Source organism: Streptomyces sp. NRRL F-5650, assembly GCF_000721365.1.
GTDB lineage: Bacteria > Actinomycetota > Actinomycetes > Streptomycetales > Streptomycetaceae > Streptomyces > Streptomyces ardesiacus.
On record NZ_JOGV01000003.1, the window covers coordinates 1 to 326,119 of the forward strand.

Sequence of the window (326,119 nt, forward strand, 5' to 3'; positions counted from 1 at the left end):
CGGTGCCGGTGCCGGATGGTCCGGGGGTGGCGGACGGGCGGTGCGGTGGCTGGGTGGTGTGCGGTGCGGGGGGGCGGGGGTGTGCGGGGCGGGGGTTCTCGTGGGTCGGGGGGTAGGGGCGGGCCGGGGGGGTGGGAGGGTGGGGGCGGCCCGGGCGGTTGGGAGGTTCGGGGCGTGGAACACTGCCCCTCATGCGACGCCTGTTCCCCCTGCCCCCTGTGACCGATCAGACAGCCGGACCGGGTTCCGACGGGGCCGACCGGGAGTGGAGCCCGGCCGAGCTGGCCGCCGCCTACGCCTACCCGGAGCCGGAGGGGCGGCGGCGGACGTGGCTGCGGGCCAACATGGTCTCCACCCTCGACGGCGCCGCCCAGCACGACGGCCGCTCCCAGCCCATCTCCAGCGCCGCCGACATGCGCGTTTTCGGCACCCTGCGCGCGCTCGCCGACGTGGTGATCGCCGGCGCGGAGACCGTACGGCAGGAGGGGTACCGCCCGGCACGCGCGCGGGCGGACTTCGCCGAGGCGCGGCGGGCGGCCGGCCAGGCACCCGCGCCGGCGGTCGCGGTGGTCAGCGCGAGCCTGGAGCTGGACTTCTCCCTGCCGCTGTTCACCTCACCCCTCGTCCCCACCCTCATCCTGACCGGGGCCGCCGCGGCCCCCGAGCGGATCGCGGCCGCCGAGCGGGCCGGAGCGCGGGTGGTGACCGCGGGCGACGGTGTCGGCGTGGACCCGGCCCGCGCCCTCACGGCGCTCGCGGAGCTGGGGCACACCCGGCTGCTGACCGAGGGCGGTCCGCGGCTGCTGGGGCAGTTCGTCACGGCAGGCGTGCTCGACGAGCTGTGCCTGACCGTCTCCCCGATGCTGACCGCGGGGGACGCGCAGCGGATCGCGGGCGGACCGGCGGTCGAGGTGCCGACCCGGTTCGCACTGGTGTCCCTGCTGGAGGAGGAAGGTTTCCTCTTCGGTCGTTACCGGCGTGACCAGGGCGATCCCGGGCAGGTGTGAGCAACGGCGACCGGACAGGAGTTCGATCGTTACCGCACCTACGGTAATCGGCGGAATCTGTCGTTCCGTTTAGCCCGCGCCGGGCACACTGAATCCGGCAGTACCCGTGCGATCACGGGGCAGGATGGTTTCCGCAGGGTCCGGCACGGCCTACGGAGGGTGGGCCCACGGGCCCTCGAAGGAGAAGGGGCGCCTGGTGTTCACAAGCGTTTTGATGATCGAGAAGGCCCTGACGTCCGCCGACGTGGAGTTCGTCACCACCTTGCACGGGGATGAGCAGGTCGCCTTCCACGTGCTGCTCCAGCCGCGCGGCGATCAGGCGGACCGCCTGCTGCGGGCCATCGACGACGTCGCACTCGGCGAACTGGACGACGCCGTACGGGAGGGGGAGACCCCGGAGGGCCAGGAGGCGTACAGCGTCGGGGAGCGGGCCCTGGAGGTGTCCCTCACCGCCCTGCGCGCCTCCGGCGCCCGGGCCGAGGGCCGGCTGATCGAGAATCACCCGCTGGAGGAGCTGAAGGCCCTGGTCATGGAGATCGCCGCCGACGAGGTGATCGTCCTGACCGATCCGCACTACGTGGAGGAGTTCTTCCACCGCGACTGGGCCTCCCGGGCCCGCCACAAGGTCGGCGTACCGGTCCTGAAACTCTTCTCCCACAGCAAGGCATAGGCTGGTGCCGCGCCCCCGCCCAGGGGGCGCGCCCCGCAACGGACCCCGCACGACCACCCTGGGAGAACAGCACATGGCACCCGGCCTTCCCACCGCCATGGACCGCCCGCACTTCATCGGCATCGGCGGCGCCGGGATGTCGGGCATCGCCAAGATCCTCGCCCAGCGCGGCGCAACCGTGGCGGGCAGCGACGCCAAGGAGTCCCCGACCGCCGAGGCGCTGCGCGCGCTGGGCGCCACCGTGCACATCGGGCACGCGGCGGACCACCTCGCCGACGACGCGAGCTGCGTGGTGGTGTCCTCGGCCATCCGCGAGGACAACCCGGAACTGGCCCGCGCCGCCGAGCTGGGCATCCCGGTCGTGCACCGCTCCGACGCCCTCGCCGCCCTGATGAACGGCCTGCGCCCGCTCGCGGTCGCCGGCACCCACGGCAAGACCACCACCACCTCGATGCTGGCGGTCTCCCTCTCCGAGCTGGGCCTGGACCCCTCCTACGCGATCGGCGGCGACCTGGACGCCCCCGGCTCCAACGCCCTCCACGGCGAGGGCGAGATCTTCGTCGCCGAGGCGGACGAAAGCGACCGCAGCTTCCACAAGTACGCCCCCGAGGTCGCCGTCGTCCTCAACGTCGAGCTGGACCACCACGCCAACTACGCCTCGATGGACGAGATCTACGCGTCCTTCGAGACCTTCGCCGACAGGATCGTCCCCGGCGGCACCCTGGTGATCGCCGCCGACCACGAGGGCGCCCGCGAACTGACCCGGCGGCTGGCCGGCAAGGTGCGCACCGTGACGTACGGGGAGTCCGAGGACGCCGACGTGCGCATCCTGTCGGTCGTCCCGCAGGGCCTGAAGAGCGAGGTCACCGTCGTCATCGACGGCGCCGAGCTGACCTTCGCCGTCTCCGTACCCGGCCGCCACTACGCCCACAACGCCGTCGCCGCCCTCGCCGCGGGCGCGGCCCTCGGTGTCCCCGCCGCCGAGCTGGCCCCCGCGCTGGCCGCGTACACCGGTGTCAAGCGGCGGCTCCAGCTCAAGGGCGAGGCGGCCGGTGTCCAGGTCGTCGACTCCTACGCGCACCACCCCACCGAGATGACCGCCGACCTGGAAGCCATGCGCGGCGCCGTCGGCGACGCCCGCATCCTCGTCCTCTTCCAGCCGCACCTGTTCTCCCGCACCCAGGAACTGGGCAAGGAGATGGGCCAGGCACTGGCCCTCGCGGACGCCTCGGTCGTCCTCGACATCTACCCGGCCCGCGAGGACCCGATCCCGGGCATCACCAGCGAGCTGATCATCGAGGCCGCCCGGGCCGCGGGCGCGGACGTCACCCCGGTCCACGACAAGGACGCGGCGCCCGCGCTGGTCGCGGGAATGGCGAAGGCCGGTGATCTCGTTCTCACCATGGGCGCGGGCGACGTCACCGACCTCGGACCGCGCATCCTGCACGAGCTGACGAAGTAAGGGGCTGAGGACTCATGTCGTACGACGTCGAGAAGCCGGAAGAGCAGTGGCGGGCGGAGCTGGCCCCGGCCGAGTACGCCGTGCTGCGCGAGGCCGCCACCGAGCCGGCCTTCACCGGTGAGTACACCGACACCAAGACCGAGGGTGTCTACTCCTGCCGCGCCTGCGGTGCTGAGCTGTTCACCTCCACCACCAAGTTCGAGTCGCACTGCGGCTGGCCGTCCTTCTACGACCCGAAGGACACCGACGCGGTCGAACTGGTCGAGGACCGCTCCCACGGCATGGTCCGCACGGAGGTCCGCTGCGCCCGCTGCGGCTCCCACCTCGGGCACGTCTTCGAGGGCGAGGGCTACCCGACCCCGACGGACCAGCGGTACTGCATCAACAGCATCTCGCTGCGACTGGCGCCCACAGAGGGCTGAGTCACCGGCCCGCCGCCGGGAGTGTCACCGTGAAGACCGTCGCTCCCGGTGCGGTGCCCAGTTCGATCGTGCCGCCGTGGGCCCGGACCAGTGACGCGGCGACCGACAGGCCGAGGCCGCTGCCGCCGCGGTCGCGGCTGCGGGCCTTGTCGACGCGGTAGAAGCGGTCGAAGACGCGGTCCCGGTCGGCCGCCGGGACGCCGGGGCCCGTGTCGGCGACCGACACCCGGGCCGTGCCGGAGGCGGCGGAGACCGTGACGGAGACCCTGGTGCCGGGCGGGGTGTGCACGGCCGCGTTGGTGAGCAGGTTGTCCAGCACCTGCCGGATCCGTTGCGGGTCCAGGCGCAGTCGCACCCTTCCCGGCCCGGACGTCACCGTCAGCGGGTGGCCGGGACGGGCGGCGCGGAAGGACTCGGCCGCCTGCCGCACCAGCTCCGTCAGGTCCGTCTCCTCCCACCGCAGCGGCGCCTCCACCTCGTCCGCGTCCAGCCGGGCGAGCAGCAGCAGGTCGTCCAGGAGCACACCCATCCGGGCCGCCTCGGCGCGCAGCCGGGACAGGTGGCGTTCGCGCTCCTCGGGCGCGTTGGCCGCCGCGTACTGGAAGAGGTCGGCGTAGCCCCGTACGGACATCAGCGGCGTGCGCAGCTCGTGGGAGGCGTCCGCGACGAACCGGCGCAGCCGCCGTTCGGCCTCGGCCCGCACCGCCAGCGACGCGTCGATGTGCTCCAGCATCGTGTTGAACGCGGTCCGCAGCTCCGCCACCTCCTTGCCGCCGTCCCGCCCGCCGTCCCGCAGCGGCAGCCGTGCCGCCGACTCGGTCAGGTCGTGCGAGGCGATGCCGTGCGCCGTGCTCGCCATGTCGCTCAGCGGCTCCAGGCCGCGCCGCAGCATCCGCCGCCCGAAGACCACCAACGCCGCCAGCGCCAGCCCGAAGACGACGACCTGCACCGTGACCAACTGCCGTACGGTGTCCTCGACATCGCCCAGGGGTGCCGCGCTCACCAGCACCACCCCGGGCTCGACCTCGCACGCCCGCAGCAGATAGGGGCCGTGCCCGCCGATGCGCACGGTGCGGGTGAGGTCCTGGTCCGAGCGGGCCATGGTCAGCGCCAGGGCGGTCAGCGCGCGGCTGTCCGCCGGCACCTCGGCGGGCGTGCGCAGGTCCGCGGAGCCGTCGGAGACGTCGTACACGGCGGTGTACCAGCCGTAGTACGGCTTGCGCTCGACCGTGCCGTGCGCCGCGGCGTCCTTGGACTGCACCACCTGCACCAGCTTCATCTGGTCGGCGAGCTGCCGTTCCAGATAGTCCCGCATGTACGCCGTCAGCACCGTGCCGACCACGGCGAAGACCACCAGCGACAGCACCCCGAGCCCCAGCGTCAGCCGGGTGCCCAGGCGCAGGCCGCGGTAGGCGCGCCACCACCGGCGTATCACCCGGCCGTCCGCCGGATCGCGTAGCCGAACCCCCGCACCGTGCGGATCAGCGGCTCGCCCGCGCCGTCGGCGCCGTTCGGGCCGTCCAGCTTGCGGCGCAGCCGGCTGACGACCAGTTCCACCACGTTGGACCGGCCGCCGAAGCCGTACTCCCATACGTGGTCGAGGATCTGGGCCTTGGTCAGCACGGCCGGCGACCTGCGCATCAGATAGCGCAGCACCTCGTACTCGGTCGGGGTCAGCGACAGCCGCCGTTCGCCGCGGCGCACCTCGCGGGCGTCCTCGTCCATCACCAGGTCGGCCACCCTCAGCACCGGCCGCCGGCCGCCCGGCCCGCCGCTGCGCCGCAGCACGGTGCGCAGCCGGGCCATCAACTCCTCCACCGCGAACGGCTTGACCAGGTAGTCGTCGCCGCCCCGGGTCAGCCCCGCCACCCGGTCGGCCACCCCGTCGCGGGCCGTGAGGAACACCACCGGCACCGTCGTGCCCGCCTCGCGCAGCCGGTCCAGGACCCCGAAGCCGTCGACGTCGGGCAGCATCAGGTCGAGCACCACGATGTCCGGCCGGAACCCGGCGGCCAGGCGCAGCGCCTGTTCGCCGGAGTGGGCCGTGACCGCCTCCCAGCCCTCGTAGCGGGCGACGGTGGCCACGAGATCGGCGATGGGCGGATCGTCGTCCACCACGAGCAGGCGTACTTTCTCCACCCGCCCATACTGCGCCACCGGCCGCCCGCACCCCAGGCCGCGAAGGCCGCCGTTGCCCGATCGACAGCAGACCGACAGCAGACCGACAGCAGACCGACAGGTCAACGACAGGCGCGGAAGGATTCCGGTGTGAACCCCCGGGCAGGGGGAAGGAGTCGCCCCGGAGCAACGGGGGCCCAGCGGACCGGCGGTCTACACTCGACCGGCGACGGCCCCACCGACCGCGGCCGGAGCGGGCAGCTTCTGCCAGTCCCGAAGGGTATTCGGCGTTTTGATACGGATGGACTCAGTCACCAAGCGGTACCCGGACGGCACCGTGGCGGTGGACCGGCTGTCGCTGGAGATACCCGACCGCGCGATCACGGTCCTCGTCGGCCCCTCCGGCTGCGGCAAGACCACGACCCTGCGGATGATCAACAGAATGGTCGAACCCACCGAGGGAACGATCCTCCTCGACGGCGCGGACGTCCAGCGGCAGCCGGTCACCACGCTGCGCCGGTCGATGGGGTACGTCATCCAGAACGCCGGGCTCTTCCAGCACCGCACGATCCTCGACAACATCGCCACCGTGCCCCGCATGACCGGCTGGGGCAGGCAGAAGGCACGGGAACGGGCCGCGGAGCTGATGGAACGCGTGGGGCTCGACGCCTCGCTCGGCAAGCGGTACCCCTACCAGCTCTCCGGCGGCCAGCAGCAGCGCGTCGGCGTGGCACGGGCGCTCGCGGCCGATCCGCCGGTGCTGCTCATGGACGAGCCGTTCTCCGCCGTCGACCCCGTGGTCCGCAAGGGGCTGCAGGACGAACTGCTGCGCATCCAGGGCGAACTGGGCAAGACCATCGTCTTCGTCACCCACGACATCGACGAGGCGGTCAAACTGGGCACCATGGTCGCGGTGATGCGCACCGGGGGCCGGCTCGCCCAGTTCGCGCCCCCCGCCGAGCTGCTGTCCGACCCCGCGGACGCCTTCGTCGAGGACTTCCTCGGCGCCGACCGCGGCATCCGGCGGCTCTCCTTCTTCCCGTCCGCCGCACTGGAGTTGACCCGGGGCCCGGTCGTGCGCGCCGACGCCACCGCCGAGCAGCTCGCCGCCGCGGACGGCGCCGCGCACCTGCTGGTGACCGACGCGGACGACCGGCCGCTGGGCTGGGCCGAACCCGGCGACCTGAGCGCCGGGGGGCCGGCCGACCGCCGACTGCTGCCCTACGGGCGGCCGTTCGTGCCCGGCACCGACTCGCTGCGGGCCGCCCTGGACTGCGCGGTGCTCTCGCCCACCGGCTGGGCCGTCGCCGTGGACGCCGACGGGCGGGTCACCGGTGTCGTCTCCCAGCAGACCATCGGCGAGGCCATCCGCACCGCCCACGCTGCCACGAGCCCCGCAGACGAGCGGGCCGAGCAGCCCGCCGACGTCACGAAGGTCGCCCCGTGAACGGCTTCTTCGACATCCCGAGCGACCTCGACAACACGTACTTCGGCCTGATCGGCCTGCACCTGCGCGAGTCACTGCTGCCGGTACTGGCGGGCCTGCTCGCCGCGCTGCCCCTGGCCCAGCTCTGTGTGCGCTTCCGCTGGCTGTACCCGCCGGTGCTCGGCGTGACGACCGTCTTCTACGCCATCCCGTCCCTGGCCGTCTTCGTGGTCCTCATCGACTACACCGGCCAGACCGAGCTGACGGTGATGATCCCGCTGGCCGTGTACAGCCTGGTGGTGCTCGTCCCGGCCATCGTCGACGGCGTCCGCTCGGTGCCCGAGGAGACGCTGGCCGCGTCCACCGCCATGGGCTTCGGACCGGTACGGCGTTACCTGCAAGTGCAGTTGCCCATCGCGGTGCCCGCCATCCTGGCGGGCCTGCGGGTGGCCGTCGCGTCCAGCATCTCGCTGGTCAGCGTCGGCGCCCTCATCGGCAACCAGGGCGCCCTCGGCAACCTGCTCGCGGACGCCCAGAAGTACGGCCGGCCCGAGCTGGCGGTCAACTCCGTCCTCACCACCGCCGTACTGGCCGTCCTGTGCGACGCGGTGCTCGTGCTGGTCCGGAACCTGCTGACCCCGTGGATGCCGCGGGGCAGGCAGCAGCGCGCCGAGGAGGCCGCCGCGCGGCCCGAGCCCCGGGAGGCGGGCGTCCGGTGAACGTCCTGAACTTCGTCAACGCCTTCTTCAGCGACAGCGCCCACTGGCACGGCTACGACGGCATCCCCACCCGCCTGGTGGAGCACGTCCAGTACACGCTGATGGCCCTCGGCCTCGCCGCCGCGATCGGGCTGCCCGTCGGCCTGCTGACCGGGCACACCGGACGCGGCGGCAACGCCGTCGCCTTCGTCGCCACCGCCGCCCGCGCGCTGCCCAGCTTCGGTCTGCTGGTGCTGATCGCCGTCGTCGTCGGCATCGGCCTGCTCCCCGTGATGATCCCGCTGGTCGTGCTCGCGATCCCGCCGATCCTGGTGACCACCTACGAGGCGGTCCGCTCCGTCGACCCCGCCCCGGTGGACGCGGCGCGGGGGCTGGGCATGACCGAGACCGGCATCCTCTTCCGGGTCGAACTGCCCGTCGCCCTCCCGCTGGTCCTCAGCGGACTGCGCTCGGCCGCCATCCAGGTCGTGTCGACCGCCACCATCGCCGCCTACGTGAGTCTCGGCGGGCTCGGGCGGTACATCATCGACGGGCTCTACCAGCGGAACTACGAGAAGGTCGTCGGCGGAGCCGCGCTGGTCGCCCTCATGGCGCTGGTCACCCTCGCGGTGTTCTGGGCGGCCGGACGGCTCGCCGTGTCACCGGGGGTGCGCAGGCGTTGAGGGCGCCCGGCGGAGAAGAAACCGTAACCAGGCCGGACTTGACTGACCGGCGAGCGGCTCGTTTGGATCGACGGATGAATTCCACCGCCAAGAGCAGCAGGTCCAGGACGAGGCACACCGGCGCGGCGGCCGTCGCGCTCACCGCCGCTGCGGCGCTGCTCGCGGGCTGTTCCTCCGGTTCCGACGACACCTCCGACAACCCGCTGGCGGGCGACAAGGCGGAGGCCGGCACCGTCGTCGTCGGCTCGAACAACTTCGCCGAGAGCACCCTGCTCGCCGACATCTACGGAGAGGCACTCAAGGCCAAGGGCCTCAAAGTCACCTACAAGCACAACATAGGCAGCCGCGAGACGACGTACGGCCTGATGAAGAACGGGTCCGTCACCGTGCTGCCGGAGTACAACGGCTCGCTGCTGGCCTACCTCGACCCGAAGGCCGGGCAGGAGTCCGCCGAGGCGGTGAACGAGGCGGCGAAGGCCAAGCTGGACAAGAAGCTGACGCTGCTCCAGTCGTCGCCCGCCGAGAACAAGGACTCGGTCAGCGTCAACGCCGAGACGGCCAAGGAGCACGGCCTCACCGCCGAGTCGACCCTCGCCGACCTCAAGGACGCCGCACCGGACCTGGTGATCGGCGGCTCGCCCGAGTTCCAGACACGGCAGCAAGGGCTCAAGGGCCTGGAGACGGTGTACGGGCTGAAGTTCAAGTCGTTCAAGGCACTCGACGCGGGCGGGCCGCTGACCCAGTCGGCCCTGACCAAGAACACCGTGCAGGCGGCCGACGTCTTCACCACCGACCCCACGATCATCAAGGAGAAGTTCGTCGTCCTGAAGGACCCGGAGAACCTCTTCGGCTACGCCAACGTCACCCCGCTGGTCAACAAGGACGGGCTGCCGAAGGAGGGCGTGGCCGCGCTGAACGCGGTCTCCGCCAAGCTGGACACCAAGACGCTCCTCGACCTCGACGCCCAGGTCCAGCTCGACAAGAAGGACCCGCTGGACGTCGCCAAGGAGTGGCTGAAGTCCGCCGGCCTCGGCTGACCGGAGCCGTCGCCGGGGCCGCCGCCGTCACGAGGCGGCGGCCCCGGACGCCGCCTCGATGAGCTGGTCGATCAGCGCGATGAGGACGTCCCGGCTGGAGGCCCGCTCCCGAGCGTCGCACAGCAGCACCTGCACGTGCTCCGGCAGCGCCAGGGCCTCCCGGATCTCCGCGGCCGGGTAGGGGTGCCGGCCGTGGAAGCCGTTGACGGCGACGACGAACGGGATGCCCCGCCGCTCGAAGAAGTCGATCGCGGCGAAACTCGACTCGGGCCTGCGCACGTCGACCAGGACCACCGCGCCGAGCGCCCCGATCGCCAGGTCGTTCCACATGAACCAGAACCGCTGCTGACCGGGCGTGCCGAACAGGTACAGCACCAGGTCCCCGCCGATGGAGATCCGGCCGAAGTCCAGCGCCACGGTCGTGGCCCGCTTCTCCTCGATGCCGGCGAGGTCGTCGACGTCCAGGCCCGCCGCGGTCAGCGGTTCCTCGGTGCGCAGCGGGGCGATCTCGCTGACCGACCCGACCATGGTCGTCTTGCCGACGCCGAAACCGCCCGCGACGAGTATCTTCACCGCGTCGGGCGCGGTGGGGCGCGCGGTTGCCGTGGGCGATGTGGCGACGCGCTCAGAGCCTGCCAAGGCCGTCCCTCACTTTCTGCAGCAGTTCCAGGTCGTCGACGGCACGGGAGACGACGTGCGGGGGCCTGGCGGTGATCCGGCCGGCCTCCAGCAGGTCCGAGAGCAGGATGACGACCACGCTCACCGGCAGGTCGAGACGGGCCGCGATCTCCGCCACGGCGACCGGCCGGGCGCACATCCGCAGGATCCGCAGGTGTTCGGGCTGCGGCCGGGCCGCACGGGCCGGCTGCGGTTCGACGGCCGTCACCGTCGTGATGAGGGTGAAGTCGGCGCGGCTGGGCCGGGTCCGGCCGCCGGTCAGGGTGAACGGCCGTACGAGCCGGCCGGCCGCGTCGCCTCCGGTCACGTCACTCGCCGGGGCCGACGGAGGCCCGCGGTGCCGCGCTCAGGTGCTCGCCGATCTTCTTCACCAGCATGTTCATCTGGTACGCCACCACGCCGACGTCGGCGTTGGGCCCGGTCAGCACGACCAGGTGCGCGCCGGGGCCCGCCGAGGTCAGGACGAGGTAGCCGTTGGCCATCTCGATGAGCGCCTGGCGCACCGGGCCGCCCCGGAAGTCCATGCTGACGCCCTTGCTGAGGCTCATCAGGCCCGACGCGGTCGCCGCCAGCCGCTCGGCGTCGTCGCGCAGGAACCCCGTGGACTTGCTGACGACCAGCCCGTCCTCGGAGAGCACCACGGCCTGGTTCACGTCGGCGACCCGCTCCACGAGTCCGGTGAGCAACTGGTCCAGCTCGGTGTGCGTGGCGGGGGAGGGTCGGGTCATCGGGAGTCCTTCGTCGGCAGTCGGCGTTCGGCGGGGGGAGTCGAGGGGGCGTCGGCGGCGCCCGTGTCGTCGCCGGTCTGGGCCCGCAGCGTGCCGCGCTGGAAACCGGCGAGGGACGAGGCGGCGCGCTCGGCCGTGAAGTCGGCGTAGGCGTCCTCGCCCCGGGGGCCCAGGTCCTCGTCGCGCAGCTCGGCGGCGAGGCTGGTCTGCGGCACCCGGCGGGGCAACGGCGCCAGGCCGCCGCTCTCGCCCGCGGAGCCGCCCGGCGGCGCGGTGCGGGGACCGGCCGGGGCGCCCGCCGCGACCGCGGACCGGCTCGGCGGCGCGGGCCGGGACGACCGTACGGGCCGCTCGCCGCTGGCCGGGTCCGCTCCCGGCCCGGAGGAAGCGGTGGGCTCGGCGGGGGCGAGGGCCTGCGCGGCGGTCCGGGGAGCCCCGGCGCTCCGGGGGGCCTCCGCGTCGTCCGCGCCGGCGCCGTCCGTCCCGCGCACCACGATCTCGTGCGGGATCAGCACGATCGCCGTGGTCCCGCCGTACGGGGAGGGGCGCAGCGTGACGGTGATGCCGTGCCGGTGGGCGAGGCGGGCGACGACGAACATGCCGAGCCGCAGGTCGTCGGCGAGCGCCACCACGTCGAACTGCGGCGCCACCGCCAACTGGGCGTTGAACGAGGCGTAGTCCTCCTCCGACAGCCCGAGCCCGCGGTCCTCGATCTCGACGGCCAGGCCCTTGGCGACCAGCGCCGCCCGCACCCCTACCGGGTTGGGGGCGGGGGAGTACGCGGTGGCGTTGTCGATCAGCTCGGCCAGCAGGTGGATCACGTCGGCCACCGCGGGCGGGGCGAGGGCCACCTCCTCGTCGGCGTGCAGCTCCACCCGCTGGTACTCGGCGACCTCGCCGACGGCGCTGCGCAGGATGTCCACCAGCGACACCGGCTCGCGCCAGGTGCGCCGGGGCTGCTCACCGGCGATGATGACGAGGTTCTCCTCGTAGCGCCGCAACTGGCTCGCCGTGGAGTCCAGTTCGTACAGGCCCTTGAGGATCTCCGGGTCGGTGTGCTCGCGCTCCAGGGCGTCGAGCTTGCCGAGCTGCATGTTGACGAGGTTCTGGCTCTGCCGGGCGATGCCCAGGATCACCTTCTGGAAGCCGCGCCGGGTGTCGGCGAGTTCGACGGCGGTGTACACGGCGGTGCGCTGCGCGGTGTTGAACGCCTGCGCCACCTGGCCGAGTTCGTCCCGCCCGTAGTCCAGCGGCGGCGTCTCCGACTCCACGTCGACCTTCTCGCCGCGCTCCAGCCGCGCCACCACGTCGGGCAGCCGCTCCTGGGCCAGGCTCAGGGTGGCCAGCCGCAGCCCGCGCAGCCGCCGGGACAGCGAACGCGTGATGCGCCAGGAGAGGACGATGCACAGCACCAGCGCGACCAGGCCGCCGGCGCTGAGGAGACCGGCCTTGAGCAGCAGGCCCCGGGCCTCCTGGGCGCTGCGGTCGAGGAGGCCGTCCGTCTGCTGCCGGATCAGCTCGGCGTACTGGGTGGAGATCGACTCGAAGGCGGTGTTCCAGCGCTGCCGCGCGTCCGGCAGGTCGATGTGTTCGTCCCCGTCGGCCGAGCGGGCCTCGATCACCTGGTCCTCGACGTCCTGCAGGGACTTCCACTCGGGGCCGGCCAGGATGCGCTCGGTCTGCGTCTTCGCGGAGCCCGTCAAGGAGGGCACGATCTGGTCCTCCACCAGCCAGCGGCGGGTGTGCACCAACTGCGTGAACCGGGTCCACTCCTCCTCGTCCATCCGGCCGGACGGCCAGGCCAGCGTGAGCCGGGCGTCCTCCTGGGAGGTCAGCTCGGCGGCGTGCTCCAGGGCGACCAGCGGACCGGCCCGGGAGGTGAGGTCTCCGTCGTCGACCTGGGAGAGTTCCTGGAAGGCGTGGATCTGCTCGTCGACGATCGAGGTGTACTGGTCCAGCGCCTGCTCGGCGGTGATGTCGCTGGGGTCGTCCACCTGGCTGCGGTAGTACTCCAGGCTGCCCACCGAACCGAGTACCGAGTACAGCCGGTCCGAGATCCGGTCGGGAGCGCTCGCGATGGCGTCCGACTGGCCCACGAGCTGGGCGACCGCCGCGTCCGTCTTCTTGCGCTGCGCGTCCAGTTCCGTCCGCTCGCCGCCCGGTGCGGCCAGCCAGGCGGCCGACAGACTGCGCTCCTTCTGCAGGGCGAGCGCGGCCTCGGTGCCCATCGCACCGGTGTCGCGGCTCAACTCCGTCTGCGCGCGCAGCCGCAGCCCCTCCGAGAACATCTGGATCGTCGTGACGCCCCACACGGCCGCGAGGGCGACGCCGGGCACCACGGCCAGGAGGATCAGCGAGAGCCGTATGGAGCCGAGGTGGCGCCGGGCACGCTTCTGCCGGGCCGTCCGGATCTTCCGTGCAGACATCGTCGTCCTAGGCGGTCAGTGGGGGAGGGGAGCGGCGGTGGGCGTGCGGCGAGGACCGCGGGCCCCGGTCACCGGGTGCCGCCCGCGGCGAACTCCGCGACGGCGTCGGCGTTCGTCCGGGTCACGAACGCGGGACCGGTCAGCACCGGGGCCTCTCCACCGCCGCTGACATTGCCGTTGGTGCGGTACAGCCAGAGCGCGTCCACGGCGAGGTAGCCCTGCAGATACGGCTGCTGGTCCACCGCGAACTGGACGTCCCCGCGCTTGACGGCGGCGACGAGGTCGTTGTCGAGGTCGAAGGTGGCGACCTCGGCCCCGCTGCCGGCCTCGGCGACCGACTCGACCGCGGTGAGGGCGAACGCCGCGCCGTTCATGACGACTTCGTCGATGCTCGTGTCCTGCCGCAGCCGCGCCGTGACGGCCGCACCGACCGCCTTCATGTCGGTGCCCTCGACGTAGAGCATCGTGGTCTCGCCGCCGAAGGTCTTCTTCACCCCGGCGCAGCGGGCCTCCAGGGCGACGTTGCCGCGCTCGTGGATGACGCACAGGGCGTGCTTGGCGTCGAGGTCGTTCAGTTTGTCGCCGACGGCCCGGCCCGCGACGCTCTCGTCCTGCCCGAAGTACCCGAGGAGCCCGGCGGAACGCCAGGCGTCCATACCGGAGTTGAGGCCGACCACGGGGATCCGGGCCGCCGCGGCCTCGGCGACCGGCGCCTTCATGGCCTGCGGCTTGGCCAGCGTCACGGCGATGCCGTCGGCCTTGTCACGGACGGCGTCCCGCACCAGGTCGGCCTGGTCGGAGGCGTCGGCGTCACCGGCGTAGGTCAGGTCGACGCCGTCCTTGGCGGCCGCCGCCTCGGCGCCCTTGCGCACCCGGTCCCAGAAGGCGTCGCCCTCACCGCCGTGGGTGACCATGACGATCTTCATCTGGTCCCGGCCCGCCCCGTCCGCGGACCCGGCCGCCGGGCCGTCCCCGTCCCCGCCGAGGGCGGAGCAGCCGGCCACCAGCAGGCAGACGGCGGCCGCGAGGGCAGCGGTGCGCGGCGGTCCGAAGGAGTGGATGGACGGGGGAGCTGTACTCATGGGGGCGGGGGCACCTCGCTGTGCGGCCGAGCAGGAGGAACGGAGCGAGGGGCCCCGGAGCCGCGGGTCGCTGCGCCAATCGGGTGAACTCGCCTGGCCGGAGCCAATCGTGTGTGACCGCTGGTAGTCAAGTGACCAGCGAACCGTTGTCAGTTGTCGGTGCCGCATCGTGATGATCGAGGCGGCGAAAGCGGGCCGAAGCGGAATGCCGGGCGGTATGCCCGGCGCGGTTTCCGCCGCCGGTCCGCCCGTCCGGACCGATCTGACGGACAGTTAGTAAGTGAGTTATCGTGTACGGGGGTAAAGACAGGCGGCACGGTCTGCCGAGTTCCAGCCCGGGAGAGTACAGCCGATGGCGAGGCAGCTACGCGCCGAGCAGACCCGCGCGACGATCATCGGTGCCGCGGCCGACCTGTTCGACCGGGGTGCCGGTGCGGCCGCCGCTGCCGCACCCCTTCACCGAGTGGCGGGAGTTCGTCACCTCCCTGCTCCTGAACGCCGTACGGCAGGCCGACGTGCACCCGGACACCGACGTCGACTCCGTCGCGCACACCCTCGTCTGCTCCGTCGTCGGCACCCGCGTCGTCAGCGGCGCCCTCGAACCGGCCGGACGCCAGCCCCGCCGTCTCGCCGAGATGTGGTACATCCTGATCCGCGGCGTGGTCCCGGTGACCCGGCGCGCCCGCTACCTCACCCTGACGTCCCGCCTGGAACGGGAGACCGGCGCCGCCCGGCCGGTACGGTGACGTGCATGCCCGACACCCCGTCCGCGCCCGCCCCCGTCATCCTCGGCAACGAACCCGGGTCCTTCCCGCACGGCGTGCTCGCCGAGCGGCACCCCGCCATCGTGCGGCAGGTGCGCGACGCCTTCCCGCTCGGTCCCGAACGGCGCCGCGCGCTCGACGCCCTGATCGCGAGCTGCGCCGACGGCGTGATCGAGCCACTGCCCGCCGACGCCGACCCCACCGGACGCGACCGGGACCGCTGGGCCCGCTGGGGCATGGACGCGTACGCGGGCCGCTCCTGGTACGACGTGCCCTGGCTGTGGGCGGAGAGCCACTTCTACCGCCGTCTCCTCGACGCCTTCGGTCACTTCGGCCCCGGCCCCTGGCAGGGCGTCGACCCGTTCCGGCCCGCGAAGCTGGCCGAACTCGACGCGCCGGAGACCGACGAGGAACTCGCCGCGCTCGACGGCCTCGACGCGCTGTCCGCCGGGGAACGGACCCGGGCCCTGCTGCACGGCTCGCTGTGGGGCAACCGCGCCGACCTCGGATTCCGCCTCTCCGGCCCGGGCGCCGCCACCGGCAGCGGGACCAAACCCCTCGTCGCCGACGACAGCGACACCCTGTGGTCCCTGCTCCCGGCCCCCGGGACCGGCGCCCCGCGCCAGGACCCGGTCACCCTGTGCCTCGTCGCCGACAACGCCGGGCGCGAACTCGTCCCCGACCTGCTCCTCGTCGCGCACCTCCTCGCCGAGGGCCGCGTCGACCGGGCCGTCCTGCACGTCAAGCCGTACCCGTACTACGTCTCCGACGCCACGCCCGCCGACGTGCTCGACGCCCTGCGCCGGCTCGTCGCCGCCGGCGGTGCGGCGGCCGGGTACGGCGAGCGGCTGTGGACCGCCCTCACCGACGGGCGCGTCACCGTCCGCGCCCACCCCTTCTCCTGCGCCCCGCTGCCCTACGCGGACATGCCCGGCGACCTGCGCGAGGACTTCGCCGCGGCCACCGTGACCGTCCTCAAGGGCGACCTGAACTACCGGCGTCTGGTGGGGGACCGGTGGTGGCCGCCGACCACCTCCTTCGCCGACGTCACCGCCTACTTCCCCGGCCCGGTCGCGGCGCTGCGCACCCTCAAGTCCGACGTGGTCACCGGGCTCGACGCCGGGACCGAGGCCGCGCTGGAGGCGGACGGCGGGCAGCGCTGGCGGACGAGCGGGACGCACGCGCTGATCCAGGTCAGGCGCTGAGCGGGTACCGGGGGAGAAGTTCCCGCATTCCGGGCCGATTCACGCGATGGTGTGATCATGTGCGGCCCGGCGGATGCCTCCGCGAGGCCGTGGGTAGGGCCCGGCCATGACGCAACAGCCCTTCCAACTCCCGCACTTCTACCTGCCGCATCCCGCGCGGCTCAACCCGCATCTCGACGAGGCCCGCGCCCACTCGACGACGTGGGCGCGCGAGATGGGCATGCTGGAGGGCTCCGGGGTCTGGGAGCAGTCCGACCTCGACGCCCACGACTACGGCCTGCTCTGCGCCTACACCCACCCCGACTGCGACGGGCCGGCGCTCTCCCTCGTCACCGACTGGTACGTGTGGGTCTTCTTCTTCGACGACCACTTCCTGGAGAAGTTCAAACGCACCCAGGACCGCCTCGCCGGCAAGGCCCACCTGGACCGCCTCCCCCTGTTCATGCCGCTCGACGACGCCACCGCGATGCCCGAGCCGGAGAACCCGGTCGAGGCGGGCCTCGCCGACCTGTGGACCCGCACCGTGCCCGCGATGTCGGCCGACTGGCGCCGCCGCTTCGCCGTCGCCACCGAGCACCTGCTCAACGAGTCGATGTGGGAGCTGTCCAACATCAACGAGGGGCGCATCGCCAACCCCGTCGAGTACATCGAGATGCGCCGCAAGGTCGGCGGCGCCCCCTGGTCGGCCGGGCTCGTGGAGTACGCGACCGCCGAGGTGCCCGCCGCCGTCGCCGGGTCCAGGCCGCTCAGGGTGCTCATGGAGACGTTCTCCGACGCCGTGCACCTGCGCAACGACCTCTTCTCCTACCAGCGGGAGGTCGAGGACGAGGGCGAGCTGAGCAACGGGGTGCTGGTCCTGGAGACCTTCTTCGGCTGCTCCACCCAGGAGGCCGCCGAGCTGGTCAACGACGTCCTCACCTCCCGGCTGCACCAGTTCGAGCACACCGCGTTCACCGAAGTGCCCGCCGTCGCCCTGGAGAACGGCCTGACCCCGCCGGAGCTCGCCGCCGTCGCCGCGTACACCAAGGGCCTCCAGGACTGGCAGTCCGGCGGCCACGAATGGCACATGCGCTCCAGCCGCTACATGAACAAGGGCGAGCGCCCGGCGGCCGGCTGGCAGGCGCTGACCGGGCCCGGCACCTCCGCCGCGGACGTCGGCGCGCTCCTGGCCACGGCGGCCGCCCAGCGGGCCCGCCCCTACACCAACGTGCCCTTCCAGAAGGTCGGCCCGTCCGTCATCCCCGACATCCGCATGCCCTACCCGCTGGAGCTGAGCCCCGCCCTGGAGGGCGCCCGGCGGCACCTGTCCGAGTGGTGCCTGAGGATGGGCATCCTCAGCGAAGGCGTGTGGGACCAGGACAAACTGGAGAGCTGCGACCTCCCCCTGTGCGCCGCCGGCCTCGACCCGGACGCGACCCAGGACCAGCTCGACCTCGCCTCGGGCTGGCTGGCCTTCGGCACCTACGGCGACGACTACTACCCGCTCGTCTACGGCCACCGGCGGGACCTCGCCGCCGCCCGGCTGACCACCGCCCGCCTGTCGGCGTGCATGCCGCTCGACGGCGAGCCCGTCCCGCCGCCCGCCAACGCGATGGAACGCTCGCTGATCGACCTGTGGGAGCGCACGACGGCCGGTATGACGCCCGAGGAGCGGCGCCCGCTGAAGACGGCCGTCGACACGATGACCGAGGCCTGGGTGTGGGAGCTGTCCAACCAGATCCAGAACCGCGTCCCCGATCCCGTGGACTACCTGGAGATGCGGCGCGCCACCTTCGGCTCTGACCTCACCCTGGGCCTGTGCCGCGCCGGACACGGCCCCGCGGTGCCCGCCGAGGTCTACCGCACCGGGCCCGTCCGCTCCCTGGAGAACGCGGCGATCGACTACGCCTGCCTGCTCAACGACGTCTTCTCCTACCAGAAGGAGATCGAGTACGAGGGCGAGGTCCACAACGCGGTCCTCGTCGTGCAGAACTTCTTCGGCGTCGACTACCCGGCCGCCCTGGGCGTCGTGCAGGACCTGATGAACCAGCGCATGCGCCAGTTCGAGCACGTCGTCGCGCACGAACTCCCGGTGGTCTACGACGACTTCCAGTTGTCGCAGGAGGCGCGGGCCGTCATGCACGGGTACGTCACCGACCTGCAGAACTGGATGGCGGGCATCCTCAACTGGCACCGCAGCGTTCCGCGCTACAAGGCCGAGTACCTGGCGGGCCGCACCCACGGCTTCCTCCCGGACCGGATCCCGACCGCGCCCGTGCCGACCGCGCCCGTGCCGACCGCGCCGACGGGCGTGCCGACGACCGTGCCGGTCCCCGTGCCGAGGAGCAGTCCGGTGCCGACGCCCTGACCGCGTTCAGTCTCACTCTTTCGTGGCTCGTCACGCGCCGATGCGCCGGGTAGAGCACCTGCCGGAGGCGATCCATGGAACAGACAGCGTTGCGTCCCAAGCCGATGCCGGGCCGGGACCCGGGGCCCGGCACCGATCCCGGGACCGGCCCGCGTCCCCCCGGGCGCCGGCGCCGCCGGCGGCTCGTCACCGTGCTGCTCGGCGTGCTCGCCGCCGCGGTCCTCGTCCTCGCGGGCGTGGGGCTGGGCACGGTGGGGGCCACCGTCATCGGCATGAGCAAGCTGGCCGACCTGCAGCAGCAGGCCGGGGCACCCGGTCCCGGTGGTGCGGGTGCGGGTGCGGGTGCGGCTGGGGCCGGGGCGGGCACCGGCACGAAGGCCGCCCCGGCGGCCCCGCCGGCCGGCGAGTCCCCCGCCCCGGCCGGTGCGACCCTCGGCGTGGAGGCCGTGGACGACGACAGGCCCGGGGCCCGGGTCGTGGGCGTCCACGTGCCGGGCCCCGGGTACGCGGCGGGTCTGGTGCGGGGCGACGTGCTGCTGCAGGTCGGCAAGAGCCGCGTCGACTCGGCTGCCGACCTCGCCCGCGCCGTGGCCCGCGCCCGGCCCGGCAAGGAGGTCAGGCTCACCGTGCGCCACCGCAGCGGCGGCTACCAGCAACTGACGGCCGTCCTCGGCGTCGTCACATGAGGGTGCCCGCTGTGCCCTCGGGCCACCGTGCGGAAGCGGCTCGTGAGCCGCCCGGCGTCGTCCGGCACGTGGCGGGCCGGTCCGGCCGGCGTGTCCCGGCCCGCGGCCTTGCTCCCCCTCCCGGACAGCCGCAGCGTCCCCGCCACCCCGGGACCCGCCACCGGCGGCCGTCCGGCGAACAGGGTGGCGGCGGGCGTGTGGGCGTGGCCGGTGATAGGCCCGGCGATCCCGGGTGGCCGCTCCAGCAGCGCGGCCACCCGCCCCCGGCAGGTGCCGCAGCCGCCCCGGCAGGTGCCGCAGCCGGTCACGCGCCCGCTCGGTGCGCTCGGCGGCCCGCGGGCTTCCGATCCGGTGCGGCTCGCTGATGTGCGCGAGTACGAGCACGGTGTCCCCTCCGCCGGGCGCCGGAGCGCGGCGCCCCCGACACCGGTGACCGGACGGCACGCCGTCACGGGCCGCGAGGGGTGATCAAGGCCAATCGGCTCGCGTCGCCCGCGTCCGGGGGGCAGGATGCTGCCCGTGGTCCCTTCACCCTCGTGCCCCGGGAGGTCCGGATGACCGGCAGCAGGCCCGCCGCTTCTTTCACCGCCGACGACTACCGGGCCCGCATGGAGCGCGCCGCGCGTGCGGCCGCCGACGCCGGACTGGCCGGGCTGCTGGTGGCACCCGGCCCCGACCTGGTCTGGCTCACCGGCTACGCCCCGACGGCGGACACCGAGCGGCTGACCCTGCTCGTCCTCGCCCCGGACCGCGACCCGGTGCTCGTCGTCCCGACGCTGGAGGCCCCCGACGCCGAGAAGGCCGCCGGAGCGCCCGCCCTGACCCTGCGCGACTGGACCGACGGCAAGGACCCCTACGCCGCCACCGCGGCCCTCCTCGACGACGCCGGCCGGTTCGGCGTCAGCGACAACGCCTGGGCCCTGCACCTGCTGGCCCTCCAGCGGGAGTTGCCCGGCACGTCGTACGCCTCCCTGACCGAGGCGCTGCCCATGCTGCGCGCCGTCAAGGACCCGGCGGAGCTGGAGCTGCTGGCGGCCGCCGGGGCCGCCGCCGACGCCGCCTTCGAGGAGATCCGCAAGGTCCGCTTCGGCGGGCGCCGGGAGTCGGAGGTGGCCGCCGACCTCGCCGGACTGCTGCGCCGGTTCGGTCACTCCCAGGTCGACTTCACCATCGTCGCCTCCGGCCCGAACGGCGCCAACCCCCACCACGAGGTGGGCGACCGGGTCGTCGAGGACGGCGACATGGTCGTCCTCGACTTCGGCGGCCTCAAGGACGGCTACGGCTCCGACACCTCCCGCACCGTCCACGTGGGCGAGCCCACCGACGAGGAGCGACGGGTGCACGACCTGGTCCGCGAGGCCCAGGAGGCCGGGTTCCGGGCGGTGCGGCCCGGGGCCGCCTGCCAGGAGGTCGACCGGGCCGCCCGCGCGGTCATCGCCGACGCCGGGTTCGGCGAGTACTTCATCCACCGCACCGGGCACGGCATCGGCGTCACCACCCACGAGCCGCCGTACATGATCGAGGGCGAGGAGCAGCCGCTCGTGCCCGGCATGTGCTTCTCCGTGGAGCCGGGCATCTACCTCCCCGGCCGGTTCGGGGTACGCATCGAGGACATCGTCACCGTCACCGAGGACGGCGGCAGGCGGCTCAACGACACCACGCGGGAGCTGGTCCTGGTCGAGTGACCGGTGCCGGACGGACCCCGAAGACCCCGGCAGACCCGGAAGACGACGGCGCGAGATGACCCAGGCACCGACACCCACGGCGGACACCGTCCGCGCACTGGTCCGCTCCCTGCTGGGCGGGAAGACCGAACCCGACGTCCGGCCGGTCGCCGAGGGCGCCCCGGACACCTGGTGGGTCGGCGCCCGGCACGTCCTGCGGCTGGCCCCCGACCGGGAGACCGCGGCGCGCAGACGCCGCGAACTGCGCCTGCGTGAACTGGTCCGGCCCCACGTCCCGGTCGCGCTGCCGGCCGGGGTGGCGCACGGCGAGTGGGCACCGGGCCTGGTCTACACGCTGGACGCGAGGCTGGCCGGCGGGTCGGCCGAGGACCACGACGTGTCCGCCCTCGGTGAGGCGGACCTCGCGGCGCTGCTCACCGGCCTGCGGGAGGTGCCGCTCCGTCAGGCCGAGACGCTCGGCGTGCCGCGTGCGGCCCCGCGCTCCCTGGAGACGCTGCGGCAGTCCGCCGAGCGCGCCGTGCGCCGCCTCGCCGCGGCCGACGAGTTCGACACCGCGCGGCCGGAGCGGCTCACCCGGGAGGCCGCGGCCCAGCTCGGCGTCCAGCAGGGCGCGGTGGCCCTCGTCCACCACGCGCTGACCGGGGAGCACCTCGTCGTCAGCGCCGACGGCCGGGTGCGCGGCGTCCTCGGCTGGAGCGAGGCGGTCCTCGGCGACCCGGCCGAGGACATCGCCGGCCTCGCCCTGTCCGTCGGCTCACCCGCCGCCGTCCGCGCCGCCACCCTCGCCGGGTACGGTGCCCGGCCCTGCCTGCGCGGCCTGTGGCTGGCCCGCTGCGACGCCGTCGTCCGGTTCGCCGAGGCGCTGGACGAGGGCACCGGCGCACCGCCGTCCCTGCCCCGGCTCAGGGCCCGGCTGCGCCACGCCTGGGAACCGATCCTCCTGGAACGCGTGACGGAACTGCGCGACGACGGCCCGGACGGCATCGCCTGACGGCCCGGACAGCACCGACCGACGGTCCGGACGGCACCGTCTGACGTCCCGGGGCCGCCCGCTCACTCCTGCACCAGCACCACGCTCGACTCGCCCGGAACCCGCAGTATTCCGTTGGTGCCCGGGCCTTCCACCGGCTCCCACGCCGCCAGCACACGCGCGGGACGGTTGCCCAGCGGGATCGCCGCCGGTTGGCCACCCAGGTTGACGGCCACCCGGATGTCGCCGCGCCGGAAGGCCAGCCAGCGCGCCGTGGCGTCGTACGCCACCCTGGTGTCGGCCAGGTCCGGGTCGGTCAGGTCCGGCTGCTCGGCGCGCAGGGCGATCAGCCGCCGGTACCAGTCCAGTACGCGCGCGTGCGGCTCGCGTTCGGGCTCCGACCAGTCGAGGCAGGACCGCTCGCGCGTCGCCGGGTCCTGCGGGTCGGGCACGTCCTCCTCCCGCCAGCCGTGCGCGGCGAACTCCCGCCGCCTGCCGGTGCGCACCGCCTCGGCGAGCTGCGGATCGGTGTGGTCGGTGAAGAACTGCCAGGGCGTGCCGGCCGCCCACTCCTCGCCCATGAAGAGCATCGGCGTGAACGGCGCGGTCAGCGTCAGTGTGGCCGCACAGGCGGCCAGACCGGGGGAGACCAGGGCGGCCAGGCGGTCTCCCCGGGCCCGGTTGCCGACCTGGTCGTGGGTCTGGCTGTAGCCGGTCAGCCGGTGCGCGGCCACGCGGCCGCGGTCCAGCGCACGGCCGTGCGAACGGCCCCTGAAGGAGGAGTAGGTGCCGTCGTGGAAGTAGCCCCGGGTCAGCGTCTTGGCGAGCGCCGCCAGCGGATCGCGCGCGAAGTCGGCGTAGTAGCCCTGCGACTCCCCGGTCAGCGCGGTGTGCAGCGCGTGGTGGAAGTCGTCGTTCCACTGCGCGTGCACGCCCAGACCGCCCTCCGCGCGCGGGGTGATGATCCGCGGGTCGTTCAGGTCGGACTCGGCGATCAGGAAGAGCGGCCGGTCCAGGTCGGCCGACAGAGCGTCCACGGCCGCCGACAACTGCTCCAGGAAGTGGTACGCGCGCGTGTCGGCCAGGGCGTGCACCGCGTCCAGGCGCAGCCCGTCGATCCGGTAGTCCCGCAGCCACGCCAGCGCGCTGTCCACGAGATACGCCCGCACCTCGTCGGAGCCGGGCGCGTCCAGGTTCACGGCGACACCCCAGGGCGTGTGGTGGGTGTCGGTGAAGTACGGACCGAAGGCGGGCAGGTAGTTGCCGGACGGCCCCAGGTGGTTGTGCACCACGTCCAGGACCACGCCGAGGCCCAGCTCGTGCGCCCGGTCGACGAAGCGTTTCAGTGCCTCGGGCCCGCCGTACGGTTCGTGCACCGCCCAGGGCGAGACGCCCTCGTACCCCCAGCCGTGCCGCCCGGGGAAGGGGCACAGCGGCATCAGCTCCACGTGCGTGACGCCGAGCCGCACCAGGTGGTCCAGGCGCCGCGCGGCGGCGTCGAGCGTGCCCTCGGGCGTGTACGTCCCCACGTGCAGCTCGTACAGGACACCGCCGGGCAGCGGGCGGCCGGACCAGGGGGTCCGCCACGTGTACCGGCCGTGGTCGACGACCGCGCTCAGCCCGTCGGGGCCGTCCGGCTGGCGGCGCGAGCGCGGGTCCGGCAGCACGGGGCCGCCGTCCACCGCGAAGCCGTACCGCGAGCCGTCCCGCGCCTCCGCCTCACCGCACCACCACCCCGGCCGTTGCGGATCGCGCTCCAGCGCGCGCGTGGCGCCCTCGCACTGCAACGTCACTCGGCCGGCCTGCGGTGCCCACACCTCGAACTGCACGGACGGTTCCCCTTCGTCTGCTCACCGTGATGTAGCCCGTACATGGTCCTGCAAAAGTGATCGTTCCGCTGGGGATTGCCCCGGCCCGCGGCGAGTGTCGTGCCCCGCCCGCGCGGAGGCGGGCCGCCGTTCCTCCGTTTTCTGGACACCCCGGCCCCGCTGACCGACAATCAGCTTCGTGACGTCGTCCTTCGAGTTCCACACGTATCCCGCGCGGCTGTCGGACGCGGAGCGCGACAAGGCGCTGAGTGTCCTGAGGGACGGCGTCGCCATGGGGCGCCTGTCGCACGACACGTTCCTCCGCCGCATGGAGCTGGCCCTCGCCGCCCGCCGCCTGGAGGAGCTGACCGCGCTCACCGCCGACCTGCGCACGGAGGGCCGGCTGTCGCGGATCGTGTTCGGCACCGTCGAGGCGGTGTCCGGGTTCGGCGTACGGCTGGGCCGGGCGTGGCGCGCCGAGCGGCTGCCCAAGCTGCTGCTGCCCCACCCCGGTACCGGCCACCCGCTGCGCATAGGGCGCGACCCGGCGAGCGGACTGCGGCTGAGCCACGAGACGGTCTCCCGGGTGCACGCGGAACTCAGCCACCAGGGCGGCATGTGGGTCCTGCGCGACCTCGGCTCCACCAACGGCACCACGGTCAACGGGCGGCGGGTCATCGGCGCCGCCGTCGTCCGCGAGGGCGACCAGATCGGGTTCGGCCGCATGTCCTTCCGCCTCGCGGCCGCCTGACGCGCCCCGATCCTCTTTGCTTCTGGCGGTGTTGACGTACCCCCCAACTCGTGACTGACTGTGCGTACACCGCGCACTCCAGGCGCATCGACGGCCCGCTTCGTGGAGGTGTGCCCTGCCGCCCCTCCTGCGCTACCCGACCGTGGACGAGCTGGGGGCCCGGGCCGCCGCGTTCGCCGCCCGGCATCCCCGCCACGCCAGGCTGCGCCGCGTCGGCACCTCCCGCGGGGGGCATCCGCTGCTGCTGCTCTCCGTCGGCCACGGCAGCCGCCAGGTCCTCGTCGTCGCCGGACCGCACGCGAACGAGCCCGTGGGCGGCGCCACCGCCCTCCGGCTGGCCGAGCGGGCCGTGGCCGATCCCCGGCTCACCGAGGGCGCCGACGCCACCTGGAACCTGCTGCTGTGCGTCGACCCCGACGGGCTGCGCCGCAACGAGGGGTGGCTGACCGGCCCCTACACCCTCGGCCGCTACGCCCGTAACTTCTTCCGGCCCGGCTTCCTCGAACAGCCCGAGTGGCTGCCCGACGGCCCGGACCGGGCCGCGCTGCCCGAGACCCGCACCCTGCTCGCCCTCCAGGAGGAACTGCGGCCCTTCCTGCAGTGCTCCCTGCACGGCGTGGACGTCGGCGGAGGCTTCGTCGAAGTGACCCACGACCTGCCGGGCCTGGCCCAGCGCGTCTCCCACACCGCCGCCCGGCTCGGCATACCCCGCGAACTGGGCGCCTACGACACCCTGTACTGGCCCGACCTGGGCCCCGCCGTCTACCGCATCCCGCCGCCCCGCCGCGGCGACTTCACCGCCGCCATCACCGAGGCCGCCGTCGACTCGACCTGGTGCCACCCGCGTCGCTACGGCACGGTCACCGCGGTCGTCGAGGCACCCATGTGGGCCGTGGCGGACGTCGCGGACGGCTCGCCCCCGGCCGACGGCGACGCGGTGCTGCGCGCCGTGAGCCGCACCCTGCGCCACGACACCCGGCGCCTGCACCGCGTCCTGGCCCGCCTCCGGCCCCACCTCGCCGCCGTGCCGGAGGCGGCGCACCTGCTCGCGCCGGTCGACGACTACCTGCTCGTCTGCCCCCGGCTCGCCGACGCGTGGGACCCCGACACCGACGACGGGACCGGCCGCTCACTGCCGCCGTTGAACACCTCCCACCTCGTGGCCCTGCGGCTGGCCGGACGGCGCCTGTCCCTGCGGACCGCGGGACTGCTGCACCAACTGGTCACCCGGACCGGCGGCGACCCGGCGGGCGTCCTGCCCGAACTGGACCGGCTCGTCGACGAGGGCTGCGCCGACTACCGCGACGGATGCGCCGCGCGCTGGATACCGGTGGGGCGTCAGGTCGAGTACCAGACCCGCATCGTGCTCGCCGCGTTCGAACTGGCCGGACGGCGTTCCGTCGCGGGCGCCCGCTCGGGCGAGCCCGGCCGCGGGACCGGGGCCACGGTGCCGATGCACCGGGACTGACCGGGCCCGCCCCGCCCCGCATCCCGGGCTCCGCCGCTACTCCCGCCCCGTGTCCACCCGCTCCAGCAGCGCCACCGGCCGGTCGGCGAACAGGTCCGCCACGCGCGCGTGTCCCTCGAACTCCCGCCCCGGTGCCAGCGTGTCGGCCCACCGGCCCGGCGGCAGCGCCAGCGTCGTGCCGCGCCAGCCCCCCGCCTCCGCCAGGCGCAGCGAGAGCCGCGTCACGGCCGTCACGGCCGCACCGGAGCGGGCGAACGCCACACAGTGCGCCGCCGCCGGGCCCTCGGCGTGCAGCGGCTCGTACGTCGCGCGCTCGCCGAAGGCACCGGGCCGCCGGGCCCGCAGCGCCAGCGCCGCCCGGGTCACCGCCGCCTTCTCCCCGCGCTCCCCGGCACCCACGCCCGCGCCGTCGGCCCCGGCGGCGGGGAAGTCCACCGGTCGGCGGTTGTCCGGGTCCACCAGCGCCAGGTACTCGTGCTCGGTGCCCTGGTAGAGGTCCGGCACGCCCGGCATCGTCAGGTGGACCAGGGCCGTGCCGAGGACGTTGGCCCGCACGTGCGGCTCCAGCGCCTTGCGCAGCGCGGCGACGCGTTCGCCCGGCGCGCCGCACGGCCCCGACGCCACGAACCGGGCCACCGCCTCCTCGTAGGAGGGGTCCTGCTCCGTCCAGCTCGTGTGCGTCCCGGCCTCGCGCACGTGCTTCAGCAGTGCCTCCCGCACGCGTTCCTCGTCCGCCGGACCCAGACCGAACACCGTCTGCCAGGCCGCCCACGCCACCTGTCCGTCCGGCAGCTCCTCGCCCGTTCCGGCGAGTTCCGTGGTCCCGGTGACCTCCGCCAGGGCGTCCGCCCACCGCGCGGGGCACTGCGTGAGCACCGCCAGCGCGGCCCGCACGTCGGCGCTGCGCTTGGTGTCGTGCGTCGTCACCACCGTGCCCGTCACGGGCCAGTCGCGCTGCACGCGCGCGCAGTAGCCGTGGAACTCCTCCGCCGACACGGCCGGACGCCCGGGGTCGCCGCCCACCTCGGTCGCCGACAGCAGCGGCACGTAGCGGTAGAAGGCGGTGTCCTCGACGGACTTGGCGCGCAGCGCCGACGCGGTCTGCGCGAACCGGGTGCGGAACTCCGCGTGGTCCGGCCCGTCCCCGTACCGCCCCAGCACCAGGCCGCGTACGACGTCCACCGCGCCCGCCTCCTCGGGCACCGTGAAGGCGCGCCGCGCCCCGGCCGCCGCCGCCTCGGTGACGACCGCCGCCGCGTCCACCGACGTGTACGGCCGGTACACCTCCATGCGGACCAGCAGTTCCCGCAGCGCCGTGCGCAGCGCCCAGGGCGCCCGGTCGCGCAGGGCCAGGGAGGGCGCGGCGGCACACAGGCGGTGCGCCACCCGGGTCAGCCGGTCCAGCTCGGCGGCCAGCTCGTGCCCGAGCACCTCGTACGCCGCGCGCCGCACCGTCGCCGCCCAGTTGCCGCCCTCGTCCGCAGGCGGGCCGGCGAACCCGCGGTAGCCGTCCAGCAGCCGCCGGTGTCCGGCCGGGTCCGCGAACAGCCCGTCGACGTGCCGCAGGGCGTCGTACCCGGTGGTGCCGGCGACGGGCCAGGCGGCGGGCAGCCGTTCCCCGTCCGCGAGGATCTTCTCCACCACCGTCCACCGGCCGCCGCTCGCCTCGTGCAGCCGCTCCAGGTACGCGCCGGGGTCGGCGAGGCCGTCGGGGTGGTCGACGCGCAGCCCGTCGACCACGCCCTCGCGCAGCAGCCGCAGGACCGTGCCGTGCGTGGCGTCGAAGACCTCCGGGTCCTCCACGCGGACGCCGATCAGCTCCGAGATGCTGAAGAAGCGCCGGTAGTTCAGCTCGGTGCGGGCCAGCCGCCACCACACCGGGCGGTACCACTGGGCGTCCAGCAGCCGCGGCAGCGGCAGGTCCGCGGTGCCCTCCCGCAGCGGGAAGGCGTGCTCGTGGTAGCGCAGCACGTCGCCGTCGACCCGGAGGTCGGCCGCCACCTCGCCGACCGGGCCGCCCAGCACCGGCAGCAGCAGCCGGCCGCCCTGCGCCTGCCAGTCGATGTCGAACCACCGCGCGTACGGCGACCCGGGCCCCTCGCGCAGCACCTCCCACAGGGCGCGGTTGTGACGCGGGGACATCGCCATGTGGTTGGGCACGATGTCCACCACCAGGCCCAGACCGTGCTCCCGCGCGGTGCGCGACAGGGCGCGCAGTCCCTCCTCCCCGCCCAGTTCGGCGCGCACGCGCGTGTGGTCGACGACGTCGTAGCCGTGCGGCGAGCCCGGGACCGCCTCCAGGACGGGGGACAGGTGCAGGTGCGACACGCCGAGCGAGGCCAGATACGGCACGGCCGCCGCCGCGGCCCCGAAGGGGAAGGCCGGCTGCAACTGGAGCCGGTAGGTGGCCGAGGGGACGGGAGAGGGGGCGGGGACGGCGGATGCGGGGGAGGCCGGGGACGGCACCGGGTCGGGTCGCTCAGGGGTCATGCAGAGCTACGTACCCGCCCCGCCGCCGTTCCTGTCACCGGCCCCCTGCACGGATGCAACCCGCCCCCCCCGTACGGACGCGGGGCGCCGCTCCCGGGCCGGGGCCTACACCGGCCGCTGCAGCACCGTCAGGCTCCGGTCCGGCAGGGTCAGCCGGTCGCCCGCCTGCACCTTCGGTCCCGTGCCCGCGGGCACCCCCTCCGTCAGGGCGGTGTCGACCACCACCTCCCACTGCCGGCCGTGGTCCACCGGCACCACGAAGTCGAGCGGCCTCGGCGAGGCGTTGAACATCAGCAGGAACGAATCGTCCGTGATGCGCTCCCCCCGGGCTCCCGGCTCGGAGATCGCGTTGCCGTTCAGGAACACCGTGAGCGCCGAGGCCCGCGCCGAGTCCCAGTCCCGCCGGGTCATCTCCGCGCCCTCCGGGGTGAACCAGGCGATGTCGGACAGCTCGTCGTAGGTGCCCTGCACGGGACGGCCGTGGAAGAAGCGGCGCCTGCGGAAGACCGGGTGGTCCCTGCGCAGCCACACCATCGCGCGGGTGAAGCGCAGCAGGTCGGGTTCGTCCTCGGGCCACGCCACCCATGCCAGCTCGTTGTCCTGGCAGTAGGCGTTGTTGTTGCCCCGCTGGGTGCGGGCGAACTCGTCGCCGTGGCTGATCATCGGGACGCCCTGGGAGAGCAGCAGGGTGGCGACGAAGTTCCGCATCTGCCGCGCCCGCAGCTCCAGCACCGCCGGGTCGTCGGTGTCGCCCTCGACGCCGCAGTTCCAGGAGCGGTTGTGGCTCTCGCCGTCGCGGTTGTCCTCGCCGTTGGCCTGGTTGTGCTTGTCGTTGTAGGCCACCAGGTCGTGCAGGGTGAAACCGTCGTGGCAGGTCACGAAGTTGATCGAGGCCAGCGGGCGGCGGCCGTCGTCCTGGTAGAGGTCGGACGACCCGGTCAGCCGGGAGGCGAACTCCGCCAGCGTGCGCGGCTCGCCGCGCCACAGGTCCCGCACCGTGTCCCGGTACTTGCCGTTCCACTCGGTCCACAGCGGCGGGAAGTTGCCCACCTGGTAGCCGCCCTCGCCCACGTCCCACGGCTCGGCGATCAGCTTCACCTGCGAGACCACCGGGTCCTGCTGGACCAGGTCGAAGAACGACGACAGCCGGTCCACCTCGTGGAACTGCCGGGCCAGCGTGGCCGCGAGGTCGAAGCGGAACCCGTCCACGTGCATCTCGGTGACCCAGTACCGCAGCGAGTCCATGATCATCTGGAGCACGTGCGGGGACCGCATGAGCAGCGAGTTCCCGGTCCCCGTGGTGTCCATGTAGTAGCGCGGGTCGTCGGCCAGCCGGTAGTACGAGGGGTTGTCCAGCCCTTTGAGGGACAGCGTCGGGCCCAGGTGGTTGCCCTCGGCGGTGTGGTTGTAGACCACGTCCAGGATCACCTCGATCCCGGCCTCGTGCAGCGCCTTGACGGCGGACTTGAACTCCAGCACCTGCTGGCCGCGGTCGCCCCAGGAGGCGTAGGCGTTGTGCGGGGCGAAGAAGCCGACCGTGTTGTAGCCCCAGTAGTTGTTGAGCCCCATGTCCACCAGACGGTGGTCGTTGACGAACTGGTGGACCGGCATCAGCTCCAGGGCGGTCACGCCCAGCCCCGTGAGGTGCTCGATGAGCGCGGGGTGCGCGAGGGCGGCGTAGGTGCCGCGCAGCTCGTCCGGGAGGCCCGGGTGCCGCATGCTCAGGCCCTTCACGTGGGCCTCGTAGATCACCGTGTGGTGGTACTCCGTCCGGGGGCGCCGGTCGTCGCCCCAGTCGAAGTACGGGTTGACCACGACCGACGTCATCGTGTGCGGGGCCGAGTCGAGGTCGTTGCGCCGTTCGGGTTCGCCGAAGTGGTAGCCGTACACCTCCTCGCCCCACTGGACCGACCCGCTGATCGCGCGCGCGTACGGATCGAGGAGCAGCTTCGCGCTGTTGCAGCGCAGCCCGCGCTCGGGGGCGTAGGGGCCGTGCACGCGGTACCCGTACCGCTGCCCCGGCATCACGCCCGGCACGTACGCGTGCCGCACGAACGCGTCGCTCTCCCGCAGTTCGATCGCCGTCTCCGAGCCGTCGTCGTGCAGCAGACACAGCTCTACTCGGTCGGCGGCCTCCGTGAAGACCGCGAAGTTGGTGCCGGCGCCGTCGTACGTGGCACCCAGTGGATACGCCTCTCCAGGCCAGACCTGCATGAACACGACTCTTTCAGGTGTGGGGCGCCGGTGCGGACGCCTTGGCTCCGAGTCCCCCGGAAGTCTCCCCGAAAGTGAGGCGACCACCTAGCACGTACGTCCTCCTACCCACCCGGGGGCGTTCTGCTGCCCCCGGACCCGGGCGGACCCGCGCGCCCCGTTCACCGCACCCCGCCCACGTCACCGCTATGAATCCGCTCACTCCCCGGTGTGAGCACGCACGGAACACGCCTGCGGGCCACGGGGGTTGGTGAAAACCGTGCCGTCCATCGGGCTGCACCCCGGACCGTCGGCGGAGTACCCTTCCTTGATCGTTGGGACGGGGTGTCCCCGGCAGAGACCGGGGGAGCGGAAGGCGGTACTCGGGTGGGCTCGGGAGGGCTGGAGCTGCCTCCTGGTGACGAGGGTCATCAGGGGGACTCCACGGACGTCCCGCCCGGTGCGGTGTCCCTGGCGCGGCCGATGAACGCGGGAGCGATCGGTCCGGAGCTGGACTGGGACTCCGACGCCTGGCACGAGGTGCGCACGCGCGCGCAGCGGGCCGGCCGGGCCTACATCTGGCTGAACCTCGTCGAGCAGCGGCTGCGCGCGGTGGTGGCCGCCGTCCTGCGGCCGGTCTACGAACCGGTCCACGGCGACGACTGGGTGGTCGCCGCCGCCGGCCCCGCCGGCCAGGAGTGGGTGCAGCGTGCCGTCGCGGTGCGCGAGGTCAGCCGCCGCAAGGGCTACCTGCTCGACCCGGCCGACGACAACGTGCTCAGCTTCCTGACCCTGCCCCAGTTGCGCGAGCTGATGGTGCAGCACTGGCCCTGCTTCGAGCCCTACGTGGACGAGCGCCGCGACGTCGAACTGGCCCTGGACGAACTGGAGGTCACCCGCAACGTCGTCTCCCGCAACCGGGCCCTGTCCGAGGCGGTGCTGAACCAGGCCGAACGGGCCTCCGCGCGGCTGCTCGAAGTCCTCGGCGCGGGCAGCGACGTGCCGTCGGCGCGGCGCCTGCCGGTGGACGCCGTGGAGGACCTGGTCGGAGACCGCTACGCCGACGTGGTCGCCGTGCACTCGGACCGGGTGCGGCTGCTGCGCCAGTTCCCGGCGGAGGACCTGTTCGGCAACGCCCGCCGCGTGGACGCCCTCGGCATCGGCCTCAACCTGCTCGTGCAGAACTTCTCCGGCCGCCGCCTGCTGCGGATGGCCGAGGCCGGCGGCCGGGTGCGGCTGCTCTTCCTGAACCCGGCCTCCAGCGCGATCAAGCGCCGCGAGCGCGAACTGGGCATCAAGCGGGGCGAGCTGAGCCGCGCCGTGGAGATGAACATCCTGCACATGCGCCGGGTGCGCGCCCGGCTGCGGGACCCCGGTGCCTTCGAGATCCAGGTCTTCGACGAGACACCCCGCTTCACGGCCTACCTCGTCGACGGGGACGGCGCCGACGGCATCGCCGTCGTGCAGTCCTACCTGCGCCGCACGCGGGGCATGGAGGCGCCGGTCCTCGTCCTGCGCAACGGCCGCAACGGCGGAAGGGTGGTGAAGTCGGACCGGGTCGACGAAGGCGGGCTCTTCCCCACCTACCGCGAGGAGTTCGAGCTGATGTGGGCGGATTCGCGCCCGGTGTCCTGAACGTCGCATTCCGGGTGGGCCGGGGAGGGCGCAAGCGGAACGCGGTCCTCTGGTTGTCAGTGGTCCGTGGGAGGGTGGGAACCACTGGGGGAACGCACCACCAAGAAGGGGGACCGCCCATGGGCTGGCACCGGGAGCTGCTGATCGGCTTCGACCTGGAGACGACGGGCACCGATCCGCACGAGGCGCGCATCGTCACGGGGGCCGTCATCGAGTTCAGGGGCGCGGAGCCGCTCGGCCGGCGGGAGTGGCTGGCCGACCCCGGCGTGGAGATCCCGGCGGACGCGGTGGCGGTCCACGGCATCAGCAACGAACGCGCGGCCGCCGAGGGCCGCCCCGCCGACCAGGTCGCCGACGCCATCGCCGCCGTCCTCACCGACCACTGGAAGGCGGGCGTCCCGGTCGTCGCCTACAACGCGGCCTTCGACCTCACCCTGCTCGCCGCCGAACTGCGGCGCCACGGGCTGCCCTCGCTGCGCGAGCGCCTCGGCGGCGTGGACCCGGCCCCGGTCGTCGACCCGTACGCCATCGACCGTTCCGTCGACCGGTACCGCAGGGGCAAGCGAAACCTGGAGGCGGTCTGCCGGGAGTACGGCGTCCCGCTCGACGCCGCCCACGACGCCGCGGCCGACGCCCTCGCCGCGGCCCGGCTGGCCTGCGCGATAGCCCGCCGCCACCCCAAGGTCGCGGCCCTCGGCCCGGCGGAGCTGCACCGTCGCCAGATCGAGTGGTGCGCCGAGTGGGCGGCGGACTTCCAGCGCTTCCTGCGCCGCAAGGGCGACGCCGCGGCCGTGGTGGACGGCGGCTGGCCGCTGCGCGAGCCGGCCGGAGAGCCCGCCGGAGAGCCCGCCGACGAGCGGGTCTGAGGCCCGGGGCGGTCCCGGGGCACGCCCGCCGGCGCCCGTGCCGGCTCAGAAGGGGTACCACCGCACCGTCGGGTCCTCGTCCCGCAGCGACGCCACCCTGCGTTCGAACTCGGCGAGCGCCTTCGGGTTGCTCGGCGCGTGCTGGGCCACCCATGCGCAACTGGCGGTCTCCCGGGCGCCGCGCAGCACCGCGCAGCCGTCCCACTCGCGCACGTCCCAGCCGTAGGCCGCGGTGAAGGCGTCGTACGCCTCGGCGGGCAGCCCGTAGCGGTCCCGGCTCAGCGCCATCACCACCAGGTCGTGCTCGCGCAGGTCGGCGGAGAAGGTCTCCAGGTCGATCAGGACCGGCCCGTCGGGACCGACGTGCACGTTGCGGGGCAACGCGTCCCCGTGGATGGGGCCCGGTGCCAGGTGCGGGGTGAGCGCGGCGGCGGCCCGCGCGAAGCCGTCCCGGCGCCCGCGCAGGTACGCGGCGTCCGCGGGGTCGATCACGTCGCCCGCCAGGCGCAGCCAGCGTTCCACACCGCCCAGCAGCTCGCGGGGCGGCAGCTCGAAGGAGGAGGGGAGGGGCAGTTCGTGGACGAGCCGGAGCAGTGCCGCCACGTCCCTGGGCTCGGTGGGCCGCACCGGGTCGGGCAGCCGCCGCCACACCGTCACCGGGTGCCCGTCGACGATCAGCGCCGTCGGCTCGGCCGCCCGCACCGCCGGGACGCCCGCCTCCTCCAGCCAGAGCGCGACGGCCAGTTCCCGGCGCGCCCGTGCGAGGAGCTCGGCGTCGCGGCCCACCTTGACCGCCAGGCCGCCGGCGGCGAACACCGCGTTCTCGCCGAGGGCCAGCAGCCGCGCCTCCCGCGCCGCGCCGGGCAGCACTCCCGCCGCGGCGAGCACCTCCCGCGCCCGTGCCTCGTCCATCGCCTCGCGCCTCCGTGTCCGTGCCGGTTCCGGCCATGCCGGGGGCCAGTGTCGCATTCGCACTGGTGGGGGCGTGTACGCGGGCCCTTGACGGGACGCGGTCACTTCACGACCATGACGGGGCCGTCCGAGCCGTGCAGGGGGGTTGGCCGCGTGACACCGGTGACCGAGCCGAGGAGACCGGCGCGCCGTGCGCCCGGCCCGGGTACGGGCGGGAGCGCGGACGCCCCGCGGGGCGGACCGGCCCACGGCGCCTGGTTCCTGGTGCTGCCCGCGCTCATCCCGATCCTGGTCCTCAGCGTGGGACCGCTGCTCCACGGCATCCTGCTGGCGTTCACCGACGCACAGTCGGGCCGCACGGAGCCCACCCGGTGGATCGGCGCCCTGAACTTCCGGGACCTCCTGCACGACACGCTGTTCTGGGAGTCGTTCCGGATCGGCCTGGTGTGGGCCGCCGCGGTCACGGTGCCGCAGTTCCTGCTCGCGCTCGGTCTCGCCCTGCTGCTCAACCAGGACCTCCGGCTGCGCTGGGCGGCCCGGGCGCTGGCGATCGTCCCCTGGGCGATGCCCGAGGTCGTCGTCGGCATCATGTGGCGCCTGGTCTACAACACGGACGCCGGCATCCTCAACGAGACGCTGCGCGACCTCGGCCTCGGCGACGGCCACGACTGGCTCAGCGGCCTGGGCACCGCCCTGCCCGCCGTCGTCGTCGTCGGTGTCTGGGCCGGCCTGCCGCAGACCACCGTCGCCCTGCTCGCCGGACTCCAGAACACCCCGCGCGAGCTGCACGAGGCGGCCGCCGTGGACGGCGCGGGCGCCTGGCGCCGCTTCCGCACGGTCACCTGGCCCGCCCTCAGACCCGTCGCCCTCGCCATCACCGCCCTCAACGTCATCTGGAACTTCAACTCCTTCGCCCTGGTCTACGTGCTGACCAACGGCGGCCCCGGCGGACGCACCCGGCTGCCCATGCTCTTCGCCTACGAGGAGGCCTTCCGCTACGGGCAGTTCGGCTACGCGGCGGCGATGGGCTGCGTCATGGTCGCCGTGATCTCGATCCTGCTGGCCGTCTTCCTCGCCGGCCGGCTCCGCGGCGGGGACCGGGGAGGTGACGGGGCGTGAGGACCTCGAAGGGTGCCCGCGCGGGCCAGTACGCCGCGCTGCTCGCGTATCTGGTCTTCCTGGCCTTCCCGTTCCTGTGGCTGATCTCCGTCGCGTTCAAACCGCCGCGCGAGCTGGCCGGACTGCATCCCTCCTGGATCCCGGAGAACCCCACCCTCGACAACTTCCGGCAGGCCTTCGACGAGCAGCCGCTGCTGCGCGCCGGGCTCAACTCCCTGCTCGCCGCCCTCGGCGCCGCCGTGATCGCGGTGCTGGTCGCGACCCCGGCGGCGTACGTCATGGCCCGCCGGCGCGGCCGGTTCGCCAAGGCGGCCACCGGATGGGTCGTGGTCGGCCAGGCATTCCCCTTCGTCCTGCTGATCATCCCGCTGTTCCTGGTCCTCAAGCACCTCGGCCTGATCGACTCGGTCGCCGGCCTGGTGATGGTGTACGTCGTGTGGTCGCTGCCCTTCGCGTTGTGGATGCTGGCCGGATACGTCCGCGCCGTGCCCCGCGAGCTGGAGGAGGCTGCCGCGGTCGACGGCGCCGGGTCCCTGCGCACCCTGGTCTCGGTGACCGCGCCGCTGCTCGCGCCGGGGATCGTGGCGACGGCCCTGTTCGCGTTCGTCACCGCGTGGAACGAGTTCTTCTTCGCCCTGGTCCTGCTGAAGACGCCGGAGAAACAGACGCTGCCCGTGGTGCTCACCCACTTCATCGGCGCCGAGGGCGTCGCCGACCTCGGGCCCCTCGCCGCGGCGGCCTTCCTCGCCACCCTGCCCTCGCTGGTCGTCTTCGCCCTCGTCCAGCGGCGGATCACGGGCGGCATGCTCGCCGGGGCGGTGAAGAGCTGATGCGCACCGGGACCGCCACCCTGCTCCTCGCCCTCGTCCTGCTCCTGGCCGGCTGCACGCCGGGCGGCGACGACCGCGCCGACGGCCGGATCACCCTCCGCTTCCAGTCCCTGGCCTGGCAGGACGAGTCGGTGCGGGCCACGAAGGAACTGGTGCGGGAGTGGAACGCCGCCCACCCCGACGTGCGCGTCGAGTACGTCCAGGGAAGCTGGGACGGCGTCCACGACCAGCTCCTCACCTCCTTCGAGGGCGGCGAGGCGCCCGACATCGTCCACGACGCCTCCGACGACCTCGCCGACTTCGCCCACGGCGGCCACCTCGCCGACCTCACCGGACTGCTGCCCGCGCGGCTGACGTCGGACATACCCGGGCAGAGCTGGCAGACGGTCACCTTCGGCGACGGCGTCTACGGCGTGCCGTTCCTCCAGGAGCCGCGGGTGCTGATCGCCAACGCGACCCTGCTGAAGGAGTCGGGCGTGCGGATCCCGACGCCGGAAGACCCCTGGACCTGGGCGGAGTTCCGGCAGGTGACCAAGGAGCTGAGCGGCGAGGGGAGGTACGGGGTGGCCTGGGCGCTCAAGGAGCCCGTCTCCGCCACGCTCAACCTCTCCCTGTCCACCGGCGGCCGGCTCTTCCACCGCGGCGCCGACGGCAGGGTGACCGTCCGCTTCGAGGCGGGCGACCAGGTGGTGCCGCGCACCGTCCACGACCAGGTGGAGACCGACCGCAGTGCCTCTCCCACCACCCTGGGCAGCGGCGGCTCCGACACGCTGCCCGGCTTCTTCGCCGGCAAGTACGCGATGGTGCCCCTCGGCTTCTCCTACCGCCAGCAGATCGAGCAGCAGGCCCCCGAGGGTTTCGACTGGCAGGTGCTGCCCGCCCCGGCCGGGGCCGACGGGCTCACCCAGGGGGTCAGCCCGCAGACCCTGTCGGTCGCCGAGGACAGCCCGCACAAGAAGGAGGCCGTCGCGTTCCTCGACTTCCTCCTGCGGCCGGACCGCATGGTCCGCCTCGCGCTCGGCGACTGGATGCTGCCCACCGGGCGGCAGGCGCTGGCGGACCCCGCCCTGCACACGGCCGAGCGCGGCTGGGCCACCGGCACCGCCCTCGCCGCACACCTGCGCCCGGCACCAGCCCAGTCCGTGCGGGGCTACGCCGAGTGGAAGGACAAGGTCGCGACCCCGGCGCTGCAGGAGTACTACAGCGGGGCGATCGGCATGGGCGACCTGCGCCACCGGCTGGAGGAGGACGGAAACCTGGTGCTCGCCCGCTACCAGCGCTGACGGTCCTCCGCCGCCGCCGCCCGGCGGCGGCCCCGGCGAAAAGCGGTTGCCCGCCGGGCGAACCCCCCTCTAACGTCGCGTCCGTGGCAGCTTTCAACGCGATCTTCAACTCCGGTCTCGGCCGGGGCTGCACGCACGCCATCAGGCTGCGTCGTGGCCCCGGAGCCCTGACCGGCCCGGGGTCCTCCCGCCGCTGACCCACCGGACGCGTTCGACGCGTTCCCGGTGCGCGCGACGGGGCCGAGCCCCCGCATTCCCTTTTTTGCCTTCGTCTTCCGGTCAGGGCCCTCGGCTGCCCTTTTCCCCTCCTGTCACGGAAGACAAGGACCGCAGGCAATGGCCCGCCCCACCCAGCGTGCCCGCACGCTCTCGCAGAACTTCCTCGCCGACCGCGCCACCGCCGAACGCGTCGCGCGGCTCGCCGCCCCCGACCGCTCCCGCCCTCCCCTCGTGCTCGAAGTGGGCGCGGGCCGAGGCGCCCTCACCGAGCCGCTGGCCCGCCGCAGCCGCGAACTGCGCGCCTACGAGATCGACCCCCGGCTCGTCCCGGGACTCCGCGCCCGTTTCGCGCACAGCCCGCACGTGAGCGTCGTCGCCGGGGACTTCCTCGCCGTCCGGCCGCCGCGCACGCCGTTCTCGGTCGCCGGGAACGTGCCCTTCTCCCGCACGGCCGACATCGTCGACTGGTGCCTGACCGCGCCCGCCCTCACCGAGGCCACCCTCATCACGCAGCTCGAGTACGCCCGCAAACGCACCGGCGACTACGGCCGCTGGTCCCGCCTCACGGTCCTGACCTGGCCGCGCCACGAATGGCGGCTGGCCGGCCGGGTGGGCCGCCTCCGCTTCCGCCCGGCACCGCGCGTCGACGCCGGTGTCCTGCGCATCGAACGCCGTCCCACGCCGTTGCTCACCGCCGCAGCCCTGCGCGGCTGGGCGGACCTGGTCGAGCTGGGCTTCTCCGGGGTCGGCGGCTCGCTGCACGCCTCCCTGCGGCGCGCCCACCCCCGTCGCCGGGTGGACGCGGCCTTCCGCGCCGCCCGGCTCGATCCCGCCCTGCTCGTCGGCGAGGTCGCCCCCGACGGCTGGCTGCGGCTGCACGAGGAGCTGGCCTCATGAGGGAAATGCACTTGCACGAGACGTCTCGTCTCGCCTACGGTCGTCGCATGACCACTCGCCCCGCTCACATCGCCATGTTCTCCATCGCCGCCCACGGCCACGTGAACCCCAGCCTGGAGGTGATCCGGGAACTCGTCGCGCGGGGGCACCGGGTGACGTACGCGATCCCGCCCCTCCTCGCGGACAAGGTCGCCGAGGCGGGTGCCGAACCCAAGCTCTGGAACAGCACACTGCCCGGCCCCGACGCCGATCCGGAGGCGTGGGGGAGCACCCTGCTGGACAACGTCGAGCCCTTCCTCGACGACGCGATCCAGTCGCTCCCGCAGATCGCCGAGGCGTACGAGGGGGACGAGCCGGACCTGATCCTGCACGACATCGGTTCCTACACCGCCCGAGTCCTCGGCCGCCGCTGGAACGTGCCCGTGATCTCCCTGTCGCCCTGCATGGTCGCCTGGGAGGGGTACGAGCAGGAGGTCGGACAGCCGATGTGGGAGGAACCGCTGAAGACCGAGCGCGGGCAGGCGTACTACGCCCGCTTCCACGCCTGGCTGGAGGAGAACGGGATCGCCGACCACCCCGACCCCTTCGTCGGCCGCCCCGACCGCTCCCTGGTGCTGATCCCCAGGGCGCTGCAGCCCCACGCCGACAGGGTCGACGAGAAGACGTACACCTTCGTCGGCGCCTGCCAGGGGGACCGCACCGCCGAGGGCGACTGGACGCGTCCCGAGGGCGCCGGCAAGGTCGTCCTCGTCTCCCTCGGGTCCGCCTTCACCAAGCAGCCCGCGTTCTACCGGGAGTGCGTCAGGGCCTTCGGCGACCTGCCCGGCTGGCACACGGTGCTCCAGGTCGGCCGGCACATCGACCCGGCCGAGCTGGGCGACGTACCGGACAGCGTGGAAGTGCACACCTGGGTACCGCAGTTGGCGATCCTCCAGCAGGCGGACCTGTTCGTCACCCACGCGGGCGCCGGAGGCAGCCAGGAGGGCCTGGCGACCATCACGCCGATGATCGCCGTACCGCAGGCCGCGGACCAGTTCGGCAACGCCGACATGCTCCAGGGCCTCGGCGTCGCCCGCACGCTCGCGACCGAGGAGGCCACCGCCGAGGCGCTGCGCACCGCCGCCCTCGGCCTGGTCGACGACCCGGAGGTGGCAGGACGCCTCGGGGAGATCCAGGCGCGGATGGCCGAGGAGGGCGGCACCCGGCGGGCCGCCGACCTCATCGAGGCCGAACTGGCGGCCGCACGCGGCTGACCCCGTACGACGAGGCGCGGGGCCCGACGGTCCCCGTCGAACCGACGGGCCCCGCGCCGCGGGGTGCGTCCGGTCGCCGTCCCCGACGCCGGCCCGGCCGGCCGCCGAGCCGGGGGCGGCCACCAGGACGACCTACGGCGCCCGGATCCCGACGGCGGCCCGTCGGCGCAGGTTCCCTGCCGCCGCCCGGCCTTTCGACGGGGTGGCCCGCGTGAGACCGTCGCGTCGTGCTCTGCGGTGACGGGCGACGGCGGACCCGCCGCCGTGCACGCTCCGCGGGGCCCGACGGCCGTTCTAGGGTGGGCGGATGACGACCAAGTACGCGGCGCTGCTGCGCGGGATCAACGTGGGCGGCAGCCGCAAGGTGCCGATGGCCGACCTGCGCGCGCTGCTGACCTCACTCGGCCACGACGCCGTACGCACCCATCTGCAGAGCGGCCAGGCCGTCTTCGCCTCCGCGCGCGGCGACGAGGACTCCCTGGCCGCCGAGCTGGCGGCGGCGGTCGAGCGGCGCTTCGGCTTCCCGGTGGACGTGATCGTGCGCGACCACGCCTATCTGAAGGGGATCGTCGAGGCGTGCCCGTTCCCGGCCGCCGAGCTGGAGGCCAAGCAGGTGCACGTCACCTACTTCTCCGCACCCGTCGACGCGGACCGCTTCGCGGCGATCGACGCACCGGCCTTCCGCCCCGAGGAGTTCCGCCTCGGCGACCGCGCCCTCTACCTCTACGCGCCCGACGGCCTGGGCCGCTCCAAGCTAGCCGAGGCCCTCGCCAGACCCCGTGTCACCAAGGGACTCGTCGCCACCAGCCGCAACTGGAACACGGTCATTAAACTCGTGGAACTGACCGGACCCTGATCCCGGGTCCGGCCTCAGGCCCCGACCGCCACCGCCAACGGCGCCCGGGCCGCGTCGTAACGGTCCAGCAGGACCCGTGCCACCTCGGGGGCGGGGCCCAGGACGTCCGCCAGCACGTCCGCGCCGGTCGCGCCCCGGGCGATGCGGTCCGGCAGGAAACCGGGTGCCAGGACGTAGGGGGCGACGGCGACGCGGGCGCAGCCCAGCTCGCGCAACCGCCGTACCGCGTCCTCGGTGCGCGGAAGGGATGCGGAGGCGAACGCAGGCCGCACGGCGCACCAACCGGTGTGCCGCCACTCCCGCGCGGTATCAGCGATCACTGCGATCGCCTCCGGGTCGGAGGACCCCGCCGCGGCCAGCACGACCCCGGTCGAGGACTTGTCGGCGGGCGTCAGACCCGCCTCGTACAGGCGCCGCTCCAGTGCCGTCAGCAGCAGCGGCGAGGGGCCGAGCACCTCGGCCTGCCGCACCCGCAGGCGCGGCGGCGCCGCCGCCAGGACGGCGGGGATGTCCGCCTTGGCGTGGAAGGCGCGGGTCAGCAGCAGCGGCAGGGCCACCACGTCCCGCACGCCCTCCGCGTCCAGGGACTCGAGGACGCCCTGCACCGAGGGGACGTTGAAGTCCAGGAAGCCGGTCTCCACCCGTGTCCGCGGACGCAGCGCCCTGACCCGGCGGACCAGGGCGTGCACGGTCGCGGCGTGCCGCGGGTCGCGGCTGCCGTGGGCGACCACCAGGAGTACGGGGCGGACCGGAGCGGACATGTCGCGCCTCAGCTCTTCACCAGCAGACCGCGGCTGCGCAGCACCCGGCGCTCCAGCGGGCTGAAGATCAGCAGGTCGATGGCGATGCCGACGACCAGGATGAGCAGGATGGCCTCGAAGACCATGGCCATGTCGCTGGCGTTGCGGCCGTTCTCCAGCAACTGCCCCAGCCCCACCCCGAGGTCGGGGAAGGAGGCGATGATCTCGGCGGCCATCAGCGAGCGCCAGGAGAACGCCCAGCCCTGCTTGAGACCGGCGACATAGCCGGGGAGCGCGGCCGGCAGCACGATGTGCCAGGTGCCCTTCAGCCCCGTGGCGCCCAGGGTGCGGCCCGCCCTCAGGTAGATCGGGGAGACCTGGTCGACGCCGGAGACCAGCCCGTTGGCGATGGAGGGCACCGCGCCGAGCAGGATCACGGCGTACATCATCGAGTTGTTCAGGCCCAGCCAGATCACGGCCGGCGGCACCCAGGCCACCGACGGCAGCGACTGGAGGCCGGACAGGATCGGGCCGATCGCCGCGCGCACGAACTTCACCCGCGCCACCAGCAGCCCCAGCGGGGTGCCGATCAGCAGCGCGAAGAAGAAGCCGAGCAGGCCGCGCGAGACGCTGGTCCAGATGTAGCCGAGCAGTTCCCCCTCCAGCCACGCCTGCTGGACCACGTGCCACACGTCGGAGGGGGCGGGCAGCTTGGTCGGGTCGTCGACGATCTCGAAGGAGACCAGCGCCTGCCACACCGCGAGGACGAGCAGGACCGCCACGGCGGGCGGCAGGATCTTCTCCACGAAGGTCTGCCGCAGCGGCTTGCGCCCCTGCTGCACCGACTCCAGTGCGTCCAGGCCCGCCTCCAGGCCGGCGAGGTCGCCGCCGTCCCTCGCGCCCGCGTCCCCGGCGGAGCGCTTCGTGTCAGTGCTGGCCATGTCGGCGGATCTCCCCACGCAGTTCTTCGGTGATCTCGACGGACAGCTCCGCCACGGCGGTGTCCTCGATGCGGCGCGGCTGCGGGATGCCCACCGTCCACTGGCGCGCCACCCGGCCGGGCCGCGAGGACAGCAGGACCACCCGCTCGGCCAGCCGCACGGCCTCGCGGACGTTGTGCGTCACGAACAGCACGGACAGCTTCGTCTCGCGCCAGATCCGGGTCAGCTCGTCGTGCAGCACGTCCCGCGTGATGGCGTCCAGGGCCGCGAACGGCTCGTCCATCAGCAGGAGTTGGCTCTCCTGCGCGAGTGCCCGGGCCATCGCGACCCGCTGGCGCATCCCGCCGGACAGCTCGTGCACCCGCTTGCCGTACGCGCCCTTGAGACGGACGAGTTCGAGCAGTTCCTCCGCCTTGTCGCGGCGCTCGTTCTTCGGCACGCCCCGCAGCTTCAGGGCGAGTTCGATGTTCTTGCCCGCGGTCAGCCACGGGAACAGGGCGTGCTCCTGGAACATCAGGGCCGGCCGCCCGTCCGTGCTGATGGCGCCCGCGCTCGGCTCGTCCAGGCCCGCCACCAGGTTCAGCAGCGTGGACTTGCCGCAGCCGGAGGCGCCCAGGAGGGTGACGAACTCGCCGGGCGCGACATCGAGGGTGATGTCGTCCAGGACGAGCTGCTGCCCGGCGGGGCCCGCGAAGGACTTCGAGACGTGCTCGATCCGGGCGGCGTACGCGGCCGGCTCGGTGCCGTCGGCGGCCTTGGCGAGGGTCGTGGTCGTGGCCATGGTCGTCACCTCCTGGGTGGTCGGATCCGGGCTTTACTCGACGCCGAGCCCGGCGTCGTCGACCGCGGGCTTCCCCTTGGCCTTGAGGACCTTGTTGAGCAGCGTGAGGTCGTAGATGCCGTTCAGGTCGGGCTTCTCCAGCAGACCGGCCTTCACGGCGTGCTCCGCCTGGGCGTCCAGGGTGGAGGCCAGCGGGTCGTCGGTGAGCTTGATCGACTTCCAGGCCGGGTCCAGCACGTCGGCCGGCAGCGCCTTGCCGGAGTCCTTCTCCAACTGCTGGTTCGCCGCGGCCTTCGCCTCGTCCGGGTGGGCCGTGATCCACGCGTTGGTGTCGACCGACGCCCCGAGGACCGCCTCGACGGCCTTGGGGTGCTCCTTGAGGAACTTCTGCGACACGATGATGTTCGTGATCACGAACTTCTGGTCCGGCCACAGCGTGGACTCGTCGAGCAGCACCTTGCCGCCCTCGGCGACCAGCTTGGAGGCGGTGGGCTCGGGCACCCACGCGCCGTCCAGGGAACCGGACTTGTAGGCGTCCGGGGTGACCTTGTTGTCGCTGCGGACGACCGTCACGTCGCCCTTGCCGCTCTGGGCGTCGACCTTCCAGCCCTGCTCGGCGATCCAGTTGAGGAAGGCGACGTCCTGCGTGTTGCCGAGCTGTGGGGTGGCGATCCGCTTGCCCTTGACGTCCTCCAGGGACTTGATCCGGTCCGGGTTCACCACGAGCTTCACGCCGCCCGAGGCCGAACCGCCGATGATGCGCAGGTTCTTGCCGCCGGACTTGGTGTAGCCGTTGATCGACGGGGACGGGCCGATCCAGCCGATGTCGATGGAGCCGGAGTTCAGCGCCTCGATCTCGGACGGACCGGCGTTGAAGACCGCGTACTTGGCCTCGGTGCCGCCCAGCGCCTTCTGGAAGAAGCCCTTCTGGTTGGCGACCAGCGGCGTGGCGTGCGTGATGTTGCCGAAGTACCCGATCCGCACGGAGTCGAGACCGTCGACCTTCTCGGCCCCGTCGGCGACCTTGGCGGTGTCGTCGTCCTTCGCCTCGGAGCCGTACCCGCAGGCGGCCAGGGTGAGCAGGGGAAGGGCTGCTACGGCCGCGAGGGTGCGGCGCAGGGCGGTGGTGGCAGGCACGGGAGGTGTTCCTCTCGTTGGTCCGGCACGCACGCCTGTCGGATGGTCCGAGGTGTCAGGTCGTGGCCGGGAGGTCGGCAGGTCTTCGGCTGTGGGGGGTGAGGGCGCGCGAGCGGTGCGCGTACGTCAGCGCACACATCGCGCCACTCCGCCCTGCCCGCTGCCGAGGACGCCGCTGCCGACGCGGCCGCCCTCCTTGGCGAACGTGGAGTAGAAGTCGGGGGAGCCCATGCTCAGAAGTCCCACCCGTCGTCGTCCGCCGCGTCCTTGACCGGCTCCGGCGCGGCGAACGACTCGCCCGCCATGCCGGCGGTGAGCGTGGTGCCGTCACCGGGGTCGATCAGGATGAACGAGCCCGTGCGCCGCGAGTCGGCGTAGGAGTCGGCGGGCAGCGGCTCGGCGGTGCGGATCTTGACCCGGCCGATGTCGTTGGCGACGAGCTGCCCGGGGTGCGGGTGCAGGGACAGGTCGTCCAGCGTGAGCCGGGCCGGGATGTCCTTGACGATCGCCTTGACGGTGCGGGTGCCGTGCTTGAGCAGCACCCGGTGGCCCACGGTGAGCGGAGCGTCGGCGACGTGGCAGACGGTGGCCTCGACGTCCTGGGTGGTGGCCGGGGCGTCCTGGCTGGGCACGATCAGGTCGCCGCGGGAGATGTCGATGTCGTCGTCGAGCAGCAGCGTCACCGACTGCGGCGTCCACGCCTCGGTGACCGGCCGGCCGAGCAGGTCGATGCCGGACACCTTGGAGGTGCGCCCGGAGGGCAGGACGGTGACCTCGTCGCCGACGCGGAAGGTGCCGGCGGCTATCTGGCCCGCGTAGCCGCGGTAGTCGGGGTGCTCGGCGGTCTGCGGCCGGATCACGTACTGCACGGGCAGCCGGGCGTGGCAGTGCGCCAGGTCGTGGCTGACCGGCACGGTCTCCAGGTGTTCGAGCACCGTCGGGCCGCCGTACCAGTCCATGACCGCCGACGCCTCCACCACGTTGTCGCCCTCGAGCGCCGAGATGGGGATCGCGGTGACCTCCGGGACGCCCAGTTCGGTGGCGTACGCCGTGAACTCCTCGGCGATGGCGGCGAACACGGACTCCTCGTAGCCGACCAGGTCCATCTTGTTGACGGCGAGGACGACGTGCGGGACGCGCAGCAGGGCGGCGATCGCGGCGTGCCGGCGGGTCTGCTCGACGACGCCGTTGCGGGCGTCGACGAGGATCACCGTCAGCTCGGCCGTGGAGGCGCCCGTGACCATGTTCCGCGTGTACTGCACGTGGCCCGGCGTGTCCGCCAGGATGAACCGGCGGCGCGGGGTGGCGAAGTAGCGGTAGGCCACGTCGATGGTGATGCCCTGTTCGCGCTCGGCCCGCAGGCCGTCGGTGAGCAGCGCGAGGTCCGGCGCCCCCTGGCCGCGGCTCGCGGACGCCCGCTCCACGGCCTCCAGTTGGTCGGTGAGGACCGACTTGGAGTCGTGCAGGAGCCGGCCGACCAGCGTGGACTTGCCGTCGTCGACCGAGCCGGCGGTGGCGAAGCGCAGCAGGGTCGTCTCCGAGAGCTGCCAGACCGACAGCGCCTCGGCGGACTCGGCCGCGCGGGCGGGCTCGATGGGTTCGGTGGTGCTGGTCATGGTTAGAAGTACCCCTCGCGCTTGCGGTCTTCCATCGCGGCCTCGGACATCTTGTCGTCGGCACGCGTGGCGCCGCGCTCGGTGAGGCGGGAGACCGCGATCTCGGCGATCACCTTCTCCATGTCGTCGGCGTCGGAGTCGACGGCACCGGTGCAGGACATGTCGCCGACGGTGCGGTAGCGGACCCTGCGCTTCTCCACCGTCTCGCCCTCCTTGGGTCCGCCCCACTCGCCGGCCGTCAGCCACATGCCGTTGCGGCTGAAGACCTCGCGCTCGTGGGCGTAGTAGATCGCCGGAAGCTCGATACCCTCGCGGGCGATGTACTGCCACACGTCCAACTCGGTCCAGTTGGAAAGCGGGAAGACGCGGACGTGTTCGCCGGGGGCGTGCCGGCCGTTGTACAGGTTCCACAGCTCGGGGCGCTGGCGGCGCGGGTCCCACTGGGAGAACTCGTCGCGCAGCGAGAACACCCGCTCCTTGGCCCGCGCCTTCTCCTCGTCCCGGCGACCGCCGCCGAAGACGGCGTCGAACTTCTCGGCCTGGATCTTCTCGGTCAGCGGCAGCGTCTGCAGCGGGTTGCGGGTCCCGTCCGGGCGCTCCTTGAGCACGCCCCGGTCGATGTAGTCCTGCACGGAGGCCACGTGCAGGCGCAGCCCGTGCCTGTCCACCGTGCGGTCGCGGTAGTCCAGGACCTCGGGGAAGTTGTGCCCGGTGTCCACGTGCAGCAGTGAGAAGGGGACGGCCGCGGGAGCGAATGCCTTCAGCGCCAGGTGCAGCATCACGATCGAGTCCTTGCCGCCGGAGAACAGGATCACCGGCCGCTCGAACTCGCCCGCCACCTCGCGGAAGATGTGCACCGCCTCGGACTCCAGGGCGTCCAGGTGGGAGAGGGCGTACGGGCTGTCCGTACCCTCCTCGGCCGCCGCGGGCGTCACGGACGTCGTCATGCCAGTCCCCTTTCGGTGAGCAGGGCGTGGACCGCCGCGGCGGACTCCTGGACGGTCTGGTTCTGCGACTCGATGCGCAGGTCGGGCCCGACGGGCTCCTCGTAGGGGTCGTCCACCCCGGTCAGCCCCGTCAGCTCGCCCGCCGCCTGCTTGGCGTACAGGCCCTTCACGTCGCGCACCGAGCACACCTCGACGGGGGTGGCCACGTGCACCTCGACGTACGCCGTGCCGTTCGCCTCGTGCCGCTCGCGCACCGCGTCGCGGCTGTCGGCGTACGGGGCGATCACCGGGACCAGCGCCGTGACGCCGTTGCGGGCGAGCAGTTCGGCGACGAAACCGATGCGCTGCACGTTGGTGTGCCGGTCCGCGCGGTCGAAGCCGAGGCCCGCCGAGAGGAACTCGCGGATCTCGTCGCCGTCGAGCAGCTCGACGCGCCGGCCCTCCTCACGCAGGCGGTCGGCCAGCTCGCGGGCGATGGTGGTCTTGCCCGCGCTGGGCAGCCCCGTGAGCCAGACGGTGGCTCCGGTCGTCACGTGGTTCTCCCTGGATCTCGATGGTCCGGCGGTCGTCGGCCCCGGGGCCGACGGTCCGGTGGTGGTCGGTCCGGTGGTGGTCGTCATGTCAGCCGTGCAGTCCGCACTCGGTCTTGGAGCGGCCCGCCCAGCGTCCGGCGCGGGCGTCCTCGCCCTCCAGCACACGGCGGGTGCAGGGCGCGCAGCCCACGGAGGCATAGCCGTCCATCAGCAGCGGGTTGGTGAGGACGCCGTGCTCGGTGACGTACGTTTGCACATCTTCCTGTGACCACTTGGCGATGGGGGAGATCTTCACCTTGCCCCGCTTCTCGTCCCAGCCGACGACCGGTGTGTTCGCCCGCGTCTCGGACTCGTCGCGGCGCAGCCCGGTCGCCCAGGCCTGGTAGCCCTTCAGCCCCTCCTCCAGCGGCTTCACCTTGCGCAGCGCGCAGCACAGGTCGGGGTCGCGGTCGTGCAGCCTCGGGCCGTACTCGGCGTCCTGCTCGGCGACCGTCTGCCGAGGCGTGAGCGTGATGACGTTCACGTCCATCACGGCCTCGACCGCGTCGCGGGTGCCGATGGTTTCCGGGAAGTGGTAGCCGGTGTCGAGGAACACCACGTCGACGCCGGGCAGGGCGCGGGAGGCGAGGTGCGCGACGACCGCGTCCTCCATGGAGGAGGTCACGCAGAAGCGGTCGCCGAAGGTCTTCGCCGCCCACTGGAGGATCTCCAGCGCGGAGGCGTCCTCCAGCTCACGGCCCGCCCGCTCGGCCAGTGCCCTGAGGCCGTCGGTCGTGCGCTCGTCCTGAACCGCCGTCATATCGGTTCCCCTCCCGTGGAGTTGGGCTGAAGTCCCTGGGCGAGCAGCCCGAGGAACTTCAACTGGAATGCGCGGTTGCACGCCCCGCATTCCCAGGCCCCGTGGCCCTGCTCGCCGGGACGCAGGTCCTCGTCCCCGCAGTAGGGGCAGTAGAAGGGTGCGGCGCGCTCGCTCACGACAGGGCCTCCTCGGAGGCCCGGGCCGCCCAGGCGGCGAAGCGCTCGCCCTCCTCGCGCTCGGCCTGGAAGCGCTTGAGGACGCGCTCGATGTAGTCCGGCAGGTCCTGTGCCGTGACCTTGAGGCCGCGCACCTTGCGGCCGAAGCCGGCCTGCAGGCCCAGGGCGCCGCCCAGGTGCACCTGGTAGCCCTCGACCTGCTCGCCGTGCTCGTCGAGCACGAGCTGGCCCTTGAGGCCGATGTCCGCGGTCTGGATGCGGGCGCAGGCGTTGGGGCAGCCGTTGAGGTTGATGGTGAGAGGCTCGTCGAAGTCGGGGAGGCGGCGCTCCAGTTCGTCGATGAGCGCGGCGCCGCGCGCCTTCGTCTCGACGATGGCGAGCTTGCAGAACTCGATGCCGGTGCAGGCCATGGTGCCGCGGCGGAAGGTGGAGGGACGGGCCGTGAGGTCGAGCGCCTCCAGGGACTCCACCAGGGAGTCGACCTGCGCCTCCTCGACGTCGAGGACGATCATCTTCTGTTCGACCGTGGTGCGCACCCGGCCCGAGCCGTGCGCCTCCGCCAGGTCGGCGACCTTGGTCAGGATCGTGCCGTCGACCCGGCCGACGCGCGGAGCGAAGCCGACGTAGTAGCGGCCGTCCTTCTGCCGGTGCACGCCGATGTGGTCGCGCCAGCGGCCGGCGGGCTCGGCGGGCGCCGGACCGTCGGTCAGCTTCCGCTTCAGGTACTCGTCCTCCAGCACCTGCCGGAACTTCTCCGCGCCCCAGTCGGCGACCAGGAACTTCAGGCGGGCGCGGTTGCGCAGCCGGCGGTAGCCGTAGTCGCGGAAGATGGAGATGACGCCCTCGTAGACGTCGGGCACGTCCTCGATCGGCACCCAGGCGTTCAGCCGCACCCCCAGCTTGGGGTTGGTGGACAGACCGCCGCCGACCCACAGGTCGAAGCCCGGCCCGTGCTCGGGGTGCTCGACGCCGACGAACGCCACGTCGTTGATCTCGTGGACGACGTCCTGCACCGGCGACCCGGAGATCGCGGTCTTGAACTTGCGGGGGAGGTTCGAGTACGCCGGGTTGTTCAGCACCCGGCGCTTCATCTCCTCCAGAGCCGGTGTGCCGTCGATGATCTCGTCCTCGGCGATGCCCGCCACGGGGGAGCCGATCATCACGCGGGGCGTGTCGCCGCAGGCGGTCACCGTGGACAGGCCGACGCCCTCCAGCCGGTTCCAGATCTCCGGCACGTCCTCGATCCGGATCCAGTGGTACTGGACGTTCTGCCGGTCGGTGATGTCGGCCGTGCCGCGCGCGAACTCCTGCGAGATCTCGCCGACGACGCGGAGCTGAGCGGTGGTCAGCGCGCCGCCGTCGATGCGGACGCGGAGCATGAAGTAGCGGTCGTCCAGCTCCTCCGGCTCCAGGATCGCGGTCTTGCCGCCGTCGATGCCCTGGCGGCGCTGGGTGTACAGCCCCCACCAGCGCATACGGCCGCGCAGATCGCCCGGGTCGATCGAGTCGAAACCCCGCTTGGAGTAGATCGTCTCAATGCGCGTCCGCACATTGAGACCGTCGTCGTCCTTCTTGGTCTGTTCGTTGCCGTTGAGCGGGGTGAAGTGTCCGGCCGCCCACTGGCCCTCGCCGCGGTGACGGCTCACCTTGCGGCGCGGGGTCGCGGCAGCGGGGTTGGGTGGCGTGGCGGCCATGGTTGACACACGTCCTTCAAGGCAGGAGCAGGTGGGGTCGGCGCGTGGCGCCGTCGACGAGGGGGTGGTCGGGTAGCGGACGGGGCGGCTCTGACCTGCGCGCACGGCGCACGGCCTGCGGAGGCATACGTGAGACACGTGTGCGCGTCATTGCGCGGGAGCGGGGTGAACGCGGGTGTTGCGGAGGTGCTGGAGGGTGCTCTCAGCGGCCCGGACAGATGGCGCTGGACATGCGGCCGAGGTCGACGTGCCGCCGACTCACCAAGGCAATTCCAGTTCCAGGCATGACGGAAGCGTGGCACGGCGATCTGTGACTGGTCCAGCTTAATCCAGAATATGGACACCCTTGTCCCGTACAGCGAGACAAGGGTGTCGTGGGTCACAGGCGTGCCGCGTCCGGCGTGGCACGGCTGAAAAGGGACGTGTCGGCGCAGGTCAGGCGGGGAAGGCCCCGGGCCACGGACCCGGAGTGGCCACGTCCGCCTCCTCCTCCACCTTGGTGTCGAACAGGCGGAAGCCGCGCCGCTGGTAGTTGTCCATGGCGTACTCGCCGTCCTTGCTGCAGGTGTGCAGCCAGACCCGCTTGGTGGTGGCCAGGCCCGGCCACCGCTCGGCCAGGTCCCAGGCGCGGGCGGTGCCGTACGACAGGAGGTGGCCGCCGATGCGCCGGCCGCGGAAGGCCGGGATCAGGCCGAAGTACTCGATCTCCACGACGCCGTCGTCGCCCGGGGACAGCTCCACGTATCCGGCGGGTGTGCCGCGGTCGAGGGCGACCCAGGTCTCCACACCCGGGCGCTCCAGGTGCTCCTGCCAGCGCGCGTAGCTCCAGCCGAGCCGGTCCGTCCACCGGATGTCGCCGCCGACCGAGGCGTACAGGAAGCGGCTGAACTCGGGGGAGGGCACCTCGGAGCGGACGATCCGGACGTCCCCCTCCGGTGCGGCGGCCGGCAGCAGGTCGGTCGGCGCCGTCTGCTCCAGGGACCAGGTGGTCACGGCGATGTTGGTCATGCCGGTCAGGGAATCATCCGCTTCGCGGGTCTGTCGATCCCCGGCCCGGGCGGCCGGGGGGGCGACGCCTGGGACGGCGTGCGTCAGTCGAGCGCGTCCTCGATCGACGACAGCGGCAGCGCGAACAGCATGCGGCCGGACTGGGACCAGACCTCGCCGGTCGGCGCCGAGTACGACAGCGAGCCCGCCGGCCCGCTCCAGCACTGCTGCGACCGGTCCGCGCCGCACTCCGCCGCCCGCGCGCCCTTCGCGTCCTGGCGCCACAGCGTCCCGCGCCCGTCCTGGCCCCCGGCCGCGCGCCCCAGGTACCAGTCGGTCCCCGCCGCACCGGGCGGGCGGTGCGACAGCACGCCGCCGACCTCGGCCGCACCGGTCTCGTACGCCTCCACCGCGTTCACGTGCCCGCCGGAGTCCGTGACGGGCAGGCCGCCGCGCTCGGGGTCGGCGGAGGAGCGCAGCGAGTAGCGCCACAGGCGGGCGGGCCGGTCGCCGTCCGCGTTCACGTGCTCGCCCGCCACCAGGCTGTCGGGCGTCGTGCCGCGGTCCAGGGAGAGGGCGCCGGGACGGGCCGCGCCGTCGGTGTCGGGGAGCCGGTAGGAGGCGATGGCGGGCAGCACGTACCGGTGGCCGCCCGCCGCCCAGCCGCCGGGCACACGGCCGACGGCGTCCGCCGCGGCGGTGGCGCGCTGCACCCGTTGCACGTCGTACACGTACAGCGCGTCGCGGTCCCCGGCGGCGGCGGTGACCAGCAGCTTGTCCTGGTACCAGACCATGCCGGTGACGGGGGAGGCGAGTCCCCGGTAGTCGTGGCCGCCGTCGACGGGGACGGCGAGGAGCGCCGAGGTGTAGGCGAGCCGGCCGGGGTCGTCGGCGTCGACGAAGGAGACCCGGGCGAGTCCGCCCTGGGGGGTGCCGTCGTCGCGGGACCAGGCGGAGAGGACGACGCGGTGGCCGTCCCAGCGGCCGTCCGCCTCGGCGTCGGCCGAGGTGGTGACCGCGCCGGGGCGCCAGCCGTCGGTGTCGGCCCGGTCCCAGCAGTAGGCGCGGGTCGCGGCGGGGGAGACCGGCAGGGCCTCGCGCTCCCGGGCCGTGCAGTCGTCGCCGTCGCGCAGGCTGTGGTCGGCGGAGTCCAGGACGGTGTCGACGCCCACCGGGTCGCCCATCGACGCGGAGAGCCGGTCGAGCCAGGACGTCGGCACCCGGTGCTCGGTCAGCCGCAGCGCCGCGGTGTCGGCGGCGGAGGTGAGGGGCTTGAGGGCGCCGGGGTCGTCGGCCACGGTGGCCTGCGAAGCGCTGATCAGCGTGGCCGCGCCGGTCAGCGCGAGGGCCGCACCGGTCAGGGCCGCGCGCAGCGCCCTGCCCCGTCTGCGCCGGCGGTGTCTGCCGCGCTGCTTCATACAACCTCCACGGACACCGGACCAACTGTGCTCGACGGTGGACGCGTTGACCGTGGAGCGGATGAGGCGGTCCGTAGAGGATGCTACGACAGACGGACGGTCCGGTGGGCGCAGACGATGCAAATATGCGGAATCGACCCGTCTTCACGGCCGTCCGGGCCGCCGTGCCGCCGGGCGAGGGAGCGCCTCGCCCGGGTGGGGCGGCCTGGCGCAGGGGAGTTGGCGAGGAAGGCGCGGCCGGGGAGCGGCTGCGGCCGCACCGGCACGGGGTGCCGCACACGACCGACCGAGGGGGCGGCGTCACTGTGCCGCTCCCCGTTGCGGGCAGTCGGCGTCACCTTCGGGCAGTCCGCGTCACCGTGCCGCTCCCCGGCGAGGGCGGCCCGCGCTTCCCCGGGCCCGGCAGTCCGCGCCCCCGGGCCGGGCGGCCCGCGTCACCGCAACGCTCCCGCCGCCGCCCGCTCGTCACCGCACCGCTCCCGCCGCCGCCCGTTCCTCCGTCACCGCCGGGGCGGTGGAGTGGGGGAGGAGGTCGCGGGGGTCGGGCGGGAGGAGGACCTCGATCTCCGCGTCCTCGCAGAAACGATACGGCCGGTGTTCGAGATAGGCCCCCAGATACCGGCGCACCCGCGACATCTCCGCCCGTACCGTCACCGTGCGGGCCGGGTCGCCGAACATGTCCTCGGCCAGCCCGGCGGCGCTGCGGCCACCCCGGTGCACCGCCAGCAGGTACAGCAACTCCGCGTGCCGCGGGCTCAGTTCCCGCGCCCAGTCCTCCGCGCCGCCCAGCACCCGCACCGACCAGCGGCGCGACTGGGCGAGGTCCAGCACGATCCGGACGGAGCCCCGCGGCGCCGGCCCCGCCGCGGCCCGCACCAGCCAGCCCTCCGCCAGCGGCTCCACCGTGCACGCCCCGAACCCCGGCAGCCACCGCACCCCCGCCTCCGGCGACCTGGGCAGCACCACCCGCTCCAGGTACGGCATCCCGGTCACCGCCGCCGTCCAGCCGTCGCGGTCCGCCACCAGCGCCCGCCCCTCCAGCCGGGCCAGCACCGGCGCCGCCACCGCCCGCAGCCGTTCGAGGGACTGCGTGTGCAGCTCCCGCAGCCTGGCCTGAGCCAGCTTGGCCACCGAGTCCACCCACGCCAGCGTCGCCGGATGCACCGTCTCCAGCGGCCCGCTCACGTCGACCACGCCGAGCAGGCGTCCGTTGCGCGGGTCCGTGATCGGCGCCCCGGCACAGGTCCAGGTGGCCTGGGACCGCACGAAGTGCTCGGAGGCGAAGACCTGTACGGGCCGCCGGGTCACCGCCGGCGTCCCCAGGCCGTTGGTGCCGACCACCTCCTCCCGCCAGTCCGCGCCGAGTTCGAACCCGAGCCCGTCCGCCCGGCGCAGCACCCGCGCGCTCCCCTCCCGCCAGAGCACCCGGCCGTCCTCGTCCGCGACCACCATGATGTGGTGCGCCACGTCGGCGACGGACAGCAGCGCCTCCCGCAGTACCGGCAGCACGTGCCGCAACTCCGAGGACTCGCGCCGCCGCCGCACCTCCTCCGGTGCCAGCAGTCCGGAGCGGAAGTCGTGCTCCGGGTCGACCCCGCTGCGCAGCATCCGGTCCCAGGACTGCTCGATCACCGGCCGCGGCGCCACCGGGGCTCGCCCGCCGGAGAGCCGCGCGGAGCGGACCTCGCTGAGCATCCGGGCCGCGCGCGCCGTGTCGACGGCGGCGAACTGCGTCACGTCCATGGGCGAGAGCGCCAAGGGACCCCGTCCTTCCGGAAGCCGAATGTCCGTCTCATCCTGACCGGTTGCCCACCCCCGGCGGGCACAGTCCGCACACAGCCGACCGCAAGTTGCAACCCCCTGCAACCCTGGTGGACGACTTCGCGCATGGCCAGACTTGAACCACGCCGTCCCGAGCGGCGTACGCGGCCCGAACAGGCCCGTGTGGCGGGGGTGGTGCCGTGTCGGCGCAGCACCACCCCCGCGCCACGCGGCCGGAATCAGACCATCGGCCGGGCCCGCTCCACCACCGCCGCGAGATCCAGGGTCGGCGGCAGCGTGCCGAACGCCGCGCCCCCGTCGCCGCCCAGCCGCGAGGCGCAGAACGCGTCGGCGACCTCCGGCGGCGCGTACCGGACCAGCAGCGCGCCCTGCAGCACCAGCGCCAGCCGCTCCGCCAGCCGCCGCGCCCGCCCCTCGCCGTCCGCGAGGTCGGCCAGTTCCGTCAGCAGCCCGCGGATCGCCGCGTCCAGCCGGTGATCGGCCCCCCGCGCCGCGCCCACCTCGGTCAGATACGCGTCCAGCGTCGCCGGCTCCCGCCCCAGCGCCCTCAGCACGTCCAGCGCCTGCACGTTCCCGGCGCCCTCCCAGAGCGAGTTCAGCGGCGACTCGCGCACCAGCCGGGGCATCCCGGACTCCTCGACGTACCCGTCGCCGCCCAGGCACTCGGCGGCCTCAAGCGCCACCGGCGCACACCGCTTGGTCACCCAGTACTTGGCCGCCGGTACCGCGAGCCGCAGCAGCGCCCGCTCCCGCTCGTCACCGGCCTCGGCGGCGTCGTGGGCCGCCGCGAGCCGCAGGCCGAGCGCCGTGGCCGCCTCCGACTCGACCGCCAGGTCCGCCAGGACGTTGCGCGTCAGCGGCTGGTCGGCCTGCTTCGCGCCGAACGCCTCCCGGTAGGCGCAGTGGTGCACCGCCTGCGCCACCGCCTGCCGCATCAGCCCCGCCGAGCCCAGCACGCAGTCCAGCCGGGCCACCGCCACCGCCTCGAGCACGGTGGCCACCCCGCGCCCCTCCTCGCCGACCCGGCGCGCCCAGGTCCCGGCGAACTCCACCTCGGCGGTGGCGTTGGACCGGTTGCCCAGTTTGTCCTTGAGTCGCTGGAGCAGAAAGGCGTTGCGGGTGCCGTCCGCCAGCACGCGCGGCACCAGGAAGCAGGTCGGGCCACCGAGCGCCCGCGCCAGCACCAGGAAGCCGTCCGACATCGGCGCCGAGCAGAACCACTCGTGCCCGCGCAGCTCGTACGTCCCGTCCTCGGCCAGCGGCCGCGCCGACGTGCTGCTCGCCCGTACGTCGCTGCCCCCCTGCTTCTCCGTCCCGCCCGACCCGAACAGCACGCCCGCCTTCCGGTGCGCCGGCCGCAGTTCCCGGTCGTAGACCCGGGAGGTCAGCCGGGGCTCCCACTCGGCGGCCAGCGCCGGGTCGGTGCGCAGGGCCGGCACCGCCGCGTGGGTCGTCGACAGCGGGCCGCAGACGCCCGCCTCCACCTGCGTCCACAGCACGAACGCCGCCGCGCGCCGCACCTGCCCGCCGGGCCGGGACCAGGCGTCGGTCAGGCCCGTGGAGACACCCTTGCCCAGGAGCCGGTGCCAGGCCGGGTGGAAGCCGACCTCGTCGATCCGGTGCCCGTAGCGGTCGTGGGTGCGCAGCACCGGGGGATTCACTTCGGCCTGCGCACCCCACTCCTGGATCTGCGGCGCCCCGCAGGCGAGGCCCGTCCCCGACAGCTCGGCCAGGGCCTCCTCGCGCAGCTCCGCCGGCAGATGCCGTCCGACCGCCTCCGCCAGGGCCCGGTCGGAGGTGAAGACGTCGTAGCCGGTCAGCGGCGGCGCCTGATTCGTCACGGTGTGGGTACTGCCTGCCATGGACGTGAACCTACCGCGCCGCGCGGCCCCGGCGGGCCCGGTCCGCGAACAGCGGCATCCGCGGATGAGTGCCCGTCGCCGCGCCGGATACCTTTAGGGCGTGCAGCCAGCAAGTGACTCCCCCGAACGGCCCTCGGGCCGGCTCCACCGTGTCCGGGTTCTGTACCGCAACGTCTCCAAACGCAAGACCGCCTGGCTGCTGCTCAAGGACACGGTCAACTCGTGCATGGAGTACCGCATCCTCGGTCTCGCCGCCGAGGCCGCGTTCTTCACCCTGCTCTCGGTGCCGCCGCTGCTGCTGAGCCTGCTCGGACTGCTCGGCTACGTCGACTCCTGGATCGGCGCCGACACCACCGAGAGCCTGCGCAACAACATCCTGGACGCCTCCCGCGCGGTGCTCTCCGAGAAGGGCGTCAAGCAGATCACCGAGCCGATACTGGACGACGTGATGAAGGGGGGCCGGCCCGACGTCATCTCCATCGGCTTCCTGTTCGCCCTGTGGTCGGGCTCCCGCGCGGTGAACGTCTTCATCGACACGATCACCGTCATGTACGGCCTGGACGGCGTCCGGGGCATCGTCAGGACCCGCCTGATGGCCTTCCTCCTCTTCATCGTGGCCCTGCTGATCGGATCGGTCGCGCTGCCGCTGATGGTGGCGGGACCGGACGCCGTGGTGCGCGTCGTGCCGTGGTCGACGACGGTCGTCCAGGTCCTGTACTGGCCGGTCGTCATCATCCTGTCCGTGGCCTTCCTGACCACGCTGTACCACGTGTCCGTGCCCGTGCGCTCCCCGTGGATCGAGGACGTCCCCGGCGCACTGGTCGCCCTCGCCATGTGGGTCCTGGGCAGCTTCCTGCTGCGCATCTACCTCACCAGCACCGTCGAGGGCCCCACCATCTACGGCTCCCTGGCCGCGCCCGTCGCCGTACTGCTGTGGATCGGCGTGTCGGCGTTCGCCGTGCTGGTCGGCGCGGCGGTCAACGCGGCCATCGACCGGGTGTGGCCGGCCGCCGCGACGGCGGCGGCCCGCGAGGCCAACGAGCGGCTGCGCCAGGCCCAGGTCGCCGAGTACGTGGCCCGCACCTCGGCGAACGGCGGGGGCGACCCCGACATGCCCTCCGAGTTCCCCGAACGCTGGTCCCGCTTCCTGCCCCCCGAGGACGTCACGGCCCGCCTGCGCACCCACGCGAAGAACCAGCCGCCCGCGAACCACGGCCGGCCCCCCGAGCACCACGACGAGGGCCACGGCCACGGCAGGCCGGAGGCATCGTAGGACCCTGACCCGGACCCCGCGACCCGCCCACCGCGGTCCCGGGGCCGCCCCCCCCGCGGCCGTCCGCCCGGGACGGCTCACGCCGCCGGCTGCTCCCGCCAGGTGCCCGCCCGCACACCCTCGCGCACGAACTCCCGGAAGTCCCCGGGCTCGCGGCCCAGCACCCGTCCCACGCCGTCCGACAGGCGGGCGTTGCGCCCGTCGAGCAGCGAGGCGAACAGCCCCACCAGGAACCCGGCCTCCTCCTCCGGTATGCCGAACCCGGTCAGGACCTCGCCGTACTCCTTCGGCGACACGGCCCGGTACGTCAGCGCACGGCCCGTCTCCCGCGCGATCTCCGCGACCGCCGCACCGAACGTGAGCAGCCGCGGACCCGAGACCTCCAGCACCCGGCCGGCGTACCGGTCGCCGGAGGTCAGCACCGCCACCACCACGTCCGCCACGTCCCGCAGGTCCACGAACGGCTCCGCGACCCCGCCCGCCGGGAACACCAGCTCTCCGTGCGCGCGCAGCCCCTCGACCAGCGGGCCCTCGCTGAAGTTCTGCGCGAACCACGCGGCCCGCACCACCGTCCACCGCGCACCCGACGCCGCCAGCGCCTCCTCCGCGGGCCCGGCCTGCTCCTCCCCCCGCGCCGACAGCAGCACCAGCCGCCGCACCCCGAGCCCCACCGCCTCCCGCGCCAGCGCCCCGACCGCCTCGGCGGCGTCGGGGGCACCGATGTTGCTCGGGTGCACCAGGTACGCGGCGTCGGCGCCGCGCAGGGTGTCCGCCCAGGTCGAACGGTCGCCCCAGTCGAACCCCGTGGCCCGGGAAGCGGCCCGTACGGTCAGCCCGGCGGCCCGCGCCGCCTCGGCCACCCGCCGTCCGGAACGCCCGGTCGCCCCCGTGACCACCACGGTCATGTCCCGCACCGCGCTCCCGGCCGCCGCCGTCCCCGCCGCGGCCCGTGCCGTGCCCGTCCGTGCAGTCCCCGTTTCTGCCGTGCCCGCCGGTGCCGCGCCCGCCCGCGTCTTGTCCGCCGGTGCCGTGTGCGTCCGTGTCGTGTTCGTCTGCGTCATGACGACGAGTCAACCGCCGGGCGGGCCGCCCGCCCATCGCCGAGAGGCTCGCCCGCATGCGCGTGCGTCTAGGCTCTCGGCATGGACGCACTCGCCGGAATGCTGGAGGGCCCGCGTGCCCGAGGGGCCTTCATGATCCGTGCCTGTTTCGATCCGCCCTGGGCGGTGCGTGTGGAGGACCGGGCGCCGCTGACGGTGATGCTGGTGGTCCGCGGCGACGCCTGGATCGTCCCGGACACCGGGGAGCGGCTGCGGCTGCGGGCCGGGGACCTGGCCATCGCGCGCGGCCCCGACCCGTACCTGTGCGCCGACGACCCCGCCACCGCCCCGCAGGCGGTGATCCTGCCGGGCGGGGAGTGCAGCTACCCCGACGGACGCCCCCTCAACGGCTCGATGGACCTCGGCGTACGCACCTGGGGCGACCGCGCCGACGGCGAGGTGGTCGTCCTCATCGGCACCTACCTGGTGCGCGGCGAGATAGGCGGCCGCCTCCTCGACGCCCTGCCCCCACTGCTGTCCCTCACCGCCGAGGCGTGGGACAACCCCCTCACGCCCCTGCTGATGAACGAGGTCACGCGCGACGAGCCGGGGCAGGAGGTCGTCCTGGACCGGCTCCTGGACCTGCTGGTGATCGCCGCGCTGCGGTCCTGGTTCGCCCGGCCCTCGGCCGAGGCACCCGCCTGGTACCGGGCCATGGGCGACCCGGTCGTCGGCCGGGCGCTGCGGCTGGTCCAGGACGACCCGGCGCACCCGTGGACCGTCGCGGCCCTCGCCGCCGCGGCCGGGGTCTCCCGCGCCGCGTTCGCCCGCCGCTTCACCGACCTGGTCGGCGAGCCGCCCATGGGCTACCTCACCGGCTGGCGCCTCGCCCTGGCCGCCGACCGGCTGCGCGACAGCGAGGACACCCTCGGCACCATCGCCCGCCGGGTCGGCTACGGCAGCGCCTTCGCCCTGTCCACCGCCTTCAAGCGGGTCTACGGCGTCAGCCCGCAGGAGTACCGGACCGCGTCCGCGGCCCCGGTCCCGCCGTCGGCGCCCTCTGCGGCTCCGGCCCCGTCCCCGGCGTAACCTGGCACGCGTGTACGCGGAACGGGCGTCCCGGCTGGCCGGCGCGGTGCTGTGGACCAGCACCCCGACCGGGCCCGGCACGGGACGCGTGCTGCCCGACGGCTGCATGGACCTGCTCTGGCACGACGGCCGGCTCCTGGTCGCGGGCCCCGACACCCGCGCCTACGTCACCGAGGGCGCCCGGGGCCCCTGGGCGGGCGTCCGCTTCTACCCCGGCACCGCGCCCGCCCTCCTCGGGGTGCCCGCCGCCGAGCTGCGCGACCGCCGCGTCGACCTCGCCGACCTCTGGCCTGCCGCCCGCGCCCGTCGGCTGACCGCGCGGGTGAACGCGGCCCCCGACCCGGCGACCGGCCTGGAGGAGGCCGCGTTGTCCCGGGCCGCCGACGCCGGTCCCCCCGACCCGCTGCCGGCCCGGATCGTCGCCGCCCTGGAAGCGGGCCGCCCGGTCGCCGCGACCGCCGACGAACTCGGCATCGGCGCACGCCGGCTGCACCGCCGTTCCCTCGCGGCCTTCGGCTACGGACCCAAGACGCTGGCCCGCGTGCTGCGCCTGCAGCGTGCCCTCGCCCTGGCCCGCAGCGGTACGCCCCTCGCCGAGACCGCAGCCCGTACCGGCTACGCGGACCAGGCCCATCTGGCGCGGGACGTCCGGGAGCTGGCGGGCGCGACGCCGGGCGAGCTACTGCGCGGGCAGCGGCGCGAACAGGTCGACGCCGTGCCCGTCGGGGTCGTGGACGACGGCGTACCGCTGGCCCCAGAAGGCGTCCCAGGGCGCCCGTTCGCCGTGGCACCCGGCGCCGGTCAGCTCCGCGTACAGGGCGTCCACCTCGGCCGGCGTGTCGCACAGCAGGGCGAGTGAGTGCCGGCCGCCGCCGGCCGGCGGTTCCCAGCCGGGCGTGAAGGAGCGGACGGACTCCTCGGTGTCGAGCAGCAGCCGGATGCCGCCGGGCAGCCCCGCCTCGGCGTGCGGTTCCTTCCCGGCCCCCTCGGGGAACGCGAAACCGAGCCGGCGGTAGAAGGCCACGGAGGCGGCCATGTCGGAGACGATGAGGCTGATGGCGTCGAATCGTGCGGTCATGCGGTCACCGTAGGCGGGGCGCACGCGCCCGGTCTTGAAGAAAACGGACACCCGGACGTCGCGCCCGGGCCCGCGCACCGTGTCTCAGATGCTCCTCAAGTCCGTTGAAGGCAAGCGGCGCAGGGCCGATCATGGCCGTATGTTCGGACGACTCGCCCCACCGGAACTCAACGTCCTCCTCCTGCGCGACACGGACCTGGCCGCCCGCGGCATCCGCCAGGCGCTCGTCGAGGCGACGCCCGAGGAACGGCCCGGACTGGAGCGCGCCGCCGCCCTGGTCGAGCAGGCCGCCGCGGCCTCCGACGCGGAGCTGCTCGCCCGCTGGGTCCACGAACGCCTCGCCGCGGCCGGTCACGAGGGCCCCGTCGACTCCGTCCACGCGGTCAAGGCCCTGCGCGCGACGACCCCCGGCCTGAGCCTGCGCCAGGCCGTCAGGCTGACGAAGGACGCCGCGGCGCACGGCCCTTAGAGGGCTCCGGAGGTGTTCTCCCACTCCTCGCGGAGCATGCCGAAGAGCACGCCGTCGTAGCGCTTGCCGTCCAGCAGTACGGCCGACCGGCGGCGGCCCTCCTCGCGGAAGCCCAGCCGGGTGAAGGCGCGCACGGCGCGTTCGTTGCCGCTCCAGGTGTCCAGCTCCAGCCGGTTGAGGGGGTAGGCGCCGAACAGGTGGTCCACGAGCAGCCGCAGCGCGTCACTGCCGTGTCCCGACCCCCAGAACTCCCGCTCGCCGATGGTGACTCCGAGCGTGGCCACCCCGGCGTACGGGTCCAGGTCCCGGTAGTCGGCCATGCCGATCACCCTGCCGCCGGTGCGGTCCTCGACGGTGAACACGGCCGACTCGCGCGGGTTCAGGCGCAGCATGGTGTCGAAGCCGAGGGCGACCGCCTCCGCCGTCACCGGGCCGAAACCCGGGTCGCCCGCCGTGGCCCAGCGCACGACCTCGGGATCGTTGCGCCACCGCAGGTGGTGCTCCGCGTCCTCGGAGCGCAGCGCGCGCAGCCTGACCAGAGCACCTTCGAACTTATCTTCGAGCATCGTGCCACCCTAATCGATCACGAACCGCCCGAGCCGCGCACACCCGTGCGGCAGGATGGCCGCATGAACCGTCACGCGCGCCTCCTGCCGGTGCTGTTGCTGACCCCGCTGCTGCTCACGGCCTGCGGCACCGAGAAGGCGGACACCGGCCGGCCCTCGGGTTCCCCGTCCGCTGCGGCGCCGGCCGGCACGGGTGAACTCGTGGCCCGCGCCCGGGAGATGGGCACCGCCCCCGAGCTGGTCCACGTCACCGAGGCTCCCGGCTTCACCCTGGCCCAGCAGTCCGTCGGGGTCCTCGGCGACGACGGCTTCTCCGCCACCTGGGTCGAGGACGGGACCGACGCGCTGCTGCTCCTCGCCGTCGAACGGGGCACGATCACCGCCGCCACCTGCCCCCGGCAGCCCGTCGGCGGCCTGCCCGGCGAGCACACCACCTGCGAGCGGGACGGCGACGCCTGGTACCGCACCGGTGCCGGACGCCACGAGTACGCCCGGCCCGAGCAGGGTTACGTCGTCCGCGTCTCCGCCGAGACGGACGCCGTACCGCGCGACGTCCTGCGCGCCGCCGCCCTCGCCGCCCACCGGCCCGACGCCGCCGGGACCGACCGCCTCCCGCCCTCCGCCGACCCCGCGCCCACCCCGCCGGTCGAGCGCGGCGACCTGCCCCGGTACGGCGACGGGGCACCCCGCAACCACGTGGACGAGGGCGGCTGACCGGCTACGCCGTGAACGCGGCCACCGTGTCGAGTCCCGCCTGCCGCAGGGTCCGGTGGACGGCCGGGCGGGCGCCCCGGACGGTCAGGGAGACCGGCTCCGGCGTCCTGGTCACCGTCCGCAGCAGCGCGTACGCGCAGGCCAGATCGATGTGCTCCAGGCCGCTCATGTCCAGGGTCCAGGCCCCCGGCTCCCGCAGCCGCGGGTCGAGCAGCAGCTCCTCCAGCAGGCCCAGCGCGGGCGCGTCCAGGGTCCCGGAGAAGGCCAGCACCGCCTGCCGCCCGCCGGCCTCGGCGATCCTCACCGGTGCGTCCCTCACGACAGCCTCCTCGGTCGCTCCTCGCGTGCGTGGCGTGCCTGGTGTCCATTGTCCCCCCCCGGCGCGGCGCGAGAGGGCCCGGAATAGATCCGCACCGTGCGGCGCTGTGCATGACGCGGTACGAACAGTGCGGCGAAGGGCTGGTGGGCACATGCGGTCAGGCCAGACGGACCCCGTGGTCAGAACGGTGCACGGGGCGGTACGCGGCAGGTACGAGCACGGCGTCGCCGTCTTCCGGGGCATCCCCTACGCGGCGCCCCCCTTCGGTCCGGGCCGGTTCCGCCCGCCCCTGCCCCCCGAGCCCTGGGACGGCGTCCGCGACGCGGGCTCCTTCGGCCCCACGGCACCCAAACCGCCGTACTCCGAGGCCTTCGCCCGGTACCTCTCCGACCCCTCGATCGCCGGCGACGACTGCCTCAACCTCAACGTCTGGACCCCCGAACCGGGCCCCGGCGCCCGTCTGCCGGTCCTGGTCTGGCTGCACGGCGGCGCCCTGACCAGGGGCTCCTCCGCCGTACCCGTCTACGACGGCCACACCTTCGCCCGGGACGGGGTGGTGTGCGTCTCGGTCAACTACCGACTGGGTGTGGAGGGCTACGGACTGTTCCCGGACGCGCCCGCCAACGCCGGCCTGCGCGACCAGATCGCCGCCCTCCGGTGGGTGCGGGACTCCGTCGCCGCCTTCGGGGGCGACCCGGGCCGGGTCACCGTCGCGGGCCAGTCCGCGGGCGCCATCAGCACCGGCGCGCTCCTGGCCGCACCCCAGGCCCGGGGGCTGTTCCGGCGGGCCGTGCTCCAGAGCGGCGCGCCCGAGGCCACCGACCGCGACAAGGTGCGGCGCATGGTCCGCCGCATGGCCTCCCGGCTCAAGATCCCCGCCACCGCCGAGGCCTTCGCCGCCGCCGACCGCGACCAGCTCCTGCGGGCCCAGGCCGAGGTGGGCAGGTTCAGCAGCCCCGTGCTCGGCGGCCCGGGCTTCGGTCTCGTCGTCGACGGCGACGTGCTGCCCCGCGATCCGCTGGAGGCGCTCCTCGACGGCGGCGCGTCCCCCGACGTCGACCTCATGATGGGCTGGACCCGCGACGAGTACCGGCTCTGGCTCGTCCCCGGCGGCCTCCTCGAACGCGTCGACCGGCTCGGCGCCGTCGCCCTCGCGGGCGCCCGCGCCCGCTGCCACTGCGGCAACGAGGTGGTACGCGGCTACCGTGCGCTGCGCCCCGGCGCGGGGGCCGCCGAAACCGTGGGCCAGCTCGTCACCGACCACCTGCTGCGCATCCCGGTGCACCGCCTGGCCGACGCGCGGCCCGCACCCTCGTACGTCTACGAGTTCGCCTGGCCGTCCAACCTGCCCGATCTCGGCGCCTGTCACGCCCTGGAGCTGGGTTTCGTCTTCGACTCCGGCGACGGCCCCGACGCGCGCAGGCTCGCGGGCGAGGGCGCCCCGCAGGAGCTGGCCGACGCGATGCACGGGGCGTGGGTGCGGTTCGCTCGGTCCGGGGACCCCGGGTGGCAGGCCTGGGACGCCACGCATCCCGTACGGGTCTTCGGGGACGGCGCCCCGCACACGGTCCACGGTCCGCTGGACGCCGAGTACGCCCTGTGGAAGGCCGACGCCGGCCCGTCCCGGGTGACGCGGCCCAGGCGCCTGGTCCGGCGGTGACGTGGCCCGCCGGGCTCCGCGAGCGGGGCACCGCCCGCAGGACGCCGGGCTCCGCGTGAGGGAGCGGGAGCGCGGCGCGGCCCGACGGCATGTGTGCGCCGGTCCCGGGGACTGACGGGGCACCACCGTCTGCCCCCGGGGGCCTTCACCGAATCTCCTCGCCCCCTCACGCGCCGGGCGTCAGGCCCAGCAGCCGTTCACGGTCGCGGCGAGGCCGTCCATGGCGTCCTTGATGTCGCTCGGGTCGGCCGTCGAGTTGTTCTCGATGAAGGAGAAGATCCGCCAGTCGCCGTCGTCGGTCCGCGTGACACCGCTCAGGGCGATGGCGCCGGTGAGCGTGCCGGTCTTCGCCTGCACCTTGCCGATGGCGCACTCGGAGTTGGGGTCGTCGAAGCGGCCCCACTCCGGGCCCAGGCTGGCACCGGCCTCGCCGGCGACCGGCAGGCCCTCCAGGATCGAGCCCAGGGCGGGGGACTCCGTGATCGCGTCGAGGAGCTGGGCGAGGGTCGCGGCCGGGATGCGGTCGGCGCGGGAGAGGCCGCTGCCGTCGTGCATCTCGAAGTTGTCGAGGGAGATGCCGTACGAGCTGAGCACCTGGCGGACCAGCGCGGTGCCGCCCTCGAACGTGCCCGGCTTGCCCAGCTCCACCGCGGTCATCCGCAGCAGGGTCTCGGCGATGTTGTTGTCGCTGGTCTTGAGCATCTTCTTGACGATCTCCGACAGCGGCGCCGACTTGTGCTGCGCCACCGGGACGTCGGACTGCTTCGCCGTCGTGCGGGACACTTCGCCGCCGACCGTGATGCCCTGCGCGGCGAGCTTCTCGGCGAAGACCTTGCCCGCGTCGATCGACGTGTCCTGGACGGCGGCGCCGTCCACGACCAGCGAACGGACCGGCGCGACCTCGGTGGGGTAGTAGCCCTCGTTCCAGCCCTCGGCGAGGCTCGGGGCGGCGAACAGGCTGTCGTCCACCCGGACCTCGACGTCCGTCCGGCCCGCCGCCTTCAGCCCGTCGGCCGCGGTCCTGGCCAGCTCGGCGACGTCCTCACTCGTGAGGGTGCGGTCGCCGCCGCCGACGAGGGTGAGGGTGCCCTCGCCGTACACGACCTTGGTGGTGAACTCGTGGTTCGCGCCGAGCAGCGTGAGGGCCGTGGTGGCCGTGGCGAGCTTGGCGTTGGAGGCCGGCATGAGGGCCGTCGAGCCGTTGTGGTCCCACAGGGCGGTGTCCGACTCGGCGTCGAGCACGACGCCGCTGACGTCGGTGCCCAGCCGCTCGTCGGCAAGGCGCTCGTTGAGGTTCTTGACGAGCTGCGCGTCGTCGGCGGAGAGGTCGTCGACCGAAATGCCCTGCGCCTGGGCGGAGTTGCCGTCGGCGGCGAAGGCCGAGGTCCCGGCCAGCGTGGCGGAGGCCACGGGCACGGCCATCGCGAGCACGAGGGCCCGTCGCGCGCCGACGCGGCTCACTCTCGCCCTGCGGTGCCTGCGCCGACCGCCCGGCGTGAAGGTTTGGGTGGGGGTTTCGTCTGGCGTACCAGTCATGAAGTGAAGTCCAAAGATCGGTTACTTCGGTCTGTGGGGGTGAAGCGCTGGGCACGCTACCAGCCGTCATATGAACGGCCGGGACGGAAATCGACGGGGTGTGAATGTTGTGCGACCGAATTGGGGAAGGACTTTCCGGGCGCCTCCGGGAGAGGGTTTTTCCCGGTGCCTCACGGGCCTATTCCGTTGCCCTTTCGGGCGCCGGGGAGGAGGAGTCCGGGGCATCGTCCCGCCACAGGGCACGCAACACCCCGCCGCCGAACACCGCGAGGGCCACCACCGACCCGGCGGCGACGACCCGCCCGAGGCCCGAACCCGTCCCGCTCACCGGAACCGCGGCGGCGCCCACCACGACGCCCGCTCCCGCACAGGCGGCGACCGCCTCGGCCCAGACGCGGGCCCTCCCGCGTCCCCAACGCCACGGCCACGTCTCGCTCGTCACCAGGTAGGCGACCAGCAGAACGACCACACCGGCGCCTTCCCACCGGGGCGGGTCCGCGAAGGCCGCGATCACGACGACGGCACAGGCGAGCAGCGTGGTCCGTTGGCGCAGCAGCCGGCGGGTCCACCAGAAGAAGTGCAGCGAGGGCCGCTGGTCCACGGCGGGCGCCGCCCACGCGGCGACGACGACCGCGCAGCCGAGCAGGACCGCCTGCCCGGCCGTGGTCACCGTCGCCCACGGCCGCCACGCCGTCACCACGGCCGCCACCGCGACGACCCGGACCGGCAGGGTGCCGATCCAGTAGCCCAGGTACTCCCGGACGCCCACCCGCGTGTCCCGTGCCGTCATCCCGCGCGCCCCCTCCCGCCGACCCGCCCCGACAGCAGCGGCGCCAGCGCCGTGTCCAACGACTCGCCCGCGGGGCGCCGGAGCACCGGCACCCCGCTGTCCCGCAGGGCGAACCGCATCGCGTCGCGCTCCGCACGCCACAGGCGCAGGCCCAACGCGCCCGCCTCGTCGCCGGGTTCCACCTGCGGGTCGCCGCTCGGGATCTCCACGACGACCGGACGGCGGCCCCGCGCCTGGAGGTCACGCAGCACCGACAGGATCCGCGCGTCGCTGAGCGGCGTGAACACGTACACGAGCGCGCCCTCCGGCAGCGCGGGCGGCGGGACCTGCTCCAGCCCGTCCCCGCCGAAGCTGCGGTCCTTGCGGACGTCGAGGACGCTCTCGACGATGCGGTAGAACGTCGCGTCCCCGGTGCCCGGCGCGAGCCAGCGGGTGGTGCCGCCGGTCGAGACGACCCCCACCCGGTCGTGGGTGCGCAGGTAGGCACGGGTGAGCCCGGCGGCGGCGCGTACCGTCTCGTCCAGCGAGGACAGGCCGGTCACCGGGTCGAGGACGTCCCCGAACGCGTCGAGCAGCATCACCGTGTCGGCGGCCCGCTCGGCGGCGAACCGGTGCAGTTGCACGGACCCGCGCCGGGTCGTCGACGGCCAGTGGATGCGCCGCTGCCGCTCCCCGGGAACCCACGGCCCCACCCCGATGACCTCGACGCCCTCCCCGGACTGCGGGGTGGCGTGCTCGCCGAGCCGCTGCGGCAGCCGCACCGGGATCGGCGTGAACCTCGCCTGCGCGGGGTGCGGGAACACGGACACCTCGGCGGCCTCGACGCGCACGGTGCGGCGCACGGTGCCGCCGGGGTCGTACACGTCGAGGTCGACCGGGCCGAGCGACCAGCGGCCCCAGGTCAGCGCCGTGTGACGCAGGGTAACCGAGGAGCGGCCGACGACCACGTCGTCGAGGCGCAGGCCGGGGCCGAGCGTGACCCCGGGGTCGAGGCGTACCGCGTCCCCGTCGTGGGCCACCTCGATGCGGACGGTGACCGTGTCGCCCTCGAAGCAGCGCCTCGGCTCGACGGTCACCGACGTCTCGACGCGGCGGGCGTGGGCGCGGGGCAGCGCCAGGGCGAGCAGCACCAGCGGCGCCGCCGCGAGCGCGAGCAGCCACGCCCGGCCAAAGAGCAGCGCGGCGGCCAGCGCCACGGCGGCCACGGTCAGCAGGCGCAGCGTGCGCTCGCCCGGCCGCGGCCCGCCGGGCGGCGGCGACGGCGGCTGTGCCGGGGAGGTACGGCCCTCCAGCGCGCGCACCACTGCCGCGTTCGGCCGGGGCCGAGGGGCGGCGGCAGCGGGGACCGGCGCGGGTGGGGTCACGACGGCACCGCGGCCGTACGCCGCGTGGTCGGCGTACCGACGCTGTCGACGATCTCGCGCAGCACGTCGTCCGTGGACGTCTCGTGCACCCACATCTCCGGCCGCAGCGACACCCGGTGGGCCAGCGCGGGCACCGCCAGGTCCTTGACGTCCTCCGGGACGACGTAGTCGCGGCCGTCCAGCACGGCGCGGGCGCGCGCGAGCTGGACCAGGGCGAGTCCGCCGCGCGGCGAGGCGCCGATGCTGATGCGGGGGTGGTCGCGGGTCGCGCCGACGAGCGCGACGGCGTACTCCAGCAGGTCGTCGTCGATCTCCACCCGCTCCACGACGGCCCGCCAGGCCACCACGTCGTCCGGTCCCGCGAGCGGTTCGAGCACGGCCTCGGGCGCCGCCCGGTCGATCCGGGCCCGCAGCATCGCCAGCTCCTCCCGGGCGGCCAGGTACCCCATCCGCACCCGCAACTGGAACCGGTCGAGCTGGGCCTCGGGGAGGGAGTACGTGCCCTCGTACTCCACCGGGTTGGCGGTCGCGATCACCAGGAACGGGTCGGCGAGCGGCCGGGTCGCGCCGTCCACCGTCACCTGCGACTCGGCCATCGCCTCCAGCAGCGCCGCCTGCGTCTTGGGCGGCGTCCGGTTGATCTCGTCGGCGAGCAGGAGGTGCGTGAAGACCGGGCCGGGGTGGAACACCATCTCGCCGGTGCGCTGGTCGTACAGCGGCGTGCCGGTGACGTCGGAGGGCAGCAGGTCGGGCGTGAACTGGATGCGGCGGAAGTCCAGGCCGAGCGTGGTGGCGAAGGAGCGCGCGAGCAGCGTCTTGCCGAGACCCGGCAGGTCCTCGACCAGGACGTGCCCGCCGGCCAGCACGGCCAGCATCACGTGTTCGAGCGCCTGCGGCTTGCCGACGACGGCACGGCCGATCTCGCGCAGTACGGCACCGGCCTGCTCGCCGACCTGTTCTGCGGTGCGGAGCCCGGGCGTGGAGGCAGTCGTCACTTCGCTTCGTCCTTACCTGTACGGGGGTCACGGGGGCGGGGTGTGCCCAGTGCTTCGAGCCGGTCGACGAGACGGCGCAGGACGTCGACGGGCACCTCGCCCTTGGATCCGGCGCCCGGCGGCACGGGCCCCAGCCACGGCCACAGGTCGGGGCCGATCAACTCGGCCGCCCGCTCGGGCTGGTGCTCCAGGGACACGTGGTGGTGCTCGGCGAGCACGGCGGCGTAGAGGTGACGCAGCTCGGGCCGGAGCACCGCGCGGTAGTAGGTGGTGCCGTCGGGTCCGGTGGAGGTGACCACGTTCCGGCGCCACTCGCCCATGCCCGGCACTCGAGTCTGCAACAGCCGCACCTCGTCCCGGTGGCCGGAGTCGAGGGTGCCCGCCCCGACGGCGTACCGGGCGACGAGCAGGGCCGCGGCGACGAGCAGCGCCACCAGGGCGCCCGCCGCCTCCGGGCCGTCCAGGAGCAGGACGAGCAGGGCGCCCGAGCCTGCGACCGCGCCCGCGAGCGCTCCGAGCCGGCGCAGGGTGAACACGTCCGGCCCCCTGCGCGGGGCTCCTTCCGCGGACCGGTTCATCGCCGGGCCTCCGGGGCCGGAGCCGTTCCGGTGTCCGCGCCCGTGCCGGCGCCCGTGTCCGCTCCCGCTCCCGCTCCCGCGTCACGGAGCAGGGAGGCGATCTCCTCCAGGGCGGCGGCCGCGGCCTCGCGGTGGGTGCCGTCCATCGGGTGCGAGGAGTAACGGGCCTCGCGGAAGAGGGCGGTGAGGCGCGGAGCGGCCGGCCCCGGGGTGAAGCCCGCGTCGGCCGCCCGGGTGAGCAGGTCCGCGGGGCTGTCGGAAGCGTGCCGCGGTACGCCGGACGCCACCAGGGCGTCCTCCATCGCGGCGTAACAGGCGATGACGGCCGCCCGGGCGTCGTCGGCGCCGGCCAGGGCGCGGCGGCCCGAGTCCACGGCGGACAGCAGCAGCCGCGCGTCGTCGTCCCCCGCCACGACGCCCGCCGGGCCGGGGCGCTGCGGCACCCTCAGCCCGAACCGGCGCAGCCGCCGTACGACGGCCACCACGACGAGGACGACGACGACCGCGGCCAGTACGGCGAGCACGGCGTACACCGGCAGGGCGGAGTGCTCCGAGGGCTCTCGCGGGGGCCGTGGGGGCGGGGGAGTGACGGCGAGGGACGGCAAGGGCGCCGGTTCCGTCTCGAGGGCCGGCGGCGCACCGGTCGTGCCGCCGCCGGTGGAGAACCGGTGCAGGACGACGGCCAGGACGCCGACGACGCCCGCCGCGGCGAACAGCAGTCGTGCGGCGGCGTCGCGCAGCCGCTCCTCGCGCGGGGGGAGGGAAAGACGGCCGGCGCCGAACCGGTGGCGGAGATCCCGGACGACCGTCCAGACACCGAGCGTCCAGGCCCCGGCCGCGAGGATCGTCACGAAGCCCATCCGGCCGAGCGGTCCCCTGCCCGAGTGCAGCAGCCCCTCCTCGGGCCGCAGCACGAGCGCGGCGACCGCGAGCGCCGCGACGACTCCGACGGCGACCACCGCCCCCGGCGCCGCGCGGTGTCCGGTCCGCTCCCCGTCCGCCATGCCGTCCACGCCCCCCGCCGAACCCGTCGCCCCCGAACGCCTGTTCAGTGCCATCCTGGCACATGTCGCACCCGCCGCCCCAGGGCGAGTCCGCCACGCGGTGGGTGGCTGCCGCGGGCAGGGCAGGGCAGGGCGGGCCGGCCGGTGCGGCGAGGGACGGCGGCACGCCTCCGTCGGCGTGCTCGCCGTGACGGTGTCACGGGCGTTCCGTGGTGGCCGTCCGTCAGGGTGACGAGGGCGGCGTCGCGATCGACCTGATCCCCTCCGGCCCCACCCGGCAGCAGCCCCCGACCAACCGGGCCCCGGCAGCCCGCCACTGACGCACCAGCCGCGGGGAGAACCGCGAACGCCCCCGCCACGCCCGGGAGTCCGGGTCCCACGTCTCCCCGCTGTTGGGATAGGCGACGACCGGCTTCCCGGTGACGCGGGCGGCGGTCTCGACCGCGCCGGTCACGTCCTCGGGAGCACAGCAGTTGACGCCCACCGCGACCACCTCCTCCGCGTCGGCGGCCAGGGCGAAGGCATCCTCCAGCGGCTGACCGGCGCGCGTGCGGTCCCCCGCGACGGTGTACGACAGCCACGCGGGCACCCCCAGCCCGCGCACCGCCCTCAGCAGCGCCGCCGCCTCGTCGGTGTCCGGGACCGTCTCCAGCGCGAGGACGTCCGGACGGGCCGCGGCCAGGACCTCCAGGCGGGGGCGGTGGAAGCGCTCCAGTTCGTCCACGCCCAGGCCGTACCGTCCCCGGTACTCGGAGCCGTCGGCGAGCATCGCCCCGTACGGGCCCGCCGACGCGGCCACCCACAGGCGGCGCCCCGGCGTTCCCGCCCGCGCCCGGCGGGCCGCCTCCCGTGCCGACTCCACGCTGAGCGCGAGCAGTTGGGCGGCCCACTCCCGGTCGATGCCGCGCCGGGCGAAGCCCTCGAAGGTGGCCTGGTAGCTGGAGGTGATGGCCACGTCCGCGCCCGCCTCGAAGTAGGCGAGGTGGGCCCGCGTGATCGCCTCGGGGTCCTCGGCGAGCAGCCGGGCCGACCACAGCTCGTCGCCCAGGTCGTGCCCGGCCGCCTCCAACTGGTTGGACAGCCCGCCGTCGAGCACGAGCGGGCCCGCGGCGAGGGCGTCGGCGAAGTCGCTGGTCATGGCTTCGAGGCTACGTCGTTCCCCCGCGCCGGGGCGTCTTGTCCCCCGTGCGAGCTACAGGCAGGTGTCCACCGTGAGGTGACGATCTCCGGCCCCCCGGTCCGTAGCGTCCTTGTCATCGCCCGGGGCACCGAAGTCCCGGGCCCGACCGAGGAGTCACCGTGAGATTCGTCTGGCAGTTCCTGGCCGTGCTGGCGGCCTACGCCCTCAGCGGAGTGGCCATCCAGGCGGTGCAGGACAACGACTGGCTCACCCTGGTCGTCGGCCTCACGGCGTCCGCCCTGATGGTGTTCGTGTACGCCTGGGTGGTACGGCGGACCGAGCACCGGCAGGCCCTGGACGTGGCCCGGGAGGGCGCCGTCGCCAAGACCGCCTGGGGTGTGCTGATCGGCGTCGGGATGTTCTCGGCCGTCATCACGAACCTCTTCGCCTCCGGGTACTACGACGTCCACGGGGTGGGCTCGGTGCAGGGCGCGGTCGGGCTGGTCGGCTTCATGGCCGGAGCCGCCGTCACGGAGGAGATCGTGTACCGCGGGGTGCTGTTCCGGATCGTCGAGGAGCACATCGGCACCTACCTCGCGCTGGGCCTGACCGGCCTCGTCTTCGGGCTCTCGCACCTGCTCAACGAGGACGCGACCCTGTGGGGCGCCGTGGCCATCGCCATCGAGGCCGGGTTCATGCTCGCCGCGGCGTACGCCGCGACCCGCAACCTGTGGCTGACGATCGGCGTGCACTTCGGCTGGAACTTCGCCGCGGGCGGCATCTTCAGCACCGTCGTCTCCGGCAACGGCAGCAGCAAGGGTCTGCTGGACACCACCATGTCGGGTCCCGAGCTGCTCACCGGCGGCGACTTCGGCCCCGAGGGCAGCGTGTACTCGGTCGGCTTCGGGGCCCTGCTCACGCTGGTGTTCCTGTGGCTGGCGCACCGGCGCGGGAACATCGTGCGGTTTGGCTCCCGGCGGCGTGCCGCGGGCGTCAACTCCGCCGCTACACTTCCCCGGTGATCGATCGCCGAAGGTCCCTGGAGCGGTGGCGCCGCCTCGACGTCACGGTCCGGGACCTCCCGCTCGGGGTGCTGTTCCTCGTCGCGTCCCTGCTGCCGGCGCTCCGCGGCCACGGCACGGACCTCGGCGGACTGCCGACCCGCCCCGCCGACGCGCTGACCGTCGTGGCGGCCGCCCTCCAGGGCCTCTCCCTGGCCGTGCGCCGGCGGTGGACGCTCGTCTGCCTGGCCCTGGTCTCGCTGGGCTTCGCCCTCGACCAACTGCGCGGCTACCACCTGTTCGCCGGCACCGCGCTCCCCATCGCGCTGATCAGCGCGGGCGCCTACCTGGAGAAGTACCGGCGCTCGGCACAGGTCGTGGCGACCCTGGCGTACGTGGGTCTGGCCGTGGGGCTGAACGCGCGTGGCGGCGACGAATCGCCGGTCGAGTACGTGACGTTCTACCTGCTGCTCGCCCTGACGTGGGGCATCGGCGCGTGGCTGCGCTCCGCCCGCGCCGCGGAGGCCGAGCGCCGCAGCCGGGTCGCCGAGGACGCCCGCAACGCCGAACGGGCCCGGATCGCCCGCGAGTTGCACGACGTGGTGACCCACCACGTGACGGCGATGGTCGTCCAGTCCGAGGCGGCCCGCTACCTGACCGCCGCCCCGGACCGGCTCGACGAGACGCTGGCCGCGGTCAGCGACACCGGCCGCCGCGCCATCACCGACCTGCGGCACCTGCTCGACCTGCTCAACCCGGACCACGGCACCGCCGAGCCCAGGACGCCCCCCGTCGGCCGGGTCCTCACCCTGGTCGAGCAGACGCGCCGGGCCGGACAGCCGGTGGAGTTCACCGAGGAGGGCACCCCGGCGACGGCCACCGGAAGCTCCGACCTCGTGGCCTACCGCGTCGTGCAGGAGGCCCTGACCAACGCCCTCAAGTACGACCACGGCGCCAGGACCTCGGTCCTGGTGCGCCACGGAGAAAGAGAGATCACGGTGGAAGTGGGCACGGACGGCTCCGGCACGGGGGCCGCGTCCCCGGGCGGCAGCGGGCGGGGCCTGGCCGGACTGCGGGAACGCGTCGACGTCCTGGGCGGCGAGTTCAGCACGGAGCGCCCGACGGGCGGCGGATTCGTCGTCCGGGCCCGGATACCCGGGGGGAGCGCGGCATGAGCGCACCGGTCCGGGTCGTGATCTGCGACGACCAGGCACTGATCCGCACCGGTCTGGCGACCATCGTCGACGCCCAGCCCGACCTGGAGGTGGTCGGCGAGTGCGGGGACGGGCGCACCGGCGTCGACCTGGCCCGCGAACTGCGCCCGGACGTCGTGGTGATGGACATCCGTATGCCGGTGCTCGACGGCCTCGAAGCCACCCGCCTGCTGGCCGGCGCCGGGGTGGAGCACCCCGTCAAGGTGCTCGTCGTCACGACGTTCAACCTCGACGAGTACGTCTACGAGGCACTGCGCGCGGGCGCGAGCGGCTTCCTGCTCAAGGACGCGCCCCCCGACCGGCTCCTGCACGGCATCCGCACCGTGGCCATGGGCGCGGCGCTCCTCGATCCCGACGTGACCCGCCGCCTCGTGGGCCGCTACGCCGCCCGCATCCGGCCTGCCGAGGGCACCACCCGGGACATCCCGCTCACCCCGCGCGAGATGGAGGTCCTGCGGCTGATCGCCGACGGCCTGTCCAACAGCGAGATCGCCGCGGCCCTCGTGATCAGCCCTGAGACCGTCAAGACCTTCGTCTCCCGCATCCTCACCAAGCTCGACCTGCGCGACCGCGTCCAGGCGGTCGTCTTCGCCTACCGGCACGGGCTGGTGACCTGAGGCGCGGGCGTCCACCGGGGTGCCGACCGGAACACTTCGGCCGGTGCCGAAGCGACCGGCGCCTAGCGTACGGGACATGACCGACACACCCACCGCCACCAGCACCCTCACCGCCACCAGCACCCCCACGCCCGCCGCCGCCGTCACCGGCGCGGTCGACCACGTCCTTTCCCTGGCCGTCACCTGGACCCACTGGGACGGGCGGCCCGCGCACGTCGACGGCCGCGTGTACACCCCGCACAAGGCGATCCGGCGGGTCGCCGATCACCTGGTCGACCATCTCGCCGAACTGGAGGCCCGGCTGGCGGGGGAGGCGACCGAGCCCGACCACTGGCACGCCTCGACGGTCACCACGGACGCCGACCGGGCCCGCTTCACCGGCGAGGACCTGGACGAGGCGCGCAGCCGCCTCACCCGGCTCGCCCGGATCTGGGCCCTCCGCCTCGACGCGCTCACCGACGAGCAGCTCGACCACTCGCCCGGCGAGGGCTGGAGCTTCCGCGAACTCGCCGCCCACGTCTCGGAATCCGTGTACTACGCCGACGCGGTGGGTGACCTGTCGTGACCGCGTTCGCCGAACTCCACCGGCCCGGCGAGCCCCTGCTCCTGCCCTGCGCCTGGGACCACGCCTGCGCACTCGCCCTCGCCGGGCTCGGGTTCCGCGCCGTCGGCACCACCAGCCTCGGTGTCGCGGCGGCGGCCGGTCTTCCCGACGGCGCGGCGGCGACCCGGGACGAGACGCTGCGGCTGGCCCTCGTCCTCGGCTCGGCGCCCTTCCTGCTCTCCGTCGACATGGAGAGCGGATTCAGCGACGACCCGGACGAGGTGGGGGAGACGGCGCGGCACCTGGCCGCGGTCGGCGCCGTCGGGATCAACCTGGAGGACGCCCTGGGCCCGCCGGACCGGCACGCCGCGAAGATCGCCGCGGTACGGCGGGCCGCCCCCGGCCTGTTCGTCAACGCCCGTACGGACACCTACTGGTCGGGCGACGGCGACTGGTCCGACACCCTGCGGCGCCTGGACGCCTACCGCGAGGCCGGCGCCGACGGCGTCTTCGTCCCCGGCCTCACCGACCCCGCCCGCATCGCGTCCCTCACCGCCCGTTACGACGTCCCCCTCAACGTCCTGCACGCACCCGCGGGCCCCGCGCTGCCCCACCTGGCCGACCTCGGCGTGAGCCGCGTCAGCCTCGGGTCGCTGCTGTACCGCAGGGCCCTGGGAGCCGCCCTGGAGACGGCCGCCGGCATCCGGGCCGGCCGGGACCCGGGCGGCCCGGCACCCACGTACGACGAGGTGAGCGCGCTGACCGGCTAACCGCCGCTCCCGCCCCGCGGCCAGTTCTCCAGCGCCACGTGCAGGGCGTCGACCGCCTTGTCCCAGGACGCCTGGACGTCACGCGGGGCGCCGAAGCTCCCGGCGGCCTCCAGCGCGCAGTACCCGTGGAAGGCGGAGCGCAGCAGGCGTACGGCGTCGGTGAGGTCGGGTTCGCCCAGGCCGTAGGCGCGCAGCATGCCGTAGGTGATCTCGCCGGTGCGGCGCAGGGCGGGGGAGCCGGCCAACCGGGCCTGGTCGACGGGGATCTGGGTGGCGGCGTAGCGGCCGGGGTGGCGCAGGGCGTACGCCCGGTAGGCGCCCGCGAAGGCGGCCAGCGCCTCCTTCCCGGCCCGGCCGGCCACCGCCTCGGCGATCTCCTCGATCAGCTCGCCGCCGGCCAGCAGCGCCATCCGCTCCCGCAGGTCCCGCAGCCCGCGCACGTGCGTGTACAGACTCGCGTCCTTCACCCCGAGGCGCCGGGCCAGCGCGGAGACGGTCACGGTCTCGAACCCGGTCTCGTCGGCGAGGTCGGCGGCCGCGGTGACGACGCGGTCCGTGGTAAGGCCCGCTCGGGGCATGGGCCACCTTCCTGCAGCCTGGGATTCCAGGTTTCATGCTAGGGCAGGCCGGGCGGCAGGCACGGCTCACCCGGCAGTCGTTCAACGTTCACCTTCCGCGCCGATTCTCCTCGGAGCCGCGCACTGCGGCGGTATCCGGGAGGAACACACATGGGGCACGGACACCCGCACGGTCACCACCACCACGCACACCCGCACGACCACGAGCACGCCACCGCGCCGGCCCTGCCCGCCGCCTTCGACACGAGCGTCCCGGACGAGGCCCTGAGCCCCGAACAGCAGTCGCGGCGCGGGCTGCTGCGCCGGGCCGGCCTGCTGGGCGCCGGACTGGCCGCCGGTACCGTCCTCGCCCAGACCGCCACCGCCTCGCCCGCGCGGGCCGCGGGCAACGGCCGCCGCTCCAAGGGCTTCCTCTGGCTGGCCGGCGACCACCACATCCACACCCAGTACAGCAGCGACGGCAAGTACCGCGTCGTCGACCAGGTCCGCCAGGGCGCCCGGCACGGCATGGACTGGCTGGTCATCACCGACCACGGCAGCGCCACCCACGCGAGGATCGGCGTGGAGAAGGTCAACCCCGACATCCGCGAGGCCCGCGACGCCCACGAGGACACCCTCGTCTTCCAGGGGCTGGAGTGGAACATCCCGGCCGCCGAGCACGGCACCGTCTTCGTGCACCCCGGCAAGCACGAGGTCTCCGTCCTCAAGCAGTTCGAGACCGACTACGACGGCGCCGTCAAGGGCGCCACCGACTCCACGCCCGCCAACGAGGCCCTCGCCGTCGCGGGCCTGTCCTTCCTCGCCGACCAGGTGGAGCGCCGCAAGGTCAAGGACGCCCTGATGCTCGCCAACCACCCGGCGCGCAAGGGCATCGACTCCCCGCACGAGATCCGCGCCTGGCGCGACGCCACCTCCCGCGGCCGCCGGATCGCCGTCGGCTTCGAGGGCGCCCCGGGCCACCAGGCGGGCGGCCTGCCCAAGCCCCTCGGACCCGGCGGCGCCCGCGGCATCTACGACGGCAGCCCGAGTGCCAACTCCTTCGCCGGCTACCCGCTGGAGAGCTACCGCACCTGGGGCGGCTTCGACTGGATGACGGCCACCGTCGGCGGCCTGTGGGACAGCCTCATCGCCGAGGGCCGCCCCTGGTGGATCACCGCCAACTCCGACTCCCACCAGGTCTACGCCGACACCGGCGCCCGCGGCGGCGGCGACTTCAACGCCAACGGCCGCTACGACGACCCCGTGTACGCCGGACGGATCGACATCACCCAGAACGACTTCTGGCCCGGCCAGTACAGCCGCACCCACGTCGGTTCCGACGGCTTCTCCTACGCCGCCGTCATGGACGGCATCCGCGCCGGGCGCATCTGGGTCGACCACGGGCAGCTCGTCAGCGGCCTCGACGTCCGCGTCTCGGGCGGCGGACGCTGGGCCACGCTCGGCGGCGCCCTGCACGTCCGCAAGGGCACCCGGGTGGCCCTCTCCGTCGACGTCGCCCTGGCCGGCGGCCCCAACTGGGCCGGATTCGTGCCGAAGCTGGCCCGCGTGGACGTCATCCAGGGCGACGTGACCGGCCCCGTCGCCGACAAGGACACCTTCACCGAGCCGACCGCCCGCGTCGTCAAGTCCTACGAGGTGAACAAGGACAGCGGCACCGTCCGCCTCACCTACGACCTCGGCCGCGTCGACCGCCCCGTCTACCTCCGCACCCGCGGTACCGACGGCAACCGCTCCGCCGTCGGCGCACGCGGTGCCAAGGTGGACCCGGCCGGTCCCGCCATCGACGTCGTGGGCGACGCCGACCCGTGGCGCGACCTGTGGTTCTACTCCAACCCCGTCTGGGTCCTGCCCTCGTGACACCGCCCGCCGCGCCGTACGTCCTCGGCATCGACACCGACGCGACGACCCTGCGCGAGGCCGATCACCTGCTCCAGGCGCTCGCCGTCGAACTCGCCCTCCCCGAGGGCGTCTTCGGCTGCACGCACCTGGTGCGGGACGGCCGCCCGCGGATCGCCCTGTCCCTCGCCGACGGCACGGAGCCGGTCCCGCGCACCGCCCGGGACCGGCTCACCGCCCGCGGGTACGCGCTCCGTGACGGCGCCTGGGACGCGACCGGCCGCGCGGTGCTCTACCCGGGCGCGGACCGCGCCACCGGCACGCTGACGCTCGCCGAACTGCTCGCCCGGTCGGCGATCGACCGGGTGACGGTCCTGGGCACGCCGGAGGAGCCGGGCCCGGACACCCGGCTGAACACCCGCGATCACGTCCGCCCGCACTGGCAGGACGGCCGTCTCGTCCTGGCCGCGATGCCCGCGGCGGGCGGCGTCCTGGTGCCGTTCGAGGACCCGGACCCGACCCCCTGCTGCGCCGTCCACTGACCCCGCGCGGGGCCCGCGAGGCGCGGGGTGCTCAGCCCGCCAGCACCCCGCGCACGAACGCGTTGGTGAACTTCCCCGCCGGGTCCAGCGCCCCGGCCAGCGCCCGGAAGTCGGCCAGCCGGGGGTAGAGCGCGCGCAGTTCGTCCGCCGGGGTCGTGAACACCTTCCCCCAGTGCGGGCGCGCCGCGAACGGGGCGAGCGCCCGCTCCAGGCGCCGCACCACCGGCAGCACCGCCGCCGTGTCCTCGACCCAGGTGAAGTGCGCGGCCACGGTGTCCCGGCCGTAGGACGGGCTCAGCCACTGCCCGTCGGCGGCGACCGTACGGATCTCGCAGGTCTGCAGCACCGGCGCGAGCACGTCGCGTATCGCGTCCATGGCGTGCAGGGCGGCCAGGGCGTGCTCGCGGGGCATCAGGTACTCCGACTGCAGCTCGGCACCGCTGCTGGGCGTGAACTCCGCGCGGAAGTGCGGCAGCCGCTCGTGCCAGGGCCCGGGCACCCCGAACTGCTCCGTGCAGTTGACCGCGGGCATGCCCGGCACCGGGTGCATCTTCTCGGCGGCGGGCGCCGCGTACGGGAAGCCGGGCAGCGGCTGGTCGGTGCGCCGCTTGAGCCACACCTGCCGGAATCCCGGCGCCCGCCAGTCCGTGAACAGGCTCACGCTGTACGCCGCCGCCGTCACCGTCTCGAACGTCGCCGTGTCCAGGCCGGCCAGCGGCAGTTCGGCGAAGACGTGCTGCTCGACCTCGTAGGCGGGCTCCAGATCCAGAGTGAGCGAGGTCACCACGCCCAGCGCGCCCAGCGAGGTCACCGCGCCGCCGAACCGCTCGTCGTCCCGCCCGAGCACCACGGTCGCACCGTCCGCGGTCACCAGCTCCACCTCGCGCACCGCCGACGCCAGCGGACCGTTGCCCACCCCGGAACCGTGCGTGCCGGTCGCCACGGACCCGGCGACCGAGATGTGCGGCAGCGAGGCCATGTTCGCCAGCGCCAGCCCCCGTGCGTGCACCGCCCGGGCCAGCTCGGCGTACCGGACCCCGCCGCCGACCCGCACCGTGCGGGCCGCCGTGTCCACGTCCACCTCGGACGGCAGGTCCGCCAGCGACAGCAGGACGCCCTGCGCGCCCGGCTCGGCGATCTCGTTGAAGGAGTGCCCGCTGCCCAGCACGCGCACCCGGGCGCTGTCCGCCACCAGGGTCCGCAGCGCCTCCAGGGAGTGCGGCCGGAGCAGTTCCTTGGCCGCGTACGTGATGTTGCCGGCCCAGTTGGTCACCGTGATGTCGCTCATACCGCGGAAACCTACCCGGCGCGCCTGGAGGGGGACCCGGGCGGGAAGCCGCTCCCGCGGGGGCATACCGTGAGAAGTCGAACGCCGGAGCTGGGAGGAGACACGGGATGGACAGCCGTACCGCGTTGGTCGAGGATCTGATGGAGCGGTTCCCGAACGTACCGCGCGAGGCCGTCTTCAAGGAGGACCTGCTCCGCGGCGGCGTCGCCTTCGACCCCTCCGCGCTCAGCGACAACGAGGACGGCGAGGTCAAGCCGAAGTCGTACTTCATCTTCTCCTTCGACCACGGCACCCTGCCCGAGCTGGGCGAGGCCGCCCTGCGCCGCCCGCCCGAGGAGATCATCCTCACCGGCGGCCCCTACGACCTGCGCCGCACCGTCGTCTCCGTCCGGGTGAACCCGTCCTCCCCGTACCGCGTCGCCGCCGACGAGCACAACCAGCTCGGCCTCTACCTCGACGGCAGGCGCATCTCGGACGTCGGCGTGCCGCCGATGCCCGAGTACTACCGGCACAAGCTCGCCAACGGGAAGTCCGTCATGGAGGTCGCCCCCACCATCCAGTGGGGCTACCTGATCTACCTGACCGCCTTCCGCGTCTGCCAGTACTTCGGCGCCAAGGAGGAGTGCCAGTACTGCGACATCAACCACAACTGGCGCCAGCACAAGGCGGCCGGGCGGCCGTACACGGGCGTGAAGGACGTCGACGAGGTCCTGGAGGCGCTGGAGATCATCGACAAGTACGACACCGCGAAGATCTCCACCGCGTACACGCTCACCGGCGGCGCGATCACCTCGAAGGTCCAGGGACTGGACGAGGCCGACTTCTACGGGCGCTACGCCAAGGCCATCGAGGAGCACTTCCCCGGCCGCTGGATCGGCAAGGTCGTCGCCCAGGCCCTGCCCAAGGCGGACGTCCAGCGCTTCAAGGACTACGGCGTGCAGATCTACCACCCCAACTTCGAGGTGTGGGACGAGTACCTGTTCAAGATGTACTGCCCCGGCAAGGAGCGCTACGTCGGCCGTGACGAGTGGCACCGGCGCATCCTCGACTCCACCGACGTCTTCGGCGCGCGCAACGTCATCCCCAACTTCGTCGCGGGCGTCGAGATGGCCGAGCCCTTCGGCTTCAAGACCGTCGACGAGGCCATCGCCTCCACCACCGAGGGCCTGCGCTTCTTCATGTCGCACGGCATCACGCCCCGCTTCACCACCTGGTGCCCCGAGCCCACCACCCCGCTCGGCAAGACCAACCCCGACGGCGCCCCGCTGGAGTACCACATCCGCCTGCTCCAGGCCTACCGCCAGACCATGGACGACTTCGGCCTCTCCTCGCCCCCCGGCTACGGCCCTCCCGGCGCCGGCAACGCGGTCTTCTCGGTCAGCTCCTTCATGGACAGCCTGCCGGCGGACGCGCCGGTGGAGGTCTGAGCCCGGGCGTCCGCGGGCCCGCGGTTTATTCGGTGGCGCGGCCCCGGATGCGTGTCTAAGGTGAGTGACGTTCGAGCGCGGCGGCCCCAACGGCCGCCGCGGCAGGGGATTTGCGGAGGAGGTGTCGACCATGGCTGTCACTGTGACGGGCGCTGCCCGCATCCAGGAGCTCATCGAGTCCACCTCCGCGGCCGCCGGCTGATCTCAGCCGCTCCCTGAGTCCTCGCACCGGGGCCGCACCCTGAAGGGTCACCCCTTGACTTCCACGTCATCCCCGTCCGTTTCCCACGCCCACTCCGCCCTCGCCGCCTACGGCTGGGACGACGACTGGGCCGACGCGTTCGCCCCGTACGCCGCCCAGGGCCTGCTGCCCGGCCGGGTCGTCCGGGTCGACCGCGGGCAGTGCGACGTCGTCACCGCGGACGGCGTCGTGCGCGCCGACACCGCGTTCGTCACGCCGCACGACCCCCTGCGCGTCGTCTGCACCGGCGACTGGGCCGCCGTCGACCCCGAGGGCGGCAACCCGCGCTACGTACGGACGTGTCTGCCGCGCCGTACCGCCTTCGTGCGCTCCACCTCCTCCAAGCGCTCCGAGGGGCAGATCCTCGCGGCCAACGTCGACCACGCGATCGTCGCCGTGTCGCTCGCCGCCGAGCTGGACCTCGCCCGCGTCGAACGGTTCCTCGCCCTCGCCTGGGAATCCGGGGCGCAGCCCCTGGTCGTCCTCACCAAGGCCGACCTCGTGCCCGACCCGGTGACCCTGGCGCACCTCGTCCAGGACGTGGAGACCGCCGCGCCCGGTGTGCCGGTGCTGTCCGTCAGCGCCGAGCAGGGGGAAGGGCTCGACGTGCTCGCCGCCGTCGTCTCCGGCGGCACCGCCGTGCTGCTGGGACAGTCCGGCGCCGGCAAGTCCACCCTCGCCAACGCACTGCTCGGCGAGGACGTCATGGGGGTGCAGGCCGTCCGCGACGTCGACGGCAAGGGCCGGCACACCACCACCACCCGCAACCTCCTCGCCCTGCCCGGCGGGGGAGTGCTCATCGACACCCCCGGGCTGCGGGGTGTCGGGCTCTTCGACGCGGGCAGCGGGGTCGGGCAGGTCTTCGCCGAGATCGAGGAACTGGCCGAAGGGTGCCGCTTCCACGACTGCGCCCACGAGAGCGAGCCGGGCTGCGCCGTCCTCGCCGCCATCGACGGCGGCGAACTGCCCCAGCGGCGGCTGGAGAGCTACCGCAAGCTCGTGCGGGAGAACCAGCGCATCGTCGCCAAGACCGACGCCCGGCTGCGGGCCGAGATCCGCAAGGAGTACAAGCGCCGGGGCGCCATCGGCAGGGCGGCGATGGAGGCCAAGCGGGGCGGTCTGCGTTAGGCGACCGGCCGTCGGTCCAACGTGATGTCCGATTTCCGCCAGTCCGGCGCTCCGGACTGGCGGAGACTGGAGCACGTGAGACCGACAGCGGAGCACGAGCACACCCACGAGGACGTCAGGTACGAGGCCGTGCGCAGCCGGGACGCCCGGTTCGACGGCGCGTTCTTCTTCGCCGTGGAGACGACCGGCATCTACTGCCGGCCGAGCTGTCCCGCGGTCACCCCGAAACGGCACAACGTGCGGTTCTTCGCGACGGCCGCCGCCGCGCAGGGCTCGGGTTTCCGGGCCTGCCGGCGGTGCCGTCCCGACGCCGTGCCGGGCTCCGCCGACTGGAACGTCCGCGCCGACGTCGTCGGCCGGGCCATGCGGCTGATCGGCGACGGCGTCGTCGACCGCGAGGGCGTCGCCGGACTCGCCGGACGCCTCGGCTACAGCGCCCGCCAGGTGCAGCGCCAGCTCACCGCCGAGGTCGGCGCCGGACCCGTGGCCCTCGCCCGCGCCCAGCGGGCCCACACCGCGCGTGTCCTGCTGCAGACCACCGGCCTGCCGGTCACCGAGATCGCCTTCGCCGCCGGATTCGCCAGCGTGCGGCAGTTCAACGACACGATCCGGGCCGTCTACGCGGCCACCCCGAGCGAGCTGCGCGCCGCCGCCCCGGCCCGCGACCGGCCCGCCCGGCCCACCGCCACCCCCACCGCCGGCATCCCGCTGCGCCTGGCCCACCGCGGCCCCTACCAGCCCGGCCCCGTCTTCGACCTGCTCGAACGCGAGGCCGTCGCCGGGATCGAGGAAGTGAGCGGCGCACCCGGCCACCGCGTCTACCGGCGCACCCTGCGCCTGCCGTACGGCACCGGGATCGCCGCCGTCCAGGAACGGCCCGGCAGGCCGCGCACCGGCGGCGGTGGCTGGCTCGACGCCCGCCTCCACCTCACCGACCTGCGCGACCTCACCACCTCCGTCCAGCGGCTGCGGCGGCTGTTCGACCTCGACGCCGACCCCTGGGCCGTCGACGAGCGGCTCGGCGCCGACCCCCGGCTCGCCCCCCTGGTCGCCGCCCGCCCCGGACTGCGCTCGCCGGGCACCGCCGACCCCGACGAACTCGCGGTGCGGGCCCTGGTGGGGCGCGCGGAGGCCGAGCGCCTGGTGCAGCGGTACGGCAAGGTGCTCGACGCGCCCTGCGGCAGCCTCACCCACCTCTTCCCCGCACCGGCCGTCCTCGCCGAGGCCGCGCCGCAGGGCACCCCGGGGGCGCTCGCCGCCGCCCTCGCCGACGGCACCGTACGCCTGGACCCGGGCGCCGACCGGGACGAGGCCGAGCGGGCCCTGCTCGCCGTGCCCGGCCTGGACGCCACTACGGCCGCCGTCGTACGCACCCGCGCCCTCGGCGACCCCGACGTCGCGCCGCCCGGCACCGCCGTCCCCGGCACCTGGCGCCCCTGGCGCTCGTACGCACTGAACCACCTGCGCGCCGCAGGAGAGTGGGAGAACGACCGATGACCACCGTCACCTACTGGCACCGGACCGACAGTCCCGTCGGGCCGCTGCTGCTGACCGCCGCCGGCCCCGACGGCGCACTCACCTCCCTGTCCGTGCCCGGCCAGAAGGGCGGCCGGAGCGTCCAGGACGGCTGGCGGCACGACGCCGGGCCCTTCCGGGCGGCCGAGGAGCAGCTCGCCGCCTACTTCGCCGGGGAGCTGACACAGTTCCGGCTGCCGCTGCGCGCCGAGGGCACCGCCTTCCGGGAGCGCGTGTGGGCCGCCCTGGACGACGTGCCCTACGGGGCGACGACGACGTACGGCGAGATCGCCGCGCGCATCGGGGCCTCGCGTCCGGCGGTGCGTGCCGTCGGGGGCGCGGTGGGCGCCAACCCGCTGCTGATCCTGCGCCCCTGCCACCGGGTGATCGGCGCCGACGGCTCCCTGACCGGGTACGCGGGCGGACTGGAACGCAAGACGCGGCTGCTGGCCCTGGAGGGCGCGCCCGTCATCCGGCCAGTACCGCTCCCAGCCACGCCCCGGTGATCAGCAGGCACGCGAACAGCTCCGTCAGCAGCCCGGCGCCGCCGTGGCGCATCGCGCTCCGCAGGGACGCCATCGCCTCGCCGTGCCGCCCGAGCCGCAGGCGCTCGGCGAGGTAGACGCCGCCCAGGAAGCCGGGGACCGCGCCGAGCACGGGGACGACCACGAAGCCGAGGACGGCGCCCGCGCCCCCGTAGGCCGTCATCCGGCGCATCGCCTCGTCCCGGCGTCTCCTGCGGTTCGGCAGCGCCCAGCGCACCGCGCGCGACAGCAGGAGGACGACGGTGGCGCCGACGAGGACGGCCCACGCGATCGGCCGCGGGTCCTTCAGCGCCCACCACAGGACCCCGGCCCACACCAGCCACGACCCGGGCACGCCGGGGAGCAGGACGCCGCACAGCCCGAGCAGGATGACCAGGCCGGTCAGCAGGAGGTCCCACGCTCCCATCCGTCCAGGGTGCCGGAACCGGGCCCGGTCCGCAGAAGTCCGTGGTGGCGGGGCCGCTCCTCAGTGGTCTCCGAGCCGGCCCGGCTCCTCGGGCGCCCTGGATTCCCTGGGCCCCCGGGCCACCCAGTCCCGTTCGTAGGCGTGCCAGCCGAGCTGGAGCCGGGTGGTCACGCCGGTCAGCTCCATCAGGCGCTTCACCCGCCGCTGCACGGTCCGCAGGCCCAGGTCGAGCTGCTTGGCGACGCTGGCGTCGGTCAGACCGGCGAGCAGCAGGGAGAGGATCTCCAGGTCGGTGCCGTCGGGGCCGTCGGGGCCGTGCTCGGTGACGCCGGAGGTGCCCAGGCGCAGCGGGAGGGCGTCCCGCCACACCGCCTCGAAGAGGCCCGAGAGCAGTTCGAGCAGGCCGCTGGCGTGCACGACCAGCGCGGCCGGCTCCGAGGAGTGCGCGGTGAGCGGCACCAGGGCCAGGGAACGGTCGGCCACGATCAGCTTGGTCGGCACCCGGTCCACGACCCGGACCTGCTCGTCGCGGCCGAGCGCGGCGGTCAGCTCGGTGATGCCGGTCGGCAGGTCGAGCACCGACCGCTCGACCACCACGCGGTAGCGCACGCCTCGTCCGGTGGCCTGTTCCTCCGCGTCGTTCTCCATGCCGGTCACGGCCACCGGCCGGTCGGTGACCAGCGCGCAGACCTCGTCGCTCGCGCCGAGCTGCAACTGGAGGAAACGCCGGGCCACGGCCGCGGCCCCGGTCACGACCTCCACCAGGTCGTGCACGGCGGGCTCGGCCGCCGCCGCGCGGTACTCCTCCGCCAGCAGCGCCGCCGCCAGCTCCGCCCGGTCCAGTTCGTGCCGCTGCTGGGTGAGCAGGGCGCCCAGCGCGACGCCCGGCGGGGCCGCGACCCAGCGCCCCGGGCGGGCCGAGGACTGGGCGGCCAGCCCCTGCTGCTCCAGCCCGCGCAGCGCGCGCTCGGTGTCCTGATCGGCGAGCGCCAGCCTCCGCGCCAGATCGGGTACGTCGGCCGCGCCCACCGACACCAGCGCCCGGTAGGCCGCCTCCTGCGTGTCCTCCAGCCCCAGCACTCCCAGCATCAGGCGTCGCCCCTCCCCGGAACCATGATCGTCTCCAGCCGCGGGGATCTCCGTGGCGGAAAACGGCCACGGCGTAAACCCGCCCGCGGACATCATCGCCGTACCCCTGGTCACTCTGCCAAGGTGGCGTCGCCGAGCGGTCCTCCCGTGGGGGGTGGGGCCGCTCGGCCACCCCACCTCGGAGAACCGTTCGACACGTCCCCCGACACGCCGCCCGGGCCGTGGCGGTGCGTCCGAATTTTCCGATGCCCCATTTCCATCCGGCCCTCGCGGTGGACAATCGGGAGCATGAGTCAGCAGGGGGGAAGGCCCACCGGTCCCACCGGTCCTGAGGACGACTGGTGGGGACAGCTCTACGACGACTCCACCGACGACACCGGCCCCACGGCCGCACCCGATTCCCTGGACGACCGCTTCGCCTCGGCGTCCGGCACGGTGGCGCGCGGTCCGGGCCCCGGCCCCGGCAACCCGGCGGACCCGCCGCCTCCCGCCCCGCCCGAACCCCGGGCCCCGTGGTGGGCGACCCCGACGCGCCTGTCGGACATCCCGGGGCCTCGCACCGGGGGGCCGCAGGACTCCGCGGGTCCGGCGGGGGGCGGTGACGGTGGCTCGGAAGCCGTCCGGCCGCCCGGCCCCGGGAGTGCGACGGGGGCCGGGGAAGAGTCTCCGAGAGGCGGCCGTGAACCCGGTCCCTCGGGCCCGTCGGCAGACGGAGGCGAAGGCAGGACGCGGAGCGCGCCCCTGGGCCCGGCCGGCCCGTCGGCGCCTGGTGACGGCGGTGGTGGAGGCGGCAGTGCCTCGTCGGCTCCGGTCCGCCCGTCGGCGGGTGGTGACGGTGGCTTGGGACGCCGTGCTCCGTCGGGTCCTGCCCGCCCGCCACTCGCCGGTGACGGGGACAGTGCCCTGCGCGGTGGTGCGGTGTCGGGTGCCGCGCGCGCCGCTCGGTCCAGGGACCCCCGGGAGCCCGGACCCGCCGCGCCCGCCCCGCCGGCACCCGGCGCACCTGCGGCACCGGTCCCACCTGCGGCACCGGTCCCACCTGCGGCACCGGTCCCACCTGCGGCACCTGCCGCACCTGCGGCACCTGCCGCACCTGCGGCACCTGCCGCACCTGCGGCACCTGCCGCACCTGCGGCACCTCTTCGCCGCCGCCCCCGGGACCCGCGCCGCGTCCCCGGGGCGGGACCCCGCGCGGGCTCACCACCTCCGGGAGCGGGCCCGCGGACCTGAGCGAACCGCCCGCGCCCGTTCCGCCGCCCAGGACCGCGGCCGACCTGCCTCCGCCTCCGCCGCCGTTCCTCCCCTCGCCGCCCGCCGGGCCGCACGGCGCCGACCGCGACTACGTGGGTTCCGGGCCGCCCACCTACGACGCCGAACCCACCGCCCTGCCGCCCGCCGATCCCGACGGACTCGACGGGCTGGTCCCCGACACCGTGCTGGAGGGCGCCCGGTACGGGACGTGCACGCTGCGGGCCGTCTCCGTGCGCGGTGACTCCGCGCGGTACCGGGGCGAGCCGCGGCGCGACGCGCTGCTCGTCGCCCGGTTCGGCGCCGGTGAGCAGGGGCTGGTCCTGGTGGCGATGGCGACCGGCGCCCGTGCCACCGCCGGGGCGCACCGGGCGGCGGCCGAGGTGTGCCGGTGGATCGGGCGGGCCGTGGGGCGCAGCCACGCGCGGCTCGCCGAGGACCTGCGGGCGGCCCGGCGCGGCGACCTGAAGTCCGGACTGCACCGCCTCACCGACCGCAGCCTGGGCCGGCTCCGGGCCGGCGCCGCCGAACAGGGCCTCGCCCCGGACGAGTACGCGGCGACCTTGCGCTGTCTGCTGCTGCCCGCCGACCCGGAGTGCCGCACGCGGGTGTTCTTCGGCGTCGGCGCCGGCGGACTGCTCCGGCTGCGCGACGGCGTCTGGCAGGACATGGAGCCGGACGTCCGCGATCTCACCGGCGAGCCCGTCCTCGGCTTCGGCTCCGCACCCAGGGGCACACCCGGCGGCACGCCCCGGGACGCGACGGGCGAAACGCCCGACGGCGACCGGCTCACCATGGACCTCGGCGTCACCTCGGCCCCGGGACCGTACGACGGACCGCCCGCCGAGCCGCCCCGCGAGCCCTTCCGCTTCCGGGCGTCGGTAGCCCGCCCGGGTGATGTGCTGCTGATGTGCACCGAGGGCCTCGCCGAGCCGCTGCGCAACGAACCCGAGCTGGGCGAACTCCTCGCCCGCAGATGGGCCGGCCGTCCGGCGCCGGGGCTGGGGGAGTTCCTCTCCGACGGCGGCGTCCGGGTCAAGGGGTACGCGGACGACCGTACGGCCGCCGCCGTTTGGGAGGCGTGAGGCCGTTCGCTGTGGCATAGCTGGACCCATGGCCAAACAGAACGTCGCGGAACAGTTCGTCGACATCCTCACCCGCGCCGGGGTGGAGCGCCTCTACGGAGTCGTCGGGGACAGCCTCAACCCGATCGTGGACGCCGTGCGCCGCCACTCCGGCATCGAATGGGTGCACGTGCGGCACGAGGAGACCGCCGCCTTCGCCGCCGGCGCGGAGGCGCAGATCACCGGGAAGCTGGCCGCGTGCGCCGGCTCCTGCGGCCCCGGCAACCTCCACCTCATCAACGGGCTCTACGACGCCCACCGCTCCATGGCCCCCGTCCTCGCCCTCGCCTCGCAGATCCCGTCCAGCGAGATCGGTCTCGGCTTCTTCCAGGAGACCCACCCCGACCAGCTCTTCCGCGAGTGCAGCCACTACAGCGAGCTGATCTCCAGCCCGAAGCAGATGCCCAGGCTGCTGCAGACCGCGATCCAGCACGCCGTCGGCCAGGGCGGCGTCAGCGTCGTCTCGCTGCCCGGCGACATCGCCGACGAGCCCGCCCCGGAGCGGGCCGCCGAGACGGCACTCGTCACCTCCCGGCCCACCGTCCGCCCCGGCGACGAGGAGATCGACCGGCTGGTGCGGATGATCGACGACGCCGACAAGGTCACCCTGTTCTGCGGCAGCGGCACGGCCGGCGCGCACGCCGAGGTCATGGAGTTCGCCGGGAAGCTCAAGGCCCCGGTGGGGCACGCCCTGCGGGGCAAGGAGTTCATCCAGTACGACAACCCGTACGACGTCGGCATGAGCGGCCTCCTCGGCTACGGCGCCGCCTACGAGGCCACCCACGAGTGCGACCTGCTGCTCCTGATCGGCACCGACTTCCCGTACAACGCCTTCCTGCCGGACGACGTGAAGATCGCCCAGATCGACGTGCGGCCCGAGCACCTGGGTCGGCGTTCCAAGCTGGACCTCGCGGTGTGGGGCGACGCGCGGGAGACGCTGCGCTGCCTGATCCCGCGGGTGAAGGAGAAGAAGAACCGCCGCTTCCTCGACCGGATGCTGAAGAAGCACGCGGACGCGCTGGAGGGCGTCGTCAAGGCATACACCCGCAAGGTCGACAAGCACGTCCCGATCCACCCCGAGTACGCCGCCGCCGTGCTGGACGAACTGGCCGACGACGACGCCGTGTTCACCGTCGACACCGGAATGTGCAACGTCTGGGCGGCCCGCTACCTCTCGCCCAACGGCCGCCGCCGCATCATCGGTTCCTTCTCCCACGGCTCGATGGCCAACGCGCTGCCGATGGCGATCGGCGCCCAGTTCACCGACCGGCGCCGACAGGTCGTCTCGATGTCCGGCGACGGCGGGTTCACCATGCTGATGGGCGACTTCCTCACCCTCGTCCAGCACGATCTGCCGGTGAAGGTCGTGCTCTTCAACAACTCCGCGCTGAGCATGGTGGAGTTGGAGATGCTGGTGGCCGGCCTGCCCTCGCACGGCGTGGCCAACAAGAACCCGGACTTCGCCGCCGTCGCCGAGGCCTGCGGTGTCTTCGGCGTACGGGTGGAAAAGCCCAAGGACCTGCCCGGGGCGCTGAAGGCGGCGTTCAAGCACAGGGGTCCCGCCCTCGTCGACGTCGTCACCGACCCCAACGCCCTGTCCATTCCGCCGAGGATCAGCGCCGACATGGTCACCGGGTTCGCCCTGTCCGCCTCGAAGATCGTGCTGGACGGCGGTGTCGGACGCATGGTCCAGATGGCCCGCTCCAACCTGCGCAACGTCCCCCGGCCGTGACCGGCCGGACCGCCTCCCCGAAACTCGATGACTGCCGAGGGCTCGAACGGGCAAGGCTTTCACCGTGAAGATGTTCGACCCAGACGGAATGGACGGGGGGAAGCGACATCAGCGCGCCGACGGGGGACATGAAGGAGGAGGCGGTGTCACAGCTCAGCCGGCGGCTCGGCCGGGCCGATGTGCGGGCGGTGCCCGAGGCCCGGCGGGCCGTGCGTGAGCTGCTGCGGCACTGGGGCGGGCCCGGCCAGTCCGAGGTGGCGGAGCTGCTCACCAGCGAACTGGTCACCAACGCGCTCGTCCACACCGACGAGGGCGCCGTGCTGACCGCGACGGTCGGGCCGCGCGCCCTGCGGGTCGAGGTCCAGGACTTCGCGGGCCGGGGCCGGCCGCCCAGGCCGCGCGCCCCGCAGGAGGGGAGCACCAACGGCAGGGGCCTGTTCCTGGTCGAGTCGCTGGCCGACGACTGGGGCGTCCGGCCCTGCGGGGCGGGCAAGTCGGTCTGGTTCGAACTGGGGGTGGAGCCGGTGGCGGAGGCAGACGCGGAAGCGGCCTGAGACACCGGGGGCCGGTGCCTCAGGCCGTCGGAGCGGGAGCGCCCGGACCGTGGGGGTCCGGTCCGGATCATGCCGCAGACGCGGGGTCACCGGCGCTCACGAGGAGCCGCCGGTTTCCAGCGACCCGATCCGGACGACACGTCCTAGCCGAACTGCTGCTCCAGGTCCTTGAGTTTGCGCTCCAGGGAGTCCAGGCGGGGCAGGGCCTGGGTGTCGTCCTCCGCGGTGAGGTCGACGGTCTCCACGGCCGTGTGCTCAGCGCCGCTCCGCACGGGCTGCAGGGAGGGGCGCCGGCCTGCCGCGGGCAACGGCTCCGGGGTCGATATGGCAGGCTCCGCGGCGGCGCGTTCCGAGCCCCGCTCCACCTGCTGCACCTCGACCTCGACCTGGCGGCCGCCGCGTCCCGGGAAGCCCCGGTGGCCGTGGCCCCGGCTGATCGCCTTCAGCTGTGCCCGCTCCAGCCGCTCCTGCTCGCGCCGCCGCAGCTTCTTCTCCTCCTTCTGCCGCCGGTCCTCGCGCACCTCGTCGACCGCCTCGTCCAGGCTGCGCACGCCCTCCAGGAGCATCAGCGACCAGGCGCGGTAGGTCTCCCGGGGAGCGCGCAGCCAGCGGACCATGCGGATCTGCGGCAGCGGACGCGGCACCAGACCCTGCTCGCGCAGCGCGGCCCGGCGGGTCTGCTTCAGGGCCCGGTCGAACAGCACCGCCGCCGACAGGGACATGCCCGCGAAGAAGTGCGGGGCGCCCGCGTGCCCCAGGCCGCGCGGGGCGTGCACCCAGTTGAACCAGGCCGCGGCGAACGCGAAGGCCCACACGAGTATGCGCGAGCCGAGCGCCGCGTCACCGTGGCTGGCCTCGCGCACCGCGAGGACGGAGCAGAACATCGCCGCGCCGTCGAGGCCGAACGGCACGAGGTACTGCCAGCCGCCGCTCAGGCCGAGGTTCTGCTCGCCGAAGCCGACCAGACCGTGGAAGGAGAGCGCCGCGGCGACCGCGGCACAGCAGAAGAGCAGGACGTAGGAGAAGGTGCCGTAGAGGGCCTCCTTGCGCCTGCGGCGCTCCTCCATCCGCTCCCACGAGTCGTCCGCGCCCGCGTCCTTCCCCGAGGAACGCTTGCCGCGCGCGAGCACCGCCACCGCCGCCAGCATGCCCAGGAGCAGCACGGCGCCCGGAAGCAGCCAGTTCAGCGATATGTCGGTCAGTCTCATCAGGGGTCCCTTGCAGTGGGATAGGGCGTAACGCCCGCCATGGTGGCCCAAACCCGGCGGCCCTCAGGGGGTTTCGGGGCAAGAGGCCGCCAAGGAAGTGCAGAGGGAGTGCCCAGGGCGGCATTCTGCTCGAACTGCCGCGTGAGGGGCGGGAGTTGAGTTCGATTAAGAATACCCGTACGAGTGGTTCCACGGAAAATTCCCGCGACGGGTGGGGGAGTTGTGAAACAACGCGGGTGATCTTAGCCGACGGCTGTTCCGCCCGCCGTGGCGAGCAGCTTCTCGACGCGGTCCGCGTCGCAGGTCCGCGGACAGGTGGCGCAGGTGTCCTCGGGGCGCAGGGTGTAGAACATGCAGCAGCTCGCCCGGTCCCGGGTGTGCAGCGGCGTGCCGTCCGGCCCCTTCAGTTCGCGGAAGGCCGCGTCCCCGACGTAGGGCCTGGTGGCGCCCGGCAGCAGCAGCTCCAGCTCGTGCCGCGCCCGCTCCTGCTCGCCGAGCAGGTGGGCGACGTACCACAGCCCCTCGACGACCTCGTCGGTCGCCATGCCCCACAGGGCGCGTCCGCGCCGCCGCATCCGGGGGCCGAATCCGGCCAGGACCGGCTCCAGGTGCTCGGCGACCGACGCCCGCACCTCGGCGCGCAGCGCCTCCTCGTCGGCGACCACCCGGGCGCCGGGCAGGACGGCGGCCGGATCGCCGGGCAGGCAGGCGAACGAGGCGGCGTGGACGGCCATCCGGCCGAGGGGGAGCCCGGCGGCCGTGCGGTCGTAAGCCACGTGGTGTGCCGGGAGGCGGGGCACCCGGCGGTGCAGGAACCACGGCACGGTGATCAGCAGGCAGGCCGGCCACGCGTAGCGGTGCAGGCCGAAGCTCGCGATCACGTCCGGCCGGGCCCGCTGTCCGTAGTCCCGCAGCACCTGTGCCTCGTCCCAGGTGAGGAACGCCGTCAGCTCCGTCCCGCCGGCGGCGAGCGAGGCGGCCGTGACCCAGCCGCCGCCGTCCGGGACCGCGTCGGCCGCCGCCAGTTCGGTGACGCCCAGCCCGGGCAGGACCTCGGACAGGCGCGCGTAGGCGTCCGTGAAGGCCGTAGGGGCGACAGGCATGCGGCACCACCGATCCGCGTCGGGACAACGGGCTGCTCGAAGGCGAGCAGGTAAGCCTTACCTTATCCAAGTCTTTCGGATTTGAACTGACGGCCCGTGCGCTTAGGGTGCTTGACGGACCGGTGACAACCCGCCTCAATGACCTCAAGTACCGACACGTCCCGCAGGAGGACCCGTGGAGCACAGCGCGCAGGGCGCCGCAAGGACGGGCCCGGCGGCCGGGGCGGTGCGCATCCCGGCCCAGCCCGGGGCGGCGGACGGCACGGCACGCGGCGAGCACACCCACGGCGAACCCCAGATATCGTCCCCGTCCCGGTCTCCGTTCCGCGCCTCCGCGCCCGGTCCGCGGGCCGCCGTCCGGCGTTCCTCCGTGCGCGGGCAGATCCTCGACGCCCTGCGCGCCGCGCTGGTCACCGGCGAGCTGCGGCCCGGCGAGGTCCACTCGGCGCCCGTGCTCGGCGAGCGGTTCGGCGTCTCGGCCACCCCCGTGCGGGAGGCCATGCAGCAGCTCGCCCTGGAGGGCGCCGTCGAGGTCGTCCCCAACCGAGGTTTCCGCGTCGTCGAACGGGGCGACCGCGAACTGGCCGAACTGGCCGAGGTGCGGGCCCTCATCGAGGCCCCGGTGTGGCTCCGCCTGGCCCGTACGGTGCCCGCCGAGCGCTGGGCGGAGCTGCGCCCCCTCGCCGAGGCCACCGTCCGGGCCGCGTCCTCCGGCTGCCCGGTCGCCTACGCCGACGCCGACCGCGCCTTCCACCGCGCGGTGCTCGTGCTGGCCGGCAACGAGCAGCTCGTCCGGATCGCCGGTGACGTGCACCGCCGCGCCCAGTGGCCGCCGGCCGGTGCACCCTCCGTGCGCGGCCGGGCCGATCTGGTCGCCGACGCGCACGAGCACACCGCGCTCCTCGACGCGCTGATCGCCGGTGACCCGGACGTGGTGCGGGTCCTGGTCGGGCAGCACTTCGGCAGCACGCACTGAGAGGGGGCGCCCACTGAGAGGGGGCGCCCCCCGGGGCGGGGGCGCCCGTGGAGCCGGGTCGGGTTCTGCCGGCTCTTCTCGGCTCTTCTCAGCTCCTTTCGACTCCTCTCAGGTCCTCTCTCAGCTCCTCTCGGCCCCTACGGGACCTCCTGCCGTTCCGTGCGGCTCGCGGGCACCTGCTTGCCGGGCTTCCCGGTCTTGCCCGTACCGCGCGCCTCGCCACCCCTGCGGCGCGTGGAGCGGGACCCGGTGCCCCGGTCGTGCAGTTCGATGGCGAGCGGGGAAGCGGTGAAGACCGAGGAGTACGTCCCGACCCCCACGCCGATGAGCAGCGCGAGCGCGAAGTCGGTGAGCGAGTCGTCGGCCAGGACCGCGAGCGAGGCGAGGATGAGCACCGCGCCCATGCCCGTGTTGACCGTGCGGGGCAGGGTCTGCAGGATCGCGTCGTTGGTGAGCCGGGCGAACGGCGTCCTGCGCTCCTTGCCCAGCAGCTCGCGGACCCGGTCGAAGAGGACCACCGAGTCGTTGACCGAGTAGCCGATCACGGTCAGCAGCGCGGCCAGGAACACCCCGTCGATCGGCTTGCCCAGCCAGGCGAACACGCCGACCAGGATGACCACGTCGTGGGCGAGCGCACTGACCGCCGCGGTGCCGAACAGCAGCCGGAACCGGGCGGCGAGGTACAGCAACTGGGCGCCCAGGGCGAGACCCAGGGCGATCAGGGCGTTGCGGCGCAGTTCCTCGCCCAGGCTCGGGCCGATCAGCTCGTCGCGGACCTTCTCCGTCTCGCCGCCCAGTCCGGCGACGGTCTTAGTGACGGTCGCCGCCTCGGTGTCGGTCAGCTCCTCCGTGCGCACGGTGAGGTCGCCCTCGCCGGAGGACTGGACGACGGCGCGCGGGAAGCCCGCGTCGGCGAGGGCGTCCCGGGCCCGTTCGGGATCGACCTGGGTGGCGGTCGAGTACTCGATGAGCCGGCCGCCGGTGAACTCGATGCCGAAGTTCAGACCGCGCACCAGGATGCCGGAGCCCGCCACCACCATGACGATCAGGGAGGCCGCCAGCCAGCGGCGCGGCCGGCTCATCAGGAACGGGTTGCGGCGCAGCAGGGCGTCGCGGACCGGCCCCGTGGTCGAGATGCCGGTGAGAGCGGGGCGGCGGAAGACCGCCGGGCGGCTCGCGGCGAACTCGGCCAGCACCCGGGTGATCACCAGGGCGCTGACCATGGAGGCGAGCACACCGATGCCCAGCGTGACGCCGAAGCCCTTGACCGGGCCGGAGGCCAGGAAGAACAGCAGGGCGGCGGCGATGAGCGTGGTGATGTTGGAGTCGGCGATCGCACTGAACGCGCTGCGGAAACCGGCGGTGAGCGCGGACCGCGTGCTCGGACGGGTCCGGGCCGCCTGTTCCTCGCGGGCCCGTTCGAAGACGAGGACGTTGGCGTCCACCGCCATGCCGATCGCCAGGACGAAACCGGCGAGGCCCGGCAGGGTCAGGGTCGCGCCGACCAGGGCCAGGGCGGCGTAGGAGATCACGCCGTAGCAGAGCAGTGCCACGGTGGCCAGGGCGCCCATCAGCCGGTAGATGACGATGATGAACAGCGCGGTCAGCGCGGTGCCGATGACGGCGGCCCAGGCGCCGGCCGTGATGGCCTCGTCGCCCAGGGTGGCGCCGATGGTGCGCTGCTCGACGGTCTCCACCGGCACGGGCAGGGCGCCGCCCTTGATGAGCAGGGCCAGTTCGCGGGCCTCGGCGTCGTCGAAGGAGCCGGTGATCTGGGTGGAGCCGCCGGTGATGCCCGCCCCGCAGGACACGGAGGGGTCGACCTGCGGCGAGGAGATGATCTTGTTGTCGAGGACGATGGCGACCCGGCGCTGCGGGTCACCGGCCGGGTTGCAGGCCGCCTCGCCGGTCACCCGGGCCCAGCGGTCGCTGCCGGCGTCCTTGAAGTCGACGGTGACGTGCCAGCCCGCGCCGTTCTGCTGGTCGAAGCGGGCGTCGGCGCCCTTGACGTCCTGGCCGGTCAGCGCGGCCGCCTTCAGGCGCAGGGACTGCCCGGACTCGTCCGGCAGCACCCGTTCGCCGTCCTTGGTGTCCTTGGCGTCTTCGGCGTCCTTGCCTGTCTTGCCGTTCTCTGCGGCCGGGTCCTCGGCCGGGCCGAGGACCGAGTGGACGGTGAGCTGCGCGGTGCGGCCGAGGACGTCGGCGGCCTTCTTCGGGTCCTGGACGCCCGGCAGCTCGACGACGACGCGGTTCTCGCCGGAGCGGACGATGGTCGGCTCGGCGACACCGAGGGCGTCGATGCGGCCGCGCAGCACCTCCACCGTGCGGTCGGTGGCCTCGCGGTCGGCCCCGGTGGTCTCGGTGGACTTGGTCTCCAGCACGATCTGGGTGCCGCCGCGCAGGTCGAGACCGAGACGGACCGGCATGGTCAGGGTGATGGCCACGGACGCGGCCATCACGGCGAGCGCGACGAGCGCACGGACGTTCAGGGAACGCGAACGCGAGCGCGAACGGGGGCGGGGGCGGGAAGGGGGACGGGAGCGTTTCAACACGGACCTCCGGCGGGCACGCCGCGGCGGCGGCCGAGCGCGGCCGCGGCGGAAGAAGGGAGAGAAGAAGGGAAAACGTCGGGTGTGGTGTCTCAGATGCCGGAGGAGACGGGTGGCGCCCGGCCGCTGTCGTGGCTCGTACGGCCGGGGGAGACCGGCACCGGCCCGGGCGCCGCCGAGGTGCGGGCCCGGGAGCCGGGGAGCGTGCCCGCGCGGTGCGCGGTGGCGGTCGCGTGCTGGTCCGGTGCCGCCGGACGCCCGGCCGGCTGGTCGTGCCGGGCCCGGGGCTGGGCGGCGCAGACCGGCGTGCAGCCGTCGTCGGCGTGGAGGTCGAGCGCCGGGTGCGGCACGGCCGTCGCGGCGGCCGCCGCCAGGGGACCGTCGGGGCCGACCCGTGCCCCGGCCGCGGGCCACGCCGGGACCAGCGGCAGCAGGACGGTCAGCAGGACGGTGAGCACGGCCCCGAGCCGTCGGCGCATCACCGTCCCCTTTCGTGGCGGATGAGCGGCTGGTGGTGGGTTCTTCCTGGAGGGAAGCCCGGGGCTCCGGCCGGGGAGTGGGCGGCCAGAGCCACGGGCGGTTCAGGGGGCGTCAGGGCTCGATGAGCCCGGCGCGGATGGCGTACCGGGTCAGCTCCAGACGGTCGCGCAGGCCGAGTTTCTGCAGCAGGTTCGCCCGGTGCCGCTGGACGGTCTTGATGCTGATGAAGAGGATCTCGGCGATCTCCTTCGACGAGTGGCCCTCGGCGACGAGCTTGAGGACCTCCTCCTCGCGCGGGGTGAGGATGTGGTCGGAGGTCTCCTCGCCGTGCCGCACCCGGTCGAGGTAGTTGCGGATGAGCGCCGTCACCGCACCCGGGTACAGGAAGGGCTCGTCGCGCATCGCGGCACGGCAGGCGGCGACGAGGTCCCGGTCGGCGACCGACTTGAGCACGTAACCGCAGGCGCCCGACTTCAGCGCCTGGAACAGGTACTGCTCGTTGTCGTGCATCGTCAGCATCAGGATGCGCAGCCCCGGCTTCAGCGCGGCCAGTTCGCGGGCCGCCTGCAGACCGGTGAGGCGGGGCATCGCGATGTCCAGCACCGCGAGGTCCGCCTCGTGGGCCCGCGCCATGTCGATGGCCTCCGCGCCGTCCCCGGCCTCGGCGACCACCTCGAGGTCCGGCTCCCGGTCGAGGATGAGGCGCACCCCGCGGCGCACCAGCGCGTGGTCGTCGGCGAGCAGGATGCGGATCGTCGCCGGGGCGGACCCCTGGGAGGGGCCGTACGCGGAGGCCGCGGAGGTCGCGGATGCCGTGGACGCCCCGGTCGTCGGCGCGGCGGCGGAGCGGCCGGACACGGACGGCTCGGGCAGGGACGGGTCGGACATGGTCTGGGCTACTTCCTGGGAAGGGGTGCGGTGAGCCGGATGCGGGTGCCGACGCCGGGCGCCGACGTGATGTCGAGGGCGGCCCCGACGAGCAGGGCCCGTTCACGCATGCCGCGGATGCCGGCGCCCTCGTGCGCCGCCTCGATGCCGCGGCCGTCGTCGGCGATGGTGAGGGTCACCGCGCCGTCGGCGCCGGACAGGCCCACCTCCAGCCGTTCGGCGTCCGCGTGGCGGGCGGCGTTGGTCAGGCTCTCCTGCGCCACACGGTAGAGGACCAGCTCGGTCTCCTGGTCCAGCACCGGCAGGTCGGCGTCGAAACGGCGCACCACCCGCAGACCGGTGTGGGTGGCGAAGTCGTGCGTGAGCGAGGACAGCGCGCTGACCAGACCGAGGTCGTCCAGGACACCGGGCCGCAGCCGGCGCACCAGGCGGCGTACCTCGTCCAGACACTCCCGGGTGATCTCCTGCGCCTGGTGCAGCTCGTCGCGCAGCGGGTCGTGGGCGTCGTCCGCCGCACGGCCCAGGACCAGCAGGATCGCCGTCATGCTCTGCCCGACCTCGTCGTGCAGCTCCTGGGCGATGCGGCGCCGCTCCGCCTCCTGGGCGAGCAGGACCCGGGCACTGCTCGTGGCCCGCTCGTTCTCCAGACGGTCCAGCATGGCGTTGAACGTGCGGATCAGCTCCGGGACGTCGCCGCCGCCGGAGACCGGCAGCCGCTGGCCGGGACGCAGCAGGTCGACGGTGGTCATCAGCTTGGTGAGCCGCTCCAGCGGTGCCAGCCCCCAGCGCAGCAGCGCGCCGTTGGCCACCAGCATGACGCCCATGCCGACCACGAGGACGACGGCCTCGGTCAGCACGATCGGCACGGAGACGGTCACCGGAGCCCACAGCAGCAGTGCCGTGGCGAAGCCCAGCACCACCGCGTTCAGCCCGAAGATCCGCCAGAACAGGGACACCGGGGGTACGCCTCCTTCAGCGACGTGTCGACTTGGTACGCCTCTACTGTCGGTCATCGCGCACCCTCGGTGGGAGCTGGGCCCAGATAGCGACCGAGCAAGCGACCAGCGTGCTCCTCCCGGGCCCGCCCGGTCGATGGGGCGCGGTCCCCATTTCCGGATCGCGGCATACCCATTCGGGCGCGGGAGCGCACCGTCGAGTGGATCCCGCGTCCCCGCGCAAATGGGTCCTGCGCCCGATGGGTTTCCCCCGGGGGCCCGGCCATGGTTGAGGACGACCGGGTCCGATCGGCCCGGCGCTCGGCATACCCGCAGCACCTTCGAGATCCCGCAGAACTCTCCGAGACCGCGCAGAACCTTCCGAGCACGAGAACCCGCAGAACCTTCCGAGAAAAGGACCTTCACCGTGTCGCTCGACGCCTCCCGCATCGAACCCCGCCCCGAGCGGCTGACCGCTCACGAGGCGCGCCAGCGTCTCGAACACGCCCGCAACACCCGCATGACCCAGCTCCAGGCCCTCGGTGAGAGCGGCCAGGCGGACGACCAGCTCATGTCCGCGCAGCAGGCCGCGATCGAGCGGGTGCTCAAGGAGATCGAAGAGGCCTTCGCCCGGGTCGAGGACGGCACCTACGGCACCTGCCTGGGCTGCGGCAAGCCCGTGCCGGGGGAACGCCTGGAGATCCTTCCCTACACGCGGTACTGCGTCGCCTGCCAGCGCCGCGCCGCGGCCTGACCGCGCCCCTTCCGTTCCGTACTCGTCCCTCCCGCCCTGCCCAAGGGGTGAAGTGGTGAACAACCAGATCATCGACGACCGCGACACGCGCCTGTCGCCCGAGGACCTGACCGCGCTCCGGGACAACCTCCGGGAGCAGCGGCAGTTCCGCGAGGACCAGCTACGGCAGATCGCGGCCGTCCCGTCCCGCACCGAGGAACTGGTCCGGCGGCGGTCCGCCGCGCAGACCGAGGTCCGGGTCAAACTGGCGGCCTCCGCGCGCATGGTCCTGGCCGACGTGGAGGCGGCCCTCGACCGCCTGGCCGAGGGCTGTTACGGCCGTTGCCACCTGTGCCGGCGCGGCATCGACCGCGACCGGCTGATGATCGTGCCCCAGGCCCGCTACTGCGCCCGCTGCCAGCAGGTGCGGGAGGCCGGACGATGACCGTGCTCCGGCGGTCCCGCGCCGCGCTGTTCCGGCACCGGCCCTGGCCGCTGTGCCGGCAGTGCAGCGGCGTCGCCCTCGACATGGGCAGCGCCCGCACCCGCGCCTGGGTCGCCGGGCGCGGCATGATCCTCGACGTGCCGACGGTGACCTTTCCCGGGGCGGGCGCGGTGTACCCGATCCAGCGCGGCTCCATCGTCGACACGCAGGGCACGGCCCGGATGCTCGACCGGCTGCTGGGCCACCGGCTGCCCCGCTTCGCCCGGCCGGTGGTCGTGGTGACCGCGCCGGTGCTGGACGGACTGGCCTACCGGACCGAGGCCCGTACGGCTGTGGAGGTGCTGCGTCCGCGCAGCGTGCTGACCGTGCCCAGTGCGCGGGCGGTGGCCCTCGCGGCGGGCGCCGACCTGTCCCGGCCGCTGCTCGTCATGGACATCGGCGCCCATCTCACCGAGGTGGTGCTCCTCGTCGACGGCGCCGTCTTCGACGCGCGCCGCACGGCGCTGGGCACGGGGGACATCGACGAGGCGACCCCGCCCTCGCGGATCGGGGAGGCGCTGGCCGACATGACGACCTCGATGCTGCGGCAGGACGACACGTCCCTCACCCTGGACGCGCTGGGCCGGGGGCCGCTGCTGGCGGGCGGGGGCGCCCTGCGTCCCGAGATCACCTGCCGGCTCGCCGACCGGCTGCACGTACCGCTGCGCGCGGTACCGGCGCCGCACACGGCCGCGGTGCGCGGCGCCGCGAGACTCCTGGAGGCCGCGCACACCCACCCGTCCCCCACGGGCACGGACCCACCGGAGGGCCATCCGCACTGAGCCGGGCCCGGCACCCCGCCGATCCGGCCGGGGGCGGGGACACCGCTCGTCCCCGCCCGCCCGCACGGGACCGGTACCGCCGCCGATGCGCCCGGTGCACCCGACGCGTCCGACTCTCCGACGTCGGCCGGTCCCGGGCGGAGGGGCGCCGCTCGTTCCGTCCGCCGTGCGCCGCCCGGTGCTGCTGTCGGTGCGCCCGGTGGGGCTGGTCTCCCGTGCCGGCCGACCTCGGGGCAGGGGCACCGCTCGCCCCCCCCGGGCCGCGGGTCGGCGCCGGGTGCCCGGCCCTGGACCCGAGCCGGGGCGGGGAGCCGTGGAAGCGGCCGGTTCCGGGCGGAGGGGCGCCGCTCGACCCGTCCGCCCGTACGGGGCCGGTACCGCCGCCGGTGCGCCCGGAGGGGGCCGGTCTCCCGGTGTCGGCCGACCTCGGGGCAGGGGCACCGCTCGCCCCGGCCGCAGGGCCGGTGCCGGGTGTCCCGGCCGGGCACCGTGCCCGCGGCCGGTGCGCCGCGGCGGCGGGGCTTCCCGGTGTCGGCCGGTCCTGGGGGAGGGACACCGCTCGTCCCGCCCCTCCGTGCGGGCCGGTGCCGGGTGCTCCGGCGTCCGGCACGACCGGCGTACGGGAGGGCACCGCTCGTCCGCCGGTCGTCGTACGGCACCGGCGCCGTACGTGCGGATGTATCGGAGGCCCGACATCGACCGCACCCCCGGCCCCCCGTCCCCTCGGTCCCCCCGTCCCTCCGTTCCCCCCCCGTTCCGCTCCCGGAGTTCGGCTCCAGTCCCCCCATTCGCCCCGTCCCCCGCTCGTACGGCCGGCGCCCGCCCCGGCGTCGGCCGTACCCCGCCCCGACGCGCGCGGTTCCGTTCCGGCGGACCGCTTCAGACCGCGCCCTCCCAGGAAGGAGACACCCGTGGCCGGAGAGATTCCTCAGGCCCAGCCACCACCCGCCGTTCCGGACCCCGAGCCCGTGCGGCACCCGTACCTCGTGTTGTGGCGGTGGCGGCGCAACCCGCTGCGGCGGCCCAGCGACCGGCTGCGGGCCTGGATCTCGCTCGGGCTCGTGCTCGCCGTGCTGGTGGCCGCCCCGGCGGCCATGTTCGGGGTCGGCGACAGCGCCTACCGGCACTACCGCGGGACCGCCGAGCACGAGACGCGGACCCGCGAACACCGCCCCGCCGTCCTGACCCACGACGCCCCGCGCCACCCCGAACCGGGGTCGGACGAGGCGAAGAAGACCCGGTACCCGGTGCCGGTCCGCTACACCGGCCCCGACGGGGTGACGACGACCGGGACGACCGAGGTGGAGCCGGGACTCCCGGCGGACAGCACCGTCCTGGTCTGGGTCGACGACGAGGGCCGGATCACCGAGGCACCGCTGACCGCGGAGGAGATCCGCAGCCGCACCATGGGCTGGGCGATCCTCGCCTTCCTGGGTGTCGTCGTCACCGGCCTGGCCGTCCACGCCGCCACAGGTCTCCTGCTGCACCGGCGCAACCTCGCCCAGTGGGACGCGGCCTGGGCCAACACGGCCCCGCGCTGGAGCAGGCTCCCGTGACGCCCGTCCGGGTGCGGTCCCTCAGGCCGTCGCCGCGTCGGCCGCCGGCGGCGCCAACTGCCGTGCCAGCCACGTCGGCACGCCGCCGAGCAGCCGGAACAGCCGTCGCGCCTCCTCCCGCAGCCGGGACGCCTCCGGTTCCGACTCCGCGTCCGCGAGCGACGCCAGCGCGGGCGCCGTACCGACGAGATACCCCAGCTCCTCGCGGATGCGCAGCGACTCGGCGAACCCGTGCCGCGCCTCGGTCAGCTCCCCCTCGCGCAGCGCCAGACCGGCCAGGTGCCGCCAGGTGAAGGACAGCAGCAGCGGCTCGGCGTGCGCCGTCGCCCCGGCGTGTGCGCGCCGGTACGCCGCTCGGGCGGCCTGCGGAGACCTGGCCAGGTTCTCCGCGAGCAGCCCGCGCCGGAAGTCGAGCAGTGCCCGCCCCCTCGCCCCCGGCGCGATCAGGGCCGCCGCCCGGCCCAGCGCCGCCCGCGCCTCGTCGGCCCGGTCGCGTACCCCGTGCACCGTCGCGGCGTACGCGAGTTGACCGCGTTCACAGGCGGCGGCCCCGCGTTCGTCGTCGCTGTGGGCCAGGGCCTCCGCGGTGCGCAACGCGTCCTCGGCCTCGGCCCACCCCTGCTCCGTGTACAGGCACCGCTCCACCAGCAGCGCGGTCCGCTGCAGGGCGGTGTCCGCGGTGACCGGCTCCAGCAGGGACGCCGCGTCGGCCCAGCAGCCGCGCGAGCGCAACCGCCATACCGCGGTCTGGAGCGGATCGTCACCTTCGGTCGTTCCCCAGCCAGAACCAGCCATGGCGGAATGCGCCACGTCGCCCTCCCCTTAGCACGCCATCGAGCTCACGAGTGGTGGCCGCATCTCAGCACGGAACCGGCGGCCCGGCCAAGAGGATGGGTGAAAGATTTCACAAAGTCGTGGACTTCGGGCCGTCGAGGTTTGGGAGCGCGCGGGACCCTTCCGCGGCCTGCGCGCGCCCCGGGCCTCAGCTCATCCGCAGGGCCAGGAAGAAATCGAGCTTGTCCTCGAGCCGCGACAGGTCACGCCCCGTCAACTGCTCGATCCGCCCGACGCGGTAGCGCAACGTGTTGACGTGCAGGTGCAGCCGGTTCGCGCAGCGCGTCCACGAGCCGTCGCTGTCGAGGAACGCCTCCAGCGTCGGGATCAGCTCGGCGCGGTGACGGCGGTCGTAGTCCCGCAGCGGGTCGAGCAGCCGGGCGGTGAAGGCGCGGCGCACGTCGTCGGGGACGAAGGGGAGCAGCAGCACGTGCGAGGCCAGCTCCTGGTGGCCGGCCGCGCAGACCCGGCCGGGGCGCGCCGCGGCGACCCGGCGCGCGTGCCGGGCCTCCTCCAGCGCCCCGCGCAGCCCCTCCGCCGAGTGCACGGCCGCACTGACCCCGAGCGTGACCCGCCCGTCGCCGTCGAGACCGGCCGACAGCGGCTCCCGTACGGCCTCCAGCAGGGCCTCCGCCAGGACGCCGGCCTCGGAGCCGTCGTGCTCGGTGGAGACCGCCGGCAGCGGTACGAGGGCGACCGCCTCCTCGCCGGTGTGCGCCACGGCGATGCGGTCCGACTGCTCGGGGCCGGTGGCGTGCGGGTCGACGAGGATCTCCTCCAGCAGCGTCTGCGCGATGCGGCCGGTCTGTCCGTCGCCGTCCGCCCACTCCACCCGGGCCACCACGACCTGCCAGTGCGGTGCCGCGCCGAGGCCCGGCAGCAGCACCGGCGCCGCCACCCGGAGCCGGGCCGCGATCTCGGCGGGGGCGGCGCCCGTCTGCACCAGCTCCAGGACCTCCTGGGCCAGCCGCCGCCGCACCGTGCGTGCCGCGTCCCGCCGGTCCCGCTCGACCGCGATGAGCTGCGTGACGCCGTACAGCAGGTCGAGCCGCTCCTCGGCCCAGTCACCGGCGTCCGCCTCCACCACCAGCAGCCAGTCGGTCAGCGCCGTCTCGCGCACCTCCCGGTCCGCCGCGGCACCCTGCGCGACACGGGCCCCCGCGGCCGTCGTCACCGGCCGGCCCCGCCCGCGCACCGGGAAGAGGCTGTACGTCGTGGAGCCCACCGGGACCCGGTGCGGCACGCGGCGGCCCGATCGGGTGGCGGCGAGGTGCTCCGCCGCGAGCTTGGCGCACACCTCGGCCGGGAGCGCGGGCTCCGCGTCCTTCGGACCGGCGACCTGCCGTCCGGTGGGGGAGAGCACCCAGGCCCGCAGGTCGAGGTCGGAGCCGAGCAGGTCCAGGACAACGTCGGGGCCGCCGCCCGCCGGTCCCGAGGTCATCATCCGGCGGTGCCGGTCCACCACGGCCGCGAGGTCCCCGGCCCGCTCGCCGGAGACCTGGCGCACCACGTGCTCGGTGATCGTCGCGAAGGCCACCGACTCGTGCACCGCGAACAGCGGCAGCCGGTGCCGCGCGCACGCCACCACCAGGTCCTCCGGCACGTCCCCCAGTTCCGCCTCACCGGCGGCCAGCGCGGTCACCTGGGCCTGCACCAGGATGCGGACGAAAGGTTCCGAGTCGGCGGCGTCGCGGCGCCACGCCAGGCCGGTGAGCACCAGCTCGCCGCCCGAGAGGTAGCGGCTGGGGTCCCGCAGGTCGGTGGTCATCACACCGCGGACCGTGCGGTCCAGCTCGTCCTCGCCGCCGAGCAGCTTGAGGCCCAGCGCGTCGGTGTCCAGCAGTGCGCGCAGCCGCATTCTCGTCGCCGCCGTTCTTTGTCTCGAAGTGTTCCAGGTCACGCGGCTGTGTCGCCCGATTCCAGAGGAGAACAGGGAGGCGATTGAGCACCTCCGTTCATACGAATCTACAAGATGCCCGCCCTGGCCAGCCAACTCCTTCATGGTTTCTGCGACTGACCCCGGTGGAGCGCACGACGGTCTACTGAGGCCGTCGTCGTTCCGCACGAACAGAACCCGACGCTTCGTCGCCGACCGCCCGCCCGGAGTCTCCGTTGAGGTACCGCACCAGCTCCACAGGCCCGAACGGCCCGCCCTGCGGCCGGAAGGCGGCTGTCCGGGAGGCGACGAACGAAGACCCTCCGGGCGGCGCACGGAACGTCACACACTCCGCGCCGCCCGGAGCACCGGCCGGGTACCGCTCCGCTCGCGGTACGTGAACGCCAGCACCACCGGCACCACTGGCACCACCGGCACACCGGCTCCACCGGCACACCGGCCGATCGGCATTACCGGTACCACCAGAAGCACCAGTACCACCACACACATGCGTTCGTCTCGGGCCGTCCCCCGGGTCGTGCATATCCCAAATCCCGCGGCCGCCCCGGCGGCCGGCCGGGTGCACCTATGAACCTTGGGAGACGGCCCCATGACCCAGCAGTCAGTGGAGCCCGAGATCACCGCCGAAGACGCGGGCGCGGGTTCCCGCGTTCCCGGCGGACGGTCCTGGCTCGACCGGTACTTTCACATATCCCACCGGGGATCCACGGTCGCGCGTGAGGTGCGCGGCGGCATCACCACCTTCATGGCGATGGCGTACATCGTCCTCCTCAACCCCGTGATCCTGTCCGGCAAGGACGCGGCGGGGGACACTCTGGGCCAGAAGGCCCTGATCACCGCGACGGCGCTCGCCGCGGCGGTCACCACGCTCCTGATGGGCTTCGTCGGCAAGGTGCCGCTCGCCCTGGCCGCCGGGCTCTCCGTCTCCGGGGTGATCGCCGGGCAGGTCGTCCCGCAGATGACCTGGCCGCAGGCGATGGGCATGTGCGTGATGTACGGCGTGGTGATCATGCTGCTCGTGGTCACCGGGCTGCGCGAGATGATCATGAACGCGATCCCGCTCGCCCTCAAGCACGGCATCACCATGGGCATCGGCCTGTTCATCGCCATCATCGGCCTGGTCAAGGGCGGCTTCGTCCACCCGGGCGAGGCGACCCCGCTCACCCTCGGCCCGGCCGGGGAACTCGCCGGCTGGCCCGTCCTGCTCTTCGCGGGCACCCTGCTGCTGATCTTCATGCTCCAGGCCCGCAACCTGCCCGGCGCCATCCTGATCGGCATCGTCACCGGCACGATCGTGGCGGCGATCCTGAACGCCACCGGGGTCATCGACCCCGAGCAGTGGGCCAACGGCGCCCCCGAGCTGCACGGCAGCGCGGTCTCCATGCCGGACTTCTCGCTCTTCGGCAGCCTGGAGTTCGGCGGCTGGGGCGAGGTCGGCGCGATGACCGTCGGCATGATCGTCTTCACACTCGTGCTCGCCGGGTTCTTCGACGCGATGGCCACCATCATCGGCGTCGGCACCGAGGCGAAGCTCGCCGACGACAAGGGCCGGATGCCGGGCCTGTCGAAGGCGCTGTTCATCGACGGCGCCGGCGGTGCCATCGGCGGTGTGGCGGGCGGCTCCGGCCAGACCGTCTTCGTCGAGTCCGCGACCGGCGTCGGCGAGGGGGCGCGCACCGGGCTCTCCTCGGTCGTCACCGGCCTGTTCTTCGCGGCCTGTCTCTTCTTCACGCCGATCACCGCGATCGTGCCCCAGGAGGTCGCCTCGGCCGCCCTGGTGGTCATCGGCGCGATGATGATGATGAACGCCCGGCACGTGGACTGGGCCGACCGGGCCACCGCGATCCCGGTCTTCCTGACCGTCGTCCTGATGCCGTTCACGTACTCCATCACGGCCGGTGTCGCCGCCGGCGTCATCTCCTACGTCGCCATCAAGGTCGCGCAGGGCAAGGCCAGGGAGATCGGCGCGTTCATGTGGGGGCTGACGGTGATCTTCGTCGTCTACTTCGCGCTCAACCCGATCGAGAGCTGGATGGGCGTGCACTAGCCGCCCCGCCGGGAACCCTTCACGTACCCCGCGTGCGGAGGAGGACCGGAACATGCTGGACATCGCCGAAGAGCTGCACCGGTGGACCGAGCAGGGCCGCGACTTCGCCCTGGCCACCGTGGTGGCCGTCGGCGGCAGCGCGCCCCGGCCGGCCGGCGCCGCCCTCGCGGTGGACGCCGACGGCACGGTGGTCGGTTCGGTCTCCGGCGGGTGCGTGGAGGCGGCCGTGTACGAGCTGTGCCGGCAGGCGCTCCAGGACGGCGAGACCGTCCTGGAGCGCTTCGGGTACAGCGACGAGGACGCCTTCGCGGCCGGTCTGACCTGCGGCGGGGTCATCGACGTCCTGGTCTCCCCGGTAGTGGCTGCGGCCCCCGCCCGCCCGGCCCTGGCCGCGGTCCTCGCCGCCGCCGTGCGCGGGGAGACGGCGGCGGTGGCACGGATCGTGGGCGGCCCGGCGGAACTGCTGGGCCGCGCACTGGCCGTCCGGGCGGACGGCTCCCGCACCGGCGGCCTCGGCGGCGGGCCCGAGCTGGACCGCAGCGCGGCCGCCGGGGCGAGGGCCTTCCTGGACGCCGGCCGCACCGGCACGCTGCGGATCGGCGAGCGGGGCTCGCGCCGCGGAGCACCGCTCACCCTGCTGATCGAGTCCGCCGTCCCCGCACCCCGCATGATCGTCTTCGGCGCGATCGACTTCGCCTCGGCGCTGGCGCGGGCCGGCAGGTTCCTCGGCTACCACGTGACGGTGTGCGACGCGCGCCCCGTCTTCGTCACCCGGGACCGCTTCCCGGACGCGGACGAGATCGTCGCCGAGTGGCCCCACGAGTACCTCGCACGCACCGCCGTCGACGCCCGTACGGTGCTGTGCGTCCTGACCCACGACGCCAAGTTCGACATCCCCCTGCTCCGGCTGGCGCTGCGCCTCCCGGTGGCGTACGTCGGCGCGATGGGCTCCCGCCGCACCCACCTGGACCGCGAGGCCCGTCTGCGCGAGGCCGGCGTGGGCGACCTGGAGCTGTCCCGCCTCAGGTCACCGATCGGCCTCGACCTCGGCGCCCGCACCCCCGAGGAGACGGCCCTGTCCATCGCCGCCGAGATCGTCGCGACGCGCCGCGGCGGCACGGGCACCCCTCTGACCGGCGCCCGCACCCCCATCCACCACGACGTCCCGGCGGCAGCGGCGGGGCGCGGGGGAGCGGTGGCGTAGGACCGTTTCCCCGCGCGCCCGGGGGGCCGGCGGCTCCGCCGCGCGGGTCTCAGCCCCGGCCGGGGGCCCTCCGCTCCAGGGACACCTGCGCCACCACCGGCCGGTGGTCCGAGGCGGTGGGCTCCCGGGGAACCACGACGTCGTGCACGCGTACGCCCTCGCCCACGGCCACGTAGTCGATCCGCTTCGCGGGCGCCTCGGCCGGATACGTGTCCGGGGACCCGGCCCCGGCGTCGCGCAGTTCCTTCCACAGCGGGGCCAGCTCGGGCGCCGAGGGCCCGGCGTTGAAGTCGCCCAGCAGGAACTGGCGGGCGCCGGGCAGCTCCGCCCGCTCGCGGGCCATGATCCGCCGGGTGTCGGCGACCTGGGCCTCGCGCACCGCCGGGTCCGCCCGGTAGTCGAGGTGGGTCACGAACACCTGCACCGGCACGCCGCGCACCTTGAGCGTCACCTCGCCGAACCCGGGCGCGGGGGCCGGCACCGGGTTCTCGTCCTGCGTGGAGAGCCGGGTGATCTCGTGGTTGGCGGCGGAGCGGACCGGGAAGCGGGACAGCACCGCCACGCCGTACTCGCGCCGGGGTTCGCCGGCCGTCACCGGGTCGAGGCTGTAGATCGGCGCGAACGAGACCCGCATGCCGAGCCGCCGCGCCAGCTCCCCGGCCACGTCGAGCCCCTGGCTGCGGGCCCCCCAGTGCACGTCGACCTCCTGGAGACCGATCACGTCCGCGTCGAGGGCGCGCAGTACCGCCGCCTGCCGGTCGAGGTCGAAGACGCCGTCCGAACCCGCCCCGGCGTGGATGTTGTAGGTGGCGACGCGCAGCGGGACCGGGCGGCCCCGGTCGGCGGCCCAGGCGGGCGGTGCCGCCACGGCCGCGGTCAACAGGGCTCCGGCGAGGGACAGTTGGATGAGAGTGCGTGCTCTGGGAGACATGCCGGCACGGTACGCGGGATACGGGGGCCGCGAGGCGTGTGGCGCGTTCTCGTCCGTGTCCCGCACCCGGTGCGCAACCGTCGTTCACGGGTGCCGCAGCAGGTGGTCGACCGTGCGACCGAAGACGAGGCGCCCCGAGCGGACGAGGACGCCGTCGAGGAGGGAGGGGAGGAGCGGGACGTCCAGCTCCTCGCGCCATCCGACCCGCGCCCCGCCGCCGGGTGCGGAGCGGACGTCGAGCTCCGCCCAGCCCCGGACCACCCGGCCGCGCTTGTCCATCCGGCACCGGCCGGGCGTGTCCTCGTCCGGCGGCTGCCAGACGGTCACCTCCATCGGGTCGTCGAAGGCGAACGGTCCGGCACCCGTGCGGGCCACGACCAGCGTGCCCCGGCGGGTGGGGCCGGGCGGGGCGGCGGCGACCCGGGTCAGCGGCACGGTGTCCCCGTGCCGCTCCCAGCGGGTGAGCCGGCGCCAGGCCTCGTCCGGGGCGAGCGGGACGGTGCGGTGGAGCGAGAAGGTGGCCACGGGGTGATCGTGGCACGCCGGACGGCGCCCCGACGGCGGGTCACGGCCCGGCGGGACCGTTCGGATCACGCCGGGGCACGGGTCCGGCGAACGAGACCCCTACCGGTAGACCTTGCCCGGCTCGGCCTTGCCGGGGGCCAGTAGCTGGGGGACCGTCACGAAGACGTAGCCGCGCTTCTTGAGCGCGTCGATGATGCCGGGCACGGCGGGCACCGTGCCGTCGTAGATGTCGTGCAGCAGGATGATGCCGTCCCGCGAGGACTGGTCCAGGACGCGTTCGGTGATCAGGTCGGAGTCGTCGGTCTGGTAGTCCTTGGCGGTCACGCTCCACAGCACCTCCGACAGGCCCAGCTCGCGGCAGATGTCGTGCACCGTGTCGTCGGTGCGGCCCTGCGGCGGGCGCATCAGGGTGGGGCGCTTGCCGGTCAGGCGCTCTATCTCCTTGTTCGGGCGCTCCAGCTCCTCGCGTATCTCGTCCGGCTTCGCGTCGGTGAGGATCTTGTGCGTCCAGGTGTGGCTGGCCACCTCGTGGCCCTCGTCGGCCATGCGCCTGACAAGCTCGGGATACGTGTCGATGTGGCGCTTGCCGAGCAGGAAGAAGGTCGCCGGGACGTGCTTCTCCTTGAGTATGTCGAGCAGCCGGGGGGAGTTCTCGCTCGGCCCGGCGTCGAAGGTCAGCGCGATGCACTTGGCGTGCGCGCAGTCGACGGTGCCGAGACTGCCCGCACGTGCCTGCTCAGTGCCGGCGGCGTTGCGGACGGAGCTGGGCGAGGTGGTCTCCAGCTTCGTGCAGCCGCTGAGTGCGAGGGTCAGCGAGGCCGCGGCGGCGAAAGTCGCGAGTACGCGGAACCTGGTCCCCGTTTTTGTCATCTTCCTGGTCAGCGAAGGCATGCGGGGACTATACGCTGCATGTATATATCCGGTTCATAGCACCCCCTCGAACCGGTGTTCGGGGTAGGGATGGTAGGCGCGGGGTTACTCAGCCGGCACGCACGTGACGGCGAGAGTGAGGAGGACCCCGTGAGCGAGACCACCGCGGACGGACGCGTCTGGCGCCGGGCCCTGGTGACCGGCGGAGCCGGGTTCGTGGGCTCCCACCTGTGCGGCCGGCTGCTCGACGCCGGCACCGACGTCGTGTGCCTCGACAACCTGGCCACCGGCTCCCGTGCCAACGTGGCCGACCTGGAGCGGCGGCGCGGATTCCGGTTCGTCCGGGCCGACGCGACCGACCCGGTGGCCCTGCGCGGCCTGCCCGGCCGGTTCGACCTCGTCCTGCACTTCGCCTGCCCCGCCTCGCCCGCCGACTACCTCCGGCTGCCCCTGGAGACGCTCGACGTCGGCAGCACCGGCACCCGCAACGCCCTGGAACGCGCCCACGCCGACGGCGCCCGCTTCCTGCTCGCCTCCACCTCCGAGGTCTACGGCGACCCGCTGGAGCACCCCCAGCGCGAGACGTACTGGGGCAACGTCAACCCGGTCGGCCCGCGCAGTGTCTACGACGAGTCCAAGCGCTTCGCCGAGGCCCTGGTCACCGCGCACCGCCAGGTGCACGGCACCGACGCCGCCATCGTCCGCATCTTCAACACCTACGGCCCCCGCATGCGCACCGGCGACGGCCGGGCCGTACCCACCTTCATCGCGCAGGCGCTGGACGGCATGCCGCTCACCGTCGCGGGCGACGGCGGCCAGACCCGCTCCCTGTGCTACGTCGACGACACCGTCGCCGGCGTCCTGGCCCTCGCCGCGTCCCGGGAGAACGGGCCGATGAACATCGGCGGCGCCGACGAGATCACCATGCTGGAGCTGGCCCGCCGGGTCGTCGAACTCACCGGCTCCGGCTCCCGCATCCGCTTCGTCGAACGCCCCGTCGACGATCCCGGCCGGCGCCGGCCGGACACCGCCCTCGCCCGTGAGCGGCTGGGCTGGCGGCCGCGCGTGAGCTGGGACGAGGGGCTTCAGCGGACCATCGGCTGGTTCGCGCACGCCGTCGCCGCCTGACGCGGGCCCCGAACGGTCACGTACGGTGACATATCCGCTTTTCTCCGGAAGTGACCTGTCTCCAAGTGTTTGAGGCAACCGCCCCGCGGCACCCGCGACGCCGAGAGAGGAGCCCGCCCCATGCGCATCCTTGGTGTCAACGCCCTGTTCCACGACCCGGCCGCCGCCCTCGTCGTCGACGGCCGGACCGTCGCGGCCGCCGAGGAGGAGCGGTTCAGCCGGCGCAAGCACGGCAAGCGCCCGGTGCCGTTCTCCGCCTGGGAGGTCCCGGAGTTGTCGGCGCGATGGTGCCTGGAGCACGCCGGGGTGCGGCCGGGGGAACTGGACGCCGTGGCCTACTCCTTCGACCCCAAGCTCGCCCGGCCCGCCCGCGATCTGGGCCTGGACGACCCCTGGGACCCCCTGCGGCTCGAATACGCCCGCCGCGCCCCCGAGTTCCTCGCCGAGGCGCTGCCCGGGCTGGACCCCGACCGGGTCGTCTTCGTCCCCCACCACGTGGCGCACGCCGCCTCCGCCGGACCGGCCTCGCCCCACCCCGACAACGACGTCCTCGTCCTCGACGGCCGCGGCGAGTCCGCCTCCCACCTGGCCGGCCGCTACCGCGACGGCAAGCTCGACGTCCTCGCCACCCAGGCCCTGCCGCACTCGCTCGGCCTGGTCTACGAGGAACTGACCGAGCACCTCGGCTTCCTGCGCAGCAGCGACGAGTACAAGGTGATGGCCCTCGCCTCCTACGGCACCCCCCGCCACCTCGACCAACTCCGTGAGCACATCCACGCCACCGGCGACGGCGGCTTCCGCGCCCACGGCGTCGACTGGACCGCCCTCGCCCCGCCGCGCGCCAAGGGCGAGGACTGGACGAAGGACCACGCCGACCTCGCCGCGAGCACCCAGGCCGTCCTGGAGGAACTCCTCCTCGAACTCGTCCACTGGCTGCACGGCGAGGCCGGAGGCGAGGCCCTGACCATGGCCGGCGGCGTCGCCCTGAACTGCGTCGCCAACTCCAAGATCGCCGCCCGCGGCCCCTACCGGCACGTGTGGGTGCAGCCCGCCGCGGGCGACGCCGGCACCGCCCTGGGCGGCGCCCTGCACGTGGCCGCCGCCCAGGAGGGCGCCGCGCCCGAACCGATGCCCGGCGCCGACCTCGGGCGCGGCTGGAGCGACGACGAGATCCGCGCCTGGCTGGAGACCGCCGCGATCCCCTACGAGGAGCCGGACGACATCGCCGAGACCGTCGCCGGGGAACTGGCCCGGGACGGCGTCGTCGCCTGGTTCCAGGGGCGCAGCGAGTTCGGGCCGCGCGCCCTGGGCCACCGCTCCCTGATGGCCCACCCCGGCCGCGCGGAGAACCTCGAACGCCTCAACCACGTCAAGGGCCGCGAGGAGTTCCGCCCCGTCGCGCCCATGGTGCTCGCCGACCGCGCCGCCGACATCTTCACCGGCCCCGTCCCCAGCCCCTACATGCTCTTCGTGCACGACGTCGACCCCGCCTGGCGCGAGCGCATCCCCGCCGTCGTCCACGTCGACGGCACCGCCCGCATCCAGACCGTCGAGGAACGCCGCGAACCCCTCGTCGCGCGCATGCTCGCCGCCTTCGAACGGCGCACCGGGCTGCCCGTCGTCGTCAACACCAGCCTCAACACCGCCGGGCGGCCCATGGTCGACGACCCGCGCGACGCGCTGGAGTGCTTCGGCTCGGCGCCCGTGGACCTGCTGGCCATCGGCCCCTTCGCGGTGCGCCGGGGACGGGCGTTCGCATGAGCACCGCCCCCGGGACCGGCGGCACCAGGACGGGCTACGCCGTCGTCGTCCCCACCCTCGTACGCGACACGCTCGCCGACTGCCTGGCCGCGCTGGTCGCCGCGCACGGCCCGGACCCCGACGAGATCGTCCTGGTCGACGACCGGCCCGACCCCGACGCCGACCCCGGCGCGCTGGAACACGCGCTGACCGTCCTCGGCGACCTGCGCGAGCGCACGGTGGTGCTGCGCAGCGGAGGCCGCGGCCCCGCCGCCGCCCGCAACACCGGTGCCCGCGCGGTCGCCTCACCCTGGACCGCCTTCCTCGACGACGACGTCCAGGTCGGCCCGCACTGGTGCGACCAACTGGTCCAGGACCTCGCCGAGGCGGCCCCCGACACCGGCGCCGTACAGGGCGTGATCGCCGTACCGCTGCCCGGCGAGCGCCGCCCCACCGACTGGGAGCGCGGCACCGCCGGACTCGCGCGGGCCCGCTGGATCACCGCCGACATGGCCTACCGCACCGACGTGCTCAAACAGGTCGGCGGCTTCGACGAACGCTTCACCCGCGCCTTCCGCGAGGACGCCGACCTCGCGCTGCGCGTCCTGGACGCGGGCTGGCGCATCCGACGGGGCCGCCGCACCACCCGCCACCCGGTCCGCCCCGCAGGGCGCTGGGTCTCCCTGAAGCAGCAGCGCGGCAACGCCGACGACGCCCTGATGCGGCGCCTGCACGGCCCCGACTGGTGGGCCAAGGCGGTCGCGCCCCGGGGCCGCATCCGGCGCCACGCGGCGATCACCGCCGCCGGTGCCGCGGCCCTCGCCCTCGCGGCGGCCGGACGTCCCCGGGCCGCCGCCCTCGCCGGGGCCGGCTGGGCCGCGGGCACCGCCGAGTTCGCCTGGGCCCGCATCGCGCCCGGACCGCGCACCCGGCACGAGGTCACCACCATGCTGGTCACCAGCGTGCTCATCCCGCCCGCCGCGACCTGGCACCGGCTCGGCGGACTGTGGCGCCACCGCGCCGCCCCCGCCTGGCGGGAGGTGGCCGCATGAGCGCCGCCCGCCGTGCCGTGCGAGCCGTCCTCTTCGACCGCGACGGCACCCTCGTCCACGACGTCCCCTACAACGGCGACCCGGACCTGGTCCGGCCCGTCGACGGCGCCCGCGAGGCCGTGGCGCTGCTGCGCGCGAACGGCGTCCGCGTCGGCGTCGTCACCAACCAGTCCGGCGTGGCCCGCGGCCTGATCGGCGACGACGACGTACGGCGCGTCAACCGCCGCATCGACGACCTGATCGGCCCCTTCGACGTCTGGGCGGTCTGCCCGCACGGCCCCGACGACGGCTGCCACTGCCGCAAGCCGCAGCCCGGCATGGTCCTGTGGGCCGCCGGACGCGTCTGCGCCGCGCCCGCCTCCTGCGTCGTCGTCGGCGACATCGGCGCGGACATGGAGGCCGCCGAGCGCGCCGGCGCCCACGGCATCCTCGTCCCCAACGACCGCACCCGCCCCGAGGAGACGGCCGCCGCGCCCCACGTCGCCCCGGACCTCCTCACCGCCGCACGGGCGATCCTCGACGCACCACCGGACCTCCCCGCCGGACCGGCGGCGAGCACGGCCGGCCGCGACCGTGACACCGACCTCGCGGCGGGCGACCGCGCCGCGGGCGGTCCGGCGGTCCCCGGTGCCGGTGCCGGCGGGTGGGCCGTGGGCGAGGGCGGCGGGGCCGGGGCCGGAGGGGGCGTCAGTGGCCGGGGCGCCGCATCCGGTGGGGGGCCGGGGGTGGTCCGGGACTCGGTGCACGGCTTCGACCGGAATCGCGGGGCGGGCGACCGCGCCGCCGGCGGTCCGGCGGTTCCCGGTGCCGGTGCGGACGGGTGTGCCGGGGGTGAGGGGGACTGGGTCGGGTCCGGCGGGGGCGTCAGTGGTCGGGAGCGGACGCTCGCCGCATCCGGCGGGGGCCAGGAGCACGCCCGCGGTCCGGACCGGGGCGGGGACACCGACGCGGCGGAGCCCGCGCGCCCCGGGCCGCCCCCCGCCGGGGCGGGGCGGACTCGGGACGGCGGCGACAGGAGAGGGAGGCCGGCATGAGGGCGCTCGTCACCCGGCTCGACAGCTTCGGCGACGTCCTGCTCGCCGGTCCCGCCGTACGGGCCGTCGCCGCCCGGGCCGACCACGTGACCATGCTGTGCGGGCCGCGCGGCGCCCCCGCCGCCCGGCTGCTGCCCGGCGTCGACGAGGTGCTGGTGTGGGAGGCGCCCTGGGGCGGGTTCGCGCCGCCCGACGTCAGCCGCGAGGACATCGACGCGCTGGTGGAACGCGTCGACGCCGACACCGCGCTGATCCTCACCTCCTTCCACCAGTCCCCGCTGCCCACCGCCCTGGTGCTGCGCCTGGCCGGCGTCCGGTACATCGCCGGGGACAGCGTGGACTACCCCGGATCCCTCCTCGACCTGCGCCACCGGCGCGCCCCGCACGCCCACGAGGCCGAGGCCGCGCTCGACCTCGCCGAGGCGGCCGGGTTCCCCCGCCCCGACGACGGGCGGCTGCGCGTGCACACGCCGCCGCCCGCCGACGCCCTCACCGGCCCCGGCCCCTACGTCGTCCTGCACCCCGGCGCCAGCGTCCCCGCCCGCGCCTGGAGCCCCGAGCGCGCCGCCGAGGCCGTACGCGAACTCGCCGCCGCCGGACACCGCGTCCTGGTCACCGGCGGCGGCGACGAACGCGACCTCACCGCGTACGTCGCCGGCCGGCACGGCACCGACCTCGGCGGCCGCACCGACGCCCCCGCCCTGGCCGGTGTCCTCGCGGGCGCCGACGCGGTCGTCACCGGCAACACGGCACCCGCCCACCTCGCCGCGGCCGTCGGCACCCCCGTCGTCTCCCTGTTCGCCCCCGTCGTACCCGCCGAGCGCTGGCGGCCCTACGGCGTCCCCTGCGTCCTGCTCGGCGACCAGGACGCGCCCTGCGCCGGGAGCAGGGCCCGGGACTGCCCCGTCGCCGGACACCCCTGCCTGAACACCGTCACCGCCACCGACGTGGCCGCCGCCGTCGAGAAGCTGATGGGGGAGACATGAGGATCCTGATCTGGCACGTGCACGGGTCGTGGACCACCGCCTTCGTACAGGGCCCGCACACCTACCTCGTCCCCGTCACCCCCGACCGCGGACCCGACGGCCTCGGCCGCGCCCGCACCTGGGACTGGCCCGACTCCGTCGTCGAGGTACCGCCCGAGCGGCTGCGCGAGGAGGACATCGACCTCGTGATCCTCCAGCGCCCGCACGAACTCGCCCTCGTGGACCGGTGGCTGGGCCGGCGTCCCCCGCTGGTCTACCTGGAGCACAACGCCCCCGACGGCGACGTGCCCCGCACCCGCCACCCGGCGGCGGACATCCCCGGCGTCACCCTCGTCCACGTCACCCACTTCAACCGGCTGATGTGGGACGCGGGTCCGGCGGACACGGCCGTCGTCGAGCACGGCATCGTCGACCCCGGCCACCGCTGGACCGGCGAGCTGGAACGCGCCGCCGTCGTCGTCAACGAACCCGTCCGGCGCGGGCGCACGACCGGCACCGACCTGCTCCCCGTCTTCTCCCGCGCCGCCCCCCTCGACGTGTTCGGCATGCGCACCGAGGGCCTCGCCGAGCACCTGGGTCTCGCCCCCGAGCGCTGCCGCACCCGTGACGTCCCCCAGAGCGACCTGCACGCCGAGATGGCCCGCCGCCGCGTCTACGTCCACCCCGTCCGCTGGACCTCGCTGGGCCTGTCCCTGCTGGAGGCCATGCACCTGGGCATGCCCGTGGTCGCCCTCGCCACCACCGAGGTCGCCGAGGCCGTGCCCCCGGGCGCCGGAGTGGTCTCCAACCGCATCGACGTACTGACCGACGCCGTACGCGACTTCCTCGCCGACCCGCTGCACGCGCGGATGGTCGGCGACGGGGCCCGTGCGGCGGCCCTCGCCCACTACGGGCTGTCCCGCTTCCTGGACGACTGGGAGCGGCTGCTCAAGGAGGTGACCCGATGAGGATCGCCATGGTCTCCGAGCACGCGAGCCCGCTGGCCGCGCTCGGCGGCGTCGACGCCGGCGGACAGAACGTCTACGTGGCCCGTCTCGCCGAGGAGCTGGCCGGGCGCGGCCACGACGTCACGGTCTACACCCGCCGCGACGCCGCGGACCTGCCCGACCGGGTGCCCCTGCCCGGCGGCGCGGTCGTCGAGCACGTGCCGGCCGGACCGCCCGTGCAGATCCCCAAGGACGAACTCTTCCCGCACATGCCCGCCTTCGGCGCCCACCTGGCCCGCTCCTGGGCCCGCGAACGGCCCGACGTCGTGCACGCCCACTTCTGGATGTCCGGCATGGCCTCGCAGATCGGCGTACGGCCGCACGGCATCCCCCTCGTCCAGACCTTCCACGCCCTCGGCACCGTCAAGCGCCGCCACCAGGGCATGCGGGACACCAGCCCCTACGAGCGCATCGGCATCGAACGGCAGCTCGGCCGCGGCTGCGCACGGGTCCTGGCCACCTGCACCGACGAGGTCGTCGAACTCGGCGACATGGGCGTCCCGCCCCGCCAGGTCTCCGTGGTGCCCTGCGGCGTGGACGCCGAGCACTTTCACCCCGCCGCCGACACCGGCCGCACCCCCGAACGGCGCCTGCCGCACCGGCTGCTCGCCTGCGGACGGCTCGTCCCCCGCAAGGGCTACGACCTGGCGATCCGCGCCCTGGCCGGCGTCCCCGGCGCCGAACTCCTCATCGCCGGGGGCCCGCCCGCCGGCGCCGTGGAGGCCGAACCCGAGGCCCGGCGCCTGACCGACATCGCCCGCCGTGCCGGCGTCGCCGACCGGGTCCGGCTGCTCGGCGCGGTCGACCCGGACGCCATGCCCGCCCTGCTCCGCAGCTCCGACCTGGTGCTGTGCACCCCGGTGTACGAGCCGTTCGGCATCGTGCCGCTGGAGGCCATGGCGTGCGGCGTGCCCGTCCTCGCCACCGACGTCGGCGGCCACCGCGACTCCGTCGCCGACGGCGTCACCGGCCGCCTGGTCGCCCCGCAGGACCCGGAGGCCGTCGCGGAGGCGGCCCGTGCGCTCCTCGCCGACGAGCGGCTGCGCCGCCAGTACGGCAGGAACGGCCGCGAACGCGTCCTGCGCCACTACACCTGGGCCCGCGTCGCCGACGGCGCGGAGCAGGTCTACCGCCTGACCCGGTCCGAACACGCGCTGTCGACGGAGGTGGCGTCATGACCGTGCACCCGCCCGTGACCGGGCACTGCGACGAACTCCAGGCGGCCCTCACGGCGTTCCGCGCCTCCGCGCACGTCACCCAGCGCTGGGGCGAACGGCTCGCGGCCGTGCTGGGCGGCGGCGGCCGGCTGCTCGCCGCGGGCAACGGCGGCAGCGCCGCCCAGGCCCAGCACCTGACCGCCGAACTCGTCGGCCGCTACCGCGACGACCGCCCGCCGTTCTCCGCGATCGCCCTGCACGCCGACACCTCCTCCACCACCGCCATCGCCAACGACTACGGCGTCGACGAGGTGTTCGCCCGCCAGGTCCGCGCCCACGGCCGCCGGGGCGACGTCCTGATGCTGCTGTCCACCTCCGGCGCCAGCGCCAACCTGCTCTCCGCGGCCGACGCCGCCCGCTCGGCCGGCGTACGGGTGTGGGCGCTCACCGGCTGCGCCCCCAACCCGCTCATGGCGGGCAGCGACGAGTCCCTGTGCGTCGACGCGCCCGCCACGGCCACCGTCCAGGAGATCCACCTCGTCGCCGTCCACATGATCTGCGCGGCCTTCGACGCGGCCCTGGAGCGCGGGGCGCGCGGCGCACGGACCGCGCGCGGTGCCGGGCGCGCGGCCCAGCGGAAGCGGAGGTGACGGGAGACATGGCCGCCAAGGCTGACAGGAGGACCCCGCTGGTCGTGGTCGGCGACGCGCTGCTCGACCGGGACCTGACCGGCTCCGCCGACCGGCTCGCCCCGGACGCGCCGGTCCCGGTCGTCTCGGAGTGCGCCGAGCGGATCCGCCCGGGCGGCGCGGCCCTCGCCGCGTACCTCGCCGCCCGCGACGGCCGCGAGGTCACGCTCATCACCGGCGTCGGTGACGACCCGGCCGGCCGCGCCCTGCGCGAACTGCTCGACCCGTGGCTGACCCTGGTCCCCCTGCCGCTGACCGGCACGGTGCCGGAGAAGACCCGTGTCCTCGCCCAGGACCGTCCCGTCGTCCGCCTCGACCGGGGCGGCGGCCGGGTCCGCGAGGCCACCGACGAGGCCCGCGACGCGCTGCGCGCCGCCCGGGCCGTGCTGGTCTCCGACTACGGCAGGGGCGCGGCGGACGCCCTGCGCGACGTGCTCGCCGCACGGCCGCCGCTGGTCTGGGACCCCCACCCGCGCGGGGGGCCGCCGGTCCCCGGCACCCGGCTGGTGACGCCGGCCGAGAAGGAGGCCCACGCCCTCGCGCCGTCCCCGGACCACCCGGGCGGCGGCCTGCGCGCGGCCTCGCTCGCCGCCGCCGCTCTCGTACGGGACTGGCGGGTGGCCGCGGTGACGGTGACCCTCGGCCCGCGCGGCGCCCTCCTGTCGTACGGCGAGCACCCGCTGCTCGTCCCGGCGCCCGCCGCCCACCACGGCGACGCCTGCGGCGCCGGGGACCGGTTCGCGGCCACCGCGGCCGGACTGCTCGCCGACGGCGCGCTGGTGGGGGAGGCCGTCGAGGGCGCCGTGAGCGCCGCCACGGCCTTCGTCGCCGCGGGCGGCGCCGCCGCCGTCCCCCCGGCCGACTCCGGCCCGGCCCCCGCCTCGCCGCCCGCCACCGACGACCCCGCTGCCCTGGCCGCCCGGGTCCGCGCGGGACACGGCACGGTCGTGGCCGCTGGCGGCTGCTTCGACCTCCTGCACGCCGGACACGTCGGCCTCCTCCAGGCCGCCCGGCGGCTCGGCGACTGCCTGGTGGTCTGCGTCAACTCCGACGCCTCCGTCCGGCGACGCAAGGGCGGGGGGCGCCCCGTCAACCCCCTCGCCGACCGCGTCCGCGTCCTGCGCGCCCTCGCCTGCGTCGACGCCGTCGCCGTCTTCGACGAGGACACCCCCGAACGCCTCCTCGGCGACCTGCGCCCCGACGTCTGGGTCAAGGGCGGCGACTACGCCGGCGCCGACCTCCCCGAGGCCGCGCTCCTCCAGGAGTGGGGCGGCCAGGCCGTCCTCCTGCCCTACCTCGACGGCCGCTCCTCCACCGCCCTCCTGGCCCGCGCGGCGGAAGGCGCACGATGAGCCCCCGCCTCCGCACCCCGCACCCCACGCCGCCCGCGCCCCGCGGACACCGCGCGCGTACGGGGGGCGGGTGCCCGGTCTCCCGGGTGCCGTGGGGCGCGGGTGCGGTGTCCGTGGGGGGTCCGGTGGAGGGGGGTGCGGCGTTGTCCCTGGGTGGTTTTCCGTCCCCGGGGTCGGGCGGCGGGCCGGTGGCCGGGGATCCCGTGCATCCGCCGGCGGTGGAGATGACGCGCCCGGCGCCGCAGGGCCGGGAACCCGCCCCGCACGACGGCGGGGGCAGGCCCCGTGTCCTGGTGCTGCGTGCCCTGGGGCTCGGCGACCTGCTGGCCGGGGTGCCCGCGCTGCGGGCGTTGCGGCGGGCGTATCCGGGGCACGAGCTGGTGCTGGCCTGCCCCGTCGAGCTGGCCCCGGTGGCCGCCGCGACCGGTGCCGTGGACCGGGTCCTGCCCGCCGCCGCACCCGGGCGGGCCGTCCCGCGTGCCCTGGACTGGACCGGACCGCCCCCCGACGTCGCCGTGGACCTGCACGGCAACGGTCCGCCCAGCCACCGCCTCCTGGCCCGTCTGCGCCCCCGGCGGCTGCTGGCGTTCGCACACCCCGGGACGCCCGAGGTGGAGGGCCCGCCCTGGTACGCCGAGGAGCACGAGCGCGACCGGTGGTGCCGGCTGCTGCGCGCCTACGGCATCGACGCCGACCCCGCCGACCTCCTGCTGCCGCGCCCGCACACGCCGTCCCCCGCCCCCGGCGCCGTCGTCCTGCACCCCGGCGCCGGCGCCCCCTCCCGCTGCTGGCCCGTGGAACGGTACGCGGCCGTCGCCGAGGCGCTGCGCGCCCGCGGGCGGCGGGTCGTGGTCACCGGGGGAGCGGACGAGGCGGACCTGGTGGCCAGGCTGGCCAAGCTCGCCGGCCTGCCCGACACGGACGTGTTCGGCGGCGGTCTGCCCCACGACCGGCTCTCCGCCCTCGTCGCCGGTGCCCACGCCGTCGTCAGCGGCGACACCGGCATCGCCCACCTCGCCGTCGCCCACGCCACGCCCACCGTCACCCTCTTCGGCCCGGTCCCGCCCAGCCGCTGGGGCCCACCGCCCCACCCCCGGCACCGCGCCCTGTGGCACCCGGGCCCCGACGGCGACCCGCACGGCCGCGAGACCGACCCCGCGCTGCTGCGGATCACCCCCGACGCCGTCCTCGCGGCCCTGCACGCGCTGGACGCACCCGACGACGCCCCGGAAGAGGCACCATGAACCACGCCGCGCAGCACCACGGTCCGGCGACCACCCGCGAACGCTCCCACCGGGACACCACGCGCCCCGCCCCCGTCGGCATCGTCATCGCCACCCGCAACCGCCGCGCGAGCCTCGCCGTCACCGTGCGGAACCTGCTCGCCCTGCCCGAACGGCCCGAGGTCCTCGTCGTCGACAACGCCTCCACCGACGGCACCCGCGCCATGCTGGCCCGCGACTTCCCCCGGGTCCGCGTCCTCGCCCTGCCCGTCAACCGCGGCGCCCTCGCCCGCACCCACGGGGTCCGCGCCCTGGACACCCCCTACGTCGCGTTCAGCGACGACGACTCCTGGTGGGCCCCCGGATCCCTGACCGCCGCCGCCCGGCACTTCGACGCGCACCCGCGGCTCGGCCTGCTCTCCGCCCGCACCCTCGTCGGGCCCGCCGACGCCGCCGACCCCCTCAACGACCTGCTCGCCCGCTCCCCGCTGGGCACGGCCACCGACCTGCCCGGCACCCAGGTCCTCGGCTTCCTCGGCTGCGCGGCCGTCGCCCGCCGCACGTCCTACCTCGACGCCGGCGGCTACCACCCGCTGCTCTTCTTCGGCGCCGAGGAGACCCTCCTCGCCTACGACCTCGCCGCCCGCGGCTGGGGCGTCACGCACTGCCCCGACGTGGTCGCCCACCACCACCCCGACCCGCGCCCCCGCACCGGCCGCCCCGCCATCGTACGCCGCAACGAACTCCTCACCGCCTGGCTGCGCCGCCCCCTCCCGCACGCGCTGGCCCGCACCCGCGCCCTCGCCGCCGACGCCCGCCGCGACCCGCACGCCCGGCAAGCCCTGCGCGAGACCCTCACCCGCCTGCCCGCCGCCCTGCGCGCCCGCAGGCCGCTGCCCCCGCACGTGGAGCGGGCCGCCCGCCTCCTCGACGGAGCGGCCTCGTGACGGACACCCGGACCACCGTCGTCGTCATCACCCACAACCGGTGCCCCGAACTCCTGCGCACCCTGGACCGGCTCGCCGGACTCCCCGAGGAACCGGAGGTGATCGTCACCGACAACGGCTCCACCGACGGCACCGCCGAAGCCGTCGCCCGCCACCACCCCGGCGTGCGGCTGCTGCGCCCCGGGCGCAACCTCGGCGCCGTCGGCCGCAACCTGGCCGTCCGTCAGGTGAGCACCCCCTACGTCGCCTTCTGCGACGACGACTCCTGGTGGGCGCCCGGCTCCCTGTCCGGGGCCGCCGACCTGCTCGACCGGTACCCGGCGGTCGGCTCCGTCACCGCCCGCATCCTGGTCGAACCGGACGGCACCGAGGACCCGATCGTCGGGGAACTGCGCGACTCGCCCGTCCCCCGCCCGGACTGGCTCCCCGGACCGGCGCTCGGCTCCTTCCTGGCCGCCGCGACCGTCCTGCGCACCGGCGCCTTCCGCGCCGCGGGCGGCTTCCATCCCCGGCTGTGGCTGGGCGGCGAGGAGGAGCTGCTCGCCGCCGACCTGGCCGCCGACGGCTGGTGGCTGACCTACGCCGACCACCTGACGATCCATCACCATCCTTCCCGGGTACGGGACTCGACGGTGCGCCGGGCGCAGGGCATCCGCAACACCCTGTGGTTCACCTGGCTGCGCCGCCCGCTCGGCCCCGCCCTGCGCCGCACCCTGCACCTGGCCCGCACCGTCCCCCGCGACGCCGCGTCCCTGCGCGCCTTCGCCGAGGCGACGGCCGCCCTGCCGTGGGTGCTGCGCGAACGCCGGGTGCTGCCGCCCGAGGTGGAGGCCCGGCTGCGGTCGCTGGAGCCCGCCCAGCGCGACTCGACGGCCCGCAGCTACACCGGCTGACGCAGCGCCTGATCGAGGAGTACCTCCGCCGCCGCCCGTGCGTGGCGGCCGTAGTCCGCGTCGTCCAGCACCATGGCACGGCTGGCCGCCCCGTCCGCGAGGGTGGCCAGTTGCTCGGCGAGCGGCAGGGGGTCGCGGCAGCCCAGCTCCGTCAGCACCGCGACGATCAGGTGCACCATGCGCAGCTTCTGCTCCCGGGCGTAGGAGTGCACCGCGCTCTGCGGGTCGGGGAACTCCGCGGCGGCGTCGATGAACGGACACCCGCGCACCGGGGCCGCGTCGGTCGCCGGCTGGTCGAACAACCGGCGGATCCGCTCACGCGGAGGGACGTCCTGACGGGTCAGGACGCTTTCCAGGGTCGCCCCCGACTGCGCGAGACCCCGCAGGTGGGCGATGACCAGGTCGTTCTTGGTGCGGAAGTGCGCGTAGAGCGTCCGCTTGGACACCGGCGCCTCCTCGGCGACCTGTTCCATGCCGGTCGCGCCGATTCCCTGGGCCGCGAACAGCCGGGCGGCGGCGGCCAGAATGCGCTCCCGCCCGCCGCGCCCGGGCCGCCGGGACGCCGTGGCCGTCGTACTCGCGGTCGTGTTCATGAAGTAAGTATACGCACTCGTTTACTTCGTCGGCCGCGTCGCGCTAAGGTGGCTCCGCAAGTAAACGGACCCGTTTACTTGAAGCCTCCGTCACCGAGGAGTCCCATGAGCACCTTCCTGCCCACCGAGCTGAGCGGCAGCGCGGAGAAGCTGATACGCGGCCGTCACGCGTCCCGCGCCTTCCGTCCCGAACCCGTTCCCGAGGACACGATGCGCAGGATCTTCTCGCTGGCCGGCGCCGCGCCGTCCAACTCCAACGCACAACCGTGGCAGGTGGAGGTGGTGAGCGGTGCGGCACGCCGGCGCCTGGCCGACGCCCTGCGAAGCGCCCACGCCGAAGGGCGCACCTCGGTGGACTTCCCGTACTCCGAGGAGATGTACGCGCCGGTGCACCAGTCCCGTCGTGCGGCGTTCGGCGCCGAGCTGTACGGGGCGCTGGGCATCGGCCCCGACGATCACCCGGCCCGCGCGGCCTACGACGCGGAGAGCCTGGACTTCTACGGCGCGCCGCACGCGGCGTTCCTCTTCGTCGACGGCGACGGGGAAGCCCGGCTGGCCGCCGACGTCGGCGCCTACATGCAGACGCTGCTCCTGGCGATGACCGCGTACGGCGTCGACAGTTGCCCGCAGGGACTGCTGAGCTTCTACGCCGACACCGTCCGCACCGAACTCGGCGTCACCGGGGGCAAGCTGCTCGTCGGCATCTCCTTCGGGTACGCCGACGAGGCCGCACCGGTGAACCGGGTGAGGACCGAGCGAGCTCCGTTCGAGGCGACGACGGCCTTCCACGCCTAGCCGGTGGGCGGCGTCATGCGGGCCGGCCGGCGGGATTCAGTGCCGCGACCAGGGCGTCGGCCGCGTCCGTGACCGCGTCGTCCGCCCGGAACCGGGCGCCGGTGCGCGCCGCCTCCGCCCGGCCGTCGGTCAGGCACCAGCGCCACCAGTGCTCCAGCACGCCCTCGCGCAGCGCCGCGTCCAGCCGCCCGGCGCCCACCACCGCGGGCCAGCCGCAGGCGACGGCCTGCGCCGTCACCTTCGCCCCGCCCTCCACCGGGTCCACCGCCAGCACCGGAACGCCGGCCCGCAGCGCGAGCACCAGCCCGTGCAGCCGGTCGGTGACGACCAGGTCGAGCCGGGACAGCACGGCCTCGAACTGGGCCGGTGTGCCGCACAGCCGCCAGTCGTGCGCGTCGAGCCGGGTCTCCAGCTCCAGCCGGGCGCAGTCCAGGCCGCCCAGCCAGCGCGTCAGCACCGCGGCGGCCTCCTCGTGCCGTCGCCGCCCCGCGTACTCGTGCTGCCCGTGGGTGAGCACCACCCCGACCACCGGTACGCCCGGCAGCGCGGGGGCGCGGGCCGCCAGGTCGAGTCCCGGCGCGGCCCCGGCGGCGTCGCGGGCCAGCACCCGGTGGAAGCCGGTGACGGCGGGGGAGCGGGGGTCGACCACGGAGACGCCCACGGCGACGCGCACGCAGTGCGCGAAGACCCGGTGCAACTCCTCCACCTGCGGACCGTGCACCGGCCCGCACACGAACACCAGCCGGGAGTACGCCGCCGGGTCCACGTCCGCGAAGTGGACGCCGTCGGCACGGAAACCGGGACTCCACACCACGTCGTGGGCGAGGTCCGCGTCCCGCAGCACCTCCTCCACCCGCGCCAGCGCCAGCACGTCCCCGGCCGTCGCCTCCCCGTGCAGGAAGCTGAACCAGCCGGTCACCAGGGTTCTGCCGCGGTCCCGTTCGTCCACAGTGCCCCCGGGTGCCCCGTCGGTGCCCCGGCAACCACCGGGGCGGGAGGGCCTTTGGAGACGGACGTGGAAAGGGGGCGCTGCGGGCCGCTCGTGGAGGCCCGCAACGCCCCCCGGTCTTGCCCCTGAGGGGTACTCAGGACACCGGCGGACCTGCCGGGGCACCCCCGGCACGCGGGGGTCCGCCGCACTCGCCCCGGCAGGTGTCCGTGCCGCGGGCGAAAGCCGGGGCGGCGGTCGGTCCGGAACGGGTGGGCCCGGACATGAGACTCCTCGGACGGTCACCGGTGGGGGCCCGGGGTGGGGGGTGGGACGGGGGTCTCGGGACAGATCCCCGTATGCCCGGGCCTGCGGCACGTGTTCACGCTAGAACCGGCGCTCCGACGGCCCAATGAGGGAACCCCCTAAGGGGCCGCGGACAGGGAAAACCCTCGGTCCCGCGGCCGTAAACCCCACCGTGCTCAGTCGCCGTGCGCGCCCGCCGCCAGCCGTATGAGGTCCACCCGGGACCGGATCCCGAGCTTGCGGTAGATCCGGGTCAGCGTCGCCTCGACGGTCTTGACGCTGACGAACAGCCGCGCGGCGGCCTCCCGGTTGGTCGACCCCTCCATGACGAGCGCGGCCACCTGGCGTTCCATCGCGGCGAGCCCCGCCAGCCGGTCCGGCTCGGCCGCCGCCACCGGACCCGGCCCCGCCGTCCGTGCCGCGACGGCCGCCTCCACCCGTCGCAGCCAGGGCAGCGCCCGGCACCGCCGGAACAGCCGCGCCGCCTCGTCGTACGACGCCGCCTCCGGCGTCCGCCCCGGCCGTTCGGCGTGCAGCTCGGCCAGCGCGAACACCGCCCGCGCCTCCTCCAGCCCGAACCCCAGCGCGGCCAGTCGTTCCCGCGCCGACGTCAGCCGCGCCACCGCCGCCCGGTGCTCGCCCCGCGCCGCCCGCACCAGGGCCTCCGCGCGGTCGAGGACGGCGAGCACGCTCCGGCGCCCCAGCCGCAGCGCGTGCGCCCGGGCGACCTCGATGACGTCCATCGCCTCGGCCGGATGCCCGGTGCGCACCAGCGCCTCCGCGAGGTCGCCCTGCCACCGCCCGCGCGCCGGGTCCGTGATCCCCGCCCCCGCCTCCAGCTCCCGCACCCGGCGCAGCGCCCCTACGGCCGCCGCCGCGTCGCCCGTCACCAGGTGCGCGTGACCGAGCGCGGCCAGCGCCCGCGACAGGTACACGGCGTCGCCGTCCTCCTCCGTGCGCCGCACCGCCTCCCGCGCCAGCTCCAGCGCCCGCTCCGGGTCGCCGCCCGCGGCCTCGGCGAGCGCGCCCTGCATCACGCCCGCGCCCTCCCCGATGCCCGCGTCGCGCGCCAGGGTCAGGCTCTCCCGGGACAGTTCGAGGGCCCGGCCGCAGTGGCCCGAGTGCAGTTCGGTCTCCGCGAGGAACCGCAGGTAGTGGACCTCGCTCTCGGCCATCCCGCGCCGGCGCACCTCCCGCAGCAGCGCGGTGACCGCGGTCCGTGCCTCGGCCAGCCGGTCGCTCATCACCAGCCACCGGAACCGGGCGGAGCCCGCCCCGTTGTGGTGGCACGCCACCCGCGCGTCCTGCGGCTCCTCCAGCGCCCGCCGGATGGTCGCCGCGGCGTCCGGGTGGCCCATCAGCGTCTCCGACTGGGCCTGGAAGGCGAGCGCCAGCAGTTCGGTGCGGCGGTCCCCGCCCCGCGCCGCCAGCCGGGCCGCGTGCGCGGCGTCCTCCCGGCCCTGGGCGAAGTCGCCCTGCACCACCAGGGAGCGCCAGGCCAGTTGGTAGTGGACCAGCGCGAGCAGCCTCGGGTCGTCGCCCGCGTCGGCCAGCGCCTGCGGGAAGACGGCGTCCACCTCGCCGATCGCCTGCCCGGCCGCCTCGATCACCACCATCCACGCCCGCACCCGCTCGCCGGGCGCCGTGGCCCGGGTCAGCACCTCGCGGGCCACGTCCCGGGCGAGGTCCGGCTCCCCGGCGGTGATGGCGTCCTCGGCGGCCGTGAGCCGGCGCTCGTCCGGCCCCGGGGTGCCCTCCGCCGGGGTGCGGCGGGCGGCCAGCAGCCCCAGCGAGGCGGCCACCGACGGCGCCCCGCGGTCCCGGGCCAGCGCGGCCGCCTCCGCCAGCCGCGCCGCCACCCGCGGGTCGGTGCCGGTGGTGGCCAGCGCCAGGTGCCGGGCGCGTTCGATCGGGTCGGAGGCGGCCGTGGACAGCGCCGCGTGCGCGGCCCGCCGCTCGGGCGCCGGGGCCTCGGCGTACAGCGCCGCCGAGATCAGCGGGTGCGCGAACCGTACGGCCGGGCCCTCCGGGTCGGGCGCCAGCAGTCCCAGCGCAGCCGCCTGCGCGGTCTCCGCCTCGGCGTTCTCCCGCCCGGCCGCGTGCAGCAGCGCCGGGGTGGGGCGGGCGCCCGCGCTGGCCACCAGGAGGGTGCGGCGTGCCTCGTCGGACAGCATCTCCAGGCGGGACAGGACCAGGGCGCGCAGCGAGGTCGGCACCGGCAGCGGCTCGCCCGGTCGCGGCGCGGCGGGGCTCTCGGCCAGGGCCCGGCCCAGCTCCAGGGCGAACAGCGGGTTGCCGCCGCTGGTGCGGTGGATGTCCCGGACGGTGGAACGGTGCAGGCCCGTGTAGCCGCGTTCGTCCAGCAGCGTCGACACCTGGGCGCGGGTCAGCGGCCCCAGCCGTACCGCGCGGGTGTCCGGGGGAGCGGCGCGCAGATGGCGGTCGTACGCCGCGTCGCGTGTCTCCGGCCCCTCGGTGCGCACCGCGCACAGCAGCCGTACCGGCGTGTCGCCCAGGCGGCGGGCGGCGAAGCCGAGGAGTTCCGCGCTGGCCGGGTCCAGCCACTGCAGGTCGTCGGCGACCACGAGCACGGGCCCCGCGTCGGCCAGGGCGCGCAGCGCGGACAGCACCGCCAGCCGCAGCGCGAGCCCGTCCCGTTGCAGGGTGGACTCGCCGCGGCCGGTGAGCGCCGACTCCAGCGCCGTGCGCTGCGCGGCGGGCAGGGCGTGCGCGACGTCGTCGAGGACCAGGCCGAGGAGGTCGGCGAGGGCCAGGAAGGGCAGGTGCGACTCGGACTCGGTGGCCGAGCAGCGCAGCACGGTGTGCGCGGAGCGGGCGTACTCCGCGGCCAGGGTGCGCAGGACCGTCGACTTCCCGATGCCCGCCGGACCGTGCAGCAGCACGCTGCCGCCCCGGGAGAGCTGCTCGCGCGCCGCGCCGAACGACTCCTCCCGCCCGATCACCAGGTCGGAGCGGCAACCGGCAGCCTCCGCGAAGTCCCGTGGCACGGTGACCGCTCCCCTCCGTGTGTCGTGTTCGGGCCAATATTAGGCACCGGGGCAGCGCCTCACGGAGGGACGACGGGGGCCCGCCCTCGGCCCGGGCCTACGGCAGCCACCCCGTCCGGCGGGCGGCGGCGACGGCCTCCGTGCGGGTGCGGGCGCCCAGCTTGCGCATCGCCGAGCGCAGATAGCTCTTGACGGTCTCCGGGCCCACCCCGAGCCGCTCGGCCACCGCCCCGTTCGTCGCGCCCGCGGCCACGCAGGCCAGCACGTCCACCTCGCGCGGCGCCAGCCTCGGCCCCGGGGCGGGCCCGTCCCCGGCCGCCAGCAGGCCGCACGCGCGCAGCAGCTCGTCCCGCAGCGCCGGGTCCGCGATCCGCGGCGCCAGCGCCCGCAGCGCCGCGTGCGCCTCCCGCACCTGCTCCCAGGCCGCCCCGCCCGACGATCCGGCCCCGGGCGCGGACGCCGGCGCCGACGGGGGCGTGGCCGCCGCCAGCAGCTCGTCCGCCTCGTCCCGCAGCACCAGCGCCTGCTCCGCGTCCCGCGCCGCCGCGACGGCCGCGCCCAGCGTGCGGTCGCCCAGCGGCTGGGCCGTGCGCAGGGCGCCGTACAGCACGCCGCGCACCCGGCGCCGTACGACCACGGGCACCGCGAGCACCGAGCGCAGGCCCTCGGCGGCGACGGGCAGGTCGTACTCGTGGCTGATCTGACGCGAGACGGAGTAGTCCGTCACGGCGCACGGCCGCGACAGCGCCACCGCCCGTCCGCCCAGCCCGTTGCCGGACGTCACCGCCAGCGCGCTGAGCGCGCCCGTGGCCGTGCCGCTCAGCTCGCTGATGCGCACCTGGCGCCGCCCCGCCTCGACCAGACCGCCGAAGGCCACGGGCAGCCCGGTCGTACGCCGCAGCCGCACCAGCGCGCTGCGGATCTGCGCTGCCTCCGCCGCGTCCACCGCCACTCGTCCCGCCCTCCTTCGCGACCGTGCCGGGACGCACACCCCCGTTCGGGGGTAGTGAGACCCACATCACGGATTAGACGATGGCACGGAGCCGCCCGGCAAGGTCCGGCACCGAGGAGGACAGATGACGACGGCCACGGAGCAGTTCCGCAGCGCACGGGACTTCCTGCTGGAACACCGCGAGGACTACACCGCCGCCTACGAGGGGTTCCGGTGGCCCCGTCCCGATCACTTCAACTGGGCGCTGGACTGGTTCGACGTCATCGCCGACGGCAACGACCGCACCGCCCTGCACATCGTCGAGGAGGACGGCCGCGAGGTCCGGGTCTCCTTCGCCGAGATGTCCGCCCGCTCCCACCGGGTCGCCAACCGCCTGCGGGAGTGGGGGGTCGGAGCCGAGGACCGCATCCTGGTGATGCTCGGCAACCAGGTGGAGCTGTGGGAGACCGCGCTGGCCGCGATGAAGCTGCGCGCGGTCGTCATCCCGGCGACCACGCTGCTCGGCCCCGCCGACCTGCGCGACCGCGTGGACCGCGGCCGGGTGAAGCACGTCGTCGCGCGCGCCGAGGACACCGGCAAGTTCGACGAGGTGCCCGGCGGCTACACGCGCATCGCCGTGGGCGGCGGCACTCCGGCGGACGGCTGGCGTGCCTACGAGGACGTGTACACGGCCTCCGACGCGTTCGCCCCGGACGGACCCACCGCCGCCGACGACCCGCTGATGCTGTACTTCACCTCCGGCACCACCGCCCGCCCCAAGCTGGTCGAGCACACCCACGTGTCCTATCCCGTCGGGCACCTGGCGACCATGTACTGGATCGGGCTGAAGCCCGGCGACGTGCACCTGAACATCTCCTCGCCCGGCTGGGCCAAGCACGCCTGGTCGAACCTGTTCGCGCCGTGGAACGCCGAGGCGACCGTCTTCCTGTTCAACTACACGCGCTTCGACGCGGGCCGCCTGATGGCGGAGATGGACCGGGCCGGGGTGACCACCTTCTGCGCCCCGCCGACCGTGTGGCGCATGCTCATCCAGGCCGACCTCACCCGGCTCGCCACCCCGCCGCGCGAGGTCGTGGCCGCCGGTGAGCCGCTCAACCCCGAGGTGATCGAGCGGGTCCGCCGTCTGTGGGGACGGACGATCCGGGACGGCTTCGGGCAGACCGAGACCGCCGTGCAGGTCTCCAACAGCCCCGGTCAGGTGCTGAAGACCGGCTCGATGGGCCGCCCCAGCCCCGGCTACCGCGTCGAGCTGCTCGACCCCGTCACCGGCGCGCCCGGCGCCGCCGAGGGCGAGATCGCCCTGGACCTGTCGGACCGCCCCGTCGGCCTGATGACCGGCTACCACGGCGACCCCGACCGCACCGCCGAGGCCATGGCGGGCGGCTACTACCGCACCGGCGACATCGGCGCCCGCGACGAGGACGGCTACCTCACCTACGTCGGCCGGGCCGACGACGTGTTCAAGGCGTCCGACTACAAGATCAGCCCCTTCGAGCTGGAGAGCGCCCTGCTGGAGCACGAGGCGGTCGCCGAGGCCGCGGTCGTGCCCGCCCCGGACGAACTGCGCCTCGCGGTGCCGAAGGCGTACATCGTGCTGGCCGCGGGCTGGGAGCCGGGACCCGACACCGCCAAGGTCCTCTTCGAGCACTCCCGCCGGACCCTCGCCCCCTACAAGCGGCTGCGCCGCCTGGAGTTCGGCGAGCTGCCCAAGACCGTCTCCGGGAAGATCCGCCGCATCGAGCTGCGCGAGGCCACCGCGGCCGGTTCCACCGCCGAGTACCGCGAGGAGGACTTCCGGTGACCGAGCCGCAGCGACTCTCCTACGCCCACGGCACCAGCACCACCCCGCTCCTCGGCGACACCATCGGCGCCAACCTCCACCGCGCCGTCGCCGCCCACCCGGACCGCGAGGCCCTCGTCGACGTGCCGTCCGGACGGCGCTGGACCTACGCCGAGTTCGGCGCGGCCGTCGACGAGGTGGCGCGGGCCCTGCTCGCCCAGGGCGTCACCAAGGGCGACCGGGTCGGGATCTGGGCGGTCAACTGCCCCGAGTGGGTCCTCGTCCAGTACGCCACCGCCCGTGTCGGCGTCATCATGGTGAACGTCAACCCGGCCTACCGGGCGCACGAGTTGGAGTACGTCCTGCGGCAGTCCGGCATCACCCTGCTGGTCGCCTCCCTCGCCCACAAGAGCAGCGACTACCGGGCCATCGTCGAGCAGGTCCGCGGCCGGTGCCCGGCGCTGCGCGAGGCCGTCTACATCGGGGACCCGTCCTGGGACGCGTTCACCGCGGGCGCCGCCGCGGTGCCGCAGGAGCGGGTCGACGCGCTCGCCGCCGAGCTGAGCTGCGACGACCCGGTCAACATCCAGTACACCTCCGGCACCACGGGCTTCCCCAAGGGCGCCACCCTCTCCCACCACAACATCCTCAACAACGGCTACTGGGTGGGCCGCACGGTCGGCTACACGGAGCAGGACCGGGTCTGTCTGCCGGTGCCCTTCTACCACTGCTTCGGCATGGTGATGGGCAACCTGGGCGCCACCTCGCACGGCGCCTGCATCGTCATCCCGGCCCCCTCCTTCGAACCGGCGGCCACGCTGGAGGCGGTGCGGCGGGAGCGGTGCACGTCCCTGTACGGCGTCCCCACGATGTTCATAGCCGAGCTGAACCTGCCCGACTTCGCCTCCTACGACCTCACCTCCCTGCGCACCGGCATCATGGCGGGCTCACCCTGCCCGGTGGAGGTGATGAAGCGCGTGGTCGCCGAGATGCACATGGAGCAGGTCTCCATCTGCTACGGCATGACCGAGACCTCCCCGGTCTCCCTGCAGACCCGCATGGACGACGACCTCGAACACCGCACCGGCACCGTCGGCCGCGTCCTGCCCCACATCGAGGTCAAGGTCGTCGACCCGGTCACCGGCGTGACCCTCCCGCGCGGCGGGGCGGGCGAACTGCGCACCCGCGGCTACAGCGTGATGCTCGGCTACTGGGAGGAGCCCGAGAAGACCGCCGAGGCCGTCGACGCGGGCCGCTGGATGCGCACCGGCGACCTCGCGGTGATGCGCGAGGACGGGTACGTGGAGATCGTCGGCCGCATCAAGGACATGATCATCCGGGGCGGCGAGAACATCTACCCGCGCGAGGTCGAGGAGTTCCTGTACGGGCACCCGAAGATCGCGGACGTCCAGGTCGTCGGCGTACCGCACGAGCGCTACGGCGAGGAGGTGCTGGCCTGCGTCGTCCCGCGCGACGCCGCCGACCCGCTCACGCTGGAGGAGCTGCGGGCGTACTGCGAGGGGCAGCTCGCCCACTACAAGGTGCCCAGCCGCCTCCAGCTCCTCGACTCCTTCCCGATGACCGTCTCGGGCAAGGTGCGCAAGGTGGAACTGCGGGAGCGGTACGCCCACCCGTAGTGCCCGGCACGCGGCACCCGGTACGACGACGACTCAGCCGGCCGTGGCGTCCAGCGCCGCGGCCGGCGCGTTGACCGGGTGCGACACCCCCGTCGGGTCGAGCACGAAGAGCGGCAGGTCCAGCAGGTCGGCGCGGGCGCGGGCGTCCTCGGTGTACCCGGCGAGCGAGAAGTACAGGCCGAGCGCCGACTCCGCCATGGCCGTCAGCCACAGGCACTCCACGTCCCGCACCGAGGCCGCGCCCACCGTCGGGTCCACCTGGACGACGATGCCGGGCGCGGCGAGCCCGATGCCGGACAGGGGCCGCTGGTCGGCGCGGCGCACGTCCCGGTGGCCCAGCCCGCGCAGGTAGAGCACGGCCGCGGTGACCGCGTCCCGGGCGGTGCGGACGGGCACGGTCCGGTGGGCCGGGACCCGTGAGCCGGGGGTGCGCCCGGCCCGGCCCGTCGCCGCCGGGTCCACCGGCACGCACAGCACCGTCCCGCAGGGGCAGCCCAGTTCCGGCCGCGGCCACCGGCTCACGGCACCGCAGGCCGCGCAGCGCACCCCGATCCACTCCTCGTCCCACACGCGGTGGGCGACCGCGGTCGCACGGGCGCGCGGGTCCAGCTCCGGGGCGACGGGCGCCCCGCACGCGCAGGGGTACGACGGTGCCGTGTAGCGGTGCCGGCGCCCGCAGGCGGTGCAGCACACCGAGATGGTCCCGGACATGTCCCCATCCTCCTCTCTTGACGGCCCCGGGCTGCCCACTTACATTACTTCCAGATCGTAGAAAACAAATTTCGCTATACGGAAGTTGCTACGGAAGAAGCTCACCGCGGGGCGCGACGGGAGTGCGAATCCGACAGCCGGAGCAGGAGTACTCGATGGCTCGTATGACCGCTGCCCGAGCGGCAGTTGAGATTCTCAAGCGCGAGGGCGTCACCGACGCGTTCGGTGTGCCGGGCGCGGCGATCAACCCCTTCTACGCGGCGCTCAAGGCGTCCGGCGGTGTCCAGCACACCCTCGCCCGCCACGTCGAGGGTGCCTCGCACATGGCCGAGGGCTACACCCGCACCCACCCGGGCAACATCGGTGTCTGCATCGGCACTTCGGGCCCGGCCGGGACCGACATGATCACCGGCCTGTACTCGGCGACCGGCGACTCGATCCCGATCCTGTGCATCACCGGCCAGGCGCCGACCGCGGTGATCCACAAGGAGGACTTCCAGGCCGTCGACATCGCCTCCATCGCCAAGCCGGTGACCAAGATGGCCGTCACCGTCCTGGAGGCCGCGCAGGTCCCCGGCGTCTTCCAGCAGGCGTTCCACCTGATGCGCTCCGGCCGCCCGGGCCCGGTCCTCATCGACCTGCCGATCGACGTCCAGACGACCGAGATCGAGTTCGACCCGGAGACCTACGAGCCGCTCCCGGTCTACCGTCCCGCCGCCACCCGCGCCCAGATCGAGAAGGCGATCGGCCTGCTCAACGCCTCCGAGCGCCCGCTGATCGTGGCCGGCGGCGGCGTCATCAACGCCGACGCGGCCGACCTGCTCGTGGAGTTCGCCGAACTGACCGGCACCCCGGTCGTGCCGACCCTGATGGGCTGGGGCATCGTCCCCGACGACCACGAGCTGAACGCCGGCATGGTCGGCCTGCAGACCTCGCACCGCTACGGCAACGCGACCTTCCTGGAGTCCGACTTCGTCCTCGGCATCGGCAACCGCTGGGCCAACCGCCACACCGGCAAGCTGGACGTCTACACGGCCGGCCGGAAGTTCGTCCACGTCGACGTCGAGCCCACCCAGATCGGCAAGATCTTCGCCCCGGACTACGGCATCGCCTCCGACGCCAAGGCCGCCCTGGAGCTGTTCGTCGAGGTGGCCAAGGAGCTGAAGGCGGCCGGGAAGCTGCCCGACCGCTCCGCGTGGGCCGCCTCCGCGCAGGAGCGCAAGGCCACCCTCCAGCGCCGTACGCACTTCGACGACATCCCGATCAAGCCGCAGCGCGTCTACGAGGAGATGAACAAGGCCTTCGGCCCGGAGACCCGGTACGTCTCCACGATCGGCCTCTCCCAGATCGCCGGCGCCCAGATGCTGCACGTCTACCGCCCGCGGCACTGGATCAACTGCGGCCAGGCCGGCCCGCTCGGCTGGACCGTCCCGGCCGCGCTCGGCGTCGCCAAGGCCGACCCGGACGCCCAGGTCGTGGCGCTCTCCGGCGACTACGACTTCCAGTTCATGCTGGAGGAGCTGGCCGTCGGCGCCCAGCACAAGATCCCCTACGTGCACGTCCTGGTGAACAACTCCTACCTGGGCCTGATCCGCCAGGCGCAGCGGGCGTTCGACATCGACTTCCAGGTCAACCTGGAGTTCGAGAACATCAACTCCCCCGAGCTGGGCGTCTACGGCGTCGACCACGTCAAGGTCGCCGAGGGCCTGGGCTGCAAGGCGATCCGGGTGACCGACCCGAACGAGCTGGGCACGGCCCTGGAGCAGGCCAAGAAGCTGGCCGCCGAGCACCGGGTGCCGGTCGTCGTCGAGGCGATCCTGGAGCGCGTCACCAACATCTCCATGTCGGGCACCAACGACATCGGCAACGTCGTGGAGTTCGAGGAGATCGCGACCGAGCCGGGCCACGCCCCGACCGCGATCAAGCCGCTGAAGGTCTGACCCGCCGGCCCGCGGCGCACCGAGAGCGGCCCGTTCCCCCGGGGGACGGGCCGCTCTCCCGTGTACGCGGAGGGCGTGCCCCCGCGCTCAGTCGGACCCGCCGCCGCCCGAGCCGCAGCCGCCGCCCGCGTGGTCCCCGTGGCCCGTTCCGCCCCAGTCGCCCGTGACCGAGTCCTCGTACTCGTCGCGCCACCTCAGGAACCTGCCGCGGCCCAGCGAGAAGCGCACCCCGCCGCCCGGTGCGCCCGGGGCCGCCAGCCCGGTCCGCAGCGCGAAGCGCGGCAGCAGCAGCATCAGCGCGGCGTCGCCGTGCAGGGCGACCGCGAGCAGCGTGTCGTCGTCGGTCAGCCCGTGCCTGACCGGCGGCAGCGGGTGCCGCTGCCGCCAGAACTCCACGCTGCGGCGGGCGCTCCGGGTCGGTTTCAGCCAGGGGTGGCCCAGCAGCCCGCCCTCGGCCAGCGGAATCCGCGTCAGGGCCACGGCGAGGCGCACGTCCGGGTGCCGGACCAGCTCGCGCGCGGTCCGCGGCTCGTGCAGACAGTCCAGCACCGCCCCCTCGAAGGGCTCCAGCCCCTCAGGCTCCGGTCCCGCCGCGCACAGCGTCCCGCGCGGGCCGGTCTCCACGGCACCCAGCAGGTGCAGGGCCACCAGCGCCACCGTGACGGCGGCCGGCGGCCCGCCGCCCAGCAGCGCGATCTGGTGCGGTTCCCACCCGATCTCCGTGCCACCGTCCACGACCCCACCCCCGTGCGTCCCGTGCCGTGCCCGGGTTGTGCCCGCTGCGGGGGACTCCTACGCCCGGTCAGCCGCCGCGGTGCTCGTCGTGCTCGTCGCGCTGGTGCTGCCCGCCGTACCCCTGGTGCCCGTGGTGCTCGTGCAGCCCCGGCCAGTCCTCCGGGCCGCCGCCCTGCCACTCGACCAGGTCGGTGTCCTCCACGTCGGTCACGTACAGGTCGGCCAGGCGCAGCAGTTCGGCGACGTCGTCGATGTGCGAGGCGACGCCCAGGGTCTCCTCGCCGGAGGTGACCCGGCGGGACCCGTCCAGGGCGGGGGAGTGGACGACGATGTGCGGTTGCCGGGGTGAGTGTGCCGTTGCCATGCCTCCAGGCTGCTGCGCGGGAGGGGAATCCGCACCCGGTGAACGCCGAGAAGCGCCGGATGCGGGACCGTCCGCATCCGGCGCTTCTCAGCCGGTGAGGGTTCTGGGGTGAGGGTGTCCGTACGTGGAACCCGTCCGGCGGCGCGAGGCTGGGCGCGACAGGTCGTTCGCGCCGCCGGACGGAGTGTGCGGGCCTCTCGGTCACGAGAGGCGGGGTGGCTGGGACCGCGGCGGTGCGACGGGCCGGAACGGCTCCTCCCCTCAGGTCGTAGGAGGAACGTTCCCGCCCTTCACCACCGCACTGGCTCGCTGGCCGCCGCGGTCCTCGCCCTGCCCGCGCCGGCACCTGGCGGTCACCCCTCATCCGGGCCGCTTCGGTGCCTGCGCGGGCCGCGCGCACGGCCCCGGCCTCCCCGCCGGGTTCCGCGCGCGAGCCGGTGGGTCAGTCCTCGCGCAGGGCGCGGACCGCTTCCTCCACGCGCTTGCCGTAGTCGGGGTCGGCGGCGTGGAAGTGCGCGAGGTTCTTCTCGATCACGTCGTTGCGGGAGACCTGGGACAGGCCGCCGGCGAGGTTCGCGACCAGGCGCTGCTTCTCGTCCTCGCTCATCAGCCGGTACAGCGCACCCGCCTGCACGAAGTGGTCGTCCTTGGTGTGCAGGGGCGCCTCGTGGGTGCCGGTGTGGCCGGACACCGGCAGCGGGGCCGCCAGCGGGCGGCCGGTCTCGGCCGGGCCGTCGTAGGAGTTCGGCTCGTAGTTCTTGGCGCGGCGGCCCTGCGGGTTGGACGCCATCAGGCCGTCGCGGCCGTAGTTGGCGGCGCCGCCGGGCACGGCCTTCGGGGCGTTCACCGCGAGCTGGGTGTGGTTGACGCCCAGGCGGTAGCGGTGCGCGTCCGCGTAGGCGAACAGGCGGCCCTGGAGCATCTTGTCGGGGGAGGGGCCGATGCCCGGGACGAAGTTGTTCGGGGAGAACGCGGCCTGCTCGACCTCCGCGAAGACGTTGTCCGGGTTGCGGTCGAGGACCAGCCGGCCCACGCGCCGGAGCGGGTAGTCGGCGTGCGGCCACACCTTGGTCACGTCGAACGGGTTGAAGCGGTAGTTCGCCGCCTCGGCCACCGGCATGAGCTGCACGTGCAGCGTCCAGGACGGGTACACGCCCCGCTCGATCGCCTGTACCAGGTCCGTCTGGTGCGAGGTCGGGTCCTGCCCCGCGAGCCTGGCGGCCTCCTCGGCGGTCAGGCAGCGGATGCCCTGGTCGGTCTTGAAGTGGTACTTGACGAAGAAGGACTCGCCCTTGGCGTTCGTCCACTGGTAGGTGTGCGAGCCGAAGCCGTCCATGTGGCGGTACGAGGCCGGGATGCCGCGGTCGCCCATCAGCCAGGTGACCTGGTGCGTGGCCTCGGGGGAGTGGGCCCAGAAGTCGAAGACGTTGTCCGGCTCCTGACGGCCCGTGAACGGGTCGCGCTTCTGCGAGTGGATGAAGTCGGGGAACTTGATCGGGTCCTTGATGAAGAACACCGGGGTGTTGTTGCCGACGAGGTCGTAGTTGCCCTCCTCGGTGTAGAACTTCACCGCGAAGCCGCGTGGGTCGCGGACCGCGTCGGCGCCGCCGAGCGAGTCGGCCACGGTGGAGAAGCGCAGGAAGACCTCGGTGCGCCTGCCGACCGTGCTCAGGAAGTCGGCGTGGGTGAAGCCGCTGACGTCGTCGGTCACCTCGAAGTGGCCGTAGGCGCCGGAGCCGCGGGCGTGCACGACGCGCTCCGGGATGCGCTCGCGGTTGAAGCGGGCGAGCTTCTCGATGAGGTGCTGGTCCTGGATCAGGAGGGGGCCGCCGATGCCGGCGGAAGCGGAGTTCTGGTTGTCGGCGACCGGGGCGCCGGACTCGGTGGTGAGCACGCGCTGCGACATCGTGGACCTTCCGTGGCCTTGCAGACGAGGGTTCAGCGGAACACATTGTGGAAACCAGTTTCCGCTTCGTGGAGCTTAGGTTTGAGACGGGGGCACGTCAACAGTTTGTTGCAGCCGGATCGAGGATCCCTGCGAGGACCTTCCCCGGAGATCCGGCACCTCGTCACCACGGTCCCGCCGACCGGGATGCGCGTCAGGCGGTGACGATGTCCGCCTTGAGCGGCAGCAGGGCCCGGGCGATTGTCGCGATGGTTGCCTCGTCCACCCCGGCCTCCGTGAGCGCGCCCGCCAGGTGGCCGACGACCTTGCCGAAGGCCTCGTCCGTGATGGCCAGGTGTTCGTGGGCCTTGCGCATGGAACGGCCGGTGTAGGGGCGGCTGGCACCGAGGGCCTGGCCGATGAAGCGCCGCTGGTGCCGCTTGAGACGGTCCAGGTCCACTCCGGTGAAGTACGGCTGGAGGCCGGGGTCGCCGAGGACTTTGTCGTAGAAGACGTCGACAACGGCCCCTACGGCGTCCTCTCCTCCGAGCTGCTCGAAGAGGGTCGGGGAAGGGGCCTCGGACGGCGACGGCGTGCCGGAAGTGGTGTCGGTCATGGCGTCAGCGTCGCGCCGCTGTCTTGCCGGAAGGTGAGGAGACGGTTTCCGGGCTGTCAGAAGACCCTCCGGCCCGCCCGGGACCGCGGTGAACTCTTCGTAACCGGCTCCTCACGCGCCGGGGTTGGTGGGCGTCGACCAGAGATCTCGTCGGCTACGACGGTCTGGCAGACGGAACCGGGCAGGGCCGCGTTCCCCTGCGGTCTCCGGCCGGGCGGACGTTCCCGTCGCGAAGGACCTTGCGGTCGACCCCGACCGGTTCGCCGACGGCGAGGATGGTCGTGCCGCTGTGGCAGTGGACGCCGCGGTCGGCGGTACTCGCGCGGATGCTGCTGTTCCGGGTCACGGTCCGCGGGGCCGCTGCGGGACAGCACCCCGTGGACCGTGACCCGCGACGGCGCCGACTCCAGCCCGCGGCCGGCGAGTTCCGCCCGCGGCTGCCGTCACAGGCTCAGCAGCAGGTCCCGGACCGCTGCAGGCTGGGACAGGAACGGGTGGTGGCCGGCGTCGAGTTCGACGACGCTGCCGGCCCGGCGGGCGAACTCGCGCTGCAGCCGCGGCGGGGTGCCCCGGTCCTGAGCGCAGACGTGGTACGTCGAGGGCAACTGCTGCCATGCGGCCGCCGCGACCGGCTGCCCCGTCACCCGCACGCTCTGCCGGGCGAGGTGGTCCCCCGCCCGCGCCTGGACATCGGGGTCGCAGTCCTGCAGGAACGTGTCCACGAGCAGCTCGGGGCGGACCCCGAACGTGCCGGCGTCGGGGTCGAGGTCGAGGAACGGGGCGAGGCCGCCGTCCCCGAAGTCCGACAGGCTCTGCCCGACCTCGGGCAGGTAGCTGGAGATCAGCAGCAGGTGGCGCACCGGTCCGATTCCCGCGGCGGCTTCCGCGGTGACGACACCGCCGTAGCTGTGGGCGACCACGACGGTCGGCTCGTCACCGGCCTGCAGCACCTGCCGCACCGCGGCAACATCCTCGGGCAGCCCCGGGCCGCCGGCGCCCCCGGGCAGGCCCGCCTCGCCGCAGCTCGGTAGCGCCGGGGCCACGCTCGGCACCCCCCCGCTCCTGCAGCAGCTCCGCGGTGCGGTGCCACCACCACGACCCGTCCCGCACGCACGCCCCGTGCACGAACACGACCCTCATCGCCACCTCCACGTCGGCCACTGCCGGAAGACAGACCTGCGATCACAGGCTCCCACCGATGTCGGGGACGGTACCGCGGCAATGCCGGATCTACTGCGGCGGACCCGCGCCGGGGACACCCGGCCCACCGGTGGGCTCGCATGGGCTCGCCCACTCGACCGTCCCGAGTTGTCGGTGCTGCTGAGCGCGGCAAGTGACTTTCCGCGACCTCCAGTGGGTTCTCGTACGGTGGGGCCCGGGGACTCCCTCGGTCCAGTCGGCGGCGATGATGGGGGCCATGATTGCCGCAGCCACCCAGTTCGCCCCGGTCGCCGGGGACATCGACGCCAACGTTCGCACCATCGCCGCTTTGGTCCTGGCCGCCGGGGCCGAGAACGCCCGAGTGGTCGTCTTCCCCGAGCTCGCCGTGACCGGCTACGAGCCGACGCTGATCCGGGACACCCCCGGTCTCGTCCTCACCGAGGACGACGCGCGCCTCGAACCCGTACGGGAGGCGTGCCGCGCGGTCTCGGCGACGGCGGTCGTCAACGGGCCCGTGCACACGGCGGAGGGCCGGCCCGCGGTCACCTCGCTCGTCATCGGTCCGGACGGCGGACTCCTCGCCCGGTACGACAAGCAGCACCTGTACGGCATCGAGCAGGAGGTCTTCGCAGCGGGCCGCCGGGACGGCCGCTTCGAGCTGGACGGCACCCGGTTCGCGCTGGCCACCTGCTACGACAACCGCTTCCCGGAGCTCGCCGAGCGGGCCGCCGCCGACGGCTGCACGGTCTATCTGGCGAGCTCGGTGCTCTCCGCCGACAACGACTCGTTCGAGAAGGTCTATCCGGTGCGGGCCCGGGAGTTCGGTCTCCACGTGGTGCTCGGCAACGTCCTCGGCGGCAACGAGAACTGCGTGGGCTGCGGCGGCGCCGGCGTTTGGGGCCCGGACGGCGAACGGACCGCCGACGCGGGCACCGAGGCACCGGGCCACGTGCTCGCCGAGGTCGGCTGAACCGGCGGATTACTGGTGGGCTTGTCTGTTCATCTTCGCCCGGCCACGACCGGCGAGAGGCGGGGCCGCGTCCTCGTCCCGGGTGTCAGCGCGGGGTTCGCTGGTCGCAGTCGCGCTGGCGTGCTTGGATTTCGGAGGCGTTCGCGACGGTCCAGTCGTAGAGGTGGGCGAAGGGCTCGCGCAGGGACTCACCGAGGAGGGTCAGCGAGTACTCGACGCCGACCGGCGCGGTCGGCAGCACGCGGCGCTTGTTCGTGAGCACCGCGTTGCCGTCCGGGCGCAGCATCACGTTGGCGGGCTTCACGTCGCGGTGCCGGACACCGACGGCGTGGGCAGCGCGCAGCGCGGCCAACACCTGACGGCCGATCCGGGCGGCCTCTTCCGGCGCCAGCAGCCTCCCCTCGCCCAGCAGCTCCGCCAGGTTGCCACCTCGCACCAGTTCCAGCGAGGTGTCGGAACCCTCGGGGACCAGTTCCGGAGGGAACGGGCGGACCTGCTTGACCGCGACATCACGAGCCCACGCTCGTCATCGTCCCGTGCACCGTGATCCTTCACAGATGAGGATTCACTTCGCCACACGGTCTAACGCCATCGTGTCCGCTCACGAACCCAGTCCAGCGCGGCTTCACCCTGAGCGCGCTGGAAGCCGCGCACCGTAGGCAGCCCCGGCGGCGGGGGCTGGACGGACTGACGGAGGAAGTAGCCGGTCAGGGCGATGAGCACGCTGGTCACGTCGTCGGGGTCGGCAGCGCGGGCGCAGAGATGTCGATCCAGAAGGCGCATGGCGTCCGGGGTGTCCTGCATGATCACACTCGGGCCCATCAGCACGATGTCGATCCATGAAGCACCGATCGCGGCCCATGGCCAGTCGACAAATGCGACACGGTCATCGGTCAGCAGCACGTTGTCTGCGCGCAGGTCGCCGTGGATCAGGGCACCACCGGCCGCAGCGATGCTCCAGGCGGCTTCTCGATCGGCGAGACGTCGCACATTGCGCTGCGCCCAGGAAGGGAGCCAAGCCAGGTCATCGACTCCCTCCGCAAAAGCGGCGGCAAGCTGACGCCAGCCTTGGAACTCCTCACCGAAACGGTCAGCGACCGTCGGCACCTCGACCGGCGAAGGATCGAGCAGCACAGACAGTTCCGTAGCAGCCGCGAGGACCCGTTGGAGTTCGTCATGCTGCCATGGCTGAGCCGGCATCTTCCCGTCCACGTCCTCGAGGACCAGGACGACCCAGCCATCGAGGTCCAAGGCCGTGAGCAGCGCGGGTACGGGTGCGGCGGCCGGCAGGGCCGCTGTGATCCTGGCCTCGGCCCGGTGAAGGCCAGGTGTATCCGGGTTGGGCTCAGGTCCTGCAGCCTTCACGAAGACCCGCCGGCCATCGACGAGGCGCACGCGAGCAGCAACACCGGGGGAGAAGCCACCCGTCTGGGTCACGGCACTCTCCACTGGGGACCCCAGGGACGACTCGACCCCTCTTCTGACACTGGCGGGAAGAGCCCACCAGTCCATGCGCGCGCCCGCAGTCGCGGGTGCTTCAGTGGCCTCTGATCCTGCTCCTCTTTCCATGATCACATGATCCATGCGGGCTCCTGCGGGGAGCAATGAGATTCCCAGCGGTCGCCACTCTCCGTAACCAGCCGCCTTGTGGAAGGGCGCTGTGGAGAAGGGGCGGAGGGTATGAGCAAGTCCGCGCTCATGCGCTCCGCCCCTTCGTACGGCCTCGATGACACCGACAGATCAGGATCCAGAACGCCCCCTGAAACGGCGGCGCTTGCCCGGTTCCTGCGACACGACGCCGTGAGGCGCGGGTCAGCTCATAGCCGGAGCAGCATTCGGTGGGCGATGCTGCCGTCCCGCAGCGGTTTCAGCGCGAGGCGCACCAGGGTCAGTGCGTTGTCGTCGCCGGCGATCCGGTTGGCGCTGAGCTCACCGCAGGACTGGCACTGGTGAATGATCACCCACTCGCCGTCGGGCCGCACGGACATGCTCAGTGCTTCCATCCGTCCACGACAAGCCGCTGCCCGGTCACCCGGGATCCGGCGGTCGACGTGCAGGCTGACCAGGCAGTTGGGGCAGTGATTGCGGTGGGTGGTGCCGGGCGCGTCCAAGGACACGTCCAGTCTGCAGCCCACGCATTTGAAGTCGTGTCGCCGGTGCCCTCCCTGGCGGTGCAGGACGTCCTTGTGCCGCTGGGGCCGTCGCGTCCTCTGTGTACGTCTGCTGTTGTTTGCTCGTCTCGGCACGAGGGCCTTCTCCTTCCGGTCTACAGGTCGCCGAATGCTTCGAGCGGGAAGGGTGGTTGTGCCAGCGGACGCACGGCCATGCGCATCAGGACGAGCTGGTTGTCGTCGGCGCAGATGGGGCTGGAGGTCAGCTCGTCGCAGCGCACGCAACGGTGGATGACCATCCAGTCGCCGGTACGCAGCACGGCGACGGAGATCGGCGACATCCGGCCCCGGCAGTCGCTGGGGCCTCCCTCGACATGGTCGAGGACGTGCTGGGAGTGCACACACGACGGGCAGTGGTTGCGCCGTGTGCCGTCGCCGGCTGCGGCGGATACCGTCAGGCCGCACCACGCACAGGTGAAAGTGCCGGCGAGAACGGTGTTGGGGGTGTTGGAGGGAGTTCTGTTGGTACTGGACACCCGGAGGGCTCCTTGCTGGGAAGTCGGTCATGGCAGCAAGAGCAGGCCGAGCGGCCTCGCCGAAGACGCCCCCGTATGCCGCAGCGTGCGTAGCGCGCGGGGACTACGGGGTGCGTGGTCGGGTCACAGCACCGGAAGGCCGCATCCGGGAGCCGTCGGATTGGGACGGGTCAGGAGGACGGGACGGCTGTGGCCGTGCAGCGAGGCGCGCGCGGCAAGGGCCGGGGGCACAAAACTCACTCCTTTCCGGGGGCACAGCAGGCCCAGGTAGACCGACGGAACGCCCGACAGTAGCAATGGCCCATGAGCGGGCGTCAACGGATTATCGGACCCGCCGCCGCGGCGGACAGCGAGGACATCGTGCCGGGCCCTGACCGGCGACGTCCGGCCCGGCTCTCGTCCTGCGCGAGATCACCGGCGCAGTCGTCGAGGGGCGCCGCTCGCGCGCACGCGGCCAGAGCGGGCGGGTTCGATCCCCATGCCGCTCCCCACCGGCTTTGGGGGTGCGTGGAGCCCCGGGAGGCTGGCGCATGCGGCAGGGAAGCCTGCCCGGGAGCTTCGGCGTCGCCCGGGGCAGACGCAGAGGCTCACAGAAGGTGCTACGGTTTTCGCGGGCGTGGCGATCTGGCCACCCGTGGAGATCGGAGGAGATGCGTGATGACGGTCGTGGTGACCACCGCTGTGTGCGGTGCCCGACTCGTTCGCATCTCTCGGGTCTCGGCCTGACCTTTCCTCTGTCGGCCTCCCCTCGTCGGGAGTGGTTCCGCCACGTCTGCCGTCCGGCGAGACCCCTTCTCAAGGGTCTCTTCACTTGTTTCACCCACACACTTCATTCCCGTCTTCTCTCCCTCGTCACGCGCGTGCCCTGACCCTGACCGACTACGGCTGGGACACGGAGCGTGAGCGGTCCTTCGCTCCGTCGAGGGACCAGGGCCTGGTCCCGGGCCGTGTCGTGCGGGCCGAGCGCGGTCTGTGCGACGTCGTCGCCGAGAACGGCCCCGTCCGCGCGCTGGTCCTGCCGGCCTCGGGCGCCGGTGAGCGGCTGACGCCGTGCACCGGCGACTGGGTGGCCGTCCGTCCGGCCGGCCCTGCGGACTCCGCCACCGTGGTGGAGGTGCTGGAGCGGCGGAGTGCCGTGCTGCGCTCCGCCTCCTCACGCACCTCCCGGGCCCAGGTACTGGCCGCGAACGTCGACACCGTGGCGGTGGCCGTCTCCCTCGCCGGCCCGCTCAGGCCCGGGCGGACCGAGCGGATGCTCGCCCTGGCCTGGGAGAGCGGTGCCACACCCGTGGTGGTGCTCACCAAGGCCGACCGGTGCACCGACCCCGCCCCGGCCGCGGCCGAGGTGGCCGCGGTGGCCCCGGGGGTGGAGGTGCTGGTCACCAGCGCCGCCACCGGCGAGGGCCTGGACGTCCTGACCGCGGTCCTGTCGGGCACGGTCGTGCTGCTCGGCCCCTCGGGCGCGGGCAAGTCGACCCTCGGCAACCGCCTGCTCGGCGAGGACCTCCTGGCCACCGGCGCGGTACGCGGCAGCGACGGCAAGGGCCGGCACACCACCGCCTGGCGCGCACTGGTACCGCTGCCCCACGGCGGGGTCCTGCTGGACACCCCGGGCCTGCGCGGCATCGGCCTCCACGACGCCCGCGACGGCCTGGACCACACCTTCGCGGAGATCACCGAGACGGCCCGCGACTGCCGTTTCGCAGACTGCGCCCACACCACGGAACCGGGCTGCGCGGTGCTGGCCGCCGTCGAGGACGGCCGCCTCACCCGGCGGCGCCTCGACAGCTACCACCGGCTGCAGCGCGAGAACACCTACGCGGCCTCCCGCACCGACGCGCGCCTGCGCGCCGAGCGGGAACGGCCCAGGAAGCAGATCTCCCGACAGGTGCGCGCCCTCAAGCAGTCCCCCCACTTCAAGGCATGACGGAAAGGAACACGGTCATGGACCTTCCCCGCATCTTCACCATCCGCGAGAGCGGCCACCGCATTCACAACCCGCTCACCGCGGACAAGTTCGCCGCCCTGGGCGCATCCCTCCGCCTCCCCGCCGGGACACGCGTCCTCGACCTGGCCAGCGGCTCGGGCGAAATGCTCTGCACCTGGGCCCGCGACCTGGGCTTCACCGGCACCGGGGTCGACATCAGCACGCTCTTCACCGCGCAGGCCCGGGCCCGCGCCGTCGAACTCGGCGTCACCGACCGGGGCGACTTCCTCCACGGCGACGCCGCCGGCCACGTCGCCGACCAGCCGGTCGACCTGGCCGCCTGCGTCGGCGCCACCTGGATCGGCAACGGCGTCCCCGGAACAGTGGAGCTGCTCCAGCGCAGCCTCCGCCCGCAGGGAATGATGCTGATCGGCGAACCCTTCTGGCGCCAGACCCCGCCCGACGAGGAGACCGCCAGGGCATGCCACGCCACCGCCGTCGCCGACTTCCTCCTCCTGCCGGACCTCATCGAGCAGTTCCAGGAACTCGGGTACGACGTCGTGGAAATGATGCTGGCCGACCAGGACAGCTGGGACCGCTACGCCGCGGCCCAGTGGCTCAGCATGCGCCGCTGGCTCGACGAGAACCCGGACGACGAACTCGCCCCCGAAGTACGGGAGCAACTCACCACCGAGCCCGCCCACTACACCCGCTACGGACGTGAGTACCTGAGCTGGGGCGTCTTCGCCCTCATGAAGCGCTGACACCCCCCTCCCCCGTGGGGCCCGGCCACCGAACCGTCCGGGCCCCGTTCGGGACACTGCGTCATCATCACGGCGACCAAGCCGACGGCAATGGCGAGCCGGCACCTCCGCCTCCACGCGGGCGGTCCGGTGGGTTGGCCGTTGTTTGCAAACCTACCTATCGATAGGTAGGTTAGGGGCATGGACAACGTCGCCACCCCATCCGTCCGTGCCGTCGGGCTCGGCCGGGACTTCGCCGAGCACACCGCGGTGCACCGGCTCGACCTGGAGGTGGACCCCGGGGAGGTCTACGGCCTGCTCGGCCCCAACGGCTCGGGCAAGAGCACCACCGTCCGGATGCTCACCACCATGCTCCGCCCCTCCCGGGGCACCGCCCAGGTCGCCGGAGCCGATGTCTCCCGTGACCCTGGGACGGTCCGCCGCCGCACCGGAGTCGTCCTCCAGGGCACTGCCCTCGACCCTCTGATGTCCGCCCGCGAACTACTGCGCCTGCAAGGATGCCTCCAGTCACTCACCGCCCGGCAGACACGCGCGCGCTGCGCCGAGCTCCTCACCGCCTTCGACGCGCAGGACTTCGCGGACACCCCGGTCGGCAGGCTCAGCGGGGGCCAGCGCCGCCGCGTCGACCTCGCCGTCGCTCTGGTCCAGCGCCCGGACGTCCTCTTCCTCGACGAACCCACCACAGGGCTCGACCCGGCCAGCCGCCGGGACCTGTGGGACGAGATCCGCGCACTGGCCGCCAACCACGGCGTCACCGTCCTGCTGACCACCCAGTACCTGGAAGAGGCCGACCAGCTCTGCGACCGCGTCGGCATCCTCCGCGCCGGACGCCTCATCGCCTCCGCCGCCCCGCACACCCTCAAGAACGAAATCGGCGACCGTGTCCTCACCCTGCGGTTCCGCGATGCCGCCGCCGCCGACCGGGCCCGGGAGCTGCTCGCCACCAAAGGAGAGCGGCTCCACACGGCCGAAACCGCCGCGCACGCGGTGAGCATCCGGCTCGACCGTCCTGGAGCCGACGGGGAGACGCTGCTCACCCTGGCCTCCGCAGGCCTGCACGCCGAATCCCTGACCGTCGACGAACCCAGCCTGGAAGACGTCTTCCTCCGCCTGGCCCTCACCCCCGAAGGCACCGCCGCATGAGCACAATCACCACCCCTCGCCCCACAGGCCCGCGCGCGGCAGCGAAGTCGTGGGCGGCCCTGGGACCCCTGACCGCCCGCTCGCTCAAGTCCTGCCTCCGCACGCCCTCCCTGCTTCTCTCCCCGCTGCTCACGAGCGCGTTCTTCATGATCATCTACGAGGGGCAGCTTTCCTCCGTCTCGGCCGCGGCCACTCCCGGCGGTCGCTACATCGACGTGGTGCTGCCACTGTGCCTGCTCACCACCGCCTTCACCGGCGGCGCAACCGCGGGGCAACTGCTCGTGAGAGACATCGGCTCGGGCTACCACGCACGGCTCTGGCTCACCCCGGTCGGCCGCTGGGTCCTCGTCACCGCCCCCGTCCTGGCAGGCGTCGTCGTCCTGGCCGCTCAGGCCGCAGCGCTCACCGGACTCGGCCTGCTGCTCGGCCTTGACCCAGTCTCCGGGGCCCCCGCCGTCCTGGCGCTCGTCGCCGCCGCCATCCTGCTGGGGACGGGCTTCCTGCTGCTGGCCGCCGCGGTCGGCCTCCATACCGGCAACAGCTCGGCAGTCGGCTCCGTGACCCTGGTCTTCTTCCCGCTCTCCTTCTTCACCGCCACCTTCGTCCCGCGTGACCTGCTGGGCGGCTGGATGGCCCACGCTGCCGACATCAACCCCCTCACCCCGCCGCTGGAAGCCATGCGCAGCCTGCTCACCGCACCCTGGAACGAGCAGAACCTGCTGCCGGGCACCCTCGTCGCTCTCACCATCCTGGTGGCGGGCGCCGCGGCGGCCCACCTCACCCTGATCCGACGTACCCGTACAGGAGTCTGAACACCATGCCCCGCCAGAGCGACACCCGCACCCGTGCCCGCGACGAATTCGCCCGCCGCCTCACCGACTACGGCTACCTCGGCGTCTCCCTCGACGACATCGCCAAAGCCGTCGACGTGAAGAAGGCCAGCCTCTACCACCACTTTCCCGGCGGAAAGCCCGCCCTGTTCATGGAGGTGGCCGACCACTGCACCAAGGAAGCCTCGGCCCTCCTCCAGGACGCGCTCGCCACCCCCGGCACCCTGCGCGACAAGCTCCTCGCCCTCGCCGCCTCCTACGCCACGGGCACCTACAACTCAGCGCTCAGCAACCAGATCTACTACGCCATCCGCCACCTCGAGGACGACCAGCGCGCCGAGGTCTCCCAGGCCTATGTGCGCGGCCTCATCCAGCCCGTCACCGACCTCATGGCCCAGGCGGTGGCCACGGGCGAACTACGCCAAGCCGACGCGGGCTTCCTCGCCACCGCCTTCATGGAACTCGCCGCCACCGTCCACCCCGCACAGGACGGCTGCTCCCCGGCCTCCGCCGACCGCCTGGCCCAGGACGTCGTCGATCTCTTCCTGCGAGGAGCCGGCCCGGACCCCCTGACTTGAACCCCGGCCCTCAGGCATCCGGCGAGGCACACGGGACGGGCCCGGACCGGGAGAAGGCACTCGCCCCGGTCCGTCCATCAGCTCAATCGAGGCCGCTCCCGAGACGGCTGTCACTACCAGAGGTGTCTGCCGAGGTGGGACTTCCGTGAACCAGTCCTGCCCAGCGCGGACGCCAGAGCCGGGTCAGGGGAGCTCGGTGCGGCACCGCGGTCCTCCGGCCTGTCGGTCCCGCCGGGCAGAATGCGGCCTCGTGAGCCTCCACTATGAAGTCGTCTTCACCTGCTTCCTCCGGGACAACACCCCCGACACGGTGCTGGAAGCCCTGCGTTGGCACCTCGGCATGGTCCCCGAGCGCCCGAGCGGGCTCGACGCGGACGAGCACACGTTCCCAGTGCTGGCACCGGACCCGGACGGCTACTTGCCCGGAGGGGACTTCGCGTCTCTCCGGCGTCAGTCCCGAGGCTTCGCAGCCGGCCGAGAGCTCTGCTCATGGGGACTGTTCAGCCGCAACTACTGGAAGGACGACGAGTTGGGCGAACTGGTCACGATCCTCGACCTGCTCGCGCCCTATGTCGAGGAGCCCGGTTACGGCGGATACTTCCGCGAGCAGTACGACTCCGAGCCGACAGTCCTCACCTTCCGGGACGGCACCTACGGGCCGTTGAGACTCTGACCGAGGCCTTGCTGAGCGCCGAGCCGGCTCGCGACGGTAGCAGTGGTGCGGAATCCGACTCAGGTGGGTTCCGGGCGGCGCCGCCGCTCGGGCGCGACAGGACAGGTGTCAGCGGCGGCGCCGCCCGGAGGTCATCGGGTGGGTACGACGGTCAGACCTGGGCGCCGGACAGGCGCTCCACGGCCCGCAGCAGGGCCGAGTGGTCCAGGCCGCCGTCGCCCTGGGCGCGCAGCGACGCGACGAGCTGGGCCACCACGGCGCCCACCGGCAGTGCGGCACCCACGTTGCGGGCGGCGTCGGTGACGATGCCCATGTCCTTGTGGTGCAGGTCGATGCGGAAGCCCGGCTTGAAGTCGCGGGCGAGGAAGTTGTCCTTCTTCCGCGTCAGCACGGTCGAGCCGGCCAGGCCGCCGTTGAGGACGTCCAGGGCGGCCTTCAGGTCCACGCCGGACTTCTCCAGGAAGACCACGGCCTCGGCGCACGCCTGGATGTTCACCGCGACGATGAGCTGGTTGGCGGCCTTCACGGTCTGGCCCGAGCCGTGCGGACCGCACAGCACGATGGTCTTGCCGAGCGCCTCCAGCAGCGGCTTGGCCTCGTCGAAGTCGGCCTGCTCACCGCCGACCATGATGGACAGCACGGCCTCGATGGCGCCGGCCTCGCCGCCGGAGACGGGGGCGTCCAGGACGCGGACGCCCTTGTCCTTGGCGGCCGCGGCCAGGTCGACCGAGGTCTGCGGCGTGATGGAGGACATGTCGACCAGCAGCGCGCCGGACTTCGCGTTCTCCAGGATGCCGTCGGGGCCGTAGGCGATGGCCTCGACCTGCGGCGACGCGGGCACCATGGTGACGATCACGTCGGCGTCACGGACGGCCTCGGCGATCGAGCCGGCCGCGGTGCCGCCGGCGGCGGCCAGCCGGTCCAGCTTCTCCTGCTCCAGCGTGAAGCCGGTGACCTGGTAACCCGCCTTGATCAGGTTCTCGGACATGGGCGAACCCATGATGCCGAGTCCGATCCAGGCGACCTTGGGGAGCGTGCTCATGATGGGTACCTCTCTGGCGATCTGTGAGAAAAGTTCCGCGGTGGCGCTCAGCGGGCCGCGCGGGCCCCGGCCGGCAGCCAGGAGAAGGACTGCGCGCTGGGGGCGTCGCCGGGCTTGTACTCCAGGCCGACCCAGCCGTCGTACCCGGCCTTCGCCAGCCGGTCGAGCAGGTCCTCCAGCGGGAGGGAGCCCGTGCCGGGGGCGCCGCGGCCGGGGTTGTCGGCGATCTGCACGTGGCCGGTCTTCGCGGCGTACGCGTCGATCACCTGCGGCAGGTCCTCGCCGTTCATGGACAGGTGGTAGAGGTCCATGAGGAACTTGGCGTTGCCGAGGCCGGTGGCCGCGTTGACCTTGTCCACGACCTCGATCGCGGCCGGTGCCGACACCAGCGGGTACAGCGGCGACTCGGGCTTGTTGAGCGCCTCGATCAGCAGGACCGCGCCGATCCGGTCGGCCGCGCGGGCCGCCGGCACCAGGTTCTCCAGCGCGAGCCGGTCCTGCTCGGCCGGGTCCACGCCCTCGACGCGGTTGCCGTACAGGGCGTTGAGCGCCCTGCAGCCCAGCGACTCGGCGAAGTCGGCGGCCACGTCGATGTTGGCGCGGAAGCGGTCCGACTCCTCGCCGGGGAGCGACAGCGCGCCCCGGTCGGGTCCGGGCAGTCGTCCGGCGTAGAAGTTCAGCCCGGTGAGCCGGACGCCCGCGTCCTCGATCGCCGACTTGAGGGCGTCGAGCTCGGACTGCTCGGGGGTGGGCGAGTCGATCCAGGGCCACCACAGCTCGACCGCGGTGAAGCCGGCCGCGGCGGCGGCCGCGGGGCGCTCCAGGAGCGGGAGTTCCGTGAAGAGGATCGACAGGTTGACGTTGAAGCGCTGGTCTGCGAATCCCATCGGGTGCCGCGCTCCCTTCCGTGTCGAGGGTGTTTCCGTATTACGGAAGTTTGTTTCTGCTTATTGGAAGATTGCCCGGGGGTGGTCGGCCTTGTCAAGAGGGGGCGGCGCGACGCGTCCGCCGCGCGTTAGGTTGACCGGGTGCGATTGAGAGTGGAGTTCACGACCGAACCCTTCGACCTGGACGAGGCGCCCGCCCACGCGGTGGTGGCCCGGGAGGTCGTCGAGGCCGCCGAACTGGACGCCGTCGACGTCGGCCCGTTCGGCAACACCGCCGAGGGTGGCGCCGACCGGGTGCTGACCGCCGTGGAGGCGCTGCTGCGCCGTTCCCTGGAGGCGGGCGCCACCCGGATCTCGCTCCAGGTCAACGTGGTCGGGGACGGCGCCGAGGGCGAGGGCGAGCGGTGACCGGCCCGGCCGAGGAGCCGTTCGTCGCCGCGGTCAAACCCCTCGTCGACGCCATGGGCGGCGAGTTGCTGCCGCCGGACGAGGCCGGCCGGGAGGACGTCGTGCTCTCCTGGGAGGGCGCCGACGTCGTCGCCGTGCGCCTGCCCCAGCTCGCCGACTCCCTGGACCACATCCTGGCCGCCATGGAGCGCCGCGAGGGCAGGCCGCTGGCCGAGCTGGACCGCAGGGCCAAGCAGGAGGTCGTCCGGGCCCTGGAGGCGCGCGGCGCCTTCGCCGTCCGGCACGGCGTGGAGACCGTCGCGAGCGCCCTCGGCGTCAGCCGCTTCACCGTGTACAACTACCTCAACCGCGAGAAGAGCACCTGACCAGCACCGTTCCCGCACACCTCCAGCCGCCGTCCGGTCACCGGGCGGCGGCTTTTCTGACCCCGAATTTTCAACAAAGTGTTGACGGCTTGTTTCCGAGGGCGTTAGCTATCGGCACGCCCGCTCAGCACAAGGCCACGGAGGCTCCCGTGACGTCCACTTCCGCGACGGGCCTGGCCCGCTTCAACACCCTCGAGGAGTCCTCGGCACGCGCCGAACTCCTGGAGGCGTGCGCCGCCACGGCGTGGGCCCGGCAACTGCTCGCCGCCCGCCCCTTCGCCACCCCCGAGGACCTGTACGCCGCCAGCGACGCCGCCATGGCCGAACTGACCGCAGAGGACCTCGCGGAGGCGATGGCCGGGCACCCGCCGATCGGCCGCCCCAAGCCGGGTGACCCCACCTCGTCCCGCGAGCAGGCGGGCATGGCCGGCGCCACCGAGGAACTCAAGGCGGAGATGCTCGAACTGAACCTGGCCTACCAGGAGAAGTTCGGCCACGTCTTCCTCATCTGCGCCACCGGCCGGACCGGCGAGCAGATGCGCGACGCGGTCAAGGAGCGGATCGGCAACTCGCCCGAGCAGGAGCGGGAGATCGTCCGCGCCGAACTGGGCAGGATCAACCGCATCCGGCTGACCCGACTCGTCGAACAGGACGCCTGACCATGAGCACCAGCACCACCGCCTCCGTGTCCACGCACATCCTGGACACCAGCGTCGGCCGCCCCGCCGAGGGCGTCGCCGTCCGGCTCGCCGCCCGCTCGGGGGCGGACGCGGACTGGCGGGAACTCGGCGGCTCCGCGACCGACGCCGACGGCCGGTGCAAGGACCTCCCGGCCCTGCCGGAGGGCACCACCCACGTACGGCTCGCGTTCGACACCGAGACGTACTTCGCCAAGAAACAAGCCGCGGCCCAGCAGGACGCCCCCGCGCTCCGGGACAGCGAGAACGCCCGGCCCGTGTTCTTCCCCGAGGTCACCATCGCCTTCGCGGTGGTGCCCGGCGAGCACTACCACGTTCCGCTGCTGCTCAACCCGTTCGGCTACTCCGTTTACCGAGGGAGCTGACCGACACATGACCCGTTTCGTCCTGGGACAGAACCAGTACGGCAAGGCAGAGAACCGCGTCGTCAAGATCACGCGTGACGGCGACACGCACCACATCAAGGACCTGAACGTCTCCGTCGCCCTGTCCGGCGACATGGAGGAGGTCCACCGCAGCGGTTCCAACGCCAACGTCCTGCCGACCGACACCACCAAGAACACGGTGTTCGCCTTCGCCAAGGAGCACGGCATCGAGAGCGCCGAGGACCTCGGCGTCAAGCTCGCCCGCCACTTCGTCGACAACAACGAGCCGATCCACCGGGCCCGCATCCGCATCGAGGAGTACGGCTGGGAGCGGATCGAGACCTCGAAGGGCGGCGCCCGCTTCGTCGGCGCGGAGGAGATCGCGCACTCCTTCGTCCGCACCGGCCAGGAGACCCGCGTCGCGCAGATCACCTACGACGGCCACGGCATCCAGGTGCTCTCCGGGTTCAAGGACCTGACCGTCCTGAACTCCACCAACTCCGAGTTCTTCGGCTTCCTCAAGGACAAGTACACCACCCTCCAGGAGGACCACGACCGCATCCTGGCCACCACCGTCTCCACCTGGTGGCGGCACAACTGGGACGGCATCGACTCGCACGCCCCCGACTGGGACCGTTCCTACAACGGGGTGCGCAAGCACGCGCTCCAGGCGTTCGCCGAGACCTACTCGTACTCGCTCCAGCAGACCCTGTTCGAGATGGGTGTGCGGGTGCTCAACTCCCGCGACGAGGTCGACGAGATCCGCTTCTCGATGCCCAACAAGCACCACTTCCGCTCGGACCTGTCGCCCTTCGGGATCGACAACGAGGCCAAGGACGGCGCCGTGTACTACGCCGCCGACCGCCCCTACGGCCTGATCGAGGCCACCATCCTGCGCGACGGCGCCGAGCAACTCATCCCGGTCGACATGACCAACCTCTGACGCGGTACGCGCGCCGCCGGCCCCGCTCCCGGGGCCGGCGGCGCGGCACACCGGAGGATTCACCATGGCACAGCCTGCGAAAGGGCCCGTCACGGGCCGGGGTTCCGCCCCGGCCGCCGGCCCCGGTACCACCCCGCCGGTGCACACCGAGGACGCCGTCACGTCCGTGCACCCGGTGGACGAGAAGCTCCACCCCTCGCGGCTCGTTCCCGCCGCGCTCCAGCACATCGCCGCCATGTACGCGGGCGTCGTCACTCCTCCGCTCATCATCGGCCAGGCCTGCGGCCTGGACATCGAGGGCCGCACCCGGCTGATCGCCGCCTCGCTGCTGATCGCGGGCGTCGCCACCCTGCTCCAGACGCTCGGCGTCAAGGGCTTCGCCGGCAACCGCCTGCCGTTCGTCAACGCCGCCTCCTCGGCCGGCATCGCGCCCATCCTCGCCATCGTCGAGACCAACGCGAAGGGCAGCCAACTCCCCGCCGTCTACGGCGCGGTGATGGTCGCCGGTGTCTTCTGCCTCGCCGTCGGCCCGTTCTTCGGCAGACTGCTGCGCTTCTTCCCGCCGCTGGTCACGGGTGTCGTCATCACCCTCATCGGCGTCACGCTGATGCCCGTCCCGGTCGGCTGGGCCCAGGGCGGCGACAAGGCCGCCGCGGACTTCGGCTCGATGCGCAACCTCGCGCTCGCCGCCTCCACCCTCGCCGTCATCCTCGTCATCCAGCGCTTCGGCAAGGGCTTCGTCAAGCAAGTGGCGCTGCTCCTCGGCCTGTTGGTCGGCACTCTGGTCGCCATCCCCTTCGGCATGGCCGACTTCGGCGCCCTGCACTCCGCGCCGGTCGCCGCCCTGCCCACCCCCTTCGCCTTCGGCGCCCCCGAGTTCCAGCCCGCGGCCATCCTGTCGCTGTGCATCGTCATGCTGGTCCTGATGACGGAGTCGTCCGCCGGCATGCTCGCCCTCGGCGAGATCTGCGACCGCCGTGCCGACGCCAAGGTCATCACCCGCGGCCTGCGCACCGACGGCCTCGCCACCCTGATCGGCCCCGTCTTCGGCGGCTTCCCCACCTCCGCCTTCGCGCAGAACGTCGGTGTCGTCTCCCTCACCCGGGTGCGCAGCCGCTACGTCGTCGCCGTCGCCGGCGCCGCCCTGCTCGTCCTCGGCGCCTTCCCGGTCCTCGGCGCGGTCGTCTCGCTGGTGCCGATGCCGGTCCTCGGCGGCGCGGGCATCGTGCTGTTCGGCTCGATCGCGGTCAGCGGCATCCGTACCCTCGCCGAGGCCGGTCTCGACGACAGCTCCAACATCATCCTGGTCGCTGTGGCGCTGGGCGCGGGCATCATCCCGCTGGCCGCGCCGACCTTCTACGCCGGGTTCCCCGCCTGGGCCCAGACCGTCCTGGGCTCCGGCATCAGCGCCGGGGCGATCGTCGCCGTCGCCCTCAACCTGTTCTTCCACCACCTCGGCACCCGGAGCAGCCACGCGGCGGCCCCGGCACTCAAATCCTCCTAGGGTCCTGCCGTGCCCTCCCCGTGGACACCCGACCCTCCGCCCACGGGCCGCGCAGAAAGAGAAGGAAGCAGCATGGCAGCATCAGCGGCAGCCGGCCGTGTCGCCGCCCCAACGGCGCCCGAGCGCACCGTCGTCGAGAACTGCGCCGTCGCGACCGTCGACGCGCACGACACCGAGTACGCCTCGGGCCATGTCGTCCTCGCCGGCAACCGGATCGAGTCGGTCGGCGCGGGGCGGGCACCCGAGGGCCTGGAGAACGTCGTACGCCGGATCGACGCGACCGGACACCTGGTCACCCCCGGTCTGGTCAACACCCACCACCACTTCTACCAGTGGCTCACGCGGGGCCTGGCCACCGACCACAACCTCTTCGACTGGCTGGTCGCCCTGTACCCGACCTGGGCGCGCATCGACGAGCAGATGGCCCGCACGGCGGCCCAGGGCTCGCTGGCGACGATGGCCCGCGGCGGCGTCACCACCGCCGCGGACCACCACTACATCCACCCGCGCGGTGCCGGCGACCTGTCCGGCGCGATCGTCCGCGCCGCCCGCGACATGGGCGTCCGCTTCACCCTCGCCCGCGGCTCCATGGACCGCGGCGAGTCCGACGGCGGCCTGCCGCCCGACTTCGCGGTGGAGGGACTGGACGAGGCGCTCGCCGCCACCGAGGCCACCGTCCGGGAGCACCACGACCCCTCCTTCGACGCGATGACCCAGGTCGCCGTCGCCCCCTGCTCGCCCTTCTCCGTCTCCACCGAACTGATGCGCCAGGGCGCCGACTTGGCCCGTCGGCTCGGCGTACGGCTGCACACCCACGGCTCGGAGACGGTGGAGGAGGAGAAGTTCTGCCACGAGCTGTTCGGCATGGGCCCCACCGACTACTTCGAGTCGACCGGCTGGCTCGGCGAGGACGTGTGGATGGCGCACTGCGTCCACATGAACGACTCCGACATCGCCGCCTTCGCCCGCACCGGCACCGGCGTCGCCCACTGCCCCTCCTCCAACGCCCGCCTGGCCGCGGGCATCGCCAGGGTCCCCGACCTGCTCGCCGCCGGCGTCCCGGTCGGCCTCGGCGTCGACGGCACCGCCTCCAACGAGTCCGGCGAACTGCACACCGAACTGCGCAACGCCCTGCTGATCAACCGCCTCGGCGGCCACCGCGAGGCCGCCCTCGACGCCCGCAGGGCGCTGCGGCTGGGCACCCACGGCGGCGCCCGGGTCCTCGGCCGGGCCGCCGAGACCGGCTCCCTGGAGGCGGGCAAGCTCGCCGACCTGGTGCTGTGGCGGATGGACACCCTCGCCCACTCCTCCATGTCCGACCCGGTGACCGCGCTGGTCTTCGGCGCCGCCGCCCCGGTCACGGCGTCGTTCGTGAACGGCCGTCAGATCGTCGAGGACGGCAGGCTGCTCACCGTCGACGAGGACGCCCTCGCCCGCTCCACCCGGGACGAGGCACGACGCCTGGCACAGCTCGCCGCGCAGGGCTGACACCCCGCGCGGCGCCCGCACAACAGAACACCCGCACAACAGAACACCACTTGATCTCCGGCCGGGAGGGACGGCTCCCGGCCGGCGACCGTGGACCCGAGCGGGGTCCACGGTGACCGACTCCGGGGCGTGCGCCCCAGCGCGCGCCCCGGATAGGTCTCCCGTTTCCCCGAACGGCCCGTCCGGGTCCCGCACGACCACCACCCGCACCACCTCCCTGACACCCACGTCAGAGCCGACGTGCAACCGACCGGAGGAACGCCGCCGTGGCCGACCACCCTGTTGACGAGAAACTCCCGCCGCTGAAGATGGCGACGACCGGCCTGCAACACGTGGCCGCCATGTACGCCGGGGTCGTGGCCCCGCCCCTGGTCGTCGGTGCGGCCATCGGCCTGAGCGCCACCGAGCTGACCTTCCTCACCGGCGCCTGCCTGTTCACCGCGGGCCTCGCCACCTTCCTGCAGACGCTGGGCATCTGGAAGATCGGTGCCCGGCTGCCCTTCGTCAACGGCGTCACCTTCGCCGGTGTCGCCCCCATGACCGCGGTCGTCGCCTCCACCGACGACAAGGCGGACGCACTGCCGATCATCTTCGGCGCGGTCATCGTCGCCGGAATCCTCGGCTTCCTCGCCGCGCCCTTCTTCAGCAAGGCGATCCGCTTCTTCCCGCCGGTCGTCACCGGCACCGTCATCACGCTGATAGGCGTGTCCCTGCTGCCGGTCGCCTTCGGCTGGGCGCAGGGACCGAGCCCCACGGCGGACGACTTCGGCTCGGCGACCAACCTCGGCCTGGCCGGGATCACCCTCGTCATCGTGCTGGTGCTGCGCCGCTTCACCCGCGGCTTCGTCAAGCAGATCGCCGTCCTGCTCGGCCTGGTCGCGGGCACGATCGTCGCCATCCCGTTCGGCGTCACGGACTTCGGCCCGGTCGCGGACGCGGACGTGGTCGGCTTCCCCACCCCCTTCCACTTCGGCGCCCCGCAGTTCCAGATCGCCGCGATCCTGTCCATGTGCGTGGTGATGGTGGTCTCGATGACCGAGTCCACGGCCGACATGCTCGCGCTCGGCGAGATCGTGGAGCGTCCGGCCGACGAGAAGACCATCGCGGCCGGCCTGCGCGCCGACACCCTGGGCTCGGCCCTCAGCCCGGTCTTCAACGGCTTCATGTGCAGCGCCTTCGCCCAGAACATCGGCCTGGTCGCGATGACGAGGATCCGCAGCCGCTTCGTCGTCGCCACCGGCGGCGGCTTCCTGGTCCTGATGGGCCTGTGTCCGATGGCCGCCTCGCTCATCGCCGTCGTCCCCCGCCCGGTCCTGGGCGGCGCCGGCGTGGTCCTCTTCGGCTCGGTCGCCGCCAGCGGCATCCAGACCCTGGTCCGGGCGAGCCTGGACAAGGACAACAACGTCCTGATCGTGGCCGTGTCCCTGGCCGTCGGCATCATCCCGATCGCGGCGCCGGAGTTCTACCACTCGTTCCCGGAGAACGCGCGGATCATCCTCGACTCGGGCATCTCCACCGGATGTGTGGCCGCGGTCCTGCTCAACCTGGTCTTCAACCACATCGGCGGCCGGCAACGCGACGCGGAGGACGTCACCCACCCGATGGAGGCGGGCGACGAGATCTCCGAGTCGTCCCGGGCGGCGGCGACGCCGTAACGCCGGGGACCGTGACCATGGCGGCGGGGCCGGGCCTACAGACCGAACAGGCCCGGCTCCGTCGCCAGTTCCTTGAAGTGCCGGCGCGGATCGGGCACCAGTCTGCGCCCGGTCAGGTCCATCAGTCCGCCGACGGCCTCGACCTCGGCGGCGACGGTGCCGTCGGCCTTGGTGACGACCTGCCGGACCCGGAAGGTCTTGCCCTCGCCCCACTCGAAGGCGCAGGACACCGAGACCTCGTCCCCGGCGAGCAGCTCGCGCCGGAACCGGACGGTGGTCTCCAGCACCACCGGCCCGACCCCGCCCGCGACCAGCCGGGCCTGGCTGATCCCGGCGGCCTGGAGCAGCGACCAGCGGGCGTGCTCCGCGTAGTTGAGGTACACCGACTGGTTCAGGTGGCCCTGGGTGTCGGTCTCGTACCCGCGGACGGTCACCGGTACGGAAAACGGCTCGCTCACCGCTGCTGCCTCTCTTCCCACGTGGACGGACGGACCGATCCTGGCATGCGGGCGTCACACCTTCCGCGGGGAGGCCAGCAGATACCGGGTCCGGGTGCGCGGCTCGGTGTGCTCGCCGACCTGCCAGCCCGCCCGCTCCAGCGTGGCCGCGCAGCCCCGGAGCGCGGTGCCGTCGGGTTCGTACACCGCGACCGCCTCGGGCTGCGGTGTCGCGCGCACCCGATAACCGGGCGAGCCGTCCGCGCCCGTCGCCGGAGTGTGCCCGGCCGCCTCCAGGGCGAGCGCCGCGGCCCGCACGAGATGTGAGCGCTCCCAGGCGCAGGGCCGGTCCGTGCTGCCGTCCGGATGCGTCATCCGGCGCAGCTCCAGCAGCCCCTGCCAGGCGCTCCGCACCTCGCGCAGCCGCGCCGGACCGCTCGGCGGCGCCGGGTCCTCGCCGCCGACCCGTGCGGCGAACACGCCGTCGGCCGCCGGTGCGGCCGGTTCGGCGACCCGGGGCGCCTCGTCCGCCCCGGAAGCCCCCTCCCGTATCCGGTGCCCGGCCGGGGTCAGGAAGTGGTCGTGCGGCGGGCGCGGATGCCGGAAGGCGAGCCCGCGCTTCACCAGCGCCGTGAGCTGCGCCTCCGCGCCCCTCAGACGCCCGGTGACGGGATCGGCGGCGTCGATGATCCGCCGCTGCGCGGCGGTGGGCGACAGTGCCACGGCGTCCCTCCTTCCCCGTCGGTCGCGCCTTCCATCGGTCACGCCTTCGAAGACTACGACGGGGGTCTGACATTCCAGGCGGCGATCACCGGCCGCCCGTGCTCGGTGCCCAGCCGGCACAGCGTGCCCGTGCCGAGCTGGAACAGCGCCCCGTGCGATGCCGGGAGGCCCAGGTGCCGGGCGGTCAGCACACGCAGGAAGTGCCCGTGCGCCACCAGCACCACGCACCCCTCGGTGTCGGCGAACGCGGCCTCCACCGTGGCCAGCACCCGGTCGGCCCGCTCACCCACCTGCTCGGGCGTCTCCCCGGGGTGGTCCGGCGGCCCGGGCGCGACCCCGTCCGTGAACAGGAACCAGTCCGGACGGGTCCGGTGGATCTCGACGGTCGTGATCCCCTCGTAGCCGCCGTAGTCCCACTCGTGCAGGTCCGGCTCGATGCGCACCTCGTGCAGCCCGATCAGCTCGGCCGTCTCCCGGGCCCGCTGGAAGGGGCTAACGAAGGCGGCCCCGATGCGGTGGGACCGGATCAGGGGCACCAGGCTCCGCGCCTGCTCCCGCCCCTTCTCGGTCAGCGGAACGTCCGTCAGCCCGGTGTGCCGCCCGGATCGCGACCACTCGGTCTCACCGTGCCGAACCAGAAAAAGATCACCCATGCCTCCAGGCTACGGCGGGCCGTTCGCCCCGGCCCTCTGTCAGCGGCGCCTGCTCTGTCAGCGGCGTCTGCTTCAGTGAACCCCGTGAGCGACGACTACCACGGCGGTCGTGACCGCTCTCCTTCCGGAGGCGGAGAGGAGGAGGCCGTCTGGCATCGGCTGCCCGGGGTGCGGGGCGGAACTGAGCCGGCGGTGGTGGGGACGGGAGGTGACGCTCCGGGAGGAGGAGGGCTCACCACGCTGGGCACCGCGCCGCCCTACTGCGGGGCCGAGACCTCCCTCAACGACCTGGTGTACGACTGGCCGTGCGGCTTCGCCCGGTTCGAGATCGACGTGCTGTACCCGGAGCGGGGGTGGCTGGACGGAAGGGAACTCGCCCGGGTCGCCGAGGCGCTCGGCCACCCGGTCCGGCAGATCCTGGCCCGCTTCTGAAGGGCTCGGGGGCGGCGGCCTACTGGCGGTACCCGCTCAGGAACCGCCCGATGCGGCCGATCGCCGCCTCCAGGTCCTCCGCGTGGGGCAGTGTCAGGATGCGGAAGTGGTCGGGGGAGGGCCAGTTGAAGCCCGTTCCCTGCACCACCTGGATCTTCTCCCTGAGCAGCAGGTCCAGGACGAAGCGCTCGTCGTCGTGGATCTTGTGGACGGCCGGGTCGATGCGCGGGAAGGCGTACAGGGCGCCCTTGGGGCGGACGCAGGAGATGCCGGGGATCTCGTTGAGCTTCTCCCAGGCCACGTCCCGCTGTTCGCGCAGCCGCCCGCCGGGAGCGGTCAGCTCGCGGATGGACTGGCGGCCGCCGAGCGCGGCCTGGATGGCGTACTGGGCGGGCGCGTTGGCGCACAGGCGCATGGAGGCCAGCATGGTCAGGCCCTCCAGGTAGTCCTTGGCGTGCTGCCTGGGCCCGGTCACCACCAGCCAGCCGGAGCGGAAGCCCGCCACCCGGTAGGTCTTGGACAGGCCGCAGAAGGTCAGCACCACCAGGTCCGGGGCGAGGGCCGCGGCCGAGTGGTGCACCGCGTCGTCGTACAGGATCTGGTCGTAGATCTCGTCGGCGAGGACCATCAGGCCGTGCCGGCGGGCGAGGTCGAGGATGCCCTCGACGATCTCCTTGGGGTATACGGCGCCGGTGGGGTTGTTGGGGTTGATGATCACGACCGCCTTGGTGCGGTCGGTGATCTTCGACTCCATGTCGGCCAGGTCCGGGTACCATTCCGCCTGCTCGTCGCAGAGGTAGTGCACCGCCTTGCCGCCGGCGAGGGTGGTCACCGCCGTCCAGAGGGGGAAGTCGGGGGCGGGGATCAGCACCTCGTCGCCGTCCTCCAGCAGGGCCTGGACGGCCATGGAGATCAGCTCCGAGACGCCGTTGCCCAGGTAGACGTCGTCCACGTCGACCTCCAGGCCGAGCGCCTGGTAGCGCTGGGCGACGGCCCGGCGGGCGGAGAGGATGCCGCGCGAGTCCGTGTAGCCGTGCGCCTGCGGCAGCATCCGGATCATGTCCTGGACGATCTCCTCGGGTGCCTCGAAGCCGAAGAGGGCCGGGTTGCCGGTGTTGAGGCGCAGGACGCTGTGGCCCGCCTCCTCCAGCGCGTTGGCGTGCTCGATGACCGGGCCGCGGATCTCGTAACAGACCTCGCTGAGCTTGTTCGACTGCCGGAACTCCATGCGCGGCTTCCCCTCCGGAATCTGATGTTGCTTGGTTTTACCAAGTAGCAGCTTGGAAAGTCCAACAACCTGTCTACACTGCGTCGCATGTCACCTCGTCCTCGCCGTAGCTACGACCAGTACTGTTCCGCCGCCCGCGCGCTCGACGCCGTCGGCGACCGATGGACCCTGCTGATCGTCCGGGAGCTGCTCGCCGGTCCGCGGCGCTACACCGACCTGCACGCCGACCTGCCCGGCGTCAGCACGGACGTCCTCGCCTCGCGGCTGAGGGACATGGAGCGCGACGGGCTGACGACCCGGCGGCGGCTGCCCCCGCCGGGCGCGGCGTACGTCTACGAACTCACCGCGCGGGGGCGCGGCCTGCTGCCCGTCCTGGAGGCGCTCGGAGCGTGGGGCGCGGGCGAGCTGGGGGAGCGGCGGCCCACGGACGCCGTGCGGGCGCACTGGTTCGCGCTGCCGCTGCTGCGGGCCCTGCGGGAGGCCGGGGTGACCGGGGGACTCGTCGAAGTCCGGCTGGCGGAGGGGGACTTCCACCTGTACGCCGATGCCGTTGCCGAGGGGGAGGCCCGTCCGGTGTACGGCGACGGGCCCGCGCCCGGGGAGCCCGACGCCCGGCTCGTGCTGGACGCCGACACCTGCGCCGCCCTCGGCCGGGGCGGGACGGGACTGCGGGACGCGGTGCGCGACGGCCGTGTCGTCGTCACCGGCGACGGCGCCGCGGCCAAGGCGCTCAGGGAGGGCTGAAACGGCGGGAGGCCCGCCGAAGCGGGCCTCCCGGTGAGACGGTTCCGACGACGCGTCAGACGCCGGGCGGCACCCGGGACGGCCGTCCCGAACCACGGGTCAGCGCGTATCCGCCGATGCCCGCGAGCGCGGCCAGCACGGCCCCGATCCCGCTCCACACCCAGCGGTCGGACCACCAGCCCGACGACCAGCCGTCCTCCGGCTCGATGGCGGACAGGACGGCGCTCTTGCCGTCCTCGTCGCCCTTGCCGCCGCCGGAGGTCACCGCGATGCCCGGCACCAGCGGCTCGGCCAGCGAACCGTCCACCGCCGCGGCACCGCCGATGTCCTTGGACTCCACCCGGACCTCGGTGGAGACCGGCATGCCGAGGTCGGAGGCCGGCACGTTCACCGCCGTCAGCCGGAGGTAGTACGTGCCCGGCAGCGGGTCGTTGGACCACGGCTCGGACCAGGCGCGCACGGTGCGCAGGACGCAGGCCAGCTCCAGGGAGGAGGTGCCCGCGTCCGCGGTGCGGGTCTGGGCGCCCCACTGGCAGGCCTGGCGGCGGCGCAGACCGTCGTACACGTCGACCCGCCAGGTCTGGGCGGCGTGCGTCTCGGGCAGCTTCACCGTGGCCTTCACGGTGGGACGCTGCTCCGCGTCGGCGGGGAACGACCAGTACAGGTAGTCGCCCGCGGCGCCGTTCGCCGTGGCCGTCTGCCCCTGCTCGAACTCGGCGGCCGTGCGGAAGGACGTGCCCGCCGTGGTCGGCGCGTCACCGTCCCCGGACGGGCTCGCGGAGGGCGAGGCGTCGGCCGCCGCGGGAGCCGCGGCGAGGCCGAGCAGCACGACGGCCGCGCTCAACGCTCGGGTGAAACGCATCAGTTGGTCCTCCAGATCGCGAACCGCCAGCGCGAGAGCCAGCCCCACAGCAGACCGGCGACGAAGCCGACCAGCACCAGCAGGCCGAGCAGCCACCAGCCGCGCCCGAGGCCGAAGGCGGCCACGTCGGCGGAGTCGTTCGGACCGTCCACGACGTCGACGGTCAGCTCCAGCGGCAGACCGGGCGTGGTCTTCACCCCGGAGGCGACGGAGAAGGAGTTGGTGACCTGGAGGCACACGGTCTCGGCCGGGGCGTCCTCCTCGTCGCTCTCCGCCTTCGGGTAGCGCAGGCCCGTCGAGAGCACGTCGGTACGGCCGTTGCCCGCCGCCTCGCCGCGCACGATCTCCCGGCCGTGGACCGTCACCGCGCGCAGCAGCACCCCGTAGGACGGGTTCACGGCCCGGTCGGCGCCCACGCTCACGGAGGCGCGCAGCTCCTGGCCCGGTTCCACGTCCACCCGGTACCAGCGCTGCTGCCCGAACTCCTCGCGGTCGGTGTACAGCCCGGACTTCAGCGTCGGTGCCTTCGCGCACGCGTCGGCGCCCTCGGTGGCGACCGGCGTCACCACGGGGTCGGCCGCCCGGTCCACCAACTGGTTGACTTTGTCGGTCAGTTCGTCCGCGTGCTCGACCGAGGTGTAGGTGCCGCCGGTCGCCTCGGCGATGCAACTGAGCTGCCGGCGCAGCTTGGTGTTGGGGACCAGGCCCAGCGTGTCGATCGTGATCCCGATGCCCTTGGCGGCGATCTCGCGGGCCACCTCGCACGGGTCGAGCGGGGCGCAGGTGTCCTCGCCGTCGCTGATCAGCACGATCCGCTTGGTGCCGTCGCCGCCGTCGAGGTCGTCGGCCGCCTTCAGCAGCGCGGGGCCGATCGGCGTCCACCCGGTGGGCGAGAGGGTGGCCACCGCGGTCTTCGCCTCGGTGCGGTCCAGCGGGCCCACCGGATAGAGCTGCGCGGTGTCCTTGCAGCCGGTCTTGCGGTCGTCGCCCGGGTAGTCGGCGCCCAGCGTGCGGATGCCGAGCTGCACCTCTTCCGGTGTCGCGTCGAGCACCTCGTTGAACGCCTGCTTCGCCGCGGCCATGCGCGTGCCGCCGTCGATGTCCCGGGTCCGCATCGAACCGCTGACGTCGAGCACGAGGTCGACCTTCGGCGCGTCCTCACCCGTGGGTTCACCGGCGACCGCCCCGGCCGGGAACGCCATCCCGGCCGCCAGCGCGGCGAGCAGGGCACAGGCACCCGCCGCCAGCCGTGTTCTTGTGATCATCGGCGGATCCTATTGATCAGTGGCGCCGCGCTCCAAAACGAGACCGCGCGGACACCGCGACGTCACCCGTACCGCAGGGGATTGGGCAGCTCCGTCCACAGATCCCCGGGCGCCTGCGGCGAAGTCCGCATCAGCGTCAGCGCCTTCACCGGCAGTGGCCCCTCGCGCAGGGCCACGAGGTCGCCCGTGTCCGGGAGTTCGGGCACCGCCGCCTCCAGGACCTTGCGCAACGCCGGACCAGAACCGGCCGTCGCCGCCAGCGCGCCGCCCACCAGCGATCCGAACAACTTCCGCCGCAGCGCCACGGGTTCGTCGGTCAGCACCCGGTCGGGCAGGTCGGGAACCGCGATGCCGTGCCGGGCCAGCCGGGCCGGCGAGACACGGATGTCGGCCAGGTCGCGGTAGACCAGACGCAGGGGAGCGCCCGCGGCGGACAGCACCACCAGCAGGTTCTGGCCGTGCGCCTCCAGGGCCACACCCAGCTCCAGCGCGCGCAGCCCGACCGTGAGGGCGAGACGGGCGAAGGCCGCCGACCACTCGGGGGAACGGGGCAGTCCGGTGGTGGCCAGCGCCGCCACCGGGACCACGTGCTCGCCCGGCCCCGCGTACACCCGCGGCGACTCGCGCAGCACGGCCGCGAGATCGGGGGAGTGGGCCGTGGCCGCGCCCAGCGTACGGGTCACGTGGAGCAGGCCGTCCGTGCGCGCCGCCAGGTCCTCCCCGAACGACGACAGGTCCGCCGACGCGGCGACCGAGGCGACGGAGATGTCCCGCACCGAGGAGGTCAGCCGCGCGCTCAGCGCGGTCTTGACGTGCGGGCCGCCGGGCACGGCGAGGGTCCGCAGGGGCATCAGCGGACGCGCGTCGCGCCACGCCGGGCAGGGCCGGCCGAGCACATGGGCCGCCTGCCACGGATGCACCGGGACCAGCACCCGCTCCCCGTCCCGAAGCTCCCGCGGCCACGCCCCCGCCACCAGGCACTCCGCCGCCGCGACCGGCACCAGCCCCAGCCCCACCACCGGCCCGTGCTCGGGCCCGTACGCCAGTTGCTCCGTCACCGAGAAGCCCGGCCGGGCACGGCAGCCGGGGTGGTACGGATGCCCGTCGACCACCCGCCGCTCCCAGCCCCAGTCGCTGTCCGGCCACTCGTCCGGGTGATTCCCCCGCGCTCCCGCCCGGGGCTGCCCCGCCCGCGACAGTGCCAACGACGCCGCGCTGTGGCCGAGTTCGCCCGCGAAGGCCGCCGAGTGCGGTACGGCCAGGTCGGTCATCAGCCGCTCCGGGTCGTCGTAAGCGGCCTCGTCCAGCCGTACGACCGGGACGTACGCGTCCGTGCGGTACGGATCGGCGGCCGGGCCGGTCAGCCGGCGGCCGTCCCGCAGGCGCAGGACGACCGTGTCCCCGGCCCGCTCCCGGCCCTCGATCCAGGGCAGCGGTTCGAAGACGAGGGCGCGCCACAGCCGGGTCAGCACGGCCGCACGGCCGCCGGGCAGCTCGGCCGTGAACCGGTCGACCAGACCGGGACGGACGGCCGCCAGATCCTCGGCGACCTCGGACGCCGCACTGGGGGGACGGTGCACGGGCTGGCTCCTCGGGTACGGGTACGGGTGGCACGGCGGCACGGCGGAGGGCGCACGGCGGTCAGGGCGAGCGGCACGACCGCTCGCACGGCCAGGGACATACTGATCGTCCTGATCGTCTCCGTCCTCCTCTCCGCCATCGACCGACCGTAGGGAACGAGTGGAACGCGTGGATCTCCTGCCCCCGCCCGCCGGCGCCGACTCCCGGGACGACGCGGCGCGGCGCGCCGACGCGTACGCGGCCGTACCGCTGCTCAACTGCCTGCTGCGCGAGGTGGCCGAACCGCTCCCCGGCCCCGGCGTCCGCCCCGTCTACCGGCTGCCCGGCGGCAGGCTGCTGCGGGTGCGGCAGGGGCGCAGGCCCGCCGAGCCGGAGGTCCGCGCGGCGGACGGCTGGCACCGCGTCGACCACGCCGAACTGGTCAAGATCGTCGCCGAGGCACTGCGGCGGCACACCGGCGTGCCCAATCACGAGCTGCCCACCGAGATCACCGACAGCCGCGACGCGGTCGCCGCGCTGCTGACGGCACGCGCGCGTGCCACCCCGCCCGCGGACCCCTACCTCCGCTCCGAGCAGTCGCTGCTCACCGGCCACACCCACCACCCCGCCCCCAAGGCGCGCGGCGGCGGCCCGCAGGCCGGGTGGCTGCCGTACGCGCCCGAGGCGTACGCTCGCTTCCCGCTGGTGCTGCTCGGCGTGCGCGAGGACACCGTCGTCGAGGAGGGCGACACCGCCGCCCTGGACGCCCTCGGCAAGGCCCCGCCCGGCTACCGCCTGCTGCCCGCCCACCCCTGGCAGCTTGAGCTGACGGCCCCGGCCCTCGCCCCCGCCTTCGCCGACGGCCGTCTCGTCCGGGTGGGCACGACCGGCTTCTTCGTCTGGCCGACGGCCGCCATCCGTACCGTGTACGCGCCCGAACACCTGCCGGGACAGGACCTGTTCCTCAAGTTCAGCCTGGACGTGCGCATCACCAACGACATCCGCCGACTGTGGCGCCACGACCTCATGCGGCTGCGCCGCACCGACACGGCGGTCACCGAGGCGTTCGCCTCCCTCCCGCCCCCCGCCGCGTGGCTGGGCGACCGCGGCCACCGCACCGCGGACTTCGCCTTCGAGGAGCTGGCCGTGGTCGTCCGCGACGGAGTGCGCGGGCACCTCCTGCCCGGCGCGACCCCGCTGCTGGCCGCCGCGCTCGTGGAGGGCTTCCCCGGCAGCCCGCTGGCGGCCGCCCCGGACCCGGCGGCCTGGTGGGAGGCGTACCTCGCCGCCGTCGTCCCGCCGGTCCTGACCGCCTTCGCCGACGACGGCGTCGTCCTGGAGGCACACCTCCAGAACACCCTGGTCGCCGTGGACGCGGACGGCACCCCCGTCCAGGCGCTCTTCCGGGACGCGGAGGGCGTCAAACTGCTGCCGGACACACCCCGGGCGGCCGGCTGGGAGCGCCTGGTCTACTGCCTGGTCGTCAACCACCTGTACGAGGTCGCCGCCGCCCTCGCCGAACACCACCCCGGCCTCGACCCCTGGCCCGCCGTCCGCCGTGCCCTGGCCCGCCACGACCTCCCCGAGATCCCCGCCCTGCTCACCGCCCCCACGCTCCCCGCCAAGACCAACCTCCTGCTCCGCTGGACCGGCGCGGACGGCGCCGCCGCCCGCTACCGGCCGCTGGCCAACCCACTGCGCGGGGCGTGAACGGCGCGGCGGGTGCGATGAGTTCGCGCACCGGCGAGAGTCTCAGGGGCGTTCGACCCCCGACTCGTGACAGGAGATCTCCCCGCATGACCGACCCGAAGCCGACCGCCGGACGAGACCGCGCGGCCGGTGTCTGGCCCTCGATCCGTACGGAGCGCGCGGCGCTCGCGGCCGACCTGGAGAAGCTGACCGAGGAGCAGTGGACGACGCCGTCGCTGTGCCGCGGCCTGACCGTGCGCGAGGTCCTGGCCCACCTCACGGCGGGCGCGAGCCTCAACACGGTCCGCTGGCTGGCGGGGGTGATCCGCTGCCGGTTCGACTTCGACAAGCAGGTGGCCGTGCGGCTGGCCGAGCAGTTGGGCGCGGACCCGGCCGAGACCCTGGAGCGGTTCCGGCGGGTGGTGTCGAGCACGACCAAGCCGCCCCTGCCGCCCATCGCCATGCTGGGCGAGACACTCGTGCACGGCGAGGACATCCGGCGTCCGCTGGGCATCCACCGGGCCCACCCGATCGACGTGATCACGCGGGTGGCCGAGTACTACCAGGGCTCGGACATGGTGGTCGTCGCCAGGAAGCGGATCGCGGGGCTGCGGCTCACCGCGACCGACGGCACGTTCACGACCGGTTCCGGGCCCGTGGTGTCCGGCCCGACCATGGCCCTGGTGATGGCCATGACCGGCCGCGAGGTGTACTGCGACGACCTGGAGGGCGAGGGCGTGGAACTGCTGCGCGGCCGCTGCGGGGCGGTATGAGTGTGGCCCGCCCCGGGACGGCTCCGGGGCGGGTCGCTCAGGACCCGGCGGTGTACGTGAGGAAGCGGGTCCAGGCGTCCGGGGAGACGGCGAGCCGGTTGCCGTGCGGCGCCTTGGAGTCACGGACGTGGACGGTGCCGGGGCAGGACGCCACCTCGACGCAGTCGCCCTGACTGCCGCTGCTGTAGCTGGACTTGTGCCAGGACAGGGCCACCTCGACGCAGTCGCCGTCACTGCCACTGCTGTAGCTGCTCTTGAACCAGGCCAGTTCGGGTGAGCTCATAGCGATCCTCGCATTCGCTTCAACAGGCCCACGGAGTCCTCGGGCGTCAGGGCCTGTGAACGCATCCTGGCATAGCGCTGGTGGAGTCGGCTGATCTCTTTCCGGTCAGTGATCAGCCGTCCGTTCTCCTGCCCCTCCGAGTATCCGAACCACTGGTTGTCCGGCGTCTCCGCCAACTGCATCGGACCGTCCAGCCCTGCGTGCACCGGCTGGCGCAGCGGCATTAGTTGGAACTCCACGTTCCAGTGTCGCTCCACCACACCCAGCAGGTGGTCGTACAGATCGCGCGTCACCTCTTCGCCGCCGGTGCCGCGTTCCAGGACCGCCTGCTCCACGATGAAGCTGAAAGCCGTCGGAGGCGTCCGGCTCGTCGCCAGCAGTTCGTGCCGGGCCATGCGCGCCGCGATCCGGTCGTTCATCTCCTTCTCGTCGGGCAGCGGCGGCACGCTGAATGACACCGCCCGCGCATACCCCTCCGTCTGCAACAGACCCGGAACCACCCGGCATTCATACGTGTACAGACTCACCGCCTCCGCCTCGAACCGTGCCCACTGGCGGAACCAGCTCGCCAGTCCCGGTTGCCGCGACAGATGCCGTGCCGCACCTCGCAGCGCGCCGAACGCTTCGAGGACCTCCTCGGCTCGGGTCACGAAGTCCCCCGGAGGGAACCGCCGCCCCTGCTCGATGGAGGCCACCGTCGGCACCGAGTACCGCACCCGTGGCGCGAACTCCTCCTGGGTCAGCCCCGCCCGTTTGCGGAAGGCCTTGACTACCTCGCCGAACGCCTTGAGGCTGTCCGACGCCTCCGGTTCACCCGCGCCGCCCGTACCGTCCGTCATCCGGGACACCTCCCACCCGTCACACCCGTTCAACGAGGCCATGGTCACGGACGGTTACTCCTACTGTCCACCGTCCGCACCCGTACGCTCACCGTGCGTACCGGTCGCTGATCTGGTGGGACGGCGTCGCCGCAGGTGGGATGGGCGGCATGAGACCAGCCTCCACCCCCCGACTCCCGGTCACCGCGCGTGTGTTCGTGCAGCGGTTCAGCTCCACTCCGCGCGGTGCGCGACTGGCCCGGCATCTCGTCCTGCACCGCCTGGACACCTGGGGTGTCCCGTACGGATCGGCGGTGTCGGACACGGCGGCGCTGCTCGTCGCGGAGCTGGCGGCGAACGCCGTGACGCACGGGCGGGTGCCGGGGCGGGACATCGAGGTGGGGCTGCGGCTCGACGCGTACACGCTGCGGATCGACGTCTCCGACGCCCGCGGGGAGCGCCGCCCGACCGTCACGGTGGCGCCGGAGGCCGAGTACGGGCGGGGGCTGCTGCTCGTGGAGGCGCTGGCCGACCGGTGGGGCGTGTTCGACCGCGTCCCGGTCGGCAAGACGGTCCGCGCGGAACTGGATCTGCGGGCCCGGTGACCACCGGCCATATGCTCGTCCCATGCCCGAGGCGATGTTGAAAGAGGTCGTAGCCACCCGCTACGTCGAACCCCTGCGTTCCGGCGGCTCCGTGCCCGCCGTCGTCGAGGCCGACGACCTCGGCACCTACGTCCTGAAGTTCACCGGCTCCGCGCAGGGCCGAAAGGCGCTGGTCGCCGAGGTGGTCGTGGGGGAGCTGGCCCGGGAGCTGGGGCTGCGGGTGCCGGATCTGGTGCTCGCGCACTTCGACCCGGCGATCGCCGAGGCCGAGCCGCACCAGGAAGTGCGGGACCTGCTGCACGCCAGCGCGGGGCTCAACCTCGGCATGGACTACCTGTCGGGCGGTGCCGACTTCACGCCCGAGGTCGCCGAGGTGTTCCCGGTGGACGCGCGGGAGGCCGGGCGCGTCGTCTGGCTGGACGCGCTCACGGTGAACGTCGACCGGACCGTGCACAGCTCCAACCTCATGGTCTGGCCCACCCGCGGCACCGCGCCCCCGCGCCTGTGGCTGATCGACCACGGCGCGGCGCTCGTCTTCCACCACCGCTGGGGCGCCTCCCCGCCGGAGAAGGCGTACGACTTCCGCCACCACGCCCTCGGCCACTACGCGCCCGACCTCCCGGCCGCCGACGCCGAACTGGCGCCGAAGGTGACCCGGGAGCTGCTGCGCGAGGTGGTGGACCGGGTGCCGGGGGCCTGGCTGACCTGCGAGGGCGACCTCGACACGCCGGAGAAGGTGCGCGCCGCCTACGTGGACTACCTGCACGCGCGCGTGCGGGCCTCCCGCCAGTGGCTGCCCACCGGCTTCCCGAGCCGTGCGGAACTCGCCGCCGAGAACGCCGCCCGCGCGGCGCGCACCCGGCGGGGGCGGCCGGACTGGCTCAAGCGGGTCCCCGACCTGCACGGCAAACCGCCCGCCGAGCAGGACTGGTCCGTGCACCTGGGCTGACACGCGACCGCGCTCCCGGTGCCGCAGTACGGCGCCGGGAGCGCGGACCGTCGAGCGCGCCCGGGCGTCAGCCCTTGAGCTGCTCGTACGCCGGCAGCGTCAGGAAGTCGGCGTAGTCCTCGTCGAGCGACACGGTGAGCAGCAGGTCGTGCGCCTGCTGCCAGTTGCCGGCCGCGAAGGCCTCGTCGCCGATCTCGGCGCGGATGTTCGCCAGTTCCTCGGCGGCGACCTTGCGGGCCAGGTCGGCGGTGACCTGCTCGCCGTTGTCGAGGACGACCTCGGCGTTGATCCACTGCCAGATCTGCGAGCGGGAGATCTCGGCGGTGGCGGCGTCCTCCATCAGGTTGAAGATGGCGACCGCGCCGAGGCCGCGCAGCCACGCCTCGATGTAGCGGATGCCGACCTGCACGGCGTTGACCAGGCCCGCGTACGTCGGCTTGGCGTCCAGGGAGTCGATCGCGATGAGGTCGGCGGCCTTGACGTCGACGTCCTCGCGCAGGCGGTCCTTCTGGTTGGGCTTGTCGCCGAGGACCTTGTCGAAGGACTCCATGGCGATCGGGACCAGGTCGGGGTGGGCGACCCAGGAGCCGTCGAAGCCGTCGCCGGCCTCGCGGTCCTTGTCGGCGCGGACCTTCTCGAAGGCGACCTTGTTGACCTCGGCGTCCCGGCGGGAGGGGATGAACGCCGCCATGCCGCCGATCGCGTGCGCGCCCCGCTTGTGGCAGGTGCGCACGAGGAGTTCGGTGTACGCCCGCATGAAGGGGGCGGTCATCGTCACCGCGTTGCGGTCCGGCAGGACGAACTTGGCGCCGCCGTCACGGAAGTTCTTGACGATGGAGAACAGGTAGTCCCAGCGGCCGGCGTTGAGCCCGGAGGCGTGGTCGCGCAGCTCGTAGAGGATCTCCTCCATCTCGTACGCGGCCGTGATCGTCTCGATCAGGACGGTGGCGCGGACGGTGCCCTGCGGGATGCCGACGTAGTCCTGCGCGAAGACGAACACCTCGTTCCACAGGCGGGCCTCCAGGTGGGACTCCGTCTTCGGGAGGTAGAAGTACGGGCCCTTGCCGAGGTCCAGCAGGCGCTGTGCGTTGTGGAAGAAGTACAGGCCGAAGTCGACCAGGGCGCCGGGGACGGGGCGGCCGTCGACCTGGAGGTGGCGCTCGTCGAGGTGCCAGCCGCGCGGGCGCATGACGACCGTCGCCAGCTCCTCGTCCGGACGCAGGGCGTACGACTTGCCGGTGCGCTCGTCGGTGAAGTCGATCGTGCGGGTGTAGGCCGAGGTCAGGTTGAGCTGGCCGAGGGCCACGTTCTCCCAGGTCGGCGCGGAGGCGTCCTCGAAGTCGGCGAGCCAGACCTTCGCGCCCGAGTTCAGGGCGTTGATGGTCATCTTGCGGTCGGTGGGGCCGGTGATCTCGACGCGGCGGTCCTGCAGCGCGGCCGGAGCGGGGGCCACCTTCCAGGAGTCGTCCGCGCGGACGGCGGCGGTCTCCGGGAGGAAGTCGAGCGTGGAGGTGCGGGCGATCTCGGCGCGGCGCTCCGCACGGCGGGCGAGGAGTTCGTCACGCCGGGGCGTGAACCGCCGGTGCAGCTCGGCCACGAAGGCGAGCGCCGCATCGGTGAGCACCTCCTCCTGCCGGGGCAGGGGCTCGGCGTCGACGATGGCCAGCGTGGACGGCGCTGGTGCGGACATGAGCTGTCACTTCCTTCAGCGGTGGCACCGGGTGCCAGAGGGTGCGTATGGGGCATTACGCACTCGCCGTGCAGCGGAGTGCTTCTGGTCAGTGGATAGTAGTTTCCTCATCGTGGAACTTCAATGGTTTGTTGATGTCGAGATTCTCCGGGTCGAGGGAAGGTGGCGCTGGGTGCCACCTCCCTCACTCAAGGTGGCCCAGGTCCGCCTCCGTGTCGATGTCGTACGGCCGGGCCACGTCCCCGCACTCGACGAGGACGATCTCCGCCTCGTGTTCCCGGAGATAGGCGCGGGCACCCCGGTCGCCGGTGGCGGTCGCCGCGATTCCCGCCCAGTGGGCGGCGCCGAGCAGCACCGGATGCCCGCGCACGCCCGCGTACGCCGCCGAGACCAGCGACGTCTCGTCCCGGTACCCGGCGCGCACCCGGGCCGTCGCCTCGGTGCCGATGCCGGGCTGGTCCACCAGGCAGACCAGGGCCGCCCGCGCTCCGGTGCCGGTCAGTGAGCGGAGTCCGGCCCGCAGGGACGAGCCCATGCCCTCTTCCCAGCCGGGGTTGTCCACCAGGACGCAGCCGTCGAGCGCCGCCCGCGCGCGTACGTCCTCGGCGCGCGCCCCCAGGACGACGTGCACGCGGGCGCAGCCGGCGGAACGCACCATCTCGGCCGCGTGTTCGACGAGCAGGCGTCCGCGGTGGTGCAGCAGTGCCTTGGGGTGGCCGCCGAGCCGCCGGCCGCCCCCGGCGGCCAGCACCAGCCCCGCCACCGGGCCGCCCACCTGCTGTTGTGTCTGCGCTTCGTCCTCGGTCATGCGTCCTGCATACCCGACGGCCCGTCAAACGCCGTGCTCCGCGCGGGGATTCCGGGGACGTACCGAAGGCTGATCTTCGGTCCGTGCGGTGGCGCGTGCGCCCCGGGGTGGCGTTTACTGGCCCGCGCACAACGGGGTGCGCGGGGGAGGCCGGGGAGGGCTGTGGTGCAGAGCGTGGGGCAGGGGTACGTGACCGTCGGCGACGAGGACGTGAGGGTGGTGGCGCTGCGGGCCGCGGTGTCCCGGTTGCGTCGGCAACTCGCCCTGCTGCCCGCCGACTTCCCGGACCGCGGCATCGCGGAGGACGAACTGGCCGACCTCGCCGCGATGGCGGGCCACGGCGTCCCCGAGGCGCCCCGGCTGCGCCGCTCCCTGCTGCTGGTAGCCGGCGCGATCGGCTCCGTCAGCGCCCTGCGGCCGGGGCTGACGGAGGTCCGTCACGCCGTGGAACAGTTCGGCGCTCCGCCGCGCCGCTGAGCGCCGGAGCGCGGGGCGCGGAGCGGGTGACGGGAGCGCGCGCCCCGGGGTGGGCGACCGCGGTTGTGCGACCGGGGTTGTGTGACCGGGTGCGGGCCCTGGTACGGGCTCGGTGCGCGAACCCGGCGCGCGGGCGTGAACCCCGCGCGCGGGCGCGGATCAGACCGCCGGGCCGCCGTTCGCGCCGTTCGACGCGCCGTTCGAGGTCAGCAGGGCCTGTGACAGCTCCGCCGCCACCTGCTGGAGCAGGGGCACCATCCGCTCGGTCGCGGCCTCGGTGACCCGGCCCGCCGGGCCGGAGATCGAGATGGCCGCGGCGGTGGGGGAGTCCGGCACGGAGACGGCCAGGCAGCGCACGCCGATCTCCTGCTCGTTGTCGTCGATGGCGTACCCCTGGCGCCGCACGTCCTCCAGCGCCGCGATGAAGCCGTCCGGCGTGGTGATCGTCTTGTCGGTCGCGGCCGGCATGCCGGTACGCCCCAGCAGGGCCCGCACCTCGTCCGCCGGGAAGTCCGCGAGCAGCGCCTTGCCGACGCCCGTGGAGTGCGGCAGGACACGCCGGCCCACCTCGGTGAACATGCGCATCGAGTGCTTGGACGGCACCTGCGCGACGTACACGATCTCGTCGCCGTCGAGCAGAGCCATGTTCGCCGTCTCGCCGGTCTCCTCGACCAGACGGGCCAGGTGCGGGCGGGCCCAGGTACCGAGCAGCCGGGAGGCGGACTCGCCCAGGCGGATCAGGCGCGGGCCGAGCGCGTAGCGGCGGTTGGGCTGCTGGCGTACGTATCCGCAGGCCACGAGGGTGCGCATGAGGCGGTGGATGGTCGGCAGCGGCAGCCCGCTGCTGGCCGAGAGCTCGCTCAGGCCGACCTCGCCCCCCGCATCCGCCATCCGTTCGAGCAGGTCGAAGGCGCGCTCCAGGGACTGGACGCCACCGGTGGCGGACCTGGCGGAGTCGGTGGTGCTGGCGCTGGACGTCGGCACGGCACGTTCCTTTCGGGGCTGGCGGGAGGAAAGAAGCGTACCCGGCGGCCGGTTGACTACCGGCTTGTACGTAGCTACGTTCTGCTTGCTGGAATTCTAATTCCGCTTTGTGGAAACGTCCAGAGCGGAGTCATTGGGCATGCCCTCACAAAGGGTGCCTCTTGACGGCCTCGGAGTCGGAGTGAAGACTCCTTCAACAGAACGTTGAAATCCGGGGGCAGAGGCAGAGAAGCACAGGCAGAGAAGGGGATCCGGGTGTCCGAAGCTGAACTGGTGCTGCGCTCGACGCGCGTCGTCACTCCCGAGGGGACCCGCGCCGCGTCCGTCGCGGTCACCGGGGAGAAGATCACGGCGGTCCTGCCGTACGACGCCCCCGTTCCGGCGGGCGCACGGCTGGAGGACGTCGGCGACCACGTCGTCCTGCCCGGCCTGGTCGACACCCACGTGCACGTGAACGACCCCGGCCGCACCGAGTGGGAGGGCTTCTGGACCGCCACCCGCGCCGCGGCGGCCGGCGGCATCACCACCCTCGTCGACATGCCGCTCAACTCCATCCCGCCGACCACCACGGTCGAGAACCTGCGCACCAAGCGCGAGGTCGCCGCCGACAAGGCCCACATCGACGTCGGCTTCTGGGGCGGCGCCCTGCCGGACAACGTCAAGGACCTGCGCCCGCTGCACGAGGCCGGGGTCTTCGGCTTCAAGGCGTTCCTGTCGCCGTCGGGCGTGGACGAGTTCCCGCACCTCGACCAGGAGCAGCTCGCCCGGTCGCTGGCGGAGATCGCCGCCTTCGACGGCCTGCTCATCGTGCACGCCGAGGACCCGCACCACCTGGCCGCCGCTCCGCAGCAGGGCGGGCCCGAGTACAGCCACTTCCTCGCCAGCCGCCCGCGCGACGCCGAGGACACCGCGATCGCCACCCTGCTCGCGCAGGCCAAGCGGTTCAACGCGCGCGTGCACGTCCTCCACCTGTCCTCCAGCGACGCCCTGCCGCTGATCGCCGAGGCCCGCGCCGACGGCGTGAAGGTGACGGTCGAGACCTGCCCGCACTACCTCACCCTCACCGCCGAGGAAGTGCCGGACGGCGCCAGCGAGTTCAAGTGCTGCCCGCCGATCCGCGAGGCCGCCAACCAGGACCTGCTCTGGCAGGCGCTCGTCGACGGCACCATCGACTGCGTCGTCACCGACCACTCGCCGTCCACGGCCGACCTCAAGACCGACGACTTCGCCACCGCCTGGGGCGGCATCGCCGGACTCCAGCTCAGCCTGCCGGCCATGTGGACCGCGGCCCGCGAGCGCGGCCTGGGCCTGGAGGACATCGTGCGCTGGATGTCGGCGCGCACGGCCGCGCTGGTGGGGCTCGACGCCCGCAAGGGCGCCATCGCGCCGGGCCACGACGCGGACTTCGCCGTCCTCGCCCCCGACGAGACCTTCACCGTCGACCCGGCCGCCCTCCAGCACCGCAACCGCGTCACCGCGTACGCGGGCAAGACCCTGTACGGCGTCGTGAAGTCCACCTGGCTGCGCGGACGGCGCATCGTGGCGGACGGCGCGTTCACCGACCCGAAGGGACAGCTCCTCGACCGGGCCTGACGTGCCCGGCCACCCCCTGAACCAAGTCCCTCCCGAACAGCCCCGAAAGGAACACCTGATCACCGTGACGGCCCAGCAGAACACCTCGTTGGCCAGCTTCACCGGCGACGCCCAGCCCTACGGAGGCGGCGACCCGTACGCGGACTACCGCACCGCCGACCTTCCCTTCACCCAGTACGCCAACCTTGCCGACCGGCAGCTCGGCGCGGGTGTCGTCGCCGCCAACGACGAGTTCTTCGCCCAGCGCGAGAACCTGCTGGTGCCCGAGCCCGCCGAGTTCGACCCCGAGCACTTCGGGCACAAGGGCAAGGTCATGGACGGCTGGGAGACCCGCCGGCGCCGCGGCGTCTCGGCCGAGCAGCCCTGGCCCGCCGAGGAGGACCACGACTGGGCCCTGATCCGCCTCGGCGCCCCCGGTGTCATCCGCGGCATCGTCGTCGACACCGCCCACTTCCGCGGCAACTACCCGCAGGCCGTCTCCGTCGAGGGCGCCTCGGTCGCGGGCTCCCCGTCGCCCGAGGAACTGCTCGCCGACGACGTGAAGTGGACGACCCTCGTCCCGCGCACCCCGGTCGGCGGCCACGCCGCCAACGGCTTCGCCGTCTCCGCCGAGCAGCGCTTCACCCACCTGCGCCTCAAGCAGCACCCCGACGGCGGCATCGCCCGCCTGCGCGTGTACGGCGAGGTCGTCCCCGACCCCGCCTGGCTCACCGCCCTCGGCACCTTCGACGTGGTCGCCCTGGAGAACGGCGGCCAGGTCGAGGACGCCTCCAACCTCTTCTACTCACCGGCCACCAACACCATCCAGCCGGGCCGCTCCCGCAAGATGGACGACGGCTGGGAGACCCGCCGCCGCCGCGACCGGGGCAACGACTGGATCCAGTACCGCCTGGTGGACCGCGCGCAGATCCGCGCGATCGAGATCGACACGGCGTACCTGAAGGGCAACAGCGCCGGCTGGGCGTCCGTCTCCGTCAAGGACGGGGAGGACGGCGAGTGGCGCGAAGTGCTCCCGCGCACCCGGATGCAGCCCGACACCAACCACCGCTTCGTCCTGCCCGAGGCGGCCGTCGGCACCCACGCGCGCGTGGACATCTTCCCCGACGGCGGCATCTCCCGCCTGCGCCTGTTCGGCTCCCTGACGGAGGACGGCGCGTCCCGCCTCGCCGCCCGCCACCAGGAACTGGGCGGCTGACCCGCCCCCACCGCCCGGCCTCGACCCGCGGGGCGCACCGACTGGACAACACCGGTGCGCCCCGCGGGCATGCCCGCGGGCGGGCGCCGAGGGCTACGCCGCGTGGCCGCCGTCGACCGCGAACTCCGCGCCGGTGACGTAGGAGGCGGTCGCCAGGTACGCCACGGTCGAGGCCACCTCGTCCGCCGTGCCGAAGCGGCCCAGCGCCGTCATGGCCGCCTGCCCCTGCGCGAAGGGGCCGTCCGCCGGGTTCATGTCGGTGTCGATCGGCCCCGGGTGCACGATGTTCGCCGTGATGCCGCGCGGGCCCAGCTCCCTGGCCAGCGCCTTGGTCATGCCGACCAGCGCCGACTTGCTCGTCGCGTACAGCGTCCCGCCGGGCCCCGGCACCCGCTGCGTCATGCAGGTGCCGACGGTGATGATCCGCCCGCCCGCGGTCATGCGGGCCGCGGCCGCCTGCGAGGCGAGGAAGACACCACGGACGTTCACGGCAAGCAGCCGGTCGACGTCGGCGGGGGAGAGACTCTCCAGGGGGCCGAGCAGGCCGAGGCCCACGTTGTTGACCAGTACGTCGAGACCGCCGCCGAGCGCCGTCGCGGCCCGCTCGACCGCGCCCGCCGCCTCGTCCGCGTCGGCGGAGTCGGCCCGCAGGGCGACCGCCCGACGCCCCAGCGCCTCCACCGCGTGCACGACGTCCCCGGCCGCGTCCTGGCCGTTCACGTAGGTGAGGGCGACGTCCGCGCCGTCGCGCGCCAGGCGCAGGGCGGTCGCCGCGCCGATGCCCCGGCTGCCGCCGGTCACCAGGGCGGTGCGGCCGCTCAGGGGAGCGGGGGTGGAGGGTGCGAGAGGATTCGCTGTCGTGTTCATGGGTCCATCCCAGCCGGTCGGCCGTGCCCGTGCTGGCGGCGAACGGACATCGACCCGACCGGCGGCCGGGGCTTCGCCGACAACGGTGCGAAGGCGCCGAAAACACATGGGACGTCCCGGGAACGTCCCGGGAAACTCCACATTCTTGTCATTGACATGCCACTGTCTACGCGCGTCATCATGAGACATGCGATTCCCCCCACGCGCCGCCCGGCTCGGCGCAGCAGCCGCAGTCCTGTCCGCCCTCCTCGTGGGCGGCACCGTCTCCGCGACCCCGTCCGGCGCCGCCCCGGCGGCGGTCGGCGACATCTGCTACAGCGACCTGCCCTCCCAGGCCCACGACACGCTCGACCTGATCGAGCAGGGCGGCCCCTACCCGTACGACCAGGACGGGACCGTCTTCCAGAACCGGGAGGGCATCCTGCCCAGCCGGTCCTCCGGGTACTACCACGAGTACACCGTGATCACGCCGGGCTCCGACACGCGCGGAGCCCGCCGGATCGTCACCGGTGAGGCGAACCAGGAGGACTACTACACGGCCGACCACTACGCGTCGTTCGACCTGGTCGACTTCGGCTGCTGAGGCGCGCGTTCACGCGGGCGGGCTGCTCTCGGCGGCGGCGAACAGCGCGGCGCCGAGAGCGAGCAGGGCCACGCTCGCGTAGACCTCGTAGCCGTCGAGGAAGCCGATCCGCCGCACCAGGCCCACGTTCCAGTCGGTGAACTCGTGCACCAGGCCCATCGCACCCTGCAGTACGGCGAGGAAGCCCGCGATCTCCAGCAGTTTCTTCATGGTGAAGACCCTCGCCCCGCGGTCCCCCCACACACATCGGCCGCGGGGCGAGTACCTCCCGACGGAAGGCGCCGTCGCGCGGGGCGCGGCGCGCCGAAAGTCGCCGGTCCCGCGACTTTGGTCGGCGATGCCCCCGGCCCGGCCCTCCCCGACGCCGGCCCTGCGTAGATTTGTCGACTGTGAACACTGACCAGCAGGCCGCGGCGCCCCCGGCCTTCGCGAAACGGCGCTGGGTGCTGCCGGCGGCGCTCGTCGAGGACCTGTACCCGCAGCCCCGGCGGCCCGGCGGGCGGCCCCGGCGCACCGCCCGCGACTGGGTCGTCGACTTCGCCTTCTTCCTGCTCGCGGCGGTCGTCGGACTGCTGACCGTCGACACGCTGGACCAGGAACCCGGCCTCTCACCGGCCATGGCCGCCGCCGACCAACTGGTCGGGGCCCTGTCCTGTGCCGCGGTCTGGCTCCGGCGGCGATGGCCGGTCGCACTGGCCGTGGCGATGGTGCCGGTCTCCCTCGTCTCCGCCACCGCCGGCGGCGCCGCCCTCGCCTCCCTGTTCACGCTCGCCGTGCACCGGCCCCTGCGGTACCTGGCCTGGGTGGGCACGGCCGGATGGCTGACACAGCCCCTGTACTACTGGCTGCGCCCGGAACCGGGCCTGCCGTACCTGGCGTCGATCGCGATCGGCACCCTGCTCACCGCCACCGTCGTCGGCTGGGGCCTGCTGGTGCGCTCCAAGCGCCAACTGCTCCTCAGCCTGCGCGACCGCGCCCGGCACGCCGAGGCCGAGGCCCGGCTGCGGGGCGAGCAGGCGCAGCGGCTGGCCAGGGAGGCCATCGCCCGGGAGATGCACGACGTCCTGGCCCACCGGCTGACACTGCTCAGCGTGCACGCGGGCGCCCTGGAGTTCCGGCCCGACGCGCCCCGGGAGGAGGTCGCGCGGGCGGCGGGCGTCATCCGTGAGAGCGCGCACGAGGCACTTCAGGACCTGCGGCAGATCATCGGCGTCCTGCGGGCGGCGGACTCCGACGACGCGGGCCGCCCCCAGCCGACGCTCGCGGCCCTCGGCGCACTGGTCGCGGAGTCCCGGGCGGCCGGCATGGAGGTCACCCTCGCCGACCGCGTCCCCGACCCCGCGGCGGTCCCGTCCTCCGTCGGCCGCACCGCGTACCGCATCGCCCAGGAGGCACTGACCAACGCGCGCAAGCACGCCCCCGGCACCGAGGTCACCGTCTCGGTCGCCGGAGCACCGGGCGACGGCCTGGCCCTGTCGGTGCGCAACGCCCCGCCCCGCGGCGACGTGCCGTACGTGCCCGGCTCCGGACAGGGCCTGATCGGGCTCACCGAGCGGGCCACGCTCGCCGGCGGCACCCTGGAGCACGGGCCCACCCCCGCGGGGGGCTTCGAGGTACGGGCAAGGCTGCCGTGGACGCGGTGAGGCGGAAGAAGCAGGAGGCGGGGCGGGGCCGCGGAGCTCCCGCCGCGCGAGCGCGGAGGTGCCGGCCCGGGGGTGAAGTCGCCGCCCGGCGGCCGTGATTACTTATGTCCATGACTGCGATCAGACTCCTCCTCGTCGACGACGACCCCCTCGTGCGGGCGGGACTGGCCCTCATGCTGGGCGGGGCCGACGACGTCGAGATCGTCGGCGAGGCCGCCGACGGGGACGAGGTCGGCGCGCTCGTCGACCGCACCCGCCCGGACGTCGTCCTGATGGACATCCGGATGCCGGTGGTGGACGGCCTCACCGCGACCGAACGGCTGCGCGCCCGCGCGGACGCGCCCCAGGTCGTCGTGCTCACCACGTTCCACGCGGACGAGCAGGTGCTGCGGGCGCTGCGCGCCGGTGCCGCCGGGTTCGTCCTGAAGGACACCCCGCCCGCGGAGATCCTGGACGCGGTCCGCAGGGTCGCGGCCGGCGACCCCGTCCTGTCGCCCGCGGTGACCCGGCGGCTGATGGAGCGGGCGGCCGGCACGGGGCCCGACACGCGGCGCACGCGCGCGCGTGCCCGGGTGGACACGCTCAACGACCGCGAACGCGAGGTCGCCGTCGCCGTCGGCCGCGGCATGGCCAACGCCGAGATCGCCACCCACCTCTTCATGAGCGTCGCCACGGTCAAGGCGCACGTCTCGCGCATCCTGGCCAAGCTCGGCCTGAACAACCGGGTGCAGATCGCGCTGCTGACGTACGACGCGGGCCTCCTGGACGCCTTCCAGGACGACACCCCCTAGGGGACGAGCGCCTCGGCTAGGGGATGAGGGCCTCGGGGATCTCCGCCGGCGGGACCGGCCGCCGCTCGCGGCGGGAGACCTCGCAGGCCTCGGCGATCCGCAGGGCCTGCAGCGCCTCGCGCCCGTCGCACGGGTTGGCCCGCTCACCGCGCACGACCTGCACGAACGCGCCCAGCTCGGCCTCGTAGGCGGGCCCGAAACGCTCCACGAAGCCGGTCCAGGGCTTGTCCGCGGCCGGCGGCCCGGTCGGCTCGGTGGACGCGATCGGCGTACGGTCGTCCAGGCCCACGACGATCTGGTCCAGCTCCCCGGCCAGCTCCATGCGGACGTCGTACCCCGCCCCGTTCAGCCGCGTCGCCGTCACCGTGGCCAGTGTGCCGTCGTCCAGCGTGAGCAGCGCGGCCCCGGTGTCCACGTCGTCCGCCGCGCGGAACATCGGCGGACCGGCGTCGGACCCGGCGGCGTACACGTCGACGACCTCCCGCCCGGTCACCCAGCGCAGCACGTCGAAGTCGTGGATGAGCGTGTCCCGGTAGAGCCCGCCGGACTGCGGCAGGTACGCGGCCGGCGGCGGGGCCTGGTCGCTCGTCACCGCGCGGACGGTGTGCAGGCGGCCGAGCCGCCCGGACCGCACCGCCTCACGGGCGCCCGCGTAGCCGGTGTCGAAGCGGCGCTGGAAGCCCATCTGGAGGATCGTCCCGGCGGCCTCCACCTCGGCGATCGCCTGCAACGTCCCGGGCAGGTCCAGCGCGACGGGCTTCTCGCAGAACACCGGCAGCCCCGAGCGGGCCGCCCGGCCGATCAGCTCGGCGTGGGCCGGCGTCGCCGTGGTGATCACCACCGCGTCCACGCCCCACCGGAAGATCTCGTCCACTCCAGGTGCCGCCGTCTCGCCCAGCCGGTGGGCCAGGTCCTGGGCCCGCGCGAGGTCGGCGTCGGTGAGGATCAGGGACCCTACGTCGCGGTGGCGGCTGAGCGTGTTGGCGTGAACGGTGCCGATGCGGCCCGTCCCGATGACCCCGATGCGCATGGAATCAAAGTGGGCTCACGGCCCGCGGCCTGTCAATGCGTATGTCCGGACAATCGGACCGCACAGCTTCCCGTCCCCTGCGCACGGAGCTACGCTCGGCCCGTGCCGAAACCAGAAGTGGATCCCACCGTGTCGCTGGACCTCAGCGTGGATCGCAGCAGCCCCGTGCCGCTGTACTTCCAGTTGGCGCAGCAGCTCGAGGCGTCGATCGAGCACGGCGCCCTGACCCCCGGCAGCCTGCTCGGCAACGAGATCGAGCTGGCCGCGCGGCTCGGTCTGTCCCGGCCCACCGTCCGCCAGGCCATCCAGTCGCTCGTCGACAAGGGCCTGCTGGTACGGCGCCGGGGCGTCGGCACCCAGGTCGTGCACAGCAAGGTCCGGCGCCCGCTGGAACTCAGCAGCCTCTTCGACGACCTGGAGGCGGCCGGGCAGCGCCCGGCCACGAAGGTCCTGGTCAACACCGTCGTCCCCGCGACCGCCGAGGTCGCCGCCGCGCTCGGGGTGGCCGAGGGCGGCGACGTGCACCGCGTCGAGCGGCTGCGGCTGACGCACGGCGAGCCGATGGCGTACATGTGCAACTACCTGCCGCCCGGCCTGCTCGACCTGGACACCGGACAACTGGAGGCCACCGGCCTCTACCGGCTGATGCGCGCCGCCGGCATCACCCTGCACAGCGCCCGGCAGACCATCGGCGCCCGCGCCGCCACCGACGGCGAGGCCGAACGGCTCGGCGAGGACGCGGGCGCGCCGCTGCTCACCATGGAGCGCACGACGTTCGACGACACCGGACGCGCCGTCGAGTTCGGCACCCACACCTACCGGCCGTCCCGCTACTCCTTCGAGTTCCAGTTGCTCGTGCGGCCCTGAGCTGCCACCTTCGCGGACGGCTCCCGCCGGCGGTGCCCACCGTGCGGGTTCGTCGCAATGTCCGGACAATGTGACCGTCGGCCGCTCCCCGGAGGAACGCGCTCCGCTTGTGTGTCGGACAATGGGGCGTTTGGGGTTTCCAGAACCCGGCAGCCGGACCCCCGCGTCCGGCGCGCACGCACAGCACGACCAGCACAGCACGGCAAGAAGGGCACGGCCTCGTGGCACGGTTTCGGACATGGGTGGGCATCGCGCTGGCCGGGGCACTGTCGGTGTCCCTGGCCGGCTGCAGCAGCACCGGCGGCAAGCGCGCCGAGGACGCCCGCAAGGCCGCGTCGGCCCAGGGCAGGGCGGCGGTGGACACCCCCCGCTGGACCTTCGCGATGATCACCCACTCGGGCGACGGCGACACCTTCTGGGACATCGTCCAGAGCGGCGCCGAGCAGGCCGCGGTCAAGGACAACATCAACTTCCTCTACTCGCACGACGACGAGGCGCAGCAGCAGGCCCAGCTCGTGGACGCCGCCGTCGACAAGAAGGTCGACGGCATCGTCGTCAGCCTCGCCAAGCCCGACGCGATGAAGTCCGCCCTCGCCCGCGCGCACAAGGCGGGCATCCCCGTGATCACGGTGAACTCCGGCTCCGCGGAGTCCAAGGAGTTCGGCGCCCTCACCCACGTCGGCCAGGACGAGACCGTCGCGGGCGAGGCCGTGGGCGACGAGCTGAACCAGCGGGGCCGCAAGCAGGCGATCTGCGTCCTCCACGAGCAGGGCAACGTCGGCCACGAGCAGCGCTGCGACGGCGTCGAGAAGACCTTCGACGGCAAGCTCCAGCGGCTCTACGTCAACGGCACCAGCATGCCGGACGTGCAGTCCGCCATCGAGGCCAAGCTCCAGACCGACAAGTCCGTCGACGCCGTCGTCACCCTCGGCGCCCCCTACGCCGACACCGCCGTCAAGGCCAAGCAAGGCGCCGGCAGCAAGGCGGAGATCGACACCTTCGACCTCAACGCCAAGGTGGCCGCCGGACTCGAGGACGGCACCCTCGGCTTCGCCGTCGACCAGCAGCCCTACCTCCAGGGCTACGAGGCCGTCGACCTGCTGTGGCTGTACAAGTACAACGCCGACGTCCTCGGCGGCGGCCGGCCCGTGCTCACCGGGCCGCAGATCATCACCAAGGACGACGCCGCGGCCCTGGCCGACTACACGAAGCGGGGCACGCGATGAACGCCACGCAGGTGAGGGAGGCCGACGAACGGCTCCTGCGGACCTCTCCGCTGCGCAAGCTCCTCGGCCGCCCCGAACTGGGCTCCGTCGTCGGCGCGGTCGCCGTCTTCGTCTTCTTCGCGTTCTTCGCCGACAGCTTCCTGCGCGCCTCCAGCCTCAGCACCGTGCTCTACGCCGCCTCGACGATCGGCATCATGGCCGTCCCGGTGGCCCTGCTGATGATTGGCGGCGAGTTCGACCTGTCCGCGGGCGTCATGGTCACCTCCTCGGCGCTGGTGTCGTCGATGTTCAGCTACCAGATGACCGCCAACGTCTGGGTCGGCGTCGGCGTGTCGCTGCTGGTCACCCTGGCGGTCGGCGCCTTCAACGGCTTCATGCTCACCCGCACCAAGCTCCCCAGCTTCATCATCACGCTCGGCACGTTCCTCATGCTGACCGGCCTGAACCTGGGCTTCACCAAGCTCATCGACGGCACCGTGTCCACCAAGTCCATCGCCGACATGGAGGGCTTCCCCTCCGCCCGCGACGTCTTCGCCTCCACGGTCACCGTCGGCGGCGTCGGCTTCAAGGTGACCATCCTGTGGTGGCTCGCCCTGGTAGCCGTCGCGAGCTGGATCCTGCTGCGCACCCGCGCGGGCAACTGGATCTTCGCGGTCGGCGGCAACAAGGACGCCGCCCGCGCGGTGGGCGTTCCGGTCACCGGGACCAGGATCGGCCTCTACATGGGCGTGGGCCTCGGCGCCTGGATCTCCGGCCAGCACCTGCTGTTCTCCTACGACGTCGTCCAGTCCGGCGAGGGCGTGGGAAACGAGCTGATCTACATCATCGCGGCCGTCATCGGCGGCTGCCTGATCACCGGCGGCTACGGCAGCGCCGTCGGCTCGGCGGTCGGCGCCCTCATCTTCGGCATGACCAGCAAGGGCATCGTCTTCGCCGAGTGGAACCCCGACTGGTTCAAGTTCTTCCTCGGAGCGATGCTGCTCCTCGCGACCCTGCTCAACGCCTGGGTCCGCAAGCGCGCGGAGGCCACCAAATGACGCAGACCGCAAGCCGTACGGCACTCGTCGAGCTGTCCGGCGTCAGCAAGAACTACGGCAACGTCCGCGCCCTGGAAGGCGTGTCCCTGGAGGTCCACGCCGGGGAGATCACCTGCGTACTGGGCGACAACGGCGCGGGCAAGTCCACCCTCATCAAGATCATCGCCGGGCTGCACCGGCACGACGGCGGCACGCTGCGGCTGGACGGCGAGGAGACCCGCCTGTCCTCCCCGCGCGAGGCCCTGGACCGCGGCATCGCCACCGTCTACCAGGACCTGGCCGTCGTCCCCCTCATGCCGGTCTGGCGCAACTTCTTCCTCGGCTCCGAGCCGCGCAAGGGCGTCGGCCCCTTCAGGCGCCTGGACGTCGACCACATGCGCCGCACCACCCACGCCGAGCTGCTGCGCATGGGGATCGACCTCCGCGACGTCGACCAGCCCATCGGCACCCTCTCCGGGGGCGAACGCCAGTGCGTGGCGATCGCCCGCGCGGTGCACTTCGGCGCGAAGGTCCTCGTACTGGACGAACCGACGGCGGCCCTCGGCGTCAAGCAGTCGGGCGTGGTCCTCAAGTACGTGGCGGCGGCCCGCGACCAGGGCCTGGGTGTCGTCCTCATCACGCACAACCCGCACCACGCGTACCTGGTGGGCGACCGCTTCGTCCTCCTGAAGCGCGGCACGATGGTCGGCAACCACGAGCGGGAGGACATCACCCTGGACGAGCTGACGAGGCAGATGGCGGGCGGAAACGAGCTGGACGATCTACGCCACGAGCTGCAGCGGACCCAGGGGCGCGGGGCTGTGTGATGTGCGGCTCCGCCGCGTGGTCGCGAGTACCCACGATGCACCCGCACCCGGCAACGAACCGGTCACGCCACCCCCTGTCCCATTCGGCACCCGGCACACCCGTGCGGCACAATCGCACCCGATGAGCACCTACCGCGACTTCACCGCCCCCATCGGCTCCCGCCGCGCCCCGGTCCTGCGCACCGTGGGCACGAGGGAACGCCGCTCGCACCTCTCGGCACCCCGCGTGCCCACGGTCGGCATCGACATCGGCGGCACGAAAGTCATGGCGGGTGTCGTCGACGCCGACGGCAACATCCTGGAGAAGCTCCGCACGGAGACCCCGGACAAGTCCAAGAGCCCGAAGGTCGTCGAGGACACGATCGTCGAGCTGGTGCTGGACCTCTCCGACCGGCACGACGTGCACGCCGTGGGCATCGGCGCGGCCGGCTGGGTCGACGCCGACCGCAACCGCGTCCTGTTCGCCCCCCACCTGTCCTGGCGCAACGAGCCACTGCGCGACCGCCTCGCAGGCCGCCTGGCCGTCTCCGTCCTCGTGGACAACGACGCCAACTCCGCCGCCTGGGCAGAGTGGCGCTTCGGCGCCGGCCGCGGCGAGGACCACCTCGTCATGATCACGCTCGGCACCGGCATCGGCGGCGCGATCCTGGAGGAGGGCCAGGTCAAGCGGGGCAAGTACGGCGTCGCCGGCGAGTTCGGACACATGCAGGTCGTCCCCGGCGGTCACCGCTGCCCCTGCGGCAACCGCGGCTGCTGGGAGCAGTACAGCTCGGGCAACGCCCTGGTCAGGGAGGCCCGCGAGCTGGCCGCCGCCGACTCGCCGGTGGCCTACGGCATCATCGAGCACGTCAAGGGCAGCATCGGGGACATCACCGGGCCGATGATCACCGAGCTGGCCCGCGACGGCGACGCCATGTGCGTCGAGCTGCTCCAGGACATCGGGCAGTGGCTCGGCGTCGGCATCGCCAACCTCGCCGCGGCCCTCGACCCGTCCTGCTTCGTGATCGGCGGCGGGGTCAGCGCCGCCGACGACCTGCTGATCGGCCCCGCCCGCGACGCCTTCAAGCGTCAGCTCACCGGCCGCGGCTACCGCCCCGAGGCCCGCATCGTCCGAGCCCAGCTCGGCCCCGAGGCCGGCATGGTGGGCGCCGCCGACCTGGCCCGGCTGGTCGCCCGCCGGTTCCGCCGGGCCAAGCGGCGCCGCGTCGAGCGGTACGAGCGCTACGAGCGGTACGCGGAGGCCCGCCGCACGTCCCAGGAGTCGCTGTGACGGAGACCCTGCCGCAGCAGGCGGCGTCCCCGGAGGACCCCGGGCCGCCGGGCGAGGACCGCCGCCACATGATCCGCCGCCGTGCGCTCACGCTGCTGATCATCGTGCTGCTCATCGGCGTCCCGGCCGGCTACCTCGCGATCTCCGCCGGCCAGAGCCGCGACAGCGGCAGGGACAAGGAGGCGAAGTACGCGGCGACCGGCATGACCGAGGGCTGGCCGTCCAAGCTCCAGCGCCGCATCTACGAGGTGCCCGTCCCGGTCCCCTCGGACGAGGTCGCGTACTACGAGACGAACAACTGGAAGACCAGCCGCCTCTACGTCCAGTTCCAGACCACGAACGCGGGCCTGGACGTCTTCCTGGCCGGGCTGGGCGTCGACCGGGACGCGCTCAAACAGGACAAGATCGCGATCAGCGACCGCGCCCAGCGGGTCACCGGCTGGGAATTCGGCGGCTCCGGCTCCTGGTGGGGTCTCGTCAAGGAGCAGGAGGACCCCGCGCCGACCCAGGACGTCGTCGTGAACATGGACGACCCCGACTACCCGATGGTCTACGTCGTCTCGCACACCGTTCCCTAGGCTCCCGGGTCCTGTCGCCACATTCCCCTCGTCCGCCCGCGGAGCGGGCCCGGGGAGGCCGTCGGAGCCGATTGTCAGACCCCGCCCGTACAGTCGAAGACAGTTGATCGGGCCGACGGGCGGGAGGTGACAGGACGCATGGGCGACACGGCCGTGACGGAGACGACGGCTCCCGGACGGGCGGGGGAGCGGGCGGCACAGCCCGGGGAGACGACGCGGTACGAGGGGGCGGCGCGGCGCGCGGGGGCTTCCCGGCAGGAAGGGGCGGCGGCGTCCGTCCCCGCCCGGCTCGCGGCCGTCTTCCTGCCCGCGCCCCTCCCGCGCGAGGGACGTATCGCCTTCTGGGACCCCGAGGGCGGACCCGTCACCGGCCCGGCCTCCGCGTACGACACCGGCACCGGAACCGGCACCGACGCCGCGCCGTTGCCCGGGGCGGACCCCGGGGGCAGCCCCGTCGCGGGGGCGGCCCCCGGGCAGGGCGGGGCGGAGGAAGCGGCCGCGGCGGGTGCCGGAGGCGGAGCACGGCCGCCCGGACCCGAGGAGCTGACCGTCGTACGGCCGCACGGCGCCGGCGTGCGCCGCAGGACCACGCCCGCGGTGTCGCTGCCGCTCGACGAGGCGCTGCCCCTCCTGGTGCGCGCCCGGCACGACCCGGCCGCCCACCCCGCCACCGCCTGCTGGGGCGCCGCCGCCCTGCACGCCCTGCGGCTCACCGCGCGCGGCCGGCTGCTGCCCGGCCTGACCCCGACCGGACACGACGCCTGGCGGGCCGGCCCGCTCGGCCCCGACGACATCGCGCACCTGCGGGCCGTGGCCGCCGCCCTGCCCCCCGAGGGCCACGCCGTCCCGCTCGACGGGCCGGGACCGATCCGGCTGCCGGAGCCGGAAGCACTGGTCCGGGCCTTCCTCGACGCGGTCGCCGACACCCTGCCCCGCACCCCGGCCGCGCCGCACGCCTGCGGCCGTCCGTTCGCCGCCCGCGGGGCCCAGCACCTGCCCGACGCCCACGACTGGGCCGCCGAGGTCGCCGCGGGCATGGACACGGGCGTGCGGATCTCGCTCCGCCTGGACCTGTCGGCGTACGACCTGTTCGACCGGGACGCGGACGGAGACGCGGGCACGGAGGGCGGCGGACGCACGGGCGTGCGCAACGCGGGCGCGGCGGTCGTCCAGGTGCACAGCCTCGCCGACCCCACCCTCGTCGCCGACGCCGCGGACCTCTGGTCCGGCACGGCCGACGCCTCCTTCGGCCCCCGCGCGCGCGTGGACGCCGCCCTCGCGGTGCGGCGCGCGGCGCGGGTGTGGCCGCCGCTGGACCGGCTCACCGAGCAGGACGTGCCCGACGTGCTCGGCCTGTCCGAGGAGGAGGTCACCGACCTGCTGGGCGTGGCGGCCGGCCGGCTCGCCGCCGCCGGCGTCGCCGTGCACTGGCCCCGCGACCTGGCCCAGGACCTCACCGCGACCGCCGTGGTCAGGACCGCGCCCGGTTCGGCGACCGACGGCACGGGCTTCTTCGAGAGCGAGGACCTGCTCCAGTTCCGCTGGCAGCTCGCGATCGGCGGCGACCCGCTGACCGAGGCCGAGATGGACACCCTGGCGGAGGCCCACCGCCCCGTCGTCCGGCTCCGCGACCGCTGGGTACTGGTCGACCCGGCGCTCGTCCGCCGGGCCCGCAAGCGCGATCTCGGCCTGCTCGACCCGGTCGACGCCCTCGCCGTCGCCCTCACCGGCAGCGCCGAGGCCGACGGCGAGACGGTCGACGTGGTGCCGGTCGGCGCGCTGGCCGAACTGCGCGACCGGCTCACCGCGGGTGTGCGTCCCGCCGAGGCACCGCCGGGCCTGCACGCCACCCTGCGCGACTACCAACTGCGGGGCCTCGCCTGGCTCGACCTCATGACCTCGCTCGGCCTCGGCGGCTGCCTCGCCGACGACATGGGCCTCGGCAAGACCGTCACCGTCATCGCCCTGCACCTGAAGCGGGCGCGCGCCGAGGCGACGCTGGTCGTCTGTCCGGCCTCGCTCCTGGGCAACTGGCAGCGCGAGATCGAGCGGTTCGCCCCCGGCGTCCCGGTCCGCCGCTTCCACGGCCCCGACCGCACCCTCGACGGCCTGGCCGGCGGCTTCGTCCTCACCACCTACGGCACGATGCGATCCGCCGCCGAGACCCTGGCGGGGCAGTCCTGGAGCATGGTCGTCGCGGACGAGGCGCAGCACGTGAAGAACCCCTACTCGGCGACGGCGAAGGCCCTGCGCACGATCCCGTCCCCGGCACGGGTGGCGCTGACGGGCACCCCCGTGGAGAACAACCTCTCCGAGCTGTGGTCCCTCCTCGACTGGACCACCCCCGGGCTGCTCGGCCCCCTGAAGTCCTTCCGCGCCCGGCACGCGCGCGCGGTGGAGAACGGCGAGGACGACCAGGCCGTGGAGCGCCTGGCCCGGCTGATCCGCCCCTTCCTGCTGCGCCGGAAGAAGTCCGACCCCGGCATCGTCCCCGAGCTGCCGCCGAAGACCGAGACGGACCACCCCGTCCCCCTCACCCGCGAACAGGCCGCGCTGTACGAGGCGGTGGTGCGCGAGTCGATGCTCGCCATCGAGGCCGCCGAGGGCATGGGCCGCCGCGGTCTCGTCCTCAAGCTGCTGACCTCGCTGAAGCAGATCTGCGACCACCCCGCCCTGTTCCTGAAGGAGGAGCACCCGCCGGGCGGGCCCGACCGGATGACCGCCCGCTCGGGCAAACTCGCGCTGCTGGACGAGCTGTTGGACACGGTGCTCGCGGAGGACGGCTCGGTGCTGGTCTTCACGCAGTACGTCGGCATGGCCCGCCTCATCACCACGCACCTCGCCGCCCGCGCGGTCCCGGTCGACCTGCTGCACGGCGGTACGCCGGTGCCGGAGCGCGAGCGGATGGTGGACCGCTTCCAGAGCGGGGCGACCCCGGTCCTCGTCCTGTCCCTGAAGGCCGCGGGCACCGGCCTGAACCTCACCCGCGCGGGACACGTCGTGCACTTCGACCGCTGGTGGAACCCGGCGGTGGAGGAACAGGCCACCGACCGCGCCTACCGCATCGGCCAGACCCAGCCGGTCCAGGTCCACCGGCTCGTCACCGAGGGCACGGTCGAGGACCGCATCGCCGAGATGCTCCGGTCCAAGCGGGCCCTGGCCGACGCGATCCTCGGCTCCGGGGAGTCGGCCCTCACCGAACTGACGGCCCGTGAACTGTCCGACCTCGTGTCCCTGCGGAGGCCGTCATGACCCCCCGGCCCGCCGACGAGGCCCGCCGCGCCCTGCGGGAGGCTCGCGCGCGAGCGGGAGGACCGGACGGGGAGCGCGGGCCGGCGTCACCGTCGCCGGGACCGGGACCGGTGCCGTCGGCGCCGATGCAGGGTCACGAGGGTGGTGCCCCGGACGGGAAGCCCACGGAATCCCCCGAGCCACGCCCGGGGGACACCGCCCGCGCCGCACTGCGCCGGACACGGCATGCCGGGCCGCCCGGTCTTGCCGACGCCGGTGACGCCCCGTCACATCGGGAGACCCCGGCGGATGCGGTGGACCCGGCGAGTTCGGGGCGTCCGTCAGGTTCGGCGGGTCCGGGGGAGCCGGTACAGCGGGGAGAGGGGGGTGACGGGGGTGACCGGTCCGACGACGTGACCGCGCCGACCGCCCCGCACCCCGATGGGCCGTCCCGTTCCGGTGCCGTGGAAGGGGGCGACAGCCGTCCGGCCGACGTTGCGCGGGAGGCGTTGCGGGCGGCGCGTCGGCGGGCGAAGGCGGAGGCGGCGTCCGGGGCCGCGTCGGCCGGGGGAGCGGCGCGCACACGTCGGGCGCCCCGTCCGGACGGCGGCCGGCGGCGGGCGGGCGGCGCGGGCACCGCCGACGCCCGCGCACGTGCCGTACGGGACTTCGCCGCAGGCGCCTTCCGGCTGCCCTCGGAGGCGGACCCGGCAGAGGAGACCTCGTCGGCCGAGGAGACCTCGTCGGCAGGGGAGACCGGGGCGACCCCGCGCACCGGCAAGCGGGCCGAGCGGGCTTCCGGTGTGGCGCGGGCGGCGGCTTCGTCTGCGGAGTCGGCCTCGTCGTCCGGTGCGGGTCCGCGTGTGCGCTCCGGTGCTGCGGTCCCCCGGGAGGGTCGGGCGGCAGCCACGTCTCGTGGGCGCGCCTTGCCGCCCGGGCCCGTCTCGTCTCCTGGGCCCGTCACGTCTCCTGGCTCCGCATCGGCGCCCGGGCCCGTCACGTCACCTAGGCCTACATCGGCCTCCGGTTCTGCATCGGCCCCTGGCTCCGCGTCGGCCCCCGGTTCTGCATCGGCCCCTGGCTCCGCGTCGGCCTCCGGCTCCGCATCGGCGCCCGGGCCCGACACGTCCCCTAGGCCCGCATCGGCCCCCGGCTCCGCCTCGGCCTCCGGCTCCGCCTCGGCCCCCGGCCTCGCCTCGGCCTCCGGCTCCGCCTCGGCCCCCGGCGTCGGACCGGTTCCCGCCGTTGGCCCAGACTTCGCCGTCGGCTCGTCCGCCGCCGTCGGCCCGGTCCCCGGGGCCGGTGGCGAGCCCGCCGCCTCTCCTCGCGCCGGGCACACGCCCCGCTCCGAAGACCCGGCCTCCACTCCCGAGCGTGAGCGGCCGGAGCGGCGGCGGCCCCCGGAGCAGCCGTCAGCGGTGCGCGACCGGGCCGCCGGCCACCCCGCACCGCCGCCCGCCCGCCCCCGCGCCCCCCGCTCGATGGCGGCCCCGGACCGGGACGGTGAGCTGCGCAGGACCTTCCCCGCGCTTCCGCCCCGTGCGGCCGCGGACGAGGGTCGCGCCGGGACCTGGTGGGGGAACGCCTGGGTGACCGCGCTGGAGGAGGGCGCCCTGGACCCCGCGAGGCTGGAACGCGGGCGGGGATACGCCGAGCGGGGGCGCGTGGACGCCATCACCGTGACACCCGGGCTGGTCCTCGCCTACGTGCAGGGCAGCCGCGCCCGGCCGTACCGCGTACAGGTGCGGCTGCGGACGCTCGGCGACGCCGACTGGGACCGGTTCCTGGACGCCGCCGTCGAACGGCCCGGACACATCGCCGCCCTCCTCGACAAGGAACTCCCGCCCTCCCTGGCCGACTTGGCGGACCAGGGCGTGCCGCTGCTGCCCGGCCCCGGCGAGCTCACCCCGCAGTGCAGTTGCCCCGACTCCGGCCACCCCTGCAAGCACGCCGCCGCCCTCTGCTACCAGACGGCACGTCTGCTCGACGCCGACCCCTTCGTACTGCTCCTGCTGCGCGGCCGGGGCGAGCGCGAGCTGATCGACGCCCTGTCCCGGCGCAACGCGGCCCGCGCGGCCCGCACCGCCCAGGACCGCGGACCGGCACCCCTGCCCGGCGTACGGGCCGGTGAGGTACTGGCCCGGCGTGCCCTGCCGCCCCTCCCCGCGCCGTTGCCCGCGCCCCCGCACCCGGAACAGCCACCGGCCTGTCCGACCGCACCGGGCGGCCCCGACTCCTTCGCGCTGGACCAGCTCGCCACCGACGCCGCCGCCCGCGCCCACGCCCTGCTCACCACCGGCCGCGACCCGGTCGGCGGGCTGACACTGTGGCAGGACGCCGTCCGCCTCGCCGCGGCCCGCCCCGGCTCCGGGCTCACCGCGGGCACCCGCGCCCTCTATGCGTCCCTCGCCTCGGCAGCCGGACGCGACACGGCGGAGCTGGCGCGCGCCGTCGCCGCCTGGCGGCAGGGCGGGCCGGAGGGACTCGACGTCCTTGAGGAGCCCTGGGACCCGCCGGCGGGCCGATTCGACCGCGCGCGCCCCCTGCTCCTCGCCGCCGACCTCCCTGCCTTCCGTCCCCGGCGCAACCGCCTCACCCACCCCCGGGGGCATGTCCAGCTCAGACTCGGCCGGACCGGACTCTGGTACGCGTACGAGTCGGAGCCCGGCCGCGAGGACTGGTGGCCGCGCGGCACCCCCGATCTGGACCCGGTCGGCGCCCTGACCGGGCTGGGTACCCGAGTCGACCTCTGACGCCCGGGCCCGGAGGAGGCGTTGTCTTCGGCCGACCGGATGGATAGCCTCACCCATGGCATGTGACATTGCACAGTGCGGTGTGGTGCGTGATGCGTGGAGGAGGAGTCGTTGACCCTCAAGGTCGTCGTCGTGGGCGCGGGAGTGGTCGGAGCCGCCTGCGCCTTCCACGCCGCCTCGGCCGGCCTGGACGTCACGGTCGTCGACCGCGGACCCGTGGGCGCCGGGACGACGAGCCGGGGAGAGGGCAACGTCCTCGTCTCCGACAAGGAACCCGGTCCCGAACTCGCCCTGGCCCGGTTGAGCCGCACCCTGTGGGAGGAGGCGGGCCGCGAACTCGGTCCCGGCACCCTCGAACTGGAGCCCAAGGGCGGACTGGTCGTCGCGAGCACCGAAGAAAGCCTCACCGCGCTCCGTGAGTTCGCCGCGCGGCAGGAGGCGGCCGGTGTCCGCGTCGAGCCGGTCGACCGCGTACGGGACCTCGAACCCCACCTAGCCCCCGGGATCCCCGGCGGCGTGCACTACCCGCAGGACGCGCAGGTGCAGCCGGTGCTGGCGGCAGCCGCCCTGCTGCGCGCCGCCGTACGGCGCGGAGCGCGGTTCCGCACGGGCGAGGTCGTCGCAGCCCTGACCTCCCGTGACGACGACCGCACCCCACACCGTCCACCCCGACCCGGCCCGACCTCGGCCGGCCCGACCTCACCCGGTCCGGGTCCGGCCCCATCCGGCCCACCCTCACACGGCCCGACCCCCGAAGCCCCGTTCCCCGAAGGCTCGCTCCCCCAAGGCCCACCCCCCGAAGTCCCGTCCCCCGACGGCCGGATCACCGGCGTCCGGACGGCCGCCGGTGACGTCCTGCGCGCCGACTTCGTCGTCAACGCCGCCGGGACCTGGGGCGGTGAGGTCGGCCGGCGACTCGGTGCGCCCGTCGAGGTGCTGCCCCGCCGCGGCTTCGTCCTGGTGACCGAACCGCTGCCGCCGGCGGTCGTCCGGCACAAGGTCTACTCCGCCGACTACGTCGCCAACGTCGCCTCCTCCGACGCCGGTCTGGAGACGTCCTGCGTCGTGGAGGGAACCCGCGGCGGCACCATCCTCATCGGCGCCAGCCGGGAGCGCGTCGGTTTCGACACGACGATGAACACCGCCGTGGTCGCCCGTCTCGCCGCACAGGCGTGCCGGCTCTTCCCGTTCCTGCGCGGGGTCCACCTGATGCGCGCCTACCGAGGCTTCCGGCCGTACTGCCCCGACCACCTGCCGGTGATCGGCCCCGACCCGCGCGTGCCGGGCGTCGTCCACGCCTGCGGTCACGAGGGGGCGGGCGTCGGCCTCGCCCCCGGGACCGGCGCGCTGGTGACGGCCCACCTGCTCGGCCGGCCCTGGCGCGGCGCCGACCCGGCCGCGCTCACCGGTCTCCTGCCCGACCGCTTCCTCGCCCCCGGAGGTGCGCGCCAGTGAGCGAGATCGTCGTCGACGGCGAACCCGTGCCGTTCGTCGAGGGACAGACCGTCGCCGCGGCCCTCGTCGCCGCGGGCCGGGTCGCCTGGCGCACCACCCGCCTCGGACGGCGCCCCCGGGGCGTCTTCTGCGGCATCGGCGTCTGCTTCGACTGCCTCGTCACGGCCGACGGGACCCGCGGACAGCGCGCCTGCCTGCTCCCGGCCCGGCCGGGCATGACCGTCACGACGCGGGAGGACGACGATGAGTGAACCCGTGGACCTCGTCGTCGTGGGCGCGGGCCCGGCGGGCATGGCCGCCGCGGCCACGGCGCTCGCCGGTGGACTGCGCGTCGTACTGCTGGACTCCGGAACGGCCCTCGGCGGTCAGTACTGGCGGCACCCGCCGGAGCACGCGCGAGCGGCCGTACCGACCGACGACCTGCACCACGGACTGGGCCGGTACCGCGCCCTGTGCCGGGCGCTGGCGGCACACCGCGCGGCGGGCCGGCTCGACCTGCGCCTGGCGCACCACGCGTGGGCCGCCGTCCGCGAGGGCGGCGGATTCGCGGTCCACGCCGCCGACCGCCGCGACGCACCGCGCGAGACCGCGGTCGTCCTGCGGGCGCCCAGGCTCCTCGTGGCGACCGGCGCCTACGACCGGCAACTGCCCTTCCCGGGCTGGGACCTGCCCGGAGTCCTGACCGCGGGCGGCCTGCAGGCGCTGCTCAAGGGCGGCGGCGTGGCGGCCGGCAGCCGCGTGGCGCTGGGCGGCACCGGGCCGTTCCTGCTGCCGGTGGCCGCCGGTCTCGCCGCGCGCGGCGTCGAGGTCGTCGCGGTGTGCGAGGCGGCCCACCCCCGGGCCTGGCTGCGCCACCCCGGCCCGCTGCTGCGCAACCCCGGCAAGTGGGCCGAGGGAGCCGGATACGCGGCCACGCTCGCCCGCCACCGCGTCCCGGTCCGCCCGCGCACGGCGATCGTCGCCGCGGAGGGCGGCGAACGCGTGACGGCGGTGCGCATCGCCTCACTGGCGCCGGACGGCAGCCCGCGCCCGGCCACGGAACGCCGTGTCGAGGTCGACGCCGTGGGTGTCGGCTGGGGCTTCGCACCCCAGCTCGACCTGCTCGTCCCCCTCGGCTGCGCCCTCACCGGGTCGGCGGACGGCAACGCGGTGGCCGCCGTCGACGCGGGGCAGCGCACCACCGTCCCCGGTCTCTACACCGCGGGCGAGACGTGCGGCGTGGGCGGGGCGGCGCTCGCCGTGAACGAGGGCCGGCTGGCGGCCTGGTCGGTCCTCGCCGACTCCGGTGCCGCCGCCCCCGCAACCGCGAACCGGGCCAGGACCGCGGTGCGTTCGGCGGTGGTCCGGCAGCGTGCCTTCGCCCGGGCGACGGCGCTGGCCCACCCGGTGCCTCCCGCATGGTCTGCCTGGCTCACCGACGAGACCGTCGTGTGCCGCTGCGAGGAGGTGACCGCCGGGGCGGTGCGGACCGCCCGCACCGACGGCGCCCACGACCACCGGCAGGTCAAGCAGCTCACCCGGGCCGGCATGGGCTGGTGCCAGGGGCGGATGTGCGGCCCCGCCGTGCACTGCCTCACGGCGCGCGGGCGGGGACGGGCGTACGAGCCCGCCGAACGGCTCGTCGCGACGCCCGTCACCCTCGGTGCGCTCGCCGGCCTCGACGAAGAACCGACGGACCACGCTGAACCCGACAAGGAGTGCTCATGAGCGAGACCCGCAAGCCCTGGCACGGCGTCGTCGTCGCGACCAGCCTGCCGTTCCACGACGACCTCTCGGTCGACTTCGGCGCCTACGGCGAGAGCGTCGCCCACCTCGCCGAGCAGGGGATGCACGGCGTCGCGCCCAACGGGTCGCTGGGCGAGTACCAGACCCTCACGTACGAGGAGCGCGACCGCGTCGTCGAGACCGCCGTCGCCCACGCGCCCGAGGGGTTCACCGTCATGCCGGGCGTCGGTGGCTACGGCGGCCGGGAGGCCAAGCGGCACGCGCAGTTCGCCAAGGACGCGGGCTGCCGGGCGGTCATGTGCCTGCCGCCCAACGCCTACCGGGCCGACGACCGCGCGGTGCTCGAACACTACGAACTGGTGGCCTCGGCGGGGCTGCCCGTCACCGCGTACAACAACCCCGTCGACACCAAGGTGGACCTGCGTCCCGACCTGCTGGCCAAGCTGTACGCCGAAGGGTTCGTGGTCGGCGTCAAGGAGTTCTCCGGCGACGTCCGGCGCTGCTACGAGATCGCCGAACTGGCCCCCGGTCTCGACCTCATGATCGGCACCGACGACACCGTGCTGGAGGTCGCCCTGGCCGGCGCCAAGGGCTGGGTCGCCGGATATCCGCAGGTCTTCCCCCGGGCCTGCCTCGCCCTGTACGAGGCGTCCGTCCGGGGCGACCTGGAGACGGCGCTGCCCCTCTACCGCCAACTGCACCCGGTGCTGCGGTGGGACAGCAGGACGGAGTTCGTCCAGGCCATCAAGCTCGGCCAGGAGCTGACCGGCCGCCGGGGCGGTGCGTGCCGGCCGCCGCGGCAGCCGCTGGCCCCGGAGGCGGAGGCCGTCGTGCGCGCCGCCACCCAGGCCCTGATCGACGCCGGGGTGAACTGACGATGCGCTCGACGGTCTGCTACCACGCCGTCGACTCGCACACCGAGGGCATGCCCACCCGCGTGATCACCGGCGGCGTGGGCGTCCTCCCCGGCGCGACGATGTCCGAGAAGCGGCAGCGGTTCGTCGCGGACCGCGACCACCTGCGCACCCTCCTGATGTGCGAACCGCGCGGGCACGCCTCGATGTCCGGGGCGATCCTGCAGCCCCCGACCCGTCCGGACGCCGACTACGGGGTGCTCTTCATCGAGGTCTCCGGCTGCCTGCCGATGTGCGGTCACGGGACCATCGGCGTCGCGACGGTCCTCGTCGAGACCGGGATGGTCGAGGTGACCGAGCCGGAGACCCGGGTCCGGCTCGACACCCCGGCCGGACTGGTCACCGCCCGGGTACGGGTGCGCGACGGCCACGCCGAGTCGGTGACCCTGGAGAACGTGGCGTCGTACTGCCACGCGCTCGACCAGGTGGTCGACGTCCCCGGGCACGGGCGGGTGCGCTACGACATCGCCTACGGCGGCAACTTCTACGCCTTCGTCCGCACGGACGACCTCGGCATCCCCTTCGAACGGGCGCACAAGCAGCGGCTGCTCGACGCCGGACTGGCCGTCATGGACGCCGTCAACCGGCAGAACCCGGTGTCCCACCCGGAGCATCCCGAGATCGACGTGTGCCACCACGTCTATCTCGAGGCCCCCGGATCGACCGCCGGGCACTCGCGGCACGCCATGGCCATCCATCCCGGCTGGTTCGACCGGTCGCCCTGCGGCACGGGCACCAGCGCCAGGATGGCGCAACTGCACGCCCGCGGCCTGCTGCCGGCCGGCCGGGACTTCGTCAACGAGTCGTTCATCGGCTCCCGGTTCGTCGGCCGGATCCTCGGCGAAACGACGGTCGCGGGACGGCCGGCCGTCCTGCCGTCCGTCACCGGCCGGGCCTGGATCACCGGTACCGCGCAGTACCTGCTCGACCCCTCGGACCCCTACCCGGCCGGCTTCACCCTCTGAGGGGCCGGGCGGGTGCCCTCCGCCCAGAGGGTGCGCACGTGCGCGAGATGGCGGCGCATGCACTGCTCGGCCTCGGCGCCGCGCCCGGCCGCCATCAGATCCAGCAGTTCGACGTGTTCCTCGGCGGAAGCGACCAGCCGGCCCGTCTCGTTCAGGCTTCCCAGCCCGAACAGACGCGACCGCGTGCGCAGATCGGCGACCACCCGCACGAGATGCTGGTTGCCCGCCAGGGACAGCAGTCCGAGGTGGAAGCGGTGATCGGCCTCGACGTACGCGAGGACGTCGTGCTCCCGGGCCGCGGTGACGATCTCCTGCGCCAACGGCCGCAGGGCCTCCAGTTGCTCCGCGGTCGCCGTCGTCGCGACCCGTCCCACGGTGGGCACCTCGATCAGGGTGCGGATCTCGGTGAACTCGTCGAGGTCCCGCTCGGTCATCTCGGTGACCCGGAACCCCTTGTTGCGCACCGCTTCGACCAGGCCCTCCCGGGCCAGGTCCAGCATGGCCTCGCGCACCGGGGTCGCGGAGACGCCGAGTTCGGCGGCCAGGGTGGGGGCGGAGTAGACGAGGCCAGGGCGCAGGTCACCGGCGATGAGGGCGGCACGGAGCGCGTCGGCGACCTGGTCGCGCAGCGGGGTCCGGACGGAGACCGCCCGGGACTTGAGATGCGGCATCGGTGCTCCTGCGTCCGGCCGGCGAAGGGGCTGCCACTTTACAATGTCACGTTGCGCAGACGGCCCGGCCCCGGCGCCCGGTGTCCGATTCTCGACGGTCCGCGTTAAATGCCTGGACTGTGCGCCTCGTTGGACGGGAGACTTCCGGCTTCCGAACCACCGGGAGTGTGATGGGCACCACAGAATCACGGGGGCCGGCGCCCGGCAGGAGCGCGGTCGTCCTCGCGCTGCGCCACTACGGCCTGGAACTGCTGCGACTGCGCCGCCTGGCGCTGCCCGCGCTGCTGCTGCCGGCCGTGGGCAACATCGGCATCCGCTACGTCGCCCCGCTGCTGATCGCCAAGTTGGCCGGACAGGCGGCGGGCGACGGTCTCGCCCTCGGCCCGGCACTGCCGTACGTGCTGGCTTTCGGTGCGACGCTGCTGCTCGCCGAGGCCGTCTGGCGGGTCGGGCAGCACTGCCTGAACCGGGTGTGCGCCCTCGGCATGGAACACCTGTACGTCAGCGGCATGGACGAACTCCTCGCCAAGGACGCCGCCTTCTTCCACGACAACTTCGCCGGCTCCCTCACCAAACGCGTCCTCAGCTACGGCAAGCGCTTCGAGGACTTCACCGACACGATGACCTACCGCGTCGCGGGCAGCCTGGTCCCCCTGCTCTTCGGGGCCGTGGTGCTGTGGAGCTACGAACCGATGCTGGTCGTCGGCCTGTTCGTGATGCTCGTGCTGACCGCGACGGCCGCGACCCCGCTGATCCGGCGCAGGCAGCGGCTCGTCAACGACCGGGAGGCGGCGATCGCGCGGGTCTCCGGCCATGTCGCCGACAGTCTCGCGAACATGGAGACCGTCCGGGCGTTCGCGGCCGAACGGCGCGAGGGCGCCGAACACCGCAGCCGGGTCGCGGAGTCCCGGCGTCTGACGCTGAGGTCCTGGGACTACGGCAACCTGCGCGTCGACACCCTGATCGCCCCTCTGTCCGTACTGACCAACATGCTGGGCCTGGTGGTCGCCCTCGCCCTCGGCGGACCGGGCCAGGGGGTGGAGGAGATCGTCGTCGCCTTCACCTACTACTCCAACGCCACCCAGATCATGTTCGAGTTCAACCAGATCTACCGGCGGCTCGAAAGCTCCGTGACCGAGGCCGCGCAGTTCACCGAGCTGCTCCTCGACCCGCCCACCGTGCTGGACGCCGACGACCCCGAGCCGCTCGCGCCCCGGGACACCGGCGTCCGCTTCGAGGCGGTGACCTTCGCCCACGCGGGCGCCGAGCCGATCTTCCGCGGGCTCGACCTGGACGTGCCGGCGGGCTCCCGGATCGGCCTGGTCGGCAGGTCCGGCGGCGGCAAGACCACCCTCACCCGGCTGCTGCTGCGGATGTCGGACCTCGACCGGGGACGCATCCTCGTCGGCGGTCAGGACATCGGCCGGCTCCGCCAGAGCGACCTGCGCTCACTGATCGCCTACGTCCCGCAGGAACCCGCGATGTTCCACCGCAGCCTGCGGGACAACATCGCCTTCGCCCGGCCCGGTGCCACCGACGACGAGATCCACGCCGCCGCCGAGGCCGCCCACGTCACGGAGTTCGCCGACCAGCTCCCCGAGGGCTTCGCCACGCTGGTGGGGGAGCGGGGCGTGAAGCTGTCGGGCGGCCAGCGCCAGCGTGTCGCCCTGGCCCGGGCCATCCTGCGCGACGCCCCGATCCTGCTGCTCGACGAGGCGACCAGCGCCCTGGACTCGGAGAGCGAGATCCTCGTCCAGGACGCGCTGTGGCGGCTGATGGACGGACGCACGGCCCTCGTCGTCGCCCACCGCCTGAGCACCGTCGCCGGCATGGACCGCCTCGTCGTCCTCGACCGCGGACGCGTCGTCGAGCAGGGCAGCCACGACAAGCTCCTCGCCGCGGACGGGGCCTACGCCCGGCTGTGGCAGCACCAGTCGGGCGGCTTCCTCGGCGAGACCGCCGAGCCGGCCCTCGAACACCCCGTCCCGGGCCCCGGCCCCGGCGACCCGCACGGCCCGGCCGACCCCGTACCGGTGGTGTGACGGGCGCTCCGGGCCCGTACGGCGCCCCGGCCGGCGGGACAACCGAACGAGTGACCGTCGTCCGGTTTGCCCCCGGCCGGGGAAGGCACTCCGGGAGTGTCCTTCCCGCCCGTCCAGGAGAGAGCCCCATGCCCCAGGCCGCCGACCCCCTCGACGCGTGCACGGTCGACGCCGTCGACGTGCACGCCTTCGAGGTGCCCACCGACGGCCCCGACGGCAAGGAGCAGGACGGCACCCTGGAATGGGACTCCACCACCCTCGTCCTCGTCCGGGTGCACGCCGGCGGCAGGACCGGCCTCGGCTACACCTACGGCGACGTCTCGGCCGCCACGTTCGCCAGGTCGGAGCTGGCCCCCGTGATCGAGGGCGCGAGCGTCGGCTCACCGGCGGCACTGAGCGGGCGGATGGCCGCGCGGATGCGCAACGCGGGCCGTCCGGGCGTCGGGGCCATGGCCCTGTCCGCCGTCGACGTGGCGCTGTGGGACCTCAAGGCGCGACTGCTGGACCTGCCCCTGGTCCACCTCCTGCCCGCCCAGCACGACCGGGTGCCCGTCTACGGCAGCGGCGGCTTCACCAACTACCCCCTGGACCGGCTCACCGACCAGCTCGGCGGCTGGGTCGGACAGGGCATCCCCCGCGTGAAGCTCAAGACCTCGCGCCGGCCCGAGCACGACGCCGAGCGCCTCACCGCCGTGCGCCGGGCGATCGGCACCGGGCCGGAACTGTTCACCGACGCCAACGGCGCCCTCGGCCGCAAGGAGGCCCTGTACTGGGCGCACCGCTTTCACGACGAGTGGGACGTGCGCTGGTTCGAGGAGCCCGTCGGCTCGGCGGACCTGGAGGGCCTGCGGATGCTGCGTGAACGGGGACCGGCACGGCTGGAGATCGCCGCGGGGGAGTACGCCTTCACCGCCCAGGACTTCGCCAACCTCACCGAGGGCCCCGCCGGCCCGGCCGTCGACTGCCTCCAGGCCGACGTCACCCGCTGCGGCGGCATCACCGGCGTACTGGAGATCGCCGGCCTGTCCGCCGTCCGGCACCTCGACCTGTCCGCGCACTGCGCGCCGGCGGTCTCCGCCCACGCCTTCTGCGCCGTACGCCGGCTGCGGCACCTGGAGTACTTCCACGACCACGTGCGCGTCGAGCACCTGCTCTTCGACGGCACCCTGTCACCCGAGGGCGGCTGCCTGCGCCCCGACACCGGCCGGCCGGGACTCGGCCTCGACGTCAAGTGGGCCGACGCGGAGCCCTACCGCGTCCACGGCACACGACCGTCCTGACCAGGCACGCCCAGGTCGGCGTGGCCCAGGGCACGCGGCACCAGGACACGGGGCCTGCCCCGCCGTCGTACCGGCCGGTTTCCCGGCCCTGCCGCGCCGGGAGTGTCATCTCCACCGCCGGCGGATGCACGGGATCCCCGGCCACCGGCCCGCCGCCCGAGCCCCGGTGCCGCGTCAGGCCACGGCGGCGATGGAGCGGCCCGCCCAGTCCGGAGCCGGCTCGGTCAGCTCCGCGAAGCGGTGCCTGACCGGTTCCGGGAACGCGACGGCCCGGCCCGCCTGCCGGTCGACGTGGACCGCGAGCAGTTCCGTCGTCGCCACCGGGGCCGCGTCGGGCGCCGGTTCCGACTCCGGCCCGGGCACCACGTACATCTCGTGCGTGAAACGCGCCTTGCGGGCCGCCGCGCCCAGCACACGTGTCCGGACGGCCAGATGGGCGGCCTCCGGCACGTCCCGCAGGTAGCGGACGTGGGACTCGACCGTGTACAGGGAGCAGCCCGTGGACTCCCGGTAGCCCGCGTCCAGGCCGGTCTCGATCATCAGCGCGTCCGTGGCGTGGCCGAAGACGAGGACGTAGAAGGCCTCGCTCATGTGGCCGTTGTAGTCGATCCACTCCGGACGCACGGTGCCGCGGAAGAGCGGGAGCCCCGTCATCGGGCACCCTCCCCGCGGTCCAGGCGGCCGGTGGCGCGCAGTACGTCGATGACACCCCGGTCGCGTTCGGCCACCAGGTCCGCGATGGAGCGGCCGTCCGCCGCCTCGTCGCAGCCCGCCACCACGGCGTCGTACAACTCCTTGTCCAGCTCCGGGGCCCGCAGGCGCGTCCACGGCGACTTCAGGGACGGGCCGAAGTGGTCCAGCATGTGCGCCATGCCGCCCTCGCCGCCCGCGAGCGCGAAGGTCAGCATCGGTCCCATCACCGCCCAGCGCAGCCCGGGTCCCTCGGTGATCGACAGGTCGATGTCCCGGACGGTCGCCTCGCCGTTGGCGACCATGTGCAGCGCCTCGCGCCACAGGGCCTCCTGGAGGCGGTTGGCGATGAAGCCCGGCACCTCGTTGTCCATCGTGATGACGGACTTGCCTGCCGCCTCGTAGAAGCGGGCGGCCCGGGTGACCGCCGCCGCGTCGGTGCGCTCGCCGCCGACGACCTCGACGAGCGGGATGAGGTAGGGCGGGTTGAACGGGTGTCCGACGACCAGGCGCGAGGGGTCCGCGGCCGTCGTCTGCATGTCCGTCATCGGATAGCCGGAGGTGGAGGAGGCGATGACGACACCGGGCGGTGCCGCCGCGTCCAGACGGGCCAGCAGGTCGCGCTTGAGGTCGAGCTTCTCGGGCGCGCTCTCCTGGACGAACTCGGCGTCGGCCACGGCCTGTTCGAGAGTGGCGGCGACGGTCAGCCGGTCCGTCGACGCGCCCTCGGCGAGACCGAGGGAGGTGAGCGCCGGCCACGCCGCGTCGACCAGGCGACGCAGCCTGCGTTCGGCGTCGGGGGCGGGGTCCCAGGCGGTCACGTCGTAGCCGCGGGCCAGGAAGTGGGCGACCCAGCCGCCGCCGATGACTCCGGCGCCGACACAGGCGACGCGGCGGATGTTCTCGGGTGCGGTCGTCCCGGGTGTGTTCATGAGGGGTTCCTTCGTCGTCGCGGCGGGCTACTGGCGCGGCTTGAGGCCGAGGGCGGCGCGGGCCTCGTCCGGGGTGGCGACGCGGGCGCCGATCGACTCGGTGATGGTGACCGCCCGCTCGACGAGCTGGGCGTTGGTCGCCTTGTTGCCCCGGCCGAGGTACAGGTTGTCCTCCAGGCCCACCCGGACGTGTCCGCCCAGCAGGATGGACTGCGCGACCCACGGCATCTGCATCCGGCCGAGCGCGAAGCTGGCCCAACGGGCGCCCTCCGGCAGCATGTTGACCATCGACTGGAGCACTCCGGGGTCCGCGGGCGCGCCCCACGGGATGCCCATGCAGAGCTGGAACACGGTCGGGTCGTCGAGCAGGCCCTCGGCGAGCAACTGCTTGGCGAACCAGAGCTGTCCCGTGTCGAAGATCTCCAGTTCCGGCCGCACGCCCAGCTCCTGGATGCGCCGCGCGCCCGCGCGCAGCATGTCGGGCGTCGAGACGTACAGGCTGGAGCCGTCGCCGAAGTTGAGCGAGCCGCAGTCCAGCGTGCAGATGTCGGGCAGCAGGTCCTCGACGTGCGGCAGCCGCTCCAGGCCCCCGACGAGGTCCGTGCCGGGCAGGTGGGTGAGCGGTTCGTCCGGGTCGATGACGAGGTCGCCGCCCATGCCGGCGGTGAGGTTGATGACGACGTCGGTGCCGGTCTCCTTGACGCGCTCGACGACCTCCCGGTACAGCTTCGGGTCGCGCGAGGGGGCGCCGGTCTCCGGGTCGCGTACGTGGATGTGGACGACGGCCGCCCCGGCGGCGGCCGCCTCCACGGCGTTCCTCGCTATCTGCTCCGGGGTGACCGGGACATGGGGGCTCTTGCGGACGGTGTCGCCCGCGCCGGTGAGCGCGCAGGTGATGATGACGTTCTCGGTCATGGGCATGCGGGGGCCTCCCGAAATCTTGCCGCTGTTGGTGACGTTCCCGGGCTACGGAGCCAGGATCGTGTGGGTGACGTGGGTGGTCAGCGCCGCGTGCATCGCGTCCGCCGCACGGTCGGCCGACGGCCCGTCCACCGAGAGGACGTGCGTCGCCAGACCGTCGATCAGCGCCGTCAGGGTCAGCGCCGCCGCCTCGGGGTCGGTCCCGGCGCGGAACACGCCCTGGGCGACCCCCCGGCGCACGACGTCGGCGACGGTCTCGCGCCACTGGCGGTAGTACTCGGAGTGCAGTCGGCCCACCGCCGTGGAGCGCGCGGCCTCGGCCCACAGGTCGAGCCACACCGCCCACTGGCGGCGCTGCTGCGCGGTGCGCGGCGTCTGCAGCGCGATGAGCTGACGCAGCTCCGCCGCCGCGTCGTCCGCCTCGGCGAGGAGGGCGGCGCGGTGCGACGTGTCCTCGTCCATGCACCACCGCACGGCCGCCTCCAGGAGTTCGGCGCGGCCGGGGAAGTGGTAGTGGATCGCGGCGCTGCTGGTGGCGCAGGCGCGGGCGATGTCGGCGACCCGCACCGCGTGGAAGCCGTGCTCGGCGATCAGCCGGACCGTCTCGCGGACGATCTGCAGCGGCCGGCCGCCCTCGACGCCGGCGGCCGGCGCCGTGGCCTTCCCGCGCGGCCGGGTGCCGAGCAGCCAGCCCGCGTCGACCCGGCCCTCGTCGGCGATCCGTGCCAGCTCCGCGGCCGTGAAGCGGCGGGTGCCGCTCAGCGAACGCGAGAGCTTGGAGGGGTCCATGACTACCCGGCGCGCGAACTCGCGCTGGCTCACCCCCGCCGCCGCGACGACCTCGCGGACGCGGGCGGCGGTGTCGGCGGTCGGTGCGCCGTCGAGGACGTCGTCGGTTTCCACGGGCCACGACCCTAGGCGCGTGTTGCGGAAAACTCAACCGCCGGTGCATGCGAAGGCGCTGCGACAAGCAGAATTGTGGCCCTGACTGATGTGTCAGTCAGGAGCGCAACGCGCCGCCGCCCCGATACGGAGGTGACCGCGGAGCCGTTCATCACGGTTGAGTACCGAGCCGGAATTGTGGCTTCCATCACGGCCGGGGTGATCTTGCCCTGATGGGATCGCCGCATGCTCGGTTTCCTCGTCCGTCTCCTGCCCTTCTGGGTCCGCGAGCCCCTCCTCGTCGTGGTCGGGTCGCTTCTGGGCGTCCGCCTGCTGTATCTCGGCCTGGACGACAGAGAGTGGGCCCCGGCCGGATTCGGCGTGCTGTTCCTGGTGTTCACCGCGGTGCGCGTCCACACGGTGGTCCGGGCGCTGCGCGCACGCCGGAACCGCGGCACGGCCGCCGCGGCGGACGACGGGGCGGGTGCCACCGGTGCACCAGCCCCCGCCGCCCGGACCGCCACGCCCGCCCGGGAGAAGGAACCCAACGCGTGGGGCCAGGCGTTGGCGGCCGTCGGCGTCTTCGCCGTCCTCGCGGCCGGAGTGTGGCTGGGCCCGAGGGTGCTGTCCTCCGAGGCCCACGGCACGCCCGGGGCCGTCTCGTGCCCGGGCGTGCAGGAGACGGAACTGCCGGGCGCCTACAAGGAGACGCCCGGGGCGGTCACCGCCGCCGAACTGTGCCAGGCCCTCGACACACCCGAGCTACCCCGGCTCCTCGGAACGCCGGCGGAGACCGCCACCGGGGCGTCCGCCTCCAACGGCACCGCTCCCCTGACCGACGGCAAGGTCGCCAGGCCGGAGGCACAGGTCGAGTTCGGCACCTACACCGTGAACGTCTCGGTCACCTACAACGACCTGTCGATCGGCCAGTACGTGAAACTGACGGAGTACGGGCAGGAGTCGGACGTCAGGAAGCTGAAGGTCCTGGGGCGGCCCGCGTTCCTCTCCTCGGACCGCACCATGAGGATCGAGGTCGATCCCGGCGGCGGCGCGTCCGGGGGGCCGGTGCAGCAGGGCCCCCTCGCCAGAACGCTGGCCGTGGCCCTCGACGCGAAGGACGGCGGCGGCTACTGCGAGATCACCGTGTGGGGCACCTCCGGGGCCTTCCCGGACGACGCCACCCTCGTCGCCGTCACCGAGCACGTCCTCGCCGCGATCCCCGAACGGGCGGTGTGACGAGCCGCCGGGCGAGTGCGCGGGCGACCCGGCGGCCCGTGGACTCGCCCGGTCAGGCCACCGTGCCTGCGATTCCGGTACGGCCGTCCGGTACGCCGACGATCGTCACGATGACCTCTTTGCGGATGTCCTCGCCGAGGGCGTCGGCCATCGCGTCGGTGATGGTGGCGACCAGGCGCGCCGGGGCGTCCGGGATCGCGGGAAGGTGATAGGCGGCCTCGCGCATGCTGAGGGTGACGAGCGGGGCGTCGGTCTCGGCGGGGACGCCGCCGAGGCCCCGGCGGTGCGACGGGATGCCGATCAGGTCCACCCCGGCCAGTCGGCGCAACTCCTCGCCGAAGACGGCGCCGACCGCGTCGGTCAGGGCACTGATCAGCTTCGGTTCGACCGTACCGTCGAGGGCTGATTCGCGGATGTGCACGGTGAAGTGGGGCATGGTGAAGCCTCCGTTCGCACAGGTGGGTAGCATGGGGGAACTTGCTTTGCGAGCAAAGCAAAATAGCTTTGAAGTCAAAGGTAAGTGGAAAGGGGTGTGCCATGTCAACACCCGGGCTGCACGAGGCCGGTGAGGGCGACGGGAAGGGGGTGGACGACACGGTCAGGGCCCTGTTGCTGCTCATGCCCCGGATGGTGGGCAGGGCCAAGAAGACCCCGGTGCCCGAGGCGCTGCGGTCCTTCTCCCTGGCGCCGCGTCACCTCTCGCTGCTCTCGTATCTGCTCCTCGACGGGCCGACGACCGTGAACGAGCTGGCTGTCCGGCTCCAGGTCGCCCCGACCACGGTGAGCCTGCTGGTCGGAGACCTGAGCCGGCAGGGGATCCTGGAGCGGCGCGAGGACGAGGCGGACCGGCGCCGGCGGATCGTCGGCATCGCCCCCGCCCACCAGGCCGCGATCACCTCCTGGCTCGCCCCGGGTGCCGCCGCGTGGCGAAAGGCGCTGGCACCCCTGACCGAGGAACAGCGGCAGATCTTCGTGGACACGCTGCGCGCCTACGAAGCCGCGGTCGGCGGAGGGGAGGCGGACTGAGCGTGGCCACCGGCGTGCCGGACGAGTCGTGGATCGCCGTCAGCGTCCGCGCCCACCCCCTCAGCAGATGGTTCCTCGTGCCGCTCGCCAGGCCGTTCGTCGCCGTCGACGGTGTCGAGCACCGGGTGCGGTGGTCCCGGCGTGAGGTCTTTCCCGTCGCGGCCGGAGGCGTCCGGGTGTCGACGTTCGTGCGCTACAGGGGCTTCGTCGCACGGCTCGGCGAAGGCTCGCTGCACGTGCGCGTCGGCCCGGGTGAGACCGTCGAGGTGCTCGCCGCGAACGGCGTCCTGAACGGGGCGCCGTTCACGCCGCGACTCGGCGACCGGGCCCGCTGACGGCGGAGCCCCGCCCCGGTCCTGAAGGAGCCGCGGACGGCCGGAAGTCGCCGGGTGATGAAGGGCGAAGCCTCCAACAGCCCGCGTACCGGGCCCGCTTCTGGGAAGATCTCCACCAAGTCGGGCGACCAGGGGGGCCGATGGAAGAGCTGCGAGCAGGGGACCCGGACCGCATAGGCGCCTACCGCCTCGTGGGGCGGCTCGGCGCCGGCGGCATGGGACAGGTGTTCCTCGGACGGTCGGCGGGCGGAAGACCCGTCGCCGTCAAGGTGGTCCGCCCCGAGTACGGGGCCGATGCCGGTTTCCGGCGGAGCTTCGCCCGGGAGGTCGAGGCGGCCCGGCGGGTCGGCGGGTTCTTCACCGCGCAGGTCGTGGACGCCGACCCGGACGCGGAACGCCCCTGGCTGGTCAGCGCCTTCGTCCCGGGACCCTCGCTGCACACGGTGGTGGGCGCCCACGGCGGGCTGCCGGCCAGGGCGCTGCGGGTGCTGGCGGCCGGGCTGGCCGAGGGGCTCGACGCCATCCACCGGTGCGGCCTCGTGCACCGCGACCTGAAGCCGGGCAACGTCGTCCTGGCGGCCGACGGCCCCCGCGTCATCGACTTCGGCATCGCGCGGGCGCTGGAGGCCACGTCGCACACGGTCAGCGGCGTCGTCGTGGGCACCCCGGCCTACATGTCGCCGGAACAGGCGCGCGGGGACCGCGAGGTCGGTCCCGCCAGCGACGTGTTCGCCCTCGGTTCGGTGCTGACGTTCGCCGCCACCGGCCGCGCCCCGTTCGGGGACGGGCACCCCGCGGCGATGATGTACCGCATCGTGCAGGAGGAACCGGACCTCACCCTGGTCGACCACGAACTGCGCGGGCTGGTCGCGGCGTGTCTCGCCAAGAGCCCCGACGCCCGCCCCACCCCGGGCGACCTCCTCGGCTCCCTCTCGCACGACGACGCCGGCGACACCTGGCTGCCGGCTGCGATCAGCCGCATGATCACCGAGTTCGGAGCCGCACACGGCGTCGGGACCACGTCCGCTCAGGGCGGCACCGCCACCCTCGACGACGCCGGTGCCACCGACGAGACGGAGGCGCACCGTCCGCGCGACGGCGACACGCGGGTCCACGCAACCGGGTCCGGCGCCCCACCCCCGGCCCCCACCCCGCCCCGGCGCCGCGGTCTGGCGCGGCTGATCCCCACCCGCCGCAGGAACGACGCCGGCACACCGGCGGACGCGGGCCCGGCCCCCTTCGGCGAACGCACCGTCGCGCAGGGCTGGAACGGCCTGCCCTGGGGAGCGCGCGTCGCCGACTTCCGGGCCAGGTTCCCCGACGCGGCGCAGCAGAACGGCGAGTGGTGGGTCACGGGGCGGGGGCCCGAGACGTTCTGCGGCATCACGATGGACACGCAGTACGCCTTCAACGACCGCGGCGAGCTGAGCCTGGTCGTCTTCTATCCGGAGCCCAGGGACCGGGAACGCCTGCCGGTGTCGGTCCTGGAGACGCTGGGTGCTCCGGACGGCACGTCGACCCGGTGGACCAGGGGCAAGGTCGTCGTGGACGTGAAGGTGGCGGGCGTCGTGGCGACCCTGACCCACACCGGGTTCGCGGACCACTGAGGCCCGGCCGCCCGGCGGCGCGCCGGCGGCCTCCGGCCGTGCGGAAGCCCCGTTCGACGTGCTCCACCGGCGCCGTGCCCGGTGGGTGACCCAGGGCGGTGAGCCGGGCCGGGGATCACCAGGCGCGCCGGTCCGGCACCGGGACGAATACGGCCGGGCCGCCGCGAGGCGTCCGCCGCGGACCCGCAGACCCGCGGACCCGCGGACCCGGACCGCCGGCTCGCCCGGAACTCAGGCGATCACCACCGCACCCCCGCTGCGCTGGATGGCGGTCTGGAGTTCCGGCGGGCACGGCCGGTCCGTGAGCAGAGTGTCGAATCCGCCGAGGTCGCAGACGCGGTGCGCGGCCGTGCGTCCGAACTTGCTGGAATCGGCGAGGACATAGCGGTGGGAGGCGTTGGCGAGCATGGCCCGTTTGGTGGCGACCTCGTCGAGGTGGAAGTCGGTCAGGCCGTAGGGCGCGATGCCGCCGGACCCGACGAAGACGGCGTCGGCCCGCAGGTCGGAGAAGAAGCCGACCGCGTGGGCGTTGGAGCAGGCCAGGTCGCCCGCCCGGAGCCGGCCGCCGCTGACCAGGACCTCCACGCGGGGACGGGTGCTGACCTCCGCTGCCACGAGCAGGGACGGCGTGGCGATGACGCCGGTGTGGTCGGCGGGGAGGGCGCGGGCCACTTCGAGCGCGGTGGTGCCCACGTCGATGACGACGGTCTGGCCGGGCTCGACGAGCGCCGCGGCGGCCCGCCCGATGGTCCGCTTCTCCTCGGCCATGGCGCCGCTTCGTTCACTGAACGACGCCTCTTCGCCGACCGGGGCCTCGGGGCTGGTCGCGCCGCCGTGCACCCGGGTCAGTTCACCGCGTTGTTCCAGGAGCGCGAGGTCTCTGCGAACCGTTTCGTGGGAGACGCCCAGCAGTGCGGTGAGGTCGTCCGTGGTGACGAACCTCAGCCGCGACAGCTCGGCGACGATCCTTCGGTGGCGCTCAACGGGGAGCACGACACCCCCTCGGCGGTGACTGTTCTTGTGGATCTCTGCCTGCATCGTAACCGTACGAGAAGGCACCGCGGACTCTTGACGGTCTACGGGCACTGGTCCACACTTCCAGTAAATCGCGGTCAAGCATCCATAAGAACGGTCACGCGCGGGCATGCTCCACCCCGTCGACGTCGGCCCTTCACCTTTGGCCCACCTCATCCACCGGCCCCCTGCCGCGCGGGCGGGCACCCTTAAGAGGGAAGCGAGTCATGGCACAAGCAGCAAACGGCCCCCAGGGCCCCACGACGGCCGGGCAGTCCGGTGCGGTGAGCGAGGGCCGTCGGGAGATGGCGCGGGAACTGGGCTGGTACGCCTCGTTCTCGGTCGCGTTCGGGTTCGTGTCCATCGCGACGGGCATCTTCACCACGTACGGCGCGGTCCTCGCCACCTCGGGCCCGCGCGGCATCTGGGCCTGGCCGATCTCGGTGATCGGCCAGCTCTCCATCGCCCTGGTGTTCGGCGCCCTCGCCGCCCGCATCCCGATCAGCGGCTACTCCTACCAGTGGGTCTCGCGGATCGTCGGCCCCGTCTGGGGCTGGATCATGGGATGGATCTCGTTCGCGTTCCTGGGCGTCGTCGTGGTCGCGGTCGACTACACCATCGCCTCCACGATCCTGCCCGAACTGTTCCGCTACGTCGGCACCACCCAGAACGCCTGGGTCATCACGGCCGGGGTCGTCCTCCTCCAGGCCCTGCTGGTGGGCATCTCCACCCGCACCACCCACCGGGTGAACAACGCGGCCGTGACCCTGCAGCTCATCGGCATGGTCGCGCTGACCGTGCTGCTGTTCGCGGTCGGCGCGTTCACCGGCAAGCTGGACCTCGCCCACCTCTTCGAGACCGGCACCGTGCCCGCGAGCGGTTACTACGGACTGGGCGGAGCCACCGAGGCCGGACCGTTCGCCCTCGCCTTCCTGCTGGGTGCCTTCACCATCGTCGGCTTCGAGTCCGCGGCGAACCTGGCCGAGGAGACCAAGGACCCCGCCCGCGTCATCCCCAGGGCGATGGTCCAGGCGGTGCTCTCCCTCGGCGTGCTCGGCTTCCTCTTCCTGATCGCGATCACCGCGGCGGCCGGCCACGTCGACGGCCTCGACGCCTCCGGCACCCCCGTGGCCACCGTCATCACCGCCGTCCTCGGGTCGGTCGTCGGCAAGGTCCTGCTGGTCCTGGTGGTGGTCTCGATCTTCTCCTGCGGACTCGTGATCACCCTCAGCGGCACCCGCCTCGTCTACGCCATGTCCCGCGACGAGCGTTTCCCCGGCTGGCGCCTGCTCAAGCGCGTCGACCCGCGCACCGCGACACCCCTGAACGCCACCGTCTTCATGATGCTGATCGCCCAGATCGTCCTCGCCGTCTTCTCCCGCTCCACCGACGCCCTGTTCGAGCTGTTCTCGGCCGCCACCCTCCTGCCCGCCGTCATCTACGCCGGCACCGTGGCGATGTACGCCGCCAAGCGCCACTCGCTGCCGCCGTCGAAGGGCTTCTCGCTCGGCCGCTGGGAGGTCCCCGTCCTCGTCCTGGCCGGTGTGTGGCTGGTGTACGAACTGCTGATCTTCCGGGACGCCTCCTTCCGCGCCCCCTGGACCTACGTGCTGGTGCTGTGCGGGATCGGTGCCGTGTACCTTGCGGCCCTGATCGTCCGCCGCGGCCGGGCCGGCCTGACCATGCCCGACATGGCCGACGTGGACCGAGCCCTGGACACCGCGGGCACCGCCCCCGAGGGCGCCGTGGCCGCAGAAAGGACCGCCAAGTGACCGCCATCCTCGCCATCGACCAGGGCACCTCGGGCACCAAGGCCATCGTCGTCGACACCGACGGCCGCACCGTCGCCATCGCCGAGGAGACCGTCCGCCCCACCTATCTGCCCGGCGGTGGTGTGGAGCAGAACCCGCACGAACTGCTCGACTCCGTCCTGACCGCCGGCCGCCGGGCGGTGGCCGAGGCGGGCCGTCCGATCGCCGCCGTGGCCCTGGCCAACCAGGGAGAGACCGTCCTGGCCTGGGACCCCGCCACCGGCACCCCCCTCTCCCCGGCGATCGTCTGGCAGGACCGGCGCGCGGAGACCGTCTGCACGGAGCTGGCGGACCGCTCCGCCGCCCTCGCCGCCCGCACCGGGCTCGTCCTCGACCCGTACTTCTCGGCGCCCAAGATGGCCTGGATCCGCCGCAACCTCACCCGTGAGGGGGTGGTGACCACCACCGACACCTGGCTGGTGCACCACCTGACCGGCGAGTTCGTCACCGACGCCGCCACCGCGAGCCGCTCCCTGGTCTTCGACCTGGACAACGCCACCTGGGACGGCGAACTCGCCGACTGGTTCGGGCTCGGCGACGAACGCATGCCCCGCATCGCCGCCTGCGACGAGATCGTCGGCACCACGCGCGCCTTCGGCCGGGAGGTGCCGGTGGCCGGACTGATCGTCGACCAGCAGGCCGCCCTCGTCGCCGAGGCGTGCCTGGACGAGGGAACCGCCAAGTGCACCTACGGCACGGGCGCCTTCCTGCTGGCCAACACCGGCCCGAACGCCGTGCGTTCCAGCGCGAAGCTGACGACGTCGGTGGCCTGGCAGGCGGAGAGGCGGACCCTCTACTGCGTGGACGGCCAGGTCTACACCGTCGCCTCCGCCGTACGATGGCTCCAGGACCTCGGCCTCCTCCAGTCCGCCACCGAACTCGACCAACTGGTCCCGGCGGACAGCGAAGGCGTCCTGTGCGTCCCCGCCTTCGCCGGGCTCGCCGCCCCCTGGTGGACACCGGACGCCACCGCGTCCTTCACCGGCATGACCCTGTCCACCCGGCGCGAACACCTCGTCCTCGCCCTGCTCCAGGGCATCGCCGCCCAAGTCACCGAGCTGGCCGCCCTGGTCGGCCGCGACCTCGGCAGGCCGCTGACCCGGCTGCGCGCCGACGGCGGTCTGACCAACTCGGCCGCCCTCATGCAGGCCCAGGCCGACATCGCCCAGCTCCCCGTCGACCTCTACCCCAACGCCCATGCCACCCCCCTCGGCGCCGCCGCCCTCGCACGCCGTGCGCTGGACCCCGCGCTCAGTCTCGAAGAGGCCGTCGGAGACTGGAAGCCGAGCACCGTGTACGAACCCCGCTGGTCCGCCGACCGGGCCCAGGAATACCGCACCACATGGGCGCAGGCCGCCGCCTGCGCCGCCAAGGGAGAACACTCATGACCGCCACCCCCCACCGCCCGGACGACGGCGTCTACGACGTCGCGGTGATCGGAGGAGGCATCGTCGGCGCGGCCGTCGCACGCGAACTCTCCGGCCACCACGTCTCCGTGGCGCTGCTCGAAGCCCGTGACGACGTGGGCGACGGCACCAGCAAGGCCAACACCGCGATCCTGCACACCGGCTTCGACGCCAAACCGGGCACCCTGGAATCCCGGCTGGTCGCCCGCGGCTACCACCTGCTGAGCGACTACGCCAAGGCCACCGGCATCCCCGTCGAGCACACCGGCGCCGTACTCGTGGCGTGGAACGAGGAGGAGTTGGAGGCCCTGCCCGGCCTGAAGGAGAAGGCCGAGGCCAACGGCTACCCGCACTGCCGGATCGTCGGCGCCGACGAGGTCTACCGCAGCGTCCCCGACCTCGGTGAGGGCGTGCTGGGCGGCCTCACCGTCCCGGACGAGTCCATCATCTGCACCTGGACCACCAACCTCGCCCTGGCCACCGACGCCCGGCAGCGCGGCACCACCATCCTGCTGGAGCACGCCGTGACCGCCGTCGACACGGCAGGCGACGTCACGGTCCTGAGCACCGGGGGCGGCGAGGTGCGCGCCCGCTGGGTGGTCAACGCCGCCGGGCTCGGCGCCGACCACATCGACCGCCTCTTCGGCCACGACCGCTTCACGGTCACCCCGCGCCGGGGCGAGCTGTTCGTCTTCGACAAGCTGGCCCGGCCCATGGTCGACAAGATCGTCCTGCCCGTGCCCTCCTCCCGCGGCAAGGGCGTACTGATCTCCCCGACCATCTACGGCAACGTCATGCTGGGCCCCACCGCCGAGGACCTCGACGACCGCACCGACACCGCGACCTCCGAGCACGGTTACGACTTCCTCCTCACCAAGGGCGAACGGCTCATGCCACGCCTGCTGGCCGAAGAGGTCACCGCGAGCTACGCCGGACTGCGCGCCGCCATCGACCACCCCGACTACCTCATCGAGGCCAGCCCCGGACAGCGCTACCTCCTCGTCGGGGGCATCCGCTCCACCGGCCTGACCGCGGGCCTCGCCATCGCCGAACACGCCCGCACCCTCCTGGAGGAGGCCGGCCTCGCCCTGCGCGCCCGCGGCGACCTGCCCGACCCGCCGAGGATGCCGAACATCGGCGAGGCCGCCACCCGCCCCTACCAGGACGCCGAACGCATCGCGGCGGACCCCGCCTACGGCACCGTCGTCTGCTTCTGCGAGCGCGTCACCGAGGGCGAGATCCGCGACGCCTGCCACGCCCCCGTGCCCGCCCGCACCCTGGAGGGCCTGCGCCGCCGCACCCGTGCCATGAACGGCCGCTGCCAGGGCTTCTTCTGCGGCGCGGCCGTCGCCGCCCTGCACACCCGGTACCAGAACCACGACGGCTGCCACAGCCAGCACAAGGACAACCGATGACCGACCAGCCGCCCCTGATCCAGCCCGACGTCCTCGTCGTCGGCGGCGGCCCCGCGGGTCTGACCGCGGCCGCCTCACTCGCCGACCGCTCCGCCGGGCACGTCCTCGTCGTCGACCGGGAGGACGCGGCCGGCGGCATCCCCCGCCACAGCGACCACACCGGGTACGGCCTGCGCGACCTGCGCCGGGTGATGACCGGCCCCGCCTACGCCCGCCACCTGGCCGACCGGGCCACCCGGGCCGGAGCCGAGATCCGCACCAGGACCATGGTCACCGGCTGGGCCGACGAGCAGACCCTGGACGTCACCAGCCCCGACGGCCGCTACCGCGTCCGGCCCCGGGCCACCGTGCTGGCCACCGGCGCCCGCGAGCGGCCCCGCACCGCCCGCCGCGTCCCCGGCGACCGCCCGCACGGCGTCTACACCACCGGACAGCTCCAGAACCTCGTCCACCTCCACCACCAGCCGGTCGGCAAGCGGGCCGTCGTGGTGGGCGGCGAACTCGTCAGTTGGTCCGCGGCCCTCACCCTGCGCGAGGCCGGCTGCATCCCCGCCCTCATGGTCAGCCAGTACCCGAAGGCGGAGTCCTACGGAGTCTTCAACGCCGCAGGCCGCTCGGTGCTCCGCGTGCCCGTCGCAACCCGCACCCGCGTCACCCGGGTCATCGGCAAGGGCCGCTGCCGGGCCGTGGAGATCGAGCACCTGGACACCGGCAAGCGACGCACCGTCGAGTGCGACACCGTCGTCTTCACCGGCGACTGGATCCCCGACCACGAACTCGTCCGCGCCGCCGGCATCACCCTGGACGAGGGCACCCTCGGCCCCCTCACGGACACCGCCCTGCGCACCAGCCGACCCGGGGTCTTCGCCGTCGGCAACATGCTGCACCCGGTCGACACCGCGGACGTCGCCGCGCTCGACGGGCAGCACGTGGCCCAGCAGGTCATCGACTACCTGACGGGCCGTCAGCCCAGTGCCGCGGGCGTACGGCTGACCGTCAGCGCTCCCTTCCGCTGGATCGCCCCGCAGATCCTGCGCCCCGGCGACCCGGCACCGGCGCGCGGCCGGCTCCTGCTGTGGTCGGACGAGTTCGTCCGCTTCCCCAAGGTGACCGTCCGTCAGGACGGGCGCGTCCTCAGCCGCCGCACCCTGCCGTGGCCCGCGGCCCCCGGCCGCGTCTTCCGCATCCCCTCCGGCGTCCTGGACGGCGTCTCGCACACGGGGGGTCCGGTCCACATCGGCCTGTGAGAGGCCGGCCCGGCAGGAACGACGCGTTCCCTCGTCCGAGTGGTCCCCGGCCCACGGGGGCACAAGTACCGCCCCCGTGGGAAGGAGCGGGGTGCGGGCGGGGCGACGACCGGGCTCCTCGCCGGACGGGGGGTGACGATGACCGGGAATCCGGAGGCTGTCCGGGGGCACCCGTGTCCGGACGGTGCGGCCGCCGGTCGGCCGACGACGGAGTTGCCCCCGGGTGCGGTGGCGGCCTGGCGCAGGGTGCTCGGCGAGGCGCACATGCTCACCGCGCCCCAGGACCGTGCGGTCGCCGGACGGTGCACGTTCCCGGCTCCGCTGCCGGAGGCGGTGCTGTGCCCGGCCGACGCGGCGCAGACCCGGGACTGCTTGCGGATCGCCCACCGCCACGGCGTCCGTGTCCACCCGGTCAGCACCGGCCGGAACTGGGGATACGGTTCCGGCTGTCCGCCCGAGGGGCACACCGTGGTGCTGCGGCTGGCCCGACTGGACCGCATCCTCGGCCATGACGAGCAGCTCGGCCTGGTCACCGTGGAGCCGGGGGTCACCTTCGGGGGCCTGGCCCAGGCTTTGGGCCAGCGCTCGTCGGAGCTGCTGCCTCCGTCCACCGGGGCCGGACCGGGCACCTCCGTCCTGGCCAACGCCCTGCAGCGCGGCCTGGGGCGGGGGCCCTATCAGGACATGGCTTCCCACCTGCGGCGGCTGGAGGTGGTTCGCCCCGACGGCACCCGGCTGTCGACCGGCCCCGGCCCGGGCCCCGGGCTCACCGGACTCTTCCTGCAAGGTGGTCCCGGCGTAGTCGTGTCCGCCGAACTGTGGCTGCACCCGCGTCCGCGGGCGGGCCGGTCCGTGACCTTCCGGCTCCCCGACGAGCGACTCCTCCCCGGCGCCGTCGACGCCGCCCGGCGACTGCTGCAACGGACACCGGCCGGCGTGGCCGTGAGTCTGTGGAACCGGGCCCGGCTGGCGGCGCAGGTACTGCCCGCGCCGCGGAACCGGCTGCCCGGGCACCTCGACGGCCCGTGGACCGGGTACGCCGAGCTGTGGGCCGACGACCCCAGGGTGCTGGACCTGCTGTACGAATCCGTGCTGCGTGCCTTCGCCCCGTACGCCGACCGCTGGGACGTCGACGAGGTGACCGGGCACGTCGTCGTCCCGGGTGCTCCTGGTACCCCCGGGCCGCCGGAGGGCGCCGCGCGGTACGACAGCGCCCCTGGTCTGGCCAGTGCCTACCGGCACAAGCCCGGCGGGCCGCTGTACGTTCCGGCCGGCCGGGAACGGGACCCCGACCGGGACCGGTGCGGAGTCCTCTGGTTCACGCCCCGGCTCCCGATGTCGGGCGCCCGGACCGGCACCGTCCTGCGGCTGGTGGAACGGATCATGACGGACCGGGGCATGGAACCCTGCCTCGCCCTCCGCCTCGGCGCACGGGACCTGCGCTGTGTCGCCGGGCTCTTCTGGGACCGTGACGAGCCGGGAGCCGACGCGCGGGCGCTGGCGTGCCGTCGCGAACTGGTGCGCAGATGCGCGCGTATCGGCGTCCACCCCTGCCGTCCGGTCATCGGCGACGACCTGGGGGACGCCGGAAACGAAGGGAGCCGGCTGCTGCTCGACCAGGTGGCCTCGGCACTCGACCCGCGCGGGATCCTGCGGGCGCGGCCCCGCCGGGGCACCGGCCGGTGAGCGGGCCCCTTCCCCCGGCGTCCGTGGCCCCGCCGCCGGGCTTCGGCGCGGTGCTGGAGACGCCGGAGGTCTCGGCGCTCCGGCGCCGTCTGCACGGCCGGGTGCTGGAGGTCGTGAGCCGGATGCCGCGCCCCCTGGCCGAGGACGTCGCCGCCCTGCTGGGCCGACACGGCCGGACCCGGACCGCCGACCAGGGGGACCTGTTCGTGCTGTTCCCCGCGCCGGTGTGGTCCTTCCTGCACTGGGTGCCCGCCGCCAGGCATCCGGACGCCGAGCGCCTCCACGCCGCCGCTCTCCTGCTCCATCTGTGGGACGACCATCTGACGGACGGTCAACTTCGGCCGGATCTCGCAGCGTTGCAGCTCCGCACCGAGCTGTGGCGGTGCCTGGAGCAGGACGCGGCGGCGCTGTCTGCCGCCTGGGGCGCGGACCCGGTTCTGGTCGCCCGGCACACCGAGCGGTACCTGGGTGCCACCCATGCCCCGCCCACGCCCGTTGACCTGGACTCCTACTGCGCCACTGCCCGTGAGCAGGCCGCGCTGTGGACCCTGCTGCCCCGGCTGCTGGAGACCGGCGGCCGGGCGGCGGCCGGGTGGTCGTCGCTGGTGGCGGACTTCGCCGTGGCGTGGCGGCTGGTGGACGATGCCGCCGACGTGCGCCACGACGCGGTCGCGGGAGTCCGCTCGGCGGTGTGGTGGGAACTGCCCGCCGCCGGGCGGGCCCGGTGGGACGAGCGGGCCCGCCGCCCCGGCGGCGACGACGCTTCCGGGTACGTCCTCGAAGACGCGCAGCAGGAGGGCTCCGAGGACGCCGGGTGCGCGGAGGCCGTGGGCGGGGTGCTCGCCCGGGCCGCCGCCCTCCTGGCCGCCGCGGCCGACCGGGCCGCGGCGGCAGGGGAGGAGGGCGTGGCCACCGAACTGCTGACCGCGCGGGCGGGAGTACTCACATCAGCGCCCCGGCCGTGGTGACGGCGCAGTTCTTGGCGGTCTCCCAGACGTCGGTGGCCACCTTCTCCAGGACCTTCGCCGGGTCCTGCTTCAGGACGTCGACCACGTCGTCCCACGACCGGATGCCGAAGCTCAGTTCCGCATCGGTGGACACGAGCGTGGTGTCCAGGGCCCGAAGCGAGAACGCGCCGCTGAGCCGGACCATCGCCCCCGTGGTGACATCGATCTCGATCTCACCCCCCACGTGCACCCCGACCAGCAGGCCGGCCCCCAGGGGAATCCCCGCGATCCGGGCGTTGCGGGGCAGCGTGATCTCGAAGCCGAGGTCGACACGGGCCCGGGCCTTCAGTCCCCGTTCGTTGAGGCGGCAGTGGACCCCCACCCGGGCGGTGACGATGTCCACGACGAGATCGAAGGCGAACCCGCCCGTCTCCAGCAACGCCTCGACGGCGAGGACTTGGTGGCCGAGGAGGGAGAGGCTTCCGGAGAGGTAGAAGATCTTCTCCGGAAGCCTGCCCGCCTTGAGGTCCCCGGTGTCGAGCAGGAACTGCGGGCCCTTGACGCCGTCCCTGCCGGCGAATTCGAAGACGCCACCCAGCTCGATGGGCCTCTCCACCTGGCTGCTGATGTACAGGCCGGTGGGCTGGACGCGCACCTGGAACTGCCAGGTGTTGGTGCCGAAGGCGATGTCCCCCTTGGCGTAGAAGCCCGGCGCCCAGTCCTGCCCGGTAGCCGTGTTGGTCCAGCCGTCCGGGTCGGCGACGGCGCACAGGGCGATTTCCCGGACGACCACCGAGTCCAGCGGGCTCAGGGCGGGCGCCGGATCCGGGGCGACGATCTTGACCAGGTCGAGGATCGTCACCCCGCGCTCGGGGGAGGTTCCCGTCAGGGAGAAGTAGAAGGCACTGACCGACGGCGGGCCGCCCCTGCCGTGCACCGCCAGTTCCAGGGAGGCCGGTCCGACGTCGACGGAGCCGCCGCCGCCCAGCTTGAACCCGTCGGCGTCGTAGCGCATCTCCAGGTAGAAGTAGGCGATGTTGAAGCCTTCGATCCCGAAGGCGTTGCGCCAGACGGACCGTTGCTTCGAGACCGGCACCAGTGGGAAGTCCGTGGGCGTCCCACCGGCGGCCGGGACGGCGGCTGTGGTGAGCGTCGGGTCCGTGGCCGGCAGCAGGATGTGTCCGGGCCTGTCCAACGTGATCACGGAGAGCTGCTGGGGAGTGGGCTGCCCGGGCAGGGCCGGGCCGCCGGCCTCCTCTGCCTTGAGGAGGAGGCTGAGACTGAGGGACCAGCCGAGGTCCGTCTTCTTCGCCGCACCGGTGGCGACGAATCGCAGGCTGGTCCCGGACGGCGACCCGAACGCCGAGAGGTCGAGGACGAAGCTGGTGGAGAGCTCGATCTTCCGTTTCCTGGGCACGATGGTCAGGCTGAGGGCGCCGAACCCGCTGCCGGTGTCCTCCTCGCCGATGACGGCGGTGAACTCCGAGTCGGCGATGGGGCGGGCGAGTCGGGCCCGCAGCCGGATCCCCTCGGTGTCCGGGAAGATCTGCCGCAGGAAGGCGAGCGGCTCCCCGTAGCCGACCTCGGTGAAGAAGGTCAGTCCGCGGTCCAGCGTCTTGGGCAGCGTGTCGGGAAGCTTGGCGTCGGCGTCCAGGGTGACGCCGTCCGCGGTGCAGACGGCCAGGCCGGATTTGCGGAACGTGAGATCGCCGAGGACCCCGAGGACGTCGCCCCAGCCCTCGACGTCCTTGGGGGACCACGCCCAGTCCTGCTGCCAGAGGGCTGCGGCGAAGAAGGTGCCCTCGGTGGAGCGGCCGGCCTTCCCGGTCAGTGTCAGGGGGTGCCGCGTGCGGGTTCCGAACGCGACGGTCGTGGACAGGCCGAGTTCGTAGTGCACGTCCGAGTCGGGCTGCCCGGCCATCGCCTTGCCGGCGCGCAACGTGGCCTCGGACTTCCTGAGGAAGACGGCCGGCGTTCCGTCGGGCAGCTCCAGCGGGCAGGGCAGGCGCTTGAGCAGGTCGGTCAGCTCGATCTCCGGGAGGGTCCCCTCCAGGGCGAACGACTTGGGAAGGGTCCAGGTGGCGGTGAAGTCGACGCTCTCGTCGCCGCCCACGGCGCCGAGCTTCGCCGTGGCCGACACCGTGCCCGTGACCGTGTGGGCGGAGTCCGGACCGTCGGTCGGTTCCTTCGCGGATTCCTGCTTCTCTTCGTTCTCTTCCTCCTCCCCCTCCTTCGCGTTCTCTTCCTTCTCCTCCTTCTCTTCCTTCTCCTCCTTCTCTTCCTTCTTCTTCTCCTTCTTCTTCCGGTCGAGCTTCAGTTTCCCGCCGGTCAGCTCCACCTCGGCCGCTCCCAGCGACAGGGACCACGAGGTGGCGACCTTGGCGGTGAGGGAGTACTCGCCGGTCCTGGGGGTGGCTGAGCCGCTGAACTCGCTCAGCGTCAGGTCGGGGAAGCCGGCCGGCGCGGAGGGCATGAAGCCCGCGAGCACGTCGGCGAGTTTCGCGGTGGTGTCCTTGCGCTGGGCAAGCTGGAAAGTGCCGGGGGGAATGCGCGCACTGGCGGTCAAATGGAGCGCCGGGGTGACGGTGAAGGTGCCGTACCCGGTCACGGTGGCACCGCGCTCGCGTGTGAGCGGCCTGGTGACGGTCAGCTCGGCGCCCACCTCGGTCAGCGCGACGGACTTCGCGACCGTCCAGGCGACCGTGGGCCGGGCACTGGCCTTGACGGTGACCTCGGTCACCGCCTCGGTCAGCCCCTCCTGCAGCTTGTCCGGGTCGATGACCAGGCCCAGCTCGGTGAGCAGCACGCTGTCGCCCAGCCCGAACCCCTGGTCGGTCAGTTGCCGCAGCGCGCTCCCGCTGCCGTCCCAGGAGGCCAGGGACGCGGTCGGCTGGGGCTCGCTCGGCAGCACCTCCGCGGTGAGGGCCACCTTCTCGGTCCCCGAGGGCAGCGGTGCGCTGACGGTCGCCTTCGTGCCCGGGGCGAGGGCGAGATCCGCGCGCAGGCACACCGGGTACGCCACGGTGCTGGTGCCGTCGACGGCCGCGGTGGTGCGGGAGCCGGCCCACACACAGAAGGACGCCCCCAGCACGCCGGCGCCCCGCGGGGGCGAGGTCAGCGCGATGTCGGCACGGCGTTTGTCCTTGGGGCCGGGCGGGCGGGTGACGGGGCCGGTGAGTGAGAGGGTGCCCGACGCGAGGCTGAGCAGCTTGCCGAGCCACTCCGCGGCGTCCGGCGTCGTCACCGTGGCGCCGTGGAAGGTCAGGCCCGGCAGGAGAGAGGGCCGCCCGTCGGCCGCCGGCCGGACGGTGGAGCTGAGGAGCAGCTCCGGTTCCGTGGTGAAGCCGAGCCGGGCCAGATCGCTGTCCTTGGTCTCCGGGAAGGAGGCGGGGAACTTCCAGGTGGTGGGGAGCGCGAAGGGAAGGTAGAGCGAGGGCCGCTGATCGGCGGGGTCGATGCCGATCTCGATGCCGGTGACCGGCCGGTCCTTCACTCCGAGCAGGCTGGTGGTTCCGTCCAGGACGACGGTCCCGTCGGGCCGGGTGCTGCGCCGCACCCCCGCGACCGTGAGGGTGCCGTCGAGCCACTCGGTCACCAGGGGAGCGGCGGCGCAGCCGAAGTCGTCGCTGCTGAGGCTGAGGGTGTGGTCTGTGGTACGTCGGGTGAGGAGGGCGTCCAGTTCCTGTACGTGCATGGGGGATCCCGGAGGTTCTGCCGCGGGACGCGGCGGGGCGGAAGGGGACGGCGCGCAGCCGCACGTCGGCCGGGGCGGGGTCTACTGGGTGAGGTGGGCGGCGATGATGCCGCGCGCGGCGGTGGACAGCCCCGCGGCGATCTCGTCCTTCCGCGCGGCCGTGCGCTCGCGAATCCCGCGGAGGAGGACCGTCTTGACCTGGGCGGAGTTGAACAGACTGCGGATCACTTCCCTGAAGAGGTCACCGGTGGTCACGTCCACCGTCAGTTCTTCGGGAGTGAGTTCCAGGTCGAGCGAGCGCAGGGAGATCTCCAGCGCGTCGGCGTCGGGGCCGCTGAAAACAAGTCCCGCCGCCAGCGAGGACCGCGTGAGCGATGCCTCGAACGTCCCGCTCAGGACATCGTCCTCGTCCTCTCCACTCGGCGGGAAGACCGCCTCGAACCGGCCGGTGAGGACCAAAGGGGGCTCGGGTACGCGGAGCGGCGAGCCGTCCGACCCGTGCGTGCCCGGGATTTCGGGCCGGCCCGTGATATGGCCGAGCCTCAGCGTCAGGTCGATGCCGTCGGCTGTCAGCCGTGCGTCCTTTGGGGGGATCAGCAGGTTGGGCAGGCCGTGGACGGTGACGTCGTGGAGGCGGACGGCGCTCAGCTCGAGGTCCTCGAGGGACTGCGGGCCCAGGTCGAGGAGGGGGATCCGGTAGGGGACGAGCCCCGGGTCGTCCAAGGAGTGGATGACGGCCGGCGGATAGAAGGAGGAGGCGGGGGAGTTCACCGCGTGCCGGACCCTGTCGAACAGGTACTGCTCCACCGGCCCCGTTCCGGTGTCCGGCCCTTCGGCGGGCAGGGCGCCGGTGGACACCGGGCCCAGCACCCCGTCGAGTGCGGCCGCAAGCTGCTCGGTCACCACCGAGGAGAACTCGTCGCGCTGCCCCGGGTCGGACAGGGCGGCCTCCATGGCGGCCCGGAGTTCCCTGCCGGCGTCCGCACTGTTGACCGCCTTCAGGGCTGCCTTCTTCCACTGCTCGAGAGAACCGGGGTCGGTCCACTCGTCCTCGATGGTCAGGCTCTCCTCGGCCAGGCGGAACGTGGGGGCGGCACCGGCCGCGAGGCTGATGGAGTCCACGCGGGCCGCCAGGGTCCGGCCGGGACCCTTGCCCGAGACGTGGAGGGCGACCTGGACGTCGAAGGCGAGGCCCCGGGCGGTGAGTTCGAGCGTTCCGCGCCCCTCCACCACCTGTTTCGGCCAGCTGACACCCTCCAGTCCCCGCACCACCGTCGTCGTCGGGGGCAGGGGGCCGGCCGAACCGTCGTCGGGGTCGTCCGCGGCGACGACTTCCTGGCGCAGCAGATAGCGGCTCTTGATCCTGATGTGGTCGCGGTCCTTCCACTCATCGTGGCTGTGGGCCCCCAGAGTGATGCGGACGGACCCCCGGTAGCCGTCGGAGTCCTCGGTGAGGCCGGTGAGTTCTCCCACGGCGGCGTTGGGGAGGTGGTGGATCTCGACCGAGGAGAAGGACAGCGTGGGAAGGGGGTTGGCCTCACTCCGGCGGGGGGTGAAGGCGTCCAGGTCCTCGGGCAGGTCCTCCGACTCGTCCTCGCGTCCCTGCGCGTCGTCGAAGGCACTTCCGACGACGATCCACCAGGCATTGGCGATGGTGTCGCCCACCAGTGTGCCCTGCTCGCCCCCGATCGCGCCGAGGTTCCACTCCGCTGCCCGCAGCGGGGTCAAGGTGCCGCCGTCGGGGGCCTTCACCTCCTTGAGCAGGGTCGGCAGCCAGTAGCGGCTGCCGGGATTGTTCAACCGTTTCCTCATGGTGGTGTAGACGAAGTTGACCAGGGTGGTTCCCATGGTGTCTCCCTGTCGCGGGCTGGGGATGCCTGGTCCTGCCGGAGACGGCGGGCCAGGACTGGAAGCTGGGCGGACGGCGTGGCGGTGCCGGGCTCAGGGGGACCGGTCCACCACGTGCAGGGCCAGGTCGTGCAGGGCCCGGCGGTAGGGGTTGTCCGGGAAGGGGCGCAGGAACTCCAGGGCGTCGAGCGCCTGGGTGCGGGCATCCGCGTACGCACGGGCGAAGCCGCCGCCGGCCCGGACCTGCGCGACGGCCCGCGCCAGCGCCGACGGGCCGGCGGGCTCCCCGCGCATGACCCTGCTCACGAGGTGGGCGGGACCCAGCTCGGCCATGGCGTAGATCAACGGCAGGGAAGCCCGGCCGCGCAACAGGTCCACCCCGCACGGTTTGCCGGACGCGGCCTCGGCCCGGGCGAGGTCGAACAGGTCGTCCATGACCTGGAAGGCGCGGCCGAATCCACGTCCGTAGAAACCGGCCCGGCGCGCGTCACTGCTGCGCCCGTCGGCCAGTACGACCCCGGACTCGGCGGCCAGCCCGAACAGGACCGCTGTTTTGCGGTCCGCGGTCTGCCAGTAGCGGTTCACCAGGGCGGCCAGCTCCTGGGAGAGGTCGGTGTGCAGCTCGTCCAGCTCGCCGCGACAGGTGTCGAACGCGCTGTCCAGCACCAGCTTGACCAGTGCCATGTCGCTGTCGCGGTCGATGGCGTCCACGAAGCCCCGCACCGCCTGGACGAACTGCAGATCGCCGACGATCACCGCGGTGCCCGGTCCGCGGGCGGCGTTCACCGACGGCATTCCCCTGCGCAGCATGGAGTCGTCCACCACGTCGTCGTGGATGAGGGTGGCGACGTGGAGCATCTCCAGGGAGACGGCGCCCTGGAGCACCTTGGCCGGCAACGGGGTGGGCCCGTGCACCATGCGGGCGGCCAGCAGCAGCACCGCCGGGCGCAGCCTCTTGCCCCGCCGGTAGACGGTGTACTCGGCTTCGCTGAGGTACTCCCGCTGGGGTTCCAGTGCCTCTTCCAGGGTCGCTTCGTAGCGGACCAGGTCTTCCGCCAGCAGCTCCGCCCAGACGGACCCGGCCACGTCCTCGGGTGCCGTGCCCTTGTCGAGGATGAGCACCGGTCAGGCCCCTTCGGTGGGCGGCGCGTATCCGGGCGTGCCGGCGAGGACGCTGTGGCGCAGCGTCTCGGCCGTGGAGTCACGCAGCAGCCCCAGGAGGAAGGACATGCCGGCGAGGCGCTCCTTGGCCACCGCCCCGGCGTTCCCCTCCCAGTGCTCGTCCTGCACGCCGAGATCGAACTCCGGCAGGACGACCGGGACGTCTTCCGGCTCGGTGGGAAGACCGCCCGGCCCGTCCGGGAGCCTCACGGTGATCCGGACGTCTTCGAGCCGTGCCGAGACCTGCCCCAGGTGCAGCGTGTTGTCAGCGGGGTCGGCTTCGGCGGCCTCCTGGTGGTAGAAGGCCCGGTGGATGTTGTCGATGACCGCGTGGTCCTCGGCACTCAGTGCCACCCAGCCGTCGGGTTCCGCCCCGGCGGTCTCGCCGGGCGCCTCGCGGGCCATGAGCTCCTCCGGCCCGGCGGGCGGCTGGTAACGCGCCATGGCCTCCGCGGACGGCGGCGACACCGTCCCCGAGTGGTCCTCGACCGTCTCGTACACCTGCTGCTGGGTCAGGGGAGTCGTTTCGCCGGAGGCGTTACCGGTCTGCTGCACTTCGAGGCTGAAGGACTCGGTGGCTTCGGCCGCCGCCTGGTAGCGCTCGGCCTTCTGGACGTCGTCCTTGCGCCTGCGGCTGCTGGCTTTCGTCGCGAGGGCCGTGACCAGCAGGGTCCGCTGACTCCAGGCATGGCCGTTGTAGGAGACGCCGCTTTCGTCGGTCCACTCGTTGACCGGTTGTTGCTCACCACGGGGAGTGTCGGGATCAGTGACGGAGTAGGTGTGCTCTGCCATGCGGCGGGTGACGCCGTTGGCCCTCCACGTCTTCCTCAGAGCCTTGCTGACACTGTCGGTCCCGGTGAAGACCTCGCAGTACGTGTCGTTGTGCTTCCCGTACTCGACCAGCAGCTTCCTGCCGTTCTCCGTCCGCATCAGGGCGTCGCGGTGCGCGCGAGCCCGCCCGTGCCACCGTTCCTGGGTCTGTTGGTCGGGCGGCGGGGGAGCCGGGGCGGCCGGGAACGTCGGCTGCTGCTGCTCCGCGGTCAGCGGCTGGAAGGGGTTGCCGCCGGCGTCGATCGCGCTGATCTCGTCCGGGCGCGCGTCGAGCGCGTAGCGGCCGGTCAGCGACAGGGCCGGGATGCGGTACGTGACCTTGGTGACCTCCCCCAGGACCTCGGTGGACACCGGCGTCGGCGCCGCCAGGGGGTGCAGGGCGAGGTCGCCGAAGCGGATGCTCAGGGCGCCGGTGTCGTAGGGGACGGTGTCGATGTCGGTCGTGTCCACCCCGCGGGCCAGGGGGTAGCCCGGTGTGTCGGCAAGGCGGAGGGGCTCGGCGGCGGAGGGCTCGCCGTCCGGGGAGACTTGAGGGCCGTTCATACGGAGAGGGCTCCTGGGAAGGGTGCGGGGCGGGAAGGGTCAGGAGACGGAGGCGGTGCCGCTGATCATGAGCATCCCGTTGTGGGAGCCCAGCTCCGGTTGGTCGAGCCGCACCTTCACCTCGGTGTCACCGGCGGGGAACGACGTTCCCAGGGGCTGGGGGAGCGGCACGTCGAGGGTCTGGCCGGTGAGGAAATCCCTGACGGCCGAGGCGGCGGGTTTCGACAGCAGCATGGACAGGATCCCGACGGGGACGGCGGCCACGCTCGCCGGGAGGAAGGCGACGTCCGAGAGCTTCAGGTTCACCAGTTCGAGAGTCAGCTTTCCGTCGGGCACAGCGCCGGCCCGGACGGTGACCTCCGGGGGGTCGGGCACGGTGACGGTCTTGAAGTCCATGAGTGCCATGTACGGGTCCTGTTCTTTCGGGGAGCGGGGGTCAGGCCAGGCGGAGCGAGGCTGTGAAGCTGAGCATGCCGTCGCGACTGCCCAGGGACGGGTTGTCCAGGACGGGGGTGAGGGTCTGGCCGTTCAGGTGCAGGGGCGGTGGCGCGGGGAGCGGCAGCAGGTCGAAGGACTGGCCGTTGAGAAGCCGGTTCCCGACCTGGGGCAGCAGGATCCCGAGGGTCTGGGCCACGGGCCAGGCGACGCCGGAGAGGATCTGCTCGCCGACGTTGCCGACCGGGCGGAGGGTGGTGACGAAGCCGGGGACGTCTTCCAGCGTCGCCCGGACCGTGGTGCCGGTGAGGTGCAGCCGGACGCGTACGCGCAGCGGTTCGGGACGGACGGAGGCGTCGTAGGAGATGCCGATGTCGGACATGAGGCTCCATGGGGGCGGGTGCGGAGGGGCAGGCGTGCTGTCAGTAGCTGGACAGGGCGCGGCCGATGCCCTCCGCGGCGTGGTTGAGGGCCTCCCCGATGTCCTGGAAGAGGTCGATCCCGGCTTCGGCGTGGACGTCCAGGGAGATGTCGACGTCCAGGTCCAGCGGGTTGCCGGCGACGCGGGCGTCGGCGGCGTTCACCTGGATCCGGCCCTCGTACTGGGCCCGTGCGATGCCGAAACTGGAGCTTCCGCCGACGCTCTGCGAGCGGCCGGCCAGGCCGGACACGGCGGCGCGGGCCGCGCGTTCGAGCGCGGGCCGCGACAGCAGTACCTCGAACGCGGGGGCCCGGGGAAACACGGCGACGGGATCGGGAGCCGGGGCCGGGGGCCGGTCGTCGGTGTTCGCGGCGCCGACCACCATGCCGGCTCCGACGGTGAGGGCGAAGTCGCCGAAGGAGAGTCCCGCCACGTCCACGCGGGGCAGTGCGGTACGGCCCAGCGCACCCAGTACGGCCTGGAGGGCCCGGGGCACCACGATGTGCCGGTAGACGGCCCGGTCGCTGGGGTCCGGGACGTGCCGCAGGTCCAGTTCGGCACCCAGCGGGGTGAGGCCGAGCGTCCCGGATCCTGCGGCGAGCGTACAGAGGACCTTCACCCTCCGGGTGGCCCGCTCGACGCCCGGGCCGCTGACGGTCAGCCGGGGAAGCAGCACGGTGAACGCGCCCCTCACCCGGCGGGGCGGGACGCCGCGGGGGCCGATCGCCGCCCGCCATTCGTCGTCGGTGGGGTCGTGCAGCGACAGCACCGGCGGCTCTCCCAGCGACCAGTCGAGCGGGATACTCCGGTCGCCGAGGGGCACCTGGAGCGTGCCGGCCATCAGGGCGTCGCGCACTCCGGGACGGGACGCCGAGCTGCGCAGGAGGTCGTTGAGTGTGTCCTGTCCCAGGGCCACCACGAGATCGCATCGGGTCACGCGGGCACGCTCCTCGTCACATGTTCTGGGTGGCCTCGACGAGCGCGCAGCCCTCGCCGCGGGCGATGGGGAAGAGGGTGACGCCGCCCTTCCAGGCGATGTCCACACCGGCGGTGAGCCGGGTGGGGTCCCGGGCGTCGACGCGCAGATCCTTGAGTCCGCGGAAATACGCCTGCAGCGTGGCCTGGAGCACCCCTGTCAGTGTCTCGTCGACGTCGACGACGGGTTCGTGCTTGTCCGCCTCCTGCTGCGCGGCCGCGTTGACGAGCCTTTTCACCAGCGCGGGGGCGACCAGACAGAAGACTTCCTTGCCGGTCGGCCAGTCGACCGCGGAGACCGGGGCGGGGTCCGGCCGTGGCCCGGTGGCGACGACCAGGTACCTGTCGGTGACGTCCACCAGGGAGGGCGTGAGGTCCATGGGCTGGCCCAAGAACCGCTGGGCGGGGAGTCTGAGCGCCTTCAGCAGGTCCCCACCCCGTTTGAGGAGCCTGGGGACGAGGACTCTCTTGAGGACCGTCCGGTCGTTGCCGTCGGTCGGGGGAGTCTCCATCCACAGCCCGAGCAGATCGACCCGGACCGCACCGTCGACAGCCAGCAGACAGGCGGGCACCGCCACGCCGCAGCTCAGCTCACGGGGCGTACCGCCCTCCGGTGCCCACCGGAGCCACAGTTCCGGCATCACCAACTGGACCACACCGGAGGAGGGCAGTGTGGTGCCGCTGCCCTGCTTCCAGGTCGCCTTCCAGCGCGCGGCGTCGGGAGCGCCCAAGGAGATCCTCGGCGGTTTGCGAAGGTCCCATGCGAGGGAGTACCGGACGCCGGAAACGACTTCGCTGCGTTCACCTCTCAGCAGGTCCCTGTGACCGGTGTGCAACTGCTTCAGCGCACTGTCCAAAGACGAGGTGCTTACTCCGACGGCGAGATCGAGTGTGGGGGCTCCCATACGGAGATCTTGGCAGGCCATTCCTCCCTCACCTGCGCGTTCTCGGGGTACTTCACTCCACCGGGGAGGCGTGCCCCGGCCCGGTGCGAGCCGGGTTGTGCGCTCACGCGCGCAGCCCGAGGACCGGTCGGCCGCCCGCCGCCCGCCCAGCCCGTCCACGCCCTCGTGGGTGGTGGCCACGCCCCGCCGCCCGGCACGGGCGAGGCCGTTCCCACCGCCTTGAGCGGGATACGGCCGAAGGCCGGGTCGATGCCGACCATGGCGCCCATCTCCAGGTGTTGGGCGGTGCGCGAGCACCTTGATCACGAGGTCGGATCCGATGTTGCCCGAGCCGATGACGGCGACCTTGGTGTGTGAGGCGGCGCCCGTGCGCGTGTTCATACTCCGCGCCGGAGAGCACCACATGGCCGGCCCGCAGCGGGTCGTCCTCGCCCAGCACGAACGCGATCTCGGTCTCGACGCGGGGCTGGAGCACGGGCGTACGGCACGGTGTCGCCGTCCGCGTGCCCCCTGTCGTCCAGCAGGACGCCGAAGTCCGGTTGGCGGGCAACGCCGTCATCCTCAAGCCGCCGCCGCAGGCGCCGCTCTCGGCGATCCGGCTCGGTGAGCTGATCTCGGAGGTCCTGCCTCCGGGCGTGGTCAACATCGTCAACGGGGCAAGCCCCGCACCGGGCGTGGCGATCGCCGCCCACCCGGAGATCGAGCGGATCGCGTTCATCGGCAGCGAGCGGACCGGCCGTGACATCCAGCGGGTCGCCGCCGGGGCCGGGGTCAAGCACGTGAGCCTGGAACTGGGCGGCAAGAACGCCATGGTGGTCCTGGGCGACGCCGGCATCGAGGCGGCGGCCCAGGGCGCCGTGTTCGGCATGAACTTCACCGCCACGCAGGGCGAATCCTGCGGGTCGAACTCGCGGCTCCTGGTGCACCGGTCGATCGCCGACCGGGTGCTGGCCCGCGTGGTCGAGCTCGTCGAGCAGATCGAGGTCGGCGTGCCGGTCTCGGAGTCCACCGAGATGGGCGCGCTCGTCTCCCGCGAGCACTTCGAGCGGGTCAGCCGCTACATCGAGATCGGTCGTGAGGAAGGCGCCGTTGTCGCCACCGGCGGTGGCCGCCCCGCCCATCTGCCCGAGGGCCTGTTCGTCGCGCCCACCGTGTTCTCCGGTGTCACCCCTGGCATGACGATCGCCCAGGAAGAGATCTTCGGTCCCGTGCTCTCCGTGCTCACCTTCGACACCGACGACGAGGCCGTCGAGATCGCGAACGGCGTCCGCTACGGCCTGACCGCCAGCGTGTGGACCCAGGACGTCGACCGGGCACACCGGTTCGTCGAGGACCTGCGGGCCGGATACGTGTGGATCAACGACTCCTCGCGCCACTTCCCCGGACTGCCCTTCGGCGGCGTCAAGGCATCCGGGATCGGCAAGGAGGAGAGCCTTGAGGAGATCCTCTCCTTCACCCAGTCCAAGACGGTCAGCATCCCGCGCAGGGGGCGATGATGCTCCACCATGTGATCTCCCTGCGTTTCCACGAGGGCACCACCGACGAACAGATCCAGCGGATGGCCGACGGCCTCCTGGGCCTGCGCGACCAGATCGGCACCATCCGGTCCATGCGGATGGGCAGGGACCTGCGGATCCGGCCCGACAACTTCGCGTTCTCCTCGCTCACCGAGTTCGACGACGAGGCCGGCTACCTCGAATTCCGTGACCACCCGGCCCACCAGCGGGTGGTGCGCGAGCTCATCCAGCCGATCATGGCCGAGCGCGCCGGCGTGGTGTTCCTCAGCCCCTGACCGCCCAGCACCTCCTGACCGCCCAGCGCTTCATGACCGCACGCAACGAACCGCCCGGAGGACCGACCACATGACCACGCTCACAGCGACGCAGGCGGCGGACCTGGTCGCCGCGAACCGCATCCTCGTCCGCCAGGGCGTCCTCGACGCCTTCGGGCACGTCAGCATGCGGACCGCCCCCGGCGCCGACACGTTCTGGCTGTCCCGGAACCTCGCGCCGGGCTCGGTGACCGCGTCCGACCTGCTCGAGCACGACCTCGACGGCGCCACGGACGACCCGCGCAAGCCGTACCTCGAACGCTTCATCCACGCCGAGATCTACCGCCGACGGCCCGACGTCATGGCGGTCGTGCACAGCCACTCGCCCTCGGTGGTGCCGTTCAGCGTCGTCGACACGGGGCTGCGTCCCGTCCTCCACATGGCCGGGTTCCTCGGGGGACGGTCGACTCCGGTGTTCGAGATCAGTGACGTCGCCGGAGACGCCAGCGACCTGCTCATCACGTCCTCGTCGCTGGGTGCCGCGCTCGCCGGGACGCTCGGGGACGCCCCCGTCGCGCTGATGCGAGGCCATGGCTCGGTCGCCGTCGGCGGTTCGCTGCCGGAGGTCGTCTACCGGGCGGTCTACACCGAGGTCAACGCGCATGCCCAGGCCACGGCGCTCGCTCTCGGAAAGCCGCGCTACCTGTCCGCCGGCGAGGCGGCGGCCGCGAACGCGACCATCGGCGGCCAGGCCGTCCGGGCGTGGGACGTCTGGTGCGAGCAGGTGCGGCCGGACATCCCGGCCGGGGACCGGGCGTCCGGCCCGGGGCGGGAGTGACACCGGCATGCAGTTCCATCACCACGGATACGTCTCCGGCGATCCCCGTGTGCTCCCTGCCTCCGGCACAGGACTGAACCGCCCGGACGCCCTTCCCGACGAGGTCGATGTCCTCGTGGTGGGCACCGGACCGGCCGGAATGATCACGGCGGCCCAGCTCTCCCAGTTCCCGGGCATCACCACACGCATCATCGAACGCCGCGCGGGGCGCCTGCAGACCGGTCACGCCGACGGCCTCCAGGCGCGGAGTGTCGAGACCTTCCAGGCGTTCGGCTTCGCCGACCGGCTGGCCGACGAGGCACACCACGTCACCGAGTTCGCCTTCTGGCAGCCCGACCCGGACGACCCCACGCGCATCGCCCGGGCCGGCAGGTCACCCGACGACCCCAAGGGACTGAGCGAGTTCCCGCACATCCTCGTCAACCAGGCGCGCGTACTCGACTACTTCGCCGAGTTCATGGCCAACTCGCCATGCCGGATGCGCCCGGACTTCGGCGTGGAGTACGTGGGACATCAAGTCATCCCCGGGTCAGACCACCCGGTGATCGTCGAACTGGCCCACTCCGAGGGTGGGTTCGCCGGGGAGACGTTCCAGGTCCGCGCGAAGTACCTCGTGGGGGCAGACGGCGCGCACAGCAGGGTGCGCCAGTCGATCGGCTGCCGGTTCGAGGGCCACAGCGCCAACCACGCCTGGGGCGTCCTCGACATCCTGGCGGACACCGACTTCCCCGACATCCGGCTCCTGTCGACCATCCAGTCGAGCAGCGGCGGCAACATGATGGTCATCCCCCGCGAAGGCGGATTCCTCTTCCGCCTGTACGTCGACCTGGGCGAGGTCCCCGCCGACGACGCGGGGAAGGTGCGCGCCACGCCGGTGGAGGCCGTCATCGCGAAGGCCGCGGCGATCCTGCACCCGTACTCGCTGGACGTGAAGAAGGTGGCCTGGTTCAGCGTCTACGAGGTCGGGCACCGCCTCGCCGACCAGTTCGACGACGTGCCGCCCGAGGAGACCGGCGAGCGCCTGCCCCGCGTCTTCATCCTGGGCGACGCCTGCCACACGCACAGCGCCAAGGGCGGCCAGGGAATGAACGTCTCCCTTCAGGACGGATTCAACCTCGGCTGGAAACTCGGCCACGTCCTGGACGGGCGGGCACCGGAGTCGCTCCTCACCACGTACGGCACGGAACGCAAGATCATCGCGAGGAATCTGATCGACTTCGACAAGGCGTGGTCGTCGATGATGGCGAAGAAGACCGACGAGTTCGCTGACGCCGCGGAGTTGCCCGAGTACTTCAAGGCCACGGAGGAGTTCCGCACCGGATTCCGGACGCAGTACCCTCCTTCGCCGATCGTCGGCCGGCCGACGTACCAGCGCCTCGCCAAGGGCTTCCCGATCGGGCAGCGCTTCGCGTCCGCGAGGGTGCGGCGAGTGGCCGACACCAATCCGGTCCACCTGGGGCACCACGCCACGGCGGACGGCCGGTGGAGGATCTACGTCTTCGCCGACAGGACGGCTCCCGGCGGCGACGGCTCCGCGGTCGCCGCTTTCGCCGAGTGGCTCACCTCGTCACCCGGCTCGCCGTTCGCCGGGCTCCCGGAAGGCGTGAGGCCCGACGACCGGTTCGACCTCAAGGTCGTCTACCAACAGGACCACCACGCGATCGAACTCTCCGAGGTGCCCGAGGTCTTCAAGCCGAGGGTCGGTCCCTACGCCCTGGCCGACCTGGAAAGGATCCACGCCGCGATCCCGAAGGATGACATCTTCGAGGCACGCGCGATCGATCGTGGTGGTGCCGTCGTCGTGGTGCGGCCGGATCAGTATGTCGCGCATGTCATGCCTCTAGAGGCGACCGATGAACTGGCCGAGTTCTTCGCGCGGCTGCGCCTGTGAGGCTCGCTGTTCCTGGCCTCGATCGGCGGCGCCGCGAAGCACGGCGATCATGTCGTCGCGGTCACCGGGGTTCGGGCCATAACCGTGGGACATGCCCATGGCGCCGAAGCCGATGGCGGAGACTCGCAGGTCGCGCCCCAGTGTGCGCTGGTGCATCGTGTCCTCCCTGATGGTGCCCACCGCGGTGGGCGGGCTGTAGCTGTAAGACCGGCCGCCAGAGCACCGGACGTCGATCTCGGCGACGCGGCACCCGGTCGCCTCGTTCGCCGGGCTACCAGGCGTATGCCTCGGGGGCCTCGCCTCCGGGCCCGGGCCAGATCTCGTCGAGTGCACGGAGCGTCTCCGGCGACAGCGACAGGTGCGGGGCTCGCAGTGATTCGGTCAGATGCTCGGGGGTGCGCGGCCCGACGATGGTGGTGGCGACCGCCGGGTTGTGCAGCAGCCAGGCCAGTGCAACGTCCGCGGGCCGGTCGCCGAGGTTGGCGCACAGGGCCTCGTACTTCTCGAGCTGAGGCCGGTACTGCTCGACCGTGGCGAGGAACTCGGGGGACGAGCGCCGACCGCTGTTCGCCTTCTGCAGGGCACCGCCGAGCAGGCCGCCGCCCAGTGGGCTCCACGGGATCAGGCCCAGGCCATAGTGGCGCAGGGCGGGGATCAGTTCGAGTTCGACGGTGCGGGCGTTGAGGTTGTACAGGCTCTGCTCGGAGACGAGACCGAGGAAGTTGCGCTTGCTCGCTTCCTGCTGGGCGGTGGCGATGTGCCAGCCGGCGAAGTTGCTGCTGCCCATCCTGCTGGGCGGTGGCGATGTGCCAGCCGGCGAAGTTGCTGCTGCCCACGTAGGTGACCTTGCCCTCGCGGACCAGCTGCTCCATGGCCTGCCAGATCTCGTCCCACGGCGTCGAGCGGTCGATGTGGTGCATCTGGTACAGGTCGATGTGGTCGGTCCGCAGCCGCCGGAGGCTGTCCTCGGCAGCCTTGCGGATCTTGTAGGCCGACAGGTACTTGTCGTTCGGGCCGGTGCCCATGGGCTGGTAGAGCTTGGTCGCGAGCACAATGCGGTTGCGCCGACCCTTGTCCTGGGCCAGCCAGCGGCCGATGATCTCCTCGGAGAGCCCGTAGCCCTGTGCCATGTCGGGTGACTGCGGTCCGCCGTACACATCGGCGGTGTCGACGAAGTTGATGCCTTCCTCGACTGCCCGGTCGAGGATGCCGAAGCTGGTGGGCTCGTCGGTGACCCAGCCGAAGTTCATGGTGCCCAGGCCGAGCTTGCTGACCTTCAGACCGGTCCGGCCGAGGTGGTTGTACGTCATGGTCATGGGTGGTTCTTCCAATCCGGTGTGGCAGTACGCCGGGTATCTGCACAGAGCACAGTGCGCTACGGCTCTCCTGGCGGGGCGGGGCGTGCCCGGCGTCTGCGGAAGGTCCCCGCCGTCCAGAGCGCCGGGCAGGTGCCGCTGACAGGCGTGGAACGGGGCGCGTGCGTCAGGGTCTGGCGCGCTCGGGCGTCAGGCGGCCGGTGGCGGTCGACGCGCACCGCGTGCTGTGCAACCGCCGGCTCAGGGCGTCAGGGCTTGAGGAGTGTCTTGATGGCGCGCCGTTCGTCCATGGCCCGGTAGGCATCGGCGACCTGTTCGAGCGGCAGGGTGAGGTCGAAGACCTTACCCGGGTTGATGCGGCCGGAGAGCACGCGGTCGATCAGGTCGGGCAGGAATTCACGGACGGGGGCGGGGCCGCCGCGCAGGCCGACGTGGGAGTGGAACAGCTCTTCGCCGTCGACCGCCACGCCGTGGGGGACGCCGACGAAGCCGACGTTGCCGCCGGGCCGCGTCGAGCGCAGGGCCTGCTGCATGGACTCGGGGGTGCCCACGCATTCCAGGACCCGGTCGGCGCCGATGCCGCCGGTCATCTCCTTGATGCGGGCGGTGCCGTCCTCGCCGCGCTCGGCGACGATGTCGGTGGCCCCGAACTCGCGGGCCAGGTTCTGCCGGGCCTCGTGCCGGGACATCGCGATAATGCGCTCGGCACCGAGCTCCTTTGCGGCGATGACCGCGCACAGGCCGACCGCGCCGTCGCCGACCACCGCGACCGTGTCGCCGGGCCGTACCTCTGCGGCGACCGCCGCGTACCAGCCGGTCCCCATCACGTCGGAGCAGGCCAGCAGACTGGGAATGTCCTCCTCGGCCGGCTGGACGGGCGTGGCGACCAGGGTGCCGTCCGCGAGCGGGATGCGGATCTTCTCGGCCTGGCAGCCCTCGGCGCCGACGAACTCGCGGTGCAGGCAGTTGGTCTGGTAGCCGTTGCGGCAGTTCGCGCAGGTGTTGTCGGAGGCGAAGAACGAGCCGATGACGAACTGCCCCGGCTTGACGGCCGTCACTGCGCTGCCGACTTCCTCGACGATGCCGACGTACTCGTGGCCGAACGGCGTGGGCTGCTCCACCGGGTTGATGCCGCGGTAGTCCCACAGGTCCGAGCCGCACACACAGGTCGCGGCGGTGCGGATGACCGCGTCGGTCGGGTCGATGATCTTCGGGTCGGCGCGCTCCTCGAAGCGCACGTCGCCGGGAGCGTAGAGAACTGCTCCGCGCATGATGATGGTCCTTACAGGTTGTCCGGGTTCGGATCAGCGGCGGGTGCTGGTTCGGGGGCCGCCGTACTCGTCGTCGCCGACGTGCTCGAGCCAGTCGACCTCGTCGGTCTCCCACAGCGCGATGTGCGTCATGAAGTGCTCCGGGGCGGCGCCGTGCCAGTGCTCCTCGCCCGGCGGGGTCCAGATCACGTCGCCCGGGTGGGCTTCGAGGATCTCGCCGCCGCGGGACTGAATCAGGGCGATGCCCTCCACGATGTAGAGGGTCTGGCCCAGGCCATGGGAGTGCCAGGCGGTCCGGGCGCCGGGAGCGAAGCGCACCGCGTTCGCGCGGGCACGGGAGGGCTCCTCACCGCGGTAGATCACATCGGCCCACGCGTCGCCGGTGAACCACTCGGCGGGCAGCTTCATCGTCGGCTGCTTGTTCAACAATTCCATGGGGTGGTGCTCCCTTGCCGCAGGTCGCGCGGTCAGGCGGTGGCCTGCTCGTCGGCGATCTGCTTGAGCAGATTGATCGCGGTCATGGCATTCGGCCAGCCGGCGTAGAAGGCGAGATGCGTGATCGCCTCGGACAGCTCCTCCACGCTCAGCCCGTTCTCCAAGGCCACGCGCAGGTGGTAGCCGAGCTGCTCGCCGCGGTAGAGCGCGGCCAGCACGCTCACGGTGACCAGGCTGCGATCCCGCGGGGAGAGCCCGGGCTGCTCCCAGACGTCGCCGAAGAGGACCTCATTGGTGACCTCGACGAGCTTGGGCGCGATGCCGGCCAGCTCCTGGGGTGCGGACTGCTTCGCCATGGACGACTCCTTCACTCGCAAAAATGGTGAAATCGGGCATGCCCGCTCTGTAGTCAGGCGCCCGTCCCGGCAGCCCGAAGCCTCTCGTCCGGAATGACGCCGGGAGCCGCAGCAGCGGCCACTATCGAGGAAACCGCAGGTCACGCGCAGGCGGAAGGTACGGCTGTTCCAGGTACTGACAGAACCCCCCTCGTCCGCGCCCGCCCGCCTAGCCTGGAAGACGTGAGTACCGAAAGCGACATCCGCGACTTCCTGGCCTCCCGCCGCGCCAAGATCACCCCGCAGGAGGCCGGACTACCCGCCTACGGCGGCAACCGGCGCGTGCCCGGGCTGCGCCGCGAGGAAGTCGCGATGCTCGCCGGCGTCAGCGTCGACTACTACGTCCGCCTGGAGCGCGGCCACCTCGCCGGAGCCTCCGAGGAGGTCCTCGACGCCGTCGCGAACGCGCTGCAGCTCGATGAGGCCGAACGCGCGCACCTCTACGACCTGGCCCGCGCCGTCGCCAGGCGCCCTGCACGCCGCACTAAACGCACCCGCGGCCCGCTCCCGAACAGTGTGGTGCGTGTCCTTGACTCCATGACCGACTCCCCGGCCTTCATCCGCAACGGCCGCCTGGACATCCTCGCCGTCAACCGCCTCGGCCGCGCCCTGTACGCGCCGTTGTTCACCGATGACGCCCCGCGGCCGGTCAACGTCGCCCGCTTTCAGTTCCTGGACCCGCACGGCCGTGACTTCTTCCCCGACTGGGAGCAGTCCGTGAACACGACCGTCTCCCTGCTGCGCACCGAGGCCGGACGGGCTCCCGGCGACACCGACCTGACCGGGCTGATCGGTGAACTCGTCACCCGCAGCGACGAGTTCCGCACCGCCTGGGCCAAGCACAACGTGCGCCTGCACCACACCGGTCGCAAAGCCTTCCGGCACCCGGCTGTCGGTGAGATCACCCTGGACTTCGACGCCATGGAATTGCCCGCACAGCCCGGCCTGACCCTGACCGCTTACAGCGCCGCCCCGCACACCCCGGCCCACGACGCACTGCAACTGCTGGCCGCGTGGGCCGCCACCGAGGACGCCTCCGCAGCCGCCGACCCAGACCACACCACCAGCCGCTGAACCACGCCGGCCGCCCGATCCCGATCACCGACACCGCAGGAGGCACCACCATGCACACGCGTATCCTCGGCCAGGGCCTTGAGGCCTCCGCCTCGGTGGTTGAGAACCGCCCCTCGGTAATCGAAGGCCCCACATCCAGGAGGATGCTGTTGGCGGTCGCGAACAGCGTTCACGCGCCGCGTGGTCGCGCAGCAGGCGCGGGCGAGCCTTCGGCAGCTAGACCGGTGGATCGCGGACGAGGAGCGTCGCGAGGCCGAGCGACGGCAGGCCGAGGAGCGGCGACCGCCGCCCCCGGAGTGGCTGATCGAGCGGGGCCTTGACCGGAGACGCGACGCGATACGTCAGCAGGTTCCGGCGTGCTCGAAGTGTCGACCGGACACGCGAGTGGGCCTGCTGGAGTAGTCCGGCGCGCGGGCGGCCCAGGCGGCGTTTGAGGCTGGCGGGTTGGAGTTCCCTGTCGACGTCGCGTGGCCGAGCTGGTGCCGCAGATGCCGGCCGGGCCACACTGGTGGTACGAGGTCGAGCTCGACGGTTCTCCGGACATCTTGAGATGTCTCATCCGGGTGCACCTCGGCAGAGGTGAGAACGAGGGCCCTGTACAGAAATGGCAAGGCGTGGCCACCGTCTGACGAGCGACACTGGGAACGTGCTGACCATGGACCGAGTCATTGCTCCGGGCGGCATCCGGATCCGGGAGACCTCGACCGGAGTGACCGTACCGCCCGGCTGCTGCTTCGGCCTGGAGAACTGGCGAGACTGGCTGGAGCTCATGAACGGCGTGAGCCCTGGCTCGGCCACGACCCTGCGCCGCGCACCGAGCGCACCGGGACGACCATCCGGCTGTGGCCTGATGCGGAGCACCCGGACGGCCTCCCCATCGAACTGCCATTGGCCCAACTGTCCCATCTCCTGAACTCCGTACAGCTCCAGCTCGTCGCCTTCCTGGCCTCCGTCGGAGAATGGGCCACCCGATACGCCCCGCCCCTTGCCGACGCTCTGGTCACAAAGCTCGACGAGAACCTCGCCATCACAACCCCCCTCCGCGACACCCAGAGCTGAACCGCGCCTGCCCAGGCGCCGCCATGCCGGTGGCCATGTGTCTCATGAGACACCGCGAAGTCTGGAGAACGACGGCCACCGGGCCCAACTCGCCCGGTGGGGCCGACGGGCAGGTACGGCTGCGCTCCGGGCAGGGCACAGTGGGACAACCCTTGGTTAGCTGATCAGGGGGAGGTAAATGGTGTCGACGATTTCCTGGATGTCCTGGGAAGGCATCGGTTTCATGTCCATGAGTGCCTGGTGGCGGAGCAGGTCGTAGGGGAGTCGGGTGATGCGGGGGGTGAGTTTTGTGCCGTCGATCTCTCCGCGTTCGACAGCGCGCTGCGTGACGGACTCGATCAGTGTCCACCTTTCATCGATCAGGGACGCACGCAGGTCGGCGGGAGTGGTTTCCGTTTCTTCGAAGTAGGCGGCCAGCTGTGCGGTCATGGCCGCGGCAAACATGGTGAACGCGCCGTTGAGCTGTTCGAGCAGGCTGATTGTGTCCTCGCGCAATGCCCCGGTGTCCGGGTCGGTGAGCGGGAAGCTGTCGCTGACACGGCCGATGGCGTCGCGGACGAGGAGGTCCTTGGTCGGCCAGTGGCGGTTGACGACCGGACGGCTGGTGCCGGCGCGGTCTGCGACCGCGGCGAAGGAGAGGCCCGCGTAGCCACGTTCCATGAGTTCTTCCCAGGCGGCGTCGAGGAGGGCGGCCTGCAGTTCTGCGCCACGTCGGCGGCGGGGTCTGGGCTCCGGACTTGCAAGATGCATGCCTGCATCTTATTTTAGGTGTCCGGTGCACAGCAAGCGGTACGGCCCTTGCCGTGCTCCTGGCCGCATCGCCGACGCTCCAGCACGGCTGCCGTGCCCCCTTACGGAAGGAAGAACATCATGAACACTCGCAACGATGCCCAGCAGGCCCCCCCGGTGTCGATAGATGTGCACACCATGGGCCGCACCGTCGACGAGTCCCAGGTCGACCAGTGGGAGCTCAAGGCCGCACGCCGGGCCCTGAGAAACCTCAAGAGCGTGGCCAGCGGCCAGGTGATGATGGACCTCCTCGCCGGACAGATCGAAGCCGGCGACCGGTATTACAGGGAACTCGTCGCGGCCTCCGGCGGCGCCTACCGCGAGTCACGCACAGAGTTCACCATCCGCGGCCTCAGCGGCACCGCCATGGCCAACTGGTTCTCCGCACAGGCCGGCACCGGACGCTTCCTGGACAAGTCGCTGCTCCTCAACGCCCACCCCGAGCATTACGTGGAACCGCCCACCTACACCGGCGGCATGGTGGAGACGATCGACGGCCGCCTGTGCCGGTTCAAGGTCTCGGTGGCGCGCGAACTCCCCGACGCGGTCGCCGCCTTTCTCGACGCCTCCTACCCCGTGACCCTGATGACCGCCCTGCTCAGTCTGGATGACGACACCCCCTTCGCCTACTGCCTCCACCAAGCCCGCGACACCGACGCCGGCGCCGACGTGGTGGTGCGCGTGATCTACCCATCGGCCGCCCCGGACTCAATGATCGAGGGCCACTGCGAGCACCTGTCGATCGAATTCCGCAGCTGGATCCGCAACGCGGCCGCCGCCACCCGCTGACTCGGCAAAGGCCGCGCACATGACTTTCGCGAAAAGGAACGCGCTGGTAACCGGAGCAGGGGCGCTCGGCGGGCTGGGGCACGCGGTGGCGCGGATCCTCGCCTCCGGCGGTGCCTATGTAACGGTCACCGGACGCGACCCGCAGCGCGGCGCCCAGGTCGTCGAGGATCTCGGTACCAAGGCCCGGTTCCTGCCGGCCGACCTCAGCGACAGCGAGGACGTGCGGAGACTTGCCGAGGAGGCCGGAGACGTCGACGTCCTAGTCAACAACGCCGCCGTCCTGCTTGGCGACACCCAGGACCTTTCCGCCTTCGACGACGCGTTCGCCGTCAACGTGCGCGCACCGTTCGCACTGACCACCGCCGTGGCACCACGCATGGCCGCGAACGGAGGCGGCAGCATCGTCAACATCTCCTCCACCGCCTCCGGCATCGGCATGCCCGCCATGGCCGTCTACGGCGCGTCCAAGGCCGCGTTGGAATCCCTGACACGGGCCTGGGCCGTAGAGTTCGCCGCTGGCAACGTCCGCGTCAACGCCGTCTCACCGGGGCCGATGCGCTCGGCGAAGGCGGTCGCATCACTCGGTCAGGATGTCGGTGGATACGGTGAGACGGTGCCGATGGCCCGCGTAGCCGACCCGGCCGAGGTCGCCGAGGTCGTCGCCTTTCTGGCAAGCAACCGGGCCAGCTTTACCACCGGGGCGGTCGTCGCCGCCGACGGAGGCCGGTCTGCGCTCTGACCGGACCTCGGTTTGCCCTACCGCGGTTCCGACCTGGAGTACTGGTTTCAAGCGCCGTGTCGCCTAGTTGTATTGACCACAAGCGTTGTTGACACCCGTATCGGCGTTGCCGGGGCGTGCTCGTAGTTACCGGTCGCCGCGCAGGTATCGAGTGACCATGGCGACCAGCTCCGTTTCCAGCCTTTCGACCTGGGTGGGGTGTGGGGTTGCCATGAGTTTGTGGGTGTTCATCTCCACGGTTCCCACGACGAGTTCTGCGGCCATGTCGAGATCCTCTACCTGGACGTCGGGATGACGGGCGAACACCTCGCGCACCTGGCTCACCCGGGCTTTGCCGTGCCGGTCGATCGCTTCGATCAGGTCACTGGAGACCGGCGCTTCCTCGATCATGATCCGCAGGAGCTGGGGGTCGTCGCGGTGGTGGTCGATCGCGTCGCGTACCAGGGACCGGATGGCGCCTTCCAGGCTACCGGGGGTCATGTCCAGCTCATCGGCTCCTGTCCACGCGCCGCGGTCGATGTGCCGGACCAGTAGCTCGGCGAGGATGGCGTCCTTGTTCGGGAAGTACTGGTACAGCGAGCCGATGGACATGCGGGCCTGTTCGGCGATTCGGTTGGTGGTGCCGGCCGCGTATCCGTACTCGGCGAAAACGTGAGCGGCTGCGGTGAGGATCCGCTCGCGGGTGAGCTCGGCGCGTACCTGCCGGGGCTTGCGACGTGGGGTGAGGCGCCGGTCGGCGGGTGTCATCCGTTGTTCCTCCTGGCCGGTGAAAAGCGAGTAGCAAATAGCTGAGCTTTTACTCAGAATAGTGTCATGAGCTGCGGAAACAAGAGGACCGACAGTCTGGGAGTGGGGCGGTGATCCCCCGGGTCCGCCTCCCTCGGGAGCGCAGGATGATCACTTTGGAGGTACGGCGCTGTCAGCCGGTCTCCGTCGGCTTCACCACCGTCACCCTGGGTGGCCCCGGCATACGGCACCTCGTTCCGGGAGACGCCGACCAGGCTGTGCGACTCTTCTTCCCACGCGAGGGGCAGCATGTGCTGCGGATGCCGACCGCCTCGAACGAGGCGTGGATGGCGCAGGTCCTGCTGATGCCGAAAGCGGTCCGTCCGTGGGTGCGCAATCTGACCATCCGCAGCCTGCGCCCGGCGGAGCAAGAACTCGACATCGAGTTCGCTCTCCACGGCGACTCGCCCATGACCTCGTGGGTGCGTCGGGTCCAGCCGGGTGACCCTGCCGGGATCTTCGATCTCGGCTCCATGCACGGGCCGCCCGAGCACACCCGGGGACGCCTGCTGGTGGGTGACGAGAGTGCGTTGCCAGCCATCTTGTCGATCCTGGACAGGGATCCGAACCCGCCGCCCACCGAAGTCTTCGTGGAGGTGGCGACCGCGCACGACATCCGCACCGTTCCCACACGGCCCGGCGTGCGCGTCCACTGGCTCAGCCGCGACAGCGAGAGCCTGCGTCCCGGCGTCCGCGCGCTGGAGGCGGTTGCTGATGCCGAACTGCCCGAAGGCCCCCTCTATGCGTGGGTGGCGGGCGAGTCCCGGCTGGCCACTGGCATTCGGCGGCACCTGGTCAACGACCGTGGCATACCCAAGCGGGACGTCTCCTTCTGCGGCTACTGGCGACTTGGCCGGTCCGCCCCCGGCTGAAAGGAAGCCTCATGCAGCAGTACACCTTCGAGCCGGACTCGATGCACCGGCTGTCCTTGGTGGACGAGGTCGAGGCGGTCGTCGGCCGCCCGGCCGCGATGATCATTCAGAAGCAGATCAGCGTCCTGGACGCAGGGTGCCGCGAGGTCCTCGCTCACAGCCCGGTCGCGGCCTTCGGTTACCAGGACCGCGACGGCGTCGTCCGCACCACGTTCGTCGGTGGCACGCCCGGATTCGCGCGTGTCCACTCCCCGCAGCGATTCTCCTTCCCTGTTGCAGGGACGAGCGTCGCATCCGGCCCGGTCTCGTTGTTCTTTCTGCTGCCCGGCGTGGGCGAGGTACTACGCGTCAACGGCACCGCATCCGCCCTCAAGGGTGGGGAGACGGCCGTGGACATCGCCGAGGCGTACGTGCACTGCGCGCAGGCCGTCATCCGCTCCGGCCTGTGGGAACCGCCCTCCGCACCCCCCGCCGCAGAGCCGATGGTGGACCAGGGGCCGTTGGCCGGCCCAGGTGTCAGCGACTTCCTGGCCGCCTCACCCTTCCTGGCCCTGTCCACCTGGGACACGGAAGACGGCAGTGACACCAGCCCGCGCGGGGAACAGCAGGCGGTGGCCCGGATCCTGAACGGCCGCACCCTGGTCCTTGCCGACCGCAAGGGCAACAAACGCGCGGACACCCTGCACAACCTGCTCCACGACGACCGGATCGCCCTGGCCGCCCTCGTCCCCGGCCGCAGCGGTGTCCTGCACATCCACGGGCGCGCTGCGATCACCGACGACACCGCGCTGCTGAAGACCTTGGCCTTGCGCGGCGTGCCGCCGCACCTCGCCCTCCTCATCGACGTGGAATATGCAGAGGTCCGCAGCAACGATGCTGTTTCCCGTGCCCGCCTGTGGAACCCCGACGTGCGATCCGGCCGGGATGCGGCACCCGACATGATGGCCCTGGGCAGCGCTCACCTGGCTGTCGGCGCAGCCGAGTCCGGACGTGGCTCGGCACGGCTGATCAAGGTCATCACCGCCCTCCCGGGCATGAGCCGGCTCATGCGGAAAGCGATGGACCGTGCCTACGTCTCAGGGCTGCGTAAAGAGGGCTACGCCGATGTCCGCGCCCCTTCCGCTGCTCGCCGTGGCGATGCGCATCACGGTGAGGTGGCGGCGGGCCCGCTACGGCCCGTGCGTGTCTGCGAGATACGGCAGGAGACGCCGTCCGCCCGCACCCTGGTTCTCGAGGACGCCGCCGACGAGGCAAAGCCATTCGACTTCCGCCCCGGGCAGTTCTTCACCCTGGTCACGGACATCGCGGGCCAGCCCGTACGGCGTGCCTACTCGGCCTCCTCGGCGCCGGGAGCGACCCGGCTGGAACTCACCGTCAAGCACGTTGAGGGCGGGCAGTTCTCCACGCACGCCCACCATCACCTGCAATTCGGGGACCAGCTCGCGGTACGCGGCCCCTCCGGTACCTTCCACGCCCCGCCGCAGGCCACCGAACAGCTGGTACTCATCGCGGCCGGCAGCGGCATCACGCCCATCATGAGCATGATTCGCACCCGCCTGTCCGATCCGGCATCGGCGGGCAGGATCGACTTGCTGTACAGCAGCCGAAACCCCGAAGAGGTCATTTTCAGCGATGAGTTGACGCGCATGGAAAAGGACCACCCAGACCGGCTGACGGTCACCCATGTCCTTACGAGTCGCGACGGCCGGCTCGACGCGGAAAGCATCCGCCGATGGGCGACCGGCCTCCCGCTGACGGACACCGCACATCACTTCGTCTGCGGCCCCGAAGCACTCATGGACACCGTGCAGGACGTCCTGCACCAACTCGGCGTGCCGGACGAGCACATACACCAAGAACGCTTCAGTGGTGGCGTCACCACCCCAACCACGCAGGCACCCCAGGAGATGAGAGTCGAGAAGGACGGGAGACTCGTCGGAACTGCCATGGTCGAACCCGGACAGAGCCTGCTCGATGCCGGTCTCGCCGCAGGACTGCCCATGCCGTACTCCTGCACGGTCGGCAGCTGCGGCGAATGCATGGTGCGCGTGAGCAGCGGCGAGGTCACGCAACCCGAACACACCTGCCTCACCCGCGAGCAGAAGACGGAAGGGCAGGCACTGACATGTGTCAGTTGCCCGCTGTCCAAGGTGACCCTTGATATTGCCGCCCCGACGCCTCCCGGCCGGCGCTGAGGCCCCGCCTACGACACCGCCCACGCACTTCCGCCCGCGCGCCCATGGCCCACCGATGAGGTCTTCGTGTCCCACCCCAATGCCCGGCTCAACCCTCCACGGCAGGCGACTGCTGATCGAGCGGGTCCGATCTGGTCGCCCCGTCGCGCCCGTAGCCGGCGAAATGGGCATCTCCCGCGCCACGGCCTACAAGTGGGTACGACGCTGGCGCACCGAGGGCGATGCCGGTCCTTTCGACCGCCAGAGTCGGCCCCGGACGACCCCGCATCGCACTGCCTCAGACGTCGAAGCACAGGTCTGCACCCTACGGCGGGAGCGAAGGCTCGGCCCCGCACGGATCGGCCCGATCCTGGACATACCCGCCTCAAGAAGCTCGGCAACATCCCCGATGGCGGCGGGCACCGCATCATGCCGCGGCAACAAGCCGGTGCCAACAGACAGGCCACGACCGAGGCACGCAGGGGCGGCAGCCCGACACGAAGAGCACGGCGGGAGAGCGTGTGTTGCCGATCCCGAGCCTCGTACGGAAGGCGCTGAAGACGTTCCGCGCCACGCAGGCAGTGGAACGCCTGGCGGCGGGCGAGGGGTACGAGGGCGGCGGGTATGTCCTCGTGGATGAACTTGGGTGCGCGCTGAACGGTCGGCAGCTCCGAACGCGGGCCTACAAAACAATGGATGCAAACGGCCTTCGCAGGGTCCGTCTGTACGATGCTCGGGCGTCTTGCCTCACGTACCTCGCCAACAACGGGGTGCCGGATCACCTGCTCGCCATGTGGGCCGGGCACACCAACGTGAAGACGACGAAGAAGTGGTACGTGAAGCCGGACGTGGCGGACCTGCTTCCGGCGGCGGAGGCATGGGGAGGTCTCGCAGGGGGCGTGTGACAGATCGTGACAGATGAAGGTGTGAACCCGTGACCGAAGGCAAGACCGAGACGCTGCAGTACCGCTTTGACGGGCCAGAACACCTACCAGTCCTGATCCTGGGGCCGTCCCTCGGTACCACATGGCACATGTGGGACCGGCAGGTGCCCGAGCTGTCCCAGCACTGGCGGGTCTTCCGCTACGACCTGCCCGGGCACGGAGGCGCCCCGGCCCACCCGGCCGGGTCGGTCGCCGAACTCACCGCGCGGCTGCTGGCCACCCTCGACGGGCTCGGCGTGCAGCGCTTCGGGTACGCGGGCTGCGCGTTCGGCGGTGCCGTCGGGATCGAGCTGGCGCTGCGCCACCCCGAGCGGCTCGCCTCCCTCGCGCTGATCGCCGCCTCGCCCCGGTTCGGGACGGCCGACGAGTTCCGCCAGCGCGGCGTGATCGTGCGCACCAACGGGCTCGACCCCATCGCCCGCAGCTCCCCCGAGCGCTGGTTCACCGGCGGGTACGCCGCCGCACAGCCGGCGATCACCGAGTGGGCGGTGCAGATGGTCCGGACCACCGACCCGGGCTGCTACATCTCCGCCTGCGAGGCCCTCGCCGCGTTCGACGTGCGCGGGGAACTGGGCCGGGTCGGCGTTCCGACGCTGGTCCTCGTCGGCTCCGACGACCAGGTCACCGGCCCCGCCGAGGCCCGTACGCTGGTCGCCGGGATTCCGGACGCGCGGCTCGCCGTCGTCCCGGGCGCCTCCCACCTGGTCCCGGTCGAGCAGCCCTCGGCCGTCACCGACCTGCTGGTGCGGCACTTCACCACCGCCTGGCAGGCCGCCCACGACGCCACCGCCACCGGCCAGGTCCCCGTGCCGGTACCGGCCCACCCCACCGTCCATCCGACCCCGGCGGCCCAGGTCCCGGGTCCGGCCGCCGCGCCCCTCCAGCCGGTGCCGGCTCCGCCGCAGGCCGCGCCCATCGCCGAGATCGCCCCGGCCCCCGTCGTGCCGCCGCAGGCGCAGGGCAGGCCAGACCCGTACGACGCCGGGCTCAAGGTGCGCCGCGAGGTCCTCGGCGACGGACACGTCGACCAGGCGCTCGCGCAGGCGGACGACTTCTCCGGGGACTTCCAGGAGCTGCTCACCCGGTACGCGTGGGGCGAGGTCTGGGACCGGCCGGGCCTGGACCGGCGCTCGCGGAGCTGCGTCACCCTCACCGCCCTCGTCGCCGGCGGCCATCTCGAGGAGCTGGCGCCCCACCTCAGGGCCGCCCTGCGCAACGGCCTCACCCCGGCCGAGATCAAGGAAGTACTGCTCCAGGCGGCCGTCTACTGCGGCGTACCGGCCGCGAGCGGGGCGTTCCGGGTGGCCCAGCAGGTCATCCGCGAGGAGACGACACCACCGGAGTAGGCCCCTGGGGCGGGGAGCGGGCGGGCGGCGGCAGGATGGAGTCATGAAGCTCATCAAGAAGTCGCACGCCTGTGTCCGCCTCGAAAAGGACGGAGGGACGCTCGTCCTGGACCCCGGCGGGTTCACCGAGGAGGACGCCGCCCTCGGCGCGGACGCCATCCTCGTCACCCACGAGCACCCGGACCACTTCGACGAGCTGCGGCTGCGGGCCGCGATGGAGGACAATCCGGCGGCGCAGATCTGGACGCTCAGGTCGGTCGCGGAGAAGATCTCGTCGGCGTTCCCGGGCCGCGTCCACACCGTCGGCCACGGCGACACCTTCACCGCCGCCGGGTTCGACGTGCGGGTCCACGGGGAGCTGCACGCGGTGATCCACCCGGACATCCCGCGCGTCACCAACGTCGGTTTCCTCGTGGACGGCGGCAAGGTCTTCCACCCCGGCGACGCCCTCACCGTCCCCGACCACCCGGTCGAGACGCTGATGCTGCCGGTCATGGCACCCTGGAACAAGATCTCCGAAGTGATCGACTACGTCCGCGAGGTCCGGCCGCAGCGCGCCTACGACGTCCACGACGCGCTCCTGACCGACCTGGCCCGACCGATCTACGACCGCCAGATCGGCGAGCTGGGCGGCACCGAGCACCTGCGGCTGACGCCCGGCGGCTCCGCGCTCCTGTGAGGTCCCGGCGCCCGGGGCGGGGCCGCGTTGTCAGTGCCGCCCGGTAGGTTGGGGAACATGCGCATCGCGACCTGGAACGTGAACTCGATCACCGCCCGCCTGCCGAGGCTCCTGGCCTGGCTGGAGAGCAGCGGCACCGACGTGCTGTGCCTCCAGGAGGCCAAGGTCGCCGAGGCGCAGTTCCCCTTCGACGAGCTGCGCGAGGCGGGCTACGAGGCGGCGGTCCACGCCACCGGCCGGTGGAACGGGGTGGCGGTGCTCTCCCGCGTGGGCATCGAGGACGTGGTCAAGGGGCTGCCCGGCGACCCGGGGTACGACGGCGTCCAGGAGCCGCGCGCCATCTCCGCCACGTGCGGCCCCGCCCGCGTCTGGTCGGTGTACGTGCCCAACGGCCGCGAGGTGGAGCACCCGCACTACGCCTACAAGCTCCAGTGGTTCGAGGCCCTGCGTGCCGCCGTCCAGAGCGACGCCGCCGGCGACCGCCCCTTCGCCGTGATGGGGGACTACAACGTCGCGCCGACCGACGACGACGTCTACGACCGGGCCGCCTTCGAGGGCGCCACCCACGTCACGCCCGCCGAGCGCGCGGCCCTCGCCTCGCTGCGCGGCGCCGGCCTGTCCGACGTGGTGCCGCGCCCGCTGAAGTACGACCACCCCTACACGTACTGGGACTACCGCCAGCTCTGCTTCCCCAAGAACCGCGGCATGCGCATCGACCTGGTGTACGGCAACGAGCCCTTCGCCAAGGCGGTCACCGACTCCTACGTCGACCGCGAGGAGCGCAAGGGCAAGGGCGCCTCGGACCACGCGCCGGTCGTGGTGGACCTGGACCTGTAGGCGCACCGCCCCGTTCTCCGCAACTTTTCCGCAAGTTCTCCGCAGACACGCCCTGTGCGTGCCCTGTGGTGCCCCCGGCCGTACGAATGACAGTCTGGAGGTATGAACTTCCCCTTCCTGGGCAAGCGGCGCGAAGACCCCCGGGTGCACGACGCGGAGGGAATCGGCGACCTGCTCGCCGAGTGCGATCTGTTGCGCTCGCAGGCGCTGCGGGAGGGGATCCGGCTCGACGACTCCGCGCTCTCCCTGGAGCGGTTGGACCAGATGCTGCCGCGCTGGCGCGGTGACGAGGAGATCCTGACCTGGCTCGGCAACGACGCGGGTCTCTACCTCGGCACCGTCATCGTGCGCACCGTGGCCGGAGCCGCCTGGGCCATCCGGTCCGACGGCCAGCCGGTCGTCCGGCTCGCCGGCGGCCGGGAGTTCGACGTGGTGGCCAACGGGCACGCCTGGGCGGAGGACGGCGCACCCGAACTCTCTCAGCTCTACGGCGAGGTCGCCGAGACGTGAGTCCCGTCCCCGTCCCCGTGGCCGCCCGCTCCCGGCAGGCCGCCGCGCAGCGGGGTGCCTCGGACGAAGTGGGCTGTCTAAGAGAAGTGGGCTGCCTTAAATAGGGGTAATGCCCGCAGGTGCGTGTCGGCGTCGTATGTCGGGTTTGTCTCGGTACGTTGCCGTAGTCGGAGCGGACACGAACGCTCGGGGGACCTACGCAGGGTGCAGCCGCAGATCACTGCTCGCGGGCGAGGAGAAGGTCAGTTGCACACCGGCGGGCGACCTCGTCGGGGTACCGCTTCACGAGGTGGCGCCCGCCGGTCCGCTCAGTGGGAGGTGCCGGACGGTGTCGTGGGCAGGTACCCGGGCGCCCGCCAGGCGTTCAGTCGCTGCTCCACCGCCCCGCCCAGGGAGAGCAGTTCGGCGTCCTGCCGGTCGCCGGCCATGAGGAGCAGCCCGACCGGCAGTTCGCCGACGAACCCGGCGGGCACCGACAGCGAGGGGTACCCGGCGACGGCGGCGGGGGTCGAGGACGGGATCACGTCGTTGTCGCCCCGCGCGCAGTCGGTCGTCCAGGCGGGCGGGTTGGCCGGGGAGGCGATGGCGTCCAGGCCGTGCTCGGTCATGACCTCGTCGATGGACCGCCGGGACAGGTCGGTCAACTCCGCGCGCATCGCCCGGTACTCCGGGTTGGTCGTGGGCGGTGCGGCCAGTGCCTGCTCGAACAGCTCCTGACCGGCGAAGCAGCTCCGCTCCTGCGGGTGGGTCCGGTTGAACTCGATCAGCTCGGCGAGGTCGCGCGGTCCCTCGCGGGTGGCGAGGTAGGCGTCGATGTCCCGGTGGAACTCGCTCAGCAGCGCCGGGAACTCCAGCTCGGCCAGGCGTTCCTGATACGGCAGGCTCACCTCGACGACCTCGGCCCCCGCCGCGACGAGCCGCTCGGCGGTGCGGGTCATCAGGGCGTCCACCTCGGCCCCCAGCGACGGCAGCCGCCACAGGCCGATCCGCTTGCCGCGCAGTGTGCCGCCACGGCCGGCCACGTCGGTGAGGCTCGGCGCGTCGCCCTCCCGTACGGTGTCCCGGCCGCTGAGCACCGCGAGGGTGAGCGCGGTGTCGGTCACGTTGCGTGCCATGGGGCCGGCCGTGTCCTGCGCGGCGGAGATCGGCACCACGCCGGACTGGCTGACCACGCCGAGGCTGGGCTTGAGGCCGACCACGCCGTTCATCCCGGCGGGGCAGACGATGGAGCCGTCCGTCTCCGTCCCGATCGCCACCTGCGCCAGCGACGCCGCGAGCGCCGCGGCCGAACCGGAGGACGAGCCGCAGGGGTTGCGGTCCAGGACGTACGGGTTGTTCGTCTGGCCGCCCACCGCCGACCACCCCGACGTCGGCTTCGCCGCGCGGAAGTTGGCCCACTCGGACAGGTTGGCCTTGCCGAGGATCACCGCCCCGGCCGCCCGCAGCTTCTTCACCAGGTCGGCGTCGGAGGCCGGCGGGCGTCCGGCCAGCGCGAGGGAGCCGGCGGTCGTCGGCATGTCCCGGGTGTTCACGTTGTCCTTGAGCAGGACGGGGATGCCGTCCAGCGGGCCGCGGGACCTGCCGAGACGATGTCTGAGGTCACTGGCGACGGCCTGGCCCAGGGCCGTCGGGCTGGTGCGCAGCACCGCGTTGATCTTCGGGTCGACGGCCTTGATCCGCCGCAGGTAGGCGAGGGTCAGGCCGAGCGAGGACAGGGACCCGCGGTCCATCCGTTCCTGCAGTTCGGGGATGGTCACCGTGTCGAGGTCCACGCCGCGGACGAGCGTCGACCCGGCGGATCGCGCCGAGTCGCCCGGTCCGGGTTCGGCGGCCTGGACCCGTTGGCCGGGGGCCGCCGCCACGAGGGGGACCACGACCAGGATCGCGGTCAGGGCCGCCATGCTTCTCTTCTTCATGCCGCACACCCCACTACACCGGGTGGTGGGGGCACAAGGGGCCGTTCCTGTGCACCAGTTGGGGGCGCCGCGCCCCCTTGACGGCCTCTCCGCCTTCGCTAAGGTCTAGACCTGCATACCGTAGGTCTAGACCTACGGCCGCGGTGTTGCCTCATCGGCAACGTCGTACATCCGCCGGGGCAGGCTGGTTCGACGTGGACCGAAGGGAAATGTCATGCGCATGAAAAGAAGAGTGGCCGCCGCCGTGGGGGCGCTGGTCGCCCCCGTCGTGGCCCTGAGCCTGCCGGCACCCACGGCGAGCGCCCACGGCTGGGTGGTCTCGCCGGGGAGCCGCCAGGACCAGTGCGCCAACCGTGTGGTGCAGTGCGGGCAGATCAAGTGGGAGCCGGCGAGCGTCGAGGGCCCGAAGGGGCTGCGCAACTGCAGCGGTGGTGACGCACGGTGGGCCGACCTGGACGACGACTCCAAGGGCTGGCGCGTCACGCCGATCGGCACCAGCCACACCTTCACCTGGACCATCGAGGCGCGGCACGCCACGAGCAACTGGCAGTACTTCATCGGCGACCGGAAGATCGCCCAGTTCGACGGGCACGGAGCCCTTCCGCCCGCGTCGGTCAGTCACCAACTGGACTTCAGCGGGTTCTCCGGGCGGCAGAAGGTGCTGGCCGTGTGGAACATCGCGGACACCGCCAACGCCTTCTACGCCTGCATCGACGTCAGCATCGGCGGCGGGGGCGACAACGGCGGCGGGGGCGACAACGGCGGTGGCGAGGGTGGCGGCGACAGCGGTGGGGGTGACGGTGGCGGGGGCGAGCAGCCGGGCGACTGCGTCGCCGGAGCCTGGAGCGCCGGGAGTGTCTACACCGGTGGTCAGACCGTCTCCCACGCCGGTCACAACTGGCGTGCCAAGTGGTGGGTGACGGGCGAGGAGCCCGGCACCACCGGCGAATGGGGCGTCTGGGAGGACCTCGGCGCCTGCTGAACCGCGGCACCGCCCCGTCCCGGCTGGCGTACGCACCGGAAGGAGCGTGCGCCGGCCCGCGCTGCCGCGGGCCGGTCCGGACCGGCCCGCGTCTCAGAGCCTTCTGATACCGCGCGGTTAGGGTCCGGCCGGTGGTGTGCGGTCAGCCGGTCTCGTGAAGGAGAGCCATGACGGAGCAGTTCCCCGGTGCAGTGCTCGATCTCCTCGACGCGGCGGGTGACCGCACGGTCTTCGAACACGACGGCCGGGAGGTGAGCGGACGGCAACTGCTCGGCATGACCCGGCGGGTGGCGCGTGCCCTGCGGCAGCGCGGCCTCGGGCCGGGAAGCGGCGTCGCCCTGCTGCTCGGCGTCGGTCCCGAGGCGTTCGCCGCCGTCATCGCGGCTTACACGGTCGGAGCCCGCGTCGTGGGCGTGCGGCCCGGCACGACGGACCACCAGCGTGCGGCCCTCCTGCGCGACGCCCAGGTCACGGCCACGGTCACCGAGCGGCCCGGCACAGCGGATGTCCGGCCGGCGGGCGTCGTCCTCCCCCTCGACGAACTGCTGGCGGAGCCGGACGACGGTGCGCGGCCCCGCGTCCCGGCCCGCCCGCGGGACGTCGCCCGGCTCATCCACACCAGCGGCAGCACCGGTGCCCCCAAGGCGTGCGTCCAGACGTACGCGGCGATGACGGCGGCCTGGACGCTGCGGCCCGAGGACTGGCCGCCGGCCGTCCGGGAGCTGGCCGGGCGGCTGGACAGGTTCCTGGTCTTCGGCACCCTGACCAGCCAGGTGATGCTCGAGTACGGCCTGCTCGCACTCGCCGCCGGGGGTGTCCTGGTCTCTGCCGACCCGCCGGACCTGCCCGGGGCCCTCGTGCGGCACCGGGCGACCGCCGGCGTCGTCACCGTCGGGCGGCTGAACCGGCTGGTGACGGGCCTGCGGGCCGCGCCCGCCGACCTGGGAGCCCTGCGCGCGCTCATGGTCTCCGGCTCGCCTTTGGAACCGGGCCGGGCACAGGAGGCCGCGCAGGTCCTCGGCCCGGTCGTCTTCCACGGGTACGGGCAGACCGAGACCGGCATGATCTCCATGGCCACGCCCGCCGACCCGCCCGGGTCGCTCGGCGTGCCCCCGGTCGACCTGGAGATCCGGGGGCCCTCCGGCCGCCCCGTCCCGGCCGGCACCGAGGGGGAGATCTTCGTGCGCACGCCGTCGCAGGGGGTCGGGTACTGGGGCCGGCCCGGGCTCGGCGGCGAGGTGTTCGTGGACGGCTGGGTCCGCACGCGGGACCTCGGGCGCCTTGACGCCCAGGGGAGGCTGTGGCTCTCCGGACGGACGCGGGACGTGGTCATCGTCGACGCGAACGTGTACTACGCCGGCCCCGTCGAGCGGCTGCTCGCCCGGCACCCGGCGGTGAGCGAGGCGTACGTCGTCGCCGCGCCCGACGATGCGACGGGGGAGACCGTGCACGCCTTCGTCGTCCCCGCGGCCGATCGCGTACCCGCCCTCGACGAGCTTCGCGCGCTGGTGACCGCGCGACTGGGCGCGGCCTGCGCGCCGACGCGTCTCACCCTCATCGACGAGGTGCCGCTCACCGCGGCCGGGAAGCCGGACAAGCGGCGGCTGACGCGGGGGAGCTGAGCCGGTCGGGCCGGCCCTCGCCGGAAGCGGGGCCGGCCCTCGCTCGTACCTCTCGGCGGTCACCGGCCGCTCGGTGAGCGGGTGACCCGGCCGGACGGCGAGGACGAGTCGGTCGCGGCCGACGAGGCGGTGGCGGACGTCGGGCAGTGACGGCGGGCCGGCACTGGACGCGAGGTCGACGTCGCCGCGGCGCAGTTCCGGGGTGTCGTCGCCGGGTTCGGCCGTGAGGCGCAGCCGCACCCCCGGGGGCCTGGCGGTGCACCGCGGCGACGAGGGCCCCGGCTGCCCTCGCTCACCGGCCGCCCACGGCGACGGCCTCCCGCGGACGGCCGGCGCGCATCCGGTCGCGCCGGTCCAGCAGGGCCAGCAGCGGCGTCGCCATGACGGTCGTCGTGATGGCGACGACCACCAGGGCACTGAACATCGCCTGCGTCACGATGCCCGCCGCCAGACCGAGGTTGAGGGCGACAAGCTGCATCAGTCCGCGCGCGTTCATCAGCGCTCCCACCCGGAGGGCGACCGGACCGGGCTCGCCCGCCACCCGTGCCGCCAGCCAGCAGGCGCCGAACTTGCCGACGACCGCGACCACCACGCACCCCCCGGTGAAGAGCAGGACCGGACCCGAGCCCAGCAGGGCGAAGTCGGTGTTCAGCCCCGAGTAGGTGAAGAACAGCGGCACGAAGACGGTTCCCACCGGCTGCAGTGTCCGTACCGTGTCGTCGAGCCGGGCCGAGCGGGGGAAGACGACGCCGAGACTGAAGGCGCCGAACACCGCGTACAGCCCGATCACGTCGGTGTACCAGGCGACCAGGAAGAGCACGCCGACCAGGACGAGCAGAAGCTGGTCGGCGCCCGTGCGCTCGGCGAGCACCGCCGTCCGGTCGCGCAGCCGCACGCCCACGGCCAGCACCGCGATCAGGCCGAGCCCGCCGGCGACGGCCACGGAGACCTTTCCGGCGCTGCCGCCCGCGATGCCGAAGACCCCGGCGAGCAGGACCCAGGCGGCGGCGTCGTCGACCGCTCCGGCACCGAGGGACAGGGCCCCGAACCGGGTCCCGGCCAGGTTCCGTTCGGCGATGATCCTGGCCAGCATGGGAAACGCCGTCACCGCCAGGGCGACGCCGACGAACAGGCCGGAGACCGTCAGCGACACATCCGGGGCGAGCGCGCCCGTGCGTTCGCCGACGACGGCGATGAGCGCCACTCCGAGCACCATCGGCACCACCAGCCCGGCCGCCGACACCAGCCCGGCCGACCGGGCGACCCCCCGGAGCCGGTCCACGCGGAAGTCCCAGCCGACGTGGAACATGAACGCGACGAGCCCGATCTGCCCCACCACGTAGAGCACCGGCCGCAGTTCGGTGGGGAAGAGCGCCGACTCGACGCCGGGCAGCAGGGCGCCCAGGACCGACGGGCCCAGCACCACGCCCGCGAGCATCTCGCCGACGACGGGTGGCTGCCCGATGGTCTGCAGCAGCCGGCCGACGATCCGGCAGACGGCGAGGATCACGACGACCGCCAGGAAGAAGGCGGGGCCCAGTTCCGTGGTGCTCATCCGTTGCTCTCCCTGCTCTCCTCGTGGTGGGCGACCGGACAGCGTCCGGAGCGCCGTTCGTCGAAGTACCGGCCCGCCAGGCGCAGCCGGCGGGCGTGCAGCACCATGACCGTGCCGAGCACGAGCTGACGCACGCCCCGGGTGACGTCCTCGACGCCGTCGCGCAGCCGCACGAACCGGCGCACGGCCTCCAGCCGGCGCCGGCCGGGGGTCAGCCCGAGGGGGATCAGCAGACAGGGGGCGCGGTGCGGGTTGGAGCGGGTGTGCGAGGCCGTCGAGTCGAGCCGGAAGCGGTGCAGCACCTCGCGCACCGCGACGCGCAGGACGATCGGGGACACCCGCCACGCGGGGCAGGGACGGTTCGCCGCCACCCCGAACGGGATGTACCGGGCCTTCCTGACCGCGGGGTCCGACCACCGGTCCGGATCGAACTCGTCCGGCCGCTCGTGGCCCGTGGCCTGGTAGTCGGGGTAGCTGAAGCACACCACGGACCCGGCCGGCAGCACCGTCGTGTCGTCGAGCGGCACCTCGTCGGTCGTGATGCGGTGGGCGATCCCGAACAGCGGGTACAGGCGCAGCGTCTCGTCGATCACCCGCGCCAGGTACCGGTCGTCGTCGGGGTGTTCCGACAGGCGGCGCTGCACGTCCGGGTGGCGGGCCAGGGCGAGCAGGACGTGCGCGGTCGCCTCGGAGAGCTGGACGACCGCTGTGTTGAAGAACGTCCCCTGCAGATACAGCGCCTGCTCGACGGGTGTCAGGGAGGCCGGCAGCCGGTGCGGCACCTCTCCGGCAGCGATGCGCTCATGGAGGTACGCCGTCAGCCGGGCCCTTCGCCGCGGATGGCGCAGCCCGGTGCACTTCAGGGCACTGATCACGTCGTCGGCGTGCGCGGTGATCAGGTCCCGGGCGTGCGGCGGGCACGGCCGGCGGAAGACCAGTTCGTAGGCGAAGGCGGCCCATGCGGGCATCAGCAGGTCGCGCAGCCGCACGAGGCTGACGCGGGTGCCGGGCAGGGTGTCCAGGACGTCCGCGACGGCCCGCCCGGCCGCCTCGGCGAGCCCGGCGGAGGAACCGGCGAGGACACGGCGCGTCGTCGCGGCGACCTCGTCGTAGCGTTCACCGGGCTCCAGGTGCTCCTGGTGCACCTCGGGACCCGGCGCGAGCCAGTACCAGAACAGGTCGGACAGGCCCGCGCCCGCGCTCCTGCCGTTCGCGGCGGGGTGGGCGTACACCCGCTCGAACACCTCCGGGCCGTACGTGGAGTTGGGGAGGGTCATCACCCGGTCGCCGTTGACCTTCTCGAAGACGCTCACGCGCAACGCCACCACCGCGCGCGGCAGCCACCACGAGGCGGGCCGCCGCGTGCCGCTCACCACGCCGGGTCCCGGCGGACGACCATGTCGGCGCTCAGATCGGCGTTGCGGCGCCCGCCGCACAGGGCGAGCGTGTGGTCGTACTCCGCGAGCAGCGTCCGCAGCACCTCACGGACGCCCGCCTCGCCCTCGGCCGCCAGCCCCCACAGCACGGGGCGTCCCACGCCGACGGCCGCCGCGCCCAGCGCGAGGGCGACGGCCACGTCACCGCCCCGGCGTATCCCGCCGTCCATGAGGACCGGCACCGCGCCGGCGACCGCGTCGACGACCGCCGGCAGGCAGTCGAGGGACGCCGCGGCGGCGTCGCACTGGCGGCCCCCGTGGTTGGAGACGATGATCCCCGCCGCGCCGTGCTCCACGGCCAGCCGCGCGTCCGCGGGATGGAGCACCCCCTTGATCCAGACGGGGAGCGGGGTCATGTCCACCGTCTCGGCGAAGTCCCGCCAGGACGCCGCCGGATGCAGGGGGATGTCGGTCAGCCCGCCCGGCGCGGCCCCCGGCAGGTCGCGCATGTTCTCCGCGGCGTATCCGGGCGGCAGGTCGTCGAACCCGTTGCGCACGTCCCGGGTGCGCCGGCCGAGGAGCGGCGAGTCGACGGTGACGACCAGGGCCGAACACCCGGCCTCCTCGGCCCGCCGCACCAGCGCCCCGGTGACCTCCCGGCGCGGGTGCGGGTAGAGCAGGAACCACACCGCCGGGTCCGGGGCCGCCTCGCGGGCCGCCGCGACGACGGCCGGCACCGCCGTCGTCGCGGCGACGCCCGTCACCAGGACGGCGCCCTCGGCCGCGGCGGCCCGCGCCGTGGCCCGCTCCCCGTCCGGGTGCAGCAGCCGGTGGAACGCGGTCGGCGCGACCAGCACCGGTGCCGCTCGCCGGGCGCCCGGCAGGTCCACGGCGGTGTCCCGGTGCGTGGCGCCGCGCAGCACGCGGGGCAGGAGCGCGTACCGGTCGAACGCCCGCCCGTTGGCGGCCATCGTGCGCTCCTCACCCGCGCCGCCCGCCACGTAGTCGTAGTGGACCGGGTCCAGCGCCGCGCGCGCCGCGTCGTGCAGTTCGCGCAGGGTCACGGCGCCACCGGGGCCACCGCGTCGCGGTGGGCGGCCAGGAACGCCCGCAGCGGGGCGCGGTGGTACTCCTCGCTGTCCCACTCGTTCTCCAGGTTCGACGCCAGGTGGTGCTCGGCGACGAACGCACCCTGCCGGTACCAGCGCACGACCGGGTGCAGATAGCGGCCGTCGAGGCCGGAGACGTCGTACTGGGACCCGCGGCCCGCACTCACGTCGAAGGGGTCGACCAGGTCGTGGTCCTTGCCGTACTCCAGGGTGATCACGGCGTGCGCCGCGACGTCCCCGAAGTCCCCGGCGGCCACGGCGTCCGGCACATGGGCGACGGGGACCTCCTCGGCGTAGCGCATCGTGCCGTCCGGGGCGAGCGTGAGCAGGTCGCCGAGGACGGCGAACTGCTGCCACAGGGCCGAGGAACGGTTGACCCGGCCGATCACGGCGTCCACGGCCCGCTCCGTGGCGTCCCCCAACTCCGTCGCGGGCCACGGCTCCTGGTGGTGGCGCTGTCGCAGTCCCCGGTACAGGGCCCGCACCATGTAGCGGAAGCCGTGGATGAAGCCGGTCGTGGCCTTCCGGAAGTCCCGGCCCTGCATCAGCGTCCCGGCGAAGTACAGGCCGGGCACGTTGACCGACTCGCTCAGGGGCGTCAGCTCCGGGAAGCGGCCGTCGACCATCAGGTCCGGCGTGCAGGTCTCGTCGAAGAGCGAGACGTCGCAGCGGAACCCGGTCGCCACGATGACCCGGTCGTAGCGCAGGTCCTTGACCACGTCCTCGTTGCGCTCGAAGGCGAACTGGACCCGGTAGCCGTCGGCGTCCCGCCGGATGTCCAGCACCCGGCCGTCCAGGAGGGCGTTCTGGGACTTGAGCTGGTAGCTGTCCAGGAAGTTGTTGTAGACCGCCCGCAGGTGCCCCACGTAGTGCGTCCGCCAGGCCATGCGCAGCGAACCCGAGCCGGCCACGTGGATGACCGCCGCGTTCTCCATCAGGTTCTCGGCGGTCTCGAACGCCGAGTTGCCCCGCCCGATGATCAGCACCCGCTGGTCGGTGTAGGCCGCCGGGTCGGTGTCGATGGTGTCGTAGCGCTCGGCCAGTTCGACGCCCGGGACCGACGGCAGGTTCGGCACGGGCATGCCGGTGGCGACCACCAGGTGTCTCGCCCGCCACCGGGTCCCGCCGTGGTCGGTGACGGTGAACCCCCCGGCGTCGCGGGTGACGTGCCGGACCGCGGTGTCGTAGCGCACCCGCACCCCGGTCCGGTCGGCGAAGTCCGCCAGGTAGCGCACCAGGTCGTCGGCGGGCGGGAAGTAGCGGGGACTGTAGCGGGTGAACACCAGCTCCGGGTCGTCGCTCAGCAGGGAGTTCCAGTCCATCCGCAGCCGCAGCTCCGGGTCGTCGTACCCGGTGTGCACCTTGTTGTTCGAGATCAGGTAGCGGTGCCGGGGGAAGCGCGTGAAGAACGCGCCCGGAACGCCGCCGCGCTCCAGGACGACGTAGTCCGCGCCGTCCCGCTCCAGGAAGGAGGCGAGTTGCAGGCCGGCGGGGCCCGCTCCGATGATGAGGTAGTCATGGCAGTCATGGCTCATGCCACGGAAGGTAGCCACGGGATTTCAGAGGGCTCTGAGATCCGCGGCCTACGTTCCCCGGTGTGCTCACACCCACGGACACCGTCCCCCTCTCCGCCCCCCTGGACGCCGCCGCCCTGCGCCGTGCGGCGCTCCCGCTCACCGTCACGGTGGACGAGGAGGCCCGCGCCCGCGTCGCACGCGGGCGCCGTCTCTTCCACGCGCTGCGGCACGGACCCGGGGGCGCGGACCGTCGGATCTACGGCGCCGACACCGGCTTCGGCGCCCTCGTCGGCTACGCCGGCCGCACCGACGACGCCGACCAGTGCGACAACACCCTGGCCCACCTCGGCGCCGGCCAGGGACCGGACCTCCCGTGCGGGATCGTCCGCGCCGCGCTGCTGCTGCGCACCCGTTCCCTCGCCCAGGGGCTTTCGGGCGTGTCGGCCGAGGTGGTCGACCGGCTCGCCGCGATGTTCGCCACCACCTTCGCGCCCGCCGTCCCCCGCCACGGCTCCGTCGGCGCGAGCGGCGACCTCATCCCGCTCGCCTACGCCACCCAGGCCCTGCGCGGCCGTGGCCACGCCTACCTGGACGGCGAGCGGATGCCGGCCGGCGAGGCACTGACCGCCGCCGGGCTGCGCCCCCTCGCCCTGGACGGACGCGACGCGCTCGCCCTGGTCAACGGCACGTCCGTCACCACCGCGGCCACCGCACTGGCCCTCGACGCCGTGCGCGGCGCCCACCGCTCGCTCACCGTGCTCACCTGCCTGCTGACCGACCTCCTCGGCTGCGACACGGGCTTCCTCGACGCCGACCTGCTGCGGGCCTACGGCCACCCCGGCGCCGTCGACGTCGGCGGCCGGATGCGGCGGACCCTGGCGGGCGGCACGCCCTCGGGCACCCGGCCGCTGCAGGAGCCGTACAGCATCCGCTGCGCCCCGCAGTTGCTCGGCGCCGCCGAGGACGCGCTGCGCCACGTCGACGGTGTCGTCGCCGCCGACCTCGGCGGGGTCAGCGACAACCCGCTGTTCTTTCCCGGCACCGGCACCGGCACCGGCACCGAGGACGCGGCCGGGGGGAAGGCCGTGCACGGCGGGAACTTCTTCGGGCAGCCCGCCGCCTTCGCCGCCGACCTGCTCGCCTCCGTCACCGCCCAGCTCGGCAACCTCGCCGAACGCCAGCTCGACCTCCTGGTGGACCCGGCCCGCAACGGCGGGCTCCCGCCGATGCTCGCCACCGAGCCAGGAGCGCAGCACGGTCTGCAGGGCGTGCAGCTCGCCACCACCGCGTTCGTGGCGGAGATCCGCCGTGCCGCGACCCCGGCCGGCATGCAGAGCCTGCCGACGAACCTGCACAACCAGGACGTCGTCCCGTTCGGGACGCAGGCGGCTCTGCGCACCCACGACTCGGCCGAACTGCTCGGTCTGCTGTGCGGGTCGCTCGCCCTCGGCCTGCGCCAGGCCGCCCACGTCGGAGCCCGCCGCCCCACCGCACCCCGGTGCCGGGAACTCCTGGACGCCCTCGCCGAGGCGATCCCCCCGGTCGATCCGGACCGCCCGCTGGACGCGGACGTCCGCGTCGCCGCCCGCCTGCTGGTCAGGTACGCCCGGCCTTGACCCGGCGCGGTGCGAGGCGGGGTGTCCGGCCCCGGGGCGGCGGAACGGACACGGACGGGGAGCCGCCCGCCGGGAGCCGGATGGTGAACCGGGCTCCGTGCCCGGGACGTCCGGTCGCGGCGACCGTACCGCCGTGGTGGGTGACGACCTCCCGCAGCAGCGCGAGCCCCAGCCCGTACCGGCCGGCGTCCCCGCCCCGGTGGAACCGCTCGAAGAGCCGTTCCGCCTCCGCGGGGTCGAAGCCCTTCCCGGTGTTCGCGACGGTCAGCGTGACCGTGCCGCGGGTCCGCGCCAGGGCGACCTCGATCCGCCCGCCCGGCGGCGTGTGGCCGACGGCGTTGGACAGCAGCTCACCGACGGCCCGGCGCAGTGCCGACTCGACACCGTCGACGGACAAGGGGTGCGGCGGACTTTCGACGACGACCGTGAGCCGCCCCTCCCGCACCCGGTCCGCCTCCTCCGCGACCACGGCACGGGTCAGGGCCACCAGGTCGACCGGCCGGTGGTCCGCCGGCCGCCGCGGAGCAGCCGCGAGACTCGCGGACAGCAGCAGGTCGTCCAGCACCTCGCCGAGCCGGCCGACCGAGCCGACCAGCCGGGTCAGCCCCTCGCGGTGCCGCGCGGGCATGCCCTCCGCCGCCGCCTGCCGCGACAGCAACTGCGCCCGCGTGTACACCTGGGTGACCGGCGTGCGCAGCTCGTGGCTGGCATCCGTGACGAACCGGCGCTGCCGGGTGAGCGCCTCGGCCAGCGGGGACACGGCGAGCCGCCCGAGAACCACCCCGGTGACCGCGGCCGCCAGCAGACCCACCACCTCGGCGACGCCGAGCGCGAACCACAGGTGCCGGCGGTCGGCCAACTGGAACCGCAGGTCGAACACGGCCTGCACGACCTTCCCGTCCGGCCTGGCCTGGGTGCGCACCAGGTACTGGGTGCCGTCGCGCCGCACGGTGCGCTCCACCGCCTCGCGGGTCCGGCGGACCCGGTGCAGGTCGGTCTCGACGGGGAAGCCCGCCGGGGCGTTGGCCAGCGGGGTCGCGCCGGGCGCGAACAGCCAGGTGCACACCGGCGGTCTGGCCGGATCGCCGTGCTCCGCCCCGTAGCGCAGTTCCCGCCACACCTGATCACTCTGCGCCCGCGTCATGACGGTGTCGGCCACGCCGCCGACCACGGTGACCAGCAGGGTGATGATCGCGCCGGTCAGTACGGCGATGCGCAGACGGGCCCGGCGGACGGCCGCCCGCTCCCCGGCCGCCGACACGCTCACAACGCCCCCAGGCGGTAGCCCAGTCCGTGCACCGTGCGCACGACCTGCCGGCCGAGTTTGCGGCGCAGGTAGTAGACGTAGGTGTCGACGATGGAGGAGGCCGGCGCATCCTGGAACACCAGCCGCCGCAGTTCGGCCCGGGTGTGTACGGCGTCGGGACGCGAGGCGAGCACCCACAGCAGGGCGAACTCCCGAGCGGCGAGCGCGATCCGCTCACCCTCCGGCGACTCGACCTCGCGCGGACCGACGTGCAGCCGCCCCGAACCGATCCGCAGGACGTCATTGCCCTCCAGCGAACGCCGGCACAGGGCCCGCAGTCTGGCCCCGAGTTCGTCCAGATCGAACGGTTTCACCAGGTAGTCGTCGGCACCGGCGTCGAGGCCGTCGACCCGGTCGTGCACGGTGCCCATCGCCGTCAGCATCAGCGCCGGTGTGCGGACCGCGCGGGTCCGCAGCCGCCCCAGCAGGTCGAGGCCGTCCAGCACCGGCAGCCGCCGGTCGACGACGAACACGTCGTACCGCCGGGTGAGTCCGAGGTGCAGACCCCGCTGGCCGTCGGTCGCGACATCGACCGCGTAGCCCTCGTCACGCAGTGCCTCGGACAGCATGACGACCAGTTCCCGGTCGTCCTCGATGAGCAGCAGCCGCCACGGGTCCCGCGCGAGCTCCTGTGTCATGTCCACTCCTCTTCAGCCCCGCAACGGCCTCAACGCCCCTGTGAGGCAAGGAAGTTCCCGGGTCGGCAGAGTGGCGACTGGTGCGTGGGCAGGAGGTGCCCGGTGGCTCAGGAGCGGTTCCGGGCGCGCCCTTCGAGCTCCTCGATGCCGTGGTTGAACTCGACCATCAGGGTGAGGAACTGCTGGGTGCGCTCCTCGTCCCAGCCCGCCGCCTCGATCAGCCGCGCCGCGCCCGCCCGGCTGATGGCCCGGTCGGCCTCCAGCCGCTCCAGGCCCAGCGGGGTGGGCCGGAAGGTGCGGGCGCCCCCTTTCGCGGTGGCCTCGATGCGCTCGACGAGGCCGTGCCGGAGCATGGTGCTCATCTGCCGGTTGATGGTGGACACGTCGGCCTGGAAGGTGTGCGCCAGTTCCTTGAGGGTGAGGGGATCGCCCGTCTCCAGCCGGGTGAGCAGCACGTAGGCCGACCGGTCGAGGCTCTGGCCGATGCGCGGGCCGCGCGACGCGATGAAGTGCCTCGACAGCAGGGTCAGCTCGCGTTCCAGGTCGTTCAGGCGGCGATCCTGCCCGCTCGGCTCCGTCATGTGTCCCGTGCTCCCTTCCTCCGGACTCGCCCCACCAGTCTCCACGGCCGGGTCCCGGTCCCCGGGCCCGGCCCGGAGTGTTTCCGCTGTTTCCGCCCAGCGACCATGTGTATGTATCATGCACATAGAGAACGCGAAAGGAACGGTCGGCATCATGAGCACAGGCGCGCTGCAGGGCAGGACCGCCGTCGTCACCGGGGGCGCCTCCGGGATCGGCGGCGCGGTCACCAGGATCTTCGTCGAGCGCGGCGCCCGCGTCGTCGTCGTGGACCTTCAGGAGGAGGCCGGGCGGCGCATCGCCGCCGAACTCGGTGACTCCGTGTTCTTCCTGCGCGGCGACGTCAGTGACCGGAAGGTCGCCGACACGGCCGTGGCCACCGCCGTCGACCGGTTCGGGTCCCTCGACGTGCTGGTGAACAACGCCAGCGTGTCGCGGCAGAAGCCGTTCGAGGAGCAGACGGACGACGACTGGGACCTCGCCATGGACACCGGTCTGTACGCGACCCGGAACTTCATGCTCGCCTCACTCCCCGAACTCAAGCGGGCGGGCAACGCCTCCGTCATCAACTTCGGCTCCGGCGCCGGTCTGAACGGGCAGCCGAACCAGGCGTCCTACGCCGCGGCGAAGGAGGCGATCCGGGGCCTGAGCCGGGTGGCCGCCAACGAGTGGGCCCCGTACGGCATCCGGGTCAACGTGGTCTGCCCGATGGCGCTGACCGCCGGGGTGGCCCAGTGGGCCGAGGCCCGCCCGGAGCAGTACGCGCAGTCCGCCGCCTCGGTGCCACTGGGCCGCTTCGGCGACCCCGACCGCGACGTCGCCCCCGTCGTCGCCTTCCTCGCCGGCGACGACGCGCGATACATGACCGGGCAGACCGTGATGGCCGACGGCGGCTCGGTGAAGCTGCGCTGAACCCCGGCTCGCCATGGCCTGCCACCCCCATCGAGAACCACCAGGAGAAGACCGTCATGGGAACCATCGCCGTCACCGGGGCCGCGTCCGGCATGGGCGCCTCGATCGCCGCCCGGCTCACCGCGCAGGGCCACCGCGTCATCGGTGTCGACCTGCGCGGCACCGAGGTGGAGGCCGACCTCGGCACGCCGGCCGGCCGGAGCGCCGCCGCGGCCGGTGTCACCCGGCTGTGCGGAGGGCGGCTCGACGGCTTCGTGCCCTTCGCCGGGATCTCGGGCGGAGCGGGACGGCCCGCGAGCCTCCTGGTCTCCGTCAACTACTTCGGCGCCGTCGGACTGCTGGAGGAGCTGCGGCCGGCGCTGGCCGCGGCGGGGGAGTCCTCCGTGGTCCTCGCCTCGTCCAACTCCACCACCACGCAGCCCGGCTGGGACCCGAGGCTGGCCGAGACCTGCCTGGCGGGTGACGAGGAGGCGGCCCGGGCCCTCGCCGACGCGCAGGCCGACGAGGGAGGCGTCCTCACCTACCCGGCCACCAAGGCCGCGATCGCCTACTACACGCGCACCCGTGCCGCCGACTACATCGCGGACGGCATCCGGCTCAATGCCATAGCACCGGGCTTCATCGACACCCCGATGACCCGGGCGGGCCGGGAGGACCCGCGGATCGCCGCCGGAATCGAGGCCTTCCTCAGGTCCGTTCCGGCGGGCCGGGCGGGCACCCCCGAGGAGGTGGCGGAACTGGTCCTCTTCCTGCTGTCCGCCAAGTCGGGATACTGCGTGGGCACGTTGATGGTCTGCGACGGAGGTCTGGAGGCCGAGCTGCGGGGCCTGGACTGGCCCAGGGTGCGTACGCCGCAGGCGTGAGACAGCGGGGCCGTCGGCGCCGGCCGCGCGGGAGCCGCGGTGGTCGAGGCTCCGATCACCCCTGCGAGAACCCTTCTCCCGTGCCGAGTTCCGGAACGCGGCGGTCGACGGCCCGGCGGGCCGCCGGGCCCGAGCGCCGCGGGCACGCCGCCCGCTCAGGCCCGGTGGGAGTTGCGGGCGGCCGGCGCCGCGGCCGGCAGGGGACTGGTCGCCGCCCGGGTGACGTCGCCGACCAGTTCCACCACGTCCGGCCCGTACGCCTGGGAGTTGACCACCTTGAGCAGCAGCACGAAGGAGTTGGCCCCGTGCTTGCGGGCCAGCTTCTCGTGGTGCCGGGCGAGGTATCGGGTGGCGGCCTGGTTGTTGATCGCGCGCTGGCCGCAGAACAGGAACGCGGGCCGGGCCTCACGCCGGTCACCGGCGGTGAGACGGGCCAGCAGCACGTACTCGGTGACGCCCGGATCCAGGCGGTAGCGCTCGCCGCCGATCTGGAAGGCGCCCCGGTCGGGGCCGGGTTCCGGGTCGATGTTGACCCGCACCCCGGGCAGCATCGCGGCCATGTGGGCGACCATGCGCCGGTTCGAGCCGGGCCCGCCCACGCAGAACTCCGTACGCTCGCCGAAGCCCTGGCCGACCATGTCCTGGGTGACCACCTGGACGTGCGCGCCGCACTCCTTGACCAGCGCGGCCAGCTCCAGCAGCGCGAAGACGTCGAAACGGTGGACCGCCGGTTCGGTGGCGGCGGGGTCCCGGTTGACGACGAGCAGCGACTCGGAACCGTCCGGCAGCCCGAAGAACGCCTGCTTGCGGCGGAGTCTGCGCTTCCACAGGTAGGTGCGGGCGAGCCAGCCCAGCGTGGCGCTGATGCCCGCCGCGACCACACCCAGGACGATGTTGCGTACGTCGTCAGTCATGGGCGCGCATGCTAGCGGGCGTCCGCGTACTCGTGTTCGACGGGGCGCGGCGGCTCCGGCGCACCCGGGTCACCGGTGCTCATGACGCGGCCATGACGATCAACTAAGCTGCCCCAACGGCCTTTCCCTGGAGGTGCGGATGCGTCGCCCTGTCGCACGGAATCTGACGGTCCTGGCGGTCTCGGCCGCCGTGGTGGTGTCGGTGGGGGCGGCCGCGCCGCCCACGGCCCACGGCGGGTCCGCCGCGCCGAAGACCCCGGTCGCCGTCGGGTACGGCGGTGCCGTCTCCAGCGTCGACCGGGACGCCTCCGCCGCCGGCATCGAGGTGCTCCGCAAGGGCGGCAACGCCGTCGACGCCGCCGTGGCCACCGCCGCCGCGCTCGGCGTCACCGAGCCCTACTCCGCCGGGGTCGGGGGCGGCGGGTACTTCGTCTACTACGACGCCAAGTCCCGCACCGTGCGCACCATCGACGGCCGCGAGACCGCGCCGCTCACCGCCGACGAGGACCTCTTCACGGAGAACGGCGAGCCGCTCGCCTTCGCCGACGCCGTCACCAGCGGCCTGGCCGTCGGCACCCCGGGCACCCCGGCCACCTGGCAGACCGCGCTCGACCGGTGGGGCAGCCGCACGCTCTCGTCCGTCCTGAAGCCCGCCGAACGGCTCGCCCGCGACGGCTTCACCGTCGACGAGACCTTCCGTTCCCAGACCGCCTCCAACGAGGAGCGCTTCCGCTACTTCCCGGACACCGCCGAGCTGTTCCTGCCCGGCGGCGAACTCCCGGCCGTGGGCTCGACGTTCAAGAACCCCGACCTCGCCCGCACCTACCGGGAACTGGGCCGCAAGGGTGTCGGCGCGATCTACCGCGGCGCACTCGGCCGGGACATCGTCGACACCGTCAACAAGCCGCCCGTCGACCCCGACTCCGGATGGAACGCCCGCCCCGGCGACCTGTCCGCCAAGGACCTCGCGGCCTACGAGGCCAAGCTGCAGGCGCCGACGAAGACCTCCTACCGCGGCCTGGACGTCTACTCCATCGCGCCCTCCTCCTCCGGCGGCACCACGGTCGGCGAGGCCCTCAACATCCTGGAGCGCACCGACCTCTCCGCCGCGGACAAGGCCGGCTACCTGCACCGCTACATCGAGGCCAGCCGCATCGCGTTCGCCGATCGCGGCCGCTGGGTCGGCGACCCCGCCTTCGAGGACGTCCCCACGAAGGAGCTGCTGTCACAGCGGTACGCCGACTCGCGCGCCTGCCTGATCAAGGACGACGCGGTGCTCACCAGCCCGCTCGCCCCCGGCGACCCGAGGCACCCGGCCTCCTGCGCGGGCGGCGGCACGGCGGCGCCGACGACGTACGAGGGCGAGAGCACCACGCACCTGACGGTCGCCGACAAGTGGGGGAACGTCGTCGCCTACACGCTCACCATCGAGCAGACCGGCGGCAGCGGCATCACCGTGCCCGGCCGGGGCTTCCTGCTCAACAACGAGCTGACCGACTTCTCCTTCGCCCCGGCCAACCCCGCCGTCCACGACCCGAACCTGCCCGGTCCCGGCAAGCGCCCCCGCTCCTCGATCGCGCCGACGATCGTCCTGGACCGCCACCGGCAGCCGGTCGTCGCCCTCGGCTCGCCCGGCGGCGCCACCATCGTCACCACCGTGCTCCAGACCCTCACCGGCTTCGTCGACCGCGGGCTCCCGCTGGTCGACGCGATCGCCGCGCCGCGCGCCAGCCAGCGCAACGCAGCCCAGACCGAGCTCGAACCCGGCCTCTACGACAGCGCCGTACGGGCGAAGCTGGAGGCTCTCGGGCACTCCTTCAAGCCCAACCCGGAGATTGGCGCCGCGACCGCCGTGCAGCGGCTGCCGCACGGCAAGTGGCTGGCCGCCGCGGAGAAGGTACGGCGCGGCGGCGGCTCGGCGATGGTGGTCGAACCGGTGCGGCAGCGGTAGTCGCAGCGGCAGTCACAGCTCGGGGACGGGCCGCTCGGGCACGCGGAACGCCAGCCGCCCGTCCTCGACGTCGACCGTCACCCGGCCGCCCTCGGCGACCCGGCCGTCGAGCAGCAGCCGGGACAGCTCGTTGTCCACCTCGCGCTGGATGGTGCGGCGCAGCGGACGCGCGCCGTACTCGGGCTGGTAGCCGCGTTCGGCGAGCCAGTCCACGGCCGCGTCGGTGAAGTCGACGGTGATGCCCTGCGCGTGCACCATGCGCCGGGTCTGCTCCAGGAGCAGGCTGGTGATCTGCCGCAACTGCTCCCCGCTGAGCTGGCGGAAGACCACGATCTCGTCGACGCGGTTGAGGAACTCGGGCCGGAAGTGCTCGCGCAGCGGGCGCAGCACTTGCTCGCGCCGCGCCTCCTCGTCCGCCTCCGCGCCGCCCGCGCCGAAGCCGATCCCGGCGCCGCGCCGGGTGATCACGTCGGAGCCCAGGTTGCTGGTCATCACGACGACGGTGTTGGAGAAGTCCACGGTGCGGCCCTGCGAGTCGGTCAGGCGGCCGTCGTCCAGGACCTGGAGCAGGATGTTGAAGACGTCCGGGTGCGCCTTCTCCACCTCGTCCAGCAGCAGCAGCGAGTACGGGTGGCGGCGCACCACCTCGGTGAGCTGGCCGGCCTCCTCGTGTCCGACGTAGCCGGGCGGGGCGCCGACCAGGCGGCTGACGGTGTGCCGCTCCTGGTACTCGCTCATGTCCAGGCGCACCATCCGGTCCTCGCTGCCGAACAGCGCCTCGGCCAATGCGCGGGCCAGCTCGGTCTTGCCGACGCCGGTCGGCCCGAGGAAGAGGAAGCTGCCGATGGGCCGGTCGGGACTGGACAGCCCGGCGCGCGAGCGCAGGACGGCGTCGGAGACGACCCGGACCGCCTCGTCCTGGCCGACGACCCGCTCGTGCAGGTGGGTCTCCAGGCCCAGCAGGCGGTCCTTCTCCTCCTGGGTGAGGCTGCTGACCGGGATGCCGGTCTGCCGGGAGACCACCTCGGCGATGGACTCGGTGCCGACCACCAGGTTCAGCCCCTCGTCGGCCTCGCCGTCGCCCGTGGCCTCGGTGATCCGCTGCTTCAGCTCCACGATCCGGTCGCGGAGCTGCGTCGCCTGCTCGTACTGCTCGTCGGCGACCGCCTGGTCCTTGTCCCGGACGAGCTGGTCGACCTCGCGCTCCAGGGCCCGTACGTCGGTGCCCTTGGTGCGCGACTGGAGCCGGACGCGGGCGCCCGCCTGGTCGATCAGGTCGATCGCCTTGTCGGGCAGCCGCCGGTCGGTGAGGTAGCGGTCGGACATCTCCACGGCCGCGACCAGCGCCTCGTCGGTGTAACGGACCTGGTGGTGGGCCTCGTAGCGGTCGCGCAGGCCGCGCAGGATCTCGATCGCGTCGGGGACGGTGGGCTCCGGCACCAGGATCGGCTGGAAGCGGCGGGCCAGCGCAGCGTCCTTCTCGATCCTGCGGTACTCCTCCAGCGTGGTCGCGCCGACGATGTGCAGCTCGCCGCGGGCCAGGGCCGGCTTGAGGATGTTCCCGGCGTCCATCGACCCGCCCTCGCCGCCCCCGCCGGCGCCGACGACGGTGTGCAGCTCGTCGATGAAGATGATGAGCTGGTCGGAGTGGGCCCGGATCTCGCCCACGATGTTGTTCATCCGCTCCTCGAAGTCGCCCCGGTAGCGGGTGCCGGCGACCACGCCGGTCAGGTCGAGGGCGACCACCCGGCGCCCGGCCAGCACGTCGGGCACGTCGCCGTCGGTGATGCGCTGGGCGAGCCCCTCCACCACGGCGGTCTTGCCGACCCCGGCGTCACCGATGAGCACGGGGTTGTTCTTGCCGCGCCGGGAGAGCACCTCGACGGTCTGCTCGATCTCCTCCTCGCGCCCGATCACCGGGTCGATGCGGCCCTGCTGGGCCAGGTCGGTGAGGTCGCGGCCGTACTTGTCGAGGGTCGGCGTGTTCGTGGCCCGCGCGCTCTCGGTGCGGGCCTTGGCGGCCTCCGGCGCCTCCGTGGGCACGTGGGAGGGCGCGAAGCGGGCCGCGTTCAGGATGTGCCCGGCGGCCGAGTCCGGGTTGGCGGCCAGGGCGCTGAGCACGTGCTCCGGGCCGATGTAGCCGGTGCCGGTGGAGCGGGCCAGCTCGTGCGCGTCCAGCAGGGCCCGCTTGACGGCCGGGGTGAGCGAGAGCGACGTGGGCGGCGGCACCTCGCCCGGCGGGTGCTGGACCGGGCCGGTCCGCTCGTCGATCTGCGATGCCAGCGAGTCGGGGTCGGCCCCGGCCCGGCTGAGCAGCCCCCGGGTCGGCTCGGTGGAGAGCGCGGCCCGCAGCAGGTGCTCGGTGTCCAGGTCCCGGCTGCCGTGCTCGGCGGCGTACTGGGCGGCGCCGCGCACCAGCTCACGGGCGGGCTGGCTGAGCAGCCGGCCGATGTCGATCTGCCTCGGCCTGGGCCCGCCGAAGAAGCGTGCCAGGAACTCCGCGAACGGGTCGCCCTCCGGGCCCATGTAGCCGCTGGTCATCGTGTACGGACCTCCGCTGCATCGCTGATCGACGTGCCGGGGCCGGGTAACCCGGACGGGGCGCGGTCATGCCCAACATGACACGTTCTGTTCCGGCGGGCATGCCGGGAAGCCGGAGGTCCGGGCGGCCCGGCGGGGCGTCGGGGGACGGTTCACAGACCGTCCCGCGACGTCAGGACACGCGGACCGCTCTCCGTGATCGCCACCGTGTGCTCCACGTGCGCCGCCCGTGAGCCGTCGTTGGTGCGCAGCGTCCAGCCGTCGGCAGCCGCGTGGTAGTCGTCCCGGCCCCCCGCGGTCAGCATGGGCTCGATGGCGATGACCATGCCGTGCCGCAGCGGCAGCCCCCGTCCCGGGCGGCCCTCGTTGGGCACCCCCGGGTCCTCGTGCATGTGCCGCCCGATGCCGTGGCCGCCGAAGTCCTCCATGATGCCGTAGCCCCCGGACCGGCACACCGTGCCGATGGCGTGGGCGATGTCGCCGATGCGGTTGCCGACGACGGCGGCCCCGATGCCCGCCTCCAGGGCCCGCTCCGCGGTCTCGATCAGCGTCAGGTCGGCCGGGCGCGGCGTGCCCACGACGAAGCTGAGCGCCGAGTCCCCGGCCCAGCCGTCCAGGAGGGCGCCGCAGTCGACGGAGAGGAGGTCCCCGTCGCGCAGCCGGTAGCCGTCCGGGATGCCGTGCACGATCGCGTCGTTCACCGACGCGCAGATGACGCCGGGGAAGGGGGTCGGGGCGAAGGAGGGCCGGTACCCGAGGAACGGCGAGCCCGCGCCCGCCTCCCGCAGCACCTCGTGCGCCACCGCGTCCAGCTCCAGCAGCGACACGCCCACGTCCGCGGCCTGCCGTACGGCGGTCAGGGCCCGCGCCACGACCTGTCCGGCCGCGTGCATGGCGTCGATCGATGAGTCCGTCTTCAGTTCCACCATGCCAATTACTATACCGGTATTTGAATTGGGTTCGTCACGTGGCCCGGTGTGCGCGACGGCCGGGTCCGGTACGGGAAGCCGGTATTAGAATGACGGCATGGTGCGCACACCCCTGACCCCCGAAGAGCGCGAGCGCGGCGAACAGCTCGGCCGCCTGCTGCGCGCCGCCCGCGGTGAGCGGAGCATGACGGCGGTCGCCGCCCAGGCCGGCATCTCCGCCGAGACCCTGCGCAAGATCGAGACCGGCCGGGCCCCCACCCCGGCGTTCTTCACGGTGGCCGCGCTGGCCGGCGCCCTGGGGCTGTCCATGGACGAGCTGGTGGGCAGGTGCGCGCCCGCGCTGGCCTGAGGCGCCCGCACTCACCCACCGGAGTGCGAAACACGATCGACACCGCGCCTTGACGACGATGGTCTTGGCAAGCCCCTCCGGCCAGGCTTACGTTCGTCCCTCTACGGCCTGCTCTACGGGCGTAGAGGCTCTGACGTCCTGTCGAAGGAGCAGCTCATGGCCAACGTCGTACGTGCCGCTCTCGTCCAGGCCACCTGGACCGGCGACACCGAGTCCATGGTGGCGAAGCACGAGGAGCACGCCCGCGAGGCCGCCCGGCGGGGCGCGCAGGTCATCGGCTTCCAGGAAGTCTTCAACGCCCCCTACTTCTGCCAGGTCCAGGACCCCGCCCACTACCGCTGGGCCGAACCGGTGCCCGACGGGCCCACCGTCCGCCGCATGCAGGCCCTGGCCCGCGAGACCGGCATGGTGACCGTCGTCCCCGTCTTCGAGGTCGAACAGTCCGGCTTCTACTACAACACCGCGGCCGTGATCGACGCCGACGGCACCGTCCTCGGCACCTACCGCAAGCACCACATCCCCCAGGTCAAGGGCTTCTGGGAGAAGTTCTACTTCCGCCCCGGCAACAGCGGCTGGCCGGTCTTCGACACCGCCGTCGGCAAGGTCGGCGTCTACATCTGCTACGACCGCCACTTCCCCGAGGGCTGGCGCCAGCTCGGCCTCGGCGGCGCCCAGCTCGTCTACAACCCCTCGGCCACCCACCGCGGCCTCTCCGCCCATCTGTGGCAGCTCGAACAGCCCGCCGCGGCCGTCGCCAACGAGTACTTCGTCGCCGCCATCAACCGCGTCGGCGTCGAGGAGTACGGGGACAACGACTTCTACGGCACCTCCTACTTCGTGGACCCCCGCGGCCGGTTCGTCGGAGAGGTGGCCAGCGACACCGAGGAGGAACTGGTCGTCCGCGACCTGGACTTCGACCTCATCGACCAGGTGCGGCAGCAGTGGGCCTTCTACCGCGACCGCCGCCCCGACGCCTACGAAGGGCTGGTGCGGCCGTGACCCGTGACCTCTTCGCCCGCCACCGCGCCGTCCTGCCCGACTGGCTCGCCCTCTACTACGAGGACCCGCTGGAGATCACCCACGGCGAGGGCCGCCACGTGTGGGACGCCGCCGGGAACAAGTACCTGGACTTCTTCGGCGGCATCCTCACCACGATGACCGCGCACGCCCTGCCCGAGGTCACCAAGGCCGTCGCCGAGCAGGCCGGGCGGATCGTCCACTCCTCGACCCTCTACCTCAACCGCCCGATGGTGGAACTCGCCGAACGCGTCGCCCAGCTCTCCGGCATCCCCGACGCCCGGGTCTTCTTCACCACCTCCGGCACCGAGGCCAACGACACCGCCCTGCTCCTCGCCACCGCGTACCGGCGCAGCAACACGATCCTGGCGATGCGCAACAGCTACCACGGCCGCTCCTTCGGCGCCGTCGGCATCACCGGCAACCGCGGCTGGTCACCGACCTCCCTGTCCCCGCTGCAGACCCTCTACGTCCACGGCGGCGTCCGCACCCGCGGCCCCTACGCCCACCTGGACGACCGGGAGTTCGTCGACGCCTGCGTCGCCGACCTGCTGGACCTGCTCGGCCACACCCGCGCCCCCGCCGCCCTGATCGCCGAACCCGTCCAGGGCGTCGGCGGCTTCACCTCCCCGCCGGACGGCCTGTACGCCGCCTTCCGCGAGGTGCTGCACGAGCGGGGCATCCTGTGGATCTCCGACGAGGTGCAGACCGGCTGGGGCCGCACCGGCGATCACTTCTGGGGCTGGCAGGCGCACGGGAGGAACGGCCCGCCCGACATCGTGACCTTCGCCAAGGGCATCGGCAACGGCATGTCGATCGGCGGTGTCGTCGCCCGCGCCGAGATCATGAACTGCCTGGACGCCAACAGCATCTCCACCTTCGGCGGCACCCAGGTCACCATGGCCGCCGGTCTCGCCAACCTCTCCCACCTGCTGGAGCACGACCTCCAGGGCAACGCGCGGCGCGTCGGCGGCCTGCTCGTCGAACGGCTGCGCGCCGTCGCCGCCCAGGTGCCGCACGTACGCGAGGTGCGCGGGCGCGGCCTGATGATCGGCGTCGAGCTGACCCGGCCCGGCACCGACGAGGCCGCCCCCGAGGCCGCGTCCGCCGTGCTGGAGGAGGCCCGCGCCGGCGGACTGCTGGTCGGCAAGGGCGGCGGCCACGACACCAGCGTCCTGCGCATCGCCCCGCCGATGTCCCTCACCGTCGCGGAGGCCGAGGAGGGCGCCGCGATCCTCGAACGCGCCCTGCGGAGCATCTGACCGCCGCGTGGCCGAGCCCCAGGAGGCGCCGCCATGACCACCACCTCGCAGCTCCCGGACCGGCAGCCCGGGGAACCCTGGGAGCCCGCCCTGACGGTCCGTCAGGTCCTCGGTCTCGAGCGGGTGCGGGCCGGGCAGCCCGAGGTGGTGGCCGGCGCCCACCGGCTCGACCGGCCGGTGCGGTGGGTGCACGTCGCCGAGGCCGCCGACGTCGGCGTGATGCTCAGCGGCGGCGAGATGGTCCTCACCACGGGGGTGCTGCTCGCCGGGGACGAGGACCGGCAGAGCGAGTACATCCGCTCACTGGACCGCGCCGAGGCCGCCGCCGTCGTGCTCGGTCTCGGCCGCGCCTTCCCCGCGCCGCCCGCCGTGATGCGCAGGGCGGCCGAGCGCTGCGGACTGCCCCTGGTCGTCCTGCACCGGCCCTTCCCCTTCGCGGCACTCACCGAGGAGGTGCAGTCCCGGCTGCTGCGCCGCAAGTTCGCCGCCGTCAGCCTCTCCGAGGCCGTGCGCACCGAACTGACCGGCCTGATCACCGCCGGTGCCCCGGTGCAGCGCCTGCTCGACGAGGTGGCCCGGCACGCCGGCTGCCCGGTCGTCGTCACCAACCTCGCCCACCGCGTCCTCGCCACGGCGGGGGAGCGGGCGGCCGTCGACGACGTCCTGCGGGACTGGGAGCGCATCGCCCGCCAGGCCGGTGCCACCTGCGCCGACGGCTGGATCCGCGCCGAACTGAGCTGCCGCGGGGAGCGCTGGGGACGCCTGGTGCTGTGCGGCCACCGGGGCGAACGGGCCGCCGGACGTCTGCTCGCCGACCGCGCGGCCGAAGCCCTCGTCCTGCACCGCATGCTGGCCGGAGACGGCGGCGCCGGGGGAGCCCCGGCGGGCTCCCCGGACTCCTGGGAGGAGCAGTCGGCCCGGAGCCTGCTCACCGACCTGGTCACCGGTGCCGTACCGGCGCGGCACCTGCTGCCCCGGGCCCGCGCCGCCGGACTGCCCGTCAACCGGCGCCTCTTCGTCCCCCTCGTCGTCCGCGAGCCGGAGCCCGCCCGGCCCGCCCGGGTGCTGCGGCGGCTGGGGCTGCCGGGCATCGCCGCCCGGCTCGCCGACGACCACGTCGCCGTCCTGCTCAGCCTCGCCCCCGACCAGGACGCCAGGGCGCTCACCGGCCACTTCGCGGCCCGGCTGCGTGCCGAACCGGGTTCCTCCGGCGCCGTGGTCGCGGCGGCCGACGCCCGCGCCGACTGGGCCGGCGTCCCCGCGGGACTGCGCGAGGCCCAGCACGTCGCCGAGGCCGTCGCCCACTCCGCCACCGCCGCCCTGGAGCTGCCCCCCGTCGTGCGGCTGCGCGACATCCACCTGCGCGGCCTGGTACGGCTGCTGCGCGACGACCCGCACGTGCAGTCCTTCGCCGAACGCGAGCTGGACGGACTGCTGCGCGGCCCCGACCAGGACCTGCTGCCCGTCCTGCGCACCTACCTCGCCACCGGCCGCAACAAGTCCCGCACCGCCCAGCTCCACCACGTCTCCCGGCCCGCCCTCTACCGGCGCCTGGAAACCATACAGAGCCGCCTCGGCGTCGACCTCGACGACTTCGAGCAGGCCGCCTCCGTCCACATCGCGCTCCTCGCCCACGACGCACAACAGGGGTGACACCGTGCAATGCCCGACCCCCGCAGACGTGACACCGTGCCACTCATCGCGGCCGTCCGCGGTTCCTAGGCTCACCGCACACCGAGCGCCACACCGAGCGAGTGGAGGCCGAAGATGAGCCGAGTGATCCGTGCCGCGCTCTTCCAGACCGCCTGGACGGGCGACAAGGAATCGATGATCCAGGTCCACGAGCAGGCGGTGCGCGACGCCGCCGCCCAGGGCGCACAGGTCATGTGCTTCCAGGAGCTGTTCTACGGACCGTACTTCTGCCAGGTCCAGGACCCCGCGTTCTACGCCTACGCCGAGAGCGTCCCGGACGGCCCGGTCGTCGGGCGCTTCCAGCGCCTCGCCCGCGAGCACGGCATCGTCCTGGTGCTACCCATGTACGAGGAGGAGCAGCCCGGCGTCCTCTACAACACCGCCGCCGTCATCGACGCCGACGGCTCCTACCTCGGCAAGTACCGCAAGACGCACATCCCCCAAGTGCACGGGTTCTGGGAGAAGTTCTACTTCCGTCCCGGCAACAGCGGCTGGCCGGTCTTCGACACCGCCGTCGGCAGGGTCGGCGTGTACATCTGCTACGACCGGCACTTCCCCGAGGGCTGGCGGGCACTGGGCCTCGAAGGCGCCGAGATCGTCTTCAACCCCTCGGCCACCTCGCGGGGTCTGTCCGGCTACCTGTGGCAACTGGAGCAGCCGGCCGCCGCCGTGGCCAACGAGTACTTCGTCGGCGCCATCAACCGCGTCGGCGTGGAGGAACTGGGCGACAACGACTTCTACGGCACCTCCTACTTCGTCGACCCCGAGGCCCGGTTCGTCGGCGAGGTGGCGAGCGACAAGGAGACCGAACTCGTCGTCCGGGACCTCGACATGGGAAAGCTGCGCGAGGTCCGCGACCGCTGGCAGTTCTACCGCGACCGCGCGCCCGGCGCGTACTCCCCGCTGACCGCGCCCTGACCCGCCCGGGCCCCCGACAGGAGGGAACAGCAGCATGAGCAGCCGTACCGTCATCCGCGGCGGCCTCGTCGTCACCGCGTCCGACGAGATCCACGCCGACGTCCTGGTCGAGGACGGCCGCGTCGCCGCCCTCGCCGCGACCGGCACCCCCGCGGCCGAGGCGTTCAGCGCCGAGCGGGTGATCGACGCGAGCGGCAAGTACGTGATCCCGGGCGGCGTCGACGGGCACACCCACATGGAGATGCCCTTCGGCGGCACCTACGCCGCGGACACCTTCGAGACCGGCACCCGCGCCGCCGCCTGGGGCGGCACCACCACCATCGTCGACTTCGCCGTCCAGAGCGTCGGGCACTCCCTGCGCGAGGGCCTGGACGCCTGGCACGCCAAGGCCGAGGGCAACTGCGCGATCGACTACGGCTTCCACATGATCGTCTCCGACGTGAACCAGGAGACGCTCAAGGAGATGGACCTGCTGGTGGAGGAGGGGGTGACCTCCTTCAAGCAGTTCATGGCCTACCCCGGCGTCTTCTACTCCGACGACGGCCAGATCCTGCGCGCCATGCAGCGCGCCGCCGGGAACGGCGGCCTGATCATGATGCACGCCGAGAACGGCATCGCCATCGACGTCCTCGTCGAGCAGGCCCTCGCCCGCGGCGAGACCGACCCGCGCTTCCACGGCGAGGTCCGCAAGGCCCTCCTGGAGGCCGAGGCCACCCACCGCGCCATCAGGCTCGCCCAGGTCGCCGGCGCCCCGCTGTACGTCGTGCACGTCTCCGCGACGGAGGCGGTCGCCGAGCTGACCAGGGCCCGCGACGAGGGCCTGCCCGTCTTCGGCGAGACCTGCCCCCAGTACCTCTTCCTGTCCACCGACAACCTCGCCGAGCCCGGCTTCGAGGGCGCCAAGTACGTGTGCAGCACGCCGCTCAGGCCCAGGGAGCACCAGGCGGCCCTGTGGCGGGGGCTGAGGACCAACGACCTCCAGGTGGTCTCCACCGACCACTGCCCGTTCTGCTTCAGCGGGCAGAAGGAGCTGGGCCGGGGCGACTTCTCCAAGATCCCCAACGGCATGCCGGGCGTCGAGAACCGCATGGACCTACTGCACCAGGCCGTCGTCGACGGGCACATCGGCCGCCGCCGCTGGATCGAGATCGCCTGTGCCACCCCGGCCCGGATGTTCGGCCTGTACCCGAAGAAGGGCACCATCGCACCCGGCGCGGACGCCGACATCGTCGTCTACGACCCGCACGCCGAACAAGTCCTCTCCGCCGAGACGCACCACATGAACGTCGACTACTCGGCGTACGAGGGCAGGCGGATCACCGGCCGCGTGGAGACCGTGCTCTCGCGCGGCGAACCGGTCGTCACCGAGCGCGAGTACACCGGCCGCAAGGGCCACGGCGTCTACACCCCGCGCGCCACCTGTCAGTACCTGAACTAGGAGCGGTGCCCATGGACTTCGGACTCGTCCTGCAGACCGACCCGCCCGCCTCCCGCGTCGTGGAGCTGATGAAGCGGGCCGAGCACAACGGCTTCAGCCACGGCTGGACGTTCGACTCCGCCGTGCTGTGGCAGGAACCGTTCGTGATCTACAGCCAGGTGCTGGCGCAGACCAGCACCCTGAAGATCGGCCCGATGGTCACCAACCCGGGCACCCGCACCTGGGAGGTGACCGCCTCCACCTTCGCCACCCTCAACGACATGTTCGGCAACCGCACCGTCTGCGGCATCGGCCGCGGCGACTCCGCGATGCGCGTCGCCGGCCGCAGGCCCAACACCCTCGCCCGCATAAGCGAAGCCATCAAGGTCATCCGCGCGCTCGGCAGGGGAGAGGAGGCCGACCTCGGCGGCGGCACCGTCGTACGGTTCCCGTGGATCAAACCCGGCGCCGAAGTCCCGGTGTGGATGGCGGCCTACGGCCCCAAGGCCCTGAAGATGACCGGCGAGGAGGCCGACGGCTTCATCCTCCAGCTCGCCGACCTCTACCTCACCGAGTACATGGTCAAGGCAGTCCGGGACGCCGCCGAGGCCGCCGGGCGCGACCCGTCCGAGGTGACGGTCTGCGTCGCCGCCCCCGCCTACGTCACCGCCGACGACTCGCCCGAGGCCCTCGCCCACGCCCGCGAGCAGTGCCGCTGGTTCGGCGGCATGGTCGGCAACCACGTCGCCGACCTGGTCGCCAAGTACGGCGCCCACACCGGGGCCGTACCCGACGAACTCACCGACTACATCAAGGCCCGCGAGGGCTACGACTACGCCCACCACGGGCGCAGCGGCAACCCGGACACCCGGTTCGTGCCGGACGAGATCGTCGACCGGTTCTGCCTGATCGGACCGGCCGAGAAGCACGTCGAGAAACTCAAGGCCCTGCGCGCCCTCGGCGTCGACCAGTTCGCGCTGTACGACATGCACGACGCGCAGGAAGCCGTGATCGACACCTACGGCACGAAGGTCATCCCGGCCGTCAACGCCTGACCCCTCCTCCGCCCGCCCCGCACTCCGGGGCGGGCCCCGGGCGCACCCGCGCACCCCCCTCGGCACCGCCCGCACGGCCTCTCCCGTCCACCGCATGATTGGCCTGCCCATGACCGACACCGCGCCCACGGCCATACCGCCGTCCGCCCAAGTCACCCTCCCCGACGGGCGCGTGGAGCTCGCCCCGGGCTCCCCGCCGCCGAGCGGCCCCTACGCCAACGAGGACCTGCTGCCCGTCCCCGTCGAGCGGCGCACCTGGACCACCTACAACTTCTCCGCCCTGTGGGTCGGCATGGCCCACAACACGGCCTCCTGGACCCTCGCGTCCGGGCTCATCGCGGTCGGCATGGACTGGAAGCAGGCGGTGCTCACCATCGCCCTGGCCAACCTGATCGTGCTCGCCCCCATGCTGCTCACCGGGCACGCCGGACCCAAGTACGGCATTCCCTTCCCGGTGTTCGCCCGCGCCTCCTTCGGCATCCGGGGCGCCAACCTGCCGGCCGTCGTACGGGCGTTGGTCGCGTGCGGCTGGTTCGGCATCCAGACCTGGATCGGCGGCGAGGCGATCTACTTCCTGGCCGGCAAGCTGATCGGCGACGGCTGGACGAACGCGGGGACGTTCGGCGGCCACGCCTGGACCATGTGGCTGTCGTTCGCGCTCTTCTGGGCGCTCCAGGTCGCCATCATCCACCGGGGCATGGAGACCATCCGCCGCTTCGAGAACTGGGCGGCGCCCTTCGTCCTGGTCGGCGCCTTCGTGATGCTGTGGTGGATGGCCGACAAGGCGGGCGGCCTCGGCCCGCTCTTCGACCAGCCCTCGAAGCTGGGCTGGGGCGGCGACTTCTGGAAGCTGTTCTGGCCCTCGCTGATGGGCATGATCGGCTTCTGGTCCACCCTGTCCCTCAACATCCCCGACTTCACCCGCTACGGGAAGAGCCAGAAGGCCCAGACCCGGGGCCAGGCCCTCGGCCTGCCGACCACGATGACCCTGTTCGCCTTCCTCTCCGTGATGGTCACCTCCGGCTCGCAGGCGGTGTACGGCGAACCGATCTGGGACCCGGTGCAACTCGCCGCCAAGACGGACAACGTGGTGGGTCTGCTCTTCGCCCTGGTGACCGTCCTGGTGGCGACCCTCTCGGTGAACATCGCGGCCAACCTGGTCTCCCCGGCCTTCGACTTCTCCAACGTCGCACCGCGCAGGGTGAGTTTCCGGACCGGCGCGCTCATCACCAGCGTCCTGGCGGTGCTGATCTTCCCCTGGAAGCTGTACGCCGACCCGCAGGGCTACATCTTCACCTGGCTCGGACTGGTCGGAGGGCTGCTCGGCACGGTGGCCGGCATCCTCATCGCCGACTACTGGATCCTGCGCCGCGCCCGCCTCCACCTCGTCGACCTGTACCGCAGGGGCGGCCGCTACTGGTACGCCGGGGGCTGGAACTGGCGGGCCGTGTTCGCCTTCGCCGTCGGCGGCGTCCTGGCCGTCGGCGGCGCCGACTTCCATCCCCTGGTCGACGGCCGCCCCCTGCCCTTCCTCGAACCGCTGGCCGACTACGGCTGGGCGGTGGGCCTGGGCACGTCCCTGGTGCTCCACCTGGCACTGATGCTGCTGCCCGCGACCCGCCCGGCCGCGCGCTCCTAGCCGCCCCGCAGGGCGGCCACCGCCTCCTTGGCCGCCTTGATGGCACCCTTGTTGATCTCGTCGGTGCCGGGGGCCTTCTTCGACTCGAAGTCGCTGCCGTTGTACGTGATGACCACCAGCGCGTTGGCGGCGCGGACCAGTACGGTGCCCTCGCGGGTCTGCTGCTTGTCCTCGATGGTGAGGTTCACGACGGAGTAGGCACGGTCGCCGAGGCCCGGCACCTCACCGCCGCCGCTGCGGTCGGCGACCCGCTCCGTGTACGACTTCTGCGCGGCCTCGTCCGTCGCCATGACCTCGAAGGAGACGTCGAGCCAGCGGTATTCGTATCCCTTGAGCGCGTTCCAGGAACAGGTGCGGCGCACCTTGGTGTCCGTGGACGGGATCTCCTTGCCGGCCGCCTCGGCACCCGGCACCAGCGAGGTGACCGTCTTGCCGGCCAGGGCGTCGCACGGTGCGGGTGCGGTGGCGTACGTCTTCGCCGGTGCCCGGGTGGCGGGCGCGGACGCCGACTTGCCGGTGGTCTCGGGCGGCGGTGTCCCGTCCTTCGCGGCCGGTGACGTGTCCGGCCCGGACGACAGTGCCCAGCCCGCCGTGGCGAGGACGGCGACCGGCGCCAGACGGGCGGTCAGGGCGAGCGGCAGAGGAAGAGAACGCACGGCGCACTTCTCGTGGGGACGGTGCGGAAGGGGGCCCGCACTGCGGACGGGACGCCAGTGTCACACGAGTCCCCGTGGGGCGGAAGGGCGAACTCGGTGCGTGGCCGGGCGGTGACGCAGACGTACCGTCGGCTACGGCACGCGGGCGGTCCACTCCTCGCTGCTGAACTTCGTGGCGGCCAGCTCCTCGGCGCGGCTCATCTCCTGCGGGGTGATGTGCCCCTCGGCGAGGCCGTAGCGGTTGCGGAAGGAGGCGATCATGTTCTGGATCACCTGTTCCCGGGCGAGGCCCGTCTGGCGGCGGAGCGGATCGACGCGCTTCTTGGCGCTCTTGGTGCCCTTGTCGGACATCTTCTCCTTGCCGATGCGCAGGACCTCGAGCATCTTGTCGGCGTCGATGTCGTACGACATGGTCACGTGGTGCAGGACGGCCCCGGGGCCGCCGTCCGGTCCGACCATCCGCTTCTGGGCGGCACCGGCGATCTTGCCGGCGTCGGTGGCGATGTCGTTGAGGGGCTGGTACCAGGCCTTGATGCCCATGTCGCCGAGGGCACCCAGCACCCAGTCGTCGAGGTAGGCGTAGCTGTCGGCGAAGGAGAGGCCCGAGACCAGGGACTCCGGCACGGACAGGGAGTACGTGATGGTGCTCATGGGCTCCACGAACATGGCTCCGCCGCCGGAGATGCGGCGCACCACGGACACCCCGTGCCGCGCGATGCCCTCCGGGTCCACCTCGTTGCGCAGCGACTGGAAGCTGCCGATGATCACGGCGGGCGAGGCCCACTCCCAGACCCGCAGCGTGGGCGCCCGCCGTCCGGCGGCCACCTCGGCGGTGAGGACCTCGTCCAGCGCCATGTGCAGGGCCGGGGCCTGGGGCTCCATGTGGACCAACTGCCACTGGTGGTCGCTCCATTCGGTCGCGTGGCCCAGTGCCCTGCGGACGGCGACGCCGACGCCCTCCGCGGTCAGCCCGAGCATCACCGTCGACTCCGGCAGTGCCGCCGTGACACGGGCCGCGAGACCCGCGGCGTCGGTGGAGGCGGGGGCGCCCTCCAGTGCCGCGTTGATCGAGACGAGCGCCTCGTCGGGCTCCAGGAAGAAGTCCCCGGCGACCGTCACGTCGCGCAGGACCCCTTGCTCGACCTCCAGGTCCACGACGACCAGCTTGCCGCCGGGCACCTTGTATTCGCCATGCACGGCTTCGTTCCCTTCCTCGCGTCCTCCCCACCTTAATCTCCCGCCGCCGACCGCTCAGGTGCCCGTCCCGGGGCCGTCTCCCCGGTGCTCGTCCCAACTGCCGAAGTCGTCGGGGTGGGTCCCGGTGAACGGCGTGCCGTGGAAGGCGACGCTGATCTTCTCGAAGCCCTTGAAGCTCTCGGCGGTGGCGTACGACCAGTAGGCGAGCCGGTCGGCGTGGGTGAGGCTCACGTTGTCGGTGAAGGGGGTGAGCAGGCTCCGGGGCCACAGCCGGTGGGCGCCGACCGCGGCGGCCTCGACCGAGAGGACGAAGACGAGGGCCGCCAGGTAGAGCCAGGTGAGCAGGCCCAGGACGACACCGAACACCCCGTAGGTCGCACTGGCGCCTTTCAGGAAGTGCGAGACGTAGTACGCCCCGCCCCACTGGAGCGCGTGCCAGGCGCAGGCGGCCCCGACTGCGGGAACGAGCAGGCAGCGGGTGCCGACCCGTTTGCGGGTGAGGATGCGGACGACCAGGATCAGCAGCGCGGCGTTGAGGAGGACGACGGCGGCGATCGCGCCCGACCGCGGCCCGAGCCCGGTCCACAGGCCGAACGCGTCCGTGGAGGAGGCGAGGACCGACAGCCCGGTGGTCGCGACGAGCCCGAGGGCCAGCAGCCCGATGAAGAAGAACCCCCGCACCCGCGACAGCAGCGGGTTGGGACGGGCGTGCCGGGGCACGGCCCAGACCTTGTTCAGCGCGTGCTGGAGCGCCTGGGCCACCCCCAGGCCGCCGTAGAGGCTGCCGACCACACCGACGGCCAGGGCGATCCCGTTGCTGTGGAAGGAGTGGATGTTCTGCTGCAACTGGTGCCCCAGCACGGGAAAGTTCCGCAGCGCGGAGTCGAGCACCTGTTCCCGCAGGGCCGGGTCGTTCTGCAGCAGCGTCGTCAGCGCGGAGACGAGCAGCAGGAGGAGCGGGAAGAGGGAGAAGAAGCCGTAGTACGCGATCAGCGCCGCCAGGTACAGGCCCTGGTCGTCGGCGAACTTGTACACCACGCCCAGCGGCATGCCGACCCAGTGGTGCCGCCGCTGGAAGTCGTCGAGACGGCGTACGGCGTCCATGGCGCCTCCCCAGGGTGTCGTCCTCAGGCTACGGTCCGCGTGATCGCCGGGCCGGGCACGACACCCGGCCCCCGGCGGGGGCGGCCCCGCCGGCCCGTGCCCCTCACGCGTGTCGCCGGGGCGGGCCGGCGGAGGAGGCCGTGATCCGCTCGGTGGACGCCTGGGCGGTGGCCAGGTCACGGGGGTAGGTGCGCATCGCGACCAGACCGAGGAGGCCGGCCGCGATCAGGGTGAGCAGGAAGAAGAGCAGGGTGTACTCCAGGCCGGCGCCCTCCTGCCCGCCGGGGCCGCCGAAGACGCTCGTCGACAGGTAGCCGAACAGGACGGGCGCCGCGGCCTCGCACAGGGTGCGCAGCATCGTCCGCACGCCTTCGCCGGTGCCCCACAGGTACGGCGGGAGGATGTCGAGGCGGGCGGCGTCCAGCGGCGGGTTGGCCGCACCGAGGAACACCGTGCCGGCGACCAGCAGCGGCAGGGCCACGGCGAGGGAGGTGGCGTGCAGGGCGGGGGCGAGCAGGACCGGCACCGTCAGCATGCACACGGTCGGCACCAGGGTCCGGGCGTCGACCCGCCCGCCGCGCAGCAGCCGGTCGGCGATCCGTCCCCCGGCCAGGATCCCCGCCAGGGCGCCGAGGCCCGCGACGAGGACCAGGGAGGTGGCCACGGAGGTCGTCACGTGGAAGCGGTGGGTGGCGTAGAGCGTGGCGAACGAGCGCAGTCCGGCGAAGTAGAAGTAGCCCAGCGCGGACGCCAGGATCAGCACGAGATTGGTGCGGACCCGCAGGATGTAGCGGATGGACCACAGCGTGGGCCTTTGGCGCGGGTCGCGGTCCAGGACGAGGTTCTCGTGCGGGGCGACCCGCGCGTGGCGCACGGCCCGCTCGGCCGGTTCACCGGTGTCCCGGGTCCGGACCGCCTCCCGGCGGGACTGCCCGCCCCTCTCCGGTTCGGGAAGGCGGCGCACGAACCACACGGCCACCGCGGCCGGAACGACCAGCCACCAGAAGGCGAAGCGCCAGGACAGGGCGGACCCGATCGTGCCCGACAGGGCGAAGCCGAGACCGGTCCCCACCAGTTCCCCGGCGAGAACGAGCCCGTACAGGCGGGCCCGGTCCCCGACCGGGAAGAAGTCGCCCACCAGGGACGCGACGGTGGGTCCGGCCGTCGCGCTCACGGCGCCCAGCGCCGCCCGGGAGACCAGCAGCCATCCGTACGATTCGGCGGCACCGGCCAGGGCCGTCGCCACGGCCCACAGGACGATGCTGACGGCGAGCAGCCGCGTGCGCCGGACCCGGTCGGTGAGCAGACCCACCGGCACGGTGAAGGCCGCGCCGGTCAGCGCCACCACCGTCACCAGCAGCCCGATCCGGGTGTTGTCGATGCCGAACGCGGTCTTGAGCTGAGGGGCCATCGCGGACACCGTGCCCTTGTCGGCACCGTCCACGGCGAGGACGGCGGCCAGGGTGAGGACGACCCGGGACCGGGCGGGTCCGCCCAGGAACCGGGAGGCCCGTCCCACGACGGCCTCGACACGTCGGCGCGCCCTCACCGGTCACCCTCCGGCCGCGCGGTGGCGCCGTCCACGGTCAGGCCGATGCCGGAGACCGGCCCGCTCCGGCGGGGCCACCGGTCACCACGGCGGTGGGGCGGCCCGTCCTGCTCGGCATGAGTGATCCGTCTCCTCGCTGCGGGGACCGGCCGCCGATCGCCGGTCGGGTATGCGCCGTACCCGGAACCGGTGCGCCCGCAAACGGATCGCCGGGGGAAGGCTGAAATCCCGACAGGGTTCCCACGGGGCTCCCCGTCCGGCGGGTGGGGACGGTGCTCCCGTCCCGACGGTCAGCCGACCCGGTCGGCCGTCAGGTCGGCCCGGTCGTCCACGGGCACGGTCAGCCGCACCTCCGTACCGCCCCCGCGCACCGGGCCGACGGCGAGGTCCGCGCCGATCAGCAGGGCCCGCTCGCGCATGCCGCGGATCCCGGCCCCCTCGGCCGCGTCGTCCAAGCCGTCGAAGCCCCGGCCGTCGTCGCGCACCCGGAGCTCGACGGCGTCCCCCGCCCGTCGCAGGGTGAGCTGCACCAGGCGGGCCCCGGAGTGGCGGGCCGCGTTGGTCAGGCCCTCCTGGGCGACCCGGTACAGGACCAGGTCGGCGTTGTCGCCGAGGTCGGGCAGACCGGGGGCGATGTCGTGGCGCACGGTCAGCGAAGGGCCGGTGAACTCGTCCGAGAGCGACCTCAGGGCGCTGCTCAGCCCCAGCTCCTCCAGCACCCCCGGGAGCAGCCTGCGGGCGATACGGCGGATCTCGTCCAGGCTGGCCCGGGTGGTCTCCTGCACCTGCGCGAGCTGCTCCCGCACCTCGTCGGGCGCCTGGTCCGCGACCCGTTTGAGGTCCAGCAGCACGGCGGCGAGGGTCTGCCCCACCTCGTCGTACAGCTCCTGGGCCACGCGGTGCCGCTCCGACTCCTGTGCGCTCAGGGTGCGGGCGGCGCTCAGCGCGCGTTCGGCCTCCAGCCGGTCGAGCATCGTGTTGAAGGTCGTGATCAGCTCGGCGATCTCGCCGTCGCCGTCGACCTTCGGCCGGACCCGCGGCCGCAGCAGGTCCGTCGTCGTCATGGCGCGGGCAAGCTGCCGCAGTGGGCCGAGACCGATGCGCAGCAGTACGACGTTGGCGACCAGGATCACCACCAGCCCCGCGGTGAGGATGGCGGCCTCGGTGAGCAGCACGGGCGTCGACACGGTGACCGGTCCCAGCAGCAACGCGGTCGCGGCGATCAGCACCACCGAGTTGAACAGCGAGATTCTCCAGAACAAGGGCACCGCAGCAGCGTCGGCGACACGCGGCACGCAGTCCATCGGTTCCGGCACCCATTTCGTCCGCCCCCGGACACCCCCTTGAGCCCCCGGACCCTCCCCTTGACCGGCGCCGCCGGTCAAGGGGAGGGTGGTGCGGTCGGGGGAGGGACGGACCGGTCACCTCACCCCGTGGGCCCGGGGCAGGCCCCGCGTCGCCTCCCACTCCCGGGCCGGCGACCACAGACCGCCGCCGCCCGTGCCACCGTCACCGCCGTACCCGCCGGACGCGGTCCACCAGCCGGGGCGGTGGTCCGCGACCCGCCGGATCCCGACCGTGTACGTCCGGGTGTACGCGCCGTTGGCCGAGGTCACCGTGATCGTGCGGGTGGTCAGCCGGGAGCGGGACGACGAGAGCGTGTCACTGCCGTCGGTCACCTTCACCCGAGCGCCCGGCCCGGCCGCCTCGGCGCCGACGGACGGGATCCTCCCGTGCTGCGGCCAGTCCACGACGTACGTGCTCACGTCCGGGTCGAACCCGTCCAGCGCGACCCCGCCCACGGTGATCGCGGAGGCGTCGGCCCTGCTCGCCTTCGTGGCGTCCGTCACGCCGGTCACGGTGACCGACCCGTCGGGGTTCACCCGCACGTCGGCCGCCATCGCCGCCGCCAGGTTGATCCGCTGCCAGCCCGGCCCTCCGGAGGCAGTGAGGTCGAGCGGGTACCCGGAGTCCGTCGCGGTCTGCTCCAGGACCTGGGCGCGCTGCTCGGCCGTGAGGTCCGGGAAGGCCGTGACCAGCAGCGCCGCCGCGTCGGCCGGCACGTCGAGGGCCTGCCCGCCCGTGCCGGTCCGGGAGAACCCGTAGGTCAGGCGCCGCGTGTACAGGTCCACGTCCTGCGCGGTGCTCAGCCCGGCGTAGGGATCGCCCGCACAGGCCGTGAGCGTGGCGCCGTAGCCCTCCTCCTCGCACCGCGCGAGCAGCACGCTCTCGATCTCGGTGTGCGCCTGCCGCAGCAGTTCCGCGAACCCGGGGTCGGCCCAGCGGTGCGCCACCGTCGCCTGCGCGGTCATCCGGCCGCCCATGACGTCGAGCGGGTAGTGGAACCCGAGCACGATCCGGTTGTCCCCGTACTCCGAGGTGCGGGCGAGGATCGACGGGGCGAGGTCGGGCAGCAGCGTGGCGAGGATCGTCCCGGCCTCGTAGCCGCCGTAGGTGTGGCCGCTCGGGTAGGAGCCCTGGCCCGCGAGGCCGCTGTACGAGCTGTCCTGCGACTCGTAGACCGCGCCGCCGTCCCCGGCGAAGCCGAGCCGCACGTAGGGCCGCAGGTACTGGTAGTGGTTCTTCGCCGCGTCGTGGGTGTCGAGGTTCTCGGTGACGCGGGAGAACAGGGCCTTCGTCTTGGGCAGCCGGCCTTCCTCCAGGGCGGCGGCGTACAGCGGGCCGAGCCGGGAGCCGAGGCCGTCGGCCATCGTGACGGTGGCGCTGTGCGACGCGTCCACCTCGGCCCGGCCGACCTGCTCCCGCGTCGCCGCGTTGTTGATGCCGACGGTGATCGTGTCGTTCTCCGCCGTGGCCGAAGTGCCCTCGCTGTACTTCTTGTTGGCGCCCAGGGTGCCCGGGCCCAGGTCGTCGAAGCCGCTGAGGAGGCGGGTGAACCAGTCGCTCCCGTCGTCGGTCGCGGGCCAGGCGTCCGACGGGTAGGCGGCGTCGAGCACGTCGTCCGGGAAGGGGGACGGCTCGTACTCCGCGGCGCCGGACCCGGCCGTGGCCGCGGCCCGTGTACCCGGGGAGCCGCCGGAGTCGCCGGAGTCGCCGGAGTCGCCGGCCAGGGTCACCGCGGTCACGGTGGCGGTGTGGGCCTTCGCCCGGCCCGCGGTGGTGAGCAGCGCCGTGCCGGAGGTGCCGGGCACGTGCGCGGTGGTTCCGTCGTCGAGCGCCACGGTGTAGCCGAGGACGGGGAAGCCGCCGTCCCCGGCCGGCCGCCAGCTCACCCGGACCCGCTTGCCGTCGGTGACCACACCCGTCACGGTCGGTGCCTGGGGCCTGTTGTCACCCGTGACGGCGGGCTGCGTCGGCGCGCTCCAGGGGGAGTCGCCGAGGGCGTTGACCGCGCGGACCCGCGCCGAGTACGACGTGCCGTCCTTGAGCCCGGCGAGCACCGTGCTGCGGCTGTCCGGGTCGGCGATCTCGACCTGGTGACCGCCGCTGAGCGTGACCTCGTAGCCGGTGACCGGTGAACCGCCGTCGTCCCCGGGGGCGGACCAGGTGACCTTCACACTGGTGCCGGAGGAGGCCGCCGACACGGCACCGGGTGCGCCCGGCACGGTTGTGCGCTTCGTGGTGAGCGCCCGCATGGCGCCGTCGAGGGCCGTGTGGCGCGCCGTGAGCGTGCCGTCCGTGGCCGTGTCGTCCGACAACGCCGTCCTCGCCGCGGTGAGTGCGGCGGTGAACGCCTTCCAGGATGCCTGCGTGTAGCGCTCGTCGGCGAGGGCGGAGGCGGTGGCCACCAGGTTCTCCAGCCGCAGCCGCGGCAGGGGCACCAACTGGTTGGCGGCCAGGGTCAGGCTCCGCGTCCGCAGGTCCGCGTCGAGCTGCGTGGCGTCGCCGGCGGCGAGCAGGTCGCGGGCGGCGGCCAGTTCGCGCCGGAACACCCCGAAGTCGACGGTGCCGTACCGGTCCGCGTCCTCGGACAGTCCCGCGTACTGCTCGACCGCCTTCCGCAGGGCGGACAGGTCCGTCTCCGCGGGCGCCCGGACGTGGGCGAAGGTGACCTGGCCGAGGTTGGCGACGTACGGGTGGGAGGAGTCCGCGTGCGTGGTCAGCCGCAGGTGCACGGCGTGCGTGCCGGTGACCGGCGCCGGAAGGGTCAGGCTGGTCGTCCCTCCCGACGACCACGAACCGCCGGTGACCGGCAGGGGAACGGTCGCGTACGGCGTGCCGGGGTCGTCCGCGTCGAAGGCACCCAGGTAGAGCTGGACGGCGGAACCGGTGCCGCACCGGGCGGAGTTGTTGACGTAGGTGAGGGTGAGCGTGTTCTTGGGGGAGTCGCCGAAGTCGACGTCCCCGTAGTCGAGCCAGGCGCCGTCGTAGGTGCCGCCGAGGCTCGTGGCCGACCCCGCGCCGGTCCAGGTGGCCGGCTCGCTCTTGAGCCCGCCCCCGCTGCTGCCGCGGAACGCGGTGGCGTCGAACACCACCGGGGCGTCCGCCTGCCGCGTCAGGGTGAGCGAGTGGACGTTGGCGACGTAGGGCTGGGCGTCGGTCTGGGTGCTGGAGACGAAGACGGCGAACACGTCCTGGACGCCGCCGAAGACGTCCGGGTCGAGCCGGACACTGGTGGTGGCCACCGTGCCCCAGCCCGAGCCGGTGTACTCGAGCGGGATGCCGACGGCCGCCGGACCGTCCTTCGCGCCCAGGCGCAGCTCGATGTGCGAGTCCGGCGCCGCGCGGGAGCGGGGCTTGTCGTAGCTGACGGAGAGGGTGTCGGCACCGTCGCCGAGGTCGGTGTCCCGCCACCGGGCCCAGGCACCGTTCGTCACGTTCTCGAAGACGCCGCCTGAGAGCTTCAGGGGAAGCGAACCGTCCCCGGTCTCCGTGGCGTTGGCCGTGGTGAGGGTGGCCAGGGTCGTGACCGGGGAGGACGCGGCGGGGTCCTCGGGCGAGAACTGGTACCAGTCGAAGTTCGACACCCACTGCCGCCCCGACGGGGCGTGGAACACGAACGTCGCGCCCGCCGCGTCCAGCAGGGCCCGCGGGTCGGTGACGGCCGCCCGGACCGTGGTGTAGTACTGCCAGCCGCCGGTCCCCGGCAGGGAGACGGTGGCGACGACCGGTCCGTCGGCGTCACCGGCGTGGACGTCGACGCTGCTCGGTTCCGCGGTCGGTGCCTGCGCGTTGGCGTAGCGCACGGACAGGCTGCGCGGGGCGACCCCGCCGAAGTCGAGGCCGGTGTACTGCTCCCAGGCGCCCTCGGTGACGCCGCCGAGGTCGCCGTCCGAGTAGTACGCCTCCTTCACCAGGCTCGGACCCTCCATCCGGTCCGGGTCCTCCGCCTGGAGGACGGCGTAACCGCCCTCGTCCAGGGTGAGCGCGTCGATCGCGGACCGCAGCGCGTCGTGCGCCGCCATGAGCGTGCCGGTGGGCGAGTCGGGGTCGGCGAGGACGGTCCGGGCGCGTTCCAGCGCCGTACGGAACAGGCCGTAGGAGCCGTCGGAGTAGTTGCCCTCGCGCACGAGGGACGCGTCGTCGACGAGGGAGCCGAGGGTTCCCCGGTGCACCGCGGCGGCGGAGAGCAGCAGCGGGTCCGTCACGGACACGCCGGCCCCGGTCACCGTCGAGGCCGGAATGCCGCGCGGGAAGGCGCGGTCGCCGAAGACGATGCCGAGCCGCGCGTCGGTCCTCGTCGTGCCGGTGAGCCGCAGCGACGCCGTGCGCCTGCCGGTGACCCGGAGGTCGCCCTCGACCCCCTCCGGGAGGCCGGTCACGCTCGCCGCGCCGGTCCCGGTGAGGCTGGTCCCCGGTCGCGCGGTGAACGACGCCCTGCCGGACAGGCGCAGCCCGATGCTCGCCCCGACGGTGCCGTCGGCGGCGGTGCCGACGGTCTCCGGGCGGGCGGAGACGACGGTCGTGCCGTTGCCGGGGCCGGTGCCGTCACCGCCGTCGCCGGTGTCGGTGCTCAGCGAGTACGCGGGCTCGGTGCGGGAGCCCCAGGACGACGGCCTGGAGCCCATGTCGAACTCCAGGGTGCCGCCCGCGACGATCTGCGCGTAGTCGAGCCAGGTGTTCGAGAACCGCTTGCCGTTGAGCTTCGCGCCCTGCACGTAGTAGTCGCGCGCCGAGACGCCGTCGGCCTTCACGGTGAACGTGGCGCCGTTGGCGTAGCTGATCGTCGTGGAGTCGAAGAACGGGCTGCCGATCTGGAACTGGCTGGAGCCCGCCGTCACCGGGAACAGCCCGAGGGCGGCGGCGACGAACATCGTCGACATGGTGCCGGCGTCGTTGTCCATGGTCGGCAGGAAGCCGTCCGGTGCCAGTTCGTACGCCCTGGTCTTCACAGGCGGCCGGAACTCGCCGCCGGAGCTGGGGGCTTCGTCCGTGGAGCCCGTGGCGATGTAGCGGTTCCAGGTCTCGTCCGTGTAGATGGCCCGCACCCACTTCTGCGTCAGAGCGGGCTCGCCGACGTAGTTGAACAGGTAGGGCGCCTGGAGGTCGATCTCGTTCGCGTTGGAGTGCAGCATCGTCGAGCCGTCGTCGGCGTCGGAGTCCTCGCCGAACATGTGCCGGATCGCCGCCCGGCCGGCCTTCTCGCCGCCCATGGCCTCGATGAGGCCGCCCATGTCGTACGCGTCGTACCAGTGGTACTGCCACAGGGTGCCCTGGTAGAGCCGGGCCTCCTCGAACTTCTCGTGGTCGACGTCCTGCCAGTCGCCCTTGCCGTCGCGCGGCGTGAGCAGCCCCACCTCGGTGCCGTCGGCCGCCGTCCAGGCGCCCGGCTTCACCAGGTGGTCGATCGCCATGGTCGCCTGCTCGCGCAGCTTGTCCGCGTCCGCGTCCTCGCCGAGCGCGTCGGCGATCACGGACAGCGCCCACTGGTCGTAGCCGCGCTGGACCGTCGTACCGGGATCACCGGCGACGTACCCCTGCCGCAGCTCGGTCCCGGTGTAGTGGCCGGTGTACGACTTCAGCGCGGGGTACGCCTCGTCGAGCCGGTCGAAGTCCTTGAACCCCTTCGACAGCGCGTCCGCGATCACCACCGCCGAGCGTTCCCAGCGCACGGTCGGCACCGAGTGGGTGAGGCTGCCGAGGCCCTTGCCCGAGGCGTGCGCGTCGGCGAAGAGAACGATCGCGGACTGCACCATGTCCCGGTACGCCACCGGGTCGATGTAGGCCTCCACGGAGTACTTGCGGAAGTCGTCCCAGGTGGACCAGCCGTCGTAGTACGTGAAGCCGTTCGCCTCGTGCACGGCCCCGTCGGCACCGCGGTAGGTGCCGCTGGTGCTGGTGGCGTTCACCGGCAGCGCGTACATGCGGTACAGGTGCGTGTAGAACTGCTTGGTCAGCGTCGAGTCCGGGTCGGCCTTCTTCGACGCCTTCACCGCGACGGCGCCCAGCGTGCGGTTCCAGTCCGCCCTCGTCCGCTCCCGCACGTCCTCGAAGCTGCGGCCGGCCACCTCCTCGTGCTGGTCGACGGCGGCCTGTTCGGCGCTGACCGGCGACAGGGTGACGCGCAGTTCGACGTCGTCGCCGTCGGCCGGGTCGAAGCCCAGGACCGCGCCGGTGTCGGTGCCGCTCCGCGCGGTCGCGTCGCCGAGCGTGCCGTCCTCGCCCCAACTGCGCAGCGACGTCACGGGAACGTTGGTGGTGGCGTAGTAGTACAGGCGGTACGAGGCGCCGTTGAACGACCCGGCGACGAGTCCGCTGAGCGCGGTGGTCCCGTCCTTCAGCTTCGTCGCGTCCAGCGTCGCGCGGGTGCGGCTGGTGAAGTTGTTGGCGAGGTCGAGCACGAGCTGGGGCCGCGCTCCCGCGGGGAAGCGGTACCGCTGGAGCGCCGTGCGGGTCGTCGCGGTCGTCTCGGCGTCGATGGTCCCGGCGGGGGAGCCGAGTCCCACCCGGTAGGAGCCGGGGGAGGCGGCCTCGTCGTCGTGGCTGTACGGGTGCGCGTAACTGCCCGGTGCCGGGCGGCTGTCGTACTGCTGCGAGGTCGGGACGACCAGCAGGTCGCCGCCGCCGCCCGAACCGCCCACGCCGTCCAGGTTGGTGGCGGTGAACCCGGCGATGTGGTCCTCGTCGTAGTCGTACCCGGAGTGGTTGCGGTCCGGGGTGGTCATCGGGTTGACCTTGGCGAGGCCGTGCGGGGCCTGGGCGCCGGGGAGGTCGTTGCCGTAGTCGCCGGCGGTGGACACGAAGGGGTCGACGAGCTCGGTGTAGTCGGTCCCGCCGGTCGCCGTGCCGGCCGCGGCGGAGGTCTTCGCGACGGGCACGGCGACGGCGGTGCCGCCGCCCGTCAGCGCGGCGAGGCCGAGCGCCCCGGCGAGCACCGCGGCGACCGTGGACCGCAGGGCGCGGGGCCCGGCCTGCCGTATCGGCGGTCTCTTGGATCTGTCGGGCATGACGAGCACGGACCCTTCCCTGTGGGACAACGTTGTCAAGCGGCAACCGGAGCGAGCGCCCCGGGGTGAACGCCTCCGCCATCACATAGGGAGAAGTCATACAACGGGGAAACGGAGTTCGTACAGAGTCCGCGCGTGCGCCGGGCGTCAGCCGACCGCCTGGGTGCCGATGACGGAGAGCAGGCGCAGCTTCTCGTGGCTCTCCGAGCCGGGATCGGCGGTGTAGACGAGGAGTTGGTGCGACTGGTCGGGGTCGACGAGGGACTGGCAGTTCAACTCCAGCGCCCCCACCTCGGGATGGCGGAAGTGCTTGACCCGGCCGGGCCTGACGCCCACCTCGTGCGTGTCCCACAGGCTCCTGAACTCCTCGCTGCGTTCCAGGAGGAGGCCGGCGTAGTGGGCGGCGCGCGAGTCCTGCCCGCGCAGGGTGACGACCCGGCGCAGCCCGGACGCGAACATCCGGGAGAGCAGGTCGTGGTCCGCCGGGTCGTACAGGTCCCGGGTGGCCGGCAGGGTGAACCAGCGGTAGCCGATGCTGCGTTCCGGTCCGCGGAACCGGGTGGTGTCACCGGTCAGGGCCACCCCGAGCGGGGACTGGCGCAGGGTCTCGCCGAGTTCGGTGACGATCTCGGCGGGGGTGTCGGCCAGACGGTCCAGGATGCGCAGCAGGCCCGGGCCGACGTGCTCGCCGGCCGAGCCCCGCACGGGCGGGTTGTGCCCGGCCAGCCGGAACAGGTGGTCGCGCTCGTCCAGGGACAGGTGCAGGCCCTGGGCGATGGAGGCGATCATCTGCTCCGAGGGCTGCGGGCCGCGTTCCCGCTCCAGGCGCGCGTAGTAGTCGGCCGACATGTGGCACAGCGCCGCGACCTCCTCCCGGCGCAGCCCGCTGGTCCGGCGCCGGCGCCCCCGCGGGAGCCCGACGTCCTCGGGCTGCAGCAGCTCCCGGCGGCGCCGGAGGAAGGCGGCGAGCCCGGTCCGGTCGATCTCCATGGTCCCTCTCCTCGCGTGCCGCTTCCCCCGTCCCCTCTTTCTACCGCCGCCGCGGCACCGCAGCCACGGACCGCCGATCCCCCTCTCCGGTGCCCCGCATCCCTCCGGACCACCCGTGAGAGGGGCGCCGGCCTGCGACGACGCCGCTGAAACGCCGTATCCACGCCCTGCCGGTCAGTGGACCGGCGGGCCCTGCACCCGGCCGCGGAAGCCGGGCACGCTGGGAAACGGCGACGACGCGACGGTGACGCGACGGCCGAGGCGGCACAACGTCCGAAACGGCGTCCGGAAGGACAACGCGACCGGCGAGCCGACGCCACGAGTGAAGCCACGAGTGAAGCCACGAGTGAAGCAAAGACACCGCGAGGGAGCGAACCAGTGCCACGCACCGACTTCGACATCACCGTCCCCGACCTGGCCGGCACACGCGCGGTCGTCACCGGCGCCAGCGACGGGATCGGGCTCGGCATCGCCACCCGCCTCGCGGCCGCCGGTGCGGAGGTGCTGCTGCCGGTCCGCAACCCGCGCAAAGGGGATGCCGCGCTCGACGCCATTCGCGCCCGGGTGCCCGGCGCGGCCGTCTCGTCGCGCGCGCTGGACCTGTCCTCGCTCACGTCCGTGGCCGAACTGGGCAGGACCCTGCTCGCCGAGGACCGCCCGATCCACCTGCTCGTCAACAACGCCGGGGTCATGACACCCCCCGCGCGGCAGACGACCGCGGACGGTTTCGAGCTGCAGTTCGGCACCAACCACCTCGGCCACTTCGCCCTCGTCGCCCACCTGCTCCCGCTGCTGCGGGCCGGCCGGGCGCGGGTGACCTCGCAGATCAGCGTCGCGGCGAACCGCCACGGCATCAACTGGGACGACCTGAACTGGGAACGCTCCTACGACGGCATGCGCGCCTACAGCCAGTCCAAGATCGCGCTCGGCCTCTTCGGCCTGGAACTCGACCGCCGCAGCGCGGCCGGCGACTGGGGCATCACCAGCAACCTGTCCCACCCCGGTGTCGCCCCCACGAGCCTGCTCGCCGCCCGCCCCGAGCTGGGCCGCGCCAAGGACACCCTGGGCGTGCGCGCCATCCGTGCCCTGTCCTCCCGCGGCATCCTCCTCGGCACCGCCCGCAGCGCCGGGCTCCCCGCCCTGTACGCGGCCACCTCGCCGGACGCCGGACGCGGTGCCTTCTACGGCCCGGGCGGCCCCGGCCACCTGGGCGGCCCACCGGCCCGGCAGAAGCTCTACAGCCGCCTCCGCGGCCCGGACGAGGCCCGCCGCACCTGGGAACGCTCCGAGGAACTGACCGGGGTGCGGTGCGGGTGACGGGCGGTGGGGGCGGGGTCGGGGTGTCGTGGTCGTGGGGACACGGCATTCCCCTGCGGACGTCTGTGATGTCGGCCGGACCGGCCGGAGTTCCCGAACACCGAGGCCGCCCATGCGCTTCACCACCCGCCCACCCTCCAGTGCACCTTCGGCATGGAGGCCCCGGGGTCGGGTCGCTGACCTGGGCTTTTGTTGCTCATTGAGTCCCTGACGTGCGGTGATCCTCCTTTCCGCGTCTTTCGGTGGGGTACCGGGCTATGCCGCCGGAATTCCCCAGAGCCTCCCCAGCGACGAAGAGACTCCCCAGCCACTCCCCAGCCACTCCCCAGGCGGAGTAGCGGGGAGCACTGTCGGAATGCCACTCATCTGGGGCCTCGAAGTTGGCCGGAGGCAGAGGCGAAGCAGAGCTGTGGCCAAGGCAGAGGCCGCCGCCAGTGAAGAACGTCGAGCGCCGGGCCGCGTTGGTTTGTACCTGGTCCGGATTCTGGCGAGTGGTCTGTGGCGTTGGCGAGTGCGATCGCACCCGCACACCCGACGGGACGAGGGTGCAGGCCCCTCCCATCGACACCCGGGTCATGCAGAGCAGCACCTGGGGTCGGCCCTCAGCTGTGCCTGGGTCTTCCTCACGCAGCGCGCCCGGACCCCCGTTATCTCAGGGAGTCGGTCCGGGCGCTCGGCGGCGGTGTGTCATCCGATGGCGATGCGGTCCTTCCAGTACGAGCGGGCGGTGATGATTTCCGTTCCTGCGCCGGGGAGTACGTCGGCTTTTCCGGCGTAGACCCGGACCGAGCCGTCCGCGCGGACGGTCCAGACGTCGGGGACGGAGTCGCCGGTGACGTCGGGGGTACCGAGGATGTGCGGGATGGAGGCGCGGGACCAGCCGCCGCCGGAGTACGCGATGTCGGCGCCGCCTGCGGAGTTGGCTCCCGAGGCCAGTGAGTTGAGGTCGACGCCGCTGCCGGAGGCGTTGGCGATACCTTTGCGGAGGCGGAGGGTTTTGGCGGTGTCGGACCGGTAGATCAGGTCGGCGACTCCGTCGCCGGACACGTCTCCGACGGTGACGATGTCCCGCTCGTCCCAGAGAGTCGAGGTCAGCCGGGTGGCGCTGCTGATCGTGGCTCCGTGGTACCCGACCAGTGCCCACAGTTCCGTGCCGGCACGGGCGAGGAAGTCGGTTTCTCCGTCACCGGTGATGTCACCGGCTGCCATGATCTGGTCCATGGACGCGGGTGATGGGGCGCCGGCCGGGAGGAGGATCTCTCTGCGTTTGTCGATGTTCACCGCGCCGTAGCCGTCGCCCGGGTAGACCCACAGCTTCCCGCCGACCCTGACGACGAGGTCCTGGAGGCCGTCACCGCCGTAGATGTCACCGTTGTGGGTGATCAGGGAGTCCTTGAAGTGGCCGGAGGGCGCGGCGACGAACGGCGGTAGACCGTCCTCCGAGCCCGGGTCCTTGGCGGGATTGGTGCGGTAGGCGCCGGGCATGGAGTAGTCGAGGTCGCCGCTGGCGCGGGTGAGGTCGGGTGTGGCCTGGGACGGGTAGAGGGCGAGGTTGCCCGCGGCGGTCACGACCATGAGGTCGGCGAGGTCGTCGCCGGTGAAGTCGCCGGCGCTGTCGGCTTCGTCGCGCGGGCTGACGTAGAAGAAGTAGAGGGCCGGGGTTGAGGCGTTGCCTGCCCCGTCGACAGCGCGGATGTAGAGGACGTTGGGGCCGGCTGTCGGGGGTTTGGCTCCGGTGATGGTGGTCGGGGTGGTGACGGCGGTTCCGGCGGTACGGCTCTTGGAGAAGTTGTAGTTGGAACCGTTGAAGGAGTATTCGAAGCGGACGGTGTCGGTGGAGCCGGCGTAGACGGTGAAGGAGCCCGCGGTACCGAACTTCAGCTTTGACCAGTTGGCGTCCTCTGCGTCGTTTCCGAAACCGTTCTCCGAGCCGTCGGCGTCGGGGAAGTCGGTGGAGGTGACTTTGGGACGCTTGGGTGCGGTGGTGTCCAGGACGAAACGGCAGGGCGTCTTCGCCGGCGAGTAGCCGGAGGTGGCGCCCTTGTCGTCGACGCTGCGGACCCGCCAGGAGTACAGGGTGCCGTTGGTCAGTTTGCTGGTGGGGAAGGCGGGCGTGGAGCGCAGGGCATCGCCGCCGGCACTGCCGGTGGACACCTTGCCCGTGGAGCCGAGTATGTCGCCGGTGGTGCCCCACTTGCCGGTGGGCCAGAGGTCGAAGTCCAGGTAGTCGAGGTTGCTGTCCTTGTCCTTGCCTCGTGCGGTGAAGGTGACGCTGCCTGCGCCCATGCGGACGTACGGTTCGGTGGTGGTGCACTTGGCGTCGGGGGACAGGTCGAGGTTGGTGGGGGACGAGGGGCGTCGGTTGTAGACGAGTTCGAGTGCGGGGCCGTTGTCGCCGTTGGCCTGGAACTTCTTCCAGGCGTACTGTGATTTCTCGTCTCTGGCGCGCATCCCGAAGGTGATTTTGGAGCGGCCGAGGTCGGCGTAGTTCTGTGCGGCCTTCTTCACGTCGAAGGTCTCGTAGGCGTCGCGGCAACTGGATTTGTAGCCGTGCGCGAAGCTGCGGGTCTGAAGTTTGTTGCCGTCGGTCAGTTTCGGGGCGTTCTTCCAGTTGGTCTTCTTGTTGATCGCTCCGGTGACGTGAACGCTCATGGACCGGGCGCTGCAGGACCAGGAGTACGTTTCCAGCAGACGCAGCTTGGCGCTGCTGATCTTGGCTCCCTTGAGGTTCTTGTCGAAGTTCATGTTGAAGAAGGAGCGGGATGTGCCCCAGGTGTCGGACTCGAAGCCGACCCGGGCCTCGTGGGTGCCGCCCTTGTTGAAGCCCTTGCCGTTGTAGAAGGTGGCGTTGGGATGCCGGCTGTAGGCGGTCGTCCAGTTGTCCATGTGTTTGGTGACGGACGGGTCGACGAAGACCGGGTAGGTCGTCTCCGGATCGTTGAGGAAGTTCAGGTCCGGGGTGATGACCCAGTTGTCGCCCGAGAGGCCGGACTCCACGGTGTTGCCCAGTGAGTCGGGTGACGGCCCGTCGAGCAGCGGGAGCGAAAGGGTCGCTGCCGAGCCCGTCTGTGACGGGCCGGGGGTGGGTTCGGCGGGGGCGGTGGGTGTGGCGGTCTCCGACGGTGTGACCTCAGGGCCGTCGGTGGGCGAGGGCAGACTCGGGGCTTCGGATTCCCGGTCGGTCTGTTCGTCCGACTCGGCGTCGTTCGTGGCTTCTTCGGCCGGTACCGGCTCCGGTGTCCAGGACTGCGAGTTGCCGGGCTCGGGGCTCTCCGAGCCGGTCGGCTGGGCCGTGGCTCCGACCTGTCCGTCGGTGACGGCGGGCTGGCCGGTGGAGTCCCACATCAGTGGGGTGCCGGAGCTGGCCACCTCGGTGCCGTAGAAGGTCTCGGCCGTCAGGACGCCTGAGAGCGGGGCGAGGCGGAAGGTCAGGTCTTCGGAGGTGATGCCGTAGGAGAGCTGCTGCACCAGCGGGTTGGCTGCGGCCGCGCGGTTCTTCAGGACGAGGAGCTGGGCGAAGCCGTCGTTGTCCGCGGTGAGCACCAGGTCCGCGCCGGGGAAGATCTCCGGGTACAGGGCGCGAGAGCCGTCGATGATGGGAGCGGGGACCGGGCCCGGCCAGGTGAGCTGGATGGCGTATTCACCAGAGTCGCCCACATAGAGCGTGACAAGATCGCTCGCTCCTGCTGCGGTCGCGGCTGGAGCATCTCTTGCCAGCGATACACGCTGCACCCCGGCTCGGGAGGCTCGCTTGGGGGTCTGCTTGCCTGAGCCTGCGGTGAACACCATCCGGGTGCTGGTGGCCGTGGTTTCCCAGCCTGCTTCGCTGCGCCGCAGATCGGTGTTGATCGTGCGCCATTCGCCGTCCTTGTGGACTCGGACCGGCGAGGCGTGGAATCGGGTGGCGAGCTGGCCGTCGGGGCGGGCCCAGGTGGTCGAGTGCTCGGTGCGGTCTGCTGTGACCTCGACCTGCTTGCCTGTGCGGGCGGCTCGGACGAAGGCGGCGCTCTCCGTCACCGCCTTCGCCCGCTGAGGCTTGGTCGGCTGTTGTGCGTCGGAGCCGTGGAACCCGGCATATCCGATGCCGGTCGCTGCGACCGCCGCGGCGAGGGCGAACACCAGGGTGCGTCGTCCGGGCATGCGGAACTGTCTGGTTGGCATCGTGAGAGGTCCCCTTCCCCATGCCCGGCACGCAGATCCACGTGTGCGGGCTCCTCCGGAACGATGTGGCCGGCCATGGCGAAGCGGACCGTTCCGTACGGGGGCGCGGGCATGGCAGGGCGAGCTGATGATGACTCATGAGGCGTCTGTCGTCACCCTGTGAGTTCACGCGGCCGGGGCTCGGACCGGCAGGCTCGCCTTCGTACGGGTGCGCCACCCCGCCGGGCGGATGGGTGAGCAGGAGTCAAGCGGGGTCTCCATATCGACATCAAATGCGCCCCTAGCGACGGAATTTGAGGGGATATCAGGTGACATGCCATGAATACGTGACTACTGCGAGATCTACTCTCTCTTAGAGAGATATGGCCTACTTGCTGCACTCTGTGAGTGACTTTGTCGATACATGGCGTGACGATGATCACTAATGTTCTGAGTGTCTGGCGTTTCTTCACAGACCTCTCACAGAATTCGCCCGATCTGTTTCGTCCTGCGCGAGGTCCCTCTCCGACCCCGCTCCAAGTGGTCCGGGGGGACCCTCCGTGTTCGGTCGAACTCGCCCTTCTCGAAGCCTGCGCGTCCGCAGAGCCGTGGTCGCCGCAGCCGGTGCCGCCGTACTCGTCGGTCTGTTGCCCGCGACGTCGATGGCCGTGCCGCCTGTTCCGCCGGTCAACGAGCCGGGGCGCGCGGCCCTGCGTCTCGAGTCGCTCGACAAGGCCGTTCCGGCCGACGGCAATCCGGTCAACCAGGACGTCGAGAGCCTGAAGGCCGAGGTTCCGCAGGACAGGCAAGAAGCGCCGCCCGGCACTGCCACTCCGCTTCCCGCGTCCACCGCAACGGTCACGTTTCCGTCCGGTGCCGCACGGAGTCTGTCCGCCACAGTCGAGCCCCAGTCCTCGGGCCAGGTTCCGGTCACGCTCGCCCCGGCCGAGGGGCAGCCCACCCCCACCGGTGCGTGGGGCGTGAGCGTGGACGCCCGCACCGACGTCACCACGCAGGGCGTGGACGGTGCGGTCATCCGCGTCGACCCGCCGGACACCGGCGCGGTGCCGGTCGCGCTCTCGCTGGACTACGGCACCTTCAAGAACCTCTACGGCGCCGACTGGGGCTCCCGCCTGCGTCTTGTCCAGTTCCCCGCGTGCTACCTGACCACTCCCGACGCCGAGGAGTGCCAGGCGTACACGGAGCTGGAGTCGGTCAACGACCCGGACACCAACACGGTCTCCGCGACCGTCGACCCGGCCGCCGACGACACCGTCGCCGCGGCGTCCGAAGGCACCTCCGCACAGTCAGCCGGCGCCCGCCTCCTGAACGCGGAAGGCAGCGGCGACTCCACCGTGATCGGCGCGGTCGATTCCGGAACCGGCCCCGGCGGCTCGTTCAAAGCGACCCCCCTCGCCTCGACCGGCTCCTGGTCGCACGCCGGCAGTTCCGGCGCCTTCGTCTGGTCCTACCCGCTGACCGTTCCAGCACCCCCGGCCGGCCCCGTGCCGAAGATCGCGCTCACCTACAACTCGCAGTCCGTGGACGGCCGCACCGGCGTCTCCTCCCCGCAAGGCTCGTGGATCGGCGAAGGCTGGGACTACGACCCCGGCCACATCGAGCGCCGTTACCGCAGTTGCAAGGACGACCGGAAGACCCTGGACGCCGGCGCCCCCAACAACACTGCCAAATCCAACAAGACCTCCGACCTGTGCTGGGTCTCGCACAACGCGGTCATGTCGCTCGCCGGCCGGACCACCGAGCTCGTCCGCGTCGGCACCACCAACACATACCGCCCCGCGTCCGACGACGGCACCACTGTCACGCTGAAGACCGGTGCGGCGAACGGCGACAACGACGGCGAGTACTGGGAGGTGACCAGCACCGACGGGACCGTGTACACCTTCGGCCGGCACGAGGTCGGCGCAGGCCACGCCAACACGAACTCGGTCTCCACGGTCCCTGTCTTCGGCAACCATCCCGGTGAACCCTGCCACGCCACCGCGTTCGCCGACTCCCGCTGCGGAGCGGGCAAGCAGCAAGCGTGGCGCTGGGGCCTGGACAAGGTCGCCGACGTTCACGGCAACGTGATGGTCGTCAACTGGAAGCAAGAGACGAACCACTACGCCGTCCGCGACAAGCGCAAGACTCCGGAAGCCTACGAGCGCTTCGCCTACCCCACGACCATCGACTACGGAATGCGCTCGGACGACCTGTCCAAGCCCTCAGCGCAAGTCAGCTTCGGCGTCAAGCAGCGCTGCCTGAAGTCCGTCACCGCCTGTGACCCGGCGAACTTCGCCAAGACCGACGACCCTGGCGCCTACCGCCCCTGGTGGGACACCCCCGGCAACCTCAACTGCAAATCGACGTCCAAGCTCTGCCCCGGCTTCCCGTCCTTCTGGACACAGATGCGCCTGGACACCGTCACCACCCTCGGTGCCCGCCCCGGCGTGACCGGCCTCGGCAAGGTCGACGTCTACGCCCTGCACCAGTCCTTCCCGGACGACTGGTACGACACCTCCCCGGGACTCTGGCTCAACTCCATCACTCACACCGGATTCGGTCCCGGTGACACCACGGGGACCGTCCAGTCCAAGGACGGCGTGAGCTTCGCCGAGTACCGCGTCGGCTCCTCCTCTCCACTCCAGTCCCGCCTGCGTGACCGCCAGCTCCCCAACCTCGTCCGCACCGGCCCCAAGGACCAGCGACCCGGATTCACCCGCCCCCGCATCGGCACCGTCGCCACCGAGGCCGGCGGCGACATCGAGGTCGAGTACACCGGCGGCTGCGCCACCCCGCCTTCCGAGGACAAGGGCAAGGCGAACGGAACCTGCTACCCCGTCCGCTGGTCCCCGGACGGCGACGAGAAGACGCCTCCCAAGCAGTGGTTCAACAAGTACGTCGTCGCCTCCGTCGTGGAGACCGACAAGGTCACCAACCACGGTGTACCGATCGTCACCAAGTACAAGTACACGGGGCCGGCCTGGGCCAAGTCCGACGACGAGTTCCAGCGACCCGCGCTACGCACGTACAGCGACTGGCAGGGCTACCGCCAGGTTTCCGTCACCAAGGGCAGCAAGACCACTTCCAGCAAGACCGGCAACGACGACCCGCAGTCGCAGTCGTACTCGGAGACCCGCTACTTCCTCGGCACCGGCGGCGAGGTCAAGGACACCACCGGCACGTACACCCTGGTCGGCGACGACGCCCCCCAGTACGCGGGCCTGGTCGCCGAGGCCCTCACGTACAAGGACTCGGACAAGCAACTCGTCCGGCGCGCCCTGAGCTTCCCCTGGTCCCAGCAGACCGCCTCCCGCACCCGGGAGGCGGAGGACGGCTCGGCCATGGAACCGCTCCTGGCCCACCGCGTCGGCATCAAACGCACCGACGACATCCAGTCCCTCGACGACGGCTGGCAGTCCAAGCGCACCCTGACCACCGTCGACGACACCTACGGCCTGGCCACCGAGATCGAGAGCTTCGTCGTCAAGCCCGACGCCGCCGGCGGCGAATCCCGCTCCGAGCAGGAATGCACCCGAAACACCTACGTTCACAACACCGACGCTCACCTGATCGGCCTGATCTCCCAGAGCCGGACAATCGCTGTTCCCTGCGCCCAATACGACGGCGCGAACTACGCAACACACCTGCTGAAATCGGTCCGGACCAGCTACGACAGCCTCGCGCACGCAGCCACGCCGCTCAAGGGCATGCCCACCACCGTCGCCGAATCCAACGGGGAGGGCGACGCACACAGCGTCGTCACGACCACCACCTACGATCCGCTCGGCCGCGTTCGCAAGGTCACCAGGCCCAGTCAGGGCACCACCGAGAACGTCTACACACCCGCCGACACTGGAGGCCCGCTCACCGGCCTCAAGACGATCAACGCCCTCGGGCACGCCACCACGACCACTTTCGACCCCGGCCGCTCCCTCCCCCTCACCGTCACCGACCCCAACGGCCGCGTGATCCGGTACGAGTACGACGACCTCGGCCGGCTGGTCAAGGGCTGGTCCCCGACCCGCTCCAGCGGCACCCAGACCCCCGACGTCCAGATCAGCTACCAACAGGCCACCGCCACCCCCTCCAGGACCAGCCCCGCCGCCGTCACCACCAAGACAATCAAGGATGACGGCAGTTACGCCTCCTCGGTCACCATCTACGACGGTCTGCTCCGCCCGGTCCAGACCCAGAACGAAGCCCACGGCCCCGGCCGCATCATCACCGACACCTCCTACGACGACCACGGCCGGACCAGCATCGTCACCAGCGGCTACCTCGCCGCGGACCAGCCAACCACAACACTGTTCCAACCCAGGTCCACGACCCTCATCCCCAGCTACGTCAAGACCCAGTACGACGGCATGGGCCGCACCGTCCGGCAAGCCACCTACCACGACGGCGAATTCGAGCACGAGACCTTCACCTCGTACGGCCCGAACACCGTGCACGTGGACCCTCCGGGCAACACGTCCCCGGCCACCTGGACCACCACCGACGCCCTCGGCCGGGTCACCGAGATCGAGCAGTACACCGACGCCGCCCAGACGACCACGCGGTCGACCCGCTACACCTACGACGTCCGAGGCAACCGCTCGCAGGTCACCGACCCGGCCGGCAACAAGTGGACGTACAAGTACGACGTACGCGGCCGCGTGGTGGAAGCCACCGACCCGGACACCGGCACCACCAGAACGACCGCGTACGACGGCGCCGACCGCCCCCTCACCACCGTCGACGCCAACGGCAAATCCCTCCACACGACCTACGACGCACTCGGACGAGTGACGGCTGTACGCGAGGGGTCTGCCACGGCAAGCCCCATCAAGTCCTTCACCTTCGACGCTGTCGGTGCCCTTGGCATGCCGGTCGCATCGACCCGTCACACGCCGGACGGTGACTATGTCACCAGGACCACCGGCTACACCACCGACTACCAGCCCACCGGGCGGGACATCACCATCCCCGCCAACACCAAGACCACGGGGCTTTCAGGCACATACAGCTACGCCTACAGCTACACCCCGACCGGCAAGCCCCTCTCGGTGACCTTCCCGTCGAAGGGCGGCATCGCCTCCGAGAAGGTGGTCACCCGCTACAACGAGGACGGCCTGCCCGAATCCACGGCCGGCTCCGACTGGTACACCTCCGACGTCACGTACTCCCCGTTCGGGGACGTCCTCCGTACCGTCTCCGGCTCTCAGCCCCATCGCGTGTGGACCACCAACTTCATCGACCCCCACACCGGACGCCTGCAGCGCACCGTCGTCGACCGCGAGACCTCTTCACCGCACCGCATCACCGACAGCTACTACTCGTACGACGCCTCCGGCACCATCACCTCGCATGCCCGCAAACTGAGCGAGGCGTCAAGCGCCACCTGGGACACGCAGTGCTTCACCTACGACGCCCTCGGTGAACTCGTCCACGCCTGGACCTCCAACATCACCCCCACCGGCACAGGCAACGGCTGCAAAACCGCCAACGGAGCCACTTTCGGCCACCGCACCGACTACGCCCACTCATCCGGCCCGGTCGCGGACGCTCCGAACGCGGCCACCGACACCTCCAGCCCGGACACCTCGCTGACCGGTACCCTCGCCGCGGCAGCCCCGGCCGCCGGCACGGTGGCGACCTCCGCCACCGCCTACCGCCAGGCATTCACCTACGACTGGATCGGCAACCGCTCCACCCTCACCGAGCACAACGTCACCGATCCCACCAAGAACATCACCTATCGCTCCAACTACGGCACCACCGCCGGAAACGGCGCAACCGAACCGATCAGAACCCAGCCACACACCCTCGCCTGGGTCTCCACCACCCCCACCGGCTCCGGCAGTGCCTACACCTACGACCTCGCCGGCAACACCACCAAACGCGACCTCGCCAACGACACCCAGAACCTCACCTGGACCACCGAGAACAAGCCGGCCACTGTCACCACCGGTGCCACCACGGTCAACTACACCTACGACACCGGCGGCCAACGCCTCCTGGAGAACTCCAGCGAAGGCTCCACCCTGTACCTCCCCGACGGCGAACTCACGACCGACAGCACCGGAAAGATCACCAAGGCGACCCGCAACTACGTCCACCCCGGCGCCCCGACAGTCGTCCGCACCTCAAACGGCACCAGCACCGGCCATACCCGCAACATCCAACTCACAGACCATCTGGGCACCGCCAACACCACGATCCAGATGGCCGCCAACCAACCGGTGACCAGGCGGGCTTTCAAGCCGTTCGGCGAGGCCCGCGGCCCCCAGCCGACCTCCTGGCCGGACAGGCGCAGTTACCTGGGCGCCGGCATCGACGACACCGCCACCGGCCTGACCCACATCGGCGCGCGCGAGTACGACCAGGCCAACGGACGCTTCATCAGCGCGGATCCGCTCCTGGACATCACGGACCCGTTGCAGATGAACGGCTACGCCTACGCCAAGAACAGCCCCGTCAGCACCAGCGACCCCGACGGTATGAGGCCGGTAACCGACTGTGACAGGGGCTGCCAGGACGGCAATAGCACCTACCGGGACTGGATGAAGCCGAATGGTGACGGAACCTGGTCCTACCGTTACGAAACATCGGTTTACACCTATGACGTGGAGGGTGACCTTCACAGCGTTGTCCGAACCGGCAGCTACCACCCGACGATGGGCACAACGACCCTCATCAAGCCGTACAACCTGACGGCCCAGAAGAACGCCCTCAAATTCATTTCCGGTCTCGTCTTCCCTGACGTGGAAGCATGGAAAAAGGCAATTTCCGGAGAGGCTGACGGCTGGGATTACTTCGGTATCGCCTCGGACCTTCCCTTCGCGAAGGTAGCGAAACTGGTACCTGATTCGGTCGTAAAAAAGGGTAGGGAGGCCGTCGAGAAGTGGCTCGCAAGGTTCCGCCCGGGATGTAAGTGCTTCCTTGCAGGCACCGAAGTCCTCATGGCCGACGGCAAGACCAAGGCCATCGAGAAGATCAAGGTCGGGGACGAGGTCGTTGCCACAGACCCGGAAACAGGGGAGACTCGCCTCCGCAAGGTCACCCGTCTGATCGTCACCGAAGACGACAAGCACTTCAACGAACTGACAATCGAAACACCCACCGGACCCAAAAAGCTCACCGCCACACACGAGCACCCCTTCTGGGTCCCAGAGGTCGGATCCTGGGTCGAGGCCCGCAATCTTGTCGCCGGCACGACCCTCAGAACCCCAGACGGCACCACCGTCCGCGTCATCAGCAACCGGGCATACACCAAGCACGCTCGCACATACAACCTCACAGTCGAAGACCTGCACACGTACTATGTGCTGGCGGGCGCTACTCCGGTCCTCGTTCACAACAGCAACGGCAAGGGGTGCGGGCCGAGTGGGTCGGGAATATCTGCACGTCATGAAAATGCTGGTGATCTCGGCCAGTACACCGATGGGCAGAAGACCCGGGACCCGGCTTCGCAGTGGTATCACGAGGAGCTGAGTAATGATGAGCTCCTGGACGGCATCAACAATGCTGCTGAGGGAGATGGAATCCTCGTCTCGCGTGATGGCACGATTCTGGGAGGTCATCACCGAAAGGACGAGGTTCTGAGAAGGATCAGGGACGGGAGTCTTGACCCGGATACGCGGATTCGTATCGACGTCTACGATGGGGATTAGTTCTGATGGCACTCATCCATTTGACGGACCCTGACTTCCGCGTATGTGAGATCAGCTTCGACTCGTTGCTGGTGATCCAGGCAGAGGCGGAGGAGCGAGGCTGGGCAACTCGATGGTCCTCCGTGGATGCGCTTCGGAGTCAGGTCAGGGAAGGCGCCGTTTTGCTCCGGCCGTTGATGCGGGAGGAGCGCGGAGGGGTTGTGCAGGCGTATCGATGTCTGCTGCTTTTCGCGACGGATGGTGACCAGAATGCTGGTGGAGTCGCCACTATCGACCTTGATCCGGCAAGGCTGAAATCTCTGGATCGAATCGATCGAGATCCTGCTGTTCGGAGAGTTCTCGCGCGGATGTTCACGCTAGCGACAGGCGGGATTTCGATGATCTCGAAGAAATAGCATCTGGATCTGCGTAGAAAGGCGACAGTCAGTTCACTGATTTGCGCTATTGTGGAACTCTGCATGTTCGCTATAGCGAAATCCAGAGGTCCTCGCGTGACCGGCTTCGTGTTGGAGGCGGAGCCTGACGTGGGCGTAGACGGTTGCGGTGACGCCGATGTGGGCGTGGCCGAGGCGTTCCTTGATCACGACGAGTTCGACTCCCTGTTCCAGGAGCAGGGTCGCGGTCGAGTGCCGGAGGTCGTGGAAGCGGATGCGGCGGAGGCCGGCCTTGCGGAGGAGCGCGATGAAGGTGCGAGTGAGGTTGGTTGGGTCGATCGGTCGGCCCTGCACCGTGGTGAACACGTGCCCGTCGTGCCGCGACGTGGTGCCTACGGCTTCCTGTTCGCGCTGCTGCTCATGGTGGAGCTCCAGCGACTGGACGCAGCATGTGGGGAGAGCGATGCGGCGCTCGGACGCCCGCGTCTTGGTGGGCAGCGCGGTGAGCCCGCCCGCGGCGGTTCGCTGCAAGGTTCAGCGGATTGCGGCGGTGCCCGCGTCGAGGTCGAGGTCTTCCCAGTGGAGGCCGAGGAGTTCGCCCTTGCGGAGCCCGGTGCGCAGGGCGAGTTCGTACAGGGCGTGAAGCCGATCAGCACGGGTCGCTTCGAGGAATCGGCGGGCTTCGGCAGATGTGAGGGGCTGGAAGCGTCTGGGGCGGGGTGTGGTGGTCTTGACGTTGCGGGCGACGTTGCGGGGCAGTTCGTCTTCGCGGACGGCGTGCTCCAAGGCGGACTTGAGGACCGAGTGGATGTACGTCACGGTCAGCGGCGACAGCGTCTTGCCGCAGCACTGGCAGACCGCGCGGAGCCGGTCGAGGTAGAACCGCACGTCCTTGGAGGTGAGCCGCGCGAGCTTCTTCCTCCCGAGACCTGGGATGAGGTGGAGGCGGAGGCAGGCCGCGTAGCGGGTGTGAGTGTTCTCCCGGAGCTGGTGTACTGCGACGCTATTGAGCCAGTACGTGAGGTAGTCGCCGACGGTGCTGTCGGCTGCCGCAACGGGGAGGCCGCGTTCGCTGTTGGCGATCTTCTCGGTGAGCTTGGCCGGGGCCTCCTTGCATTCATCGCCGACCATCACGCTCGATCACTACGCGCACTTCATGCCGGAGGCGGGGAAGAAGGGGCGCGGGGTGATCGATAGCCTGCTGGGGGAGCGGGCGGAGGAGAGTTCCGGCCCAAACTCCCCAGATTCTCCCCAGGCCCGGTCCTGAGTGGAGACGTGGCCGTCCGACGCGCGTAAACAGCGAGGTGAGAGCCCGTATGTTCACCACCCGCCCCACCCTCCAGGGCACCTTCGGCATGGTGTCCTCCACCCACTGGCTGGCCTCGCAGTCGGCCATGGCGGTGCTGGAGGACGGGGGCAACGCCTACGACGCCGCCGTGGCCGGGGCCTTCGTGCTGCACGTCGTCGAGCCGCACCTCAACGGGCCAGCCGGAGAGGTGCCGATCCTGCTCGCACCGGCCGGCGGCGAGGTGCGGGTGCTGTGCGGGCAGGGTGTGGCCCCGGCCGGGGCGGGCGTCGCGCACTACAAGGGGCTCGGACTCGACCTGGTGCCCGGCACCGGACCGCTCGCCGCGGCCGTGCCCGGGGCCTTCGACGCCTGGCTGCTCCTGCTGCGCGACCACGGCACCAGGTCACTGGCCGACGTGCTGAAGTACGCCATCGGCTACGCCGAGCACGGGCACGCACCCGTGGAGCGCGTCGTGGAGACCGTCGGGACCGTACGGGAGCTGTTCGAGACGGAGTGGACCTCCTCCGCCGAGGTCTACCTGCCGGGCGGCCGGCCGCCCCGCCCGGGCGAACTGCTGCGCAACCCCGCCCTCGCCGCGACCTGGCGGCGGCTGCTCGCCGAGGCCGCGGGCGCGGGGGACCGGGAGGCGGAGATCGACGCGGCGCGGGAGGTCTGGCGCCGCGGATTCGTGGCCGAGGCCCTCGTACGGCAGTCCGGGCGGCCCACCCTGGACACCAGCGGTGAGCGCCACACCGGCACCCTGACCGCCGCCGACCTCGCCGGCTGGTCGGCCCACTACGAGGCCCCGGTGACGTACGACTGGCACGGCTGGACCCTGTGCAAGGCCGGTCCCTGGAGCCAAGGGCCCGTGCTGCTGCAGCAGTTGGCGCTGCTCCCGGCCGAACTCCCCGAGTACGGCTCCGCCGACTACGTCCACCTGCTGGTCGAGGGCTGCAAGCTCGCCATGGCCGACCGGGAGGCCTGGTACGGCGACGCGGACGGCGCAGACCGGGTGCCGCTCGGCGACCTGCTGTCACCGGAGTACAACGCGCGGCGGCGGCAACTCGTCGGCGACAGGGCGTCCTTCGAGCTGCGGCCCGGCGCACCCGGCGGGCGCACCCCGCGGCTGAGCGCGCACGCCCTCGTCGCCGCCGTGGAGGGGGAGGGGCTCGACGCCCTCGGGGTGGGCGAGCCGACCGTCGCCAAGAGCCCGGCCTCCCCGGTGCCGGGGGAGCCGGACGTCGCCGCCGACGGGGGCACCCGGGGCGACACCTGCCACCTGGACATCGTGGACCGCTGGGGCAACATGGTCTCGGCCACGCCCAGCGGCGGCTGGCTCCAGTCCAACCCCGTCGTACCCGAACTGGGCTTCCCACTCGGCACCCGGCTCCAGATGACCTGGCTGGAGGAGGGCCTGCCCAACTCGCTCACGCCGGGACGCCGCCCGCGCACCACGCTCACGCCGTCCCTCGCGCTGCGCGACGGCGTGCCGGTCATGGCCTTCGGCACCCCCGGCGGCGACCAGCAGGACCAGTGGCAGACGCACTTCTTCCTCGCCGTCGCGCTGCGCGCGCGGGTGCGCGGCGGCCTCGACCTCCAGGGCGCGATCGACGCCCCGAACTGGCACAACGACAGCTTCCCCGGCTCCTTCTTCCCCCGCGGCATGCGGGCGGGTTCGGTCACGGTGGAGTCCCGCATGCCCGCGGAGGTCGTCGAGGGGCTGCGGCGCCGCGGGCACGAGGTGACGGTGGGGGAGGCGTGGTCGGAGGGCCGGCTGTGCGCCGTCGCGCGGGACCCGGAGACGGGCGTGCTGTCGGCGGCGGCGAACCCGCGCGGCATGCAGGGCTACGCGGTCGGCCGCTGACCCGGCACCGCCGCCGCCCGGTCCGCCGCCGGGCGGCCACCGCAGCCACCGCACCGGGTGTTCGTCGCGATTCCACCCGGAGTACACCGTCCGGGCGGGGATTGTCAGTGGCGCGTGCTCTCATGGAGCCATGATCGAGAGCAACGAAACCATCGACGAGTTTCTCGCCCGGCACACCGACGACGTGGAAGAGGCCGTCCGCAAGGCCGCCGCCCTGGAGATCATGCCGCGCTGGCGCCGGCTCGCGGCCCACGAGGTCGACGAGAAGGCGGGCCCGCACGACCTGGTGACGGACGCCGACCGCAGGGCCGAGCTGTATCTCACGGAGGTCCTGGCCGGTCTCCTGCCGGGCTCCGTGGTGGTCGGCGAGGAGGCGGTGCACGCGAACCCTGCCTCCTACGACGCGATACGCGGCCAGGCACCGGTGTGGATCGTCGACCCGGTCGACGGGACCCGGCAGTTCGTGCGCGGCGAGGAGGGCTTCTGCACGCTGGTGGCCCTCGCCCACCACGGCGTCGTGCACGCCTCCTGGACCTACGCCCCCGCCGACGACCGGCTCGCCACGGCCGTACGGGGCAAGGGGGCCTTCCTGGACGGCGAGCGGCTGTACGCCGGGCCGCCCGAGCCCGGGCGCGAGCTGCGGGTCGCCACCTCCCACCCGGACTACACGACGGACGACCAGAAGCGCGACCTGCTCGCCCTGCGCGCCCCGGGCGTGGCACCCCGCCCCTGCGGTTCGGCGGGACTGGAGTACCTCGCGGTCGCCCGGGGCGAGTGCGAGGCCACCGCCTTCTCCTGGGAGGCGGCGTGGGACCACGCGGCCGGCCTCCTCCTGGTCGAGGAGGCGGGCGGCGCCCACCTGACCCGCGCGGGCGAACCCTTCCGCATCACCGGGGGCAACGACCTGCCGTTCACGGCCGCCCGCGACGCGGCCACGGCACGTCGGGTGGTGGCGCTGCTGTCGGGCGAGGGGTGAGTGCCGCATGCCACCGGGGGCGGGGCCCGCGACCGTGCGCCGTCGGACCCCGGGCCTATCCTGATCCCCAGTGGCCATCGGCTGACGAAGGGGTCCGAAGGTGCCGTCGATGCTCGATGCGGTCGTAGTGGGTGCGGGGCCGAACGGACTGACCGCCGCCGTGGAGCTGGCCCGGCGCGGCTTCTCGGTCGCCGTGTTCGAGGCCCGGGAGGCCGTCGGCGGCGGGGCACGCACCGAAGAGCTGACGCTGCCCGGGTTCCGGCACGACCCGTGCTCGGCGGCGCACCCGCTCGGCATCAACTCCCCGGCCTTCCGCGGTCTCCCCCTGGAGCGTTACGGCCTGGAGTGGCTGCACCCCGCGCTCCCCATGGCGCACCCCTTCCCGGACGGCTCGGCCGCCGTGCTGTCCCGGTCGGTCGGCGAGACGGCCGCGTCCTTCGGGGCGCGCGACGCGGGCGCGTACCGCAGGCTGGTCGAGCCCTTCCTGCCCAGGTGGGACACGCTCGTCCGGGACTTCATGTCCCTGCCGCTGACCGCGCTGCCCCGCGACCCCGTCACCCTCGCCCGGTTCGGTCTGACCGGCCTGCCCCCGTCGACGTGGCTGATGCGCCGCTTCCGCGACGAGAAGGCCAAGACCCTCTTCGCCGGGCTCGTCGCGCACGTGATGGCCCCGCTCGGCGGCTTCGCCACCGGCGCCATAGGCCTGGTCTTTGCCCTCGCCGCGCATGCCCGGGGATGGCCCGTGGCCCGCGGCGGCTCCCAGTCGATCTCCGACGCCCTCGCCGCCCACCTCGCGGACCTCGGCGGCACCGTCCACACCGACTACGAGGTCAAGCGCCTCGACGACCTGCCGCCCGCGCGGGCGTACGTCTTCGACACCTCGCCCACGGCCCTGGCCCGGATCGCCGGCCTGGGCAACCACTACGCGGGCTACCGGTACGGTCCCGGTGTCTTCAAGGTCGACTACGCGCTGGACGGTCCCGTTCCGTGGACCGCCGAGGAGGCCCGCGGTGCCGGCACCGTGCAGATCGGCGCCGACAGCGCGGAGATCGGCGCTGCTCTCGACGCCGCCTCCGGCACCGGCCGCGCGCCCGAGCGCCCGTTCCTCATCACCGTGCAGCCCAGCGTCGCCGACCCCACCCGCGCACCGGCCGGGCGGCACGTCTTCTGGGCGTACGGCCACGTCCCCCACGGCTGGAGCGGCGACCTCACCGACGTGATCGAACGCCAACTGGAGCGCTTCGCCCCCGGCTTCCGGGACCGGGTGCTCGCCCGCGCCACCGCAGGCCCGCCCGAACTCGCCGCCCGCAACGCCAACTACGTCGGCGGCGACATCGCCACCGGCGCGGTCAGCGGCCTGCAAGTGCTCCTCCGTCCCAAGCTCTCCCTCTTCCCCTACTCGACCCCGCACCCGGCCGTGTTCATCTGCTCGTCGGCCACCCCGCCGGGTCCGGGCGTCCATGGCATGTCGGGCCACAACGCGGCGAAGGCGGTCTGGCGCCGACTCCGCCAGAGCTGAGCCACCGCAGCAGGACAGGCAAGGCGGGCAGAACAGGCAGAGCAGCCACAGCACTGCAGAGCAGCCACAGCACCGAGAGCAGCCACGGCACCGCAGAGCAGCCACGGCACCGAGAGCAGCCACAGCACCGCAGAGCAGCCCGAGCACAGCAGGCGCAGCACCGAGCCGAGCGAGGACCCCCCCATGCCCACCCTCACCCTCGTCCAGGGCGACATCACCCTCGAACACGCCGACGCGATCGTGAACGCCGCCAACTCCTCGCTCCTCGGCGGAGGCGGCGTGGACGGCGCCATCCACCGGCGCGGCGGCCCCGCGATCCTCGAGGAGTGCCGCAGGCTCCGCGCCGGCCACCTCGGCAAGGGCCTGCCCACCGGCCAGGCGGTCGCCACCACCGCGGGCGACCTGGACGCGCGCTGGGTGATCCACACGGTCGGCCCGGTGTACAGCGCCTCCGAGGACCGTTCCGGCCTCCTCGCCTCCTGCTACCGCGCGTCCCTGCGCGTCGCCGACGAGCTGGGCGCCCGCACGGTCGCCTTCCCGGCCATCTCCACCGGCGTCTACCGCTGGCCGCTCGACGACGCCGCCCGCATCGCCGTCGAGACGGTACGGGGCGCGGGCACGGCCGTCGAGGAGGTCAGGTTCGTCCTCTTCGACGACCGGGCCCACGAGGCGTTCGCCGCGTTCGCCGGCTGACCGCCCGGCCGGGGCGGAGTCTGCGCCCGGGCATGCGACCACCCGGAATCGGCCTCCGACCTGGCTTGACGCTTTGTTGCAAGTGATGTGCAATAACATCGCATCGACAACAGCGTGGGGGAGACATGACAGCCCGTCGGACCCGTTTGACCCGTCGGACCCGTTCGAACGGCCAGAGCAACCGGAGCCACCGGAGCGGCCGGAACCTTCCGATACGGAGCGCCGCCGCGGCGGTGGCACTCGCCGCCGGTGCGGCCGCCTGCTCCGCGCCCTCGGGCGGGAGCAAGGACGGCGACGCCGGGGACGCCGCGTCCGTCGTGATCGGGGTGGCCTCCGAGCCGGACACCCTCAGTCCGCTGCTGGGCTACGGCAAGGACGGCAACTCCAAGATCTTCGACGGGCTGCTCGCCCGTGACGCCGACCTGAAGCTGAAGCCCGCGCTCGCCACCGCGCTGCCGAAGGTGACCGACGGCGGCCGGACGTACACGTACACCCTGCGCGACGGCGTGAAGTTCAGCGACGGCGAACCCCTGACGGCCGAGGACGTCGTCTACACGTACCGCACCGTCCTGGACGCGAAGACCAACAACACCGCCCGCAGCGAACTCGACGCCGTCGAGGAGGTCCGCGCGGACGGGGACGACACCGTCGTCTTCACGCTCAAGTACCCTTACGCGCCCTTCGCCGCCCGCACCGTCCTGCCCGTCGTCCCCCAGCACGTCGCGGGCGCGCAGGACCCCAACACCGGCGACTTCAACACCAAGCCGGTCGGCACCGGACCGTACGTGCTCACCCACTGGAGCAAGGGCGAGAAGCTCTCCTTCAAGGCCAACCCGCACTACTGGGGCGACAAGCCCGCGGTGAAGTCGTTCACCATGGCCGTCATCGCCGACGACAACGTACGCGCCACCCGGCTGCGCTCCGGCGACCTCGACGGCGCGGTCCTGCCGCCCAACCTCGCCGCCACCTTCGAGAAGGACGACGGCACGCGCACCTACCGGGCCAGGTCCTACGACTTCCGGGCCGTCACCCTGCCCACCTCGGGCAAGGTCACCGGCGACCGCGCCGTCCGCAGGGCCCTGGACGCCGCCGTGGACCGGCAGGCCATGGTCGACAAGATCCTCGACGGCGCGGGCCGGCCCGCGTACGGGCCGCTGCCCGTCGACGACCCCTGGTACGAGCGCGGCATCGAACGCCCCCACGACCTCGGCGCGGCCAAGCGCATCCTGGACGAGGCCGGCTGGAAGCAGGGCTCCGGCGGCGTACGCGCCAAGGACGGACAGCGCGCCTCGTTCACCCTCTACTACCCCTCGGGGGACAAGGTCCGCCAGGACCACGTGCTCGCCTACGCCTCCGACGCCAAGAAGGCCGGCATCGAGGTGAAGGTCGAGGGCGCCACCTGGGAGGTCATCGAACCGCGGATGAAGACCGACGCGGTGCTCGCGGGCCTCGGCAGCGTCGGCGACCCCGACTTCGGCCTCTACACCCTGCTGCACTCCACCCTCGCCGGCGACGGCTTCAACAACATGGCCCACTACGACAACCCGGCCGTCGACAAGGCGCTCGACACCGGGCGCCGCAGTCAGGACCCGGACAAGCGCGCGGCCGCCTACGACACGCTCCAGCAGGCCCTCGTCGACGACCCCGGCTACACCTTCCTCACCCACATCGACCACCTCTACGTCCTCGCCGACCGCTGGGACGGGCTGACCACCCAACTGGAGCCGCACGAGCACGGCTTCGCCAGCGGACCCTGGTGGAACATCGAGGACTGGCAGCCCAAGAAGTGACCGGAACCGTCCGGCGGCTGCCCTGGGGCGCGATGGCACGACTGGCGGGGCGGCGGGCGCTGTTCGCCCTGCCCGTCGTCCTCGTCGTCACCTTCGGCGTGTTCGCCATCGCCGCCGCCTCCCCCTTCGACCCCGTCAAGGCGTACGCCGGCACCGCCGCGCTCGGCGCCGACCAGGAGACCCTGGACCGGCTGCGCGAGAACCTCGGCGTCGACCAGTCCTTCGTCGTGCGCTGGTGGCACTGGCTGACCTCCGCCGTCACCGGCGACCTCGGCCACTCCAGCGTGCTGCGGCAGCCCGTGACGCAGGTGATCGGCGAACGCCTCGTCTGGTCCGCCCTGTTGTGCGCCGTCGCGTTCGCCGTGGCCGTCACCCTCGGCACCCTCCTCGGCGTGCTGGCCGCCCGCCGGCCCGGCTCCGTGCTCGACCGGGCGGTGACGTCCCTCGCCTACACCCTGGAGGCGGCACCGGTCTTCTGGATCGCGCTGCTCGCCGTGTGGCTCTTCGCCCTCCAGTGGGACGTGCTGCCCGCCGGAGGTCTCACCGACACCGCCAGCGAACGGGTCACCCCGGGCCAGGTCGCGGGCCACATCGTGCTGCCCGCGGGTGTGCTCGCCGTCTCCCAACTGCCCTGGTTCACCCTCTACGTGCGCCAGGGCGTCGGCGACGCCCTCGCGGAGGACCCGGTGCGCGGCGCCCGGGCCCGCGGACTGCGGGAGGGCACGGTACTCCTCGGGCACGCGCTGCGCTCCGGACTGCTGCCCGTGCTCACCCTGATCGGCTCCCGCGTGCCCGAACTCATCACCGGTGCCCTGCTGGTGGAGAGCGTCTTCAGTTGGCCGGGCATCGCCGCCGCCACCGTCGAGGCCGCCACCGCAGTCGACTTCCCGCTGCTGGCCGCCCTGACCACGCTCGCCACCGCCGCCGTACTCGCCGGCAACCTGCTGGCCGACCTGCTCTACGGACTCTTCGACCCGAGGGTGAAGCTCAGTGAGATGTGATGGCCATGGCTGACGTCGCGGCAGGCAAGACCGCCACCGGGTGGCGCTCGCGCACCGGTGACCGCCGCTCCACCCGCACCCTGCGCCTGCGCACCTCCGTCGTGCTGCTGGCCCTCACCGTGCTCGCCGTACTGCTCGTGCCGCCGCTGGTGCGGCTCGACCAGCAGGCCGTCGATCTCGCCGCCAAGCTCCAGGCACCCACCTGGGCGCACCCGTTCGGCACCGACGACGTCGGCCGCGACCTGCTGCTGCGCTGCGTCTACGGCCTGCGGGTCTCCCTGCTCGTCGGGGTGGCGGCCGCGCTGACCGCGACGGTCGTGGGCACCGCCGTCGGCGCCGCCGCCGGGGCGCTCGGCGGGTGGGTCGACCGGGGCGTCATGCGGGCCGTCGACGCCCTCTCCTCCGTGCCCCACCTGTTGATGGGCATCTTCATCGTCGCGCTGTTCCGGCCCGGCGTCTGGCCGGTGGTGGCCTCCGTCGCGCTCACCCACTGGCTGTCCACCGCCCGCATCGTCCGCGCCGAGGTGCTGTCCCTGCGCGCCCGCCCCCACATCGACGCGGCCGTCTCCGGCGGCGCGTCCCGGTGGCGGGTGACGGTGCGGCACCTGCTGCCCGGCGTCCTGCCGCAGGCCGCACTGGCCGCCGTACTCATGGTGCCGCACGCCATGTGGCACGAGTCGGCGCTGTCCTTCCTCGGCCTGGGCCTGCCCACCCACACCGCGAGCCTCGGCAACCTCATCCAGGAGGCCCGCGGTTCGCTGCTGGCCGGGCACTGGTGGCCCACCCTCTTCCCCGGCCTGTTCATCATCGTGCCCACCCTCGCCGTCGCCGGACTCGCGGGCGCCTGGCGGGAACGGATCAACCCCCGCCGCCGATCGGAGCTGATGCTGTGACCGAGCGAGCCCCCGTGCTGTCCGTACGCGGCATGTCGGTGCGTTTCCTCATGCCGGGCGGGCGCCGCGTCGCCGCCGTCACCGACGCCCGCTTCGACGTGGCGCCGGGCGAGTGCCTGGCCCTGATCGGCGAGAGCGGCTGCGGCAAGTCCGTCCTCGCCTCCGCCCTGCTCGGGCTGCTGCCCGGCAACGCGCAGACCGCGGGCCGCGCGCTCCTCGGCGACCTCGACCTGCTCGCCGCCGACGAGCGGACCCTCGCCCGCACCGTACGCGGCCGGCTGGTCGGCCTCGTCCCGCAGAGCCCGGCCGCCCACCTCACCCCGGTCCGCACCATCCGCTCGCAACTGGAGGAGACGGTCGCGGAACTGGCCGCGGTCCGCGGACGCACGGCGCTGCGCGAGGCCGCCGAGGCAGCCGCCGAACGCGCCGCGTTCCCGGTCACCCACCTCGACCGCCACCCGCACGAACTCTCCGGCGGCCTCGCCCAGCGCGCCGCCACCGCCCTCGCCCTCGTCGGCGACGCCCCGCTGCTGCTCGCCGACGAACCCACCACCGGCCTCGACCGGGACCTCGTGGACCGCACGGCCGACGAACTGAGGCGACATGTCGACCAGGGCGGGAGCCGAGCCCTGCTGATGATCACCCACGACCTGGCCGCCGCCGAGCGCATCGCCGACCGCGTCGCCGTCATGTACGCCGGCCGCATCGTCGAACTCGCCGACGCCGACGCCTTCTTCGGCGCCGCAGGCCCACGCCACCCCTACAGCCGCGGCCTGCTCGACGCGCTGCCCGACCGCGCCTTCGCCCCCATCCCCGGCCTGCCGCCCGAACTCGGCGCCCTCCCCAACGGCTGCGCCTTCGCCGCCCGCTGCGCCCGGGCGAGCGACGCCTGCGCCGCCCGGCCCCCGCTGCGCGACGCGGTGGCCTGCCACCATCCGCACACCGTGCTCACGGAGGCCGCCGACCGTGCTTGAACTGTGCGCCGTCACCGCCGGATACGACCGGAAGGCGCCGGTGTTCCGGGACGTCTCCCTGTCCGTCGCACCGGGGGAGGCCGTCGGGCTGCTCGGTGCGAGCGGCTGCGGCAAGTCCACCCTCGCCCGCGTCGCCGCCCTGCTGCACCGCCCCGACGCCGGAACGCTGGTCCTCGACGGCACCCCCGTACGGCGCTGGCGGCACCGCGCTCCCCGGGACCGGCGCACCGCCGTCGGCGTCGTCTTCCAGCAGGCCCGCCTCTCCGCCGACCCCCGGCTCACCCTCGCCGACCTGGTCGCCGAGCCACTGCGGGCCACCGGCCGACGGGAGGAGGCGGACAGGCGGGTCGCCGAACTGGCCGACACCGTGGGGCTGACCACCGACCTGCTGACCAGGCGTCCGCACGAGGTCAGCGACGGCCAACTGCAGCGGGCCTGTCTCGCCCGCGCCCTGGTGCTGCGCCCGCGCTGGCTGGTGTGCGACGAGATGACCGCCATGCTGGACGCCTCGACCACGGCCGCCCTGGTCCGGGTGGTGGAGGACTACCGGGCCGTCACCGGAGCGGGGCTGCTGGCCGTCGGCCACGACCGGGTCCTGCTGGACCGCTGGTGCGACCGCACGGTGGAATGGGCCTCCCTGGTCTCCCCGGCCGCCACGACGGCGGACTGACTCCGCGCCCCCGGGCGGGTCAGCGGGTGCTCCACTTCTGGTTGTCCCGGCCGCTGCACTCCCAGAGCTGGAGCTTCGCGCCGTTGCCGGTCTTCTCGTCGACGACGTCCACGCACTTGTTGGCCTGCACGTTGACCAGGTCCCGGGGCCCGGCCAGGATGAACTGCTGCGCGGGGTTGCCGCTGCACACCGCCACCTGGACCACCGTCCCGTTGGCCGTGCCGCCCCAGGTCGCGTCCATGCACAGGCCCAGCGACCGGATCGTCCCGTCGGGGCGGAAGTCCCACCGCTGCCAGTTCTTGCCGGTGCAGTCCGCGATCTGCAGCGGCGCACCGTCCCGCCACTTGTGCCCCGCCACCTCGATGCAGCGGTTGGAGGCGTGGCCGTAGATGGTCGTGCCGGGGGCGACCGTCTCCGGCGTCTCGGCCTCCGGCTTCTCCTGGCCGCCCCCGCCCGAACTCTCCTTCTGGGTCTTCTTGGGCGCCGGCGCCTTCTCCCCGGCGCCGTCACCCCCGTCGTCCTGCGGCTCCGGCGGGGCCGGCTGCTGCACCTTCGGCTGTTCGGGGGCGGGCGCGGACTCGGCGGTGCTGGGCAGGGTCTCGGGGTCGGCACTGGGACTGGGGGCCAGGGCCGCGCCGGCCTGCTGGGTCTGCTCGGTGGCACTCGTGCGGACCTGCGGCTTGTACGCGATCCAGATCATCACGAACGCCACCGCGACGGCCACGAAGATCCCCAGGAACGTCGCCAGCCAGCGCGGCAGGAACCCCCGCTGCACATACATGCCCTCGACCGGTGTGGGATCCACCCCCGAACGGCGCACGGCCAACTGGTACGGCCGCTCCTCCTTCGCACCGAACCAGATGATCCGCTTCGGCTTCAGCGTCGCCTCCACG

General features: G+C 73.1%; 280 protein-coding genes and 9 pseudogenes. 161 read left to right on the forward strand and 128 right to left on the reverse strand.

Annotated features, from left to right (window positions below; translation table 11 throughout):
* Nucleotides 1-191: 191 nt before the first annotated feature.
* The 4 genes from IG88_RS0104455 (at nt 192) to msrB (ending at nt 3,561) form a co-directional block, all read left to right on the forward strand.
* Nucleotides 192-1,007, forward strand: a complete 816-nt coding sequence (locus tag IG88_RS0104455; RefSeq protein WP_031035175.1) for a pyrimidine reductase family protein — start codon at nt 192-194, stop codon at nt 1,005-1,007.
* A gap of 196 nt (nt 1,008-1,203) precedes the next feature.
* A complete protein-coding gene (locus IG88_RS0104460) occupies nt 1,204-1,677 on the forward strand; it encodes an indole-3-glycerol phosphate synthase (protein WP_199807419.1) in 474 nt (157 codons plus the stop codon).
* A gap of 73 nt (nt 1,678-1,750) precedes the next feature.
* On the forward strand, nt 1,751-3,139 hold the full coding sequence (gene murC, locus IG88_RS0104465) for a UDP-N-acetylmuramate--L-alanine ligase (protein ID WP_031035179.1): 1,389 nt from the start codon (nt 1,751-1,753) through the stop codon (nt 3,137-3,139).
* Between the two features lie 14 nt (nt 3,140-3,153).
* Nucleotides 3,154-3,561 (forward strand): peptide-methionine (R)-S-oxide reductase MsrB, encoded by a 408-nt coding sequence (gene msrB / locus IG88_RS0104470; protein ID WP_031035181.1) that lies wholly within the window; start codon nt 3,154-3,156, stop codon nt 3,559-3,561.
* Nucleotide 3,562: 1 nt separating this feature from the next.
* Here msrB and IG88_RS0104475 read toward each other — a convergent pair whose 3' ends face one another.
* The gene (locus tag IG88_RS0104475) at nt 3,563-4,996 is read right to left on the reverse strand and encodes a sensor histidine kinase (protein WP_031035187.1); all 1,434 of its coding nucleotides are present in this window, start codon (nt 4,994-4,996) and stop codon (nt 3,563-3,565) included.
* Nucleotides 4,993-5,700, reverse strand: a complete 708-nt coding sequence (locus IG88_RS0104480) for a response regulator transcription factor (RefSeq protein ID WP_031035189.1) — start codon at nt 5,698-5,700, stop codon at nt 4,993-4,995. Before IG88_RS0104480 ends, IG88_RS0104475 begins: the two co-directional genes overlap by 4 nt.
* Nucleotides 5,701-5,971: 271 nt before the next feature.
* Here IG88_RS0104480 and IG88_RS0104485 point away from each other — a divergent pair, with 271 nt between their 5' ends.
* The 4 genes from IG88_RS0104485 to IG88_RS0104500 all read left to right on the forward strand — a co-directional run bounded on the left by IG88_RS0104485 (nt 5,972) and on the right by IG88_RS0104500 (nt 9,523).
* A complete protein-coding gene (locus IG88_RS0104485) occupies nt 5,972-7,126 on the forward strand; it encodes an ABC transporter ATP-binding protein (protein WP_031035191.1) in 1,155 nt (384 codons plus the stop codon).
* On the forward strand, nt 7,123-7,824 hold the full coding sequence (locus IG88_RS0104490; RefSeq protein WP_031035192.1) for an ABC transporter permease: 702 nt from the start codon (nt 7,123-7,125) through the stop codon (nt 7,822-7,824). The genes IG88_RS0104485 and IG88_RS0104490 overlap by 4 nt, the downstream gene beginning before the upstream one ends.
* The gene (locus IG88_RS0104495; RefSeq protein WP_031035194.1) at nt 7,821-8,486 is read left to right on the forward strand and encodes an ABC transporter permease; all 666 of its coding nucleotides are present in this window, start codon (nt 7,821-7,823) and stop codon (nt 8,484-8,486) included. The genes IG88_RS0104490 and IG88_RS0104495 overlap by 4 nt, the downstream gene beginning before the upstream one ends.
* 74 nt (nt 8,487-8,560) lie before the next feature.
* Nucleotides 8,561-9,523 carry an ABC transporter substrate-binding protein gene (locus IG88_RS0104500; protein WP_031035195.1) on the forward strand — a complete coding sequence of 321 codons (963 nt, stop codon included), beginning with the start codon at nt 8,561-8,563 and terminating at the stop codon, nt 9,521-9,523.
* A 27-nt stretch (nt 9,524-9,550) separates the two neighbouring features.
* Here IG88_RS0104500 and IG88_RS0104505 read toward each other — a convergent pair whose 3' ends face one another.
* The 5 genes from IG88_RS0104505 to IG88_RS0104525 all read right to left on the reverse strand — a co-directional run bounded on the left by IG88_RS0104505 (nt 9,551) and on the right by IG88_RS0104525 (nt 14,437).
* On the reverse strand, nt 9,551-10,162 hold the full coding sequence (locus tag IG88_RS0104505; RefSeq protein WP_031035198.1) for a GTP-binding protein: 612 nt from the start codon (nt 10,160-10,162) through the stop codon (nt 9,551-9,553).
* Entirely contained in the window at nt 10,149-10,508 is a 360-nt protein-coding gene (locus IG88_RS0104510; RefSeq protein ID WP_031035201.1) for a DUF742 domain-containing protein, read from the reverse strand. The genes IG88_RS0104505 and IG88_RS0104510 overlap by 14 nt, the downstream gene beginning before the upstream one ends.
* A 1-nt stretch (nt 10,509) precedes the next feature.
* Nucleotides 10,510-10,929 carry a roadblock/LC7 domain-containing protein gene (locus tag IG88_RS0104515; RefSeq protein ID WP_031035202.1) on the reverse strand — a complete coding sequence of 140 codons (420 nt, stop codon included), beginning with the start codon at nt 10,927-10,929 and terminating at the stop codon, nt 10,510-10,512.
* Nucleotides 10,926-13,355, reverse strand: a complete 2,430-nt coding sequence (locus tag IG88_RS0104520; RefSeq protein WP_031035204.1) for a nitrate- and nitrite sensing domain-containing protein — start codon at nt 13,353-13,355, stop codon at nt 10,926-10,928. Before IG88_RS0104520 ends, IG88_RS0104515 begins: the two co-directional genes overlap by 4 nt.
* 68 nt (nt 13,356-13,423) lie before the next feature.
* Nucleotides 13,424-14,437: a substrate-binding domain-containing protein gene (locus tag IG88_RS0104525; protein ID WP_031035207.1), complete on the reverse strand. Its 1,014-nt coding sequence runs from the start codon at nt 14,435-14,437 to the stop codon at nt 13,424-13,426.
* A 416-nt stretch (nt 14,438-14,853) separates the two neighbouring features.
* Between IG88_RS0104525 and IG88_RS38330 the strand changes: the two are divergent.
* From IG88_RS38330 to IG88_RS0104560, 7 genes and pseudogenes are all read left to right on the forward strand, one after another.
* Nucleotides 14,854-15,183: pseudogene (locus IG88_RS38330) on the forward strand (TetR/AcrR family transcriptional regulator); the annotation flags it as partial.
* 5 nt (nt 15,184-15,188) lie between these two features.
* The gene (locus tag IG88_RS0104535) at nt 15,189-16,406 is read left to right on the forward strand and encodes a damage-control phosphatase ARMT1 family protein (protein ID WP_031035209.1); all 1,218 of its coding nucleotides are present in this window, start codon (nt 15,189-15,191) and stop codon (nt 16,404-16,406) included.
* A 106-nt stretch (nt 16,407-16,512) separates the two neighbouring features.
* On the forward strand, nt 16,513-18,753 hold the full coding sequence (gene cyc2, locus IG88_RS0104540; protein WP_078861400.1) for a germacradienol/geosmin synthase Cyc2: 2,241 nt from the start codon (nt 16,513-16,515) through the stop codon (nt 18,751-18,753).
* A gap of 74 nt (nt 18,754-18,827) precedes the next feature.
* Entirely contained in the window at nt 18,828-19,439 is a 612-nt protein-coding gene (locus tag IG88_RS0104545; protein WP_031035214.1) for a PDZ domain-containing protein, read from the forward strand.
* A gap of 42 nt (nt 19,440-19,481) precedes the next feature.
* Nucleotides 19,482-19,907, forward strand: a complete 426-nt coding sequence (locus IG88_RS45060; RefSeq protein WP_158853772.1) for a hypothetical protein — start codon at nt 19,482-19,484, stop codon at nt 19,905-19,907.
* Between the two features lie 86 nt (nt 19,908-19,993).
* Nucleotides 19,994-21,124, forward strand: coding sequence for an aminopeptidase P family protein (locus IG88_RS0104555; protein WP_031035219.1), 1,131 nt, complete (start codon nt 19,994-19,996; stop codon nt 21,122-21,124).
* A gap of 55 nt (nt 21,125-21,179) precedes the next feature.
* The gene (locus tag IG88_RS0104560; protein ID WP_031035220.1) at nt 21,180-22,115 is read left to right on the forward strand and encodes an aminoglycoside phosphotransferase family protein; all 936 of its coding nucleotides are present in this window, start codon (nt 21,180-21,182) and stop codon (nt 22,113-22,115) included.
* Between the two features lie 62 nt (nt 22,116-22,177).
* On the opposite strand, the gene treZ is transcribed toward IG88_RS0104560, so the two are convergent.
* Entirely contained in the window at nt 22,178-23,923 is a 1,746-nt protein-coding gene (treZ, locus tag IG88_RS0104565) for a malto-oligosyltrehalose trehalohydrolase (RefSeq protein WP_031035221.1), read from the reverse strand.
* A gap of 178 nt (nt 23,924-24,101) precedes the next feature.
* On the opposite strand from treZ, the gene IG88_RS0104570 reads away from it, so the two are divergent.
* Together IG88_RS0104570 and IG88_RS0104575 are read left to right on the forward strand one after the other, a co-directional pair.
* Nucleotides 24,102-24,653: a DUF1707 and FHA domain-containing protein gene (locus IG88_RS0104570; RefSeq protein ID WP_031035222.1), complete on the forward strand. Its 552-nt coding sequence runs from the start codon at nt 24,102-24,104 to the stop codon at nt 24,651-24,653.
* A gap of 142 nt (nt 24,654-24,795) precedes the next feature.
* Nucleotides 24,796-26,121: a M14 family zinc carboxypeptidase gene (locus tag IG88_RS0104575; RefSeq protein ID WP_031035223.1), complete on the forward strand. Its 1,326-nt coding sequence runs from the start codon at nt 24,796-24,798 to the stop codon at nt 26,119-26,121.
* 36 nt (nt 26,122-26,157) lie between these two features.
* On the opposite strand, the gene treY is transcribed toward IG88_RS0104575, so the two are convergent.
* Both treY and glgX read right to left on the reverse strand, forming a co-directional pair.
* Nucleotides 26,158-28,611 carry a malto-oligosyltrehalose synthase gene (treY, locus tag IG88_RS0104580; protein ID WP_031035224.1) on the reverse strand — a complete coding sequence of 818 codons (2,454 nt, stop codon included), beginning with the start codon at nt 28,609-28,611 and terminating at the stop codon, nt 26,158-26,160.
* A gap of 105 nt (nt 28,612-28,716) precedes the next feature.
* Entirely contained in the window at nt 28,717-30,825 is a 2,109-nt protein-coding gene (glgX, locus tag IG88_RS0104585) for a glycogen debranching protein GlgX (protein ID WP_031035225.1), read from the reverse strand.
* Between the two features lie 366 nt (nt 30,826-31,191).
* Here glgX and IG88_RS0104590 point away from each other — a divergent pair, with 366 nt between their 5' ends.
* Complete coding sequence (locus IG88_RS0104590; protein ID WP_031035226.1) at nt 31,192-32,439, forward strand: SAV2148 family HEPN domain-containing protein; 1,248 nt, start codon at nt 31,192-31,194, stop codon at nt 32,437-32,439.
* 119 nt (nt 32,440-32,558) lie between these two features.
* Nucleotides 32,559-33,305, forward strand: a complete 747-nt coding sequence (locus IG88_RS0104595) for a 3'-5' exonuclease (RefSeq protein ID WP_031035229.1) — start codon at nt 32,559-32,561, stop codon at nt 33,303-33,305.
* Between the two features lie 45 nt (nt 33,306-33,350).
* Here IG88_RS0104595 and IG88_RS0104600 read toward each other — a convergent pair whose 3' ends face one another.
* Nucleotides 33,351-34,217 (reverse strand): phosphotransferase enzyme family protein, encoded by an 867-nt coding sequence (locus IG88_RS0104600; protein ID WP_031035231.1) that lies wholly within the window; start codon nt 34,215-34,217, stop codon nt 33,351-33,353.
* A 114-nt stretch (nt 34,218-34,331) separates the two neighbouring features.
* Between IG88_RS0104600 and IG88_RS0104605 the strand changes: the two genes are divergently transcribed.
* The 6 genes from IG88_RS0104605 to IG88_RS0104630 all read left to right on the forward strand — a co-directional run bounded on the left by IG88_RS0104605 (nt 34,332) and on the right by IG88_RS0104630 (nt 40,674).
* The gene (locus tag IG88_RS0104605) at nt 34,332-35,336 is read left to right on the forward strand and encodes a carbohydrate ABC transporter permease (protein ID WP_420712070.1); all 1,005 of its coding nucleotides are present in this window, start codon (nt 34,332-34,334) and stop codon (nt 35,334-35,336) included.
* Nucleotides 35,333-36,166 carry a carbohydrate ABC transporter permease gene (locus IG88_RS0104610; RefSeq protein WP_031035236.1) on the forward strand — a complete coding sequence of 278 codons (834 nt, stop codon included), beginning with the start codon at nt 35,333-35,335 and terminating at the stop codon, nt 36,164-36,166. The genes IG88_RS0104605 and IG88_RS0104610 overlap by 4 nt, the downstream gene beginning before the upstream one ends.
* A complete protein-coding gene (locus tag IG88_RS0104615) occupies nt 36,166-37,449 on the forward strand; it encodes an ABC transporter substrate-binding protein (protein ID WP_031035237.1) in 1,284 nt (427 codons plus the stop codon). Before IG88_RS0104610 ends, IG88_RS0104615 begins: the two co-directional genes overlap by 1 nt.
* Before the next feature lie 336 nt (nt 37,450-37,785).
* The gene (gene erm(O) / locus IG88_RS0104620; RefSeq protein WP_031035240.1) at nt 37,786-38,565 is read left to right on the forward strand and encodes a 23S rRNA (adenine(2058)-N(6))-methyltransferase Erm(O); all 780 of its coding nucleotides are present in this window, start codon (nt 37,786-37,788) and stop codon (nt 38,563-38,565) included.
* Entirely contained in the window at nt 38,562-39,818 is a 1,257-nt protein-coding gene (locus IG88_RS0104625) for a glycosyltransferase (protein ID WP_031035241.1), read from the forward strand. The genes erm(O) and IG88_RS0104625 overlap by 4 nt, the downstream gene beginning before the upstream one ends.
* 307 nt (nt 39,819-40,125) lie before the next feature.
* A complete protein-coding gene (locus tag IG88_RS0104630; protein ID WP_031035243.1) occupies nt 40,126-40,674 on the forward strand; it encodes a DUF1697 domain-containing protein in 549 nt (182 codons plus the stop codon).
* Between the two features lie 14 nt (nt 40,675-40,688).
* Here the strand turns inward: IG88_RS0104630 and IG88_RS0104635 are convergent, their stop codons facing one another.
* From IG88_RS0104635 to IG88_RS0104705, 15 genes are all read right to left on the reverse strand, one after another.
* Entirely contained in the window at nt 40,689-41,435 is a 747-nt protein-coding gene (locus IG88_RS0104635) for a sirohydrochlorin chelatase (protein WP_031035246.1), read from the reverse strand.
* A gap of 8 nt (nt 41,436-41,443) precedes the next feature.
* Nucleotides 41,444-42,355, reverse strand: a complete 912-nt coding sequence (locus IG88_RS0104640) for an ABC transporter permease (RefSeq protein ID WP_031035248.1) — start codon at nt 42,353-42,355, stop codon at nt 41,444-41,446.
* Nucleotides 42,342-43,136, reverse strand: coding sequence for an ABC transporter ATP-binding protein (locus IG88_RS0104645; RefSeq protein WP_031035250.1), 795 nt, complete (start codon nt 43,134-43,136; stop codon nt 42,342-42,344). Before IG88_RS0104645 ends, IG88_RS0104640 begins: the two co-directional genes overlap by 14 nt.
* A gap of 33 nt (nt 43,137-43,169) precedes the next feature.
* Nucleotides 43,170-44,273, reverse strand: a complete 1,104-nt coding sequence (locus IG88_RS0104650; RefSeq protein WP_031035253.1) for an aliphatic sulfonate ABC transporter substrate-binding protein — start codon at nt 44,271-44,273, stop codon at nt 43,170-43,172.
* 233 nt (nt 44,274-44,506) lie between these two features.
* Nucleotides 44,507-45,889 (reverse strand): sulfate adenylyltransferase subunit 1, encoded by a 1,383-nt coding sequence (locus tag IG88_RS0104660; protein WP_051851755.1) that lies wholly within the window; start codon nt 45,887-45,889, stop codon nt 44,507-44,509.
* 2 nt (nt 45,890-45,891) lie between these two features.
* Entirely contained in the window at nt 45,892-46,836 is a 945-nt protein-coding gene (gene cysD, locus IG88_RS0104665) for a sulfate adenylyltransferase subunit CysD (RefSeq protein ID WP_031035256.1), read from the reverse strand.
* A complete protein-coding gene (gene cysC / locus IG88_RS0104670; protein ID WP_078861401.1) occupies nt 46,833-47,456 on the reverse strand; it encodes an adenylyl-sulfate kinase in 624 nt (207 codons plus the stop codon). Before cysC ends, cysD begins: the two co-directional genes overlap by 4 nt.
* 1 nt (nt 47,457) lies before the next feature.
* Nucleotides 47,458-48,168, reverse strand: coding sequence for a phosphoadenylyl-sulfate reductase (locus IG88_RS0104675; protein WP_031035260.1), 711 nt, complete (start codon nt 48,166-48,168; stop codon nt 47,458-47,460).
* Complete coding sequence (locus tag IG88_RS0104680) at nt 48,165-48,344, reverse strand: hypothetical protein (protein ID WP_031035262.1); 180 nt, start codon at nt 48,342-48,344, stop codon at nt 48,165-48,167. The genes IG88_RS0104675 and IG88_RS0104680 overlap by 4 nt, the downstream gene beginning before the upstream one ends.
* Nucleotides 48,341-50,038, reverse strand: coding sequence for a sulfite reductase SirA (sirA, locus tag IG88_RS0104685; protein ID WP_031035264.1), 1,698 nt, complete (start codon nt 50,036-50,038; stop codon nt 48,341-48,343). The genes IG88_RS0104680 and sirA overlap by 4 nt, the downstream gene beginning before the upstream one ends.
* Before the next feature lie 202 nt (nt 50,039-50,240).
* Nucleotides 50,241-50,324, reverse strand: a complete 84-nt coding sequence (locus IG88_RS45065; protein WP_309475039.1) for a putative leader peptide — start codon at nt 50,322-50,324, stop codon at nt 50,241-50,243.
* Between the two features lie 149 nt (nt 50,325-50,473).
* Nucleotides 50,474-51,046 (reverse strand): GNAT family N-acetyltransferase, encoded by a 573-nt coding sequence (locus tag IG88_RS0104690; RefSeq protein WP_031035266.1) that lies wholly within the window; start codon nt 51,044-51,046, stop codon nt 50,474-50,476.
* Between the two features lie 83 nt (nt 51,047-51,129).
* Nucleotides 51,130-52,443 carry a hypothetical protein gene (locus IG88_RS0104695; RefSeq protein ID WP_031035268.1) on the reverse strand — a complete coding sequence of 438 codons (1,314 nt, stop codon included), beginning with the start codon at nt 52,441-52,443 and terminating at the stop codon, nt 51,130-51,132.
* A gap of 465 nt (nt 52,444-52,908) precedes the next feature.
* Complete coding sequence (locus IG88_RS0104700) at nt 52,909-54,201, reverse strand: GAF domain-containing protein (RefSeq protein ID WP_037835330.1); 1,293 nt, start codon at nt 54,199-54,201, stop codon at nt 52,909-52,911.
* A 242-nt stretch (nt 54,202-54,443) separates the two neighbouring features.
* Entirely contained in the window at nt 54,444-56,087 is a 1,644-nt protein-coding gene (locus IG88_RS0104705) for an acyl-CoA dehydrogenase family protein (protein ID WP_031035272.1), read from the reverse strand.
* Between the two features lie 100 nt (nt 56,088-56,187).
* On the opposite strand from IG88_RS0104705, the gene IG88_RS38335 reads away from it, so the two are divergent.
* A complete protein-coding gene (locus IG88_RS38335) occupies nt 56,188-57,360 on the forward strand; it encodes a YihY/virulence factor BrkB family protein (RefSeq protein WP_031035274.1) in 1,173 nt (390 codons plus the stop codon).
* Between the two features lie 77 nt (nt 57,361-57,437).
* On the opposite strand, the gene IG88_RS0104715 is transcribed toward IG88_RS38335, so the two are convergent.
* On the reverse strand, nt 57,438-58,265 hold the full coding sequence (locus IG88_RS0104715) for a sugar nucleotide-binding protein (protein WP_037835332.1): 828 nt from the start codon (nt 58,263-58,265) through the stop codon (nt 57,438-57,440).
* Nucleotides 58,266-58,502: 237 nt separating this feature from the next.
* Here IG88_RS0104715 and IG88_RS0104720 point away from each other — a divergent pair, with 237 nt between their 5' ends.
* Together IG88_RS0104720 and IG88_RS0104725 are read left to right on the forward strand one after the other, a co-directional pair.
* A complete protein-coding gene (locus IG88_RS0104720) occupies nt 58,503-59,489 on the forward strand; it encodes an AraC family transcriptional regulator (RefSeq protein WP_051851756.1) in 987 nt (328 codons plus the stop codon).
* 10 nt (nt 59,490-59,499) lie between these two features.
* Nucleotides 59,500-60,180 (forward strand): annotated as a pseudogene (locus tag IG88_RS0104725) (helix-turn-helix domain-containing protein); the annotation flags it as partial.
* On the opposite strand, the gene IG88_RS38340 reads toward IG88_RS0104725, so the two are convergent.
* A complete protein-coding gene (locus tag IG88_RS38340) occupies nt 60,169-60,567 on the reverse strand; it encodes a VOC family protein (protein ID WP_107452046.1) in 399 nt (132 codons plus the stop codon). The pseudogene IG88_RS0104725 and the gene IG88_RS38340 sit on opposite strands and share 12 nt — an antisense overlap.
* Nucleotides 60,568-60,706: 139 nt before the next feature.
* Here IG88_RS38340 and IG88_RS0104730 point away from each other — a divergent pair, with 139 nt between their 5' ends.
* Nucleotides 60,707-61,036: a hypothetical protein gene (locus IG88_RS0104730; RefSeq protein WP_031035283.1), complete on the forward strand. Its 330-nt coding sequence runs from the start codon at nt 60,707-60,709 to the stop codon at nt 61,034-61,036.
* On the opposite strand, the gene IG88_RS0104735 is transcribed toward IG88_RS0104730, so the two are convergent.
* Entirely contained in the window at nt 61,033-61,602 is a 570-nt protein-coding gene (locus IG88_RS0104735) for a GNAT family N-acetyltransferase (RefSeq protein ID WP_031035285.1), read from the reverse strand. The two genes, IG88_RS0104730 and IG88_RS0104735, sit on opposite strands and share 4 nt — an antisense overlap.
* Nucleotides 61,603-61,665: 63 nt before the next feature.
* On the opposite strand from IG88_RS0104735, the gene IG88_RS0104740 reads away from it, so the two are divergent.
* Entirely contained in the window at nt 61,666-62,316 is a 651-nt protein-coding gene (locus IG88_RS0104740) for a hypothetical protein (RefSeq protein WP_031035287.1), read from the forward strand.
* Between the two features lie 4 nt (nt 62,317-62,320).
* Here the strand turns inward: IG88_RS0104740 and IG88_RS0104745 are convergent, their stop codons facing one another.
* Nucleotides 62,321-62,635 carry an STAS domain-containing protein gene (locus IG88_RS0104745; protein WP_031035290.1) on the reverse strand — a complete coding sequence of 105 codons (315 nt, stop codon included), beginning with the start codon at nt 62,633-62,635 and terminating at the stop codon, nt 62,321-62,323.
* A gap of 151 nt (nt 62,636-62,786) precedes the next feature.
* Between IG88_RS0104745 and IG88_RS0104750 the strand changes: the two genes are divergently transcribed.
* Nucleotides 62,787-64,295: a carboxylesterase/lipase family protein gene (locus IG88_RS0104750; protein WP_031035293.1), complete on the forward strand. Its 1,509-nt coding sequence runs from the start codon at nt 62,787-62,789 to the stop codon at nt 64,293-64,295.
* A gap of 180 nt (nt 64,296-64,475) precedes the next feature.
* On the opposite strand, the gene dacB is transcribed toward IG88_RS0104750, so the two are convergent.
* The 7 genes from dacB to mmuM all read right to left on the reverse strand — a co-directional run bounded on the left by dacB (nt 64,476) and on the right by mmuM (nt 71,700).
* Nucleotides 64,476-65,831: a D-alanyl-D-alanine carboxypeptidase/D-alanyl-D-alanine-endopeptidase gene (gene dacB / locus IG88_RS0104755; protein WP_031035295.1), complete on the reverse strand. Its 1,356-nt coding sequence runs from the start codon at nt 65,829-65,831 to the stop codon at nt 64,476-64,478.
* 178 nt (nt 65,832-66,009) lie between these two features.
* The gene (locus tag IG88_RS0104760; protein ID WP_031035297.1) at nt 66,010-66,621 is read right to left on the reverse strand and encodes a hypothetical protein; all 612 of its coding nucleotides are present in this window, start codon (nt 66,619-66,621) and stop codon (nt 66,010-66,012) included.
* On the reverse strand, nt 66,618-67,985 hold the full coding sequence (locus IG88_RS0104765) for a DUF58 domain-containing protein (RefSeq protein WP_031035299.1): 1,368 nt from the start codon (nt 67,983-67,985) through the stop codon (nt 66,618-66,620). The genes IG88_RS0104760 and IG88_RS0104765 overlap by 4 nt, the downstream gene beginning before the upstream one ends.
* On the reverse strand, nt 67,982-68,980 hold the full coding sequence (locus tag IG88_RS0104770; RefSeq protein ID WP_031035301.1) for an AAA family ATPase: 999 nt from the start codon (nt 68,978-68,980) through the stop codon (nt 67,982-67,984). Before IG88_RS0104770 ends, IG88_RS0104765 begins: the two co-directional genes overlap by 4 nt.
* The gene (locus IG88_RS0104775) at nt 68,977-69,558 is read right to left on the reverse strand and encodes a hypothetical protein (RefSeq protein ID WP_031035303.1); all 582 of its coding nucleotides are present in this window, start codon (nt 69,556-69,558) and stop codon (nt 68,977-68,979) included. The genes IG88_RS0104770 and IG88_RS0104775 overlap by 4 nt, the downstream gene beginning before the upstream one ends.
* Nucleotides 69,555-70,616, reverse strand: coding sequence for a DUF4129 domain-containing protein (locus IG88_RS0104780; RefSeq protein WP_234332001.1), 1,062 nt, complete (start codon nt 70,614-70,616; stop codon nt 69,555-69,557). The genes IG88_RS0104775 and IG88_RS0104780 overlap by 4 nt, the downstream gene beginning before the upstream one ends.
* A 169-nt stretch (nt 70,617-70,785) precedes the next feature.
* Nucleotides 70,786-71,700, reverse strand: a complete 915-nt coding sequence (gene mmuM / locus IG88_RS0104785) for a homocysteine S-methyltransferase (RefSeq protein ID WP_031035308.1) — start codon at nt 71,698-71,700, stop codon at nt 70,786-70,788.
* A 161-nt stretch (nt 71,701-71,861) separates the two neighbouring features.
* Between mmuM and IG88_RS0104790 the strand changes: the two genes are divergently transcribed.
* From IG88_RS0104790 to IG88_RS0104810, 5 genes are all read left to right on the forward strand, one after another.
* Complete coding sequence (locus IG88_RS0104790) at nt 71,862-72,704, forward strand: CPBP family intramembrane glutamic endopeptidase (protein ID WP_031035310.1); 843 nt, start codon at nt 71,862-71,864, stop codon at nt 72,702-72,704.
* Nucleotides 72,701-73,858, forward strand: a complete 1,158-nt coding sequence (locus IG88_RS0104795; RefSeq protein WP_031035312.1) for a sensor histidine kinase — start codon at nt 72,701-72,703, stop codon at nt 73,856-73,858. Before IG88_RS0104790 ends, IG88_RS0104795 begins: the two co-directional genes overlap by 4 nt.
* Nucleotides 73,855-74,514 carry a response regulator gene (locus tag IG88_RS0104800; RefSeq protein WP_031035315.1) on the forward strand — a complete coding sequence of 220 codons (660 nt, stop codon included), beginning with the start codon at nt 73,855-73,857 and terminating at the stop codon, nt 74,512-74,514. The genes IG88_RS0104795 and IG88_RS0104800 overlap by 4 nt, the downstream gene beginning before the upstream one ends.
* 76 nt (nt 74,515-74,590) lie before the next feature.
* Nucleotides 74,591-75,079: a hypothetical protein gene (locus tag IG88_RS0104805; RefSeq protein ID WP_031035317.1), complete on the forward strand. Its 489-nt coding sequence runs from the start codon at nt 74,591-74,593 to the stop codon at nt 75,077-75,079.
* Nucleotides 75,076-75,828, forward strand: a complete 753-nt coding sequence (locus IG88_RS0104810) for an isocitrate lyase/PEP mutase family protein (RefSeq protein ID WP_031035320.1) — start codon at nt 75,076-75,078, stop codon at nt 75,826-75,828. Before IG88_RS0104805 ends, IG88_RS0104810 begins: the two co-directional genes overlap by 4 nt.
* On the opposite strand, the gene IG88_RS0104815 is transcribed toward IG88_RS0104810, so the two are convergent.
* Nucleotides 75,825-76,406 (reverse strand): TetR/AcrR family transcriptional regulator, encoded by a 582-nt coding sequence (locus tag IG88_RS0104815; RefSeq protein ID WP_031035323.1) that lies wholly within the window; start codon nt 76,404-76,406, stop codon nt 75,825-75,827. The two genes, IG88_RS0104810 and IG88_RS0104815, sit on opposite strands and share 4 nt — an antisense overlap.
* A 150-nt stretch (nt 76,407-76,556) precedes the next feature.
* On the opposite strand from IG88_RS0104815, the gene IG88_RS0104820 reads away from it, so the two are divergent.
* Both IG88_RS0104820 and IG88_RS0104825 read left to right on the forward strand, forming a co-directional pair.
* The gene (locus IG88_RS0104820; RefSeq protein ID WP_031035324.1) at nt 76,557-78,263 is read left to right on the forward strand and encodes a PHP domain-containing protein; all 1,707 of its coding nucleotides are present in this window, start codon (nt 76,557-76,559) and stop codon (nt 78,261-78,263) included.
* Nucleotides 78,260-78,784 carry a hypothetical protein gene (locus tag IG88_RS0104825; protein WP_031035326.1) on the forward strand — a complete coding sequence of 175 codons (525 nt, stop codon included), beginning with the start codon at nt 78,260-78,262 and terminating at the stop codon, nt 78,782-78,784. The genes IG88_RS0104820 and IG88_RS0104825 overlap by 4 nt, the downstream gene beginning before the upstream one ends.
* A 31-nt stretch (nt 78,785-78,815) precedes the next feature.
* Here IG88_RS0104825 and IG88_RS0104830 read toward each other — a convergent pair whose 3' ends face one another.
* Nucleotides 78,816-80,072, reverse strand: a complete 1,257-nt coding sequence (locus IG88_RS0104830) for an FAD-binding protein (protein ID WP_031035328.1) — start codon at nt 80,070-80,072, stop codon at nt 78,816-78,818.
* 107 nt (nt 80,073-80,179) lie between these two features.
* Between IG88_RS0104830 and IG88_RS0104835 the strand changes: the two genes are divergently transcribed.
* From IG88_RS0104835 to IG88_RS0104855, 4 genes are all read left to right on the forward strand, one after another.
* The gene (locus tag IG88_RS0104835) at nt 80,180-81,499 is read left to right on the forward strand and encodes a radical SAM protein (RefSeq protein ID WP_031035330.1); all 1,320 of its coding nucleotides are present in this window, start codon (nt 80,180-80,182) and stop codon (nt 81,497-81,499) included.
* Nucleotides 81,500-81,755: 256 nt separating this feature from the next.
* Nucleotides 81,756-82,868, forward strand: a complete 1,113-nt coding sequence (gene rsgA, locus IG88_RS0104845; RefSeq protein WP_031035332.1) for a ribosome small subunit-dependent GTPase A — start codon at nt 81,756-81,758, stop codon at nt 82,866-82,868.
* A 24-nt stretch (nt 82,869-82,892) separates the two neighbouring features.
* Nucleotides 82,893-84,365, forward strand: coding sequence for a DNA-3-methyladenine glycosylase 2 family protein (locus IG88_RS0104850; RefSeq protein ID WP_051851757.1), 1,473 nt, complete (start codon nt 82,893-82,895; stop codon nt 84,363-84,365).
* The gene (locus IG88_RS0104855) at nt 84,362-84,889 is read left to right on the forward strand and encodes a methylated-DNA--[protein]-cysteine S-methyltransferase (protein ID WP_031035336.1); all 528 of its coding nucleotides are present in this window, start codon (nt 84,362-84,364) and stop codon (nt 84,887-84,889) included. Before IG88_RS0104850 ends, IG88_RS0104855 begins: the two co-directional genes overlap by 4 nt.
* On the opposite strand, the gene IG88_RS0104860 is transcribed toward IG88_RS0104855, so the two are convergent.
* The gene (locus IG88_RS0104860; protein ID WP_031035339.1) at nt 84,852-85,334 is read right to left on the reverse strand and encodes a DUF456 domain-containing protein; all 483 of its coding nucleotides are present in this window, start codon (nt 85,332-85,334) and stop codon (nt 84,852-84,854) included. The two genes, IG88_RS0104855 and IG88_RS0104860, sit on opposite strands and share 38 nt — an antisense overlap.
* Nucleotides 85,335-85,394: 60 nt before the next feature.
* Entirely contained in the window at nt 85,395-86,423 is a 1,029-nt protein-coding gene (locus tag IG88_RS0104865) for a helix-turn-helix transcriptional regulator (protein WP_051851758.1), read from the reverse strand.
* Between the two features lie 1,343 nt (nt 86,424-87,766).
* On the opposite strand from IG88_RS0104865, the gene IG88_RS45070 reads away from it, so the two are divergent.
* The 3 genes from IG88_RS45070 to IG88_RS0104880 all read left to right on the forward strand — a co-directional run bounded on the left by IG88_RS45070 (nt 87,767) and on the right by IG88_RS0104880 (nt 91,081).
* Nucleotides 87,767-88,756 carry a protein phosphatase 2C domain-containing protein gene (locus IG88_RS45070; RefSeq protein ID WP_031035342.1) on the forward strand — a complete coding sequence of 330 codons (990 nt, stop codon included), beginning with the start codon at nt 87,767-87,769 and terminating at the stop codon, nt 88,754-88,756.
* A gap of 28 nt (nt 88,757-88,784) precedes the next feature.
* Complete coding sequence (locus IG88_RS0104875; RefSeq protein ID WP_031035344.1) at nt 88,785-90,527, forward strand: pyruvate dehydrogenase; 1,743 nt, start codon at nt 88,785-88,787, stop codon at nt 90,525-90,527.
* A 143-nt stretch (nt 90,528-90,670) separates the two neighbouring features.
* Nucleotides 90,671-91,081 carry an ATP-binding protein gene (locus tag IG88_RS0104880; protein WP_107452047.1) on the forward strand — a complete coding sequence of 137 codons (411 nt, stop codon included), beginning with the start codon at nt 90,671-90,673 and terminating at the stop codon, nt 91,079-91,081.
* 143 nt (nt 91,082-91,224) lie between these two features.
* On the opposite strand, the gene IG88_RS0104885 is transcribed toward IG88_RS0104880, so the two are convergent.
* Entirely contained in the window at nt 91,225-92,289 is a 1,065-nt protein-coding gene (locus tag IG88_RS0104885) for a DUF2637 domain-containing protein (RefSeq protein WP_031035348.1), read from the reverse strand.
* 242 nt (nt 92,290-92,531) lie between these two features.
* Nucleotides 92,532-93,392, reverse strand: a complete 861-nt coding sequence (locus IG88_RS0104890; RefSeq protein ID WP_031035351.1) for a (2Fe-2S)-binding protein — start codon at nt 93,390-93,392, stop codon at nt 92,532-92,534.
* 175 nt (nt 93,393-93,567) lie between these two features.
* Here IG88_RS0104890 and IG88_RS0104895 point away from each other — a divergent pair, with 175 nt between their 5' ends.
* Nucleotides 93,568-94,368, forward strand: coding sequence for a GntR family transcriptional regulator (locus IG88_RS0104895; protein WP_031035353.1), 801 nt, complete (start codon nt 93,568-93,570; stop codon nt 94,366-94,368).
* Nucleotides 94,369-94,505: 137 nt separating this feature from the next.
* Here the strand turns inward: IG88_RS0104895 and secD are convergent, their stop codons facing one another.
* The 4 genes from secD to IG88_RS0104915 form a co-directional block, all read right to left on the reverse strand.
* Nucleotides 94,506-96,917: a protein translocase subunit SecD gene (secD, locus tag IG88_RS0104900; protein ID WP_031035356.1), complete on the reverse strand. Its 2,412-nt coding sequence runs from the start codon at nt 96,915-96,917 to the stop codon at nt 94,506-94,508.
* 92 nt (nt 96,918-97,009) lie between these two features.
* Nucleotides 97,010-97,396 (reverse strand): hypothetical protein, encoded by a 387-nt coding sequence (locus tag IG88_RS0104905; protein ID WP_031035357.1) that lies wholly within the window; start codon nt 97,394-97,396, stop codon nt 97,010-97,012.
* Nucleotides 97,397-97,508: 112 nt separating this feature from the next.
* On the reverse strand, nt 97,509-98,285 hold the full coding sequence (locus IG88_RS0104910; RefSeq protein WP_031035359.1) for a response regulator: 777 nt from the start codon (nt 98,283-98,285) through the stop codon (nt 97,509-97,511).
* Between the two features lie 8 nt (nt 98,286-98,293).
* Complete coding sequence (locus IG88_RS0104915; protein WP_031035363.1) at nt 98,294-99,241, reverse strand: HAMP domain-containing sensor histidine kinase; 948 nt, start codon at nt 99,239-99,241, stop codon at nt 98,294-98,296.
* A gap of 406 nt (nt 99,242-99,647) precedes the next feature.
* On the opposite strand from IG88_RS0104915, the gene IG88_RS0104920 reads away from it, so the two are divergent.
* The 4 genes from IG88_RS0104920 (at nt 99,648) to IG88_RS0104935 (ending at nt 102,775) form a co-directional block, all read left to right on the forward strand.
* Nucleotides 99,648-99,974, forward strand: coding sequence for a TraR/DksA C4-type zinc finger protein (locus IG88_RS0104920; RefSeq protein ID WP_031035365.1), 327 nt, complete (start codon nt 99,648-99,650; stop codon nt 99,972-99,974).
* A gap of 52 nt (nt 99,975-100,026) precedes the next feature.
* Entirely contained in the window at nt 100,027-100,398 is a 372-nt protein-coding gene (locus tag IG88_RS0104925) for a TraR/DksA family transcriptional regulator (protein ID WP_031035367.1), read from the forward strand.
* A complete protein-coding gene (locus IG88_RS0104930; RefSeq protein ID WP_031035369.1) occupies nt 100,395-101,219 on the forward strand; it encodes a rod shape-determining protein in 825 nt (274 codons plus the stop codon). Before IG88_RS0104925 ends, IG88_RS0104930 begins: the two co-directional genes overlap by 4 nt.
* 911 nt (nt 101,220-102,130) lie before the next feature.
* Nucleotides 102,131-102,775, forward strand: a complete 645-nt coding sequence (locus IG88_RS0104935; protein WP_031035371.1) for a hypothetical protein — start codon at nt 102,131-102,133, stop codon at nt 102,773-102,775.
* A gap of 21 nt (nt 102,776-102,796) precedes the next feature.
* On the opposite strand, the gene IG88_RS0104940 is transcribed toward IG88_RS0104935, so the two are convergent.
* Both IG88_RS0104940 and IG88_RS0104945 read right to left on the reverse strand, forming a co-directional pair.
* Nucleotides 102,797-103,585 carry a hypothetical protein gene (locus IG88_RS0104940; RefSeq protein WP_030403381.1) on the reverse strand — a complete coding sequence of 263 codons (789 nt, stop codon included), beginning with the start codon at nt 103,583-103,585 and terminating at the stop codon, nt 102,797-102,799.
* 172 nt (nt 103,586-103,757) lie between these two features.
* Nucleotides 103,758-105,467 carry a PucR family transcriptional regulator gene (locus tag IG88_RS0104945; protein WP_031035373.1) on the reverse strand — a complete coding sequence of 570 codons (1,710 nt, stop codon included), beginning with the start codon at nt 105,465-105,467 and terminating at the stop codon, nt 103,758-103,760.
* A gap of 628 nt (nt 105,468-106,095) precedes the next feature.
* On the opposite strand from IG88_RS0104945, the gene IG88_RS0104950 reads away from it, so the two are divergent.
* Nucleotides 106,096-107,553, forward strand: coding sequence for an NCS2 family permease (locus IG88_RS0104950; protein ID WP_031035375.1), 1,458 nt, complete (start codon nt 106,096-106,098; stop codon nt 107,551-107,553).
* A 52-nt stretch (nt 107,554-107,605) separates the two neighbouring features.
* Nucleotides 107,606-108,757 carry an XdhC family protein gene (locus IG88_RS0104955; RefSeq protein ID WP_031035378.1) on the forward strand — a complete coding sequence of 384 codons (1,152 nt, stop codon included), beginning with the start codon at nt 107,606-107,608 and terminating at the stop codon, nt 108,755-108,757.
* Between the two features lie 49 nt (nt 108,758-108,806).
* On the opposite strand, the gene IG88_RS0104960 is transcribed toward IG88_RS0104955, so the two are convergent.
* The 3 genes from IG88_RS0104960 to IG88_RS0104970 all read right to left on the reverse strand — a co-directional run bounded on the left by IG88_RS0104960 (nt 108,807) and on the right by IG88_RS0104970 (nt 111,083).
* Entirely contained in the window at nt 108,807-109,688 is an 882-nt protein-coding gene (locus IG88_RS0104960; RefSeq protein ID WP_031035380.1) for an endonuclease/exonuclease/phosphatase family protein, read from the reverse strand.
* Nucleotides 109,689-109,772: 84 nt separating this feature from the next.
* Entirely contained in the window at nt 109,773-110,213 is a 441-nt protein-coding gene (locus IG88_RS0104965; RefSeq protein ID WP_031035382.1) for an SRPBCC family protein, read from the reverse strand.
* 99 nt (nt 110,214-110,312) lie between these two features.
* On the reverse strand, nt 110,313-111,083 hold the full coding sequence (locus IG88_RS0104970) for a polysaccharide deacetylase family protein (RefSeq protein ID WP_031035384.1): 771 nt from the start codon (nt 111,081-111,083) through the stop codon (nt 110,313-110,315).
* Nucleotides 111,084-111,233: 150 nt separating this feature from the next.
* On the opposite strand from IG88_RS0104970, the gene IG88_RS0104975 reads away from it, so the two are divergent.
* The 12 genes and pseudogenes from IG88_RS0104975 (at nt 111,234) to IG88_RS0105030 (ending at nt 124,270) form a co-directional block, all read left to right on the forward strand.
* Nucleotides 111,234-112,211, forward strand: a complete 978-nt coding sequence (locus IG88_RS0104975; RefSeq protein ID WP_031035386.1) for an NAD-dependent epimerase/dehydratase family protein — start codon at nt 111,234-111,236, stop codon at nt 112,209-112,211.
* 120 nt (nt 112,212-112,331) lie between these two features.
* On the forward strand, nt 112,332-113,972 hold the full coding sequence (locus IG88_RS0104980) for a carbamoyltransferase (RefSeq protein ID WP_031035389.1): 1,641 nt from the start codon (nt 112,332-112,334) through the stop codon (nt 113,970-113,972).
* Nucleotides 113,969-115,003 carry a glycosyltransferase gene (locus tag IG88_RS0104985; protein ID WP_031035391.1) on the forward strand — a complete coding sequence of 345 codons (1,035 nt, stop codon included), beginning with the start codon at nt 113,969-113,971 and terminating at the stop codon, nt 115,001-115,003. The genes IG88_RS0104980 and IG88_RS0104985 overlap by 4 nt, the downstream gene beginning before the upstream one ends.
* A pseudogene (locus tag IG88_RS0104990) lies at nt 115,000-115,533 on the forward strand (D-glycero-alpha-D-manno-heptose-1,7-bisphosphate 7-phosphatase); the annotation flags it as partial. The gene IG88_RS0104985 and the pseudogene IG88_RS0104990, both read left to right, overlap by 4 nt.
* Before the next feature lie 500 nt (nt 115,534-116,033).
* Nucleotides 116,034-117,023 (forward strand): glycosyltransferase family 9 protein, encoded by a 990-nt coding sequence (locus IG88_RS0104995; RefSeq protein WP_031035395.1) that lies wholly within the window; start codon nt 116,034-116,036, stop codon nt 117,021-117,023.
* Complete coding sequence (locus tag IG88_RS0105000) at nt 117,020-117,970, forward strand: glycosyltransferase (RefSeq protein ID WP_031035397.1); 951 nt, start codon at nt 117,020-117,022, stop codon at nt 117,968-117,970. The genes IG88_RS0104995 and IG88_RS0105000 overlap by 4 nt, the downstream gene beginning before the upstream one ends.
* Nucleotides 117,967-119,187 carry a glycosyltransferase gene (locus IG88_RS0105005; protein ID WP_031035399.1) on the forward strand — a complete coding sequence of 407 codons (1,221 nt, stop codon included), beginning with the start codon at nt 117,967-117,969 and terminating at the stop codon, nt 119,185-119,187. Before IG88_RS0105000 ends, IG88_RS0105005 begins: the two co-directional genes overlap by 4 nt.
* A complete protein-coding gene (locus IG88_RS0105010; protein WP_031035402.1) occupies nt 119,184-119,816 on the forward strand; it encodes a D-sedoheptulose-7-phosphate isomerase in 633 nt (210 codons plus the stop codon). The genes IG88_RS0105005 and IG88_RS0105010 overlap by 4 nt, the downstream gene beginning before the upstream one ends.
* 8 nt (nt 119,817-119,824) lie before the next feature.
* Nucleotides 119,825-121,207 carry a D-glycero-beta-D-manno-heptose 1-phosphate adenylyltransferase gene (gene rfaE2, locus IG88_RS0105015; RefSeq protein WP_031035404.1) on the forward strand — a complete coding sequence of 461 codons (1,383 nt, stop codon included), beginning with the start codon at nt 119,825-119,827 and terminating at the stop codon, nt 121,205-121,207.
* A gap of 224 nt (nt 121,208-121,431) precedes the next feature.
* On the forward strand, nt 121,432-122,451 hold the full coding sequence (locus tag IG88_RS0105020) for a glycosyltransferase family 9 protein (RefSeq protein ID WP_051851759.1): 1,020 nt from the start codon (nt 121,432-121,434) through the stop codon (nt 122,449-122,451).
* Nucleotides 122,448-123,377 carry a glycosyltransferase family 2 protein gene (locus tag IG88_RS0105025; RefSeq protein ID WP_031035408.1) on the forward strand — a complete coding sequence of 310 codons (930 nt, stop codon included), beginning with the start codon at nt 122,448-122,450 and terminating at the stop codon, nt 123,375-123,377. The genes IG88_RS0105020 and IG88_RS0105025 overlap by 4 nt, the downstream gene beginning before the upstream one ends.
* Nucleotides 123,374-124,270: a glycosyltransferase family 2 protein gene (locus tag IG88_RS0105030; protein ID WP_031035411.1), complete on the forward strand. Its 897-nt coding sequence runs from the start codon at nt 123,374-123,376 to the stop codon at nt 124,268-124,270. Before IG88_RS0105025 ends, IG88_RS0105030 begins: the two co-directional genes overlap by 4 nt.
* Here IG88_RS0105030 and IG88_RS0105035 read toward each other — a convergent pair.
* On the reverse strand, nt 124,258-124,863 hold the full coding sequence (locus tag IG88_RS0105035; RefSeq protein WP_031035419.1) for a TetR/AcrR family transcriptional regulator: 606 nt from the start codon (nt 124,861-124,863) through the stop codon (nt 124,258-124,260). The genes IG88_RS0105030 and IG88_RS0105035 overlap by 13 nt on opposite strands.
* A gap of 105 nt (nt 124,864-124,968) precedes the next feature.
* Between IG88_RS0105035 and IG88_RS0105040 the strand changes: the two genes are divergently transcribed.
* Nucleotides 124,969-125,658, forward strand: coding sequence for a nitroreductase (locus tag IG88_RS0105040; protein WP_031035420.1), 690 nt, complete (start codon nt 124,969-124,971; stop codon nt 125,656-125,658).
* Between the two features lie 13 nt (nt 125,659-125,671).
* On the opposite strand, the gene IG88_RS0105045 is transcribed toward IG88_RS0105040, so the two are convergent.
* The 3 genes from IG88_RS0105045 to IG88_RS0105055 all read right to left on the reverse strand — a co-directional run bounded on the left by IG88_RS0105045 (nt 125,672) and on the right by IG88_RS0105055 (nt 130,852).
* Nucleotides 125,672-126,607 (reverse strand): polysaccharide pyruvyl transferase family protein, encoded by a 936-nt coding sequence (locus IG88_RS0105045; protein ID WP_037835345.1) that lies wholly within the window; start codon nt 126,605-126,607, stop codon nt 125,672-125,674.
* 461 nt (nt 126,608-127,068) lie between these two features.
* A complete protein-coding gene (locus IG88_RS0105050) occupies nt 127,069-129,900 on the reverse strand; it encodes an ATP-binding protein (protein WP_031035424.1) in 2,832 nt (943 codons plus the stop codon).
* A gap of 97 nt (nt 129,901-129,997) precedes the next feature.
* Nucleotides 129,998-130,852 carry a helix-turn-helix transcriptional regulator gene (locus IG88_RS0105055; RefSeq protein ID WP_031035426.1) on the reverse strand — a complete coding sequence of 285 codons (855 nt, stop codon included), beginning with the start codon at nt 130,850-130,852 and terminating at the stop codon, nt 129,998-130,000.
* Nucleotides 130,853-130,976: 124 nt separating this feature from the next.
* Between IG88_RS0105055 and ibuL the strand changes: the two genes are divergently transcribed.
* Both ibuL and lbuL read left to right on the forward strand, forming a co-directional pair.
* Complete coding sequence (gene ibuL, locus IG88_RS0105060) at nt 130,977-132,653, forward strand: isobutyrate:CoA ligase IbuL (protein ID WP_031035428.1); 1,677 nt, start codon at nt 130,977-130,979, stop codon at nt 132,651-132,653.
* Nucleotides 132,650-134,269, forward strand: coding sequence for a linear/branched/unsaturated fatty acid:CoA ligase LbuL (gene lbuL, locus IG88_RS0105065; RefSeq protein ID WP_031035430.1), 1,620 nt, complete (start codon nt 132,650-132,652; stop codon nt 134,267-134,269). Before ibuL ends, lbuL begins: the two co-directional genes overlap by 4 nt.
* A 33-nt stretch (nt 134,270-134,302) precedes the next feature.
* Here the strand turns inward: lbuL and IG88_RS0105070 are convergent, their stop codons facing one another.
* Nucleotides 134,303-134,980: a hypothetical protein gene (locus IG88_RS0105070; RefSeq protein WP_031035432.1), complete on the reverse strand. Its 678-nt coding sequence runs from the start codon at nt 134,978-134,980 to the stop codon at nt 134,303-134,305.
* Between the two features lie 155 nt (nt 134,981-135,135).
* Between IG88_RS0105070 and gcl the strand changes: the two genes are divergently transcribed.
* Entirely contained in the window at nt 135,136-136,920 is a 1,785-nt protein-coding gene (gene gcl / locus IG88_RS0105075; RefSeq protein ID WP_031035434.1) for a glyoxylate carboligase, read from the forward strand.
* 87 nt (nt 136,921-137,007) lie between these two features.
* Here gcl and IG88_RS0105080 read toward each other — a convergent pair whose 3' ends face one another.
* The 5 genes from IG88_RS0105080 to IG88_RS38345 all read right to left on the reverse strand — a co-directional run bounded on the left by IG88_RS0105080 (nt 137,008) and on the right by IG88_RS38345 (nt 141,572).
* Nucleotides 137,008-137,655 (reverse strand): TIGR04222 domain-containing membrane protein, encoded by a 648-nt coding sequence (locus IG88_RS0105080; RefSeq protein WP_031035437.1) that lies wholly within the window; start codon nt 137,653-137,655, stop codon nt 137,008-137,010.
* 67 nt (nt 137,656-137,722) lie between these two features.
* Complete coding sequence (locus tag IG88_RS42340) at nt 137,723-138,019, reverse strand: hypothetical protein (RefSeq protein ID WP_051851760.1); 297 nt, start codon at nt 138,017-138,019, stop codon at nt 137,723-137,725.
* A gap of 442 nt (nt 138,020-138,461) precedes the next feature.
* Nucleotides 138,462-139,925, reverse strand: a complete 1,464-nt coding sequence (locus IG88_RS0105090; RefSeq protein ID WP_031035441.1) for a catalase — start codon at nt 139,923-139,925, stop codon at nt 138,462-138,464.
* A gap of 193 nt (nt 139,926-140,118) precedes the next feature.
* Nucleotides 140,119-140,520, reverse strand: a complete 402-nt coding sequence (locus IG88_RS40590; RefSeq protein ID WP_031035444.1) for a group I truncated hemoglobin — start codon at nt 140,518-140,520, stop codon at nt 140,119-140,121.
* A gap of 443 nt (nt 140,521-140,963) precedes the next feature.
* Entirely contained in the window at nt 140,964-141,572 is a 609-nt protein-coding gene (locus IG88_RS38345) for an alpha/beta hydrolase (RefSeq protein WP_234332004.1), read from the reverse strand.
* 365 nt (nt 141,573-141,937) lie between these two features.
* Here IG88_RS38345 and IG88_RS0105105 point away from each other — a divergent pair, with 365 nt between their 5' ends.
* A complete protein-coding gene (locus tag IG88_RS0105105; RefSeq protein WP_031035445.1) occupies nt 141,938-142,651 on the forward strand; it encodes a carbon-nitrogen hydrolase family protein in 714 nt (237 codons plus the stop codon).
* A gap of 85 nt (nt 142,652-142,736) precedes the next feature.
* Here the strand turns inward: IG88_RS0105105 and IG88_RS45230 are convergent.
* The 4 genes and pseudogenes from IG88_RS45230 to IG88_RS0105125 form a co-directional block, all read right to left on the reverse strand.
* A pseudogene (locus IG88_RS45230) lies at nt 142,737-143,096 on the reverse strand (protein kinase domain-containing protein); the annotation flags it as partial.
* Nucleotides 143,097-143,233: 137 nt separating this feature from the next.
* Complete coding sequence (locus tag IG88_RS0105115; RefSeq protein WP_234332008.1) at nt 143,234-144,088, reverse strand: phosphotransferase; 855 nt, start codon at nt 144,086-144,088, stop codon at nt 143,234-143,236.
* A 380-nt stretch (nt 144,089-144,468) separates the two neighbouring features.
* Entirely contained in the window at nt 144,469-144,897 is a 429-nt protein-coding gene (locus IG88_RS38350) for an RNHCP domain-containing protein (protein ID WP_037835348.1), read from the reverse strand.
* A gap of 20 nt (nt 144,898-144,917) precedes the next feature.
* Nucleotides 144,918-145,298 (reverse strand): RNHCP domain-containing protein, encoded by a 381-nt coding sequence (locus IG88_RS0105125; RefSeq protein ID WP_031035452.1) that lies wholly within the window; start codon nt 145,296-145,298, stop codon nt 144,918-144,920.
* Between the two features lie 811 nt (nt 145,299-146,109).
* Here IG88_RS0105125 and rsgA (IG88_RS0105130) point away from each other — a divergent pair.
* The 6 genes from rsgA (IG88_RS0105130) to IG88_RS0105155 all read left to right on the forward strand — a co-directional run bounded on the left by rsgA (IG88_RS0105130) (nt 146,110) and on the right by IG88_RS0105155 (nt 151,213).
* Nucleotides 146,110-147,225, forward strand: a complete 1,116-nt coding sequence (gene rsgA / locus IG88_RS0105130; protein WP_031035454.1) for a ribosome small subunit-dependent GTPase A — start codon at nt 146,110-146,112, stop codon at nt 147,223-147,225.
* Between the two features lie 17 nt (nt 147,226-147,242).
* Nucleotides 147,243-147,989, forward strand: coding sequence for a class I SAM-dependent methyltransferase (locus IG88_RS0105135; protein WP_031035456.1), 747 nt, complete (start codon nt 147,243-147,245; stop codon nt 147,987-147,989).
* Nucleotides 147,990-148,169: 180 nt separating this feature from the next.
* A complete protein-coding gene (locus IG88_RS0105140; protein WP_031035459.1) occupies nt 148,170-149,132 on the forward strand; it encodes an ABC transporter ATP-binding protein in 963 nt (320 codons plus the stop codon).
* Nucleotides 149,129-149,944, forward strand: coding sequence for an ABC transporter permease (locus IG88_RS0105145; RefSeq protein ID WP_031035462.1), 816 nt, complete (start codon nt 149,129-149,131; stop codon nt 149,942-149,944). The genes IG88_RS0105140 and IG88_RS0105145 overlap by 4 nt, the downstream gene beginning before the upstream one ends.
* A 5-nt stretch (nt 149,945-149,949) precedes the next feature.
* Nucleotides 149,950-150,540: a TetR/AcrR family transcriptional regulator gene (locus IG88_RS0105150; protein ID WP_031035464.1), complete on the forward strand. Its 591-nt coding sequence runs from the start codon at nt 149,950-149,952 to the stop codon at nt 150,538-150,540.
* Between the two features lie 250 nt (nt 150,541-150,790).
* A complete protein-coding gene (locus IG88_RS0105155) occupies nt 150,791-151,213 on the forward strand; it encodes a hypothetical protein (protein ID WP_031035465.1) in 423 nt (140 codons plus the stop codon).
* 151 nt (nt 151,214-151,364) lie between these two features.
* Here IG88_RS0105155 and IG88_RS0105160 read toward each other — a convergent pair whose 3' ends face one another.
* Nucleotides 151,365-152,255, reverse strand: a complete 891-nt coding sequence (locus tag IG88_RS0105160) for a 2-hydroxy-3-oxopropionate reductase (RefSeq protein WP_031035467.1) — start codon at nt 152,253-152,255, stop codon at nt 151,365-151,367.
* 47 nt (nt 152,256-152,302) lie between these two features.
* Complete coding sequence (locus tag IG88_RS0105165) at nt 152,303-153,142, reverse strand: TIM barrel protein (protein WP_031035469.1); 840 nt, start codon at nt 153,140-153,142, stop codon at nt 152,303-152,305.
* A gap of 141 nt (nt 153,143-153,283) precedes the next feature.
* On the opposite strand from IG88_RS0105165, the gene IG88_RS0105170 reads away from it, so the two are divergent.
* The 8 genes from IG88_RS0105170 to IG88_RS0105205 all read left to right on the forward strand — a co-directional run bounded on the left by IG88_RS0105170 (nt 153,284) and on the right by IG88_RS0105205 (nt 160,568).
* Complete coding sequence (locus tag IG88_RS0105170) at nt 153,284-153,550, forward strand: hypothetical protein (RefSeq protein WP_037835350.1); 267 nt, start codon at nt 153,284-153,286, stop codon at nt 153,548-153,550.
* Nucleotides 153,547-153,915 (forward strand): helix-turn-helix domain-containing protein, encoded by a 369-nt coding sequence (locus tag IG88_RS0105175; RefSeq protein ID WP_031035472.1) that lies wholly within the window; start codon nt 153,547-153,549, stop codon nt 153,913-153,915. Before IG88_RS0105170 ends, IG88_RS0105175 begins: the two co-directional genes overlap by 4 nt.
* A gap of 149 nt (nt 153,916-154,064) precedes the next feature.
* Complete coding sequence (gene uraD / locus IG88_RS0105180; protein ID WP_031035474.1) at nt 154,065-154,574, forward strand: 2-oxo-4-hydroxy-4-carboxy-5-ureidoimidazoline decarboxylase; 510 nt, start codon at nt 154,065-154,067, stop codon at nt 154,572-154,574.
* Nucleotides 154,575-154,576: 2 nt separating this feature from the next.
* A complete protein-coding gene (gene uraH, locus IG88_RS0105185) occupies nt 154,577-154,978 on the forward strand; it encodes a hydroxyisourate hydrolase (RefSeq protein WP_031035475.1) in 402 nt (133 codons plus the stop codon).
* Between the two features lie 7 nt (nt 154,979-154,985).
* Nucleotides 154,986-155,921 carry a factor-independent urate hydroxylase gene (gene pucL / locus IG88_RS0105190; protein WP_031035476.1) on the forward strand — a complete coding sequence of 312 codons (936 nt, stop codon included), beginning with the start codon at nt 154,986-154,988 and terminating at the stop codon, nt 155,919-155,921.
* Between the two features lie 64 nt (nt 155,922-155,985).
* The gene (locus IG88_RS0105195; protein ID WP_031035477.1) at nt 155,986-157,425 is read left to right on the forward strand and encodes a nucleobase:cation symporter-2 family protein; all 1,440 of its coding nucleotides are present in this window, start codon (nt 155,986-155,988) and stop codon (nt 157,423-157,425) included.
* A 72-nt stretch (nt 157,426-157,497) separates the two neighbouring features.
* The gene (locus IG88_RS0105200) at nt 157,498-158,913 is read left to right on the forward strand and encodes an 8-oxoguanine deaminase (protein WP_031035478.1); all 1,416 of its coding nucleotides are present in this window, start codon (nt 157,498-157,500) and stop codon (nt 158,911-158,913) included.
* Between the two features lie 266 nt (nt 158,914-159,179).
* Nucleotides 159,180-160,568 carry a nucleobase:cation symporter-2 family protein gene (locus IG88_RS0105205; RefSeq protein ID WP_031035480.1) on the forward strand — a complete coding sequence of 463 codons (1,389 nt, stop codon included), beginning with the start codon at nt 159,180-159,182 and terminating at the stop codon, nt 160,566-160,568.
* A gap of 35 nt (nt 160,569-160,603) precedes the next feature.
* Here IG88_RS0105205 and IG88_RS0105210 read toward each other — a convergent pair whose 3' ends face one another.
* From IG88_RS0105210 to IG88_RS0105220, 3 genes are read right to left on the reverse strand one after another with little or no spacing between them, the layout of a single operon-like run.
* On the reverse strand, nt 160,604-161,026 hold the full coding sequence (locus IG88_RS0105210; RefSeq protein WP_031035482.1) for an acyl-CoA thioesterase: 423 nt from the start codon (nt 161,024-161,026) through the stop codon (nt 160,604-160,606).
* 54 nt (nt 161,027-161,080) lie between these two features.
* Nucleotides 161,081-161,728, reverse strand: coding sequence for a hypothetical protein (locus tag IG88_RS0105215; RefSeq protein WP_031035484.1), 648 nt, complete (start codon nt 161,726-161,728; stop codon nt 161,081-161,083).
* Between the two features lie 53 nt (nt 161,729-161,781).
* Nucleotides 161,782-162,381: a histidine phosphatase family protein gene (locus IG88_RS0105220; protein WP_031035487.1), complete on the reverse strand. Its 600-nt coding sequence runs from the start codon at nt 162,379-162,381 to the stop codon at nt 161,782-161,784.
* Between the two features lie 84 nt (nt 162,382-162,465).
* Between IG88_RS0105220 and IG88_RS38355 the strand changes: the two genes are divergently transcribed.
* Nucleotides 162,466-162,813, forward strand: a complete 348-nt coding sequence (locus tag IG88_RS38355; RefSeq protein ID WP_158853775.1) for a hypothetical protein — start codon at nt 162,466-162,468, stop codon at nt 162,811-162,813.
* A 19-nt stretch (nt 162,814-162,832) separates the two neighbouring features.
* On the opposite strand, the gene IG88_RS0105230 is transcribed toward IG88_RS38355, so the two are convergent.
* Entirely contained in the window at nt 162,833-164,041 is a 1,209-nt protein-coding gene (locus IG88_RS0105230; RefSeq protein ID WP_031035492.1) for a pyridoxal phosphate-dependent aminotransferase, read from the reverse strand.
* A gap of 87 nt (nt 164,042-164,128) precedes the next feature.
* On the opposite strand from IG88_RS0105230, the gene IG88_RS0105235 reads away from it, so the two are divergent.
* Entirely contained in the window at nt 164,129-164,785 is a 657-nt protein-coding gene (locus IG88_RS0105235; RefSeq protein ID WP_031035495.1) for a winged helix-turn-helix transcriptional regulator, read from the forward strand.
* 55 nt (nt 164,786-164,840) lie between these two features.
* On the opposite strand, the gene IG88_RS0105240 is transcribed toward IG88_RS0105235, so the two are convergent.
* The 3 genes from IG88_RS0105240 to IG88_RS0105250 all read right to left on the reverse strand — a co-directional run bounded on the left by IG88_RS0105240 (nt 164,841) and on the right by IG88_RS0105250 (nt 168,492).
* Entirely contained in the window at nt 164,841-165,647 is an 807-nt protein-coding gene (locus IG88_RS0105240) for a hypothetical protein (RefSeq protein WP_031035497.1), read from the reverse strand.
* Nucleotides 165,647-166,912, reverse strand: a complete 1,266-nt coding sequence (locus IG88_RS0105245) for a VWA domain-containing protein (protein ID WP_031035499.1) — start codon at nt 166,910-166,912, stop codon at nt 165,647-165,649. The genes IG88_RS0105240 and IG88_RS0105245 overlap by 1 nt, the downstream gene beginning before the upstream one ends.
* A gap of 62 nt (nt 166,913-166,974) precedes the next feature.
* On the reverse strand, nt 166,975-168,492 hold the full coding sequence (locus IG88_RS0105250; protein ID WP_031035500.1) for an IucA/IucC family protein: 1,518 nt from the start codon (nt 168,490-168,492) through the stop codon (nt 166,975-166,977).
* Nucleotides 168,493-168,652: 160 nt separating this feature from the next.
* Between IG88_RS0105250 and IG88_RS0105260 the strand changes: the two genes are divergently transcribed.
* Nucleotides 168,653-170,182, forward strand: coding sequence for an IucA/IucC family protein (locus tag IG88_RS0105260; RefSeq protein ID WP_031035503.1), 1,530 nt, complete (start codon nt 168,653-168,655; stop codon nt 170,180-170,182).
* A gap of 86 nt (nt 170,183-170,268) precedes the next feature.
* Nucleotides 170,269-170,934 carry a maleylpyruvate isomerase family mycothiol-dependent enzyme gene (locus IG88_RS0105265; protein WP_031035505.1) on the forward strand — a complete coding sequence of 222 codons (666 nt, stop codon included), beginning with the start codon at nt 170,269-170,271 and terminating at the stop codon, nt 170,932-170,934.
* Nucleotides 170,935-170,971: 37 nt separating this feature from the next.
* Here IG88_RS0105265 and IG88_RS0105270 read toward each other — a convergent pair whose 3' ends face one another.
* Nucleotides 170,972-171,217, reverse strand: a complete 246-nt coding sequence (locus IG88_RS0105270) for a DUF397 domain-containing protein (protein ID WP_031035508.1) — start codon at nt 171,215-171,217, stop codon at nt 170,972-170,974.
* Nucleotides 171,214-172,056, reverse strand: coding sequence for a helix-turn-helix domain-containing protein (locus IG88_RS0105275; RefSeq protein ID WP_031035510.1), 843 nt, complete (start codon nt 172,054-172,056; stop codon nt 171,214-171,216). The genes IG88_RS0105270 and IG88_RS0105275 overlap by 4 nt, the downstream gene beginning before the upstream one ends.
* A 149-nt stretch (nt 172,057-172,205) precedes the next feature.
* On the opposite strand from IG88_RS0105275, the gene IG88_RS0105280 reads away from it, so the two are divergent.
* Together IG88_RS0105280 and IG88_RS0105285 are read left to right on the forward strand one after the other, a co-directional pair.
* On the forward strand, nt 172,206-172,640 hold the full coding sequence (locus IG88_RS0105280) for an ATP-binding protein (protein ID WP_031035511.1): 435 nt from the start codon (nt 172,206-172,208) through the stop codon (nt 172,638-172,640).
* Between the two features lie 34 nt (nt 172,641-172,674).
* Complete coding sequence (locus tag IG88_RS0105285) at nt 172,675-173,589, forward strand: HipA family kinase (protein ID WP_031035514.1); 915 nt, start codon at nt 172,675-172,677, stop codon at nt 173,587-173,589.
* Nucleotides 173,590-173,656: 67 nt separating this feature from the next.
* Here IG88_RS0105285 and aceB read toward each other — a convergent pair whose 3' ends face one another.
* Both aceB and IG88_RS0105295 read right to left on the reverse strand, forming a co-directional pair.
* The gene (gene aceB / locus IG88_RS0105290) at nt 173,657-175,279 is read right to left on the reverse strand and encodes a malate synthase A (protein WP_031035516.1); all 1,623 of its coding nucleotides are present in this window, start codon (nt 175,277-175,279) and stop codon (nt 173,657-173,659) included.
* Between the two features lie 184 nt (nt 175,280-175,463).
* A complete protein-coding gene (locus IG88_RS0105295; protein ID WP_031035518.1) occupies nt 175,464-176,087 on the reverse strand; it encodes a nucleotidyltransferase family protein in 624 nt (207 codons plus the stop codon).
* Nucleotides 176,088-176,249: 162 nt separating this feature from the next.
* Here IG88_RS0105295 and IG88_RS0105300 point away from each other — a divergent pair, with 162 nt between their 5' ends.
* The gene (locus IG88_RS0105300; protein WP_031035520.1) at nt 176,250-176,564 is read left to right on the forward strand and encodes a DUF5955 family protein; all 315 of its coding nucleotides are present in this window, start codon (nt 176,250-176,252) and stop codon (nt 176,562-176,564) included.
* 159 nt (nt 176,565-176,723) lie between these two features.
* On the opposite strand, the gene allR is transcribed toward IG88_RS0105300, so the two are convergent.
* The gene (gene allR / locus IG88_RS0105305; RefSeq protein ID WP_031035523.1) at nt 176,724-177,548 is read right to left on the reverse strand and encodes an allantoin degradation transcriptional regulator AllR; all 825 of its coding nucleotides are present in this window, start codon (nt 177,546-177,548) and stop codon (nt 176,724-176,726) included.
* A 255-nt stretch (nt 177,549-177,803) separates the two neighbouring features.
* Between allR and allB the strand changes: the two genes are divergently transcribed.
* Together allB and alc are read left to right on the forward strand one after the other, a co-directional pair.
* Nucleotides 177,804-179,141, forward strand: a complete 1,338-nt coding sequence (allB, locus tag IG88_RS0105310; RefSeq protein ID WP_031035524.1) for an allantoinase AllB — start codon at nt 177,804-177,806, stop codon at nt 179,139-179,141.
* 64 nt (nt 179,142-179,205) lie between these two features.
* Complete coding sequence (gene alc, locus IG88_RS0105315) at nt 179,206-180,336, forward strand: allantoicase (RefSeq protein WP_031035526.1); 1,131 nt, start codon at nt 179,206-179,208, stop codon at nt 180,334-180,336.
* A 93-nt stretch (nt 180,337-180,429) separates the two neighbouring features.
* Here alc and IG88_RS0105320 read toward each other — a convergent pair whose 3' ends face one another.
* Nucleotides 180,430-181,203, reverse strand: coding sequence for an SDR family oxidoreductase (locus IG88_RS0105320; protein ID WP_031035529.1), 774 nt, complete (start codon nt 181,201-181,203; stop codon nt 180,430-180,432).
* A gap of 187 nt (nt 181,204-181,390) precedes the next feature.
* Between IG88_RS0105320 and IG88_RS0105325 the strand changes: the two genes are divergently transcribed.
* Nucleotides 181,391-181,786, forward strand: coding sequence for a ribonuclease domain-containing protein (locus tag IG88_RS0105325; protein ID WP_031035531.1), 396 nt, complete (start codon nt 181,391-181,393; stop codon nt 181,784-181,786).
* A 9-nt stretch (nt 181,787-181,795) separates the two neighbouring features.
* Here the strand turns inward: IG88_RS0105325 and IG88_RS0105330 are convergent, their stop codons facing one another.
* Entirely contained in the window at nt 181,796-181,996 is a 201-nt protein-coding gene (locus tag IG88_RS0105330; protein ID WP_031035532.1) for a hypothetical protein, read from the reverse strand.
* A gap of 170 nt (nt 181,997-182,166) precedes the next feature.
* Here IG88_RS0105330 and IG88_RS0105335 point away from each other — a divergent pair, with 170 nt between their 5' ends.
* Together IG88_RS0105335 and IG88_RS0105340 are read left to right on the forward strand one after the other, a co-directional pair.
* Nucleotides 182,167-183,429 carry a sensor histidine kinase gene (locus tag IG88_RS0105335; RefSeq protein ID WP_037835371.1) on the forward strand — a complete coding sequence of 421 codons (1,263 nt, stop codon included), beginning with the start codon at nt 182,167-182,169 and terminating at the stop codon, nt 183,427-183,429.
* 110 nt (nt 183,430-183,539) lie between these two features.
* Nucleotides 183,540-184,220: a response regulator transcription factor gene (locus IG88_RS0105340; protein WP_031035534.1), complete on the forward strand. Its 681-nt coding sequence runs from the start codon at nt 183,540-183,542 to the stop codon at nt 184,218-184,220.
* A 16-nt stretch (nt 184,221-184,236) separates the two neighbouring features.
* Here IG88_RS0105340 and IG88_RS0105345 read toward each other — a convergent pair whose 3' ends face one another.
* The gene (locus IG88_RS0105345; protein WP_031035535.1) at nt 184,237-185,250 is read right to left on the reverse strand and encodes a Gfo/Idh/MocA family oxidoreductase; all 1,014 of its coding nucleotides are present in this window, start codon (nt 185,248-185,250) and stop codon (nt 184,237-184,239) included.
* A 129-nt stretch (nt 185,251-185,379) separates the two neighbouring features.
* Here IG88_RS0105345 and IG88_RS0105350 point away from each other — a divergent pair, with 129 nt between their 5' ends.
* From IG88_RS0105350 to IG88_RS0105415, 13 genes are all read left to right on the forward strand, one after another.
* Nucleotides 185,380-186,117 (forward strand): myo-inositol degradation transcriptional regulator, encoded by a 738-nt coding sequence (locus IG88_RS0105350; protein WP_107452052.1) that lies wholly within the window; start codon nt 185,380-185,382, stop codon nt 186,115-186,117.
* Nucleotides 186,118-186,338: 221 nt separating this feature from the next.
* Nucleotides 186,339-187,343, forward strand: coding sequence for a sugar ABC transporter substrate-binding protein (locus IG88_RS0105355; RefSeq protein ID WP_031035537.1), 1,005 nt, complete (start codon nt 186,339-186,341; stop codon nt 187,341-187,343).
* The gene (locus IG88_RS0105360) at nt 187,340-188,380 is read left to right on the forward strand and encodes an ABC transporter permease (protein ID WP_031035538.1); all 1,041 of its coding nucleotides are present in this window, start codon (nt 187,340-187,342) and stop codon (nt 188,378-188,380) included. The genes IG88_RS0105355 and IG88_RS0105360 overlap by 4 nt, the downstream gene beginning before the upstream one ends.
* Nucleotides 188,377-189,186 carry an ATP-binding cassette domain-containing protein gene (locus IG88_RS0105365; protein ID WP_031035539.1) on the forward strand — a complete coding sequence of 270 codons (810 nt, stop codon included), beginning with the start codon at nt 188,377-188,379 and terminating at the stop codon, nt 189,184-189,186. Before IG88_RS0105360 ends, IG88_RS0105365 begins: the two co-directional genes overlap by 4 nt.
* A gap of 121 nt (nt 189,187-189,307) precedes the next feature.
* Nucleotides 189,308-190,456 (forward strand): ROK family glucokinase, encoded by a 1,149-nt coding sequence (locus tag IG88_RS0105370; RefSeq protein WP_031035541.1) that lies wholly within the window; start codon nt 189,308-189,310, stop codon nt 190,454-190,456.
* Nucleotides 190,453-191,034 carry a hypothetical protein gene (locus IG88_RS0105375; RefSeq protein ID WP_031035543.1) on the forward strand — a complete coding sequence of 194 codons (582 nt, stop codon included), beginning with the start codon at nt 190,453-190,455 and terminating at the stop codon, nt 191,032-191,034. Before IG88_RS0105370 ends, IG88_RS0105375 begins: the two co-directional genes overlap by 4 nt.
* 138 nt (nt 191,035-191,172) lie before the next feature.
* The gene (locus IG88_RS0105380) at nt 191,173-194,286 is read left to right on the forward strand and encodes a DEAD/DEAH box helicase (protein ID WP_031035545.1); all 3,114 of its coding nucleotides are present in this window, start codon (nt 191,173-191,175) and stop codon (nt 194,284-194,286) included.
* Nucleotides 194,287-194,954: 668 nt separating this feature from the next.
* The gene (locus IG88_RS44105) at nt 194,955-197,018 is read left to right on the forward strand and encodes an SWIM zinc finger family protein (RefSeq protein ID WP_420712072.1); all 2,064 of its coding nucleotides are present in this window, start codon (nt 194,955-194,957) and stop codon (nt 197,016-197,018) included.
* Between the two features lie 111 nt (nt 197,019-197,129).
* On the forward strand, nt 197,130-198,473 hold the full coding sequence (locus tag IG88_RS40855) for an NAD(P)/FAD-dependent oxidoreductase (protein WP_037835375.1): 1,344 nt from the start codon (nt 197,130-197,132) through the stop codon (nt 198,471-198,473).
* The gene (locus IG88_RS0105400; RefSeq protein ID WP_031035548.1) at nt 198,470-198,724 is read left to right on the forward strand and encodes a (2Fe-2S)-binding protein; all 255 of its coding nucleotides are present in this window, start codon (nt 198,470-198,472) and stop codon (nt 198,722-198,724) included. Before IG88_RS40855 ends, IG88_RS0105400 begins: the two co-directional genes overlap by 4 nt.
* Entirely contained in the window at nt 198,717-200,180 is a 1,464-nt protein-coding gene (locus tag IG88_RS0105405; protein WP_031035550.1) for an NAD(P)/FAD-dependent oxidoreductase, read from the forward strand. The genes IG88_RS0105400 and IG88_RS0105405 overlap by 8 nt, the downstream gene beginning before the upstream one ends.
* On the forward strand, nt 200,177-201,073 hold the full coding sequence (locus IG88_RS0105410) for a dihydrodipicolinate synthase family protein (protein WP_031035552.1): 897 nt from the start codon (nt 200,177-200,179) through the stop codon (nt 201,071-201,073). The genes IG88_RS0105405 and IG88_RS0105410 overlap by 4 nt, the downstream gene beginning before the upstream one ends.
* Before the next feature lie 2 nt (nt 201,074-201,075).
* Nucleotides 201,076-202,077 carry a proline racemase family protein gene (locus tag IG88_RS0105415; protein ID WP_031035553.1) on the forward strand — a complete coding sequence of 334 codons (1,002 nt, stop codon included), beginning with the start codon at nt 201,076-201,078 and terminating at the stop codon, nt 202,075-202,077.
* Here IG88_RS0105415 and IG88_RS0105420 read toward each other — a convergent pair.
* Nucleotides 202,053-202,748: a GntR family transcriptional regulator gene (locus IG88_RS0105420; RefSeq protein ID WP_031035554.1), complete on the reverse strand. Its 696-nt coding sequence runs from the start codon at nt 202,746-202,748 to the stop codon at nt 202,053-202,055. The genes IG88_RS0105415 and IG88_RS0105420 overlap by 25 nt on opposite strands.
* A 170-nt stretch (nt 202,749-202,918) precedes the next feature.
* Here IG88_RS0105420 and IG88_RS0105425 point away from each other — a divergent pair, with 170 nt between their 5' ends.
* On the forward strand, nt 202,919-204,790 hold the full coding sequence (locus IG88_RS0105425; RefSeq protein ID WP_051851762.1) for an ABC transporter ATP-binding protein: 1,872 nt from the start codon (nt 202,919-202,921) through the stop codon (nt 204,788-204,790).
* 128 nt (nt 204,791-204,918) lie between these two features.
* On the forward strand, nt 204,919-206,070 hold the full coding sequence (locus IG88_RS0105430) for an enolase C-terminal domain-like protein (RefSeq protein WP_031035557.1): 1,152 nt from the start codon (nt 204,919-204,921) through the stop codon (nt 206,068-206,070).
* Nucleotides 206,071-206,244: 174 nt separating this feature from the next.
* Here the strand turns inward: IG88_RS0105430 and IG88_RS0105435 are convergent, their stop codons facing one another.
* From IG88_RS0105435 to IG88_RS0105450, 4 genes are read right to left on the reverse strand one after another with little or no spacing between them, the layout of a single operon-like run.
* On the reverse strand, nt 206,245-206,724 hold the full coding sequence (locus IG88_RS0105435) for a thioesterase family protein (RefSeq protein ID WP_031035559.1): 480 nt from the start codon (nt 206,722-206,724) through the stop codon (nt 206,245-206,247).
* Nucleotides 206,721-207,692: a 3-hydroxyacyl-CoA dehydrogenase NAD-binding domain-containing protein gene (locus IG88_RS0105440; protein WP_031035561.1), complete on the reverse strand. Its 972-nt coding sequence runs from the start codon at nt 207,690-207,692 to the stop codon at nt 206,721-206,723. Before IG88_RS0105440 ends, IG88_RS0105435 begins: the two co-directional genes overlap by 4 nt.
* Before the next feature lie 27 nt (nt 207,693-207,719).
* The gene (locus IG88_RS0105445; RefSeq protein ID WP_031035564.1) at nt 207,720-208,613 is read right to left on the reverse strand and encodes a 3-keto-5-aminohexanoate cleavage protein; all 894 of its coding nucleotides are present in this window, start codon (nt 208,611-208,613) and stop codon (nt 207,720-207,722) included.
* Between the two features lie 45 nt (nt 208,614-208,658).
* On the reverse strand, nt 208,659-209,516 hold the full coding sequence (locus tag IG88_RS0105450; protein ID WP_031035566.1) for a TetR/AcrR family transcriptional regulator: 858 nt from the start codon (nt 209,514-209,516) through the stop codon (nt 208,659-208,661).
* A gap of 225 nt (nt 209,517-209,741) precedes the next feature.
* On the opposite strand from IG88_RS0105450, the gene IG88_RS40605 reads away from it, so the two are divergent.
* Complete coding sequence (locus IG88_RS40605) at nt 209,742-210,731, forward strand: DUF6215 domain-containing protein (RefSeq protein ID WP_031035568.1); 990 nt, start codon at nt 209,742-209,744, stop codon at nt 210,729-210,731.
* A gap of 52 nt (nt 210,732-210,783) precedes the next feature.
* Here IG88_RS40605 and IG88_RS0105465 read toward each other — a convergent pair whose 3' ends face one another.
* Nucleotides 210,784-211,167: a hypothetical protein gene (locus tag IG88_RS0105465; RefSeq protein WP_031035570.1), complete on the reverse strand. Its 384-nt coding sequence runs from the start codon at nt 211,165-211,167 to the stop codon at nt 210,784-210,786.
* 101 nt (nt 211,168-211,268) lie between these two features.
* On the opposite strand from IG88_RS0105465, the gene IG88_RS0105470 reads away from it, so the two are divergent.
* The 3 genes from IG88_RS0105470 (at nt 211,269) to IG88_RS42355 (ending at nt 213,699) form a co-directional block, all read left to right on the forward strand.
* The gene (locus IG88_RS0105470; RefSeq protein WP_051851763.1) at nt 211,269-211,757 is read left to right on the forward strand and encodes a MarR family transcriptional regulator; all 489 of its coding nucleotides are present in this window, start codon (nt 211,269-211,271) and stop codon (nt 211,755-211,757) included.
* Between the two features lie 2 nt (nt 211,758-211,759).
* Nucleotides 211,760-212,092 (forward strand): hypothetical protein, encoded by a 333-nt coding sequence (locus IG88_RS0105475; RefSeq protein ID WP_051851764.1) that lies wholly within the window; start codon nt 211,760-211,762, stop codon nt 212,090-212,092.
* Nucleotides 212,093-212,232: 140 nt separating this feature from the next.
* Complete coding sequence (locus tag IG88_RS42355) at nt 212,233-213,699, forward strand: serine/threonine-protein kinase (protein ID WP_107452043.1); 1,467 nt, start codon at nt 212,233-212,235, stop codon at nt 213,697-213,699.
* Nucleotides 213,700-213,930: 231 nt separating this feature from the next.
* Here the strand turns inward: IG88_RS42355 and IG88_RS0105485 are convergent, their stop codons facing one another.
* A complete protein-coding gene (locus IG88_RS0105485) occupies nt 213,931-214,692 on the reverse strand; it encodes a DeoR/GlpR family DNA-binding transcription regulator (RefSeq protein WP_031035579.1) in 762 nt (253 codons plus the stop codon).
* Nucleotides 214,693-214,940: 248 nt separating this feature from the next.
* On the opposite strand from IG88_RS0105485, the gene IG88_RS0105490 reads away from it, so the two are divergent.
* The 6 genes from IG88_RS0105490 (at nt 214,941) to IG88_RS43235 (ending at nt 223,246) form a co-directional block, all read left to right on the forward strand.
* Entirely contained in the window at nt 214,941-216,485 is a 1,545-nt protein-coding gene (locus tag IG88_RS0105490; RefSeq protein ID WP_063760581.1) for an APC family permease, read from the forward strand.
* Nucleotides 216,482-217,912: an FGGY family carbohydrate kinase gene (locus tag IG88_RS0105495; protein WP_031035583.1), complete on the forward strand. Its 1,431-nt coding sequence runs from the start codon at nt 216,482-216,484 to the stop codon at nt 217,910-217,912. The genes IG88_RS0105490 and IG88_RS0105495 overlap by 4 nt, the downstream gene beginning before the upstream one ends.
* Entirely contained in the window at nt 217,909-219,345 is a 1,437-nt protein-coding gene (locus IG88_RS0105500) for an NAD(P)/FAD-dependent oxidoreductase (RefSeq protein ID WP_037835377.1), read from the forward strand. Before IG88_RS0105495 ends, IG88_RS0105500 begins: the two co-directional genes overlap by 4 nt.
* The gene (locus tag IG88_RS0105505; protein ID WP_031035587.1) at nt 219,342-220,592 is read left to right on the forward strand and encodes an NAD(P)/FAD-dependent oxidoreductase; all 1,251 of its coding nucleotides are present in this window, start codon (nt 219,342-219,344) and stop codon (nt 220,590-220,592) included. The genes IG88_RS0105500 and IG88_RS0105505 overlap by 4 nt, the downstream gene beginning before the upstream one ends.
* A gap of 228 nt (nt 220,593-220,820) precedes the next feature.
* Nucleotides 220,821-222,278: an FAD-binding oxidoreductase gene (locus tag IG88_RS0105510; protein ID WP_031035589.1), complete on the forward strand. Its 1,458-nt coding sequence runs from the start codon at nt 220,821-220,823 to the stop codon at nt 222,276-222,278.
* 23 nt (nt 222,279-222,301) lie between these two features.
* Nucleotides 222,302-223,246 (forward strand): hypothetical protein, encoded by a 945-nt coding sequence (locus IG88_RS43235; protein WP_031035591.1) that lies wholly within the window; start codon nt 222,302-222,304, stop codon nt 223,244-223,246.
* Here the strand turns inward: IG88_RS43235 and IG88_RS0105520 are convergent.
* From IG88_RS0105520 to IG88_RS44110, 9 genes and pseudogenes are all read right to left on the reverse strand, one after another.
* On the reverse strand, nt 223,221-226,919 hold the full coding sequence (locus tag IG88_RS0105520) for a hypothetical protein (protein ID WP_031035593.1): 3,699 nt from the start codon (nt 226,917-226,919) through the stop codon (nt 223,221-223,223). The two genes, IG88_RS43235 and IG88_RS0105520, sit on opposite strands and share 26 nt — an antisense overlap.
* Before the next feature lie 81 nt (nt 226,920-227,000).
* Nucleotides 227,001-228,767 carry a hypothetical protein gene (locus tag IG88_RS0105525; RefSeq protein ID WP_051851767.1) on the reverse strand — a complete coding sequence of 589 codons (1,767 nt, stop codon included), beginning with the start codon at nt 228,765-228,767 and terminating at the stop codon, nt 227,001-227,003.
* Nucleotides 228,768-228,860: 93 nt separating this feature from the next.
* Nucleotides 228,861-229,889 (reverse strand): polyprenyl synthetase family protein, encoded by a 1,029-nt coding sequence (locus tag IG88_RS0105535; protein WP_031035597.1) that lies wholly within the window; start codon nt 229,887-229,889, stop codon nt 228,861-228,863.
* A gap of 3 nt (nt 229,890-229,892) precedes the next feature.
* Nucleotides 229,893-231,302, reverse strand: a complete 1,410-nt coding sequence (locus IG88_RS0105540; RefSeq protein WP_031035599.1) for a hypothetical protein — start codon at nt 231,300-231,302, stop codon at nt 229,893-229,895.
* A gap of 39 nt (nt 231,303-231,341) precedes the next feature.
* Nucleotides 231,342-231,707 carry a hypothetical protein gene (locus IG88_RS0105545; protein ID WP_031035601.1) on the reverse strand — a complete coding sequence of 122 codons (366 nt, stop codon included), beginning with the start codon at nt 231,705-231,707 and terminating at the stop codon, nt 231,342-231,344.
* 31 nt (nt 231,708-231,738) lie between these two features.
* The gene (locus IG88_RS0105550) at nt 231,739-232,119 is read right to left on the reverse strand and encodes a hypothetical protein (protein ID WP_031035603.1); all 381 of its coding nucleotides are present in this window, start codon (nt 232,117-232,119) and stop codon (nt 231,739-231,741) included.
* 40 nt (nt 232,120-232,159) lie between these two features.
* The gene (locus IG88_RS0105555; RefSeq protein WP_158853779.1) at nt 232,160-233,095 is read right to left on the reverse strand and encodes a hypothetical protein; all 936 of its coding nucleotides are present in this window, start codon (nt 233,093-233,095) and stop codon (nt 232,160-232,162) included.
* A gap of 16 nt (nt 233,096-233,111) precedes the next feature.
* The gene (locus tag IG88_RS43240) at nt 233,112-233,864 is read right to left on the reverse strand and encodes a hypothetical protein (RefSeq protein ID WP_031035614.1); all 753 of its coding nucleotides are present in this window, start codon (nt 233,862-233,864) and stop codon (nt 233,112-233,114) included.
* A 321-nt stretch (nt 233,865-234,185) separates the two neighbouring features.
* Nucleotides 234,186-234,419: pseudogene (locus IG88_RS44110) on the reverse strand (hypothetical protein); the annotation flags it as partial.
* Between the two features lie 122 nt (nt 234,420-234,541).
* Here IG88_RS44110 and IG88_RS0105565 point away from each other — a divergent pair.
* The 4 genes from IG88_RS0105565 to IG88_RS0105580 all read left to right on the forward strand — a co-directional run bounded on the left by IG88_RS0105565 (nt 234,542) and on the right by IG88_RS0105580 (nt 238,538).
* Complete coding sequence (locus tag IG88_RS0105565) at nt 234,542-235,534, forward strand: aldehyde dehydrogenase family protein (protein WP_199807420.1); 993 nt, start codon at nt 234,542-234,544, stop codon at nt 235,532-235,534.
* An 11-nt stretch (nt 235,535-235,545) separates the two neighbouring features.
* Nucleotides 235,546-235,830 carry a Dabb family protein gene (locus tag IG88_RS0105570; RefSeq protein WP_051851769.1) on the forward strand — a complete coding sequence of 95 codons (285 nt, stop codon included), beginning with the start codon at nt 235,546-235,548 and terminating at the stop codon, nt 235,828-235,830.
* 70 nt (nt 235,831-235,900) lie between these two features.
* Nucleotides 235,901-236,647: a class II aldolase/adducin family protein gene (locus IG88_RS0105575; RefSeq protein ID WP_051851770.1), complete on the forward strand. Its 747-nt coding sequence runs from the start codon at nt 235,901-235,903 to the stop codon at nt 236,645-236,647.
* A gap of 7 nt (nt 236,648-236,654) precedes the next feature.
* Nucleotides 236,655-238,538 carry an FAD-dependent monooxygenase gene (locus tag IG88_RS0105580; RefSeq protein ID WP_031035620.1) on the forward strand — a complete coding sequence of 628 codons (1,884 nt, stop codon included), beginning with the start codon at nt 236,655-236,657 and terminating at the stop codon, nt 238,536-238,538.
* Here IG88_RS0105580 and IG88_RS40870 read toward each other — a convergent pair.
* From IG88_RS40870 to IG88_RS0105600, 5 genes and pseudogenes are all read right to left on the reverse strand, one after another.
* A complete protein-coding gene (locus tag IG88_RS40870; protein WP_078861408.1) occupies nt 238,488-238,694 on the reverse strand; it encodes a hypothetical protein in 207 nt (68 codons plus the stop codon). The two genes, IG88_RS0105580 and IG88_RS40870, sit on opposite strands and share 51 nt — an antisense overlap.
* Nucleotides 238,695-238,809: 115 nt before the next feature.
* Nucleotides 238,810-239,848 (reverse strand): annotated as a pseudogene (locus IG88_RS38365) (aldo/keto reductase).
* 254 nt (nt 239,849-240,102) lie between these two features.
* On the reverse strand, nt 240,103-241,125 hold the full coding sequence (locus tag IG88_RS0105590; protein ID WP_031035622.1) for a zinc-dependent alcohol dehydrogenase family protein: 1,023 nt from the start codon (nt 241,123-241,125) through the stop codon (nt 240,103-240,105).
* Between the two features lie 33 nt (nt 241,126-241,158).
* Nucleotides 241,159-241,560 carry a cupin domain-containing protein gene (locus IG88_RS0105595; protein ID WP_031035624.1) on the reverse strand — a complete coding sequence of 134 codons (402 nt, stop codon included), beginning with the start codon at nt 241,558-241,560 and terminating at the stop codon, nt 241,159-241,161.
* Nucleotides 241,561-241,592: 32 nt separating this feature from the next.
* Nucleotides 241,593-241,916 (reverse strand): carboxymuconolactone decarboxylase family protein, encoded by a 324-nt coding sequence (locus IG88_RS0105600; protein WP_031035626.1) that lies wholly within the window; start codon nt 241,914-241,916, stop codon nt 241,593-241,595.
* Between the two features lie 222 nt (nt 241,917-242,138).
* Here IG88_RS0105600 and IG88_RS0105605 point away from each other — a divergent pair, with 222 nt between their 5' ends.
* Nucleotides 242,139-243,029, forward strand: a complete 891-nt coding sequence (locus tag IG88_RS0105605; protein ID WP_037835379.1) for a helix-turn-helix transcriptional regulator — start codon at nt 242,139-242,141, stop codon at nt 243,027-243,029.
* A gap of 888 nt (nt 243,030-243,917) precedes the next feature.
* Complete coding sequence (locus IG88_RS43245) at nt 243,918-244,088, forward strand: hypothetical protein (protein WP_158853781.1); 171 nt, start codon at nt 243,918-243,920, stop codon at nt 244,086-244,088.
* A gap of 156 nt (nt 244,089-244,244) precedes the next feature.
* On the opposite strand, the gene IG88_RS0105615 is transcribed toward IG88_RS43245, so the two are convergent.
* Nucleotides 244,245-244,838, reverse strand: a complete 594-nt coding sequence (locus tag IG88_RS0105615) for a TetR/AcrR family transcriptional regulator (RefSeq protein WP_031035629.1) — start codon at nt 244,836-244,838, stop codon at nt 244,245-244,247.
* A gap of 120 nt (nt 244,839-244,958) precedes the next feature.
* Here IG88_RS0105615 and IG88_RS0105620 point away from each other — a divergent pair, with 120 nt between their 5' ends.
* Together IG88_RS0105620 and IG88_RS0105625 are read left to right on the forward strand one after the other, a co-directional pair.
* Nucleotides 244,959-245,666, forward strand: coding sequence for a hypothetical protein (locus IG88_RS0105620; RefSeq protein ID WP_031035631.1), 708 nt, complete (start codon nt 244,959-244,961; stop codon nt 245,664-245,666).
* Nucleotides 245,667-245,685: 19 nt separating this feature from the next.
* Complete coding sequence (locus IG88_RS0105625) at nt 245,686-246,405, forward strand: SDR family NAD(P)-dependent oxidoreductase (RefSeq protein ID WP_031035634.1); 720 nt, start codon at nt 245,686-245,688, stop codon at nt 246,403-246,405.
* 126 nt (nt 246,406-246,531) lie between these two features.
* Here the strand turns inward: IG88_RS0105625 and IG88_RS0105630 are convergent, their stop codons facing one another.
* Nucleotides 246,532-247,152, reverse strand: coding sequence for a TetR/AcrR family transcriptional regulator (locus IG88_RS0105630; protein WP_031035636.1), 621 nt, complete (start codon nt 247,150-247,152; stop codon nt 246,532-246,534).
* 146 nt (nt 247,153-247,298) lie between these two features.
* Between IG88_RS0105630 and IG88_RS0105635 the strand changes: the two genes are divergently transcribed.
* The 8 genes and pseudogenes from IG88_RS0105635 to IG88_RS0105665 all read left to right on the forward strand — a co-directional run bounded on the left by IG88_RS0105635 (nt 247,299) and on the right by IG88_RS0105665 (nt 254,553).
* Nucleotides 247,299-248,063: a siderophore-interacting protein gene (locus IG88_RS0105635; RefSeq protein WP_051851781.1), complete on the forward strand. Its 765-nt coding sequence runs from the start codon at nt 247,299-247,301 to the stop codon at nt 248,061-248,063.
* Between the two features lie 11 nt (nt 248,064-248,074).
* A complete protein-coding gene (locus IG88_RS0105640; protein WP_031035640.1) occupies nt 248,075-250,258 on the forward strand; it encodes a 2Fe-2S iron-sulfur cluster-binding protein in 2,184 nt (727 codons plus the stop codon).
* A 66-nt stretch (nt 250,259-250,324) separates the two neighbouring features.
* A pseudogene (locus tag IG88_RS40880) lies at nt 250,325-250,732 on the forward strand (leucine zipper domain-containing protein); the annotation flags it as partial.
* A 29-nt stretch (nt 250,733-250,761) separates the two neighbouring features.
* The gene (locus IG88_RS0105645) at nt 250,762-251,142 is read left to right on the forward strand and encodes a tyrosine-type recombinase/integrase (RefSeq protein ID WP_234332011.1); all 381 of its coding nucleotides are present in this window, start codon (nt 250,762-250,764) and stop codon (nt 251,140-251,142) included.
* A 128-nt stretch (nt 251,143-251,270) separates the two neighbouring features.
* Complete coding sequence (locus IG88_RS0105650) at nt 251,271-252,527, forward strand: alpha/beta fold hydrolase (protein ID WP_420712073.1); 1,257 nt, start codon at nt 251,271-251,273, stop codon at nt 252,525-252,527.
* Between the two features lie 43 nt (nt 252,528-252,570).
* Nucleotides 252,571-253,206: an MBL fold metallo-hydrolase gene (locus tag IG88_RS0105655; RefSeq protein ID WP_031035647.1), complete on the forward strand. Its 636-nt coding sequence runs from the start codon at nt 252,571-252,573 to the stop codon at nt 253,204-253,206.
* Between the two features lie 57 nt (nt 253,207-253,263).
* On the forward strand, nt 253,264-254,043 hold the full coding sequence (locus IG88_RS0105660; protein ID WP_031035649.1) for an exodeoxyribonuclease III: 780 nt from the start codon (nt 253,264-253,266) through the stop codon (nt 254,041-254,043).
* Nucleotides 254,044-254,145: 102 nt separating this feature from the next.
* Nucleotides 254,146-254,553 (forward strand): DUF6278 family protein, encoded by a 408-nt coding sequence (locus IG88_RS0105665; RefSeq protein WP_031035650.1) that lies wholly within the window; start codon nt 254,146-254,148, stop codon nt 254,551-254,553.
* Between the two features lie 308 nt (nt 254,554-254,861).
* Here IG88_RS0105665 and IG88_RS0105670 read toward each other — a convergent pair whose 3' ends face one another.
* Nucleotides 254,862-256,469, reverse strand: coding sequence for an amidase family protein (locus IG88_RS0105670; protein ID WP_031035652.1), 1,608 nt, complete (start codon nt 256,467-256,469; stop codon nt 254,862-254,864).
* Between the two features lie 214 nt (nt 256,470-256,683).
* On the opposite strand from IG88_RS0105670, the gene IG88_RS0105675 reads away from it, so the two are divergent.
* Together IG88_RS0105675 and IG88_RS44120 are read left to right on the forward strand one after the other, a co-directional pair.
* Nucleotides 256,684-257,451 carry a lytic polysaccharide monooxygenase gene (locus IG88_RS0105675; RefSeq protein WP_031035654.1) on the forward strand — a complete coding sequence of 256 codons (768 nt, stop codon included), beginning with the start codon at nt 256,684-256,686 and terminating at the stop codon, nt 257,449-257,451.
* 167 nt (nt 257,452-257,618) lie between these two features.
* Nucleotides 257,619-259,073, forward strand: coding sequence for a class I adenylate-forming enzyme family protein (locus tag IG88_RS44120; RefSeq protein ID WP_031035656.1), 1,455 nt, complete (start codon nt 257,619-257,621; stop codon nt 259,071-259,073).
* A gap of 99 nt (nt 259,074-259,172) precedes the next feature.
* Here the strand turns inward: IG88_RS44120 and IG88_RS45235 are convergent.
* The 5 genes and pseudogenes from IG88_RS45235 to IG88_RS0105700 form a co-directional block, all read right to left on the reverse strand.
* Nucleotides 259,173-259,313: pseudogene (locus tag IG88_RS45235) on the reverse strand (LysR family transcriptional regulator); the annotation flags it as partial.
* A 52-nt stretch (nt 259,314-259,365) separates the two neighbouring features.
* Nucleotides 259,366-260,628: a cation:proton antiporter gene (locus IG88_RS0105685; protein ID WP_031035658.1), complete on the reverse strand. Its 1,263-nt coding sequence runs from the start codon at nt 260,626-260,628 to the stop codon at nt 259,366-259,368.
* Nucleotides 260,625-262,001 carry a cytochrome P450 gene (locus IG88_RS0105690; RefSeq protein ID WP_107452054.1) on the reverse strand — a complete coding sequence of 459 codons (1,377 nt, stop codon included), beginning with the start codon at nt 261,999-262,001 and terminating at the stop codon, nt 260,625-260,627. The genes IG88_RS0105685 and IG88_RS0105690 overlap by 4 nt, the downstream gene beginning before the upstream one ends.
* A complete protein-coding gene (locus IG88_RS0105695) occupies nt 261,998-263,068 on the reverse strand; it encodes an alpha-hydroxy acid oxidase (RefSeq protein ID WP_031035660.1) in 1,071 nt (356 codons plus the stop codon). Before IG88_RS0105695 ends, IG88_RS0105690 begins: the two co-directional genes overlap by 4 nt.
* Nucleotides 263,065-264,648, reverse strand: coding sequence for an NAD(P)-binding domain-containing protein (locus IG88_RS0105700; RefSeq protein ID WP_031035662.1), 1,584 nt, complete (start codon nt 264,646-264,648; stop codon nt 263,065-263,067). The genes IG88_RS0105695 and IG88_RS0105700 overlap by 4 nt, the downstream gene beginning before the upstream one ends.
* Before the next feature lie 62 nt (nt 264,649-264,710).
* Between IG88_RS0105700 and IG88_RS44130 the strand changes: the two genes are divergently transcribed.
* Nucleotides 264,711-266,246 (forward strand): aromatic amino acid ammonia-lyase, encoded by a 1,536-nt coding sequence (locus IG88_RS44130; protein ID WP_031035664.1) that lies wholly within the window; start codon nt 264,711-264,713, stop codon nt 266,244-266,246.
* Here the strand turns inward: IG88_RS44130 and IG88_RS0105710 are convergent.
* The 3 genes from IG88_RS0105710 to IG88_RS0105720 form a co-directional block, all read right to left on the reverse strand.
* The gene (locus IG88_RS0105710; protein WP_234332013.1) at nt 266,227-267,513 is read right to left on the reverse strand and encodes a sensor histidine kinase; all 1,287 of its coding nucleotides are present in this window, start codon (nt 267,511-267,513) and stop codon (nt 266,227-266,229) included. The genes IG88_RS44130 and IG88_RS0105710 overlap by 20 nt on opposite strands.
* Complete coding sequence (locus tag IG88_RS0105715) at nt 267,510-268,190, reverse strand: response regulator transcription factor (RefSeq protein ID WP_031035667.1); 681 nt, start codon at nt 268,188-268,190, stop codon at nt 267,510-267,512. Before IG88_RS0105715 ends, IG88_RS0105710 begins: the two co-directional genes overlap by 4 nt.
* Before the next feature lie 107 nt (nt 268,191-268,297).
* Complete coding sequence (locus tag IG88_RS0105720) at nt 268,298-268,771, reverse strand: MarR family winged helix-turn-helix transcriptional regulator (RefSeq protein ID WP_031035670.1); 474 nt, start codon at nt 268,769-268,771, stop codon at nt 268,298-268,300.
* A 154-nt stretch (nt 268,772-268,925) separates the two neighbouring features.
* On the opposite strand from IG88_RS0105720, the gene IG88_RS0105725 reads away from it, so the two are divergent.
* Entirely contained in the window at nt 268,926-269,681 is a 756-nt protein-coding gene (locus IG88_RS0105725) for an SDR family NAD(P)-dependent oxidoreductase (RefSeq protein WP_031035672.1), read from the forward strand.
* A gap of 56 nt (nt 269,682-269,737) precedes the next feature.
* A complete protein-coding gene (locus IG88_RS0105730) occupies nt 269,738-270,544 on the forward strand; it encodes an SDR family oxidoreductase (RefSeq protein WP_031035673.1) in 807 nt (268 codons plus the stop codon).
* A 155-nt stretch (nt 270,545-270,699) separates the two neighbouring features.
* Here the strand turns inward: IG88_RS0105730 and IG88_RS0105735 are convergent, their stop codons facing one another.
* Complete coding sequence (locus IG88_RS0105735; RefSeq protein ID WP_031035675.1) at nt 270,700-271,458, reverse strand: hypothetical protein; 759 nt, start codon at nt 271,456-271,458, stop codon at nt 270,700-270,702.
* Nucleotides 271,459-271,597: 139 nt separating this feature from the next.
* On the opposite strand from IG88_RS0105735, the gene ggt reads away from it, so the two are divergent.
* Nucleotides 271,598-273,409 carry a gamma-glutamyltransferase gene (gene ggt / locus IG88_RS0105745; RefSeq protein ID WP_031035677.1) on the forward strand — a complete coding sequence of 604 codons (1,812 nt, stop codon included), beginning with the start codon at nt 271,598-271,600 and terminating at the stop codon, nt 273,407-273,409.
* 12 nt (nt 273,410-273,421) lie between these two features.
* Here ggt and IG88_RS0105750 read toward each other — a convergent pair whose 3' ends face one another.
* Together IG88_RS0105750 and map are read right to left on the reverse strand one after the other, a co-directional pair.
* The gene (locus IG88_RS0105750; protein WP_031035679.1) at nt 273,422-275,950 is read right to left on the reverse strand and encodes an ATP-dependent Clp protease ATP-binding subunit; all 2,529 of its coding nucleotides are present in this window, start codon (nt 275,948-275,950) and stop codon (nt 273,422-273,424) included.
* Nucleotides 275,951-276,102: 152 nt separating this feature from the next.
* Nucleotides 276,103-276,879 (reverse strand): type I methionyl aminopeptidase, encoded by a 777-nt coding sequence (gene map / locus IG88_RS0105755; protein WP_031035681.1) that lies wholly within the window; start codon nt 276,877-276,879, stop codon nt 276,103-276,105.
* A gap of 97 nt (nt 276,880-276,976) precedes the next feature.
* On the opposite strand from map, the gene IG88_RS0105760 reads away from it, so the two are divergent.
* The 8 genes from IG88_RS0105760 to IG88_RS0105795 all read left to right on the forward strand — a co-directional run bounded on the left by IG88_RS0105760 (nt 276,977) and on the right by IG88_RS0105795 (nt 286,228).
* Nucleotides 276,977-277,228 (forward strand): helix-turn-helix domain-containing protein, encoded by a 252-nt coding sequence (locus IG88_RS0105760; RefSeq protein WP_031035683.1) that lies wholly within the window; start codon nt 276,977-276,979, stop codon nt 277,226-277,228.
* Nucleotides 277,229-277,384: 156 nt separating this feature from the next.
* Nucleotides 277,385-278,227, forward strand: coding sequence for a nitrilase-related carbon-nitrogen hydrolase (locus IG88_RS0105765; protein ID WP_031035685.1), 843 nt, complete (start codon nt 277,385-277,387; stop codon nt 278,225-278,227).
* A complete protein-coding gene (locus tag IG88_RS0105770; protein ID WP_031035687.1) occupies nt 278,224-279,507 on the forward strand; it encodes an aspartate aminotransferase family protein in 1,284 nt (427 codons plus the stop codon). Before IG88_RS0105765 ends, IG88_RS0105770 begins: the two co-directional genes overlap by 4 nt.
* A 33-nt stretch (nt 279,508-279,540) precedes the next feature.
* A complete protein-coding gene (locus tag IG88_RS0105775; protein ID WP_031035689.1) occupies nt 279,541-281,160 on the forward strand; it encodes a PucR family transcriptional regulator in 1,620 nt (539 codons plus the stop codon).
* 114 nt (nt 281,161-281,274) lie between these two features.
* Entirely contained in the window at nt 281,275-282,117 is an 843-nt protein-coding gene (locus IG88_RS0105780; protein ID WP_031035691.1) for a nitrilase-related carbon-nitrogen hydrolase, read from the forward strand.
* 34 nt (nt 282,118-282,151) lie between these two features.
* Nucleotides 282,152-283,555 (forward strand): dihydropyrimidinase, encoded by a 1,404-nt coding sequence (gene hydA / locus IG88_RS0105785; protein WP_031035692.1) that lies wholly within the window; start codon nt 282,152-282,154, stop codon nt 283,553-283,555.
* An 11-nt stretch (nt 283,556-283,566) separates the two neighbouring features.
* Nucleotides 283,567-284,589, forward strand: coding sequence for a TIGR03842 family LLM class F420-dependent oxidoreductase (locus IG88_RS0105790; RefSeq protein ID WP_031035694.1), 1,023 nt, complete (start codon nt 283,567-283,569; stop codon nt 284,587-284,589).
* 109 nt (nt 284,590-284,698) lie between these two features.
* The gene (locus IG88_RS0105795) at nt 284,699-286,228 is read left to right on the forward strand and encodes an NCS1 family nucleobase:cation symporter-1 (RefSeq protein WP_031035695.1); all 1,530 of its coding nucleotides are present in this window, start codon (nt 284,699-284,701) and stop codon (nt 286,226-286,228) included.
* On the opposite strand, the gene IG88_RS0105800 is transcribed toward IG88_RS0105795, so the two are convergent.
* The 7 genes from IG88_RS0105800 to IG88_RS0105830 form a co-directional block, all read right to left on the reverse strand.
* Nucleotides 286,225-286,884 carry a hypothetical protein gene (locus IG88_RS0105800; protein ID WP_031035697.1) on the reverse strand — a complete coding sequence of 220 codons (660 nt, stop codon included), beginning with the start codon at nt 286,882-286,884 and terminating at the stop codon, nt 286,225-286,227. The two genes, IG88_RS0105795 and IG88_RS0105800, sit on opposite strands and share 4 nt — an antisense overlap.
* 132 nt (nt 286,885-287,016) lie before the next feature.
* The gene (locus tag IG88_RS0105805) at nt 287,017-288,081 is read right to left on the reverse strand and encodes a lipoate--protein ligase family protein (protein ID WP_031035699.1); all 1,065 of its coding nucleotides are present in this window, start codon (nt 288,079-288,081) and stop codon (nt 287,017-287,019) included.
* 54 nt (nt 288,082-288,135) lie between these two features.
* A complete protein-coding gene (locus IG88_RS0105810) occupies nt 288,136-289,185 on the reverse strand; it encodes a YihY/virulence factor BrkB family protein (protein WP_031035701.1) in 1,050 nt (349 codons plus the stop codon).
* A 103-nt stretch (nt 289,186-289,288) separates the two neighbouring features.
* Nucleotides 289,289-290,734 carry an MFS transporter gene (locus IG88_RS0105815; protein WP_031035703.1) on the reverse strand — a complete coding sequence of 482 codons (1,446 nt, stop codon included), beginning with the start codon at nt 290,732-290,734 and terminating at the stop codon, nt 289,289-289,291.
* A gap of 290 nt (nt 290,735-291,024) precedes the next feature.
* Nucleotides 291,025-292,002: a HAMP domain-containing sensor histidine kinase gene (locus IG88_RS0105820; RefSeq protein WP_031035705.1), complete on the reverse strand. Its 978-nt coding sequence runs from the start codon at nt 292,000-292,002 to the stop codon at nt 291,025-291,027.
* 153 nt (nt 292,003-292,155) lie between these two features.
* Nucleotides 292,156-299,082: a glycoside hydrolase domain-containing protein gene (locus tag IG88_RS0105825; RefSeq protein WP_031035707.1), complete on the reverse strand. Its 6,927-nt coding sequence runs from the start codon at nt 299,080-299,082 to the stop codon at nt 292,156-292,158.
* A 147-nt stretch (nt 299,083-299,229) separates the two neighbouring features.
* A complete protein-coding gene (locus IG88_RS0105830; protein WP_031035709.1) occupies nt 299,230-300,072 on the reverse strand; it encodes a helix-turn-helix transcriptional regulator in 843 nt (280 codons plus the stop codon).
* 378 nt (nt 300,073-300,450) lie between these two features.
* On the opposite strand from IG88_RS0105830, the gene IG88_RS0105835 reads away from it, so the two are divergent.
* Entirely contained in the window at nt 300,451-301,389 is a 939-nt protein-coding gene (locus tag IG88_RS0105835) for an SDR family oxidoreductase (protein ID WP_031035711.1), read from the forward strand.
* A 687-nt stretch (nt 301,390-302,076) separates the two neighbouring features.
* Here the strand turns inward: IG88_RS0105835 and IG88_RS0105840 are convergent.
* Nucleotides 302,077-305,550 carry a DNRLRE domain-containing protein gene (locus IG88_RS0105840; protein WP_031035712.1) on the reverse strand — a complete coding sequence of 1,158 codons (3,474 nt, stop codon included), beginning with the start codon at nt 305,548-305,550 and terminating at the stop codon, nt 302,077-302,079.
* Nucleotides 305,551-306,089: 539 nt separating this feature from the next.
* Between IG88_RS0105840 and IG88_RS0105845 the strand changes: the two genes are divergently transcribed.
* Nucleotides 306,090-313,184, forward strand: a complete 7,095-nt coding sequence (locus IG88_RS0105845; protein ID WP_420712071.1) for a polymorphic toxin-type HINT domain-containing protein — start codon at nt 306,090-306,092, stop codon at nt 313,182-313,184.
* Nucleotides 313,185-313,612: 428 nt separating this feature from the next.
* On the opposite strand, the pseudogene IG88_RS38370 reads toward IG88_RS0105845, so the two are convergent.
* Nucleotides 313,613-314,683 (reverse strand): annotated as a pseudogene (locus IG88_RS38370) (tyrosine-type recombinase/integrase); the annotation flags it as partial.
* 191 nt (nt 314,684-314,874) lie between these two features.
* On the opposite strand from IG88_RS38370, the gene IG88_RS0105855 reads away from it, so the two are divergent.
* The 9 genes from IG88_RS0105855 to IG88_RS0105895 all read left to right on the forward strand — a co-directional run bounded on the left by IG88_RS0105855 (nt 314,875) and on the right by IG88_RS0105895 (nt 325,226).
* Complete coding sequence (locus tag IG88_RS0105855; RefSeq protein WP_031035716.1) at nt 314,875-316,710, forward strand: gamma-glutamyltransferase family protein; 1,836 nt, start codon at nt 314,875-314,877, stop codon at nt 316,708-316,710.
* A gap of 130 nt (nt 316,711-316,840) precedes the next feature.
* The gene (locus IG88_RS0105860; protein ID WP_031035718.1) at nt 316,841-317,686 is read left to right on the forward strand and encodes an inositol monophosphatase family protein; all 846 of its coding nucleotides are present in this window, start codon (nt 316,841-316,843) and stop codon (nt 317,684-317,686) included.
* Between the two features lie 109 nt (nt 317,687-317,795).
* A complete protein-coding gene (locus IG88_RS0105865) occupies nt 317,796-319,205 on the forward strand; it encodes a phytoene desaturase family protein (protein ID WP_031035720.1) in 1,410 nt (469 codons plus the stop codon).
* A gap of 183 nt (nt 319,206-319,388) precedes the next feature.
* Nucleotides 319,389-319,898: an O-acetyl-ADP-ribose deacetylase gene (locus IG88_RS0105870; RefSeq protein WP_031035722.1), complete on the forward strand. Its 510-nt coding sequence runs from the start codon at nt 319,389-319,391 to the stop codon at nt 319,896-319,898.
* Between the two features lie 125 nt (nt 319,899-320,023).
* Nucleotides 320,024-321,688 carry an ABC transporter substrate-binding protein gene (locus IG88_RS0105875; RefSeq protein WP_107452045.1) on the forward strand — a complete coding sequence of 555 codons (1,665 nt, stop codon included), beginning with the start codon at nt 320,024-320,026 and terminating at the stop codon, nt 321,686-321,688.
* 32 nt (nt 321,689-321,720) lie between these two features.
* Entirely contained in the window at nt 321,721-322,689 is a 969-nt protein-coding gene (locus IG88_RS0105880; protein ID WP_031035727.1) for an ABC transporter permease, read from the forward strand.
* A gap of 5 nt (nt 322,690-322,694) precedes the next feature.
* Nucleotides 322,695-323,582, forward strand: a complete 888-nt coding sequence (locus IG88_RS0105885) for an ABC transporter permease (RefSeq protein WP_031035729.1) — start codon at nt 322,695-322,697, stop codon at nt 323,580-323,582.
* Complete coding sequence (locus tag IG88_RS0105890; RefSeq protein ID WP_031035731.1) at nt 323,579-324,556, forward strand: ABC transporter ATP-binding protein; 978 nt, start codon at nt 323,579-323,581, stop codon at nt 324,554-324,556. Before IG88_RS0105885 ends, IG88_RS0105890 begins: the two co-directional genes overlap by 4 nt.
* The gene (locus IG88_RS0105895; RefSeq protein ID WP_031035733.1) at nt 324,549-325,226 is read left to right on the forward strand and encodes an ABC transporter ATP-binding protein; all 678 of its coding nucleotides are present in this window, start codon (nt 324,549-324,551) and stop codon (nt 325,224-325,226) included. Before IG88_RS0105890 ends, IG88_RS0105895 begins: the two co-directional genes overlap by 8 nt.
* A gap of 19 nt (nt 325,227-325,245) precedes the next feature.
* Here the strand turns inward: IG88_RS0105895 and IG88_RS0105900 are convergent.
* Nucleotides 325,246-326,119 (reverse strand): RICIN domain-containing protein (locus tag IG88_RS0105900; protein WP_031035735.1); only part of this gene is annotated, 874 nt, incomplete at its 5' end.

Excerpts from the sequence above, each read along its gene's own strand:
- IG88_RS0104455 (WP_031035175.1), top strand. The coding sequence starts at position 192 with ATGCGACGCCTGTTCCCCCTGCCCCCTGTGACCGATCAGACAGCCGGA.
- murC (WP_031035179.1), top strand. The coding sequence starts at position 1,751 with ATGGCACCCGGCCTTCCCACCGCCATGGACCGCCCGCACTTCATCGGC.
- msrB (WP_031035181.1), top strand. The coding sequence starts at position 3,154 with ATGTCGTACGACGTCGAGAAGCCGGAAGAGCAGTGGCGGGCGGAGCTG.
- IG88_RS0104500 (WP_031035195.1), top strand. The coding sequence starts at position 8,561 with ATGAATTCCACCGCCAAGAGCAGCAGGTCCAGGACGAGGCACACCGGC.
- IG88_RS0104515 (WP_031035202.1), bottom strand. The coding sequence starts at position 10,929 with ATGACCCGACCCTCCCCCGCCACGCACACCGAGCTGGACCAGTTGCTC.
- IG88_RS0104520 (WP_031035204.1), bottom strand. The coding sequence starts at position 13,355 with ATGTCTGCACGGAAGATCCGGACGGCCCGGCAGAAGCGTGCCCGGCGC.
- IG88_RS0104525 (WP_031035207.1), bottom strand. The coding sequence starts at position 14,437 with ATGAGTACAGCTCCCCCGTCCATCCACTCCTTCGGACCGCCGCGCACC.
- IG88_RS0104535 (WP_031035209.1), top strand. The coding sequence starts at position 15,189 with ATGCCCGACACCCCGTCCGCGCCCGCCCCCGTCATCCTCGGCAACGAA.
- cyc2 (WP_078861400.1), top strand. The coding sequence starts at position 16,513 with ATGACGCAACAGCCCTTCCAACTCCCGCACTTCTACCTGCCGCATCCC.
- IG88_RS0104545 (WP_031035214.1), top strand. The coding sequence starts at position 18,828 with ATGGAACAGACAGCGTTGCGTCCCAAGCCGATGCCGGGCCGGGACCCG.
- IG88_RS0104555 (WP_031035219.1), top strand. The coding sequence starts at position 19,994 with ATGACCGGCAGCAGGCCCGCCGCTTCTTTCACCGCCGACGACTACCGG.
- IG88_RS0104560 (WP_031035220.1), top strand. The coding sequence starts at position 21,180 with ATGACCCAGGCACCGACACCCACGGCGGACACCGTCCGCGCACTGGTC.
- treY (WP_031035224.1), bottom strand. The coding sequence starts at position 28,611 with ATGACCCCTGAGCGACCCGACCCGGTGCCGTCCCCGGCCTCCCCCGCA.
- glgX (WP_031035225.1), bottom strand. The coding sequence starts at position 30,825 with ATGCAGGTCTGGCCTGGAGAGGCGTATCCACTGGGTGCCACGTACGAC.
- IG88_RS0104595 (WP_031035229.1), top strand. The coding sequence starts at position 32,559 with ATGGGCTGGCACCGGGAGCTGCTGATCGGCTTCGACCTGGAGACGACG.
- IG88_RS0104600 (WP_031035231.1), bottom strand. The coding sequence starts at position 34,217 with ATGGACGAGGCACGGGCGCGGGAGGTGCTCGCCGCGGCGGGAGTGCTG.
- IG88_RS0104605 (WP_420712070.1), top strand. The coding sequence starts at position 34,332 with ATGACGGGGCCGTCCGAGCCGTGCAGGGGGGTTGGCCGCGTGACACCG.
- IG88_RS0104615 (WP_031035237.1), top strand. The coding sequence starts at position 36,166 with ATGCGCACCGGGACCGCCACCCTGCTCCTCGCCCTCGTCCTGCTCCTG.
- IG88_RS0104625 (WP_031035241.1), top strand. The coding sequence starts at position 38,562 with ATGAGGGAAATGCACTTGCACGAGACGTCTCGTCTCGCCTACGGTCGT.
- IG88_RS0104630 (WP_031035243.1), top strand. The coding sequence starts at position 40,126 with ATGACGACCAAGTACGCGGCGCTGCTGCGCGGGATCAACGTGGGCGGC.
- IG88_RS0104635 (WP_031035246.1), bottom strand. The coding sequence starts at position 41,435 with ATGTCCGCTCCGGTCCGCCCCGTACTCCTGGTGGTCGCCCACGGCAGC.
- IG88_RS0104640 (WP_031035248.1), bottom strand. The coding sequence starts at position 42,355 with ATGGCCAGCACTGACACGAAGCGCTCCGCCGGGGACGCGGGCGCGAGG.
- IG88_RS0104645 (WP_031035250.1), bottom strand. The coding sequence starts at position 43,136 with ATGGCCACGACCACGACCCTCGCCAAGGCCGCCGACGGCACCGAGCCG.
- IG88_RS0104660 (WP_051851755.1), bottom strand. The coding sequence starts at position 45,889 with ATGACCAGCACCACCGAACCCATCGAGCCCGCCCGCGCGGCCGAGTCC.
- cysD (WP_031035256.1), bottom strand. The coding sequence starts at position 46,836 with ATGACGACGTCCGTGACGCCCGCGGCGGCCGAGGAGGGTACGGACAGC.
- cysC (WP_078861401.1), bottom strand. The coding sequence starts at position 47,456 with ATGACGACCACCACCGGACCGACCACCACCGGACCGTCGGCCCCGGGG.
- IG88_RS0104675 (WP_031035260.1), bottom strand. The coding sequence starts at position 48,168 with ATGACGGCGGTTCAGGACGAGCGCACGACCGACGGCCTCAGGGCACTG.
- sirA (WP_031035264.1), bottom strand. The coding sequence starts at position 50,038 with ATGGCCGCCACGCCACCCAACCCCGCTGCCGCGACCCCGCGCCGCAAG.
- IG88_RS45065 (WP_309475039.1), bottom strand. The coding sequence starts at position 50,324 with ATGCCTGGAACTGGAATTGCCTTGGTGAGTCGGCGGCACGTCGACCTC.
- IG88_RS0104690 (WP_031035266.1), bottom strand. The coding sequence starts at position 51,046 with ATGACCAACATCGCCGTGACCACCTGGTCCCTGGAGCAGACGGCGCCG.
- IG88_RS0104695 (WP_031035268.1), bottom strand. The coding sequence starts at position 52,443 with ATGAAGCAGCGCGGCAGACACCGCCGGCGCAGACGGGGCAGGGCGCTG.
- IG88_RS0104705 (WP_031035272.1), bottom strand. The coding sequence starts at position 56,087 with ATGGCAGGCAGTACCCACACCGTGACGAATCAGGCGCCGCCGCTGACC.
- IG88_RS0104715 (WP_037835332.1), bottom strand. The coding sequence starts at position 58,265 with ATGACCGTGGTGGTCACGGGGGCGACCGGGCGTTCCGGACGGCGGGTG.
- IG88_RS0104720 (WP_051851756.1), top strand. The coding sequence starts at position 58,503 with ATGGACGCACTCGCCGGAATGCTGGAGGGCCCGCGTGCCCGAGGGGCC.
- IG88_RS38340 (WP_107452046.1), bottom strand. The coding sequence starts at position 60,567 with ATGACCGCACGATTCGACGCCATCAGCCTCATCGTCTCCGACATGGCC.
- IG88_RS0104730 (WP_031035283.1), top strand. The coding sequence starts at position 60,707 with ATGTTCGGACGACTCGCCCCACCGGAACTCAACGTCCTCCTCCTGCGC.
- IG88_RS0104735 (WP_031035285.1), bottom strand. The coding sequence starts at position 61,602 with ATGCTCGAAGATAAGTTCGAAGGTGCTCTGGTCAGGCTGCGCGCGCTG.
- IG88_RS0104740 (WP_031035287.1), top strand. The coding sequence starts at position 61,666 with ATGAACCGTCACGCGCGCCTCCTGCCGGTGCTGTTGCTGACCCCGCTG.
- IG88_RS0104750 (WP_031035293.1), top strand. The coding sequence starts at position 62,787 with ATGCGGTCAGGCCAGACGGACCCCGTGGTCAGAACGGTGCACGGGGCG.
- dacB (WP_031035295.1), bottom strand. The coding sequence starts at position 65,831 with ATGACTGGTACGCCAGACGAAACCCCCACCCAAACCTTCACGCCGGGC.
- IG88_RS0104760 (WP_031035297.1), bottom strand. The coding sequence starts at position 66,621 with ATGACGGCACGGGACACGCGGGTGGGCGTCCGGGAGTACCTGGGCTAC.
- IG88_RS0104775 (WP_031035303.1), bottom strand. The coding sequence starts at position 69,558 with ATGAACCGGTCCGCGGAAGGAGCCCCGCGCAGGGGGCCGGACGTGTTC.
- IG88_RS0104780 (WP_234332001.1), bottom strand. The coding sequence starts at position 70,616 with ATGGCACTGAACAGGCGTTCGGGGGCGACGGGTTCGGCGGGGGGCGTG.
- mmuM (WP_031035308.1), bottom strand. The coding sequence starts at position 71,700 with ATGACCAGCGACTTCGCCGACGCCCTCGCCGCGGGCCCGCTCGTGCTC.
- IG88_RS0104800 (WP_031035315.1), top strand. The coding sequence starts at position 73,855 with ATGAGCGCACCGGTCCGGGTCGTGATCTGCGACGACCAGGCACTGATC.
- IG88_RS0104805 (WP_031035317.1), top strand. The coding sequence starts at position 74,591 with ATGACCGACACACCCACCGCCACCAGCACCCTCACCGCCACCAGCACC.
- IG88_RS0104815 (WP_031035323.1), bottom strand. The coding sequence starts at position 76,406 with ATGCCCCGAGCGGGCCTTACCACGGACCGCGTCGTCACCGCGGCCGCC.
- IG88_RS0104820 (WP_031035324.1), top strand. The coding sequence starts at position 76,557 with ATGGGGCACGGACACCCGCACGGTCACCACCACCACGCACACCCGCAC.
- IG88_RS0104830 (WP_031035328.1), bottom strand. The coding sequence starts at position 80,072 with ATGAGCGACATCACGGTGACCAACTGGGCCGGCAACATCACGTACGCG.
- IG88_RS0104835 (WP_031035330.1), top strand. The coding sequence starts at position 80,180 with ATGGACAGCCGTACCGCGTTGGTCGAGGATCTGATGGAGCGGTTCCCG.
- IG88_RS0104850 (WP_051851757.1), top strand. The coding sequence starts at position 82,893 with ATGTCCGATTTCCGCCAGTCCGGCGCTCCGGACTGGCGGAGACTGGAG.
- IG88_RS0104855 (WP_031035336.1), top strand. The coding sequence starts at position 84,362 with ATGACCACCGTCACCTACTGGCACCGGACCGACAGTCCCGTCGGGCCG.
- IG88_RS0104860 (WP_031035339.1), bottom strand. The coding sequence starts at position 85,334 with ATGGGAGCGTGGGACCTCCTGCTGACCGGCCTGGTCATCCTGCTCGGG.
- IG88_RS0104865 (WP_051851758.1), bottom strand. The coding sequence starts at position 86,423 with ATGCTGGGAGTGCTGGGGCTGGAGGACACGCAGGAGGCGGCCTACCGG.
- IG88_RS0104875 (WP_031035344.1), top strand. The coding sequence starts at position 88,785 with ATGGCCAAACAGAACGTCGCGGAACAGTTCGTCGACATCCTCACCCGC.
- IG88_RS0104885 (WP_031035348.1), bottom strand. The coding sequence starts at position 92,289 with ATGAGACTGACCGACATATCGCTGAACTGGCTGCTTCCGGGCGCCGTG.
- IG88_RS0104890 (WP_031035351.1), bottom strand. The coding sequence starts at position 93,392 with ATGCCTGTCGCCCCTACGGCCTTCACGGACGCCTACGCGCGCCTGTCC.
- IG88_RS0104905 (WP_031035357.1), bottom strand. The coding sequence starts at position 97,396 with ATGCGCCGACGGCTCGGGGCCGTGCTCACCGTCCTGCTGACCGTCCTG.
- IG88_RS0104910 (WP_031035359.1), bottom strand. The coding sequence starts at position 98,285 with ATGTCCGACCCGTCCCTGCCCGAGCCGTCCGTGTCCGGCCGCTCCGCC.
- IG88_RS0104930 (WP_031035369.1), top strand. The coding sequence starts at position 100,395 with ATGACCGTGCTCCGGCGGTCCCGCGCCGCGCTGTTCCGGCACCGGCCC.
- IG88_RS0104945 (WP_031035373.1), bottom strand. The coding sequence starts at position 105,467 with ATGCGGCTGCGCGCACTGCTGGACACCGACGCGCTGGGCCTCAAGCTG.
- IG88_RS0104950 (WP_031035375.1), top strand. The coding sequence starts at position 106,096 with ATGACCCAGCAGTCAGTGGAGCCCGAGATCACCGCCGAAGACGCGGGC.
- IG88_RS0104955 (WP_031035378.1), top strand. The coding sequence starts at position 107,606 with ATGCTGGACATCGCCGAAGAGCTGCACCGGTGGACCGAGCAGGGCCGC.
- IG88_RS0104960 (WP_031035380.1), bottom strand. The coding sequence starts at position 109,688 with ATGTCTCCCAGAGCACGCACTCTCATCCAACTGTCCCTCGCCGGAGCC.
- IG88_RS0104970 (WP_031035384.1), bottom strand. The coding sequence starts at position 111,083 with ATGACAAAAACGGGGACCAGGTTCCGCGTACTCGCGACTTTCGCCGCC.
- IG88_RS0104980 (WP_031035389.1), top strand. The coding sequence starts at position 112,332 with ATGCGCATCCTTGGTGTCAACGCCCTGTTCCACGACCCGGCCGCCGCC.
- IG88_RS0104985 (WP_031035391.1), top strand. The coding sequence starts at position 113,969 with ATGAGCACCGCCCCCGGGACCGGCGGCACCAGGACGGGCTACGCCGTC.
- IG88_RS0104995 (WP_031035395.1), top strand. The coding sequence starts at position 116,034 with ATGAGGGCGCTCGTCACCCGGCTCGACAGCTTCGGCGACGTCCTGCTC.
- IG88_RS0105000 (WP_031035397.1), top strand. The coding sequence starts at position 117,020 with ATGAGGATCCTGATCTGGCACGTGCACGGGTCGTGGACCACCGCCTTC.
- IG88_RS0105005 (WP_031035399.1), top strand. The coding sequence starts at position 117,967 with ATGAGGATCGCCATGGTCTCCGAGCACGCGAGCCCGCTGGCCGCGCTC.
- IG88_RS0105010 (WP_031035402.1), top strand. The coding sequence starts at position 119,184 with ATGACCGTGCACCCGCCCGTGACCGGGCACTGCGACGAACTCCAGGCG.
- rfaE2 (WP_031035404.1), top strand. The coding sequence starts at position 119,825 with ATGGCCGCCAAGGCTGACAGGAGGACCCCGCTGGTCGTGGTCGGCGAC.
- IG88_RS0105020 (WP_051851759.1), top strand. The coding sequence starts at position 121,432 with ATGACGCGCCCGGCGCCGCAGGGCCGGGAACCCGCCCCGCACGACGGC.
- IG88_RS0105025 (WP_031035408.1), top strand. The coding sequence starts at position 122,448 with ATGAACCACGCCGCGCAGCACCACGGTCCGGCGACCACCCGCGAACGC.
- IG88_RS0105035 (WP_031035419.1), bottom strand. The coding sequence starts at position 124,863 with ATGAACACGACCGCGAGTACGACGGCCACGGCGTCCCGGCGGCCCGGG.
- IG88_RS0105040 (WP_031035420.1), top strand. The coding sequence starts at position 124,969 with ATGAGCACCTTCCTGCCCACCGAGCTGAGCGGCAGCGCGGAGAAGCTG.
- ibuL (WP_031035428.1), top strand. The coding sequence starts at position 130,977 with ATGACGACGGCCACGGAGCAGTTCCGCAGCGCACGGGACTTCCTGCTG.
- IG88_RS0105070 (WP_031035432.1), bottom strand. The coding sequence starts at position 134,980 with ATGTCCGGGACCATCTCGGTGTGCTGCACCGCCTGCGGGCGCCGGCAC.
- gcl (WP_031035434.1), top strand. The coding sequence starts at position 135,136 with ATGGCTCGTATGACCGCTGCCCGAGCGGCAGTTGAGATTCTCAAGCGC.
- IG88_RS42340 (WP_051851760.1), bottom strand. The coding sequence starts at position 138,019 with ATGGCAACGGCACACTCACCCCGGCAACCGCACATCGTCGTCCACTCC.
- IG88_RS0105090 (WP_031035441.1), bottom strand. The coding sequence starts at position 139,925 with ATGTCGCAGCGCGTGCTCACCACCGAGTCCGGCGCCCCGGTCGCCGAC.
- IG88_RS40590 (WP_031035444.1), bottom strand. The coding sequence starts at position 140,520 with ATGACCGACACCACTTCCGGCACGCCGTCGCCGTCCGAGGCCCCTTCC.
- IG88_RS0105105 (WP_031035445.1), top strand. The coding sequence starts at position 141,938 with ATGATTGCCGCAGCCACCCAGTTCGCCCCGGTCGCCGGGGACATCGAC.
- IG88_RS0105135 (WP_031035456.1), top strand. The coding sequence starts at position 147,243 with ATGGACCTTCCCCGCATCTTCACCATCCGCGAGAGCGGCCACCGCATT.
- IG88_RS0105140 (WP_031035459.1), top strand. The coding sequence starts at position 148,170 with ATGGACAACGTCGCCACCCCATCCGTCCGTGCCGTCGGGCTCGGCCGG.
- IG88_RS0105145 (WP_031035462.1), top strand. The coding sequence starts at position 149,129 with ATGAGCACAATCACCACCCCTCGCCCCACAGGCCCGCGCGCGGCAGCG.
- IG88_RS0105150 (WP_031035464.1), top strand. The coding sequence starts at position 149,950 with ATGCCCCGCCAGAGCGACACCCGCACCCGTGCCCGCGACGAATTCGCC.
- IG88_RS0105160 (WP_031035467.1), bottom strand. The coding sequence starts at position 152,255 with ATGAGCACGCTCCCCAAGGTCGCCTGGATCGGACTCGGCATCATGGGT.
- IG88_RS0105165 (WP_031035469.1), bottom strand. The coding sequence starts at position 153,142 with ATGGGATTCGCAGACCAGCGCTTCAACGTCAACCTGTCGATCCTCTTC.
- uraH (WP_031035475.1), top strand. The coding sequence starts at position 154,577 with ATGAGCACCAGCACCACCGCCTCCGTGTCCACGCACATCCTGGACACC.
- pucL (WP_031035476.1), top strand. The coding sequence starts at position 154,986 with ATGACCCGTTTCGTCCTGGGACAGAACCAGTACGGCAAGGCAGAGAAC.
- IG88_RS0105195 (WP_031035477.1), top strand. The coding sequence starts at position 155,986 with ATGGCACAGCCTGCGAAAGGGCCCGTCACGGGCCGGGGTTCCGCCCCG.
- IG88_RS0105200 (WP_031035478.1), top strand. The coding sequence starts at position 157,498 with ATGGCAGCATCAGCGGCAGCCGGCCGTGTCGCCGCCCCAACGGCGCCC.
- IG88_RS0105220 (WP_031035487.1), bottom strand. The coding sequence starts at position 162,381 with ATGGGTGATCTTTTTCTGGTTCGGCACGGTGAGACCGAGTGGTCGCGA.
- IG88_RS0105230 (WP_031035492.1), bottom strand. The coding sequence starts at position 164,041 with ATGGAGTTCCGGCAGTCGAACAAGCTCAGCGAGGTCTGTTACGAGATC.
- IG88_RS0105235 (WP_031035495.1), top strand. The coding sequence starts at position 164,129 with ATGTCACCTCGTCCTCGCCGTAGCTACGACCAGTACTGTTCCGCCGCC.
- IG88_RS0105240 (WP_031035497.1), bottom strand. The coding sequence starts at position 165,647 with ATGCGTTTCACCCGAGCGTTGAGCGCGGCCGTCGTGCTGCTCGGCCTC.
- IG88_RS0105245 (WP_031035499.1), bottom strand. The coding sequence starts at position 166,912 with ATGATCACAAGAACACGGCTGGCGGCGGGTGCCTGTGCCCTGCTCGCC.
- IG88_RS0105265 (WP_031035505.1), top strand. The coding sequence starts at position 170,269 with ATGACCGACCCGAAGCCGACCGCCGGACGAGACCGCGCGGCCGGTGTC.
- IG88_RS0105270 (WP_031035508.1), bottom strand. The coding sequence starts at position 171,217 with ATGAGCTCACCCGAACTGGCCTGGTTCAAGAGCAGCTACAGCAGTGGC.
- IG88_RS0105275 (WP_031035510.1), bottom strand. The coding sequence starts at position 172,056 with ATGACGGACGGTACGGGCGGCGCGGGTGAACCGGAGGCGTCGGACAGC.
- IG88_RS0105280 (WP_031035511.1), top strand. The coding sequence starts at position 172,206 with ATGAGACCAGCCTCCACCCCCCGACTCCCGGTCACCGCGCGTGTGTTC.
- IG88_RS0105285 (WP_031035514.1), top strand. The coding sequence starts at position 172,675 with ATGTTGAAAGAGGTCGTAGCCACCCGCTACGTCGAACCCCTGCGTTCC.
- aceB (WP_031035516.1), bottom strand. The coding sequence starts at position 175,279 with ATGTCCGCACCAGCGCCGTCCACGCTGGCCATCGTCGACGCCGAGCCC.
- IG88_RS0105295 (WP_031035518.1), bottom strand. The coding sequence starts at position 176,087 with ATGACCGAGGACGAAGCGCAGACACAACAGCAGGTGGGCGGCCCGGTG.
- IG88_RS0105320 (WP_031035529.1), bottom strand. The coding sequence starts at position 181,203 with ATGAACACGACAGCGAATCCTCTCGCACCCTCCACCCCCGCTCCCCTG.
- IG88_RS0105325 (WP_031035531.1), top strand. The coding sequence starts at position 181,391 with ATGCGATTCCCCCCACGCGCCGCCCGGCTCGGCGCAGCAGCCGCAGTC.
- IG88_RS0105330 (WP_031035532.1), bottom strand. The coding sequence starts at position 181,996 with ATGAAGAAACTGCTGGAGATCGCGGGCTTCCTCGCCGTACTGCAGGGT.
- IG88_RS0105340 (WP_031035534.1), top strand. The coding sequence starts at position 183,540 with ATGACTGCGATCAGACTCCTCCTCGTCGACGACGACCCCCTCGTGCGG.
- IG88_RS0105345 (WP_031035535.1), bottom strand. The coding sequence starts at position 185,250 with ATGCGCATCGGGGTCATCGGGACGGGCCGCATCGGCACCGTTCACGCC.
- IG88_RS0105360 (WP_031035538.1), top strand. The coding sequence starts at position 187,340 with ATGAACGCCACGCAGGTGAGGGAGGCCGACGAACGGCTCCTGCGGACC.
- IG88_RS0105365 (WP_031035539.1), top strand. The coding sequence starts at position 188,377 with ATGACGCAGACCGCAAGCCGTACGGCACTCGTCGAGCTGTCCGGCGTC.
- IG88_RS0105370 (WP_031035541.1), top strand. The coding sequence starts at position 189,308 with ATGAGCACCTACCGCGACTTCACCGCCCCCATCGGCTCCCGCCGCGCC.
- IG88_RS0105380 (WP_031035545.1), top strand. The coding sequence starts at position 191,173 with ATGGGCGACACGGCCGTGACGGAGACGACGGCTCCCGGACGGGCGGGG.
- IG88_RS0105405 (WP_031035550.1), top strand. The coding sequence starts at position 198,717 with ATGAGTGAACCCGTGGACCTCGTCGTCGTGGGCGCGGGCCCGGCGGGC.
- IG88_RS0105410 (WP_031035552.1), top strand. The coding sequence starts at position 200,177 with ATGAGCGAGACCCGCAAGCCCTGGCACGGCGTCGTCGTCGCGACCAGC.
- IG88_RS0105415 (WP_031035553.1), top strand. The coding sequence starts at position 201,076 with ATGCGCTCGACGGTCTGCTACCACGCCGTCGACTCGCACACCGAGGGC.
- IG88_RS0105420 (WP_031035554.1), bottom strand. The coding sequence starts at position 202,748 with ATGCCGCATCTCAAGTCCCGGGCGGTCTCCGTCCGGACCCCGCTGCGC.
- IG88_RS0105425 (WP_051851762.1), top strand. The coding sequence starts at position 202,919 with ATGGGCACCACAGAATCACGGGGGCCGGCGCCCGGCAGGAGCGCGGTC.
- IG88_RS0105430 (WP_031035557.1), top strand. The coding sequence starts at position 204,919 with ATGCCCCAGGCCGCCGACCCCCTCGACGCGTGCACGGTCGACGCCGTC.
- IG88_RS0105435 (WP_031035559.1), bottom strand. The coding sequence starts at position 206,724 with ATGACGGGGCTCCCGCTCTTCCGCGGCACCGTGCGTCCGGAGTGGATC.
- IG88_RS0105440 (WP_031035561.1), bottom strand. The coding sequence starts at position 207,692 with ATGAACACACCCGGGACGACCGCACCCGAGAACATCCGCCGCGTCGCC.
- IG88_RS0105445 (WP_031035564.1), bottom strand. The coding sequence starts at position 208,613 with ATGCCCATGACCGAGAACGTCATCATCACCTGCGCGCTCACCGGCGCG.
- IG88_RS40605 (WP_031035568.1), top strand. The coding sequence starts at position 209,742 with ATGCTCGGTTTCCTCGTCCGTCTCCTGCCCTTCTGGGTCCGCGAGCCC.
- IG88_RS0105465 (WP_031035570.1), bottom strand. The coding sequence starts at position 211,167 with ATGCCCCACTTCACCGTGCACATCCGCGAATCAGCCCTCGACGGTACG.
- IG88_RS0105470 (WP_051851763.1), top strand. The coding sequence starts at position 211,269 with ATGTCAACACCCGGGCTGCACGAGGCCGGTGAGGGCGACGGGAAGGGG.
- IG88_RS42355 (WP_107452043.1), top strand. The coding sequence starts at position 212,233 with ATGGAAGAGCTGCGAGCAGGGGACCCGGACCGCATAGGCGCCTACCGC.
- IG88_RS0105490 (WP_063760581.1), top strand. The coding sequence starts at position 214,941 with ATGGCACAAGCAGCAAACGGCCCCCAGGGCCCCACGACGGCCGGGCAG.
- IG88_RS0105500 (WP_037835377.1), top strand. The coding sequence starts at position 217,909 with ATGACCGCCACCCCCCACCGCCCGGACGACGGCGTCTACGACGTCGCG.
- IG88_RS0105505 (WP_031035587.1), top strand. The coding sequence starts at position 219,342 with ATGACCGACCAGCCGCCCCTGATCCAGCCCGACGTCCTCGTCGTCGGC.
- IG88_RS0105520 (WP_031035593.1), bottom strand. The coding sequence starts at position 226,919 with ATGCACGTACAGGAACTGGACGCCCTCCTCACCCGACGTACCACAGAC.
- IG88_RS0105525 (WP_051851767.1), bottom strand. The coding sequence starts at position 228,767 with ATGGGAACCACCCTGGTCAACTTCGTCTACACCACCATGAGGAAACGG.
- IG88_RS0105540 (WP_031035599.1), bottom strand. The coding sequence starts at position 231,302 with ATGAACGGCCCTCAAGTCTCCCCGGACGGCGAGCCCTCCGCCGCCGAG.
- IG88_RS0105545 (WP_031035601.1), bottom strand. The coding sequence starts at position 231,707 with ATGGCACTCATGGACTTCAAGACCGTCACCGTGCCCGACCCCCCGGAG.
- IG88_RS0105550 (WP_031035603.1), bottom strand. The coding sequence starts at position 232,119 with ATGTCCGACATCGGCATCTCCTACGACGCCTCCGTCCGTCCCGAACCG.
- IG88_RS0105575 (WP_051851770.1), top strand. The coding sequence starts at position 235,901 with ATGACCACGCTCACAGCGACGCAGGCGGCGGACCTGGTCGCCGCGAAC.
- IG88_RS0105580 (WP_031035620.1), top strand. The coding sequence starts at position 236,655 with ATGCAGTTCCATCACCACGGATACGTCTCCGGCGATCCCCGTGTGCTC.
- IG88_RS40870 (WP_078861408.1), bottom strand. The coding sequence starts at position 238,694 with ATGCACCAGCGCACACTGGGGCGCGACCTGCGAGTCTCCGCCATCGGC.
- IG88_RS0105590 (WP_031035622.1), bottom strand. The coding sequence starts at position 241,125 with ATGCGCGGAGCAGTTCTCTACGCTCCCGGCGACGTGCGCTTCGAGGAG.
- IG88_RS0105595 (WP_031035624.1), bottom strand. The coding sequence starts at position 241,560 with ATGGAATTGTTGAACAAGCAGCCGACGATGAAGCTGCCCGCCGAGTGG.
- IG88_RS0105600 (WP_031035626.1), bottom strand. The coding sequence starts at position 241,916 with ATGGCGAAGCAGTCCGCACCCCAGGAGCTGGCCGGCATCGCGCCCAAG.
- IG88_RS0105615 (WP_031035629.1), bottom strand. The coding sequence starts at position 244,838 with ATGCATCTTGCAAGTCCGGAGCCCAGACCCCGCCGCCGACGTGGCGCA.
- IG88_RS0105620 (WP_031035631.1), top strand. The coding sequence starts at position 244,959 with ATGAACACTCGCAACGATGCCCAGCAGGCCCCCCCGGTGTCGATAGAT.
- IG88_RS0105625 (WP_031035634.1), top strand. The coding sequence starts at position 245,686 with ATGACTTTCGCGAAAAGGAACGCGCTGGTAACCGGAGCAGGGGCGCTC.
- IG88_RS0105630 (WP_031035636.1), bottom strand. The coding sequence starts at position 247,152 with ATGACACCCGCCGACCGGCGCCTCACCCCACGTCGCAAGCCCCGGCAG.
- IG88_RS0105635 (WP_051851781.1), top strand. The coding sequence starts at position 247,299 with ATGATCACTTTGGAGGTACGGCGCTGTCAGCCGGTCTCCGTCGGCTTC.
- IG88_RS0105640 (WP_031035640.1), top strand. The coding sequence starts at position 248,075 with ATGCAGCAGTACACCTTCGAGCCGGACTCGATGCACCGGCTGTCCTTG.
- IG88_RS0105650 (WP_420712073.1), top strand. The coding sequence starts at position 251,271 with ATGTGGGACCGGCAGGTGCCCGAGCTGTCCCAGCACTGGCGGGTCTTC.
- IG88_RS0105655 (WP_031035647.1), top strand. The coding sequence starts at position 252,571 with ATGAAGCTCATCAAGAAGTCGCACGCCTGTGTCCGCCTCGAAAAGGAC.
- IG88_RS0105660 (WP_031035649.1), top strand. The coding sequence starts at position 253,264 with ATGCGCATCGCGACCTGGAACGTGAACTCGATCACCGCCCGCCTGCCG.
- IG88_RS0105665 (WP_031035650.1), top strand. The coding sequence starts at position 254,146 with ATGAACTTCCCCTTCCTGGGCAAGCGGCGCGAAGACCCCCGGGTGCAC.
- IG88_RS0105670 (WP_031035652.1), bottom strand. The coding sequence starts at position 256,469 with ATGAAGAAGAGAAGCATGGCGGCCCTGACCGCGATCCTGGTCGTGGTC.
- IG88_RS0105675 (WP_031035654.1), top strand. The coding sequence starts at position 256,684 with ATGCGCATGAAAAGAAGAGTGGCCGCCGCCGTGGGGGCGCTGGTCGCC.
- IG88_RS44120 (WP_031035656.1), top strand. The coding sequence starts at position 257,619 with ATGACGGAGCAGTTCCCCGGTGCAGTGCTCGATCTCCTCGACGCGGCG.
- IG88_RS0105685 (WP_031035658.1), bottom strand. The coding sequence starts at position 260,628 with ATGAGCACCACGGAACTGGGCCCCGCCTTCTTCCTGGCGGTCGTCGTG.
- IG88_RS0105700 (WP_031035662.1), bottom strand. The coding sequence starts at position 264,648 with ATGAGCCATGACTGCCATGACTACCTCATCATCGGAGCGGGCCCCGCC.
- IG88_RS0105715 (WP_031035667.1), bottom strand. The coding sequence starts at position 268,190 with ATGACACAGGAGCTCGCGCGGGACCCGTGGCGGCTGCTGCTCATCGAG.
- IG88_RS0105720 (WP_031035670.1), bottom strand. The coding sequence starts at position 268,771 with ATGACGGAGCCGAGCGGGCAGGATCGCCGCCTGAACGACCTGGAACGC.
- IG88_RS0105725 (WP_031035672.1), top strand. The coding sequence starts at position 268,926 with ATGAGCACAGGCGCGCTGCAGGGCAGGACCGCCGTCGTCACCGGGGGC.
- IG88_RS0105730 (WP_031035673.1), top strand. The coding sequence starts at position 269,738 with ATGGGAACCATCGCCGTCACCGGGGCCGCGTCCGGCATGGGCGCCTCG.
- IG88_RS0105735 (WP_031035675.1), bottom strand. The coding sequence starts at position 271,458 with ATGACTGACGACGTACGCAACATCGTCCTGGGTGTGGTCGCGGCGGGC.
- ggt (WP_031035677.1), top strand. The coding sequence starts at position 271,598 with ATGCGTCGCCCTGTCGCACGGAATCTGACGGTCCTGGCGGTCTCGGCC.
- IG88_RS0105750 (WP_031035679.1), bottom strand. The coding sequence starts at position 275,950 with ATGACCAGCGGCTACATGGGCCCGGAGGGCGACCCGTTCGCGGAGTTC.
- map (WP_031035681.1), bottom strand. The coding sequence starts at position 276,879 with ATGGTGGAACTGAAGACGGACTCATCGATCGACGCCATGCACGCGGCC.
- IG88_RS0105760 (WP_031035683.1), top strand. The coding sequence starts at position 276,977 with ATGGTGCGCACACCCCTGACCCCCGAAGAGCGCGAGCGCGGCGAACAG.
- IG88_RS0105765 (WP_031035685.1), top strand. The coding sequence starts at position 277,385 with ATGGCCAACGTCGTACGTGCCGCTCTCGTCCAGGCCACCTGGACCGGC.
- IG88_RS0105775 (WP_031035689.1), top strand. The coding sequence starts at position 279,541 with ATGACCACCACCTCGCAGCTCCCGGACCGGCAGCCCGGGGAACCCTGG.
- IG88_RS0105780 (WP_031035691.1), top strand. The coding sequence starts at position 281,275 with ATGAGCCGAGTGATCCGTGCCGCGCTCTTCCAGACCGCCTGGACGGGC.
- hydA (WP_031035692.1), top strand. The coding sequence starts at position 282,152 with ATGAGCAGCCGTACCGTCATCCGCGGCGGCCTCGTCGTCACCGCGTCC.
- IG88_RS0105790 (WP_031035694.1), top strand. The coding sequence starts at position 283,567 with ATGGACTTCGGACTCGTCCTGCAGACCGACCCGCCCGCCTCCCGCGTC.
- IG88_RS0105795 (WP_031035695.1), top strand. The coding sequence starts at position 284,699 with ATGACCGACACCGCGCCCACGGCCATACCGCCGTCCGCCCAAGTCACC.
- IG88_RS0105810 (WP_031035701.1), bottom strand. The coding sequence starts at position 289,185 with ATGGACGCCGTACGCCGTCTCGACGACTTCCAGCGGCGGCACCACTGG.
- IG88_RS0105825 (WP_031035707.1), bottom strand. The coding sequence starts at position 299,082 with ATGCCCGACAGATCCAAGAGACCGCCGATACGGCAGGCCGGGCCCCGC.
- IG88_RS0105830 (WP_031035709.1), bottom strand. The coding sequence starts at position 300,072 with ATGGAGATCGACCGGACCGGGCTCGCCGCCTTCCTCCGGCGCCGCCGG.
- IG88_RS0105840 (WP_031035712.1), bottom strand. The coding sequence starts at position 305,550 with ATGCCAACCAGACAGTTCCGCATGCCCGGACGACGCACCCTGGTGTTC.
- IG88_RS0105855 (WP_031035716.1), top strand. The coding sequence starts at position 314,875 with ATGTTCACCACCCGCCCCACCCTCCAGGGCACCTTCGGCATGGTGTCC.
- IG88_RS0105860 (WP_031035718.1), top strand. The coding sequence starts at position 316,841 with ATGATCGAGAGCAACGAAACCATCGACGAGTTTCTCGCCCGGCACACC.
- IG88_RS0105865 (WP_031035720.1), top strand. The coding sequence starts at position 317,796 with ATGCTCGATGCGGTCGTAGTGGGTGCGGGGCCGAACGGACTGACCGCC.
- IG88_RS0105870 (WP_031035722.1), top strand. The coding sequence starts at position 319,389 with ATGCCCACCCTCACCCTCGTCCAGGGCGACATCACCCTCGAACACGCC.
- IG88_RS0105875 (WP_107452045.1), top strand. The coding sequence starts at position 320,024 with ATGACAGCCCGTCGGACCCGTTTGACCCGTCGGACCCGTTCGAACGGC.
- IG88_RS0105880 (WP_031035727.1), top strand. The coding sequence starts at position 321,721 with ATGGCACGACTGGCGGGGCGGCGGGCGCTGTTCGCCCTGCCCGTCGTC.
- IG88_RS0105885 (WP_031035729.1), top strand. The coding sequence starts at position 322,695 with ATGGCTGACGTCGCGGCAGGCAAGACCGCCACCGGGTGGCGCTCGCGC.